405 protein-coding genes, 14 tRNA genes, 1 other RNA gene, 3 pseudogenes, 5 riboswitches and 1 other annotated feature (2 of these 429 running past the window's edge) are annotated in these 388025 nt (G+C 45.0%); of the genes and pseudogenes, 327 read left to right on the top strand and 96 right to left on the bottom strand.

Annotation, left to right across the window (positions count from 1 at the left end; all coding sequences use genetic code 11):
* From RRU94_RS21845 to RRU94_RS21780, 14 genes are all read left to right on the top strand, one after another.
* Positions 1-60, top strand: a tRNA-Val gene (locus tag RRU94_RS21845); it begins 16 nt to the left of the window's first position.
* 9 nt (positions 61-69) lie between these two features.
* Positions 70-143: transfer RNA gene (locus RRU94_RS21840), tRNA-Met, on the top strand.
* A 6-nt stretch (positions 144-149) separates the two neighbouring features.
* A tRNA-Asp gene (locus RRU94_RS21835) sits at positions 150-226 on the top strand.
* A 25-nt stretch (positions 227-251) separates the two neighbouring features.
* Positions 252-324: transfer RNA gene (locus RRU94_RS21830), tRNA-Phe, on the top strand.
* 7 nt (positions 325-331) lie between these two features.
* Positions 332-407 (top strand) — tRNA-Thr (locus RRU94_RS21825).
* 17 nt (positions 408-424) lie between these two features.
* Positions 425-508: transfer RNA gene (locus RRU94_RS21820), tRNA-Tyr, on the top strand.
* An 8-nt stretch (positions 509-516) separates the two neighbouring features.
* Positions 517-590 (top strand) — tRNA-Trp (locus RRU94_RS21815).
* Between the two features lie 30 nt (positions 591-620).
* Positions 621-696 (top strand) — tRNA-His (locus RRU94_RS21810).
* A gap of 6 nt (positions 697-702) precedes the next feature.
* Positions 703-777: transfer RNA gene (locus RRU94_RS21805), tRNA-Gln, on the top strand.
* Positions 778-783: 6 nt separating this feature from the next.
* A tRNA-Gly gene (locus RRU94_RS21800) sits at positions 784-858 on the top strand.
* 13 nt (positions 859-871) lie between these two features.
* A tRNA-Cys gene (locus tag RRU94_RS21795) sits at positions 872-945 on the top strand.
* A gap of 10 nt (positions 946-955) precedes the next feature.
* Positions 956-1039, top strand: a tRNA-Leu gene (locus RRU94_RS21790).
* A 227-nt stretch (positions 1040-1266) separates the two neighbouring features.
* Entirely contained in the window at positions 1267-2064 is a 798-nt protein-coding gene (locus RRU94_RS21785) for a hypothetical protein (protein ID WP_315692965.1), read from the top strand.
* A 119-nt stretch (positions 2065-2183) separates the two neighbouring features.
* Complete coding sequence (locus tag RRU94_RS21780; RefSeq protein WP_315692964.1) at positions 2184-2900, top strand: metallophosphoesterase family protein; 717 nt, start codon at positions 2184-2186, stop codon at positions 2898-2900.
* Positions 2901-3102: 202 nt separating this feature from the next.
* Here the strand turns inward: RRU94_RS21780 and RRU94_RS21775 are convergent, their stop codons facing one another.
* Positions 3103-3618, bottom strand: a complete 516-nt coding sequence (locus RRU94_RS21775) for a hypothetical protein (RefSeq protein ID WP_315692962.1) — start codon at positions 3616-3618, stop codon at positions 3103-3105.
* A gap of 143 nt (positions 3619-3761) precedes the next feature.
* A riboswitch (TPP riboswitch) is annotated at positions 3762-3877 on the top strand.
* 111 nt (positions 3878-3988) lie between these two features.
* On the opposite strand from RRU94_RS21775, the gene thiC reads away from it, so the two are divergent.
* The 4 genes from thiC to RRU94_RS21755 all read left to right on the top strand — a co-directional run bounded on the left by thiC (position 3989) and on the right by RRU94_RS21755 (position 9752).
* Positions 3989-5722 carry a phosphomethylpyrimidine synthase ThiC gene (thiC, locus tag RRU94_RS21770; RefSeq protein ID WP_315692960.1) on the top strand — a complete coding sequence of 578 codons (1734 nt, stop codon included), beginning with the start codon at positions 3989-3991 and terminating at the stop codon, positions 5720-5722.
* A gap of 101 nt (positions 5723-5823) precedes the next feature.
* A complete protein-coding gene (gene queG / locus RRU94_RS21765) occupies positions 5824-6960 on the top strand; it encodes a tRNA epoxyqueuosine(34) reductase QueG (protein WP_315692959.1) in 1137 nt (378 codons plus the stop codon).
* Between the two features lie 27 nt (positions 6961-6987).
* Entirely contained in the window at positions 6988-7461 is a 474-nt protein-coding gene (trmL, locus tag RRU94_RS21760) for a tRNA (uridine(34)/cytosine(34)/5-carboxymethylaminomethyluridine(34)-2'-O)-methyltransferase TrmL (protein ID WP_251270604.1), read from the top strand.
* Positions 7462-7868: 407 nt separating this feature from the next.
* Positions 7869-9752 carry a PrkA family serine protein kinase gene (locus RRU94_RS21755; RefSeq protein WP_315692958.1) on the top strand — a complete coding sequence of 628 codons (1884 nt, stop codon included), beginning with the start codon at positions 7869-7871 and terminating at the stop codon, positions 9750-9752.
* Positions 9753-9787: 35 nt separating this feature from the next.
* On the opposite strand, the gene RRU94_RS21750 is transcribed toward RRU94_RS21755, so the two are convergent.
* On the bottom strand, positions 9788-9961 hold the full coding sequence (locus RRU94_RS21750) for a hypothetical protein (protein ID WP_251270603.1): 174 nt from the start codon (positions 9959-9961) through the stop codon (positions 9788-9790).
* A gap of 70 nt (positions 9962-10031) precedes the next feature.
* On the opposite strand from RRU94_RS21750, the gene yhbH reads away from it, so the two are divergent.
* Positions 10032-11168 carry a sporulation protein YhbH gene (gene yhbH, locus RRU94_RS21745; protein WP_315692955.1) on the top strand — a complete coding sequence of 379 codons (1137 nt, stop codon included), beginning with the start codon at positions 10032-10034 and terminating at the stop codon, positions 11166-11168.
* Positions 11169-11239: 71 nt separating this feature from the next.
* A complete protein-coding gene (gene wrbA / locus RRU94_RS21740) occupies positions 11240-11836 on the top strand; it encodes an NAD(P)H:quinone oxidoreductase (RefSeq protein ID WP_315692954.1) in 597 nt (198 codons plus the stop codon).
* 28 nt (positions 11837-11864) lie between these two features.
* On the opposite strand, the gene RRU94_RS21735 is transcribed toward wrbA, so the two are convergent.
* From RRU94_RS21735 to RRU94_RS21715, 5 genes are all read right to left on the bottom strand, one after another.
* Entirely contained in the window at positions 11865-13166 is a 1302-nt protein-coding gene (locus tag RRU94_RS21735; protein WP_315692953.1) for an NCS2 family permease, read from the bottom strand.
* A gap of 113 nt (positions 13167-13279) precedes the next feature.
* Complete coding sequence (locus tag RRU94_RS21730) at positions 13280-13891, bottom strand: nitroreductase family protein (RefSeq protein WP_315692952.1); 612 nt, start codon at positions 13889-13891, stop codon at positions 13280-13282.
* A gap of 164 nt (positions 13892-14055) precedes the next feature.
* Positions 14056-15054 (bottom strand): inorganic phosphate transporter, encoded by a 999-nt coding sequence (locus RRU94_RS21725; RefSeq protein ID WP_242232439.1) that lies wholly within the window; start codon positions 15052-15054, stop codon positions 14056-14058.
* A 13-nt stretch (positions 15055-15067) separates the two neighbouring features.
* Complete coding sequence (locus tag RRU94_RS21720) at positions 15068-15655, bottom strand: DUF47 domain-containing protein (RefSeq protein ID WP_242232470.1); 588 nt, start codon at positions 15653-15655, stop codon at positions 15068-15070.
* Between the two features lie 77 nt (positions 15656-15732).
* Complete coding sequence (locus RRU94_RS21715; protein WP_315692951.1) at positions 15733-16641, bottom strand: RluA family pseudouridine synthase; 909 nt, start codon at positions 16639-16641, stop codon at positions 15733-15735.
* 92 nt (positions 16642-16733) lie between these two features.
* Between RRU94_RS21715 and RRU94_RS21710 the strand changes: the two genes are divergently transcribed.
* Entirely contained in the window at positions 16734-17093 is a 360-nt protein-coding gene (locus RRU94_RS21710; RefSeq protein ID WP_251270596.1) for a DUF5365 family protein, read from the top strand.
* Between the two features lie 35 nt (positions 17094-17128).
* Here the strand turns inward: RRU94_RS21710 and RRU94_RS21705 are convergent, their stop codons facing one another.
* Together RRU94_RS21705 and RRU94_RS21700 are read right to left on the bottom strand one after the other, a co-directional pair.
* Entirely contained in the window at positions 17129-17605 is a 477-nt protein-coding gene (locus RRU94_RS21705) for a thioredoxin family protein (protein ID WP_315692950.1), read from the bottom strand.
* A gap of 4 nt (positions 17606-17609) precedes the next feature.
* Positions 17610-18026 (bottom strand): disulfide formation protein C, encoded by a 417-nt coding sequence (locus RRU94_RS21700; protein WP_315692948.1) that lies wholly within the window; start codon positions 18024-18026, stop codon positions 17610-17612.
* Positions 18027-18227: 201 nt separating this feature from the next.
* Here RRU94_RS21700 and RRU94_RS21695 point away from each other — a divergent pair, with 201 nt between their 5' ends.
* The 3 genes from RRU94_RS21695 (at position 18228) to RRU94_RS21685 (ending at position 22124) form a co-directional block, all read left to right on the top strand.
* Entirely contained in the window at positions 18228-19961 is a 1734-nt protein-coding gene (locus tag RRU94_RS21695) for a phospho-sugar mutase (RefSeq protein ID WP_315692947.1), read from the top strand.
* A 119-nt stretch (positions 19962-20080) separates the two neighbouring features.
* Positions 20081-21394, top strand: a complete 1314-nt coding sequence (locus tag RRU94_RS21690; protein WP_315692946.1) for a SpoVR family protein — start codon at positions 20081-20083, stop codon at positions 21392-21394.
* Between the two features lie 52 nt (positions 21395-21446).
* Entirely contained in the window at positions 21447-22124 is a 678-nt protein-coding gene (locus RRU94_RS21685; RefSeq protein ID WP_315692945.1) for a TrkA C-terminal domain-containing protein, read from the top strand.
* Here RRU94_RS21685 and RRU94_RS21680 read toward each other — a convergent pair.
* On the bottom strand, positions 22121-22939 hold the full coding sequence (locus RRU94_RS21680; protein WP_315696090.1) for an EcsC family protein: 819 nt from the start codon (positions 22937-22939) through the stop codon (positions 22121-22123). The genes RRU94_RS21685 and RRU94_RS21680 overlap by 4 nt on opposite strands.
* A gap of 94 nt (positions 22940-23033) precedes the next feature.
* Positions 23034-23453 carry an arsenate reductase/protein-tyrosine-phosphatase family protein gene (locus tag RRU94_RS21675; protein WP_315692944.1) on the bottom strand — a complete coding sequence of 140 codons (420 nt, stop codon included), beginning with the start codon at positions 23451-23453 and terminating at the stop codon, positions 23034-23036.
* Between the two features lie 293 nt (positions 23454-23746).
* Between RRU94_RS21675 and RRU94_RS21670 the strand changes: the two genes are divergently transcribed.
* The 11 genes from RRU94_RS21670 (at position 23747) to fumC (ending at position 38300) form a co-directional block, all read left to right on the top strand.
* Entirely contained in the window at positions 23747-24979 is a 1233-nt protein-coding gene (locus RRU94_RS21670) for a dicarboxylate/amino acid:cation symporter (protein ID WP_315696088.1), read from the top strand.
* 106 nt (positions 24980-25085) lie between these two features.
* Entirely contained in the window at positions 25086-25268 is a 183-nt protein-coding gene (locus RRU94_RS21665; RefSeq protein ID WP_251270590.1) for a twin-arginine translocase TatA/TatE family subunit, read from the top strand.
* A 203-nt stretch (positions 25269-25471) separates the two neighbouring features.
* The gene (locus RRU94_RS21660) at positions 25472-27430 is read left to right on the top strand and encodes a transglycosylase domain-containing protein (RefSeq protein WP_315692942.1); all 1959 of its coding nucleotides are present in this window, start codon (positions 25472-25474) and stop codon (positions 27428-27430) included.
* A 501-nt stretch (positions 27431-27931) separates the two neighbouring features.
* Complete coding sequence (gene ilvD / locus RRU94_RS21655; RefSeq protein ID WP_315692940.1) at positions 27932-29599, top strand: dihydroxy-acid dehydratase; 1668 nt, start codon at positions 27932-27934, stop codon at positions 29597-29599.
* Positions 29600-29994: 395 nt separating this feature from the next.
* Complete coding sequence (ilvB, locus tag RRU94_RS21650; protein ID WP_315692939.1) at positions 29995-31734, top strand: acetolactate synthase large subunit; 1740 nt, start codon at positions 29995-29997, stop codon at positions 31732-31734.
* Positions 31731-32252 (top strand): acetolactate synthase small subunit, encoded by a 522-nt coding sequence (gene ilvN, locus RRU94_RS21645; RefSeq protein ID WP_242232426.1) that lies wholly within the window; start codon positions 31731-31733, stop codon positions 32250-32252. The genes ilvB and ilvN overlap by 4 nt, the downstream gene beginning before the upstream one ends.
* A gap of 37 nt (positions 32253-32289) precedes the next feature.
* Complete coding sequence (ilvC, locus tag RRU94_RS21640; protein WP_251270588.1) at positions 32290-33306, top strand: ketol-acid reductoisomerase; 1017 nt, start codon at positions 32290-32292, stop codon at positions 33304-33306.
* A 51-nt stretch (positions 33307-33357) separates the two neighbouring features.
* Positions 33358-34467 (top strand): 3-isopropylmalate dehydrogenase, encoded by a 1110-nt coding sequence (gene leuB, locus RRU94_RS21635; RefSeq protein ID WP_315692938.1) that lies wholly within the window; start codon positions 33358-33360, stop codon positions 34465-34467.
* 99 nt (positions 34468-34566) lie between these two features.
* On the top strand, positions 34567-35979 hold the full coding sequence (gene leuC / locus RRU94_RS21630; protein WP_315692937.1) for a 3-isopropylmalate dehydratase large subunit: 1413 nt from the start codon (positions 34567-34569) through the stop codon (positions 35977-35979).
* 15 nt (positions 35980-35994) lie between these two features.
* Positions 35995-36594, top strand: coding sequence for a 3-isopropylmalate dehydratase small subunit (gene leuD, locus RRU94_RS21625; RefSeq protein WP_315692936.1), 600 nt, complete (start codon positions 35995-35997; stop codon positions 36592-36594).
* Between the two features lie 317 nt (positions 36595-36911).
* A complete protein-coding gene (gene fumC, locus RRU94_RS21620; RefSeq protein ID WP_315692935.1) occupies positions 36912-38300 on the top strand; it encodes a class II fumarate hydratase in 1389 nt (462 codons plus the stop codon).
* A 49-nt stretch (positions 38301-38349) separates the two neighbouring features.
* On the opposite strand, the gene RRU94_RS21615 is transcribed toward fumC, so the two are convergent.
* Entirely contained in the window at positions 38350-38553 is a 204-nt protein-coding gene (locus tag RRU94_RS21615; RefSeq protein WP_242232420.1) for an alpha/beta-type small acid-soluble spore protein, read from the bottom strand.
* 270 nt (positions 38554-38823) lie between these two features.
* Between RRU94_RS21615 and RRU94_RS21610 the strand changes: the two genes are divergently transcribed.
* The 3 genes from RRU94_RS21610 to RRU94_RS21600 all read left to right on the top strand — a co-directional run bounded on the left by RRU94_RS21610 (position 38824) and on the right by RRU94_RS21600 (position 41167).
* Positions 38824-39087, top strand: coding sequence for a metal-sensitive transcriptional regulator (locus RRU94_RS21610; RefSeq protein WP_242232419.1), 264 nt, complete (start codon positions 38824-38826; stop codon positions 39085-39087).
* A 61-nt stretch (positions 39088-39148) separates the two neighbouring features.
* The gene (locus RRU94_RS21605) at positions 39149-40288 is read left to right on the top strand and encodes a DUF445 domain-containing protein (protein ID WP_315692933.1); all 1140 of its coding nucleotides are present in this window, start codon (positions 39149-39151) and stop codon (positions 40286-40288) included.
* 81 nt (positions 40289-40369) lie between these two features.
* The gene (locus RRU94_RS21600; RefSeq protein ID WP_315692932.1) at positions 40370-41167 is read left to right on the top strand and encodes an enoyl-CoA hydratase; all 798 of its coding nucleotides are present in this window, start codon (positions 40370-40372) and stop codon (positions 41165-41167) included.
* Between the two features lie 13 nt (positions 41168-41180).
* Here RRU94_RS21600 and RRU94_RS21595 read toward each other — a convergent pair whose 3' ends face one another.
* Positions 41181-41375 (bottom strand): YhzD family protein, encoded by a 195-nt coding sequence (locus tag RRU94_RS21595; RefSeq protein WP_315692931.1) that lies wholly within the window; start codon positions 41373-41375, stop codon positions 41181-41183.
* Between the two features lie 129 nt (positions 41376-41504).
* Between RRU94_RS21595 and yhaM the strand changes: the two genes are divergently transcribed.
* Positions 41505-42449: a 3'-5' exoribonuclease YhaM gene (gene yhaM / locus RRU94_RS21590; RefSeq protein WP_315692930.1), complete on the top strand. Its 945-nt coding sequence runs from the start codon at positions 41505-41507 to the stop codon at positions 42447-42449.
* A 30-nt stretch (positions 42450-42479) separates the two neighbouring features.
* Here yhaM and RRU94_RS21585 read toward each other — a convergent pair whose 3' ends face one another.
* The 5 genes from RRU94_RS21585 to RRU94_RS21565 all read right to left on the bottom strand — a co-directional run bounded on the left by RRU94_RS21585 (position 42480) and on the right by RRU94_RS21565 (position 45785).
* The gene (locus tag RRU94_RS21585) at positions 42480-43460 is read right to left on the bottom strand and encodes a peptidylprolyl isomerase (RefSeq protein WP_315692929.1); all 981 of its coding nucleotides are present in this window, start codon (positions 43458-43460) and stop codon (positions 42480-42482) included.
* 107 nt (positions 43461-43567) lie between these two features.
* A complete protein-coding gene (locus RRU94_RS21580) occupies positions 43568-43756 on the bottom strand; it encodes a hypothetical protein (protein ID WP_242232413.1) in 189 nt (62 codons plus the stop codon).
* A gap of 412 nt (positions 43757-44168) precedes the next feature.
* The gene (locus RRU94_RS21575; RefSeq protein WP_396120256.1) at positions 44169-44762 is read right to left on the bottom strand and encodes an HTH-type transcriptional regulator Hpr; all 594 of its coding nucleotides are present in this window, start codon (positions 44760-44762) and stop codon (positions 44169-44171) included.
* Positions 44763-44901: 139 nt separating this feature from the next.
* Positions 44902-45273, bottom strand: coding sequence for a YtxH domain-containing protein (locus tag RRU94_RS21570; RefSeq protein WP_315692928.1), 372 nt, complete (start codon positions 45271-45273; stop codon positions 44902-44904).
* A gap of 101 nt (positions 45274-45374) precedes the next feature.
* Complete coding sequence (locus RRU94_RS21565) at positions 45375-45785, bottom strand: HIT family protein (RefSeq protein WP_315692927.1); 411 nt, start codon at positions 45783-45785, stop codon at positions 45375-45377.
* Positions 45786-45914: 129 nt separating this feature from the next.
* Between RRU94_RS21565 and RRU94_RS21560 the strand changes: the two genes are divergently transcribed.
* The 3 genes from RRU94_RS21560 to RRU94_RS21550 all read left to right on the top strand — a co-directional run bounded on the left by RRU94_RS21560 (position 45915) and on the right by RRU94_RS21550 (position 48509).
* On the top strand, positions 45915-46652 hold the full coding sequence (locus RRU94_RS21560; RefSeq protein ID WP_315692925.1) for an ABC transporter ATP-binding protein: 738 nt from the start codon (positions 45915-45917) through the stop codon (positions 46650-46652).
* On the top strand, positions 46649-47857 hold the full coding sequence (locus tag RRU94_RS21555) for an ABC transporter permease (protein ID WP_315692924.1): 1209 nt from the start codon (positions 46649-46651) through the stop codon (positions 47855-47857). The genes RRU94_RS21560 and RRU94_RS21555 overlap by 4 nt, the downstream gene beginning before the upstream one ends.
* Positions 47858-47927: 70 nt before the next feature.
* The gene (locus RRU94_RS21550) at positions 47928-48509 is read left to right on the top strand and encodes a phosphatase PAP2 family protein (RefSeq protein ID WP_315692923.1); all 582 of its coding nucleotides are present in this window, start codon (positions 47928-47930) and stop codon (positions 48507-48509) included.
* Between the two features lie 37 nt (positions 48510-48546).
* On the opposite strand, the gene RRU94_RS21545 is transcribed toward RRU94_RS21550, so the two are convergent.
* The gene (locus RRU94_RS21545) at positions 48547-49053 is read right to left on the bottom strand and encodes an antibiotic biosynthesis monooxygenase family protein (protein WP_315692922.1); all 507 of its coding nucleotides are present in this window, start codon (positions 49051-49053) and stop codon (positions 48547-48549) included.
* Between the two features lie 177 nt (positions 49054-49230).
* Here RRU94_RS21545 and hemE point away from each other — a divergent pair, with 177 nt between their 5' ends.
* From hemE to RRU94_RS21505, 8 genes are all read left to right on the top strand, one after another.
* Positions 49231-50262: a uroporphyrinogen decarboxylase gene (gene hemE, locus RRU94_RS21540; RefSeq protein ID WP_315692921.1), complete on the top strand. Its 1032-nt coding sequence runs from the start codon at positions 49231-49233 to the stop codon at positions 50260-50262.
* Between the two features lie 77 nt (positions 50263-50339).
* Positions 50340-51284, top strand: a complete 945-nt coding sequence (hemH, locus tag RRU94_RS21535) for a ferrochelatase (RefSeq protein WP_315692920.1) — start codon at positions 50340-50342, stop codon at positions 51282-51284.
* Between the two features lie 117 nt (positions 51285-51401).
* Entirely contained in the window at positions 51402-51974 is a 573-nt protein-coding gene (locus tag RRU94_RS21530) for a TetR/AcrR family transcriptional regulator (protein WP_315692919.1), read from the top strand.
* Positions 51975-52036: 62 nt separating this feature from the next.
* Positions 52037-54319: a YhgE/Pip family protein gene (locus RRU94_RS21525; protein WP_315692918.1), complete on the top strand. Its 2283-nt coding sequence runs from the start codon at positions 52037-52039 to the stop codon at positions 54317-54319.
* 90 nt (positions 54320-54409) lie between these two features.
* Entirely contained in the window at positions 54410-55354 is a 945-nt protein-coding gene (locus RRU94_RS21520; RefSeq protein WP_315692917.1) for a hypothetical protein, read from the top strand.
* 1 nt (position 55355) lies between these two features.
* Positions 55356-56033 carry a response regulator transcription factor gene (locus RRU94_RS21515; RefSeq protein WP_315692916.1) on the top strand — a complete coding sequence of 226 codons (678 nt, stop codon included), beginning with the start codon at positions 55356-55358 and terminating at the stop codon, positions 56031-56033.
* A complete protein-coding gene (locus RRU94_RS21510; protein WP_315692915.1) occupies positions 56030-57409 on the top strand; it encodes a sensor histidine kinase in 1380 nt (459 codons plus the stop codon). The genes RRU94_RS21515 and RRU94_RS21510 overlap by 4 nt, the downstream gene beginning before the upstream one ends.
* A complete protein-coding gene (locus RRU94_RS21505; protein ID WP_315692914.1) occupies positions 57406-57828 on the top strand; it encodes a FixH family protein in 423 nt (140 codons plus the stop codon). Before RRU94_RS21510 ends, RRU94_RS21505 begins: the two co-directional genes overlap by 4 nt.
* Before the next feature lie 62 nt (positions 57829-57890).
* Here RRU94_RS21505 and yhfH read toward each other — a convergent pair whose 3' ends face one another.
* Entirely contained in the window at positions 57891-58022 is a 132-nt protein-coding gene (gene yhfH, locus RRU94_RS21500; RefSeq protein WP_242232397.1) for a protein YhfH, read from the bottom strand.
* 145 nt (positions 58023-58167) lie between these two features.
* On the opposite strand from yhfH, the gene RRU94_RS21495 reads away from it, so the two are divergent.
* The 4 genes from RRU94_RS21495 (at position 58168) to RRU94_RS21480 (ending at position 61793) form a co-directional block, all read left to right on the top strand.
* Positions 58168-58902, top strand: a complete 735-nt coding sequence (locus RRU94_RS21495; protein ID WP_315692913.1) for an MBL fold metallo-hydrolase — start codon at positions 58168-58170, stop codon at positions 58900-58902.
* A gap of 222 nt (positions 58903-59124) precedes the next feature.
* Positions 59125-60678 (top strand): fatty acid--CoA ligase family protein, encoded by a 1554-nt coding sequence (locus tag RRU94_RS21490; protein WP_315692912.1) that lies wholly within the window; start codon positions 59125-59127, stop codon positions 60676-60678.
* A 96-nt stretch (positions 60679-60774) separates the two neighbouring features.
* Positions 60775-61488, top strand: coding sequence for an AzlC family ABC transporter permease (locus RRU94_RS21485; RefSeq protein WP_315692911.1), 714 nt, complete (start codon positions 60775-60777; stop codon positions 61486-61488).
* The gene (locus tag RRU94_RS21480; RefSeq protein WP_315692910.1) at positions 61485-61793 is read left to right on the top strand and encodes an AzlD domain-containing protein; all 309 of its coding nucleotides are present in this window, start codon (positions 61485-61487) and stop codon (positions 61791-61793) included. Before RRU94_RS21485 ends, RRU94_RS21480 begins: the two co-directional genes overlap by 4 nt.
* Before the next feature lie 105 nt (positions 61794-61898).
* On the opposite strand, the gene RRU94_RS21475 is transcribed toward RRU94_RS21480, so the two are convergent.
* Positions 61899-62132 carry an IDEAL domain-containing protein gene (locus RRU94_RS21475; protein WP_242232392.1) on the bottom strand — a complete coding sequence of 78 codons (234 nt, stop codon included), beginning with the start codon at positions 62130-62132 and terminating at the stop codon, positions 61899-61901.
* A 171-nt stretch (positions 62133-62303) separates the two neighbouring features.
* Here RRU94_RS21475 and RRU94_RS21470 point away from each other — a divergent pair, with 171 nt between their 5' ends.
* From RRU94_RS21470 to RRU94_RS21430, 9 genes are all read left to right on the top strand, one after another.
* Positions 62304-62870, top strand: coding sequence for a competence protein ComK (locus RRU94_RS21470; protein ID WP_315692908.1), 567 nt, complete (start codon positions 62304-62306; stop codon positions 62868-62870).
* Positions 62871-62906: 36 nt separating this feature from the next.
* Positions 62907-63476: a TVP38/TMEM64 family protein gene (locus RRU94_RS21465; protein WP_242232390.1), complete on the top strand. Its 570-nt coding sequence runs from the start codon at positions 62907-62909 to the stop codon at positions 63474-63476.
* Between the two features lie 87 nt (positions 63477-63563).
* Positions 63564-67034 (top strand): helicase-exonuclease AddAB subunit AddB, encoded by a 3471-nt coding sequence (addB, locus tag RRU94_RS21460; RefSeq protein WP_315692906.1) that lies wholly within the window; start codon positions 63564-63566, stop codon positions 67032-67034.
* The gene (addA, locus tag RRU94_RS21455) at positions 67021-70692 is read left to right on the top strand and encodes a helicase-exonuclease AddAB subunit AddA (RefSeq protein WP_315692905.1); all 3672 of its coding nucleotides are present in this window, start codon (positions 67021-67023) and stop codon (positions 70690-70692) included. Before addB ends, addA begins: the two co-directional genes overlap by 14 nt.
* A 57-nt stretch (positions 70693-70749) precedes the next feature.
* Entirely contained in the window at positions 70750-71928 is a 1179-nt protein-coding gene (locus tag RRU94_RS21450; RefSeq protein WP_315692904.1) for a DUF418 domain-containing protein, read from the top strand.
* Entirely contained in the window at positions 71925-72785 is an 861-nt protein-coding gene (locus tag RRU94_RS21445) for a fumarylacetoacetate hydrolase family protein (protein WP_315692903.1), read from the top strand. Before RRU94_RS21450 ends, RRU94_RS21445 begins: the two co-directional genes overlap by 4 nt.
* Positions 72786-72822: 37 nt before the next feature.
* On the top strand, positions 72823-73170 hold the full coding sequence (locus tag RRU94_RS21440; RefSeq protein ID WP_242232385.1) for a YisL family protein: 348 nt from the start codon (positions 72823-72825) through the stop codon (positions 73168-73170).
* Positions 73171-73245: 75 nt separating this feature from the next.
* A complete protein-coding gene (locus tag RRU94_RS21435; protein WP_315692902.1) occupies positions 73246-73392 on the top strand; it encodes a hypothetical protein in 147 nt (48 codons plus the stop codon).
* Between the two features lie 346 nt (positions 73393-73738).
* On the top strand, positions 73739-75235 hold the full coding sequence (locus RRU94_RS21430) for an alpha-amylase family glycosyl hydrolase (RefSeq protein WP_315692901.1): 1497 nt from the start codon (positions 73739-73741) through the stop codon (positions 75233-75235).
* A 38-nt stretch (positions 75236-75273) separates the two neighbouring features.
* On the opposite strand, the gene RRU94_RS21425 is transcribed toward RRU94_RS21430, so the two are convergent.
* Entirely contained in the window at positions 75274-76092 is an 819-nt protein-coding gene (locus RRU94_RS21425) for a Cof-type HAD-IIB family hydrolase (protein WP_315692900.1), read from the bottom strand.
* Positions 76093-76236: 144 nt separating this feature from the next.
* Between RRU94_RS21425 and RRU94_RS21420 the strand changes: the two genes are divergently transcribed.
* Positions 76237-76545, top strand: coding sequence for a metal-sulfur cluster assembly factor (locus RRU94_RS21420; RefSeq protein ID WP_315692898.1), 309 nt, complete (start codon positions 76237-76239; stop codon positions 76543-76545).
* A 259-nt stretch (positions 76546-76804) separates the two neighbouring features.
* Here RRU94_RS21420 and RRU94_RS21415 read toward each other — a convergent pair whose 3' ends face one another.
* A complete protein-coding gene (locus RRU94_RS21415; RefSeq protein WP_315692897.1) occupies positions 76805-77497 on the bottom strand; it encodes a Crp/Fnr family transcriptional regulator in 693 nt (230 codons plus the stop codon).
* Between the two features lie 248 nt (positions 77498-77745).
* Here RRU94_RS21415 and clpB point away from each other — a divergent pair, with 248 nt between their 5' ends.
* On the top strand, positions 77746-80328 hold the full coding sequence (clpB, locus tag RRU94_RS21410; RefSeq protein ID WP_315692896.1) for an ATP-dependent chaperone ClpB: 2583 nt from the start codon (positions 77746-77748) through the stop codon (positions 80326-80328).
* 220 nt (positions 80329-80548) lie between these two features.
* On the opposite strand, the gene RRU94_RS21405 is transcribed toward clpB, so the two are convergent.
* Positions 80549-80731 (bottom strand): ComZ family protein, encoded by a 183-nt coding sequence (locus RRU94_RS21405; RefSeq protein ID WP_242232378.1) that lies wholly within the window; start codon positions 80729-80731, stop codon positions 80549-80551.
* A gap of 158 nt (positions 80732-80889) precedes the next feature.
* Here RRU94_RS21405 and RRU94_RS21400 point away from each other — a divergent pair, with 158 nt between their 5' ends.
* The 5 genes from RRU94_RS21400 (at position 80890) to RRU94_RS21380 (ending at position 84488) form a co-directional block, all read left to right on the top strand.
* Positions 80890-81072, top strand: a complete 183-nt coding sequence (locus RRU94_RS21400; RefSeq protein ID WP_315692895.1) for a YjzD family protein — start codon at positions 80890-80892, stop codon at positions 81070-81072.
* Between the two features lie 145 nt (positions 81073-81217).
* A complete protein-coding gene (locus RRU94_RS21395; RefSeq protein ID WP_315692894.1) occupies positions 81218-82150 on the top strand; it encodes a beta-ketoacyl-ACP synthase III in 933 nt (310 codons plus the stop codon).
* A 27-nt stretch (positions 82151-82177) separates the two neighbouring features.
* Positions 82178-83419 carry a beta-ketoacyl-ACP synthase II gene (gene fabF / locus RRU94_RS21390; RefSeq protein WP_315692893.1) on the top strand — a complete coding sequence of 414 codons (1242 nt, stop codon included), beginning with the start codon at positions 82178-82180 and terminating at the stop codon, positions 83417-83419.
* A 77-nt stretch (positions 83420-83496) separates the two neighbouring features.
* Positions 83497-83685, top strand: a complete 189-nt coding sequence (locus RRU94_RS21385; RefSeq protein ID WP_242232374.1) for a YuzI family membrane protein — start codon at positions 83497-83499, stop codon at positions 83683-83685.
* 56 nt (positions 83686-83741) lie between these two features.
* Positions 83742-84488 (top strand): DUF3603 family protein, encoded by a 747-nt coding sequence (locus tag RRU94_RS21380; protein WP_315692892.1) that lies wholly within the window; start codon positions 83742-83744, stop codon positions 84486-84488.
* A gap of 30 nt (positions 84489-84518) precedes the next feature.
* On the opposite strand, the gene trpS is transcribed toward RRU94_RS21380, so the two are convergent.
* The gene (gene trpS / locus RRU94_RS21375) at positions 84519-85508 is read right to left on the bottom strand and encodes a tryptophan--tRNA ligase (protein WP_315692891.1); all 990 of its coding nucleotides are present in this window, start codon (positions 85506-85508) and stop codon (positions 84519-84521) included.
* Between the two features lie 66 nt (positions 85509-85574).
* A complete protein-coding gene (locus RRU94_RS21370; protein ID WP_315692890.1) occupies positions 85575-85949 on the bottom strand; it encodes a DUF3899 domain-containing protein in 375 nt (124 codons plus the stop codon).
* Between the two features lie 346 nt (positions 85950-86295).
* Between RRU94_RS21370 and RRU94_RS21365 the strand changes: the two genes are divergently transcribed.
* From RRU94_RS21365 to pepF, 10 genes are all read left to right on the top strand, one after another.
* A complete protein-coding gene (locus tag RRU94_RS21365; protein ID WP_315692889.1) occupies positions 86296-87951 on the top strand; it encodes a peptide ABC transporter substrate-binding protein in 1656 nt (551 codons plus the stop codon).
* A 79-nt stretch (positions 87952-88030) separates the two neighbouring features.
* Positions 88031-88963 (top strand): oligopeptide ABC transporter permease, encoded by a 933-nt coding sequence (gene opp3b, locus RRU94_RS21360; protein WP_315692888.1) that lies wholly within the window; start codon positions 88031-88033, stop codon positions 88961-88963.
* Entirely contained in the window at positions 88960-89964 is a 1005-nt protein-coding gene (gene opp3C, locus RRU94_RS21355) for an oligopeptide ABC transporter permease (RefSeq protein ID WP_315692886.1), read from the top strand. Before opp3b ends, opp3C begins: the two co-directional genes overlap by 4 nt.
* Before the next feature lie 19 nt (positions 89965-89983).
* Positions 89984-91051, top strand: a complete 1068-nt coding sequence (locus RRU94_RS21350; RefSeq protein WP_315692884.1) for an ABC transporter ATP-binding protein — start codon at positions 89984-89986, stop codon at positions 91049-91051.
* Complete coding sequence (locus tag RRU94_RS21345; protein WP_251270542.1) at positions 91051-91989, top strand: ABC transporter ATP-binding protein; 939 nt, start codon at positions 91051-91053, stop codon at positions 91987-91989. The genes RRU94_RS21350 and RRU94_RS21345 overlap by 1 nt, the downstream gene beginning before the upstream one ends.
* A gap of 92 nt (positions 91990-92081) precedes the next feature.
* On the top strand, positions 92082-92675 hold the full coding sequence (locus RRU94_RS21340; protein ID WP_242232371.1) for a GNAT family N-acetyltransferase: 594 nt from the start codon (positions 92082-92084) through the stop codon (positions 92673-92675).
* A gap of 232 nt (positions 92676-92907) precedes the next feature.
* A complete protein-coding gene (spxA, locus tag RRU94_RS21335; RefSeq protein WP_315692883.1) occupies positions 92908-93303 on the top strand; it encodes a transcriptional regulator SpxA in 396 nt (131 codons plus the stop codon).
* Between the two features lie 213 nt (positions 93304-93516).
* Complete coding sequence (gene mecA / locus RRU94_RS21330) at positions 93517-94158, top strand: adaptor protein MecA (protein WP_315692882.1); 642 nt, start codon at positions 93517-93519, stop codon at positions 94156-94158.
* Positions 94159-94259: 101 nt separating this feature from the next.
* Positions 94260-95378, top strand: a complete 1119-nt coding sequence (locus RRU94_RS21325) for a competence protein CoiA (protein ID WP_315692880.1) — start codon at positions 94260-94262, stop codon at positions 95376-95378.
* A 68-nt stretch (positions 95379-95446) separates the two neighbouring features.
* Positions 95447-97261, top strand: coding sequence for an oligoendopeptidase F (pepF, locus tag RRU94_RS21320; protein ID WP_315692879.1), 1815 nt, complete (start codon positions 95447-95449; stop codon positions 97259-97261).
* Positions 97262-97509: 248 nt separating this feature from the next.
* On the opposite strand, the gene RRU94_RS21315 is transcribed toward pepF, so the two are convergent.
* The 4 genes from RRU94_RS21315 to RRU94_RS21300 form a co-directional block, all read right to left on the bottom strand.
* Entirely contained in the window at positions 97510-98328 is an 819-nt protein-coding gene (locus RRU94_RS21315) for a ClpXP adapter SpxH family protein (RefSeq protein ID WP_315696085.1), read from the bottom strand.
* 5 nt (positions 98329-98333) lie between these two features.
* Positions 98334-98732, bottom strand: coding sequence for a globin domain-containing protein (locus RRU94_RS21310; protein ID WP_242232367.1), 399 nt, complete (start codon positions 98730-98732; stop codon positions 98334-98336).
* A 120-nt stretch (positions 98733-98852) separates the two neighbouring features.
* Positions 98853-99479 (bottom strand): lytic transglycosylase domain-containing protein, encoded by a 627-nt coding sequence (locus RRU94_RS21305; protein ID WP_315692877.1) that lies wholly within the window; start codon positions 99477-99479, stop codon positions 98853-98855.
* Positions 99480-99483: 4 nt separating this feature from the next.
* Positions 99484-100056, bottom strand: coding sequence for a CYTH domain-containing protein (locus tag RRU94_RS21300; RefSeq protein WP_315692875.1), 573 nt, complete (start codon positions 100054-100056; stop codon positions 99484-99486).
* Between the two features lie 130 nt (positions 100057-100186).
* Here RRU94_RS21300 and RRU94_RS21295 point away from each other — a divergent pair, with 130 nt between their 5' ends.
* Genes RRU94_RS21295 through RRU94_RS21280 form a run of 4 tightly spaced genes read left to right on the top strand, consistent with a single transcriptional unit; the run spans position 100187 to position 102904 of the window.
* On the top strand, positions 100187-100567 hold the full coding sequence (locus RRU94_RS21295) for a UPF0738 family protein (protein WP_251270537.1): 381 nt from the start codon (positions 100187-100189) through the stop codon (positions 100565-100567).
* A gap of 15 nt (positions 100568-100582) precedes the next feature.
* On the top strand, positions 100583-101200 hold the full coding sequence (locus tag RRU94_RS21290) for a GTP diphosphokinase (protein ID WP_251270536.1): 618 nt from the start codon (positions 100583-100585) through the stop codon (positions 101198-101200).
* Between the two features lie 26 nt (positions 101201-101226).
* On the top strand, positions 101227-102021 hold the full coding sequence (locus RRU94_RS21285; protein ID WP_242232363.1) for an NAD kinase: 795 nt from the start codon (positions 101227-101229) through the stop codon (positions 102019-102021).
* Positions 101999-102904 carry an RluA family pseudouridine synthase gene (locus RRU94_RS21280; protein ID WP_315692874.1) on the top strand — a complete coding sequence of 302 codons (906 nt, stop codon included), beginning with the start codon at positions 101999-102001 and terminating at the stop codon, positions 102902-102904. The genes RRU94_RS21285 and RRU94_RS21280 overlap by 23 nt, the downstream gene beginning before the upstream one ends.
* A gap of 35 nt (positions 102905-102939) precedes the next feature.
* Here RRU94_RS21280 and prpE read toward each other — a convergent pair whose 3' ends face one another.
* A complete protein-coding gene (prpE, locus tag RRU94_RS21275) occupies positions 102940-103686 on the bottom strand; it encodes a bis(5'-nucleosyl)-tetraphosphatase PrpE (RefSeq protein ID WP_315692873.1) in 747 nt (248 codons plus the stop codon).
* 163 nt (positions 103687-103849) lie between these two features.
* On the opposite strand from prpE, the gene fabI reads away from it, so the two are divergent.
* Complete coding sequence (gene fabI / locus RRU94_RS21270; protein WP_251270533.1) at positions 103850-104629, top strand: enoyl-ACP reductase FabI; 780 nt, start codon at positions 103850-103852, stop codon at positions 104627-104629.
* A gap of 68 nt (positions 104630-104697) precedes the next feature.
* Positions 104698-105105, top strand: a complete 408-nt coding sequence (locus RRU94_RS21265) for a CotO family spore coat protein (protein WP_315692872.1) — start codon at positions 104698-104700, stop codon at positions 105103-105105.
* 33 nt (positions 105106-105138) lie between these two features.
* Here RRU94_RS21265 and RRU94_RS21260 read toward each other — a convergent pair whose 3' ends face one another.
* Positions 105139-105642 (bottom strand): CotY/CotZ family spore coat protein, encoded by a 504-nt coding sequence (locus RRU94_RS21260; RefSeq protein ID WP_242232358.1) that lies wholly within the window; start codon positions 105640-105642, stop codon positions 105139-105141.
* Positions 105643-105774: 132 nt separating this feature from the next.
* Here RRU94_RS21260 and RRU94_RS21255 point away from each other — a divergent pair, with 132 nt between their 5' ends.
* From RRU94_RS21255 to RRU94_RS21235, 5 genes are all read left to right on the top strand, one after another.
* The gene (locus RRU94_RS21255) at positions 105775-106224 is read left to right on the top strand and encodes a sporulation protein (protein ID WP_315692871.1); all 450 of its coding nucleotides are present in this window, start codon (positions 105775-105777) and stop codon (positions 106222-106224) included.
* A gap of 16 nt (positions 106225-106240) precedes the next feature.
* On the top strand, positions 106241-106597 hold the full coding sequence (spoVAE, locus tag RRU94_RS21250; RefSeq protein WP_242232356.1) for a stage V sporulation protein AE: 357 nt from the start codon (positions 106241-106243) through the stop codon (positions 106595-106597).
* Positions 106598-106665: 68 nt separating this feature from the next.
* A complete protein-coding gene (locus RRU94_RS21245) occupies positions 106666-106779 on the top strand; it encodes a YjcZ family sporulation protein (protein ID WP_285879211.1) in 114 nt (37 codons plus the stop codon).
* A gap of 23 nt (positions 106780-106802) precedes the next feature.
* Positions 106803-107051: a stage VI sporulation protein F gene (locus RRU94_RS21240; RefSeq protein WP_050182196.1), complete on the top strand. Its 249-nt coding sequence runs from the start codon at positions 106803-106805 to the stop codon at positions 107049-107051.
* A 155-nt stretch (positions 107052-107206) separates the two neighbouring features.
* The gene (locus tag RRU94_RS21235) at positions 107207-107467 is read left to right on the top strand and encodes a hypothetical protein (RefSeq protein WP_315692870.1); all 261 of its coding nucleotides are present in this window, start codon (positions 107207-107209) and stop codon (positions 107465-107467) included.
* A 67-nt stretch (positions 107468-107534) separates the two neighbouring features.
* Here the strand turns inward: RRU94_RS21235 and RRU94_RS21230 are convergent, their stop codons facing one another.
* From RRU94_RS21230 to RRU94_RS21220, 3 genes are all read right to left on the bottom strand, one after another.
* Positions 107535-107963 carry a GNAT family N-acetyltransferase gene (locus RRU94_RS21230; RefSeq protein ID WP_251270530.1) on the bottom strand — a complete coding sequence of 143 codons (429 nt, stop codon included), beginning with the start codon at positions 107961-107963 and terminating at the stop codon, positions 107535-107537.
* A 3-nt stretch (positions 107964-107966) separates the two neighbouring features.
* Positions 107967-108482, bottom strand: a complete 516-nt coding sequence (locus tag RRU94_RS21225; RefSeq protein ID WP_315692869.1) for a YjcG family protein — start codon at positions 108480-108482, stop codon at positions 107967-107969.
* A gap of 79 nt (positions 108483-108561) precedes the next feature.
* On the bottom strand, positions 108562-109275 hold the full coding sequence (locus RRU94_RS21220; protein WP_315692868.1) for an alpha/beta hydrolase: 714 nt from the start codon (positions 109273-109275) through the stop codon (positions 108562-108564).
* Positions 109276-109334: 59 nt separating this feature from the next.
* Between RRU94_RS21220 and RRU94_RS21215 the strand changes: the two genes are divergently transcribed.
* From RRU94_RS21215 to RRU94_RS21200, 4 genes are all read left to right on the top strand, one after another.
* Positions 109335-111056, top strand: coding sequence for an ABC1 kinase family protein (locus RRU94_RS21215; RefSeq protein WP_315692866.1), 1722 nt, complete (start codon positions 109335-109337; stop codon positions 111054-111056).
* A 178-nt stretch (positions 111057-111234) separates the two neighbouring features.
* Positions 111235-111307 (top strand) — tRNA-Val (locus tag RRU94_RS21210).
* Between the two features lie 237 nt (positions 111308-111544).
* On the top strand, positions 111545-111988 hold the full coding sequence (locus RRU94_RS21205) for a hypothetical protein (protein WP_315692865.1): 444 nt from the start codon (positions 111545-111547) through the stop codon (positions 111986-111988).
* A 304-nt stretch (positions 111989-112292) separates the two neighbouring features.
* The gene (locus RRU94_RS21200; protein ID WP_315692863.1) at positions 112293-112715 is read left to right on the top strand and encodes a hypothetical protein; all 423 of its coding nucleotides are present in this window, start codon (positions 112293-112295) and stop codon (positions 112713-112715) included.
* A 60-nt stretch (positions 112716-112775) separates the two neighbouring features.
* On the opposite strand, the gene RRU94_RS21195 is transcribed toward RRU94_RS21200, so the two are convergent.
* The 3 genes from RRU94_RS21195 to RRU94_RS21185 all read right to left on the bottom strand — a co-directional run bounded on the left by RRU94_RS21195 (position 112776) and on the right by RRU94_RS21185 (position 116250).
* Entirely contained in the window at positions 112776-113750 is a 975-nt protein-coding gene (locus RRU94_RS21195; RefSeq protein WP_315692861.1) for an LLM class flavin-dependent oxidoreductase, read from the bottom strand.
* Between the two features lie 259 nt (positions 113751-114009).
* Positions 114010-115011, bottom strand: a complete 1002-nt coding sequence (locus RRU94_RS21190) for an LLM class flavin-dependent oxidoreductase (protein ID WP_315692860.1) — start codon at positions 115009-115011, stop codon at positions 114010-114012.
* A gap of 117 nt (positions 115012-115128) precedes the next feature.
* Positions 115129-116250 (bottom strand): mandelate racemase/muconate lactonizing enzyme family protein, encoded by a 1122-nt coding sequence (locus RRU94_RS21185; RefSeq protein WP_315692859.1) that lies wholly within the window; start codon positions 116248-116250, stop codon positions 115129-115131.
* 87 nt (positions 116251-116337) lie between these two features.
* Between RRU94_RS21185 and RRU94_RS21180 the strand changes: the two genes are divergently transcribed.
* The 5 genes from RRU94_RS21180 (at position 116338) to RRU94_RS21160 (ending at position 120743) form a co-directional block, all read left to right on the top strand.
* Positions 116338-116532 carry a hypothetical protein gene (locus tag RRU94_RS21180; protein ID WP_315692857.1) on the top strand — a complete coding sequence of 65 codons (195 nt, stop codon included), beginning with the start codon at positions 116338-116340 and terminating at the stop codon, positions 116530-116532.
* Positions 116533-116588: 56 nt separating this feature from the next.
* The gene (locus RRU94_RS21175) at positions 116589-117140 is read left to right on the top strand and encodes a general stress protein (RefSeq protein WP_315692856.1); all 552 of its coding nucleotides are present in this window, start codon (positions 116589-116591) and stop codon (positions 117138-117140) included.
* Positions 117141-117275: 135 nt separating this feature from the next.
* Positions 117276-117782, top strand: a complete 507-nt coding sequence (locus tag RRU94_RS21170) for a hypothetical protein (protein ID WP_315692855.1) — start codon at positions 117276-117278, stop codon at positions 117780-117782.
* 494 nt (positions 117783-118276) lie between these two features.
* Positions 118277-119665, top strand: a complete 1389-nt coding sequence (locus RRU94_RS21165) for an MFS transporter (RefSeq protein ID WP_315692854.1) — start codon at positions 118277-118279, stop codon at positions 119663-119665.
* 76 nt (positions 119666-119741) lie between these two features.
* Positions 119742-120743 (top strand): LacI family DNA-binding transcriptional regulator, encoded by a 1002-nt coding sequence (locus tag RRU94_RS21160; protein ID WP_315692852.1) that lies wholly within the window; start codon positions 119742-119744, stop codon positions 120741-120743.
* 78 nt (positions 120744-120821) lie between these two features.
* Here RRU94_RS21160 and RRU94_RS21155 read toward each other — a convergent pair.
* The 3 genes from RRU94_RS21155 to RRU94_RS21145 all read right to left on the bottom strand — a co-directional run bounded on the left by RRU94_RS21155 (position 120822) and on the right by RRU94_RS21145 (position 121990).
* Positions 120822-120907, bottom strand: a tRNA-OTHER gene (locus RRU94_RS21155).
* A gap of 185 nt (positions 120908-121092) precedes the next feature.
* Positions 121093-121356 carry a DUF3243 domain-containing protein gene (locus tag RRU94_RS21150; RefSeq protein WP_396120255.1) on the bottom strand — a complete coding sequence of 88 codons (264 nt, stop codon included), beginning with the start codon at positions 121354-121356 and terminating at the stop codon, positions 121093-121095.
* A 199-nt stretch (positions 121357-121555) separates the two neighbouring features.
* Positions 121556-121990 carry a MarR family winged helix-turn-helix transcriptional regulator gene (locus RRU94_RS21145; protein WP_315692848.1) on the bottom strand — a complete coding sequence of 145 codons (435 nt, stop codon included), beginning with the start codon at positions 121988-121990 and terminating at the stop codon, positions 121556-121558.
* Between the two features lie 119 nt (positions 121991-122109).
* Between RRU94_RS21145 and RRU94_RS21140 the strand changes: the two genes are divergently transcribed.
* Positions 122110-122697, top strand: a complete 588-nt coding sequence (locus RRU94_RS21140; protein WP_315692846.1) for an NAD(P)H-dependent oxidoreductase — start codon at positions 122110-122112, stop codon at positions 122695-122697.
* Between the two features lie 100 nt (positions 122698-122797).
* On the opposite strand, the gene speD is transcribed toward RRU94_RS21140, so the two are convergent.
* The 3 genes from speD to RRU94_RS21125 form a co-directional block, all read right to left on the bottom strand.
* Complete coding sequence (gene speD / locus RRU94_RS21135; RefSeq protein WP_242232327.1) at positions 122798-123631, bottom strand: adenosylmethionine decarboxylase; 834 nt, start codon at positions 123629-123631, stop codon at positions 122798-122800.
* Between the two features lie 131 nt (positions 123632-123762).
* Positions 123763-124548, bottom strand: coding sequence for an SDR family oxidoreductase (locus tag RRU94_RS21130; RefSeq protein WP_315692844.1), 786 nt, complete (start codon positions 124546-124548; stop codon positions 123763-123765).
* A 94-nt stretch (positions 124549-124642) separates the two neighbouring features.
* Positions 124643-125110: a DUF2798 domain-containing protein gene (locus RRU94_RS21125; protein ID WP_315692842.1), complete on the bottom strand. Its 468-nt coding sequence runs from the start codon at positions 125108-125110 to the stop codon at positions 124643-124645.
* 139 nt (positions 125111-125249) lie between these two features.
* On the opposite strand from RRU94_RS21125, the gene RRU94_RS21120 reads away from it, so the two are divergent.
* Together RRU94_RS21120 and RRU94_RS21115 are read left to right on the top strand one after the other, a co-directional pair.
* The gene (locus tag RRU94_RS21120) at positions 125250-125678 is read left to right on the top strand and encodes a MarR family transcriptional regulator (RefSeq protein ID WP_315692840.1); all 429 of its coding nucleotides are present in this window, start codon (positions 125250-125252) and stop codon (positions 125676-125678) included.
* Positions 125679-125770: 92 nt separating this feature from the next.
* Positions 125771-126124, top strand: a complete 354-nt coding sequence (locus tag RRU94_RS21115) for a hydrolase (RefSeq protein WP_315692839.1) — start codon at positions 125771-125773, stop codon at positions 126122-126124.
* Positions 126125-126135: 11 nt separating this feature from the next.
* Here RRU94_RS21115 and yyaC read toward each other — a convergent pair whose 3' ends face one another.
* Complete coding sequence (yyaC, locus tag RRU94_RS21110) at positions 126136-126717, bottom strand: spore protease YyaC (RefSeq protein WP_315692838.1); 582 nt, start codon at positions 126715-126717, stop codon at positions 126136-126138.
* A gap of 486 nt (positions 126718-127203) precedes the next feature.
* On the opposite strand from yyaC, the gene RRU94_RS21105 reads away from it, so the two are divergent.
* Positions 127204-127398 (top strand): hypothetical protein, encoded by a 195-nt coding sequence (locus RRU94_RS21105; RefSeq protein WP_242232322.1) that lies wholly within the window; start codon positions 127204-127206, stop codon positions 127396-127398.
* Between the two features lie 358 nt (positions 127399-127756).
* Positions 127757-127919, top strand: a pseudogene (locus tag RRU94_RS21100) (arsenate reductase); the annotation flags it as partial.
* A gap of 284 nt (positions 127920-128203) precedes the next feature.
* On the opposite strand, the gene RRU94_RS21095 reads toward RRU94_RS21100, so the two are convergent.
* Positions 128204-128347, bottom strand: a complete 144-nt coding sequence (locus tag RRU94_RS21095) for a hypothetical protein (protein WP_251270501.1) — start codon at positions 128345-128347, stop codon at positions 128204-128206.
* A gap of 240 nt (positions 128348-128587) precedes the next feature.
* Here RRU94_RS21095 and RRU94_RS21090 point away from each other — a divergent pair, with 240 nt between their 5' ends.
* Positions 128588-128971, top strand: a complete 384-nt coding sequence (locus RRU94_RS21090) for a sporulation protein (protein WP_251270500.1) — start codon at positions 128588-128590, stop codon at positions 128969-128971.
* Positions 128972-129032: 61 nt separating this feature from the next.
* Entirely contained in the window at positions 129033-129560 is a 528-nt protein-coding gene (locus RRU94_RS21085; RefSeq protein ID WP_315692836.1) for a cupin domain-containing protein, read from the top strand.
* An 85-nt stretch (positions 129561-129645) separates the two neighbouring features.
* Here the strand turns inward: RRU94_RS21085 and RRU94_RS21080 are convergent.
* Positions 129646-130134 (bottom strand): annotated as a pseudogene (locus tag RRU94_RS21080) (energy-coupled thiamine transporter ThiT).
* Positions 130135-130424: 290 nt separating this feature from the next.
* Here RRU94_RS21080 and RRU94_RS21075 point away from each other — a divergent pair.
* Positions 130425-130718, top strand: a complete 294-nt coding sequence (locus tag RRU94_RS21075; RefSeq protein WP_315692835.1) for an HNH endonuclease — start codon at positions 130425-130427, stop codon at positions 130716-130718.
* Between the two features lie 41 nt (positions 130719-130759).
* On the opposite strand, the gene RRU94_RS21070 is transcribed toward RRU94_RS21075, so the two are convergent.
* Both RRU94_RS21070 and RRU94_RS21065 read right to left on the bottom strand, forming a co-directional pair.
* Positions 130760-131749 carry an S-layer homology domain-containing protein gene (locus RRU94_RS21070; RefSeq protein WP_315692834.1) on the bottom strand — a complete coding sequence of 330 codons (990 nt, stop codon included), beginning with the start codon at positions 131747-131749 and terminating at the stop codon, positions 130760-130762.
* Between the two features lie 486 nt (positions 131750-132235).
* A complete protein-coding gene (locus RRU94_RS21065) occupies positions 132236-132415 on the bottom strand; it encodes a hypothetical protein (RefSeq protein ID WP_315692833.1) in 180 nt (59 codons plus the stop codon).
* A 257-nt stretch (positions 132416-132672) separates the two neighbouring features.
* Here RRU94_RS21065 and RRU94_RS21060 point away from each other — a divergent pair, with 257 nt between their 5' ends.
* The 11 genes from RRU94_RS21060 (at position 132673) to RRU94_RS21010 (ending at position 144119) form a co-directional block, all read left to right on the top strand.
* On the top strand, positions 132673-134586 hold the full coding sequence (locus tag RRU94_RS21060; protein ID WP_315692831.1) for a lipoteichoic acid synthase: 1914 nt from the start codon (positions 132673-132675) through the stop codon (positions 134584-134586).
* 679 nt (positions 134587-135265) lie between these two features.
* A complete protein-coding gene (locus RRU94_RS21055; protein WP_251270493.1) occupies positions 135266-135589 on the top strand; it encodes a PadR family transcriptional regulator in 324 nt (107 codons plus the stop codon).
* Entirely contained in the window at positions 135582-136142 is a 561-nt protein-coding gene (locus RRU94_RS21050) for an HAAS signaling domain-containing protein (RefSeq protein ID WP_315696083.1), read from the top strand. Before RRU94_RS21055 ends, RRU94_RS21050 begins: the two co-directional genes overlap by 8 nt.
* Positions 136135-136932, top strand: a complete 798-nt coding sequence (locus RRU94_RS21045; RefSeq protein ID WP_315692829.1) for a DUF4097 family beta strand repeat-containing protein — start codon at positions 136135-136137, stop codon at positions 136930-136932. The genes RRU94_RS21050 and RRU94_RS21045 overlap by 8 nt, the downstream gene beginning before the upstream one ends.
* 23 nt (positions 136933-136955) lie before the next feature.
* Positions 136956-137336, top strand: coding sequence for a hypothetical protein (locus RRU94_RS21040; protein ID WP_315692828.1), 381 nt, complete (start codon positions 136956-136958; stop codon positions 137334-137336).
* A gap of 332 nt (positions 137337-137668) precedes the next feature.
* Complete coding sequence (locus tag RRU94_RS21035) at positions 137669-139225, top strand: histidine kinase N-terminal 7TM domain-containing diguanylate cyclase (RefSeq protein ID WP_315692827.1); 1557 nt, start codon at positions 137669-137671, stop codon at positions 139223-139225.
* 222 nt (positions 139226-139447) lie between these two features.
* Positions 139448-140668, top strand: a complete 1221-nt coding sequence (locus RRU94_RS21030) for a hypothetical protein (RefSeq protein WP_315692826.1) — start codon at positions 139448-139450, stop codon at positions 140666-140668.
* A 724-nt stretch (positions 140669-141392) separates the two neighbouring features.
* On the top strand, positions 141393-142049 hold the full coding sequence (locus RRU94_RS21025) for a hypothetical protein (protein WP_315692825.1): 657 nt from the start codon (positions 141393-141395) through the stop codon (positions 142047-142049).
* 160 nt (positions 142050-142209) lie between these two features.
* Entirely contained in the window at positions 142210-143097 is an 888-nt protein-coding gene (locus RRU94_RS21020; RefSeq protein WP_315692824.1) for a TIGR01777 family oxidoreductase, read from the top strand.
* A gap of 66 nt (positions 143098-143163) precedes the next feature.
* Complete coding sequence (locus tag RRU94_RS21015) at positions 143164-143790, top strand: TVP38/TMEM64 family protein (RefSeq protein ID WP_315692823.1); 627 nt, start codon at positions 143164-143166, stop codon at positions 143788-143790.
* 179 nt (positions 143791-143969) lie between these two features.
* Complete coding sequence (locus tag RRU94_RS21010) at positions 143970-144119, top strand: hypothetical protein (protein ID WP_242232302.1); 150 nt, start codon at positions 143970-143972, stop codon at positions 144117-144119.
* A 36-nt stretch (positions 144120-144155) separates the two neighbouring features.
* On the opposite strand, the gene RRU94_RS21005 is transcribed toward RRU94_RS21010, so the two are convergent.
* Positions 144156-144536 (bottom strand): hypothetical protein, encoded by a 381-nt coding sequence (locus tag RRU94_RS21005; RefSeq protein ID WP_315692822.1) that lies wholly within the window; start codon positions 144534-144536, stop codon positions 144156-144158.
* A gap of 178 nt (positions 144537-144714) precedes the next feature.
* Here RRU94_RS21005 and RRU94_RS21000 point away from each other — a divergent pair, with 178 nt between their 5' ends.
* Positions 144715-145410 (top strand): hypothetical protein, encoded by a 696-nt coding sequence (locus RRU94_RS21000; protein ID WP_315692821.1) that lies wholly within the window; start codon positions 144715-144717, stop codon positions 145408-145410.
* A 99-nt stretch (positions 145411-145509) separates the two neighbouring features.
* Positions 145510-145950, top strand: coding sequence for a hypothetical protein (locus RRU94_RS20995; protein WP_315692819.1), 441 nt, complete (start codon positions 145510-145512; stop codon positions 145948-145950).
* Between the two features lie 16 nt (positions 145951-145966).
* On the opposite strand, the gene RRU94_RS20990 is transcribed toward RRU94_RS20995, so the two are convergent.
* Positions 145967-146686: a hypothetical protein gene (locus RRU94_RS20990; RefSeq protein ID WP_315692818.1), complete on the bottom strand. Its 720-nt coding sequence runs from the start codon at positions 146684-146686 to the stop codon at positions 145967-145969.
* 234 nt (positions 146687-146920) lie between these two features.
* On the opposite strand from RRU94_RS20990, the gene RRU94_RS20985 reads away from it, so the two are divergent.
* From RRU94_RS20985 to RRU94_RS20965, 5 genes are all read left to right on the top strand, one after another.
* Positions 146921-147352, top strand: coding sequence for a MarR family winged helix-turn-helix transcriptional regulator (locus tag RRU94_RS20985; protein WP_315692817.1), 432 nt, complete (start codon positions 146921-146923; stop codon positions 147350-147352).
* A gap of 19 nt (positions 147353-147371) precedes the next feature.
* The gene (locus RRU94_RS20980; protein WP_315692816.1) at positions 147372-148007 is read left to right on the top strand and encodes a nitroreductase family protein; all 636 of its coding nucleotides are present in this window, start codon (positions 147372-147374) and stop codon (positions 148005-148007) included.
* Positions 148008-148026: 19 nt separating this feature from the next.
* On the top strand, positions 148027-148323 hold the full coding sequence (locus RRU94_RS20975) for a putative quinol monooxygenase (RefSeq protein WP_315692815.1): 297 nt from the start codon (positions 148027-148029) through the stop codon (positions 148321-148323).
* 296 nt (positions 148324-148619) lie between these two features.
* A complete protein-coding gene (locus RRU94_RS20970; RefSeq protein WP_315692814.1) occupies positions 148620-149126 on the top strand; it encodes a GNAT family N-acetyltransferase in 507 nt (168 codons plus the stop codon).
* A 582-nt stretch (positions 149127-149708) separates the two neighbouring features.
* Positions 149709-150653: an oxygen-dependent tRNA uridine(34) hydroxylase TrhO gene (locus RRU94_RS20965; RefSeq protein WP_315692813.1), complete on the top strand. Its 945-nt coding sequence runs from the start codon at positions 149709-149711 to the stop codon at positions 150651-150653.
* Between the two features lie 249 nt (positions 150654-150902).
* Here the strand turns inward: RRU94_RS20965 and RRU94_RS20960 are convergent, their stop codons facing one another.
* From RRU94_RS20960 to sspK, 3 genes are read right to left on the bottom strand one after another with little or no spacing between them, the layout of a single operon-like run.
* Entirely contained in the window at positions 150903-151091 is a 189-nt protein-coding gene (locus RRU94_RS20960; protein WP_315692812.1) for an H-type small acid-soluble spore protein, read from the bottom strand.
* 16 nt (positions 151092-151107) lie between these two features.
* The gene (locus RRU94_RS20955; protein WP_242232293.1) at positions 151108-151284 is read right to left on the bottom strand and encodes a YfhD family protein; all 177 of its coding nucleotides are present in this window, start codon (positions 151282-151284) and stop codon (positions 151108-151110) included.
* Between the two features lie 18 nt (positions 151285-151302).
* The gene (sspK, locus tag RRU94_RS20950; protein WP_251270475.1) at positions 151303-151458 is read right to left on the bottom strand and encodes a small, acid-soluble spore protein K; all 156 of its coding nucleotides are present in this window, start codon (positions 151456-151458) and stop codon (positions 151303-151305) included.
* A gap of 479 nt (positions 151459-151937) precedes the next feature.
* Between sspK and RRU94_RS20945 the strand changes: the two genes are divergently transcribed.
* The gene (locus tag RRU94_RS20945) at positions 151938-152792 is read left to right on the top strand and encodes a glycerophosphodiester phosphodiesterase (protein WP_315692810.1); all 855 of its coding nucleotides are present in this window, start codon (positions 151938-151940) and stop codon (positions 152790-152792) included.
* 181 nt (positions 152793-152973) lie between these two features.
* Here the strand turns inward: RRU94_RS20945 and RRU94_RS20940 are convergent, their stop codons facing one another.
* Entirely contained in the window at positions 152974-153717 is a 744-nt protein-coding gene (locus tag RRU94_RS20940; protein WP_315692809.1) for a gamma-glutamyl-gamma-aminobutyrate hydrolase family protein, read from the bottom strand.
* A 252-nt stretch (positions 153718-153969) separates the two neighbouring features.
* Here RRU94_RS20940 and RRU94_RS20935 point away from each other — a divergent pair, with 252 nt between their 5' ends.
* The 3 genes from RRU94_RS20935 (at position 153970) to RRU94_RS20925 (ending at position 157337) form a co-directional block, all read left to right on the top strand.
* Positions 153970-154272, top strand: coding sequence for an iron-sulfur cluster assembly accessory protein (locus RRU94_RS20935; protein WP_315692808.1), 303 nt, complete (start codon positions 153970-153972; stop codon positions 154270-154272).
* Between the two features lie 272 nt (positions 154273-154544).
* Positions 154545-155525, top strand: coding sequence for a BMP family ABC transporter substrate-binding protein (locus RRU94_RS20930; protein WP_315692807.1), 981 nt, complete (start codon positions 154545-154547; stop codon positions 155523-155525).
* 18 nt (positions 155526-155543) lie between these two features.
* Positions 155544-157337 carry a sensor histidine kinase gene (locus tag RRU94_RS20925; protein WP_315692806.1) on the top strand — a complete coding sequence of 598 codons (1794 nt, stop codon included), beginning with the start codon at positions 155544-155546 and terminating at the stop codon, positions 157335-157337.
* Between the two features lie 48 nt (positions 157338-157385).
* Here the strand turns inward: RRU94_RS20925 and RRU94_RS20920 are convergent, their stop codons facing one another.
* A complete protein-coding gene (locus RRU94_RS20920) occupies positions 157386-157985 on the bottom strand; it encodes a TetR/AcrR family transcriptional regulator (RefSeq protein WP_315692805.1) in 600 nt (199 codons plus the stop codon).
* Positions 157986-158102: 117 nt separating this feature from the next.
* On the opposite strand from RRU94_RS20920, the gene RRU94_RS20915 reads away from it, so the two are divergent.
* The gene (locus RRU94_RS20915) at positions 158103-158654 is read left to right on the top strand and encodes a hypothetical protein (RefSeq protein ID WP_315692804.1); all 552 of its coding nucleotides are present in this window, start codon (positions 158103-158105) and stop codon (positions 158652-158654) included.
* Between the two features lie 14 nt (positions 158655-158668).
* Here the strand turns inward: RRU94_RS20915 and RRU94_RS20910 are convergent, their stop codons facing one another.
* Positions 158669-159556: an exonuclease domain-containing protein gene (locus RRU94_RS20910; RefSeq protein WP_315692803.1), complete on the bottom strand. Its 888-nt coding sequence runs from the start codon at positions 159554-159556 to the stop codon at positions 158669-158671.
* 60 nt (positions 159557-159616) lie between these two features.
* Here RRU94_RS20910 and RRU94_RS20905 point away from each other — a divergent pair, with 60 nt between their 5' ends.
* The 18 genes from RRU94_RS20905 to RRU94_RS20820 all read left to right on the top strand — a co-directional run bounded on the left by RRU94_RS20905 (position 159617) and on the right by RRU94_RS20820 (position 175522).
* A complete protein-coding gene (locus RRU94_RS20905) occupies positions 159617-159853 on the top strand; it encodes a hypothetical protein (protein WP_315692801.1) in 237 nt (78 codons plus the stop codon).
* A gap of 99 nt (positions 159854-159952) precedes the next feature.
* Positions 159953-160093, top strand: coding sequence for a 3-methyladenine DNA glycosylase (locus RRU94_RS20900; RefSeq protein WP_242232282.1), 141 nt, complete (start codon positions 159953-159955; stop codon positions 160091-160093).
* A gap of 79 nt (positions 160094-160172) precedes the next feature.
* Positions 160173-161126 (top strand): TRM11 family SAM-dependent methyltransferase, encoded by a 954-nt coding sequence (locus RRU94_RS20895; protein ID WP_375337559.1) that lies wholly within the window; start codon positions 160173-160175, stop codon positions 161124-161126.
* A gap of 417 nt (positions 161127-161543) precedes the next feature.
* On the top strand, positions 161544-164024 hold the full coding sequence (locus RRU94_RS20890; RefSeq protein ID WP_315692799.1) for a bifunctional 2',3'-cyclic-nucleotide 2'-phosphodiesterase/3'-nucleotidase: 2481 nt from the start codon (positions 161544-161546) through the stop codon (positions 164022-164024).
* A 99-nt stretch (positions 164025-164123) separates the two neighbouring features.
* The gene (locus RRU94_RS20885; protein ID WP_315692797.1) at positions 164124-165149 is read left to right on the top strand and encodes a Delta(5) desaturase DesA; all 1026 of its coding nucleotides are present in this window, start codon (positions 164124-164126) and stop codon (positions 165147-165149) included.
* Between the two features lie 70 nt (positions 165150-165219).
* Positions 165220-166353, top strand: coding sequence for a sensor histidine kinase (locus RRU94_RS20880; RefSeq protein ID WP_315692796.1), 1134 nt, complete (start codon positions 165220-165222; stop codon positions 166351-166353).
* Positions 166350-166949, top strand: coding sequence for a response regulator transcription factor (locus RRU94_RS20875; RefSeq protein ID WP_315692795.1), 600 nt, complete (start codon positions 166350-166352; stop codon positions 166947-166949). The genes RRU94_RS20880 and RRU94_RS20875 overlap by 4 nt, the downstream gene beginning before the upstream one ends.
* 104 nt (positions 166950-167053) lie before the next feature.
* Complete coding sequence (locus RRU94_RS20870) at positions 167054-167350, top strand: DNA-binding protein (protein ID WP_315692794.1); 297 nt, start codon at positions 167054-167056, stop codon at positions 167348-167350.
* 62 nt (positions 167351-167412) lie between these two features.
* Positions 167413-167808 (top strand): hypothetical protein, encoded by a 396-nt coding sequence (locus tag RRU94_RS20865; protein ID WP_315692793.1) that lies wholly within the window; start codon positions 167413-167415, stop codon positions 167806-167808.
* Between the two features lie 302 nt (positions 167809-168110).
* On the top strand, positions 168111-168740 hold the full coding sequence (locus RRU94_RS20860) for a GTP pyrophosphokinase (RefSeq protein WP_315692792.1): 630 nt from the start codon (positions 168111-168113) through the stop codon (positions 168738-168740).
* A gap of 67 nt (positions 168741-168807) precedes the next feature.
* Entirely contained in the window at positions 168808-169692 is an 885-nt protein-coding gene (locus RRU94_RS20855; RefSeq protein ID WP_315692791.1) for a foldase protein PrsA, read from the top strand.
* 659 nt (positions 169693-170351) lie between these two features.
* Complete coding sequence (locus RRU94_RS20850; RefSeq protein ID WP_315692790.1) at positions 170352-171155, top strand: GDSL-type esterase/lipase family protein; 804 nt, start codon at positions 170352-170354, stop codon at positions 171153-171155.
* A 67-nt stretch (positions 171156-171222) separates the two neighbouring features.
* Complete coding sequence (locus tag RRU94_RS20845; RefSeq protein WP_315692789.1) at positions 171223-171816, top strand: TerD family protein; 594 nt, start codon at positions 171223-171225, stop codon at positions 171814-171816.
* A gap of 90 nt (positions 171817-171906) precedes the next feature.
* Positions 171907-172329, top strand: coding sequence for an organic hydroperoxide resistance protein (locus RRU94_RS20840; protein ID WP_315692788.1), 423 nt, complete (start codon positions 171907-171909; stop codon positions 172327-172329).
* 15 nt (positions 172330-172344) lie between these two features.
* Positions 172345-172824, top strand: a complete 480-nt coding sequence (locus tag RRU94_RS20835; RefSeq protein ID WP_315692787.1) for a glutathione peroxidase — start codon at positions 172345-172347, stop codon at positions 172822-172824.
* Positions 172821-173270, top strand: a complete 450-nt coding sequence (locus RRU94_RS20830) for a MarR family winged helix-turn-helix transcriptional regulator (RefSeq protein ID WP_315692785.1) — start codon at positions 172821-172823, stop codon at positions 173268-173270. The genes RRU94_RS20835 and RRU94_RS20830 overlap by 4 nt, the downstream gene beginning before the upstream one ends.
* A gap of 75 nt (positions 173271-173345) precedes the next feature.
* A complete protein-coding gene (gene asnB, locus RRU94_RS20825) occupies positions 173346-175163 on the top strand; it encodes an asparagine synthase (glutamine-hydrolyzing) (protein WP_315692784.1) in 1818 nt (605 codons plus the stop codon).
* 59 nt (positions 175164-175222) lie between these two features.
* On the top strand, positions 175223-175522 hold the full coding sequence (locus RRU94_RS20820) for a hypothetical protein (protein WP_242232266.1): 300 nt from the start codon (positions 175223-175225) through the stop codon (positions 175520-175522).
* Between the two features lie 84 nt (positions 175523-175606).
* Here the strand turns inward: RRU94_RS20820 and RRU94_RS20815 are convergent, their stop codons facing one another.
* The 3 genes from RRU94_RS20815 to RRU94_RS20805 are packed head-to-tail and all read right to left on the bottom strand — an operon-like array spanning position 175607 to position 178913.
* A complete protein-coding gene (locus RRU94_RS20815; RefSeq protein ID WP_315692783.1) occupies positions 175607-176461 on the bottom strand; it encodes a transglutaminase family protein in 855 nt (284 codons plus the stop codon).
* Positions 176462-176497: 36 nt separating this feature from the next.
* Positions 176498-177463 carry an alpha-E domain-containing protein gene (locus RRU94_RS20810; RefSeq protein WP_315692782.1) on the bottom strand — a complete coding sequence of 322 codons (966 nt, stop codon included), beginning with the start codon at positions 177461-177463 and terminating at the stop codon, positions 176498-176500.
* Positions 177444-178913, bottom strand: a complete 1470-nt coding sequence (locus RRU94_RS20805; RefSeq protein WP_315692781.1) for a circularly permuted type 2 ATP-grasp protein — start codon at positions 178911-178913, stop codon at positions 177444-177446. The genes RRU94_RS20810 and RRU94_RS20805 overlap by 20 nt, the downstream gene beginning before the upstream one ends.
* Before the next feature lie 268 nt (positions 178914-179181).
* Between RRU94_RS20805 and RRU94_RS20800 the strand changes: the two genes are divergently transcribed.
* Both RRU94_RS20800 and RRU94_RS20795 read left to right on the top strand, forming a co-directional pair.
* Positions 179182-179496, top strand: a complete 315-nt coding sequence (locus RRU94_RS20800) for a pyrimidine/purine nucleoside phosphorylase (protein ID WP_315692780.1) — start codon at positions 179182-179184, stop codon at positions 179494-179496.
* Positions 179497-179610: 114 nt separating this feature from the next.
* Positions 179611-181206 carry a catalase gene (locus tag RRU94_RS20795; RefSeq protein WP_410492992.1) on the top strand — a complete coding sequence of 532 codons (1596 nt, stop codon included), beginning with the start codon at positions 179611-179613 and terminating at the stop codon, positions 181204-181206.
* 39 nt (positions 181207-181245) lie between these two features.
* On the opposite strand, the gene RRU94_RS20790 is transcribed toward RRU94_RS20795, so the two are convergent.
* A complete protein-coding gene (locus RRU94_RS20790; RefSeq protein WP_315692779.1) occupies positions 181246-182232 on the bottom strand; it encodes an LLM class flavin-dependent oxidoreductase in 987 nt (328 codons plus the stop codon).
* Positions 182233-182359: 127 nt separating this feature from the next.
* Here RRU94_RS20790 and ssrS point away from each other — a divergent pair.
* Positions 182360-182560, top strand: a non-coding RNA gene (ssrS, locus tag RRU94_RS20785) — 6S RNA.
* Between the two features lie 62 nt (positions 182561-182622).
* Here the strand turns inward: ssrS and RRU94_RS20780 are convergent.
* Positions 182623-182790, bottom strand: coding sequence for an aspartyl-phosphate phosphatase Spo0E family protein (locus tag RRU94_RS20780; protein ID WP_315692778.1), 168 nt, complete (start codon positions 182788-182790; stop codon positions 182623-182625).
* Between the two features lie 210 nt (positions 182791-183000).
* Positions 183001-183378 carry a nucleotide excision repair endonuclease gene (locus RRU94_RS20775; protein WP_315692777.1) on the bottom strand — a complete coding sequence of 126 codons (378 nt, stop codon included), beginning with the start codon at positions 183376-183378 and terminating at the stop codon, positions 183001-183003.
* A 68-nt stretch (positions 183379-183446) separates the two neighbouring features.
* Here RRU94_RS20775 and RRU94_RS20770 point away from each other — a divergent pair, with 68 nt between their 5' ends.
* Positions 183447-183929, top strand: coding sequence for a DUF456 domain-containing protein (locus tag RRU94_RS20770; RefSeq protein ID WP_315692775.1), 483 nt, complete (start codon positions 183447-183449; stop codon positions 183927-183929).
* 74 nt (positions 183930-184003) lie between these two features.
* Positions 184004-184315 (top strand): hypothetical protein, encoded by a 312-nt coding sequence (locus RRU94_RS20765; RefSeq protein ID WP_315692774.1) that lies wholly within the window; start codon positions 184004-184006, stop codon positions 184313-184315.
* A gap of 37 nt (positions 184316-184352) precedes the next feature.
* On the opposite strand, the gene RRU94_RS20760 is transcribed toward RRU94_RS20765, so the two are convergent.
* On the bottom strand, positions 184353-184583 hold the full coding sequence (locus RRU94_RS20760) for a cold-shock protein (RefSeq protein ID WP_242232256.1): 231 nt from the start codon (positions 184581-184583) through the stop codon (positions 184353-184355).
* A gap of 387 nt (positions 184584-184970) precedes the next feature.
* Between RRU94_RS20760 and RRU94_RS20755 the strand changes: the two genes are divergently transcribed.
* The 8 genes from RRU94_RS20755 (at position 184971) to RRU94_RS20720 (ending at position 194123) form a co-directional block, all read left to right on the top strand.
* Positions 184971-187127, top strand: coding sequence for a malate synthase G (locus tag RRU94_RS20755; protein ID WP_315692773.1), 2157 nt, complete (start codon positions 184971-184973; stop codon positions 187125-187127).
* A gap of 51 nt (positions 187128-187178) precedes the next feature.
* A complete protein-coding gene (locus RRU94_RS20750) occupies positions 187179-187949 on the top strand; it encodes an IclR family transcriptional regulator (protein WP_315692772.1) in 771 nt (256 codons plus the stop codon).
* A gap of 351 nt (positions 187950-188300) precedes the next feature.
* A complete protein-coding gene (locus RRU94_RS20745; protein WP_315692771.1) occupies positions 188301-188792 on the top strand; it encodes an amidase domain-containing protein in 492 nt (163 codons plus the stop codon).
* Between the two features lie 233 nt (positions 188793-189025).
* On the top strand, positions 189026-189691 hold the full coding sequence (locus RRU94_RS20740) for a CAP domain-containing protein (RefSeq protein ID WP_315692770.1): 666 nt from the start codon (positions 189026-189028) through the stop codon (positions 189689-189691).
* Between the two features lie 294 nt (positions 189692-189985).
* Positions 189986-191401 (top strand): GntP family permease, encoded by a 1416-nt coding sequence (locus RRU94_RS20735; RefSeq protein ID WP_315692769.1) that lies wholly within the window; start codon positions 189986-189988, stop codon positions 191399-191401.
* 13 nt (positions 191402-191414) lie between these two features.
* Positions 191415-192191 carry a 3-hydroxybutyrate dehydrogenase gene (locus RRU94_RS20730; RefSeq protein WP_315692768.1) on the top strand — a complete coding sequence of 259 codons (777 nt, stop codon included), beginning with the start codon at positions 191415-191417 and terminating at the stop codon, positions 192189-192191.
* Between the two features lie 62 nt (positions 192192-192253).
* On the top strand, positions 192254-193630 hold the full coding sequence (locus RRU94_RS20725; RefSeq protein ID WP_315692767.1) for a sigma-54 interaction domain-containing protein: 1377 nt from the start codon (positions 192254-192256) through the stop codon (positions 193628-193630).
* A 37-nt stretch (positions 193631-193667) separates the two neighbouring features.
* Positions 193668-194123: a DinB family protein gene (locus RRU94_RS20720; RefSeq protein ID WP_315692765.1), complete on the top strand. Its 456-nt coding sequence runs from the start codon at positions 193668-193670 to the stop codon at positions 194121-194123.
* A gap of 48 nt (positions 194124-194171) precedes the next feature.
* Here the strand turns inward: RRU94_RS20720 and RRU94_RS20715 are convergent, their stop codons facing one another.
* Positions 194172-195599 carry a DHA2 family efflux MFS transporter permease subunit gene (locus tag RRU94_RS20715; protein ID WP_315696079.1) on the bottom strand — a complete coding sequence of 476 codons (1428 nt, stop codon included), beginning with the start codon at positions 195597-195599 and terminating at the stop codon, positions 194172-194174.
* 225 nt (positions 195600-195824) lie between these two features.
* On the opposite strand from RRU94_RS20715, the gene RRU94_RS20710 reads away from it, so the two are divergent.
* The 22 genes from RRU94_RS20710 (at position 195825) to RRU94_RS20605 (ending at position 217095) form a co-directional block, all read left to right on the top strand.
* Positions 195825-196658 carry a TetR/AcrR family transcriptional regulator gene (locus RRU94_RS20710; RefSeq protein ID WP_315692763.1) on the top strand — a complete coding sequence of 278 codons (834 nt, stop codon included), beginning with the start codon at positions 195825-195827 and terminating at the stop codon, positions 196656-196658.
* Positions 196659-196746: 88 nt separating this feature from the next.
* Positions 196747-197418, top strand: a complete 672-nt coding sequence (locus tag RRU94_RS20705) for a response regulator transcription factor (protein ID WP_315692762.1) — start codon at positions 196747-196749, stop codon at positions 197416-197418.
* Entirely contained in the window at positions 197415-198794 is a 1380-nt protein-coding gene (locus tag RRU94_RS20700) for a sensor histidine kinase (RefSeq protein WP_315692761.1), read from the top strand. The genes RRU94_RS20705 and RRU94_RS20700 overlap by 4 nt, the downstream gene beginning before the upstream one ends.
* 84 nt (positions 198795-198878) lie before the next feature.
* Positions 198879-199292: a PepSY domain-containing protein gene (locus tag RRU94_RS20695; RefSeq protein WP_315692760.1), complete on the top strand. Its 414-nt coding sequence runs from the start codon at positions 198879-198881 to the stop codon at positions 199290-199292.
* Positions 199293-199385: 93 nt separating this feature from the next.
* On the top strand, positions 199386-199904 hold the full coding sequence (locus tag RRU94_RS20690) for a PepSY domain-containing protein (RefSeq protein WP_315692759.1): 519 nt from the start codon (positions 199386-199388) through the stop codon (positions 199902-199904).
* Positions 199905-199974: 70 nt separating this feature from the next.
* Positions 199975-200165: riboswitch (cobalamin riboswitch) on the top strand.
* Between the two features lie 134 nt (positions 200166-200299).
* Complete coding sequence (locus RRU94_RS20685) at positions 200300-200671, top strand: (2Fe-2S) ferredoxin domain-containing protein (protein ID WP_242232244.1); 372 nt, start codon at positions 200300-200302, stop codon at positions 200669-200671.
* Positions 200668-202233, top strand: coding sequence for a precorrin-3B C(17)-methyltransferase (cobJ, locus tag RRU94_RS20680; protein ID WP_315692757.1), 1566 nt, complete (start codon positions 200668-200670; stop codon positions 202231-202233). The genes RRU94_RS20685 and cobJ overlap by 4 nt, the downstream gene beginning before the upstream one ends.
* 12 nt (positions 202234-202245) lie before the next feature.
* Positions 202246-203148, top strand: a complete 903-nt coding sequence (locus RRU94_RS20675; RefSeq protein ID WP_315692755.1) for a sirohydrochlorin chelatase — start codon at positions 202246-202248, stop codon at positions 203146-203148.
* Positions 203145-203924 carry a precorrin-6A reductase gene (gene cobK, locus RRU94_RS20670; protein ID WP_315692754.1) on the top strand — a complete coding sequence of 260 codons (780 nt, stop codon included), beginning with the start codon at positions 203145-203147 and terminating at the stop codon, positions 203922-203924. Before RRU94_RS20675 ends, cobK begins: the two co-directional genes overlap by 4 nt.
* Positions 203914-204558 carry a precorrin-8X methylmutase gene (locus RRU94_RS20665; RefSeq protein ID WP_251270425.1) on the top strand — a complete coding sequence of 215 codons (645 nt, stop codon included), beginning with the start codon at positions 203914-203916 and terminating at the stop codon, positions 204556-204558. Before cobK ends, RRU94_RS20665 begins: the two co-directional genes overlap by 11 nt.
* Positions 204555-205643 carry a cobalt-precorrin-5B (C(1))-methyltransferase gene (locus tag RRU94_RS20660; RefSeq protein WP_315692753.1) on the top strand — a complete coding sequence of 363 codons (1089 nt, stop codon included), beginning with the start codon at positions 204555-204557 and terminating at the stop codon, positions 205641-205643. The genes RRU94_RS20665 and RRU94_RS20660 overlap by 4 nt, the downstream gene beginning before the upstream one ends.
* Complete coding sequence (gene cbiE / locus RRU94_RS20655; protein WP_315692752.1) at positions 205636-206841, top strand: precorrin-6y C5,15-methyltransferase (decarboxylating) subunit CbiE; 1206 nt, start codon at positions 205636-205638, stop codon at positions 206839-206841. The genes RRU94_RS20660 and cbiE overlap by 8 nt, the downstream gene beginning before the upstream one ends.
* A complete protein-coding gene (gene cobI / locus RRU94_RS20650) occupies positions 206841-207545 on the top strand; it encodes a precorrin-2 C(20)-methyltransferase (protein ID WP_315692751.1) in 705 nt (234 codons plus the stop codon). The genes cbiE and cobI overlap by 1 nt, the downstream gene beginning before the upstream one ends.
* Entirely contained in the window at positions 207542-208315 is a 774-nt protein-coding gene (cobM, locus tag RRU94_RS20645) for a precorrin-4 C(11)-methyltransferase (protein ID WP_315692750.1), read from the top strand. Before cobI ends, cobM begins: the two co-directional genes overlap by 4 nt.
* Entirely contained in the window at positions 208312-209394 is a 1083-nt protein-coding gene (locus RRU94_RS20640; RefSeq protein ID WP_315692749.1) for a cobalt-precorrin 5A hydrolase, read from the top strand. Before cobM ends, RRU94_RS20640 begins: the two co-directional genes overlap by 4 nt.
* Before the next feature lie 16 nt (positions 209395-209410).
* Positions 209411-210784 carry a cobyrinic acid a,c-diamide synthase CobB gene (locus tag RRU94_RS20635; RefSeq protein ID WP_315692748.1) on the top strand — a complete coding sequence of 458 codons (1374 nt, stop codon included), beginning with the start codon at positions 209411-209413 and terminating at the stop codon, positions 210782-210784.
* Positions 210785-210920: 136 nt separating this feature from the next.
* Entirely contained in the window at positions 210921-212165 is a 1245-nt protein-coding gene (locus tag RRU94_RS20630) for a polysaccharide deacetylase family protein (protein WP_315692747.1), read from the top strand.
* Positions 212166-212293: 128 nt separating this feature from the next.
* A complete protein-coding gene (locus RRU94_RS20625; protein WP_242232232.1) occupies positions 212294-213592 on the top strand; it encodes a hemolysin family protein in 1299 nt (432 codons plus the stop codon).
* Positions 213593-213709: 117 nt separating this feature from the next.
* Complete coding sequence (locus RRU94_RS20620) at positions 213710-215167, top strand: nicotinate phosphoribosyltransferase (protein WP_410492991.1); 1458 nt, start codon at positions 213710-213712, stop codon at positions 215165-215167.
* A gap of 103 nt (positions 215168-215270) precedes the next feature.
* On the top strand, positions 215271-215867 hold the full coding sequence (locus RRU94_RS20615; protein WP_315692746.1) for an IMEF encapsulin system ferritin-like cargo protein: 597 nt from the start codon (positions 215271-215273) through the stop codon (positions 215865-215867).
* 12 nt (positions 215868-215879) lie between these two features.
* Complete coding sequence (locus tag RRU94_RS20610; protein ID WP_251270415.1) at positions 215880-216734, top strand: family 1 encapsulin nanocompartment shell protein; 855 nt, start codon at positions 215880-215882, stop codon at positions 216732-216734.
* Positions 216727-217095, top strand: coding sequence for a 2Fe-2S iron-sulfur cluster-binding protein (locus tag RRU94_RS20605; RefSeq protein WP_315692745.1), 369 nt, complete (start codon positions 216727-216729; stop codon positions 217093-217095). Before RRU94_RS20610 ends, RRU94_RS20605 begins: the two co-directional genes overlap by 8 nt.
* A gap of 73 nt (positions 217096-217168) precedes the next feature.
* On the opposite strand, the gene RRU94_RS20600 is transcribed toward RRU94_RS20605, so the two are convergent.
* Positions 217169-217648: a hypothetical protein gene (locus RRU94_RS20600; RefSeq protein WP_315692744.1), complete on the bottom strand. Its 480-nt coding sequence runs from the start codon at positions 217646-217648 to the stop codon at positions 217169-217171.
* Between the two features lie 313 nt (positions 217649-217961).
* On the opposite strand from RRU94_RS20600, the gene RRU94_RS20595 reads away from it, so the two are divergent.
* Genes RRU94_RS20595 through RRU94_RS20585 form a run of 3 tightly spaced genes read left to right on the top strand, consistent with a single transcriptional unit; the run spans position 217962 to position 220212 of the window.
* On the top strand, positions 217962-218780 hold the full coding sequence (locus RRU94_RS20595) for a basic amino acid ABC transporter substrate-binding protein (RefSeq protein WP_315692743.1): 819 nt from the start codon (positions 217962-217964) through the stop codon (positions 218778-218780).
* Between the two features lie 57 nt (positions 218781-218837).
* Entirely contained in the window at positions 218838-219503 is a 666-nt protein-coding gene (locus RRU94_RS20590; protein WP_251270411.1) for an amino acid ABC transporter permease, read from the top strand.
* The gene (locus RRU94_RS20585; RefSeq protein ID WP_315692742.1) at positions 219490-220212 is read left to right on the top strand and encodes an amino acid ABC transporter ATP-binding protein; all 723 of its coding nucleotides are present in this window, start codon (positions 219490-219492) and stop codon (positions 220210-220212) included. Before RRU94_RS20590 ends, RRU94_RS20585 begins: the two co-directional genes overlap by 14 nt.
* Before the next feature lie 31 nt (positions 220213-220243).
* Here RRU94_RS20585 and RRU94_RS20580 read toward each other — a convergent pair whose 3' ends face one another.
* Positions 220244-221947 (bottom strand): AAA family ATPase, encoded by a 1704-nt coding sequence (locus tag RRU94_RS20580; RefSeq protein ID WP_315696075.1) that lies wholly within the window; start codon positions 221945-221947, stop codon positions 220244-220246.
* A gap of 152 nt (positions 221948-222099) precedes the next feature.
* Here RRU94_RS20580 and RRU94_RS20575 point away from each other — a divergent pair, with 152 nt between their 5' ends.
* From RRU94_RS20575 to RRU94_RS20545, 7 genes are all read left to right on the top strand, one after another.
* Positions 222100-222537 (top strand): peptidylprolyl isomerase, encoded by a 438-nt coding sequence (locus RRU94_RS20575; protein ID WP_315692740.1) that lies wholly within the window; start codon positions 222100-222102, stop codon positions 222535-222537.
* 111 nt (positions 222538-222648) lie between these two features.
* Positions 222649-222748: riboswitch (TPP riboswitch) on the top strand.
* A 56-nt stretch (positions 222749-222804) separates the two neighbouring features.
* Entirely contained in the window at positions 222805-223302 is a 498-nt protein-coding gene (thiW, locus tag RRU94_RS20570) for an energy coupling factor transporter S component ThiW (RefSeq protein ID WP_315692739.1), read from the top strand.
* Positions 223302-224102 carry a hydroxyethylthiazole kinase gene (thiM, locus tag RRU94_RS20565; RefSeq protein WP_315692738.1) on the top strand — a complete coding sequence of 267 codons (801 nt, stop codon included), beginning with the start codon at positions 223302-223304 and terminating at the stop codon, positions 224100-224102. Before thiW ends, thiM begins: the two co-directional genes overlap by 1 nt.
* A gap of 1 nt (position 224103) precedes the next feature.
* The gene (gene thiD, locus RRU94_RS20560; RefSeq protein WP_315692737.1) at positions 224104-224910 is read left to right on the top strand and encodes a bifunctional hydroxymethylpyrimidine kinase/phosphomethylpyrimidine kinase; all 807 of its coding nucleotides are present in this window, start codon (positions 224104-224106) and stop codon (positions 224908-224910) included.
* A complete protein-coding gene (gene thiE, locus RRU94_RS20555) occupies positions 224907-225536 on the top strand; it encodes a thiamine phosphate synthase (protein WP_315692735.1) in 630 nt (209 codons plus the stop codon). Before thiD ends, thiE begins: the two co-directional genes overlap by 4 nt.
* 72 nt (positions 225537-225608) lie before the next feature.
* A complete protein-coding gene (locus tag RRU94_RS20550) occupies positions 225609-226508 on the top strand; it encodes a diacylglycerol/lipid kinase family protein (RefSeq protein WP_315692734.1) in 900 nt (299 codons plus the stop codon).
* An 88-nt stretch (positions 226509-226596) separates the two neighbouring features.
* The gene (locus RRU94_RS20545; RefSeq protein ID WP_251270404.1) at positions 226597-227133 is read left to right on the top strand and encodes a divergent PAP2 family protein; all 537 of its coding nucleotides are present in this window, start codon (positions 226597-226599) and stop codon (positions 227131-227133) included.
* A 29-nt stretch (positions 227134-227162) separates the two neighbouring features.
* Here RRU94_RS20545 and RRU94_RS20540 read toward each other — a convergent pair whose 3' ends face one another.
* Together RRU94_RS20540 and RRU94_RS20535 are read right to left on the bottom strand one after the other, a co-directional pair.
* A complete protein-coding gene (locus RRU94_RS20540) occupies positions 227163-227438 on the bottom strand; it encodes a hypothetical protein (protein WP_242232215.1) in 276 nt (91 codons plus the stop codon).
* A 507-nt stretch (positions 227439-227945) separates the two neighbouring features.
* On the bottom strand, positions 227946-229205 hold the full coding sequence (locus RRU94_RS20535; protein WP_315692730.1) for an NAD(P)-dependent malic enzyme: 1260 nt from the start codon (positions 229203-229205) through the stop codon (positions 227946-227948).
* Positions 229206-229412: 207 nt separating this feature from the next.
* Positions 229413-229518: riboswitch (SAM riboswitch) on the top strand.
* Positions 229519-229583: 65 nt separating this feature from the next.
* Here RRU94_RS20535 and RRU94_RS20530 point away from each other — a divergent pair.
* Positions 229584-230684, top strand: a complete 1101-nt coding sequence (locus RRU94_RS20530) for a methionine biosynthesis PLP-dependent protein (RefSeq protein ID WP_315692729.1) — start codon at positions 229584-229586, stop codon at positions 230682-230684.
* 8 nt (positions 230685-230692) lie between these two features.
* Complete coding sequence (metC, locus tag RRU94_RS20525; RefSeq protein ID WP_315692727.1) at positions 230693-231838, top strand: cystathionine beta-lyase; 1146 nt, start codon at positions 230693-230695, stop codon at positions 231836-231838.
* 44 nt (positions 231839-231882) lie between these two features.
* Here metC and RRU94_RS20520 read toward each other — a convergent pair whose 3' ends face one another.
* From RRU94_RS20520 to RRU94_RS20510, 3 genes are all read right to left on the bottom strand, one after another.
* On the bottom strand, positions 231883-232134 hold the full coding sequence (locus tag RRU94_RS20520; RefSeq protein WP_315692725.1) for a GlsB/YeaQ/YmgE family stress response membrane protein: 252 nt from the start codon (positions 232132-232134) through the stop codon (positions 231883-231885).
* Between the two features lie 152 nt (positions 232135-232286).
* On the bottom strand, positions 232287-232715 hold the full coding sequence (locus RRU94_RS20515; protein ID WP_315692724.1) for an OsmC family protein: 429 nt from the start codon (positions 232713-232715) through the stop codon (positions 232287-232289).
* Between the two features lie 72 nt (positions 232716-232787).
* On the bottom strand, positions 232788-234005 hold the full coding sequence (locus tag RRU94_RS20510; protein WP_315692723.1) for a NupC/NupG family nucleoside CNT transporter: 1218 nt from the start codon (positions 234003-234005) through the stop codon (positions 232788-232790).
* A 171-nt stretch (positions 234006-234176) separates the two neighbouring features.
* Between RRU94_RS20510 and RRU94_RS20505 the strand changes: the two genes are divergently transcribed.
* The 4 genes from RRU94_RS20505 to RRU94_RS20490 all read left to right on the top strand — a co-directional run bounded on the left by RRU94_RS20505 (position 234177) and on the right by RRU94_RS20490 (position 241299).
* Positions 234177-235748 carry a peptide chain release factor 3 gene (locus tag RRU94_RS20505; RefSeq protein ID WP_315692722.1) on the top strand — a complete coding sequence of 524 codons (1572 nt, stop codon included), beginning with the start codon at positions 234177-234179 and terminating at the stop codon, positions 235746-235748.
* A gap of 113 nt (positions 235749-235861) precedes the next feature.
* The gene (locus RRU94_RS20500; protein ID WP_315692720.1) at positions 235862-238936 is read left to right on the top strand and encodes an efflux RND transporter permease subunit; all 3075 of its coding nucleotides are present in this window, start codon (positions 235862-235864) and stop codon (positions 238934-238936) included.
* Between the two features lie 34 nt (positions 238937-238970).
* A riboswitch (yybP-ykoY riboswitch) is annotated at positions 238971-239074 on the top strand.
* A 102-nt stretch (positions 239075-239176) separates the two neighbouring features.
* Positions 239177-239962: a TerC family protein gene (locus tag RRU94_RS20495; protein WP_315692718.1), complete on the top strand. Its 786-nt coding sequence runs from the start codon at positions 239177-239179 to the stop codon at positions 239960-239962.
* A 110-nt stretch (positions 239963-240072) separates the two neighbouring features.
* Positions 240073-241299 (top strand): NAD(P)/FAD-dependent oxidoreductase, encoded by a 1227-nt coding sequence (locus RRU94_RS20490; RefSeq protein WP_315692717.1) that lies wholly within the window; start codon positions 240073-240075, stop codon positions 241297-241299.
* Positions 241300-241334: 35 nt separating this feature from the next.
* On the opposite strand, the gene RRU94_RS20485 is transcribed toward RRU94_RS20490, so the two are convergent.
* Together RRU94_RS20485 and RRU94_RS20480 are read right to left on the bottom strand one after the other, a co-directional pair.
* Positions 241335-243080 (bottom strand): B12-binding domain-containing radical SAM protein, encoded by a 1746-nt coding sequence (locus tag RRU94_RS20485; protein ID WP_315692716.1) that lies wholly within the window; start codon positions 243078-243080, stop codon positions 241335-241337.
* Positions 243077-244078 carry an acyltransferase family protein gene (locus tag RRU94_RS20480; RefSeq protein WP_315692715.1) on the bottom strand — a complete coding sequence of 334 codons (1002 nt, stop codon included), beginning with the start codon at positions 244076-244078 and terminating at the stop codon, positions 243077-243079. Before RRU94_RS20480 ends, RRU94_RS20485 begins: the two co-directional genes overlap by 4 nt.
* A gap of 174 nt (positions 244079-244252) precedes the next feature.
* Here RRU94_RS20480 and RRU94_RS20475 point away from each other — a divergent pair, with 174 nt between their 5' ends.
* The 3 genes from RRU94_RS20475 to RRU94_RS20465 all read left to right on the top strand — a co-directional run bounded on the left by RRU94_RS20475 (position 244253) and on the right by RRU94_RS20465 (position 248012).
* Positions 244253-244690, top strand: coding sequence for a MarR family winged helix-turn-helix transcriptional regulator (locus tag RRU94_RS20475; protein WP_251270391.1), 438 nt, complete (start codon positions 244253-244255; stop codon positions 244688-244690).
* 64 nt (positions 244691-244754) lie between these two features.
* Entirely contained in the window at positions 244755-245363 is a 609-nt protein-coding gene (locus tag RRU94_RS20470) for a CPBP family intramembrane glutamic endopeptidase (protein WP_315692714.1), read from the top strand.
* Between the two features lie 516 nt (positions 245364-245879).
* Positions 245880-248012: an ATP-dependent Clp protease ATP-binding subunit gene (locus RRU94_RS20465; RefSeq protein ID WP_315692713.1), complete on the top strand. Its 2133-nt coding sequence runs from the start codon at positions 245880-245882 to the stop codon at positions 248010-248012.
* Positions 248013-248050: 38 nt separating this feature from the next.
* On the opposite strand, the gene RRU94_RS20460 is transcribed toward RRU94_RS20465, so the two are convergent.
* Positions 248051-248230, bottom strand: a complete 180-nt coding sequence (locus RRU94_RS20460; protein WP_069939554.1) for a YkvS family protein — start codon at positions 248228-248230, stop codon at positions 248051-248053.
* Positions 248231-248402: 172 nt separating this feature from the next.
* On the opposite strand from RRU94_RS20460, the gene RRU94_RS20455 reads away from it, so the two are divergent.
* Both RRU94_RS20455 and RRU94_RS20450 read left to right on the top strand, forming a co-directional pair.
* The gene (locus RRU94_RS20455) at positions 248403-248597 is read left to right on the top strand and encodes a hypothetical protein (RefSeq protein WP_251270388.1); all 195 of its coding nucleotides are present in this window, start codon (positions 248403-248405) and stop codon (positions 248595-248597) included.
* Positions 248598-248609: 12 nt separating this feature from the next.
* Positions 248610-249344 carry an SDR family NAD(P)-dependent oxidoreductase gene (locus RRU94_RS20450; protein WP_315692712.1) on the top strand — a complete coding sequence of 245 codons (735 nt, stop codon included), beginning with the start codon at positions 248610-248612 and terminating at the stop codon, positions 249342-249344.
* On the opposite strand, the gene RRU94_RS20445 is transcribed toward RRU94_RS20450, so the two are convergent.
* Entirely contained in the window at positions 249341-249721 is a 381-nt protein-coding gene (locus RRU94_RS20445; RefSeq protein WP_315692711.1) for a PilZ domain-containing protein, read from the bottom strand. The genes RRU94_RS20450 and RRU94_RS20445 overlap by 4 nt on opposite strands.
* Before the next feature lie 144 nt (positions 249722-249865).
* On the opposite strand from RRU94_RS20445, the gene RRU94_RS20440 reads away from it, so the two are divergent.
* Both RRU94_RS20440 and ptsP read left to right on the top strand, forming a co-directional pair.
* Positions 249866-250132: a phosphocarrier protein HPr gene (locus tag RRU94_RS20440; protein WP_315692710.1), complete on the top strand. Its 267-nt coding sequence runs from the start codon at positions 249866-249868 to the stop codon at positions 250130-250132.
* A gap of 2 nt (positions 250133-250134) precedes the next feature.
* The gene (ptsP, locus tag RRU94_RS20435; RefSeq protein ID WP_315692708.1) at positions 250135-251856 is read left to right on the top strand and encodes a phosphoenolpyruvate--protein phosphotransferase; all 1722 of its coding nucleotides are present in this window, start codon (positions 250135-250137) and stop codon (positions 251854-251856) included.
* 150 nt (positions 251857-252006) lie between these two features.
* On the opposite strand, the gene RRU94_RS20430 is transcribed toward ptsP, so the two are convergent.
* Entirely contained in the window at positions 252007-253158 is a 1152-nt protein-coding gene (locus RRU94_RS20430; RefSeq protein ID WP_315692706.1) for an aminotransferase A, read from the bottom strand.
* Between the two features lie 144 nt (positions 253159-253302).
* Between RRU94_RS20430 and RRU94_RS20425 the strand changes: the two genes are divergently transcribed.
* The gene (locus RRU94_RS20425) at positions 253303-254205 is read left to right on the top strand and encodes a chemotaxis protein (protein WP_315692705.1); all 903 of its coding nucleotides are present in this window, start codon (positions 253303-253305) and stop codon (positions 254203-254205) included.
* Positions 254206-254245: 40 nt separating this feature from the next.
* Here the strand turns inward: RRU94_RS20425 and RRU94_RS20420 are convergent, their stop codons facing one another.
* The gene (locus RRU94_RS20420; RefSeq protein WP_410492990.1) at positions 254246-254710 is read right to left on the bottom strand and encodes a YkyB family protein; all 465 of its coding nucleotides are present in this window, start codon (positions 254708-254710) and stop codon (positions 254246-254248) included.
* Between the two features lie 132 nt (positions 254711-254842).
* Here RRU94_RS20420 and RRU94_RS20415 point away from each other — a divergent pair, with 132 nt between their 5' ends.
* The 16 genes from RRU94_RS20415 (at position 254843) to RRU94_RS20340 (ending at position 271687) form a co-directional block, all read left to right on the top strand.
* Entirely contained in the window at positions 254843-256375 is a 1533-nt protein-coding gene (locus tag RRU94_RS20415) for a Ppx/GppA phosphatase family protein (protein ID WP_315696072.1), read from the top strand.
* 14 nt (positions 256376-256389) lie between these two features.
* Positions 256390-258489 (top strand): RNA degradosome polyphosphate kinase, encoded by a 2100-nt coding sequence (locus RRU94_RS20410; protein WP_315692703.1) that lies wholly within the window; start codon positions 256390-256392, stop codon positions 258487-258489.
* Positions 258490-258576: 87 nt separating this feature from the next.
* Positions 258577-259341, top strand: coding sequence for a 2,4-dienoyl-CoA reductase (gene fadH / locus RRU94_RS20405; protein ID WP_315692702.1), 765 nt, complete (start codon positions 258577-258579; stop codon positions 259339-259341).
* A 115-nt stretch (positions 259342-259456) separates the two neighbouring features.
* Complete coding sequence (gene treP, locus RRU94_RS20400; protein WP_315692701.1) at positions 259457-260866, top strand: PTS system trehalose-specific EIIBC component; 1410 nt, start codon at positions 259457-259459, stop codon at positions 260864-260866.
* Between the two features lie 40 nt (positions 260867-260906).
* Positions 260907-262568: an alpha,alpha-phosphotrehalase gene (gene treC, locus RRU94_RS20395; RefSeq protein WP_315692700.1), complete on the top strand. Its 1662-nt coding sequence runs from the start codon at positions 260907-260909 to the stop codon at positions 262566-262568.
* Positions 262569-262617: 49 nt separating this feature from the next.
* A complete protein-coding gene (treR, locus tag RRU94_RS20390) occupies positions 262618-263337 on the top strand; it encodes a trehalose operon repressor (protein WP_315692699.1) in 720 nt (239 codons plus the stop codon).
* A 97-nt stretch (positions 263338-263434) separates the two neighbouring features.
* Positions 263435-264646 carry an EAL domain-containing protein gene (locus RRU94_RS20385; protein WP_315692698.1) on the top strand — a complete coding sequence of 404 codons (1212 nt, stop codon included), beginning with the start codon at positions 263435-263437 and terminating at the stop codon, positions 264644-264646.
* A 59-nt stretch (positions 264647-264705) separates the two neighbouring features.
* Complete coding sequence (locus RRU94_RS20380) at positions 264706-264927, top strand: hypothetical protein (RefSeq protein ID WP_315692697.1); 222 nt, start codon at positions 264706-264708, stop codon at positions 264925-264927.
* A gap of 125 nt (positions 264928-265052) precedes the next feature.
* Positions 265053-265313: a YkuJ family protein gene (locus tag RRU94_RS20375; protein WP_046179710.1), complete on the top strand. Its 261-nt coding sequence runs from the start codon at positions 265053-265055 to the stop codon at positions 265311-265313.
* A gap of 124 nt (positions 265314-265437) precedes the next feature.
* Positions 265438-265878 (top strand): cyclic-di-AMP-binding protein CbpB, encoded by a 441-nt coding sequence (gene cbpB / locus RRU94_RS20370; protein WP_315692695.1) that lies wholly within the window; start codon positions 265438-265440, stop codon positions 265876-265878.
* 94 nt (positions 265879-265972) lie between these two features.
* Positions 265973-267376 (top strand): MDR family MFS transporter, encoded by a 1404-nt coding sequence (locus RRU94_RS20365; RefSeq protein WP_410493057.1) that lies wholly within the window; start codon positions 265973-265975, stop codon positions 267374-267376.
* 4 nt (positions 267377-267380) lie between these two features.
* Entirely contained in the window at positions 267381-268271 is an 891-nt protein-coding gene (locus tag RRU94_RS20360) for a transcriptional regulator CcpC (RefSeq protein ID WP_315692690.1), read from the top strand.
* 64 nt (positions 268272-268335) lie between these two features.
* Positions 268336-269046, top strand: coding sequence for a 2,3,4,5-tetrahydropyridine-2,6-dicarboxylate N-acetyltransferase (gene dapD, locus RRU94_RS20355; RefSeq protein ID WP_242232181.1), 711 nt, complete (start codon positions 268336-268338; stop codon positions 269044-269046).
* 67 nt (positions 269047-269113) lie between these two features.
* Positions 269114-270235, top strand: a complete 1122-nt coding sequence (locus RRU94_RS20350) for an N-acetyldiaminopimelate deacetylase (protein ID WP_315692688.1) — start codon at positions 269114-269116, stop codon at positions 270233-270235.
* Positions 270236-270408: 173 nt separating this feature from the next.
* On the top strand, positions 270409-270864 hold the full coding sequence (locus RRU94_RS20345; RefSeq protein WP_315692686.1) for a TlpA disulfide reductase family protein: 456 nt from the start codon (positions 270409-270411) through the stop codon (positions 270862-270864).
* Positions 270865-271027: 163 nt separating this feature from the next.
* Positions 271028-271687, top strand: coding sequence for a potassium channel family protein (locus tag RRU94_RS20340; RefSeq protein ID WP_242232178.1), 660 nt, complete (start codon positions 271028-271030; stop codon positions 271685-271687).
* A 186-nt stretch (positions 271688-271873) separates the two neighbouring features.
* Here the strand turns inward: RRU94_RS20340 and RRU94_RS20335 are convergent, their stop codons facing one another.
* The 4 genes from RRU94_RS20335 to def (RRU94_RS20320) form a co-directional block, all read right to left on the bottom strand.
* Positions 271874-272389: a C39 family peptidase gene (locus tag RRU94_RS20335; RefSeq protein ID WP_315692684.1), complete on the bottom strand. Its 516-nt coding sequence runs from the start codon at positions 272387-272389 to the stop codon at positions 271874-271876.
* A 45-nt stretch (positions 272390-272434) separates the two neighbouring features.
* The gene (gene rnjA, locus RRU94_RS20330; RefSeq protein WP_242232176.1) at positions 272435-274102 is read right to left on the bottom strand and encodes a ribonuclease J1; all 1668 of its coding nucleotides are present in this window, start codon (positions 274100-274102) and stop codon (positions 272435-272437) included.
* Between the two features lie 3 nt (positions 274103-274105).
* Entirely contained in the window at positions 274106-274315 is a 210-nt protein-coding gene (locus tag RRU94_RS20325; RefSeq protein WP_315692681.1) for a DNA-dependent RNA polymerase subunit epsilon, read from the bottom strand.
* A gap of 344 nt (positions 274316-274659) precedes the next feature.
* Positions 274660-275214, bottom strand: coding sequence for a peptide deformylase (gene def, locus RRU94_RS20320; protein ID WP_315692680.1), 555 nt, complete (start codon positions 275212-275214; stop codon positions 274660-274662).
* A 377-nt stretch (positions 275215-275591) separates the two neighbouring features.
* Between def (RRU94_RS20320) and pdhA the strand changes: the two genes are divergently transcribed.
* From pdhA to RRU94_RS20285, 7 genes are all read left to right on the top strand, one after another.
* Positions 275592-276701 carry a pyruvate dehydrogenase (acetyl-transferring) E1 component subunit alpha gene (gene pdhA / locus RRU94_RS20315; protein ID WP_242232173.1) on the top strand — a complete coding sequence of 370 codons (1110 nt, stop codon included), beginning with the start codon at positions 275592-275594 and terminating at the stop codon, positions 276699-276701.
* Positions 276702-276704: 3 nt separating this feature from the next.
* On the top strand, positions 276705-277682 hold the full coding sequence (locus RRU94_RS20310) for an alpha-ketoacid dehydrogenase subunit beta (RefSeq protein ID WP_251270367.1): 978 nt from the start codon (positions 276705-276707) through the stop codon (positions 277680-277682).
* 69 nt (positions 277683-277751) lie between these two features.
* Positions 277752-279116, top strand: coding sequence for a dihydrolipoamide acetyltransferase family protein (locus RRU94_RS20305; RefSeq protein WP_315692677.1), 1365 nt, complete (start codon positions 277752-277754; stop codon positions 279114-279116).
* A gap of 3 nt (positions 279117-279119) precedes the next feature.
* Positions 279120-280529 (top strand): dihydrolipoyl dehydrogenase, encoded by a 1410-nt coding sequence (gene lpdA, locus RRU94_RS20300; RefSeq protein WP_315692675.1) that lies wholly within the window; start codon positions 279120-279122, stop codon positions 280527-280529.
* A 172-nt stretch (positions 280530-280701) separates the two neighbouring features.
* Entirely contained in the window at positions 280702-280818 is a 117-nt protein-coding gene (locus tag RRU94_RS20295; RefSeq protein ID WP_315692673.1) for a GapA-binding peptide SR1P, read from the top strand.
* Positions 280819-280906: 88 nt separating this feature from the next.
* Positions 280907-281023, top strand: coding sequence for a GapA-binding peptide SR1P (locus tag RRU94_RS20290; RefSeq protein ID WP_315692673.1), 117 nt, complete (start codon positions 280907-280909; stop codon positions 281021-281023).
* Positions 281024-281111: 88 nt separating this feature from the next.
* Positions 281112-281228 (top strand): GapA-binding peptide SR1P, encoded by a 117-nt coding sequence (locus RRU94_RS20285; RefSeq protein WP_315692671.1) that lies wholly within the window; start codon positions 281112-281114, stop codon positions 281226-281228.
* 41 nt (positions 281229-281269) lie between these two features.
* On the opposite strand, the gene RRU94_RS20280 is transcribed toward RRU94_RS20285, so the two are convergent.
* Positions 281270-282739 carry an aminotransferase class I/II-fold pyridoxal phosphate-dependent enzyme gene (locus tag RRU94_RS20280; RefSeq protein ID WP_315692670.1) on the bottom strand — a complete coding sequence of 490 codons (1470 nt, stop codon included), beginning with the start codon at positions 282737-282739 and terminating at the stop codon, positions 281270-281272.
* A gap of 139 nt (positions 282740-282878) precedes the next feature.
* Here RRU94_RS20280 and RRU94_RS20275 point away from each other — a divergent pair, with 139 nt between their 5' ends.
* Positions 282879-283148, top strand: coding sequence for a UPF0223 family protein (locus RRU94_RS20275; protein WP_242232166.1), 270 nt, complete (start codon positions 282879-282881; stop codon positions 283146-283148).
* Between the two features lie 39 nt (positions 283149-283187).
* Here the strand turns inward: RRU94_RS20275 and RRU94_RS20270 are convergent, their stop codons facing one another.
* Positions 283188-283805 carry a YktB family protein gene (locus RRU94_RS20270; protein ID WP_315692667.1) on the bottom strand — a complete coding sequence of 206 codons (618 nt, stop codon included), beginning with the start codon at positions 283803-283805 and terminating at the stop codon, positions 283188-283190.
* A 137-nt stretch (positions 283806-283942) separates the two neighbouring features.
* Here RRU94_RS20270 and RRU94_RS20265 point away from each other — a divergent pair, with 137 nt between their 5' ends.
* Positions 283943-284731 carry an inositol monophosphatase family protein gene (locus RRU94_RS20265; RefSeq protein WP_315692665.1) on the top strand — a complete coding sequence of 263 codons (789 nt, stop codon included), beginning with the start codon at positions 283943-283945 and terminating at the stop codon, positions 284729-284731.
* A 107-nt stretch (positions 284732-284838) separates the two neighbouring features.
* On the opposite strand, the gene RRU94_RS20260 is transcribed toward RRU94_RS20265, so the two are convergent.
* Positions 284839-285024, bottom strand: a complete 186-nt coding sequence (locus RRU94_RS20260) for a DUF5325 family protein (RefSeq protein WP_242232163.1) — start codon at positions 285022-285024, stop codon at positions 284839-284841.
* Between the two features lie 156 nt (positions 285025-285180).
* Here RRU94_RS20260 and typA point away from each other — a divergent pair, with 156 nt between their 5' ends.
* Both typA and RRU94_RS20250 read left to right on the top strand, forming a co-directional pair.
* A complete protein-coding gene (gene typA, locus RRU94_RS20255) occupies positions 285181-287010 on the top strand; it encodes a translational GTPase TypA (RefSeq protein WP_242232162.1) in 1830 nt (609 codons plus the stop codon).
* 31 nt (positions 287011-287041) lie between these two features.
* On the top strand, positions 287042-287356 hold the full coding sequence (locus RRU94_RS20250; RefSeq protein ID WP_315692661.1) for a YlaH-like family protein: 315 nt from the start codon (positions 287042-287044) through the stop codon (positions 287354-287356).
* 14 nt (positions 287357-287370) lie between these two features.
* On the opposite strand, the gene RRU94_RS20245 is transcribed toward RRU94_RS20250, so the two are convergent.
* Both RRU94_RS20245 and RRU94_RS20240 read right to left on the bottom strand, forming a co-directional pair.
* Positions 287371-287796: a hypothetical protein gene (locus RRU94_RS20245; RefSeq protein WP_315692660.1), complete on the bottom strand. Its 426-nt coding sequence runs from the start codon at positions 287794-287796 to the stop codon at positions 287371-287373.
* Entirely contained in the window at positions 287784-287987 is a 204-nt protein-coding gene (locus RRU94_RS20240) for a YlaI family protein (RefSeq protein ID WP_242232159.1), read from the bottom strand. Before RRU94_RS20240 ends, RRU94_RS20245 begins: the two co-directional genes overlap by 13 nt.
* A 106-nt stretch (positions 287988-288093) precedes the next feature.
* Here RRU94_RS20240 and RRU94_RS20235 point away from each other — a divergent pair, with 106 nt between their 5' ends.
* Both RRU94_RS20235 and RRU94_RS20230 read left to right on the top strand, forming a co-directional pair.
* On the top strand, positions 288094-288558 hold the full coding sequence (locus tag RRU94_RS20235) for a pyridoxamine 5'-phosphate oxidase family protein (RefSeq protein ID WP_315692657.1): 465 nt from the start codon (positions 288094-288096) through the stop codon (positions 288556-288558).
* Positions 288559-288591: 33 nt separating this feature from the next.
* Complete coding sequence (locus RRU94_RS20230; RefSeq protein ID WP_315692656.1) at positions 288592-289695, top strand: HD-GYP domain-containing protein; 1104 nt, start codon at positions 288592-288594, stop codon at positions 289693-289695.
* A 31-nt stretch (positions 289696-289726) separates the two neighbouring features.
* On the opposite strand, the gene RRU94_RS20225 is transcribed toward RRU94_RS20230, so the two are convergent.
* Positions 289727-290227, bottom strand: a complete 501-nt coding sequence (locus tag RRU94_RS20225) for a peptidyl-prolyl cis-trans isomerase (RefSeq protein WP_315692655.1) — start codon at positions 290225-290227, stop codon at positions 289727-289729.
* 164 nt (positions 290228-290391) lie between these two features.
* Between RRU94_RS20225 and RRU94_RS20220 the strand changes: the two genes are divergently transcribed.
* From RRU94_RS20220 to pyc, 3 genes are all read left to right on the top strand, one after another.
* Positions 290392-290673 (top strand): Fpa/YlaN family protein, encoded by a 282-nt coding sequence (locus RRU94_RS20220; RefSeq protein ID WP_050181559.1) that lies wholly within the window; start codon positions 290392-290394, stop codon positions 290671-290673.
* Between the two features lie 85 nt (positions 290674-290758).
* Positions 290759-291904 (top strand): FtsW/RodA/SpoVE family cell cycle protein, encoded by a 1146-nt coding sequence (locus tag RRU94_RS20215; RefSeq protein ID WP_315692654.1) that lies wholly within the window; start codon positions 290759-290761, stop codon positions 291902-291904.
* Between the two features lie 77 nt (positions 291905-291981).
* Entirely contained in the window at positions 291982-295419 is a 3438-nt protein-coding gene (pyc, locus tag RRU94_RS20210) for a pyruvate carboxylase (RefSeq protein ID WP_315692652.1), read from the top strand.
* 47 nt (positions 295420-295466) lie between these two features.
* On the opposite strand, the gene RRU94_RS20205 is transcribed toward pyc, so the two are convergent.
* Complete coding sequence (locus tag RRU94_RS20205; RefSeq protein ID WP_410492989.1) at positions 295467-296372, bottom strand: COX15/CtaA family protein; 906 nt, start codon at positions 296370-296372, stop codon at positions 295467-295469.
* A gap of 372 nt (positions 296373-296744) precedes the next feature.
* Here RRU94_RS20205 and cyoE point away from each other — a divergent pair, with 372 nt between their 5' ends.
* From cyoE to RRU94_RS20170, 7 genes are all read left to right on the top strand, one after another.
* A complete protein-coding gene (cyoE, locus tag RRU94_RS20200) occupies positions 296745-297587 on the top strand; it encodes a heme o synthase (RefSeq protein WP_342796688.1) in 843 nt (280 codons plus the stop codon).
* 84 nt (positions 297588-297671) lie between these two features.
* Positions 297672-298757 carry a cytochrome c oxidase subunit II gene (coxB, locus tag RRU94_RS20195; RefSeq protein WP_315692650.1) on the top strand — a complete coding sequence of 362 codons (1086 nt, stop codon included), beginning with the start codon at positions 297672-297674 and terminating at the stop codon, positions 298755-298757.
* 31 nt (positions 298758-298788) lie between these two features.
* Positions 298789-300666 carry a cbb3-type cytochrome c oxidase subunit I gene (locus RRU94_RS20190; protein ID WP_315692649.1) on the top strand — a complete coding sequence of 626 codons (1878 nt, stop codon included), beginning with the start codon at positions 298789-298791 and terminating at the stop codon, positions 300664-300666.
* Positions 300666-301295: a cytochrome (ubi)quinol oxidase subunit III gene (locus RRU94_RS20185; protein ID WP_242232151.1), complete on the top strand. Its 630-nt coding sequence runs from the start codon at positions 300666-300668 to the stop codon at positions 301293-301295. The genes RRU94_RS20190 and RRU94_RS20185 overlap by 1 nt, the downstream gene beginning before the upstream one ends.
* Before the next feature lie 3 nt (positions 301296-301298).
* A complete protein-coding gene (ctaF, locus tag RRU94_RS20180) occupies positions 301299-301631 on the top strand; it encodes a cytochrome c oxidase subunit IVB (RefSeq protein WP_242232150.1) in 333 nt (110 codons plus the stop codon).
* Between the two features lie 131 nt (positions 301632-301762).
* On the top strand, positions 301763-302668 hold the full coding sequence (ctaG, locus tag RRU94_RS20175; protein ID WP_315692645.1) for a cytochrome c oxidase assembly factor CtaG: 906 nt from the start codon (positions 301763-301765) through the stop codon (positions 302666-302668).
* A gap of 61 nt (positions 302669-302729) precedes the next feature.
* Positions 302730-303194 carry a DUF420 domain-containing protein gene (locus RRU94_RS20170; RefSeq protein WP_309087004.1) on the top strand — a complete coding sequence of 155 codons (465 nt, stop codon included), beginning with the start codon at positions 302730-302732 and terminating at the stop codon, positions 303192-303194.
* Between the two features lie 35 nt (positions 303195-303229).
* On the opposite strand, the gene RRU94_RS20165 is transcribed toward RRU94_RS20170, so the two are convergent.
* Entirely contained in the window at positions 303230-303586 is a 357-nt protein-coding gene (locus tag RRU94_RS20165) for a YugN family protein (protein ID WP_315692642.1), read from the bottom strand.
* Positions 303587-303799: 213 nt separating this feature from the next.
* Here RRU94_RS20165 and RRU94_RS20160 point away from each other — a divergent pair, with 213 nt between their 5' ends.
* The 4 genes from RRU94_RS20160 (at position 303800) to RRU94_RS20145 (ending at position 306062) form a co-directional block, all read left to right on the top strand.
* Positions 303800-304816 carry a CAP domain-containing protein gene (locus tag RRU94_RS20160; RefSeq protein ID WP_315692640.1) on the top strand — a complete coding sequence of 339 codons (1017 nt, stop codon included), beginning with the start codon at positions 303800-303802 and terminating at the stop codon, positions 304814-304816.
* A gap of 36 nt (positions 304817-304852) precedes the next feature.
* Positions 304853-305293, top strand: a complete 441-nt coding sequence (locus tag RRU94_RS20155; protein ID WP_315692638.1) for a YlbF/YmcA family competence regulator — start codon at positions 304853-304855, stop codon at positions 305291-305293.
* 24 nt (positions 305294-305317) lie between these two features.
* Positions 305318-305593, top strand: a complete 276-nt coding sequence (locus RRU94_RS20150) for a YlbG family protein (protein ID WP_309087007.1) — start codon at positions 305318-305320, stop codon at positions 305591-305593.
* A 286-nt stretch (positions 305594-305879) separates the two neighbouring features.
* A complete protein-coding gene (locus RRU94_RS20145) occupies positions 305880-306062 on the top strand; it encodes an alpha/beta-type small acid-soluble spore protein (RefSeq protein WP_315692636.1) in 183 nt (60 codons plus the stop codon).
* A 104-nt stretch (positions 306063-306166) separates the two neighbouring features.
* Here the strand turns inward: RRU94_RS20145 and RRU94_RS20140 are convergent, their stop codons facing one another.
* Positions 306167-306541 (bottom strand): DUF7147 family protein, encoded by a 375-nt coding sequence (locus tag RRU94_RS20140; protein WP_315692634.1) that lies wholly within the window; start codon positions 306539-306541, stop codon positions 306167-306169.
* Positions 306542-306670: 129 nt separating this feature from the next.
* On the opposite strand from RRU94_RS20140, the gene RRU94_RS20135 reads away from it, so the two are divergent.
* The 3 genes from RRU94_RS20135 to coaD all read left to right on the top strand — a co-directional run bounded on the left by RRU94_RS20135 (position 306671) and on the right by coaD (position 309237).
* The gene (locus tag RRU94_RS20135; RefSeq protein WP_315692632.1) at positions 306671-308074 is read left to right on the top strand and encodes a hypothetical protein; all 1404 of its coding nucleotides are present in this window, start codon (positions 306671-306673) and stop codon (positions 308072-308074) included.
* A gap of 99 nt (positions 308075-308173) precedes the next feature.
* The gene (gene rsmD / locus RRU94_RS20130; protein WP_315692630.1) at positions 308174-308743 is read left to right on the top strand and encodes a 16S rRNA (guanine(966)-N(2))-methyltransferase RsmD; all 570 of its coding nucleotides are present in this window, start codon (positions 308174-308176) and stop codon (positions 308741-308743) included.
* Entirely contained in the window at positions 308740-309237 is a 498-nt protein-coding gene (gene coaD / locus RRU94_RS20125) for a pantetheine-phosphate adenylyltransferase (RefSeq protein WP_315692627.1), read from the top strand. Before rsmD ends, coaD begins: the two co-directional genes overlap by 4 nt.
* Positions 309238-309255: 18 nt before the next feature.
* On the opposite strand, the gene ylbJ is transcribed toward coaD, so the two are convergent.
* Positions 309256-310383 (bottom strand): sporulation integral membrane protein YlbJ, encoded by a 1128-nt coding sequence (gene ylbJ / locus RRU94_RS20120; RefSeq protein ID WP_315692625.1) that lies wholly within the window; start codon positions 310381-310383, stop codon positions 309256-309258.
* 142 nt (positions 310384-310525) lie between these two features.
* Here ylbJ and RRU94_RS20115 point away from each other — a divergent pair, with 142 nt between their 5' ends.
* On the top strand, positions 310526-311581 hold the full coding sequence (locus RRU94_RS20115) for a SepM family pheromone-processing serine protease (RefSeq protein WP_410493056.1): 1056 nt from the start codon (positions 310526-310528) through the stop codon (positions 311579-311581).
* Here RRU94_RS20115 and RRU94_RS20110 read toward each other — a convergent pair.
* Complete coding sequence (locus RRU94_RS20110) at positions 311573-312760, bottom strand: nucleotidyltransferase (protein WP_315692621.1); 1188 nt, start codon at positions 312758-312760, stop codon at positions 311573-311575. The two genes, RRU94_RS20115 and RRU94_RS20110, sit on opposite strands and share 9 nt — an antisense overlap.
* A gap of 146 nt (positions 312761-312906) precedes the next feature.
* Between RRU94_RS20110 and RRU94_RS20105 the strand changes: the two genes are divergently transcribed.
* Together RRU94_RS20105 and rpmF are read left to right on the top strand one after the other, a co-directional pair.
* Positions 312907-313437, top strand: coding sequence for a YceD family protein (locus RRU94_RS20105; RefSeq protein WP_315692619.1), 531 nt, complete (start codon positions 312907-312909; stop codon positions 313435-313437).
* A 62-nt stretch (positions 313438-313499) separates the two neighbouring features.
* Positions 313500-313673: a 50S ribosomal protein L32 gene (gene rpmF / locus RRU94_RS20100; RefSeq protein ID WP_046175141.1), complete on the top strand. Its 174-nt coding sequence runs from the start codon at positions 313500-313502 to the stop codon at positions 313671-313673.
* 96 nt (positions 313674-313769) lie between these two features.
* Here rpmF and RRU94_RS20095 read toward each other — a convergent pair whose 3' ends face one another.
* Positions 313770-314225 (bottom strand): GNAT family N-acetyltransferase, encoded by a 456-nt coding sequence (locus RRU94_RS20095; protein WP_315692616.1) that lies wholly within the window; start codon positions 314223-314225, stop codon positions 313770-313772.
* Between the two features lie 109 nt (positions 314226-314334).
* Between RRU94_RS20095 and RRU94_RS20090 the strand changes: the two genes are divergently transcribed.
* The 38 genes and pseudogenes from RRU94_RS20090 to RRU94_RS19905 all read left to right on the top strand — a co-directional run bounded on the left by RRU94_RS20090 (position 314335) and on the right by RRU94_RS19905 (position 355118).
* A complete protein-coding gene (locus tag RRU94_RS20090; protein WP_315692614.1) occupies positions 314335-315207 on the top strand; it encodes a 2-dehydropantoate 2-reductase in 873 nt (290 codons plus the stop codon).
* A 102-nt stretch (positions 315208-315309) separates the two neighbouring features.
* Positions 315310-316926 carry a bacillithiol biosynthesis cysteine-adding enzyme BshC gene (bshC, locus tag RRU94_RS20085; RefSeq protein ID WP_315692613.1) on the top strand — a complete coding sequence of 539 codons (1617 nt, stop codon included), beginning with the start codon at positions 315310-315312 and terminating at the stop codon, positions 316924-316926.
* Positions 316927-317049: 123 nt separating this feature from the next.
* Positions 317050-317481 carry a division/cell wall cluster transcriptional repressor MraZ gene (gene mraZ / locus RRU94_RS20080; protein ID WP_315692611.1) on the top strand — a complete coding sequence of 144 codons (432 nt, stop codon included), beginning with the start codon at positions 317050-317052 and terminating at the stop codon, positions 317479-317481.
* A gap of 22 nt (positions 317482-317503) precedes the next feature.
* Positions 317504-318451, top strand: coding sequence for a 16S rRNA (cytosine(1402)-N(4))-methyltransferase RsmH (rsmH, locus tag RRU94_RS20075; RefSeq protein WP_315692609.1), 948 nt, complete (start codon positions 317504-317506; stop codon positions 318449-318451).
* Between the two features lie 12 nt (positions 318452-318463).
* Positions 318464-318811 (top strand): cell division protein FtsL, encoded by a 348-nt coding sequence (gene ftsL / locus RRU94_RS20070; protein WP_251270334.1) that lies wholly within the window; start codon positions 318464-318466, stop codon positions 318809-318811.
* Positions 318808-321015: a penicillin-binding protein gene (locus RRU94_RS20065; protein WP_315692605.1), complete on the top strand. Its 2208-nt coding sequence runs from the start codon at positions 318808-318810 to the stop codon at positions 321013-321015. The genes ftsL and RRU94_RS20065 overlap by 4 nt, the downstream gene beginning before the upstream one ends.
* Positions 321016-321126: 111 nt before the next feature.
* The gene (locus RRU94_RS20060; protein WP_315692604.1) at positions 321127-323019 is read left to right on the top strand and encodes a stage V sporulation protein D; all 1893 of its coding nucleotides are present in this window, start codon (positions 321127-321129) and stop codon (positions 323017-323019) included.
* A 129-nt stretch (positions 323020-323148) separates the two neighbouring features.
* Complete coding sequence (locus RRU94_RS20055; RefSeq protein WP_315692602.1) at positions 323149-324624, top strand: UDP-N-acetylmuramoyl-L-alanyl-D-glutamate--2,6-diaminopimelate ligase; 1476 nt, start codon at positions 323149-323151, stop codon at positions 324622-324624.
* Positions 324621-325592, top strand: a complete 972-nt coding sequence (gene mraY, locus RRU94_RS20050) for a phospho-N-acetylmuramoyl-pentapeptide-transferase (protein WP_251270331.1) — start codon at positions 324621-324623, stop codon at positions 325590-325592. The genes RRU94_RS20055 and mraY overlap by 4 nt, the downstream gene beginning before the upstream one ends.
* Entirely contained in the window at positions 325589-326938 is a 1350-nt protein-coding gene (murD, locus tag RRU94_RS20045) for a UDP-N-acetylmuramoyl-L-alanine--D-glutamate ligase (RefSeq protein WP_315692601.1), read from the top strand. The genes mraY and murD overlap by 4 nt, the downstream gene beginning before the upstream one ends.
* A gap of 41 nt (positions 326939-326979) precedes the next feature.
* On the top strand, positions 326980-328089 hold the full coding sequence (gene spoVE, locus RRU94_RS20040) for a stage V sporulation protein E (RefSeq protein WP_315696065.1): 1110 nt from the start codon (positions 326980-326982) through the stop codon (positions 328087-328089).
* 129 nt (positions 328090-328218) lie between these two features.
* Positions 328219-329328: an undecaprenyldiphospho-muramoylpentapeptide beta-N-acetylglucosaminyltransferase gene (gene murG / locus RRU94_RS20035; protein ID WP_315692600.1), complete on the top strand. Its 1110-nt coding sequence runs from the start codon at positions 328219-328221 to the stop codon at positions 329326-329328.
* Between the two features lie 70 nt (positions 329329-329398).
* The gene (locus RRU94_RS20030) at positions 329399-330244 is read left to right on the top strand and encodes a cell division protein FtsQ/DivIB (protein ID WP_315692599.1); all 846 of its coding nucleotides are present in this window, start codon (positions 329399-329401) and stop codon (positions 330242-330244) included.
* A gap of 215 nt (positions 330245-330459) precedes the next feature.
* Positions 330460-331770 carry a cell division protein FtsA gene (gene ftsA / locus RRU94_RS20025; RefSeq protein WP_242232123.1) on the top strand — a complete coding sequence of 437 codons (1311 nt, stop codon included), beginning with the start codon at positions 330460-330462 and terminating at the stop codon, positions 331768-331770.
* 32 nt (positions 331771-331802) lie between these two features.
* Complete coding sequence (gene ftsZ / locus RRU94_RS20020; RefSeq protein WP_315692597.1) at positions 331803-332972, top strand: cell division protein FtsZ; 1170 nt, start codon at positions 331803-331805, stop codon at positions 332970-332972.
* A 227-nt stretch (positions 332973-333199) separates the two neighbouring features.
* Complete coding sequence (locus RRU94_RS20015) at positions 333200-334048, top strand: sigma-E processing peptidase SpoIIGA (RefSeq protein WP_315692596.1); 849 nt, start codon at positions 333200-333202, stop codon at positions 334046-334048.
* 21 nt (positions 334049-334069) lie between these two features.
* Positions 334070-334789 (top strand): RNA polymerase sporulation sigma factor SigE, encoded by a 720-nt coding sequence (gene sigE / locus RRU94_RS20010; protein ID WP_242232120.1) that lies wholly within the window; start codon positions 334070-334072, stop codon positions 334787-334789.
* Between the two features lie 61 nt (positions 334790-334850).
* Positions 334851-335630, top strand: coding sequence for an RNA polymerase sporulation sigma factor SigG (gene sigG / locus RRU94_RS20005; RefSeq protein ID WP_242232119.1), 780 nt, complete (start codon positions 334851-334853; stop codon positions 335628-335630).
* A 75-nt stretch (positions 335631-335705) separates the two neighbouring features.
* Positions 335706-335963: a YlmC/YmxH family sporulation protein gene (locus RRU94_RS20000; protein ID WP_242232118.1), complete on the top strand. Its 258-nt coding sequence runs from the start codon at positions 335706-335708 to the stop codon at positions 335961-335963.
* The gene (gene pgeF / locus RRU94_RS19995; protein ID WP_315692595.1) at positions 335960-336844 is read left to right on the top strand and encodes a peptidoglycan editing factor PgeF; all 885 of its coding nucleotides are present in this window, start codon (positions 335960-335962) and stop codon (positions 336842-336844) included. Before RRU94_RS20000 ends, pgeF begins: the two co-directional genes overlap by 4 nt.
* A complete protein-coding gene (locus RRU94_RS19990) occupies positions 336834-337505 on the top strand; it encodes a YggS family pyridoxal phosphate-dependent enzyme (protein WP_315692594.1) in 672 nt (223 codons plus the stop codon). Before pgeF ends, RRU94_RS19990 begins: the two co-directional genes overlap by 11 nt.
* Positions 337506-337526: 21 nt before the next feature.
* On the top strand, positions 337527-337955 hold the full coding sequence (locus RRU94_RS19985; RefSeq protein WP_251270322.1) for a cell division protein SepF: 429 nt from the start codon (positions 337527-337529) through the stop codon (positions 337953-337955).
* A gap of 5 nt (positions 337956-337960) precedes the next feature.
* The gene (locus RRU94_RS19980) at positions 337961-338221 is read left to right on the top strand and encodes a YggT family protein (protein WP_050181519.1); all 261 of its coding nucleotides are present in this window, start codon (positions 337961-337963) and stop codon (positions 338219-338221) included.
* A 1-nt stretch (position 338222) separates the two neighbouring features.
* Positions 338223-338999 carry a YlmH family RNA-binding protein gene (locus RRU94_RS19975; protein WP_315692593.1) on the top strand — a complete coding sequence of 259 codons (777 nt, stop codon included), beginning with the start codon at positions 338223-338225 and terminating at the stop codon, positions 338997-338999.
* 90 nt (positions 339000-339089) lie between these two features.
* The gene (locus RRU94_RS19970; protein ID WP_242232112.1) at positions 339090-339599 is read left to right on the top strand and encodes a DivIVA domain-containing protein; all 510 of its coding nucleotides are present in this window, start codon (positions 339090-339092) and stop codon (positions 339597-339599) included.
* 51 nt (positions 339600-339650) lie between these two features.
* Positions 339651-339869 (top strand) — a binding site (T-box leader).
* Between the two features lie 50 nt (positions 339870-339919).
* Positions 339920-342691, top strand: a complete 2772-nt coding sequence (ileS, locus tag RRU94_RS19965; RefSeq protein WP_315692591.1) for an isoleucine--tRNA ligase — start codon at positions 339920-339922, stop codon at positions 342689-342691.
* A gap of 63 nt (positions 342692-342754) precedes the next feature.
* Entirely contained in the window at positions 342755-343216 is a 462-nt protein-coding gene (gene lspA / locus RRU94_RS19960; RefSeq protein WP_315692590.1) for a signal peptidase II, read from the top strand.
* Between the two features lies 1 nt (position 343217).
* Complete coding sequence (locus RRU94_RS19955) at positions 343218-344129, top strand: RluA family pseudouridine synthase (protein WP_315692589.1); 912 nt, start codon at positions 343218-343220, stop codon at positions 344127-344129.
* A 160-nt stretch (positions 344130-344289) separates the two neighbouring features.
* Positions 344290-344826, top strand: coding sequence for a bifunctional pyr operon transcriptional regulator/uracil phosphoribosyltransferase PyrR (gene pyrR / locus RRU94_RS19950; protein WP_251270319.1), 537 nt, complete (start codon positions 344290-344292; stop codon positions 344824-344826).
* Between the two features lie 190 nt (positions 344827-345016).
* Positions 345017-345925 (top strand): aspartate carbamoyltransferase catalytic subunit, encoded by a 909-nt coding sequence (locus RRU94_RS19945; protein ID WP_242232454.1) that lies wholly within the window; start codon positions 345017-345019, stop codon positions 345923-345925.
* On the top strand, positions 345909-347195 hold the full coding sequence (locus RRU94_RS19940; protein ID WP_315692588.1) for a dihydroorotase: 1287 nt from the start codon (positions 345909-345911) through the stop codon (positions 347193-347195). Before RRU94_RS19945 ends, RRU94_RS19940 begins: the two co-directional genes overlap by 17 nt.
* Positions 347192-348283 carry a carbamoyl phosphate synthase small subunit gene (locus tag RRU94_RS19935; RefSeq protein WP_242232106.1) on the top strand — a complete coding sequence of 364 codons (1092 nt, stop codon included), beginning with the start codon at positions 347192-347194 and terminating at the stop codon, positions 348281-348283. The genes RRU94_RS19940 and RRU94_RS19935 overlap by 4 nt, the downstream gene beginning before the upstream one ends.
* Positions 348276-351482 carry a carbamoyl-phosphate synthase large subunit gene (gene carB, locus RRU94_RS19930; protein WP_315692587.1) on the top strand — a complete coding sequence of 1069 codons (3207 nt, stop codon included), beginning with the start codon at positions 348276-348278 and terminating at the stop codon, positions 351480-351482. The genes RRU94_RS19935 and carB overlap by 8 nt, the downstream gene beginning before the upstream one ends.
* A complete protein-coding gene (locus RRU94_RS19925; RefSeq protein WP_315692586.1) occupies positions 351479-352258 on the top strand; it encodes a dihydroorotate dehydrogenase electron transfer subunit in 780 nt (259 codons plus the stop codon). The genes carB and RRU94_RS19925 overlap by 4 nt, the downstream gene beginning before the upstream one ends.
* Positions 352255-353166: a dihydroorotate dehydrogenase gene (locus RRU94_RS19920; protein ID WP_315692585.1), complete on the top strand. Its 912-nt coding sequence runs from the start codon at positions 352255-352257 to the stop codon at positions 353164-353166. The genes RRU94_RS19925 and RRU94_RS19920 overlap by 4 nt, the downstream gene beginning before the upstream one ends.
* On the top strand, positions 353166-353873 hold the full coding sequence (gene pyrF, locus RRU94_RS19915) for an orotidine-5'-phosphate decarboxylase (protein WP_315692583.1): 708 nt from the start codon (positions 353166-353168) through the stop codon (positions 353871-353873). The genes RRU94_RS19920 and pyrF overlap by 1 nt, the downstream gene beginning before the upstream one ends.
* A gap of 1 nt (position 353874) precedes the next feature.
* A complete protein-coding gene (gene pyrE / locus RRU94_RS19910) occupies positions 353875-354501 on the top strand; it encodes an orotate phosphoribosyltransferase (RefSeq protein ID WP_315692582.1) in 627 nt (208 codons plus the stop codon).
* Positions 354502-354561: 60 nt separating this feature from the next.
* Positions 354562-355118 (top strand): annotated as a pseudogene (locus tag RRU94_RS19905) (GNAT family N-acetyltransferase).
* 21 nt (positions 355119-355139) lie between these two features.
* On the opposite strand, the gene RRU94_RS19900 reads toward RRU94_RS19905, so the two are convergent.
* Positions 355140-356843, bottom strand: coding sequence for an Rqc2 family fibronectin-binding protein (locus RRU94_RS19900; RefSeq protein ID WP_315692580.1), 1704 nt, complete (start codon positions 356841-356843; stop codon positions 355140-355142).
* A gap of 144 nt (positions 356844-356987) precedes the next feature.
* Between RRU94_RS19900 and RRU94_RS19895 the strand changes: the two genes are divergently transcribed.
* The 16 genes from RRU94_RS19895 to spoVM all read left to right on the top strand — a co-directional run bounded on the left by RRU94_RS19895 (position 356988) and on the right by spoVM (position 370950).
* Positions 356988-357236, top strand: a complete 249-nt coding sequence (locus RRU94_RS19895) for a hypothetical protein (RefSeq protein ID WP_315692579.1) — start codon at positions 356988-356990, stop codon at positions 357234-357236.
* Between the two features lie 56 nt (positions 357237-357292).
* Positions 357293-357553: an extracellular matrix/biofilm regulator RemA gene (gene remA / locus RRU94_RS19890; protein WP_050181503.1), complete on the top strand. Its 261-nt coding sequence runs from the start codon at positions 357293-357295 to the stop codon at positions 357551-357553.
* Between the two features lie 5 nt (positions 357554-357558).
* Complete coding sequence (gene gmk, locus RRU94_RS19885) at positions 357559-358182, top strand: guanylate kinase (RefSeq protein ID WP_251270308.1); 624 nt, start codon at positions 357559-357561, stop codon at positions 358180-358182.
* Positions 358182-358409, top strand: coding sequence for a DNA-directed RNA polymerase subunit omega (rpoZ, locus tag RRU94_RS19880; RefSeq protein ID WP_315692578.1), 228 nt, complete (start codon positions 358182-358184; stop codon positions 358407-358409). The genes gmk and rpoZ overlap by 1 nt, the downstream gene beginning before the upstream one ends.
* A gap of 95 nt (positions 358410-358504) precedes the next feature.
* Positions 358505-359710 (top strand): bifunctional phosphopantothenoylcysteine decarboxylase/phosphopantothenate--cysteine ligase CoaBC, encoded by a 1206-nt coding sequence (coaBC, locus tag RRU94_RS19875; protein ID WP_315692577.1) that lies wholly within the window; start codon positions 358505-358507, stop codon positions 359708-359710.
* Entirely contained in the window at positions 359707-362103 is a 2397-nt protein-coding gene (priA, locus tag RRU94_RS19870) for a primosomal protein N' (RefSeq protein ID WP_315692576.1), read from the top strand. The genes coaBC and priA overlap by 4 nt, the downstream gene beginning before the upstream one ends.
* 14 nt (positions 362104-362117) lie before the next feature.
* Positions 362118-362603 (top strand): peptide deformylase, encoded by a 486-nt coding sequence (gene def / locus RRU94_RS19865; protein ID WP_315692575.1) that lies wholly within the window; start codon positions 362118-362120, stop codon positions 362601-362603.
* Complete coding sequence (gene fmt / locus RRU94_RS19860; RefSeq protein ID WP_315692573.1) at positions 362600-363541, top strand: methionyl-tRNA formyltransferase; 942 nt, start codon at positions 362600-362602, stop codon at positions 363539-363541. Before def (RRU94_RS19865) ends, fmt begins: the two co-directional genes overlap by 4 nt.
* A gap of 1 nt (position 363542) precedes the next feature.
* Complete coding sequence (rsmB, locus tag RRU94_RS19855; protein ID WP_315692572.1) at positions 363543-364868, top strand: 16S rRNA (cytosine(967)-C(5))-methyltransferase RsmB; 1326 nt, start codon at positions 363543-363545, stop codon at positions 364866-364868.
* Entirely contained in the window at positions 364869-365948 is a 1080-nt protein-coding gene (rlmN, locus tag RRU94_RS19850; RefSeq protein ID WP_315692571.1) for a dual-specificity RNA methyltransferase RlmN, read from the top strand.
* Between the two features lie 4 nt (positions 365949-365952).
* On the top strand, positions 365953-366705 hold the full coding sequence (locus RRU94_RS19845; RefSeq protein WP_315692570.1) for a Stp1/IreP family PP2C-type Ser/Thr phosphatase: 753 nt from the start codon (positions 365953-365955) through the stop codon (positions 366703-366705).
* A gap of 5 nt (positions 366706-366710) precedes the next feature.
* On the top strand, positions 366711-368669 hold the full coding sequence (gene pknB, locus RRU94_RS19840) for a Stk1 family PASTA domain-containing Ser/Thr kinase (protein ID WP_315692569.1): 1959 nt from the start codon (positions 366711-366713) through the stop codon (positions 368667-368669).
* A gap of 11 nt (positions 368670-368680) precedes the next feature.
* Positions 368681-369556, top strand: a complete 876-nt coding sequence (gene rsgA / locus RRU94_RS19835) for a ribosome small subunit-dependent GTPase A (protein ID WP_315692568.1) — start codon at positions 368681-368683, stop codon at positions 369554-369556.
* A 4-nt stretch (positions 369557-369560) separates the two neighbouring features.
* The gene (rpe, locus tag RRU94_RS19830) at positions 369561-370220 is read left to right on the top strand and encodes a ribulose-phosphate 3-epimerase (RefSeq protein WP_315692567.1); all 660 of its coding nucleotides are present in this window, start codon (positions 369561-369563) and stop codon (positions 370218-370220) included.
* Entirely contained in the window at positions 370217-370867 is a 651-nt protein-coding gene (locus RRU94_RS19825) for a thiamine diphosphokinase (protein ID WP_315692566.1), read from the top strand. The genes rpe and RRU94_RS19825 overlap by 4 nt, the downstream gene beginning before the upstream one ends.
* Positions 370867-370950 carry a stage V sporulation protein SpoVM gene (gene spoVM / locus RRU94_RS25750; protein ID WP_050181490.1) on the top strand — a complete coding sequence of 28 codons (84 nt, stop codon included), beginning with the start codon at positions 370867-370869 and terminating at the stop codon, positions 370948-370950. The genes RRU94_RS19825 and spoVM overlap by 1 nt, the downstream gene beginning before the upstream one ends.
* 49 nt (positions 370951-370999) lie before the next feature.
* Here the strand turns inward: spoVM and rpmB are convergent, their stop codons facing one another.
* Complete coding sequence (gene rpmB, locus RRU94_RS19820) at positions 371000-371188, bottom strand: 50S ribosomal protein L28 (protein WP_045850130.1); 189 nt, start codon at positions 371186-371188, stop codon at positions 371000-371002.
* A 223-nt stretch (positions 371189-371411) separates the two neighbouring features.
* Here rpmB and RRU94_RS19815 point away from each other — a divergent pair, with 223 nt between their 5' ends.
* The 16 genes from RRU94_RS19815 to rimM form a co-directional block, all read left to right on the top strand.
* Positions 371412-371774, top strand: coding sequence for an Asp23/Gls24 family envelope stress response protein (locus tag RRU94_RS19815; RefSeq protein ID WP_315692565.1), 363 nt, complete (start codon positions 371412-371414; stop codon positions 371772-371774).
* Between the two features lie 17 nt (positions 371775-371791).
* Positions 371792-373459, top strand: a complete 1668-nt coding sequence (locus RRU94_RS19810; protein ID WP_315692564.1) for a DAK2 domain-containing protein — start codon at positions 371792-371794, stop codon at positions 373457-373459.
* A gap of 229 nt (positions 373460-373688) precedes the next feature.
* On the top strand, positions 373689-375746 hold the full coding sequence (gene recG, locus RRU94_RS19805; protein WP_315692563.1) for an ATP-dependent DNA helicase RecG: 2058 nt from the start codon (positions 373689-373691) through the stop codon (positions 375744-375746).
* Positions 375747-375833: 87 nt separating this feature from the next.
* Entirely contained in the window at positions 375834-376424 is a 591-nt protein-coding gene (gene fapR / locus RRU94_RS19800; RefSeq protein ID WP_315692562.1) for a transcription factor FapR, read from the top strand.
* Complete coding sequence (gene plsX / locus RRU94_RS19795) at positions 376408-377400, top strand: phosphate acyltransferase PlsX (protein WP_315692561.1); 993 nt, start codon at positions 376408-376410, stop codon at positions 377398-377400. The genes fapR and plsX overlap by 17 nt, the downstream gene beginning before the upstream one ends.
* Before the next feature lie 8 nt (positions 377401-377408).
* Positions 377409-378356 carry an ACP S-malonyltransferase gene (gene fabD / locus RRU94_RS19790; RefSeq protein WP_315692560.1) on the top strand — a complete coding sequence of 316 codons (948 nt, stop codon included), beginning with the start codon at positions 377409-377411 and terminating at the stop codon, positions 378354-378356.
* Positions 378353-379096 carry a 3-oxoacyl-[acyl-carrier-protein] reductase gene (gene fabG / locus RRU94_RS19785; RefSeq protein ID WP_315692559.1) on the top strand — a complete coding sequence of 248 codons (744 nt, stop codon included), beginning with the start codon at positions 378353-378355 and terminating at the stop codon, positions 379094-379096. Before fabD ends, fabG begins: the two co-directional genes overlap by 4 nt.
* Positions 379097-379154: 58 nt before the next feature.
* A complete protein-coding gene (gene acpP, locus RRU94_RS19780; RefSeq protein ID WP_251270269.1) occupies positions 379155-379388 on the top strand; it encodes an acyl carrier protein in 234 nt (77 codons plus the stop codon).
* A 251-nt stretch (positions 379389-379639) separates the two neighbouring features.
* Positions 379640-380374 (top strand): ribonuclease III, encoded by a 735-nt coding sequence (gene rnc, locus RRU94_RS19775; RefSeq protein WP_315692558.1) that lies wholly within the window; start codon positions 379640-379642, stop codon positions 380372-380374.
* A 17-nt stretch (positions 380375-380391) separates the two neighbouring features.
* On the top strand, positions 380392-383952 hold the full coding sequence (gene smc / locus RRU94_RS19770) for a chromosome segregation protein SMC (protein ID WP_315692557.1): 3561 nt from the start codon (positions 380392-380394) through the stop codon (positions 383950-383952).
* A gap of 17 nt (positions 383953-383969) precedes the next feature.
* Positions 383970-384992, top strand: coding sequence for a signal recognition particle-docking protein FtsY (gene ftsY, locus RRU94_RS19765; protein WP_315692556.1), 1023 nt, complete (start codon positions 383970-383972; stop codon positions 384990-384992).
* 92 nt (positions 384993-385084) lie between these two features.
* Complete coding sequence (locus RRU94_RS19760; RefSeq protein ID WP_242232453.1) at positions 385085-385399, top strand: putative DNA-binding protein; 315 nt, start codon at positions 385085-385087, stop codon at positions 385397-385399.
* 12 nt (positions 385400-385411) lie between these two features.
* Positions 385412-386761 carry a signal recognition particle protein gene (ffh, locus tag RRU94_RS19755; protein ID WP_315696062.1) on the top strand — a complete coding sequence of 450 codons (1350 nt, stop codon included), beginning with the start codon at positions 385412-385414 and terminating at the stop codon, positions 386759-386761.
* Between the two features lie 102 nt (positions 386762-386863).
* Complete coding sequence (rpsP, locus tag RRU94_RS19750) at positions 386864-387136, top strand: 30S ribosomal protein S16 (protein WP_046175080.1); 273 nt, start codon at positions 386864-386866, stop codon at positions 387134-387136.
* An 81-nt stretch (positions 387137-387217) separates the two neighbouring features.
* Complete coding sequence (locus RRU94_RS19745; protein WP_315692554.1) at positions 387218-387607, top strand: YlqD family protein; 390 nt, start codon at positions 387218-387220, stop codon at positions 387605-387607.
* A 4-nt stretch (positions 387608-387611) separates the two neighbouring features.
* Positions 387612-388025: the 5' portion of a ribosome maturation factor RimM gene (rimM, locus tag RRU94_RS19740; RefSeq protein WP_315692553.1), read on the top strand. Its footprint extends 102 nt past the window's final position; only the first 414 of its 516 coding nucleotides appear in the window; it begins with the start codon at positions 387612-387614; its stop codon lies off the right edge, out of view.

The following is a 388025-nucleotide window of genomic DNA, read 5'->3' as shown; positions in this document are numbered from 1 at the left end:
TGGGAGAGCATCTGCCTTACAAGCAGAGGGTCGGCGGTTCGATCCCGTCATCCTCCACCATATTGTTATCGCGGGGTGGAGCAGCTCGGTAGCTCGTCGGGCTCATAACCCGAAGGTCGCAGGTTCAAATCCTGCCCCCGCAATTGTTTGGTCCGGTAGTTCAGTTGGTTAGAATGCCTGCCTGTCACGCAGGAGGTCGCGGGTTCGAGTCCCGTCCGGACCGCCATTATACATAGAAATATTGTAAGAAAGGCTCAGTAGCTCAGTTGGTAGAGCAAAGGACTGAAAATCCTTGTGTCGGCGGTTCGATTCCGTCCTGAGCCATTATGCTGCCGGTGTAGCTCAATTGGTAGAGCAACTGACTTGTAATCAGTAGGTTGGGGGTTCAAGTCCTCTTGCCGGCACCATTTTGCTTATGCATGATGGAGGGGTAGCGAAGTGGCTAAACGCGGCGGACTGTAAATCCGCTCCTTCGGGTTCGGCAGTTCGAATCTGCCCCCCTCCACCAGTTTATACAGGGGCATAGTTTAACGGTAGAACAGAGGTCTCCAAAACCTCCGGTGTGGGTTCGATTCCTACTGCCCCTGCCAATTCGATCAATTTTATAAAATTTCATTATGGCGGTCGTGGCGAAGTGGTTAACGCATCGGATTGTGGCTCCGACATTCGGGGGTTCGATTCCCCTCGATCGCCCCATATAAATGGGCTATAGCCAAGCGGTAAGGCAACGGACTTTGACTCCGTCACGCGAAGGTTCGAATCCTTCTAGCCCAGCCATTTTTTGCGGAAGTAGTTCAGTGGTAGAACATCACCTTGCCAAGGTGGGGGTCGCGGGTTCGAATCCCGTCTTCCGCTCCAACATTTTTATAAAGGCGGCATAGCCAAGCGGTAAGGCCAAGGTCTGCAAAACCTTTACCACCGGTTCGAGTCCGGTTGCCGCCTCCATTATGTATTTGCCGGCGTGGCGGAATTGGCAGACGCGCTGGACTCAAAATCCAGTTCCTTCACGGGAGTGCCGGTTCGACCCCGGCCGCCGGTATTAAACGGCGTAACCCTTCAACATTTGTTGAAGGGTTTTTTCGTGTTTAAAACCACTGTGTTCTTCTTAACCAAAATAAAAAATTCATTTGTGATTACATCGCTTCTAATGACACGTTTACGGTTATTCATCTAGATAAATAGTATCAACTATGATGGATATTGTTTAAAATCCCTTCAAATCGGTAATATCCTTATTAACTTAAAACTTAAACTGGAGGGGTATGTATGAAAACATCTACTATGGGTATCATTATCGGTTCTTCAGCTTTGGCATCAGCAGGGGCTGTAAAAATGACAAAAGGGTATAGCAATAAGAAGCAAATGGCTGAAAACCGGAACCAAAAATTTAGTGCAGTAAAAGAAGTGAAAAAAGGAATTAAAAATGGAGTAAAAGCTGGTACCGGCAAAACAGCAGACCTTATTAAAACAGGCGTTGAAACCGAAGAAGAAATGATCAAGGGTGGTATTAATAAAACCATCCAGGGAGTAAAAACTGGAATTGAAGCACAGCAAAAAATGATGGAGAAAGAAAAAGAGATGCTTGACCGGATGAATTCCTCTCTTCAGAAAAAAGAAATGACGATGGGTGTAGTAGTTGGTTCTACCGCATTACTCACTACTGGAATCGTTTTAGCTTTAAATACATTTCAGCAAAAACAAGAAGCAGGAGATACGGGTTCTGGTACAGTGGGTAAAATCGGCAATGGTTTAAAAGCAGGAACGACAAAGGTGGTAAAAGGCATTAAAAATGGTATTGCTTCTAAGAAAAACGAGCAAACCATGGTCGTTGAGAAAACAAAATTTATTGATGACAAGTCCACAGAACTTAAAAAAGACGAAGTGGAGAGTGTTGATTCAGAAAAAGCAAAAGAATATGAAGGGCTGACGGGACTAGATGCCCAATACCGCGATGAATGGCAGGCAAACGGGTTTCCGCAGACAAACGCCGAATTAAAAGCGCTTGAAGAAGCCGAGGGATCTGATTCTTCCGCTCCACAAAAAGAAAAAAATAACCTTCAGTAAAACATAAAGCTCACCTTTATTGGTGAGCTTATTTCTTTACAGTAAAAAGCCTGCTTGTCATAATTTTTTTATACATATCGGTTCTCTACTTTAAAATTATAAAGAAAAGGATGTTGAAAATGAAAGCAGCTTTTATCTCTGATGTTCATGGGAATGCAGTGGCACTTCAAGCTGTGTTAAATGATCTTAAAACGAAGCAGGTAGATAAAATTTATGTACTGGGCGACCTTTGTTACCGCGGCCCGGAACCGAAGCGGTCACTGGAGCTGATTCAAGGGCTTCAAACTGAAGTGATTAAAGGGAATGCGGATGAATGGGTTGTGCGAGGTGTTCACAAAGGAGAAGTAGCAGAGGCAGCGCTGGAGCTGATGAATCAAGAGCGTGACTGGACTGTATCACAGTTAGAAGAAGCGGATATCGATTACCTAAACGCTCTTCCAACAGAGCTTCATCTTGATCTGGACGGTGTGGCGGTTCATGCTTTTCATGCAGCGCCGGATAGCTTATTTACCGTAGTTTCTTCTTCCGAGCCTGACGAGGTGTTAGAAACGAAATTAATGCTATCTGAAAGTAATGACGTATATATCTATGCTCATATTCATAAGCCTTATATTCGGTATATAAAAGGAAAGGTCGTCATAAATATCGGCAGCGTTGGCCTCCCGTTTGACGGCGTTAAAAAAGCTTCATACGCTATTGTGGAAACAGATGGACACCGGATCAGCACTTCCATTGAACGGGTGGAATTTGATGCGGACAAAGTGATGAACCAATACAAAGAAGTGAATTATCCAAACCAAAATATGCTGTCTGTCATTCAGAACGCTTCTCTTTAAATAAACAGCCTCTTCGAAGAGAAGAGGCTGTTTCGCAGGGAGAAACCGTTTAAAAACATCTAAAGGGCGGATTGCCATCGCATTAGATGGTGATTGGTTATCGGTCACAAGGTGAATGGAAAACGGGGATTGGTTTGCTTTTCTATTCAAAAAGTGAGGTTCCCAATCCTGCGCCTTGAAAAAGAGTCTCACTTTTTCAAGGTTAAAAATATTTTTCGTCATTAAAGGCAATAGTAACGGTGTAATTTTTTGCATTAATTAAATTAGAAAGCTTATGAGCTTCCCGTTCAAGCTGAATCGCTTTTTGCCGATAGTCCTCAGGCTCGAACAGAGCTACTTTATAAACAGTGGTGCTCTCCGCATAACCGTATTGGATTTCCTCCTTTGGAGAAGCGCCCATTTCCTTGCAAAGCCGTGCTTCTGCACGAAGCTGCGTCGCCCATTCAATTGCTTCTACAAGGGGAACGGTTTCGTTTTTAAAGGAAACGGTGTTTTCGCTATTGGCTTTGTACATGAGCCGGTCCAGTGTGCGCGCGTCTTTTCGAACTTCTTGAAGTTCTGCTTCTACAGCGCTTACGGTCCGTACAGGAGTTGGAATAGAATCACCTTTTTCAATCGTTGTGTAAGCAACGCGGCGCAATTCCTCCTCCAATTCATACACTTTTTTAGTTAAAATACTTTTTAACTTCACCGCTTCTGCTAAAGAAATAGTGTGCATTGTATTGCCTCCGTTCGCCTGATAAAAAACTAGTTATAAGCGTAGCATTTAAAGGTTTTTGAGGCAAATAAATAGCATTACATGGAAAAAATGCTTTACAGATCATTTTTATCGTGTTACAGTTTGTACACAGCTTCATAATTTACAACTGCTAGGGGTGTCCGTTAGCCGGACTGAGAGAAGAGCGCGCTTTAAGGCTCTTTAACCCTTCGAACCTGATCTGGCCAGTACCAGCGTAGGGAAGTAGGGACACGGTTTTTAAGCCGTTCATTAAACTATTTCACGGGTTCTTTTATTTTAAAAGAACCCGTTTTTATTTTTTACGTGTCTGTGTCCAGATCGGTTTCAGCAGTTCAGGGAGGAAAATAAGATGAATCGTTTGAAAAGTGAAAAAATCGATCTGCAGGCACAATTTCCAGCAAGTGAAAAAGTTTATGTGGAAGGAAGTCAAATGGACATCCGGGTTCCATTCCGGCAAATTAAATTAAGCAACACGAAAACAGATGCAGGAACCCATTCAAACGAACCGATCACCGTTTATGACACAAGCGGTCCTTATTCAGAACCCGGTTTTATTGCAGACGTACATAAAGGGCTGCCGCGCGTAAGAGAGCAGTGGGTGGCAGCCAGAGAAGACACAGAGCTTTATGAGGGAAGAGAAGTAAAGCCGGAAGACAATGGGGTCAAAGAAGCGGAATCGATGTTTCAAGCGGATTTCGCACATAAACCAAGACGGGCGCTTCCTGGCCAGAACGTAACTCAAATGCATTATGCGAAAAAAGGCATAATCACACCGGAAATGGAATATGTAGCGATTCGTGAGAACATGGACGCAGAAACGATTCGGGAGGAGGTTGCTTCCGGCCGTGCGATTATTCCGGCCAATATTAACCACCCTGAAAATGAGCCGATGATTATTGGCAGCCGTTTTCATGTAAAAGTCAATGCAAATATTGGTAACTCGGCAGTAAGTTCATCTATTGAAGAAGAAGTAGAAAAAATGACGTGGGCAACGCATTGGGGTGCGGACACGATTATGGATCTGTCTACAGGAAAAAATATTCATGCAACAAGGGAATTTATTATCCGTAATTCGCCGGTACCGGTTGGCACTGTGCCGATTTACCAGGCTCTTGAAAAAGTAAAAGGCATAGCAGAAGATTTAACGTGGGAAGTATATCGGGATACACTCATTGAGCAGGCCGAGCAGGGAGTCGATTATTTTACGATTCACGCCGGCGTACTGCTTCGCTATATTCCAATGACAATTAAGCGGACAACCGGTATTGTTTCACGCGGTGGTTCGATTATGGCGCAATGGTGCCTGGCTCATCACCAGGAAAATTTCTTATACACACACTTTGAAGAAATATGTGAAATTTTAAAAGCGTACGATATCTCGGTTTCTTTGGGAGACGGCCTTCGTCCGGGATCGATTGCCGATGCAAATGACGAAGCTCAATTTGCGGAACTTGAAACGCTTGGCGAACTGACGAAAATTGCCTGGAAACATGATGTGCAGGTAATGATCGAAGGACCAGGACATGTTCCACTTCATAAAATCAAAGAAAATATTGATAAAGAAATTGATATTTGCCAGGGCGCGCCGTTTTACACACTTGGTCCGCTGACAACGGATATTGCACCGGGCTATGACCATATCACTTCTGCGATCGGTGCAGCGATGATTGCTATGCATGGCACGGCGATGCTTTGTTATGTGACACCGAAGGAGCATCTTGGCCTGCCGGATAAAAATGACGTTCGTGAAGGGGTCATTGCCTACAAAATTGCTGCTCATGCAGCGGATCTTGCCAAAGGCCATCCGGGAGCTCAGAAAAGAGATGATGCTTTATCAAAAGCGCGCTTTGAATTCAGATGGCATGATCAGTTTAATTTATCGCTTGACCCGGACCGGGCGCGCGAATACCATGATGAAACCCTGCCGGCAGAAGGAGCAAAAACGGCTCATTTCTGTTCAATGTGCGGACCAAAATTCTGCTCGATGCGTATTTCTCATGATTTGCGTAAGCAGGCAGCCGAAGAAGGCATGAAAGAAAAGTCGAAGGAATTTGTAGAAACAGGAAGCCATATTTACAGCTGACATGCTCGACTTTATCGCATTTTTGTGAAATAATAAGAAAAACGATAAACAGGCAGACGGGATTCCCGTTTGCCTGTTTTCTATGGAACGGAGGAGAAGAAATGTACCGGCAGTTAAAGCAGGAACTGATTGACTACAGCAAAGAAATTGGCATCGATAAAATCGGATTCGCTGCGGCCGATCCGTTTCTTGAATTAAAGCAAAAACTGGTACAGCAGCAAGAACTGGGATATGCATCCGGTTTTGAGGAAAAAGATATTGAGAAGCGGACAAACCCGGCACTCTTGATGGATAGTCCGCGTTCGATTATTGCCATTGCGCTTGCGTATCCATCGAAGCTGGAAGGAGCTCCGAAAGGGAAAAAGGGAGAGCGGCGCGGCTTGTTTTGCCGGGCGTCCTGGGGAGAAGATTATCACCTCGTTCTGCGCAGAAAGCTGGAACAGCTGGAAGTATTTTTAAAAGAAAAAATGCCAGATGTCCAAACGAAATCAATGGTTGATACAGGTGAGCTGTCTGACCGTGCTGTGGCGGAGCGGGCCGGCATCGGCTGGAGTGCAAAAAACTGTGCGATTATTACGCCGGAGTTTGGTTCATACGTGTATTTAGGTGAAATGCTGACCAATATTCCTTTTGAACCGGACACGCCGATGGAAAGCCAGTGCGGCACGTGTACAAAATGTATTGACGCCTGCCCAACAAGTGCACTCGTTCAAGGAGGACAGCTTAATTCTCAGCGGTGTATCGCTTATTTAACGCAGACAAAAGACTTTTTGCCGGAGGAATTCCGTAAACATCTTGGAAACCGGCTGTACGGCTGTGATACGTGCCAGACCGTCTGCCCGGCCAATAAAGGGAAACACACATTAAACCATGAAGAAATGACACCGGCACCAGAAGAAGTAAAGCCGTTGTTAGAGCCGCTTTTATCGATGAGCAACAAGGAATTTAAGGAGCGGTTTGGCGAGATGTCTGGTTCATGGCGCGGCAAAAAGCCGATTCAGCGAAATGCAGTCATTGCATTGGCTCATTTCAGGGAGCCATCTTCGCTGCCGGCCCTTGCTGCTCTGCTTCACAACGATCCACGTCCAGTTCTTCGTGGTACAGCAGCTTATGCTATTGGGCAGATTGGCGGCATAGAAGCAGAGTCCCAGCTGTTCAAAGCACTAGAGCGCGAAGAAGATGAGACAGTGGTGAATGAAATTAAAAAAGCACTCGGACAGATTGGTTCCGTGTTATAATGATGAGTTGAAAAGGAGTGAAGTTTTGTGGCAGTTCATGTAGTGCTATACCAGCCGGAAATCCCGGCCAATACCGGAAATATTGCGCGGACGTGTGCGGCGACCGGTACACCGCTTCATTTAATCCGCCCGCTTGGATTTTCAACTGACGATAAAATGCTTAAGCGTGCCGGGCTGGATTATTGGGAATTTGTTGATATTACGTATTATGATTCTCTTGAAGAGTTTTTTGAAAAAAATCCAGATGGAAATATGTATTATCTTTCTAAGTTCGGTAAGCAGGATCACGCTAAGTTTGACTACAGCGATACAGAACAGGATCATTATTTTATGTTTGGCAAAGAAACAACGGGTCTTCCAAAAGATTTGATCGCGGCCAATATGGACCGCTGTCTGCGCATTCCAATGAATGAGCATGTCCGCTCGCTTAACTTGTCCAACACGGCAGCCATTCTTATATACGAGGCACTTCGCCAGCAAGGCTTTCCAGACCTGTATTAATACAGAAAAGCGCAAGTCGGCCATTCAGGACCGGCAGCTTATGACCGAGGAGCTGGCCGGCTGGAGCAAAAAAGTGCAAGACGCTCTAAGTTGAATGCTGGTTATAATCACATATCTTTTAAAAAAAAAGCTGTACCGAAAAATCGGTACAGCTTTTTTTATTTCGCGCCCGGTTTGTCGTTGTAGCCCGCTGTGAAAATCGCTGATAAAAAAGCAATACATACGAAAAGAACACCTAATAATCTCATGGAAAGAAGCCCCTTTCTGTAGCGTAAACGCATTCATTTTTCCCTATTATACCGGATGCAATATTAAATGTGAACGTTTCTTTTTCTCATAAATGGTTTCACCGGCGCATAAAATCCGATAAATACGCCCATTAGAGTGCGGAGCGGAGGGAGCCAATTATGACGATACTCAATAAAATTCAATCAAGCCGTGCCGAAGAAGAAAAGCTGCGCTGGGAAGGAACATTCCGGGAGTATTTGGAGCTTCTTAGAGAAAAGCCGCATATTGCAATGCCTGCGCATGCGCGTATATACAATATGATTCGCTCATTCGGTATGACAGATGGAAATTATGACTTTTTCAGCCGCGAGCTTTTTGGTCTTGAAGAACCGATCCAGCGTCTTGTAGAAGAGTATTTTCATCCGGCGGCGAAAAAGCTGGATGTACGCAAACGGATTTTGCTGCTGATGGGGCCAGTTGGCGGAGGGAAGTCCACAATTGTATCAATGCTTAAGCGGGGACTGGAGCAATACACCCGCACAGATGCCGGCGCCGTATATGCCATTAAAGGCTGCCAGATGGCAGAAGATCCGCTTCATCTAATTCCACGGGATCTTCGGGATGACTTTTATGAAGAGTATGGGATCCGCATTGAAGGATCATTGTCACCGCTAAATGCCTACCGGCTTGAGCATGAATTTGGAGGCCGCATTGAAGAAGTGCCGGTTGAGCGTATTTTCTTCTCAGAAGACCGGCGCCGCGGCATTGGAACGTTCAGCCCATCCGATCCGAAATCACAGGACATTGCGGATTTAACCGGCAGCATCGATTTTTCAACGATCGCCGAGTTTGGATCGGAGTCTGATCCGCGTGCCTACCGGTTTGACGGAGAATTAAACATTGCAAACCGGGGATTAATGGAATTCCAGGAAATGCTGAAGTGTGATGAGAAGTTTCTATGGCACCTGCTCTCACTAACCCAAGAAGGCAATTTCAAAGCCGGCCGGTTTGCCTTAATCTCGGCAGATGAAATGATTATTGCCCATACCAATGAAACAGAGTATCGTTCCTTTATTGCAGATAAAAAGAATGAAGCTCTTCATTCCCGTATGATTGTTATGCCGGTGCCATACAACCTCAAGGTGACCGAAGAAGAAAAAATTTATGAGAAAATGATACACGAAAGTGAAGCGGCTTCCATTCATTTTGCACCGCATACGTTCCGTACTGCAGCCATGTTTACTATCTTAACGCGCTTAAAAGAATCGAGCCGGGCAAACGTTGATCTTGTGATGAAGATGAAGCTTTATGACGGAGCAGTAGTAGAAGGATTAACGCCGCTTGATGCTATTGAACTCCGAAAAGAACATCCGGATGAAGGAATGGATGGAATCGATCCGCGGTATGTAATGAACCGCATTTCTGCAGCCATTATTAAAAAAGGAACCAATTCGATCAATGCACTGGATGTGCTCCGCTCATTAAAAGACGGCCTGGATTCACATCCGTCCATTACAAAGGAAATGCGCACGAAATACTTGCAGTTTATTTCCGAAGCGAGAAAGCAGTACGATGAAACAGCGAAAAAAGAAGTTCAAAAAGCCTTTGTTTACTCGTATGAAGAATCGGCCCGGGCATTAATGGACAACTATTTGGATAATGTGGAAGCATACTGCAACAAGGTGAAATTAAGCGATCCGCTCACAGGTGAGGAAGTCAGTCCGGACGAGCGTTTGATGCGGTCGATCGAAGAACAGATTGGCGTGTCAGAAAACGCTAAAAAAGCATTCCGCGAAGAAATGCTGATTCGAATTTCCGCTTATGCACGCAAAGGGAAAAAATTTGATTACCGGGAGCATGACCGGCTTCGAGAAGCGATTCAGAAAAAGCTGTTTTCCGACTTAAAAGACATTGTTAAAATTACCACTTCGTCTGTTACACCGGATGAACAGCAGCTGAAAAAGATGAATGAAGTCACAGCACGCTTAATTGACGAATGCGGCTACAATTCTGTTTCAGCCAATGAATTGCTTCGCTACGTTGGAGGACTTTTAAACCGATAACCAAAAGAAAAACCCGGTTGCAGGCAGCCGGGTTATTATTTTCCATCGGTTGATTCGTCAAATTGAATCGGGTCAGGCTGTCGCTCATGCTGCTTCAACTCTTCATTTGTCCGCTGGCGCTCCATTTGACGGCCAAGGATTTCCATGTCTTCAAAGCTTGTGACCATTGAATTCATAGGCTGTTCTTCACGCTTCTTTAAATTCATCATGAGTCACCTCATTATTCTTTTATACTTGTTTACCCTTTTTGATTGAAATAAAACCTGGGGAGGAAATGAAATGGACACATCCTATCATTTATCAGAAGAAGACTGGTCACTCCACCGAAAAGGCCATGATGACCAGGAACGCCATCGGCAAAAAGTAAAAGAAGCGATCAAAAAAAATTTAGCTGATATGGTGACTGAAGAGCAAATTATTATGTCGGACGGCAAGCGGACAGTGAAACTGCCGATCCGTTCGCTTCAGGAATATAAAATTCGTTATTCTGATGAAAAATCCAAGCATACCGGGCAGGGAAAAGGAGAAGTTGGAGACGCGATCGCCCGGGCAGGCGGAGATGAGAAAAGTGCGGCCGGGCAGGGCAAAAAAGCAGGAAACCAGCGCGGGGAGGATTTTTATGAAGCGGAAGTCAGCATGGCTGAAATTGAAGATGCTCTGTTTTCTGAGATGGCCCTGCCAAACCTCGCTGAAAAAGAAAAAGCGGAATCGGTTATTACGGACTGGACCATTAATGACATCCGTAAAACAGGTGTAACGGCACGAATTGATAAAAAGAAAACATTAATGGCAGCGTTTAAGCGAAACGCACTGGCGGGAGAGATGTCTTTTTTCCCTGTCCGCCCGGAAGACCGTCGTTTTCGCTCTTTTACCGAAGAGAAAAAGCCTCAGTCTAAAGCCGTGATTTTTGCGATGATGGATACGAGCGGAAGTATGGGACCGTTTGAGAAATATATCGCCCGCAGCTTTTTTTTCTGGATGACCCGCTTTTTAAGAAAAAAATATACAACGGTTGATATTGTATTTATTGCCCATCATACAGAAGCGCTCCAGATGGAAGAAAATGATTTCTTCACTAAAGGAGAAAGCGGCGGAACCATCTGTTCATCTGCGTACCGGCTTGTGCTGGAGCTGATGGAAAAAAAATATTCGCCGGAACGGTACAACATTTATCCATTTCATTTTTCTGATGGCGATAATCTTGCTTCAGACAATCCCCAGTGTGTTGCATTGCTCGAAAAAATACTGCCGCACTGCCGCATGTTCGGCTATGGGGAAGTGAATCAGTACAACCGGACTACACCACTGATGTCCGCATTTCGAAAAGTACAAAATCCACTGTTTAAATCCTACGTCATCCGTAAAAGGGAAGACGTCTATCCGGCACTTTCCTACTTTTTTCAGCCGGATAAATGAAAAGGTTTTGTTTTTTTCTCCAGCGGGCAAACTCATTAGGAGGAAACCACGCATAAGGGGGAGAGTAAGAGATGACAAATTTAGCCGTGATTTATTACAGCATGACCGGTACGAATTTTCAATTGGCGAACTGGGCGAAAGAAGCGGGAGAAGAAGCAGGAGCGAATGTAAAAGTTCTTAAAATTCCAGAAACGGCTCCCGTATCGGCCATTGAAAAAAACGATGCCTGGAAGGCGCACGTAGAAGAAGCAAAGGATATTCCAGAGGTAACGCTGGATGATTTAGAATGGGCAGATGCTATTGTATTTAGCGTTCCAACAAGATACGGCAATGTACCCGGCCAATTCAAGCAATTTATTGATTCAACCGGCGGTCTGTGGGCAACCGGAAAGCTGGCTAATAAAGTAGTCAGCGCTATGACCTCAGCTCAAAACGCTCACGGTGGACAGGAGCAGACGATTCTTCAGCTGTATACAACCATGTATCATTGGGGCGCCATTATTGCAGCTCCCGGCTACACAGATCCTGTTCTGTTTGAAGCAGGAGGAAATCCATATGGTACAAGTGTATCAGTAGGAAGAGAAGGCATGAAAGAAAATGTGGAAGCCGCAGTCAAGCACCAGGCGAAGCGTACTGTTTCCATTGCCAGCGCTTTATCCTCTTTATAAAAAAATCCGCCCATATGGGGCGGATTTTTTAGTGCGGCAAAAATAACAGCTGGTAGAAAAACAGCACCGCAAAAATATACACAAGCGGATGAACCTCTTTATAGCGTCCCCGTGCGATTTTCACAAGCGGGTACGATACAAAGCCAAGGGCAATTCCTGTTGCAATACTTGATGTAAGCGGCATGGTTAAAATAATCAGAAACGCAGGGAACGCTTCATCAAGCTCTTTCCAATTCACTTTCGCAGCATTTTGCATCATTAAGCAGCCCACGATAATCAACGAGGGAGCTGTAATGGCAGAAATACCGGATACAGCTGAAACAAGCGGGCCAAAGAAAGCAGCCAGAATAAACAATCCAGCAACGGTTACCGATGTAAGTCCGGTTCTTCCTCCGGCTGCAACGCCTGTTGATGATTCAATATAAGCACTGGTCGGGCTCGTACCCGCCATCGCACCGATGGATGTAGCAACAGAATCCGCTAAAAGTGCTTGGCGCGCTCGGGGCATTTTGTTTCCTTTCATCAAACCAGCCTGCTGGGCAACACCAACCATTGTGCCGGTTGTGTCAAAAATCGTGACGAGCAGGAAAGAAAAAACAACCGCATATAAGCTGTGGCTGACAACGTCACCAAAGGCTGTAATAGGATTTAAAGCTAACAGCCCATCCGGCATGGACGGCATGCCGACAAAGCCCTCCTTGAACGAAAGCTGGCCGGTAAAAAAAGCAGCAAGCCCCGTAATGACCATACCGATGAATAGGGCACCGTTCACACCGCGAACCATTAACACAATGGTAACCGCAAGGCCGAACAAAGCCAAAAGCGCGGACGGGCTCTGCAAATCGCCCAGCTTCACAAGGTTGCTCGGATCCGGGACGATGATGCCAGTCAGGCGAAGCCCAATAAAAGCAATAAACAAGCCGATACCGGCAGAAATACCGTGCTTTAAATTTTCGGGTATGGCTTCGATTAACTTTTCACGAAGCGGCGTTAAAGACAAAACCACAAAAAGAAGCCCCGAAATAAAAACAGCTGCAAATGCTGTTTCATACGTAATGCCGCCATGCGACCCGACAACTGAGTAAGCGAAATACGCATTCATTCCCATACCAGGTGCAATCGCAATTGGGTAGTTGGCGAACAAGCCCATCCAAAGTGTTCCGACAACCGCTGCAATGATTGTCGCCGTAAACACCTGCTCAAATGGGACACCGGCATCTGACAGAATAATCGGGTTAACTACCACGATATACACCATTGTCAGGAAGGTTGTTAAGCCGGCAAGCAGTTCCGTTTTAACGGTCGTGCCATGTTCATTCAATTTAAACATTTCTTCATTCCTCCACAAACAAGCATTAAAATCCCTTGTTAATACTAGACGTTTTCTGCAGGAGGTGCAAGAGGCAATTCAAAAGCCGCTCTCTACGAGAAGCGGCTTTTGAATTATTCTGCGTAGGTAATCAGCTGGTTGATCGGAAGACGGTCAGTAGGACGGCCTTCCTGAAGGGCTTTACCGACTGTAATCAGCATCGTTGGCAGGTAACGTGCAGGCACGTTAAACGCCTCTGCCAGCCCGGAAGCATTGAAGCCGCCAATTGGGCATGTGTCATATCCTTTTGCCCGTGCAGCCAGCATAAGCTGCATCGCAGCCAGCGATGAATTTAAAATGGCCCCGTCGCGCGGGTACTCAGCGCGGTTGTAAGCTCCGTTAATTTGGCCGGCTAAAATTTCTTTTAGCTCAGGTGTCATTTCGCCGCTTTCAACCTGTGGATCAAAAACCGGATCGACGTTTAAATTGCCTTGCAAATCACCCATAATGCAAATAACAGCAGAGGCATCCACAATTTGCTGCTGATTGTAGGCGATTGGCAATAATTTTTTCTGCACGTCTTTTCCGTGAAAAACAAGGAAGTGCCATTGCTGTAGATTCCACGCAGATGGTGCCCGTCCTGCTACTTGAAGCAATTCTGTTAACTCTTCCTCTGATATACGTGCATTCGGATCGTATACTTTTACCGAACGGCGGCCAAGGGCTACTTCAAAAAAATCTGACATAAACAAAAATCCCCCTATATCGTCATTTTTCGCCATAAAAGCGAAAAAATGGTTCGTCTATTACTTTTCGTAAGTGATATTCGCTTTTCACTTTAATCAATATATGTTCATTCGTCAAGAAATCGGATTTTGTATAAAAAAGCTGAACCAAAAATTGGTTCAGCTTAGAGAAAGATATTCAGTATATAGTAGCTGATGGCTGCGATAGTAGCAGTTATCGGCAGTGTGATGACCCAGGTGATCAGCATGCGCTGAGCAGTATCCCATTTAACTCCTTTGACACGGTGGGCAGTACCAACACCAAGAATAGAAGAAGAGATCACATGGGTTGTGCTGACCGGCAAATGAATCATTGTGGCGCCAAAAATGATCATTGCAGATGAGAGGTCGGCCGCTACACCGTTGACTGGACGGATTTTCATAATCTTTCCGCCAACGGTTTTAATAATTTTCCATCCGCCGACTGACGTGCCAAGCCCCATTGCCAGCGCACAGGAAACCTGTACCCATGTTTGAATGTCTGTTGACTGCTGGTAGTTGCCGGCAATTAATGCCATTGTAATAATCCCCATTGCTTTCTGTGCATCATTCGTCCCGTGTGTATAAGCCTGCAGAGCAGCGGTCGCAATTTGAAACAGCCGGAAATTCCGGTTTGTTTTCGCCAAATTATTGTTTTTAAACACGACTTTAAAAATACTATAGACAATAAAGCCGATCGCAAAAGCAAGCAGCGGTGAGATAATAAGCGCTTGAAGAATTTTGAAAAAGCCGCCGTAATTTAACGCCTGGAACCCGGCTGCTGCAATAGCCGCTCCAGCAATAGAGCCGATTAGGGCATGAGATGAGCTGCTCGGAATACCGTAGTACCAGGTAAGCAGGTTCCAAAAAATAGCGGCAATCAACGCGGCCATAATGACAACGAGCCCGTTTTCAAGCATAAATGGATCAACAATATCTTTTGTAATTGTTTTTGCTACGCCAGTGAATGTCATGGCGCCTAAAAAGTTCATAAAAGCGGCCAGTATAATAGCGCGCCGCGGCGTAAGGGCTTTTGTTGATACAGCTGTTGCAATCGAGTTAGCTGTATCATGGAATCCGTTAATAAAATCAAACCCAAGTGCTAAAATAACAATCAAAATAGTAATAAGAAATAATGTATCCAACGGTCAAGACCCCTTATGCGTTTTTCATAATAATGGTTTCAAGTGTATTCGCGACGTCTTGGCAGTAGTCCGCAACTTCTTCAAGATTTTCGTAAATTTCTTTCATCTTAATCAAGCGGATCGGATCTTTCTCGATTGTAAAAATATGTTTGATCGATTGGCGAAGAATTCCGTCACAAACCGTTTCGTATTCCTTGATTTTAATAGCATGGGTGCGGATCACCTGCAGTTTTTTAACAGTAAGCAGTTCAACAGCTGAGACAATTTCCTCTGCGCAAGAACGAAGCGCATCGACGAATTTCAGCATGTACTCGTCCGCGTTAATAACAGAGTACATTTCAAACATAGCGGCGGTAGCTTCAAGCCCGTCCATCACATCATCCATGCTCATTGCCAGCGCCAGAATGTCCTCACGTTCAATGGGTGTGATGAAAGTGTGGTTCAATTCTTTAATCACTTCATGCATAAGGTCATCGCCTTTTGTTTCGAAGCGTTTCATTTCATCTGAAAAGATTTTCAAATCTCCAGCATTTTTCAGCTTATATTCAGCGAAATAGTCTGCACCTTCTTTTAAATTTAACGCAATAGATTCAAGCAGCATTGAAAATTTATCTTTTTTCTGTTTAAACACGTTCACAACCTCCTGAAATAGTTAAAAATAATCTCAACTTTCCCATTTTACTCGAAATATGTCGTTAAAAAAAGCTTTTTTATTGAATCCGGCACAGGAGCCGATACGGTTACGCAATCATTTACAAATGGGTGAGGAATTGTTAATTTTGCCGCATGCAGCAGTGGATGGGGAGAAATCCCGCTTCCGCCGTACAATGCATCTCCAGAAATCGGATGGCCGATCGAGGACAAATGGACACGAATTTGGTGAGTGCGGCCTGTTTCGAGCCGGCACTTTAGCAAGGAGCGGCCATCCTGCACGGCCACCCGTTCAAAATGAGTAACCGCTGCCTGGCCGTTCGGAGAAATCCGCCGTCTTGTCGGATGATGGCGATCTTTTCCAATTGATTTTTTTATCGTGCCGCTTTTTTTTGCCACAGGCCCGTCCACTACTGCATAGTATGTGCGAAAAATTTCTTTTTGCTCGAGCAGGCGGGAGAGCACGGCATAAGCCGCTTCATGTTTTGAAAACAAAACAGCTCCGCTTGTTCCTTCATCGAGGCGGTGGACATGCCGTACAGGAAGAGAGTCTCCTTTCACTGACATATGATAGCTTACACAGTTGAGCAGCGTATGGCGTTCACCGGGGTCATTCGGATGGGTCTTTATTCCGGCCGGTTTATCCGCAACCACCAAATGATCATCCTCGTATAAAATGGAAGGCGAGGGAGGCACAGGTTCAGCGCCGAATGAACCGGGTTTGAAAAAAGGAAAGGCTACCGAGCTGCCCTGCTCAAGCGGCTGCCGCCAATTTCCAGGCTGTCCATTCAAAAGAATAGAACGGTCCATTCGCCATAAATGAATCATTTTTTTCGGAAGCTGCCATTTTTCTGAAAGAATCGCTTCAATGGTTGAACCATCCAGCTCTGCATTTATATACATTACCCAGTGCTGATTTTGTCGAATTGTATGCATGAAGTTCATCCTTTTCTAATAAATAGTTATTTTCTCTCTGAGAATTGTATGGTATTCTGGTAGGAGACTGCAACTAAAGGTGGCTGCAAACCATGTCCATACTTATGTCTTCAACCATTGAACAAGAAGAGAAAATTAAAACATTGTGCTCTTATTTGTCGAAACAGGTATTTCCACGTTACATTCAGTCTGATCTTATTGAAAAGATCGAAGCAGAAAAACTTTTTTCACTGGATGATAAACAACTTGAACAAGTAGAATCGCTGCACGATGCTTCATGTGTAATCACAGCACTCAATACGATTATTTCCATCCTAGAAACCTCATCTCTTTCTACTCAATATGAAGCATTATTTACGGAAAGTATTCATACATTACAAAGTTATCAGATTTCTTTTCCATTTCCGCTGTCCTTTTTTATTGAACAGAAGCGGACGACTTTTTCAAAATAAAAAACGGCTTTCCCATTTAGGGAAGGCCGCTTTTTTTATTGGTTATTTTCTTTTGTCTGGTTTAAAAACGCAGTCCATTCCGCTTCCGGCTGGCTGCCGACAAGGCGGTCTTTTTCTACCCCGTTTTCAAAATAAACAAGTGTTGGTGTATATTCAATCCCATAGTCTGTCCAGCCTTGTTCAAATTCAAGCAGATTATACTGAAGTACTTCTACATTTTCATCATCCGCAATGGGCATTAAAACAGGCGTGGTTTCCTGGCAGTGTGGGCAGGTCGGGCTGTAAAAATAAACAACCGCATCTTCGCTGTCCTCTAATTTTTTCTCAAGGTCATCAGGCAGGATAATATTTTGGTAGTTTGGGTCATTCAGCTGCTTGACCGTTTCAGTATGAAGGTCATCCTTGCCATATGGATTTCCTTTCGATGCTTCTTCTTTTTGATATTGCGTTACAAAGGCAATCGCGCCAAAAACAGCAACGAGAACCACCGCAAAAATAATCACTTTCTTCAATGATTTACGCCCCTTTTCTTTTTAAAATCATCAAGCTGGCCACGAAAATAATCGTAAATGCAGTCAACGCGAGAAACGGGATGGTAACGAAACCGAACCAGTTGATATACATCCCTGTGCACGGCACCCGGCCGCAGGCAGGAGCAGCATCCGTTAAAAAATCGATTTTTTGAATGCCATAATGGTAAAGGGAAATAAGACCGCCAATACCAGACATCGCGAGCGAATAAACAGCGGCTTTCGTGTCCCTTCTGGCGATCGCAATCCCAAGAATCAATACGAGAGGGTACATCAAAATACGCTGATACCAGCAAAGCTCACAAGGTTCATAGCCGGCAATTTCTGAGAAATAAAGACTGCCTAGCATGGCTGTAAATGAAGCAGCCCATGCGGTGAAAAGCAGGTTTTCTTTTTTTTGCATGAGATCCCCGCCTTTCATCAAAATAATTGCTGAACATTAGCATTATAGTCTGAATAAAGAAGAAAAGTAAAACATTCTGAGCGTCTCCTGTATCCTGGTTGTTTTTGGTTAAAAATGAATGAGGTTTACTGTTAATAATTCTGTGAAATAAGAACAACAAATGGTATGATATAGGAAATCATAGTTTTGGAGGGAATGCCTGTGGCCTGGAAAGAAGAATATACAAGATGGAAAAACTATTCGGAACTTGATGCAGAAATGAGTGAGCTGCTTCTTTCAATCGAAGAAGATGAAAAAAGTTTAGAAGATGCTTTTTATAAAAATCTTGAATTTGGTACGGGCGGCATGCGCGGCGAAATTGGCGCTGGCACGAACCGGATGAATGTATACACGATTCGAAAAGCGTCTGCAGGTTTGGCAGCTTACATAACAGAGCAAGGAGAAGAAGCGAAAAAACGCGGTGTAGCGATTGCCTATGACTCTCGCCATAAATCACCGGAGTTTGCGCTTGAAAGTGCGAAAACACTCGCTTCAGCAGGTATTCAAACATATCTTTTTGACGAGCTTCGCCCAACACCGGAATTGTCTTTTGCCGTACGTGAGCTGAATGCTTTTGCTGGTATCGTGATTACAGCAAGCCATAACCCGCCTGAGTACAACGGCTATAAAGTGTACGGGCCGGATGGTGCCCAGCTTGCTCCGGAAGCAGCTGATCGTGTCATCGATAAAGTGAACGCAGCAGGTGATGAACTCCAGATCGAGGTAAAAGATGAGGAACTGTTAAAAGAACAGGGACTAATTCAAATGATCGGGAAAGAAATCGATCAGGCATATGTGGACAATCTTGTGACTATTTCAGAGTGGCCGGAAGCAGCACAAGAATCCGATGTCAATATTGTGTTTTCTCCTCTTCACGGTACTGGTAATAAGCCTGTACGCCAGGCACTTGAGGCGCTTGGATATCAAAATGTGACTGTTGTAGCTGAACAGGAGCAGCCAGATGCCAATTTTTCAACCGTAAAATCTCCAAATCCTGAGGAAAAAGCAGCGTTTGAGCTGGCTATCCGTGATGGACAAAAAGTGGATGCGGATATTTTGATTGCGACAGATCCGGATGCAGACCGTCTTGGTGTCGCTGTAAAAGACGGAAACGGCGGATATGTTTTGCTGACAGGAAATGAAACAGGCGCTGTGCTGGTGGATTATATTTTGGCCCGCAAAAAAGAAAAAGGCACACTGCCTGAAAACGGCCGTATTTTCAAAACCATTGTAACGTCTGAGCTGGGACGTGCAGCAGCAGCTCAATATGGTGTTTCATGCGAAGACGTGTTAACCGGCTTTAAATTTATCGGCGAAAAAATTGAGCAGTATAACGAATCAGGCGAATTTACATTCTTGTTTGGTTATGAAGAAAGCTATGGATACTTAATTGGAGATTTTGCCCGTGATAAAGACGCCGTGCAGGCAGCGCTTCTGGCTGTTGAAGCATGCGCGTACTTCAAAAAGCAGGGGAAAACCCTGCATGAAGCATTGATAGATTTATATGAGCGTGTTGGCTACTTCAAGGAAGGCCTTCAGTCTTTGACGTTAAAAGGAAAAGACGGGGCAGAGCAAATTGCGGGGCTGCTGTCTTCTTTCCGCGCGCAGGCGCCTGAATCAATTGCAGGCATCCGGGTCGAAGCCGTAGAAGATTATCAGACAGGGGAGCGTACGGCGATTGCTACGAATGAAAAACAGCTGATCGAGCTGCCTTCTTCAAATGTATTAAAATATTTCCTTGAAGATGGAACGTGGGTGTGCGCTCGTCCATCGGGAACAGAACCAAAAGTGAAATTTTACTTTGGGGTAAAAGCCGATTCGTTGGAGGAAGTAACGGAAAAGCTTGCACTCGTTCAAGAAGATTTCATGGCGCGTGTAAATGAAATGCTGAAATAATGATCAAGAGCTGGCGGCTTCTTTGGGCTGCAGCATATAAAAAAAGAGGCGGATGAAATCCGCCTCTTTTTTCATGTTTAATGGGCGTACGCATACACATAGATTCAGGGGGGATTCGGATGAAGCATGCTGATCTTCAATATGCAATCGAAGAAATTACAGATATTGCTGCAGGATTCGGGCTTGATTTCTATTCAATGCGTTATGAAATTTGCCCGGCAGATATTATTTACACTTTTGGTGCTTATGGAATGCCTGCCCGTTTTTCGCATTGGCGGTTTGGGAAGCGATTTTACAAAATGAAGCTCCACTATGAGATGGGGCTCAGCAAAATATACGAGCTGGTAATGAATACAGATCCGTGCCAGGCTTTTTTGCTCAATACAAACTCACTCGTTCAAAACAAGCTTATTGTTGCCCATGTTTTAGCTCACTCGGACTTTTTTAAAAATAATGTCCACTTTGAAAAAACAAATAACCAAATGGAAAAATCAATGGCTTCTGCAGCAGAGCGGATCAGCCAGTTAACAGATGAACATGGAATTGAGCAGGTGGAAGCTTTTCTTGACGCCGTTTTATCCATTGAGGAGCATGTAGATCCCCTGGCACATATCGGCTCTCATCAAATCGACGAGCCATTCACTCACCGTTACGAATACGATGATCTTTGGGAAAAAGAATCGGCTCCCAAGCAAGTAGAGGAAACATTTTTTGAAAAAGACCTTCTTGCTTTTATCGCTGCGAACAGTCCGGTTTTAACAGACTGGCAGCGTGAAATTGTCATGTTAATCCGGCAGGAGATGCTTTACTTCTGGCCGCAGATGGAAACAAAAATTATGAATGAAGGCTGGGCCTCTTACTGGCATATGAAGATTATGAGAGAGCTGTCCTTAACAGAATCTGAGGCCATTGAATATGCGCGTTTGAATGCGGATGTTGTACAGCCGTCTAAAATGGGCATCAACCCTTATTATCTTGGGGTTAAATTATATGAATACATTGAAAAACAATATGGAAACCGCGAGATTTTGTTTGATATCCGCGCCAGAGAATCCGATATTTCTTTTCTCCGCAACTACTTGACGAAAGAATTTGTTGAGCAGGAGGATCTGTATTTGTTTGAGAAAAAAGGAGCCCACTGGACGATCACTGATAAGGAGTGGGCATCGGTGCAGGATCAGCTTGTTTCCTCAAAGGTAAACGGAGGATTCCCATCTCTTTACGTCACAGACGGAAAAGAAGACCTGCATATTTTACATTCGTATGAAGGAAAAGAACTGGACGTTGGATATTTGGAGCAAACCATTCCAAATCTCTATACGTTATGGGGAAAACCCGTTCATTTAACAACCGTTATTGATGGACGGACGACTATTTTTACTTACGGAAAGGACGGGTTAAAAAGGAAGTATGGCGGCATGTTTACCGGTTAATGCCTTCGGGAACATTGAAAGAAAAGCCGTTCCGGAAAGAAGGCAGCAAGATATGGGATTTGTATTTATTTTACTTTATTTGGTCATTGTGGTGCTTGTCATTGAAATATCTGTAATCGCGTTTCACTTAACAGGACTTGAAAAAGAGGTAGCCCGGTATCAGGCGATTTCCATGCTGACAGGCACCGGATTTACAACAGATGAATCACAGCTTATTATTGATCATCCCGTACGACGCCGAATCAGTATGTTTCTCATTCTGTTCGGTGCTTTTTCATTGGCCGTTATTATCTCAGCGATTACCAATATTTTAGCTAATGACCTGCGCTTAAAGGAATTGATGATTATTAGTTCCGTACTGCTAGCCATTTACATTCTCGGTAAAACACCAGTGACTAAAAAGCTTCTTCAGCACCGATTTAAACATGAGATGAAAAAAAATCTAGATATTTCCGAACTGCCAGTGAAAGAAGCGCTTTTTCTTCAAGAAGATGACATTGTAACAGATGTAGTGGTAGAAGAAGGCACGAAGCTTGATGGAAAAAAGGTGGAGGATGTCTTTGAGCATGGGCATGATGCCAATTTGTTATTCATTAAAAGAGGAGAAGTAAATGTACGCGAGAATTTAACAGAGGAAACGATTCAGGCAGGTGACAAGCTGTACTTATACGGAAATAAAAAGGTGATTGAGAAGCTTACAAAAGAAACCGAATCAGACGATCCGCATTAAAGGCGGATGTCTGATTCGGTTTCTGCTAGTTTCTCTAAAATACGCCGTTTTTTATAAAGCATGATGGCGGTATCGGACAATTCTTCAATCATCGAGCGGTTTGACAGTGCTCCGAAAACAATGCCCACTACGGGCACAAGACGAAACACTTTCTTTAAGCTGTATTGCTCTCTGTAGGAAAGCACCACTTCCCGCCAGCCCTGCATTTGCGAAATCATTTCTTTGCTGCTCCCCCGATCGGCATAGTTCGCAATTTCTTTTAAAATAGATTGTTTCCCAACAATATCGGAGGAAGAAAATTGCAGGCATTTAATAATGAAAATCCGTTCTTCCCGCTCATTAGGATCATATCCATAAGCCACAGCGATTTCTTGAAGCATCTTTAGAGAGATCGCCAATGTGGCAGGGATATCAACCGCCAGCGTAAAAATGCCTCCAATGCCTGTTGTAGCACCTTGAACGGTAGCGGCGCCCGCATGCGATTTTTGAATCGAAAAAGCAGTCTCGTCCATAACGGAAATCGGCAGTTTTTTTACGTCTTCTATAGAGTGAACAGGTACTTCGGCGTTACGCTCCAGCTTTTTTAAGATGCTGTCCTGCCTCGTTAAATACTTGCCGCCGCTTTGAATATAATAGCCGAGTTCATCTAGCAGCGAGCCAATTTTTCGCTGAATAAAAGAAGGAGTCAGTTTATCAAGGATAGCAAAAGGAAGACGGGCTGCACGGTCCCAAATCCACAATCCTTTTTGATCCTTTTCCCACTGCCCAATTTGCTGCAGCTGTTCGATCAGTGTTTGTTTTGTTTCCATAATTATAATCCCTGCCTCTCTAAATGAGTTATACGGATGCTAAAAAATTTAGTTTCAAAAAAAAATACCCTCGCTGGCCCAACCGCAAAGGCGTAAAGGTTTAAATAAGTTGTTTTTTAAGCTCCTGTATCTTTACAGCAAGCTCATCGCACACTTCCTGATAAGCGGCCCATCGATCAGTTAAATGATCACAATGTATTGGATTGAATATATTCCATCGTAACACTTTCTGCTCGGATTCATTCAAAAGAGCAGGGAGGCTATCACGTTGAAAATCATAAATAGCAACCACGATGTCCGCCTCATTTACGAGCTGAGGCTTCAGCGAATACGGTGTTTTACTCTCGATGTCAATGTTTACTTCTTTCATCGCCTTAACAGGAAGGGCGTCATAGTCTGCACGTGAGCAAGCAGCGCTGATTACATTCCAGGAGGGCTCATTTAATCTTGCCGCCCATCCTTCTGCCATCATGCTCAAATGATTAAACGGTGACAGAAATAAAATAGTTTTATTTTTCATACCGGTTGACCCCTTTGACGTGGTGGTTATATTCTTTTATACCCCGATTTTCATAATGATAAGCGCTCCTGTAAAATTTGTTGCACAAAGTGAATATTAAGGTATAGTTCCAAAGACTTGCAATAACCAAAAAAGAAGTAAAAACGCTAAGGAATCAAAGAATAAAAACAGGGGTTTAGATCTTTAAAAGGAGTGGTATGTTACTTCTTAAAATACCGCTGTTATTTTACGTGTTTTTAGTAGAAAAAAAGCAAGGATTTGCACAGTCAAAAAGGGGTGAGTAAATGAAAAAAATGAATTTAACCACCAAGATTGTGGCAGCGCTTGTCCTCGGAGCGATTGTCGGTCTCCTTTTAAACTTGACTGCACCAAATGTATTTGAAGTACTGAATACGTATTTATTCGTACCGGTCGGGCAGATTTTCCTGAGCCTGATTAACATGCTTGTTGTGCCACTTGTTTTCTTTTCCATTGTGCTTGGATCGGCCGGTCTTGGCGATCCACAAAAGCTGGGTCGTATTGGTGCAAAGACGATAGGCTATTTTTTAATTACAACGTGTATCGCGGTTATCATCGGCTTGATCCTTGCTGCTGTGATTCAGCCGGGCGCAGCCGGAGAGTTTGATACAGCAGGCGCTGAATTCTCAACAGAAGAAGCACCGCCTGTCAGTGAAACGCTTATGAATATTATTCCGAAAAATCCTATCAATGCGATGGCAGAAGGAAATATGCTTCAACTAATTGTATTTGCCGTTTTTATCGGCTTTGCCCTGACTGCACTTGGCGAAAAAACAAAAGGCATCCTCAGTTTAGTGAACCAGGGAAATGAAATTATGATGTATTTGGTAGGGCTTGTTATGCGGTTTGCGCCATATGGAACCTTTGCTTTAATTGCTACAGCAATTGGCACACAAGGCTGGAATGCCATTCTGGCAATGGGTTCATACATGCTTGTTGTATTAGCGGCATTGTTTATCCACAGCGCCATCACATATGGGGGCACCGTTGCTTTCCTGGCGAAGAAAAATCCTCTTTGGTTTTTTAAAAAGTTTGCTCCGGCAATGGGAGTCGCATTCAGTACATCAAGCAGTAATGCGACGCTGCCTGTTTCCATGGAAGTAGCCCAAAGAGATCTGAAAGTGCCTGAGCCAATCAGTTCATTTGTACAGCCGCTTGGCGCAACCATTAATATGGATGGAACCGCTATCATGCAAGGGGTAGCAACGATGTTTATTGCCCAGGCTTATGGAATTGATCTTACAATGGGAGAACTGGCGACTGTCGTCCTAACAGCTGTTTTGGCCAGCATTGGAACAGCTGGTGTACCCGGCGTCGGGCTTATTATGCTGGCGATGGTGCTTGGCAGTGTCGGACTGCCGGTTGAGGGAATTGGTTTAATTATCGGAATTGACCGTCTGCTTGATATGACACGGACGGCTGTTAATATCACAGGTGATGCAGCATGCGCTCTGTACGTTGGGGAAACAGAAAAAAACAGAAACCTTCAAGCGGTTGGCCGCGCATAGGAACGAGTAAAGAGGGAAATAGACACAAATCTGTTTCTCTTTTTTCGTTCAAAGGGCCGTTTATCCTTTATAATAAGCATATCAACAAAGAAAAGGGGCTAAACACATGAACCTTGGATTTGGCGAAGTTGCCATTATTTTGATTGTCGCCTTGTTGTTATTTGGACCGAAGAAATTGCCACAGCTTGGACGCGCCGCCGGCCAGACACTTCATGAATTTAAGCGCGGCATGAAAAACGTTATGGACGACGACGATACAGATGAGCAAAAGAAAATAGACTCAAAATAAGCAAGCAGGGCCGTGCGCACTGCTTGTTTTTTTATGGAGGTAGCCAGGTAGCTGCTTTATGTACCAAAAAAAGGCATGTAACTTTTGAGCCTCTCATTCGTACTAGAAAACAGGGCCTGTTTTATCATATTCGTTGCAATTTAGCGAAATGTGCTTAAAATGAGAAAAGGCCGCATGTATCACAAAGAAGGGAACCAAACAAAATGAAAGTAGTTATGAGAATGATCCAAACTCTCTGGCGAAAGTTTCACCTGACCCAAATTGCTATTTTGCTTGCTGCAATCGTTGTTTTGGCAGGCCTTGGTGCAGGTTTTTATTTTATGAAATCCGCCGACGTGGAAACATTAAAGCAAGGACTCTCACAGTCAACCATTATTTATGATAGAGACGGAGACAAAGCAAGTAAACTCTCTGCAACCCGAACGAACAGTGTATCGATCGAAAAAATGCCGGAGCATCTGCAGGAAGCGATTGTGGCAGTGGAAGACAATCGTTTTTACGAACATGGCGGGTTTGACGTAAAAGGCATTTTCCGTGCTGCCTTTACCAACCTTATGGCAGGTTCAAGGGTACAGGGAGCCAGCACGCTGACGCAGCAGCTGACGAAAAACGCGCTTCTGTCGCCGGAAAAAACATACCGGCGGAAAATAGAAGAATTGTTTCTCGCTATTGAGATTGAAAAAGTATACAAAAAAGAAGAGATTTTAGAAATGTACTTGAATACAAGCTATTTCGGAAATGGAGCTTGGGGAGTGCAAAACGCAGCTAAAAGATATTTTGGAAAAGACGTTTCCGAGCTGACTCTTGCGGAGTCGTCTATGCTTGCCGGAATGGTAAAGGCGCCATCACGTTACAATCCGATCGACAGCATGGATAACGCAGTTGACCGCCGCCAGGTTGTGTTAAATCAGATGGTGAAATACGGTTATCTTACCGAGAATGAAGCAGACGAAGCTGCCAATACAGAAGTAACGCTCAAGGATGCAAGCGGTGATCCGCTGAAAGGAAAGTACGCTCATTACGCCGATGCTGTCATCAATGAAGCGATCTCACGCTACGGTTTAACGCAGGACGATCTCCTGTCGCAAGGTTACAATATTTATACAGCGATGGACCAAAACGTACAGGCCGGGCTGGAAGACGTATATGAAAACAGTACAGTTTTCCCTCAAACAGTCAACGGAGAAGATACACAAAGCGCGGCTGTGTTAATGGATCCAAAAAGCGGCGGCGTTTTAGGGGTTGTCGGCCGGCGGGGCGAACACGTTTTCCGCGGCTTCAGCTTTGCTACTCAGATGAAAAAGTCACCAGGCTCCACCATTAAGCCGCTGGCTGTATATACGCCTGCTCTTGAAGAAGGTTATAAACCAACCGATATGCTGGTGGATGAAAAAATGTCTTTTGGAAAAGGTGAAGGTGCGTATTCTCCGTCTAACTACAGTGATACGTATGAAGGAGAAATGCCAATGTACCGGGCGATTGAAAAGTCAGCGAACGTGCCGGCCGTCTGGCTCTTAGACCAAATTGGCCTGTCAAAAGGCGTTAATTCCTTAGAGCGTTTTGGCCTTGAGGCAAAAGATCCAAAGCTGGGGTTAGCCCTTGGTGATATTACGCCTGGTGTGTCCCCCCTTCAAATGGCTGAAGCCTATTCAGCGTTTTCAAATGACGGTGTTCGAAAAGAAACATTTTTCATTCAAAAAATTATCGGCCCTGAAGGAGAAATCAAGCCAAAATGGGAGCCGAAGGAAGTTAAAGTAACGTCAAAAGAAGTAACCGACGAAATGACAGCCATGCTTCTCGGGGTAGTAGAGAGGGGATCCGGCAAACGCGCCCAGGTAGATGGGGTAGATATTGCCGGGAAAACCGGTTCTACACAAGTGCCGATCGAAGGCATTGACGGCACTGAAGACCAATGGTTTGTCGGATACACACCGAACCTGGTAGGGGCTGTCTGGGTTGGCGTAGAAGAAGTAAGTAAAACAAATTACATGACAACCAACAGTTCGGATGGGGCTGTACCGTTATTTGGTGAAGTTGTGTCTAAGATTCTTCCTTACATCGGAGAAACTTCGTTTGATGTAGACGCCATTGATGACAATGCAAAGCCTGAAGAGGAACATTGGTATGATGGAATCGTAGAAAAATGGAACGAATGGTTTTAAAAACGAAAGCCGGATGCTTATTCATCCCGCCTAAGACTGACGACTTTGTCGTCAGTCTTTTTTTATGAACGTTTCCATTGTCGAAAAGGGGCAGCCGCCTATGGGACTAGCAGGCCAGTTCAAGCCGATTTAGCCGCATAACGCCGGATACGAATCAATACCTGTCCCATGCAAAAGCGAGCCCGTGGGCCCAAAACATGTCGCGCTTCTAGCATGCAAAAAACAAAAAGGTACTTTAACAAATCATTTTATTTTTCTGCCGTTCTAATCTGGATGATTATTCACCAGTCTTTTTACATATACATAGCGGGAAGCGTTCACAAAAAAGAAACTTTAAAAATAATTTAGTCTTGTCAGAAAATTTGACAGAAAAGGTGTTGACCAAAGTCGAAAAGAGCGGTATTATTGTGACCACAATATAAACTTAATTTTCAGATTAAATAAATGATTTTTACAGATTATTGAGCAATTTGAAAGGCAAGTCATCATGGGGGAGATACAATGCGCAGTGATATGATTAAAAAAGGGGTTGAACGTGCCCCGCACCGTAGCTTGTTGTATGCTGCTGGTGTAAAAACGGCGGATTTACATAAGCCATTTATCGGCGTATGTAATTCCTATATAGATATTATTCCAGGACACGTTCACTTAAACAAATTTGCTGAAGTCGTAAAAAAAGAGATTCGTGAAGCTGGCGGCGTTCCGTTCGAGTTTAATACAATCGGCGTAGATGACGGTATCGCAATGGGCCATATTGGCATGCGTTATTCTCTTCCAAGCCGCGAGCTGATTGCCGATTCAGCTGAAACAGTCATTAATGCGCATTGGTTTGACGGAGTGTTTTACATTCCAAACTGTGACAAAATTACACCAGGTATGCTTATGGCCGCTGTGCGGACAAACGTACCAGCTGTGTTTGTGTCAGGAGGACCGATGGAAGGCGGCGTTTCTTCCACAGGGAAACCATTAACGCTGACGTCTGTATTTGAAGGAGTCGGAGCTCACCTTTCCGGCAAAATGTCAGCGGAAGAGCTGCTCGATATCGAGTCGAATGCTTGTCCGACTTGCGGGTCTTGTTCAGGGATGTTTACCGCTAACTCCATGAACTCGTTGATGGAAATGCTCGGGCTTACACCGCCTGGAAACGCAACGATTGTGGCAACTAGTCCTGAACGCCACCGTTTAATTAAAGAAGCAGTCGGATACTTGATGAACGCAATTGAAAATGATTTAAAACCGCGTGACATCGTAACAGAACGGGCGATTGATGATGCTTTTGCTCTTGATATGGCGATGGGCGGTTCAACAAATACAGTTCTTCACACATTAGCCATTGCAAATGAAGCAGAAATTGAGTATGATTTAAATCGTATAAATGAAGTAGCCAATAGAATTCCATATTTGGCAAAAATAAGTCCAGCATCAGACTACACAATGGATGATGTTAATAAAGCAGGCGGCATCAGCGCGATTATCCGTGAACTGTGCGTGCTTGAAAATGGCATTGACGGCGATCGCTTGACGATCACGGGCAAAACCGTTTATGAAAATGTTAAAGATGCCCATATCACGAATACAAACGTAATTCGGACGAAAGAAGATCCATACAGCCCAGTCGGCGGCCTTTCCATTCTATACGGAAATATTGCCCCGCTTGGCGGAGTTATTAAAGTAGGAGCCGTTGATCCATCTATTAAAACATTTGATGGAGAAGCAATCGTATTTGACTCGCAGGAAGAAGCTATTGAGAACATCAATAATGGAACCGTTAGAGAAGGCCACGTCGTCGTAATCCGGTATGAAGGGCCAAAAGGCGGACCGGGTATGCCGGAGATGCTGACTCCAACATCAGCGATCGCTGGCCGTGGACTTTCGACAAAAGTCGCGCTTATGACAGACGGCCGTTTCTCTGGTGCATCACGTGGTATTTCAATCGGACACGTTTCACCAGAAGCAGCTGAAGGCGGACCAATTGCTTTTATCCATAATGGCGACCGAATCAAAATTGACCTGACAAATCGTACACTGAACGTTGACTTGTCAGAAGAAGAGCTGGCAGCACGCCGTGCAGATTTTGTACAGCCGGAGCCGAAAATTAAAAAAGGCTGGCTTGCTCGTTATTCTAAGCTTGTTACTTCTGCTAATACCGGCGGAGTTATGAAAATTTAACATATGTATTGCATATAAATCGTTGACGAGGAAAAAGTGTTAGGAACTGCATTTCACAGAGAACCGGTTATAGCTGAGAGCCGGGAGTGCATCCTAATCGCGACATCCCCTCTGAGTGCTTTTCTGAACGTCATCCAGTAGGAAAAGCCGGGTGCTGAGCTACCCGTTACCAAAACGAGCCGGTTATCGGTTCATAAGGCGGATTTTTGTAAGAAAATTCGTGAATCAGGGTGGTACCGTGAAAAGGAGAAGTCTTTTCACCCCTGCGTTGCTGTTTCGGCAGTCGCAGGCGTGAAAGGACTTTTCTTTTTGCTTTAAAACGGGTATTTGTACCTTTGTAAAGAAGAACCCTCTTGCCAATACGGACAAAAAACCATTATTTGGAGGAGATCAAAATGAGTCAAAATGCAAAAGCACCGGAATTGAAATTTGAAAATGAACCAGTTAAAAGAACAGAGCCAATGAATGGTGCCGACCTATTTGTCGAAACATTGAAAAATGAAAACGTAGAAGTGATGTTTGGTTATCCAGGCGGTGCGGTTCTTCCATTATATGATGCACTTTATAAAAATCCGATCCGTCACATTCTTGCCCGGCATGAGCAGGCAGCTATCCATGCAGCAGAAGGATATGCCCGTGTTTCTGGCAAACCAGGTGTTGTATTGGCCACATCTGGTCCTGGAGCAACAAACCTTGTAACGGGTATTGCGGATGCCATGATGGATTCTCTGCCGCTTGTAATCTTTACAGGACAGGTAGCCACTGGCGTCATCGGATCAGATGCATTCCAGGAAGCTGATGTAATCGGTATTACAATGCCAATTACAAAACACAACTATCAGGTTCGCTCAATGGAAGATCTTCCAAGAATCGTCCATGAAGCTTTCCACATTGCTACAACTGGCCGTCCGGGTCCTGTTTTAATCGATATTCCAAAGGACATTGCAACGACAATCGGGAATGCAGAATTTGTAGATGAACTGAATCTGCCGGGATACCAGCCGAACTTTAAACCGAACAGCCTCCAGGTGAAAAAGCTTCGCGGTGCGCTCGCAAAAGCGAAAAAGCCGGTTATTTTAGCTGGTGCAGGTGTTCTTTTTGCAAAAGCATCTGGAGAATTGCTCGAATTTGTCGAAAAAATGCAAATTCCAGTTGTAAACACACTGCTTGGCCTTGGCGGATTTCCAGCTGATCATCCACTGTTCCTTGGAATGGGCGGAATGCATGGAACATACGCGGCCAACACAGCTCTTTATGAAGCAGACCTGTTGATCAACATCGGCGCTCGCTTCGATGACCGCTTAACTGGAAATCTGGTTCATTTTGCTCCGAATGCAACGGTCGCGCATATTGATATCGACCCGGCAGAGATTGGCAAAAACGTTCCAACCCATATCCCAATCGTAGCGGATGCAAGAGAAGCCTTGAAAAAAATTCTCAGCCTTGATCTAGAAGTGCCGCAGGCAGAAGAATGGCGCCAAAAGCTTCAAAAAGACAAGGAAGACAATCCGCTTTGGAATACAGAAGGCGGGGAAGGCATCTCTCCTCAATCATTAATGCGCATTATTCATAATGTAACGAATGGAGACGCAGTAGTCACAACAGATGTTGGCCAGCACCAGATGTGGACAGCGCAATACTACGGATTCAAAAAACCAGACCAATGGGTAACATCAGGTGGGCTTGGAACAATGGGCTTTGGTTTCCCATCTGCGATCGGCGCGCAAATTGCAAAGCCGGATAAAACAGTCGTGGCGGTAGCCGGTGACGCAGGCTTCCAAATGACTTTGCAGGAGCTTGGACTTGTTGCAGAATTGAAGCTGCCGGTTAAAATTGTCATTTATAATAACCAGGCGCTTGGTATGGTACGCCAGTGGCAGGAAACATTTTACGAAGAGCGGTATTCTCAATCATTGATTCCGGTTCAGCCGGACTTTGTTAAACTGGCCGATGCTTATGGCATTCGCGGCTATGTCGTTACAACAGAGGAAGAAGCAGAAAAAGTTATGCGTGAAACGCTGACAGATAACGAGCCTGTATTGATCGATTGCCGTATTAAACCGAAAGAAATGGTTTATCCGATGATCGCACCAGGCAAAGGACTTCATGAAATGATCGGGGTGAAACCGCAATGAGAAGAATTGTAACAGCAACTGTGTTGAACCAAAGCGGTGTTTTAAACCGCATCGCCGGCCTGTTTACACGCCGCCAATTTAATATCGAAAGCATTACAGTAGGTGCGACTGAAACAGAAGGCGTATCAAAAATGACGTTCGTTGTCCAAGTGGAAGACGACCGCATGGTAGAGCAAGTTGTCAAACAACTGCATAAGCAAATTGACGTGTTAAAAGTCAGTGACATTACTGAACAGGCAATTGTTACACGCGAGCTTGCTCTTATAAAAGTGATGACCACTCCGCAAACGCGTGCTGAAATCAACGTAATCATTGAACCATTCCGGGCGACCATTATTGATGTTGCGCGAGACAGTGTGACCATTCAAGTTGTCGGAAACTTCGAGAAAATCGAAGCAATGATTGAACTTCTTCGCCCTTACGGCATCAAAGAAGTGGCACGTACGGGACAAACAGCGATTAAACGCGGTTCCCAGCGGTTTGTGTCAGACTCAAAACAGGTTTCTATTTTAAATTAAAATAAAAAACAAAAAACAATCTTGGAGGATGAAAAAAATGACAAAAGTTTATTACAATGGTGACATCAACGAAGCGGTACTTGCAAACAAAACAGTAGCTATCATCGGTTACGGTTCACAAGGGCATGCACACGCATTGAACCTTCGTGAAAGCGGCGTAAATGTTGTAGTAGGTCTTCGCCCAGGGAAATCATTTGATCAAGCAACAGCTGACGGCTTTGATGTAAAAACAGTTCGCGAAGCAAGTGCTGCAGCGGATATCATTATGATCCTTCTTCCAGATGAATATCAAACAGCAGTATACAAAGAAGAAATCGAGCCAGTATTAGAAGAAGGCAACGCGCTTGCATTCGCTCACGGCTTCAACGTTCATTTTAACCAAATCACACCGCCTGCAAACGTAGACGTATTCCTTGCTGCACCAAAAGGTCCTGGCCACTTAGTTCGCCGTACGTATGAGCAAGGTGCTGGTGTACCGGCATTGTTTGCGATCTACCAAGACTACACAGGCCAAGCAAAAGACATTGCTCTTGCTTACGCTAAAGGCGTTGGGGCAGGCCGTGCAGGTATTTTGGAAACAACATTCCGTGAAGAAACAGAAACAGATTTGTTCGGTGAGCAAGCCGTTCTTTGCGGCGGTACAGCTGAGCTTGTAAAAGCCGGTTTTGAAACGCTTGTAGAAGCTGGATATCAGCCGGAAATTGCTTACTTCGAGTGCCTGCATGAATTGAAATTGATCGTAGACCTTATGTATGAAGGCGGTCTTGCTGGTATGCGCTACTCAATCTCTGATACAGCTCAATGGGGTGACTACGTGTCAGGACCACGCGTTATCACAGCTGAAACAAAAGCACGCATGAAAGACGTATTAACAGATATTCAAACAGGTAAATTCGCTAAAGGCTGGCTGCAAGAAAACCAATTGAACCGTCCTGAGTTTACAGCCATTACTCGTCGTGAAAGCGAGCATCAGCTTGAAGTAGTCGGAAAAGAGCTTCGTGCCCTAATGCCATTTATCAAGCAAAACCAAAAAGCGGAAAGCGTGAAAAACTAATCGTTTTTCAACTAGTTTAAAGAAGTTATTTCAAGCAACGGAGGGATTTACGTGAAGAAGAAAATTGCCATTTTGCCGGGCGATGGAATCGGCCGGGAAATCGCATCAGGTGCCGCGTCTGCTCTTGAAGCAGTCGGTAAACGCTTTGGCCACGAATTTGAGATAGAATACGCTGATATTGGGGGTGCTGCAATTGATTCGCACGGGACGCCGCTGCCAGAATCAACGCTGGCACTTGCCAAAGAAAGTGACGCGATTTTGCTCGGTGCGGTAGGAGGTCCTAAATGGGACAGCCTGCCGTCGGCCCAACGCCCGGAGCGCGGCCTGCTTGCTATTCGGAAGGAGCTTGGCTTATTTGCCAACTTGCGTCCGATTCCATCATTCCAAACGCTTGTGCAATCTTCTCCGCTAAAGCCTGAAATTGCCGGAAAGGTCAATATGCTCATCGTGCGTGAATTGACGGGCGGCCTGTACTTCGGGAAACCGAGCGAACGCCGCGGTGAAAACAACGAAGTCGTAGTGGATACTCTTCAATATACACGGGCGGAAATCGAGCGCATCGTTATTAAAGCATTCGAATTCGCAAAAGCACGTGATGGGCGGCTTACATCCGTTGATAAAGCCAACGTGCTGGAGTCGAGCCGGATGTGGCGTGAAATTGTCAATGAAAAAGCAGCAGACTATCCAGAGGTTACAGTTGACCATATGTACGTTGATGCGGCAGCTATGAAGCTGATTTCTAGTCCGGGCCAGTTTGACGTTATCGTAACAGAAAACTTATTCGGCGATATCTTAAGCGATGAAGCGTCCATGATTACAGGTTCACTTGGCATGCTGCCATCGGCAAGTTTATCGGAAAGCGGCCTTGGGCTGTATGAGCCGGTTCACGGTTCGGCACCAGATATTGCCGGCCAGAACAAAGCGAATCCGTTGGCTATGATTCTGTCCACTGCTCTTATGCTGAAATATTCACTGGATATGCGCGCTGAAGGTGAAGCCATTGAGCGGGCTGTGCAATCTATTTTAAATGACGGATACTGCACACCAGACTTGCAAATGGAAGGCAGCACAGTGGTAGGAACAGATAAAATGATTGAGCTTGTTACAAGCCGTATCGCTGAAGAAACAACAGCATCGGCCGGCGAAGTTGTATACATGTAAAGGAAACGCCACGTGGATTCAACCTTCTTCTGTAACATTTGCAGAAGAAGGCGGGGTCCTCGTTTTTTATCAAAATGCACATAAGAGGGGGGCTGTACAATGACGAAAAAAACGGTTATCGAAAAAATTTGGGAAAATCACGTTGTAAGCAGAGAAGAAGGGAAGCCGGATCTGCTCTACATCGATTTGCATCTTGTCCACGAAGTGACATCACCACAGGCATTTGAAGGATTACGTATGAACGGACGCCGTGTCAGACGGCCCGATTTAACATACGCCACTATGGATCACAACGTTCCAACAATCAATCGCCACATTGTTAATGACCCAATTTCCAAAACACAGATGGAAACATTAAAACAAAACTGCCGTGAGTTCGGCATTGAATTAGCCGATATTGATCACCCAGACCAAGGGATTGTGCACGTTATCGGGCCGCAGCTTGGTCTTACACAGCCGGGCAAAACAATCGTCTGCGGCGACAGCCATACATCAACGCATGGTGCGTTTGGTGCACTTGCTTTCGGTATCGGAACAAGTGAAGTAGAACACGTACTTGCTACCCAGACGATTTGGCAAAAGAAGCCGAAAACATTGCAAATTAAAGTAAATGGCAAGCTTGGTTTTGGTGTTCAAGCGAAAGACATTATATTAGCGATTATTGCAAAGTTTGGTGTAAATGCCGGGACGGGCTATGTAATGGAATTCACAGGTGAAGCTATTCGCTCTCTTTCTATGGAGGAGCGCATGACAATCTGCAACATGTCCATCGAAGCTGGAGCACGTGCAGGTCTTGTCAGCCCAGATATGACGACTGTTGAATATTTACGCGGCCGTCGTTATGCACCACAGGGTGAAGAGTTTGAAGAAGCAGCGAAAACTTGGCTTGCTCTTGCATCTGATGAAGGTGCAGAATATGACAAAACGCTGGAAATCGACACTGCAGAAATTGAGCCGCAAATGACATGGGGAACGAACCCATCAATGGGCAGCGGTATTTCAGGTGTTGTTCCGTCACCGGATAACTTTGAACGAGAAGCGGACAAAGAATCTGTACGCCATGCGCTTGAGTATATGGGACTTGAATCGGGTACGAAATTAACTGAAATTCCGGTTGATTATGTATTTATTGGTTCCTGCACAAACTCTCGTTTAAGCGATTTGCGTGCTGCTGCAGAAGTGGCAAAAGGACGCAAAGTACAGGATCATGTAACAGCTATTGTTGTTCCTGGTTCTCAAACGGTTAAACAGCAGGCGGAAGCAGAAGGACTGGATCAAATTTTTATCAATGCCGGATTTGAGTGGCGTGAGTCAGGCTGTTCAATGTGCCTTGCTATGAATGATGACATTGTGCCTCCGGGCAAACGCTGTGCTTCTACATCTAACCGTAATTTTGAAGGCCGTCAAGGCAGCGGCGCCCGCACGCACCTTGTCAGCCCCTCAATGGCGGCAGCTGCGGCGGTTACGGGCCGTTTTACAGATGTACGTGAACTAGCAGGCGTAAACCAATAAGAAGGAGGAGCCGTTATGGAACCGATCAATCAATTTACAGGAACAGTGTGCCCGATTAACCGGGCAAATATCGATACGGATCAAATTATTCCGAAACAGTTTTTAAAGCGCATCGAACGTCAAGGTTTTGGCCAATTTGTTTTTTACAACTGGCGTTTTGATGATGATGGCAACAAACGAGAGGATTTTATTTTAAATGACCCGCAATTTGCGGATTCCGAAATTCTAGTGGCCGGTGAAAACTTTGGATGCGGCTCTTCACGTGAGCATGCTCCGTGGGCTTTGCTTGATTATGGCTTCCGCGTTATTATTGCACCGAGCTACGCGGACATCTTCTACAACAATAGTGTTAAAAACGGAATTCTTGCCGTAAAGTTGACGGATGAGGAAGTGGAAACCCTGCTTCAAAAATCTTCCACACCGGGCTTTAAACTTCATATTAACCTTGAAGAGCAATCAGTGAGTGATGACAGCGGCTTTAAAGCTCACTTTGACATTGATCCGTACTGGAAGAAAATGTTGTTGAATGGCTGGGATGAGATCTCGGTTACGTTAACAGCTGAAGACCGCATTCGCCAGTTTGAAGAAAAAGTATACGGTAAACAATACAGCTAAATAAAAAAAGACCTTTCTACCAGAAAGGTCTTTTTTGGTTTATTAGAGCATAGATACAATCCATGATATGACAACGATAGCCCCAATGATCATTAAAATTGTTCTTAACATTCCGTTCACCCCACGCTTTATTTTGTTATACATAAGATTCCCTAAGGAGTGACAGCTTAAACGCAGAGAAGCAAAATGTTCAAGAATAAGAAGCATCCGTTCGTATATTGGTTTAGGGAAATAAACTACTTTTTTAAGATTTTGGGAATGATGGAGGGAAAAGCGGGAAAAGTGTAACGAGATACTATATTAAAGGAGGATACATAATGAACACTCGAATCGAACGGGATACGATTGGGGAAATTCAGGTACCGGCGGATAAATACTGGGGTGCACAAACACAGCGGAGCTTAGAAAATTTTCCGATTGGCACGGAAAAAATGCCAATAGAAATGATTTACGCCTTTGCTCATTTAAAAAAGGCGGCTGCCATTGTAAACGAAAGTCTTGGAAAGCTGCCCGAAGAAAAAATGAGTGCGATTTCGGCAGCTTGTGACGATATTCTGAACGGTGATATTGGTCCCGAGCATTTCCCGCTGGTCGTCTGGCAGACCGGAAGCGGCACGCAATCGAATATGAACGTAAATGAGGTTGTAGCACGGCGCGCCTCTGAAATCTCAGGGAAAGAAGAGTTTATTCACCCAAATGACGATGTAAATATGTCACAGAGTTCGAATGACACGTTTCCGACCGCCATGCACATTGCTTTGTATGATGAAACCGAAAAGCGTTTAAAACCGGCCCTAAAGCAATTTAAAAAAACCTTAAAGAAAAAAGAAAAAGCATTTATGGATATAATCAAAATCGGCCGTACCCATTTGCAGGATGCAACACCTTTATCCCTTGGGCAGGAAATATCCGGCTGGCGGCACATGATCGTCCGCAGTATCGATATGATTAAACTGGCCCAGCGGGAGCTGCTTTACCTGGCAATTGGCGGTACAGCGGTTGGTACCGGTATTAATGCCCATCCATCATTTGGTGAAAAAACAGCCGAACAGCTGGAAAAACAAATGGGCTATCCGTTTATTTCATCTCCTAATAAATTTCATGCACTGACAAGCCACGATGAAATTGTTTTTTTTCACGGCGCATTAAAATCGCTGGCAGCAGATGCAATGAAAATTGCCAATGATGTAAGATGGCTTGCCAGCGGGCCAAGAAGCGGTATTGGAGAGCTGACGATTCCGGCGAATGAGCCGGGAAGCTCGATCATGCCTGGAAAGGTAAACCCGACCCAAAGTGAAGCGCTGACGATGGCTGCTGTCCAGGTATTTGGCAATGATGCTGCGGTTGGATTTGCAGCGAGCCAGGGAAACTTTGAATTAAATGTGTTTAAGCCAGTTATTGTGTATAATACGCTGCAGTCGATTCGTCTTTTAGCTGACGGTATTGTCTCATTTGATGAACGATGTGCAGTCGGTATTGAAGCGAATATGGGACGTATCCAATCTTTAATGGAGCAGTCGCTGATGCTTGTAACGGCTTTAAACCCGCACATCGGTTATGAAAAAGCAGCAAGTATTGCGAAATCCGCTCACCAAAAGGGAACCACTTTAAAAGAAGCCGCTCTTGCATCCGGTTATGTAACCGAGGAGCAATATGAGCAGTGGATTGACCCGGGGAAAATGGTAAATCTGCCGAAAAAGAAATAAAAAACAATCCGCCTCAATATTTGAGGCGGATTGCTGGGTCATTACCCTATTACTTTTGGAAGCCGTTTAGTTGCTGTTCAGCCATGCGCACCAAACGTTTTGTGATTTCGCCACCAACTGAACCGTTAGCGCGTGATGTAGCGTCAGCACCTAGCTGTACACCAAATTCAGAAGCGATTTCGTACTTCATTTGGTCGATAGCTTGTTGTGCTCCTGGTGCAAGTAATTGGTTAGAACTGTTGTTGTTTGCCATAACTGTTCATCTCCCTATTTTTTAATTGGCCGGGTACTAACGGAGTTGCACCGCTACGATAAATCGTCCGGACTGCCGGATAAGACCCGCTGTTGATTGTAATCCTAGTATGGATTGAACTCTTTTCTTTATCCGCAATATTTGTAGGTAGTTGTTTCCACTAAAGGAAAATGCCTGTGGCAAGCGTTTTGGAAAGGGCTGTGCTATACTATGGATACAAAAAAACTGGCTTATAAAGTAAAAAGGGAGAGCAGAACGGGGAGATGGACGATGAAAACATACAATCGTGATGTGAAAAATCGGCTGAGCCGTATTGAAGGCCAAGTGCGCGGAGTTATGAAAATGGTGGAGGAAGACAAAGACTGCCGTGAAGTTGTCACGCAGCTTTCCGCCATTCGTTCCGCAGTCGACCGTTCAATCGGCTTAATTGTCGCGCAAAACCTGGAAGCATGTATTCGCAGTGCCCATGAAAACGGCGAAAAAGCCGATGATGCCATTCAAGCAGCAGTGAATATGATTGTAAAAAGCAGATGAAAAAACGATGCCGGCTCCCATTGGAACGGCATCGTTTTTTATAAAGAAAGGCGGGAAAACGTTGGGCATATTGTGGCTGGTATTGTTTATGGGTGTGATTGGAGCGCTGATCGGCGGTATAACAAATGCTATAGCGATCCGTATGTTGTTTCGGCCATATAAGGAATACTACATTGGCAAATGGCGCGTTCCCTTTACACCAGGGCTGATTCCAAAAAGAAAAGCGGAGCTTGCCAGGCAGATCGGAAAAGTGGTGGATGAACATCTGCTTACGCCAAGCAGTATTGAACAAAAGATGATAGAACCTGAATTTCGGGAAGAAATAAGAGCGGTTGTACAGACAGAGGCGAAAAAGTGGCTTCGGTCGGAGATCACGATTGCTGAGATCTTTCAAAAAGCACACATTTCACAGCCAGAGAAAAAAATAGAAGCACATCTTAAAAAATGGGTGGATGAAAAATACGCAAGCATAAAAGATTTTTACACAGATCAGCCTGTTAAAGAATCACTGCCGGCTGAGTGGCTGGACCGGGCAGAAGCAAAAATACCCGACATTTCATCATACCTTTTAACAAAAGGAGCTGATTATTTTTCCAGTGAAGAAGGGCGGCACCGGGTAAAACGGATGACAAACGATTTTTTATCTGAATGGGGACGAATCGGCAGCATGATTCGGATGGTGGTAGGCAATACATCTCTCGAAGAAAAAATTCGTCTGGAGATTGTAAAGTTTTTTACAAGTCCGGGAGCAAAAGATTTGGTCAATACCATGCTGAAAAACGAATGGGAACGAATGATTGACTGGAAATGGTCACACATACTTGAACATTTTTCAGATGAAAAAGCGCTTCAAAAAACGAAAGTGTTTATCTTCAATCAGCTTAATATAGAAGAATTATTGAACCGGCCAGTATCTCTTTATTTGGCGCCATATGAAGACAAGCTCATACGTGACTTTGTTCCAAAGCTTGCGGAGGAAGGATTGGCAAGAGCAGCAAAGCGCGTTCCTTCTATTATGCAAAAGCTGAAAATTGACAGTATTGTCCGCAGCCAGATTGAAGCATTTTCAACTGAACGGCTCGAAAGAATTGTTCTTGAAATTGCTCATCGTGAATTAAAAATGATTACATGGCTCGGAGCTCTGCTTGGCGGCTTAATCGGCATTTTGCAGGCTTTGGTTATGTCAGCGTTCTCTTTATAAAGGGAACGTCTGTTTATTCAAAATACTTCAAATTTTGGCTCCTTTTCGGTATGATAAAAGTGAAAAAGGGGAGGCGGCAAAATGAGATATGTACTTTGTTCCATTGAACACGAAACAGCTTATATTGATTTGAATCGTCCAAATGTGCTGAATGCCCTCAACGTGGATATGCTGAAAGAACTGTGCAGCTGTTTAAAAGAAATCAGCCGGAATGATGAAGTGGATATAGTCATTTTATCAGGGACAGGCCCTGTATTTTCAGCAGGCGGAGACATAAAAGAAATGCTGTCGGCAGCGAATGAAATGCCATTTGAGCCCGTTATGGAACTTATCTCAGACATCGCCCTTTATTTTTATACCATGCCGAAGCTGACGATCGCAGCGATTCATGGAGCAGCTGCTGGGCTTGCATTAAGCATTGCTTTAGCAGCGGATTTTGTTTTATGCGAAACGGATTCCAGGCTTGCTGTGAATTTTATTGAAATAGGTCTTATACCAGACGGAGGCGGACATTTTATGCTTGAGAACCGGCTCGGTGCTGCAAAAGCCAAGAAAATCATTTGGGACGGCAAAGTGATCAGCGGAGCGGAAGCAGCGGAGATCGGACTGGCAGACCGTTCTGTCATGCCCGGCACTGTTGGGAAAGAAGTGGAATATTTAATTAAAGAATTACAGCAAAAGCCTATCCAAGCCATGATCAAGACAAAGAAAATTATGGCAGATATGAACAGACCGCAGCTGTTAAAAACGTTAGAGCTTGAAAAGCAGGGGCAGTTGAAAATGCGGAGAAGCACCGACCATCAGGAAGGAATAGCGGCATTTTTAGAAAAAAGAAAGCCGGTATTTAACCGGCGGACAAAGGGCGCATTCATTAATTGAATGCGCTTTCTGCTTACTCAGTATGAAAAAGCAGCAATCTCCCGTCCGAAGACGTACAACGATATGTTTTATCCTCACCGGCGAGCTTTTGAATCAGCTCAAAGCTGTGTGTTTTTGCTGCTTCGTCTGAATCCGCTTCAAAGGACTGATCGAGCAGCTTTTTTCCGTTTTTTTCGAAGACAGTCAGCTTATACATGTTCAGCTTCAATCCCCCTTTATGTTGTTTCAATCATTGTATAAAATAAGGATGAAACAAAAAAGAGGCAGGAACAAGAAAGAACATATGATCTGTGGTATAATAGAAAGAAACGATGCAGGGAATAAGGAGGACGGTGCAATGGGAAAAGGCATTACACAGTATGAAGCAGGAGAAAGTGTTGACTGCTTTCTGATGATCCGCTCAGCGGTAAAAAGCACAGCGGTTAATGGAAATCCGTATTTAACGCTTATGCTTCAAGATACAAGCGGAGAAATTGAAGCAAAGCTATGGGATGCAAAAGAAGAAACAATCAAAATGTATACGCCTCAGACGATCGTAAAAGTGGCGGGAGATATTCAAAATTACCGGGGCCGTATGCAGCTGAAGCTTCGGCAGATTCGTCCAGCTTCTCCACAGGACGGAATGGATGCGGGTGACTTCGTTGAAACAGCGCCGCTCAGCCAGGAAGAGATGACGGAAACGATTACCCAGTTTATTTTTGAAATGAAAAATCCTCATATTCAGCGTATTACACGCGCGCTGTTGAAAAAATACCATCAGCCGTTTTTAGAGTATCCGGCTGCAACAAAAAACCATCACGAATTTGTTTCCGGGCTTGCATACCATGTTGTATCAATGCTGCAGCTGGCAAAGTCCATTGCCGATCTTTATCCATCGCTTGACCGTGACTTGCTGTATGCGGGTGTGATTTTACATGACCTTGGCAAAGTCATTGAACTTTCAGGGCCGGTAGCGACAACGTACACAGCAGAAGGAAACTTAATCGGTCATATTTCCATTATGGTCAATGAAATCGGCCAGATGGCGAAAGAGCTTGGTATTGAAGGAGAAGAAGTGATGGTGCTTCAGCATATTGTGCTGTCTCATCATGGAAAAGCAGAGTGGGGGAGCCCGAAGCCTCCGATGATCAAAGAAGCGGAAATGCTTCACTATATTGACAATCTTGACGCTAAAATGAATATGCTCGACCGTGCGCTCGAACGGACGAAGCCGGGCGAGTTTACTGAACGGATTTTTCCGCTGGATAACCGAACTTTTTACAAGCCGCGCTTTTCGAATTAAGAAAAAAGCACCCGTATGGGTGCTTTTTTGTTATTTTGCTTCTTCTGTCTGAGCAGCATCGCTGTTTGTTGTATCTTCTGTTGTAGAGGCATTGTCTTTTGTTGTGGTTCCTTCTTCAGTTGGAACAGTTTCCTCTGTCGTTGTAGCGTCTTCCGTGTCAAAAGCGCCTTTAAAGTCTTCGTCTTTCACTTCTACATCAGCGTCTTTCATCACTTTATCCAGCTTTTCTTGAAGCGCTGCAGAGTCTACTTTAGATTTTTTTAGTTCTTCTGTCATTTGGCTCTTCATTTTTTCAAATGAAGCTTTTTCTTTTTGATCCGTAATTTTAATGATATGGTAGCCATAATCTGATTTAACCGGCTCACTTACTTGATTTACTTTCAAAGTGCTCAGTGCTTTTGTAAATTCAGGTACAAATTGCGCGCGGCCGGCATTGTCGATCCAGCCAAGGCTGCCGCCATTTTCGGCAGATCCGGTATCCGTTGAATATTCTTTCGCAAGTTCCGCAAAGTCGCCGCCATCAGCCAATTTCTGCTTTACTTCTTTTGCTTTGGCTTCATCTTCTACAAGAATGTGGCTGACTTGAATTTCCGGCTGCCATGAATCGTAATATTCTTTGACTTCTTTATCCGTTACTTTTATATCGGCAAGCGCTGCTTTTTCACGAAGAAGCTCGAGCTTTAGGAATTCTTTAAAGCCATCTTCATCAAGTCCGTATTGAGCCAAGAACATTTCATACTGGTCGCCCAGCTGTTCTTTTGCCGTTTTAACTTCTTTATCAAGCTCTTCATCCGTCACTTCATATTTGTCGGAAAGAACTTTTTTCTGCATTAGTTCCTGCAGGGCCTGTTCCATTTGCGGGCCGTATTTTTCTTTCATTTCTGCGTAAAGCTCCATGTCCGTTACGTCGCCAGCTTTTGATGTAGCGATAACGTTTCCTTCACTGTTTCCACAGCCGGAAAGCGCCAGCACGCCTGCTGCAAGCGATAATGGCAATGCCCATTTCTTCATGCAAAAAACAACTCCCTAATGTTCATTTAATCTCTATTCCACAGACAACTATAACACAGTTGCCGGCTTGGGAAAAGAAAAGACCCGTCTTCTGAAAAAGAACAGGCCTATACATATAATATTTCAATGTAAGAAGAGCAAAGTAAAATAACCATTAAAATATTTACGGTCCGGAATATTTTTTCATGCCGCTCTTCCGGAATTTCCTTTTGAATACACAGTAAGTTTGTCATTCGATTTATATGATACAAAATAAAGACGGAGAAAAGAATAAATGTAATAATTAATGCCGCCATATGATGCCCCCTCTGTAAGCTCTGTACCTTTAACTATATCAAAAGGTCGAAAAAATTGAAAATAGAACCCGCTTATAATGCTTCTATGAATCCATTTATTTCGATACCAGTACTTCCATTAATGCCTAATCATTGCATGGTCGGGGAAAGAAGACGAAGCTTCTCAGAAAGAAATTCAAGCAGAACCTTGCTGGCATAGACGGGCAGCGGTTTTTACACGGTCATATCAAAAAAGATTCCTTTAAGCGAACAGCTTTGAAAGAGAACAGGGTGTTAAGATTGGCCGGCCAGGACGTCTGCGGCAGGCTGGACCAATCAGGATAAAAAGCGGGGAACTGTTTGTTTGAACGGATTCGGAGAAAAAGAACGAACCGCTTTTCCCGCATAAAAAAGCATCCGGCCAGCAGTCTGCTTACTCGGACGCCTGTGAACGTTTAGCCCGCTTTAACTCTCCGTTTTCTTCATCGAAGTCCCGTTCGATATTGTGAATAGAGGTCTCAAAAATATTCATAAAATCATCCCCATAAATATTTCTAATAATCGCCATTAGTTCGACCATATCGGGGAACTTTCCAAATAATTCGCGCAGCGGCGCAGTACCAGAGAAGACGAGGTTGGATTCAGGATCATACTGCTCCATTAAATCAAAAATTAATTCTTGGCCGGCAGGCGTAATTTCGATATATGTATTTCGTTTGTCATCTTCTTTTTTAGAAAATGTCAAAAGACCGCGTTCCTCTAGTTTTTTAGAGAAGTTAAACGCCGTAGATACATGCATAACACCAAAATTAGCCACATCGGAGATAGAAGCCCCTTGTAAATGATGAGCAATCCATAAAATATGGTGTTCGTTAATATTTAAATCATAAGGTTTAATCCAGCGCTGCCAGTCTTTTTCGACTGCTTTCCATAGCGCTTTTGAAAGCTGGGCCATCCGCTGGCTGAACATAAATGCTTCTTTCATTGTATAATGATGGGTCGATGCAGAATCGTTTGCTTTATGAATGTCGTCCACCTCAAATCTATTATTTTATTGCTTTATATTATGCCAATAAAATAAAAAAATAGAAAGAGGAAATTAACGAAAATTTTTGAATAAGCTGAAAAATAAAATAAACGAAAAGGGAATTCCCTTTTCGTTTATTTTATTTGCCTGAGCCCGGCGGCTGCGGCAGAGTTTCCTGCAGGTCTTCAACGGTATGTTGAATATTGGAAATTTCTTTTTGAAGTGTTTTAACATTTGGCTCAATACTTTCTTTCCAAAGAGCCGCATTTGTTTTTAAACTATTTACTTTTTCAGGCACTTCCTGTTTCGCTGTTTGAACAAGATGCTTAACGGACTCTTTTACCTGGCCGGCATTATCCTTGATTTCCATCGAAGCCAGCTTGGCGGATACTTGCTTGTTTTTTAAATTTTTACGTGTTTCCTGTCCGCTTGCCGGCGCATTCAACAGCGCTGCCGCCGCACCGCCGGCAAGTCCAGCTGCAAATCCTGCAAATAGGGCTTTCTTATTCATGTTTTCCACCTCTTTAGTCATGTTATTCGTATCTACTCATACATATATGAATTATCGTTCCCGAAAAAAGAATCGGACAAACATCGGTCAGCGGCTTCTTCTTAAAGGCGAGAATGGATCAAAGAAGCAATTTGCGCTAAATCGTACTGGCCATTACTTTCTTTAAATGAAGGATGGAAGCCGTCATCTGTTCCGTAACGCGGAATTAAGTGCATATGGTAATGGAAAACCGTCTGTCCGGCTGTTTCACCGTTATTGTTTAATAAATTCAACCCTTTAGGAGAGAAGGCAGCTTGAATGGCCTTCGCTACTTTCTGTACCGATTCGAAGAAAGGGCCGGCTGTTTCTGAGTGAAGCTCGAAAAGGTTTTCATGATGTGCTTTTGGGATCACCAGTGTATGGCCTTTTGTTACCTGGCTGATATCGAGAAAAGCATAGACATTTTCGTCTTCATATACTTTTGCTGACGGAATGTCTCCTTTTATAATTTTACAAAATATGCAGTTGTCCATGATTCAGCACTCCTTTTATGTATTGGCTAAGAAAAGTGTAGCATACATTCCAGGTGCAGGGAACTATGTGCAAAAGGGATAATTTTGATATGATACGGGTAACGATTTGAGGAGAAAGGACGTTTTCGAATGTCATTATTATCTGTGGAAAATATTACCGGAGGATATACCCGGAAACCAGTACTGCACGACGTTTCATTTCAAGTCGGCAAGGGCGAGCTTGTCGGGCTGATCGGATTAAACGGAGCCGGTAAAAGTACAGCTATCAAGCATATTATTGGCTTAATGGAGCCGACGAAAGGAAGCGTTTCGATCAATGGGCGCACTCTTGAAGAAAATCCATCCGTGTACCGGCGCCAGTTTTCATTTATACCGGAAACACCGGTGCTTTATGATGAGCTGACACTTGAGGAACATATGCGGTTAACAGCCGCTGCTTATGGCTTATCAGAAGCGGAGTATGAAAAACGCATCGGCCCGCTTTTAAAAGAATTTCGTCTCGATGCAAAGATGAAATGGTTTCCGGCTCACTTTTCAAAAGGAATGAAACAGAAAGTGATGATTATGGGCGCGTTTTTAACGGAACCGGCACTTTATATTATCGATGAGCCATTTGTAGGACTTGACCCGCTCGGTATCCGTTCGCTTCTCGATCTAATGGATAACATGAAAAGAAGCGGTGCGGGCATTTTAATGTCCACACACATCTTGGCGACGGCGGAAAAGTATTGTGACAGATTTGTGATTTTACATGAAGGGCACGTGCGTGCGAAAGGCACAATGGAAGAGCTGCGCCGTAATTTCAGTATGCCGGGCGCTGCACTGGATGATATTTATGTAGAATTGACGAAGGAAGCAGCACTATGAATTTTTCAGCGAACGATTTGTTTAAAGAACGTGCTTCTGCATATTATGCGGAAATCCGCAAGTATACACGTTATATGTTTAATGATCATCTGGCTTTTGTGCTCGTTTTTGCGCTTGGGGCGGTTTTGTACTATTACAGCGGCTGGATACGCACCATTGATGAATCATTTCCGGCCCCTTTTATTATGGCAGCTGTGCTCGGTGCCGTGCTTGCCTGGAGCCCCGTTTACACCTATATAAAGCCGCCTGATACGGTGTACCTGCTTCCGCTTGAAAGTGAGTTGAAAGCTTATTTTCAAAAAGCGGTGTGGACGAGCTTTGCAGCACAAAGCTATGTACTCATTGCGCTGTTAGCTTTTGCTATGCCGATGTACGCAAAAGCCGCGGGAACAGGATATGAAAACTTTTTTGTATTTTTAGGCGCTGTTTTGGCCGCGAAGATCTGGAATTTATTTTGTCGTTTTCGTGCGTTAAACACGCTGACAGGCCAAACACGAACAATGGATATAGCAGTTCGTTTTCTGCTGAATGTCACTTTTCTATTGGCTGTTTTTTTAACGGAGTATGTATGGGCCGGTGCCGCTGTGCTGCTTGGACTGCTATGGCTGTTTTATATAAGACGGATCGGAAACCGTCCTTTAAAATGGGAACTGCTGGCTGAGCTTGAAGGAAAAAGAATGGCGGCTTTTTACCGGCTGGCGAATATGTTTACAGATGTGCCGCATTTGCGTGGAACGGTAAAGCGCCGTGCCTGGCTGGATGGCCTGCTGCCGGGACCCGAAAAGGGCACGTACACGTATCTGCTTTTCCGGACCTTTGTGCGGATGAATGAATATATTGGATTGTTTGTCCGGCTGACTGTGATCGCTGCATTGATTATGACCTTAAGCGGCCTGCTGCCGATTCAGCTCATTTCTGCGCTGCTCTTTTTGTACTTAACCGGATTTCAATTACTGCCTATTTGGGCCAAACACGGCTATCTGATCTGGCCGAAACTTTATCCGGAAGGGGAAGAAGGAAAACAAAGGGCACTTCAGCTTTTACTGATGCGTGTACTGCTGATTCAATCGGTTGTATTCGGCATTGCCGCTCTGTCAGGCGGATGGCTGGAAGCCGCTATTGTTTTGTCTGCGTCTGTTACGTTCACGCTTTTCTTTGTTTGGATATACACACCAGGTCGGTTGAAAAAAATGAATCGCTTTTAAAAAAGGATTTTGTATGGCACTAGTTCATTGGTCATGCTACACTGTTGAAAAACATACAGGGGTGTAGAGGTTGCTCTGGATTAGTTTAGCTTGTTTGACTGTATTTGCGGTTTTATTGTTTGGATTTGATTCTGGCTGGGCATCAGGCATCGACCGCGCTATGCTAGATGCTTTTGATGGAGATTCTTTTTTTGCCCATTTCAGCGTGCTTGGATCTCAAGCTGTTTTAAGCGGAGGGGCTATTCTGCTTATTGTATTTCTGTTTTGGAAGCGAAACATAGCAGGTATGACGGCCGTTTTGATTGGTGTAGGACTCGGAAATGTACTAAATAAAGCATTGAAAGAGTGGGTCGCCCGCGAGCGGCCGCCCTTTCCACATGGAGAAGATGGGTTCAGCTTTGTAAGCGGTCATGCCATGATTGGTCTTATTTTTTATTTGTTTGTGGCCTACTTTCTTTGTTTATATGTGAAAAAAACCATGTCTTTTTATGCGGCTGCACTGCTGCTTGCCTTTTTAGCAGGCGCCAGCCGGGTAGCGGGTCATGCCCACTATGCAACGGATGTAGCAGCTGGCTGGCTGCTGGGCGGCGGAATTTTTCTGCTGATTGCTTTTTTCTTAAACAAGCGGCTTAATCGCCGCCTTCAAGCATAAAAACGGCAAGAAGCCAGGGGATACCCCCTGGCTGTTATTATTCGTTTGGAATAGTAAAGGTTGTTACGTAAGATTCACCGGAAAAGATATTTGGCTTTTTATCAAGCCCGCCTTCGGTACCACGCTTTTTGTGTGCTTCATTAAATGCCTGGGAGGATTTCCAATTTTCAAACGACGCCGAATCTTCCCATTGTGTAAAAATAACGTACGTATCTGATTTAATTGGGCGCAGAACTCTAATTGAGAGAAATCCTGGCTGATTCTCAATCGCACCTGCCCGGTTTTTAAAGCGGTGTTCAAATAAAGGGCGGCCTTCGTCCGTTACAGGGATATTGTTTAAAACAACATAACCGCGGTTTACCAGTTCTCCAGAAGCATCCACGACTTCATAGCGGCGCGGGGTTGAAAAAACTGTTTTGCCGCTTGTTTCATGAACAAGGGCCGCACCCTGGGCACCGTCCATCAGTAAAATATTTTCTTTACTGTGCTTTTTCTGGATGGTTTTTAAAAAGTCATACGTTCCGGTTGTAATAAACACATTCATCTCCAATCACCTCACGTTCTAGTATATCTTTTTTTGTACCCTTCTTTCCAATTTCCACACATTATTTTGGCAAATTTGCGAACAGTACACCTCTTTAGTGAAAAGTACCATATTGTAAGCTATAATACATAATAGTAATTCTAATCTGTCATAGTTGAAAGGTGGCTCTCAATCCATATGAGGCATTTGAATGATACATTTTTAAAAGCGGCACGGGGAGAAAAAACAGACTATACACCTGTCTGGTTTATGCGCCAGGCAGGACGTTCACAGCCGGAATACCGGAAGCTGAAGGAAAAATATTCGCTGTTTGAAATTACACACCATCCGGAAATTTGTGCGTATGTTACACGCCTGCCGGTTGAGCAGTACGATGTTGATGCAGCGATTCTTTATAAAGATATTATGTCCCCGCTTCCGTCTATTGGAGTGGATGTAGATATAAAATCTGGGATCGGCCCGGTGATATCAAATCCGATCCGCTCGCTGCAGGACGTAGAAAAACTTGGAGAGATCGACCCGGAAAGCGACGTGCCTTATGTGCTTGAGACCATCCGGCTGCTGACAGAAGAGCAGTTGAACGTCCCGTTAATTGGTTTTGCCGGTGCACCTTTTACGCTGGCCAGTTATATGATCGAAGGCGGACCATCCAAAAACTACAATAAAACAAAAGCATTTATGTACGCGGAGCCAAAAGCATGGTTCGCGCTTATGGATAAATTAGCGGACATGACGATTACATATGTTCGTTCCCAAGTTAAAGCAGGCGCCAAAGCCATACAGATTTTTGATTCGTGGGTAGGTGCGCTAAACGTATCTGATTACCGGACGTTTATTAAACCGGTGATGGAACGGATTTTCAGCGAGCTTCGTTCAGAAGGAGTGCCGCTGATTATGTTTGGAGTAGGCGCGAGCCATTTAGCAAAAGAGTGGCATGACCTTCCGCTTGATGTAGTCGGACTCGACTGGCGCACCCAAATCGCTGAAGCAAGGGAAATGGGCTTGACCAAAACGTTGCAGGGGAACTTGGACCCTGCCATTTTACTGGCTCCGTGGGAATTCATTGAAGAGCGCACGAAGGCGATTTTAGATCAGGGGCTGGCGTCACCGGGCCATATTTTCAATCTTGGGCACGGTGTATTCCCGGAAGTAAATCCAGATACGTTAAAGCGCCTGACTGCATTTGTTCATGAATATACAGCACGATAAGCCATTTATTTTAACGAATCTTTTTTTCATGTCATACTAGACAAAAGAAGCAATGAATCAAACGAGGTGGAAGCAGCATGACTAAAAAACAGATGGGCCTTCTTGTTATGGCGTACGGAACGCCTTACAAGGAAGAAGATATTGAACGATACTATACGCATATCCGGCACGGCCGCAAGCCGTCAGAGGAAGCGCTGGAAGATTTGCGAAGCCGCTATGAAGCCATTGGCGGTATTTCGCCGCTTGCTAAAATCACCGAAGAGCAGGCGCAGAAGCTTACAGATTTCTTAAACAATATGCAGCAGGAAATCGAATTTAAGCTGTATATTGGCTTAAAGCACATCGAGCCTTTTATTGAAGATGCTGTACATCAAATGAAGCAGGACGGCATTGAGGAAGCTGTTTCAATCGTATTGGCGCCGCACTTTTCTACGTTTAGTGTGAAGTCATATAATGAGCGGGCGGCTGAAGAGTCAGCGAATATTAACGGACCTTCCATTACGTCAATTGAAAGCTGGTATCAGGAGCCTAAATTTATTCAATACTGGGCAGATCAAATTGAAGCGACCCTCCAAACGATGAGTGAGGAAGAAAGAAAGAACTTTGTACTGATTGTGTCCGCACACAGCCTGCCGGAAAAAATCATTGCAGCGGGTGATCCATATCCACAGCAGCTGAAAGAAACAGCCGACTTAATTGCCGGCGCAGCGGGCGTTGAGCAGTATGCTGTTGGCTGGCAAAGTGCCGGCAATACGCCGGAGCCATGGATTGGGCCGGATGTTCAGGATTTAACGCGTGATTTATATGAGCAAAACGACTATAAAGCGTTTATGTATGTGCCGGCCGGATTTGTGGCGGATCATCTTGAAGTGCTGTACGATAATGATTATGAATGCCGGGTTGTTACAGATGAAATCGGTGCTGGATACTACCGTCCAGCCATGCCAAACGCCCGTCCGGAATTTATTGAGGCACTTGGTGCTGTAGTCATGAAGCACTTAAAGGAAGAAGGAAAACTATAACGTCTATCCCGCCGTTTTTCGGCGGGATTTTTTATTGACAAGCAAAGACGAGAAGCATAAAATAAGCATCAGAACTAAATGACCAAAATGTTATTTTGGTCAAAAAGAGGTGGAGAAGTGGCGTCGGAACGGAAAAAAGATATTATTGAAGCCGCAACAAAATCGTTTACAATGTTTGGCTACAAGGCCACCACAATGGATCAGGTGGCGAAACTGGCCAATGTCGGCAAAGGCACTATTTATACCTTTTTTAAAAATAAAGATGAATTATTTCAAGATATTTGGGTGACATTGATCGAAGAAATGAAAGAAGCGGCAGAAGCCGTCATTGACCCGGCACATTCCTTCCAGGAAAATGTTCATCTGGCGCTGTTTGAAATGCTTGTTTTCCGCACAAAGCATCAGCTTGCGATCAAGCTGTTCCAGGAAGAAAAGGAAATGGGTACACCCGCAGCAGCCGAGGCATTAAAAAAAATGGAAGATGCCATTGTCGCTTATATTGCCGCTAAAGTGAAAGAAGCGATGAAGAAAAATGAAATTGAGCAGACAGATCCTGAGATTGCCGCTTTTGTGATGCTGAAGCTTTATGTTACGCTCGTAGCGGACTGGGAGCGGCGCGGCCGCACGCTGTCAAAAGAAGAAATTGCTAAACTGTTTGAGCTGTTTATATTTAAAGGACTGTCCCGGTAAGGGGCTTTCTTTTTGAAATAAAATGACCGAATGAACGATTTGGTCACTATGGAGGTAATCATATGTTTTGGAAAGAAATAAAAGAAATCGGCCAAAATCGTATGCTGCGCATTTCGATCATTGCCATTATGCTGATTCCGCTTTTATATTCCGGTATTTTTTTATGGGCATTTTGGGACCCATACGGACATTTGGACCAGCTGCCGGTTGCAGTTGTCAATAACGATAAGGGAGCGGATTACGAAGGAGAAAGCCTTCATATTGGTGATGATCTCGAGAAAGAGCTCCAAAAAAGCAATGATTTTGATTTCCGCATCGTCACTAAAAAAGAAGCACTCGACGGTTTAAAACAGCAGGAATATTATATGATGATCGAAATACCTGAAAGCTTCTCTCAAAACGCTACGACGTTAATGGATGCAAAACCGGAAAAGCTTGAATTAATTTATACGTCAAATGAAAGCTACAATTTTGTTTCCTCGCAAATTGGCCAGTCTGCGATGAAAGAAATTCGGGCTTCTATTCAAAAGGACGTCACAAAAACGTACGCAAAGTCGATGTTTGACGCTGTTAAGAAAATGGGAGACGGTTATACAGAAGCTGGAAAAGGAGCCGAAAAGCTTGACGAAGGCGCGCTGAACATAACAAAAGGCACGAATGAATTGAAAAAAAATCTGGCCGATCTTGCGAACAATTCGGTTTCGTTTGCTTCTGGAGTAGACAAAGCAACGGAAGGGTCGAAGCAGGTCGCAAGCGGAGCGGCTTCTCTTTCCAGCGGCCTTAGTCAGCTTGCAGACGGACAGGCAAAGCTTGCAGACGGAGGACAGAATCTGCAGGCGGGCATCGATCAGCTTGCTGCCGGGTCGGCTTCTCTTAAAGACGGTCTTGCATCAGCAAATGGTAGTATGCCGAAGCTGATAGACGGAACCGCTGCTGCAAAAAGCGGCGTAGACCAATTTCGCGAACAGGTTCCAGCCTTGGCGGATGGAGCGGCTTCTCTTGCTTCAGGCGCAGATGAATTAAACGCTGGCATGGATCAATTTGAAGCAAGGTTGAAAAGTCAAATTAGTGCAGCGCAAAAAGCCCAAATGGATGAGCTGCTGCCGGTGTTATCACAGGTGATGACGGAAGAACAGATTGCTGCTACGCAAACAAAAATGGCTGCGCAGCAGGAAAAGTTGAATGAAGGCATTTCAGCGGGAGTTGATGAGCTGCAAAGTGGGAGCAGCCAGATTGGATCAGGAGCACGGGAATTAAATAAATCAGTTTCACAGACGATGCCTGGCAAGCTGGATGAATTATCGGCTGGACTTGGAGAGATACAAAAAGGCCAGCAGCAGCTGCAGGCGGGTCTTGGGAACCTCCAGTCGGGAGCCGCTACACTAAATGAAGGCACGAAAAATCTTCAATCAGGCAGCGGGACATTCGTAACCGGATTAAACACGCTGACCGAAAAAACAGCCGAAGCGAAATCAGGAGCCGATACAGTGGCAAAAGGAGCGGGTGACCTCTCAACCGGATTATCGGAGCTTGCCGGCGGGTCCCATCAGTTATCTGACGGGGCAGGGAAGCTGGCTGATGGTTCTGCGGAACTCGCCAAAGGATCTGCTGATCTGGAACAAGGCACAAAAAAATTGGAGGCGGAATTGTCAAAAGCAGCGGGTGAAGCAGGAGATGTGAAAGCTGATGATGATACGTATAATATGATGGCAGAACCGGTGCAGGTAGAAAAAGAGTCCTTACACAAAGTGCCAAACTACGGAACAGGCATGGCGCCTTATATGCTGTCACTCGGCTTGTTTGTTGGTGCGATTATGCTGACGATTATTTTCCCGCTCAAAGAAGTGCCGGAGCAGCCGAAAAGCGGACTTGCCTGGTTTCGTGGAAAGCTTGGTATCTTTCTGCTTGTCGGTGCGTGTCAGGCAGCAGCTGCATCGATCTTTTTGCTCGGCGTGCTTCATTTACATGTGCAAAGCGTACCGCGCTTTTTTATATTGGCGTTTATCACGAGCGCTGCTTTTATGACGCTCATTCAAATGCTGACCACGATTCTTGGCAATCCGGGCCGTTTTGTAGCAGTGCTGATTTTGATCAGCCAGCTGACAGCAAGCGGCGGAACGTTCCCGCTCGAGCTTATTCCGAAAGCACTGCAGCACTTGACCAGCTTTTTGCCAATGGCTTATTCGATCAATGCGTTTAGAGCCGTTATTTCAAGTGGTGATTATACATTTATGTGGCAGAATGCCGCTGTTTTAATTGGATTTACCCTGTTTAATATAACGGTAACTGCTTTGTATTTCCGCGGCCAGTACAAAAAGCAGTATGGGCGGCTTGAAGCAGCATGAGACGGCTTCAGCCGTCTTTTTCGAATAATCTTCACACTTATTTCACACCCAATCCCTATAATGAAAGGAAAAGCAGGGAGGCGCATAAAAGTGAAGAGTATTATACTGGTTATGCTTTTGCTGCTTGCCGGCTGCGGCCGCGCAGCGTTTGAGCCGGTTCATGCAGATAAGTTTGCCGCTGTTTTAACCATTAAAGAGCCGGGTATAACCTTTATCGCACCCAATGGGACCATACTTGCTGAGTGGGCGTTTGACGAACCATACACAGGCAGTCTTCTGTTTGACGATAAAATGCTTTTGTACGGCACAGAACTTACTCATGCCAAGCTTTACTCGGTTGAGACGGGCAAAGAGCTTGCGGAGTGGGAAGTGCCAAAAGGAGTGACAGGTGCGGCTTATGTCAAAGAAACAAATGAAGTGGCACTTTCAGTGAAAGAAGACGGAGCGGTCCATTTTTTAAATAGCGAAGGCCGGGAAACGAAAAAAACACGAACGGGGCATTACCCGATGACCATGCTTGAATATAAAGGGAAATTGTATATTATTAATTACCGGGATACGGTACTATCAGAATTGGATGTACATACACACCGCATTACCCGGGAATTTGCCATCCCAACGTCTTCGACTGGCTTAGCTGTAGATAAAGAAAAAAACGAGCTGTGGGTTGGCGGCCATGGGGTTGGGGCTCGTGCCGGTGAAACCATTCATGTCTATTCACTTGAAACCGGTTCATTGACTGGAACAGCAGATGCACCGGTCATGCCCATTGCTTTTGCTGCAAAAAGCGGGTTTATGTATGCCGCGAGCCATGGATCGAATAAGCTGTTTGCTTTTGATCCAGAAAGAAAATTAGCGGCGCAAACGGACGCGCCGGCCAATCCATTCGCCATTGCCGTGCTTGGAAAAACCATTCTTTCAGCCGGCTATGACAGCGGGACGCTTTCTTTGTATGAAGAAAAAACACTTGAAAAACGCAAGACTATTAATATAGGTAAAGGACCATTTATGATTTTTGTTGAAGAAGGTGAATGAGATGACGCATTTATTAGTTGTAGATGATGAGCAGGATATGGTGGATTTGGTCACGATGTATCTGGAAAATGCCGGGTACACCGTCAGCTCAGCTTTAAATGGAGAGGAAGCGGAAGAAAAATTAAAAGAGTTTCAGCCGGACCTTATACTGCTGGATATTATGATGCCCGGGCGCGATGGTTTTGCCGTGTGCGAGGCCATCCGTTCTTACAGCAATATCCCCATTATTTTTTTGAGCGCACGTGGAGAAGAGTGGGACAAGGTGCGCGCCTTTTCGCTTGGAGGAGATGACTATATTGTGAAGCCCTTTTCTCCTGGAGAAATGACTGCCCGTATTCAAGCAGTGCTTCGGCGATTCGGCTCTTCGACGGATAAACGGGAAACGATCCAGTATCAAACTCTTTTGATCGATATTCATTCCCGGGTGGTAAAGGTAGACGGTACAGCCGTCGGGCTGACAATGAAAGAATTTGACTTGCTCGTTCTTCTTGCAAAAAACCGGGGGCGGATTTTTTCGCGGGAAGAACTGCTTGAAACCGTCTGGGGAACAGAGTACAGGGGCGGCACCCGAACAGTAGATACACATATTAAAACATTACGGATGAAATTGAAGCACGAAGGAGCCTCCATTGAAACCGTTTGGGGAATTGGCTATAAATTTGTGGACGGCACAATATGACCTTTCGGAAAAAACTGTGGATGACGCTGTTTATTTTTGTTCTTCTTGCAGTTGGATCTGCATTTGGCATCGCTTATACGCTGTATGAAAAGCTGTATGTAGAAAGCGTTAAAGACGAACTGAAAGCTGCAGCAGAAAATCTGTCGGACGATTATGAGGGAGGAGAATTGAACGCTGCATTTGTAGAGCGCGTCGCCTGGTTCAGTGAAAAGTCACCATTTGAAGCTTTCGCCGTACATAATCCGAGGGAGCTTGCTGCCTGTATTCCATATGAAGCGGATTATGAAACACTGATCGGGCCGGAAGAAAGAGAAAAGCTGCTGGAAAATAAAATGATTGAAGAAACCGGTTATTCCGAGCGGTTTGACCGGCAGATTATTTCCGTTATTTATCCACTTTTGGACGACAAGCAGTTAAAAGGCATTCTTTATTTGTATATACCCCTCGAACGAATTGATGAACTTGTGTCGAGCCTGATCTTGTTCTGGGCAGCGGGGGCTGCATTGCTGACGGCTGTTCTCCTATATGGAGGCATGAGATGGACCCGCCATGTAGTCAAGCCGCTTGAAGAGATGAAAGGAGCGGCCGTCCGCTTATCAAAAGGGGATTATACGGCACGCGTACCGGCTGAATCAAAGGATGAATTTGGCCAGCTTGCGCGTACGTTCAATGAAATGGCTGAAGCAATTCAAAAAGAAAACGAACAGCGGAAAACATTTTTGGCAACTGTTTCACATGAGCTTCGTACTCCGCTCAGTTATATAAAAGGCTATAGTGAAGCAATGATAAACGGTATCGGCCGCCCGGAACAGCAGCTCAGTATTATTCAGCGCGAGGCAGCTCGAATGGAGCGCCTTGTAAACGATCTGCTTGAATTAATCCGGCTCGATTCGAATAAAATGAACATAGAAAAAACCTTTCTTCCGCTTGCCGATCTTGTTTACCGGACTGTCGACACGTTTCGGCTGAAGCATGACCGTTTTGCGCTTGACATAGATGAGGAAACGATTGTATATGGGGATGAAGACAGGCTGAGTCAAGTGATGACCAATATTATTGACAACGCGGTGCGGTATTCGCAAAAAAATAAGCCCATTTACATTACGCTCAGACAAGAAAAAGATCAAGTTAAATGGATCGTTCGTGATATTGGAGCCGGCATGCCTGAGGAAGAAATTCCGAAGGTTACAAACCAATTTTACCGTATCAATAAAGCGCGTACCCGTGAAGATGGCGGATCAGGTTTGGGCTTGTCGATTGTGAAGCAGATTGTTGAACGTCATGGAGGAGAGCTTAACATACAAAGCGAAGCAGGAGTAGGGACAACCGTTACCGTTACTCTGCCGGCGCTGATGGAAGAAGGAGAGGAAACATGAACAGGAAAGCAGTATGCATGATGATGCTTGGATTGTTGCTGGCCGCCTGTACACCTGAAAAAAACGAGCCGCCTCCGCTTCCCGAGCCGGTTGAAGCTGTTCTTCATGTGCCAGAAAAAGTGGATACAGGCGAAGAAGTCACGGTTTCTACTACCATTACCCAAGACGGCGATCCGGTTGATAATCCCGATGAAGTAAAATATGAAATTTGGAAAGATGGCCATCAAGAAAACAGCGAAATGCTCGATGCCGTCTCAAAAGGAAATGGAGTATATACTGTTTCCAAAACATTTAACGAAGAAGCTGTTTATTATGTACAAGTGCACGTTACAGCACGAGGGCTGCACACAATGCCAAAATCGGCTTTTTCTGTCGGTAATGCTGTCACGCCGGCTGAGCCGGATAAAGAAGCGCAATAAAAACGTAAATGAAACCCCCTGCCGGTTGAGGCAGGGGGTTTTTTATGACGCAGGCGACAGGGTTACAGATCCTTTGATGCGCAAGTTGAGCATGTATTGCTGTAGCAGTCATGCTGTTCTTCGATATGAGAACCGCAGCTTGTGCATTGTTTTGGCGGAAGGTTTTTGAAAAACTCAACGATGTCTGTGATCATGTTTGTCTCTCCTTTGTTATATAACTGATTGATTTGTTATTAACAGTGTATTATAACAGAATCAAATCGTCAACCGTTTTCTGAAAATTTATTTTATTTTTTTGGAATAAGGGAATACAATGAAAAAAGAAAGGAGCATACATACATGAATGTAACTGTACTAGGCTGCTGGGGCGGCTTTCCGAAAGCGAATGAGGCCAGCAGCGGATATCTGGTTGAACATGACGGTTTCAAACTGCTTGTAGACTGCGGCAGCGCTGTTTTATCGAAACTGCAAAATCATTTAAAGCCAGCAGATCTTAATGCTGTTATTCTGTCCCATTATCACGCAGATCATGTAGCGGATATTGGTGTATTGCAGCATGCGCTTTTAATTGATTCTTTTACAAGTAAAACGAGGGAAGAGCCTCTTGCTATTTACGGACATAATGAAGCAGACGGATTCCAAACCTTGACGTACAAAAATATAACGAAGGGCGTTGCTTATAATCCTGCGGATACACTTCAAGCCGGGCCTTTTTCAATTTCATTTTTCAAAACAAATCACCCGGCGTCTTGCTATGCCATCAAAATTACAGACGGAACAGATACGGTGGTGTATACAGCGGATACCGCCTTTCAAAGGGAGCTTGCATCTTTTGCACAAGGTGCAGATGTACTGCTTGCTGAAAGCAACTTATATAAAGGAATGGATGGCTCTTCGGCCGGGCATATGACAGCGCAGGAAGCCGGCATCCTTGCCAGGGAAGCACAAGTAAAAACATTAGTGCTGACTCATTTGCCTCACTTTGGAGAACTTGATCAGCTAGTCCAGGAAGCCGGCGAAGAATTTAGCGGCCCTATTATGCTCGCAAGAGAAAACTTGGAAATTGGTTTTTAAAATATAAGTAAAGTTAGAAAGCAGGCTGATTCAAAACACTTGTCCTTCAAGGAACGCTGCCGGATGGGAAGCGGTTAAAGTTATGAGCATTCACAGTTGGCAGGCAACATTGAAAGCAGGAATTTTCTGGCAGACCAAAAGCCGCACTTGCGGCTTTTTTGTTGTTTTATATAATAGAGAAAACAGATTTGTTATTTGTTTGACATGGGGGAGGACGAAACGGTGAATGTATCATGGGCACTTGAAGAAATGGCGTCTATTCAAGCGAACAAAAGAGCATATGCATTTTTAAATACGTCTGCGACTTATCAGGAGCTGAACGAGAATGCTACACGATTTGCGGCCGGCCTGCAGTCACTTGGTTTTCAAAAGGGGGACCATATTGCTTTATTGCTGGACAATTCACCGCAGTTTATCGTTTCATTATATGGCGCGCTGCGGGCGGGTCTCATTGTAGTTCCAATCAACCCAGCTTATACACGAAACGAATTGCTTTATATCTTACAAAATAGTGATACAAAAGCAGTTGTGACAACGGACAAGCTGCTTCCCGTTATGGAGAGTATGCATCAGGAACTTCCGTCTGTCAGCCAGTTTATTCTCTGTACATCTGATCATCCCTTTGCACATAAATCTGATAAGCTGGATCTTTCTATTTCCCTAAAATTGAAAACGTTTTCTGAATTAGCTGAGTGTGGAAATCCCCTTTGCAGGCTTGATTTGTGCGAAGCAGATACAGCTGTGATTTTATATACATCTGGTACAACCGGCCATCCGAAAGGTGTCATGCTGACGCATAAAAATATGTATTCAAATGCGCGGGATATTGCCGAATACTTATCTATGACGAATTCAGATATTGTCATCACCGCTCTGCCGATGTTTCATATTTTTTGCTTAACGGTCATGCTGAATACGCCTCTTCTTTGCGGAGCTGAAATCATTATTCTGCCTTCATTCAGCCCGAACGAAGTGTTTCAGGCAGCTAAAGAACACAAAGCGACTGTGTTTGCTGGAGTGCCGACCATGTATTCTTTTTTAATACAACATTCAAAGGCACAACCGGCTGATTTTTCGTCTGTCCGCCTTTGTATCTCCGGCGGAGCGCCTATGCCTGTCTCCCTTTTGAAGCAGTTCGAGGAAACATTTTATGTGCGCGTCTCAGAAGGATACGGACTGTCAGAAGCAAGCCCGGTTACTTGTTTTAACCCGCTTGACCGTCCACGTAAAGCCGGTTCGATTGGCTGCTCTATTCCGAACGTTGAAAACAAAATCGTCAATGAACTCGGCGAAGAAATAGCACTTGGACAGGTAGGTGAATTGATTGTGAGAGGGCCAAATGTGATGAAAGGATATTATAAAATGCCGGAAGAAACAGCGGCTGTTCTTCGGGACGGCTGGCTGTATACCGGGGATTTGGCCTGCCAGGACGATGAGGGCTATTTTTATATTGTAGACCGGAAAAAAGATCTGATATTAGTAGGCGGGTACAATGTATATCCGCGTGAAGTAGAAGAAGTCTTATATGAGCACCCCGGTATTAGAGAAGCCGCTGTGCTTGGTGTCCCGGATCCCGATTATGGAGAAGCGGTTCTCGCTTTTGTTGTTCAATATGGAGATTCTTTAACCGAAGAAGAGATCCGGACATATTGCAAAGAAAGACTTGTTTCGTATAAGGTACCATCATCCGTAGAGTTTTTAAAAGAGCTGCCGAAAAACACGACTGGAAAAATTTTAAGAAGATCTCTTAAAAAACAAATTGAGAAACAGAGATAATCCACGCGCCAGCCTGCTGCCGGTGCATTTTTTTATTGTTGGACTCCACGCAAAAGAGTATAATTTGTTGAAAAATGAGTAAATGGAGGGGACGAAGTGGAAACAACAGCGGCAGCGCAAAGCGAATTTAAAGATGGGCTCGCAGCCGGCATAGGCATTGCCATTGGTTATGTGCCGGCAGCTCTTACATATGGCCTGCTCGCTAAAAGTGCGGGATTAACATTGGCCGAAGCGATGTCATTGAGCATCTTTGTTTTTGCCGGAGCCGCTCAGTATATAGCTTTAAGATTGATCACGATCGGCACAGGGATTTTTGAAATTGTGCTGACGACCTTTATTCTGAATATCCGCCACTTTCTAATGTCAACTGCTTTAAATGAAAAAGCGGAAGAAGAGTCCCTCTGGAAAAAAGCCGCTTATGCTTTTGGCGTGACAGATGAAACATTTTCAGTGGCGGCAATGAAAAGCGGAACGCTTCATTCCTCTTTTATGGCAGGTCTTGTGCTTATTTCTTATTCCAGCTGGGTGCTCGCCTCGGGAGTCGGCTATCTGGCAGGAAGTGCTATGCCGCCTGTTGTTCAGGAAAGTATGGGCATTGCTTTATACGCCATGTTTATTGGTCTTTTGGTGCCGTCGCTTAAAAAAAGCGCAAAAGCGGTCCTGCTGGCTTCTACTGCAGCGGTATTAAACTGTATTTTTACGTACTCAGATGCTCTTTCAAGCGGCTGGTCTATTATTATGTCAACGCTTATTGCCGCGATCAGTATTGAAGCAGCTGACCAGGCAAAAAGAAAGGGGAGCAGAGAATGAGTATAACGATTGCGGCGATTGTGATAGGGATGACTCTCGTAACATATATTCCGCGTATGCTGCCATTTGTTTTGTTTAAAGGCAAAGAGCTTCCTTCTTTTTGGCAGGGAATACTGCAGAACGTTCCGTATGCTACTTTAGGCGCGCTTATTTTTCCAGGAATTTTAACCTTTCATGAAAATACGGCCTTTGCTTTAATTGGAACAGCGGCAGCTTTTATTCTTGCGTTTACAGGCGCTAATATTATTATTACGGTTCTTGGGTCAATTGGAATTTTAACGGTTTTATCCGTTTTTTTAATGTGAGAGGGGAAATGCACGCTCAAAAGCACCCGTATCTAGAAGGATACGGGGGCTTTTAGGTTAAGTATGGGATTTTGTCGTTTGGGGAAACCAGTGTGAAGGGAAGCATCAAGATGCGCGATAGGTTTTCTCCAAACGGTTTAATTCATCAGATAGGGCAATAAAAGCGGAACGGTCGCCTTTATCAAGTGAAAGATCGATTTTTTCCATTAATGCGGCTTTTTCTTTTTTGTATAGAATATCGCTTAAAAAGCTGTCAATAAATTCGCTCATTACTGTTTTTTCTTTTTCACGGGGCATCGGGGACTTCATCATCTCAGCAAAGTAATTGTTGTTTTCCATTTTTAATCACCTCAGATACCTTTTTTTTATTATATGGGATTCCAAACAACTAATCAACAGAAAGTTTAAAATTTTTAGAAAATTATTTCTCGTGGCAAATGGGACAATTTTACTGCTAAATGATAGAATAAAGTCGTTCAAATAAATGAAAGAAACGGGTGAGTCGATCAAGTGAACAACCAGCCGAATGATGTAAACAGCGAATATATTATCAATGAACGTACTCTTTCTCTGGAACCGATTCGTTTTGGAGAATACACAAAAGTGTATGAAAAAAACAAAGAACCGGTTATGATAAAGAAAACGCCGCTGAAAATTATTCGGCAAAGCTGCATTCGCTACCTTTCAACCTATGACGGCCGGAGAGAAGCGTCTACCAGAGTCCTTGGCATCAATCGAAAAGTTCCGGTTAATGTGGATCATTTGAAAGGTACTTATCTATTCCCGACGATTTCTCATTTAAAACCTGAATGTACATGGATTACACTTTCCCATTTAAAATTCTTAGAAAAAATCGATAAAAAACAAACAAAAGTAACATTTACAGACGACCAAGCCATTATGGTGCCAGTCTCGCCTCTTGCTGTTCATAATCAGATTATGATGACAAAAGAACTTTATGAAAGGGGTAATGCCAGCTCACCTTCTATACAAACCGAAAAAGTCACTCGTGCTCAATATGTTGTCGGTGTAAAAGAAAATATCATTTCGTTTTTTTATACCCGAAACAGGGAATGAGCACAACAAGGATGGATAACGAAAGGGAACAAGTCAATGAATTTCTCAATAGATCATATTATGGAATGGATTCAGCGGTACGAGTCATTTGGGCCGCTGCCGGGCTTCCTGCTTCCGCTGCTTGAAGCATTCCTGCCCTTCTTGCCGCTTTTTGCTTTTGTTCTTGCAAATGTAAATGCGTTTGGGCTCTGGCTCGGCTTTTTAATTTCATGGGGAGGGGCCGTCACCGGGTCTTTCCTTGTTTTTTTGCTTGTAAGAAGATTAGGACAGCAGCGTATTTTACGTTTCCTGCAGCGAAACAAGCAGGTTGCGCAAATGATGAACTGGATGGACAGGCATGGCTTTGCGCCCATTTTTTTGATGCTGTGCTTCCCGTTCACGCCTTCTGCGATTGTTAATATCGTAGCGGGCCTGTCTCATATTAGTGTGGTTCAATATTTATTTGCCGTTATGGCGGGAAAAACTGTCATGATTTTTACGATCAGCTACGTCGGCCACGATCTTTTCGCTCTTATTCATCAGCCGGGAAGAACGGCAGTTATTATCGCAGCGATTGCTCTTTTATGGGCAGCAGGAAAACAATTGGAAAAGCGTCTGCAAAAATAAAAACGGCTAAGGGCCGTTTTTATTTTGTTCTTTTGACCGAACGTATGATCTTTGTTATACTGAAAAGAAGTAAAAGGAGGAATCCGGATGGCTTTACAATTTATTATCGGACGTTCCGGTTCGGGAAAAACAGAGCATATTATAAATGAAATAAAAGAACGTCTTATCCGGCAGCCAGACGGAAAGCCGCTTATTTATATTGTACCTGAGCAAATGTCATTCTTGTCAGAGTACCGCCTGGCGTCTGACCAGGAAGTCGGCGGTATTATCCGGGCGCAGGTATACAGCCTGACACGTCTTGCCTGGCGTGTTCTGCAGCAGGAAGGCGGTATGAGCAGGCAGCATATAACGCCAGCCGGGCGCAATATCTTAATTCGAAAAATTATTGAAGAAAACCGCCAGGATTTAGCCGTTTTTGCAAAAGCAGCCGATAAAACTGGGTTTGTCAGCACAGTTGAACAGATGCTGACAGAATTTCGCCAGTATTTAATTGTGCCTGAAGAAATGGAAGAGCATCGCAGGCATGTACCGGCTGCTCTCGCAGACAAACTGAGTGACCTGCAAATGATTTATACGTCATATGAGCACGCGCTTGCCGGCAAATATATAGATTCCGAGGATTACTTGAGGCTCCTTGCCCAAATGGCCGCTTCCTCGTCTTATGTGCGGGAAGCTGATATATATATAGATGGATTTCACAGCTTTACGCCGCAGGAATATGACGTAATAAGAGTATTAATGAAAACAGCCAATGAAGTCACGATTGCCCTGACAACTGACCGTCCGTTCCGGGATGAGGCGCCCGAGGACACGCATTTGTTCCGCCAGCCGGGACGTGCGTATCATGATTTGTATCGGATTGCGGCAGAAGAGGAAATCGATATAAAAAAAGATCTGATCCTGTATGGACATAAACGCCAGAAAGAGGCTTCTCTTATTCATCTTGAAATGCAGTTCGATAAACGTCCGGCACGAGCCCTGGCTCACAGCAGCGGCACCGCTCTCTGGCAGGCGGCAAGCAGACGGGCGGAGGTTGAAGCAGCAGCGCGTGAAATACGCCGCCTTTCCCGCACAGAAGGACTGCGTTACAAGCAAATGGCACTCCTTGCACGAAACGGGGAAGACTACCGGTCTATTATCGAGACCGTCTTTGATGACTACAGCATCCCGTTTTTTATCGATCAAAAAAGGCCGATGCTTAATCATCCGCTCGTTGAGCTGATTCGTTCTTCATTGGAAGTAATCGGCGGAAACTGGCGTTACGAAGCAGTTTTTCGTGCAGTTAAAACCGATTTGCTTTTTTCATTTGACCAGCCGCGCGAACAGGTTCGGCGTGGAATGGACCTGCTTGAAAACTATGTGCTGGCTCATGGAATTTATGGCGAGCGCTGGACGAACGGCGAACGCTGGACCTACCGCCGTTACATGGGACTTGAATTTACCGCTGTTGCCCAGACGGATGAGGAACGGGCATTTGAAGAACGTTTAAACGTAATGAAAGAAACGATTGCAGCGCCGCTTTTCCGGCTTGAAAAGCGGATGAAACGCGCTAAAAATGCGATGGAATGCTGCCGTGCTCTTTATCAGTATATTGAAGAGCTGGATATACCCCAGAAAATAGAGCAGCTCTCTATTGAAGCGGAGGAGCGCGGTGAGCTGGCTGAAGCAGCACAGCACAACCAGGCATGGGATGCGGTGATCGGGATGCTCGATGAGTATGCAGAGGTAGCTGGCAGTGAAGAAATGGATGCCAAAAAATTCGCTGCAGTGCTCGATGCCGGGCTTGAAGCACTTGAATTTTCAATTGTGCCGCCGGCAGCCGATCAAGTGATTGTAGCCAACCCGGATAAATCGAGACTCGCCGATATTCATACCGCTTTTATTGTCGGCATGAATGATGGCGTTTTTCCCGCCCGTCAGATGGAGGACGGCATTTTAGATGATGAAGAAAGAGAGGCGCTTCTGTCTTCTGGGATGCATGTGGCACCGGGCAGCAAAACGAAACTGCTTGATGAAGAACTCATTGCTTACCGGGCTTTTACTGTTCCATCACACCGCTTGTACGTTTCATGGCCTATTGCAGATGCGGAAGGAAAGTCCCTACAGCCGTCTCCTTATTTAAAAAGAATGCGGGAATGGTTTGAACAAATGGAGGAAACAGTCGTTGCCAACGATCCGGCTGATCTGCCGGCGGAGGAGCAGCTTGCATACATTTGCCATCCGGAGCCGACTTTGTCTTATTTAACCTCCCAGCTTCAAATGAAAAAGCGGGGATACCCGGTTTATCCATTTTGGTGGGATGTATATAACCTGTATCTGGAAAGCAGCAGAAAAAAAGCAGGCTTCGTTCTCGACAGTCTCGCCTATGAAAATAAAACAACACCGCTGAAAGATCAAACAAGCCTTGATTTATATGGAACGGATATGATTGCCAGCGTTTCGCGGATGGAGACGTTTCACTCATGCCCGTTCAGCCATTTTGCCAGCCATGGCTTAAAGCTGCGTGACCGCCTTGTGTACCGTCTTGAAGCGCCAGATATTGGCGACCTTTTCCATGGTGCACTCAAATGGATTGCAGAAGAAGTAGAAAAAAGAGGGATGAAATGGCCGGAGCTTACACCGGAACAATGCCGGACGTTTGCCAAAACAGCTGTAGAGGAGCTTGCTCCGAAGCTTCAAAACCGCATTTTAATGAGTTCCCACCGGCACCTTTATATTCAGAATAAGCTCGAGCAGATTATTGCCCGTGCTTCAACGGTTTTAAGTGAACAAGCAAAAATAAGCGGGTTTTCACCGCTTGGGATTGAGCTTGCATTTGGACCGCGTTCTGAACTGCCGCCGCTCGTTTTTGAATTGAAAAATGGAGCACGCATGTCGCTTGCCGGCCGTATCGACAGGGTTGACCGTGCGCATGGAGAGAACGATACGTATTTACGCGTTATCGATTATAAATCCGGCACGCGGGATGTGGATATGACCGAGATTTACTATGGCTTTGCGATGCAGATGCTGACGTACCTTGATATCGTCGTTACGCATTCACCGCTTTTAACCGGCACGAAAGCACGGCCGGGGGGCGTATTATATTTTCATGTCCACAATCCGTTCTTAAATACGAAAAAATTTATGACGATTGATGAAATTGAAAAAGAAATGATGAAAAGCTTCCGAATGAAAGGGCTGGTGCTGGAGGAAGACGAGGCCATTCATTTAATGGACAAGCAGCTTGAAACAGGAGACTCACTGATTATTCCAGCGGGCTTTAAAAAAGACGGTTCCTTGTCCGCACGTTCGAAAACAGCCGATGACAGCGAGTTCAGCGCGATGAGAGGGCATGTCCGCGGCTTGTACGAAAAAGCGGGCAATGCCATTGTATCCGGCCGTGTGGACATTACGCCATACCGTTACAATAAAAAAACGCCATGTACATTTTGTTCTTACCGGCAGGTATGCCAGTTTGACGATACACTGGATGAAAACAACTACCGGATCATCCGGCCGAAAAAAAATGAAGAGATTATTCAAATGATGAAGGAGGAGAGCGATGAACAGCTATAAAGTTCCCGAAAAACCAGAGGGAGCCCGCTGGACGGACGATCAGTGGAAAGCGATTTATGCAGAAGGAAGCGATATTCTGGTCGCTGCGGCAGCCGGCTCTGGCAAAACCGCTGTTCTAGTAGAACGGATCATTCAAAAAATGATTCGTCAGGAAGCACCGGTGGATGTAGATGAGCTTTTAGTTGTCACGTTCACCAATGCAGCAGCAGCAGAAATGCGGCAGCGGATCGGCGAAGCACTGGAAAGGGAGATTGAAAGGGATCCTGCTTCAAGCCGGCTCCGCCGCCAGCTTCGATTATTAAACAAAGCATCTATTTCAACTCTCCATTCTTTTTGTTTGGAGGTTATTCGAAAGTATTACTATTTAATTGATATTGATCCAGGCTTTCGTATCGCAGACGATACAGAAGCCGTCCTGATTCGGGATGAAGTACTTGAGGGTTTGCTTGAGGAAGAGTATGCCCGCCCGGACAACGAAGCTTTTTTCGCATTGGTTGATACCTTTTCAGGAGACAGAAGCGATGTAGAGCTTCAGCAGTCCGTTATTCAATTATTTAATTTTGCGCGGTCCCATCCAGATCCGGACCGCTGGCTGAGTGAACTCCCTTCTTTGTATGAACCGGCTGAAGCAATTGACGATCTTCCTTTTATAGAACCATTGAAGAAAGATATTCGGTTTCAGCTTCAAAGTGCCGAGGCGCTGCTTCGCGAAGGGCTGGAAATGACGGAGATGCCTGGCGGTCCGGTGCCGCGGGCAGAAAATTTCACCGCAGACCTCGCCGTAGTAACCGCACTGCTTGAGTGTAAAACGTGGGAGGAATGGTACAGCGCATTTCAGTCGGTTAAATTTCCGACTTTAAAAACGTGCAAAGGCGATGACTACAATGAAGAGCTGAAGGAGCGGTCTAAAGGTGTTCGGGACAGAGCGAAAAAAATAGTAACCGAATTAAAAGACACCTTTTTTAGCCGGAAGCCTGAAAACTGGCTGAAGGATTTGGCGGAAATGCAGCCGATTGTGAAACGCTTGTCCGAGCTTGTTCTGACGTTTTCAGCCCGGTATGCCGAAGCGAAGCGGGAAAAAGGCCTGACAGATTTCAGCGATCTTGAGCACTATGCGATGGCTATTTTAACGGAAGGCGGCCAGCCTTCTAAAGCAGCCCAGGCTTATCGGCGTCGTTTTAAAGAAGTGCTCGTAGATGAATACCAGGATGTAAACATGGTTCAGGAAACGATTGTCCGCCTTGTTTCCTATGATCAGGAACAGTCGGGCAATCTCTTTATGGTAGGCGATGTTAAACAGTCTATTTATCGTTTTCGTCTTGCAGAGCCAGGTCTCTTCCTTGGCAAGTACAATCGTTTTCATCCAGAAGGCGCAGATGCCGGTTTGAAAATCAGCTTATCTCGTAATTTCCGCAGCCGCAGGGAAGTGCTTGATGGAACAAACTATATTTTCGAGCAAATTATGGGAACGGAAGTAGGGGAAATTGAGTATGGAGAAGAAGAAGCACTTGTTTTAGGGGCGTCTTATCCGGAAGCAGATTATCCAATTGAAGTAGCCATTATTGACAGCGACGCTCCGGAAGAAACAGACGGGGACGAAATGGATCGTGAAGATGCAGAACAGTCTCAATTGGAATCCCGCTTCATTGCTTCAAAAATCAAAGAGCTGATCGAATCCGGACATCCAATTTGGGATTCGAAAACCAATTCCATGCGGCCGGTTCAATACCGGGATATCGTCATTTTAATGCGCTCTCTTACATGGGTTCCAGAAATGATCGAAGAATTTAAGCATGCGGGCATCCCCGTTTATGCCAATACATCTGGCGGCTATTTCCGGGCGACCGAAATTTCTGTGATGCTGTCGCTGCTCCATGTTATCGATAATCCATTTCAGGATATTCCGCTTGCAGCCGTGCTTCGTTCGCCAATTGTCCGCTGTACAGAAGATGAAATGGCTGCGATCCGGCTTGCTTCGAAAAAAGGAAGCTACTTTGAAGCCCTGCTTGCTTTTATGGAAAACGGCCGGGGCGATGCGGCGTTAATGGAGAAAGTAGCGCCGTTTATGGAAAAACTTGAGGCGTGGCGCTCCATTGGGCGCAGTGGCGCTCTATCTGATTTAATCTGGGTCTTGTACCGCGACACACAGTTTTATGCTTTTGCAGGCGGAATGCCGGGCGGAAAGCAGCGCCAGGCTAATTTGCGGGCTCTGTACGACCGGGCAAGGCAGTACGAAGAAACATCATTCCGCGGCCTGTTTCGCTTTTTGCGCTTTATTGAGCGGATGCGTGAGCGGGGAGATGACTTGGGCACAGCACGTGCTTTATCTGAGCAGGAAGACGTCGTCCGCATTATGACGATTCATGCGAGTAAAGGGCTGGAGTTTCCTGTTGTATTTACAGCAGCAGCCGGCCGCCGTTTTAATATGATGGATTTAAACGGGCGTGTCCTGTTTGATAAGGATTATGGCATTGCTGTGAAATATATGAATCCTCAGAAACGAATTGCCTGGCCGTCGCTTGTACAGCTTGCTTTTCAGCGCAAAAAGAAGCTGGAGCTTCTGGCAGAAGAAATGCGCGTCTTGTATGTGGCGATGACCCGGGCAAAAGAACGGCTGGTCGTCACAGCGTCCGTGAAAAAATTAGAGAAAAAAATGGAGGCGTGGGCACTGTCAGGAGAGCACCCGTCACGGCTGCTCGGGGACGCGGTCCGGGCTTCGGCTGGTTCTTACATTGACTGGATTGGCCCGGCACTGATGCGGCACAGTGACGTGAAAGGCGGCCATCCGTTTTTCGCAGATCATCCATCCCGCTTTCAGCTTGGGGTTACAGCGGCTGAAAGCCTCATTGCTTCCCGCGCAGAAAGTGAAGAGCAGGAAGAGTCCTGGCTGGATTTATTGAAAGAACGAAAGCCGTCTCCAGAGCAGTCACCGGCAAAAGAAGAAATTAAAGAGCGGATGACATGGGAATACCAATTCCCTGAATCTGTCCGGCTCCGTTCCAAACAATCCGTGTCTGACCTTAAAAGATCGAATGATATTTACAGTGAAGGAGCGTCCAATGAAGCAGCCCGATCCTACCGCCGTCCTATTTTCCGCCGTCCCCGCTTTGTTCAGGAAAAGCAGCTGTCACCGGCAGAAATAGGGACAGCCGTTCATACCGTTATGCAGCACATCGATTTAAACCGCACTCCATCTGAAGTGTCAGTAGAACGGCTTTTGGATGAATTGATCGGAAAAGAGCTGCTTACGATTGAGCAGGCAGAAGCAGTTAATGCGGGAGATATTGTGGCGTTTTTTGCCACCGAGCCGGGTAGAATGCTTCTCGCTGCTGATCACGTTCAGCGGGAACTGCCTTTTAATATGGGCATGACTGCACGTGAAGCAGGTCTGGGTGAATCCGATGAAGTTGTTTTGATTCAAGGGGTTATTGACTGCTTGTTTGAATACAAAGGCCGCTTGTATTTACTCGACTATAAAACAGACCGGGTCACGGATCGTTTCGCCGGCGGCTTCAAGGAAGCGAAGCCGGTGCTGGCTAAGCGATACAACGTACAAATCGGGCTTTATGCCAAAGCGGTCGAGCGAATTTGGAAGCGCCCAATTGACGGGAAATTTGTCTTTTTCTTAGATGGCGCCCATGTAGTGGAATATACGTAAATTGTTCCTTTTCTGTTATGATAAGCAAGTAATCATAAAAGGAAAGGGTGTGATTGGTTGCAGTCTGTAAAGCAGAATGAAACGGCGCGGATTGCGTCCATCGATATTTTGAGAGGTATTTCTCTTTTCGGTATTTTCCTTGTGAATATGCTGTCGTTTCATTCTCCTTATTTTTATTACAACCCGTATGAATGGTGGGAAGCCCCTCAGGATAAACTGGCGTTTTCCTGGATTGACGTGCTTGTGCAGGCGAGCTTTTATCCAATTTTTGCGGCTATGTTTGGATTCGGCGCAGCTATGCAGCATGAAAAAGCGCTCGAGAGAACGGGGACATTTGCCTGGACAGGCGTGCGGCGTTTTTCGTTTTTGCTTGTTTTAGGCATTGCTCACGCTATCTTTATTTGGCCGGGGGACATTTTGTTTATTTACGCAGTATGCGGCTTTTTGCTTTTGTTTTTTCTGCGTTTTTCCGCAGGAACGCTTCTTCGAATGGGGCTTATTCTCCTGCTTGTACCAGCTGTTTTGTTCAGCGTGCTTCTTTTTGTATCTGCCGAGTCTGATCCGTATAATGCCTTGTTTTGGACGGATATTACCTCTGTTTCCGATTCGATTGCAGCCTATGGAAGCGGGTCGTACGCAGAGGTAACAGAGCAGCGTATTCACGATTGGACGAACAATAACATTTTTGACGGCGCCTTTGGATTTCAGACAATAACGATTTTTCCATTTTTACTCATTGGCGCGGGTGTATACAAGCAGCGCCTTATCCAAAAATGGGCCGCTCATCCGAAAAAAACATTTCGGATGTTTGCACTTTTTTTCGGAGCAGGGCTCCTGCTTAAAGGTGTTCCGCACCTGCTCGGTCCAAGTCATATAGCGTATATGTATGTGCAGGATTCTCTTGGAGGCCCGGTACTTGCGGCTTCTTATGCGGTGCTCGTTGTTTATTTGTGTACCTTAACTCGTCCGTCCAAGCTGCTTTTGCCCTTTGCACAGGCCGGTAAAATGTCGCTGACCAACTATTTGATGCAGTCGGTGATCGGTTCGCTTTTGTTTTATGCATATGGTCTCGGTTTTTACGGACAGGTTACGGTCACGACAGGCATTTTGCTTTGCGTCACTGTTTTTGCCCTGCAAGTAATGGTTTCCGGGCTGTGGCTGAGCCGGTTTCAGCGCGGACCGATGGAAGCTATCTGGCGGTTTGTTACTTACGGAAAAAAGGGGATGAGAAAATGAAGTGGATGAGCTTTAAACATGAGGGAAAAGAAAAGTACGGTTTTTATTTGGCAGAAAAACAGGCAGTAGCTGCTGTTTCAGATATAGATGGTGCCCCAATCACGCTGGCGGCTGCCATTGAAGAAGGACAGTTTTTAGCATCTGTCTGCCGTAATCCGGAATCCGTACCTTCCGTAGAAGAAGCATCTATTGAATGGCTGGCACCTATCCCGCGCCCGCTTAAAAATGTCATGTGCGTGGGGAAAAACTATCGGGATCATGCCATTGAAATGGGTGGAGAAGCAAGTGTACCGGAGCATCCGATGATTTTTACAAAAGCACCGACCGCAGTCAGTGCACATGGAGCACCTATTCCTGCTTATGATTCATTGACCGATTCATTGGATTATGAAGGAGAACTGGCTGTCATTATCGGCAGAAAAGGAAAAGAAATTGCTCGTGAAGAGGCATTTGACTATGTGTTTGGCTACACTGTGCTGAATGATATTACCGCACGCGATCTGCAAAGCCGCCATAAACAGTTTTTTATCGGTAAAAGCCTGGATGGCAGCTGCCCGATAGGACCCTGGATTGTGTCAAAAGATGAAATTGCGGATCCTCACAATTTAGCGATTCAAACAATAGTAAATGGGGAAATAAGACAGCAGTCCAACACTTCTCACTTTATTTTTCCTATTGATGAAGTGATTCATGTTCTTTCAAAAGGCATGACACTTGAGCCGGGCGATATTATCGCAACGGGAACACCGGCGGGAGTAGGGTTTGCGATGGAGCCGAAAGGTACATTGCAAAAAGGAGATACGATTGAAATTACAGTTGAGGGCGTTGGAACGTTGTCGAATACCGTTCAAGAGTAGTATGGTAGAATAAGAAAGAAAAAGGAGGGGATCTTTTATGGACTTTTTAACACAATCCACACACGTACATATTACAACGTGGGTCATTGCGCTCGTACTGTTTTTGATCGCAGTAAGAAAGCCATCAACCGGTGTACATATGGGGCTTCGCTTGTTTTATGTGCTGATTTTAATTACCGGCTTTGCGCTATTTACCACGTTCGACAGCTTGAATCCAGCCCTGTATGGCATCAAAATGCTTTTGGGCATAGTCACGATCGGATTAATGGAAATGACGCTCGTACGGAAGAAAAAAGGCAAAAAAAACGGCGGTGTTTTGGCCGGCGCGTTTATTGTGCTTGTTCTGACGGTTATTTTAGGTTTTGCCCTCCCAGGCATTGCTTAATAAAAGAGCCCTGGAAAGAGCTGCGTGCAAAAAGCGCAGCTTTTTTTGTTATAATGACGAAAAGGAGGCGTCTTTGTGTTTCCCGTGATTTTATGGATTCTTGTTTTTGTTTCGTTTTTTGTGTCAGTGCAGACTGTTTCAGTTTATATGAAAAAAGCCGGCCCGCAGGAAGCAAGTGAATTAGTGCCAATAGAAGAAAAAGAGGATTCACCTCGCCGATAACCGTCATTCCCGTAAAGGAGCGACGGTTATTTTTTATATACATATCGAAAGCTGCGCCCAATCTGACACTTGTGTATATTTTTTGCATAATATTTGTTCATATAAAAGAGAGGATGAGGTTTATACCAAAAAGAATCGCAGTTGTTGGAACGGGGCCAGGCGGGCTTGCTTTAGCTGTATATATAGTTTCCTGTTTTAAGAAAAAGAAATTCTCGCGTTTATTTCATAAACAGCGGGTATGGAACCGTGTCGTTTTCTTGAACAATCTCTGCTTTCATTGACGTCATGGGGGAAAAAGCGTACTCTAAATGAGGATGGGACATTTTGGCGCAGGGGGAAACGAGCAGTGAGAAAACGATTTCTTTCACTTATCATTCCGCTTCTTCTTTTATCTGGAGGTATGGTATCTGCCGAAGAAAAGAAGGAAGGCTGGCAGGATGAAACGATGTATTTTTTAATGACGGACCGGTTTATGAACGGAGATCGTTCAAATGATAAACAAACGAATAATGATGATGCATCTGCTTACCAGGGCGGTGACTTTAAAGGAATTCAAGATCAGCTTGATTATGTAAAAGGGCTGGGCATGACGTCAATCGTGATTTCACCTGTGTTTGAAAACGAAGCAGGTGCTTACCATGGCTACAGCATAACGGACTACACAAAGCTAAACACGCAATTTGGCAATGAGCAGCAGTTAAAAGAACTCGTTGACAGTGCACATAAACAAAATATTCGTGTTTTAGTGGATTTTCCGGCTGTACGTGTAAGCACAAAGCACGTATGGCTAAGTGAAGCCGGCAAAGAGAATTGGTTTACAAATGTCTCTGTTTTGCAGAAGCCGGACTGGCTTGGCGAAATGGCTCTTTTAAACACAGAGAATCCAGATGTACAGGCGGCGCTCGTAGAAGCAGCTGTGAAGCTGGCCGGCCGGACCGGTATTGATGGGTATTTTTTCAGCAATGCTTCCGCAGCAAAGCCTGCTTTTTGGAATGCTTTTCATGAAGCTATGCCTAATTTGCACTTAATAGGAGAAATGACGGAAACCACCATACAGGGAGCCGCCGCTTATGAAAAAGCCGGGCTTGATGCGGTGACTTCTTCCTGGACGCAGGAGCCGTTGCGCAAGCAGTTTGCGACAGTAGACCGCTCTTCGAATGTGGTAGAAGAGCTCCTTCTCCAGGAAGAAAACGTACTGGAGCATCCGTTGGAAACGGTTCATTTAACGGACTCTGTCGTAACAGATCGATTTACAAGGGATATGGCGGAAGAAAACATGTTTCCGGGCACACGCTGGCGGATGGCACTTACGTATTTGTACACATCTCCTGGAACTCCAGCAGTTTTTTATGGATCGGAAATCGCGCAAAACGGAGAAACCGGCCCGGACGCGCACGGACTGATGAATTTCCGTACCGATCAGGAGCTGGTGGATTATATCAAGCAGATCGCAGCCTTACGCCAGAAACTCCCGGCGCTTAGACGTGGTTCCTATGAGCCGATTTTTAATCGGAACGGCATGACGGTGTTTAAGCGGCAATACGAGGATGAAAGAGTTGTGGTGGCAATCAATAACACAGGCGAAACACAAAGCATTGCGATTCCAGCTTCTAAACTGGATGAGAACAAAGAGCTGAGAGGATTGCTTGCCGGTGACATGTCGCGTGCGGCAGATGGGGAATTTACCATTATTCTTGACCGTGAGGAAGCGGAAATTTATGCACTGGCGGAGAAAACCGGCATAAATTACGCCTTTATTGCGGCTATGTCAGCGGTCTGGATTATCTTTGTTTTGTTTCTTTATGTGGTATGGAAGCGCGGCAAAAGGGCAGCTCAATCGTAAAAAAAGGCCTCTCAGCAAATTTGCTGAGAGGCCTTTTTTTATGCGAACGTTTTTAAGGATAAGCGCTCTTCCAGGAAAACCGCAATGCCGTCTTCTTCGTTTGAAGCGGTAATGTCATTGGCGATCGATTTCAAGGCATCAATACCGTTGCTCATCGCTACACCTGTGCCGGCGTAATCAATCATCTCAAGATCATTATCTTCATCACCAAATGCAATAATCCGGTCCGGCGGGATGCCGATCCAGTCTGATACACGCTTTAAGCCGACTGCTTTGCTTAAGCCGCTTTTGACAATTTCAATCACATGCCACGGAGCGGCCCAGCGGCGGTGGTCAATCACTTCTGCGTGCACATCGCTTAAATGGCGGCGGATAGCCGGTACCTGCTCTTCTGTTGCATGAATCAGCATGCTTGTTGGATGATCGGTCAGCTTTTGGCGCAGGTCACCTGTTGTGACTGCAGGATTGCCCATGTTAAAAACATCAATAAGCTTTTCATCATGATAATGAAAATAAACGTTATCGAGCACTTCTGCAATAATATTGTAAAAGTCAAAATCATGGCATGCTTCAACGATATCAATGGCGGTTTTTAACTCCATCGGTTCGTGAAAGAAGCCCCATTTTTGATTGCCGGGATGATGAACAAAGGCGCCGTTAAAATTGACAATTGGTGTTGTTAATCCGAGCTCCGCATAATAAGGAGCGCTTGAGCGGAACGGGCGGCCTGTGGCAATCATTACTTCATGCCCGTGCTCCATCGCTTTTTGAAGGGTGCGTTTTGTGCGGGGGGAAATGGTTTTTTGATCCGTTAATAACGTACCATCGAGGTCTAACACGATTAAATGCTTTTCCATATAGGCGAGTCACTCCTTTGTCGGTTCTGCTTTCAGTGTAGAGGGTTGGGGCGACGTTTGCAAAGAAACAGGCTTTTTACTCATCATTCGAAGAAATGTCTGTTATGATAAAGCTATACGCATACATTGAAAGGAGTGTTTTACATGGATCAGGATTTAAAAGAAAATATTATGGGTGCGCTTGAACAGGTTGTTGACCCGGAGCTGGGCATTGATATTGTGAATCTCGGGCTTGTGTACGATGTAGATATGGATGAAGCCGGAAAAACAACGGTTACGATGACGTTAACATCAATGGGATGCCCGCTTGCCGGCGTGATCGTTGACCAGGTAAAAGCAGCGCTTTCTGAAATTCCAGAAGTAACGGACGTTGAAACAAATATCGTCTGGACGCCAGTTTGGTCACGTGATATGATGTCACGCTACGCGAAAATCGCTTTAGGCATTCAGTAAAAAAGAAGGTTCCATTATGGAGCCTTCTGAGACTGACGACTTTGTCGTCAGTCTTTTTTTATGAAAACTCTCACTGCCGAAATCAGGCAGCAGACTTTTCGGGAAACATCGCTTCTTAAAAAGAGCCGTGCGCTCGCCGCCTTATCGGCTCTTATTTGAACCTCCCAACTCCTTGCATGAAAAAGAAATAAAGAGGTTCTTTGGCAAAAGATTTTACTTGTCTGCAATCTGAAAAGGTTCTGTTATAAAACCTTCTTTTTTAATCGATTTGGCAAATATCAATCGGACAATTTTCACAGTTGATTCCGCGTTTTAAATAATCAAGATCACAAAGTGTAATCTGGTTTCGTTTCATTTTAATGACGCCTTCTTTTTTCAGCTGTGCGAGAAGGCGGTTAACAACTTCCCGGGATGTTCCGCATAAATTGGCCATTTCCTGATTGGTCAAGGGTACATCAAGAAAAAGGCCGTCTTCTGTTTGTTTGCCAAACGTATTTCCCATCCGGATGAGAGTAGAATAAACACCGCCTTTTTTCCCGTTCAGTACGAGATCACGCAGCTTGGACTGAGTCCGCAAATGCTCAGTTTGCGTGTAACGGAGCCAGTAAACCATCAATTCCGGCTTTGAGGACAAAAGTTTTTCTAAAAAACGGCGTGGAACCGTCCAGGCTTCCCCATATTCCAGTGCTTTTGCATTCATCATATAAACAGCTTCTTCTTCAAACAGGGTCATTTCGATAAGCATGTCCTGTTTTTTTGATACGCGGATCGTCAGCTCGCGCCCATCCGGCACAATCTTGCCCACTTGTACTTTTCCAGAGCGAAGCCAGAAAATATCATCAGCGGGCTCACCCTCTTGGAAAAGATAGGCTCCTTTTTGAAAAGAACGTACTTTCCGCTCTTCTGTAAATAACTGCTCTAGTGCTTGTGCAAGAGCGGGTTCAAACGCCACGGTATTCACCTCTTTTTCTACTATTTTAACGGGAAAAACAGGATGTTACAACGTTTCAACCTGATTCTGTATTCTTTAAGAGAGGAAACTTTTATTCAAAAAGAAAGCCAGAAAAAGGGTAAACTTGGATGGAGCTTGTTTGTCTGGCAGTAAATACGCTTCTTTCATGCCGTTTTCTTTGCGTAAAAGGGAAGGATATTTTAAAATAAAACAAAAGGTCAAAAAAGGTCAAGGGGGTTTTTAAGCATATGAACATGGAACAAATGACGTATACAATGCAGGAAGCACTGGCAGCTGCCCAGCAGAGCGCGGTTGAACGAAACCATTCAGACGTGGATACCGTACATATGCTGACAGCGCTGCTTTCAAAAGAAGACGGCCTGTTCAGCCGCATTTTTGAACGCGCCGGCCTATCAAAAGCCGCCTTCCTTAAGTTTGTCCAAAAGGAAATTCAGCTAAAGCCTGCTGTGTCAGGAAACGTGCAATACGGTGCTTACTTGTCAGGCGGGCTGAACACATGGTTTCAACGAGCGGCTGAGATACAAAAAAAGTGGGAAGATGCATACTTATCGGTTGAACATATGGCCGCTGCCATCTTTTCGGCCGGTACGAAAACAGCCGATTTTATGAAGCAGGAAAACGTGCCAGAGAACGCCGTTTTGGAGGCTATTCATGAAATAAGGGGGAATGAAAAAGTGACAACACAAAATCCGGAATCAGGTTACGAAGCATTAGCAAAATACGGACGGGATCTGGTTGAAGAAGTCCGGGCAGGAAAAATCGACCCGGTGATCGGACGGGATGAGGAAATTCGCCATGTGATCCGTATTTTGTCGCGGAAAACAAAAAACAATCCCGTATTGATCGGTGAGCCGGGCACAGGAAAAACGGCGATCGTTGAAGGGCTTGCCTGGCGGATCGTCCGTAAAGACGTGCCGGATGGCTTAAAAGACAAAACTATTTTTTCACTCGATATGAGCTCACTCATTGCCGGCGCGAAATTTCGCGGGGAATTTGAAGAGCGGCTGAAAGCGGTCTTGAATGAAGTGAAAAAAAGCGAGGGACGCATTCTCCTGTTTATTGACGAAATTCATACCATTGTCGGTGCAGGTAAAACAGAAGGGTCGATGGATGCCGGCAATATGCTGAAGCCGATGCTTGCGCGGGGAGAGCTGCACTGTATCGGTGCCACTACATTGGATGAACACCGCCAATATATTGAAAAAGACCCGGCTTTAGAGCGCCGGTTTCAGCCCGTACTCGTCTCTGAACCAACCATTGAAGATGCGATTTCCATCTTGCGCGGCTTAAAAGAGCGGTTTGAAATTCATCACGGTGTAAATATTCATGACCGGGCGCTTGTAGCCGCGGCAACATTATCAAATCGATATATTACGGACCGCTTTTTGCCTGACAAAGCGATTGACCTGGTGGATGAGGCCTGCGCGATGATTCGGACCGAGATTGATTCTATGCCGTCTGAACTTGACGCCGTGATGCGCCGGGTTATGCAGCTTGAAATTGAAGAAGCGGCCCTTCAAAAAGAAAAAGACCGTGAAAGCGCAGCGCGTCTTGAGCAGATTCAAAGGGAACTGGCCGACTTAAAAGAGCAGGCTGATGCGATGAAGGCCCAGTGGATGAGTGAAAAAGAAGCCATTATGAGCGTCAAAGACAAGCGTGAGGAGCTCGACCGGCTTCGCCGCGAGCTTGAGGATGCAGAAAGCAGATATGATTTAAACCGGGCAGCCGAACTGCGCCACGGCCGAATTCCGGCAGTGGAAAAAGAGCTGGCTGCCCTTGAATCGGCGGCTTCGTCTGAAAAAGACGACCGTCTGCTGCGAGAAGAAGTAACAGAAGAAGAAATTGCTTCTATCGTCGCCCGGTGGACCGGCATTCCGGTAACAAAGCTTGTGGAAGGAGAGCGTGAGAAACTGCTTCGCCTTGAAGATATTCTGCACGAGCGGGTAATTGGCCAGGATGAAGCCGTGTCTCTTGTGAGCGATGCTGTTCTGCGGGCACGGGCAGGTATTAAAGATCCGAATCGGCCGATTGGTTCGTTTCTGTTTCTTGGTCCGACCGGCGTTGGAAAAACAGAACTTGCTAAAACGCTCGCCGATGTTTTATTCGACAGCGAGGACCAGATGATCCGCCTTGATATGTCTGAATATATGGAGAAGCATTCGGTGTCGAGACTTGTCGGTGCCCCTCCGGGATACGTTGGCTATGAAGAGGGCGGACAGCTTACCGAAGCGATCCGGCGCCGTCCATATTCTGTCGTGCTGCTTGATGAAGTGGAAAAAGCGCACCCAGATGTGTTTAATATTTTGCTGCAGATGCTTGATGACGGCCGCATTACAGATTCTCAAGGCCGCATGATTGACTGCAAAAACACAGTGGTCATTATGACTTCAAATATTGGTTCATCCTTCCTGCTTGAAGCGGGTGGAGAAGGAGAGATTGCAGAAGAAGCAAAAAACAATGTAATGGCGCAGCTGCGCAGCCATTTCCGTCCGGAATTTTTAAACCGGGTAGATGACATTGTTCTTTTCAAGCCGCTTACACGTGAAAACTTAAAAGGCATCGCCGGCAAAGTGCTTGAAGGGTTGGCGGAACGCCTGCTTGAGCGCGGTGTTACGCTTCAGATAACAGAAGCGGCAAAAGAGAAAATTGCAGAGGAAGGGTATGATCCTGTTTTCGGTGCGCGGCCGCTTAAGCGGTTTGTTCAGCGTAATATCGAGACGCAGGCAGCCCGGGCGATTATTGCTGGAACGGTTTTGCCAGGAACTGAAGCTGTCGTTGATGTAGTGAATGGCGAACTTGTTGTGAAATAAGATGAAGTGTCACCTTGCCTGAAGTGATAAGGGCCAAGGATGGCCGGAATATCTTTTTTGGGCTTTCGTGAACAAGAATATGTCCGGCGCATGCTGTGTTATGGCCATAAAAAAAAGGGCTTGTCTTATAAGCCGGTTTTCCGGCTTATAAGACGCCCTTTCTTTATGTTAAAAACATGAACATAGCCGCATTTCTACATTTTACATGCAGCGGATTTTTTTATTCTTCGAGCAAGGCTTCTTTTTTACCAAGATCGTAAGCTTCCTGCATGACTTTCATAAACAAGCCAAAAAACGGCTCTGCCATTGCAGGTGAAAACTCAATGCCGGCTTCCTGCATTTTCTGCTGGGCTTCCGGCAGGTATTTCATTGCGATTTGCATAAATTCCATATTTTTTTCCATTATAGGTTCTCCTTTTTTGGCTTCAGCCAGTTCTTTCCTTCATTTTATTCAATCTGCGCAAATCGTCAAGAAAAAGAAACACTTTTTGCGCCCACGAGCCGATAAATATGCTACTATTATGAACAGAGTACATAAAAAGAAGCAAAGGAGGCTGCCCTATGCAGTATATCATGATGTTCGTCTGGACATTCTTGCTATCTGAAATGGTCGTGTATGTAATATCTTCAATGAACGGAGCGCCATTTCACTTTGAAACAGGAGTTTTCGTTGCTGTTGTCCTGACCATTCTGCTTGTGATCGTGATCAAATTGATTCCAGACGAGCCAGTTGAAAAGCATTAAAATGAAAGCGGGTTCCCACTAGGCGGAATTCGCTTTTTCCTATTTAGGCGTTTTAGACGTTGCATTTAAGGGTGTTTTTCAGTAAAATTAGTACCAAGTCATAATAATTGCTATCACAATATGTGGTTGAAAGAAGGTGCGTTTTTTGAACGCTGGAATATGGGGAATGGGACGTTACATTCCGGATCAAGTGATTACAAACTTCGATCTTGAAAAAAGAATGGAGACTTCTGACGAATGGATTCGTACCCGCACAGGCATCGAGGAACGCCGCATTGGGGGAGATGAAGTCGGCACCGTCCATATGGCAGCAAAAGCAGCTCAAAAAGCCATTGAACATGCAGGCATTCATCCAGAAGAAATAGATTTGATTATTACAGCAACGGTTACACCGGACCACAGCTTTCCATCTGTTTCGTGTGAAATTCAGCACGAAATTGGGGCAGTCAATGCAGCCGCTATGGATATTAGTGCTGCATGTGCCGGGTTTATGTATGGTATCATTACGGGAAAACAGTTTATCGAAACAGGTGCATACAAACATGTACTCGTTATTGGCGCAGAAAAGCTGTCGAATTTGATTGACTGGGAAGATCGGAATACCGCTGTGCTGTTTGGAGACGGGGCAGGAGCTGCTGTTCTTGGACCGGTATCAGAAGGGCGCGGAATTTTATCTTTTGAGCTTGGAGCTGATGGACGCGGCGGGAAGCACTTGTATGAAGACAAATATGTTAAAATGAATGGCCGTGAAGTGTTTAAATTTGCCGTTCGCCAAATGGGAGAATCCTCTATAAGTGTAATTGAAAAAGCGGGTCTTCAAAAAGAGGACGTTGATTTTCTTATGCCGCATCAAGCCAATATCCGTATCATGGAATCGGCACGGGAGCGCCTTGGACTGCCTCCGGAAAAAATGTCTGTAACCGTGAACCAGTTTGGCAATACATCATCTGCATCCATTCCGCTCACAATGGTAGAAGAGCTTGAAAACGGGCGAGTAAAAGATGACGATGTGATTGTCATGGTCGGTTTCGGGGGAGGATTAACGTGGGGCGCCATCGCAATGAGATGGGGACGTTAACAGCAATTTAATAAAGAGGTGAAAAATGTGGAAAAACGAAGAGTAGTGATTACCGGTCTAGGCATTGTTTCACCGGTTGGAAATACAGTAGAAGAAGCTTGGAGTAGTATTACAGCAGGAAAAAGCGGCATTAAGCCGATGACCCGCCTGAATGCAGATGACTATCCCGCTAAAGTGGCGGCTGAAATCCGTGATTTTGAGCCGGAGCAGTTTATAGAAAAAAAAGAAGCACGCAAAATGGATCGCTTTACACAATTTGCCGTTGCAGCGGCTAAAATGGCGGTAGCAGATGCGAAGCTCGAAATTACAGAGGAAAACGCGCCGCGTATCGGTGTCTGGGTCGGTTCCGGCATCGGCGGCATGGAAACGTTTGAAACACAGTATAAAACATTTTTAGAACGCGGCTACCGCCGGGTCAGCCCGTTTTTCGTCCCAATGATGATTCCGGATATGGCCGCGGGCCAAGTCTCGATTTACCTGGGAGCGAAAGGGGTAAACTCGTGTACCGTAACAGCTTGTGCAACAGGAACAAACTCCATTGGGGATGCCTTTAAAGTTATTCAGCGCGGCGATGCCGATGCGATGATTTCAGGCGGAACAGAAGCGCCGATTACGCAAATGTCGGTTGCAGGATTTTGTGCGAACACAGCGCTGTCCACAAATCCAGATCCGGCTACAGCAAGCCGGCCGTTTGATGCTGAACGCGACGGATTTGTAATCGGTGAAGGGGCAGGTATTGTGGTCCTCGAGGAATTAGAGCATGCAAAAGCCCGCGGCGCTCACATTTATGCTGAGATTGTCGGCTATGGTTCAACCGGCGATGCTCACCATATTACAGCACCGGCACCGGAAGGAGAAGGCGGTTCTCGTGCCATGAAAATGGCGCTTGATGATGCAGGTCTTGCCCCGTCTGATATCGACTATATCAATGCACATGGAACAAGCACGCCGTACAACGATAAGTTTGAAACAGCGGCGATTAAAACCGTTTTTGGCGATCATGCCAAACAATTGGCCGTTTCTTCAACAAAATCAATGACGGGCCACCTGCTTGGTGCGGCTGGCGGTGTTGAAGCCATTTTTACTGCGCTTGCCATTCAGGAAAACACACTTCCGCCAACAATCAATCTGCAAAACCCGGATCCGGAATGTGACCTTGATTATGTGCCGAACGAAGCACGTCAAAGTGAAGTCCGCGCAGCGATGAGCAACTCGCTTGGATTCGGCGGACATAACGCGACAATTGTGCTGAAACAATACAACGATTAAAAAAAACAGGCTCCGGCCTGTTTTTTTTTGCTCATTTTTGCATATACATGAAGGACAAGCAGCGGGGGCGTGATAGAATGAAACTCGTTCTTTTTTTAACCGGCTTTGGCCTGGCCGTAGCAGGCGGGATTAGTTTTATTATGTATTTGAATTTACTTGCTGCAGGCATGACATGGCCTGAATACATTTCCTTTACGATTCGCCGGCCGGAATGCTATTTATTTTTCGTCGGCTGGCTGCTCATGTTTTTCGGTTTTATTGAATAAAGTAACAAAAACGTGTCGATAATGAACCCATAAAACGGTAATCAAGGAGGAATTTGATGCTGTACCTTCATGATGTGTGGGTGAACTGGTTTGAGGGAGAAGAAAATGGATGCAATGTATGCCCGTATCACGAATGGCGTAAAGACGACGGGATGATGCTGCTTGATCAAGTACCAGTTTTAATTTTACGTAAAAATGCAATGGATTTCTTTGAAAAAACTCTTTGTGAATTGCCGGAAGAGCTGCTGCAGAAAGTAGAAAGCAAAGCGTTTATCCGTAAAGGAAGCAAACGTGAAATGATGGAGTACTGCTTTATTGTTTCTGATGGAGACCGGACAATGGCTGTTGATACAAATGGATATCGGGTGCCAATTAAAAAAAGCCGCATTATGCCTCAGCATGAGTTAATTGTCCGGGAAATGGCCGACTGCCATCCGGCAGAACCGTTTTACTTCCCGGATATGGCTGAAAAAACATACAGCCTTTCAGAGCCGGCACCGGAATGGATGATTGGGTTAACAAGAAAAGAGCGGCAGTTAAAAACGCTTCTGTTAATGGCTGTTGATCAGCTTATTGAATCCGACCATGAGCCGGCATTGAAGTACTGGCTCACAGAGTGGAAGCCGGCAAAATATGAAATTATCCGGCAGATGGACTGGACATCCGCTGTGAAGATGTTTAGTGAATCAGTTGTGCTCGGCTGGACTTCTGCGCATGAACAGCTGTGTGCCCAGATGATTAAAGGGCGCCCGTTCTTCGAAAAAATGTATGAGCAGGAAATGAAAGTCGTAACAAGCAAATAAAAAACGTTCCGGTATAACCCGGAACGTTTTTTATTTGCGCTTGCGGCCGAGACCCATCGCATTTTCCATTTTTTTAAGCATTTTACCGGCTCTAAAACGGGCTTTTTCAGCGCCTTCGTCTAGGATCTGGTCTAGCTCATCAGACTCGATTAATGCATAGTAGCGTTCTTGAATCGGTGCTAAATGCTTGATGACAACATCGGCTGCTGCCTGTTTAAAGTCGCCATAGCCTTTACCGCTAAACTGCTGTTCAAGATCCGCAACTGAAATTCCTTCAAGTGCTGAGTAAATAGACAGAAGGTTTGAGATGCCAGGCTTGTTTTCTTTGTCGTATTTTACTACGCCTTCCGAATCGGTTACGGCACTTTTGATTTTTTTCTCAATTTGCTTCGGATCATCCAAAAGCGTGATAAATGCTTTTTGGTTTGGATCGGACTTACTCATTTTTTTCGTTGGTTCCTGCAGAGACATGACCCGTGCGCCTTCTTTCGGAATACGCACTTCGGGAATCGTGAAAATATCATTGTATTTTCGGTTAAACCGCTCCGCCAAATCACGTGTCAGCTCAAGGTGCTGCTTTTGGTCTTCGCCAACCGGTACCAGGTCGGTGCCGTAAAGCAGGATATCCGCTGCCATGAGAGGAGGATATGTGAGCAGTCCGGCTGATACTGCTTCTTTACCTGCAGATTTGTCTTTAAATTGTGTCATTCGCTCCAGCTCTCCGATGTAAGAGACACACTGAAGCATCCAGCCCGCCTGTGCATGAGCAGGCACTTCTGATTGAATAAATAGGGTTGCTTTAGAAGGATCAAGGCCTATAGCCACATAAAGTGCTGCCAGGCTGCGAATATTTTTGCGCAGCGCGAGGCGGTCCTGCTGAACGGTAATGGCATGCTGGTCTACAATACAAAAAAAGCAGTCATAGTCTTCCTGTAATTCGACAAACTGCCGCATAGCGCCGATATAATTACCCAATGTAACAGAGCCGCTAGGCTGAATGCCGGAAAAAATTGTTTTCATCATTAGTCCACTTCACTTCGTTTCATCTTGATATGTGTTCCATTATAAATAAAACAAACTGAATATTCAAGATGACAGGAAGTAAGAAGAAAGCAGGGTCAAAAGAGCAGCAGCACCTCCGGTTAAAAGAAGGGGAAGGGTCCATTTTGAAAATGTACGCTTTTTGTATTCTTCATGGGGTGCGCCCGTTTTGTCCAAGTCATCAAACCGTGCTGTATAAGAGCCTTCTTTTGAAGAGGTGCGCAGCTGTTTGAATCCAAAACTAATACCATTAAAAAATCCTTTTTCAAACACTAGCATGCTTGCCCCTATGATAAAGAAAAACAATCCGCCCATAAAAGCAGCATTTACAAAAGCGATCAGATGAGAAGGCTTCGTTAAACTGTAAAAAAGTGAACCTGCCAACAGAACAAAAGCTAAAAAAAATATTTTTTTTCCCATTTATGTTTACTCCTTCCGTAAATCAGGTAAAAAAGCATAAAGAATATGCTCGATTATAAATAAATCGTTTATGTTTCATTGTGTATATTATACAAAACATATTATATTTATAAAGCAATATAGTTAAAAATTACTATGGAAATGTAAGTGATTCATAGAATAAATTGAAGGGAAAGCGCTCTTTGGAGCGCTTTTTTTGTTTCACTAAACTATTAAATTTCTGTAATGGTTGTAAATAAAACGTAAATAAGTTATTGCAATAAAGTGAATTGACAGTATATAATATTAACAAATCTTCTGAATTCTTAGGAAGGTCAAAATATTATAAAAGGGGAGGCATTCATCTATGCACAAGAAAAAGCTTTCAATTTTCCTTGTTTTGATGCTTGCAGTCAGTGCAGTGCTCGCAGCTTGTAGCGGCGGCTCGTCCGATTCCGGTAACAGTGGTCAGACATCTGACGATGGCGGCGGGAAAGAAAATGTACTGAATCTATCAGAAACGCAGGATATCCCGAACATGGACTCTGCTCTCGCCACAGATACTGTTTCATTTGCTGTAATGGACAGTGTTATGGAAGGGCTTTATCGTCTCGGTGAAGGCGACAAAGCGGTAGAGGGGATGGCAGAAGGAGAGCCGCAAGTCAGCGAAGACGGCAAAACGTGGACAATAAAACTTCGGGACGCGAAATGGTCCAACGGTGAGCCTGTCACAGCCAATGATTTCGTTTATGCATGGCGTAAAGCATTAAATCCGGATACAGCTGCAGAGTATGCGTATATCATGTATGACTTGAAAAATGCACAGGCCGTCAATACCGGAAAAATGAAGCCGGAAGAATTGGGTGTAAAAGCCATCGATGAAAAAACGCTTGAAATCCAATTAGAGAATCCAGTTCCATATTTTAAAGAATTACTGACGTTCGCTACATTCCTTCCGCAAAATGAAGCGTTCGTGACGGAGCAGGGCGATCAATATGGACTTGAAGCCGATACAGTTCTTTACAACGGTCCTTTCACACTTGCTGAATGGAAGCATGAAGACCGTTTCGTAATGAAAAAGAATCCTGAATATTGGGATGCAGACACTGTAAAGCTTGAAACTATCAATACGAAAATCGTTAAAGACACACAGACAGATGTGAATTTATATGAAAGCGGCGAATTGGATCGCGTCAAGCTTTCATCTGAGTTTGTAGATAAATACAAAGAGCAGGAAGGCTTCCAGACCGTAAAAGAAGCATCTGTTTTCTTCCTCCGTTTAAATCAGACAACGAATGACGTCTTGAAAAACGTAGATGCACGCAAAGCGATCGCCATGGCTTATGACAAAACAGGCATTACAGATACACTGTTAAATAACGGTTCTGTACCGGCGGATTATTTTGTGCCGGCTGAGTTTGTTCAAGGCCCAGACGGAAAAGATTTCCGTGAAACGGCGGGTACGTATCTTGAAACCGATATTGATGCAGCTAAAGAGCATTGGGAAAAAGCTAAAAAAGCAATTGGACAGGATACGGTTGAGCTTGAGCTTTTAAGTTATGATGATGACTTGTCAAAGAAAGTAACAGAATATTTAAAAGAACAGCTTGAATCAAATCTTGAAGGTCTAACCGTAAATATTAAATTGCAGCCATTTAAACAAAAACTTGACCTTGAAACGGCGATGGATTATGAAATGTCTTTATCCGGATGGGGTCCTGACTATCCAGATCCAATGACGTACCTGGATATGTATGTAACAGAAGGCGCGCATAACCAGTCAGGTTATTCAAACCCACAAGTGGACAAGCTTGTTCAGCAAGCAAAAACAACACTTCTAACGGACGAACAGGCGCGTTGGGATGCTCTTGTTGAAGTTGAAAAATTGATGCTTGAAGACGCAGCTATTGCGCCGATTTATCAGCGTGCACGGGCTTATTTAACCAACCCGGATGTGGAGGGAATCGTCTATCACAAATTCGGACCAGATTACTCATTGAAATGGGCAGAGGTTACGCGTTAAGTAGGCAGAGGAGGGCAGGTGCAAGCGGGCCTGCTCTCTTTTTACCTGTTAAAAAAATAAAGTGAAGGAGGGACTAGTCATGGTGAAATACACATTAAAAAGACTTTTTTACATGGTGCTGACACTGTTTATTATCGCAACGATCACTTTCTTCTTAATGAAACTCCTCCCTGGCTCGCCACTTACCAATCAGGAAAAATTATCTCCAGAGCAGCAGGAAATCATTTTAGACAAATATGGCTTAAATGACCCCGTTCCTGTTCAATACGTGAATTACATGACCAATTTGCTGAAAGGGGACTTAGGTTTGTCGTTTGCATATGATAATCGGCCGGTTTCCCAAATGATCGGCGAACGTATTGGGCCGTCAGCAGAACTCGGATTTCAAGCGATCATATTCGGTACCGTTGTTGGGATCCTGCTTGGAGTAATTTCAGCCCTAAAACACAACACCATAATCGATTACGCGGCGACGACGATCGCCGTGCTTGGCATTTCGATTCCTTCATTTGTGTTCGCCGGCCTTCTCCAATATTTCGTCGGTGTTCAATGGCAGTGGCTGCCGGTTGCTTCGTGGGAAGGCTTTGAATACACGATTATGCCGACTTTGGCGCTATCTGTATTTGTTATTGCTACAGTCGCACGTTACATGCGCTCGGAGCTGTTGGAAATTTTAAATTCTGACTACATTACACTAGCACGCGCAAAAGGGGTCAGTGCACCGTCGATTATGGTCAAGCATGCCATTCGCAATGCCCTCATCCCCATTATTACACTGCTTGGACCGCTTGCTGTTAATATCATGACTGGCTCGCTGGTTATTGAGCGTATTTTTGCGATACCAGGAGTGGGTGATCAGTTTGTTCGCTCCATTAATACAAATGATTTTACTGTTATTATGGGGACCACTTTATTTTATAGTGTGCTGTTTGTAGTCGTTGTTTTTATTGTTGATGTACTCTATGGCGTAGTGGATCCGCGCATTCGTGTAAGTGGAGGTGGACGGAAATGAGTCAAATGGAACCAAAACTATTTGAAATTCAAGGTTCGCGCGCACATGAAGCAGAAAAAATGGGCCGCCCAAGCTTAAACTTCTGGCATGATGCATGGCTGCGCCTTCGCAGCAACAAGGGCGCCATCTTCGGACTGGTGCTGATTGCGTTAATTGTCTTGATGGCAATTATCGGGCCGTCGATGAGCGGTTACACATACAAACAGCAAAATATTCAGCATGCCAAGCTGCCTCCAAAAATTGCAGCGCTCGAAAACGTTCATTGGCTTCCGTTCGATGGACGCGATAAAGATGGCTTTGATGTGTATGAATCAAAAGGCGTAAAAGAGTATTACTGGTTCGGGACAGACGACCTCGGGCGGGATTTATGGACACGCGCCTGGTATGGCACACGCATCTCTATCTACATTGGCGTGCTGGCAGCAGTCATTGACCTGTTAATCGGTATTGCGTATGGCGGTATTTCTGGTTACTATGGCGGCCGCCTGGACAATGTAATGCAGCGAATTATTGAAATTTTAATAGGGATTCCGCAGCTGATTGTGGTTATCCTGTTTATTCTTGTATTTGAACCAGGTATTCTCTCCATCACAATGGCCATGGTCATCACCGGCTGGGTAAACATGGCGCGGATTGTACGCGGACAGTTTTTAAAGCTGAAAAACCAGGAGTATGTATTAGCTTCAAGAACACTCGGTGCTTCAGGCGGCCGTTTAATATGGAAGCATTTAATGCCAAATGTGGTCGGACCGATTATCGTTACAACCATGTTTACCATTCCAACCGCTATTTTTACCGAAGCCTTTTTGAGCTTTATCGGTCTTGGGATTGCACCGCCAGAAGCCTCGCTTGGCTCATTGGTCAATGACGGCTTTAAATCGATGCAGATGTATCCGCATATGCTGATTATTCCATCAGTTATTATCAGCTTGCTGATTTTAAGCTTTAACCTGCTTGCAGACGGACTTCGCGATGCACTGGATCCGCAAATGAAAAAATAAACAGAAAGGAGGCATTTTTATGGAGAAAGTATTAGATGTTAAAAATTTACACATTTCCTTTGATTTGCATGCAGGAGAGGTAAGAGCGGTGCGGGGAGTGGGTTTTCACCTTGAGAAAGGAGAAACACTGGCCATTGTCGGTGAATCCGGCTCCGGGAAATCGGTTACCACAAAAGCGCTCATGAGGCTTATTCCAAATCCGCCAGGCCGCATTAAAGAAGGGCAGATTTGGTTTGGAGGACGCGACCTTGCCGTGCTGACCGAAAAAGAAATGGAGAAAATTCGCGGTAAGGAAATATCAATGATCTTTCAGGATCCGATGACTTCATTAAATCCGACGATGAAAATTGGCAAACAAATTATGGAGCCGCTCATCAAGCATCAAAAAATGAGTAAAGGGGAGGCGTACAAGCGGGCTGCTGAATTACTGACACTTGTTGGGCTGCAAAATCCAGAAATGCGTATGAAGCAGTTTCCCCACCAATTTTCAGGCGGCCAGCGCCAGCGGATCGTGATTGCCATTGCACTCGCCTGCAATCCAAAAGTATTGATTGCGGATGAACCAACAACAGCCCTTGATGTAACGATACAAGCTCAAATTTTAGAATTAATGAAGGAGCTTCAAAAGAAAATCGACACAGCGATTATTTTTATTACGCATGATCTTGGTGTTGTGGCGAATGTTGCGGACCGTGTTGCCGTGATGTATGGCGGGCAAATTGTAGAAACAGGAACCGTTGATGAAATTTTTTACGATCCGAGGCATCCATATACATGGGGACTTCTGTCTTCCATGCCAAGTCCGGATACGGATCATGAAGCAGAACTTCGGGCTATTCCGGGCACCCCGCCGGATTTAATCAATCCACCAAAAGGCGATGCATTTGCTCTTAGAAGCGACTACGCTATGGCGATTGATTTTGAACAGGAGCCGCCGCTTTATCAAGTATCGGATACACATTTTGTGAAATCGTGGCTGCTGCATGAACAGGCACCAAAGGTTGAACCACCAGAAATCGTAAAAATGCAGCGTCGCTCCATGCCGGGAAATTATGATAAGCCTGTGCTGGCCGGGGAGGGAATGTAATGGAAAAGCTTCTCGAAATAAAAGGATTAAAGCAATACTTTAATGAAGGAAAACCAAATATGGTTAAAGCGGTTGACGATATTAGCTTTGACATTTACAAAGGTGAAACGTTAGGTCTTGTCGGAGAGTCTGGATGCGGAAAGTCTACAACCGGACGCACGATGATCCGGCTGTATGATGCCACAGGCGGCCAGGTGCTCTTTAACGGACAGGACGTGCACGGTAAAAAATCGCGAAAAGAACTTATGCAGTTTAACCGAAAGATGCAGATGATTTTTCAAGACCCTTATGCTTCATTGAATCCACGTATGAAAGTATCAGATATTATTGCAGAAGGCATCGATATTCATGGATTAGCCAAGTCGAAAGAAGAGCGTATGAAAAAAGTATACGAACTGCTTGAAACAGTTGGGTTAAACAGGGAGCACGCCAACCGGTATCCGCATGAATTTTCAGGCGGCCAGCGCCAGCGTCTCGGTATCGCTCGTGCGCTTGCGGTGGAGCCTGATTTTATTATTGCTGATGAACCCATTTCTGCACTGGATGTATCCATCCAAGCACAAGTGGTCAACTTAATGAAAAAGCTTCAAAAAGAAAAAGGGTTAACGTATTTGTTTATTGCACACGACCTGTCAATGGTGAAATATATTTCCGATCGAATTGGCGTCATGTACTTCGGTAAGCTGGTGGAGCTTGCGCCGAGTGAGGTGCTATATAAAAATCCGCTGCATCCATACACAAAATCATTATTGTCCGCTATTCCACTTCCGGATCCAGACTATGAGCGCAGCAGAGTACGAAAAGTGTACTCACCGGATGTTCATCAGTACGGAGCGGATGATCGGGTGGAAATGCGTGAGGTGGCGCCGGGTCATTTTGTTTACTGTTCAGAAAAAGAATTGAATCAATTTCAAAAAAGCTACGAAGCGGCCCGATAAGCGGCCGCTTTTTTTAATTATAGGTTTAAGTGTTTAAAAACGGTCTATATTATATAAGAAGCACTTAATATGGGTAAGCAAAGGAGACATGCATGAACTGGTATGAAAAGTTGAATCAATATTTTCCGATTGAAGAAATGAAGGCAAAAGAACAAATCGATGTATTGCTCGCTGAACGCGGCGATGTTTACCATAAAGATGAAGGTCCGAACCACGTACTCATTTATGTAGAGTTTGACGGGTTTGTTTTTGTCGACTATCTTTTTGTGTCCAAACAAGCAAGGGGACAGGGACTAGGCAAAAAACTGATTAATGGATTAAAGTCGAAAAACAAACCGGTCATTCTTGAGGTTGAACCGGTTCAATATGAGGATACGGATACAGAAAAAAGGCTTCGCTTCTATGCCCGTGAAGGATTTGAACATGCTTCTAAAATTGGCTACCGCCGGCGTTCGCTTGCGACCGGACGGGAAACGGTGATGGAAATTCTTTATTGGAGCCCAAGCGGGGCAGATGAGGAAGATATTTACGAAGCGATGGTTCGGACATATCGTGATATTCATAAGTATAAAGACAAAGAAATTTACGGAGCTCCTTTCGCACCGGTAAGCGAAACCCTTTCCTTTATAGATAAAGAAGAGCGTGAGAATATTCTTGAGCCGTTTGAATCCTCACAAAAAGTTTAAAAAGGTGCAGCTTTGACGTTTAGTTGACACATTCACCGGGTACAATGTATTTGTAAGTAAAAGATAATTGTTCATACAACTGAAAACGATATTCAATTGGCTGTCATTTCATGGTATAATACATATGTAGCCGGTTGTTGAGGAGTTTCACTTATCTATGAAATCTCCATGAACGTTCGATTCCTCAAATTGACAGGTATTATATATTTTATTTAAGGAGTGTGAATGAGGAATGGTTACACTATACACATCACCAAGCTGCACCTCATGCCGAAAAGCAAAAGCGTGGTTAGAGGAACACGAAATTCCTTACGTGGAACGCAATATTTTCTCAGAGCCGTTAAGCATTAACGAGATCAAAGAAATTTTGCGTATGACGGAGGACGGAACGGATGAAATCATTTCAACACGTTCGAAAATTTTCCAAAAATTGAATGTTGATCTTGAAACACTTCCACTTCAAGATTTGTTTGAATTGATCCGCCAAAACCCAGGATTGCTTCGTCGTCCGATTATTATGGATGAAAAGCGCCTGCAAGTTGGTTATAACGAAGATGAAATTCGTCGTTTCTTACCGCGGAAAGTTCGTACTTTCCAGCTGCTTGAAGCACAACGTATGGTTAACTAATTGACAAAGAAAAATTCCTGCCTGATATGCAGGAATTTTTTATTTTTTTTAACCGTTTTAGCTTGAAGAACGCAGAAAATTCAGTTAGAATGTGCAGACAGCTAAGTCTTTCTGTTTTCATTTACGTCTTGTTTATCATACAATATAGAGAAGGGATGGGGATATGTTTCCGCACCCCTGTGAACCCTCTAAATGGAAGGGAGAGACCGCATAATGGAAATTGAACGCATTAATGATAACACGGTGAAGTTTTTCATATCATATGTTGATATAGAAGAACGGGGCTTTGACCGCGAGGAAATCTGGTACAACCGGGAACGCAGCGAAGAACTGTTCTGGGATATGATGGAGGAAGTCCACGATGAAGAAGATTTTACAGTGGATGGGCCTCTTTGGATTCAAGTGCATGCACTTGATAAAGGTTTGGAAATTTTGGTTACCCAGGCAAATCTGACAAAAGACGGACAGCGTCTGGAACTGCCATTTACAAGCGATAAAATGGATGTAAATGGGCAGATTGAAGACTTGCTTGATGAACATTTTGACCGTTCAGAAGAAGACGATGCGCCGCTTGATTTTGTTCTTGCATTCCGTGATTTTGAAGACGTTATCGCGCTTAGCAATCGCGGCGGTCTCGATTACTTGACCACTTCCTTGTATGTGCACGAAAACCGTTATTATCTGTTTGTTGAGTTCGCGGACGATCGTTTCCAGGAAGAAGAAATTGACGATGCGCTCAGCATTCTGCTTGAATATACGCATGAATCCCGCATGACGATCCATACACTTCAGGAATACGGAAAATGCATCATGCCTGAAAATGTATTCGAAACCGTTCGTCAATACTTTTCATAACCAGCGTCCTCTTGACATGTCAAGAGGATGCTTTTTTGTGAAAAAAAGGAAGTGTCCTCCCGCTTGTCGAATCGTATAAAATGAAAGGAGAGGATATCTGTATGCTGTCGGCAGTGAATCGACAAGGAAAGCCGGTCGTATTGGCCGGGACAAAAGCCAAGTCACTAGCTCTTCGTTTAAAAAATACTCCTCATTACTGCCCGCAATGTGGCAGCCCTGTCAGGATTAAAGCAGGAAATGTTAACATTCCACATTTTGCCCACATTTCCCACACTTTATGCCAATCATTTTCAGAACACGAATCTCCCAGGCATTTAGCCGGAAAAGCAGACTTATTTCAATGGATTACCCAAACAGCAGAAGCAGAATTGGAAGCATGTTTGCCAGGCGGAGACCAGCGCCCGGACATTTTAACAGGAAATATAGCGGTTGAGTTTCAGTGTTCTTCGATTTCCGCTGCTTTATTTAAGGAGCGGACAGAAAAGTATACAGCGCGTGGAATGATTCCGTTTTGGATATATGGCGGCAAGCCGGTTGAGCGGAAAGGGAGCTATGTAAAGCTGACGCCTTTTCAGCGGCTGTTTTTGCGTTTTCATCCTCAGCTGGGCTTTTATTTTTTGTCGTATGACCCTGAACGAAAAGGATTTACGGTATATAAAAACATCACTCCGCTTACGGTAACACTTTGTACAGCACACCAGCGCTTTATTCCTATTCAAGACATGACGTTTCCTCCGTCTGCTTCGGGCAGCGAAAGAGATGTATCTGACCTGAATACCTTTTTTGATTACAGGCGGAAATGGATCGATCAAACCTGCCAGTTTGACCGGGGGCACCGACATCCTTTTCTTCAAGCGGTTTATGCATCCGGCCGTAATCCTTATTTGCTGCCGGAACACATTGGGCTTCCTGTCCGCAGCAGCATAGCGATTCGGAACCATCCGATTGAATGGCAGTTTTATCTTTTGCTGGAGCTGGAGAAGTGTCCGGCTGAAGAAATTATTCGACGCCGAATCGAGCTTGGACATGTAAAAGAGCAGCCGTTGCCGCTTGCCGGCGGAAAAACACCGGAGATGGCCGCTGTAGAATATGCCGCGCTGTTGGATGTAATCGGAAATCCGCTTTCTTTGGACAGCCCTTCGCTCGGTGTGAAGCTGGAAAAAGAAAAAGCCTTTACAGAGACATTCGGGAAGACTGTTTTAGACAAGCTGATTTTTTGAGGTGAAAAACAAAGGATTATATAATAAGGAAGGAGAATGGTTATATACATAAAAGGAGGTTTTTGAAGATGGCAGAAAATGCAGTAAAGCAGCTTCCGGCACGTTCTGAGGTGCCGGAGGAGCTGAAATGGCGTCTTGAAGATATTTTTGTAACGGATGAAGAGTGGGAGAAGGAATTTAAAGCGCTTCAGACACTTGCAGGAGAAGCCTCTTCCTATAGAGGGACCCTTGATGAAAGTGCAGAGCAGATGTATGCTTTTTTCTCCTGGCAGGATGTTCTGCTTGAGCGGATGGGCCGTCTATATACGTATGCGCATATGCGCTACGATGAAGATACTCAAAACGCCCATTACCAGGGCATGAATGACCGGGCTAAAATGCTGTATACGCAAATTGCAGGAGCGCTTTCGTTTGCTGATCCTGAAATTTTATCGATTGACGAAGAAAAAGTAAACGGGTTTGTCACATCCCATGAGCCGCTCCAATTGTACAAAAAAGTGCTGGATGACTTAAACAAGCAGCGTCCGCATGTTCTGTCTGCAACAGAAGAGAATCTACTGGCACAGGCATCAGATGTATTAGGCTCATCGAGTGCAACATTTGGAATGCTGAATAATGCTGACCTGGAATTTCCAGTTATCCAGGATGAAAACGGAGAAAGTGTACAAATTACACACGGCAACTACGTGCGGTTTCTTGAGTCATCGGACAGCCGTGTTCGAGAGGAAGCTTTTAAAGCCGTGTATGCCACCTATGGAAAATTTAAAAATACATTTGCTTCCACGCTATCCGGCCAGGTGAAACGGGATAATTTCTCTGCAAGTGTACGCCATTACAACAGCGCGCGTGAAGCAGCACTGTCACGTAATCATATTCCTGAAGAGGTATACGATAATTTAGTGGCTACCATTAATAAAAATCTGCCGCTGCTTCACCGTTATGTGGCGCTGCGCAAGCGGGTACTTGGTCTTGATGAACTGCATATGTACGATTTATACACGCCGCTTGTAGCAGAAGGCAAGTTTGATGTAACGTATGATGAAGCGAAAGATCTTCTTCAAAAAGGTTTACAGCCGCTCGGAAAAGAATACATCGATATTTTAACGACAGGGTTAGAAAGCCGCTGGGTCGATGTAGTGGAGAATAAAGGAAAAAGAAGTGGGGCTTACTCCTCCGGTGCTTATGGCACAAATCCTTACGTGCTGATGAACTGGCAGGATAATGTAAACAATTTGTTTACACTTGCTCATGAATTTGGGCACAGCATTCACAGCTATTATACACGTGCGAGCCAGCCGTATATTTATGGAGACTACTCTATTTTCGTGGCAGAAGTGGCTTCTACGTGCAACGAATCCATTTTAAATGATTATTTGCTGAAAGCAACAGACGATGAGAAAAAACGCATTTACTTGCTGAATCATTTTCTTGAAACATTCCGTGGCACGATTTTTCGCCAGACGATGTTTGCAGAATTTGAACACCTGATTCATGAAAAAGCGCAAAAGGGAGAAGCACTGACAGCAGACGGCTTAAGTGAAGCTTATTACGCACTGAATAAAAAGTATTTCGGTGATGATATGGTTATTGATGAAGAAATTGCACTTGAATGGGCACGCATTCCGCATTTCTACTATAACTATTACGTATATCAGTATGCGACGGGCTTAAGTGCAGCGATTGCGCTGTCTTCACAAATTTTAAAAGATGGCGAGCCGGCTGCCCAGCGGTACATTAATGAGTTCCTAAAAGCAGGTAGCTCTGCGGATCCAATTGAAGTATTAAAGCGTGCAGGCGTTGATATGACGGAAGCAGGTCCGATTGAAGCAGCCTGCCGCGTGTTTGAGGAAACACTGGACGAAATGGAGAAATTACTGGGTTAATTTGTAAGTTAGCGCTGTCAAATCCATTATTATGTCGATTTTGTGAATTGAAGGGTCATTCCTTGCAAAAAATGTGCCACACATGGTACGATGGGGTCGTGAAGTTGATCACAAACAAACATATACCCCTTTGTTTGACCGTGAAAAATTTCTCCCATCCCCTTTGTTCGTAAGAAAGAGCCCCGCTTCGGCGGGGCTTTTTCTATTTGGATGCAATAAAAAAACACCAGCATCCGATGCTGGCGTTTTTACTGAATATATTCCCAAAAAGTGCCGTGCTTCGTATGAATCCTGCGGACTTTTCGCTGCAGAAGCAGTTTTTTCATTTCGCATTCTGTCTGGCTGTCGGTCCAATCATAAACGCCTCTTATTTCACTTGTGGCCGCAATGCGAAAGTATTGCATAAATTCTTTAAGTGAAGGCGGATCAAGCGGTTCTGGTATTTCTTCTAGAATTTCCTGCAGAATTTGTACGTAAATATCATAGGAATAAAGGCCGGCAATTTTAATACCTTCATCTTCAATGCGTTCATTAAAAAACACGATCGTCGGCGCTTCGTCCACATCCATTTCACATGTGACCGCTAAATCACTTTGAAAGGCTTTTGTTGCACCAGCTGAATAAATATCATTTAAAAACTCGCTTTTGTCGAGTCCCGCCTCTTCAGCACAGCGGGTTAACACAGCTATATCTGCGACATTCTCTTTATCTAAAAATAATTGCTCCTGAATTCTCCGGAGGAACTTACTGCCGGCCCGTTTTCCCTGCAGCTCAGCTGCTTTGATGGCAATAGATGCAAGAAAAGGAGATTCGATGGTCTCTTCCTCCCAGACGGATTCCTCGCAGGCAAGCCCGCTTTGCTCCACTGCAAGAAGAGGCTTAGCTGTATTCAAGGCAGTCAGCTTGCCGGTTAATACCTGCTTCAACTTGAAATAATGGCCGTATTCTACTTGCAGCTTCCGAATAAGGGGGTCGAGCGCCCAGCAATCCGGGCACAAAGGATCAATAAATACATAGAGTTCGAGCGGCTTTTGCCGGGCAGAGCAAATACGTTCAGGCAGTTGCATCGAATTCACAAAGCATCACCCTTATCATCCGGCTGGTTCACCATATGAAACGCCGTTTGTTTAAGTCGTTCAAAAAAGAAAACACGCAATTCACCGGTTAAATGCACATCATCCATTGCCGCATTCATGCACTCCAGCCAGGCTTCTGCGCGTGCTGGCGTAATAGGGAAAGGCAAATGGCGTGCCCGGAGCATCGGGTGCCCGTGTTCATCTGTATAAAGGCTTGGTCCACCTAGAAATTGAGTTAGAAATTGTTTCTGCTTTCGGGCAGTTTCGGTTAAATCATCGGGAAAAATCGGCGCAAGATCCGGATGCTGCGAAACGCGGCTGTAAAAAACGTCCACCAGTTCTGAAAGCTGTTTCCCGCCAATGATGTCGTATGGAACATTGGATTGCTCGGCCATAAACGTTACTCCTTTTTCCTCGTAATGTATCTTCATTTTAACAAGGCTTTCGACATAAAACAAATGATAGGATTGAGGGCATATCTCCAAAACATTCCTTTTCTTTAAAAAAAACCGGCTCTACGCATTGTAGAAGCCGGTGATCTTTTTTACATAGTTTTGTGTTTCATTGAATGGCGGGATGCCGCCATACTTCTTTACGTTGCCCGGCCCTGCATTATATGCAGCGAGCGCAAGGGAAATGTCCCCATCAAACATATTGAGCATTTGGCGTAAATATTTCGTTCCGCCAAATACGTTTTGTTCTGGGTCCATCGAATCTTTAACACCGAGGTAGCTTGCAGTGCCCGGCATTAATTGCATAAGCCCTGAAGCGCCTGCGTAGCTGACGGCATTCGGGTTAAAATTGGATTCCTGTTTAATCACAGATTGGATCAATTTTTTCGGAACATTGTACTTCTCGGCAGCCCGGGTAATGATATCATCAAAATCTGTTTTAGGGGCGGCTGCAATGTCGGCGCCGGCTTTTGTGAAGAGAGCTGGTGCAGATGCTGCAGAAGAAGCGGCACTTACAGAAGCGGGGGTCCCAGCTTGAATAATTTCAAGACCCTGCGCAAGCGCCTGCTGCAAAATAGAGCCAAACACATTGCCTGTCCCAGCGGCAGAAGAAAATGGAGAAGTGGTTCCTGTTCCAGCGGCTTTAGCGACAGTCGTGTTGATCATCGTGTTGAAAAAATTTGTATCCACGTTGTTAGTTTCCCCCATGTTGTGTAAGTGCGTGATAGAAACGGCGGATTTTATTTTCAGCCGGTGTGTAGTCGATGCCATATTTCTTCAAAAGTTGATAAAAAACATCTTCTCCAGAAGCATCCTTTGCTTCATATTCAATCTCGTAATCTTCCTGCCCGAGATACGTGCTATGGTCAAATACGAGCAGGCCGCCTTCGTAAGCCATCTCTGCCCGTGTTGTTGAAAGTGTGCCAAAGTGAGCGAAATTGGCCGCGCCAGCGCGGCCAGCCGCCCGGCTGATGACTTTATTATCAGGAAGGGTGCCGTCTAAGGCGCCCTTCACTTCAAGTTGTGATAATGAAACCGTTGATTCTAAGAGACCTGTATCTGCTGGTTCTTTCAGCGTCATTTCCGCTCGTCCGCCCTTTTCACGGATGCGAAGCGCGGCGCCGGCTTCTTTAAGCAAAAAATCTGGTGTATCAAAATAGTGGTTGGACTGCTGTTGAAAAGGTCCTGGATTAAAAGCGGCGACAAGCTGATCAAACTGTGTTTTTGTAACCACACATTTAAATTCAATTTCAATTTCTTCCTTCATCGTGTCCGCCTCATTTTCCATAATGTTCTTCTTTTATTGTATCCTGTTCGAACCGTGTTTGAAAGAGTAAAATGTGGTAAAATGTTTACGAAGTTTTGAATGAACGGTTGTTGTAAAGGAGAAGTGAAGAATGAGAACGAAATGGCATTTTACAAAAACAGAATGGGCAGGCGAAACGCTTCGTCTTTTATCAGAGGAAGAGGTACAGGTCACACACTTAAAGCCGGTCTCCCAGGTGATTACCGATTCAGACGCCGCGGCTTTTGTGTATCTGGCGGAAGCAGAGCCTGGCTATGTTTATCTATATGTACACGAGAGTACGTGGGAAGAAGTAAAAAGAGCGATTGACGGCGGGCACCCGGTTGAAGCAGCCGGAGCGGACGGCACATTTCTGCTTGCCTCGTTTCATGAGGAAATGAGCGATCTGCTTGTCAACATCGAAGGAAACAGCAACTACGGCGAAGAAATGGTAGAGAAAGTGGAACGTGTTTTTTTCGCCGAACAGCGCTAATGGAGGACACCGTGCATGGACAACTGGGATGAGTTTTTAGTACCGTACAAGCAGGCGGTAGAGGAATTAAAAGTGAAGCTGCGCGGCATTCGCAAGCAGTTTACACTGGAAGACGACCGTTCACCAATCGAATTTGTGACAGGACGGGTAAAGCCGGTTCCAAGCATCTTAGATAAAATGGAAACGAAACGAATTCCAAGGGAACGCATCCAGCAGGATATGCAGGACATTGCCGGGCTGCGCATGATGTGCCAGTTTGTGGATGATATTAAAATCGTTGTGGAGATTTTGCGCAAGCGTAAAGATTTTAAAATCGTTGAAGAAAAAGATTATATTTCCCATAAAAAACCAAGCGGCTACAGATCCTATCATGTAGTCATTGAATATCCGGTACAGACCATTCACGGGGAAAGAAAGCTGCTCGCTGAAATTCAAATCAGAACGCTTGCCATGAATTTCTGGGCGACCATTGAGCATTCGCTGAATTATAAATACAATGGTGATTTTCCGGAAGAAATTCAAACAAGGCTGCAGCGTGCGGCAGAAGCCGCTTTCCGTCTGGACGAGGAAATGTCCTTGATTCGGGAAGAGATCCAGGAAGCGCAGCTGTTTTTCACAAAGAAAAAAGAATGACTACTAAACGGCAGGGGTGAGGCAGAATGAAGTTTGCGATTACATCAAAAGGGGACGCCAAGTCCAATGCATTAATGCATAAAATCCGCAATTACCTGACGGATTTTAAATTAACTTACGATGAAAGCGAGCCGGATATCGTCATTTCGGTTGGAGGAGATGGAACGCTTCTCTACGCGTTTCACCGGTATAATGGACGTCTTGATAAAACGGCATTTGTCGGGGTACATACGGGACATCTTGGTTTTTATGCGGACTGGACACCGGATGAAATTGAGAAGCTGGTAATCGCCATTGCGCGGACGCCATATCAGATCATTGAATATCCGCTTCTTGAAGCGATTATCCGCTATCAGGATGGAGGTAAAGAAACACGCTATTTGGCCTTAAATGAATCAACCGTTAAAAGTGTGGATGGAACACTCGTAATGGATGTGGAAATTCGCGGCGAGCAGTTTGAGCGTTTTCGCGGCGATGGCTTGTGCGTATCAACGCCATCTGGCAGCACAGCCTACAATAAAGCGCTTGGCGGAGCTATTTTGCATCCGTCAATCCGCGCCCTGCAGCTGGCGGAAATGGCATCGATCAACAACCGTGTGTTCCGGACTGTTGGCTCACCGCTTATTTTGCCCGCTCACCATACGTGTATTTTAAAACCGGTTAACCGGCCGGATTTTTTAGTGACCATCGATCACTTAACAATTTTGCATAAAGATGTAAAATCCATTCAATATCGTGTTGCCACAGAAAAAATCCGTTTTGCCCGCTTCCGGCCGTTCCCATTTTGGAAAAGGGTGCATGATTCCTTTGTCAGCAGTTAATGGAAAGCCATTTGAATTGTGCTGGACTGCGGATGAGGATGGACTGCTGCTCCGAACCTTTTTAGCGCAAAAGGCGATCTCTAAGCGTGCTTTAACGGATATTAAATTTACCGGCGGGCTGATTGAAGTAAATGGCCGCGAAGTAAATGTCCGCCATGTATTATCCGCAGGAGATGCCGTACGGGTAGTGTTTCCGCCCGAAGTACCATCAGGCGGACTCGAAGCGGAGCCGGTCGATCTTCCGGTTTTATTTGAGGATAAAGCGCTGATCGCTGTCGCCAAGCCGGCCGGCATGAACACGATTCCGTCCCGCGAGCATCCATCCGGCTCGCTTGCATCCGGCCTGCTCTGGCTGTATAGGGAGCAGGGGCTGCAGGCAACGGCACACATCGTTACCCGGCTGGACCGCGACACATCAGGGATTGTCCTTGCGGCGAAAAACCGATACGTGCATCATTTAATGTCTGAGATGCAAAAGCAAAAAAAGGTGTTCCGTCAGTATGAAGCACTTGCGGAGGGTATTTTTGAGCAGGCATCCGGTTTTGTGGAAGCGCCGATTGGCCGCCGGGACGACAGCATTATCGAACGAATGGTGCGTGAGGACGGCCAATATGCCCGGACGGTTTACAAAGTGATCCGGCAGTACGATGATTTTGCCCATGTGGCTGTTAAGCCGGAAACCGGGCGGACGCACCAGATTCGTGTTCATCTTGCCCATGTTGGTCATCCGCTTGCAGGCGATGATTTATATGGAGGCAGCAGGAGCCGTATAAACAGGCAGGCACTTCACTGCGGATCGCTGTCGTTTCACCATCCTGTAACAGGCGCGCCTATCGATCTTACAATGCCCATGCCAATGGATATGAAAAATATGGTTATATAGAAAAACCCGGATTCCGCTATGGAACCCGGGTTTTTTTATGAAACATCGCTGAATGAACGGAATTTTTCTCGAACGAGGGGCTGTTGGGAATCCACCGATAGGATTTCACGCTCCGGCCAGCGCAGTGCGGTCAGCTTGCCGCCAAATACACAGCCGGTGTCTATATTGATGGTGTTGCCGATCGCGCGTGGCGCGCTGACAGGCGTATGGCCGTACACAACATATGCATCTCCTGCGTACTTTTTTGCCCAGTCGCGGCGGACAGGGGAGCCATCCGGATGTTTTTCACCTGTAATGTCTCCGTAAAGCACAAACGTTTTTACACGCGCATCAAATCGGCCAATATAGTCGGCACGTATCCCGGCGTGAGCAATCACAAGCCGTTGGTCTTCAAGCACGTGATAGAGCGGTGACTCTTCATACATAGACAGGAACCGTTTTCTAAGCAGGCGGTATTCATTGGCAGGCATAGAATCAAGCTCTGCCACTGTTGTTTCCAGTCCATGTGTTTCCTGAACGTTGTTTCCAAGAAAATACCGGTACAGCTTATTGCAGTGGTTGCCTGGCACAAAAAGGGCATTTTGCTCTTCAAACAGCCGGCAGACAACGTCCATTACCCGGACCGAATCCGGGCCCCGGTCGGTTAAGTCGCCGACAAAAGCCAGCGTCCGCCCATCCGGGTGAACAGGGATACCTTCGTCCCATTTATATCCAAGCGTATGCGTCAGCATATGAAACTCATCGAAACAGCCGTGTATATCTCCGATAATATCCAGCTTCATTCAATCGCTCCCCATTCATTTTTGTCTACTGCACTAGTATAATCCGTTTGGAGAAAATTTAAAAGCCGGGCAAAAGCTGGCTTGATATTCATTGATTTTTTTGGCAATCATGATAATATTAACACTAGGTACTAATAACTTGTATAAATGGAGGAACGGATTTATGCTATTTTCACTTGAAGGAAAAACGTTTGTCGTAATGGGTGTTGCCAACAAGCGCAGCATTGCATGGGGAATTGCCCGCTCTCTGGACGCAGCAGGAGCACGTCTTGTTTTTACTTATGCAGGCGATCGTTTAGAAAAAAACGTTCGTGACCTGGCGGCAACACTTGAAAATCAAAAGGATCCGTTCATTTTACCATGTGATGTAACAGATGATTCAGCGATTGAAGAATGCTTCCGTGCCATCAAAGAAAAAGAAGGCGTCATCCACGGTCTTGCTCATTGTATCGCGTTTGCCAACAAAGAAGACTTAGACGGCGATTTTGTCGATACATCCCGCGATGGCTTTATGCTTGCCCACAACATCAGTGCTTACTCGCTGACAGCGGTAGCAAAATATGCGAAGCCTCTTATGACAGAAGGCGGCAGCATTGTGACACTGACGTACCTCGGCGGTGAGCGCGTAATTACAAACTACAACGTGATGGGTGTCGCAAAAGCGTCCCTTGATGCAAGCGTGCGTTATTTGGCTGCTGATCTTGGCAAAGACGGCATTCGTGTGAACTCAATTTCTGCCGGACCAATTCGTACACTGGCTGCAAAAGGCATTAGTGATTTTAATGAGATGCTGACTCAAATTGAAGAACGAGCACCGCTTCGCCGGACAACAACACAGGAAGAAGTAGGCGATACAGCTGTTTTCTTGTTCAGCGACATGTCTCGTGGCATCACCGGTGAAAACATTCATGTAGATTCCGGCTACCACATTACAGGCAATTAATTAAAAAAACCGTCCATATTGGGCGGTTTTTCTGCATATACTGGACAAAAAAGCGGAGGTGTGTGCATATGAAAAAAACACCTGGTCCCTTGCTTTATATTGGTCAGCCTCATTTGACGCCTATTCAGCCTGTAATGCAGAAAATTGCTAAAGCAGAATCAGAGGGAGAAATTATCGAAGAGGTGAAACAAGAGGCTGAGGAAAAGCAATTGACGCCGCCGGTCCAAAAAAAAGAAGAAAAGTCAGGCGACGGCCGCTTAAAACCATTTCGGGAAATGAGTATAACAGAAAAAGTCGTTTACCTTGCTGAGCGACGCATTCCGGTTCCATGCCGTTTCGAGTGGAGCGGTCCTACAGTTCGGGGGGTTATTCAATCGTTTGATGAAACGTACGTATGGATACTTGATGAAGAAAGCGATACACCGGTGCAGGTTCCCATTACTGACATTGGGTATATCCGTCTCGCTGGAACATAAAAAAAGCCGCCCCGTTAGTGGAGGCGGTAGATTTTAACGGCAGATATCAAGATCAACGTCTTTGATGCACTGAACCGCAATAAATTCATTTAGATCGACCGTTACGCAGCTTCGTGTTTTGTCAAAATTTTCGACTTTGCACACCTGCTTTAAGCTGATGCCTTCGTCACATGCAAGGTTAACCGGCTCATGATCATCATCAAGTGGCATAAGTACCCGCAGGCGCGCACAGCAGCTGTCAAATACATCTTCTACACGGAAGAAGATGGATACACAGCCGGCGTCACAATCATCAGCTTCATCTGGACTAAAGAAAGCAAAAAACGGCTTTCCTTTTTTTGTTGTCAGCGTAAACACGCGTGTATCTGCATTGCGTCGGCGTGGTCCATCCAGGTCGCCCAGCGGTTCAGCGAAGCAGTCTTTGCAATCACGGCACTCTTCATCTTCTCGTGCGTCTTGAATATCACGGATCGCGCGGACAACTTCGCATACACAGCTCTCAAACTTGTCATCATCGCGATGCTTGTGGCATCCCATTGTGCATTCCTCCTTTAATATCGGTACATTATTACAGTATGAATTTCATTCAAAAAGGCATGGACAAATGCCGTGTTGAATGGAATTTTTTTTTTTGTTTCGCACATACTGATCGAAAACGGAGGTGCGGGTATGAAAAAAACAGCGTGTATTATTTTAGTTCTTTTGCTGGCAGGATGCGGACCCGAGCACGACGGGACGGCGATGCTTGAAAAAGCAGATCCCGATGCTGTTCAGCTGGACGGTCATGATGATCAGCTGGCAGCGGAAATAAAAAAGGAAGCAGATTCTTTTGATGAAATTTACGATACAGCCGTTGTAAAAGGCACGAAGCAGCTGCTTGTAGCTTACAAAGTGCGCCATCTGGAGCGGTTTCGGATGAAGCAAATCGAAAAAAACCTGGCTGAACGCATGAAAAAAACGGCAGAAAAAGAAAAAGTAGAAATTGTTGTGTCAAGCGATTATAAGATCTTTCTTGAAGCAGTTCGTTTAAAAGAAGATATGGAAGCGGGACATTTTACAGAAGAAGAAGCGGACAAACGCCTGGCGGAAATTATTAAATTGAAAAAAGAAATGGCGTAGAGAAAGGAAGAAGAAGATGATCGCAATGTTTTTTTGGGCATTTGTCGTCGGCGGGCTTATTTGTGTCATTGGTCAGCTTATGATGGACCTTGGAAAGTTGACACCAGGTCATACGTTGTCGATTCTCGTTTCAGTCGGAGCACTGCTTGCAGGCTTTGATCTTTATGAACCGCTTGTAGGTTTTGCCGGCGCCGGTGCAACAATGCCGATTACAAGCTTTGGCAACTCACTTGTAGAAGGTGCGATGCAGGAAGCGAAGCTCCATGGAGTGGTCGGCGTGCTGACCGGCATGTTTGAAGTGACAAGCTCGGGTATTTCTGCTGCGATCGTGTTTGGATTTATCGGTGCCCTCTTTTTTAAACCAAAAGGGTGAACAGGGCCCATCCCTTTTTGCATCTCTCTCATATGATAAGGAGAGAACAGCGAAAGGGGGAAAAATATATGGCAATGTATGGATGCGGCGGTTACGGTGGCGGTTACGGCGGCTCAAGCACGTTTGTATTGATTGTTGTTCTGTTCATTTTGCTCATCATCGTCGGTGCGAGCTTTTATTGATGCATTAGAAGGAGGAGCGGACAATGAACGATAAATTTTTTGGCAATATTGAAAAAAAGACCGGCGTGCGTATGAGCGATGTATTTGCACTCGTCGACTCTCTTCAATATGCTGATTTCAAAGATGAACGGACAATCCGTGCGGTTGTCGCGCAAACAGCCGCGCTTGCCGGAAAAAAAGTACCGAAGCAGGTCGAAGATGAAATCGTCCGCACGATCTTAAAAGACGGCAAAAAGCTCGATATGAATACGATCACCAAGATGATCAAATGAGCCTGGGAAGAGAGCAGCAAAAACGCTGCTCTTTTTCCTATTTATACAGGTCAAACGATCTGTTTCTCAATTAAAGCGTTTACGTAAGGAATAAATGAGGAACAAGCGAATATACATGGAGATTAAGGAATATTTTATTGAAAGGAGCGAATAACATGGGCTACATTCTTCCAATTCCACAATTCCAGTACAATGATTACAGAGAACGGGTTTTAAACGAAGCAACCGTTGGATATGCACCGATTGATCCGACTTCAAAAGTAACGTTTGAAAAAGTGCTGCAAGACCGCACAGAGCCACAGGTCCAGTTAAGCACGGAAGAAATAAGAAGAAAACGGCAAAGCGAGCATGAAGCATTTCGTGTACATATGGCGCAGATCAGTGGAAGAGGCATTGAAATTGACCGTTTTGCATAATGCAGCAGCGTTTACATAAGCGCATAAAAAAGCGTATTCTCTGCATCGAGAACACGCTTTTTTGTGGTTATAGCGATTTTGTCATCGTTTTATGCAAAATGCCTGCATCCAAAAACTCGCCAGATACGACTGTATAGCCGCGCTTTTCGTAAAAGGGAATAGCGTGAAGCTGTGCGTCAAGCTTAAGCGCTGTCAGGCCGGCTACCGATTGAGCATGCTGCTCAATCGCTTCCATAATCAGATTGCCAGCGCCGCGCCCTCTTGCTTCTTTGAGCACACAAATCCGTTCCACTTTTCCAAATTCTCCGACAGTACGAAACCGGCCGGCGCCGCACGGCTTTTGCTCTTCATCATACAAAATAAAATGAACGGCTTCATCTTCCAATTCATCAATTTCAAGTGCAGGCGGAACATTTTGTTCTCCTACGAAAACGGTTGTGCGTACAGAATACGCATCTTCCCGCTGATCAAGATCTGTTGTTTTTACAACATTCACGTTTTATGCATCCTTCCCAAGTAAAAATGTTTCATAAACTGTCCATGAGCCATTCTCAAGCTGATACAGCAAATGAAAACGGTCTGCTTTTTCCGTTAAATCAATTGATTCCATCTGCAGGGCTCCGTATACATCGGAATGTTCATCATTGGACAGCTTCTGGCCGATTGTAATGTGGGGAACAAATCTATACGGCTCTTCACCCGAAAATTCCTCCGTATGGAGCATTTCATATAAAGAAGTGAGTGTATCGTTCGGATCCACTTTAAAATAAATCACGTTGTTTACCGGTTCGAACGATTTAACTTTGCTGACGTGATACGAAAACGGCTGATGAAGCGAAGCAACACGGCGCAGCTGCTCTGCAATCTTGCTTATATCCTGTTCATCTGCGTCAAATGGGCTTTTTAACGTAATATGAGGCGCCACGAGCGCGTAATGCGGATCGTACCGTTTCCGGTAACCGTTTACTTTATCCTGCAAAGATTTTGATGGAAAAATGACAACACCGTATTTCATGTTCATTCACTCCTTTAAAATAACCTTTCCTCTATTAGTATACCAAACGTTTTCAAAAATGCAGAATGGGAGGCAGGTCTCATTCGAACATTTTTAAAAGCGCCCGTTTCATGTCTTTTTGCCAGTAAGTCCATGTGTGATTACCGGCAAACTCCTCATAAAAATAGTCGGTTCTTTTGCCGGATAGGAGCGAAGAAAGCGCCCGGTTCGGCGTCAGAAAATCCGCCCGTTCGCCGTTTGTCATCAGCACATCTGTTTCTTCAATGCCGATCACATGATAAAGAGAAGGAAGGGTTGCTGCTGAATCGGCTAAATTCATTACGGTGCTGTCCACAAAAGGCGAATGCATCAGGACGCGCCCGAATAAATCTGGATGTTTTAACGCCGCCATAAAGGAAACGGTACCAGCAAGGGAATCGCCTGCGAGCGCACGGCCAAAACGGTTGCCATGCCCTGGAAACTGCTCGTCCAAATAAGGGACAAGTTCATTGGCGAGAAAGCGTATGTATGCGGCTTGCTGCACGCCGTCCGGATGATACTTTTCGCGCCGGTCGTGCTTGTTGAGATAGGGAATGCCGACTATAATCAATGGTTCTATCTCTTCTGCTTCGAGCAGTTCATCGGCCAGGCGCGGGAGCCGTCCAAGCTGAAAGTAGTCTTTGCCGTCCTGGCAGATTAAAAAGGTATACGAAAACATCGGTGAAAAGTCTGCCGGCACGTATACCAAAAAAGAAATGTCTTCTCCTAATTCGGCTGAATGAATAAGGTGATCCTGAATGGTTCCGCGTTTCATGTCAAAACCTCCTGTGAAAAATGCAGTCAGCTTATTGTACCACGACCAAAAGGGAATGAATGTTCTTTTTCGAGCAGAGGCAGCAGCGAGTATGGTATGATGAACAAAATAATGGAAACGAAGAAGGTGACAATGTGGTGAAAATCGGGACGCTCCGGCGTGCACCGGAAATCGTAGCAGTTTTTGCGAGGCACGGCTTTGCCGGATACATAAAAGATCTTGGGCTGGCGGAAAAAATTCCGTTCACACGCTGGGCCGCCAAAGAACAAAATGTAAAAGGAGAAGAGCTGCGGAGGGCGCTTGAAGATCTGGGTCCGACTTTTATGAAGCTCGGGCAGTTTTTATCCACGCGAACCGACCTGCTGCCTCCATCCTGGACAGAGCCGCTCGCCAAGCTGCAAAACAGTGCACCGGCGATGCCGTTTGATGATATTCGCAAAATTGTGGAGTTAGAAGCGGGCCAGCCGATTGAAGACTGGCTGTTGTATATAGAAGAAATGCCGCTCGGTGCCGCGTCAATCGGACAGGTACACCGCGCTGCTTTAAAAGATGGAACAGAGGTTGCGATCAAAATTCGCCGGCCGGGCATCGAACCGGTGGTTCGAAACGACATTTCGATTTTGCGCCAGCTGGCTAGCCTCGCTGAGCGAAACTCCGAGCTTGCGCGGCAGATCAGCTTAAAAGCGATTATTGATGATTTTGCGGCGGCTCTTGGCCGGGAAATGAACTACCGGCTCGAAGCCACCGAGGCGTTGGGAATGCGGGAGTCGATGAAAGACAAGCGTATTTATGTGCCGCTTATTTTCTCGGAATGGACGACCGAGCGAATGCTGGTGATGGAATTTGTGAACGGAAAATCACTGCGGGGCAATGTGATCAAAGAAATGGATGTCGAGCGGCGGCAGGAGCTTGCACGGGCTTTGTCGGAAACTGTGCTGCGCCAGGTATTTATCGATGGCGTATTTCATGCCGACCCGCATCCGGGCAACCTGCTGCTTCTGCACGACGGCCGTCTTGGGCTGATTGATTTCGGCAACACCGGCCGATTGTCAGAGGATATGAGGCATCTGTTATCAGACTGCTTGTTTGCTCTCGCCGACCGCGATGCCGCAGCGCTGTCGATGCTTGTGCTTGAACTCGGTGCGCGAAAGCCGATCGAACGGCGCCAGCTTCAGCGTGACATCAGCCGCTGGATGGCGGGCTACATGGACATTGAACTTGCGGAGGTACAAATGGGCGCTATGCTGCAGGAGCTATTTGCTGTTGCCGGACGCCATCACATTTCCATTCCAAAAGATTTTGTTCAAGTGGGACAGGCTTTTCTGAAAGTGGAACAAACCGTCATTGCCCTTGATCCGGGCTCAAGCTTATCCGGCATGGTGCGCGATATGGCGAAGGAAGTGCTGTTTGGACGTATTCATCCGAAGGAAATGATACGCGAATCCCGTTCATTTTTGCGCTTGTTTAAAATGGCTGCCAACAAGCTGCCGAGTATTTTAAATGAAACGCTGAATGAATGGGAGGGCGGCCAGCCGAAGCTGAAAATGCATGTAACCGCTGATAACAATCTGATGAGGCGCCTTGAGCGGATGGCGTCACTTATTGTTCTCAGTGTGATTATGCTTGCTTTCAGTATTATTATGGCCGGCATTTTCGTCTCCATGGGCAACCAATCGCCAATTTCCGGAACGAATACGTATATTATCGCTCTCATTACAGCATTTTTAATGACAGTTCTCTTTATGACCGTGCTGTATCTTATGTGGCGGAAGATTAAATAGAAAAAAGGAAGCCCTTGCCGTTTGACGGAAAAGGGCCTCCTTTTGTGACTGAGGCCTGGTACCTGCCATCAACCACATGCTGCGACAAGGATGAATTTTATTAACGTATATAAATAAAGATACATAAACTTGTTGACATGGAAGACTTTATTGAATAAAATATAAATTGTCAGTAAACGATTCCTTAGCTCAGCTGGGAGAGCGCTACCTTGACAGGGTAGAGGTCGCTGGTTCGAACCCAGTAGGAATCATATCAAGCTTTGAAGCTTACAAGTTGCACAGAGGTCAACTTGTGAGCCGAAAAACCTCTCTGGAGGACTCTGTACGGGTCTGCTAGGGAGGTTTTTTTGTTGTTAATTAAAAGACGCACAAGTAGAAGGAACGAGGAACTGAGCTTATAAGGTCAGCCTTTTTGTTTAGTTGACACTTTCTTTTACGTGTCTTGCTACAATAACAAGAAAAGAATCATTAAAAAGGAATGATAGTACGTGCGAGAATTTTATGTAATGCTCGTTATTTCAGGAGTTGGCTCTATCGCTATAGTGGCCTCTTTTATTTATTCATATAAATGGAACAAGGAAGAGGACACTGCTTATAAAATTCCTTTCAAGAATAAACTAGTGTATGCTTTTTTAATTTTTGCATTTGGATTCATCTTTATTTTGTCTTTAATGGATTTACCCAATGTTTTAATGAATAAGACCGAGCATTATGAAGGAAAATGCGAAGTTTGGGTCTACGGAGGAGGAAGAACAGCAGAGAGTATAGAGGTTTCCTTTGGTGAAAGGATGATTTCATTTTCTACTCGGGGTTACTCAAAAGTAAAAGACGGAATTTATTATTGTGAAGTAAACTATTATCCGGTAACGGAGCAGGGAACAGTATTGAAGCTTTATGAGTCTAAAGGTAAGAACCCAATAAACGTGGATTAAAAGACTCATTTAACAGCCTACAATGTTTTTTAATTAAATGGAGGGGTACTATAATTTAAAAATAAAATAGAAGTGTTTAAATGCCCTGCTTTTGGCCTCTGTTCCCAAGTTCATTCGGTTTTAAAGAAACGTAAAAAATGCTATACTCATAGTGTAAGAGAAAGAATAAATTAAAAGGCGTTTGCCTTCAAAGAAAGGGCTGTCTCAAGCATAACAACTAATTGTATGTTGTCATAGGAAAGATAGGTAAGAGGCAGGATCTACTACAAAATACCATGCTTACGAGCATGAAGGAGATAGAACATTGAAAAAATTTATTACGGTTATACTTGCAGCAGCAATCGCGTTTTCACCGGTTGGAAGTGCAGTTTTTCACGATCAGTCTACAACCGTAGAAGCAAGAGGAAGCAAGGGCGGATTCAAGAGCACAAACGGCAGCGTGAACAGCCCTTCGACTTCAACGTTTCAAAATAAAAAAGCCAATTCAGCGGTATCTAATAAATCAACTTTTTCCACAAAGAAAAAGAACAGCTTTTTCTCAAGCCGGTTAATGAAAGGGCTTATGCTTGGCGGATTGGCAGGCTTAATATTTGGCAGTCTGCTTAGCAGCATGGGAATGCTTGGGTCTATATTAGGACTACTCGTTAATGTGCTCGCGGTTGTCGTGTTAATTGCGATTATCCGCAAGGTCTTCTTTAGAAGAAGAGCAAACCGTTACTATTCATAAAAGAAAGACCCTTCTGACAACAGAAGGGTCTTTTTGTTTTAGAAAAAGCAGTCGATTTATTTACAACATCACTTCGGCCAAACGGGCATAAGACTGTACTTTATCCTCAAAGTTGTGCACGTTGGCAATGACCATAAATTCTTCTGTTTGATAGGCGTCGCTTAAGGAGAGAAGCTTGTCCCTTACTTTTTGCGGGGTGCCGACAATCATCCGTTTTCGGTTTTCTTTTACTTTTTCTTTATCTGCCTGTGTAACGATTTTTCGTTTGGCTTCTTCAATCGTTGGGATTCTTGTGTCGCCCCCTTTTTCAACCGCTAAAAGCCAGGCATCCTGGCTGAGGGCGATTTCTTCTGCTTGTTCCTGAGAAGACGCACATACAACAAAAATACAGACATTTACCTTCGGATGCTTCAGCAGGGCGGACGGCTGAAAATCGCTTCGATATTGCTTCATGGCTCTTTGGCCGTTGTAGGGATTAATAAAATGACCGTATGTAAAAGCGGTCCCGTTTTCGGCAGCGGTCCGTGCACCGCGGTGGGTAATGCCCAGCATCCACATTTCGGGAAGCCCGTTCGTCTTCGGGTAGGCTTTTATCGCTTCATCTTGATCCGTTAAGTAACGCTGCAGGTCTCTTACTTGTCTCGGGAATTCATTTAAGCTCCTCCGTACGCCGTCTGTGAGAGCCAGGCGGGTATCGGCAGAACCGCCGGGAGAACGGCCGATGCCCAAATCAATCCGGTTTGGAAACAGCGATTCTAGCACTTTAAAATTTTCTGCAATCTTATAAGGGCTGTATTGAGGGAGAAGCACGCCGCCTGATCCGACGCGGATTGACTTTGTTTGTGAGGCGAGATGAGACATGAGTATTTCTGGTGCAGATCCCGCCATTCCGTTTGTATTATGATGCTCTGCTGTCCAAAAGCGGGTATAGCCCATGGCTTCTGCCGACTGCGCCAGCTTCACAGTTTTCTTTAATGCATCCGCTCCCGTTTCGCCGGCCGCGATAACAGATTGGTCCAGGACACTCAGCTTCATTTTATCCCAACCTTTCTAACTGTAAAAAAGCCTTCTTTGTTTGGCCGGAAAAAATAAGGGACGAAAAATTCTTCATCATGGCCGGATTCTCTTTTTTTCGGCTGTGGTGAATCAAAATCCGGTCCTTATGAGTTTTTTCCGGCTGTGCGTCAGGAGAAACCGGCCATTACAGATAGTTTTCCGTTCATCATTTCTGGCTTAAAGACGCTGTCTTGGCATGGTGGAAATATAAACGTGAAAAGCTGGCAGTTGGCCTTTTTTATTTCCCATCCGTAATTTCTTTGAAAATTTCGTAGGACCGTTTTTGCTTGTCCGGATCATAAATATAAGAGACGGCCATAATTTCGTCTACATTGTACATGTCCTGGAAGCTCGTCAGCTGCTCACGGACAGACTGCTTGCTTCCCATCAGTGTAACGCTGGACATGGAAGACGCCATTTGTTTTTCCGGTTCGCTCCACAGTTCGTCCATATTTTCCACAGGAGGGCTGAGCGGCACGCTGGAGCCGCGTACAACGTTTAAGAAAAATTGCTGCATCGTTGTGGATTCGAACTCGGCTTCCTCATCGCTTTCTGCTGCGATTACGTTCAAGCAGACGATCATATAAGGAGCGTCCAAATAGTCGGATGGCTTAAACCGGTTGCGGTAAATTGCAATGGCTTCTGCCAGGTACCTTGGTGCAAAATGAGAGGCAAAAACATAAGGCAGGCCAAGCTCCGCGGCTAAATAAGCGGAATCGGTAGAAGAGCCGAGAATATAAACCGGGATATTGGTGCCGGCGCCCGGGTAAGCTTTTACATCGCCTTGCAGCGCGGCCGGGCCAAAGTATGTCAGCAGGCTGTTTACATCCTCTGGGAATGTATAAACCGTATCATGCTGCGAGCGTCTTAAAGCGCTGGCTGTTTTCATATCCGTGCCGGGTGCACGCCCGAGGCCTAAATCGAGACGGTCGGGATAAATAGTCGCCATCGTGCCGAATTGTTCAGCGACAACGAGAGGTGAATGGTTCGGCAGCATAATACCGCCGGAGCCGACGCGAATATGCTTTGTGTGCTCAAGAGTATGCTTAATTAAAATGGATGTAGCGGAGCTCACAAGAGTAGGTGTATTGTGATGCTCTGCAATCCAGTAGCGGCTGTAGCCCATTCGTTCTGCCGCCTGCGCTAAATCGATCATAGAATCAATCGCTTCTTTTGGCTTTTGTCCTTTACGGATAGGGGCCAAGTTTAAAACCGATACAGGTATGTTTATATTTGACATTTCATTTTGTCCTTTCTGGATGAAGTTTCTTTTCTATCGTAACAGTCCAAACATCCAAAGCAAACTGAAATGCTTAGGGACCCTAAAGGTCTGTTTTTCTATAAAGAAGACAGGTGTTTATTGCCAGTAAGCTGAACCATCCCAAAGGTAAGCCTGGAGCAGATCCGTATTGATCTCAATTCCAATTCCTATCCCGCCTGGAATCGATACAGAGCCGCCGGATGGCGTAAGGGGCACGAGCTCGGAAAACGGATTTTCCATTACGTCCCATTCAACGGGTTCAATATTTTCCGCGTTCATTTTTGTCCAGGGGGCCAGGCTCGCCTGAGAAAAAAGCGTATACAGCCGTGACAGCGCACCATCGTAACTGTGAGGAGATACTCTAACTCCGAAATGCCGGGCAAGCTGCAAAGCATCACGGAAATCGTCGATACCCGTCCCATGCAGAATATCCGGCTGAATGATATCAAGCGCATTTTCGTTTAAAATCGGCAAAAATTGTTTGGCGCTTTTTATGTTTTCACCGCCTGCAATCGGCACAGAAGAACTGGCACGCAATAGCTTGTACTCAGGCAGGTTGTTCAGCGGCATGGGCTCCTCCAGCCACAAAAGATTGGTCCAATTTGATAGGTAAGGTTCCCATCTGCGGGCTGCTGCCATATCGTAGCTCTGGTTGGCATCCAGAATAAGCGGGGTTCGTTCTTCGGTCATTTTTTGCAGAGACTGAATATGTGTAAGGTCGTCTTGAAACGTTTTGCCGCCAATTTTTACTTTTACTGCCGTAAACTCCTTTTGAATCGCTCCTTCTACAAGCTGCAGAGAGTGGCCGATCCAATCGTCCCGGTCTGAATAAGATTGAAAGGAAGCATACACAGGTATGCGGTCCCGCCATTTTCCTCCCCACAAATCACAAACCGAGAGACGGGCAGACTTTGCGGCTATTTCCGTTAACGCCATACTGACTGCAGCGGCCGCCCGCTTATGCCATTTTTGAATGACGGACACTAACGGCAGGCGATCAGCGGCCGATTTTCCGATTAAGTACGGGATAATTCTTTCTGTAAATCCGACATGCAGGGCAGGCAGCCAGTCGATGCATTCTCCCCAGCCGTCAACACCGGATTTGGTGGTAATGCGGATGAGGTAACACGATCTATATTTCTTAGGGCCATTCGCATCTCCGTAAGGGGCGGCAAGACGATGAAGCAGGGGAAACGTTTCAATTTTTTCGATTTGCATAGCGGACCCACCTTAAAAAGTTTATGATCACGTTTATACGACGGTTCTATTCTGTACGTTCGTTTTGAATTTATGCGCAGCCGGTCGATGGATTTTTTGATAGAGATTCGGGCTGCTAGTTTTGAAACCAAAGAGCAGGTGGAAAGCCGTCTCCGCTATTCCACTGTCCAGCTTTTTGTGAAAAACGATATTGCGCTCGCTTCCTCTATAGGTGATGCAGCGCTCTTTGAAAAAAGATATGGTTCCTTCCACCAGATATTTTCTATTTGTTTAGTTGATTAGTTTTCTGAGTGACGGGTAATAAGAAAAAGACTGAACAAAGAGAGGAGAAACGGATAATGACAATGAGAATTATAGGCGGCATCTTTCGTGAGCATGAAGCGGTGATTAAAGTCATTGAAGAATTAAAGCTGAAAGGATACAGCATTGATGACATTTCCGTTTTTGCAAAAAGCAGCAAGGACGTACGCGATATTGAACATGAAACAAATGCAGATATTATTACAGACAGCAGTGAACGTCTGGAACATGCAGAAAGAGGGGCGGGCATCGGTGCTCTTTCCGGCGGTCTTCTCGGCGGATCACTCGGTGCGATTCTTGGGGCAGGCTTGATTGCAATTCCGGGCATTGGACCGATTGTGGCGGCCGGACCGATTGTGGCTGGCCTGACTGGAGCGGGCGTCGGCCTGGGAAGCGGCGGTATTATTGGGGGGCTTGCCGGAGCCGGTATACCAGAAGAAAAAGCAAAAGAGTATGAACGGTATTTAAAAGAAGGCAATATTGTTGTGCTGGTGGACGCCAAAGAAAACCATGAAGCAGAAATTAAACGTATATTTGAAACACACAGTATGGCAACAAGAGCCGCGTATCGGCATCACAGGGAACTATAATATAAATGGTAAATAACGGAAAGATCCGCCTTGTATCAACAGCAGGGCGGTTTTTTCATTTTTTCCTTACCATCCCTTTTATGAAACTTATTCGTCGTGTCAATCGTATAAGAATAAAATAAAGCGGGGGATGACATGCAAAAAAAAGTAGAGAAAAAGTTAGTCAGCTTATGTACAGGTGAACTATTCGCCGCCGTTCTTTTTGCAGGTATGTGGATTATGTATATAGGGATAATGGAATGGACAAAACCATACTTAACCTCTTTGCCACCTTTATATGCGTTTGGTTTATTAGAACTGATTTTGCTGCAGGGAAGCATGTATTGGTTTTTGAAGCTGAGGCAGATCAGACGCAAGAGCCGTACCCGTTTGCCCGAAGGCCAGCGGCAAATGTTCCAGTGGTTTAAGCGGATCGATCAATGTTTGATTGGCGTTGGCGTTCTCATTCTTATCAAGCAGCTGTTCGACTTTCCTGCAACATTTTATTGGTTTTTGTTTTTATACGTATTTGCCCTTATTGAATACATTAATTATTTTCATATTCGGCTTTCTTACCAAACAAAAGAGGAAATCAAAGATTTCCTTCGTCAAAAAGAATTTAAGCGGTCGAAACTGGCGGACGAATTAAAGTATTTTAACTGATCGGTTAAGGCTTCAAGACAAAAGCTTTCCTCTCGAGGAAAGCTTTTGTTTTTGCTCATATCAGCTTGTTCTTTTCACGCTGCGGCGGTTTTGATGGGGGCGCAAGAGAAGGGAAAGAAAATAAAAGGATTGTATTTAAAGGAAGATTTGATATAATACCTCTATAAATGTTAACGTTAACATAAAAAGAAATTTTAGTTATTCTGCTCAATGTTAAGATTTATATTGTTAGCTTTCTTTTTGATAAAGAAAAATGTTAACGTTAACATTTTGATGAAAAGGAAAGGAGGTGAAGAGAAAAGCCGCCCGCAGGTCGAACATCGTAAGGCAACAGAAAATAAGTATCGTCTTTTTGTAAGCGTTTTAGTATTGTAGGGAGGAAAGACTTTCTATTCGCCAGTCGCCAAACCAAGAATAGAAAGCCCTTTTGAAAAAATATTTGTCTCCAGTATAGCAGATTTCAAGCAGTCACTTCAATACACAGGAGGGTTATGATGAGTACTGTTTTTGCAGCAGATCCTGCGCCGAAAGGGCAGGAGACCAAAAAGGAAAAGCTGAGTGTAAAAGAAAAGATTTCTTATGGCATGGGCGATTTTGGAAACGGTTTTATGTTCGATTTAGGCCAGTTATATTTGTTGAAATTTTTAACGGATGTAGCCGGTATTTCAGCCGCTGCAGCAGGCACTATTTTTCTGGTCAGCAAATTGTTTAATGCAGTAATGGACCCGCTTGTCGGCTCCTCGATTGATTATCGAAAAAACATCGGCAGGCGTGGGAAATTTCGGCCGTATCTTTTATTCGGCAGCTTAGCACTTGCCATTGTAACCGTACTGCTTTTTATCTCGCCATCTGTACCGCCCGCAGGCAAGCTTGCGTATGCGTATGCTATTTATATGATGTGGGGCGTTGCTTATTCGTTTACAAATATTCCGTACGGCTCGCTGGGTGCGGCCATTACGCAAAATGCGGAGGAACGGACGTCTCTTGCCACATTCCGTCAAATCGGTTCACTGGGCGCTCTGCTCATTACCAGCGTGATTGTGATGCCGCTGATTGTGCAGTTTGACCGTGCGGAAGTCGGCTATCCAGTTGTAATGGGGATTATGTCAGTCATCGGGATTATTGGATTTTTCATTTGTTACCGGAATACAAAAGAGCGCATCGTCGTAAAAGGCGGGCCAAAAGAAAAGCTGTCGTTTAGATCAATTATCAAAACGTTCATTACGAACAAGCCGCTTTTGACACTGATCTTGATGACGATTTTCTCTATTTCTGCTTACAATATCAAATCAGCATTGCTTGTGTATTTTGCAGAATATAACTTAGGCAATGTGACACTTGTTGCCAACATGAGCTTTATTATTATCGGCTCTTCCTTTCTAGGCGTGATCTTCATGCCGAAGCTTGTAGCTCGGTTTGGGAAAAAGCGGACGGCCATGCTTGGGTTCGGCATTTGTATTGCAGCCGATTTGCTGAACTTTTTTATTCCAACGAACATTTACTCATTTACCATTTTATCTGCGATTGCGTTTATCGGGATCAGCATTCCGAACGGTATTACGTGGGCGCTTGTTTCCGATATTATCGATTATGGTGAGTGGATTTCGGGAGAGCGGAAAGAAGCGACTACATACTCGTTGTTTAACTTTTCACGCAAGCTTGCCCAATCTCTGGCTGGTTTTTTATCGGGTATCAGTTTAACACTGGTCGGCTATGTGCCAAATGTGGCGCAGTCAGCTGGTACGCTGCTCGGCATTAAAGGGATGCTGACGCTTTATCCGGCTGCAGCGCTGACTATTGCGGTTTTAATTATCGGATTTATGTACAAGCTTACGGATGAAAAGCATGCGCAGATTATTAAAGATCTTGAAGCAAAAATATAATGGGATGTAGGGTGCTCGAGGAACGGCTATGGTACTATTAGAGGGAGTAAATCTTGAGTTCTAAAGGGTGAATGGAATGGTTACGATTAAAGATATTGCAAAACTCGCAAATGTATCCCACACCACCGTTTCAAGAGCGCTGAATAACAGTGTATTGATCAAGGAGGATACGCGGAAAAAGATACTGGATTTAGCCGCCCAGCTGAACTATACACCCAACTACAGTGCTAAAAGCCTTGTTCTAAAAAAATCGTATACGATCGGCTTGTTTTTTACGAGCATTTCAACGGGAACGTCGCCAAGCTTTTTTGCCGAAACGGTAAAAGGAGTAAACAGCGTAATTGGCGAGGAATTCAACTTGTTTGTGCGCGGGATCGATGATTATAAAGATTATGCGTCGATTACAAAGCTGCGGTTTGACGGAATTATTTTAATGAGCCAAAGTGAAGTGGACAACACGTTTGTATATCATGTTCTGCAGCAAAAAATCCCGCTTGTGGTCTTGAACCGGCAGGTCGAGGAACAAAAAGCAATTAATATTTTGTCCAACGACCGGGAAGGATCATTCCAGGCGGTGGAGCATTTAATTCAAAACGGCCATACAAAAGTTGCGATCATCAAGGGGATGAAAGGATTTAAATCGACGGCGGAGCGGAAAGAAGGGTATATGGAAGCGCTTATTCGCCATCAGCTTCCCGTTGAGCGCCATTATATTGAATGCGGAAGCTATGATATGCCGAGCGGTTATGCGGCAATGGAGCGGCTTCTGGCACAGGCGGACCCGCCGACGGCTGTTTTTTGCTCCAATGACGACATGGCGATCGGAGCAATGAATGCCGTGTTTGCGCATGGATTAAAAGTGCCGGACGACATCTCCATTGTCGGCTTCGATGATATTGGTTTTTCCCAGTATACGACGCCAAGCTTAACGACTGTAAAGCGGCCGATTGAAAAAATAAGCGTTCAAGGTGCGAAAAAGCTTTTAGGACTTATGGAAGGGTCGACAGAAACAGGGGAACGGATTTTTGTAAATACGGAATTGATGATCAGGAATTCTGTCAGTAAACAAAAGAAATAAACCCAGACAGCCTGGGCTTACTCATTCTGTCAAGCAAGGAATACAGCAGCGGAAGTTTTTGCTTTTTCGTTTCAAGAAAGGACTTGGCGGGATTTGAACCCGCAAGATACACAATAGTCATTCCAGGAAGCTATTGGCTGCTCTCGCCGTTGAGCTACAAGTCCGTGTTTTTAGTATGGACAAATAAATAAATCTTATACACAGGTGAGCGGAATATTAAAGCCCACGTCTATAAAAAAAGGACTGATATGAATCATATCAGTCCTTTTTTTGCCCGAAGGCATACATCATGAATCGTACCTTTAGGGATCAGTGAGCTGTTTTAAGCGTTGACCAAATGAATGGCGAATTACTGCTGAACGAGTCTAACGAGCAGGTGAGCCAGCTGGTGCTGCTGCTCTTCGTTTCCGACTTTCCAAAGCTCTTGAAGCAATTTTTCTTCACGGTTGCGCGGTTCCTCATGCGCTGCCAGATAATCGGCTACTTTTTGCGCTGTTTTTGCAAGCTGCTCTTCATTCATGCCCAGCTTTTCACCTTTTTCCACTTTCTCGCCGAGGTAATTTTTAAAGGTGTCAAAACTTGCCAGAATGTCTTCTTTTTTATCTTGACCCATTGACTGTACTTTTTCTTCTACCTGACCTTGCGTTTTTGGAATTTCATTTCGATTTAAGTCTGCCATGTAACATCTCTCTCCTTTCGGTATTCCTTATTTGGTTGCCCCATTTGGAGAGAAATCAAACATAAAAGCACATCTCAATGTGCTGGTAAATGATGCAGCCCCTTCACAGCGGCAGGTCTGGCAAAAAAGTTTTTTATTCATAAAAAACATGTTTCTGAAGAACATCAAGCGCATGCGCGATCGTATCCACTTTGTCGTTTGATGTGTCTCCAACTCGTTCCAAAAATCGTGCATGAATTTGCTTGAACACTTCATCCATCATGGCTCGTCCATCCGCTGATAAGTGAATGAACTGCTTTCTGCGGTCTTCCTCACTTTCTTTTCGTTCAACCAGCCCCTGCTCAGTGAGCTTTTTGAGTTCACGGCTCGTATTCGGCATGGAGATATGAAAACATGAGCTGATATCGCTCGGTGTAAGAGGCTGGCGGCTGACGGCAATATGCTCGAGGATGCTGTACTGGAGAGCTGTCAGCCCTTCAGGCCTTGCATCTTTTGTCAGGTCATGCTGAACACGGTGGACCGAGGCAATAAAGGAAACAAATTGCTCGAATAATGTATCGCTGGTCATTGTCTTCACCTCATATCGGTACGATACCAAATTGATTATCAAAAAACAATTATCAATTGACAACTATTTAATCTCTTTATATGATTTATTTATCAAATGATAAGTAAGGGGGCAGCGCTTTGAATGTATTGGTGATTTATACGTATCCTCACCGTAAAAGTTTGAATGGCGCGTTTTTGCAAAAAGTGATCGACGGCTGCGGTGAAAATGATCAAGTGCGTGAGGCAAAAGTGATCGACTTGTATAAAGAAAACTTTAATCCAGCTTTGATATTTAATGAAACGAAGCGGCGCCGGGATATGCATATAGATCCGAACCTGGCTTCCTATAGAGAGCTGATCACCTGGGCGGATAAACTTGTGTTTGTTTACCCAATCTGGTGGGGCAGACCGCCGGCCATGCTGCTTGGCTTTATTGATCAAATGTTTGCATCAAACTTTGCGTATCGTGACAGACCCGGGCTTTTCCCTGAAGGTCTTCTGGCAGGAAAATCGGCAGTTTGTGTATCGACGATGAAAGGGCCGGCACATTATCCCCGGTTCTGGCTCAATAATGCGCACCAAGTATTGATGAAAAGGGCCCTGTTTAGCTTTGTCGGCATTAAGCGGGTAACATTTTTTGAGTTCGGCAATATGGAAAAGAAAAATGGGGATCAGGAAAAAAAGCTCGATCGCGTTTACCGTTACTTTAAACGGATGAAACGGTAATACTTAAAAAAGCCCTCCTTTATCAAGGAGGGCTCAGGCTGCCTGCAAATGCCTGCTTTCTTACTTTGTCTTTGCTCGCAGCCCGCAGGACCGGGCTATTTTATTCAGATTCAATATCTGCATCGCGGACGATATTTTTTCCGTAAAAAATTTCATCCATTTCATGATGGAGCTTTTCGGTAATATTTTTAATTTCTTCTTTGTCTAAATCGTTTTTCGTATGACCGAACAAATAGTTATCCAGGTCAAATTCGCGCAGTTTACACTTTGTGTGGAAAATATTTTCCTGATAAATATTCACATCAATCATATGATACAGATCTTTTACATCCTTCGGAATGTAGTTTTGAATGGAATTGATATCATGGTCAATAAACAGCTTATTGCCGTTAATATCACGCGTAAAGCCGCGCACGCGGTAATCCATTGTCATAATGTCTGTATCAAATGAATGAATAAGGTAGTTGAGTGCTTTTAGCGGAGAGATTTCGCCGCAGGTGGACACATCAATATCGGCCCGGAATGTGGAGATTCCTTCGTTTGGATGATACTCCGGGTACGTATGAACGGTAATATGGCTTTTATCAAGTGCCATCACGACCGTGTCAGGCAGGGGACCTGGTGACTCTTCCTGTGATTCCCCGCGCGAGTCTGGGTGAACCGGCCCTTCTGAAATAAGCATCGTTACACTTGCGCCCTGCGGGATATAATCCTGCTTTGCAATGTTTAACACGTGAGCGCCGATAATATCGGTTACCTTTTTTAAAATTTCCGTCAGCCGGTCTGCGTTGTATTGTTCATCGATATATTCAATGTACGCTTTTCGTTCTTCTTTTGTTTTTGTCCAGCAAATATCGTACATATTAAAGCTGAGCGATTTTGTCAGGTTATTAAAATCGTGCAGCTGGATACCTTGGCTTTGTTTAATGACCATTGTTACGCACTCCTTTGTTTCCATAATGGATATGTTTATGTTACCCGTCCAGGCGAGGAAAAAACAACCCTTTCCCTTTAAGAAAAAATTTCACAAAAAAGAAGCGGAAAAGCATCCGCTTTTTTGACTCATTAAATATCCATTTCCCAGCGTTCTTGTTCGGTTTTCTTTAGCTGGTCTTCTGTCTCCTTCGGGTGAACGGTACGGAATTTATGATAGTCCGCCGGTATAATTTCTACCATCTTGGCAATCATGTCCGCCGGGTCGAACTGGTTCTTCAGGGCTTCTTCCTGCCGTTTCATATCTTCTTTCCGGGTAAAATGCGTTTCTTCATTGAACCATTTCCATTTTTCTTCAGCGCTTCGGTCATTAAAGCCGGTGGCGTACGCTCCGGGGTTGATCGTCGCTACCTGCACGCCGAATTCCTTCAATTCCGCCTGCAGCGTTTGGGCAATCCCTTCAATCGCATGCTTGGTTGCGGTGTAAGGACCTACATAAGGTGTGGCTGAAATACCGGCCATCGAGCTCATAAACACAATTTTGCCCTTGCCGCGCTGGACCAGCTGGCGGGCTGCGATCTGAACTGTTTCGAGCGTCGCAAAAACATTTACTTCAAACAGAGCCCGAAAGCGGTCCATTGGCACTTCGGCAAGCGGCCCGCCTTCGTTAATCGCCGCATTGGCAACGAAAATGTCAAAATCATAGTCCGCAATCTGGGCAGTATCACGCAGATTGGTAATATCAAGCTTAATTACATCAATATTAAGGCCCTGCTCCTCAACTTCCCGAAGCAGGTCTGTTTTTTGGGCGGTAATTTCAGTGGCCGCGATCACGCGATGGCCGGCTTGGGCCAAGCCGATCGCAGCTCCGCGTCCCAGTCCTGTTCCTGCGCCCGTGATGAAAATGGTTTTTTTCATATGTATGCCTCCTGTTAAAAGAACGTGTCCCTTTTGACGTTCCCTCTTTACAGGCAGTAAAACATTAAAACAAAACAGAAAAAAACACAGCAGATTAAGCTAACGCACTTTTATCGGCATACAGTTTTAAAAAAATGGCTCTAACAATAGGACCGACTACAAGCAGCTGCAGAGGAAGAGCAAACAGAGCGTTTTTCCAAAGTGTATCTGCATAGAGCTGGGGAAAAGCAGATGTAATGCCTACATTCACCACAACACCATACAGAGACATAAATAAAACCATAAATAAAATCATGAAGCAGGACATGCATAAAATTTTCTGGATTGGTTTTGTTTGCTCAGTTGTGATCTTGTTCAAAAGAAACCGTGCAGCAGGACCCGCTACGAATACATCCAGCAAAAGAGCAACGACAAATCCGGGAATCAATCCGGTAATCAAGTGCCCAAAAAAGTGTGAAGAAAAGCCTTCGAGCAGCAGAAGGTTATACATACTCATAAAAATGACCATGCCTGCACACATCAACATGGTAAACACAAATTTTTCCTTTTTTGTTTGTCCCATTACTTAAACTCCTTTTTTATATTGTCAACATTGTTGACGATTCATTATATCGGCTCGTTTTCTTATTGTCAACGACGTTGACATAAAGCGAAAGCCTCTTTATTGTTAAGAAAAGACCATTAGAAAAGGAAGGTTGATTATGCAAAAAAAGAGCTATTTACCGGATTTGCTAAGTGACAAACACTTGCTGCTCCGCCAAAAAGTTCGAATGCTATGGCAACAGTCAGGCAGGGAAGATGTGACACTGGCAGAGTCCCACTTGCTCAGCCTGCTTGAGCAGCAGCCGGAAACCATCGCCGGTGCTGCAAGAAAAATGAATATTTCACGCCAGGCCGTTCATCGATGTGCTAAAGGGCTGATTGAAAAAAACTATATTGATGACAAAATGATACAAAAAAATGAGCGTGACAAAGTGCTGGTACTCACGGACAAAGGCAGTGCTTTTTGCAGGGAGATCATTGAGGTGAAGCAGCAAGTAGAAGAAGAGATTGCAGAAAAGATTGGACATGAAAACGTAATCTGGCTAAAAAAGCTGCTGGAGGAGAACTGGGGCAATAAAATCATGTAAATGAGCGGCGGTTTATATGCAAACGCTGTCCTTTTTTCGTTTGTGTTTGAGGAGCAGGGGGTACAGGATAAAAAAAGCGGGAGATGATCAAGTTGGAACAGGAAAAGCAGACATACTATGTGGATTTAAACAGTGAAAGTATCCTGCCCGAGCCGATAGACAGCCCAAGCTTTGTTATTCATGCGACCCCAAGAGAAGCCGATGTGTTAAAAGCGGTAATGGATGATAAATACGGAGCCGATGTGGAGGCGTTTGTTCGTGCGCATATTCCTTATTTAGAATATCATCATGATCCGCAAAACGACCGTTACGACGCTTCACAAAGGGTTCTTTATTCTCTGATTTATTTGCTGGGAGACCAAGCAGCAAAACAGCATATTGAGCAGATGGGGATTTTAACAGACCGAAAAGAGGACGACCCGGATGAAATTCAGCGTTTCAGGTAAAAAGGTGCGTATTATACGCACCTTTTTTCATGGGCAGCAACAGTTGTCCGTTTCTTCTCATACTCTAGTTCTACAAGTGCCCTCGTAATAAAATCAGCCGTTTTATTGGCCATTTTATAAACAAGTGAAAGGCGTGTGCCCTGAAGTACCTGAATCGGAAGAAACCCGCCGACATTAACAATCCCGGAAATATGATAATCGCCGATTGGCGGCAGGTCTTTTTGAACGCCGGCGCCAGGTTTTAAGGCACCTTGTTCTAAGCTGACGGTGCCAATGTTAGCAGCGGCCCCAAGGCAGGCGTCAATCGCGATAATAAGCGGATTTGCATGCTGCTGCCGGATCTGTTCAACCGTTTCGGCTAAATTTTTAGCGTGAACTGGGTGATCCAGGCAGCCATACACAGAAACATGCGTGTATTTACGGAGGAAAAAGGTTTGTTTTAATTTAAAACCAACGAAAGGACCATAGCTGTCACCGGCCGACCGGTCCGTGCCTATGCACACAAATACGATCTCCCGGTGGCTGGATAAAATAGGTTTTAATTCGTTTTTTAAATCATGCACAAAAAATGTATCGTCTACACATTGTCTCATTGCCGACAAACCTCCTTCTGTTCTTTATTGAGAATTAATTTCATTGTATAGTTCTTTATAAAGAAAGTAATCTTTTACCATATGAATGGTAAGATCATGCTTGGCAAAACAGATAAAACAGCGTTTGATTCACATCTTTTCGAACGAAGCGATGCAGGTGAAAAAAATAGAAATCTTTAGTATATGATTTGAGCCGCTTATGGCAGCGGCGTACATCCGAACAGGCCGGCACTCTCTCGATTGGGTCGCTTTTTAAAGGCTTCCTAAATATAGTATGCCCATTATCGCAAGTTATTAAATGTTTTTTGCGGCGGGGCAGCAATGGCAGCTGCCGCTTGTTTTGAATACGCTGCAAGAAAACAAAAAAAAGACAGAAAAAAGGAGCGCGACCTTTTTGGAATGCGCTTTTTGTCGGCATTTGATGAACGATTTTTACAGGTAAATCTTGTATTCTAGCGAAATAATTAAAAAAGGAGGATGATTATTGTGAAAACGAGCAACCTTACATACTTACAATCGATTACGTATCATGTGGTAAACCGGCTGGGGAAGTCAAAATGTGCTTTATGTAAAACAAAAGGAGAGCCACTGTTTCAAGTGAATCAGCACAATCGAAAGCGAAGTGTCTGCTCGAAATGCGCTGTATACGCAGAAGCAAGAATCTTCCGGAAACATGCATAATGAAAGACTTTGTCAAAGTCTCCAGGCGTGAAAGCATCGAATTCCCTGCCGTTATATGCTTTATGAATAGTCATGTTTTATCCTATTATGAGAGAAAATAAACCAGTTTGTGCAAAGCTTGCAGGAACAAGCTTTAAAAATGGGAAGAAAGTGCCGCGCCAGCTCACATTCAAGTTGGCGGGCTGGCGTGTGTTTATTTATAATCAGTATCTAACACCGTTTGCAGCAGGCCAACGGTGTTAAAGCTGTTTTAGCTTTAATGTAGTATAACGAGCGGTTTTTTTGGGATGATTACGAGATTAATAGGTGCGTTTTTATTTGTAAAATCAGATGTAGGCAGCTGCAGCAGACAAGAGAGGCAGATTACTGCCCGGTAACACCTCCTCACGGTAATCGTGTTCATTGGGATTTAACGATCCGGCCAAGGCAGAAGAAACCAAAGAAGAAAAGCGGGCTTTTTTCAGCGGGTACGTGATGAAATTGGTGAACGTATCAGCCGCTTTGCGCAAACAGGTGAGTAAGAAAAATCGGGGAGGCTTCTCCCGGCTTTTTTACTATGAGGGCAAAGTATAGGAGCCTGGCGGGCATACCGGTTTTAGAAGCGGTACCAATAGGCAATACTATATGTGGGAAGTAGATCAAGACACCGCCGGAAGGCTTCCGCCCGTTTTTTATGCAGGGAGCACATTCCGGCGGAGCAGTAATGTAACATTGAATGGTGAATCTTGCCTAAGAAGCATTTGTTTTAGCTCTGCTGCAGGAATAAACGGTACTGCCGGTGAAGACTATGTTTGTCAGCTCGTTCTCATTTGCCGCTTTTTGATCTTTGCAGTTCACGTAAAAAGCCCATGGAAGCAGCGAAAGCAGCAGCACGCGGCGGAACTCCTTGCTTCATTAAAGCATCTGTTGTTTCTTGAATGCGCTGGCCTGTATTTTGCGGTTTTTCCATCCTGTCCACTCCTTTCTCTATTTACGTTTAGCTTGGAGCTGGCCGTTCTTTTTTATGTGGGAAAAATACTGGTTTATGAAGTATTTTTGTGTTTTTATTCCTTAATAAAACGTTTACAGTTTTTTAACAATATAAATTTTTCCATACCCCTTTACAAATGGGCAAAACCGGCGTATAGTACGTGTTTATCAGGCGTTTGCGCCAATCTTTATTTACGAACAATGGAGGGAACAGCGAGGTATGTTGACTAAGTTAATGAACCAGGTAAAAGGCCGCATCGGTTCACCGCATATCGACTTGTTGCTGGATAAAAATGAATTTATGCCCGGCGAAAAAGTGACGGGTTCATTTGTCATAAAAGGCGGTTTGTTTGAACAGAAATTAAGCCGGCTTGAGTGTGATTTACTGACAGGAAGCGATGAGGCGCCCGCTGGAGATGCGATTATGATTTTTATGTCAGAGCATATTCCGCCGAATGCGTCCAAGCGTATTCCGTTTTCGTTTCAGCTGCCAGAGCAATTAAGTGAAAGCCGTTATTATTTCCAAACGAAGCTTTGCTTTGGTGAAGGAAAAAAATGCATCGGACAAGATCCTATTCGTGTTGTGCAGCCGTCTTTTTCTTAAATCGTGAGTAGACGTTCCAAAGAAGGGTATAACGAAAGAACCGTTATGCGAAAAGGAGCGGATGTATGTGAAACCGGATATACAGACCTTTCAATGTAAAGATGATGGTAAAATCCCGAATAATGGGAGGTTCCCGATCATTGTTTATAAGCAGGTATTTACGAATACACCAAGCGAGATAGAGCCGGCATTTAACCGGCATGGTTGGACGAACAGCTGGGTGAATGGGATTTTCGATTATCATCATTACCATACCAATACACATGAAGTGCTTGGAGTAAGGTCTGGAGACGCGGTTGTACAGATCGGCGGGGAGCAGGGAGAACGGCTGGAGATTCAAACGGGCGACGTGATCGTACTTCCCGCTGGGACGGGCCATAAGCGGCTCAGCCAAAGTCCGGATTTTTCTGTAGTCGGTGCGTACCCGAATGGGCAAAGCCCTAATTTAAAAAAGGGTGATACAGGTTCCAGGGCACAGTCTCTTAGCGAAATTAAACAAGTGCCAGCAGCCGAAACGGATCCCGTTTTTGGCGAAAGAGGGCCGCTGCTAGACTATTGGAAGGATTGTAAAGAAGACGGCTGCGATTGAGCAGCTTTTTTTTATGCCAAAAATGCCGAACGGCAGTGCTTATGCGGAAAGCAGTCCTTTTTTATATTAAAAACCGGCCGTAAAATTATACTTTAAAAAGACACGGTGCGGTTTTTAAAAGAAATACAAGAACAATGGTACATACTAGTAGTGTGAGAAGGGCGGCGCTGCCATCAATAGCCAGAGAGTAAAGGGCAGCCGGCATGTCTTCCGGTGCAGCCTCTCCAAAATACACCTATCCGGCAAGGAAATGCCAAAAGTAACGGGCCAGGCAGCCGGCGAACAGCCCGGCAAGACCAATAAATGAAAACGCAATAAAGTATTCAATAAATGCTTGAAGTAGTGTTAAAACGTAAGCAGTGCCCAGTACAATCTGTAAAAGCCCCCAAACAAAGCCGGAAGCCATTCCTGCTTTCCATCCCCAGCGCAGTGACAAAAGCAGAACGGGAATCATGGCAATTGAAATCTTTACCCATGGAAAAGGCTCAATAGCAGGCAGAACATCAATAATATAGGCAAGAGCAGCTATGATCGCTGCTTCAATTAAGGCTTGAAGCGGCAGTTTTCGATTCAATGTTTTTCTTTCTTTCTTTCTTTGCCGTGCGCGAAGAAGGAAGAAACGGTATACATCCTTGCGCCGGCATAATCCGACAGGCTCCATGGAACCAGATGAACACTGTTTTCAGCCCGAAGGCTCCCCATATGGCCTTGTTTATTGTAGCAAAGAACAAGAAAAGACAAAAGGATACAGTAATGGAAACATTTATAAAAGGCAGGTTTGGCAGCTAAATAGCCAGAGTTTCTACACTCCGGCTGTAAAAACGGATTTGTTACAATAGAAGAAAAATGGAGGCGACATATTGGATGAAATCATCTGTTTGCGAGTTGTGTGGCCGCTCGCCGGTTGAAACGACCGTTCACCATTTAACGCCGAGGGAAGAAGGGGGATCGCATGGCCCGACGGCTGACTTGTGCCTGCCGTGCCACAAGCAGGTTCATGCACTTTACACCAATAAAGAACTGGCTGTTCGTCTCCATTCGATTGAGCGGCTGCGCCAGGATGAAAAAATCAGCAAGTATATAAAATGGATCCGCAAGCAGCCGGCTGAAACGCTTGTCCGTGTGCGTAAGTCAAATGAACGAAAGCGGTCCAGATAAAAGCAAAGACGGCTCCCAAAGGAAGCCGTCTTTGTGTTTCGTTAGTTTGTTGGTGTGATGCCTTTTATCATATGGGCAAGCTTATACTGAATCCGCTCATAAGCTTTTGCTTCATTTGTGTTTCTTTTATCAACAACACGATTTTGATTATCCATAAACAAATACGGGTGCTCGCTCGGTCCCTGATAGAAATAATACGTCGATCCCTGCTTTTTCAGCAGTTCGAAAGGTGCGCCTTCATAGCGAGGCAGCTTCGACTCCGGTACGGCCCAAATAATAGCAAGTATCGGCTTGTGGCCCAGGTAGGCCGTGTTATTGTAATAAAAATACGTTCCATATGAACCGATTTTATCTTTTTTATTTTCTGTCGTTACCTGCGTTTTCATATAGTTAGGCAGTTCCAGCTTATATTTAAGTGCTGTATTCGTGTAGGTATATGTTTTATAGTCGTCATTTAGGGCACGCGCTAGAAAGACCGAAAATTGCGAGCGTGTCAGAGCTTGATTCGGCTTAAAGGTTCCATCGGGATAACCAAGCGTAATATTTTGGCTGGCAAGCGCAGTAATATAAGGATGCCCCCAGAAGCTCTTCGGTACATCTTTAAATGAAACAGCATCAGATGCTTTCCATTTGAATGCGGCAGTCAGCATACGTGCCATCTGGGCGCGTGTGATCGGTTCTGCTGGTTTTAAAGATGTGCTTTTGGGAAATAATCCTTCGTCCACAACCGCGGCTGCTTCTGCATAACCGCTGCTTGATTTTGGCAGGTCGTTAAATCCCGGAGCCGGGCGGTTCGTTAAATCCAGATTCAATGCTCTCGCTGTCATGATCATAGCTTGAATTTTAGTAACAGGCGCATTGGGCTGAAATGATTGATCCTTAAAGCCGCTAATGATTTTTTTGTTCGTTAAATAAACAATTTCTTCGTTCGCCCAGTACGACTGGCTGACGTCTTTGAACGCAGCTGATGCGGAAATGGACTGGGTAAACAACAAGCCTGCAGCAAGTAAAACAGCACACACTTTCTTCATCATTTTTCTCCTTTTATAAAAAAATAATTTATTTGGTTCTTTTTTACAATAACATTATTTTACACTTGTTACCATCTTTAATTGGAAAATAGTTCAAAAAAAGCAAGAGAACCAGACTCTATAAGAGTTGCCTGCTGAAATAAAAGAGGATGGAAGGAAGCATTGCAAAAAGCGATTGCAATTTGTGGAAAGGAATATAGCGCAATCTATTATTATCGAAGCTAGTTTAAAAGAATCGGCACTTCTCTGTTTTATTTTTAGCGGATGACCATTGCGGATTATTTGCGGAAACGCCCGCGGCAATCGGGGTGGTGAAATGGGGAATAAAGAAGATTTTTTTAGAGATGTAGATATAGGAGAAAGAGAATGGGGGACCGTTCAAAAGAGCCGCTTCTTTGGTTTGACAATGGAGAAATACCTATCAGGCAAAGGAGCCCGGAATTTGAACATTATCCTTAAGAAGATTTTGATCAAGGTGAGTCGTACTCAGAAATCCTGAATTCCTGTTGAATAAAAAACGGTCCAGCATGAATGAACTAAAATGCCGACTGCTATCGCTAAAAACAGGACATGAGTGATCTGCAGACGGTGTTCCTGCTTTGTTTTCACGAATAAAATAATCCACAGCACAGCGAGCAGATTATGCAAAACAAACAGTCCGTCCATTACAAACAGCTCCTTCCTTACCGCTTATTGTGCCTTGGAATCACCGCAAAGACAACGAATCTGTCAGGTTATCTGACCAGAAACAAAACCGGCTGCTTTCAAAGCCGTTTTTCATTCTTCTATCTTTGCGTGATAGAGAAGATACTCGACGGTAGCAGCAAAATGTTGTATATTTTATAAATGCGCTTCTCGTTAAAAGATAATTTTATAAAAAAGACTTTGGATGATTATGAATAGCTTGGAAGAAGGGAATTAAAATGAATCGATTGTTTTTAAAGCCGTTACACTTTTTTGCTTTAGCGGTTATTTTGGTTTGGCTGAAATCGTACATTGCCTACCTCACAGAATTTCAGCTGGGGATCAACAATGCGATGCAGACATTTCTTCTATTTTTAAATCCGCTCAGCTCAGCGGTTCTCTTTTTAGGGCTCGCCCTGTTTTCAAAACGAAGTGGCAGATGGATTCTTGTATTCAGTAGTATAATGACGCTGATTTTATACAGCAACATCCTATACTACCGTTTCTTCAATGACTTTGTTACGCTGCCGACACTGTTTCAAACGAGCAACGCCGGGCATTTAGGCGGAAGCATTGCCGATTTAACAGAATGGCATGATGTCATTTATTTCGCAGATTTAGTGATTCTTGCAGTGGTTCTTTGGATGAAAAGAAAAGAATGGAAGCTTCAGGTTACACCGAAAAGAAAAGTACTGGCAATTTTGGCAGCCGGTGCAGTAATTTTTGCGGTAAATCTGGGTCTTGCAGAAGCAGACCGTCCGCAGCTTCTGTCTAGAGCGTTTGACCGCAACTATTTAATCAAATATTTAGGCGCCTACAATTACACGGTATATGATGCAATTCAAACAGTGAAAAACGAGAAGCAAAGCGCTTTTGCGAGCAGTGACGACTTAACAAATGTGGAAAACTACACAAAGTCTCATTATGCAGCGCCAAATGAAGAGTATTTCGGGAAAGCAAAAGGGATGAATGTGATTAAAATTCACCTTGAGTCGTTTCAAACATTTTTGATTGATTACAAGTTAAACGGCCAGGAAGTCACACCGTTCTTAAATTCACTGGCGCACAACAACGAGTATATGTATTTTGATAACTTCTTTCATCAAACCGGCCAGGGGAAAACTGCTGACGCTGAATTGATGATGGATACTTCGCTGTTCGGCCTGCCGCAGGGATCTGCGTTTGTTCTCAAAGGCCGCAACACCTATCAGGCTGCACCGGCAATTTTGAACCAAAAAGCAGGCTATACAAGTGCTGTTCTGCACGGTGACTATAAAACATTCTGGAACCGGAATGAAATTTACAAGCAAATGGGCGTAGACACGTTTTTCGATGCCAGCTATTACAACATGGAAGGCGACCGGAAAGTCAACTACGGTTTGAAAGACAAGCCGTTTTTTGAAGAGTCTATTCCAATGCTTCAATCACTGGAGCAGCCGTTTTACGCGCATTTAATGACGCTGACTAACCATTTCCCATTTGTTATGGATGAAGGAGATGCAACGATTGAGCCAGCGACAACGGGAGACGGCACTGTAGACCGGTACTTCCAGACGGCACGTTATATGGACGAAGCACTCCAGTCATTTTTTGTAGACTTGAAAAAAGCTGGTTTATACGATAACTCCATGATTATCATTTATGGTGATCACTACGGCATCTCCGAAAACCATAATAAAGCGATGGCACAAATTATGGGCGAAGAGATTACGGACTTTAAAAACGCACAGCTGCAGCGCGTGCCGTTGTTTATCCACGTGCCAGGCGTTGAAGGCGGCGTGAAACACCAGTATGGCGGTGAAATTGACGTCGTGCCGACGATGCTTCACCTTTTAGGCATTGACAATAAAGAATTTATTCAGTTCGGTACCGATCTTCTTTCGTCGGAGCACGATGAAGTGGTAGCGTTCCGCAACGGTGACTTTGTATCACCGAAGTATACATCGGTTGATGGAACGTACTACGATTCAAAAACAGGTGAACCATTAGAGCCGACCGCCGATATGCAGGCGGCTAAAAAGAAAGTAGCCGCTCAGCTGTCTTTCTCTGATCAAGTTCTGTATGGTGATTTACTGCGCTTCCATGATATAGAAGGCATGGAGCCGGTCGACCCAACTCAGTACCAATACGGAAAAGAAACAGCCGAGGAATAAGATTGTAATGCAAAGCCCGCAGAGCCATTCTGCGGGCTTTTTTACATAACAAATAGATGCCTTTTTACTTTAGTTGGTAAGAACCAATGATCCTGCCTGATAACAGCCGCTCCAGCTTTGCAGATGCCTGCATATCTTGTTAATAGATTCATTGAGGGGAGGAAAAGAGATGTGTTCGGGCTTCAGCAGGAACGAGTGTCACTGCGGTTGTTCACAGGATCACAGTTGGAGTTGTTTAGGCAGGCATAACCGCTGCGTAAACTGGATTCGTGATGAATTTTATGTGATATCGAGCGACCCTTGCTTTAAAAAAACGGTCCACCACTGTTCAGGAAAAAGATTTCACGACGTTCAGCGAATGATGTTAGGCGATCTATGCAAAGTTTACTTTCAAAACCCGCTGTGTAAAAAATGCACGAGGTAACGCTTCTGCAGGAAAAATAATAAATGAAAGCCTGTGGAATGTAACGACCCTCAGGCTTTTTATGTTTAAGAGCATAGTTATGTCATGCACAGCTTCACTTGTTTTGGTGAAGCATCACAAATGGCAGCAGAACAAGTGGAAAATAAAATTCAGTACCTTGTAATAATTAGTAGTGGATGTTACTATATATTTACAGAGTATCAAGTATAAACCGGTACTGTTTATTATACAGTAGTGAAAAGAGGTGAATAACGTTTGAATGTACAATTTAAAAAAGGAGTTTTGGAATTATGCGTACTGGCACTTTTAAATAAAAAAGACCGGTATGGCTATGAGCTGGTGCAAAAGATTTCGGACCAGATTGAGATTTCAGAAGGCTCCGTTTATCCGCTGCTGCGCCGCCTGACAAAAGAAGAATACTTTACGACCTATTTGCAGGAATCATCCGAAGGTCCATCACGCAAGTATTACGCGTTAACGGACAAAGGACGAACCTATCTGCGCGAGCTAATTGCAGAATGGAATGAATTTTCAAGAGGAGTTAACCAATTAATTAAAGAGGGTGGGAATGATGAATAAACAGCAATTTTTGCGTGAGCTTGATTCGTCGCTGGAAGCTATTTCTTCAGCTGAGCGGCACGAGATTCTGCAGGATTATGAGGAGTATTTTTCCATTGGGCTTGAAGAAGGAAAGACGGAAGAGGCTATTGCTTCTTCACTTGGTTCACCGCGCCAGATCGGCAAAGAACTGGCCGCATCCTATCAGGTAGAGAAGGCAAAAACATCTGCCACGGCAGGCAATATAATGCGGGCTGTCTGGGCGGTTATCGGACTGGGCTTTTTCAATTTAATTATCGTACTTGGACCATTAGTGGCGCTTATCGGAGTGTTGGCCGGCGGATGGGCTGCTGGCGGTGCAGGCGTGACTTTTCCACTGGTGGTTATAGTAAGTGCCCTTCTAAATACAGGAACATTTGAATGGTACGACATATTTGTTTCTCTTGCGTTTGCTGGACTCGGCATATTTATTTTAATTGGTATGTTTTTTGCGACAAAAGCACTGTTAAAAGGATTCGTCCGTTATTTAAAATGGAACGCATCTCTTGTAAAAGGAGGATTGCAGCATGATTAAGAAATTGTCTGTTTTAGCCCTTTTTTTGCTGCTGATTGGCGGCACTGGAGCCGTTTTAACGTTCAGCCGGTCCAACACGGCGGTCCAAATTTCAGAAAGTAAAACATTCAGCGCTGCTCCCATCAACACAGTTGAACTTAATACCGACAATGCGGAAGTAAACGTTATGGTTACACCTGAAGAAACGGCTCGAGTAGAGGTAAGCGGTGCCGGTAATCCTGATAACGATATTTCATTTGATGCAGATACGGAAGACGGAGCATTAAAGGTGCAGCTTCATGAACAGCAGCAGAAATTTTTCACGATTGGCTTTGTTTCATCGGATTTGACATTAAGTGTGTATCTTCCTGAAAAAACCTATCAGTCGATTTATATTACTAATCGCAACGGGCGTGTACAGCTTCAAAAAATGGATACAAATCAAATGGATGTTCATGTGAACAATGGGCAAATTCAAGCGAAAGATATTGCGGCGAAAGAAGTCAAGGTACAAGCGGATAATGGAAAAATTTCTCTTGAACATGTCGATGGAATCTTAAGTGGAAAAGTAGCGAATGGAAGCATACATGTATTAACGAAAGATTTAGACCGGCCAATGCAGCTGGCGAGCAACAATGGCAGCATCACCGTGCAAACCGAGCAAGAGCCAACGAATACAACCTTTGATGTGCATAAAGACAACGGTGAAATTAATATTTTAAATAAGTACAGCGGTAATGCCCGTTTCGGTGACGGAAAAAATCTCATTAAGCTGAAGACAAACAACGGGAAAATTACAGTCACAAAATAAAAGTGAGAAGGAGAGCGGGAAAAATGAACGCTGTAAAAAACGCATGGAGAGTAGAGCCGGTTCTTACAGCGGCCAGTTTGCTGGGATTTACGCTGGCTGCTTTTTGTGCAGTCATGATGGCTGTTCAAGGAGTCATTGTGCCGCCAGAGAGAAATTTACTCAGCGCTTTTTCATTTAATGCAGCGCTCGGCCTGTTTTTAATCACAACCGCTTTTTTGGTGCCGCTAGCCGGATTCAGCCGGCGTAAGCGGCAGATTTTTTGCTGGTCCTATCTCGTGTGCGCTTTTTATAGCTATGGAGCCGAAACGGTCCAGCATATGCGCGGTTTCTCTCCTCGGTACAGTCAGGCCGGCGGCACTTTCTTCATGCAGGCGGCACTGCCTGGCTGTTATCAATTATTCTGATTGGATGGCAGACGACTCTGGGTCATTCTGTTCTTTATCCGAATGCTATTATGCTCATAAGCGGCGGTTTACTGATTGGCTGGGTCGCCGTATTTATTAGGTCCATTATACCGGTTTTGAAAAACAGACATCTTTCTTTGTCTCATAAAAAAATATAAAAAGAAGCAGATAACCTCTGCTTCTTTTTATATTTTCTTCATATCGAATGCATGGTGAATTACGGAAGAGTTATGCTTCAACTAAGAAATATATAAAAGCATTCGTCCAAAGTAAGGTGGAGATGATATAGTAGTAAAGAATGTAATGCTTTTTTACTAAGTGAGGAGAAAGATATGCCGCACTACATACTGATTTATATTCTAGTATTGATTGCAGGTGCCTCCGTGAGTTCTTTTTTAGGAATCTACGCTTTTATAAAAATTAAACATGCACCCGGTGGAAAGTACTTTTGCGTGGCTGCCTTTCTGGCTGCTTTTTTTGCGGTAACTTATGCGTTTGAGCTGATGTCTCAATCATTAACGGATATTTTGTTTTGGGTCGCCGTTGAATATGTGGCGATTTCTTTTCTGCCAGCGGTGATTTTGCTTATGTGCCTTGATTATACCGGGCGAAACGTCAAAAGATGGATGTATATTCCCCTGCTTGGCATTCCGGCTGTAACGCTTATTCTGCATTGGACAAATTCTTTTCATCACCTTTATTACTCCTCCGTCGGTTTACGCACCGATACGGCTTACCCGCTGGCAAACCTTGAAGGAGGATTATGGTTTTTTGTTCAATCCGTATTTCTTTATTTCTGCATGGCAGCAAGTGTATGCATTTTGCTTTGGCAGCTGAGAAAAGTAACTTTTCGTTTTCAAATGCAAATTTTATTAATGGTAGCGGGCCTTTTGGTCCCGCCAATTTCAAGTATTTTTTATATAAGCGGCTGGAGCAGGGGAATCGATCTCGGTCCGGTGTCTATGTGTCTTGCTTTTTTATTGCAAGGAGCAGCGCTTTTGCGCTTTCAAATGTTTGATGTAGTTCCTATCGCCCGTGAAACCGTTTTTGAAGGACTGGAAGAAGGGGTAGTCGTTTTAAATGAAAATGATATTGTCATAGATTACAACCAGGCAATGAAAACCGTTCTGCCTGCTTTGACCGTTCACACGATTGGCCGGCCGCTGAGAGAAGTGATTTCGGCCAACGAGCAGCTGGCCTCCATTCTGTGCCAGGGGGAGGAATGTGATTATAAGCTCGATCAGCCCGAAGAAACGCTTCATTTCCAAGTCCGTTTTACCCCTTTAAAAGATAAAAAGGGGGAGAAGATTGGCAAAATCGTCATGTTTATCAACGTAACCGAGCGGGTGCAAATGGAAAAACAATTGCAGAAACTGGCTCGCCTGGACGGCTTGACCGGTATATTAAACCGGACTTTCTTTTTAGGGCAGGCAGAAGCTGCCTGCAGGCTGCTTCAAAAAGAAGAAGGCGTCGTTTCGATAATTATGTTTGATATTGACCATTTTAAGCGGGTGAATGATACATTCGGCCATGAAGCAGGAGACCGTGTGCTCACAAGTATTGCACACCGGGTTGGGAAGAACATGCAGGCAAACGATTTATTCGGCCGTTATGGCGGAGAGGAATTTATTATTTTCCTTCCCCACGCTTCTTTACCAGAAGCACGCGAGCGGGCAGAGGCCATCCGTACAGCTATCGCAGAAACGGTCATCCAGCTGGGAGAAGAGACGCTCAGTGTAACATCGAGTTTTGGCCTGTCCCATATGCGGATTCAAGCAGGCAGTCCCGATTCTCCGGTACAGGAACTGATGCGTGAAGCGGATCAAGCGCTTTATACGGCTAAACGAAATGGCCGAAATCGTGTGCAGGTGTTTAAGCAGGCACTTTAAGTGAAATCAGCTTCCAGAAGACAAGGAATCTATTAGAGAAGGAGAACATCACGCCTGTTCTCCTTTTTTCTATGTGGAAACCGTCGATTAAGGCGCTTACTTTTATAGGAAATGTATATTTAAACAAAGATGAATCGTACAGTATGGTGGCTATCAGGAGCTTTTATGAATATTTTTTATGATCATATTCATGATACAATAGAATGAAAAAGGAGGAGAGAAATGGAAAAAAGAACATACCCACACCTCGGATATGCAGAGCAGACAGCGGATAGAACAGCTTATCCACAAGTCATCGCAGACCGGGGAGATGCCCTGCTGCTTCTCTACTCACATGATCAAGGCCGCGTATACATAAAGAATGAAAATAAACTGTATGCCGCGATGCATTACGAGACTATTTTAAAGTCTGCCTATTGGAGCGAATACAGGGGAGAAAATGTGGCCGCCTGGATCGATGCTTATGCGGAAAAAGCGGATGAGCCAAAAAGCTTATTCCAATTTGTTACAAGTGAGCTGTCACAAGATGCGTTTTTGTGCTGGTTTGCGCAGTGGGCGGCACCATATGGGAAAACAGCAGATGAAGTTTTACATAAATGTGCGCTGTTGTTTTTGGAGAGGATGTTTAAAAAGCATGGAGAAGTACTTCCAGAAGTGAAGTCCATTGGGATGATCCAGCAGTTTCAAGGGCTGGATGTGTTACTGCTAGTAAATGATCATGCAGCTGTTTTAATTGAAGAAAAAACGAATACAAGCGATCATTCCGATCAGCTGGCCTGTTATTTGAAAGCGGTTCAAAAAGCGTATCCTCATCGAAAGCCGCTGCCGATTTACTATAAGCCAGCAAGCCAGAGTCATTATCAGTCGTGCGACAAAGCGGGTTATGCGCCATTTTTACGGGAAGACATGATCGATGTGCTGAATGAAGGCAAGAGAGCGGGTATTACAAATCACATTTTCCTTGATTATTTAAAACGACTGGAGGAAATCGAAGCAGGGTATCAATCATACCGGTGGCTTCCGGTTTCAGCTTGGACCTCCTCCTCATGGCAGGGATTTTACCGGCTGCTTCAACGTGAGCTTCAAAATGGAAATTGGAGTTATATGGCCAATATGGCCGGTGGATTTGAAGGGTTCTGGTGGGCAAAAAACAAAAACCATGCGTGTTATTTCCAGCTTGAACAAAGCCGTTTATGTATCAAACTAGCAGAGCCAGATCCGCTCCGCCAGCGGGAAGCACGTATGAAGGCTTTTGCGCGTCTGCTCGAGCAGCCAGCAGTGAAAGATCTCTCCTTTGAAAAACCAGGCCGTCCCCAAAATGGAAAAACGATGACGATTATGGTGAAAAACGATTATTTGCAAACGAATGAAGATGGAACTGTGAATGTGGAAGCGACGATTCATTTATTAAAAGAAGTGGAAGAAAAAATTATATTTTCTTAAGCTGATCTGTCTCGGGAAACGATAACGCTTCGCCGCCGGCAGGAGGAGCAGCAACAGATTGCACCGCTGGGCTCAGTTCCGGCGGTTTTTTCTTTTATTTTTATTTTGCATGACGGAGTGAACAGCCTGCCTTGCTTATAGGAGCAAACAAGCTTTTTTTTTACAGTTGTTAATTTCCGTTAAAAGGAAAAAAATAAAAAGTTAAACGAATTAAACCTGCTGTTTGGAAGTGTTATATCAGAAAAGTAGTTTTTCGGCGGTTCAGAACAATAGCGGGAATGTTTGTGAATAATTATGCAGAAAAGCTGTTTTTAAGTACCGAACAAAGGAGATATAGCTTACCTCAATTTTTGTCGAATTCATTCAAAAAAGCAAGGCTTCTTTTGAAGTGAATCTCTTTTTTTCTGCTATATCAGCCAGTTTTCGTTGTATAAGGGTATACAGTTCTAAAAAGCGACAAAATAGAATTCGGTTTGTAATGACTGACTGTTTAAGTTCCTATAAAAAACAGTTTAAAGATATTTGTTATATTATGGATAATTATGGGGTTTGCTATCTGTTTAAGTTCATACTATGATAAGAAAAGTGAAACCGTGACAATTAACCTATAAATCTATTTGTAAAAAAGTGCGTATTTTAAGCCTGGCATTCATTGGTGAAGCCGCGGCTGTCTTAAAGGGTAAAGCATCGTTTATAATCGAATCAAAAGAGAGCGTGGTCATTGGTGGGAGCCTTATCTGCAAAAACAAAATGGATCTTGTTTGTTTGTCTCATAATGGCCACCGCAGTTGTTATTGCTGTTGGAGCAGTCAGGTATGCGGACACAAAGGAAGTGATCAGCCGTATTGCCCCGGATGCGAGAAGGACGGCGGAGGCATGGTCAAAAGGGATAACAAAAGAAGAAATAAAGAAGGTTATTCAAAGTAAAAGCAGAGACAGTAAAGCAGCCCGGAAGCTTGAAGAGCATTTTAACCGGCTGTCTCGGTGTGAGCCGCAGCTGACACACGGATATATATTTGGTGCAGAATTGAAAAACGGTACTGATACCCGCTTCGTAGCAGCATCAACGGGTTTAGCCGATGCAGCGGAGAAAAAAGGTTTAGAAACGGGAGATTTTTACACACAGCCGGCCAATATTGCAAATGTAATAGAAGAAATGAAAAAAAAGAAAACCACTATCATATCCAAGCCTTATTCAGATGATTATGGAACCTGGCTTACAGTCGTTAAACCCTATTTGGATGAGAACGGAGAGGTTTTTGCGTATTACGGCATTGATTATGATGTTAAGCCTTATGTAAATTATCAGCGGAAAGTACTGCTAATGACTGGGAGCATTCTTTTAGTCCTGCTGCTCGCTGTCATTTTTCTTATGATGTAAGAAGAATGAAAAAGAGCAGCCTTTATTCTTTGCAAGCCCGCCTGCTCCAACAGTTGTTGGAGTATTTTTTTGGAAAACATTCCCTTATTATGCTAAAGTAAAGAAGAATCAGTGAAGCGCGTTTCAGAAAAACCAATCTTTCAAAGAGCGGGGTTTTAACATGAAAAAAGTTGTGTTAGCAGGCGGAACGGGATTTATCGGCCGGTACATGGAGGAACGATGTAAGGAGCTTGGCTATACAGTACACATCATTTCTCGGCAGGAGCCTCACATTTCTTGGGAAAACAAGGACCGTATGATCGAAGCACTGGACGGGGCGGAGCTGCTTGTAAATTTAGCGGGAAAATCAGTCAACTGCCGGTACAATGAAACAAATAAACGAGCTATTATGCTTTCTAGGACAAGTACGACGAACCAGCTTGGTGAAGCCGTACAGGCATGTGAACATCCGCCGAAGATGTGGATTAATTCAAGTACAGCTACGATTTACCGGCATGCAGAAGACAGGCCAATGACGGAAGAAGCAGGAGAGATTGGATCAGGATTTTCAGTTGATGTTGCCAGGAGCTGGGAAGAAGCGTTTTTTTCATTTGATCTGCCGAAAACGCGGCAAGCTGCCCTGCGCATCGCCATTGTGCTTGGACCAGGGGGTGGCGTTATGACGCCTTACCGGAACTTGGTGAAATATGGTCTTGGAGGTCCTCAAGGAAGCGGCCGGCAGCGGTTCAGCTGGATTCATCTCGAGGATTTGTTTGGAATTATCATGTTTTTAAATGAACGGCCCGAATTAAACGGAGTATTTAACTGTGCGGCGCCTAACCCCGTTCAAAATGATGAATTAATGGCAGCCCTGCGCAGAGCGGCAAATGTGGGGTTTGGCCTTCCTGCGCCCGAATGGCTGCTTGAGCTTGGCGCTAAAGTAATCCGGACAGAAACCGAGCTCGTGCTTAAAAGCCGATGGGTACTTCCAGAGCGGCTGGAGCGTGCAGGCTATACCTTTTTATTTCTAAAATTAGACAAATCCCTTCAATCTATTTTATCCTCTTAAACGAGCCTTGCGCAGGCTATCTATGGTAAACTAAACACAGCAACGTGAGGAAAGAAGAGGTGCAGTATGATCAAAAGAATCGTCAGCATTGCCGTTCTGGCCGGCATTCTGCTGCTTGGCATTACACAAAAAGAAGGGCTGCTTGCTATTGTAAATGAAGGAGGCACATATGCTGTTTTAGTCAGCATGCTGCTCGTGGCGATCTGTGTGTTTGTTCCGATCGTGCCGTTTCCGGTGCTGGCTGGACTCATTGGTGGTATTTTCGGCACGGCAGAAGGTGTACTTGTTACACTCAGCGGTTCAATGATTGGAACGATGCTGTTTTTCTACATTGCCCGGTACGGTTTTAAAGAATGGGCACAGGCAAAACTTGACCGATATCCACAGGTGAAGGACTATGAAGACAAGCTGCACAAAAATGCGTTTCTGGCGATTCTGCTTGTGCGCTTAGTGCCGGTTGTTCCATCTCCTGTTGTAAACATTGTCTGCGGATTAAGCCGCGTTAACGGATTTGTGTTTTTAATCGCTTCAGCGATTGGAAAGCTGCCAAATATTCTTTTGCTGTCATTTGCTGGTGCAAGCTTTGCGGAAAACAAATGGTTTTCGTTTGGGCTGTACGGCGTCTATGTGCTGATTATTATGGCTGTCAATTATGTAATTGTTTATAAACGAATGAACAAAGTGCCGGAATAATACCGGCGCTTTTTTATTTTAAAAAAAGAAGAAAAACAAAGAAAATGAAAGCAAGAGTTAGAAAAAAGGCGATGATGCACGCTTACATAGCCAATGTTTCCGTTTTCTTTGGGTTTTTCAATTTTGAGGGCGTGTAGGATAATAAAGGAAAGATACGAGCGATGAGGGGAGATAATAAAATGACTAAATATATGATCGATACAGCAATGGTATTAAAAGAAAAAGCAGGTTTTGGAAAATACGTACAGGCAATCGCTACAGCAGTAAACAGCTTCCGCCAGTCTATGGACCAATATGGAGAAGCAATCATTAAAGTAAAATCAAGATAATCTTTTTATATAAACCAAAAAGCCAATTCTCTTTTTTTAATGAGAATTGGCTTTTTTCATGGAACGCCGTTTTAATCTTGCCGGCTGAACGCCTTTTTTGGAAGCCCTGTCCATAAAAAAAATACAGGTAAGGAAAAAGCCGATAAATGAATGTACCCAGAAAATTCCCGAAAGCCCATTAATCCCGGCGGCAAGGAGGGTTACAACAAGCAAATAAAATGCGCCCAGGCACTGTACGATGGTTCGAAATCCAATCTTTTTTTGCGCTCTTGCCGTTTTAATTGCTGCAATGGAGCGGAACAGCTGCCAGAGAAAAACAGCGATCGTTACAAAGAAAAAGCTATAAGAGACCACACGCACGATATTTTGTTCAGTTAGCCATTCCATGGACAGAACCAAGCGGATTGCTTCATTCATTTTTTTGCTCCTTTCTTTTTATGACAGGTAAAAATCAGCATGCCCGTCCAAAGGATATTTCAAACAACAATACCCCATTTTTCCAATCGTTCTTTCTGCACGGAGGGATCTTCCAGCCTGCATCGAATACTATAAAAGAGCAGCGAGGCGAAGCCATTTACAAGGCAGGAGGGATTTGTTGAGACACTACGCTTTTTTGATTCTGTTAGCTGTTTTGCTTGCAGGCTGTCGTTCCGGTGATCCGGAAGAAGGCCAGGCAGATGCCATTGATTGGGTTGATTTTGTTAAATGGAATGGAGTGGAGTATCACGGCATTCATACCGGAATTTTGGCAGACAAAAATGCAGTTGGCGAAAAAGTTGGACAGGTCACCTTTACGGTAGCGGGCCATATTACCGAGCCATCCTATAAACCAAAGGACGGCGATGCCGCTTTTTACGGAAAAGGAACAGGGCTTTATGCCGTTAAAGAACATCCGGGTCTGCTGGCTGTAAGGGATAAACAAGCGAAGAATGGATACAAGCTCTATTACTCAACAAAAGCGGGCGGCTATAGATGGCATTTTGATAATGTGCCGATTGAAAAGGTAATCCGGGCTGAAGTTTTTCCGGATGGACAAAAACAGGGAAGAAGTATCTCCGGTTCAGATTTAAAGCATTTATTAAAACTGTTAACGACGAGCGAACCGGTTGATTCCTTTACACCAAATACGAAAGAAGAAGCTTCCACGTACCACATCGTACTGTATACCGGCGAGGCGGTCGCGTATCAATACAGCGTACAGTATGATGGAATAACCTATTACTGGCATCCATGGGATACGGCGATTTTGGATGATGACATTAAGCCGTTTCTTGAAAGCCGGAAGGAGTAAAAAGGAGCGCCTGCCGCTCCTTTTTATTGTATCAAATTTTAAACTGCATTTAGCATAATAGTAAAAAATACATAGGATCCCCGAAGGAGAAATACGTAAATGTCGAATTATTTTATCACTTATGTCAGTGAGGCCGCACCGTTCATAGTCATCGGGCTCATTGGCTTTTTTCTTTGGAAAACAGGCAGGCTGAGAGTGAGAACTGTAACGAAAATCGGCTATGTGTATAAGCAGAGCTTTGAATACCTGCGGATTTCTTATAAAAGGTTTCATGGCGTTGATGAATATTCCTTCTACTTCAGCAAAGGGAGTACAATCACGCTTACCTATGAAGTGAAGGTTGAAGAAGGAGAACTGCATCTTAATTGGCAGGATCGAACATCTCCTATCTGGACCCGGACGTTTACAAAGAACGAAGAAGGCACAATCATATTTACCGCCGAGCATCGGCTGCATTCACTTATCGTTGGGGGCAATCAAACAAAAGGCGGGTGCCGCATTGACTTTACTCATCAGGGCGAAAAAGCAGGCACACGGTAGCCTTCCGGCAGATGGTTTAATTCTCTGGAATGGCTTCTGCAGTAAAAAGTGCTGGATTCCACCCTGTGTTCATCGCCTGGGTAGAGGCCCATAAATTTTCGAGCAGCCTGGCCATCATTTGTTTAGAAGGAACAAGTCCGTATCGATGGTAATAAACAAAATACTGCAAATAAAGAGAAGCCGATGCGGGCAGGTGCACCTGCTCGAGGTAGAAGCGGTTTTCGGTAATGGTAGCGATCGAGTATGTTTCAAATCCAGGCAGAAAGCGTGTCCGCCTGCCTTTATATACGTTATCGATAAAGTGCAGGTTCCGAATAACTTCGGGATCATCTTCTCCGTCTGCATTGGCTATTCTCAGCTGCCGGTCCGGCGGCACTTTCTCCAGCTTGTCGGCAAAAACCGTTGTATGAACAAACGCTTTATCGAAGTCGGCCATCCTGGCGCTGAAGCCTGTTTCGTTCATGTAATCGACTAACTTTAATGTTGTTTGCTCGTCCATATAGGAAGGGCGGTGAACCTGACGCGCATATTTCACCTCGGTCAACGCTTCACATTCCCAGCGTACGGCAAGATACCATTGGTGCTGGTCATCTTTCATAAGCGTATAAGGAAAATCCTCGTGTCGGTAGCTTGTAAACCGGTCCGGCCGGTCAAACATATACGGTTCTGGTGATACAGCTTTGAAGCCCGGTAAAGAACCCGGGTGGTCAATCGGTACCATGATATCTATCCACATAAAAAACACTCCTTTCGGGACACTTTTTCCTATAAGCATCGTGTTCATTTTTTATCCAAAGAGTGCCGGTTGAAAACATTTGGAGACTGCCCTTTTTTAATATAGCTCCTATTTAATGCCATATCCGCTGTCAGGGCAAATAATTTGACGTACATATACACATCCTGTATATTAGTTGATGGATCAAAGGTTGACCCGTCAATGAATTAAGGAGACGGATAGGAGAAGGTGTTTTTGACCAATTTATACAAGGAAGATGAGCGAATCATTTACCACTTGCACGAAATCAACAAGGGGATCATGCCAAAGTTTGAACGATGTACAGGTGTAAGCCAGTCTCGCTTAGAGCTGCTGCATGTGCTGTTTGAAGTAGAAGAAATCAGCCAGACGGCTTTACAGAAAAGAATAAACATTGATCATGCGGCTGTAACGCGGCATCTCAAGCAGCTGGAGGAGCGCGGTACTGTTGTGCGGCGCAAAAACCCGGATGATAACCGCGTCACCTTTGTTCGTTTGACTGAAGAAGGACGCAGCCGGATGGAAGGCTACTGCAGCGAAAAAAAGCGGTTTATTCAACAGGTTCTGCAGAATGTGCCGGAAGCTGATCGTACCTATCTTGCTGATCTGCTTGCTCGTATACAGCAAAACGTTGAAAACATTGAGTGAACATAAAGGAGAGACATCTATGAACAACATCAAAATAAATGACTTTCAGGAAATTGTAACCGGACGCCGTTCTATCCGGTATTACGACCCGTCGGTTAAAATCAGCCGTGAGGAAATAAAGGAAATATTAGAAACAGCATCGCTTGCACCTTCTTCTGTGAACCTGCAGCCATGGCGTTTTCTTGTGATCGATACACCGGAAGGGAAAGAAACGCTTGCGCCGCTTGCCCGTTTCAATCAGTCCCAGGTCGAAACGTCTGCTGCTGTAATCGCCGTGTTTGCTGATATGAACAGCAGTGACTATTTGGACGAAATTTATGACACAGCCGTTCAAAAAGGGTTTATGCCAGAAGATGTGAAAAATCAGCAGGTCAAATCAATCAAAGGTTTTTTTGAAGTTATGACAACGGATCAGTTAAAAGAAATGAACTTAATTGATGCCGGGCTTGTGTCCATGCAGCTTATGCTTGCAGCCCGGGCGCATGGGTATGATACAAATCCAATTGGTGGATTTGAGAAAGCTGAGATTGCCCAGGCGTTTGGCTTGGACAAGGACCGCTATTATCCGGTTATGCTTATTTCTATTGGTAAAGCGGCAAATCAAGGCTATCAGTCGGTTCGGCTGCCTGTTGACCAAATTACAGAGTGGCGATAAGAAAAAGGGGGATATAAACATGATTATTATTCATGCACGCTTTCAAGTGAATCCAGCAAAAGAACAGGCATTTTTGGAGGAAATTCGTCCGCTTATTGAAGGATCAAGAGCGGAAGATGGAAACATTGCTTACGATTTAATGAAAGACACCGAGCAGGCGCATGCTTACACGATGGTAGAAGTGTGGAAGAATGCAGATGCAGTAGCCTTCCATAATACGAGCAGCCACTTTACGGCTTTCGTTGGTAAAGCGTCCGAATTTTTAACAGCGCCTTTGGATGTAAACAGCTATGAAGCGTCTTCTTTATCCAAATAAAGAATAGAAAAAACAGCCGAAGTAATTTCGGCTGTTTTTTATTTCGCACCTAAAGTCCCTGTGTTCAACAAAAAAGATTCCATCCCTTTTAATCCAATGGTAACATGTTTATAAAATCAGCGGCAGTTGTGTTTATTCGTAAGTATAAAGAGAACGGCTTCAGAATTTCCCGACATTATGTGGGAATCTGTTTAGTTTGTCAGCCCACAAACAGATTGAACAAAAAAGTGTCGCTGCCAGCTGGTCGGCTTATAGATGAAATAATCAAAAAAAGGAATGTGAAAAAGGTGGATCAGATGATTACGATTCGGCAGGCATTACCAAGTGAAAAAGCATCTATTCGTAAGCAAAGAATAAAATCGTATGAAGAGCATGCAAAACAAATCCCTCCCGGGCATTGGGAAGCATTAAAAAGTGCCGTCTCATCTAACGCAGATGAACAAGAAGGTGTTGAACTGATTGTAGCGGTTGAAGAAGGAGAAGTGATCGGCAGTGTGGCTCTGTTTCCGGCGAAGTTAGACGCATATACGGGGCTTGTTGATATGCTGGATTACCCGGAGATTCGAATGCTGGCGGTTGATCCGCAAGCCCGGAATAAAGGGGCAGCCAAAGCGCTGATCAATGAATGTATTCGGCGGACAAAAGAAAGCGGCCTGCCTTATATTGGCCTTCATACAGCTGATTTTATGGAAGCAGCTGTGCGCCTTTATGAGCGTTTGGGCTTTGAGCGTATGCCTCAGTTTGATTTTGAACCAGCTAACGACGGAATTATTGTCAAAGCATACCGGCTTTCTGTCACATAAATGCATGTAGCTGTCAGCACAGAAACAGGCAGGGAAAGGTTAGCCGGCAGAAAAAGAAAACAGGGCAAAAAGGTTCTTTTCTTTTTTTGCAAAGGATGTCCGCACCTGCATAATAAAAGGCCGGATCCACATACTAACTGTAGACCCGGCCTTTTTCTTTTGAAAGGTGGACTCGCAATTGAACTGAGGGTGAAGGTTTTACAGAACTTTGCCTTACCGCTTGGTTTAAATTCCATATTTTTACTAAAGATTGATAAGAAGAGCTGTTAATTCTTATACATTTTGCTGTATTTATGTAAGTATTTTCTTTTAAAATTCTTATCTATTTTTTCTTTTTTAGCTGCGAATATTCTATTCATCTATTTGATCTCTTATTCCTATGAAAAAGAAAAAGTTTTATGAAATGGATAGAAAAAAGCGAAAGGGCCATTGAGCTGATAAACAGCTTGAGGCAGTGGAGGCCAAAGAATGAAAAAGTGGATAAAACTCCTCTCCTGCACCCAGTGCATCAAATCCCCATAATGCGGATAAACATGATATGATACCAAAAGAAAAAAGAAGTAAATAGGTGGAGGAAAAAAGATGTACAGAGTATTGCTTTATTATCAATATGTACCAATAGATGATCCAGAAACGTTTGCGAAGGAGCATAAACAGTTTTGCGAGGAGCTTGAGCTGAAAGGGCGCATTTTGGTCGCAAAAGAAGGCATTAACGGCACCGTATCGGGAACAGTCGAGCAAACAGAGCGCTACATGGAGGCAATGCATGCTGATCCGCGCTTTAAAGACATGGTTTTTAAAGTCGATGAATCAGAAGAACATGCTTTTGCAAAATTAAAAGTGCGTCCACGGCCTGAATTGGTGACGCTTCGCCTTGAAGATGACGTCAACCCGCTTGAGCTGACTGGCGATTACGCTGAGCCGAAAGAATTTTTAGCGGCGATGAAAGAAGAAAATACGGTTATTCTTGATGCACGGAACACGTATGAGCATGATCTCGGCCATTTTAAAGGCGCAATTCGCCCTGACGTAGAGACGTTTCGTGAGCTGCCACAATGGATCCGGGATCACCGGGAAGAATTAGAAGGCAAGAAAATTCTTACGTACTGTACGGGCGGCATCCGCTGCGAGAAGTTTTCCGGGTTCCTCAAGAAGGAAGGCTTTGAAGATGTTATGCAGCTGCACGGAGGAATTGTGTCTTATGGCAAAGACCCGGAAGTGCGTGGTGAGAATTGGGACGGCCAATGCTTTGTGTTTGACGACCGTCTCAGCGTGCCGATCAACCGCGTAAATCCGGCTGTAGTCGGCAAAGATTATTTTACCGGTGAACCGTGCGAGCGGTATGTCAGCTGTGCCAATCCAGAATGTAACAAAAAGATTTTGGCATCCGAAGAGTCCGAACACCGCTTCCTGCGCAGCTGTTCAGACGAATGCCGGACACATCCGCGCAACCGGTACATCGCTGAGCACGGACTAACAGCGGAAGAAGTAGAAGAGCGTCTTGAAGCATTAAAGCAGACGATGTAAACGGATAGACATATACGGAAGAAGCCCCCTGTTTTTTAAAAACAGGGGGCTTTTCTTGTTCCTTTGAAGTGAAAACCGATTTATTCTTACAGTAGGAAAAGGTTGTGACAAGGAAAAGAGCGGAAGTGCTCAGCCTAGCCCGGCTTAAAAAATTTCATCAGCCGGCTGAAACAGCGAGTGTGTTGAAAAATGCGAATAAAAACTCTAAAAGAGGGCTGTTTCCTTTTAAAAGGAAACAGCCCTCTTTCATTAGTGTGTCACTTCATTCAAGTCTTCAATTCCAACTTGTGTCCGTTCTTCCCCAGGACCACGCAGGTGGACGGTCGCTGTATTTGTGTCTTCGTGTACTTCGTCAATCCAAACAGATACACCGTTAAATTCAACATCAATATCAACAGCTGAATTGGAAACGATTTGTTTGGCGCGCTGCAGTTCCATGCTGCCACCTCCCGTTTTATGATTTTTCGGAATGGCCGGCTTTGCCGAGCCGTTTGTTTCTTAAGCGGGTGATTTCCGCCAGCTCGCGGGCATATTCCTCATTCACGCTGTCAGCCGGTATTTTTAAATTTTTTGGTGTTTGTGAAAGACCCCGGTCACCATGGCTGCCTGTTTTATGCTCGTCTCTTCCCATTGGTATAACCTCCTTCCGCTATTCTGATCGATGCGAGGAAGCATTCATTCTTTCCTGTGGATGGGTATTAATGGAGCCGTCAGCCCGTTTAGAGGCGTAAGCCGCTTTAGCTCGTGCTTTTCCAGCTTCACCTTTCATGGTTGTTATTGGAAAATCTTTTGCTTTATTTCTCATTTCCATCCCTCCCAAGTGAATGAACTTTGCGTGTCCGCTGATATAGTATGGGGAGTTGGACGAAAATTATCAGGCCGTTTTGAATGAAAATGATGGCTCGTATGACCCAGACCAATTAGGAAATACTATAAGTAAAACGTTTCCGTCTTATATAAAGAAGCCGGGCGGCGAAAACGAATGATTGGTCATGAAAGAACAGTTTAGCTTGCCCGTGTTCTTGAGTTTTAATCGTGGCATGCTCAGTTTATTGCTTTATGTTTTGTTTATTTACGGAACCGCTTGCCTATATAGGCGCTTTCTTCACTTTGGTCCCTTTGGCTCATTTAACTGTCCCATTCATATTCCTCTTCTAGGCAAACCTGTTTCAACTGTTAAAAATTAACCTTATCTTCTAATAAACTTCATTTTAAATTAAAAGAGAATTAATAACAGGCTGATAGAGTGTTAAAAGGATAGAAAAATAGATTGGAGCTGAAAACATGAAGAAAAAATGGATGGCTGCAGCTTTGACGCTTTTGGTGGGAGTAAGCGTTGTCTCAGGCACGGGCGGGGCTATGGCAAAAGAAAAACAAAAAGACATTGTCAACGTAGCGCATCGGGGTGCTTCCGGGTACGCACCTGAACACACTCTTGTATCCTATGAAATGGGAGAAAAATTAAAAGGCGATTATATTGAAATTGACCTGCAGATGACAAAAGACGGCCAGCTCATTGCGATGCATGATGAAACGCTCGACCGTACGACAAATGGAACAGGACTTGTAAAAGACTTTACACTGGACCAAATTAAAGAACTCGATGCAGGCAGCTGGTTTAATGAAACGTACCCGCAGTATGCAAAAGCATCGTATGAAGGATTAACAGTGCCAACGCTTGAAGAGGTTTTTCAAAAGTTTGGAAAAAATGAATTCTATTACATTGAAACGAAATCTCCGGAAGTATACCCGGGCATGGAAAAAGAACTGCTTCGCCTTGTAAAAAAATACGGAATTGACAAAAATAAGCTTCTTGTTCAATCCTTTAGCGCGGAAAGCCTTGAGAAAATGCATGAGCTCGACTCTTCCGTTAAGCTTGTTCAATTGCTTTGGTATACAGCCGACGCTGTGATTACGGATGAAGAAATTGAAGAGATCAAAAACTATGCCATCGGTGTTGGTCCGAACTATACATTTATTGACAAAGAATATGTGCAAAAGGTAACGGCGAGCGGACTCGAAATTCACCCGTATACAGTGAATGATAAAGAAACAATGAAAACATTGATTGACTGGGGTGTAACGGGAATCTTCACTAATTTTCCAGGCTTACTTCACGAAGTGAAAAAAGGGAAATAAGGTGAAGGCAGCCGTTTGAGAGATGGCCGGTGAAAAAACAAACCGGCTTTAATCAAAAAATTTCAAGGATCAGATAAAGGATACAGTTAAAACAAGAAAAACGCCCGGATAAAAAAATCCGAGCGTTTTTTAAATCAAGCCTGTAGTGCTTGCTGCAGGACACAAAGCGTTTAAAAGGCTATTATGCACCTCGTTCATTATCTTTATTGCCATGGGCGGCAGCACAAACAAAAGAAGAAAAAAGACGGTTCATCTCCGTGCTTCCTGGCACCATCGATTCAGGGTGCCACTGTACCCCGATCACAAAAACATCTCCGTCCATCTCCACTGCTTCAATTAAGTGATCTGGACTGTGGCCGACAACTGAGAGTCCTTTTCCTAAAGCGTCGATAGCCTGATGATGAAGACTATTAACGTTTACTTTATCTGCTTCCATTATTTTGGCTAATTGTGAACGGGGGGTAAGGGTAACCTCGTGAATGGAAAGAGAGCGGTGATACGTTTGTGCATGTTGAATGTGGCTGCTCACCTGGCTCGGAACATCCTGCCAGAGTGTGCCGCCGAGTGCGACATTTAATACCTGCAGACCACGGCAAATGGCCAAAGTCGGCTTTTTTTTCTTTAAAAGCAAAGCTGTCAGCTCGAGCTCAAATTCATCGCGCTCTGCAAACACTGAACCCATTTTTGCATGAGGAGCCTGGCCATAGTACATCGGGTCCACATCTTCCCCGCCGCTTAAAATAAAACCATCACACAGATCAAGATAGTAAGGAATAGTGTTTGGGGGGACAGACGGCAGAATAATGGGGATGCCTCCGGCTTTCAGTACAGCACGATGGTAATCATGATGAACGTAAACTCCTTCTGAATTTAACGTTTGGCGGACATATGAACTGGTGATGCCGATAATAGGCGCTTTCTTCACGTGAATCCTCCTTTGGCCATTTAGCTGGGGTGTTTTCATGAAAGCTGCCGCATTACGGAAAATGTATGCTTATTCTTTGCCAGAGGGTACAAAGAGTTGTTGATTTAGTTTATTCAGCACCCGGTTTCCTTGTGAGCGGCAGAGAAGCTGGTTAGTAAAATAAAGGAAATAAGAAGAAAGCAGAACTTTAGCATTCTTGGCTGTGAAGCGTTACACTGAAAGAAGTCCTTACAGTGGAAGGAGAAAAAGAAAATGAGATGCAAGGTCAACCAAAAAGCCGCAAAAGCGCTGAAAAAAATGCTTGATACACCTGAAGCGGAAGGAAAAATGATTCGTGTTACAGTCACGGAACATCATGGCAATCATGCGCATTATGCAATTACGCTCGATACGCCAAAAGAGCATGATGTAGTCATTCACACTGATAAAGATATTGATATTATCCTCGACAGCCGTGAAGAGTTTCTTGATGGAATTTTCGTTCAGTACTTCTATGTGCCGCAGGAAGGGTTTGTTGTAACGAACTCATCAAAAGGCGGGCACCATCACCACTAACAAAAGGGCGCTGCATGGCGTTTGAGAGTGTAGACCACGTAAGAAAGCAGGCGTTTGTCAACAGCCTGAAAGCGCCATTATGGCGTTTTTTTTATTTTGTCGGATTCGTCCTATCCTTTCATTGAAAATTAATCACGATAAAGCTTTAAAAAAATAATCGATAAAGCGATTCCACAAAGAAAAAATGTCGATTTTTACAGGTTGATGATTTACTATCAAAGTAGAAATAATACTTTTCGATAAATAAACCGGTTAGAAGGTGTTTAGTACTTATGGTCAAACGGGGAAGGATTATTTTAGCGGCAGCTTTAAGTGCAGCTGTCGCGATCCTGGTTATGGTCAGTTTAAAAGCAGAAGAGATTGTACAGAAGGAAACAGCCGTTCAAACAGAAAAAAAGGTGAAAGTTTATATTTTAACAGCTGATGCCATAGAAGACCAAAGCTGGAGCAGTCTTGCTTATAAAGGAATGCTTCAAATAGAAGATGAGTTTCCCGTTGAGGCGAAACTGGTGAGTGAGATACGGTCCGAGGCGCAAATGAGGAAAATCATTGACCAGGCCGTTCAAAGTGGAGCAAAAGTCATTATTGGCCACGGACGCGAGTACAGCCTGCCTTTTGATAAAGCGGCCGCCGATTATCCAGATGTGCAGTTTGCAAATTTAAATGGTGAGTCAAAAGAAAAGAACCATACTGCTTATATGTACAAGCAGAATTCGGTTGATATTGAGCGAATCGCCGCTTTGGCTGCTGCTATGAAAACAAAAACGAATAAAATAGGCCTTATCGATCCGATAGAAGACCGGCTGTTTCATCCTGGATTTGAAAAAGGGCTTAAAAAAGCGGCTCCACAGGCGGATTTTTACTATAAGGTTGTGGGTGATTGGGAAGATGGGACAAAAGCCGTTCAAATAGCCAAAGAAATGATTGACGATGGAGTGGACGTTCTTTACTCTAGAGGGAATGAGTTTAACAGGGCGGTCATTGATTATGCATTGAAGCGGGGAGTTTACGTAATCGGCTATATGGATGATCAGTCTTACATGGGAAAAGAGGTTGTCCTAACCAGTGTAGTGAACGATATACCACAAGTTTACAAGGCGATCATGGATGATTATTTCAGCCGGGAAGGGATGCCCGGCGGGATTGCCATGTTAACCAATGAGGACGGCGTGTATTCCCTTGCGCCGCTTGGCCCCATGTATACAGAAAAAGAAAAGCAGCGGATTCAAGAGGAAACGGACACGTTGAACTGATGCAAAAGGAAGCAGGTTATGAAAAAACAATTTCTTCATATGTCTTTCCGTCACAAAATCTTAACCGTACTGTTAGTCAATACCCTCTTATTAAGCGGGTTTTCACTTGTTTTTGTACGATCTATTGAAGACGTTCAAAGCGTTGGTCAGCAGATTAATAAAAACGATATCCCTGAAATGGTTTGGATTTCCTACTGGCAGGAGGATCTTAATGTTAAAAAGTATATCGTCGAAAGTTATCTATCCGGCCGTTTCAATGAGACGCTTGTAGAAGTATACAAGGAGCAGGACAAAAAAGCTGCCCAGTTTCCCGGGAACGAGAAGGTCGTGATTCCGCCGGCACTTGAGACGTTTAGCCGAGATATCGACCGTTTAGACTTTTTAATCGAAAATAATGTCCAGGGGCTTTTACTTAATGGTAATACAGATGAAGCAGCAGCGTATGTAACGAAGCAATACCTGCCGGAGCTGGATCGTTTAAAATTGAGCCTTAGAGAAAAAGAAACGGAGACACTTTCTTCACTAAGCGGGCAGGCAGACCGGTTTTCAGGAATTATTGAAGCGGCTCTCGTGATTTTATTATTTCTGACAACGGCTGCATTGATCATGTCGATTTATGGGTCACACCGGATCAGCAAGGGGTTGACAAAACCAATCGAAAAAATGGTTGAAAGTGTAGATCAAATTGCAGGCGGCCGCTACGGCTTGACAGTGACAGAAGTGGAGCAGGAAGAGCTGAAACTGATTGCCGACTCTATTAATAAAATGTCTGCCAGTTTAAAAGAATCGTTTCATACTATTACAGAGGGAAAAATTTATCAGGAACAAATTTTAAATTCATTGCCTGTTGGAATTATAACGAGTGACGATAAAACGGACGCCTTTTCTTTAAATACGTTTGCCAGGCACTTATTAGAGGCAGGAGAAGACACCGTAGAGCATTTAGCCCAAACAGATCGCAAAAACAAGAAGTTCTGGGGAATATTAAAAGATAAGCGCATTTGCCAAAATGAAAAAATTCCCTTTATGACTGGTAAACAATCTTATCAGCTGCTTGTGTCTCAAGCCGAATTAGTAAATAAACGGGAAGAGGGAATTGGCCGCATTTTTTATTTTATCGATTTTACAAAAATGAGCGAGCTTGAACGGCGGATGCAGCAGTCGGAAAAACTGGCAGTGGTAGGTGAAATGGCAGCTGGTGCTGCCCATGAAATACGAAATCCACTCGCTGTTATTCAAGGCTTTCTTTCTTTAATGGATCACTCTTTCTCCAGAGAAGAAAAAGAGCAGTATTATCTGTCTCTTCTTTTAAAAGAGCTGGACCGGATTAATACGATTATTGAAGATATGCTGCTGATGTCGAAGCCGGAGGCCCCGAGATTAAAAGAAGTCAAAATAGAAGATTTAATCCAGGATATCCTCCCGCTTATCACACAGTCACTGCAAAAAGATATTAAGTTTACTTTTTCATTGAATCCGCACCTTCTGCAGGTGGATCCTAATCAAATGAAGCAGATTTTTCATAATTTGATTCGCAATAGTATAGAAGCGATAGAGGAAAAAGGCCATATTTCTATTCAATCAACGATTGAAAAAGGCTGGTATCGCATTTACTTGCAGGATACGGGTACAGGAATAGACGACGGGATGCGAAAAACGCTTTTTGATCCTTTTTCAACCTCTAAAGAAGACGGGACAGGGCTTGGACTGCCGCTCGTCCAGCGAATGGTGGAAAGCCACGGCGGAACCATCGAATTAATGTCCACCTCAAAAGCCGGCACGACATTTTGTATGACTCTGCCAGTTTCATAAAGAAAAAGGAGCAGGGTTACAATCAACCGTTTGTAACCCTGCTCCTTTTTATATGTTTGCTTCTTCGACGGGCTGGTGAAATAATGTGTTCATATGATGAACAATCACCTTTTTTATTTTCTCCTTTGACAGCCGCTTAGGGTGAAGCATTGCATGAAGAGCAAGACCGTCCACTAGAGCATAAAGCCGTTCGATTTCCAGATTTACATCCACTTCTTTTTTCAGCAATCCGCCCTCGAATAGTCCAGTCATAATCCGCTCGATCCCTTCACGTATGCCATCCTCCTCTTTTTGGGCATGCGGCAGGCTGTTCATAACAAAGTGAAACCAGACAGACATCTCTGTCTGGCTTTCAGCATCGTATGGAATAAGCTCAAGCAAGATGCGAATACTAATTTGTTGTGGAGAATCCTTTGATTGTAAAAGGCGGTTAATCCGGATAGATACCCGCTCTTTAACGAGATCCATCGCGTATAGGAGCAGTTCCTCCTGGGAGGAAAAATAATGACGGAGCGAGCCGAGAGAAATGCCGGCTTCAGCAGCAATGGCACGAACGGTCGCCCCTTCTATTCCCTTTTTTACAATAATAGTCCAGGTTGCTTCGGCAATTTGTTTTTTTCGCTTTTCATGATCGACGATTTTTGGCATATACCGATTGTAACAAAAAAGAGGGCAAGAAACCATTTTTTAATACAATTGTATTTAATAAGACAATGTGTTATCTTTTAAATAATACAAATGTATTATTTAAAAGAGGGGGAAAAGATGGATACCATTGCCTGGCTTATTATTGCATGTGAAGCAGCGTTTTGGGTGGTTATCGGAGTGGGTTTAACGATAAGATATGTATTCCAAAAGGAAAAAGCGGGTCTGCTTTTTTTAGCGCTTACCCCCATAATAGACTTGCTGCTGCTGATATTTACAGTAACAGATCTTCAAAGAGGAGCATCGGCCAGCATGGCTCATGGCATTGCGGCCGTTTATATCGGTGTTTCCATTGCTTATGGGAAAAGCATGATCAGATGGGCCGATGAGACATTCCGCCACTATGTGCTGAAAGAGGGCAGCAAGCCGGTGTCGAAAACAGGCTTTGCTTTTGCTAAGCAGGATTTAAAAAACACTATACGCCATGTTTTCGCTTACGGAATTGGAGCCGGGCTGCTGTATGGCATCATCCTGCTGGTTGGCGGGGGAGAACGAACAGAAGCACTCTGGCAGATTTTGTGCATTTGGACGCTTGTATTAGGGATCGATCTTCTAATAACAGCCAGCTATTTCATTTGGCCAAAACAGAGAAAAAAGAACGCACTTAAATAAAAAGTGCGTTCTTTTTATAAACGTATTGCTTTGAAAAATTTTTGCTCAGAAACGAGCTTGATGGCTCCGCCTTTTGACTGCCAGTTTTTTGCCCTTTGAATTTGGGCGGAAAGCTGTCCGTCTCGGTATTTTTTCGCATCAGATTCACCGACGATTAAATAATCAGTGTTTTTTTTAACGGTAGGATGAATGCTGGCACCAAGGCTTTGGACAATATGGATGGCTTCCTGCCGTTTCATAGACGTAAGCGTGCCAGTAAATGAAATGGCTTTTTGCGCAAAAGGATGTACGCCCGCATCTGCTTTTGGCTTTTGAACTGGAGCCGGCTTGTCCGGCTTCTTTTTGCGAAAAGACTCGCCGTGAATATAGCCGAATCCATACTGCGCTTCCTGGAGAAAGGCAGCAAGCGAAGCGTGGCGTTCCATCATACCGTTTACCACGACTGCACAGGCAACGGCATCTTCCAGCGCATTATGATGATTGAATGTAAAGTTAAAGTGGCCGGCTACCACATTCAATTTGTTAGAAGGCAGCTTTAACATAGATTTTGCCAGCATACAGGAACAGAAATATGGATTATTCGGCAGGGACAGCCCATGTTTTTGAGCTGTGCTGCGCAGGACGCTAATGTCGAATTGGGCAAAGTGAGCCACAATTGGATCCTCTCCGATAAAAGTCATTACTTCATCGAAAATATCGCTAAACGAGGGCGCGTCCTCTACATTTTCCGGCCGGATGCCGTGCACGGCGATATTCCGGCTGTCAAACCGCTCTTTCGGATTAACAAGCGAATAGTATGTTTTTTTGATTTCTCCATCGACTACTTTTGCCAGCCCAATCGAACAAACACTGCTTCGGCTGGCGTTCGCCGTCTCGAAATCAAGTGCAGTGAAATTTTTCACGTCTGGATCATCCTTTACGTTAATCATAGTTATAGTAGAATAAGTGTACTGGTTTTAGGTATGAAATACAATCAGGCGTATGGTACACTAGCAGAAAAAGCAGGTAAGGCAGGTAAGATGATGATTAAATTCGGCTTGGCATTAACAGTTATTGGACTAATCACTATTTTGAGCGGGCTTCTTTATCCGATGGGCGTTATTCCAAAAAATACGTTTCTCATCCTGCTCGTTGCAGGCGCACTCGTCATGTTTATTGGATCAATGGTACGGACGGTGGGCATCTTAAAAAAGAAGTAGTCCTTTTGCTTTTACATGGTGGCAGATTATACTCTTTGTTTATTTTCAAGAAAATGTGGAAATAACGTAAAAGAGACAGATCAAAGGAGGCACATTCACATGACAGAAGAAAACAAACAGTCCAATGACTCAATAGAGCAGCAACGAAAGAAAGAGCGCGGTGAAGATATCGAACCGCAGCGCGCACAGGATAAAAAGGAAAAGCGCCCTGAAGATAAAAACCCTGACGATTTCGAATAATCGTCAGGGTTTTTTATTTTCCATGAAAAAAAGGAGCCCAATGGAGAAAAGTATGTCAAAATAAATGAAGCAGAGGATAATAGAAAGAAGGATCAATGTGAACGAATTTATTTATACAGTGAATTATAGTGAGGAAGACGAAGAACTGGCTGAAATGGAGCTGCGTGCTTTTTTCGGTTCGTCTGCCTCCGGACCGGTAGTGAAAAGCAGTGTCGATCTGGACGTGAATCGAAGCCCGTTTATACGGGAAAAAGTAGAAGTGCTTCTTGAGGCGGATTCGGTGGCTGACATCGTTCAAAAAGCCGGCAGCATCGATATAGGAAGTGAAACATTTAAAGCGATTTTTGTGAAAACGAACGACCTGCCACCTGAAAAAAAAGTAGAATATCAGGAACGGCTGGAAATTGAACGGGCTATTGGCTGGGAAATTATTGGGGAAGCGGACTTGAAAAATCCGGATCACCTTTTTGGCCTTGTGGCTTGCGGCGGACGCTGGTATCTGGGGCGTTATGAGAAAAACAAGCGTGTATGGATGAAACATATTCAAAAGCCGCGTGAATATTCAACAGCGCTCAGTGCCCGAGATGCCCGGGTCATGGCGAATATTGCTGTACCAGAGCCAGAAGGCATTCGGGCTGTCGATCCATGCTGCGGGATCGGGACTGTTTTAGTGGAAGCTTTATCAATGGGGATGGACATTGAGGGGCGCGATATCAATCCGCTTGTTGTTGGAGGCTCGCGTGAAAACCTGGCTTACTTTGGCCTCGAAGGCTGTGTCACACTCGGACCGATTGAAGAAGTAGAAGAGCATTATGATGTAGCGATTATTGATATGCCATATAATCTGTATACACATGCAACACCTGATGAGCTGCAGTCCATTTTAACGCATGCACGGCGCATTGCCGACAGGCTCGTTGTCGTATCGATTGATCCGATTGAAGAAATGGTTGAGAAAGCAGGTTTTGCTATTCAAGACCGCTGCATTGCAAGAAAAAGTACTTTTTCCAGACGCATTCTCTCCTGTTCATAAGAAGGCCCTTCCCTTCAAAGGTAGCAGGCTTCCCATAAAAGCCTGCTTTCGCATTTTGCTCGAATGCTGATACATTTCAATTGAAATGTATGAGACTGTAGACAAATTATATGGACGACCGTGCACATGAATGGGATGGATCGGCGGCGTCCAGGCAGCTCCGCGTTCCATGGGGCAGGCGCTGAGCCCATAGGAGTCTGCTCCGCCCATGGAACGCGAAGTCCGGCAGGCTTCACTTATCGGCTCTTTTTTTAAAGCGAAAGACTTTGTCTACGCACTGAGACATTTCAGTTGAAATGTCTTTTTTTATTTGACATAATGTAAAGTTTTATTTAGATAATTGTAAATTTTCTCATTTCTTTAAGCCGATCATGCTATAATTCCTATATTGAAAAAATAGTTTAGGGGGGCAGTTGAATGAAAAAAGCGTGGACAGTAGGAACCGTTATTGCAGCAGGATTATTTGTGCCGCAGATGGCACAGGCAGCCGAAGATACTGTAAAGCTGCGTATTGTAGAAACATCCGATCTTCATTCTAATGTAATGAACTATGATTACTATAAGGATTCGGCGACAAACGCCTACGGGCTTGCTAAAGCGGCTGCCTTAATCAAACAGGTGCGCGGGGAAGCAGACAACAGCATGCTTTTTGACAACGGTGATTTAATTCAAGGAAGTCCACTTGGTGATTACGTTTATAACAATGGATTAATGAAGGAAGGCTATATTCACCCGGTATACAAAGCGATGAATCAACTGGGCTACGATGCAGCAACAATCGGCAACCATGAATTCAACTACGGGCTTGAGTATATGGATACAGCGCTTAACGGAGCAGCGTTTCCATACGTAAATGCGAACGTTTATGACACGGAAGGAAATCCGTATTTTACACCGTTTAAAATCATTGAAAAAGAAGTAAAAGATACAGACGGAGAAGTACATACAATTAAAGTCGGCGTTACCGGCTTTGTGCCCCAGGATATTATGAAATGGGATGCCAAGCACCTAGAAGGAAAATTGGTGGTGGAAGACATTGTAAATTCCGCTCAAAAGGTGGTGCCGCAAATGAAGGAAGCGGGGGCGGATGTAATCGTGGTTCTTTCGCATTCCGGCATTGCCGAGTATGACCAGAACGGCGCCATGAAAGAGTATACAGAAGGTATTGAAAACGCCTCTTATTATTTAACGAAAATTCCAGGTGTGGATGCTGTTTTAACAGGCCACCAGCATTTGAGCTTTCCGAATGCGGCTAAGCCATCTTTTCCAGATGGAAACGGTATCGACAATACAAATGGGACCATTAATGGTGTTCCAATGGTTATGCCTGGCTCATGGGGCAATAACATTGGGCTGATTGATCTCCAGGTTCAAAAAGTGAACGGAAAATGGGATGTAACAAGCGGAACCGGTTCTCTTAAGCCGATTACATCCGGTAATGTGACTGTAGAAGCGGATGCCGCTGTTGCAGCATCTGTTCAAACCGAGCACGAAGCGACGATTAAGTATATGGAAACACCGGTAGGAGAGCTCAAAGGAGATTTAAATACGTATTTTGGCCTTGTGCGGGATAATGCGGCAATGGAAATTTTAAACCGGGCACAAACATGGTATGTAGAAGATACACTGAAAGGTACGCAATATGAGAACCTTCCTGTTCTTTCAGCAGCGGCACCATTTAAAGCAGGACGCGGCGGCGTAGAAGATTATACGGATGTCCAGGCGGGCACGCTCGTGCTGAAAAACATTGCAGATTTGTACCTATACGACAACAACGTTGTCAATGCCGTTAAAGTGAACGGTGCCACTTTGAAAGAATGGCTTGAGTGGTCAGCGGGGCAGTTTAACACGATCGATCCGGCAAAAGAAGATGGACAAGCACTGATTAACCCGGATTTCCCAACCTACAACTTTGACGTGATCGACGGCGTTACCTATGAGATCGATGTGACATCCCTGCCGAAATACGACAAAGGACAAAATGTGATCAACGCATCGGCAAACCGGATTAAAAACTTGAAATTTAATGGAAAACCGGTAACAGATGGGATGGAGTTTATCGTAGCCACCAATGATTATCGGGCAGCAGGCAGCAAGCTGATGAACCCAGGCGGCGTAAACACGGTATTAAAAGCACCGGATTCCAACCGCCAGGCGGTAATGAATTATGTAAAGGAATTCAAAGAAATTGACGCAGCAGTAGACAACAACTGGACGTTTGCCAAAACAAAAGCGAAAGCAACGTTCACCTCTAATCCAAAAGCAGAAGCGCTTGCCAAAGAAACGGATAACATTACGTATACGGGCAAAACCGATGAAAAAGGATTTGGCATTTTTGAGCTTGACTTAAACAAGGGCACAGCAGGTGCGCCGTCCTTTGCAGACGTGCCAGCGGATCACTGGGCAGCTGAGTATATCGCGGCACTCGCTGAAGCAGGCATTATTAAAGGCAAAACCGATGCAACATTCGATCCTGAAGGCGATGTGACACGCGGCCAGTTTGCGAGCATGCTCGTCCGTACCATGAAATGGACGGCCCAAAAAGAAACACCATTTGTCGATGTAAAGGGCCGGCTGAAGCAGGATATTACGGCTGCATTCGAAGCAGGCGTTGTAAAGGGCACAACAGCTAAAACGTTTGAACCGGCTAAATCGATCAGCCGTGCCGAGATGGCAGCGATGCTTGTGCGCGCTTATGAAAAAAAACACGGAGCAGTTAAAGTAACGGGCTCTATGCCGTTTACCGATGTGGGCCAATACCGCACATCTATTCAACAATCCATCCAGAAAGCGTATCAGCTCGGCTTGATGGAGGGAACAGGCAAAATATTTAAGCCGGGCGACACGGCGACACGGGCCGAGGCGGCAAAAGTGCTTTATTTGCTCGGCCAAAAATAAATATGACACTTGTCATATTTATTGTATGACGGGTGCTACTGCACAACACGTTTTCCTTCCGGTATAGTAAAGTTATTACTGAGCGGAGGGAACGTAAACATGAGCAAAGAACATACAAAAATTTTACGAAAACAAGTAGCTCCCTATGAAAAATCTGATACGCATAAAAGCATCTTTCAATTAATCAATACAATTGGCCCGTTTTTGCTGGTCTGGTTTCTGGCATACCAAAGCCTGCAAATTTCCTACTGGCTGACACTCGGGTTATCGGTAATCGGTGCCGGGTTTATTACACGCATCTTTATTATTTTTCACGATTGCTGCCACCACTCCTTTTTTAAGAACCGCAAGCTGAACCGGGTAGTAGGCACGATCACAGGTGTTTTAACGTTTTTCCCGTATGACCAGTGGCAGCACAGCCATAATGTCCACCACGCAACAAGCTCAAATCTTGACAAGCGCGGTACAGGGGACATGTGGATGCTGACGGTTAATGAATATTATGAAGCGCCATTGAAAACACGTATTGCATACCGTTTATATCGCAATCCGTTTATCATGTTCGTTATTGGTCCAATATGGGTGTTCTTGATCACCAACCGTTTTAACGTGAAAGGCGCCCGCAAAAAAGAGCGCATGAACACATACTTAACGAATGTGCTTCTTCTTCTTGGCGTCGCTCTTATGTGCTGGCTCGTCGGCTGGCAGGCGTTTCTCCTTGTACACGGCCCGATGTTCTGGATCGCCGGGGCGATGGGTGTATGGCTGTTTTATGTGCAGCATACCTTTGAGGATTCGTACTTTGAAGAAGATGAACATTGGAGCTACGTAAAAGCAGCAGTAGAAGGAAGCTCGTTTTACAAACTGCCAAAGCCGCTTCAATGGATTACTGGTAATATTGGCTTTCACCATGTGCATCATTTAAGCCCGCGCGTGCCAAATTATCAGCTTGAAGCAGCGCACTCAAATTCCGAACCGCTTCAAAGTGTTCCGACTATCACACTCTGGACCAGTATCCAGTCTGTAAAGTTTCGCCTTTGGGATGAGGAACAGGATAAATTCGTTACATTTAAACAAGCTAAAAAAACATATGGCTCACTTGATAAACGAAGTGCCATTCAGTAGTTTGAAAAGCTGCCCCCACTCAAGTGAGGGCAGTTTTTTTATGGTAAAATAAAAATAAAAAAGGTGTCGTATGAAAAAAAGATTCGCATCGTTTGGGAAAAGCTCCGGTTTGTCTCCTTATATATGGATTATTTTAAGTCTGCTGCCGTTTTATTTTATTTTTCAGTCGTCGTCCACGAATGAAATTGTCATCGGCATTACATTAACGATTTTGTTTTTTATCAGCTTCAGGTTTGCTTTTTTATCATCCAGGTGGCCGGTTTACTTCTGGGTCTGCCTTCTTGTCGGCATTTCTGTAGCCATGACGGTTATGTATCAGTTTATTTACTTTTCATTCTACATTGCTTATTACAATGGAAATATCCGCAAGCGTGCGGCTTTTATAACAGCTTACGTGATCCACCTGGTCAGCACCATTGGTTCGATTAACTATAACCTTGTGGTTCAGGACCCGCTGTTTATTCAGCAGATTCCCATTATTGTCATCGTATTTATTGGCATTGTGCTGCTGCCCTTTTCATTGTACAACCGAAAAAAACAGGATAAGCTTGAAGCTGAGCTGCAGCTTGCCAACAATCGGATTGCTGATCTTGTGAAACAAGAGGAACGCCAGCGGATCGCTCGTGATCTGCATGATACGCTTGGCCAGAAGCTTTCCCTCATTGGATTAAAAAGCGATTTGGCACGCAAGCTGATCGAAAAAGACCCGGAACGGGCAAAGGGAGAGCTGCTGGATGTGCAGCAAACGGCACGAACCGCATTGAATGAAGTGAGAAACCTTGTTTCGTCCATGCGGGGCATCCGGGTGAATGATGAAATTGTGCTTGTTCAGCAAATGCTGCGGGCTGCACAAATTGAGTATACAGGCGCTGATTCTTTTCAGCTTGTAAATGTATCGCTGTTTGTGGAAAATGTGCTCAGTATGTGCATGAAAGAAGCGGTAACGAATATCGTAAAACACAGCCAGGCCTTTTCCTGCCATATATCAATTGAGCAGCTTGAAGATTCCGTTCGAATGACCGTAAAAGATGATGGTGTAGGGCTCAGCCGCCAGGATATTGGAAAAGGAAGCGGACTGCCTGGTATGCGGGAGCGGCTTGAGTTCGTAAATGGAAGTTTAGAGCTCCGAAGTGAAAATGGCACAGTTTTAGTCATGACGGTACCGAACAATGTCACACAGCATGACAGGGAGGGAATGAAATGATTCGCATTGTCATTGCAGAGGACCAGCGCATGCTTCTTGGAGCACTTGGGTCGCTGCTCAGCTTGGAAGATGATATGGAAGTGGTTGGACAAGCTGCAAATGGAGAAGAAGCTGTTACACTTGTGCGGGAGCTGCAGCCGGACATTTGTATAATGGATATTGAAATGCCGCTGAAAACAGGGCTTGAAGCGGCTGAAGAATTAAAAAATGATGCATGTAGGGTGATTATTTTAACGACATTTGCCCGCACAGGCTACTTCCAGCGGGCGCTAAAAGCAAAAGTAAGCGGGTATTTACTAAAGGACAGTCCAAGCGATGAACTGGCGAGTTCCATCCGTAGTATTATGAATGGCCGAAAAGTGTATGCGCCGGAATTGATGGATGACTTATACAGTGAAGAAAATCCGCTGACGGAACGTGAAAAAGATGTGCTGGCTCTTGTTTCAGAAGGAAAAAGCACAGGAGAGATTGCAAAGCAGCTGAATTTAAAAAACGGGACCGTCCGCAATTACATCTCTACGATTTTCGATAAGCTGGAAGTGAAAAATCGAATAGAAGCCATTTCTCAATCTAAAGAAAAAGGCTGGTTTAAATAAAGGAGAGCGTGCAGAAGCACGCTTTTTTTATGGAAGAAAAAGAGATGAGCGAGGCCATTCGCTCATAAGATAAAAAAGCACAGAAGAAAAAAGGAGGACAAGCTGTGAGTTTATTTTTAGGCGCTGGTATTGCACTGGCCGGCTATTTTATCGGAGACGGACTTAAAAATTGGAAAAATCCATCTGAAAAAACGTTTATCGATCATTTCAAGCGAAGAGGTCAGTCTGAGCTTATTCAGGAGGATACTTTGCATCGTTTTTTTGGCGCGCCGAAGCAGGATACGAAAGAACTGCTTCAAAAATATCCGGATATTCCATCTGTTGATGTAAATGGAAAAACGTATTTTTCAAGAACTTCTCTCCGCCAGTGGCTGGAAGCACGTAAGATTCGTTCCGATTAACAGGCTCAAGCTGTATAAATAGCGTTCATCTGCCTAAGACTAAAGAAAAAAGGAGGGATAAAGTGGATACAAACCTGACATTGATCCTCGGAAAAATAATGGGAGAACTATACGATCTTCAAAGCCGGCAGGGCATTGACAAAGCCGATAAAGGCCATATTTATGGACTTAAAAATGGATTTGAAGAAGCGCTGGCGAAAGAATTCGGGGAGCTCTCCGTTGTCCGGAAAGAAGAAGTGGAGACGGTATACCGATATTTTTCTCCTTTTATGGAGGCAAAGACGGAAACAGACGAGCTTCCCCCCATTGAAGAAATGCGGGCACAGATGGAGAAAAAGGGGATTTCTCAAGACCGGTTTATTATCATTTTAAGATACTTGAATGCATGTGACAGGATCAATGTTGATGTAAACCAATTTGGCGACTTTATGTTAATAGGCGGACATGGCGAAAAGTAAGTATCCTTTATGGGTGCTTCAGTGTGTAGACAAAGTCTTTCGCTTTTAAAAAAGAGCCGATAAGTGGTATTGAAGACCCATAAGCAAGGGTCAAATAGACATTTTCTCTTTTTTAAACAGAAAGATATGACCTTATGAGCTCTATACAATCTTGTCGCCGCCAATACATCCCATTTATGTGTACGGTCATTCATATAATTGTTTACAGTCTAAAGCACCCTTCAAGGGTGCTTTTTTCATTTTATTTTCACTTTCTTCCACTACGATAAAAGGCAGATCACATTACAAAGGAAGTGCGATAGATGGAGCAGGAAATGGGTGAATGGAAAAGACTGATGCTGATTCACAAATTTGCGCTGGATGAAGTAAATACGAAGCTGAATATTTTAAATGAAGAGTTTCAGCATATCCACCAATACAATCCGATTGAACATATTAAATCGCGATTGAAAAATCAGCATGGCATTATTCAAAAGTTGAACCGAAAAGGTTACGCGTTAACCACGGAAAATGCACGGCGCCATGTGCACGATATTGCCGGCATTCGCATTACATGTTCGTTTGCATCCGACATCTATCATGTGCTGCAAATGCTCAATCAACAGCGGGATATTCAACTTGCACATGTAAAAGATTACATCAAACATCCAAAACCAAACGGCTATCAAAGTTTGTATGCGATCATTGAAATCCCTGTTTTTATGGCGGCTTCAACCGAAAAAACGATGGTTGAAGTGCAAATCCGTACGGCTGCGATGGATTTCTGGGCGGGACTGGAGCATAAGCTGTTTTATAAATTTGACGGTGTCATTCCGCCCCGCCTGCAAAGAGAACTGAAAAGTGCAGCGGACACGATGACCGCGCTCGATCAAAAAATGGAAGCGATCAAGCAGGAAATGGATTTTGTTAAAAACGGCGGAACATTCATTTGACTTTCACCGTTTTTTCACTTTTGTTTTTTATACTGAACTCGGAAAATAAATAGCAGGGAGAGAAAAAATGAACGCTTTAAAAAAAGGAAAAACGTATGTATGGGCTGCGATTATCGCAGCAATAGCGGCGGCTGGATTCTTTTTTGCCACAGCCGGCAGCAGCGCAGAAACGATTGCGGAGGTAGGCGGAACCAAAATTACGAAAGATGATTTGTATGATTCACTTGTAAAAATGTACGGAGCAGACGCAGCGGAATCGTTAATTGCGGACAAGATTGTGGAAAAAGAAGCCGCTAAGGAAAAGGTGCAGGTGACGGATAAGGAGATTCAAGAAGAACTGGACGCAACCATTGAGTCGTACGGAGGAGAAGAAGCGTACAAGTCAGCGCTTGAATCAAGCGGTATGACCGAAGCAGATATGAAAGAAGAAATTAAAGTATATCTTGAGACGGTGAAACTGCTTGAGCCGCGCATCGAAATCACAGATGAAGAAATCGAGACTTATTTTAATGAAAACAAAGATACGTTTGCCACATCTGAACAAGTAGAAGCCAGCCACATTTTAGTAGATGACGAAGCGACAGCAAAAGAAGTTGCAGCGAAGCTTGCAGACGGAGAAGACTTTGCAGCGCTGGCAAAAGAATATTCTACAGATACAACAAGTGCGGAAAATGGTGGTGAGCTGGGCTACTTTGGTACAGGGGAAATGACCGAGGAATTCGAGAAAGCCGCTTTTGCGATGGAGATTGGTGAAATCAGCGAACCGGTTAAAACCGATTACGGCTATCATATTATTAAAGTAACAGGAAAGAAAGAAGCGAAAGCCGCTAACTTGGAAGACAGCAAAGAGGAAATTAAAGAAACGCTCAAGCAAGAAAAAATGTCGAGTGAATATACAACCTGGCTGGAAGAAAAAAAGGAAGATTATGATATTTACAATTCATTTGAATAAAAGAAAGAACTCTGTCCTCGGGGCAGAGTTTCACACTGTAGACAAATTATATGGATGATCGTGCATATAAATGGGGTGGACCGGCGGCGTCCAGGCGGCTCTACCGGTCTCATCTGCCTGCTAGTCCCATAGGAGTCTGCGCCGCCCTCCCGCCGCCAAGTGGCTTGCGACAAGATGTATAGAGCTAAAAAGGCCGTATCTTTATGTTTAAAAAGAGAAAATGTCTACTTGGTCCTTGCTTATTGGTCTTCAACACTACTTAGTGAAGCCTGCCGGACGAAGACTCCTGCGGGAAGTACAGTGAGTCGGGAGACCCCGCAGGCGCAGCCGAGGAGGCTCCCGCACTGCCCGCGGAACGCGAAGCCGGCAGAATTCACTTATCGGCTCTTTTTTAAAAGCGAAAGACTTTGTCTACGCACTGGAACTCTGTCCTTAGGGCAGAGTTTCTTTTTCTTCTCGACAGCATGGGTCTTGTTTCTGAAAAAAGTGGGTATGGGTAAAAGAAGATGGGAGAAAACGGCTTTTGGGGACGTTGTTTTGCAGCCCTTTTTCCTCAAACAGATTAGTTGTGAAAACAGCGAAACCGTACGTATAATGAACAATTAATACGGCAACAATGAACAGTATTTCCGAATAAAAGGAGGAACAAAGAAAGAGGCATGAAAGTCATCGCCACCATTTTAAGTGTTGTAGCAGTGTGTGTGGCAGGTTTCGCGATTTGGATTTATTACCCGCAATATCAGATAGAACAATTAAAAGAAGGACCGCAGACGCTTGCAAGTGAGCGGAAAGAGACATATATCGATTATTTCCGCGAAAGTGACAAGCAGGTACTTCGCCACCTGGCAATTGGAGATTCTATTATTACCGGTTTTGGTGCACCGCCGAAAGAAAATCTCGTGAAGTCTTTTTCGGAAAGCCTTGAGTCATCCATTCAAAAAGAGGTTGAATTCCAAAACGAAGGCATTAATGAAATTACAAGTACTGAATTAAACCGTCTCGTGCAGGGCGGAGAGTTTGATGATCAGATCAAGAAAGCGGATATTGTGACGATTAATATCGGCGGCAATGATATTTTGCAGCTTGGCTTCCAAAAAGGGTTTTATGAGGCTGTTCAATCCGTGGATTCGCTTCAAAAAACATTTAATACCAATCTGACCGACATCATGGAGCGGGTGCATACGTTAAATCCGGAAGCCACGGTTTTGCTGTTAGAATTGTACAATCCGCTTGATAAAGAATTTGAACTGTATTCAATGGCAGACCGGCTCCTGCCAAGATGGAACCTTCAATTTTATGAGCTGGCAGCCAAGCACGATTATGCGGTTGTCGTCGATACCACCGAAGTGATCAACAGTGAAACACCACAGAATGTGTCAGATGATGGGATTCATCCGAACGAGTTTGGCTACCATGCTATTGCGGACCAAATGCTGTTTCAGCTTCAGCAGGAAGTACGGTAAAAACGAGCGGGCTTTTGCTTGGAAAGAAAGCCCGCACCTGTTAGGATGAAACAAAAGGGGGATTTGCATGAAACCGAACCGGCTGAATGGATCTATGAAAATTGCGTTAGGATGGGATGGAAGCGCTTCGCTTTTTGACCTGGATATGATGGCGCTGCTTGTAGATAGGGAGAACCGTGTGCGCTCAAGTGAACATATTGTTTTTTACAATCAGCTCACTGCTTTCGACGGAGCGCTTCTTTTATCGAGCGATAATCAAACAGGAGCCGGCAGCGGTGATGATGAAGAGCTTTACGTACAGCTGTCGATGCTTCCTGATACAGTGGATAAAATTGTTCTTGCCATTGCTCTTCACGAATCGGGCGGGCGGACATTCCGCGATGTGAACGCTGCATTTGTCCGGATGATCAATGATGAAATAAAAGAAGAAATTGTCCGGTATGAATTAGGAGAAGACTTTTCGGACGCAGCCGGCGTCGTGATTGGTGATATCCGACGGGCAGAAAAAGGCTGGAGAATCGTTTTGACCGGAAGTGGTGTATCCGGCGATTTTCGGTCTATTTGTCGTGCATACGGTCTCACATCCTTGCCGGAAGGGTTTTTCAATAAGAAAAAAGGAATGAATAAAATCTCCCCGCCGCATATTGAGAAGCTGTTTTAAATAAAACAGCTTTTTTAGTTGTGTTTTTTTTTTAAATCTTGTACGATTTAATCGTACAAGATTTAAAAAACGATTAAAGGAGTTTTTCGAATGAAACCTATTTTTGAAACAACAATTATTAACACAGGCGGACGCGACGGAGAAGTTCATTCACCGGACAACATTTTTAATTTAGATGTTGAAAAACCACAGGCACTTGGCGGCAATGCGACAACAGCTACAAATCCAGAGCAGTTATTTGCAGCGGGCTACAGTGCATGCTTTAACAGTGCACTTGAATTGCTGCTTGAACAGGGAGGCATTGAATTCCAAAGCAGCCAGGTTACAGCAACCGTTGCTCTTTACCCGGACAAAGCCGATAAAGGTGTTAAGCTTGGTGTTAAGCTTGAAGTGTCCATTGAAGGAGTAGACCAAGCAACAGCAGAGGAATATGTGAACAAAGCGCACCACTTCTGCCCATATTCAAAAGCGATCAGCGGTAACGTTGATGTTGAATTGTCTGTAAAGCAATAAGGAGGAGGGAGTTCTGTGACAACTGTTTACGATTTTAGCGTTAAAAAACCGAACGGCAATGAAATGCCGTTAAAAGAGTACGAGGGCAAACCGCTGTTGATTGTCAATACGGCAAGCAAATGCGGATTTACGCCGCAGTTTGGCGGCCTGCAGTCTTTATATGAAAAGTACAAAGACGACGGTTTTGTTGTTCTCGGGTTTCCGTGTGATCAGTTTAACAACCAGGAATATGACGATATCAATCAAACGACCGAATTTTGCCGGGTAAACTATGGTGTTACGTTTCCCATCTTTGCCAAGGTTGATGTAAATGGTGAGGATGCACACCCGCTGTTTGTTCACTTAACAACCGAGAAAAAAGGGATGCTGTCCAAAAAAATCAAATGGAATTTTACAAAATTTCTCGTCGACCGAAACGGGCAGGTTGTCGAGCGGTATGCACCACAGACAAGCCCTGAAAAAATAGAAGAGGATGTAAAAAAAATCCTATCATGAATGATTTCCGCTCACTGAACAGCCAGCTTTGTTTTGCTGTTTATGAAACAGCTGGTGAGTTTAACAAGCTGTATACAAGCGTATTGCAGCCGTTTGGACTTACGTATCCGCAGTATTTAGTGCTTTTGGCTTTATGGGAAAGAGATGAAGTAACGATGAAAGAGCTTGGTGCAAAGCTCGACCTTGGTACTGGAACACTGACACCGATGATTTCACGTATGCAGGAAAATGGATGGGTGCGTAAAGAGCGCTCCAAAGAAGATGAACGAAAAGTATTTATCTATTTAGAGGAAAAAGCGCACCAGCAGCAGAGGGCTATTACGAAGCGTGTGGCAGAGGAAATCGAACTTTGTCAAATTAACGTGGACGAATACAAAGAATTGATGACCAGGCTTAATGATCTGCATCAAAAACTCAAAAAAAGAACAAATTCCGCCGATGCGTAGTGCATCGGCGGAATTTTTTTGTTGTCATGTTTCGGACAGGTCGCGCATATCGTATTACGGGAAAGGGTGATGCGCATGTGTGGCATAACAGGCTTTGTACACTTTAATCAAGAGCTTGCCAGTAAAAAAGAAACAGTCCGCCAGATGGCGCAGACACTTGAAAAACGGGGACCGGACGATTTTAACATTTGGACAGCGGAACATGTAGCATTCGGTCATACGCGGCTTGTCGTCGTAGATCCGACAGGCGGGATCCAGCCGATGACGCGCGGAACGTACACCATTGTATACAACGGTGAGCTGTACAATACGGAAGAAATCCGGGCTGAGCTCAAAAAGTGCGGTCACTCATTTCAAGGACATTCGGACACGGAAGTGCTGCTTTATTCATTTATCGAGTGGCGTGAAAAGTGCCTGGAGCGGCTGAATGGCATTTTTGCGTTTGGTGTGTGGGACCAAACACGTGGGGAGTTATTTATGGCACGTGACCGGCTCGGTGTGAAGCCATTATTTTATACAGAAAAAAATGGCGCGTTTATTTTCGGCTCAGAAATCAAGGCGCTGCTTGCCCATCCAGATGTGAAATCGGAACTTGACCGATTAGGCTTTATGGAGCTGATCGCGATCGGACCAGGCCGTACACCGGGACAGGGAGTGTTTAAAGGGATCAAAGAGCTTCGGCCGGCGCACGCGCTAACTGTAAAAAAGACCGGGGTGAAAGTATGGAGATACTGGAATGTACAGAGCGCCCCGCATGCTGATTCCCTTCCTGAGACAGCCTTGCGTGTCCGGGAGCTGCTGCAGGATGCTGTAATGCGTCAGCTGACGGCAGATGTACCGGTGTGTACCTTTCTGTCTGGAGGGGTAGATTCCAGTGCAATCAGTGCATTTGCAGCTCAGTTTTTCGACACACCGCTTCATACGTATTCGATTGAGTACGAAGATAACAGCCGCTTTTTCAAGCAAAACGTTTTTCAGCCGGGGGAAGACCGGCCATGGATCGAAAAAATGCAGCAGCACATTGGCTCCGTTCATCACACAAAAGTGATTGATCAGGAAACACTGGCTCATGCATTAAAAGAAGCCATGCGCGCGCGTGACCTCCCGGGCATGGCCGATGTGGATTCGTCCCTGCTTTGGTTCTGCCATGAAATCAAGCAGGACTTTACTGTCGGCTTGTCAGGAGAGTGTGCAGATGAAGTGTTCGGCGGGTATCCGTGGTTTCACCGGAACGGATCGGAAGAAGGGTTTCCGTGGATTACCTCCATGCAGGAAAAATCCCAGCTGTTAAACGATAAATGGCGGAAGGTTCTTCCATTAAAGGAATACGGACTGGAGCAAAGCGGCAAACTGCGGGACGAGACACCAAAGCTCGATGGGGAATCAGATGTGGAGCGCCGGCGCAGAGAGCTGTTTTATTTAAATATGGTATCATTCATGACCGCACTTTTGGAACGAAAAGACCGGATGAGCATGGGGGCAGGACTGGAAGTGCGTGTACCGTTTGCAGATCACCGGCTTGTTGAATACGTCTGGAACATACCGTGGGAGATGAAAATGGCAGACGGGCGTGAAAAAGGCATTCTTCGAAGAGCACTGGATGGTGTTCTGCCGGGAGATGTGCTGTATCGGAAGAAAAGCCCGTATCCAAAGACGCATCATCCAGCGTATACAGCAGCCGTGTCAAGCATGCTGCAGGATATTTTAAAGAAGGATACACCGCTCTTGCACTTTTTCTCAAAAGAAGGACTTGAGAAACTCGCACAGACCGGCGGGGCGTCTTTTCAATATCCGTGGTTTGGTCAGTTGATGACTGGACCGCAGCTTGTTGCTTATTTTATTCAAATGCACGAATGGTTTGAGGAATATTCTGTTAGGTTTTATGACAAATAAGATGTTTTTGAGCAGGAAATCGGGGAATATAGTAATCAAATACGAAAGGAGTGCTGAAAATGAAAACAAATAAAATGACATGTGTATATAGAAACGGGCAAGGTGAGTGGAAACAAGGCGAGTCGTTTGAAGAAGAACTCAAGCTCGGTGAAGGCACTCACTTTCATATCAAGTGCGGCGAAACATCAAAGTTTTACGAAATGGTTTCAGACCGTTATATAACAGATCGAAAAGACCGTCAAAAAACATTTTATAAATTTGAAACACCCGATGGCTATAAAGCAGGAGACCGCTTTTTCAGCGTTGCTTATATAGACCATCGCAATCAGGATATTACATTTGATATTCACAGCGAATAAACTTGCCTTACATGTTTTTATCATAAAAAAGGGGTTATTCCAAAGTCGAGGGAGTGGACTTTTGGAATAACTCCTTTTTATGTGTTAAAGAGACTCCAGTTTTTTCACACTTACTTTCACCTCAAGTGTCTGGCTGCCGCCTCTGTAAATCCCTTGAAGAGGGCTGACATCTGTATAGTCCCGGCCAATGCCGATTCGAATATGATTTTCTAGTGCTTCTACATTATTGGTTGGATCAAGCCCAATCCAGCCAATTCCGGGCACCATCACTTCTACCCAGGCATGGGAAGCTGAGTCGCCAATAAATTCTGCATTGTCTCCTGTGTATAAATAGCCGCTGACATATCTGGCTGGGATCCCTTTTTTTCTAAGCATGCCGAGCATAACATGCGTATAATCCTGACAGACGCCTTTTTTCAAAGCGAAAGCTTCCTGGGCCGTTGTATGAACATTCGTGGCTTCAGTATCATACGTAAATGTCTTATGCAAATACCGCATTAATTCCAGTGAAAATTGAACAGGATTTTCAATATTACCGACAGACTGCATCATTTCTTCTACTTGTTCCGGACTAAGAAAGGTATATGTATTTTCCTTTAAAAAAGGAAGATAGTGCTCTTTGAACCGCCTTGAATGAAAAATGGACTTCATTTCAGAAGAGTATTCAATTCGTTCAATAAACGGCGCCCGCTGAATGCTGACAACAGAAGTTGTTTTTACTTCTAATGAGCGGTGTTTTTGTGGGATAAGAAAGCTCTCCACGGTATTTCCCCACAAATCTATGCTTTCTTTTGTCATAGAAGGAGGAGTAATATCAATCTGATAAGAAAGCAGGTGCTGGCATTCGTCGGTACTTGGTTTTAAACGAATATGGTTCATGCTTTGGTCCACATCATTTTCGTATTCGAAAATATTGGTATGGGTAATTTCATATTTCATAAAGCCATCACTCTCCAAGTGCGTTGGTTTATTCGTTCACATAATAGATTCACGCTCCATTAAATAATACGTCTCAGAGAATATTTTGCCAAATTCTGTGCAGCGATTTAACGATTGAAGCAGGAAATCTTCCATTTTTTCTTCTGCCAGGCTGTTCAGGTAATCTTCATGAAACTCTGTCATCATCGTATCGAGCAGCGCATACATCCGCCAAGAATAATGGGACACTTTTTCATTTTCTAATTTTTTGATGGCTTCCCAAATATGGTCTATACAGTAGCGGATCGAGCGTGGGAAAGAGACGTCTGTCACGAGAAACTTAATCACACAATCCGGATTGATAATAGGAGAAAAACGGTTAAAGTATGTGTCAGCTCCGTTTACAAACTGCAACGCGGAACGCCAGGCAACATCATCGGTCGTGGTTTCGCCAGCCTGTTTTGATTTTTGGTAAAAAACGTGCAAAATACGTGCTGTTTTCTCTGCCCGTTCAAGCCATCTGCCGATCTTCATAAAGTGATAAGGAAGATCACGTGCCATAGAAGCGTCTATCACCCCTGTTGCGGTAAACGATGTTTTTTTAATTTGATTTAAAAAGAAATGGATATCCGGAAGAGAGCAGTTTACTGTTTGCGTTATCTTCGGAAGAGCCAAATAAAATTCATTCCAGACCTCCCACAGCTCATTCGGGATATGATTGCGGGTAATGCGGGCATTTTCGCGAACGATTGACACGGTATTTACGGTCGAATTAATATTTTCTTTTGAAAATGTTAAGTAATCTACCATGTTATCTAATTGTATACTATTATACAAAAAAGAAAATTCCTCTTTTGACGAGCAAATATCAAGAACGGTTTCCCAGTCATCTTGTGCAGCCGTTTCCTGCTCGGATGATTCGAGCATTTTGATCAGCTGCATACTGAGGATATGCGCGTTTTGCTCTGTTCTTTCACCATTTCTAGACATCCAATATAATGAATCAGCGACTCTGCTTAGCATGCTGTGGTTCCTCCTTTAATACCCAAGTATCTTTTGCTCCTCCGCCTTGTGAAGAGTTCACAACGAGTGAGCCTTCTTTTAACGCAACACGTGACAGGCCGCCTGGAAAAACATTAATGTTTTCCCCTTTCATCACAAATACACGAAGGTCTACATGGCAAGGATAAAAGCGGCCATCCTGATAAACCGGTGCTCGTGACAGCTTGATGGTCGGCTGCGCAATATATTGATTGGGGTTTTCCATAATTTTCTCTTTGAAAACAGCGATTTCTTCTTCAGACGCGTGCGGGCCAATCAACATATCGTAGCCTCCGGAAGCTCCTACGTTTTTAACAACAAGCTGGTCAATATGCTTAAGCACCCATTCGCGCTGTTCAGGATTTCGCAGCATATAGGTTTCCACATTTGGGATAATCGGTTCTTCGTTTAAATAATATTTGATCATATCAGGTACATAAGCATAGATCGCTTTATCATCTGCAGCCCCGTTGCCGATGCCGTTTACGATCGAAACATTTCCTGCCCGGTACGCATCGAGCAGGCCGGGAATGCCTAAACGGGAATCTTTTCGAAATGCCTGTGGATCAAGAAAATCGTCATCAATACGCCGGTAAATAATATCAACCCGTTTTAGTCCCCTGATTGTTTTCATGTAGACGATTTTGTCCTTAACAATCAAATCCCGCCCTTCAACAAGAGAAATATTCATCCGCTGTGCTAAAAAAACGTGGTCATAGTAAGCGGAATTATACATGCCCGGTGTTAGCAAAACAGCTCGTGGATCGGCGGTTGTTCTTGCATTTTTAGGAAGATGGGACATTAAAGCAGCGTGCAGGTGGCCGATTTGTTCTTCCAGCATGTTAAGGGAATGCTTTGAAAAGAATTCCGGACAAACCTGGCGCATCACATACCGGTTTTGATATACATATGACATGCCGGAAGGGTTTCGCAAGTTGTCTTCAAGTACTCTATAAACACCTTTTTCATCTTTGATTAAATCAATGCCTGCCAAAAAAATATAGTTTCGAAGCGGGATGTCTACCCCGCCTGCCTGCTGGTAGTAAAAGTAAGGGTTTTGTTCAATGAGGTCACGCGGAATAATCCCATCATTCAAAATATTTTGACCATGGTAAATGTCATCTAAAAACAAATTTAATGCTTTGACACGCTGTACCATTCCTTTTTCGATTTGCTTCCACTTGTCAGATGGGATAATAATAGGAATAAAATCGAAAGGCAGCGTCCGTTCGGTCCCGCCTTCATTTCCATAGACGGTAAACGTTATGCCCTGACGTAAAAAATTTAAATTTGCTGTATCCTGTTTTTCTTTTAATTCTTCAGGATTCAATTGTAGAAGAGAGTTATAAAAACGTTGGTAATGTTCCCTCGGATTTCCGTTTTGGTCAATCATTTCGTCGAAATAAGGATCACTATTGTATGGTTTAAACATTTTCAGGACTCTCCTTAAAAGTATTTATTGTAAGAATACAACAAATGACGGTAAATACCTTTAATTTCGTCAAGAAATCTTACATATTTATGTAAGATTTCTTGACGAAATTAAAGTATAAAAAAATAATAAAATGCAAACAGAAGATTTGAAAGGAAAAATAGAATTTCTAACATGTGCAAGAAAAGTGAAAAGTAGTGGGAAAATTCTGTTTAATGAGCTGGGCTTTTATGATAAATTATTGGGAGAAAGTGAAAGGATGGAGAATATGACTCAACTAAAAAACGTAGATATTACAAAGGAAGCAAACATTTATTTCGACGGGAAGGTAACGAGCAGAACCATTTTCCTGCAGGATGGAACTAAAAAAACGCTCGGTATTATGATGCCCGGGGAATATACATTTTCAACGGAGTTAAAAGAAGAAATGGATATTTCAGCTGGAAAGCTCGAATACAAGCTTCAAGGCGGTGACTGGGAAACGATTGACGGAGCGGGTGTTTTCTTCGTGCCGGCCAATGAAACATTTGAATTAAAAGTACATACAATTGTGGATTATTGCTGCTCTTATCTGTCTGAGTAATCAAGTTGTTTTTCGTTTTTTGCGCTCCCTTTCGAGCGCTTTTTTTGTTTAAATTTTTGGAAAAAGGATATAAATAATGGGAATGTGAATTCAATTTGGCAGGGAGGAATACATGTGGAACACGAAGACAAGAAAAAAACGGGGACAGGTGAAACGGAAGAAACGTTAACAAACCGTCAGGGACATCCAGTTGTAGACAATCAAAACATTCGAACTGTTGGAAACCGTGGTCCGGCAACGCTCGAAAACTATCATTTTATTGAAAAAATTTCCCATTTTGACCGTGAACGTATTCCGGAACGGGTTGTGCATGCGCGTGGTGCCGGGGCACATGGCTATTTTGAAACGTATGGGAAAGTCGGCGACGAAGATGTTGCTAAATATACACGGGCAAAGGTATTTAAAGGAGCAGGCAAGCGGACACCGGTATTTGTTCGGTTTTCAACGGTTGCCGGAGCGAAGGAATCTCCAGAAACAGCCCGCGACCCGCGTGGATTTGCGGTTAAATTTTATACAGAAGATGGCAACTGGGATCTTGTCGGCAACAACCTGAAAATTTTCTTTATTCGTGATCCACTGAAATTCCCAGATATGATTCATGCGTTTAAGCCAGACCCGGTGACAAACATTCAAAATCCGGAGCGCATGTTTGATTTTGTTTCCAAGACACCGGAAGCGACTCATATGATTACCTTCTTATTTTCCCCTTGGGGCATTCCGGCAAACTATCGCCAAATGCAGGGCTCGGGTGTTAACACGTATAAGTGGGTAAACGAAGCGGGTGAAGCGGTGCTGGTGAAATATCATTGGGAGCCGTTAAAGCAGGGCATTCGGAACTTAACGCAAAAAGAAGCCAATGAAATTCAAGGAATGAACACAAGCCATGCCACACAGGATCTTTATGAAGCGATTGAAAAAGGTGACTACCCGGAATGGGAACTTTGCGTACAAATTATGAGTGATGATGAGCACCCAGAGCTTGATTTTGATCCGCTTGATGATACAAAGCTATGGCCTCAGGATCAATTCCCGTTCCTGCCGGTTGGGAAAATGGTCCTCAATAAAAATCCGGAAAATTATTTTGCAGAAGTTGAGCAGGCGGCTTTTGGGACAGGAGTGCTAGTAGATGGCCTGGATTTTTCTGATGATAAAATGCTCCAGGGGCGTACGTTCTCTTACTCAGATACCCAGCGTTACCGTGTTGGAGCAAACTACCTACAAATTCCGATCAATAAACCTAAAAAGCGGGTTGCGACCAATCAGCGCGATGGCCAGCATGCCCACTATGTAGACGATGGGCGGAATCCGCATGTGAATTACGAGCCGTCTATGCTGGATGGCTTAAAAGAAGCAGAAAAAGCCGGTGCAGACCATCAGCCTGCTTACAACGCTAAATTAATAAAGCAGCCGATTGACCGCAAAAACGATTACGGGCAGGCAGGTGATACATACCGGAGTTTTGAAGACTGGGAACGCGATGAGCTGATCAGCAATTTGGTTGATGCGCTCAGCGTATCACACCCGGATATTCAAAAAGCCATGATCGGACACTTTACAAAAGCAGACGAGGAGTATGGCCGCCGTGTAGCGGAAGGGCTTGAAAAAGCAAAACAGAAGATGGAACAAAGGGCTGGAGATACTGGTTCAGCGGCAGCGAAAAAAGCAGCGGATACTGCAAAACAAGAAGGTCACGAGGCGGATCCATACTAAAATAACCCCCTTCACCATGGTGAAGGGGGTTTTTGATTTTTATTCGAGCGAACGCAAAACGTCTGCTGCGAGTTCAAAGGAATGCAGCCTTGCTTCATGGTCATAGATTTGCGCGTTAATCATTAGTTCGTCCGCGCGGGTTTCTTCGATGAACGCGGCTAATTTTTTCTTAATGGTTTCCGGACCGCCGATGATGGAGGAACCGAGCTGCTGCTGCAGTGCTGCTTTTTCAAATTCAGTCCAAATGCCGTCCATGCTCTCCACTGGCGGCTGAAGAGGCACCGCTTTGTTGCGGATCAGGTTTAAAAATTGCTGCTGCATGGATGTAGCAAGCCACTCTGCTTCTTGGTCCGTATCAGCGGCAATAACGTTTATGCCAAGCATAGCATGCGGCTTTTCGAGAACGTCCGATGAGGTAAAATGGCGCCGATAAAGGGCGAGCGCCGGCAGCGTATGATCTGGAGAAAAGTGGCTTGCAAAAGAAAATGGCAGGCCTAAATCACCAGCGAGGCGAGCGCTGAACCCGCTTGAGCCAAGCAGCCAGATCGGAATGGACAAGCCTTCACCCGGAACGGCATGAACATGATTTGTACCATTAAAGTATCCGCGCAGCTCAGCCAGCTGCTCTGGAAAGTCGTGCCCGTCGCTCATATTTTGGCGGCGCAGTGCCCGCATCGTCACCTGGTCCGTTCCAGGAGCGCGGCCAAGCCCCAGATCGATGCGTCCAGGAAACAGGGACTCAAGGGTACCGAATTGTTCTGCGATGACAAGCGGCGCATGATTAGGCAGCATAATGCCTCCGGAGCCAACCCGGATTGTTTTTGTAGCGGCGGCAATATGGCCGATCACCACGGATGTGGCAGAGCTTGCAATGCCGGGCATATTATGATGCTCAGCAAGCCAGTACCGGTTATAACCCCATTTTTCTGCATGACGGGCGAGGTCAGCAGAACGCTGAAAAGATTCTGAAGCGGTGCTTCCCGCTGTAATAGGAGCAAGATCAAGAGCAGAATAAGAGATAGACATCTATAAACACTTCTTTCATATAAGGTAAGTAAAGGTACTCATTTCTCGTCTGTTTAGTGTAGCAGGAATATTTCGTGTGGCAAAATAAAACGGCTTGCATTTCAGGCGAAAAAGAAGTAAGATACGAATACAGCTGCATTGTACGTGTTTTTTTAATTAAGTTTTAACCTTTAAGCTGTAATAGGGAGTTTAACATTAAAGCGGGATTGACAAGCCTCTGCCGGTTCGGCAGGGAGGACAGACATGAACGTTTTTGCAAACACCCACTTTGAGGAGTGGTGGTTTAAAACTTTCTTATTTTTGATAATACGGCAAAAGCGGCACAAAAAAACCAGCCCCGTTTCGGAGCTGGTTTTTTTGTGCCTGAAAAACAATAAGGAGAAAAAATGTTTAAAACTTGCTATAGGGCTGAAATTGATTCATCAGCTCGTCCAGTTCCTGGCTGTACTGAACGGTCTCTGCATGGCTTAATCCTTTTGTTGTACCGGATGCAATCATGTCCCGGCGGACTTTTTTAATTTTTTTCATTAACTCATCACGATTTAACAACGTATTCATTTTGAAACCTCCGCGAGTACTTTCCATACTTTTTTTATAAGAGAACAGCATTTAGTATACGAAAAGATCGTATTATTTAAAACAGATTCGACAAAACGTATCAAAACGTTACAGATGGAGTGGATTGTTTGACAGAAAGGAGAAATTTTCGAAAAAGAAGCAGCATAGAAAGTGGGAAAAAGCCGGCTTCAAAAAAAACCGGCTGCAGGATTAAGAACGGAAAAACGCTTTATCCGTATTGTATTTCGCTTCGAACGTATTAATAATGTAGGTTTCATAAATATCCCGTTCCATTGGGTTATCGACCACAAGAACAACAATTTTATGGACGTCATCACGGTGGTTTTTAATGTCGGACACGTTGTCTTCAAAATGTTTGCGGATACGCATGCGAAGTTTACGGGCTTTTCCAACAAACAGAAGACGGTCCTGTGCATCATAAAAAAGAAAAACGCCTGGTTTATCACGTGGAATTTTATGATAATCGGTAAATCCGTATTCACGTGCGATCAGCGCTTCACTTGTGTCCTCCGGATTCCGTTTTCTTGTTAAAATGTAGTCAGCCTGAGGCAGTTCAATATTAATCAATGTGAATCACTTCCTATTCCTTTGCATAATGGTACAATGCTATCATAACAGAGAAGAGAGGGATATGTGTGTCTATTTTTGTTTGGGCAGTTATTATTTTACTGTTTATCGCAAGCTTTGCCGGCTTCATATTTCCAATTGTTCCATCGGTTCTCGTTTTGTGGGCAGGGTTTGGTCTTTATTATGTTGGCATTAGCCGCGAGGAATTATCCATTCTTTTTTGGATTGGCATGCTTGTTTTAACAGCGCTTATGTTTTTAGCTGATTTTCTGGCAAACAGCTACTTTGTAAAAAAATACGGCGGTTCCAAATGGGGCGAGTGGACAGCGGTGATTGCTCTTATTGCGGGTTCGTTTATCATCCCGCCCTTTGGGATTTTGATTGTGCCATTTGTAGCGGTTTTTGCGGTTGAACTCATTGTTTTAAAAAATATAAAACAGGCTTTTTTTGTTGCGTACGCCACGCTTATTGCTTTCTTAAGCGGAACGCTGGCCAAAGTGGTGATCCAGCTTATTATGATCGGCTGGTTTTTGGCAGAAGCAATCCTGTAGCCGTCCCATGTTTGGATGCTTCCTCTGTAAGGGTATAGAGCATACCATGAAGAAGCATACAGGAGGCTTGAGCAATGGCAGCTGAACGGATACGAGTTGGATATATGGAATTAACAGAAGAAGAATCAAACCGCTTGTTAAAAGAAGTGCAGCATGATGGACGGGCAGAAACGCTTGAAGACCTGCAGCGGTTGATGGATACGTACGATGCCCGGATGACAGAGGCGGAAGGTCATCTTCTTCAGGAAATGATCGAAGAAAAGGAAGAGAAACCTTCTGTAACAGAGGAAGAAATTGAATTTTTTCCAAAAACAGAAAGTGATAAGCGGTATCGGATTAAAGCATCGAAAAAAACAAATGCTTTTGACAAACCTGGAAATCAATAAAAGCAGGCAAAAGAAAAAAGCGGATTCCCAAGAGGGATCACGCTTTTTTTTGTTCGGCCTCTGCCGGTTTACGAAACGTATTGTTTTGCAGCGAATTCGTGTGCCGGGTTCCGTTTTCCATCTCGCTCCCGCAAAATGGGCACGTTGGTGAATCATCATCTGAAAAGTTCTTTCTCATCCAGCCTTTGCAGCCCTCCGACGGGCATTCCCATGTCTCGATATCAACGTTTGGCAATGGTTCCGTACGATTTTTGCTGTAATAAGACATTTTAAACGCCACCCCCGGGATTATTGGTCAATCTTGTCTATTATCTCACACTTTGCCTCGTTCTGATACATTTTGCTGTTTATTTTTGTTTTTAAGCAGGCCTTATCTCAAGTCGGGCGTGCGATGATCCGTTAAATATCCCTTTATTTTTGATATACTGGGATGTAAAGGAGAAGATAGCGATGAATGATCTTATTTTACAAATTATAGTCTGGGCAGTAGTCATTTTGGCCATGGTGAAGCTTTATCCAATATTACAAAAATTATGGAAAAAATGAGAAAAGGCTTTCAGAAAGAAGTTGAAATTTTCTGAAAGCCATGTTACTCTTTTTTTAAGATTTTTTTTGAAACATTGTTGCGTAATACCAAACAAAGGGGATGTTATACGTGGGGAATTATGTGAAAGCAGGGTCACTGCAAGTAGATGATCGATTTTATGAATTTGTAAACAGCCGTGTGCTTCCTCCGGCAGGGGTGGATCAGGAAGCATTCTGGGCGGGTTTCAGTCGGCTTGTGGCGGATGTTACACCGAAAAACAAGAAGCTTTTGGAGCGAAGAAATGACTTGCAGGCTCAAATCAACGATTGGCATCGAAAGCATTCTTTTGAGCCGGCAGCGTATAAAACCTTTTTGGAGGAAATCGGTTATCTTGAGCCTGAAGGGGAAGACTTCACGATCCAAACGGAAAACATAGATGATGAAATTGCGCTTCAAGCCGGTCCGCAGCTTGTTGTACCGGTAAATAACGCGCGCTATGCCGTTAACGCAGCTAACGCAAGATGGGGGAGCTTGTATGATGCGTTATATGGTACAGATGCCATTCCGGAAACGGACGGTGCGGAAAAGTCAGCCGGCTTTAATCCGATTCGCGGCAAGAAAGTCGTTGCTTTTGCACGCCGGTTCTTAGATACAGCAGCACCGCTTGAAGCAGGTTCACATACAGAATCAACCGGCTATCGTATAGAAAATGGCCGCCTGATCGTTTCTTTACAAAATGGCGAGACATTACTGAAGAACCCAGAGCAATTAAAAGGAACGAGTGAAGAAGGGATTTTGCTCGTGCACCACGGCCTGCATATTGAAATACAAGTGGATCCGGAGCACCCAATTGGCTCAAAAGATCCAGCGGGGGTTAAAGATATTTTACTGGAAGCAGCCATAACGACGATTATGGACTGTGAAGACTCTGTAGCGGCCGTCGATGCCGAAGACAAGCTCCTTGTGTACGAAAACTGGCTGGGCTTGATGCGGGGAGACTTATCCGCTTCTTTTACAAAAAACGGCAGGCAGATCCAACGTACACTGAATGCAGACCGGTCTTATATATCGCCGGATGGTGCGCCGTTTGAACTTCCCGGCCGCTCTCTTATGTTTGTTCGAAATGTTGGCCATTTAATGACCAGCAATGCCATACTGGACGAGCATGGTGATGAAATTTTTGAAGGCATTTTGGATGGTGTGATCACAAGCGCCATTGCCAAGCCGTCAGCACTCGGGCAGCCGAACCGGAAGAATTCACGCAAGCGCTCCATTTATATTGTGAAGCCAAAAATGCATGGATCTGAGGAAGTGGCTTTTGCAGACGATTTATTTAACCGGATTGAGGATTTATTAAATATGCCGCGATACACACTTAAAATCGGAGTGATGGATGAAGAGCGCCGAACGTCTCTTAATTTAAAAAAATGTATCGCAGCTGTTCGAAACCGGATTGTCTTTATTAACACGGGCTTTTTAGACCGGACTGGCGATGAGATGCACACGTCAATGGAAGTGGGTCCGATGATTCAAAAAAGGGAAATGAAAAAAACAGCCTGGCTGGAGGGCTATGAAAAATCGAACGTAGCGAGCGGATTGGCAGCGGGCTTTGGACACCGGGCGCAAATCGGTAAGGGAATGTGGGCAATGCCGGACTTGATGGCTGATATGATGGAGCAGAAAATCAGCCATGTGCAGGCTGGCGCCAATACAGCCTGGGTTCCGTCCCCGACAGCAGCTGTTTTGCACGCCATTCATTACCATGAAGTGAACGTATTTGACCGCCAGAAAGAAATCGCCGATCAAGCTTCCGCTTTTCGGGATATGATGCTGCAAATTCCAATCGCGTCCAAAGCAAATTGGCGTCCAGAAGATATTCAGCAAGAGCTCGATAACAATGCCCAGGGAATCTTAGGGTATGTTGTCCGGTGGGTTGAACAGGGGATTGGCTGTTCCAAAGTGCCGGATATTTATAATACCGGATTGATGGAAGACCGGGCGACTCTCCGAATTTCAAGCCAGCACATGGCCAACTGGCTGCATCATGGAATTTGCACAAAGAAGCAGGTTATGGACACGCTGGAGCGAATGGCAAAAGTAGTTGATGAGCAAAATGCGGGGGATCTCGGCTACCGGCCAATGGGGCCGAATTATCATGATTCGGTTGCCTTTGCGGCTGCTTGTGAGTTGATCTTTAAAGGATATAAGCAGCCGAATGGCTACACAGAACCGATCCTGCACGAAAAACGGCTCCAGGCAAAAGAAAAATATCGTATTACATCATAAAGGAAAGCGGGCCCCGGCCGGCTTTTCCTGCATAGTGAGGAAGGGATTCGGTTGGAAAGAGAAAACGTCGTTAAATCGGTCGCGCGTGCGCTTGATATTATTGCACTTGTCAGTGCATCCCCGAGGGGGCTTGGTGTAACAGAAATTGCGAATGGAATGGATATTAATAAAAGCTCGGTGTTTCGGACACTAGCGACACTTGAGCAATACGGCTATATTGAACAGCATAAGGAAACAGGCCGCTATCGAATCGGCTACGCTTTTTTAGAGGTAAGCTCAAGGCTGCTGGAATCACTCGATGTCCGATCAGAAGCACAGGATGTTCTGCGCCAGTTGGAGGCGGAAACAAATGAAGTGGTTCACCTTGTCGTGTATGACCGTGGAGAAGTGGTGTATATTGAAAAGCTGGACGGACACGAAGCGCTGCGTATGCATTCAAAAGTCGGCAGGCGTGCGCCTGTTCACTGCACGTCTGTCGGAAAAGCGATTTTAGCCCATCTGCCCCAATCAGAAGTAAACGATATATTGGAACGAAGAGGGCTGCCGGTCCATACAGACCAGACCATTACAACGAAAGAAGCGTATCTGGCAGAGCTCGCGCGTGTAAGAGAAGCAGGATATGCGCTCGATCTTGAAGAAAACGAGCCTGGAATCTGCTGTATTGCAGCACCGGTATTTGATCATCATGGAGCCATTGCAGCGGCTGTATCAATTTCTGGCCCCACTCTCCGTATGACGGATGAGCGCTTAAAAGCGTTAAGAGAGCGCATGATAAAAGCGGGAAGCGACATTTCAGAGCGCCTTGGATGGAAAAGGAAATAATTTCTTGACTTTTTATTTGATGAGTGTTATGATTAACATCTGATTGAGATCGTAACTTAGAACGTTCATATAACATTCTGGCATTCTGCTAGTGTTGACTTTACTTATTCACACTGGAGCAGCTTCGGAGCTGCAAGGACTTAAGAGCAGGAAGGGCTTAGGTCGTTTAGGGACATCAAAAACGATAATGTGGAATTAATATACCGCGGCGGTTTAACGAAGGATAAAGAAAAAGATTTATCCTTGGAACGTTGTGAGTTACCCAATAAATATAAAAAAACCGGCCTGATCCGTTCAGGCCGGTTTTTCTATTCTCTTCCGGCATACGCTGTAGAAAAGGAGGAGATGGCGATGTATGATCGTGAAGCCGCAGTCCGTTATGCGGAAAAGTGGTGGAACAAACGCAATCCCGCTTTTCCCGCGTTTGCTGTAGACTGTACCAATTATGTTTCACAATGCCTGCTGGCCGGAGGCGCCCCTATGAGAGGCGGCTACGCCGACCGCAAAAATGGCTGGTGGGTTGGAGGCGGTACGTGGAGTTTCAGCTGGAGTGTGACCCATTCGCTCAGGTGGTATTTAGAAGGATCGAAGAAGGGGTTAAAGGCTGTGCGGAAAGCATCGGCAGCAGATCTGATTCCTGGAGACGTCATCATTTATGATTTTAACGGTGATGGCCGTATGGATCATGCTGCTTTTGTCGTAAGCCGCCAAAACGGTGTACCGCTTGTTAATGCGCACACGGCTGACAGTTATCACCGCCATTGGAGCTATACGACGTCACCGGCACACACGGACGGCATTCGTTACTACTTTTTCCATATTGATGAAAACATATCCTTGTAACAGCTTTGTAAAAGAGTTACGCTTGTATGTCGCTGTCTGTTTCTGCTTGCAAGTGAAAATAGCACAGCGCTGGCTGGATAGGGACTGAGCACTGTGGGCAAAGCAGGAAACTATCATTATGAAATGAGGCTATCATTTTCCATCTCAAAATCTATTGCCGTTTTTTCGTGTTTCGGGCTATAGTAATCACGCAGCCCGGGCAACACATAAAAAAACGCAGGAGGATTTTGACCTTGAAAATAAATGTACGCATTGCCGCAATCGCTGGTCTTGTGTCAATTGGACTTTTCACAGCAGGACAGGTGGAAGCAGCTTCCCTGACTTGTGATACGACAAAGACTGTTCAGGTGAAAACCTACCAAAAATATTATCAAGTAAAATGGCAGGCACAGCCAGCAGCTGCTGCTCCATCTAAAGAAGTAACACAGCCAACAGCACCTGCTGCTGAAGCAAAGCCTCAGCAGACAGCGCCTTCGCAAGAAGCACCAAAGCAGGAGCAGGCGGCACAGCCGGCAGCTTCTCAATCAGTAAATGCTTTTGAACAGGAAGTAGCGAAGCTTGTAAACCAGGAGCGCGCTAAAGCGGGATTAAAGGCTTTAACGTTAGACACTGAGCTTAGCAAAGTCGCTCGTGCGAAATCACAGGATATGAAAGATAAAGGCTACTTTTCTCACCAGTCACCAACATACGGATCACCATTTGATATGATGAAACAATTTGGTATTACGTATAAAACAGCAGGCGAAAACATTGCCAAAGGCCAAAAAACGCCAGCAGAAGTAATGGAAGCTTGGATGAACAGTGACGGCCACCGGAAAAACATTTTAAACCCTGAATTCACTCATATCGGTGTTGGCTATGTAGATGGCCACTGGACACAAATGTTTATCGGAAAATAAAAACGCGCGGAAAATGGAGATCATTTTCCGCTTTTTTGCGCGTTCATTGTATGCTGAATAGTGGACGATGAGAACTTTAGATGTTATTCGAAAGAATGCTTATGGTTTCGGCAGCGGATGAAAATAAGAAAAATTCCGGAGAAGCGGAAAATTCCGAAATTCCGGAAAAATCGGCGCGTTTTTTTCCGGAATCACGGAATGAAGGGGAGAAAACAACGGAAAAAGGACTCTTTTATGGTTGGCACAGCTCTTGCAAATATAAAAATGAAAACGGTTACTTAAGGGGGAGCGAAAATGGATTTACTTGTGATACTTCTGGCGCTTGGCCTGCTCATGTTTACCGCATACCGCGGCTTTTCTGTTATTTTATTTGCGCCGATTTGTGCATTGCTGGCTGTTCTCTTAACAGAGCCAGCCCATGTTTTGCCGTTTTTCTCAAATATTTTTATGGAGAAAATGGTCGGTTTTATTAAATTATATTTCCCTGTTTTTTTACTCGGTGCTATTTTTGGAAAAGTGGTGGAAATGTCAGGTATTGCAGAATCGATTGCCAAAACAATCGTTAAGTTCGTAGGTGCCAGGCAGGCTGTTTTAGCCATTGTATTAATGTGCGCTATTTTAACGTACAGCGGTGTCAGCTTATTTGTAGTTGTTTTTGCAGTTTATCCGTTCGCAAAAAAAATGTTTATGGAGGCGGACATTCCGAAGCGGCTCATTCCAGGAACGATTGCACTTGGCGCTTTTACCTTTACGATGGATGCACTGCCGGGAACTCCGCAAATTCAAAATGTCATTCCGACAACCTTTTTTAAAACAGATATTTACGCAGCGCCAGTTCTAGGAATCATCGGAGCAGTATTTGTGCTTGCCGCAGGCCTGTTGTATTTGGAGATGCGCCGGAAGAAAGCCTCCAAAGCCGGTGAAGGCTACTACGGGTTAAACAATGACATTTTGGAAGAAGAAGAGGAAACAAAAGCTGTAGAAAAAGAAACATCAGCCCTTCGCAAAGCACTCGCTTTTGTACCACTTATTTTAGTAGCCGCAATGAATAAATTTTTTACTGAAACATTGCCTGTATGGTACCCGAACGGATTTGATTTTGCAGCCATCGGCTTAGATTCTTTTGGGAAAGTGGAGCTGTCATCTGTTCTGGCGATCTGGTCTGTAGAAATGGCTTTGCTGACGGGAATTGTTGCGGCTCTTTTATACAACTGGAAGCAGGTTAAGACCAATTTTCAAGCTGGTGTAAACACGGCTATTGGCGGTGCACTGCTTGCCGCAATGAACACAGGGGCAGAATATGGATTCGGCGGTATCATTTCTTCGCTGCCGGGCTTTTCGGTTGTCAGCAAGGGGATTTCAGATACGTTTACAAATCCGCTTGTAAACGGAGCTGTTACCACAACCACTTTAGCCGGGATTACAGGATCAGCCTCCGGCGGTATGGGAATTGCACTTAGTGCTATGTCAGACAAATACATGGAAGCGATTACAAAATATCATATTGATCCTGAAGTGATGCACCGTGTGATTTCAATGGCCTCCGGCGGCATGGATACACTGCCGCACAACGGAGCAGTTATTACACTTTTAGCCGTAACGGGTCTTACCCATCGGCAGTCGTACAGAGACATCTTTGCGATCACCATTATTAAAACAATCGCTGTCTTTTTGATTATTTTCATTTACAGTACAACAGGACTTGTTTAAGGGGGAAGAAAAGATGTTAAAAAACAAAACGGCATTAATTACAGGCGCCGGAAGCGGTATCGGACTCGAGCTGGCAGGTGTTTTTGCAGCAGAAGGAGCAAACGTCATCGTTGCGGATATCAATGAGGAAGCAGCTGTGCAGGCTGCAGAAGCATTTCAAGAGCAGGGATTCCATGCGTCCGCGGTTTTATGTGATGTAACGAATGAAGAACAGGTTAAAAGCAGCATTGAATTTGCGGCTAATCGGTACGGTACGCTCGACATTTTAATTAACAATGCCGGAATGCAGCATGTGGCGCCCATTGAACATTTTTCGACAGAGCGGTTTAACCAGCTTTTAAGCATTATGCTGACAGCTCCCTTTACAGCCATCAAACACGCACTGCCGCTTATGAAAAAACAAGGAAACGGACGTATTATTAATATGTCCTCTATCAACGGGCTGGTTGGCTTTGCCGGCAAAGCCGGATACAACAGTGCGAAGCACGGAGTGATTGGATTAACGAAAGTAGCCGCTTTAGAAGCCGCCCCGCACGGAATTACAGTGAATGCACTTTGTCCTGGATATGTTGATACTCCGCTTGTGCGCGGCCAATTTGAAGATTTAGCAAAAACGCGCAATGTACCGCTTGAGCGGGTGCTTGAGGAAGTAATTTACCCGCTTGTGCCGCAAAAGCGGCTGCTGGAGGTTCGGGAAATAGCTGATTATGCTGTTTTTCTTTGCAGTGACCGGGCGAAAGGCGTAACCGGCCAGGCGATTGTTTTAGACGGCGGTTATACAGCGCAATAAGTGAAAGCTGCCTTTACGGCGGCTTTTTTTTGATAAAATAAAAGAAAAAGGAGGGCATAACCATGAAGAAGCTCCCTTATGAATGGCTGGAGGAAATTATTAATCTGGCGGCGGAATGGGTTGTGGCAGTTGACCGGGATGCAAAGGTTATTTTTATGAACACGGCTTACTGCGAGTATCTTGGAACGACTCAGCAGGAAGCATTCGGAAAAGACGTAAGAGATGTGATTGAAAACACGCGCATGCATATTGTTCTTCAAACAGCCCGGGCGGAAATTGCATCGATACATACTATTAAAGGCAGTGAAATGATTGCAAACCGGTATCCTTTCTATGTAAACGGCGAGCTTGTTGGAGCAGTCGGGGCTGTTATGTTTCGCAACGCAGAAGAGTGGATGGCGTATTCCAACAAAGTACAGCCGCTAATGGAAGAGCTTGACTATTATAAGAAACGGTTTGCGAACGAATTAAAAAGTAAGTACAGTTTTGAGGACTTAATTGGAACAACGGAGTCCTTTATGGAAGCAAAGCAGCTGGCTGCGCGTGCGTCCACAAGCCAGTCAGTCGTACTTTTAACCGGAAAATCCGGCACCGGCAAAGAACTATTTGCCCATGCAATCCACGGGGCAAGCACAAGAAGTGTGTTTCCTTTTGTTCGTGTCAATTCAGCCTCAATCCCGGAGCAGCTGCTTGAATCGGAACTGTTTGGATATGAGGAAGGGGCTTTTACCGGGGCGAAAAAAGGCGGGAAAAAAGGGAAGTTTGAGCTGGCGCACCGCGGAACCATTTTTCTTGATGAAATTGGCGATATGCCACTGGCTATGCAAAGCAAGCTGCTTCGCGTTCTTCAGGAAAAAGAAATCGAGCGGGTTGGCGGACAAGGCACAGCTCCTGTTGATGTACGGGTGATTGCTGCCACACACCGCAACCTTGAGGAAATGGTCAAACAGGGAAAGTTTCGGGAGGATTTATACTATCGGCTGAACGTAATGAAAATTGATATTCCTTCTTTAATGGAACGAAAACAGGATATTCCGGCTATTGCGGCTGTCTTGCTTCGAAAGCTTGAGAAGAATTTTGACCGGCCTGTGATCACTTTATCAAAAGAAGCGGAAAACCGTTTTCTGCTTCATAGCTGGCCTGGAAATGTACGGGAGTTAGAAAATGTGCTGGAAAGAGCAGTGAACGTGATGGATGGATCTGTGATTCGGCTTGATCATTTGCCGCTTTACTTACAGGAAGAACCCTCTCAAGAAGCGGAAGGCCGTTCCATAAAAACGCCAGTGGCTGTTATGCCGCTAAAATATACTCTTCAAAAAGCAGAAAAAGAAGCAATCCAGCATGCCCTTTGCCAGGCGGCTAATAAAACCGAAGCGGCTCGCCTGCTCGGCATCGGAAAAACGAAGCTTTATGACAAGTGCCGGGAGTATGGATTATGATAGAATAGAAGCGGTCATACATAGAGGAGGAAACGGTATGGAATCGATCAAGCAATTTATTTTTGCAAGAAACGCAGCGCTTGGCACCATTGCTAAAGCACCAGAAAATAAGTGGGATGAAGTCCCTGCAGGATTTTCAAACAATATCCGCTGGAATGCCGGACATATTTTCGTAGCGGCGGAGGGGCTGCTTCATTTAGCAGATGAAGCTTATGAGACTGTGTATCCTGACTGGCATGCCCTGTTTGCTACAGGAACACGTCCGGCTGACTGGCCGGCAGAGGTTCCGTCAGCAGAAGAAATCACAAATGCCCTGCAGGAACAATTGAATCGTGTAGAGCGCCATTTTTCTGCCAAGCTCGGTGAAAAAGCAGCCAAGCCCGTTACAATCGGCCCGCTTGAAATGACAACGGTAGAAGCTCTTTTACAGTTTGTCACGTTTCATGAAGGCATGCATACCGGGGTTATAAACAGCTTAACAAAAATTGTATAAAAAAACGCCCTTGCCGGATGCGGCAAAGGGCGTTTTTTTGTAAGCAGCTTAACCAGCAGACTTTTGCTTAGACAGCTGGCTGGCAGGCGTTACCCGTTTCATGAAGAAAGCCAGGACAAGGGCAACAGCGGCAATAAAGACAGAAATGGTAAAAGAGAAATTAATGCCGTGCAGCATCGCTTCATTTGCAATATTGGCCATCGCTGCTGGATCGCCGGCAGCAGACTCGGCAAGCTGTTCAGCTTCCGACTCGGTCCGGTTTTGCATTAGTGTAACGAGCAGGGCAGACCCGACAGCGCCGGATACTTGCTGCAGGGTGTTGTTCATGGCCGTTCCGTGCGGATTCATAGCCGGCGGAAGCTGGTTCAGCCCGTTTGTCATAACCGGCATCATAACCATAGACATCCCAAACATGCGAAGTGTATATACAAACATAATATAGCCGTACGAGGTATCCAGCGTTAAATTACTGAACATAAAGGTCGTTAAAATTGTAATAGATAAGCCGATAACAGCTAAAACCCGTGCACCGAATTTATCAAACAGTATTCCGGTAACCGGAGACATGATCCCCATAACGATCGCACCCGGCAGCATTAACAGCCCGGAATCAAGCGGAGAAATGCCGCGGATTGTCTGTACATAAATCGGCATAAGAAGCATAGCAGAAAACATAGCCATTGCAATCACAACCGAAATAGCTGAAGACAGGGCAAACATCGGATACTTATAAATCCGGAACTCAAGCAGCGGTTCATCCAGCTTCATTTGGCGTAAAACAAACCACACTAAGCCGATGACACCGGCCGCAATCGGGCCATAAACGTAAATAGAATCCCAGCCTTTTTCACCGGCAGAGCTGAATCCGTACAGAATGCCGCCGAAGCCGATGCTCGACAGCGCGAGAGACAAAAGATCCAGCGAAATGGGGCGCTGCGGCGTAATATTTTTTAATTTAAAGATGGCAAAAAGAAGCGTAAGAGCGGCAATCGGAATGACGACGTCAAACAGGGTGCGCCATGTGTAATGCTCAATGAGCCAGCCGGAAAGGGTAGGCCCGATCGCTGGTGCCGTAATCATCACAAGCCCGAAAATCCCCATGGCCGCACCGCGGCGTTCCACCGGAAAGCTTGCGAGCATAACATTCATTAAAAGCGGCATCATAATCGCAGAACCGGATGCCTGGATCATTCGAGCGGCGAGCAGCACGCCGAACGTTGGCGAAAGTGTTGCGAGAACAGATCCCGCCGTAAACAACGCCATTGCCGTAAGAAATAAACTCCGGTTTGTAAACCTCTGAATGAAAAAAGCACTTGCTGGAATTAAAACGCCGTTTACCAGCATATATCCAGTCGACAGCCACTGAACAGCAGAAGCCGATACATCAAATTCTTTCATAATAGACGGAAGCGCTACGTTGAGAAGCGTTTCGTTTAAAAGGGAAACAAAAGCGCCGACAAACAAAATGGCAATCATCGCGTAAGGCGGTTTTCCCGGTACTCCGTGTGTATTCAATTTATATCCTCCTTATACATACTCACTGTTCAATTTTTATACTGTTGTTCTAACAGGTATTTATCTTATACCGATCGTTCAAAAAAATCAACAAATAAATTAAATTTATATATGAAAGCTTGAAATAACAAGGTTATTGCGCTAATCTCTGAATAGACCGACAGTTCAAAAAAGGAAGTGCATTCATTGAACGAACGAAAAAGAAATGTAATGGAAGCAGCGCATGCTTTATTTGTAGAAAAAGGGTATGCGGCTACATCGATTCAAGATATTCTCGATCAAAGCGGCATTTCGAAAGGAACGTTTTATAATTACTTTCCATCTAAAAACGAGCTGCTGATGAGTATCTTTGAAAAAATTAATCTCGAAACGGACCAGCGCCGGGCGCATGTCATTGCCGGACGGCCTGTTCACGATAAAGAAGCATTCATTCAGCAAGTGAAAGTCAAGATGGAAGTCAGCAAGGAAAACAATTTGTTTGCTCTCTTTCAAGGTGTATTTGTATCGGAAGATGAAGAATTAAAAAAGTTTATTAAGCAGCACCATATAAGCGAGCTGCGCTGGATGCAAAGAAGGGTTATAGAAGTGTATGGAATGCGGGTTTATCCTTATTCAATTGACTTGGCTGTGATGATGCATGGCATGATCCATCATACGGTTCACTTCGTGATGGCAATCGAGGCAGGTGTTGATGTAGATCAAGTCATTAGGTATGCGATGCGCCGGGTAGATGCGGCTATAGAGGAAATTATCCACACAAACGATGCACTGCTTGATCCGCATGTGCTCGAAAAATGGCAGCCCGAAGAAGAACGGGCAAGGGAGCGGAAAAAAAGCCATGTGCTGCAGGAAATCGGTGCGATGCAGAGGGAGGCGGATGAACGTTCCCAAGAGCTGCTGGTATTTTTACAGGATGAAATGAGGGAAGAAGCACCTCGCCGTCTTGTGATGGAAACAGTGGCCGGCACCATTCCAAACAATGAAACCCTTATGCTGCGTATACAGGAACTTTTTTCATAAGCGCCAGGCGGTCCAGACAGGGCCGTCTTTTTTTTGGACAAAGACCAGCGGGGCTATGATAATAAAGAGAGCGAGAGGAGCGAAAGGGATGGATAAACAGCGTATTTTAATTGTAGAAGACGAAGAGCGGATTGCCCGGGTGCTTGAGTTAGAGCTTGAGCATGAAGGATATAAAACGAAAAAAGTGCTGGACGGGCTGGATGCTCTTGCTTTGTTTCGAACAGAGACATTTGATCTTGTCCTGCTTGATGTGATGCTGCCGGGAATGGATGGAATGGGCGTTCTGCGGCGAATCCGCCGGGGAAGCGATGTACCTGTTATTATGCTGACAGCCAAGGATGAAGTGGCCGACAAAGTAACCGGGCTTGATCTTGGGGCCAGTGATTATGTCACAAAGCCATTTGATATGGATGAGCTTTTAGCCAGAATCCGGGCGGCACTTCGTAAAACGGTTTTGAACAGCTCGCTGTCTGCAGCGGATTTAATCGTAAAAGAAGAATCTCGTGAAGTTACACGAGCGGGCCAGCCTATCGATCTTACACCGCGTGAGTATGATCTGCTCGTTTACCTGTTGAAAAACAAGCGTCACGTATTGTCCAGAGAGCAGCTGCTTGATGGCGTCTGGGGATATGATTATTACGGTGACACAAACGTGGTGGATGTATATATCCGCTATGTGCGAAACAAAGTCGATAAACCGTTTGACCTGCCCCTTATTCACACGGTACGCGGCGTTGGATACGTGTTGAAAGAATCATGAAGCTGAAAAATAAAATTCACCTCGGCACGAGCGTCCTGCTTGTTGTGATTGTTATTTTGATGAATACGGCCGTTTATTTTGCCGCTTCTTTTATGCTGAGGGAAGCAGATGTTGAAAGAGCGGCAGCGGATGCAGCACAAATAGCCGGAGGCGTATCGAGTCCAGCCGAGTCTATAACGAGCAGTGATTTGCTCCGGGCTTATGCGCCGGCGAATGGAATGGTTCGTGTGATATTGCCGGATGGAACGGTTGATGGGGTGGCAGTTTCGCCAGATGCCGCTGGGCTCAGAGAGCGGGCTGCTGCTTTTACAAAAGGAGAGAATCGGGAGATCATAAGAGATGATAAGGGTTCTTCCTATGCCCGGGTCGCACTTCCGGTTATTTGGCGCGGCGGCGAAGTGGCTTCGCTTGAATTATGGGAGGATCTGCAGGCAACAGAGCGAATTTTAACGATTTTGCGCGGCGTGCTTTTTGCTGCTTTGCTCATAGCGGTTATTCCTGCTGTGATATCAGCCCGCGTACTGGGCGCTATTATCTCTAACCCGGTTGAACAGATGACGGAAACGATGCGTCGGATCCGTAAAAGCGGTACACATGAACGGATTGAAACAAACGGCAGCCGGCATGATGAACTGCAGGATATGGCACTTACCTTCAACGATATGATGAATTTGCTTGAAGAAAATTACCGAAAGCAGGAAGCATTTGTACAAAACGCTTCGCATGAATTAAAAACACCCCTTACCGTTGTAGAATCATACGCCCGTTTGTTGAAACGCCGCGGAAAGGACCACCCGGATTTGTTCGATGAATCGGTGGAAGCCATTTACGAAGAAGCGCTCCGCATGAAAGAACTGACCCAGCAGCTGCTTGCACTCGCACGGCGCGATGAAACATGGAATGTGAAAATGGAAACGATTGATATGGCTGTTTTTGTACGGGAAACAGCCGATTCCTTTCAGCGGGCATATAAGCGGCGTGTTAACGTTCGAGTAAAGGAAACATGCAGGGTGAAGACGGACCGGGCTAAACTGCGGCAGCTGTTATTTATTTTTTTGGATAATGCACGCAAATATTCTGAGAAGGAAATCTGTATAGAAGTCGAGAAACAGGAAATTCGTGTGATAGATCAGGGAATGGGCATACCAGCATCGGACCTGCTAAAAGTATTTGACCGATTTTACCGGGTGGACAAAGCAAGAACACGTAAAACAGGCGGGTTTGGCCTCGGTTTGTCTCTCGCAAAAGAGCTGGCGGATGCCCTTGGGATCATTCTCCGGATTGAAAGTGAAGAAGGAAGAGGAACAATCGTGATTCTTACTTTTAGCGAATGCTCGTCTGCTGAACGAAAAGACGAACGGGGGAAAGAGGAATGAAAAAAGCCATAACGGCTGCCATCGCAATCGCAGCCGCCGCTGCCGCGTTTTTTATACCAGTCCCTGCAGCAGCCGGATGTCACGATGAACAAAGCAGGAGAAAAGCTGGCTGAGCAGTACGGCGGCACGGTGAAGAAGGCGGAGCAGGCAGATGGAGAATTTCGCTATACAATAGAAGTACCCGATGAAGGCCAATACAGCATGACGGTTGACAGTGAGACGGGCGAATTAGTGGCTATGACACGCCTGGAAACAGTAGAAAATGAAACGAACGTCCAAGAAGAAAAAACTGAAAAAGGTGCTCGACAGCTGACAACGGAAGAAGCAGGAGAGATTGCGCTTAAAAAAGTACCGGGAACAGTGGATGATATCGAACAAGGCGACGGAGAAGAAGCCGGTTCTTACCTCGTTGATATAGACGCTCAAAATGGCGAAGAAGTGACGGTGCGAATCAATGCGATTTCAGGAGAAGTGCTGTCGATTTCCTGGGATGACTAACGATTCTCATCAAACTCTCATTTTTCCCTCCCTTTTTTCTCATTTTGCATGGCTATGATAAAAGCAGAAAAGAAAAAAGAGGAGGAAGTAAAAATGAAGAAAACAACCATTGCAGGCAGCTTCTTAACGTTAGGTCTTTTAGGCGGAGGGGTTCTCTGGGGCGTACAGAATGACAAAATCCAGGCGGAAGTGCCCGGCTTTGACGCGAATCTGACGATGGAAGAAGCAAAAGCAATTGCTGAAAAAGAAACGCAGTCTGTAGTTGAGAGCATTGAATTGGAGAAAAATCTGTCTGGCCCTGTTTATGAAATCGATACGCAGGAGTATGATATAAAAATTGATGGAGACTCCGGCAAGGTGTTAAAAAAACAACGGGATACGGATGATGACAGCGGCGATGATTATGATGATCGTGAGAATACAAGTGTAACGGTAACAGAAGCAGAAGCGAAAGCAGCCGCCCAAAAACAAGTAAAAGGCACAATTGAAAAAATAGAGCTGGATGACGGACACTATGAATTAGAAATCAGGGACGGCAAAACAGAAACAGATGTATGGGTAAATGGAACAACAGGTGAAGTCGTAATCGAGGAAGAAGATCTGGATAATTAATCCGGGTCTTTTTCATTTTTCCCTTGCTAAAAGAAGCTCTTCCCTGCTAATGTTAAAGACAACAAAACTAAATAAAGCAATCATTAAAAGTGCCCGGAGTTGCTACGTCCGGGATAATAGGGAAACCGGTGAAAGTCCGGTGCAGCCCCCGCTACTGTATGCGTGATGAACCTGCCTGAAACCCACTGGATTCTATCCGGGAAGGGAGGCAGAAGTAAAGTGATGCAAGCCAGGAGACCTGCTTTTAATGCTGAAACATCATTCTTCGGTGGGAAGAACGGGATGAATACGCATGGCTTTTTTTGGACAAGTCATTTCTTTAATGCGATTTTCTGCCCCTGCTTCTGCCGTAGAAGCGGGGGCTTTTTGCGTGCTTTAAAAAAGGAGCGGATAAAGTGGCAACATGGAACTTAACGAGTATGAGCAAGCATGTGCTGATTTGCAACGGGTCTACCTGTATGCGAAAAGGTGGCGAAGAAGTGACACAGGCAATCCGGAATGAAATTACCGAGCGAGATTTGGATGCATATGTACATACAACAAGAACAAGATGCAATGGACGCTGCAAAGACGGGTGTGTGGTTGTCGTTTACCCGGAAGCAGACTGGTATTTTGAAATGGACGAGCACCGTGCCAAAGAAATGGTCGCCTCGCATCTTGAAAACAACCAGCCAATAAAAGAATGGATTGCCTACGAGCGCTCAGGAGAAGGCATGCAGCTGCTGAACGGCCGCTTTAAGGGAACAGAAAAAGGAGAGAAAAAATGACGGGCACATTGTATGTTGTCGGCTTCGGACCCGGCCATGAAGATCATATTACCGATCGGGCGAAACAAGCGCTGAAAGAAAGTGATTACGTCATTGGATACAAAACCTACATGGAGCTTGTAGCCCCTTTGATTGAAGGAAAAGACGTTATTTCAACCGGAATGAGTGAGGAAGTAAGCCGGGCCCAGGCAGCGGTTAAGCAGGCGGAGCGCGGAAAAACCGTTTCTGTCATTTCAAGCGGTGATGCCGGTGTATACGGCATGGCAGGTCTTGTATATGAAGTATTGGCGGAACAGGGGTGGAAGCGGGATACCGGCATTCGTGTAGAAATTATTCCGGGAATATCGGCGATCAATTCATGCGCGTCTTTGCTCGGCGCCCCTATCATGCATGATGCCTGTACAATCAGCTTAAGTGACCATTTAACGCCGTGGGAGCTTATAGCGAAACGGATAGATGCTGCTGGCGCTGCTGATTTTGTGATTGCGCTATATAACCCGAAAAGCGGGCGGCGCACGAAACAAATTGAAGAGGCACAGCGGATTTTGCTCAACTACCGAAAGCCGGACACGCCGGTTGGGCTTGTAAAAAGCGCATACCGTGACCGGGAAGAAGTCGTGATGACGACACTTGCGGAAATGCTGGACCACGAAATTGGGATGCTGACAACAGTCGTAATCGGCAATTCAACGACTTTTTTCTATGATGGACTGATGATTACGCCGCGTGGATACACACGCAAATATACGTTAACAGAAGAAAAGCAGCCGCTGCGGCCGCATGAGCGGCTTCGCCCTGAAAACGAACCGTGGGCATTGCACGGAGGCCAAAGTGAAAAAAAGCCCGAGCTCAAAGAGCTTGGCCTGCAGGCGCTCGCCGCGCTGAAGCGGCAGAAGGCGGCACCGCCAGCTGTGAAAACAATCTTTGAAGCGGCGGTCAGCCCAGGGCTGGTAAACAAGCATTTTACACCGCAGCAGCTGATCGCTATATCTGAAGCAGCGGGCGAAAGGGGTACGATCGAATACACACCACATCATTATGTGCTGTTAAAAACCGAAACGAGTAACCCGCAGCCGATTATTGAAAAGTTGAAAGAAGCGGGACTAAGCCTTGCGCCAACCGGCGATGTTGTCACGATAAAAGCGTGTGACTTCTGCAACGGTGATAAAGGCGACGCGATTCCATATACCGAGCAGCTTGGACGGGAGATTGGCGGCCTCGACGTGCCGAAAGAGCTTCGTATTGGCGTGAATGGCTGCGGCATGGCGTGCTACGGTGCAGTGAACGAGGATATTGGCATCGTGTACCGTAAAGGAGCGTTTGACCTGTTTTTAGGCGCTAAAGTGGTCAGCCGGACTGCGCACCCAGGTGTGTATGTGGCAGAAGGCATTCCGCCGGAACGAGTTGTTCCGATGCTTACAGGAATTGTAGAAGAATACCGTGAATCCGGTCATCCAAATGAACGCTTTTTCAAATATTTTAAACGGGTTGGGGAAATAGAAGGATTTGCCCATCGAGATATGCCGGTGCCGGACGTTGAACCGATGCCGTGCGGAGAATAAGGGGGAGAAAGAATGAAAGCCGTACTTTTTGTTGGGCACGGAAGCCGTGACCCGGAAGGCAATGACCAAATTCATCAATTTGTGAAAGGATTTCTGCCGGATTTAAATCCGCTCGTTTTATATGAAACATGTTTCCTGGAGTTTGCGCGTCCCGATATCGCGGAAGGCATCGAGCGGTGTATAGCCCGGGGAGCAACTGAAGTTGCCCTCATACCACTTATGCTGCTGCCGGCGGGGCACTCGAAAATTCATATTCCAGCAGCGATTGACGCAGCAAAAGAAAAGTATCCGGGTGTGACATTTACCTATGGAAAGCCAATTGGCATCCATTATGAAACTTCTGTGATTTTAAAAGAACGCCTGAAGGATGCCGGCATTGATCCGGATGAAGCGGACGAACAGGATGCGGTGATTCTGCTTGGGCGCGGCGGAAGCGATGCAGATGCCAACAGTGACTTATGCAAAATTGCCCGTATTTTATGGGAAAAAACATCCTTTGAAACCGTTGAACCGGCGTTTTATGGTGTGACGAAGCCATCACTTCCCCAAGCGGTAGAAAGAGTTAAAAAGCTTGGCGCGAAAAAGATCATTATTCTGCCGTACTTTTTGTTTACGGGTGTGCTGATCAAACGGATCGAACAGGATTTGGCCCTGTTTCGTGAGCAATATCCAGAGTTGTCTTTCACGCTTGCGAATTATTTCGGGTTTCATCCGAAGCTTAAAGTCATTGTGGCAGACCGGATTGATGAAGCGCTGGGCGGTAAATCACTCATGAATTGTGATACATGCCAGTACCGGTTTGAAGCGGGTATTCACCATCACCATCATCATGACCACGATCATGATCACGACCACGGCCACGGCCACCATCATCACGGTCATGACCATGATCATGAAAAAGAGGCGATTCGATGATTTTCTTTTTGGCGGGGACAAGTGATGCCCGGGAGCTCGCTGTGAAACTGCAGGAAACGGGGCGCCCGGTTACAGCATCTGTAGTCACCCAGAATGCGTCAATTGAACTTGAAGCAGCGGGCATTTCAACGCGTGTGGGCCGGCTGGCCGGAGATGAAATGATGTCTGTGCTCGAAAAGGGTTATACGGCAGTCGTCGACGCCAGCCATCCGTTTGCCGAAGAAGCATCCCGAAATGCTATCGAAGCTGCCCAACGTGCCGGCATTCCTTATATCCGCTTTGAGCGGGCCGGCACGCAGGTTATTGAGCATCCGCTTGTCACACGCGTGGATACGTATGAAGAAGCAGCGGAAGCCGCACTAGAGCGGGGAGGTGTCGTGCTCCTGACGACTGGCAGCAAGACGCTGCAGGTTTTCACGGAAAAGCTGCTGCCCCACACGGATATCCGGCTGATTGCACGGATGCTGCCGCGCACGGACAATATGGAAAAATGCGCTGCGCTTGGACTGCCTCAAAAAAATATTGTGGCTATGCAGGGTCCTTTTACGAAAGAGTTTGATCTTGCACTGTACCGCCATTACGGCGTGACGACGACCGTCATGAAAGAAAGCGGCGCGATCGGCGCGGTAGCGGAAAAGATCGAAGCGGCCGTGTCGCTTGGTATCGAAACGATCGTCATTTCCCGGCCGCCGGTACAGTACCCAAATCAATGCGAGCAATTTGAGCAAGTGATCCACACATTAAATCGCCTGGAGGAAACGAAACATGGACTTTAAAACAACTTTTGTACCGGAAACAGTGAAACCAATGGAAATTGAATCGCTTAGTTTCTCGATTATTGAAGACGAGTTTGGCCCCCATGATTTATCACCGGAAGAGTTCGCTGTTGTACAGCGGGTGATTCATGCTTCTGCCGATTTTGAACTCGGGAAAAGCGTGCTGTTTCATCCAAAAGCCATTGAGTCTGGCATTCGCGCGATCCGGCAGGGTACGCGTGTAATTTGTGACGTACAAATGATTCAATCAGGCGTATCAAAACCGCGTATTGAGCAGTTTGGCGGTTCTGTGCATGTACATATCTCGGATGATGATGTGATGAAAGAAGCCAAAGAACTTGGGCTGACACGGGCGATTATCTCTATGCGTAAAGCGGCTGCGATTGGAGAAGGCGGTATTTACGCGATCGGCAATGCCCCGACAGCTCTCTTGGAAATTATCCGCCTCGCCAAAGAAGGCCTTGCCAAGCCTGATTTAATTATCGGCATGCCGGTCGGCTTTGTGTCGGCAGCAGAATCCAAAGAAGAACTGGCAAAACTGGATATTCCGTTTATTACGAATATTGGCCGTAAAGGCGGCAGTACGGTCACCGTGGCAGCACTGAATGCGCTGTCGCTGCTTGCCGTAAAATGAAGCCGGTCCCTGATAAGCCGCTTCGCACAGGATACACAACGGGTTCCTGTGCGACTGCTGCGGCAAAAATTTCGCTGCAGACGCTTCTTACAGGCCAGCCGCCCGAGTCGGTTTCTATTTATCTGCCGGCGAAGCAATGGGCTCACTTTACACCGGAATTTATCGAAGTAGGCGAGGGCTCTGTGAAAGCCGGCATCAAAAAAGATGCGGGAGACGATCCTGATATTACACACGGAGCTGTTATTTGTGCAGAAGTAAGCTGGACAAGCGAGCCAGGCATTGAGCTTGATGGCGGGGAAGGCGTCGGCCGGGCGACAAAGCCGGGACTCGACGTAGCACCGGGAGAAGCCGCGATCAATCCGGTGCCGCGCCGTATGATTACTGAAGCGGTTCAAGAGTTGCTTTTAGAAGCGGGGGCTGGAAAAGGAGTCCGCGTGATCATTTCCATTCCAGGCGGCGAGAAGCTGGCTGAGAAAACCTTAAATGCAAGGCTTGGCATTTTGGGCGGCTTGTCTATTCTAGGGACGAGCGGCATTGTCCGCCCGTTTTCAACCGCGGCTTTTCGAGCCAGTATTGTAAAGGCTATTGAAGTAGCCGTTGCAGCCGGCTGTAAGCACGTGGCCGCTACGACAGGCGGACGCAGTGAAAAATATGCCATGAATCATTTGCCGTATCTGCCGGAAGAAGCATTTATTGAAATGGGCGATTTTGTCGGCTTTACACTCAAGCATTGTAAACGGCTCGGTATTCAAAAAGTTACACTTGCCGGGATGCCGGGCAAATTTTCAAAGGTCGCTCAGGGCGTCATGATGGTGCACTCCAAAAGCGCACCGGTCGATATGAATTTTTTGGCGCAGATGGCAGAAGAAGCAGGCGCCTCCGAGAATGAAATTGAAGAAGTGCGGGCAGCTAACACAGCGACGCATGCAGCAGAATTAATGGCGGACTATCCGGCATTTTTTGCGCTTTTTTGCCGCAATTGCTCAAGAAATGCCGTTCAGGAAGTGCGCGGCGGCATGGAAGTTGAAACGCTGCTGTTTGCGATGAAAGGACAGCTTTTAGGAAAGGCGGAATACAGTGAGTAACGTACATATTATTGGCATTGGTGCAGACGGAGCGGAAGGACTGCACCCTCGCCAGCTGAAGCGTATTGAAGAAAGCCGGCTGCTTGTCGGCGGAGAACGGCAGCTGTCGTTTTTTCCTGATTTCACAGGGGAGAGGCTCGTGATTGGCGGGAATTTAAAAGAAGTAAAAACAAGGGTTCAGGACGAAGAAGGTCCAGTCGTGGTGCTGGCTTCGGGCGATCCGCTTTTTTACGGAATCGGAGCGTATCTGTCAGGGAGTACAGAAGCCGTGATTGAGCCGCAGCCGTCAAGTGTACAGCTTGCATTTGCCCGGATGAATGAATCGTGGCAGAATGCAAAAACGATCAGTGTGCACGGCCGTCCAATCACCGGGCTTGCCCAGAAAATTGACGGTGAAGAAAAAGTGGCGCTGCTGACAGATGAAACGCATTCACCAGATGTGCTTGCCCGCTACCTGCTTCGGTTTAACATGACCGAGTACGATGCATTTGTGGCTGAAAATCTGGGTGCGGCGGACGAACGCTGCCGTCATTTAACGCTTGAAGAAATGAGTGAAGCGTCGTTTGCTCCATTGAACGTAGTGATTTTAAAGAAAAACCGGCCATCGAAAACATGGACTACCGGTATTCCGGATGAGGAATTCAGCCAGCGCAAGCCGGACAAAGGCTTGATTACAAAGCGTGATATCCGCATTCTTACCATTGGCCGAATGAACATCCGTCCGGACAGTACCGTTTGGGATATCGGAACGTGTACCGGTTCCATCGCGATTGAAGCAGCTAAAATAGCCAGAAACGGTGCTGTTTTTGCCATCGAGAAAAATGAAGCGGACCTCGTCAATGCTGAAGCGAATTTTCAAAAATTTCGCACGGACGTGACGCTCATTCATGGAAAAGCGCCAGATGGATTAGAGGCTTTCCCTGATCCAGATTGCGTGTTTATGGGCGGCACGGCTGGTAATATGGACAAGCTTATTGACACGTGTGCGAAGCGGCTGAAGCCGGGCGGGACAATCGTATTGAATGCCGTTACGATTGAAAACATGTCAAAAGCCCATCAGTTATTCCGGGAAGCCGGCTTTGAGGTAGATATGGCTCTTGCTCAAGTGTCTTTGTCTAAGCCTATTTTAAATATGACGCGCTTTGAAGCGCAAAATCCGGTTTACATTATATGTGCTAAAAGAAAAGAGGAACAGTGATGACAGGTATCTTATATGGAATTGGTGCAGGACCGGGCGATCCGGAACTGTTAACGGTAAAAGCGTTTCGCATCTTGTCCGAAAGCAGGGTTATTGCGTTTCCGAAAAAGCGGTCTGGTGAAAAAAGCTATGCGCGTCAGATTATTGATGCTTATATTGATCCGCAGGAAAAAGACATGCTGGGTCTTGTTTTTCCGATGACGAAGGATCCGGTCATTTTAGAGCGTGAATGGAACAAAGCAGCAGAAGCCGTAGCGGAAAAACTGGAATCCGGCGAAAACGTTGCGTTTGTGACAGAGGGCGATCCGATGCTGTACAGCACATTTATTCACATGAAAAATGTATTACAAAAAAGAATGCCGAACGTAAAAACAGAAGTAGTGCCCGGCATATCATCAGTAAATGGAACTGCGGCAAGGCTGAACATTCCGCTTGCCGACGGAGATGAGCATGTAGCGATCATTCCGGCAACAAATGATCGCGACGCGCTGAAACAGGCAATTGAGACGCATGACTGTGTTATATTTCTAAAAGTCGCGAAGGTGGCAGCTCTTATTTCAAGTGTGATCCGGGAGCTTGGACTCGAGGAGTACGCCCATGCGGTCACAAAAGTTACATCCAGTGATGAAGTTGTCTGGACACTAGATGAATTTGAGCGGGCAGAACCGAACTATTTAACGCTGATGGTGGTGAAGAAAAAATGAAGCTGTTCATTGTGGGAGCGGGACCCGGCGCACCGGATTTAATTACGGTCCGCGGGATGAAGCTTGTAGAGGAAGCAGACGTGATTTTGTATGCCGATTCACTCGTTAACGAGGAATTAATGGCGGGCTGTAAGGAAGGCGCTGTTGTATTGAAAACGGCCGGCATGCATTTAGAAGAAATGGTAGAGACCATGGTCAATTACGTGAAGGAAGGAAAGACAGTCGTCCGCCTTCACACAGGCGACCCGGCTATTTATGGAGCGATCATCGAGCAAATTGCCCTCTTGAAAGAAGCGGGCATTGAAACCGAAATCGTACCTGGAGTCAGCTCCGTTTTTGCAGCAGCTGCGGCAGCTGGTGCGGAATTGACCATTCCGGATGTTACACAAACTGTTATTTTAACGCGGGCCGAGGGAAGAACGCCGGTACCAGAGAAAGAGCAGCTGAAGGATTTAGCCAAGCATGAATGTACAATTGCTTTTTTCTTAAGCGCAACATTGACCAAAAAGGTGACGCGTGAGCTGGTTGAAGCAGGCTGGCCGGAGAACACGCCGGTAGCTGTTGTATACCGTGCTACGTGGCCGGATGAAAAAATTGTCCGTTCAACGATCGCCGGACTCGATGCGGCGATGCGTGAAAACGGTATTCGCAAGCAGGCAATGATTTTAGCCGGCAAAGCGCTTGATCCGGACATTGGAAAATCGGGACATCGCTCGAAACTATACGATAAAACCTTTACCCACGGTTTCCGGAAGGGAATCAAGTCATGAAGGTTGCTATTGCCTCCATTACAAAACACGGAACCGAAACAGCACGCAAGCTTGCCGAGGAGATGCAGGCTGATTTATATTACATGCGGAAATTTTGCCGCGGTGATGAGGAAGAGCGGGGCATTACGCTGTTTGACGGTTCTGTCCGCCTTCAACTGCCAAAATTATTTAAAGAATACGACGGCATTGTGCTGATTATTTCACTCGGTGCTGTTGTCCGGATGATTGCCCCGATTTTAGGCGATAAAAAAACTGATCCGGCAGTGGTCGTCCTCGATGACCGAGCTGAGCATGCAATCAGCGTTCTTTCAGGCCATATAGGCGGCGCCAACGAGCTTACACACCGGGTGGCCGAACTGACAGGTGCCCGGCCGGTGATTACAACTGCATCCGATGTGCAAAAAACGATTCCGGTTGATATGTTTGGCCGTGAATTCGGCTGGAAGTTTGAATATGACCGCTTTTTAACGCAGGCGGCAGCTGCTGTAGTAAACGAAGAGCCGGTACTTGTCGTGCAGGAATCAGGAGAGCCGAACTGGTGGAAGCATGAGCGGCCGATGCCGGCTCATATCAAGACGGCGGCTTCGGTAAAAGAAGCACTTGAAATGCGGCACAATGCTGCTCTCATTGTCACCCACAGACTGCTCGATGCAGAAGAACTTGATGGGCTTCACTATCCTGTTGTATACCGCCCAAAATCAATCGTCCTTGGCATTGGATGCAATCGTGGAACAGAAGCGGAGGAAATTGAGCAGGTCATCGATGAGGCCCTTCGCGATCTTGCCCTTTCCAAAACAAGCGTTCAGTCCATTGCATCCATTGACTTGAAAAAAGATGAAGAGGGTATTTTGGCGGTTGCCGAAAAAAACAACTGGCCGTTTTTTACCTTCTCGCCTGAGCAGTTAAACAAAGCGCCGATGAAAGAGCGTTCAGAAACGGTGTTTAAGTATACCGGTGCGTATGGAGTCAGTGAACCGGCTGCTTATTTAGCGTCAAAAGGGGGAGAAGTTATTCTGCCAAAGAAAAAAAACGGCAACGTAACCATTTCGGTTGCCCTGATCGAATTTGGCACGAAGTAAAGGAGAGAAGAATAAGATGGGAAAACGAATCGTCATTGCCGGAACGGGCAGCGGCTCCGGCAAAACAACGGTTACGCTGGCGCTGCTTGGCGCTCTTAAGCAGCAAGGCCTTTCTGTACAGCCGTTTAAATGTGGACCGGATTATATCGACCCAACATACCATACGGTCATATGCGGGCGCGTTTCGCGCAACCTGGACAGCTGGATGGGAAATGCCGGCACGATCCGTGAGGTATTTTCTGAAGCGTCACGGGATGCCGATATTTCAGTGATTGAAGGCGTCATGGGAATGTTTGATGGAAAAGACCCACTCAAAGATGACGGCAGTACAGCTGAGATCAGCCGTCTTACAGGCGCGCCCGTACTGCTGGTCATTGATGCATCCGGCACGGCACGAAGCGCGGCAGCCATTGTTAAAGGATTTCAAATGATGGCACCTGGGCAGATCAAAGCCGTTATTGCGAATAAAACCGGCAGTGAAGGACACTTTCGCTTGATTGAGCAGGCAGTAAAGCAGGAATGCGGCATCCCGGTTATCGGCCATTTGCTGAAAATGCCTGGTGTCAGTGTGCCGGAGCGCCATCTGGGTCTTGTCCCGGCCGTTGAAAGAGGAGACCTGGCCGGCTTTTTCCATACGCTTGCAGAAGCGGCCCGAAAGACGGTTGACCTTGATGAACTGCTCCGCCTTGCAGAAGTGCCGGACCTGCCGCAGTCTGAAAACCGTTTATTTGAAAGAAAACAAGACAGCCATGTGACGATTGCGGTTGCAAAGGATGCCGCCTTTCACTTTTACTACGAGGAAAACTTGGAGATGCTTCGTACGCATGGGGCAGACCTTCACTTTTTCTCACCTCTTGCCGGCGAGACCGTACCCGAAGCAGCAGATGCTCTTTATATTGGCGGCGGATTTCCGGAGGAATTCGCACCCGTTCTCGCTGCCCAGTGTGAAGCACGGAAGTCTGTCCGGCGGGCTGTTGAGTCCGGTATGCCGACATTAGCTGAATGCGGCGGGTTTATGTATTTAACGGAAGAACTGATCACTGTTGATGAACACTCTTATCCGATGTGCGGCATTATTCAGGGGAAAACGGTCATGAAATCAACCCGCGCAGCCCTAGGCTACCGGGAATTAACCGCTTTTCCGGGTGCATGGATCCCAGAAGGCGAGAAGCTAAGAGGACATGAGTTTCATTATTCTGTGTTTGAAGGACAGGAAAAACCAGCTCCGGCTTTTCAATCCGGCAGCCGATTTGGGCAGAAGCCGGACGGCTGTATAGTGCATAATGCTGTTGCAGGCTATGCCCATCTTTATTTTCCGTCAAATACTGGAATCCCGGAAGCGTTCGTGAGAGCGGCCCAGACTTACCAGCGGAAAAAAGTGACAATCTAAAAAACTTGTACGTTTTTCGTCAAATTATGACAAAAACATAGCCATATTTTTACGAAACTATTGTATTAGAGTATCTCTTTGTTTACAATCATAAATGGAAGGTGCATCCAATATTATGTTTGATTAGGGGATACGTATGAACAAAAAAACGACCATCATTGCTTTGCTGTCAAGTTTATTTTTGATGCTCGCCATGGTACTGGTCAATTTGATTGTAACAGCCACTCACCATAACAAAACGGTGTGGGCAACAAGCACAGTAAAATCGTCTTATGAAAATATTAACATTAAAACGAAAGAAGCCCATGAAAAGAGGTATGATATCGCGATACAGTACCCTGTTTTTCAACAGGCTTCCTTAAATAAAAAAATTGAACAGTATGTAAAACAAAAAGAGTCAGGTTTTTTAAAAGAAGTCGGGAAAACCGATAGAAAAATGCGAAACGAGCAGCCTGCTTCCCTGCGGTTAACGTTTGAGCTTGTTCCAGACAGCAGCGGTATTTACTCGGTTCTTTTCAATGAAAAAACGTATATCACGGCTGAAAAAAACCGCATCTTGAATGAAACGTTTATCGTGGATACAGCAGCGGGCCTCCTTGCAAAGGCGCCGGACTTATTTATCAATCCGCAAAAAGCTTCAACGGCCCTTCATACACCTGTTTCGATAAACGAAGCTGGTTTGTATGTGAAAAATGGAAAAATGGTTTTTTTTAGTGATCGTAAAAAGCACGAAGGAAGTGTGCCGCTTCGCAAGGCAGTGCCGTTTTTAAAAAAGGAATGGCGGGACCAGTTAGCGGCAGAGACTGAGCCTCAGGCGGAGCCAGCCGGAAAAACATCTAGAAAAATTGCGCTTACGTTTGATGACGGGCCAAATCCGCAGAGTACAAAAGCGATTTTGGCTACGCTTAAAAAACATCATGCAAGAGCCACCTTTTTTATGCTCGGCAGTCGTGTGGAGCAATATCCGGAGCTCGCCGACCAAGTGGTGCAAGAAGGCCATGAAATCGGCAATCATTCTTTTAGTCACCGGAACCTGACTACACTCGATAAGCAGGGTATAGAAGAAGAAATTCGGCGGACAGCTTCAGCAGTAGAAGCGGCTGCCGGTGTTTCGCCATTGACGGTCCGGCCTCCTTATGGAGCGACAAATGACAGTGTAAATGAAGTGATTGGAGCAAAACCGCTGCTTTGGACCATTGACACCATGGACTGGAAATCGCACAATCCAAAAGCCATCTGCCGGATTGTCGAAAAAGAAGCAAAGGACGGTTCAATCGTGTTAATGCATGATATTCATCAAACTACTGCCCAATCGCTTGATGAAATCGTGTCTTTTCTGCAAAAGGAAGGCTATGAACTTGTCACAGTCAGTGAATTGTAAAGAGATCCGGCCCGGCGAAAGCTGAGCCGGATTTTGTGTTCATAAAGCGGAACATGATATGATAAGAAAAAAGACGGTTATTTTTTGAAAAACAGGAGGTGGATGCTCCGAGTTATCGGAGCCTGTCATTGGAGATTGTGAATTTATTGGGCATTGCTTTATTAATCGCCCTCACTGCTTTTTTCGTAGCTGCGGAATTTGCTATTGTAAAAATGAGAGCTTCACGCGTCGATCAGCTTGTAGCGGAAGGAAAACCGGGTGCTATGGCAGCGAAACGCGTTACAACCCGTTTAGATGAGTATTTATCTGCCTGCCAGCTCGGCATTACCATTACGGCACTCGGGCTTGGCTGGATTGGCGAACCGACGGTGGAAAAGCTTCTTCATCCGCTGTTTGAGCGTTTTGAGCTTGCTTCTTCTCTCGCTGCAGTTTTGTCATTTATCCTTGCTTTTACCATTGTTACGTTTCTTCATGTTGTAGTGGGCGAGCTGGCGCCTAAAACAGTCGCTATCCAAAAAGCGGAGGAAGTCACGCTGGCGCTTGCCGTCCCGCTTATATGGTTTTACCGTATTATGTATCCATTTATATGGACGCTCAACGGCTCTGCACGGTTTGTGACCGGATTGTTCGGGCTGAAAATGGCATCTGAACATGATGAGGTTCATACAGAGGAAGAATGGCGGATGCTGCTTTCTGAAAGTTACAAAAGCGGCGAAATCAATCAAACCGAACTGAAGTATGTAAATAATATTTTTGAATTTGATGAGCGCCTTGCAAAAGAAATTATGGTGCCGCGCACAGAAATGGTCAGCTTATCGATTGATGATACACTCGATGATGTTCTGGCTATTATCAGAGAAGAAAAATATACGCGGTATCCCGTTATTGACGGAGACAAAGACAATGTAATCGGCATGGTGAACTTCAAAGAAATTTTAAGCGTCGCCGTAAAAGGCAAGCCGCTTCCTAAAGTACAGCCGCTACGTCAATTTGTAAAACCCGTGATTCGCGTGTTTGAAAACATGCTGATTCATGACCTGCTTGTGAAAATGCAGAAAGAGCAGACACATATGGCAATCTTAATTGATGAATATGGCGGTACATCAGGTCTTGTAACGGTAGAAGACATTTTAGAAGAAATTGTCGGGGAAATTCGTGACGAATATGATACAGATGAAATTCCCGAAGTACGAAAAGTGAATGACAGCCATTATCTATTCAGCGCAAAAGTATTAATAAGTGAAGTAAATGCCCTGCTTGGCACCGAGTTAAATGATGAAGATGTCGATACGCTCGGCGGCTGGTTTTTAACAGAAAAAATTGATACATCCCTTCATGACATGCTCGAAGAAGAGGACTGGGTATTTACGATTATCGAAATGGAAGATCATCATATTTTATATATTGAAGCGAAAAAGCGCACATAATGGGCGCTTTTTTTCGTGGTTGTCCAAGAAATAGTCCGGGACAAGTTGCCGGAACGCTCAAAAAGGTGTAGGATAATAGGAATGAAACACGATGGAAAAGCAAAGGGAGTAAAAATAATGTCACGATATGAAGACGACAGCCTTGCCTTGCATACCGACCTTTATCAGATTAATATGGCCGAAACGTACTGGCATGATGGCATCCATACAAAAAAAGCCGTATTTGAATTATATTTTCGCAAGCTTCCATTCGGAAACGGATACGGTGTTTTTGCCGGATTAGAAAAAATTATCGATTACTTGGAGAATTTTCATTTTTCAGAGAGCGATATCGACTATTTGCGCGATATCGGCTACAAGGAAGATTTTTTAGCTTATTTAAAAAACATGAGGTTTACAGGCACGTTAAAAAGTATGCAGGAAGGTGAGCTTGTCTTTGCAAACGAACCGATTCTGCGTATTGAAGCGCCGCTGGCGGAAGCTCAAATTGTCGAAACCGCCCTGCTTAATATTGTGAACTATCAGACATTGATCGCCACGAAAGCATCTCGGATTAAACAGGTGCTTGGCGACGAAACGGCAATGGAATTTGGCTCGCGCCGGGCGCACGAGATGGATGCAGCAGTATGGGGAACGCGGGCTGCTTATATCGGCGGTTTTGACGCAACAAGCAATGTCCGGGCAGGGAAGCTGTTTGGCATTCCTGTTTCCGGTACGCACGCCCATGCACTTGTGCAAACGTACAAAGATGAATACACAGCTTTTCGCAAATATGCAGAACGGCATCGTGACTGTGTGTTTCTCGTAGATACTTATGACACGCTCAAGTCTGGTATGCCGGCAGCGATACGGGCTGCAAAAGAGCTGGGAGACCAGATTCGCTTCGTTGGTGTCCGCCTCGACAGCGGCGATATGGCTTATCTTTCCAAGGAAGCACGTAAAATGCTTGATGAATCAGGGTTTCCAAAAGCGCATATTGTGGCGTCCAATGATCTGGATGAATACACAATTATGAACTTAAAAGCAGAAGGTGCCAAAATTGATGTATGGGGTATCGGTACAAAGGTGATTACCGCGTATGACCAAGCTGCTCTTGGCGCCGTTTATAAATTGGTGTCGATTGAAGATGACAACGGAAGGATGACGGATACGATCAAGCTGTCAGCCAATCCAGAAAAAGTGACAACACCTGGATTAAAACGCGTGTACCGCATTATCAATAAGCTGAATGGCAAAGCGGAAGGGGATTATATTGCGATGGAACATGAAGATCCACAGCATGCCGAGCGGCTGAAAATGTTTCATCCTGTACACACCTTTGTCAGCAAATTTGTGACCAATTTTGAAGCGCGCGAACTGCATGAACCGATTTTCATCAACGGCACGCGTGTATATGACCTGCCCGATATCCACACGATCCGGAGCCGGACGGCGGATAACCTGTCGCTATTATGGAGCGAATACAAGCGGGCGCTTAATCCGGAAGAATATCCGGTCGATTTAAGCCAGGCCTGCTGGGATAATAAAATGAAAAATATTGAAGCCGTTAAAGCGCAGCCGCAGGAGCAGCTGTAACGGTCCGAAAAAGCGCCAAAATCGGCGCTTTTTTTCATGTAATCTTTGCCCCTGTAAAAAGCAGCGATTATAATGGAAGAAGGTACACTAGGAGGTGCGTCTCGTGAAGGAAGAATTAAGTGAATTTTATGATATCTTTACCGGCACTAAAAAAGATATTGAAAGTTTTATGGCAATACTCGATCCGGTTATTAACAATGCAAAAGATGACCACGAGCGGCTGTATTATCACCATATTTTTGAAGAAGAGGAACAGCGGCTTTCCAGGCTTGCCGAGTTGATCCCGCTGATTGAAACCTTTCAGGCCGGGCGGGGAGGCGAGTTCACACCGTCCAACAATACGTTCAACCGGCTGCTGCAGGAATTGAACCTTGAAAAGTTTGGCCTGCATAACTTTGTGGAGCATCTTGATCTTGCTCTTTTTCAATTTAAAGATGCGGAGCGCCAGGCCAAGCTGTCCCAAATGCGCGAATCCAATTATAAAAGTTATCAGTTTGTAAAAGAAAAGCTTGCCGGCATTAATAAACGCTTTGACACAGGATACACAGACCCGCATGCGCATCATGACGAGCATGGCGATCATTTAAACCATCATGCACACAGCGACCATCATTCCCATGTGCGTACATCGGCGGCGCTTACGGCAAAACCGGCAGGACCAAAGCGGACATTTACAGTAGGGTCCCTTATTTCAAAGTAGGAGGAAGAGTTGATGAGCAAATTACACTTATATCCAGACGCACCACTATCAGAGGCTGACTTTGATCAGCTGGAGCAAATTATGATTGAAGCGGCCAGAGGGCAATTAACAGGCCGGCGGTTCATTGAGTTATACGGCCCGCTTGGACGCGGCGTACAGAGCATTCACACAGACATTTTTTCTGAAAAAAGCGCAGCTCATATGGATTTGCAGGGATCGTTTGACACGGAAGTGGAATCATCCAAGCGCGTCAATTATACCATTCCTATGTTATATAAGGATTTTGTTTTGTACTGGCGTGACATTGAGCAGGCAAAAGCACTTGATATTCCGATCGACTTTTCCGCAGCAGCCAATGCAGCACGTGATGTGGCATTGCTCGAAGACGAAATGATTTTTCATGGCGCGGCCCAGTTTGACATACCTGGTTTAATGAATGTCAAAGGACGCCAGACACATTTAATCAGCAATTGGTACGAATCCGGAACCGCATTCCAGGACGTAGTGGAAGCACGTGGAAAGCTGATGGAGATGAACCATAACGGTCCGTATGCGCTTGTTCTGTCGCCAGAGCTGTATGCACTGCTGCACCGGGTACATCGCGATACAAACGTGCTCGAAATTGAGCATGTGCGTGAGCTTGTAACAGGCGGCGTTTTTCAATCGCCTGTTTTAAAAGGAAAAACAGGTGTGCTTGTGAATACAGGGCGTAATAATCTTGATTTGGCAGTATCGGAAGATTTCGAAACCGCTTATCTCGGCGAAGAAGGAATGAACCACCCATTCCGTGTATACGAAACGGCAGTGCTCCGGATCAAACGTCCATCTGCAATTTGTACATTCGCCGACCCAAGAGATGATGAATAGGGAGTGGACGGTCGGTTCGCTCATTCCAGGCAGGGAAACACGGCGTGCACCGCTGGAGCCGCCGGCCCGCCTGGCGGAAGAAAAACAGCCATCTCTCGATAAGCTGGCAGCAGCTGTTCAATGGAAGCAAAAAGAAGCCTCCTGCACTGTATCAGTCAAGCCGGGTATTACACTGCTCGATGCGGCGCTTGAACAAGGGTGCAGCATAGATTACAAATGCCGCAAAGGAACATGCGGCCGATGTGCTGTGGATATTTTTTCAGGAGAAACCTTTCTCTCACTTAGAAATGAAGCCGAACAAAAAAAACTCGGCGCTTCTTTGCGCAGGCTGGCCTGCCAGGCGGTCATGAGAGAAGCGTAAAAAAAACAGGGAAGCCGATTTGGCACCCTGTTTTTCACATAAAAAAAAGCCTTTTAACAAGGCTGGTTATATATTAAGCAAATTTTTTCGTATTGATGGCAACTACATTCGATTCAATCGCAAATGGCAAATGAACATGCCGCTTTTCCAGTTCGTCTATACTGACGTCCCGTACAAGCTTTAATGCTTCTTTTTTAAAGGAGTGAGTGACAAATCCTTCATTTACTTCACACAGCTTACGCAAGTAGCGAAGGGTTTCTTCTGTCATTAGTTCTCGAACGGCTCCATTTTGAAGCTGGCAGATCAATTTATGGCGAAGTCCCCGCATGACGCCGATTTGATCAACGTGTGCTGTAACGTTTTCGCCGCTATCTGCCACAAAGCTGAACGAAATGTATTTTCCCTGGGACAAATCAACATTTGTAAAAACCGGATTGGTATATGTTTCACCGGATGAAAGTGTAATCGACTCGGCTTCCGCAGCACCACCCAGCTTTCGGCTGTTGGCGATCACCATATGGATGTCTTTGAGTCCATGAAGCATTCCATTCATGCAGTCTCCCTCTTTCCATCGTCGTTCTTCTTTCATCTTAAAGGGAATGATAATCATTGTCAATAAGAAGTTAAGGAAGCATGAACTGCGTATTTTTGTACAGAATAAAAGAGCATTCCGCTTTACTAAATACTATTCAGAAAATTCGTTCTTTATGCAAAATCTATTCAGTATTCTGTAATAAAATGCAAAAAATGCGCATTTTCGATGAATATTCATGTATAAAAATAAACAAATGCATAAAAAATGATTGAGTTTTTAAAGCGGAAAGAGTATTATCGTACTATATAAAAAAATCAAAGGGGATTTTTACATGACCTATTCATTTAAAAAAGCAGCAGCCGCTATCATGGCCAGCACTGCTTTGCTGTTAGCAGCGTGCGGCGGCGGAGAAGAAGAAAAGGGCAGCAGTCCTTCTGAAGAGAAAAAGGTACTTAATGTTGGAACGGAAGCTACATTCGCTCCGTTTGAATTTATGGATAAAGGTGAAGTATCCGGATTTGACGTAGATCTTTTAAATGCCGCAGCAGAAGAAGCTGGCTATGACGTCAACATTCAAAATACAGGATGGGATTCCATGCTTGCCGGTCTTCAAAGCGGACAGCTTGATATCGGCATGTCAGGCATCACTATCACCGATGAACGTAAAGAAACATATGATTTCTCTGTTCCATATTTTGAATCTGTAACGATGATCGTCTACAAAGAAGGAACAGACATTAAAGCAGCGGAAGATTTAAAAGGAAAGAAAATTGGCGTTCAAAATGGAACAACTGGACAATTTGCAGCTGAAAGCATCGTGGGTGTAAACAACAATGCTATTTCAAAATATGAAACAGCCGCTCTGATGTTCCAAGCTCTTCAAAGTGGAGATGTTGAAGCTGTAGTAACAGATATTGCAGTAGCACTTGAATATGAAAAATCAAATCCGAATGCCGGTGTTAAAACGGTCACAGATGATCAGTTTGCAGCTGAATACTACGGTATTGCTTTCCCGAAAGGAAGCGAGTATAAAGACGATTTTGACAAAGCATTAAATACGCTTTACGAAAACGGTAAATACGCTGAAATCTACGAAAAATGGTTTGATGAAGCGCCAGATATGGAAACTTTAAAAAAAGCAGCGCAATAAAAAAACGGCTGTCCATTTCTTAACGGGCAGCCATTTTCTATGAAAGGAGAGAAAAAAATGGATTTTCGTTTTGATATTATCACAGATTATATGCCGTTTTTTCTGCAGGGCTTAAAAGTCACGCTCGGTGTTTCCCTTGCCGGTGTGCTGGCCGGGCTTGTACTCGGGCTTTTTATCGCGCTCGGAAAAATGTCAACTAATAGATGGATTCGTCTTCCCTTTAATATTTATATTAATATTTTCCGGGGAACACCGCTTCTTGTTCAGCTATTAATTATTCATTTTGGGATAGTACCGTTGTTTATGTCGCCTTCTAACCCCGTTGTATCTCTTGTGATTGGATTGTCTCTGAATGCGGCAGCATATATTGCGGAAATTTTCCGGGCAGGTATTCAATCTATTGATAAAGGGCAGATGGAAGCTGCGCGCTCTCTTGGGATGACGCGCGTGCAGGCGATGAAACTTGTTATTTTGCCGCAGGCGTTCAAGCGTGTAATTCCGCCGCTCGGCAATGAATTTATCGTGTTACTAAAAGAATCTTCACTTGGTTCGGTGCTGGCTGCGCCTGAACTGATGTATTGGGGCCGTGCTGCGGCAGGCCAGTATATTCGTGTATGGGAGCCGTACCTGACCGTTGCACTTATTTATCTTGTACTGACACTGTCACTTACCTACTTGATGAATTATGTTGAAAGGAGATTAAGCACTGATGATAAGCGTTAAAAACTTAAAAAAATCTTTTGGCGACAATGAAGTGCTGAAAGACATTTCCCTTGATGTATCACCGCAGGAAGTGGTAGTGGTTATTGGTCCATCCGGATCAGGAAAATCAACGTTTATCCGCTGCTTAAACATGCTGGAAACAATTGATGGCGGGCACGTAATCATTGATGGAAAAGATTTAACCGATAAGAAAACAAATATTAACGAGGTTCGGACAGACGTAGGAATGGTGTTTCAGCACTTTAACTTATTCCCTCACAAAACGATTCTTGAAAATGTTACACTCGCCCCCATCAATGTACGGGGGGTAAAAAAAGCAGAAGCAGAAGAAAAAGCGCGGGTCCTGCTGGCCAAAGTAGGTCTTGCCGAAAAAGCCTCTGCTTATCCGGATTCACTTTCCGGGGGACAAAAGCAGCGTGTGGCGATTGCGCGTGCACTTGCGATGGAGCCGAAGATCATGCTGTTTGATGAACCAACATCGGCTCTTGACCCTGAAATGGTCGGGGAAGTGCTGGAAGTCATGAAGCAGCTCGCTAAGGACGGGATGACCATGATTGTCGTAACGCATGAAATGGGCTTTGCCCGTGAAGTGGGTGACCGGGTTATTTTTATGGATAATGGCTATGTTGTGGAACAAAACGAACCGAAAGCGCTGTTTGATGCTCCTCAGCACGAACGGACGAAAGCCTTTTTAAGCAAGGTACTATAAAAAAAAGCCTCCTTTTAAAAGGAGGCTTTTTTTAGTGCTGGTAAATAAGCATTTCGATTTCTGTGCCTTCAAGCGTTTCTTTGGTCATTAAATCTTCTACGAGCCGTTCGAATGCCTCGCGGTTTTCCTCAATTAATGTTTGGGACCGTTCGAGTGCGACTTCAAACAGCTCATTCATTTTTGTTTCCTTGTCTGCCTGACGGAATGTCAGGGAAAAACGATCCTGGAAAATACCGGTATCTACCATGCGTTCTAAGATCTGTTTTGCCTGCTGAACATCACCGCTTACGCCAATTGAATGCTCACCAAGGTAAAGGCGCTCTGCTACCCCGCCTGAAAGAATCATAGCCACCTGGTCAATCAATTCGCTGGCCGTTGATAAATGAAGCTCTTTCGGCACAGGAGCAACATAACCAAGCGCTTGTCCACGCGGAATGATCGTAGCCTTGCGGACAGAGCCGGGCTTCGTGAGAGCAGCTACTAGGGCATGGCCGGCTTCATGAATCGCGACACGCCGCTTTGTAGCAGGGTCTGCAAGCGGCCGTGTTGTTGTGCCCAGAATGGTTCGGTCGAGCGCATAGTCAAAATCTTCTTTTCCAATCGTATCACGCCCGCTTCGAATAGCATTGCGGCTTGCCGTTTCAAACAGCGCTGACAATTCAGCTCCGGAAAAGCCGACGGTAGACTCTGCCAGATCCTGAAGCATGGCGGCGGCGTTGTCGGTTAATTTTCTTCCTTTAGCGTGAATATCAATAATTTCTTTCCGTCCTTTTGCATCCGGCAAAGTCACATGGAACGAGAAATCAATACGGCCGGGGCGGAGAAAGGCTTCATCAAGCATGTCGCGCCGGTTTGTCGCAGCGATAAAAAGAATGCCATCATTGTCAAGGCCGCCGTCAAGCTGGACCAGCAGCTCGGTCAGTGTTTTTTCGCCTTCCTCGCCGCCGTGTGTTTTCCGGCGCCCGGCTAATGCGTCAACTTCATCAATAAAAATAACAGCTGGTTTTTGTTTGCGTGCTTCTGTAAACAAGCTGCGCACACGCGATGCACCAACACCGACGAACAGCTCTGTAAAAGCAGAACCGCTTGATGAAAAGAAAGAAGCGCCAATTTCACGGGCAATAGCCTGAGCGAGCAGCGTTTTTCCTGTTCCCGGCGGGCCGTATAGAAGAATACCGCGCGGCGGTTCAAGACCCAGACGGGTAGACAAATCTCTTTCTTTTAAAATCGACAGCGTCTGCAGAATATCTTCCTTCATCTCATCGGCAAGACCGCCAACATCATTAAGCGTAATATCTGGAAGGGGGCGGGCCTGTGAAAGGCTGTTTTTCATCGAGTGAGCCACACCCATTCCCCCGCCTTTTTTTCGGTAAATGTAAAACCCAATGGCTGATGCTGTTAACAGAACAAGTACAATAATCCAGCTTTCATATGGATTGGCTTTTACATATTCATAGCGAATATTGTATGTTTTGTTCAATTGGTCAACCGCATCGCTTCCCGGAGAAATATAAGAAGTAAACTCGCCGTTTTGTGTGGAAATATGCAGCTTGCCGTCGGGATGCTCCTCTAGCTCAACTACTTTTCCGTTTTCTTTTTGAATAATAGATTCAACCGATGAAAACGGAACGACAGTCGCTTGATTCGTATCCCGTACATATAAAAATACAACGGCCGCTATGAGCAGCGAAAAAGCAATCGCTGCTTTCCACCACAGTCCGGGACGTGTTAACATCGACATCACACTCCCTTTTTAGTCTCTCTCTATTATAAGAGAAAACGAGATTCGATGAAAGCGGAAAACATTTCTGCTTCAAAACACTCTTGTTTTAAAATCGAATGGTGCGTGGTATGATAAGGAAGATTAAATTTAAAGGAGCGATTACTTTGGCGAAAAAAGGCTATATTCAAATGAAAGACGGAGCGAAAATCGAATTCGACTTGTTTCCGGAGGCAGCACCAGGTACAGTAGAAAACTTCGAGAAACTAGCGAATGAAGGATTTTATAACGGTGTTGTATTCCACCGTGTTATTCCGGGATTTGTAAGCCAGGGCGGCGATCCGACTGGAACAGGAATGGGCGGTCCGGGTTACACAATCAAATGCGAAACAGAAGGAAACCCGCATACACATCAGGAAGGGTCTCTATCTATGGCACATGCAGGAAAAGACACAGGCGGCAGCCAGTTCTTTATCGTTCATGAGCCGCAGCCTCATTTGAATGGCGTTCATACTGTTTTTGGCCAGGTAACATCAGGCATCGAAGCTGTAAAGTCTATGAAAAATGGCGATGTAATGGAAAAAGTAGAAGTATTCGACGTGTAATGATGCACTAAAGCCGGCTTTTGCCGGTTTTTTTATGGAAAAAATGAGTATTTCGGATGTGCAGTTGACGAGGTTCATACAACTGTGTAAAAATAAAACACATCATATATAAAAGCCTACTGGGGGTGCCTTCAGGCTGAGAGAGGAATGTCCTTAACCCCAATAACCTGATCCGGATCATGCCGGCGTAGGGAAGTAGCAATCACTGACGAAAAAACGGTTCAGCGTATTGCTGAGCCGTTTTTTGTATGAAGGAGGAAAAATCAGTTGTTTACCCCTAAAAAAATGGCGGTAATGTCTCTCCTGGCCGCAATTGGCGTTCTCGGCGCCACTTTTATCTGGTTTCCGGCAGGGGCGGCGAAAGCCTTTCCCGTCCAGCATGCCATCAATGTGCTGGCGGCCATTTTGCTCGGTCCCGGCCCGGCAGTCATCATCGCTTTTTTAATTGCAGCTGTTCGTAATCTATTAGGGCTTGGAACGATTCTCGCTTTTCCAGGCAGTATGATTGGTGCCGTTTTGGCCGGGTATGCTTATCAAAAATGGAAGAAGCCTTCTCTTGCCGCAGTGGGAGAAATAGCAGGAACCGGCGTGATCGCTTCGCTTGTAGCTGTACCGATCGCCAACTTATTTCTCGGTATGAAAGCAGCCGCATTTGCCTTTATGCCGGCATTTCTCATCAGCAGCGTGACAGGGGCCGTGCTTGGTCTTCTCCTGGCCGTCCGCTTGAAAAAAACAAGAATGTTTCAACGAAAGGATCATTTCTAATGAATAATCACGATGCAGCTCAGCTGCTCCAAAAAGTAAGAGCGGAAAAGCCGCTTATTCACAATTTAACCAACACTGTTGTGACAAACTTTACGGCAAACGGCCTGCTTGCACTGGGTGCTTCCCCGGTTATGGCTGATGCCGTGGAAGAAGCAGCAGATATGGCCCGTATTGCGTCTGCCGTTGTCCTCAATATCGGTACACTTTCAGCTTCTAAGGTAGAAGCCATGATTTTAGCAGGGAAAGCAGCGAATGAAAAAGGGATTCCTGTTTTGTTTGATCCCGTTGGGGCAGGAGCCACTCCATTTCGCACAGAAAGCGCCAAGCGCATTTTATCAGAGGTAAAAGTGGATGTACTGCGCGGGAATGCAGGAGAAGTTGCCGTGCTGTGCGGACGGTCCGTTGAAGTAAAAGGAGTAGACGGCGGCGGAAATGAAGATGTGCGCAAACTGGCAAGGGAAGCAGCCGAACTGCTGAACCTTACTTGTGTGATTACCGGCAAGGAAGACAGTGTGTTTGGGGAAGAAGCATATGCCATTCAAAACGGCCATCCTATTTTAACGCGCGTTACAGGGACAGGCTGTCTTCTTGGGGCTGTAATTGCTTCTTTCTGCGCGGTTGAAAAAAACTACGCAAAAGCAGCTGCAGCAGCGCTGTCCTTTTATGGTGTGGCTGCGGAACGTGCTGCCGCTGCGCCGGGTGCAGACGGACCGGGTACGTTTGCTGCCGGGTTTATCAATCAACTTTATCAAACAAGCAGCCAGGACATAATCGAAAACGGAAAAGTAGAGGTGCTTTAATATGACAGTAGCCAAAGCATTAACCATTGCAGGATCTGACAGCGGAGGCGGCGCTGGCATTCAAGCGGATTTAAAAACATTTCAAGAATTGGGTGTGTACGGCACGTCCGCTTTAACGGCTGTTACAGCACAAAACACACTCGGCGTACACGGTGTGTATCCGATCGAAGCTGAAGCTGTAGAAAAGCAAATTGAAGTGGTACTGTCAGACATCGGAGTAAATGCCGTGAAAACAGGGATGCTGTTTTCGGCTGGCATTATTGAAGCCGCTGCCTGGACACTCCGGAAATACGAGTGCCACAATCTTGTCATTGACCCTGTGATGATTGCCAAAGGGGGTGCCTCATTGCTACAGAAGGAAGCATCTGAAGCATTAAAAAAGGTTTTGCTTCCGCTTGCGCTTGTTGTGACCCCTAATATTCCTGAAGCAGAAGTGCTGACAGGAATGGCCATTCGTTCAGAAGCTGATAAAAAAGAAGCGGCAAAGCGGATTGCTTCTTACGGGGTGAAAAACGTCTTGATTAAAGGCGGTCATGAGGAAGGAGATCAAACATCCGACCTTTTATATGACGGGGAGGAGTTCCACATGTTTACCGGCCGGCGGATTGATACAAAAGACACTCACGGGACCGGCTGTACTTTTTCAGCAGCTATGACCGCAGAGATTGCAAAGGGTGCCTCTGTCCACGCGGCGGCTCAAACGGCTAAATCTTTTATTCAGGCGGCGATTGAAGACGGTCTTCATATCGGAGAAGGCCATGGACCGACTAATCATTGGGCACATCGCCAGCGGGGAGGACAGCTATGAGAAACGAGCAGCTGGCTGTGTATTTTATCGCCGGTACGCCGAACTGCCCGCGGCCGATTGAAACCATCCTGCAGGAAGCCATTGCCGGCGGCATTACGATGTTTCAGTTCCGGGAAAAAGGAAAGAATGCGCTCACGGGAGCTGCCAAAAAACAAACCGCGCAGCGCCTTCAGGCGATCTGCCGGGAAGCGGGCATCCCGTTTATTGTCAATGATGATATTGAGCTTGCCGTCGACATTGGTGCAGACGGTGTTCATATTGGCCAGGAAGATGAAGCGGCATCCATCGTACGTGAGAAGCTAAAAGGCGGTATTGTCGGAGTATCCGTTCATACGATGGAAGAATTTGAACAAGCGATAAAAGATGGAGCTGATTATGTCGGGACCGGTCCAGTATATGCCACCGCAACGAAAACGGATACCCGCCCGGTGGCAGGCACGGGCTTAATCCGCCGTATGAAAGAGCGTTATCCACAGTTTCCGGTAGTCGGTATTGGCGGCATTACGCTTGAAAACGCGGAAGAGGTCATCGAGGCCGGAGCCGACGGAGTATCTGTGATTACGGCCATCAGCCTGGCTGAAAATCCTGCTTCCGCTGCAGCACTTTTACAAAACAGCTTCTTATAAAAAAGCAAACCAGCAGGCCTTTTTTCGTGCTATGATAAGAAAAACGCATTTGGAACGAGGCCGGGTGAAGCAATGTACCTATTTATTATCAACCCGTCTTCCGGAAACGGACAGGCGGTTTTTTTGTGGAAAAAAGTTGAGGGTATTTTAAAAAAGAAACAGATTCCTTATGAAGCGCTTGTGGGAGGTTCGGACGTAGCAGCCCGTGAGTTTATTTGGAAGCGGATGAAAGAAAAAAAGATAAAAGCTGTGGGAGTGATCGGCGGCGACGGAACCTTTCACGCGGTTATACAGGACCTTGTTTACGCGGATACAGTGGCTGCTTTACTTCCGGCCGGGTCGGGAAATGATCTCGCCCGTATGTTTGGCTTGACGAAAAATCCACATGCTTTTGTAGAAGGCCTGCTGTCAAAAACTCCGCAGCAGATTGATGTGTTGAAAGTCAACAACAGCTTTGGGCTGACGGTTTCCGGTATTGGCCTGGATGCTCATATTGCCGGACAGGCAGCCCGGGCTTTTTATAAAAAAACGCTTCATAAACTTGGGGCAGGCGGCCTATCTTATAAGCTCAGCGCCCTTTCATCCATTATTCGCTACAAGCCATTTAAAAGCATTGTTACGATTGATGAGGATCAATACATATCAGACCACACCTGGATGATCGCAAGCGGCAATACGTCTTTGTATGGGGGAGGGCTTGTCATTTGTCCATATGCCCATCCTATTGATGGAGTAGCCGACGTTACACTTGTGCATACTGTGTCGAGAAGACGGCTGCTTTTTCGGCTGTTTCCACTTCTTATGAAAGGGGACCCGGTACTGCGTGCAGGGGTTGCCTATAAAAAAGGAAAAAGTATCATGGTTCAAACGAGCCGGCCGGTGCCGGTAATGGTTGATGGTGAAGTAATTGGCATGACGCCTGCTGCCATTTCTATTCAAGAAAAAGCTATTTATCTCATCATCACTACGTAACAAAATGAAACTTGTTTGCATATTAGAGCCGGGTTTTGGGTATGAAAAAAGGAGAAGATATGTGCACAAGCGAAGTGGAGGCGTAGGAATGGAAAAAATGAACCGTGGTATTTTAACAGCGCTGTCAGCGATCGGCATTGCGCAAGGGCTGAAAATCTTTACTCATAAAAAAGTAAGTGGCAATTGGGATGTAAAACAAGCCTTTACAACAGGCGGTATGCCAAGCTCTCACTCGGCCGGCGTGTCGGCACTGGCTTCTTATGTGGCTGCAAATAAAGGATGGCGCCACACGGAAACAGCATTAGCAACTGTTTTTGGTGTCATTGTAATGTATGATGCTCAAGGCATCCGCCGTCATACGGGAGAAATTGCCCAGCTGGTCAATGATCTTGAAGACAATCTTGCTAAATTTTCCGGTGAATTTCCGAGTTTTCAATACGTGCAGCGCGAAAAAGAATTAAAGGAATTGCTCGGCCACCAGCCGGTCGAAGTAGGGGCAGGCGCCCTGCTAGGCATTCTCCTGGGCATTGTCTCTGCAAAAATTGAAGACGGACTGCGAAAATCAGAACAAAAAAAACAAATTTACAATCGGCGTGAAATCAATCGGCGTAAACATCAATGGTAACGAAAAAAGCACCCGTCGCGGGTGCTTTTTTATTTGATTACTTGGAAAACAACATGACGGTTCATAACCGGTTTCAGCTTGAAAAGCACATGATGGATGATTTCCTTTTTCATCACAGCTGAAACGGCCGGTGAGAGGGTTAATGATTGAATAAAGCGTAATGCGTGGCATTCGATATAGTGGGTAATTTGTTCTTTATAAAATAAATCGCGCTTAACGATTTTTTCCTTTATTTCGTTTGTAAGCTGTATCGCAAATTGCGTAACAGAATACTCAACTCCTCCGTAAAATTCAGCTACTGTCATAGCTCATTCCACTCCTTCCTCCATTCCATTTGTCAATACTTCTATTTATATCTTAACACAAACTTTACAATAAATTAATAATTAAATGATATTTATTTACATTACCTTAATTTATATGCCATAAACAGTCTCATAGAAGAGTTTCTTTCAGACTGTAGACAAATTATGTTGATGACCGTGCACATGAATGGGAGGGAGCGGCGGCGTCCAGGCAGCTCCGCTTTCCATGGGGCAGGCGCTGAGCCCGGCTTCGCCTGGCGGCTGCACTGGTCTCAGCTGCCCGCTCGTCCCATAGGAGTCTGCGCCGCCCTCCCGCCGCCAAGTGGCTTGCAACAAGATTGTATAGCATGAATAAGGTCGTATCTTTCTGTTTAAAAAAGAGAAAATGTCTATTCAGTCCTCGCTCATTGGTCTTCAACACCACTTATCGGCTCTTTTTTAAAGCGAAAGATTTTGTCTACACACTGAAAAAAACCCCTAAATAGAAGGGGTTTTTTGATATAACAATTAAGAAAGTGAGATCGCTGCCGGCTTTACTTGAAGGGAAGAAAGCTGGTACGTTTTATGGCGGATTGCTTCAACGGAAACATGTTTTCGCGCAACGCCGGTATCCATCGCTGCCTGCGCGACAGCAGCAGCTACTTCCGGTGCTACACGCGGATCAAATGCAGATGGAATAATATATTCCTCAGAGCGTTCTTGATCACCTACAAGAGAGGCAATGGCAAAAGCAGCAGCCATTTTCATTTCCTCATTGATATCTGAAGCCCGTGTATCAAGCGCCCCTCGGAAAATGCCCGGAAAAGCTAAAACATTGTTGACTTGATTTGGAAAGTCAGAGCGGCCTGTGCCGATCACGCGTACACCGGCTGCTTTGGCATCTGCCGGCAGAATTTCCGGCGTTGGGTTGGCCATTGCAAAAACAATCGCATCCTGCTTCATCGTCTGAATCATAGCCGGTGTCAGTGCTCCGGCAGCAGAGACACCGATAAACACATCGCTGTTCTTTACCGCTTCCTCAAGCGGTCCGCTTACTTTATCCGGGTTGGTAAACGAAGCAATTTCTTCTTTAATCGGATTCATCCCAGCGGTCCGTCCCTCGTAAATCGCTCCTTTCGTATCACACATAATCATATTTTTTATGTTAAATGCCTGAAGCAGTTTAGCGATGGCTATACCAGCCGAACCAGCGCCATTAATGACAATTTTGATATCAGAAAAGGACTTGTCCACAATTTTCAACGCATTAATTAAACCGGCGGCTGTAACGATCGCTGTACCGTGCTGGTCGTCATGAAAAACAGGAATATCCATTTCTTTTCTGAGACGCTCCTCAATCAAAAAACAGTTGGGCGCTTTGATATCTTCTAAATTAATGCCTCCAAAGGATGAAGCAGTAAGTTTTACAGTTCGGATAATGTCTTCTGGATCGCTGCTATTAATGCAAATCGGAAAAGCATCCACACCGCCAAAATTTTTAAATAAAATAGCTTTCCCCTCCATTACGGGAAGGGAAGCATGGGCGCCGATATCTCCCAATCCGAGAACAGCTGAACCGTCTGATACCACTGCCACTGTGTTAGCTTTCATCGTATACTCATACAGATTTTCTGGGTTTTCGTGAATCTCAAGGCAGGGTTCAGCCACGCCCGGCGAATAAACAAGGCTTAAATCGTTTAAGTCTGTAACGCCCATTTTCGCTGCTGTTTCCAGTTTTCCTTGATAGTGACGGTGAAGGTCAAGTGCATCCTGACGTAAATCTTTCAATGTGATTCCCCTTTTCTGTTCAGTTTTCTGATTTTCATAGCAATGCAAACCGGAAACTGATTCAAATTTTCTGAAAATTTATTTTTGTATTGTATCGCTTTTCAGAAGGGTTGTAAATAGAATCGGGCAAAAAATGTCCCGATAAATAAAAGGGTTGTGTTCTTTTCTTTTTTCCTGTACATTTAGAAAATAAGATCAATTAAACAAACCTTATCAAGAGAAGCGGAGGGACTGGCCCGACGATGCTTCAGCAACCGGCCGTATCGGCAAAGGTGCTAAATCCAGCGGACTGACACCGTCCGGGAGATGAGAAGAAGTGTAAAAACAAGCCTTCTTCCATGGAGGCTTGTTTTTTTTATATTAAAAGGAGCGATAGAAATGACAAATATTGAAACAAAGCTTGCCCAAATCGGCAACCGTACAAACAATCCAACTGGAACAGTGAATCCGCCTGTTTATTTTTCAACAGCTTATCGCCACGAGGGAATTGGCATGTCAACAGGCTATGACTACGTGCGGACAGGAAACCCAACGCGCGAGGTTGTCGAAAAAGCGATCGCTGATCTTGAAGGAGCAGATGCAGGATTTGCTTTTTCATCCGGCATGGCCGCTATCCATACTTTAATGTCTTTGTTTGAGCCGGGTGATCATTTCTTAGTATCAGCTGACTTGTACGGCGGTACGTACCGCTTATTTGAAAAAGCCTGGAAAAAGTTTGGCCTCGACTTTACATATGATAGCTTTGAATCACTGAGTGAAACAAAAAAATTGGTAACCGAGAAAACAAAAGCGATCTTTTTGGAAACACCAACCAACCCGCTTATGAACGAAATCAGCATCAAAGACGTTTCTGATTTTGCAAAAGAACACGGCCTGCTGCTGATTGTGGACAATACATTTTATACTCCAGTGCTGCAGCGCCCTATTGAGCAGGGGGCCGATATTGTTCTTCACAGCGCCACAAAATATCTTGGCGGGCACAATGACCTGCTGGCCGGCTTAATTGCTGTAAAAGGTGAAGAACTGGCGGCTCGTGTTTTTGATTTTCAAAATGCAATCGGCGCCGTGCTCGCGCCATTTGATTCCTGGCTGCTTGTCCGCGGCATGAAAACGCTCAGCCTGCGTATGAAGCAGCATACAGAAAACGGTCGAAAAATTGCGTCATTTTTGGAAGAGCATGATGATATTACAGACGTTTTATATCCGGGACAGGGCGGTATGCTGTCATTCCGCTTACAGTCAGAAGAGTGGGTAAATGCATTCCTGCAAAACTTGCAAATTATTTCCTTTGCGGAAAGCCTGGGCGGCGTAGAGAGCCTTATGACGTATCCAGCCACACAAACCCACATGGATATACCGGAAGAAATCCGTGTCGCAAACGGCGTCTGCAACCGGCTTTTACGTTTTTCAATCGGGATCGAGCATGCGGAGGATTTAATTGCAGATCTCAAGCAGGCATTTCAAAAAATGAAAGGATGAACAACGAGTTGAGCGATTATACATTTCAAACCAAATTACTTCATAACAATCATAAATTCGATCCGAATACCGGCGCAGTCAGTGTGCCGATTCAGCATGCATCTACGTTTCATCAGTCTGACTTTGATTCATTCGGCCAGTATGATTACAGTCGGTCCGGCAATCCGACTCGTGAAACACTCGAAGCAGCAATTGCTGAATTGGAAGGCGGCGTGCGTGGTTTTGCTTTCGCTTCCGGGATGGCGGCTATCTCTACAGCGTTTATGCTTTTATCAAAAGGCGACCATGTAGTGGTGACAGATGACGTATACGGCGGCACGTTCCGAATGGTTACATCCGTGCTCACACGCTTTGGCATTGAACATACATTTGTCGATATGACAGATCTGGATGCTGTCGCTAAAGCTATTCAGCCGAATACAAAAGTGCTTTACATGGAAACGCCATCTAATCCGCTGCTCAAAGTAACCGATATTGAGGGCGTTGTGAAACTCGCTAAAGCGAATGGATGCCTGACATTCTTAGATAACACTTTTTTAACTCCTTATTTGCAGCGGCCCATTGAGCTTGGTGTAGATCTTGTTCTTCATAGTGCAACAAAATTTTTATCCGGGCACAGCGATGTGCTGGCCGGTCTCGCTGTAGCAAAAGATGAAGAATTAGCTGCTCAATTTTATGCTCTCCAAAACTCATTTGGAGCGGTGCTTGGCGTTCAGGACTGCTGGCTTGTGCTGAGAGGATTAAAAACATTATCAGTCCGGATGGAGCAGTCACAAAAAGGGGCAGCTGAAATTGCTCATTACCTCGCTTCTCATCAAAAAGTAAAGCATGTGTATTATCCAGGTCTTGCTGAGCACCCAGGCCATTCCGTTCACTTCCGCCAGGCAGCAGGCGGCGGCGCTGTGCTGTCATTTGAATTAGAAGATGCAGATGCGGTACGCCGTTTTACTGCCCGCGCAAAAATTCCAGTTTTTGCGGTTAGTCTTGGTGCGGTTGAATCCATTTTGTCATACCCGCCAAAAATGTCCCACGCTGCTATGCCGGATGCAGAACGGGACAAGCGTGGCATTCGAGACGGGTTGCTGCGGCTGTCGGTTGGACTGGAATCTCCAGATGATTTAATCCGAGATTTCGAACAGGCTTTTCAAGATTAATGCAAAAAAAAACGTCATCCTTTTAAAAAGGATGACGTTTTTTATTAAGCATGACGCATTTTTTTAAGGATAAAGCTTACAATGGCAACAAGGATGACAGCGCCGATTAAAGCTGGAATAATGGCCATTCCACCGATGGTTGGTCCCCAATCACCGAAGATTGCGCCGCCAATCCATGCGCCAATAATACCTGCAATAATGTTGCCGATGATTCCGCCTGGAATATCCTTACCTAGAATAAGTCCTGCTAACCAGCCGATGATTCCACCGACAATTAAGAAGATAATAAAGCCCATGATGTTTTCCTCCTGGTAAAGTTATTTGTAATGCTTTGATGGTTTATGTATTCCCGATATCAAATAGATCAAACCAAAAAAATGAATAAAAATTAATTGGCAATATTTTCTTAGTCAGGACAAAAGAAAAAGAAAGAGCAATTGCTCTTTCTTTAGTATTTCCGAATGGCAAAATCACATTCACCTTCGAGTGCTTTAATCAGCGGGCAGAACCCGCTCGCTTCATCAATTACACGCTGATCAAGCAGTTCATTAAACCGGCCTCCGTAAAATTTCACATGAAGCATAATGCTGAGACGGTGGCCGCCCCTCTCAGGGTCTTTCAACACATCAACCTGTGCAGCAACATCAGCAAACGTTTCATCTGCATGATCATCAATGCCCGCAGCCTGCTGCACAGCGTTTTGATAGCAGGCGGCAATAGAAGCACCAAATAACTCAAGGTAGTTTGTCCGCAGCTGTCCTTGGCCGCCTAATATGGATGGCGTGGTCAGCTCAAGATTCAGCGGGCCATCCTCAGTCCAGACACTTCCTTCCCGTCCGCCTTTTGCATTGACGGTCACACTGTAGACCGGCTCCATTAAAGATCGCTCCTTTTCGGGTTAGATTTCGTTTCTTCTATCATTTCCCCGTGAAAAGAAGCGGACAAACCATTACAAAAGCATACCGGCAATTGCAGCACTAAGCAGGGAAGCAAGAGCGCCTGCTATAACTGCTTTCAAGCCGAGGCGGGCAATATCAGCACGGCGGGACGGCGCTAAATTGCCGAGGCCGCCAATTAAAATAGCCATTGAAGATATATTGGCAAACCCGCAAAGAGCGAAGCTGATAATCGCGACTGTTTTTGGAGTCAAGCTGTCAATTTGCGGCCCAAAGCTGGAATAAGCAACAAACTCATTTAAAACCAGCTTTTGTCCAATAAAGCTGCCAGCTGTGACAGCTTCATGCCACGGAACACCGATCGCAAATGCAATAGGCGCGAAAAAGTAACCGAGAATCATTTCAAGTGAAAGGCCGTTCAAGCCGAACCAGCTGCCAACCCATCCGAGCAGGCCGTTAAGCAAGGCAATAATGGCAATAAACGCCAGCAGCATAGCGCCAATATTCAAAGCCAGCTGAAGACCGACGCTGGCTCCTTTAGCAGCTGCATCAATCACATTTACCGCATCTTCATCTGATTCCATTTTAAATTCTTTTGGTTCAGGCACATCAGACGTTTCCGGAACGAACAGTTTTGCCATGACAAGTCCTGCTGGGGCAGCCATAAAGCTTGCGGCAAGCAGGTATTCAAGAGGCACGCCAAGAAGGGAATAACCAATCAAAACAGAGCCTGAAACCGATGCAAGCCCGCCTGTCATAACCGCAAACAATTCTGATTCCGTCATTTTCTGAATATAAGGTCTTACCACAAGCGGCGCTTCTGTCTGACCAACAAAAATATTAGCGGCAGCCGACATGGATTCTGCTTTTCGGGTGCCAAGAAGAGACGAAAGAAACCCGCCAATGATTTTAATGAAAAACTGCATAATGTTTAAATAGTACAAAACAGAAATCAACGCTGAGAAAAAGATGACCATTGGAAGAACATTTAAGGCAAATACAGACGTGATGCCAGACTGTTCTGTATACAATCCGCCAAATAAAAAGTTAATTCCATCATTTGCATAGCCGGTAATGGCATTGACGATTTCAGTCAGCTTGAGCATCATTCTTTGCCCAAAACTCCATTTTAATACAATAAATGCAAAAGCAAGCTGGAAAGCAAGCCCGCCCAGCACAGTTCGCCAGTTGATACGCTTTCGATCGGTTGAGAAAAGAAACCCGATCCCTAATACGGTAAAAATTCCAAATAGTCCCCAGAGGAACGACATTTTAAACACTCCTTGAATTTTCTTTACACATCCACATCTGACTAGTTTATAATTAACAGCGTTGGCGATTCAACTGTTTGGAAAAAGACGCAACATTAAAATAATACTTACTTATATAGCTTATCTGATTTAACAGAATATAAATGTGTAAGGAAAGAAAGGAAGAACAGAATGGCATCATTTAAAGAAGATGTATTATCAAGACGAACGTTTGCAATTATCTCTCACCCGGATGCCGGGAAAACGACAATGACAGAGAAGTTGCTCCTATTCGGCGGTGCAATCCGTGACGCCGGAACGGTAAAAGGAAAGAAAACAGGCAAATTTGCTACATCTGACTGGATGGAAATCGAAAAGCAGCGGGGAATTTCCGTAACCTCTTCTGTTATGCAGTTTGCTTACGAAGGGTACAATGTAAACATTTTGGATACACCGGGTCACCAGGATTTCTCGGAAGACACGTACCGGACGCTGATGGCGGTTGACAGTGCCGTAATGATTGTCGATGCGGCAAAGGGGATTGAAGCCCAGACACTCAAATTATTTAAAGTATGCCGCATGCGCGGTATTCCGATTTTTACGTTCATTAATAAATTGGACCGCCAGGGGAAAATGCCGCTTGAACTGCTGGAGGAGCTTGAAGAGGTGCTCGGCATTCAGTCTTATCCTATGAACTGGCCGATTGGCATGGGGAAAGAGTTTTTTGGCATTTATGACCGTTATAACAAGCGGGTTGAGCAATTCCGTACAGAAGAAGCGGATCGTTTTTTGCCGCTTGATGAAGAGGGGCATATTGCGGTCGACCATCCTATTAAAGAATCTTCTCTTTACACAGAAGCGATGGATGATATTTTACTGCTTGAAGAAGCAGGCAATGAGTTTTCGCGGGAAAAAATTAATTCAGGTGAATTATCACCCGTCTTTTTCGGCAGCGCACTCACAAACTTTGGCGTACAGACCTTTTTAGAAACGTATCTCCAGTTTGCGCCGCCGCCACAGCCGCGCAACGCTGATGCAGGTGAAATTGACCCGCTGAACGAACAATTTTCCGGCTTTATTTTTAAAATCCAGGCGAATATGAACCCGGCTCACCGTGACCGGATTGCTTTTCTGCGTATTTGCTCCGGCAAGTTTGAGCGCGGCATGGCGGTTACACTTGCCCGGACAGGAAAAACAACAAAGGTGTCCCAATCCACACAATTTTTAGCGGACGACCGCAGTACGGTCAATGAAGCGGTTAGTGGGGACATCATCGGACTATACGATACAGGAACGTACCAAATTGGCGATACCCTTACAGGCGGCAAGCCTATTTTCCAATTTGAAAAGCTGCCTCAGTTTACTCCGGAGCTGTTTGTAAAAGTAGCAGCGAAAAATGTGATGAAGCAAAAAAGCTTCCATAAAGGAATCGAGCAGCTTGTACAGGAAGGCGCCATTCAAATGTATAAAACGGTCCGTACAGAAGAGTATATTCTCGGGGCTGTCGGGCAGCTCCAGTTTGAAGTATTTGAGCACCGGATGATCGGCGAATACAATTCAGAAGTGCGCATGGAGCCAATCGGCCAAAAAATTGCCCGCTGGATTGAAAACGAAGAGGATATTACCGATGCCATGTCGTCTTCGCGCAGCACGCTTGTGCGCGACCGTCACGGCAAGCTTGTTTTCTTGTTTGAAAATGACTTTGCGCTCCGCTGGTTCCAGGATAAGCATCCAAATATCCGTTTGTATAACTTAATTGGGTAAAAAAAAGCCTCGTCTATCGAGGCTTTTTTTATTTTAACGTGTTCGATTTGGTCAGAAAGCCATTCATTCGGTATAGTGAAAGAATAGCAATTCCGTAAAAAGGAGGAAATGGATTGAAGATAAGCAAGTTTTCGATTGAACGGCCGGTATTCACGATGGTTATTATGTTTTTAGTCATTATTCTTGGGATCGTTTCACTTTTGCGCATTCCGCTTAAGCTGATTCCGGATTTAAATCCGCCCATCGCGGTTGTTGTGACAACCTATGAAGGAGCGGGTCCGACGGAAGTCTCCGAAAAAGTGACAAGGCCGCTTGAACGAAGCCTGTCAACGCTTCCGGGAATTGAAAATATCTCTTCCACTTCTCGGGAAGGTTCCAATTTTATTTTACTTGAATTTTCCTGGAGTACGAATATTGACGATGTCCAAAACGATGTACTACAGCGGATCGGTCAAACGCCGATGCCGGAAGGAGCGGGGGAACCTCAGTTTCTAAAGTTTGATCCATCGCAGTTTCCAATTATTCAGCTATCTCTTCAGTCAGACGGAAAAGCGGATTTGAAGGGATTGACGGAAACACTGCAGACGGATTTGTCTGCTGTAGAAGGGGTCGCGAATGTGTCTGTAACAGGGCTTACAGCAGATGAGGTAATAGTCGGTTTAGACGAGGAAAAAATGAAACAATATGGCATTGATCAGTCAACAGTCGTTCAGCTGATTGGAGCAAATAACGTCTCACTGCCCGGAAGTACTGTGGAGGCGGATAATAAAACATTGACGACACGTGTTATCAGCCAGATTACCTCTTTAGACGATATCAAAAACTTGACTGTATCAGTCAATCCGCTCACTGGAGAAAAAGTAACCATTGCCGACGTAGCCTCCGTTGAAAAAAAACCGCTTAATGAGAATACAATCACACGGGCTAATGAAAAACCGGCTGTGCTGCTAAATGTTTTGCAGGAGTCAAACGCAAATACCGCTGAGGTGTCTGAAGGGTTCCAGGAAAAACTGGATGAGCTGCTGGCAAGGGATGAGTACAAAGGAATTAAAGCAGACATTTTATCAGATCAAGGAGATTATATTCGCCTGGCCATCGGTAATATCGCAAATTCTCTCTTTGTAGGCGGCGCTCTTGCGATGGCGGCATTATTCTTTTTCTTGAGGAATGTAAGAAGCCCGTTGATTATTGGCGTGGCCATTCCTTATTCCGTGATCGTGACGTTTGTTCTTATGTTTCTGGCAGGGTTTGATTTAAACATTATGACGCTCGGCGCACTCGCTCTTGGGATTGGGATGCTTGTCGATAATGCGATTGTCGTCATTGAAAATATCTATCGTCACCTCTCAATGGGAAAGGATCCGAAAACGGCTGCTTATGATGGCACAAACGAAGTAGGCGTAGCGATCACTGCTTCTACGCTGACAACGGTCGCGGTGTTTTTGCCCATTATTTTTATCTCAGGTATTTTAGGACAAATTTTAAAAGAGTTTGCTTGGACCATTTCATTCAGCTTGTTTGCTTCGCTTGTTGTAGCGGTTACCGTCATTCCTATGATGGCCAGCCGATTTTTGACCGCACTTCCGCCGGGTGTAGAAGAAAAGCGCCAGCAGTCCCGCCCGCTTTTATTGCTTGAAAGGGGGGTCAGGTGGTCACTTGCACACCGCGCAACTGTTTTAACGATTGCATTTATTCTTTTTGCAGCCGGAGTATTCGGTTTAACAAAAGCTGGTACACAGTTTTTGCCTCCGACAGACGAAGGGTTTGTCACGGTTGAAGTAGAAACAGAAAATGGCACCTCATTCAAAGAAACAGAAAAAGTGGTACAGGCCGTTGAAGATGTTATGGCAGAAAAAGAAGATATTCAAGTTTATGTCAGCTTGATTGGCTCTACGCAGGAAAGCTCATTTGGTGGAACCAATTCGTCAAACGAAGCAGAAATGTATGTGAAAATGAAAGAAGACCGCGGCCGCTCTATTTTTGATTTTGTAGATGAAATAAAGCCCGAGGCAGAACAAGCTGCCAAGCGTATCAACAAAACGGCAGAGGTCACTTTCAACCTCCAGTCAGCGTCTGGAACCGCACCACAGACATTAACCTTTAACGTGCGGGACATTCATCCCGACCGGCTGAACAAAGCGATTGAACCTATTCAATCCGAAATTGAACGTATTGATGGTGTAACTGATGTACGGACGGACCGTGACGAAACCATTCAAGAGGTGCAGATGACGGTAAAACGGGAACAAGCACTTCAAGCGGGGCTCGCACCGGCGCAAGTAGCCCAGGTTGTGAACAGCGCAACCCGTGGTGTGTTTGCAACTCAATTGATTGAAGAAGGCTCATCAGAAGTAAAAACGGTTTACGTGCGCTATGACGAGAATGTAACGAAAAATATAAACGCTTTAAGAGATATGCAGGTGAAGACACCATCAGGAAACTTTGTTTCACTGGAAACCATTGCTGATATTCAGTTGGAAAACGGGCCTGTGTCCATTCGACGCATTAAAAGTCAGGATGCGGTGCAGTTTACAGTCACTTATTCGGCTTCACAAAATTTAGGTGATATTTCTTCAGCAGCAGATGAAAAAATCGCCGGCTTAAACCTGGCGGACAGCACGATCGTATCCTACAGCGGTGATCAGGAACTGCTGGATAATTCAAAAGGTGATATTGTGACGGCAATGGTGCTGGCCATTATCCTTGTTTATATCGTGATGGCTGCCCAGTATGAATCCTTCAAGTATCCATTTGTGATTATGTTTACCGTTCCGCTTGCGGTGATTGGTGTGGCTTTGTCTCTTCTTTTAACAAACCTTCCAATCAGTGTGCCGGCTATTATCGGTATTTTGATCCTTGTCGGTATTGTGGTAACCAATGCGATTTTGATGGTGGATTACATTTTGCAGCAGAAAAAAGATGGATTGTCCGGTCATGAAGCCGTTGTTCAATCTGTTAAAGACAGAGTGCGACCGATCTTAATGACTGCTTTAACCGCCATTCTCGGGTTAATTCCCCTCGCATCTGGAATCGGAAGCGGGACGGAGATCAACCAGCCTATGAGTGTTGTTGTAATCGGCGGTTTGGTTTCTAGTACGTTTTTAACGCTTTTTGTTATTCCGGTTGTGTTTAGTTTTTTTGATCGGGGGACAAAAAAAGAAAAAAGTTTACAAACTAAAAAGAATTGAATATACTAATAGTGTGAAAAATAAATTTCTTTGACGAATAGTCGAAGGGGAGTAGCGTTAGGTGCAAACCTAAAGCAGCGTCGTCACTTCATGGATTTATCCATCGGCGCTGCTGGCATGAAGAAGACCACACATGCTTAGCGAGACCTTTGTCTGTAATTTTTATTACAGGCAAAGGTCTCGCTTTTTTTGTTTTCTTTATGCCCGCTTCCAAAAAAGATATTGGAAGGAGATGGGCAAATGGATACAGCTTTATTACTGGAGTATGCATGGGTACTCGGAGTCCTGATTATTTTGGAAGGGATTTTAGCAGCAGACAATGCTGTCGTCATGGCGGTTATGGTCAAACACCTGCCGAAAGAGGAGCAGAAAAAAGCACTGTTTTACGGATTGATGGGCGCTCTTGTTTTTCGTATTGCGGCACTGTTCCTTATTTCGTTTCTCGTACAAGTATGGCAGGTACAAGCGATTGGCGCTCTTTATCTGTTCTTTATCTGTGTCAGTCATTTGTACAAAAAGTGGAAAGAAGACAGAAAGATCGAAGGACATGGACTCGAAAAGGATTTGCGCGGCTCTTCTTTTTGGATGACGGTCTTAAAAGTAGAAGTGGCGGATATTGCATTTGCCATTGATTCGATGCTGGCGGCTGTAGCATTAGCCGTTACGCTTCCGGAAACAGGCTGGGGCCAGATTGGCGGCATTGATTCCGGGCAGTTTTTGGTGATGTTCCTTGGCGGATTTATCGGTGTGATTATTATGCGCTTTGCGGCTACCTGGTTTGTCCGTCTTCTGCAAAAATATCCAACACTCGAAACAGCTGCATTTTTAATTGTCGGCTGGGTCGGCGTGAAGCTGGCAGTCTTTACATTGTCTCACCCGTCCCTGGCAGTGCTGGATGAGCATTTTCCTGAATCAAAACCGTGGAAGCTCGTTTTCTGGGGTGTTCTCCTTGCAATTGCTGCAGGCGGTTATTTAGTTGCCCGCGCGAAGGGGCCTGAAGAAAGCAGTGAAAACGCCAGCGCTTAAAGCAAAAAACTTTAAAACACATCGAATGTCACAGTTCGATGTGTTTTTTTGTTTGAAAACTATGTTTTAGGCGTATAGATAGAGACGGATAAGAAAAAGGAGACACAGCTATGGATTTAAAATCAGGAAGTGTGTACTGGCCGGAAACATTGAGAGAAGCGCCGGTTTATTCATCTGTAAAAGAGGATATAGAGTGTGATGTTGTGATTATCGGTGCAGGTGTATCAGGCGCCTGTACCGCTTATGAATTAAGAAACACAGGCTTTGACGTCGTGCTCGTTGAAAAACGGACAGTGGCCGCGGGAAGCTCAAGCGCGAACACAGGATTACTGCAGTTTGCCAACGACCAGCTTTTGCATGAAGCGATCCGTTCATTTGGCAAAAGGCCAGCCGTTGATCATTATTGGCGCTGTTATGATGCGATCCGCTATCTTCAAAACGATATCGTCCCGTCGCTGCCGATTGATCCGGACCTGGTCATGCGCAGCAGTTTATTTTTCGCGAGCAGTGAAGAAGATATCGGCAAAATACAAACTGAATATGCTGCTTTAAAAGAAGCCGGGTTTGATGTTGACTATGTGGAAAGAGAGGAAATGAAAAAATGGGTTCCTTTCAGCCGGCCGGCCGCTATTATCGCAAAAGGCGATGCAGAGGTTAATCCATTCAAGCTCACACATGGACTTGTAAGGGCGGCTGCCGAAGAAGGGGTCCGTGTATTTGAGCAAACAGAAGTAAGTTTAAAAAAAGCGGATGAAGCCGGTGTCGTTCTGCGAACAGAGACCGGCCATTTACTTAAAGCGAAAAAAGCCATTTTTGCCCAGGGGTATGAAACGCAGGAAACGGTAAAGGACCCAAATGCAGTCGTTGAAAGCAGCTATGCGATTATAACGAACCCAGTAGAGGATTTATCGTTTTGGAAGGATGGCGTTATGATCTGGGAATCCAACCGCCCTTACTACTACGCCCGGACAACAGCAGACCGGCGCATTGTAATCGGCGGACTTGATGAACCGGCTTCAGAAGGAAGTGCGCGTGATCGAAAAATGCCGGCAAAGACGGAGAAGCTTATTGGAGAAGCTGAGGCATGGTTCCCGTCTTTAAAAGGAAAAATACGCGCGGAGTACAGCTGGAGCGGGTCGTTTGCCCATACGCAGGACGGGCAGCCCATCATCGGCCAGTACAGCCATGTGCCCAACAGTTTGTTCCTGCTTGGCTATGGCGGCAACGGAGTGGTGTACAGCTTGTTTCTATCCCGTCTGATCGCCCGGTTTTTAATGGGAAAAAGGGATGCGGCTTTTTCATTTTATTCAAAAGAGCGGGTTTATGAACCAAAGTAAAAAGCGGCAGGCCGGAAAGGCCTGCCGCTTTTGGTTTACATAGCTGCCGTTAAACGGGACGGAAAAAAGTAGGACGAAGAGCCGGCACCGTTTGGCTGGAAGTAAACAAGCAGCCAGCCGTCTTCTTGTACCCAGGCGCCGTTTCGTTTTTGCATTGTAACGGGCTCTAGGATCGTATGCTTATGCAGTTCTTTTTCGCGAAGCCCGAGAGATGCGAACGACTCACCGGCAAGAAGAGGATGGACGGCAAGCTGCTGATAGGTTGCTTTCCGCTGAGCAGACTCGTCTGTATTCCACCAAGGCTTACGCGGCTTAAAGCGCTGATTGGCTAAATAATCATACTTCATAATACTCTCCACATGAGCCGCGTCATTCGGATAAGCGGTCCGCACAAACGAATCCAGTCGTTTAAACAAATCCTCCAGCTGGTGGCCGATACGGCTCCAGCCGTTCGCTTCCCAAAATGTACCGAAATCCTGGAAAAAGTCAAACGGTGTTTCGGCGAGATGGCGTGTAATATAATCAATCGTCTCATCGGTCCGGTGATCGTTCCAGTACTTTTCAAGCACGTCTTCCGTGTGTTTAATACGAATCACTTCATCGAATGGAAGCACCCGGTTTGACAGCATTTCATACGGCGCTTGATCCATGTACTGATAGCCGTATTGAGGAGCGCTCAGACGCAGACCTGTTCCGCGAAGCAGCTTTAAGAAGCCAAGCTGCAGCTCTTCCGGCCGAAGGGCAAATACGTCATTAAACGTATTGCGGAATGAATCGTAATTTTCTTCCGGCAGGCCGGCGATCAAATCAAGATGCTGCTCAATTTTACCGCCTTCCTTTACCATCGTCACGGTTCGTACCAGTTTTTCCCAGTTTTGTTTTCGCTGAACGAGCTCGTTTACGCCGTCATTGGTCGACTGTACCCCGATTTCAAAGCGAAACAAACCGGCCGGGGCGTTCTCATTTAAAAATTGAATCACTTCCGGGCGCATAATGTCGCCTGTAATCTCGAATTGAAATACAGTGCCGGGCACATGCTCATCAATGAGAAACTGAAACATTTCCATTGCATAGCTGCGGCTGATATTAAATGTCCGATCAACAAATTTAATGGTTTTAGCCCCGTTTTTCATCAGAAAACGAATATCGTCTTTTATTTTCTCGCGGTCAAAATAGCGCACTCCGGTCTCAATAGACGATAAGCAGAATTGGCAGCGGAATGGACAGCCGCGGCTTGTTTCAATGTAGGTAATTCGCTTAGACAGCGAATCCAGGTCTTCTTCAAAGCGAAACGGGGAAGGCAGCTCGCGCAGGTCGATTTTATTCGTCTGGGGCTGAATATGCTGTTTGCCGTTTTCTTTGTAGGCAAGGCCGGGCACTTTGGAAAAGTCGCGCTCTCCCGACAGCTGATCGAGCAGCATACGGAACGTTTTTTCTCCTTCACCGATCGCAATAAAGTCGACATCTGTAAGCCGGTCCAGCCAGTATGGAACATCATAAGTCACTTCCGGACCGCCAAAGACAATCGTACACTCAGGCAGTACTTTTTTAATCATGCCGGCTACGCGGATCGTTTCTTCAATATTCCAGATGTAGCAGCTGAAGCCGATCACATCGGGTTTGTGGCTGTACAAGTCGGATACAATATTCATGGCAGGATCTTTGATCGTATACTCGGCCAGCCGGATATTATAGGCGTCCTCACAGTAAGATTTCAAGTAACGGATCGCTAAATTAGTATGGATATATTTTGCATTTAATGTGCAAACAGTAATATTCACGATTTATTCTCCTTTTTAATGAAAAAGCTAGGGCGTTTCAGCTCCAAAAATGGGCGGAACAGGGCGGCTGTCCATGGAGACGCCAGGGCAAATGTTAAAACAGCAGCCGTTCCAAACAAAACAAGCAGAGACGGCGGCAGTTCCAGTGTTTCTACACGCCGTGATGACTGAACAAAAAAACCATGCAGCAAGTACACGTATAATGTATTGCGTCCCCATGCGGTAAAGAAAAAGACTTTATGCGGCACGACGGAAAGAAAAAAAGCAATCATGACGATATTAACAGCATAAACAAACAATCGTAAAAGCAAACCATCTGTTCCGTCAGCGCCGAGCGCCGCGTACGATTGGGAGCCAAACAGCCACTCAATCTGCATCGTTGTATGCGTATAGCAGTATGCAAACAGCCCGGCTGCAAAAAGAAACAGCGGAATGCGTGACCGCATGCGGAACAACGGCTGGAACCATTCTTTTTTCGCGTAATAGCCCGCTAAAAAGAACGGGAAAAACACAAATGTCCGGCCGATGCTTAAAACAGTCAGTGATTCATTGACCAAGCCGATTCCAACACCGGCTGCTACCGAAAGGATAAGCGCAATAAACGGGTTTTTCAGCCATTTAACGGTGCCTAAAAGCAATACATGCCAAAGGAATAGGCTCATTAAAAACCAAAGCGACCATTCAGGAATCAGCAATCTTACGGAAAGAGCTTCTTCATGGTCGATCCAAAAATAAAAAACCGAATACACACATTGAAAAATAAGAAATGGAATCAGCAGCTTTTCGGCCGCTTTTTTAATATAGCCCGGCCGCTTTATGCTTTTGGCGAAAAAGCCGGAAATCAAAATAAAAGCTGGCATATGAAAAGAATAGATTACCATATAAAGAGCATAAAGGAACGGACTGGTGTGAATATATGGACGAAGAAGATGACCAAATACCACCAAAAAAATAAGAAAAAACCGAACGTTGTCAAAATAATTATCACGTTTTTTCAATAAGATCACCTGTTTAATAGAGTAAACACATGACGTTATTATACACGACCGAGAAAGGAAATCGACAAAAACCGCTGTGGAAATTATGGAAAATGGCAGATTCCTGCTTCCAAAAGGAAGCAAAAATGTGTAACGTATAAATGAAGAAATGAATAGACAGGCAGGGGAATAATAATGAAAGAAAGTGAAAAATCGTTAAAATTATTTATTGTGCTATCGCGCGCATATAAAGTGGTAAACGAGCAGGTCAATGGGTTTATTCAAAAGTCCGGCCTTAATCCGACAGAATTTGCCGTACTGGAACTGTTATATCATAAAGGGCCTCAGCCGCTTCAGCAAATCGGCGGGAAAATCCTGCTTGCAAGCGGCAGTATTACATATGTTGTGGATAAGCTTGAGAAAAAGCAGCTGCTAAAACGGGTAGCCTGCCCACACGACCGGCGCATTACCCATGCCGCTATCACGGAAGCAGGAACAGAACTGATTGAGCGCATTTTTCCAGTGCATGAGCAAAACATTCATGATCTTGTGAGTGTGCTGTCGGAAGAAGAAGTCGAACAGGCAACAGCTATTTTAAGAAAACTGGGGCTGTCTATTAAAAACTTGTCGTAACGCTTTTGCCGAATCTGAGTTTTATATGGTAAAATAACTCGGATTAAGGAAAGGAGCTTTATGAATGGCACTATGGAAAGACTGGCGCTTTATTCTCGGAGTGGCAGCGGCATACGTTCTTTTATATGTAACTTTCTTGGATAAAGATATTTTTTGGTATATTTACACAGCAGCTACTTTGTTTTTTATTAGTATTTCAATTATAAGCGAGCCGATCGATGATCAGCAGAATACAAACCGGTTTATGCTATACGGTATCTTGTCTGGGGTTGTTTTATACGCACTCTTTGCGGCTGGATATGCACTGCTGAAGCTGATGCCTGTATCGGCAGAGGGGCATGTTTCTTCTATCTATGCTTTATTCAGCCCCGTATTTATTTGGCATTATATCGTTCTTGTGCTGATTATCATTCCTGGAGAAGAATTGTTTTTTCGGGGATTTATCCAAAAGCGCCTCGGCCGCTATATGAACAAGTGGGCAGCTATGGTGACAGCGGCACTGTTTTACGCTTCTGTTTTTGTTTTTTCCGGTGAATGGCTTTGGATGATGGCAGCTCTTTGCGGCGGCTTGTTTTGGGGAAGCTTATATATATGGCGCAAAAGTATACCAATGCTCATTATTTCTCACTTAATCTTTGATTTGCTTTTTGTTGTTTTTTTGCCGCTTGCATAAAGTGCCTTTTTGGCACTTTATTTTTTTTGAAAAAGTACTTGAAAGTCAAAAAAGGTCAAAGTATAATAAATACATGGTCAGAGATGGTCAAAGTTGAACATAATAAATACTCGCAAAACCTTTTAGGCCAACTTGCACAGCAGTTCAAAAGCCAGAGGGAGCAGTTTTCTCTTGGAGAAGCTGAACTTGCTTTTGTTCTCCTTATGCTCGCTCGCGCTGTTTTCCTTAGGCACGTCATATTGAGCAGAAAAGTTGAAGGTCAAAAAAGGTCAGTTTATAATAGAATTATAGTCAAAGATGGTCAAAATTAAGAACAACGAAACTTTCAAACCTTTTTAAACGAACTTGCAATGAAGGGAAAAAGCAGAACAAGAATCCATTTCTTCTATGTAAGTTGAACTTTTCTTTAGTTGCAGCCATTTATGGTGAGCAGAAAAGTTGAAAGTCAAAAAAGGTCAAATTATAATAAAAGTATAGTCAAATATAGTCAAAGTCAAAATGAAGGGGATGACGTGGATGAAATGTCAAAAATGCCAGCAGCATCGTGCGAATGTGCAAATGAATGTCCGTGTCAATGGTCAATCAGCACAGTATCATTTATGTGATGCATGCTTTCAAAAAGAAAAACAAACTATGGGAGGAATGAACATGAATTTTGGATCATTCGGTTTTCCATTTGATGAGTTTATGAAAGGAATGCAATCACCAAATCCGCAGCAGGCAATGAAGCAGCAAGTACCGCCAGCTGGAGCGGGACGCGGAGGGATTCTCGATCAATTCGGACGCAATCTGTCCTCACTTGCCAAAGCCGGATTAATTGACCCGGTGATCGGCCGAGATAAAGAAGTCGCGCGTGTGATTGAAATTTTAAACAGAAGAAATAAAAACAACCCTGTTCTGATTGGGGAGCCTGGTGTTGGTAAAACGGCGATTGCAGAAGGGCTTGCTCTTTACATTGCAGAAGGACGAGTGCCGTCGAAATTGACAGGCAAAGAAGTATATGTGCTAGATGTTGCTTCCCTTGTTGCCGGTACAGGTGTGCGCGGGCAATTTGAAGAGCGTATGAAACAAATCATTGAAGAAGTAAAAACGCGGAAAAATCTCCTTCTTTTTATTGATGAAATTCATCAGCTGGTTGGAGCGGGGTCAGCAGAAGGCTCTATGGATGCCGGCAATATTTTAAAACCGGCCCTTGCCCGCGGTGAAATGCAATTGATTGGTGCAACAACATTAAAAGAATACCGTCAAATCGAAAAAGATGCAGCGCTTGAACGCCGCTTTCAGCCGGTGCAAGTCGCGGAACCAAACGTAGAAGAAACGATTCATATTTTAAAAGGTCTGCAGAAGCATTATGAAGACTTCCACCAGGTTACTTACACTGAAGAAGCGATTCAAGCGTGTGCCGCTCTGTCACACCGTTATATCCAGGACCGATTCCTGCCGGACAAAGCAATTGACCTTCTTGACGAAGCGGGTTCTAAGTTAAACTTGACCATTGACCCGTCTGATACAGCTTCTATTCAAGAACAGCTTTCCGAGGCAGCAAAGCGTAAAGAAGAAGCGCTGCAGAAGGAAGCATATGAAGAAGCAGCAAAATGGCGTGACGAAGAAACTGCGCTGGAACAAAAACTGGCTCAAGGCGGTACAGCGGCTGAGGCACCAATCGTCACAGCAGAAGTGATTCAATCATTAATTGCAAGCAAAACAGGCATTCCGGTTGGAAAGCTTCATCAAGATGAACAGCTTCAAATCAAACATCTTGAAGAAAATCTTGCCGGCAAGGTAATTGGGCAAAAAAGAGCCGTTCAAAAAGTGGCGAAAGCGATCCGTCGCAGCCGTGCCGGCTTAAAAGCGAAAAACCGACCAATTGGTTCATTCCTGTTTGTCGGACCAACAGGGGTTGGTAAAACAGAATTAACAAAAACATTGGCAGAAGAGTTATTCGGCTCTAAAGAAGCCCTTATTCGCCTGGACATGAGTGAGTTTATGGAGAAACACAGTGTGTCTAAACTGATTGGTTCTCCTCCGGGATATGTAGGATTTGAAGAAGCAGGTCAGTTAACAGAAAAAGTGCGCCGTAATCCATACAGCATTATTTTGCTTGATGAAATTGAAAAAGCACACCCTGATGTTCAGCATATGTTCCTGCAAATAATGGAAGATGGCAGATTAACAGACAGTCAGGGACGGACGGTAAGTTTCAAAGAGTGCGTTATTATTATGACAAGCAACGCTGGTGTCGGCAGAAAAAATATAACAGTCGGCTTTGACAAGCAGGCTCAAAAATCCGATGATTCTGTTCTTGACTCATTGTCTGATTTCTTCAAGCCGGAATTTCTAAACCGTTTCGACGCGATTATCGAGTTTGAAGCGCTTGGCAAAGAAGAGCTTATCCAGATTGTTGATTTGATGCTCGGCGACTTGAATGATATGCTTGCGGAGCAGCAAATGAAAATTGATGTGGATGCAGCAGTAAAAGAAAAGCTGGCTGAGATCGGCTTCAACCCTCAATTTGGGGCACGGCCGCTTCGCCGGGCAATTCAAAAGCATATTGAAGATGCAATCGCTGACTTTATGATCGATCATCCAAATGCTTCGCATTTAAAAGCAGTAGTTGAAAACGATCAAATTACGATTCAATCAGTGTAAATAAACAAAAGAGCGGATTCTAGAATCCGCTCTTTTTTTCATGCATGGACGATGATATAATTTTTATGGTTAACGACTGTTTTTTCTTCTAATTCGCGCTCATCGAAATCTTCCATTATTGTCAAATCAACAATGACGGAGTTTTCATTTACTTTTTCGACGATCCCGCGTAGGCCGTCTTTAAATTCAATAATGTTGCCGACTTCTGCTTTAGTCATCTGTTTCGCTCCTTTTCGACAATTGACGATACCATTTTCTCTCGTTTTCTTTTATAATGAAAACGTTAGCGAAAGGTATTAAAATAAATTTTGCCTTATTTTTTGAAAATAGTAAAGGATTTTACACGGTGTTGTGTTAATTTTTCGACTATTTTAATAGGAGGTGAGGAGCGTGACTGCAGAAGAAGCTGCGGGATATCTTGAAAGCCTTCGCAATGGAACTGTTGCACGTGTACACATTGAACGAAATGATTTTCTTTCGTTTCGGCAGGTGCTTATTCAACAGGCTGACTTTAAACATTTCCGAGGCATTGCCAAGCACGGTGGCCACACTGAATATGAATATATGGAAGCACCTCGAAGCTAAAGGAGTGGAAGCATGTTCAAGAACAAAACCGTTATCGTAACAGGCGGGGCAAATGGGATTGGCAGAGCAACAGCCTATGCTTTCGCCGCAAAAGGTGCCAATACAATTATTGTAGATATGAAAGAGGAAGGCCGGACAGTTGTTCAGGAATGGAAGCAATCCGGTTATAACGCGGCGTTTTATTGTGCGGATGTAGGAAATACAGACAAAATGGCAGAATTGTTTGCGCAGATTAACCAGGAATACGGCGGCATTGACATCTTAATTAACAATGCAGGAGTTTCTTCTTTTGGCTCTATCTGGGACATAAAGAAAACAGACTGGGACAAAATAATGACCACTAATGCAGCAAGCGTCCTGTTTTGTTCCCGCGAAGCCGCCCGCTATATGAAAAGCGGCAGCGCCATCGTAAATATGTGCTCAACTCGGCAAAGTATGTCAGAGCCTCATACAGAATTGTATGCAGCGTCAAAAGGAGCCATTTATTCGTTGACTCATGCGCTTTCCGTGACATTAGGTGAGAAGGGAATACGGGTAAACAGTATTAGTCCCGGCTGGATTGAAACAGGTGACTACACGAAGCTGCGGCCGGAAGATCATGGCCAGCATCCAGCAGGCCGGGTCGGCAGGCCGGAGGATGTAGCCAAAGCCTGTTTATATCTTACCGACCCAGAAAATACTTTCGTAACCGGAGAAAATTTGGTTATTGACGGTGGAATGACGCGCAAAATGATTTATGTTCATTAACGTTTCGACTTTTTCAATTGCTCTTTCGTGTACCTTTTAAGCGAGTCAATAATTTGGTTTTTCAATGCTTCGTTTCCGTCGCTTTGAACACCGTAGTGATATACACTGCCGGCTTGTCGCTGCCGAATTATTTTTCCTGGAAAAGAAATAAGCGTACCAGCCAGCTCAAAAGTAAAAACGAGAATCGGAGCGGCTGCTGGGTCAAGAGCCTCTTTTGAAGCCGCTTTTAATCCACTGGGGCTGATATCAAGGATAAAAGCATCAAACGATTGAACTTTTTTTCTTTCATCTGGACCGGTGGACTCGAATACTTCGCAAACCGCTGGAATTGATTCGGAAAAAGCATAGCGAAACGCTTCTTGTCTTTTATAATACATGCCAAAAACTCCTTACACTTGTCTATATTTGTCTATTTTAAAAGATAAAGGGAGAAGCAGCAACTTGAAAAAACTCGATCGTTGAGAGAAATGAAATTTAATGCTATTCTCTATGAAGAAAAATGTATGAAGGAGAGACGATCCATGTCGAAAAAAACTTTTACAGTAACAGCAGACACAGGCATTCATGCACGTCCTGCAACGCTGCTTGTTCAAACAGCAAGCAAATTCTCAAGCGATATAAATCTTGAATTTAACGGTAAAACAGTGAACTTAAAATCCATCATGGGTGTAATGTCACTTGGAATCGGCAAAGGTGCTGAAATTACGATTTCAGCAGAAGGCAGTGATGAAGAAGCTGCACTCCAAGCGATTGAAACACTACTCCAAAACGAAGGGCTGGCAAACTAATAATGGCAGCGATATTAAAAGGAATTGGCGCATCAGACGGAATTTCATTTGCAAAAGCTTACCGCTTAATGGAACCAGACTTAACAGTTGAGAAAAAGGATATAGCAGATGCTGCAGCTGAAGCGGAGCGTTTCCGCGCAGCGTTGAAAAAATCAGAAGCAGAACTTGAAGTAATCAAAGAAAAAGCACGCAAGGATTTAGGAGACGATAAAGCGGCTATTTTCGAAGCTCACCTGCTTGTGTTAAACGATCCAGAACTTACTGGACCGATTGAAGACAAAATTAAATCAGAGTCTGTGAATGCAGAATACGCGCTTCAAGAAACAGCAAACATGTTTATCGGCATGTTTGAAGCGATGGATAATGAATACATGAAAGAGCGCGCAGCAGATATTAAAGACGTAACAAAACGTGTATTGGCAGCGCTTCTTGGTGTAGATCTTCCAGCACCTGCTTTGATTGCAGAGGAGGTCGTTGTCGTTGCAGAAGATTTAACGCCTTCTATGACCGCTCAGCTGAACCGTGAATTCGTTAAAGGATTTACAACAGATATCGGCGGCCGTACGTCGCACTCTGCGATCATGGCACGTTCATTGGAAATTCCAGCGGTTGTTGGAACGAAAAATGCAACAACAGATATTCAAAACGGTGACATGATTATCATTGACGGTCTTCAAGGGGAAGTACACATTAACCCGACAGAAGAAGTAGCAGCAGAATACAAAAAACGTGCAGAAGCATACGCGCAGCAAAAAGCGGAATGGGCGAAGCTTGTAAACGAACAAACGGTTACAGCGGACGGCCGCCACGTTGAGCTTGCGGCTAACATTGGGACGCCTGCAGACCTTGAAGGGGTAAAAGCAAACGGCGGAGAAGGCGTTGGCTTGTACCGTACAGAATTTTTATACATGGGCCGCGATAACCTGCCTACAGAAGAAGAGCAATTTGAATCTTACAAAGCTGTTTTAGAAGGCATGGAAGGCAAACCGGTCGTTGTTCGCACATTGGATATCGGCGGTGATAAAGAGCTTCCATACTTGAACCTGCCGCATGAAATGAACCCATTCCTTGGTTTCCGTGCGATTCGTCTTTGCTTAGAAGAGCAGGATATTTTCCGTACGCAGCTTCGTGCTCTGCTTCGTGCGAGCATTTATGGAAACTTGAAAATCATGTTCCCGATGATTGCGACCGTAAACGAATTCCGCCAGGCAAAAGCCGTTCTTTTAGAAGAGCGTGCAAAACTTGAAGCAGAAGGCGTAAGCATTGCAGAACACATCGAGCTTGGCATCATGGTGGAAATTCCATCAACAGCTGTTATTGCTGACTTGTTTGCAAAAGAAGTAGACTTTTTCTCAATTGGCACAAACGACTTGATTCAATACACAATGGCGGCAGACCGTATGAACGAACGTGTATCTTACTTGTACCAGCCGTACAATCCGTCTATTCTGCGTCTTGTTAAAATGGTTATTGAAGCGGCGCACAAAGAAGGCAAATGGGCTGGCATGTGCGGTGAAATGGCCGGAGATGAAACAGCGATTCCATTACTTTTAGGTCTAGGCCTTGATGAATTCTCAATGAGTGCCACATCCATCCTAAAAGCACGTGCGCAAATGAAACATTTGTCAAAAGCAGACATGGAAGAGCTGGCAGCAAAAGCAATCCAAATGTCAACAGCTGAAGAAGTTGTAGAACTTGTTCAATCCATCAAAAAAAATTCATAAAAAAGGTGTAAAAGTAGAAAAAACGGGAATGATATAAACGTAACCAGTTTTTCATTCTCCATTTCTCTCACTTTTTGCCCGGGCGATCGCTGTCCGGGCTTTTTTTTATGAAAAAAAGCAGAGGCTGCATCACAGCCTCTGCTTTATTCATTAAAGTGTTCTTAAAAATTGCTCGATCCGCCGCAGCCCTTCTTCAATTTCCTCAACACTGCATGCATAAGACAAACGGAACCAGCCTTCCCCTGCATCAGAAAAAGCACTGCCGGGCACAACCGCTACTTTATATTTTTGAGCTAAAGTTAAACAAAAATCAAAAGAAGAGCCGATATAAGCTGTAGGTACTTTTACAAAAAAGTAAAAGGCACCATCAGGTTTGACCGTTTCTAGTCCGAGCTCCTGCAGTTTCTCAAAGGTGAAATCACGCCGCTTTTGGTATTCGCTGCGCATAGGCAGCGCATCATTCATGCCGTCGGTCAGGGCGGCAACCGCTGCTTTTTGGGAAACAGAAGAAGCGCAGGAGACGTTGTACTGATGGACTTTTAAAATGTGCTGTGTAATAGACTGCGGCGCAAATAAAAGCCCAATCCGCCAGCCGGTCATCGCATGTGACTTGGACAAGCCGTTTACGACAATCGTTTGTTCCGGCAAAAAGGACGCAATGGAAACGTGAGGACGTTCATACACAATTTCGCTGTAAATTTCGTCTGCTAAAACGAAAAGCTCATATCTTTTTGCCAGCGCCGCAATATCTTGAAGCTCCTGTTCCGTTAAGCTGACGCCAGTCGGATTTGAAGGATAAGGAAGAACGATCACTTTTGTTTTTTTTGATATGTATGGCTCGATTTTGTCGGCAGTCATGCGAAAATCATTATCGGTTACATTTACCATCACCGGCTTGGCACCGCATAAGTGAATAATGGGCTCATAACCGGGGTAAACAGGACCTGGAAGAATCACTTCATCACCCGGTTCCAGAGCAGCCCGCAGTGCAATGTCGATCGCCTGGCTTGCGCCAACGGTCACAATCACTTCAGTGTCCGCACTGTAAGAGACTCCATACTTTTCCTTATAAAAACGGACAGCAGCTTCTTTTAGCTCAGACAGACCGCTGTTTGGCGTATACACGGTCGCGTTTTGCTCGATAGCACGGATACCGGCTTCTTTTACATGGTCAGGAGTGTAAAAATCCGGCTGGCCGATCGTAAGAGAAATCATCCCTTCCTGAGTACCGACCAGGTTATAAAACTTGCGGATACCCGAAATTTCAATGCTTTTCACACGTGTGTTCAATCGATGTTCCATTTGTAAACCACCTTTTTTTCTTATCTAATATTATTATAATGTAAATTTTTCAATTAAATATTAAAGAATTATAAACTTTTCAAGCATCGACAATTTTTTCATTCGTGATATAGTAAAATAAAAAAGCAAGGGGACTTATGACTTATGACAAATGATTATGGAATTTTACTTGAATCTGGAACAAATGAACTTGAAATTGTGGAATTTGAAGTTCAAGGCAATAAATATGGGATTAATGTGATGAAAGTAAAAGAAATTATTCAGCCCATGCCTATTACTTTTATCCCACATGCCCACTCTCACATTGAAGGCATTATTCAGCTTCGTGGCGAGGTGCTGCCAGTGATTGATATGGCAAAAGTGCTGGGCCTGCAGCCATCTCAAAATGGCCAGATGGATAAATACATTGTAACAGAGTTTAACCAGCAAAAAGTGGTTTTTCACGTTCAAAACGTGACGCGCATTCACCGTATTTCCTGGAATGATATCGAAAAGCCGTCTGAAATGTATCAGGGAGGCAACAATCAAATTATCGGCGTGATCAAAATCAATGAAACGATGATTTTGTTGATCGACTTTGAAAAAATTGTCGTAGATATTAATCCGCACTCCGGCATTCACGTGGATCAAATTCGAAGCCTGGGCAAGCGTGAGCGGTCCGAAAAACAAATTATTGTGGCAGAGGACTCACCGCTGCTCCGCAAGCTGCTTCACGATACGCTGGTGGAAGCGGGATATGAACGGGTTGAGTTTTTTGAAAACGGTCAGATTGCCCTCGATTATTTAGAATCGACACTTGAACAGGAAAATACATTGGAAAAAGTGCAGCTGATTGTTACAGATATTGAAATGCCAAAAATGGACGGACACCATTTAACAAGACGGATCAAAGATCATCCTGTTTTGAAAAAACTTCCAGTCATTATTTTTTCTTCATTAATTACCGACGAGCTTCGCCACAAGGGTACAGGAGTAGGTGCCGATGCGCAGGTGAGCAAGCCGGAAATTGCCCGTCTTGTTCAGTATATTGATGAACTTGCCCTATAAAAGAAAGGACGCTTGCTTGTCAGCGGCGTCCTTTTCGTTCTTAATATGACTGACCAAGCGGTTTAAACACCGGCTTTGTGTACTTTTTCTGACCGGGAGGCTTCGGCTTTGTTTCTTTTTCTTTCATACCCGTATACGCCTCAAGAATACTTTTTGCTTTAGACAGCCCCATGGAACAGCGGGGGTTGCGTATTTGTTCGCTTAACCGCCCTAGGTGCGGCAATAAAGTAAAGTCTTCTTTACAAGGCGGCATATGAAAGGTGTATTCACCGCATGAAACAAGCACATCCGACTGCTGCCGGCTGTTTTTAGGATTTCGGGAAAAGTGAAGGCCTTTTTTTTCTGCTTTGCCTTCCTTGATCATCTTCAGGAGGGCGCATTTTTTCAGCGCATATAGATATTTTGGGTTTGTAGCCGTTTTTGCATGGCGGTTAACCGTGAAAATGGCTTTGGCGAGGGTCTCTTCGGATGAAGGTTCGGTGAAGGGTTCAGATTTTTTGCTCAATGTAGTGACTCCTTTCGTCCTCATTTTCTCTCATTATATACTGTTTAACCGTGATTTGGAAGCATTCATGGTGGTTTGCATGGTATATTTAAAGGGGAAAATGAATAAAAAAAGAAAGCGGGAATCACTGTGATGCAAACCAAAACAGGCATTATTGACATTGGATCCAATACAGTCCGTCTGGTTTTATATAAAGAGCAAGGGTCAGCGATTGAGGAATTTCGAAATGTAAAAGCACCTCTCAGGCTTCGGCACTTTTTAAATGAAAAAAGTGAAATGAGCGATGAAGGTGTCCGGCTGCTGCTTGAAGCACTGCTCAATTTCAAAGAAGTTCTCCGTTACTACGAGGTAACAGAGGTAGAATGTACTGCAACAGCTGCTATAAGACAGGCATCAAACCGGGATGCCATTATTGAAAGAGTCAAGGAAGAAACGGGATTTCATATCCGGCTGCTGTCGGGAGAGGAAGAAGCTTCTTACGGGCTGTCAGCCGTTTTGAAAACAATGCCGGCTGATAATGGACTGACGATTGATATCGGCGGAGGCAGTACAGAAATTACACTTTATAGAAACAGAAAATTGAAACATTTTTTCAGCTTTCCTTTTGGCGTAGTCTCCCTTAAAGAACAGTTTATCCCAGAAGACCGAATGAAGCCGAAAGAGCAGAAACGAATGGCTGAGTTTATTCAAGGAGAGCTTGAAAAATTCGATTGGCTTGGTGAAGCACCGGACGGCATGATTACGGCTGTGGGCGGCAGCGCGCGCAACTTGGCGAATGTCCAGCAGCTAAAAGAAAATTATCCGCCTCTTGGCGTACACGGCTATGAGCTGTCTGCAGAAGCTCTTGAACAGCTGCGCACCGAGCTTTCTCCGCTTTCATACACAGAGCTTGAGAAAGTGGATGGTCTTTCAAATGAGCGCGCTGATTTAATTTTGCCGGCTATTGAAGTCTTTTATCAGCTGACTATACATACAAAAGCGAAAAGAATGCTGGTCAGCTCCCGGGGGCTTCGGGATGGAATCATGCTGGAGCGGGCGAAAAACAGCAATTGGGACACAGCAGAAGATGTAAAACGAAACGGCGTGAAAAGACTGTTAACTGTTTATGGCCATGATGAAAATCATCATTACCAAATGATGAAGCTGACTCAAAATATGCTTCGCGGTTTTGAACAGGAACAGATTTTAAAGGTCACGAACAAAGAGCGGTTTATGATTGAACAAGCAGCGGCTTTGTTTTATCTCGGTGAATACATATCATCGAATGCAAAAAGCCGGCATACCTTTTATCTTCTGCTTAACTCCATGTTTGACGGCTTTACCCATCGAGAGAAAGCATATATTTCTTTGGTCGCTTCCTTTACAAATAATTCGACACTCAAGCAATATTTAGAGCAGTTCGACGGCTGGTTCACCAAAGAGGACATCCAAAAAATGCGGGAGTACGGCGCCCTGCTTAAGCTTTGTTTTAGCTTAAACAGCTCAAAGCGAAGCATTGTCAGCGATCTAGGTGTGAAAAGAAAACATGATCATATTGTTATTACGGTTTATTGTGAAGGAAGCGAGCTCGCTGAACGCTACCAAAGCGATAAACAAAAACGCCATTTAGAAAAAGCCTTGCAGACAGACATTCAGATAGAATTTAAACAAATTAAAGAAAACTGAAATGGGGGAGTCCGATGAGCAGGCAGACAGCCATTGATTTAGCGAATCCGAGATACTACAACAATCGAGAATTAAGCTGGCTTAACTTTAACAAACGTGTGTTGGAAGAATCATCGGATTTAAACAATCCTTTGCTGGAACGCATGAAATTTTTGGCGATCTTCAGTTCAAACTTAGATGAATTTTTTATGGTACGGGTAGCCGGCTTAAAAGATCAAGTAAAAGCAGGCTTTAATAAGCCTGAGAACAAAGCGGGCCTGACACCCAAGCAGCAGCTGAACCGGATCAGCATTAAAGCGCATGAGCTCGTGGAAACACAAAACAGGATATTAAGAGAGGAAATTCTTCCCGCTCTTAAAGAGGAAGGATTTTTGTTGAAAAAGCCGGCTGAGCTGGTGGATGAACAAAAGCGTTTTTTGCTTGATTACTTCGACAATGAAGTGTTTCCTGTTTTAACACCGATGGCCATTGACGCTTACCGCCCGTTTCCAATGCTGTTAAATAAATCACTTAATTTAGTTGTGATGCTGCAAAATGATGAGCCGGAAGCGGAAATGGACCGCGTAGCCATTGTGCAGGTGCCGGGAGTGCTGGAACGTACAATCGAAGTGCCGTCGGAGGAAGGCGGCACATTTGTTTTACTTGAAGACGTATTAGAATATTTTATTGACCGTATCTTTCAAGGGTATGTTGTGAAGAATGTGAATACTTTCCGGATTACACGCAATGCAGATATGGAAATTCACGAAGAAGGCGCCCGTGATTTGCTTCTTGAAATTGAAAAAGAATTAAAAAAGCGAAAATGGGGAGCCGCTGTCCGGCTCGAAATTAAATCTCAGGATTTAGATCAGGATGTACTGGACTACCTGCTTGAAGAGCTTGAAATTCATTTTAAAGATGTTTATGAAATAGACGGCCCGATTGATTTAACTTTCTTGTTTCCTTTTACGAAAAAGCTGAGCACGCTTCGTGAAGGGCTGACGTATGAAACGTTTATTCCGCAGCTGCCAATCGATTTGTCTTCCCGGGAAAATATTTTTGAAAGAGTATTGCAGCAGGATATTCTTTTTTATCACCCGTACGAATCATTCGAACCGGTAGTGGATTTTATCTCGCAGGCGGCAGATGATCCTACCGTTTTAGCGATTAAAATGACGCTTTACCGGGTCAGCGGCGATTCACCGATTATTGAGTCGCTTAAACGGGCAGCGGAAAAAGGAAAACAAGTTACCGTTCTCGTTGAATTAAAAGCGCGATTCGATGAAGAAAACAATGTTCAATGGGCCAAAGAGCTGGAAAAAGCGGGCTGTCATGTGATCTATGGCATGCACAATTTGAAAACGCATAGTAAAATTACGCTTGTTGTTCGGAAACGAGCAGGCCAGATTGAACGGTTCGTTCATCTCGGCACAGGTAATTACAACGATGCAACAGCAAAGCTTTACACGGACCATGGCTTAATTACATCTAAAAAAGAGTTTGGCGTAGATGCGACGAATTTCTTCAATTATTTAAGCGGGTACATGAACAAACCAAAATATAATCACTTAGTGGTCGCTCCATTTGATATTCAAGACGCATTTATAAAACTCATTGATGAGGAAATTGACAATCACAAAAAGTATGGAAACGGCCGGATTATTGCCAAGATGAATTCTTTAACAGATAAACGGTTAATTATGAAGCTGTACGAAGCATCCAACGCAGGGGTGCAAATTGACTGCATCATCCGTGGAATTTGCTGTATGCGCCCGGGAATTCCCGGCGTAAGTGAAAACATACGGGTAATCAGCATTGTGGGCCGCTTTTTAGAGCACAGCCGGATTTACTATTTCCATCATAACAGTGAACGGAATATTTACCTTTCTTCAGCAGATATGATGACACGCAATATGATTAAGCGGGTGGAAATTTTATTCCCGATCCTAGACCATACATTAAAAAACAGGCTGACGGACTTTTTGCATTTGCAGCTGTCGGATACAGCAAAAGCACGCTATCAGGACAATGAAGGAAACTACCATTACGTAGCCAGTGACAAAGATGAAATATATGTTGACAGCCAGCTTGAATGTTTACAGGCTGTTTATCAGCTAAGGGAAGACGAAGAATAAAACAAAAAAGGGAATCCACTTGTATTGCGGATTTCCTTTTTATTATATATTTATGAATGACCATTCATTCATAAAGGAGGAAAACACATGAAAAACCAAACAGTCATCATAACGGGCGGATCAAGCGGTATGGGAAAATATATGGCCCGGCGTTTTTTTGAGGAAGGAGCCAATGTAGTCATTTGCGGACGAAACGAAGAAAAATTAAGGGCGGCTAAAAATGAAATAAGCGGAGAAAACGACCGGCTTTTAACAGTGGCTATGGATGTACGCTGTCCTGAAGAAGCTGTGCAGCTGATGGAAAAGGCGGATCAGGCGTTTGGCTCGATCCATGTGCTCATTAATAATGCTGCCGGTAATTTTCTTTGTCCCACAGAAAAGCTGACGCCAAATGGATGGCAGGCTGTTATAGACATTGTGTTAAACGGAACCTTTTATTGTTCACACGCTGCAGGAAACTATTGGATTAAACGAAAAAGCAGCGGTTTAATCATTAACATGGCTGCTGCTTATGCATGGAATGCAGGAGCCAAAGTTGCGCATTCAGCTGCTGCCAAGGCAGGTGTACTGTCTCTCACACGTACTCTTGCAGTTGAATGGGGCTATCAGTATGGAATACGTGTTAATGCGATCGCTCCCGGTCCAATCGAGCGGACAGGAGGGGCTGAAAAACTATGGGAGTCATCAGAAGCAGCCCGGCGGACGCTGAACAGTGTACCGCTGGGCCGGCTTGGGACGCCCGAGGAAGTCGCTTCTCTTGCCCTTTTTTTGTGTTCGAAAGATGCTGCTTATATAAATGGTGAATGTATTACAATAGATGGCGGACAGTGGTTAAATCGCTTTCCTTTTTAAAAGCAGCGATAGGGCTGCTTTTTTTTGGAATCGCTTCCTTGTTTGTTGACAACATGTATATACAGGTGGTAAAGTCTTATTAAGATGTATATACAAGATTAGGAGGGCGGTAACAATGGGTGCATATTCAAAACAAGCGGAGCAGATTGTAGAGGCAGTCGGCGGACGTGATAATATTAGTGCAGCTACACATTGTGTAACACGGCTGCGTTTTGCGTTAAAAGATGACAGCAAAGTCGATACAGCAAAACTCGAACAAATTGATGTAGTCAAAGGATCTTTCGCAGCCAACGGACAGTATCAGGTTGTTATTGGCCAGGGTACAGTCAACAAGGTGTATCAGGATTTAGTTGACCAAACCGGTATTGGGGAATCTTCCAAAGATGATGTGAAAAAAGCATCAGAATCCAATTTAAATCCGCTGCAGCGGGCGATTAAAACATTGGCTGATATTTTTATACCCATTTTACCGGCCATTGTAACAGCCGGCTTGCTGCTTGGACTGAATAATATTTTAACCGGTCCCGGCATTTTCTTTGAGGAATCGTTAATCGAGCGTTACCCTCAGTGGGCTGACATTGCAAACGTTATCAACTTGATTGCGAATACAGCGTTTACCTTCCTGCCTGCCTTGATCGGATGGTCAGCCGTGAAGCGGTTTGGCGGCAGTCCGCTTTTAGGGATTGTGCTGGGATTAATTCTCGTTCATCCCGATTTATTGAACGCCTGGGCATACGGTGAAGCAGAAAAAGCAGGAGAAATTCCAACCTGGAATATTTTAGGGCTGACGGTTGAAAAAATCGGCTACCAGGGACAGGTCCTGCCTGTTTTATTCGCCTCCTATTTACTGGCAAAAATTGAAGTTTTCTTAACAAAAAGAGTTCCTGAAGGCATTCAGCTGCTCGTTGTAGCACCGGTTGCTCTTCTTATTACCGGGTTTGCCGCTTTTATTTTAATCGGTCCGGTTATGTTTATCGTTGGAAATGCCATCACAGATGCGGTTATTTATATTTTTGACACCGTACCGCTTTTAGGCGGCTTAATTTACGGCGGCCTGTACAGCGTGCTCGTTATCACAGGAATGCACCACACCTTCTTAGCTGTTGATTTGCAGCTGGTCGGCTCTCAGCTTGGCGGCACGTTTTTATGGCCGATGCTTGCTCTTTCTAACATCGCACAGGGCGCAGCTGCTTTAGCAATTGGGCTTTTAGCAAAAGAAGACCGTTTAAAAGGTCTTTCCTACACATCAGCACTGTCTGCGTTTCTCGGTGTAACAGAGCCGGCTATATTCGGGGTAAATCTCCGCTTCCGGTATGCTTTTATCGCTGCCATGATCAGCTCCGCCATTGCCGGTATGTTTATCTCGGTAAATGGTGTTCTCGCTAGTACGATTGGTGTTGGAGGCATTCCAGGCTTTCTCGTTATCAGTAAAGGAATGACATCCTTTTTGATCGGCATGGTCATTGTAATCGTTCTGCCGATCATCCTCACATTTATTTTTTCACGATTTGCGAAACAAAAATAAAGGGCGCTTTTGCCCTTTTTTCTATTAGGAGGCTTACGATATGAATGAACAATGGTGGAAACAAAGTGTTGTATATCAAATTTATCCGAAAAGCTTTAATGATACGAACGGCAGCGGAGTCGGCGACTTGCGGGGCATTATTGAAAAGCTGGATTATTTAAAAGACCTCGGGGTTGATGTGCTGTGGCTGACGCCCATTTATGCGTCCCCGCAAAAAGACAACGGCTATGACATCAGCGATTATTATGCGGTAAACCCGGAATACGGAACAATGGCTGACGTGGAAGAGCTACTCGAGCAAGCCCATAATCGGGAGATCAAAATTGTCATGGACCTCGTTGTTAACCACACTTCTACCGAGCATAACTGGTTTCAGCAGTCGAGAGAAGCTGACGGCCGCTTCCGGGACTACTATATTTGGAAAGACGGAGTAAACGGAGGTCCGCCAAACAACTGGAAGTCAAAATTTGGCGGATCAGCATGGGCTTATGATGAAAAGCGCGGCCAGTATTATCTGCATTTATTTGATCGTACGCAGGCCGATTTAAATTGGGAAAACGAACAAGTTCGCCGTGATCTATATGAAATGATGCATTTTTGGCTTCAAAAAGGGATTGACGGCTTCCGTCTGGATGTCATTAATCTTATTTCCAAAGATCAATCTTTCCCAGATGACTTTGAAGGAGACGGACGGCGCTTTTACACAGATGGACCGCGGGTTCACGAGTTTTTACGTGAGATGAATGATAACGTGTTTTCTCAGTATGATCTGTTAACGGTAGGTGAAATGTCTTCTACAACCATTGAACACTGCATTCGTTATTCTCATCCGGATTCGCATGAATTGGCGATGACCTTTAATTTCCATCATTTAAAAGCGGATTATCCTGGAGGAGAAAAATGGACAGCCGCTCCGTTTGATTTTTTGTGGCTGAAAGGGATTATGTCAGACTGGCAGCAGGAAATGGATAAAGGCGGAGGCTGGAATGCCTTGTTCTGGTGTAACCATGACCAGCCGCGTATTGTAAGCCGGTATGGAAATGACGGAGAATACCGGATGAAGTCAGCGAAGATGCTGGCAAACGCCATTCATTTTATGAAAGGAACCCCTTATATTTACCAAGGCGAAGAAATTGGAATGACAAATCCTCATTTTGAACGGATTGAGCAGTATCGTGATGTGGAGTCTTTGAATATGTACAATGAAATGCGCGCCCAGGGAATGGCAGAGGAAGACATCATGACGATTATAAAGCAAAAATCACGTGATAACAGCCGGACGCCTGTTCAGTGGAACAGCGGAAAAAATGCCGGCTTCACAAGCGGCACTCCATGGATTGAAACGGCTGAAAACTACAAAGAAATTAATGTGGAAACCGCACAACAAGATCCAGACTCTATTTTTTATCATTACAAAACACTGATTGAGCTCCGGAAAAAGGAAAAGGTGATGCGTGAAGGAAGCTACCGGCTGCTTATGAGCGACCATCCTGAGCTGTTTGTATATATGAGAGAATACGAAGGAGAAGCATGGATCGTCATCAATAATTTTTATGGCCGCCCCGTGCCATTCGTTGTACCTGAAGAATTGAAAGGCAATCGTTCATCTCTTGTTCTGTCAAATGAGAAAGAAGCTCCTGTGCATCTTTCAAGCCGGACATTAACGCCTTATGAAAGCACCGTGTACCGTCTGTTTAACTAATCCATTTTGTGTTATAGTGGAGGGAATGACAGTATGCAGGTGAACGAAGATGAAAATCAATAAATACAAGTATATTTATGAAGAGCTGGTTGAGAAAATAAAAACGGGTGTTTTTCAGCCGGGTGAGCTTATTCCGTCAGAGCATGACCTGGCCGCCAGCTATGAAACATCCAGGGAAACGATTCGAAAAGCGCTGACACTTCTTTCGCAAAATGGTTTTATTCAAAAGCTGCGCGGCAAAGGCTCGGTCGTTCTTGACACGAGCCGTGCAAGCTTTCCATTTTCGGGGCTTGTCAGCTTTAAAGAGCTGGCAGAAGGGCTTAACGCAGCCATTCACACAGATGTAGAAGAGCTTGCATTAATTCGTCCCGAGCCATATTTGCAGCATCAGCTTCAATGCAGTCCAAAGGAAGAGATATGGAAAGTGACCCGGACGCGTGTTTTCGATGGGGAGCGTGTTATTTTAGACAAGGATTTTTTATTGAAAAAGCATGTTCCCTCTCTGACAGAAGAGATATGCGGACAATCGATTTATGCTTATATTGAAGAAGAACTTGGTTTAACGATCAGTTTTGCTAAAAAGGAAATAACCGTTGAGCCCTGCACAGAAGAAGACACTGCCCTTCTTGACATGAATGGCTGTTCACATATTGCTGTGGTGCGCAACTACGTTTATTTAGATGATGCGAGTCTTTTTCAGTATACGGAGTCAAGACACCGGCCGGATAAATTTCGATTCGTCGATTTTGCCCGCCGGCATATGATGTAGCCTGGCGCGTTTCTGTGCCGGGCTTCTTTGAATTAACAGCATAATAAATAAAAGTCATGTATAATAATAAACGATTGGACGGAATGGGGGGTTTTTCATGGATGCATTGGAAATTATGAGTCATTTGGATCGTGTTGTACCATATTACCAGCCGATCTTCAGCGCTGATGAACATAAAATTATTGGGTATGAAGTGTTAGGCCGTTACATAGAAGGAGAGACGGTCCATAGTCTCGGACACTTTTTCCATGATGAAGATACACCGGATGACTACCGTTGTGAAGTAGAAGATGTCATTATACGAAAAGCACTCGATGCTTTTTTGAAAGCCGGCAGAACCGAAATGCTGTTTGTAAACCGGCGGGCAGCCGGACTGCTTGAGGATTACGGTGAATCTTTTCTGGCTATTTTAGACGAATATACCGAAAAAGGATTAAGGTATGAGCAGATTGTGCTGGAGATCTCGGAAGCGGATTACAGCAAATCACTTGATAATGTTCTTCGCTACTATAAAACACTTGGGATTCGGCTTGCCGTTGATCATATAGGGGAAGTGGACGTGGACGGGGATATTCGCCGTTTTGCCGGGTCATCACCTGATATTTTAAAAATAAGCCTGCAGGCCCTTCGAAAAGACGCCAGTGACCAGACCTATAAAAATATCGTTTATTCCCTTTCAATGTTTGCCCGTAAAATTGGTGCCTCGCTCTTGTTTGAAACCGTGGAAGCAGAGTATCAGCTTCAGTATGCCTGGAAAAATGGCGGGCGTTATTATCAAGGCTTTTACTTATCGGAGCCTATGCCCGATTTTGCCCAGCCTGACGGGCAAAAAGAAATGCTAAGGGAAAAGTGCAGCCGGTTTATTACGTATGAAAAACAGGCGCTCAGCAGCGTATATGCGCTGGCGGACCAGCTGGAAAGCGGACTGAGTGCTATCATTTCCAGATCGAAATCAGCCCCGAAAGAAAAGCTCCTCGAAGATATCGCCAGGGAGTTTAATGAAATGTGTTTCCGGTTATATATATGTGATGAGAATGGTTTTGAATTAACACCAAACTACTTTAAAAGGGATGGCCGATGGATTTTTCAGCCGGAATATTTAAACAAGAATTGGAGCTGGCGCCCTTATTTTCTTGAAAACATCGTCCGGATGAATAAAAACGGCGGCGGTTTAATCTCTGATTTGTATAATGATCTTGAAACAGGAGAAACCATCCGAACATTTTCTTACCCGGTGAATGAGCACGAATATTTATTTTTTGATATTCCATATGCTTATTTATACGACCAGGATGGATTGCTCTATTAACGTATGAAGCTGGAGGAATCCGGGCACAATGGAAGTATCCTGGCATAAAGGGGATGCTTATGGAAGCTTGGATTCTATTATCAGCTGCTGTTTTGCTTGGCGGCCTGCTTTGGACTGCCAGATTGATGAAACGGTCCGGTGCTTTTGGCATTCGAGATACAGCCAATTCTAAGCCGGTTCGCCAGCATCCATATGGATTGAATCCGATCATTTGGCTATTTATCGCGATGTTTGTCATATTTCTTGGAATTATTGCAATTGTATGGCTGCAGGGGCGCTGATTTTGGCGTCTTTTTTATTTGTAGATTGTGAAAAAAGAGGGCAAAAATATTGGATTAAAGCAGGGATGTATGGTATATTTCTTGTGCTTACTAAATGGTTAACGAAAGAAAGGGGTCGACAATATATGTCACAATTAGTTGGAATCGTACAGCGCCTTAAATCACTGCAGGAAGGCGGAGAGCAGGGAGAGGTACAGCAGCGCTTGTTTGAATTAAACGGCAAAACACTCTGCCAGGTAAAATATTTCCCAAATAAAGACACGTTCGAACTTGAAGTATATGATAAGGACGGAAAAGGAAGCAAGTATCCTTTTGATGATATTGACATGACAGCAATCGAAATTTTTGAACTTCTTCAAGAAGCGAAGCAGGAAGCACAAGGGTAACATCAGGCGGCCAGGGCCGGATCTTTTTGAAGAAGAACGGCTCGTTTCTCTGGTAGAAGCTACAGGCATTTTGCTATAATGGAAGGTAAGTAAAGCGCTTACAAAAAAGAAAGGAAGAACACCAATGATCTCCTTCAGAAACAAAGACGTTCTGCAGACAAATATTATGGATTACATTATTCCGGGAGAGAAAGTGGCATTTGTCCAGCGGGGAAACAGTCTGGAGCATGCATTGCTGATTCTGACGAAAAGTGGTTACACGGCTATTCCGGTTTTGGATACCAAATACCGTCTTGAAGGGCTGATTAGCATTCCTATGATTACGGAAGCGCTTCTCGGTCTTGAACGTATTGAGTTTGAGCGGCTTGATAAGCTGAAAGTAGAGGATGTGATGGCCGTTGATAAACCGAGATTAACGGTTCATGACCACTTCCGAAAAGCGCTTGGACAGCTTATTAATCATCCTTTTTTGTGTGTAACTGATGAAGAAGGCCATTTTGAGGGTATATTAACGAGACGGGTCATTTTAAAGCAGCTCAATTATTATGTTGATGGATTAAATTAAAGATCCGCCAGGCGGCGGATTTTTTTTTATTGAATTTGGGGTGAAAGGGTTGAAACCAAAACAAACAAAGCGTCCTCTCGTTTTGGCGGCTGTGATGCTGGCCATGTTTATGGGAGCGATCGAAGCAACAATTGTTTCAACGGCTATGCCGGATATTGTAGCGGAGCTTGGTGGTTTTTCGCTGTATAGCTGGGTGTTCTCTGCTTATTTGCTTATGAACGCAGCGACTGTTTTAATTTATGGAAAGCTATCGGATATCTTTGGCCGGCGGCCGGTTTTATTTGCGGGTATGACGATTTTTTTGGCCGGCTCTATTCTTTGCGGACTGGCCGGCTCAATGGAGCAGATGATTCTTTTCCGCTTTATTCAAGGAGTGGGGGCCGGTGCAGTAATGCCCATTGCCACGACCATTGTCGGCGATATTTATTCCAAGGAAGAGCGGGCGCATATTCAAGGCTATCTGTCGAGTGTGTGGGGCATTTCGGCCGTTTCCGGACCGGCACTTGGCGGACTGCTTGTAGAATATGTATCGTGGCGCTGGGTATTTTGGATTAACATACCTCTTGGTGTTGTTTCGATGGTCATGCTGGGCCTTTTCCTGCATGAGAAGGTAGAAAAGAAAAAGCCGGATATCGACTATATCGGAACGGTGCTTTTTTTAGTAGGAATTTCAACGTTTATGTACTGGTTAGTTGAAGCAGGCAACACAGCTCATACAGGTCCGCTGCTGGTGCTTGGAGCCGTTTCGTTTTGTCTTTTTGCTTTGCACGAACGGCGTACGCCGTCTCCTATTGTGCCTTTTCATTTGTGGAAGGTGCGTCCAATCTTAATTGCCAACCTTGTATCGTTAACGACCGGCATTATGCTCATCGGCATTTCATCTTTTTTGCCGACTTATGTACAGGGTGTGATGGGGAAAAGTGCTACGATCGCCGGGTTCACGCTGACCGCTATGTCAATCGGCTGGCCGATTGCTTCCTCTTTATCCGGCCGCCTTCTTCATTCCATTGGCTACCGTGCTACAACTCTAATTGGAGGGGCAGCACTGTTAGCCGGCGGCTTAATGTTTATGTTCATGACACCGGATTTAGGCCCCTGGTGGGCAGCCGCTTCTTCTTTCGTCACAGGAGTGGGAATGGGTTTGACCTCGACTGCTTTTATCATTTCAATACAAAATGCGGTCGAATGGCATGAAAGAGGAGCTGCGACGGCAGCCAATATGTTTATGAGAAATATCGGCAATGCTATAGGGGCAGCGCTGCTTGGCGGTGTACTAAACAGTCAGTTGTCCGCTTATTTGGCAGGTAAAAGCGGAGCGGATAATCTGAGCGTTAACTCCGTGAATGAGCTCCTCGGCGGAGAAGGAGATATACCGGCTTCCGCCCGCGCTATTTTAGGTGAAGGGCTGACTTCTTCCCTGCACGCGGTTTATTTTGTCGTTTTCCTATTTGCGGCCCTTTCATTTATTCTGCTTTTGTTTTTAAAGAAAGGAGAGTGACGGGATGTCTGTTTCAGAATTTCGGCTGCTGACCGTTCTTGCAGAAGAAATGAATATGCGCAAAGCAGCAGAGCGGCTTTTTGTTTCTCAGCCGGCTCTTTCCCAGCGCCTGCAGACAGTCGAAAAAGAGTGGGGGGTTAAAATTTTTAACCGTTCTACAAAAGGGCTTTCTTTAACGCCGGCAGGTGAGAGAATTGTGGAATACGCAAAAGAAACCCTGGAGAAAAGAGAGCGTCTCCTCGAAGAGCTGCAGCTGCTTGAGCCGCAGGTGCATGGAACATTGAAAATCGCCTGCGCTACCATCGTCGGCCAAAACTGGCTGCCAAAAGTGCTAAAGCTGTACGTAGAACGCTATCCCCAGGCCAAAATTCAGCTGATTACCGGCTGGAGCAGCGAAATTGTCAAAGCGCTTTATGAAGGGGATGTACATGTTGGCATTATACGTGGAACGCCGGAATGGAAGGGGCGAAAAATTCACTTGTTTGAAGATCCGCTTTATTTAGTCGATAAAGATATTCAAAATGTGGAAGATGTGCTTTCCACCGACAAACCGTTTATTCAATTCAAAAGTGACTCAAGCTACTATCAGGAAATACAAGAATGGTGGCACAGTCGTTTTCAAATGGCGCCAAAGCGCTCAATTGTGGTAGACCAAATTGAAACATGCCGGCAGATGGCGTTTAATGGACTTGGGTACGCGATTTTGCCAGCTATTACATTAGCGAATCATGAACATGATCTTTTTCAAATCCCGCTTCTTGACCGTGAAGGCGCACCGATTCAGCGTGATACGTGGCTTCTTGGCTATGATGCCGCTTTCGAACTTCGTCAAGTGCAGGCATTTGTCGAAACAGTGGAGCTTTTTATGGCACAATCGGAAGAAAATCGCTTGTGAAAGTGGCGCTGCTTTGATACAGTAATAGCAGAAAAAACAGATTGACCAGGAGGAATACATACTTATGAAAATGATGGATGCACACGAAATTATTGCTTTTATCGGAAACAGCAAAAAATCAACACCGGTAAAAGTGTACGTAAACGGAGACGTAGAAGGCATTAACTTCGGCGAATCAGCAAAAGTATTTGGCGAAGGCAAATCTGTTGTTGTGTTCGGTGAATGGGCAGAAGTGTCTGAAGCACTTGAGCAAAATAAAGATAAAATCACTGATTACGTAGTGGAAAATGACCGCCGCAACTCTGCGATTCCGCTTTTAGATATGAAAAACATTAAAGCGCGTATTGAGCCGGGTGTTGTAATCCGCGATCAAGTTGAAATCGGAGATAATGCCGTTATTATGATGGGTGCTTCTATTAATATTGGAGCAGTAGTTGGCGAAGGAACAATGATCGACATGAATGCGGTTCTTGGCGGGCGTGCGACAACGGGTAAAAACTGCCATGTTGGTGCAGGCGCTGTGTTAGCGGGTGTGATTGAGCCGCCTTCTGCTTCACCGGTTATTTTAGAAGACAACGTTTTAATCGGGGCAAATGCGGTTGTGCTTGAAGGTTGCCGTATTGGCGAAGGTTCTGTCGTGGCTGCAGGCGCGATCGTTACAGAAGATATCCCGCCTTACTCTGTTGCAGTTGGAGCACCAGCACGCGTGATTAAACAGATCGATGATAAAACAAAATCAAAAACAGAAATCATGCAGGAACTCCGTAAACTATAAAAGCGGTAATCATAAGGACGCGTGGGCAGCTGCTCGCGCGTTCTTTTTCTAAAAAGGGGGAAAAGAAATGAGCCAATTTACGGCTATTCGACGTGATTTGCACCAAATTCCAGAGCTCGGATTTCAAGAATTCAAAACGCAGGCTTATTTGCTGGAGTATTTAAGATCACTTCCGCAGGAGCGGATGGAAATTCAAACATGGCGGACAGGCATTCTTGTAAAAATAAACGGGTCTAACCCATCTAAAACAATCGGATGGCGGACAGATATCGATGGCCTGCCTATTACCGAGCAGACCGGCCTTTCGTTTGCTTCAACACACGAAGGGCGTATGCACGCATGCGGCCATGATCTGCATATGAGCATTGCACTTGGCGTGATTACTCATTTTGCTTCTCATCCGATTGATGACGATTTAGTTTTTATTTTTCAGCCGGCAGAAGAAGGACCAGGAGGAGCCGAGCCGATGATGGCATCGAAAGAGTTCCGCGCATGGCTGCCGGATGAAATTTATGCACTTCATATTGCGCCGGAGCATCCGGCGGGCACAATTTCCACGAAGCCGGGCCTTTTATTTGCGAATACGTCAGAGCTGTTTATTGATATTCGCGGCAAAGGCGGCCACGCTGCTTACCCGCACGAAACAAAGGATATGGTCGTAGCGGCCTCTTACTTTGTTACACAGCTCCAGTCTATCGTTTCCCGAAACGTTGACCCGCTTGATAGTGCTGTGGTGACGGTAGGGAAAATGACGGCCGGCACTGTGCAAAATGTGATCGCCGACCATGCAAGGCTGGAAGGCACCATCCGCACGCTTTCACCAGAAGCAATGGTAAAAGCAAAGGCACGGGTTCAGTCTCTTTTAAAAGGGATAGAAACGGCGTTTGACTGCGAAACAGAAATCGACTGCGGCAGCGGCTATTATCAAGTGTATAATGATCCGGAAGTGACGGGCCGCTTTATTCAATTTGCAATGCAGCAGCCAGATATCCAATTCGTGCAGGCACGAGAAGCCATGACAGGAGAAGACTTTGGCTTTATGCTGAAAGAAATTCCAGGTCTTATGTTTTGGCTTGGTGTTGGATCGGAGTATGGCCTTCATCACGCTAAATTAAACCCGGATGAGACGGCGATCCAAACGGCAATTTCATTTATCAGCGGTTACTTTGAGCAGCTGGGCAGCCGCTGAGCATTTTTAAAGGACCAACCATCTTACAAAGCGCTCCATTTAAGCGAGCCGGCTTTGCCCTCCAAACTGAAAACGAAACTACAAAAACCCTTTAATCTGTAATGCTCACCAGGGCTTGATACACCGTTAGGCCCTGATGTGTCTATACTATTAAAAAAGGGGTGTGTGGACGGATGAAATTAAAAGAGCAAATGCCAGAGCTTAATGGTGCAACAAAGTGGCTGAACGGGAAAGTGTCTACCAGTGAGTTAATTGGCGAAAAGCCAACCCTCATTCATTTTTGGTCGGTAAGCTGTCACTTATGCAAAGAAGCCATGCCAAACATCAACAAATTCCGTGATGATTACAAGGATACATTAAATGTTCTGGCTGTACACATGCCTCTTTCGGAGGATGATCTGGACTTGGAAGAGATTAAAGCGGCAGCAGCAGAACATGGAATCACACAGCCGATTTTTGTTGACAGTGAACATACGCTTACAGATGCATTTAAAAATCAATATGTTCCTGCTTATTACGTTTTCGATAAAGAAGGCCGGCTGCGTCACTTTCAAGCAGGAGGAAGCGGGCTGAAAATGCTTGAGAAGCGTTTAAATCGCGTTCTCGGTGAAATGTCAAAAACAAAATAAAGCAGGTGATCGGCGCCAGCCGGTTTTTCTTTGTTTCTTTTCGTAAGAAAGAGTGAGTGTATGGCAAGGGCAGGAAAAATAAGAGAGGAAGCAATTAAAGGCCTTTCGTGGTAAACTGTCAGAGCAAAACCTTTTATTTAACGTTGACAGCGGGGGAAGAATCATGAAAAAGGAATTTGTCGTTATTGGGCTCGGTCGATTCGGAAGCAGCATTTGCCGGGAGCTGAGTGAACAAGGAATGGAAGTAATGGCGATCGATAAAGATGAGGATCGTGTAAATGAGTTTACTTCGATTGCTTCTCATGCTGTTGTCGCAGATACGACAGATGAATCGGTTTTAAAAAGCCTGGGCATTCGAAATTTTGATCATGTGATTGTCGCTATTGGAGATGATATTCAGTCCAGTATTTTAACGACGCTGATGTTGAAAGAAGTGGGCGTTAAAAAAGTTACGGCCAAGGCACAAAATGATTATCATGAAAAAGTGCTGATCAAGATCGGCGCAGACCAGGTTGTCCACCCGGAACGTGATATGGGACGGCGGATTGCCAATAATATCGTCTCAAACAATGTATTAGATTATTTAGAGCTTTCCGATGAGCATTCCATCGCCGAAATTATTGCCAATGAATCGCTTGCCGGCAATACATTGATTGACCTTGATATCCGGGCTCTTTACGGAATTAATATCGTAGCAATTAAACGGGGTAAAGAAATTATCGTGTCGCCACAGGCGAATGAGCCTATTCATTTAGGCGACATTTTAATTATTATTGGTGCGGATAGAGATATTGACCGATTCCAGAGAAAAATGAATCACTAAAAAACCCTCCACTCAAAGTGAAGGGTGAGAGTGTAGACAAAGTAAGAAAGCAGGCTGATTGAAAGCGCCTGTCTTTCAAGGAACGCCGCCGGATGAGAAGCGGAGTGACCTTTTTCGGGTCATGAGCATTCGCAGCCGGCAAGTGACGCCGAAAGCGGGCGTTTGTCAACAGCCTGAACCCTCCACTCAAAGTGGAGGGTTCTTTGGCGAAACAAGAACAAAACGGAGGACATGTGCCTGATCTTCAAATGAGATGCAGCGGATCCTGCTTTTTCGTCCAGGAGCACCATGATCATGCAGGAACAAATAAATACGCCCCTGCTGGATTTTATATCCTGTCAGCACGACCCAATGATACGCAAACAAAGGCTTGGCAAAAAAGCGGAGGGTGAAATACTTGTCAAATTTTGCGGCAACGGGCCGGCCATGATCGAGCTCGTGAATCACTTCACCAATCTGGTCCGAGGAACTAACACGCCAGTTGCTGCCCAGCAGTTTTTTTAATCTCCGAACCATTAAAAAGCGGGATAAACCAATTTTTGTAGTACCAAGTTTTTTATATAAATCGTTTGCTGTACACGAATATCCCCAATAATCTAAAATAACCGAAACTGTGACGGGGCCGCAGGCGGATGAACGATAGTTCTTTTTAATATTTTCTGCATACTGGGACTGGCTCTTTACCTGAATGATAGCAGACACCTCCGAAAAAACGCGCTCCTAAAAGCAGGAGCGCGTTTTCTTTTGTTACACTTCCATAATGATCGGCAGGATCATCGGGCGGCGTTTTGTCCGCTCGTAAAGGAAAGGTGAAAGAGTATCGGTAATTTCATTTTTAATATCAGACCATTGAGTGGTACTGTTATTGAGAAGCTGCTTTACATGGCGATTCAGCATCGATTGTGCTTCGTAAATAAGATCGCCCGACTCACGCATATACACAAATCCGCGCGAAATAATATCAGGGCCTGCTTCGATTTTATTTTTTTCTTTGTTGATGCTTACGACTACAATCACAAGGCCTTCTTCTGAAAGAATGCGGCGGTCACGAAGCACAATGTTGCCGATGTCGCCAATGCCGCTTCCGTCAATATAAACGGACCCGGATTGAATGCGTCCAGCCACATGCGCTTCGTCTTTTGACAGAGCCAATACGTCGCCGTTATCCATAATAAAGCAGTTTTCCGGCGGAACACCGCAGTCAATCGCGTGCTGGCAGTGCATTTTCTGCATCCGGTACTCACCATGAATCGGCATGAAAAATTTAGGCTTAATCAAGCGAAGCATCAATTTTTGCTCTTCCTGGCTTCCGTGCCCGGATGTATGGATCTCATTTAACGGACCGTGAATAACGTCCGCTCCTGCCCGGGACAAAGCATCAATAATTCGATTGACACTTACATTGTTGCCGGGAATCGGCGAGGAAGAAAAAACGACCGTATCATTCGGCTGAATTTGAATTTGACGGTGAGATCCGTTGGCGATGCGTGACAGTGCCGCCATAGGTTCACCCTGGCTGCCTGTGCACAAAATTGTTACTTTGTTCGCCGGTAATTTATTTAACTGGTGAGTGTCGACAAAAGTGTCTTTCGGACAGCGGATATAGCCGAGCTGTTGTCCGATATTAATCGCATTTTCCATGCTGCGCCCAAACACACCGACTTTTCGGCCGTCTTCAACAGCTGCATCAACGACCTGCTGGAGGCGGTGGATGTTCGAGGCAAAAGTAGCGAAAATAATGCGTCCCTGTACTTTTCGAAACACATTATGAATGCTTTCCCCAACTTTCCGTTCAGACATCGTGAAATTAGGCACTTCACTGTTTGTACTATCAGACAGGAGGCAAAGAACGCCTTCCTTGCCGATTTCCGCCATCTTCGTTAAGTTGGCCGGCTCTCCTACAGGAGTGAAGTCAAATTTAAAGTCGCCTGTGTGCACGATATTGCCTTGCGGTGTTTTGACTACAACACCATAAGAGTCTGGAATACTATGGGTTGTCCGGAAAAAGGATACGGATGTTTTCCGGAACTTGATAATGTCATCCTCGCCGATTTCATGAAGGCGGGCGCGGCGCAGAAGGCCGTGTTCATCTAGTTTATTGCGCAGAAGACCAAGTGCAAGCTTCCCGCCGTACACCGGTACATTTACAACCCGGAGCAGGTAAGGGATACCGCCGATGTGGTCTTCGTGGCCGTGTGTAACAAACAAGCCTTTAATTTTATCCGCATTTTTTTGAAGGTAGGAATAATCTGGAATCACATAATCGATTCCAAGAAGCTCATCTTCAGGGAACTTAATCCCTGCATCAATTAAAATAATTTCGTCCTGAAATTGGACGGCATAAGTGTTTTTGCCGATTTCGCCCAAACCGCCGAGGGCGAAAACTGCAGTTTGATCATTTTTTACAAACTTCATGCTTTACAGCTGCTCCACTTTAAAGTCGGGGGAATTCTTCTCATACTCAAGGTGATTGTCAGTTACCTTTTGAACAAACTCAATATTATATGGGCGGCTTTTTAATGCGTGGCGTACTTCACGTTCTGTTTGCGCTTCCGCATATAAGGTTTTTGTTTTTTCGCGAACGGGCACTTCAGAACGGTCTTCCTGGTAATACACTTTGAAAATCATGATTTTCTCTCCTTTATTCCGGTTTAATATATACAAACCGCCATAAAAGCGGTTCTTCTCGTTTTTAATGCTGCGTCTTATTAAGTGATCTTGGTTTTTATTATATAGAAAGAACGATGTTTTGACACGAAAGAACATCTTTTTGTTTCATACATAAAGACAGCCCTTCGTAACGGAAGGGCTTAACCATTCTAAATTATGCGATTGATTTTCTTCTAAGCAGATCTTTCCACTGTTTTGCGAGCTTTTTTTTCAGCCTCTTCAACATTGTGGATCACTCCTCACTGCCATTTTATCATATGGCTATCGGAATGAAAAGAGATCGGCATATTCTATTAGACTGCTCAGCGTTCGATTGCCTGTGCGTTCTCTTCAATCTGAAAAGGCGCTTTTTCATTGATATAATCATAAAACATAACACCGTTTAAGTGATCTATTTCATGCTGCATACAAATAGCAGGAAGCCCCTTTAAACGCAGCTTTACTTCTTCCCCTTCCAATGTAACCGCTTTTACTGTCACTCTTGCATAGCGGTGTACATAACCCGGAACGTTACGATCCACGGACAAGCACCCTTCACCGCTTGTTAAATAAGCTTTTTCAACAGAATGGCTGACAATTTTCGGGTTAAACAGCGCATAGCTGAGCTGGTTTCCATTCTCATCATTTACATGGACAGCAATCATTCGTTTTGAAACACCAATTTGCGGTGCAGCCAAACCAATACCGGGGCGCAGCCCGTATTTTTCGGCTATTTCGGGATCCTGGCTGTTTTTTACGTATTCAATCAGTGAAGCGAGAATAGCTTTGTCTTCTTCAGAAGCAGGAAGCGGCACCTCTTTCGCTTTTTCCCGAAGAACCGGATCGTCTTCCCGTACGATGTCATTCATTTTAATCATATGGTTTCATTCCTTTTTCGCTTTTAGTGTATTTATCTTATCAAAAACTGTGCAAAATGTTAATGAAGCGATTTTTTGTTTTACGCTTTGGGAACCGGGAATAGGGGAAAGGGGTAAAAAATGTAATGTATAACAGCTTAAAAAAGCGCTTTCTTTTTATAGTACAGATTAAACAGAAACACTAGTACAGAGCACGTGAAAGCAGTGGTTTAAAGGATAATTATAAAAATTCTTTTTGAATTGACGTATGAACACGGTTATTATACACTATTAACCGAAGCTTTTAATTGTATTAGTGATTTATAAAAAATAACTGGTACAGGTCATTATAAATGAAAACAGCCGCATGACAAATAAAGAAAGGAAAGGTGACAACCATGAGTCCAAAGAAAACTCAGTTCGATCCGCAAAAAACGCTTGAGTCCATTGAAACGCAATTTGAAATGGTTCAAGTTTTGAATGAAGAAGGAAAAATTGTAAACGAAAGTGCAGCACCAAAGCTTTCAGATGAAGAACTTCAAGAATTGATGACACGCATGGTATACACACGCGTACTTGACCAGCGTTCTATTTCATTAAACCGTCAAGGACGTCTTGGCTTCTACGCACCAACAGCTGGACAAGAAGCATCACAAATTGCTTCCCAGTACGCTCTTGAAAAAGAAGATTGGATTTTGCCAGGATACCGTGATGTTCCGCAAATCGTATGGCATGGCCTTCCATTATGGAAAGCATTCTTGTTCTCGCGCGGTCACTACGTAGGCAACCAGGCACCTGAAGGTGTAAATGTTTTGTCTCCACAAATCATTATCGGTGCACAATACGTGCAAAATGCCGGCGTGGCTCTAGGACTTAAAAAACGCGGTAAAAAAGCAGTAGCTGTTACATATACAGGCGACGGCGGCTCATCACAAGGTGATTTCTACGAAGGAATCAACTTTGCCGGTGCATTCAATGCTCCAGCGATCTTTATCGTTCAAAACAACCAATTCGCGATTTCAACTCCGCGTGAAAAACAAACAGCAGCGAAAACAATCGCTCAAAAAGGGATTGCAGCAGGTATTCCATCTGTTCTTGTTGATGGTATGGATCCACTTGCAGTGTATGCAGCTGTTAAAGATGCACGTGAGCGTGCAATCAACGGCGAAGGTCCAACATTGATCGAAACACTTTGCTACCGTTACGGTCCACATACAATGGCCGGTGATGACCCGACTCGCTATCGTACATCTGACCTTGATACAGAGTGGGAGAAAAAAGATCCACTTGTTCGTTTCCGCAAATACTTAGAAGCAAAAGGTCTATGGAACGAAGAAAAAGAAACAGAAGTAATTGAACGCGCGAAAGAAGAAATCAAAGACGCGATCAAAAAAGCGGATGAAACGCCAAAACAAAAAGTAACAGACCTTATGAAAAATATGTACGAAGAAATGCCAGCAAACTTAAAAGAACAATATGCAATCTACACTGAAAAGGAGTCGAAGTAAGCCATGGCACAAATGACAATGATTCAAGCGATTACGGATGCCTTGCGCGTAGAGCTTAAAAATGACGAAAACGTCCTTGTTTTCGGCGAAGACGTCGGCGTTAACGGCGGCGTATTCCGTGCAACAGAAGGCCTTCAAAAAGAATTCGGGGAAGATCGCGTTTTCGATACGCCGCTTGCAGAATCTGGAATCGGTGGTTTAGCTGTCGGTCTTGCTTTAGAAGGGTTCCGCCCAGTACCAGAGCTTCAGTTTTTCGGATTTGTTTACGAAGTAATGGATTCTATCAACGGACAGCTTGCACGTATGCGTTACCGTTCAGGCGGAACTTATTCTGCTCCTGTAACGTTCCGTTCTCCATTTGGCGGCGGCGTTCATACACCAGAACTTCATGCGGACAGCTTAGAAGGATTGGTAGCACAGCAGCCTGGTTTAAAAGTAGTTATTCCTTCTACTCCTTACGAAGCAAAAGGACTTTTGATCTCTGCTATTCGTGACAACGATCCGGTTATTTTCTTAGAGCACATGAAATTGTACCGTTCATTCCGTGAAGAGGTGCCAGAAGAAGAATACACAATTCCTCTTGGAAAAGCAGCAGTAAAACGTGAAGGTACAGACCTTTCAATCATTACGTACGGCGCAATGGTTCATGAATCTCTTAAAGCAGCAGAAGCGCTTGAAAAAGAAGGACATTCTGTTGAAGTAATCGATCTTCGTACGATCCAGCCGCTTGATATCGAAACAATCATCGCTTCAGTTGAGAAAACAGGACGCGCTATCGTTGTTCAAGAAGCGCAAAAACAAGGCGGTATTGCAGCGAACGTTGTAGCAGAAATCAACGATCGTGCAATTTTAAGCCTGGAAGCTCCTGTTCTGCGTGTAGCAGCACCGGATACTGTATTCCCATTCTCACAAGCAGAGGGTGTATGGCTTCCAAACCATAAAGATGTTATCGAAACAGCGAAAAAAGTTCTTCAATTTTAATCATACTTAATTCATGAAAAGGAGGCACTGCCTCCTTTTCAAAATTCAATTATTAGGAGGCTGAATGCATTGGCATTTGAATTTAAATTACCAGACATCGGTGAAGGTATTCACGAAGGTGAAATCGTCAAGTGGTTTGTAAAGCCAGGTGACAAAGTAGCGGAAGATGACGTACTTTGCGAAGTACAAAACGATAAAGCAGTTGTTGAAATCCCATCACCAGTTGCAGGAACAGTAGAAGAAGTACTGGTTGAAGAGGGCACTACAGCAATCGTTGGTGATACATTAATCAAATTTGACGCTCCTGGATACGAAGATTTGAAATTCAAAGGCGACGATCACGGCGACGAAGGCGAAGCAAAAACAGAAGCGCAAGTTCAGTCTTCTTTAGAAGGCGGTCAAAACATTGATAAGGCACCTGTTGAAGAAGCGCCGAAAGAGTCTACAGGTCCTATTCACACAGGCCCGGCTCAAACACAGGAAGAAGTAGACCCGAACCGCCGCATCATTGCAATGCCATCTGTACGTAAATACGCACGTGAGAAAAATGTAAACATCGCTCAAGTAGCAGGCAGCGGTAAAAATGGCCGTATTGTGAAAGAAGATATTGATGCATTCGTGAACGGCGGTGCGAACACTTCTGCACAAGCTGAAGCAGCTGTACAACAAGAAGCTCCAGCAGCAAAAGAAGAGTCAAAACCAGCAGCGGCAGTAGCGATTCCAGAAGGCGAGTTCCCAGAAACACGCGAAAAAATGAGCGGCATCCGCAAAGCCATTGCCAAAGCGATGGTCAACTCAAAACATACAGCACCACACGTTACTCTAATGGACGAAATAGAAGTAACCGAGTTGTGGGCACACCGCAAAAAGTTCAAAGATATTGCGGCGGAAAAAGGCGTAAAATTAACGTTCCTTCCATACGTTGTAAAAGCTTTGACAAGTGCGCTTCGTGAATTCCCTGCGCTTAACACATCCATCGATGATGCAACAAGCGAAATTGTTCATAAGCACTATTACAACATCGGTATCGCAGCTGATACTGAAAAAGGCTTGATGGTGCCAGTTGTGAAAAATGCAGACCGCAAATCAATGTTTGCGATCTCTAACGAAATCAATGAACTTGCTGTAAAAGCACGTGATGGCAAATTGGCTCCTGCAGAAATGAAAGGCGCATCTTGCACAATCACCAATATCGGTTCTGCCGGCGGACAATGGTTCACACCAGTTATCAACCATCCAGAAGTAGCAATTTTGGGTATTGGACGCATTGCTGAAAAACCAATTGTAAAAAATGGTGAAATTGTAGCGGCACCTGTGTTAGCATTATCATTGAGCTTTGATCATCGTATGATTGACGGAGCGACTGCACAAAATGCGTTGAATCACATTAAACGGTTGTTAAACAACCCAGAACTTTTACTAATGGAGGCGTAAGAGATGGTAGTAGGAGATTTCCCAATTGAAACAGACACTATAGTAATTGGTTCAGGCCCTGGCGGTTATGTAGCGGCAATCCGCGCAGCACAGCTTGGACAAAAAGTAACGATCGTTGAAAAAGAAAATCTTGGAGGCGTCTGCTTAAACGTAGGCTGTATTCCTTCTAAAGCTCTTTTAACAGCAGCTCACCGTTTCGAGCAGGCGAAACACTCTGACGATATCGGTATCATTGCTGAAGCTGTTTCTGTAAACTTCGACAAAGTACAAGAGTGGAAAGCTGGCGTCGTGAACAAGCTTACAGGCGGCGTTGAAGGCCTTCTAAAAGGAAATAAAGTGGAAATCGTTCGCGGTGAAGCTTACTTCAACGATGCGAATACGCTTCGTGTTATGGGTGAAGATTCTGCACAAACGTATACATTTAAAAATGCGATCATTGCTACTGGATCACGCCCGATTGAAATTCCAAACTTTAAATTTTCAAACCGCGTTATTGATTCAACAGGCGCATTATCACTAAAAGAAATCCCTAAAAAAATGGTTGTTGTCGGCGGCGGCTACATCGGCTCTGAGCTTTCAACAGCATATGCGGATTTTGGAACAGAAGTAACAATTCTTGAAGGCGCTCCTGAAATTCTTGGCGGCTTTGAAAAACAAATGTCTGCGATTGTTAAACGCAACATGAAGAAAAAAGGCATCGAAATCGTAACGAGCGCGATGGCTAAATCTGCCGTAGAAACAGAAAACGGCGTAAAAGTAACATACGAAGCAGGCGGAAAAGAAGAAACAATCGAAGCTGATTACGTACTTGTTACAGTAGGCCGTCGTCCGAACACGGATGAAATGGGTCTTGAAGGTGTCGGCGTGAAAGTAGCAGAGCGCGGCTTGGTAGAAGTTGACAAACAGTGCCGTACAAGTGTAGAAAACATTTACGCAATCGGCGATATCATTTCGGGACCTCCTTTGGCCCACAAAGCATCTTACGAAGGTAAGATTGCTGCTGAGGCGATTGCAGGAGAAAAATCTGAAGTGGATTACCTTGCGATTCCAGCAGTTTGCTTTACAGAGCCAGAACTTGCAACAGTTGGTTACAGTGAAGCACAAGCAAAAGAAGAAAACATCGAAATCGTATCTGCGAAATTCCCATTTGCAGCGAATGGCCGTGCGCTTGCGCTTAACAGCACAGACGGCTTCGTAAAAGTGGTATCACGCAAAGAAGACGGACTGATCATCGGCGCGCAAATCGCTGGTTCAGGCGCTTCTGACATGGTGGCAGAGCTTGGTCTTGCGATTGAAGCAGGTATGACACTTGAAGATGTAGCGATGACAATCCATGCTCACCCTACGCTTGCTGAAATGACAATGGAAGCAGCAGAAGTAGCACTTGGAACACCAATTCACATCGTAAAATAATCGAATGATTACATTGAAACCCCCGGTTTCCTTATTTTAGGAAACCGGGGGTTTTTTGTCCCGTTTTTAAATATGTTATACAATTAGAGCTTGAAATTTTAAATGTGTTATATTATTATTAACTCAAGAAACATAAATCGCTTTCAGAAGCAAAAACAGGAGGTTATAAAACATGGGAACAATCATCTGCAAGTCTTGCCAAGCAACAATTGAGCATTTCGAAGAAGAAAAGGTAACAGTTTTATACTCTCATTGTGGCTGTGATCATGAAGCTGAAAGTGACGACTGAACGGATAGCTAAAATGAGCCGCTCCAAGTGGATATAAATTTAATAAACATAAATCGCTTTCAAAAACAAAAACAGGGGGTTATAAAACATGGGAACAATCATCTGCAAGTCTTGCCAAGCAACAATTGAGCATTTCGAAGAAGAAAAGGTGACAGTTTTATACTCTCATTGTGGCTGTGATCATGAAGCTGAAAGTGACGACTGAACGGATAGCTAAAATGAGCCGCTCCAAGTGGATATAAATTTAATAAACATAAATCACTTTCAAAAACAAAAACAGGGGGTTATAAAACATGGGAACAATCATCTGCAAGTCATGCAAAGTAACAATTGAGCACTTTGAAGAAGAAAAGGTGACAGTTTTATACTCTCATTGTGGCTGTGATCATGAAACAGAGAGTGATGACTGAACGGATATATAAAGAGCCGCTCCAACTGGAGCGGCTCTTTTTTAATAAATCGGCTTGCGTTCGCGGATCACACGTAATGTTTTTAATTCTTCATCTTCCGGACCTTGAACAGGAAGTCCGGCTGCTACGTTTTCTTTTACATAACGCAGGTTTTCTTCTGTAATGATTTCACCCGGAATAAAAATTGGGATACCCGGCGGGTAAACCATCATAAATTCTGCCATAATCCGGCCTGCTGATTCATCAAGTGGGACGGTTTCTGTCTCGGCATAAAAAGCTTCACGAGGAGACAGTGCTAACAGCGGGATATCCGGCAGCATTACATGCGCATATCTAGACTGAACAGTGCCTTTAAAGGAAGCTGCCATTTCAGTTAAAGCTTTCACAAGCAGTTCACAATCTTCTTTCGTATCCCCTGGTGTAATAATGCAGAGAATGTTGTATAAATCACTGAGCTCTACCTCGATGTTATAACAGTCCCGGAGCCATTTTTCTGCATCATGGCCGCTTATACCAAGGTTCTTAACAGAAACAATCAGTTTGGTCGGGTCATAATCATACGTAGCTTTTGAGCCTAGAATTTCTTCCCCTACACAATACAGGTGATCAATTTCGTTTATTTTTTTCCGTGTTTCCTGCGCGTATTTCAGGGTCTGCTCAATAATTTGATGCCCGTTGATCGCAAGGTGTCTCCGTGCGGTGTCAAGGGAAGCAAGCAGGATATAAGACGTAGATGTCGTTGTCAGCATGCTCAAAATCGTCTGTACACGATTTACGGATACAAGTCCTTCGCGTACATTTAAGATAGAGCTCTGGGTCATAGAACCGCCCAGCTTATGCACACTCGTGGCCGCCATATCAGCTCCTGCCTGCATAGCCGAAATCGGAAGGTCTTCATGAAAATGGATATGAACACCGTGTGCTTCGTCGACAAGAACGGGAACGTTGAATGAATGGGCAATATCAACGATTTGTTTTAAATCGCCCGCAATGCCGAAGTACGTCGGGTTAATCACGAGCAGGCCTTTTGCATCCGGATGCTCTGTTAATGCCCGAGTAACAGACTCGGTTGTAATACCGTGCGAAATTCCTAAATCTTTATCAATTTCAGGATGAATAAAGATCGGAACTGCACCAGAAAATACAATCGCAGTCATAATGGATTTATGGACATTACGCGGTACAATGATTTTTTCACCAGGTCCGCAAACGGCCATAATCATCGTCATAATAGCTCCACTTGTTCCTTGAACAGAGAAAAACGTATGGTCAGCACCAAATGCCTCGGCAGCCAGCTGCTGGGCTTCTTTAATGATACCGTGCGGCTGATGGAGGTCATCAAGGGGTGCAATATTAATTAAATCAATGGAAAGCGCATTTTCTCCGATAAATTCTTTGAAGACGGGGTCCATTCCGCTTCCTTTTTTATGACCTGGAATATGAAATTGAACTGGGTTCCGTTCGGCGTGGCGAAGAAGCCCGTCAAATAATGGTGTTTCGTGTTGTGACAACGCCATTTCCACCTCTTTTCTAATCATTCGCTAAAGCAAAAGAATTATAGCACTTTGCATGGTCCTTGCAAAGAAATTTTTCTTCCCAAGCAAGGAGATGACTTGTACAAAAGCGAATAAATAAAGGGAGGTGAGAAAAATGGAATATTCGTACCCGTTTTCAACGGACTGGTCAACGGAAGAAGTGATTGATGTCGTTTCCTTTTTCGAAGCCATTGAGCAGGCTTATGAAAAAGGAATTGCCAAAGAAACGTTAATGGAACGGTATCGCCGCTTTAAAGAAATTGTGCCAGGAAAAGCAGAAGAAAAGCGCATTTGCAATGAGTTTGAAGAAGTAAGCGGCTATTCTTCCTACCGGGCTGTTCAAAAAATGAAGCAGGCTCCTGAACAAACAAAAATACGCATGTAAATACAGCAGCCCATTTCGGCAGAGGAAATGGGCTGCTGTTTATTTATAAGCAAGCTGATAAATAGGAAGAAGTGTTTCAAACGTTTCTTTAATAAGGGTATAAAGTGCTTTTCCATCCTGCAGCACGGGGTCATCCGCTTGAATGTGGCGGCCAATTAAAAGCTCCGCTTTTTTTACATCCCGGAACCGCTCGAGAGCCTGTTCAACGTTCAGCTCTTCCCACGTTTGAGCGTCTTTTTTCAAATGATCGAGAGACACCACATAGTCAGCCGGTATCGTATTATCGAGCATCTGCTGATGAGTTAAGAAGGCTTGGGCAATTTCTTTTTTACGCGGCAGCTCGTAAATAAAAGCAAGCCAAACGAAAACATGATCGTCAAACAAGCCGACTTGAAAATGGGGGTGCTGCTTATATCCACGCTTGTTGTCTGCCACAGCAAGCCACGTATCGTTTGGCGGATTCACTTTACGTCGCGCGTGGCGTGCAATGTGCAAAAACATTTCCTGTCCGAGCAGTACTGCCAAATCATCGGCCAGAGCGCTGCCGAGCTGATTGAATTTCGGCTGGATCCGTTCCTGTATGGCAGTCATTCTTTCTGTAAGACCATTTATTTGGAAGGTCTGAAAATCTTCTTCTGTAAAACCGGTAAAATTCATGGGAGTGTAATCCTTTCCTGCAAATCATTTTTCATATTAATGTTACCATATCATGAGAAGTTGGAAAAACTTGATAAGCCTTTTTATTTCGTGTAAGGTGATAAAAAACGGAATAGAAGTGAGACGGGGGCTGTATCATGGCGAATTGGACAAAAATAGACCAAACGGTGAAGCGGTGGATTCAGGAAGCCGGCACAAATATACGCGCATCCTTTACTAATTCGCTCACCATTCAGACAAAGTCAAATCCGAATGATTTAGTGACAAATGTAGACCAGGAAACAGAGCGATTTTTTATAGAGAATATCCGCTCCCACTTTCCTGATCATCGTATTTTAGGGGAAGAAGGCCAGGGAGATCAAATCAAATCGCTTGATGGTGTGATATGGATGATCGACCCAATTGACGGTACGATGAATTTTGTTCACCAGCAGCGTAATTTCGCCATTTCTATCGGTATTTATGAGGACGGTATCGGCCAGCTTGGATACATATATGACATTGTTCATGACGAGCTTTATCATGCCAGAAAAGGACATGGGGCCTGGATGAACGATACACCGCTTCAAAAACTCGAACAAGTACCGGTTGAAACGGCTATATTAGGGATTAGTGCCACATGGCTGATTAACAATCGGCATTTTGATCAAAACAAACTCATCCAGCTGGCGAAAGATGTGCGCGGAGTAAGATCATACGGGTCAGCAGCGCTGGAACTTGCTTATGTAGCTTCAGGGCGTTTAAGCGCCTATATTACAATGCGGAATGCACCGTGGGATTTTGCCGGTGGTAAAATGATTGTCGAAGAAGCGGGCGGCATTGTGAGCACGATTAGCGGAGAAGACATTGATATGCTTTCCATCAATCCGGTTTTTGCGGCAGCGCCGGGTCTTTATGAAGACATTTTAAAGAAATATTTGAGCTAAGAAAAAAGGAACAGCGCTTTGTGCGGCTGTTCCTTTTTATTGTAAGCAGTCCGTTATATGTAGGGCTTTACTCGGCCCGGCACCAGGCATTGTTACCTTGTACCTTTTTATAATTTGCCTGCCCGGCGCATTTTCGCTTTGTACGAAAATCCAAATCCCATAACAGCGAGAAGCAGGATAATAGAGAGCGCGCCGCCTAAAATACTTCCTTCACCGATGGCAATACCGATGCCAATCATGCATGCAGCGGCTAAAACAGCAAATCCTAAAAACGGCCATTGAATAGTAGGCAAAGTGCAGACCTCCTTTTTGTCTATTGTAGTACAACGAGATCTTTTTTTGCAATGCCGCTTTTTCCAAATAGGCATCGTGGTTATGATGTGGTATAATAGCTCAGTTAATGGAAACCGAACAAAACGAAGTTTCTAGAAAAGGCAGGAGGAAATAGGTTGAAAACAAGAAACGATTTACGGAACATCGCGATTATCGCCCACGTTGACCACGGAAAAACAACGCTGGTCGATCAGTTATTGAAGCAGTCAGGTATTTTTCGTTCAAATGAGCATGTAGAAGAGCGCGCGATGGATTCAAACGACCTTGAACGCGAACGCGGTATTACAATTCTCGCTAAAAATACTGCGATTCAATATAAAGATACAAAAATCAACATTTTGGATACACCAGGACACGCTGACTTCGGCGGCGAAGTAGAGCGGATCATGAAAATGGTTGACGGTGTTTTACTTGTTGTCGATGCGTATGAAGGCTGCATGCCTCAGACACGCTTCGTATTGAAAAAAGCACTAGAGCAAAATTTGCGTCCGATTGTTGTTGTTAACAAAATTGACCGTGATTTTGCCCGTCCGGCAGAAGTAGTAGATGAAGTACTTGAGCTTTTCATTGAGCTTGATGCAAATGATGAGCAGCTTGAATTCCCGGTTATTTATGCGTCTGGTATTAACGGAACTGCAAGTACAGATCCGGAAAAACAAGATGAAAACATGGAAGCACTATACGAAGCGATTATCGAACATATCCCGGCACCGGTTGATAACAGTGACGAGCCGCTTCAATTCCAAGTAGCTCTTCTTGATTACAATGACTATTTAGGCCGTATCGGAATCGGCCGTGTTTTCCGCGGCGAAATGTCTGTTGGGCAGTCTGTAGCGTTAATGAAGCTTGACGGTAAAGTAAAACAGTTCCGTGTAACAAAAATGTTTGGCTTCCTTGGATTAAAACGGGTTGAAATTGAAACGGCAAAAGCCGGCGATCTTGTAGCCGTTTCCGGCATGGAAGATATTAACGTTGGTGAAACAGTTACACCAATGGAGCATCAAGAAGCACTTCCGGTACTTCGCATCGATGAGCCAACATTGCAAATGAACTTCCTTGTAAACAACAGCCCATTCGCTGGCCGCGAAGGAAAATTTGTTACATCAAGAAAGATCGAAGAACGTCTTCATGCACAGCTTGAAACAGATGTCAGCCTTCGTGTTGAAAATACCGCTTCTCCAGATGAGTGGATCGTATCAGGGCGTGGCGAGCTTCACTTATCCATTTTAATTGAAAACCTTCGCCGTGAAGGATTCGAGCTTCAAGTATCGAAGCCGCAGGTTATCGTTCGCGAAATTGATGGAGTTCAATGTGAACCGGTTGAACGCGTTCAAATTGATGTGCCGGAAGAATACACCGGCTCTATCATCGAATCAATGGGTGAGCGTAAAGGTGAAATGCTCGATATGATCAACAATGGAAACGGCCAGGTCCGTTTGATTTTCATGGTGCCTGCACGTGGATTGATCGGATACACAACAGAGTTTTTAACCATGACACGCGGTTACGGCATTATCAACCACACGTTTGACAGCTATCAGCCAATGCAAAAAGGACGCATCGGCGGCCGCCGCCAGGGCGTTCTTGTATCGCAGGAAACTGGAAAAGCGTCCACATACGGCATCATGGGTGTAGAAGACCGCGGAACAATTTTTGTCGAAGCGGGTACAGAAATTTATGCCGGTATGATCGTGGGCGAACATACACGTGACAATGATTTAACGGTAAATATCGCGAAAACAAAACAGGCAACCAATGTCCGTTCTGCAAACAAAGATCAAACCGCTACAATGAAAAAGCCGCGCATTATGTCTCTTGAAGAAGCGCTTGAGTACTTGAATGATGATGAATACTGCGAATTAACACCGGAATCGATCCGTCTTCGCAAAAAAATCCTAGATAAAAACGAACGTGAGCGCGCAGCGAAAAAGAATAAGCAGGACTAAGCATTAAGCATAAGGATAGGGAGGAATGAGTGTGGAAGGATTGGAACATGTCGGCCCGCTTCTCCGGGCTCTTATTGAATCATTTGGTGTTCAAACAGCGATCTATATTTACTGGGCTGTTTTAATTGCCCTCTCCATTCTCGTTTATAATCTCGGATTTGCAAAAAAACTAAAAATGTGGCAAAACGCCATCGTTTATGTTTCCCTTGCGGCCGGCTCCCTGCTGCTTTTAATCCTGTCTTACCAGCTGCCGGTTGTTGAAAGCCTGATTGTAGCTGCCCTTGTGTTAGGGACGTATAAATTCAGGCTGAGAAAGCATCAAAAACAAGAAAGAACCGCACGCTGAATAAAGCGGGAGGCTTATGCCTCCCGCTTTATTTTTTGCCCGTACAGACCAAGGACAAGGGCATATAAAGCGTGTCCTGCTGCCCACCAGCCAAAAGCCTGTCCATCGTACGGAGCAGCAACGGACTTGTGAGAAAGTATAGATAAAGGGTAGTACAGAAAAGCAGTCGGCAGCATAAGAACAAAAGCAGTTGTAAAAGGCCGCTTCGTTTTTGAAAGCAGTCCCAAAAAAACAGCTGTGATCGAAAAAGAAAGAAGTAAGTGAAAGAAAAATTCCATCCATTCCGGCCACACGATTCGGTTAAGAAGAGGAATGAAATCAACGTTCAGCAGTAAGGTATACACTTTCTTTCCTGTAAGCCATTCGGCTGCTTTTAAGAAAAAGCCGAGCACTATTCCTCCTGCAGTGCCAGCCAGCAGAAGGCTTCTTATGAAAGCCACTCTTTTTCTTTTCCAGAACGATAAACAAAAAACTGTCCTGTACGGATTCGCTGCTCGGTTTTTTCCGCAATACGTGCTCGGCATGCTTCACACATATAGGTATGAATAGGCCGGTTGCGCAGCTTTTTAGCAGAAGGCAATTGATCGTCAATTGATTCAATTTTGTCACACATTATGCATTTTACTCTCATAGAGGCACCTCCGTTTTACAAGTAGTATAACATGGGAGAGGGCAGCATATAGAAATGCAGACAGAATATCGGTATAATAGGAGAAAAGTCAGAAGGAGCGGTGGCGTTGGCAAATCGAAACGAACCATATTTAATACCGGAATTGTTCGAAGCACTTCAATCGGAACGCCTTTCATTTTTTTCGACAGTAGACGCGGAAACTGGGGCCCCTTTTATGAATGCGATTTCCTGGGTGTATGCTTTAAATGATACAACGCTGCGTATAGCGGTAGACAGCCGTTCAAAAATCATCCACAATATTCATAAAAATGCACTGGTTTCCCTGGCTGTTTTTGCCTCCGAATCGGCTTATACAATCAGTGGTAGTGCAAAAATCCTATCTTCTCATTTAGAGGGAGTACCGTTAAAAGCATCTGTTATCGAAGTGTCTATTAAAGAAGTGCGGGATGTTATGTTTTATGGATCGAGAATTACAGTAGAACCTGTTTCCGAAAAAACATACGATTTACAGGCAGCCGAAAAGCTGGACGGGCAAATTATGGCAGCTTTAAAACAGGAAACGATTCAATAACGTTATTTTGGCTATATAAGGAGTTCGAACATTTTGAGATTAGTCGCTGTGTCATCCATCCAAGAAAATGTCTTTCTTGCTGAAAATGTTTTAAACAGCAAAGGACAAATACTGCTGAAGGCCGGTGCTGAGCTCACACCGCCTATCGTGAAGCGGCTGTACTCGCTTGGTATTTCATACTTATACATTGAAGATGCACGTACGGATGACATCTATATTCGCCCGGTTTTAACAGAAGGGACAAGAAGAGAAGCTCTCTGTGTTATGTCGGAAGCGTTTAATCAATTGAAAAAGGACTTATCGGCAGATTCACCGAAATTCGGCTTTCACAAAATGGAAAAAAAGTTTGTTTCTGTTGTCCGCGATATTATCAGGCAGATCAGAAGCCGAAAAGAAGCGATTGATTTATTGACCCACTTATATGCCCATGATGATTATATTTTTACTCATTCACTAAACGTGACCATTTACACACTGGCGCTCAGTATGAAACTGAAAAATTTAACACCAAAACAAACAGAAGAAATCGGCTTAGGGGCAATGCTGCACGATGTAGGAAAAATGCTGATTCCGCTAGCCATTTTAAAAAAGCCCTCAAAGCTGACAAGTGACGAATTTACTATTGTGAAATCTCATACAGAATTAGGCTTTGAGCTGCTTCGGAAAGAACACGGGCTGCCGCTGACTGCAGCCCATTGTGCGCTTCAGCACCATGAGCGCTTAAACGGTTCTGGGTATCCGCGCGGCTTAAAGGGAAATGAAATTCATATTTTCGGGAAAATGATTGGGATTGCCGATGTATACGACGCGGTAACCTCAAATCGAATTTATCGCAAAGCGATGCTGCCGCATGAAGGAATGGAAATTTTATATGCAGGTTCAGGAACCGAGTTTGAAACGGAGTATATTGAAAAATTCCGCAAAGCGATCGTGATGTATCCAACAGGTTTAACCGTATGGCTTACAGACGGCCGGAAGGGTATTGTGTGCGAGCAGAATGAGCATGTCAGCGACCGGCCTGTTTTGCTTATTTTAGAGGAAGACGGACACAACTTAAAAGTGCCTTATAAAGTGAATCTAGCAGTTGAAACAACCGTTTTTATAAAAGAAACGGATACAACATTGTCTGGTACATAAAAAATCCATCTGCCCGAAGGCAGATGGATTTTTACTGAACAGAAATAGCCGTTACATTTTTGATCGGACAGTCACGGTTTGATCCATCTTTCAGTAAGACATAAACGGGGCCGTCTTCCCGCAGCGGTTTTCCTTTAAAGGAAAACTGCATGATGAGCGAGTCCGCTTCTGCGAGGGGAAATGAAAAAGAACCGTCCTTTGTTTCGATCACAATTTGGGAAGCGATGTCTGACGGCACCGCATTTTTTAAAAAGGGTGAAAGCGGCACGCCGAATGTGCTGGTGAGCACTTTTTCTTTTTCATATTTTTTTTCGGATTTAATCGTCGGCGGAAAAACCGCACCTTCCCGAATTTCTTTTTCCCAAAATTTCGATGTACTTTTTATGTATTCTTGCTCTGTGTCCCGTTCAGGCCGAGGTGATGAGGAAAAAAAGTCGTCTAAATCAATGCGGCGGTCGTCGAAAATCCACACACCAGGGTCAAGAGTGAGCGGAAACGAGACGTTTCCTTTGATGGGAATGATTTGCTCCATCGAATCATGTCTCCTTTATGTAAGTGAACTATGTTTCCTCACAAGTATAGCGTGAAAATTTTGTGTTGTCAGTCTGCCTGTTAAAATTCCTTGCAAATTCCCTGTATTAACGATAAAATCTTTTAATATACAGTGATTCCATTCTTGGAACAGGGGGAGAAATTATGGCATCTGAAATGAAAATAGACCATCGGGAAAAGGCCTACTCTCTGTTGCAGGCGGATGCGGAAAAAATTTTGCGTCTCATCAAAGTGCAAATGGACAATTTAACGATGCCGCAATGTCCTTTATACGAGGAAGTGCTTGACACTCAAATGTTCGGCTTATCCCGTGAAATAGACTTCGCTATACGTCTCGGACTGGTGGATGAAGCAGATGGCAAACAGCTGATTGACTCACTTGAGCAAGAACTTTCAGCATTGCATGAAGCATCCGTTGACCGGTAAACAGACAGAAAACTCAAACAGCTGTTTGAGTTTTTTTAACTTAACGAGTATCGCTTATCGGTAAGCGCATGAATGGAAGGTTTGTATGTGGAAAAGAAATTTAAAATCATATGATTATCCGTTGGCGGCCGTGTTTTGTATTTTATGTTTATTTGGGCTGATGATGATTTTTAGTGCAAGTTCAGTAATGGCCGTTCAGCGGTGGGGACTTGAAAGTGGTTATTTTTATGATAAGCAGAAGATACATATTCTTATGGCTTTTATTGCTTTTGGCGTTGTATCCTTTTTTCCGTACCAGCGTTTAAGAGCGAAGCGGTTTCAGCAATGGATGCTGGCAGGCATGTTTGGAATGCTGCTTTTACTGTTTGCATTTGGACATGTATCAAACAATGCCCAAAGCTGGTTTCAAATAGGGGCGCGTTCGATTCAGCCGTCAGAGTTTGCTAAATTGGTTGTCATTCTTTATATGGCTGCCATATTTTCAAAAAAACAAAAAAATATTAACTCGCTTAACAACAGTATTGCGCCGCCAGTTATTATGCTTTTTAGCATTTGTTTCCTTGTAGCGCTTCAGCCTGACTTCGGAACGGCTGCGATCATTTTTGCGATTGGGTTGACAATCGTCTTAACATCCGGTATAAAAATGAAAAAGCTTGTTAGGTTTATGCTGTTGATTGGTGTTTTTTCCCTGTTTTTGTCGCCGCTGTTCTTTTGGCAAAAAGATGAAATTTTGTCTGAAGAGCGAATGGGGCGTCTAACAAGTTATCTAGATCCTTTTAAATACGAGCAGGGCGACGGCTATCATCTAGTAAATTCCTATCTTGCGATTGGCTCGGGCGGACTGACCGGTCGGGGACTTGGCCAAAGTGTACAAAAGCTTGGCTACTTACCGGAGCCGCATACAGATTTTATCATGGCGATTATCGCTGAAGAACTTGGAATTCTGGGAGTCATTTTTGCAATAGGCGGCATTTTATTTATTGTGTTACACGGCCTTCGTATTGCCGTGAAGAGTCCCGATTCGTTTGGTTCAATGCTTGCAGTCGGCGTTTCTTCGATGATTGGGATACAGGCATTTATCAATCTCGGCGGCATGTCAGGGGTCATCCCTATTACGGGGGTTCCGTTGCCATTTATCAGTTATGGCGGATCTTCTTTACTGCTGCTCTCAATTTCACTTGGTATTTTGGCTAACATATCGATGCAGTCAAAATACGAAAAAAAACTATAACTCTTAAAAATAAAAAGGTTCAAAGATTTGAACCTTTTTATATATAATTTTATCAACAGATCAGGGGAGAGATGAAGATGAAAAAAATCAGCAAAGTGCTGGTGGCAAATAGGGGAGAAATTGCCATCCGCGTATTCCGCGCCTGCACAGAACTACATATCCGGACAGTAGCTGTTTACTCGAAGGAAGATTCAGGTTCATATCATCGCTATAAGGCCGACGAAGCATACTTGGTAGGAGAAGGAAAAAAACCAATTGATGCTTATCTTGATATCGAGGGTATCATTGAAATTGCCAAGCAGGCAGAGGTCGATGCTATTCATCCCGGCTATGGATTTTTATCTGAAAATATCGAATTTGCAAAACGTTGTGAAGAGGAAGGTATTGTCTTTATTGGACCGAAATCCGCTCACCTCGATATGTTTGGCGATAAAGTAAAAGCACGTACACAGGCGATTAAAGCAGAGATCCCGGTTATTCCAGGCACTGACGGACCGGTTGGCAGCTTAGATGAAGTCATTGAATTCGGGAAAAATCATGGCTTCCCTATTATCATCAAAGCGGCTCTTGGCGGCGGCGGACGCGGTATGCGGATTGTTCAAAACCTCGGAGAAGTACGTGAAGCATACGACCGTGCGAAGTCTGAAGCCAAAGCAGCCTTTGGTAATGACGAAGTGTATGTAGAAAAATTTGTTCAAAATCCAAAGCACATTGAAGTGCAGATTATCGGCGACCACGAAGGAAATGTTGTTCATTTGTATGAACGTGACTGTTCGGTTCAGCGCCGCCATCAGAAAGTGGTGGAGGTGGCACCGGCCGTTTCGATTTCGGAAGACCTGCGTGATCGTATCTGTGAAGCGGCTGTGAAGCTGATGAAAAACGTGGACTACTTGAACGCGGGAACCGTGGAGTTTTTAACCGCAGGTGAAGATTTTTACTTTATCGAAGTTAACCCGCGCGTACAGGTTGAACATACGATTACGGAGCTGATTACAGGAATCGATATTGTACAGACGCAGATCCTTGTGGCAGAAGGCCATGGGCTGCACAGCGACAAAGTCGGCATTCCTGAGCAGAAGAACATTCGCACTATGGGGTATGCCATTCAGTCACGTGTTACAACGGAGGACCCTGAAAATGGCTTTATGCCGGATACAGGCCGCATCATGGCTTACCGTTCCGGCGGCGGCTACGGTGTCCGTCTGGATGCCGGTAACAGCTTCCAGGGTGCGGTCATCACGCCATACTATGATTCACTGCTTGTAAAAGTATCGACGTTTGCGATGACTTTTGAACAGGCCGCATCTAAAATGCTGCGGAACCTGCAGGAATTCCGGATCCGCGGAATTAAAACAAACATTCCGTTTTTGGAAAACGTGATGCGCCATGAAGATTTTATTTCAGGCAACTATGATACGTCTTTTATTGACAAATCACCTGAGCTGTTTGTATTCCCGAAACGAAAAGACCGCGGAACAAAAATGCTCAATTATATCGGCACTGTCACAGTGAATGGATTCCCGGGTGTGGAGCAGAAGAAAAAGCCTGTCTTTGACACGCCGCGCATCCCGAAAGTGAAACTGTCCGAAAAACCAGCACACGGAACGAAGCAGATCCTGGACGAGCAGGGAGCAGACGGCCTTGTTAACTGGGTAAAGGCACAAAAAGAGGTGCTGTTAACGGATACGACAATGCGCGATGCCCATCAGTCACTGCTTGCAACACGGGTTCGTACAACAGATTTAACACACATTGCACCGGCAACAGCCCGCCTGCTTCCAGAGTTGTTCTCAATGGAAATGTGGGGAGGAGCGACGTTTGATGTGGCGTACCGTTTCTTGAAAGAAGATCCGTGGAAGCGTCTTGAAACACTTCGTAAGCAGGTGCCGAACATTTTGTTCCAAATGCTGCTTCGCGCATCGAATGCGGTCGGCTACAAAAACTATCCGGACAACGTCATTAAAGAGTTTGTCCAGCAGTCTGCTGAGTCCGGCATTGATGTATTCCGTATTTTCGACAGCTTAAACTGGGTGAAAGGCATGGAGGTTGCCATCGATGCAGTCCGCCAGTCCGGTAAAATTGCTGAAGCGGCGATTTGTTACACAGGGGATATCGATGATCCGTCCCGTGCAAAATACAATGTAGAATACTACAAAAACATGGCGAAAGAGCTGGAAGCACAGGGTGCCCACATTCTGGGTATTAAAGATATGGCCGGTCTTCTGAAGCCGCAGGCTGCTTACCGCCTGATTTCTGAATTGAAAGAAGCGGTTGATATTCCGGTTCACCTGCATACGCACGACACAAGCGGCAACGGTGTGCTGATGTACACGAAAGCGATTGAAGCGGGTGTCGATATCGTTGATACGGCTCTCAGCACAATGGCGGGGCTTACATCACAGCCAAGCGCCAACACGCTTCACTATGCACTCGAAGGAACAGACCGCACTCCGTCTGTCAGCATTGATGCGCTTGAAAAAGTCTCTTACTACTGGGAAGATGTCCGTAAGTTTTATGCGCCGTTTGAAAGCGGCATGCTTGCGCCGCATACGGAAATTTACGAGCATGAAATGCCAGGCGGCCAGTATTCGAACCTTCAGCAGCAGGCGAAAGGCGTCGGCCTTGGCGACCGCTGGGACGAAGTAAAAGATATGTACCGCCGCGTGAACCTTATGTTTGGTGATATTGTCAAAGTAACGCCGTCTTCTAAAGTAGTCGGGGATATGGCCCTCTTTATGGTGCAGAATGACCTGACGGAAGAAGAAGTGCTGCTTCGCGGCGACAAAATTGATTTCCCTGACTCTGTGATTGAACTGTTTGAAGGCTATCTTGGCCAGCCGGTTGGCGGCTTCCCAGAGCAACTGCAAAAAGTGATCTTAAAAGGAAAATCACCGATTACCGTACGTCCGGGTGAACTTCTGGAAGACGTTGATTTCGATGCCCTTCGCAAAGAGCTGGAGCAGGAAATCGGGGAAGAACCCACGGATCATGATGTGATTGCGTATGCTCTGTATCCAAAAGTGTTTACGGATTACGCAAAAGTAAAAGCACAGTATGGCGATATTTCGGTTCTCGATACACCAACGTTTCTGTACGGCATGCGTCTCGGTGAAGAAAAAGAAATTGAGATTGAAACAGGAAAAACACTAATTGTGAAACTCGTTTCGATCGGTCACCCGCAGGTCGATGGAACACGCATTTTAAGCTTTGAGCTGAATGGCCAGCCGCGTGATGTGGTGATTAAAGATGAGAGCATCAAATCAGCCGTTAATGCGAAAGTGAAAGCTGATCCGAAAAACGAGGGTCATATTGCGGCGACGATGCCGGGTACAGTCATTAAAGTCATCCTTGAAAAAGGCGATAAAGTAAAGCGTGGGGATCATCTCATGATTACCGAAGCGATGAAAATGGAGACAACGGTACAGGCACCATTTGATGGAACGGTTACAGCTGTCCATGTACAAAACGGCGAAGCCATTTCCACGGGCGATCTTCTGGTAGAACTTGAAAAATAAAATAAAAAACAAAAAGCACCGGTCTCAAAAGAGGCGGTGCTTTTTTGTTAAGCATTGATTCTGCTTCGGGAGACGAGCAGAATAAAGTAACACAACAGTCCAAACAAGCAGGATACAAATAAAGCGTGGGCGAGAGCGATATACAGATTTAAGCGAGTCCAAATAATAAACGCGCCTGCAATTGCCTGCAGTGAAACAAGAATGAAGGCAATAAGCCATCCATAATACAAAACACGCTGGTGCTTATAGTATTTAAGGGCAAGGTAAGCGATATAAGCAATCCAGATGAAAATCAAGCCGGCTGCCGCCCGATGACTCATTTGAATCCACTGGTACAAATTTGAAGGCAATATTTCATCATTTCCACACAGCGGCCAGGACCCGCATACCATGCTGGATTTTGTATGACGGACGAGCGCCCCCGTATATACAACGATATAGCTGTACAGGGTAACGCCGACAGTATGCCATTTCATTCGGCTGTCAATCACGATGGAGGAAGCATCAAATCGCTGATCCACTTCAAAAATAAGCAGGGTCAGCAATAAAACGGCGGAAAACGAAATAAGAGAGATGCCAAAATGAAGAGCGAGCACAAAGTCGTTTTGCCCCCACAAAACAGCCGCCGCTCCAATTAATGCCTGGACAAGCAGAAACAAAAAAGCCAGAGCAGAGAGGAATTTTGTTTCCCGCTTATGGCCAATACAGCGCCAGGAAAAAACAGACAGCGCTAAGACAAGAAGTCCGGCTGCACCAGAAACAGCACGATGGGAAAGTTCAATAATGGTTTCTGCCTGAATGTTTTCGGGAATAACCTGTCCATGGCAAAGCGGCCAGTCGTTACCACAGCCAAGCCCGGAATCTGTTTTTGTCACAAGTGCACCGCCAATTAAAACTGCAAGCATAACCAATGTGGTCACAACTCCAAGCCATTTAAGCCAGCCGTTCAACATGCTCACCTTCTTCTCTCTATCTATCTATATCTAACCTTTTATACATGGGAAAGAAAGCCGTTTCATTTTTGACGATTCCCATATTTATTCTATTATCTTACAAAAAAGAATCACTGGAAACAAATCGTTTTTACAAGACACAAATTCGACATAAATCGTTCATCAGCCGTTCACATAAAAACGGTGAATATGATTTAATATGGAAGAGAGCGTCTATTCGCTTGAAATGTTTTTAAATTGTGTAGAAAAGCGTAGCTATATCCTTTATAGTAAGATTAAGATAGTGTGTTTAAAGAAAGGGGGGGAATAGTGTTGCGCAGTACAACATTAGATAAAACAAGTGTGCCTGAAACAACGGCTGTAAAAGATTTTATGGCCTTGATTAAGATCGGCATCGTTAACTCCAATTTAATAACTGTTTTTACAGGTATGTGGCTGGCTTTTATTTTAAACGATATCCGGTTTTTAGCCAACCTTGATACCATTGCTTTAACACTCATTGGTTCCGCCCTTATCATTGCGGGCTCAGCAAGTTTGAACAACTATATTGACCGGGACATCGATCCTTTAATGGAGCGTACAAAAACAAGGCCGACAGTTACCGGAAAAATCAGCTATCCAAAAGTACTAACCATAGGACTTGCGCTTGTCATTGTCGGATCAGCGCTTTTATTTATGACGACCTTTACAGCAGGGGTGATCGGAGTCATTGGGATCATCAGCTACGTGGTGATTTACACAATGTGGTCAAAGCGCCGTCATGTCAGCAATACAATCGTTGGCAGCATCTCAGGTGCTGTGCCGCCTCTTATCGGTTGGGCTGCTGTGGACCCAACACTGGATATGCTGGCTTGGATGCTATTTTTAATTATGTTTATCTGGCAGCCGCCGCACTTTTACGCATTGGCGATGAAGCGTGCTGATGAATATGGAAGAGCAGGAATTCCGATGCTTCCCACTGTAAAAGGATTTGCCGTTACAAAGCGTCATATGTTTGTTTGGACGCTGCTTCTTTTGCCGCTGCCGTTTTTCATGACAGAACTTGGCATGGCGTTTATCGTTCTGGCTACCTTGCTAAACGTGGGCTGGGTTGCCCTGGCAGCAACAGGCTTTAAAGCAAAAGATGATTTGAAATGGGCAAGATATATGTTTATTTATTCATTGCAGTATTTAACCATTATTTTCGTTGCGATGGTTATCGTTACCGTTATTTAAACAGGGGAATTCTTCTTTTAAGAAATCCATATATATGCACTGTTTTAGTAAACATTTCAAACGAAAGAGGGGTTGTAATACGCTATGAAAAAGAAGCTGACAAACTGGCGTCTTTTTACGTTTACCAGCCTGACGGCGCTCTTTCTGTCCGGCTGCGGCGAACCATTTCTTTCAACGTTGACTCCTGCTGGTGAAGCAGGCCAAACCGCCTATGATCTCATGTTGCTCAGCACATGGATCATGGTCGGCGTGGTCATCGTTGTCTCTGTTTTATTTGCCATTGCGATTTTGAAGTTCCGCCGCAAAAAAGATGACCCGGCTATTCCAAAGCAAGTGGAAGGAAGCCATGTACTCGAAATGATATGGACGATTATTCCGATCATTTTACTGATTATTTTAGCAATTCCAACAGTTTTGGCTACATTTGATTTAGCTGACACAAAAGCAATGGATAAGAAAAAGGAAGACGGTACAACAGATGCCATGGTTGTAAACGTACGGGCCAATTTGTATTGGTGGGAATTTGAATATCCGAACCAAAAAATTATTACAAGCCAGGAGCTCGTTGTTCCGACGGATCAGAAGGTGTACTTTAACGTAAAAGCATCCGATGTAAAACACTCTTTTTGGATTCCAGCGGCCGGCGGGAAAATAGACACAAATGTAGAGAACGTCAATCAAATCTGGCTTGAGTTTGATGGTGAAAAAGCAGAAGAAGCAGACAATCTATTTTACGGGAAATGTGCAGAGCTTTGCGGTCCTTCCCATGCTTTAATGGACTTTAAAGTGCATGCGCTTCCAAAACCGGAATTTGACCAGTGGGTAACAGCGATGCAGGCAATCGACGCGAAAGCAGCAGAAGCAAAACCAGAGGATCCAGCTGCAGCTGCAGGGCAGGAAATATTCAATCAAAAGTGTTTGAGCTGTCATGCTGTTACAACGGCTGATGCACGTCCCGAGGCAGCCCGTACCGCGCCAAACCTTGCAGGATTTGGAGAACGTGAAAGAATAGCAGGTATTCTTGAGCATAACGAAGAAGAATTGAAGAATTGGATTTCAAATCCGGAAGAGTACAAACCAGGCAATAAAATGACAGGCACGTATGGAGAATTGTCTGATCAGGAAGCAGATCAGCTTGCTGCGTACTTGATGAGCCTTAAAGTAGAATAAATATAGAATCAGGGTAAAGGAGGTAAAACCGTTGAGTAGCATTGCACATAAACAAAAACGGGGATTTACCAGCACAGTTTGGGAATACTTAACGACAGTGGACCACAAGAAAATCGCTATTTTATATTTGCTTGCCGGCGGCTTTTTCTTTATTGTCGGCGGTATTGAAGCGATGATGATCCGCATTCAGCTGGCTGTGCCGAATAATGACTTTGTCAGTGCCGGTTTGTTTAATGAAATTATTACCATGCACGGCACTACCATGATTTTCCTGGCTGCTATGCCGCTTTTATTCGCTTTTATGAACGCTGTGATGCCGCTTCAAATCGGCGCGCGCGATGTGGCTTTCCCTTTTGTAAATGCACTTGGTTTTTGGCTGTTTTTTTTCGGGGGCCTGTTTTTAAATCTTTCCTGGTTCCTGGGCGGAGCACCTGATGCAGGCTGGACGTCCTACGCCTCACTTTCACTTGCTTCCGAAGGGCATGGCATTGACTTTTATGCTCTTGGGCTTCAAATTTCCGGCTTCGGCACACTGATGGGCGGCATTAACTTTTTAGTAACGATTATCAACATGCGTGCACCGGGAATGACGTATATGAGAATGCCGCTTTTTACATGGACAACATTTGTAGCGTCCGCTCTGATTTTGTTTGCATTTCCTCCGCTTACCGTTGGATTGTTTATGCTCATCTTTGACCGGATGTTTGGCTCGGGATTTTTTGATGTAGCAATGGGGGGGAACACCATTATCTGGGAGCACTTTTTCTGGATTTTCGGCCACCCGGAAGTATACATTCTCATCCTGCCGGCGTTTGGCCTTTTTTCGGAAATATTCCCGACTTTTGCGAGAAAGCGCTTATTTGGCTACTCATCTATGGTGTTTGCTACGGTGCTGATCGGCTTCCTTGGATTTATGGTGTGGGCACACCACATGTTTACAACCGGGCTTGGTCCTGTTGCCAATGCGATTTTCGCCGTTGCTACAATGGCTATTGCGGTTCCGACGGGCATTAAGATTTTCAACTGGATTTTAACGATTTGGGGAGGAAGCATTAAATTCACTGTGCCGATGCTGTACGCAGTTGCGTTTATTCCTTCTTTCGTGATGGGCGGCGTAACAGGAGTGATGCAGGCTGCTGCGCCAGCTGACTACCAGTTCCATGACAGCTACTTTATTGTTGCGCATTTCCACTATGTAATCGTAGGGGGAATCGTTCTCGGGCTGCTTGGAGGTGCCCACTTTTATTGGCCTCTTATGTTTGGCACGATGCTTAGCGAGAAGCTGGGCAAAATTACGTTTGTGCTGTTTTTAGTCGGCTTCCATTTAACCTTCTTTATTCAGCATTTTCTTGGATTGATGGGAATGCCGCGCCGTGTATGGACATTCCTTGAAGGGCAGGGACTTGAGACAGGGAACTTAATCAGTTCGATCGGTGCGGGTTTGATGGCTCTTGGCATTCTCGTCCTGCTTGTGAATATCGTCATTACGCAGAAAAACAATATACAGGTAGGTAGAGACCCATGGAAAGATGGACGTACACTTGAATGGGCGATTCCATCTCCGACTCCTTTCTATAATTTCAAGCAGCTTCCGCTCGTTCGCGGACTGGATGCTTTTTGGATCGAAAAGATGGAAGGAAAAACAGATATGACACCAGCTGAACCAATTGGTGACATTCACATGCCAAACAATTCGTTTGTACCGTTTGTAATTTCCCTTGGGCTGTTTATCGCTGCATTTGGCGCCATGTATCATGCTGATGAAGGTAAGGACTGGGCCATTCCTGTGCTGATTATCGGTATGCTGATCACATTTGGCGCGATGCTGTACCGCTCCGTTAAAGATGATCATGGCTACCATATTCATAAAGAAGACTTGCTGGATGAGGCGGAAGGAGGAACACGGTAATGGCAGCTGAACAAAAATTCACTCCGCAGACGTGGCCCGAATCGCCTGAGCAGGCAACGCTTGAAGGGAAAAATAAATTTCTTGGCTTTTGGTTTTTCCTGGGGGGCGAGACCGTTTTATTTGCTTCGTTATTTGCAACGTACTTAGCCCTGAAAGATAGTGTGCCAAGCGATACGCATGCCAAAGCAAGTGACCTGTTTGAATTGCCGCTCGTTTTTTTAATGACAATGCTGCTTTTAACCAGCTCTTTAACATCGGTTTTTGCGATCTATCATATGAAAAACTACAGCTTTAAAAAAATGCAGCAATGGCTGTTTATAACCGTTGTGCTCGGCTTGGGCTTTCTTGCATGTGAAATTTATGAATTTTATCATTACTATCATGAGTTTGAACACAAATTTACAAGCAGCGCATTTGGATCTGCTTTTTATACGCTTGTTGGTTTTCACGGAGGACACGTCGTCTTCGGTCTTTCCTGGATTATTGCGTTGATGGTTCGAAATGCAAAACGCGGTCTTAATCTGTACAATGCACCTAAATTTTATTTAGCAAGTCTTTACTGGCATTTTATCGATGTAGTATGGGTGTTTATCTTTACGGTTGTATACTTAATGGGAATGGTGGGATAGCGAATGGCGAATTTACACCCAAAGTCAGGAGATCCTAAAGTTACGTATGAATATCGCCGTAAAAAGAATGCAGAAGAAATGAGAATGCAGGTTATTACGTTTACGATGATGATCTTTTTTACCGTCATTGCTTTTGCTGCAGTGGGAGCGGGTTTTTCTAAATGGTTTGTTGTTCCGTTCGTATTGCTTCTAGCGGTCGTACAGGTCATCTTTCAGCTGTACTATTTTATGCATATGAGTCACAAAGGCCATGAAGCGCCGCAGTTATTTATGTACTCAGGCATCGTGGTAGCATTTGTGACGATTCTTGCTTTTTTAACGATTATTTGGCTCTGAGAAAAAAATGCTCCCCGACATTGCCGGGGAGCACTTTTTTCTGTCAAGAACTTGTCATTTGCTGTCGTTGTCAAGTATGTGGGCGGACGATATAATAAGAGAAGCAGTGAAATACAAATGAGGTGGGAAAAATGCCGATCCGTATATTTGGTTTTTCCGCTCTTTGGAGCCCCTATTTTCTGGCTGTACTGTTGGTTATAATCATGCTGTTCTTTTGGGTGACAACGAAAGGGCGCCGGCATTTTCAAAACAGTGAACCGCTCACAAAGCGCCAGGCGCTACTGTTTGTAAGTGCAGTGATCATTTTGTATACGATCAAAGGCTCGCCGCTTGATCTGCTTGGGCATATTATGATGACCTATCATATGCTGCAAATGGCTGTGCTTTATCTTGTTGTGCCGCCTCTTTTTATTAAAGCGATTCCTTGGTGGATATGGCGGCCTGTTATGACTCTTCCTGTAGTAAAACCGCTTTTTTCATTTTCGTCGCGACCGCTGCTTGCGCTTATTTTATTTAACGGTTTGTTTTCTTTTTACCACATTCCGCTCATTTTTGATTTTGTTAAGATGAACGAGGTATTTCACAGTTTATATACGGTTATGTTGTTTTTCTTTGCTGTTTGCATGTGGTGGCCGCTTGTGAATGAGCAGCCGGGAGAAAAAGGGCTGGATGGATTAAAAAAAGTCGGCTACATTTTTGCGAATGGCATATTGCTTACGCCTGCCTGCGCGCTGATTATTTTTGCATCCGCACCGCTTTATGCCACTTACTCTGATGGAACCGCATGGCTTAAAGCGATGGAGCTTTGTGTGCCTTCCTCCACGTTATCGAACTTGCAGTTAAGCGGACCGGAACTATTTTCTAACATGGCGGTTGTTGAAGACCAAAAAACCGGCGGCATTGTCATGAAAGTTGTACAGGAAATTGTATTTGGTGTTGTTCTGGCCCAGGTCTTTTTTGAATGGGTGAGAAAAGAAGAAAAAGAGGCGGACAAACTAACAGAGGCCGCACTTGCCCGGCACAATAAAACAATGTAATCTATTAAAAGAAATGGTCTGCCATTTCTTTTGTTTTATATAATGGAAGTGAGGAAGAAAAATGTCATTACCAATTTTGCCGACGATCAGTACGTTTTTTATCGTTTTAAGCGCTGTTTTCGTAGCGATCGGCTGGGCACAAATCAAACAGAGAAAAATAGAGAAACATAAAAAAACGATGCTTTTAGCAGGGCTTTTTGCTCTTACGTTTTTCACCATTTACGTAAGCCGCACGCTGTTTATTGGCAATACGGCATTTGGCGGTCCAGACAACATTAAAATTTATTATACGATTTTTTTGGTTTTTCATATTTTTCTGGCCACAACAGGAGCTGTTTTTGGGATCGTCTCTATTGCCAGCGGCTTGAAAAGTAAATGGGTCCTTCATCGGAAAATAGGGCCTGTCACGAGTGTTATTTGGTTTTTCACCGCGATTACGGGTGTAGCGGTATACTTGCTTTTGTATGTTTTTTACACAGGCGGTCCAACTACATCTATGTTTAAAGCCATTTTAGGCGGTCATTAAAAAAGCTTTCCTCTTTGAAAAGAGGAAAGCTTTTTTTATACATAATAAAGAATTTCTCCTTTTATATCGGTCAGCAGCTTTTCACAGGTTTGAACAAGAGACTCTGGGAAATATTCATTGTCCCCATATTCTACGCCGTGTGGATAATAGTGTTTGCCGAGAAGCGGCGCCATTAACTCGATCAGAGCATCTTCAGCTCCCACGTCTCCTTTTGCGGCAAAACCAAAGATACGTAAATAATATATACCTTCTTTTAATTCAAATTTGCGGTCATAGGTGACACGTTCATAATCCCACTGTCCTGCCAGAACCATCCCGTGCTGTTCCATGATATGAGTCAGCTGGTTCAAGTCAATTTGCATGCTTTCCAAGCCTGTATTCTCAAATTTCATACACATACCCCTTTCCGCTATATCATCCATTTATTTCTTCTTTTTATCATAGTCGAAAATGCGCTTTCACGCAATGGAGTTAAGGAGTGAAACTGAACAAAATGCAATGCAGGCAAGGAAAGTTTTTGAAACATAGAAAGGGAATGATATACTGATGAAAGAAAGAGAAGGACTGGATAGGGAGATGATCGTCTGCGAGCTGTTTTTAAGATTTTGGTCATTTTTTTAATTATCATGCTGATTGGCATTTATGCTGACAAAGCAATAGATGAAAAGGGCGAGGGGCCGCCTTCACTGCCTCCCGTGAACAGTGGAAAGGTTGATCCCCGCCTGCCGGCAGATATAGAACCGGCGCCGAAAGAAGGCTTGGGGACCCTGATCGGTGCATCACAGGAAGTGCTCATCAAAAAATACGGGGAGCCAGTTCGGAGAGAGCCATCTGCCTATGGCTATACATGGTGGGTATATAAAACGTCTGAAAGCTATATGCTTGCGGGAGTCCAAAACAGCCAGGTTGTTACGATTTTTGCAAAGGGAGAGATGAATACGTCTCCGTTCTTACTCGGCCGCTCTGCCAGCGAAATTTTCCGTTCCCGGTATCCAGAAGCTGAAATCGTAGCCCATGCAAATGACAGCTATTATCGCTTTGAATTGTCGGAAGAAGAGCTGAATATCAGGCCGCTTATTCCAATTGGCGATTTTTACGCCCAGCTTTATATTGATCAGCAGACTGGCATTTTATCGGGTATCCGATTTATGACAGCGGACGTTTTGCTGAAAATGAAGCCTTATGAGCTTGTGTATGAAGGGGTATTGCCGGAAGTTCCTTCACCGGGCAGGTCGGCATGGGTTCATATTGAGCGCGGAAGTGAAGCGCAGCTGGCTGATATAAGTCATTTCATCAGGGACAAAGAAGGCGTGCCGGTGCTTGATTGGGCGCCTGAATTAAACAGCGCAGCCAAGTCACACAGCCAGGACATGTTTGAAGCTGACTACTTTGGGCATCAATCACCTCGATTTGGAGATTTAAAGCAGCGTTTAACAAAAGCAGGTTTGTCTTTTGATCAAGCGGATGAAATGATTAATGCCAATTATCCGGACGCACCCGCTGCGATGGAAGCATGGCTCAATTCACCGGATGAGCGGGAATTGTTGTTGAGCGATACGTTTACTTCATTTGGTACCGGTGCCTACCGAACGCATTTTACACAAATTTTCACCGGAAAGTAACGATATGTGGTAGAATAAGCCGATGGAGGTGCACATATGATTGCAACAACAATGGAACTTATTAACATTGCCGATGCAGCAGACGCACTTGGAGATATGATTCTTCAATCGGAGCAAGCCGTGCAGTACCGTGAATGTTACAAGAAACTTTATACGGAAGAATCCGTTAAACATAAAATTGTCGCTTTCAGCCGTCTGAAAGAACAATATGAAGAAGTACAGCGTTTTGGGCGATATCATCCGGACTATAAGCGGATTATGATGGAAACACGTACAGCCAAACGAGAAATGGATATGGATGAGTATGTCGCAGCCTTTAGACGGGCGGAAACGGAACTGCAGCAGCTGCTCGATGAAGTGAGCCTGCTTGTTGCCCGGTCTGTATCAGAGCAGGTAAAGGTGCCAGGAGCCGGCTCTATATTTTCGAGCGGATGTGGAAGCTGTGGAAGCGGCGGTTCTTGTGGCTGTTCGGCATAAAAAGTAAAAAAGCGGGGGATGGACATGCTGACAGAAAGGCAGGCATTGATTGTATGGCTTCATTCATTGAAGCCGGCCAAATCATTACGCAAATACGGGAATATTCATTACGTCTCAAAAAAAATGAAGTATGCGGTTCTTTATTGCAACCATGCAGAAGCGCCGGAACTGGCGGAAAAGCTGACGGGATTTTCTTTTGTTAAGAAAGTTGATTTTTCCGAAAAGCCGTTTTTAAAGGTGGACTACGAAAACTCCCGTCCCGATAAAGCAAAAGAATACGATTATAAAATTGGTGTATAAAAAAAGCCTGTTTTTAAACAGACTTGAGATTGTAGAAAAAGTAAGAAAGCAGGCTGATTGAAAACGTCTGGCTTTCTAGGAACGCCGCTGGCTGGGAAGCGGGGTGACCTTTTCGGGTCATGAGCATTAACAGCCGGCAAGTAACGCTGAAAGCGGGCGTTTGTCAACAGCCTGAAGCCTGTCTTTAGACAGGCTTTTTTATTTGGTTAAGTTACCAGGATGGAAAGGATAGAAGCGCCCCATACTGGTAAGGCAAGGCGAACAAAAAAGAGGGAGTGATTGAATCATGTCGAGCAGCAATCGCAACCGGCTGTTGGTCCCTGGAGCCCAGCAAGCTATTGACCAATTGAAGCACGAAATTGCCTCTGAATTTGGTGTTCAGCCCGGGGCCGATGCCCCGTCGCGGGTCAACGGTGAAATCACGAAACGCGTCGTGCAAATGGCGGAACAGCAATTGTCCCGCCGTTAGGAAGCACGATGAAACTAAAAAGCAAAAGGCAGGGAATCCAAGGAAACTGGGTCCTCTGCCTTTTGTCGTCATTATCAATATTCATCTTTAACCTAACCTTTTATTTAAAGCGGACGAAGATAATGGTTAAGGCGTAAAATGCCGATTAAATACTGGTAGTACAACGTTTTTTCGGCAAACTGGGAGGAAGGCTTGACTTCTAGCTCAATGAGCGGCTTACCCGCTGAAGCTGCAGCCTGCTGAAACAAGCGAAACCGTTCATTTTCTTTTTGATAAGGATTAGGAATGCCTTCCCGGCATACATAAATCGGCTGAAAACTGCCTGTCTCCGTTGGATGTAGAATAACAGCACATGACGTACCGCTGGCAGAGTGCAGGGCAACAAATTGCGAAATCCGGCCGGCTGCGCGTTCCGCAATATCAAGAAGCTCATATAAATCTGAATATCCTTCACCAAGTTCAATAAATCGTTGAATCATCTAAATACCTCCATTCATCTCCCTTATTATAAGCAATGTTCACTTGATTTGGACAAATTTCATCGTCAGTGAAAATTTTTTTTGATATGATAGGGATAGGTCATAGTTCTTAAGGAGTGTGGATTATGCATGAAGAAAGTCCTTGTGTTTCTTTTGCTTTTAACAGCAGTCTCCGGCGTATTGTTAACAGTTCAATGGATTGGCTATGAGAAACGATCAAGCGCTTCCCAGAAAGTAATCACAAACCAGACGATTGAAATAGATGTTAAAGAAAGCGGCTTTATGATCAAGCAAACGCTTGCTTCCGTATCGGAAGGCACGAATTTAACAATGAGGCTGCCTGCCGATGCAGAAGAAGTATCCTGTTCAAAAGGAGATACGTGCATAACGAGCAGTCAGTCGGGAACCATTACGGTAAAAGGCGAAAATGTCTCGATTCAATACACGATTCCGGCTTCGCTTTCTCCGCGTTCTTTTTTATTGAACAATTGGCAGGCAGCGTTTGAAGAAATGACACCAGCCAAAACAACGCTGCTCATAACGGACCATACAAAAAGAGGTGGACAATGGATATCCTCTATTGAGCAAAAAGCCGCCAAGCAGCTTTCAGAAATTGATTTTTATTCCTTTGAAGGGGAAGCAGAAAGGCCGCCGCTTTTCTGGCAAAAAGAACGTTTAAAAGAAACCCAATTTTCAGGAGGGGCCATTTTTGCACGAGACACCGTGCAGCTTCCGTCAGGGTTAATGGACATGCCATTTTCTACAGAAGACCTTCCAAGGCAGACCGTTGTGATCTCTTCTGATATTAAACCACAGCAGCTCGACGGATTACTGTTTATCCGGCAGCAAAGTGATTTAAACACCATCCACACAAATGCGGTGTATACGTATGTTAAAAAACACTTTATTTTTCCGGCAGATGAACAATGGATGGCGTCATTCCTTGCTGTGTCTTTATATAACGCAAAACCGATGTATATGAAAGCCGCCGAGATGAAGGAGCAAGTTACGGACATACTGACTGAACAAGAAGAAAAGAAATGGGAAGAAGCACTTTTGCAGCTTAAAGGCAAAGAAGTAAATGCCGTTAAGCTTGACCAGGTGCTGTCAGCAGTAAAAGGTGCGCAGACAAACTTTTTTAAAGAAAACAAAAGCAGCCGCCCTCCGTCTCTGCCTCTTGTTTTTTTTGATGGACGGCTTGTTACCGTAGAGGATCAGCCAGTATCTTTTCATGTTAAAACAAAAAATGGCCTGCTGTATATTCCGCTTGAAGACGCAGCTAAAGCTCTCGGGTTTTCTGTTCAAAAAGTATCGCCGCAGCAGTGGAGGATGAAAAAAGGAGTGGACGTATACCGGTTCGATGCAGCTCGAAACCAGGTATATGTAAATAACCATCCGCATCTTTTGTATGAACGTGCTCTTGACCAAATCGACGGTATAACGTATATAGATAAAATTTGGTTTCAAAAAGTGTTTCTCTTTGAAGTAAAAGAATCCAATGAAGCCATTGAGCTGACATCTTATGGACTGTAGAAACCTCGCGCCAAAGGCGGGGTTTCTTTTTCACCCTATAGATTTCATTTATACGTTTATGATACCATGAATGAAGAAAAACGAATGGCAGGTTAAAATATGAGAATCATTTCAGGTGAAAAAAAGGGGCTGCCTTTAAAAGCTGTGCCGGGAAAAGACACGCGCCCTACGACAGATAAAGTAAAGGAGTCCATTTTCAATATGGTCGGTCCTTATTTTGAAGGCGGCACTGGATTAGATTTATTTGCAGGCTCAGGAGGGCTCGGAATTGAAGCGCTCAGCCGGGGAATGGATCGAATGATTTTTGTTGATCGCGATATGAAAGCGATTCAAACGGTAAAAGAAAATATACGGAACGCTGGATTTACAGAGTGCTCAGAAGTATATCGAAATGAAGCGGAGCGGGCATTAAAAGCCATTGTAAAGCGCGAATTAGTATTCGATGGTATTTTTCTTGATCCGCCTTATAAAAAGCAAAAGCTTGAAGCCATGCTGCTGTTTATTGCGGAGCATAATCTGCTTGCACCACATGGATTTGTGATGTGTGAGCACGGATCAGATGTACGCCTTCCTGAACAGGTCGGCCCGTTTTCTTGCACACGCGCCGAAACGTACGGAATGATTTCTGTTTCCATTTACAAAGCGGCAGATGAGGAGGAAAGATCATGACAAGTATTGCAGTTTGCCCAGGAAGCTTCGATCCGATTACCAACGGGCACCTGGATATTATTCAGCGCGGGGCGAAAGTATTCGACAAAGTATATGTCGTCATTTTAAGCAATTCATCTAAACAACCGCTATTTTCGGCGGAGGAGCGGGCAGAGTTAATCCGCCAGGTTACGGCACATATTCCAAATGTGGAAGTGGATCATTATCAGGGCCTGCTCGTTGATTATGCAAAACAGGTAAAAGCAAAAGCCATACTGCGTGGACTTCGGGCTGTATCTGACTTCGAATATGAAATGCAGATTACGTCCATGAACCGCGTATTAAACGATGAGCTTGAAACGTTTTTTATGATGACCAATAGTCAGTATTCGTTTCTCAGCTCAAGCATTGTCAAGGAAGTGGCGAAATATGGGGCGGATATTTCAGAGCTTGTCCCGAAGGAAGTGGAAGAAGCTTTAATAAAAAAACGTCTTGCTGATTCCGTTTCGAAATAAAAAAGCCGGGCCGAAAGATTAAACTCTTTTGGTCCGGCTTTTTGAATATCGGATTCCCAGCAAAAGAGAAGCGACACCCAGAACAACTACTGTGATCAGCATGCCATGCTCTGGTGCAAACGATAGAGCCGCCTTCGGAAAAGAAACAGGCCATGATAACAAACAAAAAGTAATGAATGCTGCATATACACTATGAAGAATACGGCCGGCGAAAAAAGGGCCGAAACGGATATCCGTTTCACTAATAATCGCCGCTACCTGCGCGTGAACGCTTAAGCCGCTAAAGCCAAGAATAGCACTGATCAGCAGCAGGCTTACGGGTAAAGGAATCGATTCGGAAGAGGAGAGCTGCACACCAGACGTGAGTTCGAAAAAACCAGCAAAAAGCGCTTTAAAGACAGGCATGCTTGTTTCATTGGAGCCAAGAAGAGAAAATAAAAAAGCGGCTACTCCATACTTATGCAGCAAAGTGGTTAAGACAGAAAAAAAGAGAATAAAGCCGCCAACCAGTACAAGTGTTTTAACAGAAGACAGTACTGCATCCGCGAGCAGGGTGCCAAAGACCCGTCCATCTTTTTCGCGTGCTTCTTTAAATGCCTGAAGAGGTCCGGCTGTTTTTATTTTTTTTCTCTCTATTTTTTCTTCTTTCCCATAAAAACGCATCGTAAGCCCGACTAAAAAAGCACCGCTGTAATGAGCTGAGGCAAGCAGCAGGCCGGTCTCCGGACTTTTTAAAAAACCGCTGGCCACCGCACTTAAAATAAATAATGGGTTAGAGGAATGGGCCATCGCAACGAGCCGTTCTGCTTCCTTACGGGTGATTGACTGCTCCGTGCGAAGCTGTGCAGCCATTCTTGCGCCGGCCGGAAATCCTGAAGCAAGTGACAGCATCCAAGTCACACCGGCTGGACCGGGAATGCGGAAAAAAAACCGCATCAAACCGCTTAGAATGGAGCCGAAAAAAGCAATCACGCCAAGACCTGTCATTAACTCTGTTAAAATAAGAAAAGGAAGAAGGGATGGAAAAACAGTTTTCCACCATATATCCATACCGTAGACTGCTGCCTTCAAGCCGGCTTGAGGTGAAAATAAAAGAGCGGCAGCCAGCAGCGTAATAGAGCAGGCGGCAGCATAAGTTTTCCACATAAAAAGCCCCCTGATTAGAATATAAAGCGCGCCTTTTTAAAATTTTGTACAATAAAAGAGCCTGTACAAAAGGATATGTAAAGGCAGAAAGAATAGACTAATGAAACAATTCATACCAGTTATAGAGCTGGATGATTTCTGCATGGAAGGAAGAACAAATGTGAAAAATAAAAGAACAGGGCTCTTATATGCGATTCTGCTGTTGATTATTGTGGCAGCCTTTATCCCGCTGCCGTTTTACATTACAAGACCGGGAGAAGCGCACACGCTTAATCCAATTGTTAATGTAGATGAAGGAGACGAAAATGATACAAGCACATTGATGCTGACCACGATACAGATGGGGCCTGCTAACATTTATTCATACGCGTGGGCATTTCTTCGGGATTACGAGGAAATTCTCCCAAAAGAAACGGTTCGCTATTCACACGAATCGGAGAATGAATTTAACGTAAGGCAGGTTCATTTAATGGACACCTCACAGCAAAATGCCATAGCGGTTGCTTTTAAGGAAGCGGGCAAACCGCACAGCTGGATATACAAAGGTATTTATGTGTTAAGTGTATTTCCTGATATGCCTGCGGAAGGGGTACTTGAAGCAGGCGACCGCATTATATCTATTGATGGCCGTTCTGTCACATCGTCTAAACAAATGACGGATTATGTGCAGGCGAAAAAGCCAGGCAGCCGAATTACAGTCGCATTTACACGCGATAAAAAAAATTATGAAAAAACCGTTCAGCTGAGAGCATTCGCGGAGCTGGGCGGCAAATCCGGCCTTGGCATCAGTCTGGCCGATGATCGAGCGCTCAAAAGCGACCCAAAGGTAACGCTGAAAGCAGATGACATTGGCGGTCCTTCTGCCGGCCTTATGTTTTCACTTGAAATTTACGACCAGCTGGTAGAAGAGGATTTGGCGGCTGGATTAAAGGTAGCTGGAACGGGAACAATTGCCCCGGACGGCACAGTTGGCCGGATTGGAGGCATCGCTCAAAAAGTCGTAGCGGCCGACCGGGCAGGGGCGCAGTTTTTCTTTGCACCGGATGATAAGCTGCCGGCGGGCCGTACAGATGTCAAAACCAATTATGAGGAAGCGAAAAAAGCTGCAGAGGATATTGGAACAAGCATGGTTATTGTACCGGTTCAAACTTTTTCGGACGCAGTGGACTATTTAAGAAACCTATCTGCGTCAAAGTAAAATCGGCGGCATGGAATATTCTTGTTCTAAAAGAGAACGCACGTAGCTTTCACTCGCGTTAGGGGCGGAAGCGAACACACGGGATGCTTTTATATCCAGCGCAAGCAGGCTGCCCGCAGCAGCCGTGCGGGAAAGCAGCGGCACTTCCATTTCTTTTTTAATGGACCGGATATATGCACGCCCACTTTCTGTCATGCCAAGCAGCCGTGCAAACGAAGTCTGCTGAGCCTTCTGCATACTTGCTTTATCGGTGTCAGTTAAAATGTGGGTCATCATTCGCTGAAGGCGAGTCCACGTGTAACGCTTCGTTTTAACCTGTTCCATAAAGCCGGCAAAGGAGCTGCTTTGCCGTGCTGCTTCTGTGAGTCTTGGCCCGATGCCTTCCTCTACTTCATAAATGGAAGCAAGACGGCCGGGTTCAATGGACAGCAGGCGATAGCGAAGCAGAGGCCAGTAAGATTCCCATGAATGCAGCGGACGGTTTTGCATGGCTTCAGCACTCAGCGAAGGCATAACATCATGAATCGGTTCTTCTGTAGTAAAGAGGCGGTGCCGAATCGCTGTCGCACTTGCAATCGGCCCTGTTGATTCAGTATCATGGAATCCTGCTCCTTTTCGCTGAATCGTCAGCGGCTGCATAGGCGTGGGCAGCCCGAGGTTGGCTTGTACATAATGAAAGCCTAAAATGTTATTCGGCTTTGATAAATCAAGCGGCAGTGCATTTTCTCCGAACACTTCGTTTCTTGCTTTTGTCTGGGCGGCGGGGTAGCTCATTCCTTCTTTCATAAGGGAGCGGACGCAGGTATCAAGCTCTATGCTGTTTTTTTTCAGTTGTTCTGCGGTGTGGAGGAAAGGATCCATACCGCCATTTTCACTGCCAAAGCAAAAAAAACGGCACTTTAAATGGGAAAGAATTTCAATGGCGCCCTGCGCAAATATTTCAGCCCGCTGCGTTGAAAAAGCGTATGGAAGTTCAACGACAATATCAACACCGTGCTGCAGGGCTACCTTTGTACGGGTCCACTTATCAACAATGGCCGGCTCTCCGCGCTGTAAAAATGAGCCGCTCATTACCGCGATAATGGTGTCTGCATTTGACAAACGCCTCGTTTCATTTATATGGTAGAGATGTCCATTATGAAATGGATTGTATTCAACAACAATGCCGGCTGCGTTCATGTGAAACGTCCTTTCTTCAGGAGAATGTTCTTTCATTTTCAAAGATGGTGAATAAAAAGTCAAACCGGTATTTCACTGTAAAGAAAATATATTGACATTCAATCGGGAGAGGGCTATAATTACTTTTGTTGCCTTGAGGTGATTAAATGAAATGGTCAATAATTCAACTGCAAAAATACCGCGACCGCGGTCTTGAAATTGATGAAACAGTTGACGTAACAGACTTAACAACACTCGATAATGACATACGCCGCATTTCGCCTGTCCACGTAACAGGCAGAGCTGATATTCGTCATGATCAAATTGTTTTCCATGTAAAAGCAACGGGTGAAATGATTGTCCCTTGTTCTCGGACACTTGTAGACGTGCCTTACTCGTTTGAAATTCCGCTGACAGAACGGTTTTTATTAAAGCCGGAGGAAGGCGAATCATACGAAACAGAAGATGTTCACTTTCCGGAGGGAAATGTAATAGATCTCCGGCCGATTTTAAAAGAAGCGATCATTTTAGAGGTACCAATGCAGATTTTCAGTGAAGAAGCGGATGAGCATGTTGTTCAGTCTGGGAAAGATTGGGCGTTTTTTGAAGAAGAAGAAGAGCTTCCCGAAAAAAAGAAGCCGGCTGTTGATCCAAGATTAGCAGGACTTCAAAACTTCTTTACGTCCGATGATGAGTAATTGAGAAGTACAGCTATTCTGGCTTCATATAGTTTTTATTCCGTTAAGGAGGTGTATATCACATGGCAGTACCTTTTAGAAGAACTTCTACTACACGCAAAAACAAACGCCGTACGCACTTCAAACTTCAAGTGCCAGGTATGGTAGCTTGCCCAAACTGCGGTGAGATGAAACTTGCGCACCGCGTATGCAAAGAGTGCGGAACATATAAAGGTAAAGAAGTTGTTAGCAAATAACATCTTTTACATCTTTCAAAAAAAGCGAAGAGGCCATGGCTCTTCGCTTTTTTTGTCATTAGAGTATGGATAAAGGAGAACAGATTGCGCGTGAGTTCAGCTTGTTTTCTGAGCGTTTTTCTTTTCAGGAAGCCAAATAAGGCGTGTGCTGTTTTCGGATACCGGCTTAAAATCTACTTTCTCCCAAAAAGACTGTGACTTTACGCGCGGTTTTGTCATGATAGGGAGTTCAAACGACTTGGCAAACTGGACAAGCAATGCCCCAAGTCCCTTCTTTTGAAAAGCCGGCAGCACTTCAAGCTTCCATATTTCCACATACTGATCGTTTCCGGATACAAGATTTAATGTATCCTGCCGGATGTACAGGCACATACGGGCAGCAAGCCGGTCCCCGTAATAAATGCCGTAAAAAGGCGAATTGGTATTGTCTTCCACCATGGAAGTTTGTAATTCTTCAATCATCGAAAGTTCTTCAAGTCCATATTCTTTGAAGGATTTAAACTCTTCCATCGTTTTGAAATTCATCTTCAGATTCTCAACTGCTAAGCCCATTTCCTCAATCTCCTTTGCAAACTCTCTCTTGATTTGTCTCCTTTATTATATAATAAAGTAAATAAAAAAAGTAGCGATCCTGTTATCGCTTACAAACTGGGAGAGATACATGAACATTCATATTATTGGAGCAGGTGCCCTTGGGCTGTTTTTTGCTGCAGAGTGGAGCAGCCGCCACCGCATAACTATTCAAACGAGAACAAACGTACAACGGAAACGCCTTGAAGAGGAAGGCATTCATGTCATTGAGCAGAGGCAGTCACATATTTATCCGGTTCAAACAGCCGCTATTGCGCCTCCGGAAACGGATTTAATCGTTGCAGCGGTGAAGCAGTACCATTTGCCGGAAATCCTTCAGCACCTTCCAAGAGTATCATCTTTGCTGTTTATCCAAAATGGTTTAAGCCATCTTAAGCTGATTCAGCAGCTTCCTTTTTCAAATATTTATGCCGGCTCTGTGACGCATGGGGCAGCCAAAATAGACGAGCGTACAGTGCAGGTGAACGGGCGTGGCCAAACGAAAATAGCCTGTGTTAAAGGGGGAGAGGAAGCGATTGTCCGTGAACTGGAAACGCCTGTTTTTTCTTTTCAATGGGAAGAAAGTGCATACGAGATGCTGGTTGATAAAATGGCCGCAAATGCAGTGATTAATCCGTTAACTGCCCTTTTACATGCGAAAAACGGAGAGCTGGCTGAAAACAGCGAATACGCTGCAGCGGCAGAAAAATTATGTGCAGAAATTGCGGCCGTTTTTCCTTTTAAAACGAAGGAATCCGTTACGCAGTCTGTTTTCGAAGTGTGCCGCCAGACAGCCGCCAATGAATCCTCGATGCTTCGAGACATAAAAGCGGGGCGGAAAACGGAATTAGACGCAATCGTAGGAGCTCTTTTGGAAGAAGCAGCACAAAGGGGCGTTGAGACCCCCGCTTTTTCGCTCTTATACCATCTTATAAAAGGAAAAGAAGCCGAATTGGGCAGATAAGGAAAAAGAATTGGAGCTGTGCAGGCACATTGTTTTCCCTTTCAATCCGACAGGTGGTATACTCGAACAAGAAAATTTGTCCGAAAGAAAGGAAGTACATCCATGGAACAAAAACGCATTTCTGTTCCCGCTTTGACCCCCTTTGCTAGGGAATATATAAGCGGCTCAAAGCAGGCAGGCGGCTTTTTTGACTACGATCCATTTTCGCAGCAGTCTTTTCAGCAGCGGTCAGAAGAGGTGCGGACACGAATGTTTAAGCGAAAAGAGCTGGCTGGCATCATTCGGAATTATATGGCGCCGCATCATGTGACAGCGCAAACAGAGCACTCTCTTCAGAAGCTTGAAGACCCTGAATCGGTTGTCGTGATCGGCGGCCAGCAGGCTGGACTTTTAACAGGTCCGCTTTATTCTATACATAAAATCATTTCGATTCTGCACCTGGCGAGAGAGCAGGAAGAGCAGCTGGGTATTCCGGTTGTCCCCGTTTTTTGGATTGCCGGCGAGGATCATGATCTGCTGGAAATTAACCATGTGTTTGTAGAAAAAAACGGGAGTATGCAAAAAATAGGATACCCAGAGCGGTTTATGAAAAAACAGGCCGCCTCAAGCACGGTCTACGATCAAGAGCAAATGCTCGGCTGGGTGGCCTCTGTTTTTGCTTGTTTAAAAGAAACACACTATACGAACCAGCTTCTTCATGATGTGAAAAAAGCGGTGAAGGCAAGCCGCACATTTACCGATTTTTTTGCTTTTTTAACCGGATCCTTTTTTGCCAAGCACGGCCTGCTGCTGATTGATGCGGCAGACCCGGAGCTTCGAAAGCTTGAAGCGCCGTTTTTCAAGAGGCTGATTGTGGAAAGCGGCCCGATTGCAGAAGCGGTGCACTCCACGCAGCAGGAGCTTCAACAAGCCGGCTTTACGCCTGCAATTGAAACGAGCGGCCAGCCGGCGAATCTATTCCTGATTGAAGAGGGAGAGCGCCACCTGCTTGAAAGGGAAGGCGGGCTGTTTATCAGCAAAAGCGGGAGGTCGTACACAGAAGATGATTTACTGCAGCTTCTGGAAACGTCGCCGGAATCCTTTAGTAACAATGTTGTGACGCGGCCGCTCATGCAGGAATGGCTGTTTCCTACACTTGCTTTTATCGCCGGTCCAGGCGAGATTGCTTATTGGGCGGAGTTAAAAGGAGCTTTTGAATATATCGGGCTTACGATGCCGCTTATTATGCCAAGATTAAATATTACGATTGTAGACCGGACAGTGGTGGAAATTGTTTTAGAGATTGGGACACCGATTGAAACGGCGGTGCAGCAAGGCGTGCAAAATGAAAAATCTGCTTATATGGACTCTATTCGTGATCACCACCTTGATGAGCTTGTTGCCCATATGAAGCAGGATTTGATGGCGAGCTATGAGAAAATTGAAGCGCGTGCGGCCGAGCTTCATAATGGCCTTGCACCGATTGTTGAAAAAAACAAGCAGTATCATGAACGGCAAATTGAGCTGCTGCTTCAAAAAAGCGACGCTGTTTTGAAGCAGACACACGATGCGGCCTTACGCCGGTTTGACCGTGTACAAGCCGCTCTGCGCCCGGATGGACTGCAGGAAAGAGTGTGGAATATATATCCATTTTTAAATGTGTACGGCCCTTCTTTTATTGATGACTTGTTGAATCAGCCATATAAACACGATGGCGGCCATTATCTTCTATATGTATAAATGAAAAGTCTGCTCTTAGGGCAGGCTTTTTTATGTAAACGAAATGAAAAGATCTGCAACATGAAATTGGTGGTGCAAAGTGGGGGGATGTGGTAAAGTTAGTGTAGAAAGTGGGGAAGCATTATGTTCATGGGTGAATACCGTCATTCGGTCGATGAAAAAGGCAGATTGATTATCCCCGCAAAATTCCGCGGTGAAGCCGGCCAAACTTTTGTGGTCACACGCGGATTGGACAAGTGCTTGTTTTTATATCCCCTGGACGAGTGGAAAGTACTCGAGAAAAAACTTGCCGCTTTGCCGTTAACAAAGAAGGATTCACGTGCGTTCGCCCGTTTTTTCTTTTCGGGAGCAAACGACTGTACCCTTGACCGGCAGGGCAGAATCAATATCCCCGCCCCGCTTCTGCAATATGCCTCACTTCAAAAAGAATGTGTGATTGTTGGAGTGTCAAACCGGATGGAAATCTGGTGTGCCGCAGCATGGGATGAGTATGTGGAAGCATCGGCGGATTCATTCGCAGACATAGCGGAAAATTTAACTGATTTCGATTTATAATGCTGATTGGACTGATAAGAAAATGGAATTTAATCATACGACTGTCCTACTTCATGAAACAGTCGACGGGCTGAATATCCGCCCGGACGGAATTTATGTAGATTGTACACTCGGCGGAGCCGGACACAGTGAATATTTGCTGTCAAAGCTTGGGCCAAACGGAAAACTATATGCATTTGATCAAGATGAAACCGCGATTGAACATGCGAAAAAACGGCTTACTCCGTTTCTTGAGCGTGTTGAATTTATAAAAAGCAACTTTGAACATGTGAAGGAAGAGCTTCACAAACGAAATGTTACGGGAATTGACGGCATTTTGTACGACTTGGGTGTTTCATCACCTCAGCTTGATACACCGGAGCGCGGTTTCAGCTATCATCATGATGCACCTCTTGATATGAGAATGGACAAAAGTGCTGCACTGACTGCTTATCACGTTGTAAATGAATGGTCTTTTGAAGAGCTGGTCCGCATTTTCTTCAGGTATGGAGAAGAAAAGTTTTCCAAGCAAATTGCCCGGAAAATTGAAGCTGCGCGGGAAGTTCAGCCGATTGAAACGACAGGCCAGCTGACGGAACTGATCAAAGAAGGAATTCCGGCGCCGGCAAGAAGAAAAGGCGGCCATCCGGCCAAACGTATTTTCCAGGCCATTCGAATTGCGGTAAATGATGAACTGGGTGTGTTTGAACGGTCACTTCACGATGCGATCGATTTATTGAATGTCGATGGGCGTATTAGTGTTATCACCTTCCACTCGCTTGAAGACCGTATTTGCAAAACGGTTTTCAAGGAAGCGTCTGCAGGGCCGGAGCTGCCGCCCGGCTTACCTGTAATCCCGGAAGAATATGAACCTGTTTTAAAGCTGGTAACAAGAAAACCGATTGTCCCGACTGAAACAGAGCTGACAGAAAACAATCGGGCACGTTCAGCCAAACTGCGTATTGCAGAAAAAAGAAAACAAACCAATTAGGGGGGGATCGAAATGAACAATACAGCGAGAAAGCCGATTGTCGAACAGCCTAAAAAGGCTTCTGTTAAACAGCGGAAGATCAGCAGGTCATTTTTTACTCCTGGAGAAAAGGTACTGTTTCTTGTTTTTGTATTAACAGTTTGCTTTATGAGTGCAAAGCTTATCTCTACACAGGCAGCGATCTATGAAACAAACAAACAAATTCAAGATGTAGAAGCGAAAATCCAGGAGCAGGAAAAAGTGAATCATGATCTTGAGGTCCAAATCAGCGAAGAAAGCACGTATGAAAAAATTTGGGAACGTGCCAAAGCGATGGGACTGGATTTAAGCAAAAACATTAAGGTTGTTGAGCCGAAATGATGGAAAATAGAAACAATCGGAAAATAGGAGTTGCGATCCTGTACGTCGGGTTCGCCCTCCTCTTTTTTATCTTATTTTCACGGGTATTTTACATTCAGGCGACCGGAACAGCAGACGGACATAAACTTAAAAACGAAGCGCTTGAAAAATACATGCGCACGGATGTTCTTGAAGCGAGCCGGGGAACGATTTATGATACAAATGGAGAAGTAATCGCAGAAGATACTACTTCATTTACAATGGCAGCGATTTTAGACGATTCTGTAACAACGAATCCAGAATCTCCAAATCATGTAGTAGATCCAGAGAAAACAGCAAAGGTGCTGGCGAAATATATTGATATGGATGAGGAAGATATACTGGCGCGTTTGAAAAAAGAAGGAGCATTCCAGGTGGAGTTTGGCACGGCAGGGCGCGGGCTGACAAACAGCGTAAAGCGAAAAATTGAAGCCGAAAAGCTGCCCGGTATTACATTTACCCGACAGGCGAAACGGTTTTATCCAAATGGAAAATTTGCTTCTCATTTAATCGGCTTTACACAGCAAATTGAACAAGAAGATAAAAATGGGAATGTTACGTTTGAAACAAAAGGCCAGATGGGCATTGAAAAATCCTATGAAAAATATTTGCAGGGCAAAAATGGGAAAATCCGTTATACGAGCGACTTATGGGGTTACCTGCTTCCTGAAAAACAAGAAATGGTCACTGAGCCGCAAAACGGCGATGATATGTATTTAACCATTGACTCTAAAATCCAGACATTTATGGAAGACGCATTAAGTGAAGTAGAAGCGCAATACAATCCATCCAAAGCGTTTGCCATTGTAGCCGAAGCTAAAACAGGCAAAATTTTGGCAATGAGCCAGCGTCCTACTTTTCATCCGGGCACGCGGGAAGGGCTTGATGTAAACTGGATGAACGACCTCGTTGAATATTCATATGAGCCCGGATCTACGATGAAAATTTTTACACTGGCAGCGGCGATTGAGGAAGGCACGTTTGAAGCCGATGCTCTTTACAAGTCAGGAAGATATAAAGTAAAAGGCGGAGGCAGTATTGGAGATCATAACGGCGGGGCCGGCTGGGGCAATATTACATATAAAGAAGGCATTCAGCGCTCTTCCAATGTAGCGATTGCGAATATGCTGGAACAAATGTCGCCGGGTGTTTTCAGGCAGTATCTTGAAGACTTCCATTTCGGGCGTAAAACAGGTATTGAACTGCCTAACGAAGCAGCAGGCAGTATTTTGTATAATTATCCGCTTGAACAAGTCACAACAGCATTTGGCCAAGGATCAACAGTAAATGCGATGCAGATGATCCAGGCGGCGACAGCGATTGCCAATGGCGGAAAAATGATGAAGCCGTATATTATTGATAAAATTGTGGATGATACGACCGGAAAAACGATTGTTGACACAAAACCGGAAGTGGTTGGTGAGCCTATTTCTAAAGAAACGGCAGCCGAAACACTAGACATTTTGGAAACGGTCGTAACAGCAGAACATGGCACTGGCAAGCCGTATCATATTGAAGGATACGATGTGGCTGGGAAAACAGGAACCGCGCAGCTGGTCGGAGAAGATGGGCGCTACTTAACAGGATCAAACAATTACTTGTTTTCTTTTATGGGCATGGCTCCAAAAGAAGATCCGGAACTCATCGTATATGTAGCGGTTGCGAAGCCGCAGCTGGATGGGGAGTCCGGATCAGCTCCTGTTTCAAAGATTTTCAATCCTGTTATGCGAAACAGTCTTCAATATTTAAATATCAAGCCGGATAAAACGATTATTTCTCAAACCGTAACGTTAAAAGATTTTACCGGCAAGAGAACATCAGAAGCACGTAAGGCGTATGAAGACGCCGGAATGGATCCAGTCGTGATCGGTACAGGCAGTAAAATTGAAAAGCAAGTACCAGCGGCCGGCGAAAAGCTGTTGCAGGGAGAAAAAGCTATCCTGCTGACATCTGAGAAGTGGACGATGCCAAATATGAAAGGCTGGGCCATGCGTGATGTGATGAAAGTAGCTGAGAGTATGGGGCTTAAAGTTAGCTATTCAGGATCCGGCTATGTGGTATCTCAAAATATTGAACCAAACAAATCTGTAAAAGAAGGCCAGAAGCTTATTATTAAGCTTGAAGAGCCTGGCAGTGCGGAAGAAGCTAACCAAAAAGCAAATGAAGACTCGGATCAATCCCGATAAAGAGAGCAGTCTCGCTTTTTAGTGCCAGTCACTAAATCGCCGGGACGTCTCTTTTTTTTGTCAATTTTCCTCAAATGAAGCATATGATCATGAAGAAAAGGAGTGTGGACAATGCGGGTGCGAATGTTTTGGATCCTTCTTTTGTCTTTTTTGGCTTTTTCGGCATTGGTCATCCGCACCGGCTATATCCAGCTTGTTAATGGGGGTGAGCTGACAGATAAAGCAGAAGAACTGTGGGGAAGAAGCATCCCTGCTGAGCCGGAGCGCGGTCTGATCCTGGACCGAAATGGAAAAGTATTAGTGGGGAATAAAAATGCGCCGACGGTTTATGTGATTCCGGCTCAAATTGATGACCCGGAACAAACGGCCAAGAAGCTGGCCGCCGTTCTCGGGGAGAAAGAATCGGTTTTGTATGAACGAATGACAAAACGTTCTTCAATTGAACGTCTTTCTTCCAAAGGCAGGCATTTATCCGCTGAAACCGCGCAGGCGGTAAGGGATCTTCAATTAAAAGGAGTCTGGCTTGGGGAAGACTCGATCCGGGATTACGTGATGAAGGACAGGCTTGCCCACATTATTGGATTTACGGGAGCTGACAACCAGGGGCTTGCCGGGATCGAAGCCTATTATGATAAAAAGCTTTCTGGCAAACCAGGTTCAATCCAAATGTATACAGATGCGAAAGGAAACCAAATGCCGGGGCTTACCAATCATTATGAGGAACCGGTAAATGGAATGGATTTAAGTTTAACGATTGATGCGGATATTCAAGCTGTAATGGAAAGAGAGCTGGATCAGGCTGAAAAAACGTACAAGCCGGATGCAGCTATGAGTATCGCGATGGATCCGAACACAGGGGCTATTTTGGCGATGTCTTCACGCCCGTCTTATGACCCGGCCCGCTTTAGTAAATATGATCCAGATGTATATAATCGAAATCTTCCTGTATGGAGCACATTTGAGCCGGGATCAACGTTTAAGATCATTACACTGGCAGCTGCTTTAGAAGAAAAGAAAGTAGATCTTGATAAGGATCATTTTAATGACCCCGGTTACGTGGAAGTGGATGGTGCGCGGCTGCGCTGCTGGAAGCGGGAAGGGCACGGCCATCAGACTTTCCTTGAAGTCGTGCAGAATTCTTGTAACCCGGGTTTTGTAGAGCTCGGTTCCCGTCTTGGTGAAAAAAAGCTTTTTTCCTACATTCGCAAATTCGGATTCGGCGAAAAAACAGGCATTGACTTGTATGGAGAAGGAACTGGAATCCTTTTTACAGAGGAATCGGCCGGTCCGGTAGAAGCGGCAACGGCAGCTTTCGGACAAGGTGTAGCCGTTACACCTATCCAGCAGGTGACAGCAGTGTCCGCGGCGATAAACGGCGGCATATTGTATGAGCCGTATGTAGCCGAGAGCTGGACAAACCCGGAGACAGGCAAAACGGAAGAGGTTCGTAAGCCGAAAAAGGTACGCAGGGTCATTAGTGAAGAAACATCGAAAGAAGTGCGGCGTGCCCTTGAAAATGTAGTAGCCAAAGGAACCGGACGAAACGCTTTCGTAGACGGATACCGGGTTGGAGGGAAAACAGGTACCGCCCAGAAAGCGAAAGACGGCCGTTATCTTGAAAACAACCATATTGTTTCTTTTATCGGAATGGCGCCGGCAAACGATCCGAAAGTGGTCATTTACACGGCTATTGATAACCCAAAAGGCACGGTTCAGTTTGGCGGTACAGTCGCCGCCCCGATTGTCGGAAAAATGATGCAGGATGTTCTTCCGCTGTTAAACGTTGAAAAACAAACGAATCAGATCGAAAAAGAAAAAGCCTGGAATGACCCGGATTTCATTCAAGTGCCCAATTTGATTGGTCTGTCAAAAGAAAAATTAAAAGAACAGCTGATCAATGTTGAAATTGTAGCTGAAGGAGCGGGCGATAAGGTCGTGTACCAATCGCCGAAACAAGGAGTAAAAGTAGAGAGAGGAAGCAAAGTACGCGTTTTATTAAAATAAAAGACCCTATGCCGCCAAATTTGATCGAAACAGGCTGAAAAGCATTCGCATCGGCGGCTTTTTTTCGTTACAATAGAAATCGCGGGAAATTGTACATAGTGTTTGCAGAAAAGAAAGGATTGAAAAAACGTGGATTTATCAACTGTGCTCCGAGCACTTCCATTTTATCAGCAAGATAAGGATGGAAATCCGGCGATTACGTCGATGGAAAACGATCACCGCCTCGTTCAAGAGGGATCAATATTTATTTGTATAAAAGGATTTACCTTTGATGGCCATAACGCTGCGGAAGAAGCAGTGAGAAAAGGGGCAGCTGCCATTGTAGCAGAACGGCCTGTGGACGTATCTGTTCCAGTTATTTATGTACCGGATACAAAACGGGCAATGGCGCTTTTAGCGGCTCATTTTTACGGTTACCCGACAGATTCCTTCCATCTAATTGGGATTACAGGAACAAACGGAAAAACAACTACGAGCCATTTAATTGACCATATTTTGCGGGCTCACGGAGAAACGACTGGTTTAATCGGAACGATGTATATGAAGATTGGCGACCAGACTATTGAAACGAAAAACACGACACCAGAGAGCCTTACGCTCCAAAAAACATTTTCAAATATGAAAGAAGCAGGTGTAACGGCTGCGGTTATGGAAGTATCTTCTCATGCACTCCAAGAAGGGAGGACAAACGGCACTGCTTTTAATGTGGCAGTTTTCACCAACCTAACGCAGGATCATCTCGATTTTCATAAAACAATGGATGAATATCGGACAGCGAAAGGGCTGTTGTTTGCCCGCCTTGGAAATGTAATGCATTCCGACCGTCCGTCTTTTGCGGTGTTAAATGCCGATGATGCAGCTTCCGCTGTTTACCGTTCGATGACAGCGGCGCATGTTGTTACCTATGGCATTGACCATCCAGCAGACATTCGTGCGAAGGATATTCGGCTCACTTCGGGAGGAACAGCTTTTACCATCACGTATCCGGGCGGAGAGCTGCAAGTTCAGTCAAAATTAGCAGGCCGCTTCAATGTGTATAATATGCTTGCTGCGTTTGCGGCCGGCTTCGTCTCAAACATCAAGCCGGAAACCATTCAAACAGCGCTTGAGCAGGTGGAAGGAGTAGCAGGCCGTTTTGAAGTGGTGCCAAATGACCGTGATATTTCGGTGATTGTTGATTACGCGCATACACCGGACAGCTTAATTAATGTTCTTCAAACGGTTCGGCCATTAACAAAAGGGCGGGTAATTGCCATTGCCGGATGCGGCGGTGACCGTGATAAAACAAAGCGCCCGCTTATGGCACAGGCGGCTTGCAAATATGCAGATGAAGCGATCTTCACATCGGATAACCCGCGCAGCGAAGACCCGAAAGCCATTTTAAAAGATATGGAAGCAGGTGTGCCGCAGGAGCGCTATACGGTGATTGAGGATCGAAAAGAAGCCATTTTTGAAGCGATTCGTACGGCGAAGCCTGGCGACGCGGTTGTGATTGCAGGAAAAGGCCATGAAACGTATCAACTTATTGGAAAAGATGTTTTTCATTTTGATGATCGGGAGATTGCGAAAGAAGCACTTCTTCAGAAGGACGGTGGACAGGCATGAATGAGTGGCAGATAGCGTTAATTATTGCGGTTTCGTTTTTAATTACGGTTCTTATTGCCCCGTTATTTATTCCTTTTTTAAGGAGACTGAAGTTCGGTCAGAGCATTCGTGAAGAAGGACCGAAGTCTCACCAGCAAAAATCAGGCACTCCGACAATGGGCGGAATCGTCTTTTTGCTATCTATTATTGTGACGACGTTGTTTTTTGCCCAATTATTTGATTCAATCGGTACAGAAACAACCTTGCTTTTACTTGTAACCATTGGATTTGGACTTCTTGGGTTTTTAGATGATTTTATTAAAGTCGTGATGAAGCGCAACCTTGGTCTGACATCCTTGCAAAAATTAATCGGCCAAATTATTATTTCTATTATCTTTTATGTGATTTATGCGCAGCAAGGATTATCAACGGAGCTTTCATTTGGTTTTTTCTCCGTTGACCTGGGCATTTTATACGCGCTGTTTGTTCTTTTCTGGCTGGTCGGCTTTTCAAACGCAGTGAACTTAACCGACGGACTTGACGGTCTCGTATCGGGTACGGCAGCTGTTGCATTTGGAGCATATGCGGTTATTGCCTGGAGCCAGGGGCTTGATGAAACAGCCATTTTCGCTTTTTCAGTTGTTGGGGCCATCATCGGTTTTCTTGTGTTTAACGCTTATCCGGCCCATGTATTTATGGGAGACACAGGATCGCTTGCGCTGGGCGGTGCGATCGCGGTTCTATCTATTTTAACGAAGTTTGAGTTTTTGCTTCTTCTTATTGGGATTGTATTTGTAGCAGAAACACTATCGGTTATTTTGCAGGTTTGGTCATTTAAAACTAGAGGGAAACGAATTTTTAGAATGAGTCCGCTGCACCATCACTTTGAACTAGGCGGCTGGTCTGAGTGGCGTGTAGTGGTCACTTTTTGGTCCGTCGGTGTAATTGCAGCAGCGGTCGGTCTATGGATTGGAGTATGGAACATATGAAGCAGATCAATCAATTTAACGGAAAAAAAGTACTTGTATTAGGTTTAGCAAAAAGCGGGCTCGCAGCTGCCCGTTTGCTGAAAAAACTAGGCGCTGTTATCACAGTCAATGATGGAAAGCCGCTTGAAGAAAATGAAGCTGCCCGCTCACTTTCGGCAGAAGGAATTAAAGTGATCTGCGGAAGCCATCCGGTAGAACTGCTGGATGAAGGGTTCGAGCTGGTCGTGAAAAACCCGGGTATTCCCTACTCAAATCCGATCATATCCAAGGCGGTCTTAGACGGACTGCCGGTGATTACGGAAGTAGAGCTTGCCGGACTGATTTCTGAAGCGCCGTTTATTGGCATCACCGGCACTAACGGCAAAACAACAACGACGACACTGATCGATGAAATGATGAAAAAAGGCGGCAAAGGCACTGTGCTTGCCGGTAATATCGGCAAGGTAGCATCTGAGGTCGTACAGCAAGCCAAGCCGGAAGACCATGTGGTGATTGAGCTTTCCTCTTTTCAGTTAATGGGGATTCAGGAATTTCGTCCTCACATTGCGATTATCACGAATATTTATGATGCCCACTTAGACTATCATGGATCACGGGAAGAGTACGTTGGAGCAAAGATGAAAATCACGCAAAACCAGACTGGCGAAGACTTTTTAATTATTAACGCGGATCAAGAAGCTCTTCTGTCTTTGGCTGGGGCGAGTATGGCGAATGTAATTCCATTTTCCGTGCGCCAGAAAGTAGAAAATGGGGCTTATATCGAGAATGGAATGGTGTATTTTCAAGAAGAAGCGATTATGCCGACAGCAGATATCGCATTGCCGGGCAGCCATAACCTTGAAAATATTTTGGCGGCCATTGCGGCAGTTAAACTATCAGGTGTAGCAAATGAAGCGATTATCCATGTTCTTAAGACATTTTCGGGTGTGAGACACCGGACTCAGTTTGTACGCGAATGGAATGGCCGGAAGTTTTACAACGACTCTAAAGCAACCAATACGCTTGCGACAAAAAGTGCCCTCACAGCCTTTCAAGCTCCTATCATTCTGCTCGCGGGAGGGCTCGATCGGGGTAACGGCTTTGATGACCTGCTTCCATACCTGCACGATGTCAAAGCAGTTGTGACGTTTGGAGAAACAGCAGAAAAATGGAGAGAAACGGCGGAAAAAGCCGGCATTACCTGCATTGAAAAAGCGGAATATATGACTGATGCGGTACAAAAAGCAGCTGCACTGTCAAAAGCAGGAGATGTTGTTTTATTGTCTCCAGCTTGTGCAAGCTGGGATCAATATAAAACCTTTGAAGAACGCGGAGACATATTTATCGACTGTGTGAATACGTTATAAGAAAGAGCCGGGGCCTTGATGGCTCCGGTTTTTTAATGCGCATGAGAGGGGTGGCTGCTGTTTCTACTCGTGGAACGGACAAACTGTTTTTGCTGCTTGTCTTGTTGTTAACAGGAAGCGGCCTTCTGATGGTCGCAAGCGCTGGAGAAGTATGGGGGCAATTTAACTATGGGAATTCTTTTTATTTTGTAGAAAGACAAGCCGTATTTGCTGCAGTCGGGATCGTGGTGATGACGGTATTCTCACGCTTTGATTATAGAATTTTCAAGACCTATTCAAAGCATGCGCTTATCGTCGCATTTCTGCTGCTGATCGCTGTGCTAATTCCAGGGATTGGGATGGTGCGCAACGGGTCACAAAGCTGGATTGGCGTAGGTTCTTTGTCCTTCCAGCCCTCTGAGTGGATGAAGATGGCTCTTGTTTTTTATCTGGCATCCATCCTGTCTGAACGAAAGAAAACCATTCACTTATTTTGGAAAGGGCTCTTTTTCCCGCTTTCTGTTATCGGGGCTGCTTTTGGCTTAATTATGCTGCAGCCGGATCTTGGAACAGCAGCCGTTATGGGGGGAACTGCTTTTCTTTTGCTGTTCAGTGCGGGAGCACCGATTCGCTTTTTTATTACGATCGGTGTAACAGCAGTGATTGGATTGGTTGGACTGATTGCATCGGCACCCTATCGAATGAAACGTATTACGGCTTATTTGGATCCATGGTCGGATCCGCTTGGAAGTGGGTTTCAAATTATTCAGTCTCTTTATGCAGTTGGACCGGGTGGGCTTTTTGGGCATGGCTACGGAGAAAGCCGGCAGAAATATTACTATCTTCCTGAACCGCAGACTGATTTTATTTTTGCCATATGGTCAGAAGAAACGGGCTTTCTTGGTGCTGTATGGATTATTCTTTTATTTTTCCTGCTTATTTGGCGCGGAGTATATATTGCCATGCGGATTGACGATCCATTTGGCATGCTGCTCGTTTTCGGCTTGACGGCTATGATCAGCCTGCAGTCTTTTATTAACCTTGGGGTCGTAGTAGGACTCCTTCCAGTAACAGGGGTAACCCTGCCGTTTTTAAGCTACGGAGGCTCTTCTTTAACTATGACACTGGCATTGGCGGGAATTGTTTTAAGTGCAAGCCGTCATATGCGGTAGTATTGAAGGAAATTTACGGGTTTTTCAAGATAATATTTGATTCTCGTGACACATTGATTTAAGATGAAAATGCATTGGACAGCTGTTTAAACAACAAAAGCTGCCAGATGAATTATTGAGGTGACAGAATTGAAAATAGTAGTCAGCGGCGGAGGAACGGGCGGACATATTTACCCGGCACTCGCACTTATTCGAATGATTAAAAAGAAACACCCGGACACATCGTTCCTGTACATCGGAACAGAAAAAGGACTAGAATCCAAGCTTGTTGTACGGGAAGGGATTCCCTTTCAATCAATCGACATTACTGGATTCCGCCGGGCAGTTTCATTTGAAAACGTGAAAACGGTTATGCGCTTTTTAAAAGGCGTTAACGACTGTAAAAAAATGCTAAAAGAATTTCAGCCGGATGTTGTGATTGGTACAGGCGGCTATGTATGCGGACCAGTCGTGTATGCAGCTGCGAAAATGGGAATCCCTTCAATTGTCCATGAACAGAACAGCGTGCCGGGACTGACAAATAAATTTCTAAGCAAGTATGTGGATAAAGTGGCGGTTTGTTTTGACGCAGCAAAAACACACTTTCCGGCAGCAAAAACCGTTCTTACCGGTAATCCTAGAGCTTCCGAAGTAATCGAAGCGAGCGGGGCGGGTGTACTGCAAAAGTACGGGTTTACACCTGACCGAAAAACCGTTCTTATTTTTGGGGGAAGCCGCGGCGCCCGTCCTATTAATGATGCGGTAATCGGGGCGTTGAACAACTTGGCGGACCGCAGCTACCAGGTGCTGTATGTCACGGGTGATGTTCATTATGAACGCGTTTCGACGGAGCTGCAGACTGCAGGGAAGCCTGATAATGTGGCGGTTGAGCCGTTTATTCATAACATGCCGGATGTGCTGGCTGCTTGTGATCTGGTGGTAGCAAGAGCAGGGGCCACTACCCTTGCAGAGCTGACAGCGCTCGGTATTCCGTCCATTTTAATTCCAAGTCCATACGTAACAAATAATCATCAAGAGAAAAATGCACGCTCTCTAACGGACCAGGACGCAGCAGTGCTGCTGCTTGAAAAAGATTTAACGGGCGCGTTGCTCGTGAAAGAGTTGGATGCTATCCTGATGAATGAGCCGCGGCTCGGCAAAATGAAAGAACAAGCAAAACGTTTGGGCATTCCGGATGCGGCAGATCGTTTATATAATGTAATGGTGGAATTAACAGAAAGAACCAGCCGTTCATCTTGAACACATGGCAGTCAGCCGCGTTAAAAGAAACCATGCGCGGCTGGTTTGCAGCATGGGCAGAGGTGTGAACATGACAAAGGAAAAAATCATTTCAATTGAGGATCGCATTCCAAAGCTGAAACAAATCAGAAAAAAGAAAGCGAACCGCCGGCTGCTGTTTTTACTATCTTTGTTTTTCGCGCTTATTCTTCTTGTTGTATATCTGCAGTCTCCCTTAAGCAAAGTGGCAGACATTCACGTGCAGGGAAACAGTCTTGTGACAAAGCAGGAAGTAATTGAGAAAAGCGGGCTTGTAAAAGGAAGCAGCATTTGGGCAGCCGGGAAGGGAAGGGCAGAAGAAGCTCTTTTAAAAGACGACCGCATTAAAAAAGCGGAGGTTACAATTGGGTTCCCAAATGATTTAATGATTTCAGTGGAAGAGCATAATGAAATTGCTTACGCTGCTCAAAAAGGCGGGTTGTACCCTATTCTTCAAAATGGAAAAATTTTAAGCCAGCCTCTGAGCGGTGCACCATTACAGCTTCCGATTTTGTATAACTTCAAAGAAGGAAAGGCGCTCGATTTGTTTACAAAAGCAGCCCAAACACTTCCGAATGAAGTGTATAATACAATTTCTGAAGTGTACTATGATCCAAAGAAAAATAACTCTCTTCATATAAAGGCGTTTATGACAGATGGGTTTGAAGTATCTGCCACTCTCTCCACATTTGCTGAGAAAATGGTTTACTATCCTTCCATTTCTACGCAGCTTAATCCCGATGTAAAAGGTGTAATCGACATCGAAGTTGGTTCGTATTTTAAAGCCTATGATCCAGCTCAGCAGCAGGAACTAGCGGAAGAAGCCGAAGAGGAAGCAGCAGGAGAAACAACAGAGGAAACTACAGAGGAAACAACACAAGAAGCAGAGACGCCATAAAGTTTTCTTAAAACTGAATAACTTAACCTTTTCGAGCTTCTTATCTTAGTGTAGACTTGTATGAGAGAGTTTAAGAAAAACATCAAAAATACTAAACTTTAAAAGGGAAACACGCTGAATATGACGAATTACGTTCTTAAACATGTATTCGTAGAGTAAATGTACGAATGGTTGTTCGGTTATTCACGCTTTTATGGTAAAGGAGGTGCCGCAGCATGAATAATAATGAAATTTTAGTAAGTCTCGACATCGGTACATCCGCGATTAAAGTGATTATTGGCGAAATGGTTAATGATTCTTTAAATATAATTGGTGTCGGAAATGTAAAATCAAAAGGCATTCGAAAAGGAGCGGTCGTCGATATTGACGATACCGTTTATTCGATTAAAAAAGCGATTGAGCAGGCGGAGCGTATGGTAGGCCTAGAGATTGGCTCCGTGATTGTTGGTATTGCTGCCAACCACGCCATTTTGCACCCGTGCAATGGCGTTGTAGCTGTTTCAAGCGAAAATCGGGAGATTACAAGTGAAGACGTGATCCGGGTCAAAGATGCGGCACAAGTGATGTCTATTCCACCCGACCGGGAAATTGTTAATGTAATTGCCAAACAATTTATTGTAGATGGCTTTGATGAAATTAATGATCCCCGCGGTATGCTCGGTGTACGTCTTGAAATGGAAGGGATCATCGTAACAGGTTCAAGAACATTTTTACATAACACGCTGCGCTGTGTAGAGCGTGCGGGTCTTGAGATTAATGAAATTGTTCTGCAGCCGCTTGCGAGTGGAGAAATCGCTTTATCCATGGATGAGAAAAATCTAGGCACTGTACTAGTCGACATCGGTGGCGGCTCCACGACAATTTCTTACTTTAGAGATGGCTATATTCAGCAGACCTCTGTCCTGCCTGTTGGCGGCGATCACATTACGAAAGATTTATCCATTGGTCTGCGTACGTCAACAGAGGAAGCCGAAGGAATTAAAATTAAGCATGGACATGCTTTTTATGATTTAGCTTCTGAAGAAGAAGTGTTCAGTGTTCCGGTGATTGGCAGTGACCAGCATGATCAATTTAACCAGCTTGAAATTTCAGAAATTATCGAGGCAAGACTGGAAGAATTGTTTATGATGGTCGTGGAAGAACTTCGCCAGTCGGGTATTCATGATATTCCAGGTGGATTTGTTTTAACCGGCGGATCATCCGCAATGAATGGCATTCTTGATTTAGCACAGGATGTATTTCAAAATCGTGTACGCGTTGCGATTCCTGATTATATCGGTGTACGTGAGCCGCAATTTACAACGTCTGTAGGCCTGATCAAGTATGCATATAAAAATGCCCGGTTAACGGGACGGAAATTAAGTGAGTCCAATCAAGCGGCTCCGGCGGCGAAAGAAGTTAGAAGAGAGCGCCAGGAAGTCAAGCAGGAACCGAAGCCTGTGAAAAAAGAGCAGCCGCATGACGGAGAAGAAAAAGGCGTCAAAGGAAAAATGAAAAGACTTTTCGGGTACTTCTTTGAAGAATAGAAAAAAGAACGCATTAAATAGGAGGATTTGCCATGCTGGAATTTGATACAAGTTTAGATTCGTTGGCAACGATTAAAGTTATCGGCGTAGGCGGTGGCGGTAACAATGCCGTTAACCGAATGATTGAGCACGGAGTGCAGGGAGTAGACTTTATTGCCGTCAATACGGATGCGCAAGCTCTTAATTTGTCAAAAGCAGAAGTGAAAATGCAAATCGGCAACAAGCTGACGCGCGGATTAGGTGCCGGTGCTAACCCTGAGGTTGGAAAAAAAGCGGCCGAAGAAAGCAAAGAGCAAATTGAAGAAGCGCTTAAAGGCGCTGACATGGTGTTCGTAACAGCTGGTATGGGCGGAGGCACAGGAACAGGTGCGGCTCCGGTTATTGCGCAAATTGCAAAAGATCTTGGCGCCCTGACAGTAGGGGTTGTGACACGTCCATTTACATTCGAAGGCCGTAAGCGTGCTACGCAGGCAGCTGGTGGAATCGAATCAATGAAAGCGGCAGTAGATACATTAATTGTCATTCCAAATGACCGCCTGCTTGAAATTGTCGACAAAAGCACACCAATGCTTGAAGCATTCCGTGAAGCAGACAATGTTCTTCGCCAAGGGGTACAGGGTATCTCTGACTTGATCGCAACACCGGGTTTAATCAACTTAGACTTTGCCGATGTAAAAACTATTATGTCGAACAAAGGTTCTGCTTTGATGGGAATCGGGGTTGCTTCGGGTGAAAACCGCGCAGTGGAAGCGGCGAAAAAAGCCATTTCCAGTCCATTGCTTGAAAAAGCCATTGACGGCGCGCAAGGTGTGCTAATGAACATTACCGGCGGCACAAACTTAAGTCTTTATGAAGTACAGGAAGCAGCTGATATTGTATCTTCAGCTTCAGACCAAGACGTAAATATGATCTTCGGTTCTGTTATTAATGAAAATTTAAAAGAAGAAATTGTCGTTACAGTCATTGCGACCGGTTTTAAAGAGGTGCCAGGTGAAGCAGGTCAGCAGGTTCGTCCAGGTCTTGGCCAAGTAAAACCACAGCCTTCGCAGCCAGCTTCGCAACAGCAGCAGCCAAAATCGCGTGAACTGAAGCGTGAAGATGCGCCGGCGCCAGAGCAGCCAATGCGCCAGCATCAACAGCCTTCAGCGGATGATACGTTGGATATTCCTACATTTTTACGTAACCGCAATAGAAGAAGATAAAAAGCAGACCCGCCACTTATGTGGCGGTTTTTTTGTGCATGCTAGTTCTTACAGACAAAAGGCGCACCGTACTATGTAAAGGGCGCAACAGGCTTTTTCTATACCTGAATTAGACATGATTCGGAAAAACTACTGTAAAAATTCACTTACATTCCGACATACATCCACTATCGAATCCGGTACACTAATGCACATAGGACAGGCAGCCGGAAAAAAGGAGGGATCAATTGGCCGGTTACGCAGAAGGGATTATTTTTTTTAATTTTGCTGCGGATGCACTGCTTCTTTTCGTAACAGGAAAGCTGAGCGGGCGTACATTCAGGATGCCCCGGCTGCTTGCGGCTTCGTTAGCTGGAACCATCCCCGTATGTATCTATTTAGCAGCAGGCCCGACCGGACTTTTGCATAAATCGCTGACGGTCATTATGCCTGTATTCATGATTCGTATTGCGTTTCAAACAACCGGCATAAAAAGCCTTGTTTCTATGGTTCTTACCTTTTACTTTACCGTTTTTTTAACAGGCGGCATTTTATTCGGATTTCAATCCATGTACAGGCAATATGCCGATGCGGGAAAATGGTCTCTCATATTCTTTTTTATTGTATCAGTGGCCATTTCCTTTTACTTTATTCAACGCCGTTTATTAGGTTTAAATGCTTCAAGGCGGGTAATCAGCCAGACAGTTCCTGTTTCTTTTACACTTTGCGGAATTAATTGGTCAGGGCACGGATTGATTGATACAGGCAATGCACTGTGTGATCCTATTTCAAAAAAAGAAGTGGCAGTCTGCCAGATTCAGCCCTCTGAGGAGTGGCCCGAAGCACTTTTTAAAGAAGACATCAGTGATCTGCTCCATCTTCCGGACGCTTGGACTGAAAAACTCGTTTGGGTACCATCAAAATCTATTCATGCTGAAAGCAGGCTGCTTGCCTCCTTCCGTACAGACAGCTTTACTATATGGATAAATGGAAAAAAACAAGAAACGAACAGGGCGCTTGTCACGTTTACGGACAAGATGTTATCGGATGACGAAGCATTTGCGTGCATCCTGCATCCGAATATGGTTCGGGAATGAATCGAAAGGTGAGTGGACAATATGCGGCAGGTAAAAACGAAATGGATGTACGTAATGTATAATATGATTCAAAAAGCCGGGCTTAAATCCAAGGCGATTTACTATATCGGCGGCAGTGAAGCACTTCCACCGCCGCTTACACGTGACGAAGAAGCGCATCTTTTAACAAAGCTGCCTTCTGGAGACAAAGCCGTACGCGCTATGCTGATTGAGCGAAATCTGCGCCTTGTTGTGTATATTGCCCGGAAGTTTGAAAACACTGGCATTCATATTGAAGATCTCATTAGCATTGGAGCGATCGGACTTATTAAAGCGGTAAACACTTTTGATCCCGAAAAGAAAATCAAGCTTGCGACTTATGCGTCCCGCTGTATTGAAAATGAGATCTTAATGTACCTGCGCCGCAATAATAAAATCCGTTCGGAAATCTCATTTGACGAACCGCTTAACATCGATTGGGACGGGAACGAACTGCTTTTATCTGACGTGCTGGGGACCGAAAGTGATATTATCACAAAAGGCATTGAAGAAGAAGTGGACAAACACCTTGTAGCAGAAGCACTTGAAGACTTAGAAGGCCGTGAAAAACAAATTATTGAAATGCGGTTTGGACTGAATGGACAGGAAGAAAGAACACAAAAAGATGTGGCAGATTTGCTCGGAATCTCACAGTCTTATATTTCACGGCTAGAGAAAAAAATTATCGGAAGACTAAAAAAGGAACTCAATAAACTGCGCTGAATAATTTCTTTCGGGCCGGCAATACTGTTTTGAGAAGCAGACATCATGAGGAGGAACAGTGATGGCCCGAAATAAAGTTGTTCTGTGCGGCGTCGACACATCGACGCTCCCTGTATTAACAAATCCTGAGATGAAAGTGCTGTTTGTAAAATACCAAAATGGGGATAAAGAAGCCCGTGAAGAACTGGTTACTGGAAATTTACGCCTCGTTTTAAGTGTAATTCAACGATTTAACCACCGTAATGAACAAGCCGATGACTTGTTTCAAGTAGGCTGCATCGGTTTGATGAAATCCATTGATAATTTTGATTTAAGCCACAATGTCCGCTTTTCCACTTATGCGGTTCCCATGATTATCGGTGAAATCCGACGGTATCTGAGGGATAATAATCCTATTCGAGTATCACGCTCGCTGCGTGACATTGCTTATAAAGCTTTGCAGGCAAGAGAAAGGCTGACAGCCGAACGGTCTGTTGAGCCGGCAGCGGAAGACATTGCACGTGAAATCAATGTACCCAAAGAAGAAATGGTTTTTGCTCTTGATGCGATTCAAGATCCCGTTTCATTGTTTGAACCCGTTTTCCAGGACGGAGGCGATCCTATTTACATGATGGATCAAATCAGCGACGGAAAAGACAGGGAAAAAGAATGGGTAGATACAATGACGGTGACCGATGAGCTGAGTAAATTATCAGACCGGGAACGAATGATTATCGAAAAACGCTTTTTTACCGGACGTACTCAGATGGAAGTAGCAGATGAAATCGGTATTTCTCAAGCACAGGTATCCCGGCTCGAAAAAGGGGCCATCAAACAAATGAAAAAGAAAATAAATGGTTAATCAGAAAAACAGAAGAGAAGATCTTCTGTTTTTTCTTTGGTTTGGCGCATACATTGATACAAAGGAGGGGCTGTTATGCGAATTTCAGAATTCCAGCTCAAAGATATCGTCAATGTTACAAACGGAAAAAAGCTTGGCCGGCTGGCTGATATTGAGTTAAATAACGCAACGGGTGCTATATCCGCTCTTATCATTGAACAAAGCGGAAAAAAATTTGGTTTATTCGGCAGGGAAGAAGAATTGGTGATTCCCTGGATGCATATTGTAAAAATCGGCGGTGACGTTATTTTAGTCCGCCATAGTGACACCGAACCGAAAGAGGAAGAACGGTGACGAAAAAGAGGGCATGTGGTACACTAAAAGAAAATGAGCGGGAGCATGCCATGACAGAACCTTTTAAAAAATCGAATGACGGTTTATTTCATCTGGAAAAGTGGGAGCTGGAAGAACCAGGTCTTGTGGCTGGATTTACGTCGAAAGCTGGCGGAACCGGCCGCTATAATGGCTTGAACATGGCTTTTCATGTGCAAGAGGAAGCTTCTTTTGTTCAGGAAAATCGAAAAAATACAGCCAAATTAATTGATTTTCCGACAGCTGGCTGGGTTGGGTGTGAACAAACACATGAGGTGCACATTGCTCATGTGTCAAAGAGGGATGCCGGCAGGGGCGCACTAGATTACGAAACGGCCCTGCCGGCAACTGATGGACTGTACAGCGAGGATGCTGGTGTGCTCCTTACTCTTTGTTATGCGGATTGTGTACCTCTTTTTTTTCTTGACCGGGCAGCGAAGCGCATTGGTACGGCCCACGCCGGCTGGAAGAGTGCAGTTGGCGGAATAGGGCCGAAGATGCTTGAGAAATGGAAGCAGCAAGGCAGCCGCCTGCAGGATGTTGAAGCAGCCATTGGCCCTTCTATTTGTGGATCATGCTACAAAGTGGGAGCGGCTGTGGCAGAAGAAGTACGGAAATGGTATCATCCGGGAGAAAAGCTTCCGCTCTCTCCCGTGCCGGATGAAGCAGATACGTATTTTTTCTCCCTGCAGGATTTTAACAAAGACCTTTTAATCAAAGCAGGACTCCCGCCGGAAAATATTTATGTAACATCCTTATGTTCAAGCTGCTCCCCGGACTTTTTTTCTCATCGGCGTGACCTGGGGAGTACGGGCAGAATGATGGGTTATATCGGCTGGAAGGAAGGGAAACATGAAAGTTAGTGAAAATGTAAAAAGCATTAAACAGCGGATTGAAGAAGCGGCCCGCCGGTCAGGCCGGCAGGCGGAAGATGTGCAGATTATCGCCGTCACAAAATACGTGACAACGGCCCGCGCCCAGGAAGCAGTGGAAGCGGGTATTACACATCTTGGTGAAAACCGGGCCGAAGGGCTAAATGAAAAGTATGAAAGTATTGGAGATCGTGCCGTATGGCATTTTATCGGGTCTCTGCAGACAAGAAAAGTAAAGTCAATTATTCACCAGGCTGATTTTATTCATTCACTTGACCGGGCATCGCTCGCTAAAGAAATAAACAGCCGTGCTGAAAAACCTGTCCAATGTTTTGTACAGGTAAATGTATCAGGCGAAGAGTCAAAGCAAGGGCTGACACCGGATGAAGTCATTCCATTTATTCAATCGCTTCACATCTACGAAAAAATTCGCGTGTGCGGCTTGATGACAATGGCTCCGCTGACAGAAGACCGTGATGTTCTGCGGTCCTGCTTTCGGAAGCTTGCTTTATGCAAAGAAGAAGTGGCAGCATTAAACCTTCCCTATGCCCCGTGCCAGGAGCTATCGATGGGCATGAGCAATGATTTTGAAATAGCTGTAGAAGAAGGAGCTACAATGATTCGTATTGGCACGGCGCTTGTTGGAGAGTAAAAAGAAAGCGGAGGTGGAATGATGGGCGTGAAGTCGAAGTTTAAGTCATTTTTCCTGCTGGATGAAGAAGATTACGATATGGTGGAAGAAGAAGTGTATGAAGAAGAGCCGCCTCCAGCGGCAGCGCCTCGCAAAAAAAATGTTGTGAGTTTAAAAAGTGCGCAAAAGCCATCAAAAGTCGTTATGGCAGAACCACGTGTATATGCAGAAGCACAAGAGATTGCCGATCATCTAAAAGCAAAAAAAGCAGTTGTTGTAAACCTGCAGCGCATTCAAACAGATCAGGCGCGCAGAATTGTTGATTTTCTAAGCGGAACGGTATACGCTATCGGCGGCGAAATTCAGCAAATTGGGGAAAAAATCTTTTTCTGTGCGCCGGAAAACGTGGAGATTTCAGGAAATATTACACAGTTTGGGCAGCAGGATCAAGAAAAAACGGGGTGGCAATAGAAGAGATGGATGTTGTACTTTATTATTTGATCCGGGCAATTGATCTATATTCCTGGGCACTCATTATTTATATTTTAATGTCTTGGTTTCCCGATGCACGTAATACATCAATCGGGCGCTTTTTAACAAGAATTTGTGAACCGTACCTGGACCCATTCCGCCGTATTATTCCGCCGCTTGGCATGATTGATATCTCGCCAATCGTTGCTTTTATTACGCTGAACCTAGCAACGCGCGGACTTCAGCAGCTGATGATCTGGGTATAACATGAGTGATATTTACCAGCATTTCAGGTCGGAAGAGCGGGACTTCATTGATAAAACCGTAAAGTGGAAGCAGCAAGTGGCGGATATGTATGCGCCTAAACTAACCGGCTTTTTAGACCCCCGGCAGCGGCAGATTCTTCGGTCAGTTGTCGGATCAGGGGAGGAAGTGCTCGTTTCGTTTTTCGGAGGCTACCCGAATGCAGAGCGAAAAAGAGCGCTTATTCATCCTTCTTATTTCGAACCGAAGGAAACGGATTTTGATGTTAGTCTTTTTGATATTGAATACCCGCATAAATTTGCTTCTATCAGCCACCCCCATATTTTGGGGAGTATGATGGGGCTTGGCTTAAAGCGGGAGAAATTTGGCGATATTTTAAACGAGCAGGAACGCTTTCAGATGATTGTGGCAAAAGAACTTGTCGATTACCTGCACAGCCATTTTGACCATGTTGGCAAAGTACCTGTTTCGTTGAAAGAAAAGCCATTTTCAGAAGCTCTTTACACAGCTGAAGAGTGGCGCGAGCAAGCGGTTACGGTTTCGTCACTGCGCCTTGATGTGATCATCAGCGCGCTGCCGTCGATGTCACGCCAAAAGGCACAGCAGCTTATTAAAGGCGGTGCCGTGAAAGTAAACTGGCGGGCTGTAGACCAGCCTTCCTTTGAATGTGCAACTGGGGATATGCTGTCTATTCGTGGAACAGGGCGTGTGAAAATTTTATCCCTTGATGGACAAACCAAAAAAGAAAAATGGCGAATGACCTTGGGCATTTTGAAATAAATTTGTGAAAATGCCGAGATTTTCCCACAAGCGCTCGAAAAACCTTTATAATGAAAATCAATGATCATGTAATGCTTTGGAGGTGGCTGTATGCCCTTAACGCCGTTGGACATACATAAAAAAGAATTTGGCCGTTCATTTCGTGGGTATGATGAAGATGAAGTGAACGATTTTCTAAATCAAATTATTAAAGATTACGAGTTGATTATTCGCGAGAAAAAAGAATTAGAAGCGCAGCTGGCCGGCCAAACGGAACGGCTTAGTTATTTTGCCAATATTGAAGAAACATTAAATAAATCCATCGTTATTGCGCAGGAAACGGCAGAGGATGTAAAACGAAATGCTTTAAAAGAGTCTAAGCTTTTGATTCGTGAAGCAGAAAAAAATGCTGACCGCATTGTCGAGGAGTCTTTATCAAAAGCCCGTCGCATCGCTGTTGAAATTGAAGAACTAAAAAAGCAGTCTAAAGTATTCCGTACGCGCTTTAAAATGCTGATGGAAGCTCAGTTAGATTTGTTAAACAATGATGACTGGGATACACTTCTTGAATTTGAAGTAGATACGGAAGAAGTTGAGCGCTTCAGCGACGAAGAGAGATAAGCTTGACGAATGAATCGTTCATTTTTATAATGTAACCATCTGAATAAATTATGAAACGCGATGAAAGGGACAGTAGAGTGCAGATAGTCGGTCATAAGCGAACCAGGGACGGTGAAAGCCTGGTACCGATATGCAGCTCCAAAATCACCCTCGAGCATTTTTCGTGAACATCGGAGTAGCGGAAAACGATCGATCCACGTTACGGATTTTGAGCGGGCAGCCATTGGCTGTCAATCAGGGTGGTACCGCGGAAACCTTTCCGTCCCTTTTGAGGGATGTGAAAGGTTTTTTTATTTTCATTTAAAAAAGGAGATTATGGAATGAATTATAAAGATACGTTATTAATGCCGAAAACAGACTTTCCGATGCGCGGCAATCTGCCAAAGCGTGAGCCGGCCATGCAGAGCACATGGAATGAAGAAAACATTTATCAACAGGTATTGGACCGCACAAAGGACCGGCCGATGTTTGTCCTGCACGATGGCCCTCCATATGCAAATGGTGATATTCATATTGGGCATGCGCTGAATAAAATCTTAAAAGACTTTATTGTACGCTTTAAATCGATGAGCGGTTTTTATGCACCGTATATTCCAGGCTGGGATACTCATGGTCTTCCGATTGAGCAGGCGCTAACAAATTCCGGTGTAAATCGGAAAGAGATGACGGTAGCCGAGTTCCGTCAGCTTTGTGAAGAGTATGCCTACAAGCAAGTCGACAGCCAGCGGGAGCAGTTTAAGCGTCTTGGCGTCCGCGGTGACTGGGAAAATCCTTATATTACATTAAAGCCTGACTATGAAGCAGCTCAAATTAAAGTGTTTGGTGAAATGGCGAAAAAAGGGTTTATCTATAAAGGGTTAAAACCTGTTTATTGGTCTCCGTCTTCTGAGTCTGCCCTTGCAGAAGCGGAAATTGAGTACCAGGATAAAAAATCAGCTTCTATTTATGTTTCTTTTGAAGTGAAAAAAGGAAACGGTGTGCTTGAAGAAGGCACAAAAATTATCATTTGGACCACGACTCCATGGACGATTCCGGCAAACCTTGGTATCTCCGTTCATCCGGAACTGAATTATGCCGTTGTCAGTGCAGCGGGTGAGAAGTTTGTTGTGGCTGAAGCACTGCTAGAGGAAGTAGCATCAAAAATCGGCTGGGAATCCTATACGACTGATAAGCTGGTAAAAGGGGAACAGCTTGACCGTATCATCGCCGCACACCCCCTTTACGGACGCGATTCTCTTGTAATGCTTGGTGAGCATGTAACAACAGATTCCGGTACAGGTGCGGTTCATACAGCACCAGGACACGGGGAAGATGACTTTATCATTGGGAAGAAATATGGCCTTGATGTTCTTTGCCCGGTAAACGACCGCGGTGTGATGACAGAGGAAGCTCCTGGATTTGAAGGGCTGTTTTATGACAATGCCAACAAGGCGATTACCGAAAAATTGACAGAAGCCGGCGCGCTGTTGAAAATGGAGTTTATTACCCACTCGTATCCGCATGACTGGCGGACGAAAAAGCCGGTTATTTTCCGCGCGACAGCTCAATGGTTTGCGTCGATCGACAAGTTCCGCCCGGAATTGCTCCAAGCTGTAAAAGAAACGAAATGGGTGCCGGCATGGGGCGAAACACGCTTATTTAATATGATCCGAGACCGTGGTGACTGGTGTATTTCCCGCCAGCGGGCATGGGGAGTGCCAATCCCGGTATTTTATGCGGAAAACGGTGAAGCGATTATTACTGATGAAACGATTTCGCATGTTTCGGATTTATTCCGCGAGCACGGATCAAATATTTGGTTTAAGCGGACAGCGAAGGAGCTGCTTCCGGAAGGATTTACGCATCCTGGCAGCCCGAACGGTGAATTTACGAAAGAAAACGATATTATGGATGTTTGGTTTGATTCCGGCTCTTCACATGAAGCTGTTTTAGAGCAGCGCAAGGATGCCCAGCGTCCGGCTGATCTTTACCTGGAAGGTTCTGACCAATATCGCGGCTGGTTTAACTCTTCTTTGATCACAGCAGTAGCTGTAACGGGAAGTGCTCCATACAAAGGCGTGCTAAGCCACGGATTTGCACTTGACGGTGAAGGCCGCAAGATGAGTAAGTCACTTGGCAACACGGTTGTTCCAGCCAAAGTAATGGAGCAGCTTGGTGCTGATATTCTGCGTCTTTGGGTATCATCGGTTGATTTCCAAGCGGATGTGCGTGTATCAGATGCGATTTTAAAACAAGTGGCCGAAGTTTACCGCAAAATCCGTAACACGTTCCGCTTCCTTTTAGGAAACCTGGATGGCTTTAAGCCGAGTGAGCATGCGGTAGCATATGAAAACCTGCGTGAAGTTGACCAGTTTATGCTGGTGAAATTAAATGAATTAATCAAGGCGGTACGCGGCCATTACGAAAACTATGAATTTGCGGCTATTTACCATGCAATCAACAATTTCTGTACAGTTGATTTAAGCTCCTTCTACCTTGACTTTACGAAAGATGTTTTATATATCGAAGCGGAGAATCATGCAGACCGCCGTGCTATTCAAACGGTTCTCTTTGAAACGTTAACAGCACTTGCAAAATTGGTATCCCCAATTCTTCCGCATACAGCGGATGAAGTATGGGTGGAAGTGCCGGAAGCTGAAGAGAAATACGTACAGCTGACAGATATGCCGGAGTACAAAGAGCTTCCGGATGCTGAGACGTTAACGGAAAAATGGACAGCGTTTATGGCGGTTCGTGACGATGTGCTCAAAGCGCTTGAAGAAGCCCGCAACGAAAAAGTCATTGGGAAATCATTGACAGCCCATGTGAAGTTATTTGCAGGAGCGGAAACAACAGCATTGCTTGCGTCTATCGAAGAAGACTTGAAACAGCTGTTTATCGTTTCCGGATTTGAAATTGCCGGGACAGACGCTGAAGCACCTGAACATGCGGTTCAGCTTGAAACAGCTTCTGTAGTGGTAGAAAAAGCGTCTGGTGAAACATGCGAACGCTGCTGGACTGTAACAGACGAAGTAGGAAAGGATGCTGAGCATCCGACGCTTTGCCCGCGCTGTGCGTCTGTTGTAAAAGAGCATTATTCAGAAGTGAACTAAAACAAACGAAAAAGAGGTTAGCTAAGAAAACCGCTAACCTCTTTTCAGCGTTGGAGGTAAAATATGTATTACTACGTATTGTCGCTGCTCATCATTCTCCTTGACCAATGGACAAAGTGGCTGATTGTGAAATCAATGGAGATAGGGGAAAGTGTGCCTGTTATTGACAACCTGTTTCATATTACTTCACACCGAAACAGGGGAGCAGCATGGGGAATGCTCGAAGGCCAATTTTGGCTGTTTTATCTAATTACAGCTATTGTAGTAGTCGGCATCATTTACTTTATGCAAAAAGAAGCAAAAGGAAAACCGTTAATGAAAATCTCCCTAGCTGTTTTGCTTGGAGGAGCATTGGGCAATTTTATTGACCGGCTGTTCCGTGGGGAAGTGGTTGATTTTGTACAGACGTTTATTTTCGGCTACCGGTTTCCCATTTTTAATATTGCCGATGCGGCGTTAACGATCGGTGTTATTTTGCTGTTTGCTGCCATGCTAATAGAAGATCGAAAAGGAAAGAAGGCATAATATGAAAACATTACAGTTTACAGTAAGTGAAGAAGAAAACGGGAGCCGGATTGATAAACTCGCCGCAGCCCAGGAAGAGCAATATTCCCGTTCCCAGGTGCAAGAATGGCTGAAGGAAGGACGTGTTCTAGTCAATGGTCAGCCGGTCAAAGCGAACTACAAAGCGGCAGCAGGAGACGAAGTGACCATTGACATTCCAGAACCTGAAGAACTGAATATTGAAGCGGAAGATCTGAAGCTGGACATTTATTATGAAGATGAAGACGTCATCGTGGTCAATAAGCCGCGCGGCATGGTTGTGCATCCGGCTCCCGGGCATACGACGGGAACGCTTGTGAATGGTTTAATGTACCATTGCAAAGACTTATCCGGTATTAACGGTGTGATGCGTCCGGGTATTGTCCACCGGATTGACAAAGATACATCTGGTCTTCTCATGGTCGCTAAAAATGATATGGCACATGAAAAATTAGTGAATCAGCTTGTCGAAAAGTCTGTGACGCGTAAGTATCAGGCGATTGTACATGGTATTATTTCTCATGATTATGGCACTATCGATGCCCCGATTGGCCGGGATACGAAAGACCGGCAAAAAATGGGCATTGTAGATCATGGTAAAGTAGCCGTGACGCATTTTCAAGTGCTTGAGCGTTTTCGGGACTTTACGCTGGTGGAATGTGAACTTGAAACAGGGCGTACCCACCAAATCCGTGTTCATATGAAGTATATCGGTTTCCCGCTTGCCGGAGATCCAAAATACGGACCGCGGAAAACACTCGACATTGATGGCCAGGCACTTCATGCAGGCGTATTGGGATTTGTTCACCCGCGTACGAATGAATATATGGAGTTTGAAGCACCGGCACCTAAAGAGTTTACAGATTTAGTTGATGACTTACGGAAAAAGATTTGACTTTTGTCGAATTTATCGATACAATGAACTCAGTTGAATAAGAACCTTTAAGAACAGTCCCGTGAGGCTGGGAAGGAATCGGATATGAAATGGCACGAGTATGCCATTTTCAAGGAACCACTATGCCTTCTCGCCCACACCGGGTGAGGAGGCTTTTTTCATGGAAAAAGCGGTTGTACTTGATCAGCAGGCGATTCGCCGGGCATTAACAAGAATCGCACACGAAATTATTGAAAGAAATAAAGGCATTGAAAATTGTGTGCTTATTGGCATTAAAACACGGGGCATTTACCTGGCACAGCGGCTTGCCGAGCGCATTTTTCAAATTGAAGGACAGCGCATCCCTGTCGGAGAGCTTGATATTACGCTGTATCGGGACGATTTAACAGTAAAAACAAAAAACGATGATCCAGAAGTAAAAGGATCCGACATACCCGTTGATTTAAACGGAAAAACGGTGATTCTTGTAGATGATGTTTTGTATACGGGCCGCACTGTCCGGGCTGCAATGGATGCCATCATGGACATTGGACGCCCTTCCCATATTCAAATGGCGGCACTTATTGACAGAGGGCACCGTGAACTGCCAATCCGGGCTGACTATATCGGGAAAAACATTCCATCAGCGAAAACTGAGCGGATTGTGGTCACACTTGAAGAAGTGGATGAAGAAGATCGTATAAGTATTTATGAATAAAGAATGAATGTTTAGTAATGGCCCTGTGAGGCTGGATGAACATTGACAACCTTTTAAAAATGCACGAGAGGCATTTAAGGGTGAAATCGGTCTGCTCCTATGCGCAGAACAGCTTCGTTATGCTGTAAAAACGAAAAAACACCCTGAAACCAGGGTGTTTTTTTTATGAAAACGGAGGTAAAAATCGATGCTGAGAAATTTAGTTTCAATTAGGGATTTGCATAAAGATGAAATTTTGTTAATATTAATGCAGGCGCAGAAATTTGCGGAAGGCGAAGTTTGGACACCGCATGAAAAACAATATGTCGCGAATTTGTTTTTTGAAGCAAGCACGCGGACAAAAACAAGCTTTGAAATGGCAGAGAGAAAACTCGGCTTGGATGTGATCCCGTTTGATGTTGGGAGTTCAAGTGTTTTAAAAGGAGAAACATTGTACGACACAGTTCGCACACTCGAAGCCATTGGTGTTAACGCAGTGGTGGTCCGTCACGAAGCAGATGCTTACTACGACGAACTCGTTGGCCATATCGATATTCCGGTCATTAATGCAGGAGACGGATGCGGCCAGCATCCAACCCAATGCCTGCTTGACCTTCTAACCATTCAGCAGGAGTTTGGCACGTTCGAAGGCTTGAAAATCGGCATTGTCGGCGATATCCGGCACAGCCGGGTAGCCCGCTCCAACGCAGAGGCACTGAGACGCCTTGGTGCAGACGTGAAATTTTCAGGTCCTCCTGAATGGTTTGAAGAGGATTTCCTCCAGTCAGGAGGGTTTGTTGAAATCGACGAATTAGTTGAGCAGGTGGACGCTTTAATGCTGCTGCGTATCCAGCACGAACGGCATCAGGTCGCTTCGTCGATGACAAAAGAAGAGTATCATATCCGTTACGGTTTAACAGAGGAACGGGAGAGCCGGATGAAGCCGGGAAGCATTATTATGCACCCTGCTCCGGTAAATCGGGATGCAGAAATTGCCGACAGCTTAGTTGAATGCGAACGGTCCCGCATCTTTAAACAAATGGAAAACGGTGTATATGTCCGCATGGCGGTCTTAAAAGAAGTGCTTGAGGGGAGATTGGCAAATGAACTGGTTAATTAAAAATGGACAAGTCTTAACAGAAAACGGTGAATTAACCGGAGCAGATGTCCGCATTCAAGATGGGAAAATTACTGAAATCGGCGCTGGCCTCGCAGAAAACGACGAAGAAACAATCGATGCGGGCGGCAAGCTCATTGCACCCGGCCTGATTGATTTGCACGTGCATCTGCGTGAGCCAGGCGGCGAGCACAAAGAAACAATTGAAACTGGAACGAAAGCAGCCGCTAAAGGCGGATTTACAACGATCGCGGCTATGCCAAATACCCGGCCGGTACCAGATACAGAAGCAAATCTTCAAAAAGTGAATACACTTATTGAGGAAAATGCACAAATTCGTGTGTTGCCGTATGCATCTATTACAATCCGCCAAGCGGGCAAAGAGCTTGTTGACTTTAAAGTACTCAAAGAAAACCAGGCATTTGCTTTTACAGATGACGGAGTCGGCATTCAAGAGGCAGGCATGATGCATGCTGCAATGAAGCAGGCAGCTGCTCTTGATATGGCAGTTGTAGCACATTGTGAGGACAACAGCTTAATTTACGGGGGCGCTGTTCACGACGGTGAATATGCTAAACGTGAAGGCGTGCCGGGCATTCCATCCATTTGCGAAGCCGTTCAAATTGCAAGGGATGTGTTGCTAGCAGAAAACACGGGCTGTCACTACCATGTCTGCCACGTCAGCACAAAAGAATCGGTACGTACGATTCGTGATGCAAAAAGAGCGGGCATTCGAGTAACTGGCGAAGTATCACCGCATCATCTCGTACTCACGGATATGGATATCCCCGGACAGGATCCGAACTTTAAAATGAACCCGCCGCTTCGCGGAGCGGAAGATAGAAAGGCTCTTATTGAAGGGCTGCTTGACGGAACGCTTGATTTTATCGCAACAGACCATGCACCGCATACAGCAGAAGAAAAAGCAGCAGGCATTCTCAAAGCACCATTCGGCATTACAGGATTCGAAACAGCTTTTCCGCTTCTGTACACCGAGCTAGTGAAAAAAGGTGTGATTACATTGAAGCAGCTTGTAGACTGGATGACGGTGAAACCGGCTGAAGTCTTTAATCTGCCGTATGGCCGCCTCAAAGAAGGTGTCAACGCTGATCTTACCATTATTGATCTTGATAGCGAAAAAGAAGTAGATCCAAAGACGTTTTTATCAAAAGGTAAAAACACACCATTTGCAGGCCGCGTACTTTCAGGGTGGCCGGCCGCAACGTTTTTTGAAGGAAATCTTGTATGGCAGGAAGGAACGATCAACGAATGAAAAAACAGCTTATTTTAGAAGATGGTACAGTATTTGCTGGTGAAGGATTCGGCAGTGAAAAAGACGTAACGGGCGAAGTGGTTTTTACAACAGGGATGACAGGTTACCAAGAAACCTTGTCTGACCCATCTTACTGCGGACAAATTGTCACATTCACTTATCCGCTTATTGGCAACTATGGTATTAACCGTGACGACTTTGAAACAATTCAGCCGGCTGTAAAAGCACTCGTTGTGAAGGAAGCAGCAGATTTTCCTTCAAACTTCAGAACTGAATTTTCAATCGATGAATATTTAAAAATGAAAGATATTCCGGCTATTTCCGGTATTGATACACGCAAATTAACGCGAATTATCCGCCAGCACGGTGCCCTTAAAGGAGCGATTGTTTCTGCGGATGTAAATCCTGAGGATGTGATTCCACGCCTTCAGGCAACAGTACTGTCAAACGATCAGGTTGCACAAGTTTCTACAAAGTCCGCTTATCCAAGTCCGGGACGCGGTTTCCGGGTTGTCGTAATCGACTTTGGTATGAAGCATGGGATTTTGCGTGAATTAAACAATCGTAACTGCGACGTAACGGTCGTACCGCATGATACAACAGCAAAAGAAATTATGCAGTTTAAACCAGACGGTATCATGCTGACAAACGGACCGGGCAACCCGAAAGATGTGCCGCATGCTATCGAAACGATTCGTGAGCTTATCGGTCAGGTGCCGATTTTCGGTATCTGCCTTGGCCACCAGCTGTTTGCTCTTGCTTCCGGTGCGGATACATTCAAGCTGAAATTCGGTCACCGCGGTTCGAATCATCCAGTTAAGGATCTTGAAACAGGACGTACAGCGATCACTTCTCAAAACCACGGGTTTGCTGTAAGCGAAGAATCAATTGCGAATACGGATTTGAAAGTAACACATGTTGCACTTAATGATGGAACAGTTGAAGGGCTGGCTCATAAGAAGTACCCTGCTTTCACTGTGCAATATCACCCAGAAGCTTCACCAGGACCAGAAGATGACAATATTTTATTTGACCGCTTTGTTGACTTAATGAAAACAAACGCTGCAAAGGAGACACAACATGCCTAAACGTACAGACATCCAAAGTATACTTGTGATTGGCTCCGGCCCGATCGTAATTGGCCAGGCGGCAGAATTTGATTATGCAGGGACACAAGCATGTCTCGCTTTAAAAGAAGAAGGATACCGGGTTATTCTCGTAAACTCAAACCCAGCAACGATCATGACGGATACGGAAATTGCGGATGCAGTTTATATTGAACCGATCACGCTTGAGTTTGTCCGCCGCATTATTCAAAAAGAACGTCCGGACGCGATTTTGCCAACGCTTGGCGGCCAGACAGGATTGAATATGGCAGTCGAGCTTTCCAATGCCGGCGTGCTGGATGAATACAACGTAAAAGTGCTTGGTACGAAGCTTTCAGCGATTGAGCAGGCGGAAGACCGCGACTTGTTCCGTTCATTAATGAATGAATTAAACGAGCCGGTGCCACAAAGTGAAATTATCCACACTTTAGATGAAGCGTATGCCTTTGTTGAGCAAATTGGCTATCCAGTTATCGTACGCCCTGCTTATACACTTGGCGGTACGGGCGGCGGAATTTGCGAAAACGAAGAAGAACTGGTTGAAACCGTAACAAACGGTTTGAAACAAAGCCCGGTTACACAGTGTCTTCTAGAAAAAAGCATTGCCGGCTTCAAAGAAATCGAATATGAAGTGATGCGCGATTCAAATGACAATGCGATTGTTGTTTGTAACATGGAAAACATTGACCCGGTTGGAGTTCATACAGGGGATTCGATTGTTGTAGCGCCGAGCCAGACATTAACAGACCGCGAGTATCAAATGCTGCGCAATACATCTTTGTCTATTATTCGCGCGCTTGGTATTGAAGGCGGCTGTAACGTACAGCTTGCACTTGATCCACACAGCTTCCAGTACTACATTATTGAAGTAAATCCGCGTGTAAGCCGCTCATCAGCCCTTGCATCGAAAGCAACAGGCTACCCGATTGCAAAATTAGCAGCAAAAATTGCTGTCGGCTTAACACTTGATGAAATGATGAACCCGGTTACGGGCAAAACGTACGCTTGCTTTGAGCCGGCTCTAGACTATGTTGTTTCTAAGATCCCACGCTGGCCGTTTGATAAATTTGAGAACGCAAACCGTACATTAGGTACGCAAATGAAAGCAACGGGCGAGGTTATGGCAATTGGCCGTACATTTGAAGAGTCAATGCTGAAAGCAGTCCGCTCACTGGAAAGCGGCGTATACCATCTGTCGCTCGATGAGCTGGCTGATAAAGACGACGCGTTTCTTGAAAAACGGATTCGCAAAGCAGGAGACGAACGCTTGTTCTATCTAGGTGAGGCACTTCGCCGCGGCATCACAATCCAGACGATTCATGAGTGGAGCCAAATTGACCTGTTCTTCCTGAAGAAGTTTGAAAACATCGTTAAATACGAAAAAGAAGTCGAAAACAATCCATTTAACCATGAGGTTGTGAAACGAGCGAAACAGCTTGGATTTGCCGATAAAACCATTGCAAAAGCATGGGGCGTTTCTGAAAAAGAAGTGTACGACTGGCGTAAAGAAAACGGCATTGTCCCTGTTTTCAAAACCGTTGATACATGTGCGGCAGAATTTGAATCAGAAACACCATACTACTATGGCACATATGAAGAAGAAAACGAATCGATTGTGACAGACCGCAAGTCCGTTGTCGTACTTGGCTCTGGTCCAATCCGTATCGGACAGGGTGTTGAGTTTGACTACGCAACGGTACACTCTGTATGGGCGCTGAAAGAAGCAGGTTATGAAGCGATTATTATTAACAACAACCCTGAGACGGTTTCAACAGACTTTAGTATCTCTGACAAGCTTTACTTCGAGCCGTTAACAATCGAAGATGTCATGCACATTATCGATCTGGAAAAACCAGAAGGCGTTGTTGTACAGTTCGGCGGCCAAACGGCGATTAACTTAGCCGGCCAGCTAGTAGAACACGGCGTAAAAATTCTCGGCACAAGCCTTGAAGATGTAGACCGCGCAGAAAACCGTGATAAGTTCGAGCAGGCTCTGCAGGAGCTTGATGTTCCGCAGCCGCTTGGCAGAACAGCTTTCTCAGTAGATGCAGCCGTTGAGATTGCCAACAGTATCGGTTACCCAGTTCTTGTTCGTCCGTCATACGTGCTCGGCGGCCGTGCAATGGAAATTGTTTATAAAGAAGCAGAATTGCTTCAATACATGCAAAATGCTGTAAAAGTCAACCCAGAGCATCCAGTTTTGATTGACCGTTACCTAACGGGTAAAGAAATTGAAGTAGATGCGATCTCTGACGGCACAGATGTAGTCATTCCAGGAATTATGGAGCACATCGAGCGTGCAGGTGTCCATTCTGGTGACTCGATTGCCGTATATCCGCCACAAAAGCTGACAGATGACCAAAAAGCAAAAATTATCGAGTATACAACAAAGCTTGCCAAAGGCTTAAACATTATCGGCCTGCTCAACATTCAATATGTTATTTCAAAAGGTGAAGTGTTTGTAATCGAGGTAAACCCTCGTTCAAGCCGGACGGTACCATTCTTGAGCAAAATTACGAATGTACCGATGGCGAACCTTGCAACAAAAGCGATCATGGGACAGTCATTAAAAGACATGGGCTACGAATCAGGCCTTGTTCCAGAAAAATCAGGTGTTTACGTAAAAGTTCCAGTGTTCTCATTCGCAAAACTTCGCCGTGTAGATACAACGCTTGGCCCTGAAATGAAATCAACAGGTGAAGTAATGGGGAAAGATGCAACGGTTGAAAAAGCACTTTACAAAGGGCTTGTGGCATCCGGTATGAAGATTCCAACTAAAGGAGCTGTTCTCCTGACAGTTGCTGATAAAGATAAAGAAGAAGCGCTGGTAATCGCAAAACGCTTCCACAATATCGGATTCCAGCTGCTGGCTACACATGGCACAGCTAAGATGATCAGCGAAACAGGCGTACCAGTACAAACCGTGGCCAAAATCGGCGCGAAAGGTCCAGATATGCTGGATGTGATTCGCGGAGGCGAAGCGCAGTTTATTATCAATACTCTTACAAAAGGCAAGCAGCCGGCGCGTGACGGCTTCCGTATCCGCCGTGAATCAGTAGAAAACGGTATTCCATGCTTAACGTCACTTGATACAGCAACCGCAATTTTAGAAGTGCTTGAATCAATGATCTTTAATGCAGAAGCAATGCCAAAACCGGCATTGGAGGCGGTCCATTCATGATTCAAAAAGAGCTGATGACGGTTGTTTCCCAATCGGAAATCGCTAAAAATATTTTTGAAATGATATTAAAAGGGGCGCTGGTTGATCAAATCGACCAGCCGGGCAAATTTGTCCATTTAAAAGCGAGCGAAGAAATGATGCCCCTTCTTCGCCGCCCAATCAGCATTGCGCGTGTTGAACACGATAAGCAGGAATTTACGATGATTTACCGGGCGGAAGGCGCAGGAACCACTGCGCTTTCCCGCAAGCAATCCGGTGACCAGGTGGACGTTCTCGGTCCACTTGGCCACGGTTTCCCGGTTGAAGCAGCAGCTCCTGGAGAAACTGCCCTGTTAATAGGCGGCGGCATCGGTGTTCCACCGCTTTATGAACTATCACGCCGCTTAAATGAAAAAGGCGTAAAGACCATTCATGTTCTTGGCTTTCAAAACAAGGAAGCTGCATTTTATACAGAACAGTTTGCCGAGCTGGGTGAAACATATGTCGCAACAGTAGACGGCTCACTTGGTGAACAGGGATTTGTAACGGATATTGTAAACAAACATGGACTGCGGGGAGACGTATTTTACTCCTGCGGTCCAACAGTTATGTTAAAAGCGGTTGAAAAGCTTAATGCCGCGCCGCGGGGTTTTATTTCTCTTGAGGAGCGGATGGGCTGCGGGATTGGTGCCTGCTTTGCCTGCGTATGTCATCCGGCAGCGGATGAAACGGGAACGGCATACTTGAAAATCTGCAGCGACGGTCCAGTATTTAAAGCCGGGGAGGTGGCATTATGAGCCGATTAGCACTAGATCTTCCAGGTTTGTCACTTAAAAATCCGGTTATGCCGGCATCCGGCTGCTTCGGGTTTGGCCGCGAATTCAGCCAGCTGTTTGATTTAAGCGCACTTGGGGCCATCATGATCAAAGCAACAACAGAAGCACCGCGTTATGGAAATGCAACACCTCGTGTAGCAGAAACACCGGGCGGTATGCTGAATGCGATCGGGCTTCAAAACCCCGGTTTGGAAAAAGTAATCGCCAATGAACTCGAGTGGCTTAAACAGTTTGACGTGCCGATTATTGCCAATGTAGCCGGCTCGCAAACAGAGGATTACGTTCAAGTAGCCAAAGAGATTTCTAAAGTGGGCAACGTTCATGCATTGGAACTCAATATTTCCTGCCCGAATGTTAAAACAGGCGGAATTGCTTTTGGAACCATACCAGAAACAGCAAAAGAGTTAACAAAACGAGTAAAAGAAGTGTCTGAAGTGCCTGTATATGTAAAGCTGTCGCCTAATGTTACCAATATTGTCGAGATGGCAAAAGCGGTAGAAGACGGCGGCGCAGACGGCATTACAATGATCAACACATTGATTGGCATGCGTATCGACTTGAAAACAGGACGGCCGATTTTATCGAACCGGACAGGCGGTTTGTCAGGTCCAGCCGTAAAACCGGTAGCGATTCGTATGGTGTATGAAGTAAGCCAGCAGACGAATCTGCCAATCATCGGCATGGGCGGTATTTCAAACGTTGAAGATGTGATTGAGTTTTTCTTAGCGGGTGCAGATGCCGTGGCAGTTGGCACAGCAAACTTTGTAAATCCATTTGTCTGCCCGGAATTAATTGCAGAGCTGGATCAGTACTTAGAAGCCCACAATGTAGATCATATTAGTGAATTAAAAGGACGGAGCTGGAAATAATGGAAAAAGAACCAATTATTGCACTCGATTTCCCGACTTGGCAGGAAACCGAGCAATTTCTTGTGCCCTTTCGCGGAGAGCAGCTTTACGTAAAAGTAGGGATGGAGCTTTACTTGCAAAATGGGCCGTTCATTATTGAACAGCTGAAACAAATGAATCACCGTATTTTTCTCGATTTAAAACTTCATGATATTCCTAATACAGTAGGACAAGCCATGAAAGGCCTGGCGGCGCTTGGCGTGGATATGATTAATGTCCATGCAGCCGGCGGAGTTGAAATGATGAAGCGTGCCTGCGAAGGCCTGGATGCAGGCGCTCAAGGCAGCCGGCCTGTGCTGCTTGCGGTTACGCAGCTGACTTCGACATCGGAAGAAGCGATGCAGCAGGATCAATTAATCAAGGTTCCGCTTGGGGAATCTGTCCGCCATTATGCCCAAAAAGCGCAGGAAGCCGGCTGTGATGGAGTGGTCTGCTCAGTTTTAGAAGCAGCGGCTATTCGCGAAGCATGCGGGGAAGCATTCTACAAAGTAACACCTGGCATTCGCTTAAAAGGCGGGCAGGCAGACGATCAAAAGCGTATTGCGGATCCGGCTGAAGCGCGTAAAATCGGTTCAACGATGATTGTAGTAGGGCGCCCGATTACAAAAGCAGCCGACCCGGTTGCAGCCTATCAACATGTGAAAGCACTCTGGGGAGGACAAGCATAAAATGAAAAAGCAAATTGCAGAAGAATTACTCGAAATCCGTGCGGTTTTTTTACAGCCAAATGATCCGTTTACATGGTCATCCGGCATGAAATCACCCATTTACTGCGATAATCGCTTAACATTATCGTATCCGAAAACGCGCCAAAAGATCGCTGCCGGACTGGCAGAACTGATCCAAAAAGAATATCCGGAAGCAGAAATCATTGCCGGCACTGCAACAGCAGGCATTCCGCATGCTGCCTGGGTTTCAGATGTATTGAATTTGCCAATGTGCTATGTGCGCTCAAAAGCAAAAGAGCATGGAAAAGGCAACCAGATTGAAGGAAAAGCGGAGCCCGGCTCAAAAGTAGTCGTCATTGAAGATTTGATTTCAACAGGCGGCAGTGCGATCACAGCAACAGAGGCGCTCCGTGCAGCAGGATGCGACGTTTTAGGTGTAGCAGCCATCTTTACATATGGACTGCCAAAAGGAGATGCACGCCTGGCGGAAGCAGAATTAAGGGCTGTTGCGCTAAGTGATTATGATGCACTGATTGAAGTTGCTGCTGAAAAGAATTACGTAAAAACAGAAGACATCGAAACGCTGAAAAAATGGAAACAGACGCCCGATTCATGGGGCATCAATTAATTTCCAGGCGGCCGTGATTAATCACGGCCGCTTTTTTGTTTGGAAAAATATGATACAATCATGTCAATTTTATCGGCGGGAGGAATCGATGTGGCAGAATACAAGGTAGAATTAATAAATCCCTCTTCTCATTTAAAGGAAGAATACCGCTCGTTTTATGAAGAATGGGAAGCAAGCGGTGAAAAGATGATACCGTCGGTGATTGAACGGGATCCATCCCGTTTTGAAGAAATGCTTCAGTTTCTGCGGGACAATGGAAAGGGCATCCGTATTCCATCCGGGTAGGTGCCTGATTACGTACTGGCTGATTGATGAAAGGAAGCGAGTCCTTGGTGTTGTTAATATCCGCCATGCTTTAACACCTTTTTTGCGAAACAGCGGCGGACACATCGGTTACGGTATCCGGCCTTCTGAATGAAGAAAGGGCTACGCGGCTTCCTTGCTTAGACTTGTCACTTCAAAAAGCAAGAGAGCTCGGTATCGAGCGGGCTTTGGTTGTTTGTGACGAAGGCAATATCGGGTCTTTTAAAACCATTGTAAAAAATGGCGGTATCGCCGATCGGGATTTTATAGAGGGAAATGGAACCGTCGTCAAACGATTTTGGATCGACACATAAAAAGAAAGTGAGCGGGTCCGCTCACTTTCTCATTTTCATGACTTTGCCTTCATCCGGGGTAACATACACCGTATGCTGATTATCGTAAATCACAAATCCCGGTTTTGCGCCGGACGGCTTTTTCACGTGGCGGACTTTTGTGTAGTCAACTGGAACAGAAGAAGAGTCTTTTGCTTTGCTGTAGTAGGCAGCAATCATGGCAGCTTCTAAAATCGTTTCCTCTGACGGATCGTCTGAACGTATCACAATATGCGATCCCGGAATGTCTTTTGTATGAAGCCAGATATCATCCCGGCGTGCTGCTTTATTCGTTAAATAATCATTTTGCCGGTTGTTTTTACCAGCGTAAATAAGCGTTCCGTCTGTGGCCATATATTCTTCAATGACCGGCTTGTCCACTTTCTTTTTCTTCTTGATATGCCGCGCTTTTAAGTAGCCTTCTTCAGCGAGTTCCTCGCGAATTTCTTCAATATCCCGTGGTGCAGCTGATTCAAGCTGCTGAAGGAGGGCTTCAAAATATTGAATTTCCTCATTTGTTTTTTCGATCTGCTTCTGCACCGCTACAACCGCATGTTTTGCTTTTTGATAACGCGAAAAGTACTTTTGCGCATTGTCAGCCGGACTTTTTTGCGGATTAAGAGGGATCGTTACCGTTGCCCCATTTTCATCATAATAATTCACAACGTCAATTTCTGTCATGCCTTTTTTCACTGCATATAAATTGGCTGTTAACAGCTCACCCAGGCGCTGATATTCACCGGCATTTTCGGCTTCCTGAAGAGTACGCTCCAGCTTCCCGATTTTGGTGCGGTTTTTCTGCAGCTCATTTCCTATCAGACGCTCGAGGTCGTTTGCCTGCTGGCGTACACGGTCACGCTCTGCTTTACCAAAATAATACCGGTCTAAGAGCGAAGAAGCCGTTTCAAAGAATGTACGCTCTCCCTTTAGGTGAGAGAGATCCATCATGTAGAAAAATGATTTGTCGCCGTTTTCAATCATCACCGGGGAATACGCAGCTTTTTTTATAGGATCTATCACGTCAAGGAACGCAGCTGGCACTGTTTCACGGTTGGCAAGGCCGGCGCGGGCGACAATTTCATTGCTGATAAGCGGAGAAAAGCCTTCAAACGCTGATACGAGCTGTTTGGCAATTTTCCCTGCATTAAAATCTACAGCACGCTGAATGGTTTCCTTATCAGCAGCCAGCGGATTTTGCTTGTTTTGTGCAGGCGGTTCTACGTATGCTGCTCCGGGCAGAATGGTCCGGTAGCTGTTCATAGAAGATGGAACATGCTTGATGCTGTCAATGATCGTTCCTTTTTCCTTGTCAACAAGAAGAATATTGCTGTGACGGCCCATAATTTCCACGTACAACTGCTTGTAGGAAATATCTCCGATTTCATTTTTTCCTTTAAATTCAAAACAAATCGTCCGGTCAAGACCAAACTGGCGGATGTCTTCTAAAATAGCACCATCTAAATGCTTGCGCAGCATTACACAGAAAAGCGGCGGCTCAGACGGATTTTCCTGAACGGTTTCCGTTAGCTGTACCCGTGCATAAGACGGATGGGCAGATAAAAGCAGGCGGTTATTTTTGCCTCTCGCCCGAATGATCATAATGGTTTCGTTTTTAAATGGCTGGTGAATTTTGTTGACTCGGCCGCCTGTCAAGGCTTCCTTTAATTCTTCTACCATTGCTTTTGTAAATAGTCCATCGAATGCCATGATTCATACTCCCTTTTTGAACGAACATATTTATTCATCTTACCATGGGATGGGGCTTTTCGTAAATTTGGGGACATTGCTTTTGTAACCGTTCAAACTGCTGTATACTTATTTTGACAAACTTATACAGAAAAGAGGCATATTATGACAGAGCTGGTCGCAGTAGTTATGATTTTTTCAATCCCTCTTGCTGCCATTTTTACATCTTATAAAAGAAGCCAAACGAAATTGCAATATAAAATGATTAAAGAACAAATACAACTGGAAAAACTAAAACAGGAAAACTTTCTATTGGAAACAGAAAAAATGAAAACCGAGCTCCGGCTTTCACCCCCCCTTGAAGAAAAAGAAGAGGTTCTTGCATTTATCGAGCAGGAAAAGCAACATTTATGATATAATAATTCGAGTGTGCAAAAACGGACGAAACGTGACAAAGGGGATCAAGATTGATGCAATTAATCAATATTGGATTTGGCAGTGTCGTCTCGGCAGAGCGGATTGTAGCGATTGTCAGCCCGGAGTCGGCACCGATGAAGCGGCTCGTTCAAGAGTCGCGTGAAAAAGGAAATCTCGTCGATGCCACATTTGGCCGCCGGACACGTGCGGTCATTTTAACAGACAGCCATCATGTTATTTTGTCTGCTGTTCAACCGGAAACGGTGGCGAATCGTGCGGCGCTAAAAGATGAGGATGCTGAGGAAGGATTGTGAAGTAAGTGAAAGAAAAAGGTTTGCTGATCGTATTGTCCGGACCGTCCGGCGTGGGCAAAGGAACGGTGCGTAAAGCGATTTTTTCAAGAAAAGATGTAAAGTTCGAGTATTCCATTTCCATGACAACGCGCAAACCACGCGAAGGAGAAGTGGACGGCGTTGATTACTTTTTTAAATCCCGCGAGGAATTCGAGCAGTTGATCAAGGAAGGGAAACTGCTTGAATACGCAGAATTTGTCGGCAACTATTATGGAACGCCGGTTGATTACGTTCGGGAAACGCTCGACGCAGGGAAAGATATTTTCCTTGAAATTGAAGTAGAGGGTGCAAGACAGGTACGTGAAAAGTTTCCGGAAGGACTGTTTATTTTCTTAGCGCCGCCGAGTCTTTCGGAGCTGCACAGCCGGATTGTCGGCCGCGGCACGGAGACGGATGAAGTGATCCGGGGCCGTATGGAGCAGGCACGCAAAGAAATTGATATGATGGACTTGTATGACTACGTCGTTGAAAATGATGAAGTAGAGCGGGCATGCTCGCGCATTCAGTCTATCGTTGAAGCAGAGCACTGCCGGCGTGAGCGTGTACAGCACCGCTATCAAATTATGCTTGAACTGGAAGGGGAACAATAATGCTATATCCATCTATTGATAACTTACTAACAAAAATCGATTCTAAATATTCATTGGTCAGCGTAGCTGCAAAGCGCGCCCGTTCAATGCAGGAGAACAAAGGAAAAGGCGCGCTTGGGGCTTATCAGTCGCACAAGTTTGTTGGAAAAGCGCTTGAAGAGATTTATGCGGATGAGCTTGTCATGAAAAAGAAAGACGAGAACAAAACGTACTCAGACGAAGTGTAAATAAGGAAAACGGAAAAGGGCGGCGAATACCGGCCTTTTCTTTTTGTATGCTATCATATTGGCATAAAGAGTTGACTGGAACGGAGGAAATGGGAATGAACGGAAAAAACATTTTGCTTTGCGTCAGCGGCGGCATAGCAGTTTACAAAGCGGCGGCACTAACGAGCAAGCTGAAACAGGCGGGTGCTCATGTAAAAGTAGTCATGACCGAATCCGCCCAGAAGTTCGTAGCGCCGGTCACTTTTCAGGCGCTGTCTGGTGAACCGGTATATACCGATACATTCGATGAAAAAGATCCTGCTAAAATTGCTCATATCGATATTGCAGACTGGGCAGACCTTGTGATTGTGGCACCGGCAACAGCAAACATCATTGCCAAAATGGCTCACGGGATGGCAGATGACATGGTATCAACTGTTCTCTTGGCCGGTACAGCGCCAAGATGGATTGCACCCGCCATGAATGTAAATATGTATGCGCACCCTGCTGTACAAAAAAACATGGAAACACTGCGGGCGTTCGGCTGCCGGTTTATCGAACCCGGTGAAGGCTACCTTGCCTGCGGATATACAGGGAAAGGGCGGATGGAAGAGCCTGAGAGGATTGCGGAACTTGCCGCTCAATTTTTCGCTAAAGACGAACAAAAGATTCTTCAAGGAAAACGAGTTGTCGTAACGGCAGGGCCCACTCGTGAAGCGATCGATCCAGTGCGCTTTTTTACCAATAAATCAACAGGCAAAATGGGATATGCAGTGGCGGAAGCAGCACGGGAACTTGGGGCAGATGTTACGTTAATTTCAGGACCTGTAGCGATCAAGCCGCCCGGTGGTGTAACCGTCCGACAGGTAGAAAGTGCAGAAGAAATGTTTCAGGAAGTGATGCACGTTTATCCTGATGCGGATATTGTTGTGAAAACGGCTGCTGTTGCAGACTACCGCCCTGCTTTTGTGCTTGACAATAAAATGAAAAAGCAGGACGGTGCGCTTACAATTGAGCTTGAGCGGACGAAGGATATTTTAAAAACACTTGGCGAACAAAAAGAACACCAATTTTTAATTGGCTTTGCGGCTGAAACAAATGATGTAGAGACGTACGCAAAGAGGAAGCTTGAATCAAAAAACGCAGATATGATTGTGGCAAACAATGTCAAGCAGGAGGGAGCCGGCTTCGGCGGTGATACGAATATTATCTCGATCTTCCACCGTGACGGCACACACCAGGACTTTGAGAAAATGACCAAAAAAGAAGCAGCATTCCGTATTCTGCAGGAAGCAGCCGGGCGGATGGGTGAGGAAAAATGAATATCGCTTCTGTCGTCGTGGACGTTGCGGTCCGCCAGACGGACCGCCCGTTTGACTACGAAATTCCTTCCAGATGGGAAGGGATGATTCAGCCGGGTATGCGGGTGATCGTCCCATTTGGCCCGCGCCATGTGCAGGGGTTTGTGCTGGATGTAAAAGAAGAGCCGGAAAGCCGTAAGCTAAAGCCGATTGTAGAACCAATGGATCTTATTCCGGTATTAAATAAAGAATTGCTTTCACTCGCCGACTGGCTGACCGCCGAATCGCTATGCTTTAAAATTTCAGCGCTGCAGGCGATGCTTCCGGCTGCAATGAAAGCCAAATACGCAAAGCATATTCGCATAACCGGCCACAGCGCGCTGAGCAGAGAAGCCCACTCTCTTTTTGGAGACCGTGAAGAAATTACATGGGAAGAAGCGTCCGAGGCAGGTGCGCTTGCCCAAATACGCAGGGAAGTAAAAAAAGGATCGCTTGATGTAATTTATTCTGTGAAAAGCAAAGGGCGAAAAAAGACGATTCGTATGGTTCAATGTCCGCTGTCTGAGGAAGAGCTGGCCCAAACCATTCAATCTATGCCGAAAAATGCTATAAAACAATCGGAAGCTCTCCAGCTTTTTCAAGGAACAGAAGGAAAATGGATACCGCTCAAGGAAACAGGTATTTCATCTGCTGTTGCAAAAGCGCTCATCGAAAAAGGGCTGCTTTTAGAGAAGCAGGAAGAAACATACCGTGACCCTTTAGCCGGCCGGACATTTGAACCAGATCAGCCGCTTGACTTGACACCCACTCAAAGAGCAGCGATTGAACCTGTTATCGAGAACATAAAGGAAAACAAAGCAGAAACCTTTCTGCTTCATGGTGTAACCGGAAGCGGGAAAACAGAAATATATCTGCAATCCATCAGCGAAGTCATTCAAAAAGGACAGGAAGCAATTGTGCTCGTTCCGGAAATTTCATTGACGCCTCAAATGACGGACCGGTTTAAACAGCGGTTTGGCGACGACGTGGCGGTGCTTCACAGCGGACTGTCTACGGGTGAGAAATATGACGAATGGCGGAAAATAAGCCGCAAGGAAGTAAAAGTGGTTGTGGGCGCCCGCTCCGCTGTTTTTGCTCCGTTCGAAAACATCGGGCTAATCATTATTGATGAAGAGCATGAAACAAGCTATAAGCAGGAAGAAAATCCTCGTTACCATGCGCGTGATGTGGCTATTTGGCGGTCCGGTTACTATCAATGTCCGGTTATTTTAGGAAGCGCAACTCCTTCTTTGGAATCCTTTGCCCGGGCAAAAAAAGGGGTCTACAAGCTGTTGACGCTGTCCGAACGTGTCAATGACCGCCCGCTGCCTTCCGTCGATATTGTCGATATGCGTGAAGAGCTGCGGGAAGGAAACCGGTCTATGTTTTCTAGAAACTTATTTGAAAAAATAAAAGATCGCCTTCAAAAAGGAGAACAAACTGTCCTGTTTTTAAATAAGCGTGGATATTCCTCTTTTATCATGTGCCGCGACTGCGGATTCGTACCGGAATGTCCCAACTGTGATGTGTCCATGACGTATCACCGTCACCGCCATCAGCTGAAATGCCATTATTGCGGCCATGAGGAGCTGTCGCCTAACGTATGCCCGGAATGCGGCAGTGAACATATCCGCCATTTCGGCACAGGTACACAAAAGGTGGAAGAAGAGCTTTTAAAACTGCTGCCGGAAGCGCGGATTATTCGAATGGATGTAGATACAACCGGCACAAAGGGAGCCCATGAACGGCTGCTGAGACGCTTTGCTGACAAGGAAGCTGATATATTGCTCGGAACGCAGATGATTGCCAAAGGACTTGATTTCCCGGATATTACGCTCGTCGGTGTTTTAAGCGCGGATACGATGCTGCATTTGCCGGATTTTCGTGCATCAGAAAAAACATTTCAGCTTTTAACGCAGGTAAGCGGACGGGCCGGCCGGCATACATTGCCGGGTGAAGTGGTGATTCAAACCTATACGCCGGAGCATTACAGCATTCAGCTTGCTGCTGATCAGCATTATGAAGCATTTTATGAGCAGGAGATGCAAGTGAGAAAAGCGGGAGGCTATCCTCCATTTTATTTTCTTGCGCTTATTACAGTCAGCCATGAAGAAGCGATTACCGCATCGAGCGAGGCCGGCAAGATTGCTGCCAATATTAAGCCGGAGCTGTCTCCAGCGGCGGTTGTGCTCGGCCCTGTCGCTTCACCGATCTCACGGATCAACAATAGATATCGGTGGCAATGTTTGATAAAATACAAACGTGAACCAAAGCTTGGCACCGTGTTGAAGCAGGTGCTGGAGCATTATGCAAAACAAGGAAAATCAAATGGGCTTATCGTATCTATTGATATTCACCCATATGTACTGATGTAGAAAAGAGGAACGCAATGACGATTTTATCCATTGTTAAACATCCAGCCGACATTTTAGAAACAAAATGCCAGCCGGTTAAACAATTTGACAGTAAATTAAAGCGCCTGGTGCGCGATATGCAGGAAACCATGATTCAAGCGGACGGCGTCGGCCTCGCTGCCCCGCAAATCGGGAAAGATATGCGCCTTGCCATTGTGGATATTGAAGACGAGCATGGCTTAATTGTGTTAATCAACCCTGAGCTGCTTTCTTCAGAGGGCAGCCAGACAGATATTGAAGGATGTTTGAGCTTTCCTGATTTATACGGGGAAGTAACCCGCCCGAATGGAATTAAAATCAAAGCTCAAAACGTCAAAGGCCAGTTTTACACGTTTGAAGCAGACGGATTTCTGGCACGGGCCATTTTGCATGAAATGGATCACTTAGACGGCGTGTTATTTACATCTAAAGTAGAAAAATACATTCCGGCTGAGGAATTGAAAGGAGCTGATGAAGAGTGACTACAATCGTTTTTATGGGAACCCCGGATTTTTCCGTGCCAGTGCTTGAGCAGATCATCAAAGACGGCTACGAAATCCTCGCTGTGGTCACACAGCCCGATCGACCTGTAGGCCGGAAAAAAGTGTTAACGCCGCCGCCGGTTAAAGCAGCAGCTCTAGAGCACGGGCTTCCGGTTTTGCAGCCTGAAAAGCTGTCGAAGTCGGCCGAGCTCGATGAAATTATCGCCTTAAAGCCGGATTTAGTGGTTACGGCAGCATACGGGCAGCTTTTGCCGAATGCCCTTCTTGAGGCGCCAAAATACGGGTGCATTAATGTTCATGCCTCTCTTTTGCCGGAACTTCGAGGCGGTGCTCCGATTCACTATTCGATCCTGCAGGGAAAAAAAGAAACAGGCATCACCATTATGTATATGGCTGAAAAACTGGATGCAGGGGACATTATTTCACAGGCGGCTGTGACCATTGAGGAAGACGACAACACAGGCACCCTGCACGATAAATTAAGTGCAGTTGGTGCGGATTTGCTGTCTAAAACCATCCCGGCTCTCATTGAAGGCACTTCTTCGCGGACACCCCAGGACGGGGCAAAAGCAACATTTGCGCCTAATATTCGTCGTCAGGATGAAAAAATTGACTGGAGCCGCCCGGGAGAAGAACTGTACAATCAGGTAAGAGGGCTTTGCCCTTGGCCGGTTGCGTATACTACTCTTAATGAGGCAGTCGTGAAAGTATGGAAAAGTGAAAAAACGGCGGGCCAAAGCGGCGCACCCGGCACCGTAATTGCTCTTGAAGAGGACGGCATTGTCATTGCGACCGGTTCAGAAACAGCGCTTAAAATAACAGAATTGCAGCCGGCAGGAAAAAAACGGATGAGTGCACGCGATTACCTGCGTGGTTCAGGATCATTCCTTCAAGCCGGTGCTGTATTTGGAGACTAATATGAAATCATTGAATGTGCGCGAAATTGCGCTCGACTTAATTGATACGGTAGAAAAAAGCGGTTCTTACAGCAATTTGATGCTGAATACGGCAATCGAAAAAAATAACTTGTCGGGCCGGGACGCGGCGCTGCTGACGGAAATCACTTATGGCACCATTCAGCGGAAAATGACGCTCGACTTCTATCTCGCACCTTTTCTGAAAAAAAAGCCTGAGCGCTGGGTGCATAATTTGCTTCGTTTATCTCTTTATCAAATGGTCTATCTTGATAAAGTACCGGAAAGAGCGGTTATTCATGAAGCAGTTGAAATTGCGAAAAAAAGGGGCCATAAAGGCATTTCCAGCATGGTCAACGGTGTGCTTCGGTCTATCCAGCGAGAAGGTGTTCCGGATACAGCTTCTATTCAAGATGACGCAGAACGCATTTCGATTGAAACAAGCCATCCACTCTGGCTTGTGAAAAGATGGATCAAGGCATACGGGAAAGAAAAAACAGAAGCGATGTGCCGGCACAACTTAACAGCACCAGAACAGACCGTTCGTGTAAACAGTATGAAGATGACGCGTGATGAAGCCATCCAGGCCCTGGCAGAAGAAGGGTTTGAAGCAGAACCTTCTGACGTCTCTCCATATGCAGTCAGAATTTTAAAAGGAAATGCAGCACGTTCAAATCTTTTTAAAAGCGGGGCTATCTCCATTCAAGACGAAAGTTCAATGCTCGTCGCTCCTGTTTTAGGCGTGAAGCCCGGCCAGCGTGTTTTAGATATGTGTTCAGCACCGGGCGGAAAAACCGCACATCTTGCTGAACAAATGAATGGAGAAGGCCGGATTGATGCGCTGGATATTCACGCGCACAAGCTGAAACTTGTTGCTCAGAATGCCGAGCGGCTGGCGCTCTCGAACATCCATGTTCAAAAGCAGGATGCCCGCAAAGCAGGAGAACTGTTTGCAGAAGAAACTTTTGATGCGATTTTAGTGGATGCTCCTTGTTCAGGGCTTGGCGTTATTCGCCGGAAACCGGATTTGAAATATGCGAAAACGGAACAGGATCTCGATAACCTGCAGCGGATTCAGCTGGCGATTTTGGATGCCGCTGTGCCGCTTTTAAAAGGGGACGGTGTCCTCGTTTACAGTACATGTACGGTCGATAGGGAAGAAAATGAAGGTACGGTGAACGCCTTTTTGGAGGCTCATCCCGAATTCGAGCCTGCCCCTCTTGAGCACATCTCTATAGAGAAAGAAGCGAATATGGTTCAAGTGTTTCCAGACGATTTTGGCGGCGATGGATTTTTTATAAGTAAATTTAGAAAGAAGGAAAATAAATAAATGACAACAGCGAGAAAAAAGCAGACGGAACCGCAGAAGCCATCCATTTATTCACTGGAACTTCATGAGCTTAAAGAGTGGCTTTCAGCTAATGGGGAAAAGCCATTTCGGGCTGATCAAATTTTTGACTGGCTGTATGTAAAACGGGCGAAAACCGTGGATGATATGACCAATTTATCGAAAGAGCTGCGCACAAAGCTCGATGAGGCATTTGTGTTTACGGTGCTGAAAACAGCCATTCAGCAGGAATCCACTGACGGTACGATTAAATTTTTATTTGAACTGCATGATGGGTATTCGATTGAAACCGTGCTGATGCGCCACGAATATGGCAACTCCATTTGTGTAACGACACAGGTCGGCTGCCGAATCGGCTGTACGTTCTGTGCATCAACACTTGGCGGTTTAAAACGGAACCTCGAAGCTGGTGAAATTGTGGCGCAGGTTGTGAAAGTGCAGCAGGCACTCGATGAAGTAGGGGAACGGGTAAGCTCTGTCGTCATTATGGGTATCGGGGAGCCGTTCGACAATTACGAGGAAATGATGTCATTTTTACACATTATCAACCACGAAAAAGGCTTGAACATTGGAGCGCGGCACATTACCGTGTCAACGAGCGGGATTGTACCGAAAATCTACAAATTTGCTGATGAAAAAACACAAATTAACTTCGCGGTATCTCTTCATGCGCCAAACGATGAACTGCGCACAAAGCTTATGCCGATTAACCGTGCTTACAAGCTGAAGGACTTGATGGAAGCAATTCGTTACTATACAGAAAAAACGGGCCGCCGTATCACATTTGAATATGGACTGTTCGGCGGTGAGAATGATTCAGTGGCTCATGCAGAGGAGCTTGCTGCTTTGATCAAAGGAATTAAGTGTCACGTAAACTTAATCCCGGTGAACTACGTGCCTGAGCGGGATTATGTTCGCACACCGCGCAATAAGATTTTTGAGTTTGAAAAAACATTGAAAAACAATGGTGTAAATGTAACGATCCGACGTGAGCAAGGAACGGATATTGATGCAGCATGCGGCCAGCTTCGGGCGAAAGAGCGTGCTAGCGAAACGAGGTGACAAGATGAATGCTGTGTTTGAAACAGACCGCGGACGAGTGCGCTCGCACAATGAAGACAGCGGGGGCGTTTTTCATCATAACGGCAGCTTATGCCTGGCCGTTGTAGCAGACGGAATGGGCGGGCACAATGCGGGAGATACCGCAAGCCGGATGACCATCAGCATGTTTGAACAGCATTGGAACGAAACAGTATTGAATATTCAATCGCCGGATGAGGCCTTAAACTGGATGAAGGCGATTATTCCAGTGATCAATAAAGAAATTTTATTTCATGCCCATACCCATCCAGAATGCAGCGGTATGGGAACGACACTGGTAGCGGCTCTTTGCACAGACCGGTTTTGCGCGATTGCGAGCATTGGAGACAGCCGATGTTATCTGCAGAGTGAGGACGGCTTTTCACAAGTCACGGAAGATCATTCACTTGTGAACGAACTCGTTAAATCAGGTGAAATTACAAAGGAAGCAGCAGAGAGCCATCCGAAAAAAAATGTACTAACACGAGCTCTTGGAACAGACGAAAAGCTGTCTGTTGATTACAGAACGATCATGTTTGAAGAAGGAGATTTGCTCCTTCTTTGCTCCGATGGTTTATCAAACAAAGTGTCAGCTCCCGAAATGAGCCATATTCTGCAATCATCAGATCCGCTGCATGAAAAAGCAAATACTCTGATTCGTCTGGCCAATGAAAACGGCGGAGAAGACAATATTACAGTCGCAATTCTCGAGCATTGTGCCGAACGCGAAAGCGGGTGACGGCGATGTTAATTGGCAGAAGCTTAAGCGGGCGTTATAAAATCGTCCGGGCGATTGGCGGCGGCGGAATGGCGCATGTATACCTGGCCCGTGATATGATTTTAGACCGGGATGTGGCTATTAAAGTCCTGCGGTTTGATTTTGCCGGAGAAGATGAATTTTTGCGTCGATTTCAGCGTGAGGCCCAGGCAGCGTCAAGCCTGGCTCATCCGAATATAGTCAGTATTTACGATGTTGGGGAAGAAGATAATATTCACTTTATCGTAATGGAATATGTGGACGGAATGACGCTGAAAGAATACATTCAGCAATTTTCCCCCGTTCCGTACGAAACCGTTATTGATATTATGAGGCAAATGACTGCGGCCGTTGCATTTGCCCATCAGCATTCCATTATTCACCGTGATGTAAAACCACACAACATGCTTATTGATCGGGATGGAATTGTAAAAATGACCGACTTCGGTATTGCAATGGCGATGAGTGCAACTTCTATTACGCAGACAAATGCGGTTCTTGGCTCTGTTCATTATATTTCCCCCGAGCAGGCAAGAGGGGGAATGGCGACAAAAAAGTCTGATATTTACGCACTTGGGATTGTCATGTACGAGCTGTTAACGGGAAAGCTCCCATTTTCGGGTGAATCGGCTGTCTCCATTGCTTTAAAGCATCTGCAGGCAGAGACTCCATCTATTAAACAACTTTATCCGGGAGTTCCGCAAAGCATTGAAAATATCGTCCTTCATGCAACGGCGAAAGATCCTTTTCACCGCTATGTGAGTGCAGAAGAAATGGAACACGATTTGTCTACTGCTTTAGAGCCTTACCGCATGCATGAGGAAAAATTTAAAATTCCAGATGATAATGATGAAGTCACAAAAGCGATTCCGATTATTTCATCGAAGCCGCCGGAGCGAATCCAGCCGTCTGTACCGCCTGTAGAAATCAAGCAGAAAACAGATAGTGATACAAATACTGAGCCGCAGAAAAAGAAAAGAAAGTGGCCATGGTTTCTGCTCGTGCTCCTTATTCTGGGTGCCCTCAGTGCTGCAGCATGGTTTATGCTGATGGTGCCAAAGCAGATAGCAGTGCCGGATACAAACGGAAGCAGTCCGGAAGCAGCTGCCGCCACTTTAATAAATGCCGGTTTTGTTGTAGGTGACTCCGATGAGGAATTCAGTGCAGAGATTGAAGAAGGAAAAGTGATTCGAACGGTGCCAAAAGCGGGAACAACGTTAGAAGAAGGCAGTGAGATTGACTTGTTTGTCTCGGCTGGCAAAGAACAAAAAGCAATGGAAGATTACACCGGGAAAACACTCGAAGAAACACGGGAATTGCTGGAGGAAGCCGGCTTTCGTAATGTTGAAGTCGTTGAGTCGAAATATGACGACAGTGAACCAGGAACGGTGCTGGAACAAAGACCAGATGCGGATGAACGCGTCATTCCGGAAGAAACAGACGTGGAGTTAACAGTAAGCGCAGGCCTTGCCGATGTCGTGCTGAAGGATCTTTCGGGCTATACGGAAAAAAGCCTGGAAGACTATGAGGATGCAAATGGCATTATCATTGATTTTTCCGGAGAAGAATACTCGGATTCCGTTGCGGCCGGCCAGGTGATCAGGCAGTCGCCTGAGGCCGGAAGTGAAGTGGAGCCGGGCAGTACGGTTAAAGTCACTCTTTCAAAAGGACCGGAGGAAATTCCGCCGGCAGAAGTCTCAACAGAAGTGGTGATTCCATACGAGCCTGAGGTTGAAGGAGAACCTCAAGAGATCCAGATTTATGTAGATGATGCCACACATAGTATGACAGAACCCTATGAAAAGTTTTTAATTACAGAAGAAACGAAGCGAACACTGCAGTTTGTGATTGAGAAAGACCAAAAAGCAGGATATAAAGTGGTGCGGGATCAAGTCGTCATTGCAGATGAAATCATTCCTTACCCGGAAAAAACACAATCTGAATAAGGTGGTGCTACATGCCAGAAGGCAAAATTATCAAAGCGTTAAGCGGTTTTTACTACGTGCTCGATGGAGAAGATATTATTCAATGCCGGGGCCGGGGGGTATTCCGGAAAAGAAATATTACACCGCTTGTCGGCGACTATGTTGAGTATGAAGCAGAAAATGAAAAAGAAGGCTACGTTTTATCCGTTAAAGAGCGGAAAAATGATTTGGTTCGTCCGCCTGTTGCGAACATTGACCAGGCGGTCCTTGTTTTTTCAGTGATGGAACCGGCTTTCAGCACAGTGCTTCTAGACCGTTTTTTAGTTTTAATTGAATCAAAGAATATTGAACCGGTTATCTGCCTGACCAAAATGGATTTAGCTGAAGACCAGAAAATGCTCGATCAATACGTGGCCGATTACCGCAGGATTGGCTACACCGTTGTGGAAACTTCTTCAGAAACAATGGACGGCCTTCACTTGCTGGAAGGCCACTTAACAGAAAAAACATCGGTATTCGCCGGACAGTCAGGCGTTGGAAAGTCTTCACTGTTAAATGCGATCCGGCCGGATCTTGCCTTGAAAACAGATGAGATCTCCAGTTCACTGGGACGGGGCAAGCATACAACACGGCACGTGGAGCTCATTCCAGCGGCAGGCGGACTAGTCGCCGATACGCCGGGTTTTAGTTCGTTGGATTTTGAAGGAATAGAGCTGGATGAATTATCCGCGTGTTTTCCAGAAATGGCAGACCGGAGCTCCGATTGTAAATTTAGAGGCTGCCTGCATTTAAATGAGCCGAAATGCGCGGTAAAAGAAGCAGTAGCAGAAGGAGAAATCCCGAATTATCGCTATGAGCATTATTTGCAATTTATAGAGGAAATTAAAGAGAGAAAGCCGAGGTACTGACGTTATGATCAAGATTGCCCCATCTATTTTATCCGCTGACTTTGCGCGGCTTGGTGAAGAAATAAAAGACGTAGAAGCGGGTGGAGCTGACTATATTCACGTAGATGTGATGGATGGACATTTCGTGCCGAATATCACGATTGGCCCGCTGATTGTAGAAGCGATCCGGCCGGTAACAGCATTACCTCTTGATGTTCATTTGATGATCAGCAACCCTGATCAGTACATTGAGACGTTTGCGAAAGCCGGAGCTGATATTATTACGGTTCATGCTGAAGCATGTCCGCATCTGCATCGGACCATTCAGCTTATCCGCTCTTTTGGCATCAAAGCGGGAGTTGTGTTAAACCCTTCTACACCGGTCGATGTACTCGAGTATGTGATCGGCGATATTGATATGGTTTTACTTATGACTGTAAACCCTGGGTTCGGAGGGCAGTCTTTCATTGAGGCCGTTGTACCGAAAATCCGCCGTGTTCGCGACATGATCACAAAAGCGGGTGTGTCGGTGGATATTGAAATAGACGGCGGTGTCAATACGGAAACGGCCCGGATTTGTACAGAGGCCGGAGCAAATGTGCTTGTTGCCGGTTCGGCGATCTATAATGAAAAGGACCGGGGGGCGGCCATCCGGGCGATCCGGGCTGCCGCGGAAAAAGCGTGATTATCCGGATCGTTGCCGGCGGTCCGGAAACGGAACTGCCTGTATTAAAAAGGGATCCCGCCTTGAGGGAGCAATGGATTGGTGTAGACCGTGGCGCTCTTTATCTGCTTGACCGTGGGATTACGCCGGACAAGGCCTTTGGCGACTTTGATTCCATCACGGAGAAAGAATGGCGCCGTGTGGCGGCAGAAGTCCGGGATCATGTGCAGTTTCCAGCGGAAAAAAATGAAACTGACCTTGAAATTGCCCTCAATGACGCAGCAAAGCAAAACCCGGAGATGATTTTTTTATATGGCGTAACAGGCGGCCGTCTTGATCACTTTTTCGGGGCGGTTACGCTGCTCTTAAAAAGGGAGCTTCCCTGTCCGGTTATGATCGTAGACTGTCAAAATGAACTGGCTGTTTATTCACCCGGAGAAGGAGTTATTCCTCAAAGGGAAGGATGGCCGTACGTTTCTTTTTTTGCGCTGAATGAAAGCGTGAAAGGGCTGACGCTGTCCGGCTTTAAATATCCACTGGACAATTACACGGTTCAGCCGGGTTCCTCAAGATGTGTAAGTAATGAAATCCTTGAAAAAAAGGGGGTCTTTTCGTTCCGTTCAGGCATATTAATGGTTATAAGAAGCCGTGACGGGAGGAGAAGCTAGTGAAATTTTACACATTGAAACTGCCAAAGTTTGTCGGGGGCATGATTCGGATGTTTATGTCAGCAGGGAAAAAGAAAAAATAAAAAAGCACCGGTGCCGTTTGGCGCAGGTGCTTTTTTATGAAAGGAAAAATTAAACGCGCTCAACTTTTCCAGATTTAAGTGCGCGGGCAGATACCCAAACACGTTTTGGTTTACCGTCAACAAGGATACGAACTTTTTGAAGGTTAGCGCCCCACGTACGTTTGCTTGAATTCATCGCGTGTGAGCGGTTGTTTCCAGTACGTGCTTTGCGGCCGGAAATAACACATTTTTTTGGCATTGTATTCACTCCTTACTATTCAGGATCGTTAATTGTCTACGTTTTTATATGCAAGACACTTAAATAATTTATCACAATCAATGAATGAATGCAACAGCTTTGAAGAAGTCTTTCAAGAAAAATCACTTGACAGTGAATAAGCGGCAGATCCGGCCCGTAAGTTGTGAAGTGGCAGATAAATATAGTAAAATGAGAATAGTTTGATTCGCGAGGAGGATGTTTTGTGACGATTGAATTAACGACTGAACTTGGTCAAATTGACATTTCAAATGAAGTCATCGCGATGATCGCAGGCGGTGCGGCGGTAGATTGCTACGGTATTGTCGGTATGGCATCAAAAAATCAATTAAAAGATGGCCTTGCTGAAATGCTGCGTCGTGAAAATTTTACACGCGGCGTTGTCGTACGCCAGGAAGAAGACCGTATTTTTATTGATATGTATATTATCGTGAGCTACGGAACGAAAATCTCTGAAGTGGCAAGCAATGTGCAGTCAAAAGTAAAATATACACTTAATCAAACCGTCGGATTATCAGTTGATTCTGTTAATATTTTTGTACAGGGTGTGCGGGTAACGAACCCGTAGTGTGAGGAGGAAATTTTGTGGCTATAACTTCATTGGACGGATTGCGCTTTGCCAGGATGGTGCAAGCAGGCGCACAGCATTTATCAGCAAATGCACAAATGGTTGACGCGCTGAATGTATTTCCCGTGCCGGATGGCGACACCGGCACGAATATGAATTTATCAATGACATCAGGAGCAAAGGAAACAGAAGCGGGCACGCAGCGCCATTTCGGGAAAACGGCAGAAGCGCTGTCGAAAGGGCTGTTAATGGGTGCGCGCGGAAACTCAGGCGTAATTTTATCCCAGCTTTTTCGGGGGTTTGCAAAAGCAGTGGCAGGCAAGCAGGAAGTATCCGCGTTTGAACTTGCTGCCGCATTTGAAGCAGGCGTTCAAACGGCATACAAAGCGGTAATGAAGCCAGTGGAAGGAACGATTTTAACGGTGGCAAAAGACGCCGCTAAAAAAGCGGTAGCCGTTTCTCAAAAAGAATCTGATATTGTCGCGGTAGTAGAAGCGCTTGTGAAAGAAGGACAAGCTTCCTTAAACCGGACACCGGAGCTTTTGCCTGTGTTAAAAGAAGTCGGCGTGGTCGACAGCGGCGGGCAGGGTCTTTTGCTTGTATACGAAGGCTTTTTAGCTGAGCTGAAGGGAGAAGCACTTCCGGCAGCGCTTTCGGACCGCCAGGACATAAAGGAGCTTGTCAGTGCGGAGCACCGTAAAAGTGTGCAGAGCTTTATGAACACAGAAGATATTGAATTTGGCTATTGTACGGAATTTATGGTCAAATTTGAAAAAGAAAAGCTCGTTAAACATCCTTTTTCTGAAGAGCGCTTCCGCGATGAATTAAGCCGGTTTGGTGATTCATTGCTTGTGGTTGCTGATGATGAAATTGCCAAAGTGCATATTCATGCTGAACATCCGGGAGAAGTACTGACCGTTGGGCAGCAATACGGAAGCTTAATCAATATGAAGATTGAAAATATGCGTGAACAGCACAGTGCGATTACTGGCAGCACATCCCAAGCGTCAGCCCAGCCGGTGCAGCGGGCTAAATATGGTGTTGTAGCGGTTGCGATGGGAGCCGGTATTGCTGAGTTATTTACGAGTATCGGAGCAGCCGCTGTTATTGAAGGCGGTCAAACGATGAATCCGTCCACAGAAGATATTGTTAAAGCAATCCAGGAGTGCCATGCTGAGCACGTGTTTGTTCTGCCAAATAACAAAAATATTATTATGGCGGCCGAGCAGGCAGCAGACATCACGGAAACGACTGTGTCTGTTATCCCAACCAAGACTGTTCCGCAAGGTCTGGCAGCCCTCATTGCGTTTAATCCAGAAAGCGATGCAGCATGGAATAAGGATGCCATGGCAGCAGCATCCACGCAGGTGAAAACCGGACAAATCACATACGCTGTTCGTAATACGACCATTGATGGCATCGATATTAAGAAAAATGACTTTATGGGACTGGCCGAAGGGAAAATTGTGGTCACGCATACAGAATCGGCATCAGCGGCGAAAGAGCTGCTGCAGTCGCTGATCGATGACGAGTCAGAAATCGTAACGGTTATTCATGGGGAAGAAGCGTCAGAAGAAACGGTTGAACAAGTAACAAGTTTTATTGAAGAAACGTACCCGGATATCGAAGTGGAAGTGCATAACGGCAGACAGCCGCTGTATCCGTTTATTTTTTCGGTTGAATAAACAAAAGAGGGAGATTATTCTCTCTCAGGCTGCCCGCAAACGTCCGCTTTCGGCGTCACTTGCTGGCTGTGAATGCTCATGACCCCCAAAAGGTCACTCCGCTTCCCATCCAGCTGTGTTCCTAGAAAGGCAGGCGTTTTCAATCAGCCTGCTTTCTAACTTTGTCTACATTCTGAGAGGGAGATCATTCTCTCTCTTTTTCACGTTGAAAAGGAAGGGAGGAAAAAACATGCTTGAAACAAGCCATCCGCTGAATCAGCCTGTCAGTGTGTTAAAAGGCGCAGGCAAAGAAGCGGAAGCATCTCTGGCTTCTATTGGTGTGCTTACGGTAGGGGATTTAATGGAATTTGTGCCGGCACGCTATGAAGATATGAGACTGAAAAGCCCTGAAGAAGCAGAACATGATGAAAAAGTTACGATCGAAGGTGTGATTCAAACCGAGCCTTCCATCATGTATTACGGAAAGAAAAAGTCGCGGCTGACATTTAAATTTTTGTCAGGTCCTCATTTGATTAACGTCAATTTTTTTAATCAGCCCTACTTAAAGAAAAAAGCGTCCGTCGGCGACACGGTTACCGTGACCGGAAAGTGGGACCGCCACCGCCTGGCTATTTCCGGCCAGACAATGGAGAAAGGGGCCTATGCACGCGGTACGGATTTCGAAGCGGTCTATTTACTGCGCAATGCCATTCCTCTCAAGCAGTTTAGGAAGCTTGTAAAACAGGCAATCGACTCCTTTGGTGAGTATATAGAAGAAACGCTGCCGGTTCATTTGATTCAACAATACCGCTTAATGGAAAGAAAAGAGGCGATTCGTGCCCTTCACTTTCCGATTTCACATAAAGAGATGAAACAGGCGCGGCGCCGATTTGTATACGAAGAATTTTTCTATTTTCAGCTTAAAATGCAGGCGCTCCGAAAAACGATTCGGGAACAGTCCGGGGGGATTGTTCAAAAATATGATCTCGCTAAGCTAAAAGAACTGATTGACTCATTGCCTTTTGAATTAACAAATGCGCAGAAAAAAGCTGTAAATGAGATATGTGCCGATATGAAATCGCCGTACCGAATGAACCGGCTGCTGCAGGGCGATGTAGGAAGCGGAAAAACCGCTGTTGCGACATTGGCACTGTATGCTTCCGTAACAGCAGGATTTCAAGGGGCCTTAATGGTGCCGACCGAAATTTTAGCAGAGCAGCATGCAAAATCGCTGCATGAGATGCTTGAGCCGTTTGGCGTCACAACAGCCTTATTGACCGGAACTGTAAAAGGGAAGCGCCGCAAAGCACTGCTTGCAGCACTGGAAGCAGGTGAAATTGATATTTTAATCGGGACGCATGCCCTTATTCAAGATGATGTTATCTTTCATAAGCTTGGACTTGTCATTACGGATGAGCAGCACCGGTTTGGGGTGAATCAGCGCCGCGTGCTTCGGTCCAAGGGTGAAAATCCTGATGTCCTGTTTATGACCGCAACGCCAATTCCCAGAACACTTGCCATTACCGTTTTTGGTGAAATGGACGTCTCGATCATTAATGAAATGCCGGCTGGCCGCAAAGCAATCGAAACCTATTGGGCAAAAGAAGAAATGCTTGGCCGTGTGCTTGAATTTACAGAAAAAGAGCTGCGAAAAGGGCGGCAGGCTTATGTGATCTGCCCGCTGATTGAAGAATCGGAAAAGCTTGATTTTCAAAACGCGCTTGATGTTCATTCACAGCTGACCCAGTATTTTGGAGGAAGATTTACAGTCGGCTTAATGCATGGGCGTCTGAGCGGTGAAGAAAAAGAAGCCGTAATGAAGGCATTCAGCGCGAATGAATGGAACGTGTTAGTCTCCACAACAGTGGTAGAAGTCGGGGTAAACGTGCCGAATGCAACGGTGATGATTATTTATGATGCAGAGCGATTCGGCTTGTCACAGCTACACCAGCTGCGTGGACGGGTAGGACGGGGATCAGAGCAGTCGTACTGCATGCTGATTGCTGATCCAAAGTCTGAAACCGGCAAAGAGCGGATGACCGCTATGACAGAAACGAACGATGGGTTTGTGCTCAGTGAAAAAGACCTGGAGCTGCGTGGACCAGGAGATTTCTTTGGCCGCAAACAAAGCGGGCTGCCTGAATTTAAAATGGCGGATATGGTGCATGATTACCGGGCGCTTGAAACGGCGCGCGAAGATGCCAAAGAATTAATTAATGCGCCCGATTTTTGGACCGGCCATGAATATCGACATTTGCGGAAGGTTTTAAATGATTCGGGTGTGTTTGATGGTGAAAAGCTTGATTAAGAATGCAAGTTGCCTCTTGCATTCTTTTTTTGTTATCTTTATACTGTTTTTTAGTACCTAGTCCTAATATCGGATGGTGGGATAAATATGAGACGATCAAAAAAAGAGCGTCAGGACCGTCTGAAGCAAACAATCGGAGAAAATCCGTTTATCACCGACGAAGAACTGGCGCAGGAGTTTGGCGTAAGCGTCCAAACGATTCGGCTTGATCGGATGGAGTTATCCATTCCGGAACTGAGGGAACGCATTAAATATGTAGCGGAAAAAAATATGCAGGATGAAGTGCGTTCATTGCCGATCGAAGAAGTTATCGGCGATATTATTGATATTGAATTAGACAAAAGCGCTATTTCTATTTTTGATGTAAAAAAAGAGCATGTCTTTAAACGGAACGGCATTGCACGGGGGCATCATCTGTTTGCCCAGGCGAATTCGCTGGCCGTTGCCGTAATAAATGATGAAATGGCTCTCACAGGCAAAGCGGATATTCGTTTTACACAGCCGGTGAAAGAAAACAGCCGGGTAATCGCCAAAGCGAAGGTGATTCGATCCCAAAAGGGACGAACCATTGTAGAGGTATCCAGTTTCGTCGGCAGTGACCTCGTGTTTCGCGGAGAGTTCTCGATGTTTCGTGCACCATCTGCAGAAAAGGAGGAAATAGATGAAACTCGCAATTGACGCAATGGGCGGTGACCACGCACCGGAGCAAATCATTTTAGGTGTGAATCGGGCATTGAAGGAAATGCCGCAGCTTGAAGTAATGCTTTATGGAGATGAAGAAAAAATCCGGCCGTATTTAGAGGAGAGCAGCCGGGCGCAGGTCGTTCATGCTCCCGATGTGATTCTCGGTACAGACGAGCCGGTCCGGGCTGTGCGGCGGAAAAAACAGTCCTCACTCGTGTTAATGGCAGAGGCTGTTGCAGCTAACGAAGCGGCAGCATGTGTATCAGCAGGCAACACAGGTGCGCTTATGGCTGCAGGATTGTTTGTAGTCGGCCGTATTGACGGAGTAGAACGTCCGGCACTGGCCCCAACGCTTCCGACAATTGACGGCAAAGGATTTGTCATGCTTGATGCCGGTGCTAATTCGGATGCGAAACCTGAGCATCTGCTGCAGTATGCGATCATGGGTTCGGTTTATGCAGAAAAAGTGCGGAGGATCCCTAAACCTCGTGTGGGTCTTTTAAATATCGGAACGGAAGAAAAAAAAGGGAATGATTTAACAAAAGCCGCATACAAACTATTAAGCGAAGCGGCTGATTTGAACTTTATCGGCAACATTGAATCCCGTGAACTGTTAAACGGGGCAGCGGATGTTGTCGTCACAGACGGCTTTACTGGCAATATGGTTTTAAAAACCATTGAAGGCAGCGCATTGTCTGTTTTTTCTATGTTAAAAACCGCTTTGACCGCATCCACTAAATCAAAAATCGGCGCACTGCTGCTTAAAGATGAGCTGTGCGGGCTAAAATCAAAAATGGATTACACAGAGTACGGCGGCGCCGGTTTGTTCGGCTTGAAAGCGCCGGTCATCAAAGCGCACGGTTCATCGGACGCCAACGCCTTTTATCACGCGATCGAACAAGCCTACAAAATGGCACAAGCGAATGTGCCGGCTATTATTGAATCACAAATTGCCACTGGGAAGGAATGACACCATCAATGGGAAAAATCGCATTTGTATTTCCAGGACAAGGCTCTCAAGCCGTCGGAATGGGAAAATCACTTGCTGAGGAGCATGCTTCCATCAAGGAAATGCTTCAACAAGCAGACGAGCGCCTCGGCTACTCGTTAACGGACATTATGTTTAATGGCCCAGAAGAAAAGCTGACACTTACATCAAACGCGCAGCCTGCTCTTTTAGCGCACAGTATGGCTGTTTTAAAACGATTCGAAGAAGAAGGCATTGTGCCGGACTTTACCGCTGGGCACAGCCTTGGTGAATACTCTGCCTTGGCGGCTGCAGGGGCTATTACATACGAAGACGCAGTCTGGGCTGTACATGAGCGCGGCAATTTAATGGAAGCGGCTGTACCGGCTGGAGAAGGCGCGATGGCGGCTGTGCTTGGCATGGACCGCGCGGAGCTGGAAGCAGCCGTTGCAGAAGTTGCGGCAAACGGCCACGTCGTTGCTGCTGCTAACTTCAACTGCCCTGGTCAAATTGTGATCTCAGGGGCAAAAGAAGGCGTAGAGCAGGCATCTGCTCTTTTAAAAGAAAAAGGCGCAAAAAGAGTGATTCCGCTGAATGTGAGCGGTCCATTCCATTCGCCGCTTATGGAGCCGGCTGCTGAAAAGCTGCGCACCGTGCTCGACAAAGCCAATATTCAGTCAAGCCGCGTACCGGTTATTGCCAACGTTGATGCACAGCCAGTAACCGAGGCAGAGGCGATTAAAGAAAATCTTGTGAAACAGCTGTACTCACCTGTTTTATGGGAAGACAGCGTGCAGGCGCTGCTTGATGCAGGAGTCGATACGTTTGTTGAAATTGGTTCAGGTACTGTTTTATCCGGCTTAATTAAAAAAGTAAACCGCCGTGTCCGCACCATTGCAGTGAGCGATGAAGAATCCATTGTAAAAGCAGCGGCAGCTCTAAAGGAGGAAACACAATGAACCTGGAAGGAAAAATAGCTCTTGTTACAGGAGCTTCCCGTGGAATTGGCAAAGCGATCGCACTTGAACTTGCCCGTTTAGGCGCAGACGTGGTCGTGAACTATGCAGGAAGCGAGCAAAAAGCAAAAGAAACAGCCGATGAAATTACAGCGATGGGCCGCCGTTCTTTTATCGTACAGTGTGATATTTCTGATAGTGAAGCAGTAGGGGCGATGGTGAAAGAAACGATTGACCAATTCGGCCGTCTTGATATTTTAGTAAACAACGCGGGAATTACACGCGATAACTTGATGATGCGCATGAAAGAGCAAGAGTGGGACGATGTTATTAACACCAATTTAAAAGGTGTATTCCTTTGCACAAAAGCAGTTACCCGCCAAATGATGAAGCAAAAAAGCGGCCGTATTATTAACATTTCTTCGGTTGTCGGCCGAATCGGCAATGCTGGACAGGCAAATTATACAGCAGCGAAAGCAGGGGTCATTGGGTTAACGAAAGCATCGGCCCGTGAGCTTGCACCACGCGGTATTACAGTGAATGCCCTTGCGCCAGGATTTATTACGACTGACATGACGGATGAACTGCCGGCAGAAGCAAGAGAGCAGTTGATCAGCCAAATTCCGCTTGGCACGCTTGGCGATACAGCCGATATTGCTGCTGCAGCCGCATTTTTAGCTAGTGATGGTGCGAAATACATTACTGGCCAGGTGCTTGGTGTAGACGGCGGCATGGCAATGTAAGAAAAAGCGTGTTTTGGCAGGATGAATCGTCTATAATACTTGAGGGGAGGTGAATATTGTGGCAGATGTATTAGAACGTGTAACGAAAATCATCGTTGATCGTCTAGGTGTAGAAGAATCACAAATCAACCTTGATGCGAAATTCAAGGAAGATCTAGGTGCGGATTCTCTAGACGTAGTTGAGCTTGTAATGGAGCTTGAAGACGAATTCGATATGGAAATTTCCGATGATGACGCGGAAAATATTACGACGGTAGGCGACGCTGTATCGTACATAAACAGCAAAAACTAATCGTCCTTAATGGCAGGCCCGGTGATGCGGGTCTGCTTTTTTCATGCTTTTATTGAATGGAAGCCCAGGAACCGCACGCAGGACCGTAAGGCATTAAGCAGTCCAGGTCAAGCTTTCCCGAAAGTGAAATGGAGGATTGTTAAACGAGTGCGATTCATAAACAGTGTCTTGCGCTTTAATTCTTTTTGCGCTATGCATTTTTTTCGGCTAAACTAATTTTGTGTGCACTTTAACATTGCGGAGGAACCAGAATGAAGAAAACAAATCAGGAGCAGCGATATTCAGAACGGAAAAATAAAGAATTTAAAGAATTCCAGGAAAAAATGGGCATCCATTTTCAAAATGAATCGCTCCTAAAACAGGCTTTTACCCACTCTTCTTATGTGAACGAGCACAGAAGAAAACCATATGAAGACAACGAGCGCCTGGAGTTTTTAGGCGATGCCGTATTAGAGTTGACAGTTTCGCAGTTTTTATATAAAACGTATCCCGTTATGTCAGAAGGAGAGTTAACAAAGCTTCGCGCCGCTGTTGTATGTGAGCCTTCGCTTGTTACATTTGCGAACGAGCTTGAGTTTGGCCGGCTTATTTTACTCGGAAAAGGTGAAGAAATGACAGGCGGAAGAATGCGTCCGGCTTTGCTTGCTGACGTGTTTGAATCTTACATTGGCGCCCTTTATCTTGATCAGGGGATGGATGCCGTCATTCCGTTTTTGGAAAAAATCGTTTTCCCGAAAATCAGTGCAGGAGCGTTTTCACATGTAATGGATTTTAAAAGCCAGCTGCAGGAATTTGTACAGCGTGAATTAAAAGGCTCACCGTCCTACCGGATATTAGAAGAAAAAGGCCCGGCTCATAACAAAGAGTTTATTACGGAAGTATCCTTAAACGGTACAGTACTCGGCACAGGCAGCGGACGCTCTAAAAAAGAAGCAGAGCAATTTGCAGCGCGTATGGCGCTTGAACAGGTAAAACAATCGAAGTAGGAGACAGGTGGAGAAGTATGATCCTGAAAAAGCTTGATATAGCGGGATTTAAATCATTTGCAGGAAAAGTTAGCATTGACTTTATGCCTGGTGTAACAGCAGTAGTGGGACCGAATGGTTCGGGCAAAAGCAATATTACTGAAGCGATTCGCTGGGTACTTGGTGAACAGTCTGCTAAAAACTTGCGTGGCGGAAAAATGGAAGATGTCATCTTTTCGGGAAGTGATTCAAGAAGGCGGCTGAATGAAGCGGACGTGACCATCACGCTCGATAATCGGGACGGGGCGCTTCCGCTTGATTACAGTGAAGTAAGCATCACGCGCCGCGTAAACCGAAATGGCGACAGTGGTTTTTTTATCAACAAGCAAAGCTGCCGCTTAAAAGACATTATTGAACTATTTATGGACTCAGGACTCGGGCGCGGTGCATTTTCAATTATTGGCCAGGGGCGGGTTGATGAAATATTAAACAGCCGTCCTGAAGAGCGGCGGTCTATATTTGAAGAAGCAGCCGGCGTGTTAAAATACAAAACCCGTAAAAAGCAGGCAGAAGTAAAGCTTGCTGAAACAGAAGAGAATCTAAGCCGTGTGCAGGATATTTTATACGAATTAGAGCAGCGGGTAGAACCGCTCGAAATTCAAGCCGCCGCAGCAAAAGATTATCTTGAGAAAAAGGAAGAATTAAAGGAAGTAGAAGCCTCTGTCTGGGCGTATGATCTTGGTGAGTCCCACGCTGAATGGGAAGAGAGAAAAAAAGACCGGGAGCACCAGGAGAAACAGATCGCTTATTTCAGCAGGGAAGCAGAAAGCGCGGAATCTCATATCCGTGCAGTCGAGCAGGAATTAAAAAAGCTGGCTGTTGAGGAAGAAGTGATACAGGAAAAACTTATGGCTGTCGTGGAGTCACTTGAGAAAATTGAAGGAACACGGCGCTTGATGGACGAGCGTCAAAAAAATGCTTCTTATAATGAAGAAAAGCTTGTGAAATCGATAAACGAAGCCAAAGAAAAAGAAGCGGTATTAAAACAAGCGCTGGCAGAAGCGAAAAAGCAGTCTGAGGAGAAAAAACAAGCGCTTGATGTGTTAACAAAACAAGCAGTGGAAAAAGAAGCATTGCTTCGTGCAGCCTCACAAAACAGCAGTGAAACGCTGGAATCTCTTAAAGCTGATTATATTGATCATTTAAGCAAAGAAGCAGCGGCGAAAAATGAGTTGGCTGAAATTGGCCGTCAGCTCGAACGATTAACAGCCCGATTTGAACGGCTCGGCGGACACAACGACCAATATCTTTCTGAACGGGCTGCCCTGCAAAGGGAGCAGGAACAGATCGAGCAGGCTCGTCTTGAGGCAGAGGAAAAGCTCAATGAGCATACAACAGCGTACCGCGAAGCAAAACGGGAGCGTGACAGTGTAAAGGAAAAGCTTGAAAGGAAGCGAAATGCCCTCTATAAAGCCTACCAGATTTTGCAGGAGGCGTCTTCCCGGCGCGACCTTTTAACCTCAATGGAAGAAGATTATTCAGGCTTTTTCTCTGGTGTTAAAGAAGTACTGAAAGAAAAAGGCGGGCGTCTTCCCGGCGTGATTGGCGCTGCTGCACAATTGATCCGGGTACCTAAGCAGTATGAGCTCGCCATTGAAACAGCTCTTGGTGGAGCTCTCCAGCATATTATCGTAGAAGACGAAGCGGCTGCCCGCAAAGCGATTGCTTTTTTAAAGCAGCACAAATTCGGCCGGGCGACTTTTTTACCTCTGTCGACTGTGAAAGAAAAAGTAATCCCTGATCATACATTAGCCCTTGTCCGTCATGAAAACGGCTTTCTTGGAACCGCAGCAGAGCTGACCGATTATGAAGAACGGTACGCCCAGGCAGCGCGTCACCTTCTTGGCAATGTGCTTGTAGCGGATTCTCTTGAAAAAGCCAATCACATTGCACGTAAAATCAACCACCGTTACCGCGTCGTCACGATTGAAGGTGATGTAGTTAATGCGGGCGGCTCGATGACAGGCGGATCTGTGAAAAAAACAGGTGCATCTCTGCTCGGGCGCAAAAATGAACTGGACACGTTAAGTTCCCAAATCGTACAGATGGAGCAAAAAACAGCGCAGGCTGAAAGGGAAGTAAAAGCGCTCCAGGACCGTGCGGCTGAGTGTGATCGGTTAGTCAGCCGCCTTGAAGAAACGGGTGAGCTGTACCGCCAGGGACTTCAGGAAGCGAAAAACCAGCAGCTTGAATGGTCTTTTAATGAACAGTCCATCAATGACCGGCTTGCCGTTTACGATGCGGAAAAAAGAGAATTTCAAGAAGAAAGAGAGCGGCTTCAGAAGCGAGAAAAGGAAGCTTCCCGCTCTTTAGCCGAAAAACAGCAGGCGATTAAACAATTGGATGATCAAATTGCTTTTATTGAAAGAGAGCAAAAGGACGTTACATCAAAGCGGGATGAGCTTACAGAAGAACTTTACACGCTGCGTCCGCAGATTGCCGTGCTTGAAGAGCAGCTTGCGTTCAGCAGACAGCAGGAACAGCGGATCGGGGCAGAGTGGAAAGAGATTCAAAAACAAGTGAAGCAGCTCGAAGAAGAGCAGGCATTTATGAAAGCGGAGCGGTCAAACAGCGGTTCAACCGGCCTGACGCTTGCCCAGGAGGCGGAAGAGCAGGCTGCTGAAAAAGAGCGGCTGATCAAAGGACTTGAATTGCTGAAAAAGGAACGAAGCAGCAAAACACAGAGGCTTGAAGAACAAACAGCCGCCCTTCAGGAGTCCCGCCGTTTATTAAAAGGGTTAACAGAATCGGTACGCGGGCATGATGTAGCCATTGCCCGCTTAGAAGTTGAAATCGATACATGGCTGCAAAAGCTGAATGAGCAATACAGCTTAACCTTCGAAGAAGCACAGCGGCTCTACCCGCTTACTTTGCCGATTGAAGAATCGAGACGGCAGGTCCGGCTCATTAAAAGGGCGATTGAGGAGCTGGGAGATGTAAATCTCGGAGCGATCGAAGAATATGAGATCACGTTTGAACGAGTGACGTTTCTGCGGGGCCAAAAAGAAGATCTTGAAGAAGCAAAGTCAACGCTTCGCGATGTAATGAATGAAATGGATGTTGAAATGACCCGCCGCTTCTCAGAAACATTTGAAGCGATTAAAGCGGAATTTCAGCCGGCTTTTGTCCAGCTGTTTGGCGGAGGACGGGCCGAATTGAAATTGACCGACCCGAAAGATATTTTAAATGCCGGTGTGGATATTTCAGCGATGCCGCCAGGGAAAAAACTGCAGCATTTAAGTCTTTTATCCGGCGGAGAACGTGCTCTTACGGCTATTGCTCTTTTATTTGCTATTTTACGCGTACGCCCGGTTCCGTTTTGTATACTAGATGAAGTAGAAGCAGCACTTGACGAAGCGAACGTGCACAGGTTCAGCCGGTACTTAAAAGAATTCAGTGCGAACACACAGTTTATCGTCATTACACACCGCAAACAAACGATGGAAGAAGCCGATGCGCTCTATGGCGTGGCCATGCAGGAATCCGGCGTAACGAGCCTTGTCTCAGTAAGACTCGAGGAAGCGGCTGTAACGCAGTAAAAGAAAGGATGAAACAAATGAGCTTTTTTAAAAAATTAAAAGAAAAGTTTTCTGGCTCTCAGGAGCAGGAGCAAACAACGGAAAAGTATACAGAAGGGCTGAAAAAATCACGCTCTGGCTTTTCCGAAAAAATGAACAATTTATTTGCCCGCTACCGTAAAATTGATGAAGATTTTTTTGAAGAACTCGAAGAAATCCTGATCGGGGCAGATGTTGGTTTCGATACAGTGATGGAATTGATTGATGAATTAAAAACGGAAGTAAAACGCCAAAACAAAAACGAACCAGAAGCGATCCGCGAAATTATTACCGAGAAGTTTGTTGATATTTATGCGGGTGACAATGAAATGTCTTCAGATCTGAATATGCAGGACGAGGGCTTGACGGTCATTTTATTTGTTGGTGTCAACGGGGTCGGCAAAACCACAACGATCGGCAAGCTTGCCCACCAGTTTAAGGAAGAGGGCAAGAAAGTGATGCTTGCAGCTGGTGATACCTTCCGGGCTGGAGCTATTGAACAGCTTGAAGTATGGGGAGAGCGCACAGGTGTTGATGTGATCAAACAAGCAGAGGGGTCTGATCCAGCAGCAGTTATGTACGATGCCGTACGGGCTGCAAAATCACGACAAGCCGATGTTTTACTGTGTGACACAGCCGGCCGTCTTCAAAACAAAGTAAACTTAATGAATGAGCTTCAAAAAGTAAAGCGTGTCATTGAACGTGAAATTCCTGGCGCTCCGCATGAAGTTCTGCTCGTTGTCGATGCGACAACCGGTCAAAATGCATTGATTCAAGCGAAAACATTTAAAGAGGCGACAGACGTATCCGGCATCGTGCTTACAAAGCTGGATGGAACCGCAAAAGGCGGTATTGTACTGGCGATTCGTAAAGAACTGGGAGTTCCAGTTAAATTTGTAGGTCTTGGTGAAAAAATGGATGATCTGCAGCCGTTTGACGCTGAAAAATATGCGTATGGGCTGTTTACCGAGGCTTTTGAAGAAAGAAAATCAGATACAGAGGAAGATGAAACAGCCGAATAACCGGCTGTTTTTTCCCGTTCTTGACAGACGCAGCCGAAGCAGGTACACTAATTCAGTGTAAAGGTTTTTCACTTAACAAAGGAGGGGCGGCCGTGCTTGAGAAAACAATGCGGATGAATTATCTGTATGACTTTTATCAGATGCTTCTGACCGACAAACAGCGCAGCTACATGTCCCTATACTACTTGGACGATTATTCGCTCGGTGAAATCGCCGAAGAATATGAGGTGAGCCGCCAGGCGGTCTATGATAATATAAAACGCACAGAAGCGATGCTTGAAGAATACGAAGTAAAGCTCGGGCTGCTGAAGAAATTCCAAAAGCGCCAGGCATTTATGAATCAGCTCAAAGAAAGAGCGGATGAAGAAATGCTGAAGATTATCAAGGCAATTGAGGAACTTGAATAGGGGGACTGCATGATGGCATTTGAAGGATTGGCCGAACGGCTGCAAGGAACAATGCAGAAAATCCGCGGCAAAGGAAAAGTATCCGAATCCGATGTAAAAGAAATGATGCGAGAAGTTCGACTGGCTCTTTTAGAAGCGGATGTTAACTTTAAAGTCGTCAAAGAATTCGTGAAAAAAGTCAGTGAGCGTTCCGTCGGCCAAGAAGTGATGAAAAGCTTAACGCCGGGACAGCAGGTTATTAAGGTGGTAAAAGAAGAATTAACCACATTAATGGGCGGGGAAGAAAGCCGTATTGGCACAGCAAAGCGCCCGCCGACCGTGATTATGATGGTAGGGCTACAGGGTGCCGGGAAAACAACGACAACCGGTAAGCTTGCCAACCTGCTTCGCAAAAAATACAACCGCAAGCCGCTTCTTGTAGCAGCCGATGTATACCGCCCGGCGGCTATTAAACAGCTTGAAACGCTCGGCAAACAGCTTAGTATGCCGGTTTTCTCGCTCGGTGACCAGGAAAGTCCGGTTGAAATCGCCAGACAGGCCATTCAAAAAGCGAAAGACGACCATTTGGATTATGTACTCATTGATACAGCCGGCCGCCTTCACATTGACGAAGAATTAATGGACGAGCTGAAACAAATCAAAGAGCTGTCTTCTCCGGAAGAAATTTTTCTAGTGGTCGACTCTATGACCGGACAGGATGCTGTGAATGTCGCTGAAAGCTTTGATGAGCAGCTCGGCATTACAGGTGTTGTCCTTACCAAGCTTGATGGCGATACAAGAGGCGGGGCGGCACTGTCTATCCGTTCTGTTACCGGAAAACCGATTAAGTTTGTCGGGATGGGTGAAAAGCTTGATGCACTTGAGCAGTTTCATCCGGAACGCATGGCATCCCGTATTCTTGGCATGGGTGATGTGCTGTCTCTTATCGAGAAAGCTCAAACGAACGTGGATGAAGCAAAAGCAAAAGAGCTTGAGCAAAAAATGCGGACCATGTCGTTTACTTTCGATGACTTTTTAGATCAGCTTGGACAAGTGCGTTCAATGGGACCGCTTGACGAAATTTTAAAAATGCTGCCAGGCGCGAACAAAATGAAAGGCTTAAACAACATACAGGTGGATGAAAAACAAATCGGCCGTGTGGAAGCCATTATCCGTTCGATGACTGCAGCTGAAAAAAAGCAGCCAGAAATCATTAATTCCGGCCGCCGCAAGCGTATCGCCCGCGGATCAGGCACAACGATCCAGGAAGTAAACCGCCTGTTAAAACAGTTTGAAGACATGAAGAAAATGATGAAACAAATGTCTTCTATGCAGCAAAAAGGAAAGAAAAAAGGCGGTCTGCCAAAGCTTCCTTTTATGTAAGAACAGTGGGATGCAAACTGTAAAGAAAAAACACTTTACAACACTTAAAGTATTTGATATGATTCTATCTTGTGTGAAACTATTTCGGAGGTGCTTATTAGCATGGCAGTAAAAATTCGTTTAAAACGTATGGGTGCAAAAAAATCCCCATTCTATCGTATCGTAGTAGCTGACGCCCGCGCGCCGCGTGATGGCCGTTCAATCGAAACAATCGGAACATACAATCCGGTTGCTCAGCCAGCAGAAGTAAAAATCAATGAAGAGCTTGCGCTTAAATGGCTTCAAGATGGTGCAAAACCATCTGATACTGTTCGCAATCTTTTCTCAAAAGAAGGCATTTTGGAAAAATTCCACAATGCTAAATACAGCAAGTAAGTTATTGCGAAACATCAATTCCCCAAAAGAATCTTTCTTTTGGGGAATTGCCATTTTTGTTCCATAAAAAGGAGCGGTGGGATGCATATTTTACAAACCGTATCAGTCGTTCAAGTGGTGACAGAGTCACTAAAACAAAGCCGTATGAATGCATACGAGCAGCAAAAACGCCGGTTAGAGCGGGAAACAGCCCAGCTGCTGTTTGAAAAGAAAAAAGCGGAGCGCGGCGGCTCCAAGCGGGCGGAAGCGGCGGGCCGTTATCAAATGGAAATTGACCAGCGTCATGAAAAGCTGGAAATGGTTGAATTTCAAATCAGCCAGTTAAAAGGGCTGCCTCTTGGGACAGAATTAAAAGAACGGGATATCCAATCCATTGTGGAAGTTAAGCCCGGAGACCGCTTCTATGGAAAAACCGGCGGCACGATTGTTGTAAAAGATAGCGTCATTGTAGAAATTCGCACCGAGGAGTGAAAAAATGAGCAAGTGGTTTAATGTGGGGAAAATCGTCAATACACATGGTTTGCGGGGAGAAGTCCGCGTCATGTCACAAACAGATTTTCCAGAGAAGCGATTTAAGAAAGGCAGTGAGCTCGCGGTTTTTAAAAAAGGGGATAAAGAAGGCATCCCGGTTACAGTCGCTGCACATCGCACCCATAAAAATTTTGATTTGCTGACTTTCGAAGGGCGTCCCTCCATTGAGGATGTAGAGGCCTTCAAGGGAACGATATTAAAAGTACATGAAACCCACCTTGGCGAGCTGGATGACGGAGAATTTTACCTTCATGAAATCGTCGGCTGTCAGGTGGAAACGATGTCAGGCGATACAGTTGGCAAAGTAACTGAAGTGCTGTCACCGGGTGCAAACGATGTGTGGGTCGTAAAAGGCGAG

This window comes from Domibacillus sp. DTU_2020_1001157_1_SI_ALB_TIR_016, assembly GCF_032341995.1.
Taxonomy (GTDB): Bacteria; Bacillota; Bacilli; order Bacillales; family Domibacillaceae; genus Domibacillus; species Domibacillus indicus_A.
This window is presented reverse-complemented; position numbering and strand designations above follow the sequence as displayed.

Excerpts from the sequence above, each read along its gene's own strand:
- RRU94_RS21785 (WP_315692965.1), top strand. The coding sequence starts at position 1,267 with ATGAAAACATCTACTATGGGTATCATTATCGGTTCTTCAGCTTTGGCA.
- RRU94_RS21780 (WP_315692964.1), top strand. The coding sequence starts at position 2,184 with ATGAAAGCAGCTTTTATCTCTGATGTTCATGGGAATGCAGTGGCACTT.
- RRU94_RS21775 (WP_315692962.1), bottom strand. The coding sequence starts at position 3,618 with ATGCACACTATTTCTTTAGCAGAAGCGGTGAAGTTAAAAAGTATTTTA.
- thiC (WP_315692960.1), top strand. The coding sequence starts at position 3,989 with ATGAATCGTTTGAAAAGTGAAAAAATCGATCTGCAGGCACAATTTCCA.
- queG (WP_315692959.1), top strand. The coding sequence starts at position 5,824 with ATGTACCGGCAGTTAAAGCAGGAACTGATTGACTACAGCAAAGAAATT.
- RRU94_RS21755 (WP_315692958.1), top strand. The coding sequence starts at position 7,869 with ATGACGATACTCAATAAAATTCAATCAAGCCGTGCCGAAGAAGAAAAG.
- RRU94_RS21750 (WP_251270603.1), bottom strand. The coding sequence starts at position 9,961 with ATGATGAATTTAAAGAAGCGTGAAGAACAGCCTATGAATTCAATGGTC.
- yhbH (WP_315692955.1), top strand. The coding sequence starts at position 10,032 with ATGGACACATCCTATCATTTATCAGAAGAAGACTGGTCACTCCACCGA.
- wrbA (WP_315692954.1), top strand. The coding sequence starts at position 11,240 with ATGACAAATTTAGCCGTGATTTATTACAGCATGACCGGTACGAATTTT.
- RRU94_RS21735 (WP_315692953.1), bottom strand. The coding sequence starts at position 13,166 with ATGTTTAAATTGAATGAACATGGCACGACCGTTAAAACGGAACTGCTT.
- RRU94_RS21730 (WP_315692952.1), bottom strand. The coding sequence starts at position 13,891 with ATGTCAGATTTTTTTGAAGTAGCCCTTGGCCGCCGTTCGGTAAAAGTA.
- RRU94_RS21720 (WP_242232470.1), bottom strand. The coding sequence starts at position 15,655 with ATGCTGCTTGAATCTATTGCGTTAAATTTAAAAGAAGGTGCAGACTAT.
- RRU94_RS21715 (WP_315692951.1), bottom strand. The coding sequence starts at position 16,641 with ATGCATACAATTCGACAAAATCAGCACTGGGTAATGTATATAAATGCA.
- RRU94_RS21710 (WP_251270596.1), top strand. The coding sequence starts at position 16,734 with ATGTCCATACTTATGTCTTCAACCATTGAACAAGAAGAGAAAATTAAA.
- RRU94_RS21700 (WP_315692948.1), bottom strand. The coding sequence starts at position 18,026 with ATGCAAAAAAAAGAAAACCTGCTTTTCACCGCATGGGCTGCTTCATTT.
- RRU94_RS21690 (WP_315692946.1), top strand. The coding sequence starts at position 20,081 with ATGAAGCATGCTGATCTTCAATATGCAATCGAAGAAATTACAGATATT.
- RRU94_RS21685 (WP_315692945.1), top strand. The coding sequence starts at position 21,447 with ATGGGATTTGTATTTATTTTACTTTATTTGGTCATTGTGGTGCTTGTC.
- RRU94_RS21675 (WP_315692944.1), bottom strand. The coding sequence starts at position 23,453 with ATGAAAAATAAAACTATTTTATTTCTGTCACCGTTTAATCATTTGAGC.
- RRU94_RS21670 (WP_315696088.1), top strand. The coding sequence starts at position 23,747 with ATGAATTTAACCACCAAGATTGTGGCAGCGCTTGTCCTCGGAGCGATT.
- RRU94_RS21665 (WP_251270590.1), top strand. The coding sequence starts at position 25,086 with ATGAACCTTGGATTTGGCGAAGTTGCCATTATTTTGATTGTCGCCTTG.
- RRU94_RS21660 (WP_315692942.1), top strand. The coding sequence starts at position 25,472 with ATGAAAGTAGTTATGAGAATGATCCAAACTCTCTGGCGAAAGTTTCAC.
- ilvD (WP_315692940.1), top strand. The coding sequence starts at position 27,932 with ATGCGCAGTGATATGATTAAAAAAGGGGTTGAACGTGCCCCGCACCGT.
- ilvB (WP_315692939.1), top strand. The coding sequence starts at position 29,995 with ATGAGTCAAAATGCAAAAGCACCGGAATTGAAATTTGAAAATGAACCA.
- ilvN (WP_242232426.1), top strand. The coding sequence starts at position 31,731 with ATGAGAAGAATTGTAACAGCAACTGTGTTGAACCAAAGCGGTGTTTTA.
- ilvC (WP_251270588.1), top strand. The coding sequence starts at position 32,290 with ATGACAAAAGTTTATTACAATGGTGACATCAACGAAGCGGTACTTGCA.
- leuC (WP_315692937.1), top strand. The coding sequence starts at position 34,567 with ATGACGAAAAAAACGGTTATCGAAAAAATTTGGGAAAATCACGTTGTA.
- leuD (WP_315692936.1), top strand. The coding sequence starts at position 35,995 with ATGGAACCGATCAATCAATTTACAGGAACAGTGTGCCCGATTAACCGG.
- fumC (WP_315692935.1), top strand. The coding sequence starts at position 36,912 with ATGAACACTCGAATCGAACGGGATACGATTGGGGAAATTCAGGTACCG.
- RRU94_RS21615 (WP_242232420.1), bottom strand. The coding sequence starts at position 38,553 with ATGGCAAACAACAACAGTTCTAACCAATTACTTGCACCAGGAGCACAA.
- RRU94_RS21610 (WP_242232419.1), top strand. The coding sequence starts at position 38,824 with ATGAAAACATACAATCGTGATGTGAAAAATCGGCTGAGCCGTATTGAA.
- RRU94_RS21600 (WP_315692932.1), top strand. The coding sequence starts at position 40,370 with ATGAGATATGTACTTTGTTCCATTGAACACGAAACAGCTTATATTGAT.
- yhaM (WP_315692930.1), top strand. The coding sequence starts at position 41,505 with ATGGGAAAAGGCATTACACAGTATGAAGCAGGAGAAAGTGTTGACTGC.
- RRU94_RS21585 (WP_315692929.1), bottom strand. The coding sequence starts at position 43,460 with ATGAAGAAATGGGCATTGCCATTATCGCTTGCAGCAGGCGTGCTGGCG.
- RRU94_RS21580 (WP_242232413.1), bottom strand. The coding sequence starts at position 43,756 with ATGGCGGCATTAATTATTACATTTATTCTTTTCTCCGTCTTTATTTTG.
- RRU94_RS21570 (WP_315692928.1), bottom strand. The coding sequence starts at position 45,273 with ATGAATAAGAAAGCCCTATTTGCAGGATTTGCAGCTGGACTTGCCGGC.
- RRU94_RS21565 (WP_315692927.1), bottom strand. The coding sequence starts at position 45,785 with ATGGACAACTGCATATTTTGTAAAATTATAAAAGGAGACATTCCGTCA.
- RRU94_RS21560 (WP_315692925.1), top strand. The coding sequence starts at position 45,915 with ATGTCATTATTATCTGTGGAAAATATTACCGGAGGATATACCCGGAAA.
- RRU94_RS21555 (WP_315692924.1), top strand. The coding sequence starts at position 46,649 with ATGAATTTTTCAGCGAACGATTTGTTTAAAGAACGTGCTTCTGCATAT.
- RRU94_RS21545 (WP_315692922.1), bottom strand. The coding sequence starts at position 49,053 with ATGAATGTGTTTATTACAACCGGAACGTATGACTTTTTAAAAACCATC.
- hemE (WP_315692921.1), top strand. The coding sequence starts at position 49,231 with ATGAGGCATTTGAATGATACATTTTTAAAAGCGGCACGGGGAGAAAAA.
- hemH (WP_315692920.1), top strand. The coding sequence starts at position 50,340 with ATGACTAAAAAACAGATGGGCCTTCTTGTTATGGCGTACGGAACGCCT.
- RRU94_RS21525 (WP_315692918.1), top strand. The coding sequence starts at position 52,037 with ATGTTTTGGAAAGAAATAAAAGAAATCGGCCAAAATCGTATGCTGCGC.
- RRU94_RS21515 (WP_315692916.1), top strand. The coding sequence starts at position 55,356 with ATGACGCATTTATTAGTTGTAGATGATGAGCAGGATATGGTGGATTTG.
- RRU94_RS21510 (WP_315692915.1), top strand. The coding sequence starts at position 56,030 with ATGACCTTTCGGAAAAAACTGTGGATGACGCTGTTTATTTTTGTTCTT.
- RRU94_RS21505 (WP_315692914.1), top strand. The coding sequence starts at position 57,406 with ATGAACAGGAAAGCAGTATGCATGATGATGCTTGGATTGTTGCTGGCC.
- yhfH (WP_242232397.1), bottom strand. The coding sequence starts at position 58,022 with ATGATCACAGACATCGTTGAGTTTTTCAAAAACCTTCCGCCAAAACAA.
- RRU94_RS21495 (WP_315692913.1), top strand. The coding sequence starts at position 58,168 with ATGAATGTAACTGTACTAGGCTGCTGGGGCGGCTTTCCGAAAGCGAAT.
- RRU94_RS21480 (WP_315692910.1), top strand. The coding sequence starts at position 61,485 with ATGAGTATAACGATTGCGGCGATTGTGATAGGGATGACTCTCGTAACA.
- RRU94_RS21475 (WP_242232392.1), bottom strand. The coding sequence starts at position 62,132 with ATGGAAAACAACAATTACTTTGCTGAGATGATGAAGTCCCCGATGCCC.
- RRU94_RS21465 (WP_242232390.1), top strand. The coding sequence starts at position 62,907 with ATGAATTTCTCAATAGATCATATTATGGAATGGATTCAGCGGTACGAG.
- addB (WP_315692906.1), top strand. The coding sequence starts at position 63,564 with ATGGCTTTACAATTTATTATCGGACGTTCCGGTTCGGGAAAAACAGAG.
- addA (WP_315692905.1), top strand. The coding sequence starts at position 67,021 with ATGAACAGCTATAAAGTTCCCGAAAAACCAGAGGGAGCCCGCTGGACG.
- RRU94_RS21445 (WP_315692903.1), top strand. The coding sequence starts at position 71,925 with ATGAAGTGGATGAGCTTTAAACATGAGGGAAAAGAAAAGTACGGTTTT.
- RRU94_RS21440 (WP_242232385.1), top strand. The coding sequence starts at position 72,823 with ATGGACTTTTTAACACAATCCACACACGTACATATTACAACGTGGGTC.
- RRU94_RS21425 (WP_315692900.1), bottom strand. The coding sequence starts at position 76,092 with ATGGAAAAGCATTTAATCGTGTTAGACCTCGATGGTACGTTATTAACG.
- RRU94_RS21420 (WP_315692898.1), top strand. The coding sequence starts at position 76,237 with ATGGATCAGGATTTAAAAGAAAATATTATGGGTGCGCTTGAACAGGTT.
- clpB (WP_315692896.1), top strand. The coding sequence starts at position 77,746 with ATGAACATGGAACAAATGACGTATACAATGCAGGAAGCACTGGCAGCT.
- RRU94_RS21405 (WP_242232378.1), bottom strand. The coding sequence starts at position 80,731 with ATGGAAAAAAATATGGAATTTATGCAAATCGCAATGAAATACCTGCCG.
- RRU94_RS21400 (WP_315692895.1), top strand. The coding sequence starts at position 80,890 with ATGCAGTATATCATGATGTTCGTCTGGACATTCTTGCTATCTGAAATG.
- RRU94_RS21385 (WP_242232374.1), top strand. The coding sequence starts at position 83,497 with ATGAAACTCGTTCTTTTTTTAACCGGCTTTGGCCTGGCCGTAGCAGGC.
- RRU94_RS21380 (WP_315692892.1), top strand. The coding sequence starts at position 83,742 with ATGCTGTACCTTCATGATGTGTGGGTGAACTGGTTTGAGGGAGAAGAA.
- trpS (WP_315692891.1), bottom strand. The coding sequence starts at position 85,508 with ATGAAAACAATTTTTTCCGGCATTCAGCCTAGCGGCTCTGTTACATTG.
- RRU94_RS21370 (WP_315692890.1), bottom strand. The coding sequence starts at position 85,949 with ATGGGAAAAAAAATATTTTTTTTAGCTTTTGTTCTGTTGGCAGGTTCA.
- RRU94_RS21365 (WP_315692889.1), top strand. The coding sequence starts at position 86,296 with ATGCACAAGAAAAAGCTTTCAATTTTCCTTGTTTTGATGCTTGCAGTC.
- opp3b (WP_315692888.1), top strand. The coding sequence starts at position 88,031 with ATGGTGAAATACACATTAAAAAGACTTTTTTACATGGTGCTGACACTG.
- opp3C (WP_315692886.1), top strand. The coding sequence starts at position 88,960 with ATGAGTCAAATGGAACCAAAACTATTTGAAATTCAAGGTTCGCGCGCA.
- RRU94_RS21350 (WP_315692884.1), top strand. The coding sequence starts at position 89,984 with ATGGAGAAAGTATTAGATGTTAAAAATTTACACATTTCCTTTGATTTG.
- RRU94_RS21345 (WP_251270542.1), top strand. The coding sequence starts at position 91,051 with ATGGAAAAGCTTCTCGAAATAAAAGGATTAAAGCAATACTTTAATGAA.
- RRU94_RS21340 (WP_242232371.1), top strand. The coding sequence starts at position 92,082 with ATGAACTGGTATGAAAAGTTGAATCAATATTTTCCGATTGAAGAAATG.
- spxA (WP_315692883.1), top strand. The coding sequence starts at position 92,908 with ATGGTTACACTATACACATCACCAAGCTGCACCTCATGCCGAAAAGCA.
- mecA (WP_315692882.1), top strand. The coding sequence starts at position 93,517 with ATGGAAATTGAACGCATTAATGATAACACGGTGAAGTTTTTCATATCA.
- RRU94_RS21325 (WP_315692880.1), top strand. The coding sequence starts at position 94,260 with ATGCTGTCGGCAGTGAATCGACAAGGAAAGCCGGTCGTATTGGCCGGG.
- pepF (WP_315692879.1), top strand. The coding sequence starts at position 95,447 with ATGGCAGAAAATGCAGTAAAGCAGCTTCCGGCACGTTCTGAGGTGCCG.
- RRU94_RS21315 (WP_315696085.1), bottom strand. The coding sequence starts at position 98,328 with ATGCAACTGCCTGAACGTATTTGCTCTGCCCGGCAAAAGCCGCTCGAA.
- RRU94_RS21310 (WP_242232367.1), bottom strand. The coding sequence starts at position 98,732 with ATGGCCGAGCAATCCAATGTTCCATACGACATCATTGGCGGGAAACAG.
- RRU94_RS21300 (WP_315692875.1), bottom strand. The coding sequence starts at position 100,056 with ATGAAGGAAGAAATTGAAATTGAATTTAAATGTGTGGTTACAAAAACA.
- RRU94_RS21295 (WP_251270537.1), top strand. The coding sequence starts at position 100,187 with ATGAGAACGAAATGGCATTTTACAAAAACAGAATGGGCAGGCGAAACG.
- RRU94_RS21290 (WP_251270536.1), top strand. The coding sequence starts at position 100,583 with ATGGACAACTGGGATGAGTTTTTAGTACCGTACAAGCAGGCGGTAGAG.
- RRU94_RS21285 (WP_242232363.1), top strand. The coding sequence starts at position 101,227 with ATGAAGTTTGCGATTACATCAAAAGGGGACGCCAAGTCCAATGCATTA.
- RRU94_RS21280 (WP_315692874.1), top strand. The coding sequence starts at position 101,999 with ATGATTCCTTTGTCAGCAGTTAATGGAAAGCCATTTGAATTGTGCTGG.
- prpE (WP_315692873.1), bottom strand. The coding sequence starts at position 103,686 with ATGAAGCTGGATATTATCGGAGATATACACGGCTGTTTCGATGAGTTT.
- fabI (WP_251270533.1), top strand. The coding sequence starts at position 103,850 with ATGCTATTTTCACTTGAAGGAAAAACGTTTGTCGTAATGGGTGTTGCC.
- RRU94_RS21265 (WP_315692872.1), top strand. The coding sequence starts at position 104,698 with ATGAAAAAAACACCTGGTCCCTTGCTTTATATTGGTCAGCCTCATTTG.
- RRU94_RS21260 (WP_242232358.1), bottom strand. The coding sequence starts at position 105,642 with ATGGGATGCCACAAGCATCGCGATGATGACAAGTTTGAGAGCTGTGTA.
- RRU94_RS21255 (WP_315692871.1), top strand. The coding sequence starts at position 105,775 with ATGAAAAAAACAGCGTGTATTATTTTAGTTCTTTTGCTGGCAGGATGC.
- spoVAE (WP_242232356.1), top strand. The coding sequence starts at position 106,241 with ATGATCGCAATGTTTTTTTGGGCATTTGTCGTCGGCGGGCTTATTTGT.
- RRU94_RS21245 (WP_285879211.1), top strand. The coding sequence starts at position 106,666 with ATGGCAATGTATGGATGCGGCGGTTACGGTGGCGGTTACGGCGGCTCA.
- RRU94_RS21240 (WP_050182196.1), top strand. The coding sequence starts at position 106,803 with ATGAACGATAAATTTTTTGGCAATATTGAAAAAAAGACCGGCGTGCGT.
- RRU94_RS21235 (WP_315692870.1), top strand. The coding sequence starts at position 107,207 with ATGGGCTACATTCTTCCAATTCCACAATTCCAGTACAATGATTACAGA.
- RRU94_RS21225 (WP_315692869.1), bottom strand. The coding sequence starts at position 108,482 with ATGAAATACGGTGTTGTCATTTTTCCATCAAAATCTTTGCAGGATAAA.
- RRU94_RS21220 (WP_315692868.1), bottom strand. The coding sequence starts at position 109,275 with ATGAAACGCGGAACCATTCAGGATCACCTTATTCATTCAGCCGAATTA.
- RRU94_RS21215 (WP_315692866.1), top strand. The coding sequence starts at position 109,335 with ATGTTCTTTTTCGAGCAGAGGCAGCAGCGAGTATGGTATGATGAACAA.
- RRU94_RS21195 (WP_315692861.1), bottom strand. The coding sequence starts at position 113,750 with ATGAAGCTGAGTGTCCTGGACCAATCTGTTATCGCGGCCGGCGAAACG.
- RRU94_RS21190 (WP_315692860.1), bottom strand. The coding sequence starts at position 115,011 with ATGTCAAATATAAACATACCTGTATCGGTTTTAAACTTGGCCCCTATC.
- RRU94_RS21185 (WP_315692859.1), bottom strand. The coding sequence starts at position 116,250 with ATGCAAATCGAAAAAATTGAAACGTTTCCCCTGCTTCATCGTCTTGCC.
- RRU94_RS21180 (WP_315692857.1), top strand. The coding sequence starts at position 116,338 with ATGGATTTTTTGATAGAGATTCGGGCTGCTAGTTTTGAAACCAAAGAG.
- RRU94_RS21175 (WP_315692856.1), top strand. The coding sequence starts at position 116,589 with ATGACAATGAGAATTATAGGCGGCATCTTTCGTGAGCATGAAGCGGTG.
- RRU94_RS21170 (WP_315692855.1), top strand. The coding sequence starts at position 117,276 with ATGCAAAAAAAAGTAGAGAAAAAGTTAGTCAGCTTATGTACAGGTGAA.
- RRU94_RS21165 (WP_315692854.1), top strand. The coding sequence starts at position 118,277 with ATGAGTACTGTTTTTGCAGCAGATCCTGCGCCGAAAGGGCAGGAGACC.
- RRU94_RS21160 (WP_315692852.1), top strand. The coding sequence starts at position 119,742 with ATGGTTACGATTAAAGATATTGCAAAACTCGCAAATGTATCCCACACC.
- RRU94_RS21150 (WP_396120255.1), bottom strand. The coding sequence starts at position 121,356 with ATGGGTCAAGATAAAAAAGAAGACATTCTGGCAAGTTTTGACACCTTT.
- RRU94_RS21145 (WP_315692848.1), bottom strand. The coding sequence starts at position 121,990 with ATGACCAGCGATACATTATTCGAGCAATTTGTTTCCTTTATTGCCTCG.
- speD (WP_242232327.1), bottom strand. The coding sequence starts at position 123,631 with ATGGTCATTAAACAAAGCCAAGGTATCCAGCTGCACGATTTTAATAAC.
- RRU94_RS21130 (WP_315692844.1), bottom strand. The coding sequence starts at position 124,548 with ATGAAAAAAACCATTTTCATCACGGGCGCAGGAACAGGACTGGGACGC.
- RRU94_RS21125 (WP_315692842.1), bottom strand. The coding sequence starts at position 125,110 with ATGGGACAAACAAAAAAGGAAAAATTTGTGTTTACCATGTTGATGTGT.
- RRU94_RS21120 (WP_315692840.1), top strand. The coding sequence starts at position 125,250 with ATGCAAAAAAAGAGCTATTTACCGGATTTGCTAAGTGACAAACACTTG.
- yyaC (WP_315692838.1), bottom strand. The coding sequence starts at position 126,717 with ATGAGACAATGTGTAGACGATACATTTTTTGTGCATGATTTAAAAAAC.
- RRU94_RS21095 (WP_251270501.1), bottom strand. The coding sequence starts at position 128,347 with ATGGAAAAACCGCAAAATACAGGCCAGCGCATTCAAGAAACAACAGAT.
- RRU94_RS21090 (WP_251270500.1), top strand. The coding sequence starts at position 128,588 with ATGTTGACTAAGTTAATGAACCAGGTAAAAGGCCGCATCGGTTCACCG.
- RRU94_RS21085 (WP_315692836.1), top strand. The coding sequence starts at position 129,033 with ATGTATGTGAAACCGGATATACAGACCTTTCAATGTAAAGATGATGGT.
- RRU94_RS21075 (WP_315692835.1), top strand. The coding sequence starts at position 130,425 with ATGAAATCATCTGTTTGCGAGTTGTGTGGCCGCTCGCCGGTTGAAACG.
- RRU94_RS21070 (WP_315692834.1), bottom strand. The coding sequence starts at position 131,749 with ATGAAGAAAGTGTGTGCTGTTTTACTTGCTGCAGGCTTGTTGTTTACC.
- RRU94_RS21065 (WP_315692833.1), bottom strand. The coding sequence starts at position 132,415 with ATGGACGGACTGTTTGTTTTGCATAATCTGCTCGCTGTGCTGTGGATT.
- RRU94_RS21060 (WP_315692831.1), top strand. The coding sequence starts at position 132,673 with ATGAATCGATTGTTTTTAAAGCCGTTACACTTTTTTGCTTTAGCGGTT.
- RRU94_RS21050 (WP_315696083.1), top strand. The coding sequence starts at position 135,582 with ATGAATAAACAGCAATTTTTGCGTGAGCTTGATTCGTCGCTGGAAGCT.
- RRU94_RS21045 (WP_315692829.1), top strand. The coding sequence starts at position 136,135 with ATGATTAAGAAATTGTCTGTTTTAGCCCTTTTTTTGCTGCTGATTGGC.
- RRU94_RS21040 (WP_315692828.1), top strand. The coding sequence starts at position 136,956 with ATGAACGCTGTAAAAAACGCATGGAGAGTAGAGCCGGTTCTTACAGCG.
- RRU94_RS21035 (WP_315692827.1), top strand. The coding sequence starts at position 137,669 with ATGCCGCACTACATACTGATTTATATTCTAGTATTGATTGCAGGTGCC.
- RRU94_RS21030 (WP_315692826.1), top strand. The coding sequence starts at position 139,448 with ATGGAAAAAAGAACATACCCACACCTCGGATATGCAGAGCAGACAGCG.
- RRU94_RS21020 (WP_315692824.1), top strand. The coding sequence starts at position 142,210 with ATGAAAAAAGTTGTGTTAGCAGGCGGAACGGGATTTATCGGCCGGTAC.
- RRU94_RS21015 (WP_315692823.1), top strand. The coding sequence starts at position 143,164 with ATGATCAAAAGAATCGTCAGCATTGCCGTTCTGGCCGGCATTCTGCTG.
- RRU94_RS21010 (WP_242232302.1), top strand. The coding sequence starts at position 143,970 with ATGACTAAATATATGATCGATACAGCAATGGTATTAAAAGAAAAAGCA.
- RRU94_RS21005 (WP_315692822.1), bottom strand. The coding sequence starts at position 144,536 with ATGAATGAAGCAATCCGCTTGGTTCTGTCCATGGAATGGCTAACTGAA.
- RRU94_RS20995 (WP_315692819.1), top strand. The coding sequence starts at position 145,510 with ATGTCGAATTATTTTATCACTTATGTCAGTGAGGCCGCACCGTTCATA.
- RRU94_RS20990 (WP_315692818.1), bottom strand. The coding sequence starts at position 146,686 with ATGTGGATAGATATCATGGTACCGATTGACCACCCGGGTTCTTTACCG.
- RRU94_RS20980 (WP_315692816.1), top strand. The coding sequence starts at position 147,372 with ATGAACAACATCAAAATAAATGACTTTCAGGAAATTGTAACCGGACGC.
- RRU94_RS20975 (WP_315692815.1), top strand. The coding sequence starts at position 148,027 with ATGATTATTATTCATGCACGCTTTCAAGTGAATCCAGCAAAAGAACAG.
- RRU94_RS20970 (WP_315692814.1), top strand. The coding sequence starts at position 148,620 with ATGATTACGATTCGGCAGGCATTACCAAGTGAAAAAGCATCTATTCGT.
- RRU94_RS20965 (WP_315692813.1), top strand. The coding sequence starts at position 149,709 with ATGTACAGAGTATTGCTTTATTATCAATATGTACCAATAGATGATCCA.
- RRU94_RS20960 (WP_315692812.1), bottom strand. The coding sequence starts at position 151,091 with ATGGAACTGCAGCGCGCCAAACAAATCGTTTCCAATTCAGCTGTTGAT.
- RRU94_RS20955 (WP_242232293.1), bottom strand. The coding sequence starts at position 151,284 with ATGGGAAGAGACGAGCATAAAACAGGCAGCCATGGTGACCGGGGTCTT.
- sspK (WP_251270475.1), bottom strand. The coding sequence starts at position 151,458 with ATGAGAAATAAAGCAAAAGATTTTCCAATAACAACCATGAAAGGTGAA.
- RRU94_RS20945 (WP_315692810.1), top strand. The coding sequence starts at position 151,938 with ATGAAGAAAAAATGGATGGCTGCAGCTTTGACGCTTTTGGTGGGAGTA.
- RRU94_RS20935 (WP_315692808.1), top strand. The coding sequence starts at position 153,970 with ATGAGATGCAAGGTCAACCAAAAAGCCGCAAAAGCGCTGAAAAAAATG.
- RRU94_RS20930 (WP_315692807.1), top strand. The coding sequence starts at position 154,545 with ATGGTCAAACGGGGAAGGATTATTTTAGCGGCAGCTTTAAGTGCAGCT.
- RRU94_RS20925 (WP_315692806.1), top strand. The coding sequence starts at position 155,544 with ATGAAAAAACAATTTCTTCATATGTCTTTCCGTCACAAAATCTTAACC.
- RRU94_RS20920 (WP_315692805.1), bottom strand. The coding sequence starts at position 157,985 with ATGCCAAAAATCGTCGATCATGAAAAGCGAAAAAAACAAATTGCCGAA.
- RRU94_RS20915 (WP_315692804.1), top strand. The coding sequence starts at position 158,103 with ATGGATACCATTGCCTGGCTTATTATTGCATGTGAAGCAGCGTTTTGG.
- RRU94_RS20905 (WP_315692801.1), top strand. The coding sequence starts at position 159,617 with ATGAAATACAATCAGGCGTATGGTACACTAGCAGAAAAAGCAGGTAAG.
- RRU94_RS20900 (WP_242232282.1), top strand. The coding sequence starts at position 159,953 with ATGACAGAAGAAAACAAACAGTCCAATGACTCAATAGAGCAGCAACGA.
- RRU94_RS20890 (WP_315692799.1), top strand. The coding sequence starts at position 161,544 with ATGAAAAAAGCGTGGACAGTAGGAACCGTTATTGCAGCAGGATTATTT.
- RRU94_RS20885 (WP_315692797.1), top strand. The coding sequence starts at position 164,124 with ATGAGCAAAGAACATACAAAAATTTTACGAAAACAAGTAGCTCCCTAT.
- RRU94_RS20880 (WP_315692796.1), top strand. The coding sequence starts at position 165,220 with ATGAAAAAAAGATTCGCATCGTTTGGGAAAAGCTCCGGTTTGTCTCCT.
- RRU94_RS20875 (WP_315692795.1), top strand. The coding sequence starts at position 166,350 with ATGATTCGCATTGTCATTGCAGAGGACCAGCGCATGCTTCTTGGAGCA.
- RRU94_RS20860 (WP_315692792.1), top strand. The coding sequence starts at position 168,111 with ATGGAGCAGGAAATGGGTGAATGGAAAAGACTGATGCTGATTCACAAA.
- RRU94_RS20855 (WP_315692791.1), top strand. The coding sequence starts at position 168,808 with ATGAACGCTTTAAAAAAAGGAAAAACGTATGTATGGGCTGCGATTATC.
- RRU94_RS20850 (WP_315692790.1), top strand. The coding sequence starts at position 170,352 with ATGAAAGTCATCGCCACCATTTTAAGTGTTGTAGCAGTGTGTGTGGCA.
- RRU94_RS20845 (WP_315692789.1), top strand. The coding sequence starts at position 171,223 with ATGAAACCGAACCGGCTGAATGGATCTATGAAAATTGCGTTAGGATGG.
- RRU94_RS20840 (WP_315692788.1), top strand. The coding sequence starts at position 171,907 with ATGAAACCTATTTTTGAAACAACAATTATTAACACAGGCGGACGCGAC.
- RRU94_RS20830 (WP_315692785.1), top strand. The coding sequence starts at position 172,821 with ATGAATGATTTCCGCTCACTGAACAGCCAGCTTTGTTTTGCTGTTTAT.
- asnB (WP_315692784.1), top strand. The coding sequence starts at position 173,346 with ATGTGTGGCATAACAGGCTTTGTACACTTTAATCAAGAGCTTGCCAGT.
- RRU94_RS20820 (WP_242232266.1), top strand. The coding sequence starts at position 175,223 with ATGAAAACAAATAAAATGACATGTGTATATAGAAACGGGCAAGGTGAG.
- RRU94_RS20815 (WP_315692783.1), bottom strand. The coding sequence starts at position 176,461 with ATGAAATATGAAATTACCCATACCAATATTTTCGAATACGAAAATGAT.
- RRU94_RS20810 (WP_315692782.1), bottom strand. The coding sequence starts at position 177,463 with ATGCTAAGCAGAGTCGCTGATTCATTATATTGGATGTCTAGAAATGGT.
- RRU94_RS20805 (WP_315692781.1), bottom strand. The coding sequence starts at position 178,913 with ATGTTTAAACCATACAATAGTGATCCTTATTTCGACGAAATGATTGAC.
- RRU94_RS20800 (WP_315692780.1), top strand. The coding sequence starts at position 179,182 with ATGACTCAACTAAAAAACGTAGATATTACAAAGGAAGCAAACATTTAT.
- RRU94_RS20790 (WP_315692779.1), bottom strand. The coding sequence starts at position 182,232 with ATGTCTATCTCTTATTCTGCTCTTGATCTTGCTCCTATTACAGCGGGA.
- RRU94_RS20780 (WP_315692778.1), bottom strand. The coding sequence starts at position 182,790 with ATGAATACGTTGTTAAATCGTGATGAGTTAATGAAAAAAATTAAAAAA.
- RRU94_RS20765 (WP_315692774.1), top strand. The coding sequence starts at position 184,004 with ATGGCAGCTGAACGGATACGAGTTGGATATATGGAATTAACAGAAGAA.
- RRU94_RS20760 (WP_242232256.1), bottom strand. The coding sequence starts at position 184,583 with ATGTCTTATTACAGCAAAAATCGTACGGAACCATTGCCAAACGTTGAT.
- RRU94_RS20745 (WP_315692771.1), top strand. The coding sequence starts at position 188,301 with ATGTATGATCGTGAAGCCGCAGTCCGTTATGCGGAAAAGTGGTGGAAC.
- RRU94_RS20735 (WP_315692769.1), top strand. The coding sequence starts at position 189,986 with ATGGATTTACTTGTGATACTTCTGGCGCTTGGCCTGCTCATGTTTACC.
- RRU94_RS20730 (WP_315692768.1), top strand. The coding sequence starts at position 191,415 with ATGTTAAAAAACAAAACGGCATTAATTACAGGCGCCGGAAGCGGTATC.
- RRU94_RS20725 (WP_315692767.1), top strand. The coding sequence starts at position 192,254 with ATGAAGAAGCTCCCTTATGAATGGCTGGAGGAAATTATTAATCTGGCG.
- RRU94_RS20720 (WP_315692765.1), top strand. The coding sequence starts at position 193,668 with ATGGAATCGATCAAGCAATTTATTTTTGCAAGAAACGCAGCGCTTGGC.
- RRU94_RS20715 (WP_315696079.1), bottom strand. The coding sequence starts at position 195,599 with ATGATTGCCATTTTGTTTGTCGGCGCTTTTGTTTCCCTTTTAAACGAA.
- RRU94_RS20705 (WP_315692762.1), top strand. The coding sequence starts at position 196,747 with ATGGATAAACAGCGTATTTTAATTGTAGAAGACGAAGAGCGGATTGCC.
- RRU94_RS20700 (WP_315692761.1), top strand. The coding sequence starts at position 197,415 with ATGAAGCTGAAAAATAAAATTCACCTCGGCACGAGCGTCCTGCTTGTT.
- RRU94_RS20695 (WP_315692760.1), top strand. The coding sequence starts at position 198,879 with ATGAACAAAGCAGGAGAAAAGCTGGCTGAGCAGTACGGCGGCACGGTG.
- RRU94_RS20690 (WP_315692759.1), top strand. The coding sequence starts at position 199,386 with ATGAAGAAAACAACCATTGCAGGCAGCTTCTTAACGTTAGGTCTTTTA.
- cobJ (WP_315692757.1), top strand. The coding sequence starts at position 200,668 with ATGACGGGCACATTGTATGTTGTCGGCTTCGGACCCGGCCATGAAGAT.
- RRU94_RS20675 (WP_315692755.1), top strand. The coding sequence starts at position 202,246 with ATGAAAGCCGTACTTTTTGTTGGGCACGGAAGCCGTGACCCGGAAGGC.
- cobK (WP_315692754.1), top strand. The coding sequence starts at position 203,145 with ATGATTTTCTTTTTGGCGGGGACAAGTGATGCCCGGGAGCTCGCTGTG.
- RRU94_RS20665 (WP_251270425.1), top strand. The coding sequence starts at position 203,914 with ATGGACTTTAAAACAACTTTTGTACCGGAAACAGTGAAACCAATGGAA.
- RRU94_RS20660 (WP_315692753.1), top strand. The coding sequence starts at position 204,555 with ATGAAGCCGGTCCCTGATAAGCCGCTTCGCACAGGATACACAACGGGT.
- cobI (WP_315692751.1), top strand. The coding sequence starts at position 206,841 with ATGACAGGTATCTTATATGGAATTGGTGCAGGACCGGGCGATCCGGAA.
- cobM (WP_315692750.1), top strand. The coding sequence starts at position 207,542 with ATGAAGCTGTTCATTGTGGGAGCGGGACCCGGCGCACCGGATTTAATT.
- RRU94_RS20640 (WP_315692749.1), top strand. The coding sequence starts at position 208,312 with ATGAAGGTTGCTATTGCCTCCATTACAAAACACGGAACCGAAACAGCA.
- RRU94_RS20635 (WP_315692748.1), top strand. The coding sequence starts at position 209,411 with ATGGGAAAACGAATCGTCATTGCCGGAACGGGCAGCGGCTCCGGCAAA.
- RRU94_RS20630 (WP_315692747.1), top strand. The coding sequence starts at position 210,921 with ATGAACAAAAAAACGACCATCATTGCTTTGCTGTCAAGTTTATTTTTG.
- RRU94_RS20620 (WP_410492991.1), top strand. The coding sequence starts at position 213,710 with ATGTCACGATATGAAGACGACAGCCTTGCCTTGCATACCGACCTTTAT.
- RRU94_RS20610 (WP_251270415.1), top strand. The coding sequence starts at position 215,880 with ATGAGCAAATTACACTTATATCCAGACGCACCACTATCAGAGGCTGAC.
- RRU94_RS20605 (WP_315692745.1), top strand. The coding sequence starts at position 216,727 with ATGAATAGGGAGTGGACGGTCGGTTCGCTCATTCCAGGCAGGGAAACA.
- RRU94_RS20600 (WP_315692744.1), bottom strand. The coding sequence starts at position 217,648 with ATGAATGGAATGCTTCATGGACTCAAAGACATCCATATGGTGATCGCC.
- RRU94_RS20595 (WP_315692743.1), top strand. The coding sequence starts at position 217,962 with ATGACCTATTCATTTAAAAAAGCAGCAGCCGCTATCATGGCCAGCACT.
- RRU94_RS20590 (WP_251270411.1), top strand. The coding sequence starts at position 218,838 with ATGGATTTTCGTTTTGATATTATCACAGATTATATGCCGTTTTTTCTG.
- RRU94_RS20585 (WP_315692742.1), top strand. The coding sequence starts at position 219,490 with ATGATAAGCGTTAAAAACTTAAAAAAATCTTTTGGCGACAATGAAGTG.
- RRU94_RS20580 (WP_315696075.1), bottom strand. The coding sequence starts at position 221,947 with ATGTTAACACGTCCCGGACTGTGGTGGAAAGCAGCGATTGCTTTTTCG.
- thiM (WP_315692738.1), top strand. The coding sequence starts at position 223,302 with ATGAATAATCACGATGCAGCTCAGCTGCTCCAAAAAGTAAGAGCGGAA.
- thiD (WP_315692737.1), top strand. The coding sequence starts at position 224,104 with ATGACAGTAGCCAAAGCATTAACCATTGCAGGATCTGACAGCGGAGGC.
- thiE (WP_315692735.1), top strand. The coding sequence starts at position 224,907 with ATGAGAAACGAGCAGCTGGCTGTGTATTTTATCGCCGGTACGCCGAAC.
- RRU94_RS20550 (WP_315692734.1), top strand. The coding sequence starts at position 225,609 with ATGTACCTATTTATTATCAACCCGTCTTCCGGAAACGGACAGGCGGTT.
- RRU94_RS20545 (WP_251270404.1), top strand. The coding sequence starts at position 226,597 with ATGGAAAAAATGAACCGTGGTATTTTAACAGCGCTGTCAGCGATCGGC.
- RRU94_RS20540 (WP_242232215.1), bottom strand. The coding sequence starts at position 227,438 with ATGACAGTAGCTGAATTTTACGGAGGAGTTGAGTATTCTGTTACGCAA.
- RRU94_RS20530 (WP_315692729.1), top strand. The coding sequence starts at position 229,584 with ATGACAAATATTGAAACAAAGCTTGCCCAAATCGGCAACCGTACAAAC.
- RRU94_RS20520 (WP_315692725.1), bottom strand. The coding sequence starts at position 232,134 with ATGGGCTTTATTATCTTCTTAATTGTCGGTGGAATCATCGGCTGGTTA.
- RRU94_RS20515 (WP_315692724.1), bottom strand. The coding sequence starts at position 232,715 with ATGGAGCCGGTCTACAGTGTGACCGTCAATGCAAAAGGCGGACGGGAA.
- RRU94_RS20510 (WP_315692723.1), bottom strand. The coding sequence starts at position 234,005 with ATGTCGTTCCTCTGGGGACTATTTGGAATTTTTACCGTATTAGGGATC.
- RRU94_RS20505 (WP_315692722.1), top strand. The coding sequence starts at position 234,177 with ATGGCATCATTTAAAGAAGATGTATTATCAAGACGAACGTTTGCAATT.
- RRU94_RS20495 (WP_315692718.1), top strand. The coding sequence starts at position 239,177 with ATGGATACAGCTTTATTACTGGAGTATGCATGGGTACTCGGAGTCCTG.
- RRU94_RS20490 (WP_315692717.1), top strand. The coding sequence starts at position 240,073 with ATGGATTTAAAATCAGGAAGTGTGTACTGGCCGGAAACATTGAGAGAA.
- RRU94_RS20475 (WP_251270391.1), top strand. The coding sequence starts at position 244,253 with ATGAAAGAAAGTGAAAAATCGTTAAAATTATTTATTGTGCTATCGCGC.
- RRU94_RS20470 (WP_315692714.1), top strand. The coding sequence starts at position 244,755 with ATGGCACTATGGAAAGACTGGCGCTTTATTCTCGGAGTGGCAGCGGCA.
- RRU94_RS20465 (WP_315692713.1), top strand. The coding sequence starts at position 245,880 with ATGAAATGTCAAAAATGCCAGCAGCATCGTGCGAATGTGCAAATGAAT.
- RRU94_RS20460 (WP_069939554.1), bottom strand. The coding sequence starts at position 248,230 with ATGACTAAAGCAGAAGTCGGCAACATTATTGAATTTAAAGACGGCCTA.
- RRU94_RS20450 (WP_315692712.1), top strand. The coding sequence starts at position 248,610 with ATGTTCAAGAACAAAACCGTTATCGTAACAGGCGGGGCAAATGGGATT.
- RRU94_RS20445 (WP_315692711.1), bottom strand. The coding sequence starts at position 249,721 with ATGTATTATAAAAGACAAGAAGCGTTTCGCTATGCTTTTTCCGAATCA.
- RRU94_RS20440 (WP_315692710.1), top strand. The coding sequence starts at position 249,866 with ATGTCGAAAAAAACTTTTACAGTAACAGCAGACACAGGCATTCATGCA.
- ptsP (WP_315692708.1), top strand. The coding sequence starts at position 250,135 with ATGGCAGCGATATTAAAAGGAATTGGCGCATCAGACGGAATTTCATTT.
- RRU94_RS20430 (WP_315692706.1), bottom strand. The coding sequence starts at position 253,158 with ATGGAACATCGATTGAACACACGTGTGAAAAGCATTGAAATTTCGGGT.
- RRU94_RS20425 (WP_315692705.1), top strand. The coding sequence starts at position 253,303 with ATGACAAATGATTATGGAATTTTACTTGAATCTGGAACAAATGAACTT.
- RRU94_RS20415 (WP_315696072.1), top strand. The coding sequence starts at position 254,843 with ATGCAAACCAAAACAGGCATTATTGACATTGGATCCAATACAGTCCGT.
- RRU94_RS20410 (WP_315692703.1), top strand. The coding sequence starts at position 256,390 with ATGAGCAGGCAGACAGCCATTGATTTAGCGAATCCGAGATACTACAAC.
- fadH (WP_315692702.1), top strand. The coding sequence starts at position 258,577 with ATGAAAAACCAAACAGTCATCATAACGGGCGGATCAAGCGGTATGGGA.
- treP (WP_315692701.1), top strand. The coding sequence starts at position 259,457 with ATGGGTGCATATTCAAAACAAGCGGAGCAGATTGTAGAGGCAGTCGGC.
- treC (WP_315692700.1), top strand. The coding sequence starts at position 260,907 with ATGAATGAACAATGGTGGAAACAAAGTGTTGTATATCAAATTTATCCG.
- treR (WP_315692699.1), top strand. The coding sequence starts at position 262,618 with ATGAAAATCAATAAATACAAGTATATTTATGAAGAGCTGGTTGAGAAA.
- RRU94_RS20385 (WP_315692698.1), top strand. The coding sequence starts at position 263,435 with ATGGATGCATTGGAAATTATGAGTCATTTGGATCGTGTTGTACCATAT.
- RRU94_RS20380 (WP_315692697.1), top strand. The coding sequence starts at position 264,706 with ATGGAAGCTTGGATTCTATTATCAGCTGCTGTTTTGCTTGGCGGCCTG.
- RRU94_RS20375 (WP_046179710.1), top strand. The coding sequence starts at position 265,053 with ATGTCACAATTAGTTGGAATCGTACAGCGCCTTAAATCACTGCAGGAA.
- cbpB (WP_315692695.1), top strand. The coding sequence starts at position 265,438 with ATGATCTCCTTCAGAAACAAAGACGTTCTGCAGACAAATATTATGGAT.
- RRU94_RS20365 (WP_410493057.1), top strand. The coding sequence starts at position 265,973 with ATGCTGGCCATGTTTATGGGAGCGATCGAAGCAACAATTGTTTCAACG.
- RRU94_RS20360 (WP_315692690.1), top strand. The coding sequence starts at position 267,381 with ATGTCTGTTTCAGAATTTCGGCTGCTGACCGTTCTTGCAGAAGAAATG.
- dapD (WP_242232181.1), top strand. The coding sequence starts at position 268,336 with ATGAAAATGATGGATGCACACGAAATTATTGCTTTTATCGGAAACAGC.
- RRU94_RS20350 (WP_315692688.1), top strand. The coding sequence starts at position 269,114 with ATGAGCCAATTTACGGCTATTCGACGTGATTTGCACCAAATTCCAGAG.
- RRU94_RS20345 (WP_315692686.1), top strand. The coding sequence starts at position 270,409 with ATGAAATTAAAAGAGCAAATGCCAGAGCTTAATGGTGCAACAAAGTGG.
- RRU94_RS20340 (WP_242232178.1), top strand. The coding sequence starts at position 271,028 with ATGAAAAAGGAATTTGTCGTTATTGGGCTCGGTCGATTCGGAAGCAGC.
- rnjA (WP_242232176.1), bottom strand. The coding sequence starts at position 274,102 with ATGAAGTTTGTAAAAAATGATCAAACTGCAGTTTTCGCCCTCGGCGGT.
- RRU94_RS20325 (WP_315692681.1), bottom strand. The coding sequence starts at position 274,315 with ATGATTTTCAAAGTGTATTACCAGGAAGACCGTTCTGAAGTGCCCGTT.
- def (WP_315692680.1), bottom strand. The coding sequence starts at position 275,214 with ATGATTAAAATGAATGACATCGTACGGGAAGACGATCCGGTTCTTCGG.
- pdhA (WP_242232173.1), top strand. The coding sequence starts at position 275,592 with ATGAGTCCAAAGAAAACTCAGTTCGATCCGCAAAAAACGCTTGAGTCC.
- RRU94_RS20310 (WP_251270367.1), top strand. The coding sequence starts at position 276,705 with ATGGCACAAATGACAATGATTCAAGCGATTACGGATGCCTTGCGCGTA.
- lpdA (WP_315692675.1), top strand. The coding sequence starts at position 279,120 with ATGGTAGTAGGAGATTTCCCAATTGAAACAGACACTATAGTAATTGGT.
- RRU94_RS20295 (WP_315692673.1), top strand. The coding sequence starts at position 280,702 with ATGGGAACAATCATCTGCAAGTCTTGCCAAGCAACAATTGAGCATTTC.
- RRU94_RS20290 (WP_315692673.1), top strand. The coding sequence starts at position 280,907 with ATGGGAACAATCATCTGCAAGTCTTGCCAAGCAACAATTGAGCATTTC.
- RRU94_RS20285 (WP_315692671.1), top strand. The coding sequence starts at position 281,112 with ATGGGAACAATCATCTGCAAGTCATGCAAAGTAACAATTGAGCACTTT.
- RRU94_RS20275 (WP_242232166.1), top strand. The coding sequence starts at position 282,879 with ATGGAATATTCGTACCCGTTTTCAACGGACTGGTCAACGGAAGAAGTG.
- RRU94_RS20270 (WP_315692667.1), bottom strand. The coding sequence starts at position 283,805 with ATGAATTTTACCGGTTTTACAGAAGAAGATTTTCAGACCTTCCAAATA.
- RRU94_RS20265 (WP_315692665.1), top strand. The coding sequence starts at position 283,943 with ATGGCGAATTGGACAAAAATAGACCAAACGGTGAAGCGGTGGATTCAG.
- RRU94_RS20240 (WP_242232159.1), bottom strand. The coding sequence starts at position 287,987 with ATGAGAGTAAAATGCATAATGTGTGACAAAATTGAATCAATTGACGAT.
- RRU94_RS20225 (WP_315692655.1), bottom strand. The coding sequence starts at position 290,227 with ATGGAGCAAATCATTCCCATCAAAGGAAACGTCTCGTTTCCGCTCACT.
- RRU94_RS20220 (WP_050181559.1), top strand. The coding sequence starts at position 290,392 with ATGGCATCTGAAATGAAAATAGACCATCGGGAAAAGGCCTACTCTCTG.
- RRU94_RS20215 (WP_315692654.1), top strand. The coding sequence starts at position 290,759 with ATGTGGAAAAGAAATTTAAAATCATATGATTATCCGTTGGCGGCCGTG.
- pyc (WP_315692652.1), top strand. The coding sequence starts at position 291,982 with ATGAAAAAAATCAGCAAAGTGCTGGTGGCAAATAGGGGAGAAATTGCC.
- RRU94_RS20205 (WP_410492989.1), bottom strand. The coding sequence starts at position 296,372 with ATGTTGAACGGCTGGCTTAAATGGCTTGGAGTTGTGACCACATTGGTT.
- cyoE (WP_342796688.1), top strand. The coding sequence starts at position 296,745 with ATGGCCTTGATTAAGATCGGCATCGTTAACTCCAATTTAATAACTGTT.
- coxB (WP_315692650.1), top strand. The coding sequence starts at position 297,672 with ATGAAAAAGAAGCTGACAAACTGGCGTCTTTTTACGTTTACCAGCCTG.
- RRU94_RS20185 (WP_242232151.1), top strand. The coding sequence starts at position 300,666 with ATGGCAGCTGAACAAAAATTCACTCCGCAGACGTGGCCCGAATCGCCT.
- ctaF (WP_242232150.1), top strand. The coding sequence starts at position 301,299 with ATGGCGAATTTACACCCAAAGTCAGGAGATCCTAAAGTTACGTATGAA.
- ctaG (WP_315692645.1), top strand. The coding sequence starts at position 301,763 with ATGCCGATCCGTATATTTGGTTTTTCCGCTCTTTGGAGCCCCTATTTT.
- RRU94_RS20170 (WP_309087004.1), top strand. The coding sequence starts at position 302,730 with ATGTCATTACCAATTTTGCCGACGATCAGTACGTTTTTTATCGTTTTA.
- RRU94_RS20165 (WP_315692642.1), bottom strand. The coding sequence starts at position 303,586 with ATGAAATTTGAGAATACAGGCTTGGAAAGCATGCAAATTGACTTGAAC.
- RRU94_RS20155 (WP_315692638.1), top strand. The coding sequence starts at position 304,853 with ATGATTGCAACAACAATGGAACTTATTAACATTGCCGATGCAGCAGAC.
- RRU94_RS20150 (WP_309087007.1), top strand. The coding sequence starts at position 305,318 with ATGCTGACAGAAAGGCAGGCATTGATTGTATGGCTTCATTCATTGAAG.
- RRU94_RS20145 (WP_315692636.1), top strand. The coding sequence starts at position 305,880 with ATGTCGAGCAGCAATCGCAACCGGCTGTTGGTCCCTGGAGCCCAGCAA.
- RRU94_RS20140 (WP_315692634.1), bottom strand. The coding sequence starts at position 306,541 with ATGATTCAACGATTTATTGAACTTGGTGAAGGATATTCAGATTTATAT.
- RRU94_RS20135 (WP_315692632.1), top strand. The coding sequence starts at position 306,671 with ATGAAGAAAGTCCTTGTGTTTCTTTTGCTTTTAACAGCAGTCTCCGGC.
- rsmD (WP_315692630.1), top strand. The coding sequence starts at position 308,174 with ATGAGAATCATTTCAGGTGAAAAAAAGGGGCTGCCTTTAAAAGCTGTG.
- coaD (WP_315692627.1), top strand. The coding sequence starts at position 308,740 with ATGACAAGTATTGCAGTTTGCCCAGGAAGCTTCGATCCGATTACCAAC.
- ylbJ (WP_315692625.1), bottom strand. The coding sequence starts at position 310,383 with ATGTGGAAAACTTATGCTGCCGCCTGCTCTATTACGCTGCTGGCTGCC.
- RRU94_RS20115 (WP_410493056.1), top strand. The coding sequence starts at position 310,526 with ATGGAAGGAAGAACAAATGTGAAAAATAAAAGAACAGGGCTCTTATAT.
- RRU94_RS20110 (WP_315692621.1), bottom strand. The coding sequence starts at position 312,760 with ATGAACGCAGCCGGCATTGTTGTTGAATACAATCCATTTCATAATGGA.
- RRU94_RS20105 (WP_315692619.1), top strand. The coding sequence starts at position 312,907 with ATGAAATGGTCAATAATTCAACTGCAAAAATACCGCGACCGCGGTCTT.
- rpmF (WP_046175141.1), top strand. The coding sequence starts at position 313,500 with ATGGCAGTACCTTTTAGAAGAACTTCTACTACACGCAAAAACAAACGC.
- RRU94_RS20095 (WP_315692616.1), bottom strand. The coding sequence starts at position 314,225 with ATGGGCTTAGCAGTTGAGAATCTGAAGATGAATTTCAAAACGATGGAA.
- RRU94_RS20090 (WP_315692614.1), top strand. The coding sequence starts at position 314,335 with ATGAACATTCATATTATTGGAGCAGGTGCCCTTGGGCTGTTTTTTGCT.
- bshC (WP_315692613.1), top strand. The coding sequence starts at position 315,310 with ATGGAACAAAAACGCATTTCTGTTCCCGCTTTGACCCCCTTTGCTAGG.
- mraZ (WP_315692611.1), top strand. The coding sequence starts at position 317,050 with ATGTTCATGGGTGAATACCGTCATTCGGTCGATGAAAAAGGCAGATTG.
- rsmH (WP_315692609.1), top strand. The coding sequence starts at position 317,504 with ATGGAATTTAATCATACGACTGTCCTACTTCATGAAACAGTCGACGGG.
- ftsL (WP_251270334.1), top strand. The coding sequence starts at position 318,464 with ATGAACAATACAGCGAGAAAGCCGATTGTCGAACAGCCTAAAAAGGCT.
- RRU94_RS20065 (WP_315692605.1), top strand. The coding sequence starts at position 318,808 with ATGATGGAAAATAGAAACAATCGGAAAATAGGAGTTGCGATCCTGTAC.
- RRU94_RS20060 (WP_315692604.1), top strand. The coding sequence starts at position 321,127 with ATGCGGGTGCGAATGTTTTGGATCCTTCTTTTGTCTTTTTTGGCTTTT.
- mraY (WP_251270331.1), top strand. The coding sequence starts at position 324,621 with ATGAATGAGTGGCAGATAGCGTTAATTATTGCGGTTTCGTTTTTAATT.
- murD (WP_315692601.1), top strand. The coding sequence starts at position 325,589 with ATGAAGCAGATCAATCAATTTAACGGAAAAAAAGTACTTGTATTAGGT.
- spoVE (WP_315696065.1), top strand. The coding sequence starts at position 326,980 with ATGAGAGGGGTGGCTGCTGTTTCTACTCGTGGAACGGACAAACTGTTT.
- RRU94_RS20030 (WP_315692599.1), top strand. The coding sequence starts at position 329,399 with ATGACAAAGGAAAAAATCATTTCAATTGAGGATCGCATTCCAAAGCTG.
- ftsA (WP_242232123.1), top strand. The coding sequence starts at position 330,460 with ATGAATAATAATGAAATTTTAGTAAGTCTCGACATCGGTACATCCGCG.
- ftsZ (WP_315692597.1), top strand. The coding sequence starts at position 331,803 with ATGCTGGAATTTGATACAAGTTTAGATTCGTTGGCAACGATTAAAGTT.
- sigE (WP_242232120.1), top strand. The coding sequence starts at position 334,070 with ATGCGGCAGGTAAAAACGAAATGGATGTACGTAATGTATAATATGATT.
- sigG (WP_242232119.1), top strand. The coding sequence starts at position 334,851 with ATGGCCCGAAATAAAGTTGTTCTGTGCGGCGTCGACACATCGACGCTC.
- RRU94_RS20000 (WP_242232118.1), top strand. The coding sequence starts at position 335,706 with ATGCGAATTTCAGAATTCCAGCTCAAAGATATCGTCAATGTTACAAAC.
- RRU94_RS19990 (WP_315692594.1), top strand. The coding sequence starts at position 336,834 with ATGAAAGTTAGTGAAAATGTAAAAAGCATTAAACAGCGGATTGAAGAA.
- RRU94_RS19985 (WP_251270322.1), top strand. The coding sequence starts at position 337,527 with ATGGGCGTGAAGTCGAAGTTTAAGTCATTTTTCCTGCTGGATGAAGAA.
- RRU94_RS19980 (WP_050181519.1), top strand. The coding sequence starts at position 337,961 with ATGGATGTTGTACTTTATTATTTGATCCGGGCAATTGATCTATATTCC.
- RRU94_RS19975 (WP_315692593.1), top strand. The coding sequence starts at position 338,223 with ATGAGTGATATTTACCAGCATTTCAGGTCGGAAGAGCGGGACTTCATT.
- RRU94_RS19970 (WP_242232112.1), top strand. The coding sequence starts at position 339,090 with ATGCCCTTAACGCCGTTGGACATACATAAAAAAGAATTTGGCCGTTCA.
- ileS (WP_315692591.1), top strand. The coding sequence starts at position 339,920 with ATGAATTATAAAGATACGTTATTAATGCCGAAAACAGACTTTCCGATG.
- lspA (WP_315692590.1), top strand. The coding sequence starts at position 342,755 with ATGTATTACTACGTATTGTCGCTGCTCATCATTCTCCTTGACCAATGG.
- RRU94_RS19955 (WP_315692589.1), top strand. The coding sequence starts at position 343,218 with ATGAAAACATTACAGTTTACAGTAAGTGAAGAAGAAAACGGGAGCCGG.
- pyrR (WP_251270319.1), top strand. The coding sequence starts at position 344,290 with ATGGAAAAAGCGGTTGTACTTGATCAGCAGGCGATTCGCCGGGCATTA.
- RRU94_RS19940 (WP_315692588.1), top strand. The coding sequence starts at position 345,909 with ATGAACTGGTTAATTAAAAATGGACAAGTCTTAACAGAAAACGGTGAA.
- RRU94_RS19935 (WP_242232106.1), top strand. The coding sequence starts at position 347,192 with ATGAAAAAACAGCTTATTTTAGAAGATGGTACAGTATTTGCTGGTGAA.
- carB (WP_315692587.1), top strand. The coding sequence starts at position 348,276 with ATGCCTAAACGTACAGACATCCAAAGTATACTTGTGATTGGCTCCGGC.
- RRU94_RS19925 (WP_315692586.1), top strand. The coding sequence starts at position 351,479 with ATGATTCAAAAAGAGCTGATGACGGTTGTTTCCCAATCGGAAATCGCT.
- RRU94_RS19920 (WP_315692585.1), top strand. The coding sequence starts at position 352,255 with ATGAGCCGATTAGCACTAGATCTTCCAGGTTTGTCACTTAAAAATCCG.
- pyrF (WP_315692583.1), top strand. The coding sequence starts at position 353,166 with ATGGAAAAAGAACCAATTATTGCACTCGATTTCCCGACTTGGCAGGAA.
- pyrE (WP_315692582.1), top strand. The coding sequence starts at position 353,875 with ATGAAAAAGCAAATTGCAGAAGAATTACTCGAAATCCGTGCGGTTTTT.
- RRU94_RS19900 (WP_315692580.1), bottom strand. The coding sequence starts at position 356,843 with ATGGCATTCGATGGACTATTTACAAAAGCAATGGTAGAAGAATTAAAG.
- RRU94_RS19895 (WP_315692579.1), top strand. The coding sequence starts at position 356,988 with ATGACAGAGCTGGTCGCAGTAGTTATGATTTTTTCAATCCCTCTTGCT.
- remA (WP_050181503.1), top strand. The coding sequence starts at position 357,293 with ATGCAATTAATCAATATTGGATTTGGCAGTGTCGTCTCGGCAGAGCGG.
- rpoZ (WP_315692578.1), top strand. The coding sequence starts at position 358,182 with ATGCTATATCCATCTATTGATAACTTACTAACAAAAATCGATTCTAAA.
- coaBC (WP_315692577.1), top strand. The coding sequence starts at position 358,505 with ATGAACGGAAAAAACATTTTGCTTTGCGTCAGCGGCGGCATAGCAGTT.
- priA (WP_315692576.1), top strand. The coding sequence starts at position 359,707 with ATGAATATCGCTTCTGTCGTCGTGGACGTTGCGGTCCGCCAGACGGAC.
- def (WP_315692575.1), top strand. The coding sequence starts at position 362,118 with ATGACGATTTTATCCATTGTTAAACATCCAGCCGACATTTTAGAAACA.
- rsmB (WP_315692572.1), top strand. The coding sequence starts at position 363,543 with ATGAAATCATTGAATGTGCGCGAAATTGCGCTCGACTTAATTGATACG.
- rlmN (WP_315692571.1), top strand. The coding sequence starts at position 364,869 with ATGACAACAGCGAGAAAAAAGCAGACGGAACCGCAGAAGCCATCCATT.
- RRU94_RS19845 (WP_315692570.1), top strand. The coding sequence starts at position 365,953 with ATGAATGCTGTGTTTGAAACAGACCGCGGACGAGTGCGCTCGCACAAT.
- pknB (WP_315692569.1), top strand. The coding sequence starts at position 366,711 with ATGTTAATTGGCAGAAGCTTAAGCGGGCGTTATAAAATCGTCCGGGCG.
- rsgA (WP_315692568.1), top strand. The coding sequence starts at position 368,681 with ATGCCAGAAGGCAAAATTATCAAAGCGTTAAGCGGTTTTTACTACGTG.
- rpe (WP_315692567.1), top strand. The coding sequence starts at position 369,561 with ATGATCAAGATTGCCCCATCTATTTTATCCGCTGACTTTGCGCGGCTT.
- rpmB (WP_045850130.1), bottom strand. The coding sequence starts at position 371,188 with ATGCCAAAAAAATGTGTTATTTCCGGCCGCAAAGCACGTACTGGAAAC.
- recG (WP_315692563.1), top strand. The coding sequence starts at position 373,689 with ATGCTTGAAACAAGCCATCCGCTGAATCAGCCTGTCAGTGTGTTAAAA.
- fapR (WP_315692562.1), top strand. The coding sequence starts at position 375,834 with ATGAGACGATCAAAAAAAGAGCGTCAGGACCGTCTGAAGCAAACAATC.
- plsX (WP_315692561.1), top strand. The coding sequence starts at position 376,408 with ATGAAACTCGCAATTGACGCAATGGGCGGTGACCACGCACCGGAGCAA.
- fabD (WP_315692560.1), top strand. The coding sequence starts at position 377,409 with ATGGGAAAAATCGCATTTGTATTTCCAGGACAAGGCTCTCAAGCCGTC.
- fabG (WP_315692559.1), top strand. The coding sequence starts at position 378,353 with ATGAACCTGGAAGGAAAAATAGCTCTTGTTACAGGAGCTTCCCGTGGA.
- rnc (WP_315692558.1), top strand. The coding sequence starts at position 379,640 with ATGAAGAAAACAAATCAGGAGCAGCGATATTCAGAACGGAAAAATAAA.
- smc (WP_315692557.1), top strand. The coding sequence starts at position 380,392 with ATGATCCTGAAAAAGCTTGATATAGCGGGATTTAAATCATTTGCAGGA.
- ftsY (WP_315692556.1), top strand. The coding sequence starts at position 383,970 with ATGAGCTTTTTTAAAAAATTAAAAGAAAAGTTTTCTGGCTCTCAGGAG.
- ffh (WP_315696062.1), top strand. The coding sequence starts at position 385,412 with ATGGCATTTGAAGGATTGGCCGAACGGCTGCAAGGAACAATGCAGAAA.
- rpsP (WP_046175080.1), top strand. The coding sequence starts at position 386,864 with ATGGCAGTAAAAATTCGTTTAAAACGTATGGGTGCAAAAAAATCCCCA.
- RRU94_RS19745 (WP_315692554.1), top strand. The coding sequence starts at position 387,218 with ATGCATATTTTACAAACCGTATCAGTCGTTCAAGTGGTGACAGAGTCA.